This window comes from Tsuneonella sp. HG249, assembly GCF_053819205.1.
On sequence record NZ_JBSOQY010000001.1, the window covers coordinates 1,441,497 to 1,884,533 of the forward strand.

The window sequence follows — 443,037 nt, forward strand, 5'->3', positions numbered from 1 at the left end:
GTACGGCAGCATCTGGCGGACCGGCGCGGCGGCGATGGCCGACTTGCGCGCCTGGCAGCGCGGCTTGACCGGCTACCCGATCGTCGATGCCGGCATGCGACAACTTTGGCGGACCGGCTGGATGCACAACCGAGTGCGGATGATCGCGGCGAGCTTCCTCGTGAAGCACTTGCTGATCGACTGGCGCGAGGGCGAGCGGTGGTTCTGGGACTGCCTCGTGGACGCCGACTACGCGAACAACGGCGTCAATTGGCAGTGGGTCGCGGGTACCGGCGTCGACAGCAACATGTTCGTGAGGATCATGGCGCCGCTGGCGCAGAGCGAGAAGTTTGGCGCGGCGGGCTACATCCGTGAACACGTGCCCGAGCTGGCCCACTTCGACGATGCGGAAATCCACGATCCGCCCGACGAGCGGCGAGGATCCTATCCGGCCAAGATCATCGGACACAAGGAAGCGCGTGAACGTGCTCTGGCTGCGTACCGCGACGCGCGCAGGTAGTTGAAGATACAGGGGCAGGGGTTCATAACGACGGGATGCGAGCGGAGGGGCTTGAGAGGGGCGGCTCCCTATTGACCGCGGGCGCGCGATTCGAGCGCAGCCCGGGCCTGCTCGCGCGTCTCATCGCGCCGGGCTTTCACAAGATGCTCGACCGCATCGACGAAGGCCTCGAAGTCGGTTCGATCCTTGGTCGCTTGCCCGATGGCAGCACGCGGCTGCTGGGCGGGCGTTCGCCCGGCTTCGCGGCGGAGGTCGACATCCGCGACTGGCGTGCTCTGCTCCGCCTCGCGACCAACGGCTCGATCGGTTGGTACCAGGCTTGGGAGGCGGGAGAGTGGGACAGCCCCGACCCGGTGCCGGTCTTCGCGCTGTTCATGGCCAATGGCGAGGCCCTGGGCGACACCGGGCGGGCTCGCGGCCCTTTCCGCTGGGCCGCCCGCTTCGCCCACTGGCTCAACCGTAACACGCCCGCGGGAGCGGCGCGAAACATCCACGCCCATTACGATCTCGGCAACGACTTCTACGCGGCATGGCTTGGGCAAAGCATGTGTTACTCGAGCGCGATCTTCGACGCCTCGGATCGCCCGTCGAAAGCCGCCCAGTTCCTGAGTTCGCTCGACTACGCGCAACTCGGCAAAGTCACCGCGATGCTCAACAGAGTTCGCGCCCACGAGGCCGCGAGCTTGCTCGAGATCGGCTGCGGCTGGGGCATGCTGGCGCATGCGGCGGCTGGATCGGGCCGCACCCAGGTCGATGCGATCAGCTTGTCGGACCAACAGCTCGCGTGGTGCCGCGAGAAGGCGAACGATCCGGCCAACCCTCGCTTTCTCAAGCAGGACTACCGCGACACGCAGGGACAGTACCACGCGGTCGTCAGTGTCGAGATGGTCGAAGCATTGGGCCGGGAATACTGGCCTCATTTCTTGGACTGCGTGGCGCGCAACCTGAAGCCGGGCGGGCGTGCGGCAATCCAGTTCATCTCGATGAAGGAGGAGCTGTTCGAGGCCTATGCCAAGAGCGCGGACTTCATCCAGGCTTACATCTTCCCGGGCGGCTTGCTGATCAAGACCAGCGAGTTCCGCCGACTGGCGGAAGAGCGCAGGCTGGCATGGACCGAACAGGCGGACTTCGGACAGGACTATGCCGAGACGCTGCGGCTGTGGCGGATCAACTTCGATGCCGCGGTAGCGGACGGCCGCCTGCCCGACGGCTTCGACGAACGCTTCGTGCGCCTTTGGCGCTACTACCTGATGTACTGCGAAGGCGGGTTCCGGGGATGCGGGATCGACGTTCACCAAGTGACCCTGATCAAGGAGCAATGATGCGCCATCTGTCCATAGCACTGGCCGCGTTGGCGTTGACCGCGTGCGCCACGGTACCGGGGGAGCAGCCGGTACGAGTCACGCAGCCGCGCAACGTCGTGCCACTGGCGGACCAGCAAGTGCTGTTCTGGGACGATGCGACCCGGGCCGACCGTTTCCGTCGCATGGAGGACTACTTTGCCGGCATCGAGGTGGCTCCGGCGGCAAAGGTGCGAGCCCTTCCCGCTGGCACGCCCTTCGACGCAGCCACGTTGGCTGCGCTCGATGGGTATCTGGCGTCGCAGAGTGCCGCCGGCATGATGGTTCTGCAGGACGGGCGTGTGCGCTACGAAAAGTACGGGCTCGGCTTCCGACCCGACCAGCGCTGGACGAGCTTCTCCGTTGCCAAGAGCTTCACGTCGACCCTGCTGGGCGCGGCGGTGAAAGACGGCTTCATCGCCAACATGGACGATCCGGTCACGAAGTACCTGCCGCGGTTGGCGGGGACCGCTTACGACGGCGTGAGCGTCGAGCAGCTGGCGACGATGACCTCGGGGGTGAAATGGAACGAGGACTACACGGATCCGGCCAGCGACGTGGCGAAGATGCTTCAGATCGCCCCGGTCGCCGGTGAATCGCAGGCCATCACGTATGCCAAGGCTCTGGACCGTGAGGCGCCTGCCGGCCGCAAATGGGTGTACAAGACGCTGGAGACGAATCTGATCGGGGACTTGGTTGCCGCCGCCACCGGGCAGTCGCTGGCAGCCTACAGCAAAAGCAAGATCGTGGACCCGGCAGGCTTTGCCGGCGGCCTGTTCTGGATGAGCGACCTGACTGGCGGGAACATCGGCGGTTGCTGCCTCTCGCTCAGCCTCGCCGACTACGCCCGGATGGGACAGTTTGCGCTCGAGGGCGGGCAACCGTCGGTTCCGTCCGGCTGGTTCGCCAGCGCGGGTGCGCCGCAGGTCGATTTCGGAGATACCAACCCGTCGGGCCCGGGATTTGGCTACGGCTACCAGTGGTGGTCCTACCCGGGTGGAAACTACGGCGCGCAGGGGATCTTCGGCCAGTCGATCACGATCGTACCCGAACGCCGTATGGTAATCGCCATTGTCTCGAGCTGGCCCAAAGCGACCGGCCGCGAGTTCTCGACCGCGCGGCTGGCGCTCGTGAATCAGTTGATCGCGGCGAGCGGCCGCTAGCTAGATAACCGGCCGGAACACGCCGCCGCTGGTATAGCGAGTAAGAATGTTGTCGTGCACGATAGGGCTCAGCAACTCGGAAAACGCGCAACCCGCGATGCAATTGTCCCACCAAACCACCTCGGCCTGCAGCGATTCAAGCCCGGGCAGCGTCAGCCAGCAGAATTGGCCCACGTGCATACGGTTGATGGCCGCAGCGGAGAACCCGGAGATCGACAGATCGTGGACTACGGTGCGAAAGGGGCGGCCGCCCGAAGCGCGCAACTGCGCGGGGATGCTGATCTTCGTGCGCGGTGAGCACCGGTCTTCCTGCGAAGCCAGAGCATAGCGTTCGTGCGTGTTGATCATGGCGTCATCGAGCCCTTGCTGGCGTTCCACTCAAGGTCTTTCCCGCGCGCATCGCGGTTAGACTAGGCGGACGGTGCCGCAAGCTGCTTTCCGGATGGTTTCGGAGGTAGGTTAAGCGATTACTAAGGACGTTCGCGGTGGCGCGTCGGAAAGTCCTGCGCGAGCAAGGAAAGAATGCGCTCGGCGACGTCTTCCGGCGGCTTGACGCTCGCTGGATCCTCGCCGGGATAGGCCTTGGCGCGCATCGCGGTCCGGGTCGCACCCGGGTCGACTATCGCCACTCGCGTATCGCCGAGCTTCTCGACCTCCATCGCATAGCAGTCGAGCATAACCTCGAACGCTGCCTTGCTGGCGGCATACGCCGACCAGAACGCCCTAGGCTGCGTCGCGACCGACGTGGTGACGCCAATCACCCGCGCATGACCCGCCCGCTTGAGGAGCGGGTCGAATGCGGCAATTAGCGCCTGGGTAGCGAGCACGTTCACCGTCAGCGCCTGACCTAGCTGCTTGGGATCGATTTGCGTTACCGGAGTCAGCGTCGGAAGATATGCCGCGTTGATCACCAAGATGTCGAGACGGTCCCAGCGCTGCGCAGTGGCAGCGGCAAGCCGGGGAATACCGTCCGCCTCGGACAGATCGAGCGGAGCAATGGTCGATGTCCCGCCTGCCGCGTGTATCGAGTCTTCCACCGTCTCGAGCGCTTTGACGTCGCGACCGGTTAGGACGACATGCGCGCCGCTAGCGGCAAGCGCTTGCGCTGTCGCCGCACCGATCCCTCGGCTAGCGCCGGTCACGAGCGCAACCCGCCCCTCGAGCACTTTGCCGTCAGTCACTTACGCAACCTTGTTGACAGGGAACGACAGCTGTGGCTCGCGCTCTTCGCGCATCGCCAGGTCGGTGAGCGCGGTCGGATAGTCGCCGCTGAAACATGCGTCGCAGAACTGCGGGCGCAATGGATTGCGCGATTGCTCCCCGACCGCCCGATACAGCCCGTCGATCGAAACGAAGGCGAGGCTATCTGCCTTGATGAACTCACGCATGGGCTCGACGTCCATTCGCGCCGCCAGAAGTTTCGAGCGCTCCGGCGTGTCGACGCCGTAGAAGCACGAATGCGCGGTGGGTGGGCTAGCGACCCGGAAGTGAACCTCGGTCGCGCCGGCATCGCGCATCATCTCGACGATTTTCATGCTCGTCGTGCCACGCACGATCGAATCGTCGATCAGGACGATGCGCTTGCCCTCGACCAGTCCGCGGTTGGCGTTGTGCTTGCGCTTCACGCTCGAGTGGCGCGCGCTGTCGCCAGGCTGGATGAACGTCCGGCCCACGTAGTGCGATCGTATGATGCCGAGTTCGAACGGCACCCCCGACTGTTGGGCGTATCCGATCGCCGCCGGCACGCCGCTGTCGGGAACCGCGACGACCAGATCCGCCTCGACCGGCGCTTCTATTGCCAGTTCGCGCCCTATGGCCTTGCGCGCTTCGTAAACCGAGCGTCCGTCGAAGATCGAATCGGGGCGGCTGAAATAGACGTGCTCGAAGATGCAGGGCCTGGGGTGGTGATTGCCGAACGGCCGCAGCGTGGTGACCTTGCCATCGAAGTCGACTCGCACGATCTCCCCCGCCTCGACCTGTCGAACCAAGTCGGCGCCGATGACATCGAAGGCGACCGTCTCGCTCGCGAAAACGGTTGCGTCGCCGAGCTTGCCCATCACCAGCGGCCGGATGCCGAGGGGATCGCGGCAAGCGATCATGCCTTCTGGGGTCATCACGATCAGGGAGTAGGCACCTTCGACCAGGCGCAAGGCGTCGATCAGACGATCGATCGTCGTCGGGTAGCGGCTCGTGGCCACGAGATGGATGATCACTTCGGTATCGGAGGTCGACTGGAAGATCGCACCCTTGGAAACCAACTGATCGCGCAGGGTCTGCGCGTTCGAGATGTTCCCGTTGTGTGCGACGGCAAAGCCGCCCGAGGCCAGATCGGCGTAGAGCGGCTGCACATTGCGCAGTCCGGCGCCGCCGGTTGTGGAATAACGGACATGGCCGGCGGCCATTGTCCCCGGCAATTCGGCAAGCGCGCCATGCGAGGAAAAGTTCTCGGCAACATGCCCCTGGCCGCGTCTCGAGTAGAACTCTTGGCCGTCGAAGCTGGTAATTCCCGCGGCCTCCTGACCGCGATGCTGGAGCGCATGCAAGCCGAGCGCCGTCACGGCTGCCGCATCCATCGCTCCGATAGCGCCGAATACGCCGCACTCTTCGCGGAGCTTGTCGCCATCCGCGGTTTCGAACGGGTGATTTATGGTCATCGGCTGGGCGGGCCTCGCTGCTCGGCGGCTCAATGGCGATTGCGGCGCACTATGACAAGGCCAAGCTGTCGGCCATCACCCGTTGCACGCGGCGTGCTGCATCCCTACACCGCCGGCCGAAACTTCCGCTGAACGAAACGGCTTCCTTGATCCTCTCCCCATTCGAATGGACAATCGCCAAGCGCTACATGCTGCCCGGGAAGGGCGAGGGTTTCATTGCGCTCGTCGCCGGGATCAGCGTCGGCGTGGTGATGCTGTCGGTGGCGCTGCTCGTCGTCGTGATGAGCGTGATGAACGGATTTCGCGCGGAGCTGCTCGACAAGATTGTCGGGTTAAACGGGCACGCGATCATCCAAGCCTACGGCGGCCGGCTCGATAACTGGCAGGGCATTCTCCAGCAGGTCCGTCAGACCCCGGGCGTGGTCGACGCCAGTCCGCTCATTGAGCAGCCGCTCCTCGTCACCTTCAACGGCCGGGTGGAGGCCGTTCTCGTGCGTGGCAATACGGCGGAGGACATCGGCAAGCTGGAAGAAAAACTCGTCGCCGGCAGTCTCGCCCTGCTGAAACCGGATGCCGCACAAGTTGCGTTGGGAGCTCGGCTGGCGGAGAACATCGGCGCTCAGGTGGGCGATACCATCACCATCATCAATCCGGCCGGCCGCTCGACACCCTTCGGCACGGTGCCGCGACAGGTCGGCTACCGCGTCGCGGGCATCTTCGACATCGGCGTGTACGACTACGACAAGGCCTTCGTCGTGATGCCCATTGCCGACGCGCAAACGCTGATGCTGACCGGCGATACGATCGGGATGATCGAGGTGACCACCGACGATGCCGATAAGGCAGCGGAGTACCTCGCCCCGCTTGGCAGGCAACTTGCCGGCAAAGCAGTGGTGTCGGACTGGAAGCAGATCAACGAGTCGCTGTTCGAGGCTCTCGAGGTCGAACGAGTGGCGATGTTCTTCGCCTTATCGATGATTGTGTTAGTGGCAGCATTCAACATCCTCTCGAGCCTCGTGATGTTGGTACGGGCGAAAACGCGTGATATCGCCATCATGCGGACGATGGGCGCGACGCGGCGGTCGCTGCTCAAGATATTCGTAACAGCCGGTTTCACGATCGGCGCCGTAGGGGCAGGGACGGGCCTCGTACTCGGCTTCGTCATTCTTCTATTCCGCCAGGGGATCGTGAATGTGATCTCCGCGGTGACAGGTCAGAACTTGTGGGATCCCTCCGTACGTTTTCTTACCACCCTACCAGCGCGCGCCGACCCCGCCGAAATCGTCGGAATCGCCTTGCTGGCGCTTTTGCTCAGCTTCCTGGCTACGCTCTACCCGGCGTATAAGGCAGCCAATACCGACCCCGTGCAGGTTCTGCGCTATGAGTAACGAGCCTGTTGTCCGCTTGACCGGTCTGGCACGTTCGTTCGAGCAGGGGGGTGTTCGGATCGACGTATTGCGCGGGATCGACCTGTCGATTGAGCCTGGCGAGATCGTCGCGCTGCTCGGGCCGTCGGGGTCGGGCAAATCCACCATGCTGCAGGCGGTCGGACTCCTCGAAGGCGGGTTCAGCGGTAAGATCGAAATCGTTGGGATCGACGCGAGTGGACTGCCGCCCGAGGGTCGGACGAAGCTCCGCCGCGAACATCTTGGCTTCGTCTATCAGTTCCACCACCTGTTGCCCGACTTCAATGCGATCGAGAATGTGGTCATCCCGCAGCTGGTCGCGAGGCGGGGCCAAATCGAGGCAGACGAGCGGGCGCGGGTAATTCTTAGTTCGCTGGGGCTCGGGCATCGGCTCGATCACCGCCCGAGCCAGCTTTCCGGAGGTGAGCAACAGCGCGTTGCCGTTGGCCGTGCACTCGCTAATCGGCCCCAGCTTGTGTTGGCGGACGAACCCACCGGCAATCTCGATGAGCACACGGCCGACGTAGTTCTGGAGCAGTTCCTCGGCCTCGTCAGGGGTGAGGGGAGTGCGGCGCTGGTTGCCACGCACAACGAGCGGCTGGCGCGCCGCATGGACCGCGTGGTACGCTTGCACGACGGGCGCTTGGAGTAGTCTCGCGCGCTTAGGTGGGGTGGGGAGGCAACAATGGTATCGGCAGGACTTGTAATCGCGCTCCTCGCCCAGACGGCCGGATCGTCACCTCCCGCCCCGACACCACCGAAATGCGAAGGTATTGAGTACGCGGCGTTCGACTTCTGGGTTGGCGAATGGGATGTCACCCCTGCCGGAGCCGATATGCCCATCGCGCACAGCACGATCGAGAAGCTCTACGCTGGATGCGCGATCCGCGAGAACTGGAGGCCGCTTAGCGGTAATGTCGGCGGAAGCCTGAACGGCTACGACCCGGTCTCGCGCCAGTGGTATCAGACCTGGATCGGATCCGCGCCCGGGCCGGTCCAGTTCGTCGGCGGTCCGGTTCCCGGCAAGATGGTCCTGACCGGCTCCTGGCGAGGTTCCGGTCCGAATGGCGAAGACGGCCTCACCCGCATGACCTACTCGCGCGTAGAGACCAATGCGGTCCGGCAGCACGGCGAGTTTTCGGGCGACCATGGCCTCACTTGGGTGACCACGTTCGACCTCATCTACCGCCCCCGCAAGAAGGAGGAGGGATAATGACGACAATTGCCGATTTCACCGTCGAAAAGCCGGACGGCTCGCCGCTCGACCTATCGGAAAAGCTCGGCAAGGTTCTGCTGGTGGTCAACGTTGCCAGCAAATGCGGTTTCACGCCGCAGTACGAGGGGCTGGAGGCGCTGCAACGCAAATACGCCGACAAGGACTTCGAGGTGCTCGGCTTTCCTTGCAACCAATTCGGGGCGCAAGAGCCTGGCAATGCGGATGAGATCGCCAGCTTCTGCAAGCTGACCTATGACGTGACTTTTCCGGTGCTCAGGAAAGTCGATGTCAACGGTGCGAGCGCGAGCCCGCTTTACGACTGGATGAAGAAGGAAGCGCCCGGGCTGATGGGGTCGAAGTCGGTCAAATGGAACTTCACCAAATTCCTGATCGACCGCGAAGGTAATGTCGTACGCCGCTACGCGCCGACCGATGCGCCTGCAAGCATCGAGAAGGACATCGCGAAGCTGCTCTAGCGGCTGTGGACAAAAGGGCCCTCGCGGCCATTTGCGAATCGCGCGAACGCCCCTCATCTAGCGCTTATGGCTCACGCCCCGTTCGTCCCTTTGCGCGTCATGTCGAGCTACTCGATGCTCGAGGGTGCGATCGATCCGAAGGCGATCGCTCAACTGGCCAAGGAGCGTGGATTTCCGGCTATTGCGATCTGCGACCGGAACGGGCTTTACGGTGCCGTCGCCTTCGCCAAGGCCTGCTTCGAGAAGGGCGTGCAGCCGATCATCGGGGCGCTGCTCGGCGTAGCGCGGGACACTGCTGGCGAGACGATCGATTACCTGCCGCTCTTTGCGCAAGACGATGTAGGCTACGGCAACCTTTGCCATCTGGTCAGCCACGCCCACCTCGCCCGGCCTGTCGAGCTACCCGCCCACGTTCACTTTGGTGACCTCGAGGGGCGAAGCGAAGGTCTGATTGCGCTGACCGGAGCAGGCGAGGGCGCTTTGACGCGGCTTCTGGCTGACCGGCGCCTGGACGACGCCGACGCTCTTTGTCACAAGTTGACCGCCCTCTTCCCAGGGCGCCTTTACGTCGAGCTCGCGCGCCGCAGCAGCGCGGTTTGCGATGAGGCCGAGGATCGGCTGATTGAACTGGCATATTCCCGCGACTTGCCGCTCGTTGCGACCAATCCGGCCAATTTCGGTGATCCGCATTTCCATCCGGCGCACGATGCGATGTTGTGCATCGCGCATTCGACACACATCGATGCCGCCGAGCGGCCCCGCTCCAACCCTGAGGCGTTCGTCAAATCGGCGCCAATGATGGAGGAGCTTTTCGCGGACCTCCCGGAAGCCGTCGCCAATACCTTGGTGATCGCCCAGCGATGTGCCTTCGCGCCGCCGAAGCGGGACCCCATCCTGCCCAGCCTTGCCGGCGACCTGGAGGGTGAGGCGCGAATGCTGGCCGAGGATTCGCGCAGGGGCCTTGCCGCCCGTCTCGAGAAATATGGCGAACTCTCGGACGACGAATTGCGAGTATACCTCGACCGGCTCGAGTTCGAGATCGACGTCATCAATCAGATGGGCTTTCCGGGCTACTTTTTGATCGTTGCCGACTTCATCAAATGGGCCAAGGACAGCGGCATTCCAGTGGGTCCCGGCCGTGGATCGGGGGCCGGAAGCTTGGTCGCGTGGTCGCTGACCATTACCGATCTCGACCCGATCCAGCTGGGCCTGCTGTTCGAGCGGTTCCTCAATCCCGAGCGTGTTTCGATGCCGGACTTCGACATCGATTTCTGCGAAACGCGTCGCGGCGAAGTGATCCGTTACGTCCAGGCCAAGTACGGTCAAGACCACGTGGCGCAGATCATCACGTTCGGTAAGCTTAAGGCCCGCGCGGTCCTGCGAGACGCTGGTCGCATCCTGCAGATGAGCTATGGCCACGTGGACCGACTGTGCAAGATGGTACCCAACCATCCGACAGATCCTTGGACGCTTCCTCGTACTCTGAACGGCATCGCCGAGTTCAAACGCGAGTACGATAGCCACGACGAAGTGCGCCGGTTGATCGACCTCGCGATGCAGCTCGAGGGCTATCCGCGCAACAGTTCGACCCATGCCGCGGGCGTGGTGATCGGCGACAGGCCGCTGGCTCAGCTCGTTCCGCTATATCGCGATCCGCGCTCCGACATGCCGGTAACGCAGTTCGACATGAAGCATGTCGAAAGCGCCGGGCTGGTGAAATTCGACTTTCTCGGGCTGAAGACGCTTTCGGTGTTGCAGAAAGCAGTCGAACTGCTGCAAAAGCGCGGGGTTACAATCGATCTGAGCGCATTGTCGCTCGACGATCCCGCGGTTTACGAGTTGATGAAGAGCGGCAACACTGTCGGCGTTTTCCAGCTCGAATCAGAAGGTATGCGCCGCACGCTCACCGCGGTGAAGCCAACCAACTTTGGCGACATCATCGCGCTCGTGTCGCTCTATCGACCGGGCCCGATGGACAACATTCCACTCTTCGGCAAGCGCAAGGGCGGCGAAGTCACGATTGAATACCCTCACCCAAAGCTAGAGGGCATCCTGGGCGAAACCTACGGGATCTTCGTCTACCAGGAGCAGGTCATGCAGGCTGCGCAAATCCTCGCCGGCTACTCGCTCGGCGATGCCGACCTGTTGCGGCGTGCGATGGGTAAAAAGGTGCAAGCTGAGATGGATGCGCAGCGCCAGCGCTTTGTCGATGGCTGCGCCGAAGTGTCGCAAATTCCGACGAAGCGAGCGAACGAACTATTCGACCTGATCGACAAGTTTGCGGGCTACGGCTTCAACAAGAGTCATGCGGCCGCCTACGCACTGCTCGCTTATCAGACCGGATGGCTCAAGGCGCATTATCCGGAGGAGTTTTACGCCGCGTCGATGTGCTTTGACATGCACCAATCGGAGAAGCTGGCGGTGTTCGTAGACGATGCCCGGCGGGCAGGGATCAGGATCGAGCCGCCGGACGTCAATCGTTCCGAAGCGGAGTTCACCGTCGAGCGAACCGACGACGGCTATGCCGTCAGGTACGCGCTGGCGGGGATCAAGAACGTCGGCGAGAAGGCGATGGAAGCACTCGTTGCCGAACGTGAAGCGAATGGCTGGTATGAGACGCTGGACGATCTGTTCGCACGGCTTCCCAAAGGGTCGATGAATTCTCGCCAGCTCGAGGGATTGATCGCCGCTGGCGCGCTCGACCAACTCGAGCCCAATCGCGGCAAACTGTTCGCAAATGTCGACTTGCTCCTGGCCGTGAGCGAGGCAGCCAACCGCGAGCGGGAAAGCGGACAGGCCGCGCTGTTCGGGGGTGAGGTGCAACCGGACACGGGGTTGCGCCTCAAGGACGCCGAAGAATGGTCGAGAGTGGATCGCATGGCCAAGGAGCGCGACAACTTCGGGTTCTACTTCTCGGCCCACCCCGTCGAAGGATATCGTGCCATCGCCTCCGCCAATGGAGCCCGCAGCTACGCTTCGTTGATGGATAGCGCGGCCCCTTCCGGCGGTCGGGCTTCCGCCGTGATGGCCGCGATGATCGAGAAAGTGAACAAGGGTCGTACTCGCAAGGGCAAGGACTTCGTGCGCGCCGACTTCTCCGACACCTCCGGCCAGTTCTCGGCTGCCTGTTTCGAAGAATCGCTGGTGTCCAGCTTCGTGAAGTGGGCAGAGGAGAGCACCTGCGTGCTACTCAATGTCGAACTCGACAGCCCGACCCCCGATGAGCCGCCCCGCATTACAGTACGGGGGGCTCGTCCACTGCGCGACGTAAGGGCCGCCGCCCGAATGCTTCTGACGGTCGATGTCGACCGCCCTGAAGCTTTGTCTGCGTTGAAGGCCGAGCTTCAGCGTGGGTCCGATGGCCGAGGTGAGGTGCGCGTTCGATTGCGTACGGGGGTGGAGGGCGACCCACTCGTCCGCATTGGCCTGGATTTCCAGCTCGACGGCGAACTCGCCGAGCGCTTGGCAAGCGTCGATGGACTTGCCAATGTGCAGTTAACGACCCAGCGCGGGCCTAACCTGCGACTGGTTGCCTGAGCCGCCCTCGTCACCGGCGCTCGGGTCGGTAGCACCAGGGAGAGAAAATATGCTCGGAGCGATGCAGGACTGGGATCTCGTGGTGACCCACCTGATCGATCACGCCGCGCGCGAATACGGCCAGCGCGAGCACGTGACCCGCTGGGCCGACGGCACCGAAACACGCACGACTTGGGCGGAAGTCCGGCGAGATGCGCTCAAGATGACCCAAGCGCTCACCGCGGCGGGGGTGGGCAAGGGTGATCGCGTAGCAACGCTGGCGATGAACCACAGTCGCCATCTGGTGACGTGGTACGGCGCGGTCGGCGTCGGCGGAGTGCTGCACACCATAAATCCCAGGCTGTTCGACGAGCAACTCGAGTACATCGTCAATCATGCCGATGATCGCGTGCTTCTTTACGACGCGGTCTTTCAGCCGATCATCGACCGGATGCGCGGTCGCTGGCCCACTTTGACCACCATGGTTTGCTTCGACCCGCCGGCGGGCGCGGATGTGCTAGGCTTCGAAGAGTGGATCGGCGGGTTCGACGGCAATACGCAATGGGCCTGTGTCGAGGAGCGCGACCCTTGCATGCTCTGCTATACCAGCGGCACGACAGGAAATCCTAAGGGGGTGCTCTACGAGCATCGCTCGACGGTGCTCCATGCAATGGCCGGCGTGCAGCCGAACATCTTCGACTTCGATTCTCGGGCGGTTATGCTTCCCATTGTGCCGATGTTCCACGCGGCCAGCTGGGGCCTGCCCTGGTCGGGCACGATCCCCGGCATCAAGTTCGTGTATTCGGCGGTCAACGATCCCGCTGTGCTGTGTGAGCTGTTCGACAGGGAGCAGGTGACGCACTCAGCCGGCGTGCCCACCGTATGGCTCGGCATGTTCCAACACCTCGATTCGATCGGCAAGGACGTGCGCGACCTAGGGAAGCTCACCACCGCCATAATCGGCGGATCGGCTTGCCCGCGCTTCATGATCGAACGTCTGATGAAGAACGGAGTGCGCGTCGCGCACGCCTGGGGAATGACGGAGACCTCCCCGATCGGGACGACCGGTGCTTATCCGTTCGACTGGGACAGCCTGTCGTTCGACGAGCAGGTCAACGTGGTGTCAAAGCAGGGCCGATCGGCGTTCGGTGTCGAACTCCGCTGTGTTGATCTTGACGATCCGAACAAAGTCCTGCCTCGCGACGGGGTCACCTCGGGCGCCCTTCAGATCCGCGGTCCGTGGGTAATCAAGCGGTATTTCAAGGCCGATGAAGACGCGACGGTCGACGGGCAGTGGTTCGACACCGGGGACGTGGCGGTCATCTACCCCGACGGTACCCTCCAGCTAACCGACCGAACCAAGGACGTGATCAAGTCCGGCGGCGAATGGATAAGCTCCGTCGAACTTGAGAATGCGGCAGTCGGTCACCCCGGGATTGCAGAGGCCGCGGCTATCGGCATTCCTCACCCCAAGTGGGACGAACGCCCAATCCTGGTGTGCGTCGCAAAGAAGGGATCGGCAGTGTCCGCAGGCGACGTGATGGCGCATCTGAGCGACAAAGTTGCCAAATGGTGGCTGCCCGACGCCATCGAATTCGTCGATGAGATTCCGCACACCGGGACGGGCAAGATCAGCAAGAGGGACCTGCGCGAGCGATTCCGCGACTACAGGTTGGAGGAAGCAAGTTGAGGCAGATCCTGCGCGTAATAATTGGTGTGGTGGTCGGCACGGCGACCCTTTTTGCCGGCCAACTTGTGCTCGAAGTGCTCGCGTGGTGGTGGACGGGAAGCACTGGAGCGCTGGATTCGCCCCTGTCCAATGCTGTGAAATTCGGAGTAGCCGGTGCATCGGGCTTGGGAGTGGGCGCTATGATCGCCCTTCGTCCAGCGCGACGTCAAAGTATTGTATAGTCTCCTCGCCCGCATCCCTAACTGCGTTGGTTGGGGCGCCATCGGACCTTGATCTCATCAGATGGCAACCGCCGTCCGATGGCTGCGCCAGCCTAAGCTTGGGTGACCCTACTCGGGCAGAAAGTCTGGCACCGACAGATAACGCTCGCCAGTGTCGTAATTGAAACCGAGCACGCGTGAAGCAGGTGGCAGTTCTTTCAGCTTTTCTGCAATGGCGGCTAGGGTAGCGCCGCTTGAAATGCCGACCAACAATCCCTCCTCGCTCGCGCACCGACGGGCCATTGCTTTGGCCGCCTCCGGGTCGACCTGAATGGCACCATCGATCGATTGCGTGTGGAGGTTGCCGGGAATGAAACCTGCGCCAATGCCCTGGATCGGATGCGGACCGGGCTGGCCCCCGCTGATCACCGGCGAGAGCGTAGGTTCCACTGCATAAGCCTTCATGCCGGACCAAGTTCGCTTAAGAACCTCCGCGCAGCCCGTCAGGTGGCCACCGGTGCCAACGCCGGTGATAAGGACGTCGACCGGTGTGTCGGCAAAGTCGGCGAGTATTTCTTGCGCTGTCGTCCCCGCGTGAACGGCGATGTTTGCCGGGTTCTCGAATTGCTGGGGGATCCACGCCCCCGGGGTCTGCGCTGCGAGTTCGGTCGCGCGCTCCAAGGCGCCCTTCATGCCTTTCTCGCGCGGGGTGAGGTCGAAAGTCGCCCCGTAGGCGAGCATGAGGCGGCGGCGTTCGAGGCTCATGCTCTCCGGCATGACGAGCACCAGCTTGTAGCCCTTGACCGCCGCTACCATGGCAAGGCCGATGCCGGTGTTGCCGCTGGTAGGCTCGATAATGGTGCCGCCGGGCTTGAGCGCGCCCGACTTCTCGGCGTCCTCTACCATCGCAAGCGCAATACGGTCCTTGATCGAGCCGCCAGGGTTGGCCCGTTCGCTTTTGACCCAGACCTCATGATCCGGAAACAAGCGCGAAAGGCGAATGTGGGGGGTGCCGCCAATAGTGGCGAGAACACTGTCGGCCTTCATTTGAGAATCTCCCGTGCGGTTTGCTCGTCGAGGTACTGCGAGGAAAACGTCCGTGCCCGGCGTAACTCCGGATAGAGCCAGGCCCAGATGCCGGTGATCACGATAGCACCCAGGCCGCCGAATACTACCGCTCCGACGGCGCCCAGAAGCGCTGCAGCGATGCCCGATTGCATTTCGCCGAGTTCGTTGGAAGCGGAAATGGCCAGTCCGGATATCGAAGACACCCGCCCGCGCATGACATCCGGGGTGTTGAGCTGCACCAGACTGTTACGCACGAAGACGGAGACCATGTCGCCCGCACCTAACACCGCCAGCGCGCCCAGACTCAGGCCGAAATCGCGCGACAAGCCGAAGACGATGGTGGCGATGCCGAAGACGACGACTGCCCAGAGCATTTTCACTCCGACATTGTTCTCTAGAGGCCTCCACGACAACCACAGGCCCACCAAGACTGCGCCCACCGCGGGGGCTCCGCGCATGAGTCCGAGACCGACGGGTCCGACCTCGAGGATGTCTCGGGCGAACACGGGAAGCATCGCGGTCGCGCCTCCGAGGAGCACGGCGAAAAGATCCAGGGTGATACAGCCCATCAGGAACCGTTCACGCTTCACGAAGCGGAACCCGTCGATCATTTGACCGACAGGATGCAGAGTCGGGCCGTCATGCACCGCACGGACGGGGCGAATGAGCGCCACTAAAGTGGCGGACATCACCAACAAGGCTGCGGACAGGAAGTACGGCAGCGAGGGAGACCACGCGAACAACGCGCCCCCCAGCGCAGGCCCTGCGACGCTGCCGACCTGCCATGAGATTGCCGACATCGCGATCGCCTTGGGCAATAGCGGGGGAGGGACGACGTTGGGCGCAATGGCGCTGAACGCGGGGCCGTTGAACACACGGGCAGTGCCGTGCAGCGCCGCCAGGATAAACAGCAAGGGCAGCGTGAGCGCGTCGTTCCAGGTGGTCCAGGCCAAGGCGAGGGCGATGCCCGCGTCGATTCCGTTGGCGAACATGACCACCCGCCGACGGTCGAACCGGTCAGCGGCAATACCGGCCACAGGTGTCAGGAAAAACAGGGGCACAAACTGGGCAAGACCCAGCAAACCAAGCTGGAATGCTGCGGCAGACGGCGTCATGCCATAATCCGACCGGGCGATGTCGTAGGTTTGGTAGCCGATCAAAACGACCATCGAAATGGTCGCCAGCACGGCAATGAAGCGGGCTGCCCAGTACTTGCGGAAATCGGCAATCTGCAGCGGGGATGTTGGCTCGCTCACCCGCCTGCAGATGACAGCGTGTTCAGCCGCTGCCAAGCAAGCGCTGCGCGCTCGCCGTGGAGGAAATCTTCGCTTCTAGCGCGCGCGTCGCAGGCGGGGATTGGGCTGCAGCGATTCGATTATGCGTACGAAATCGTCGAGGCGAATGATGCGTTCGAACTGAAAACCCGCCCGCTCATCGCGAGTCCAGATGACATAGGCCTCAATCCGGCCAACCTCGGGCAGGCGGATGATGACCCGGTCGCCACGTTCGAGGCCCTTGGCATCGTCGACCATGAAGCCGTGGGCCGAGATGTTGGCCACGTGGAGTCTGAGGTCGCCGCGCAACTGGTGCTCGGCGATCACCGGGTAATCGACCGGATGCCGCGCCGCGCGGCGCAGATCGGTGACCGAAAGCTGAGCTCCAACAGACACTGTGCCACGACCCTCCCTTGTGTGTGGTCGGGCCACTTATCGCCAAGAAAGGCTGAGATTGAGTTAAAGCGGCTCGGCGGCGGGCCGCCAGTTCGGTCAGGTCAGGACGCCATGCCGCTTCTTTCCCAGGCTCAAGCGGCCCGGTCGAGCGGGTGCAGCAGCGTCGTGCACGGTCTCCCCATCCAGGCGTACCGCGCCCTCGGCAATCTTGCGCTTGGCCTCTCCGTTAGAGGACGTGAAGCCCAATGCGGTTAGCGCCGAAGCGAAGGTCATCCCGGTTGAGAGTTGCAGCGCTGGCAGATTCTCCCCGGCACCCCCAGCGGCGAACGTCGCTGCTGCCGTCTCTTCGGCGGAGCGCGATGCTTCTGCGCCGCGGACCAGCTTGGTGACCTCGTTCGCCAGCACGACTTTCGCGGCGTTTATTTCGGCACCCTGCAGCAACTCGAGGCGCGCGATTTCGTCGAGCGGCAAGTCGGTGAACAAACGGAGGAATCGGCCCACGTCGCGATCGTCCGAGTTGCGCCAGAATTGCCAGAAATCCCATGCCGGGAGCTGAGCTTCGTTCAACCAGACCGCTCCAGCCGCCGTCTTTCCCATCTTGGCGCCATCGGCAGTCGTCAGGAGCGGGGTGGTCAGGCCGAAGAGCTCGGCGCCGTCCATCCTACGGCCGAGCTCGACACCGTTGACAATATTGCCCCACTGGTCGCTGCCACCCATCTGCAACCGGACGCCCATTTTGCGCGACAGATGCCGGAAGTCGTAGGCCTGTAGGATCATGTAGTTGAATTCGAGAAAAGTCATCGGCTGTTCGCGATCGAGCCGTAGCCTGACCGAATCGAACGTCAGCATTCGGTTGATGGTGAAGTGAGTCCCTACCTCCTGCAGCAGCTCGATATACCCGAGCTGGCCGAGCCAATCGTGATTGTTGACCATCACCGCATCTGTGTGGCCATCACCGAAGGTGAGTAGCTTTTCGAAGACCGTCCTGATGCCAACAATGTTCGCTTCGATATCCTCGCCGGTGAGCATTTTGCGGCTTTCGTCCCGCCCGGTCGGGTCGCCGATCCTCGTCGTGCCTCCACCCATGACGACAATCGGCTTGTGTCCGGCCTGTTGCAGTCGGCGGAGCATCATTATCTGCACCAGGCTACCCACGTGAAGCGAAGGCGCGGTGGCGTCGAACCCGATATATCCCGGAACGATCTGACGCGCGGCAAGGGCATCTAGCCCCTTCCCATCGGTTAGCTGATGGACATAGCCACGCTCTTGAAGCACGCGGAGAAGATCGGATTTGAACTCGCTCATAGCGGGCGGGCGGTTAGCACGGGGGCGAGCGCATGCAAACGTATCAGCTGAGCGCGCACCCGGCAGATCCTCCAGCCGGAGTGAGCGGTGTCGAGGCAAAAATAATCGGATGGGACGATGCTTGGCTGCGCGTGCGATGGCGGGTGGATGGTGCCCAGGGGCTGGTGGTTCCGTCATTCTCGGGGCGCGGCCGAGAGAATGGCCTGTGGCGAACCACGTGCTTCGAGCTGTTTCTCCGTCCGGAAGGCTGGGATAGCTACGTCGAGTTGAACTTGTCGCCTTCGGAGCGCTGGGCAGCTTACGACTTCGAAGCCTATCGCCACGGCATGGAGGATCGGCCCGCTTCGCGAGAGCCGGATTGCACGATTCGTATCGGTAGCAGCTTCGCGATTTTCGACGCCGCGATTCCTCGCGACTTGTTGCCGGATCTGCCGGCGGCGGCAAATTTCGCAGCGGTGATCGAGGAGCAAGGCGGGGGGATCAGTTACTGGGCTATCGCCCATCCTCCAGCGAAGCCGGACTTCCACGACCCGGCTTGCTTCGCCGCCAGGCTTGCGCCACCTCAGCGCGTATGAAATTCGGTATCGACCGGCTGCTGAGTGAGCCGGAACTTCTGCGCGAACTGTCCGGGAGACGAGTGGCGCTGGTAGCGCATCCAGCTTCGGTGACCGCCGATCTCGCGCACAGTCTCGACACTCTCATTGCCGCTGGGGTCAATATCACCAGCGCGTTCGGCCCGCAGCATGGGCTCAAGGGCGACAAGCAAGACAACATGGTGGAGACGGGCGACGAGGTCGACCCGGACTACGGCATTCCGGTGTTCAGCTTGTACGGCGAGGTCCGCCGGCCCAGCGGGCAGATGATGAGCACGGCCGACGTATTTCTGTTCGATCTGCAGGATCTCGGCTGCCGCATATACACCTTCGTGACGACGCTCCTTTACCTGCTCGAGGCCGCGGCACAGCACGGCAAGGAGGTCTGGGTGCTCGATCGCCCGAACCCGGCGGGACGTCCGGTCGAGGGCACGCTTCTGGTACCCGGGCAGGAAAGTTTCGTCGGCGCGGCGGAGATGCCGATGCGCCACGGGCTTACCATGGGCGAAATGGGCGACTGGTTCATCCGGCGGTTCGGTCTCGATGTCGAGTATCGTGTCGTGGAGATGCACCATTGGTTGCCTGAAGCCGGCCCGGGTTTCGGCTGGCCCACAGACCGCGTGTGGATCAATCCGAGTCCCAACGCAGCTTCGCTCAACATGGCACGAGCTTACGCCGGTACGGTCATGCTCGAGGGGACGACACTATCGGAAGGCCGGGGCACCACGCGCCCACTCGAGATGCTATTCGGCGCGCCCGGCGTAGATTCGAGTGCTGTTCTCACGGAGATGCAGCGGCTCGCACCCCATTGGCTCTGCGGATGCGCGATCCGGCCCTGCTACTTCGAACCGACGTTTCACAAGCATGCAAAATCGCTGTGCAGCGGATTGATGATTCACGCGGAGCAACGGTTCTACGACCACGACGCATTCCGCCCGTGGCGCCTTCAGGCGCTGGCGTTCAAGGCGATCCGGCGGCTTCACCCGGATTACCCCCTGTGGCGTGACTTTGCCTACGAATACGAGTTCGACCGATTGGCGATCGACGTAATCAACGGCGGGCCCGTGCTGCGCGAATGGGTCGACAATCCCCTTGCGGAACCAGGTGATCTGGACCGAACAGCAGCTATGGACGAGGCTGAGTGGCGCGATGCAATCGCGCCGTTGTTGCGATACTGAATTTTCGAATCCGGCACTTGACCCGCGCTGCGCGGTCGCCGACTTTGATCAGCAAAGACGGGCATAACTCGTCGCGGAGAGGATGATCATGGCCGCAGGCATCGCAGCGCCGCGCGCGGAGAATTCGACCAGACTGGTCCTTTGGCTCCTTCTGATTGTCTATATCTTCAACTTTATCGATCGCCAGATCGTGAACATTCTGGCGGAGCCGATAGCCCGCGATCTCGATCTCAACGACACGCAAATCGGCTTGATGACCGGCATCGCCTTTGCCGCTCTTTATACCATCCTCGGCCTTCCGCTGGCGCGTTACTCGGACCGGCCCAGCACCAACCGGATCGGGCTGATATCTGCGAGCCTGGCAGTCTGGTCGGCAATGACTGCGCTCTGCGGGCAGGCTCAAAACTTCGTCCAGTTACTCCTGGCGCGGGTCGGGGTAGGGGTCGGAGAAGCCGGGTGCACCCCGGCCGCGCACTCCCTGATTGCCGATATCGTGCCGAAGGAACGCCGCTCGTCCGCGCTGGCATTCTACGCGATGGGGATCCCGATCGGGTCGCTTCTCGGCATGTTTATCGGAGGGCAGCTCGCGGATCGGCTCGGATGGCGCGAAGCCTTCATGATCGTAGGCTTGCCTGGCATCCTGCTCGCTGGAATTCTGATGCTCGTCCTACGCGACCCTCGTCGCGGGGCAACGATGATGGCCGCACGCGCGACGCAAGACGCGCCGAAAGTCCTGACGACCGGAGAGGCGCTGCGGGCCATCCTGGGTTCTCGGGCGTTCGTCCTCTTGCTTGTTGCAGGGACCGCCGCCTCCTTCCTGAGCTATGGCAAGAGTACTTGGACGACGATCTTCTTTCAACGGACGCACGGAATGTCTCCCGGAGAGGTCGGTTTCTGGTTCGGGGTGTGGGGAGGGGTGGCCGGCATCGCGGGCACCTGGCTCGGGGGCTGGATCGCCGACCGGTATGGTTCCGAGAATCGCCGCCACGTGATGACCGCCCCCGCGATAGGCATGGCGATAGCAGCGCCCCTGGCCTTCGCAGCTTACTTCGCGTCCGACTGGCGGGTGGCCTTGGCCCTGTTGATGATCCCCACCTTATTGAATTCGTTGTATTACGGCCCGACATATTCGAGTGTGCAAGGCCTGGTGCGGCCTGAAGCGCGCGCGATGGCTACTGCCATCCTGCTGTTCTGCCAGAATCTTATCGGGCTCGGCCTGGGGCCGTTGTTCTTCGGAATGCTGTCCGATGGCATCAAGCCGGTAACGGGCGAAGATTCGGTGCGCTGGGTACTTTATTTTGCCGCATTCTTGGGCTTCATTCCTGCGTTCTTTTTCTGGCGGTGTAGCTTGCGACTTAACACCGAACTCGATCGTCAGACGTAGACTGCGATCCCCGCAATCAGCATGGCGGCGGGCAGGAAAACCGCCTGTGCCAAGGCGGTGCCGGCCAGGCGGCTGAATGAAATCCAGACTATCGTGCGGCGGAATAGCGATTCCTCGATGCGCCCTTCGACAACGTCGTCGGTCATCACTGAAAGCTGCGGATCGATCAGCGCGAACAGGAGGATGGTAGCAAACCCGTTTATTACCGCCGAGAGCTGGCTCGCCGTCACCCGGAACTCGGGCGCTAGATAGCCGGCGTAGAGCGAGGCGACGACCCCGACGGTTAGAAGAGCCTGCGCCCCAGCATTGGCGAACAGGACGGTCCAGGAAACTCCCAAGGGTTTGCGCAAGGCGCTCAAATTCCCTCGCGACGGCAGCGAGACTTCTTCGCGCACAGTCCGAAGTCCGGCTGGGGTGGCGGAACGCAATATTAGCTTGCCCGTGGACCGATGCCGCTGGAAATGGCCGATCGCTCGGGCGAAGAGGCGTTGCGCCGTCGGAACGAGCACGATCCCAACGATGACCGCTGCCGTCGCGCTCCCGAGCACGATGCGGAAGTCTGCCGCCAGCGACTCTCCGCCACCTTCGAGCAGCCTGCGTTCAATGCGCTTTGCGAGAAACGGCCCCAAGAAGCCATTCGCGGTGCGGCTGACGAGGACCAGCACGTTAAACAAGGCGAAGCTCATCGCGATACGCCGTGTCCGGACCCCGGCGATCCGGGCCGCATAGGCTAGGGCGCCGATCAGGTTGATGCCGAACGTGAGCGCGCATATAACGAATAGCTGAGTGTCCATTGGCGGCGGGCCTACGCTCGAACCCGCATCCCGGCCAAGAGCAGGCTACCGCTTGTGCAGTGGAATAAGGCGCGCCGGCCCGCTAGTGGCCTCCGGCAGGGGGCGCAGATCGTCAATCCGGCGATGCATCTGCATTACAGCACATCCGCCGACGCTCTTATGGACTGCGGCGATCAGGTAGCCCTCACCGGGAACTGCGGGCGAACGGTCAAGTTGCGGCTGACCCGCGGCCTCCCGAACTTCCGTAATTCGATCGCGGCATTGCTGCGACGCTTCCGGAGATGAACTCGATACATGAGGCCGGGGCACCGGCGCCGCAGACAGTGATACGGCTGCGAACAGTGGCAATAGTACGATCCGCATGGCGACACCTCTACGCCGCTATATAGTTCACCCTTGCTTGCGGCTCAACTCGCGCATCGCATCGTCCAGCCCGTCGAGGGTCAGCGGGTACATCCGGTCGTTAACCAGTTGTTTGATGAGCTTGGTCGACTGCGAGTAGCCCCATTGCTGCTCTGGTACGGGGTTCAACCAGACCGTCGCGGGGTAAGTGTTGGTCACCCGGTGCAGCCAGGTGGCGCCGGCTTCCTCGTTCATATGCTCGACACTACCGCCCGGGTGGGTGATCTCGTATGGGCTCATCGCCGCGTCCCCGACGAACACGATCTTATAGTCGTGGCCATACTTGTGAAGCACGTCCCAGGTCTTGGTGCGTTCGGCCCAACGGCGGCGGTTGTCCTTCCATACGCCTTCGTAGAGGCAGTTATGGAAGTAAAAGAACTCTAGGTTTTTGAATTCCGCCGTAGCAGCGCTAAACAATTCTTCGACGAGTTTGATGAACGGGTCCATCGACCCGCCCACGTCCAGAAATAGCAGCAACTTGACCGCGTTATGCCGCTCCGGCCGCATGTGAATGTCGAGCCATCCCTGCTTGGCGGTGCCTTCGATCGTGGCATCGAGATCGAGTTCGTCGGCGGCGCCTTCTCGGGCGAACCGACGTAGGCGACGCAGCGCCATCTTGATGTTTCGAGTGCCAAGCTCCCGCGTGTTGTCGAGGTTCTTGTACTCACGCTTTTCCCAGACTTTGAGCGCACGCTTGTGCTGGCTCTCACCACCGATTCGCACGCCCTCGGGGTTGTACCCGGAATTGCCGAACGGGCTCGTGCCGCCGGTGCCAATCCACTTGTTGCCCCCTTGATGGCGCTTTTCCTGCTCCTCCAGTCGCTTCTTGAGGGTGTCCATTATCTCGTCCCACGAGCCCAGGGACTTGATCGCTTCCATCTCTTCCGGAGTGAGGAATTTCTCGGCGATAGCTTTCAGCCAATCGGCCGGAATCTCGACCTGCTGCTGGCCGTAATCGGTCAGGACGCCTTTGAAGACCTTCTGAAACACCTGGTCGAAACGATCGATCAGGCCTTCGTCCTTCACGAACGTCGCGCGCGAAAGATAGTAGAATGCCTCTGGCGTCTGCTCGATAACGTCCTTGTCGAGCGCCTCGAGGAGCGTGAGGTGTTCCTTGAAGCTTGCAGGAATGCCTGCCGCGCGCAGCTCGTCGACGAAGTTGAAGAACATGTAAGGTTCATAGCCTGCGCCCCCCTTCCGCGCCAGCGCGATTGCCCTCTCGGCAGGCGGCCTCGCTTAAAGCTTCGCTAACCATGCGGGGCCTATGCCCAGCAATAAGGGGCTCTCGGGCGCAGGGGACACATGGAACACGAGAAAATCGACATCGCTGCCGGTCATGGCATCGAGCGGATATCGGCAAGCTGCGGCGAAGTTACCGTTGGATGCACGGACGTCGCAGGTATCGTACATGCGGTGATGTTGTCCTCCCAGCGGCTTCGATCGGAACACGCGGCGCTGCAGGACACGGTCGCCGCCTTGGAAACCGACCAGATGCGCGTTGCTCAGGCCAGCGACGAGGCCAGGCTGCTGTCGGAGCGGGCAATCGAGCGCCTTGGCGAAGGTTCGGCGCTTATCCAGTCCTCGCTCGGACAGATCACCGAGCTACTAGAGTTGGTCGAGACTTTGACCCAGCACGTGACTGGATTCGCCGCCGCGATGGCGCAAGTGCGCTCGAGCGCCCAAGAAATCGATCAGATCGCCGAAACGACCAACATACTCGCCCTCAATGCGACGATCGAGGCGATGCGCGCAGGAGATGCCGGACGAACATTTGCGGTAGTGGCAAACGAGGTGAAGAGCCTTGCTGGCGACACGCGCCGGGCTACCGAGGAGATCGGTCGGACCATTGATACGCTCGGCAAGGAAGCCGACGAGGTGATCGCCAAAATCGAACGTGGCGGCAGGGCCAGCGGGGAAGCGAAGGTCTCGGTCGGCCAGATCCAGCATACCATGCGTTCGGTCAATGAACTGATCGTCGAAGTCGACGGGCAAAACGACCAAATCACGCGAGCGACTGCGACGATCAGCGACCACGTCCACGCAGTGCAAACCGTTCTCGAATCTTTCGATCAGGCGGCGATGGACAATGAGCAAAAGCTCGCCGGCGCCCATTCCCGGATCGAGGACTTGGAGCTGACGGCGAGCGGTATGTTCGACGAACTGGTGAAGGCGGGCCTGTCTCCGGCCGACAGTGCGATGGTAGACAAGGCCCAGACTTATGCGCGCGAGATCGTTGCGCAGGCCGAAGAGGCCATTGCCGCAGGCAAGCTCAGCCCGACAGCGCTATTCGACAACGATTACCGTGAGGTGCCCGGGAGCAATCCGAAACGGTTCCGCACCGGCCTGAGCGACTGGGCGGACACCAACTGGCGGCCGGTGAACGACCGCGTCGTTGCGGAAGGCGGGCCGATCAAGATGTGCAGCCAAGCGGACATGCAAGGGTTTTTGCCGACCCACGTTTCCGACCGCTCGCGCCAGCCGACGGGCGACATTGCGCACGATACCAAATATTGCCGCAATGGCCGCATCCTGTTCGATCCGATCGACCGCAAGGCCAAGGCGAGCAACGAGCCATACATGATGGCCGTCTATCGCCAGGAAGGGGACGGAACCACTTACGAGATCGTGCGCAACGTCTACGTTCCGTTGGTCATCAACGGCCGCCGCTGGGGCGATTTCGAACTCGCCTATGTGCTCTAGGAACTAGCGCGAAAGGCGCAAGCGGATGTGATCGAACATCGGGCCATAGAGCCGGTGTTCAAACTCGATCCCGACGTAGCCGGCGTCTTGCCACCGGACGGTCGCGCTATATGGACCCAAGGTCTCGATCCGCAATGAAATCTCAGCGCCCGGCATGAGGCTCGAGAACTTGTCGTAGAAGCGGCAGCCAGTTTCCGACAGGTCCTTGATGGGCACGTCGCGCCTCACGCCTGAAGACATACGATACTGCCCCCAGACTTCTATTTCGTGGCGACCCTCTTTGCGGGCTTCCCCCATGGGCGCGCCTTATCGGGCAATTGCGCCCAGCCTTCGACTACATAGGTTATTGGGATGAATGGGCTGCCGTTGGCCGACACGTGCGCCATGCCGCCCAGAGCAGCATAGTTACCCAGGCGACGGCAATCGTACCAACTGCTGACTCGCCCCAGCGCATCGGCGCGGCGAGACCAAACCAGATCACAATCGCGGGCGGAAGACATAGCAACACCGGCAGCCAAGCACGCTGTCGCGCGAGAGCGAGAGCGGCACACCCGCAGGCGACCGCCAGTGCAATGAACTTCGACCAAACCGGTAATGGGAGGATTGTCAACTCGGGAGCAGGAGTCGCCATGTCGTAGTTGATGGACAAGAGCAGCACATTTTCGATGGCGTCTGAGACCGCAGCGAACGGTCCCAGCCACCCCGCCAACCACCAGCGATCGTTGCCAGTCGCCCACGCGGTAGCACCGAAGAACGCAAGGACGAACGAACCGTATACGACCATGAAAACGTAATCGAGCACGTTGCCTTGCATCATGCCGGCTATGCGGGAATCGCGTAGCGGATCGCCGGGCACGCCGAAAACGGCGTCGAGGTGAGCCGAGTTTCGCGCGAACTCAAAAGCGAGAACCGGATTTTCGACAGATGCGCCACGGATCGGGTGCGCCAGCGCCGAGGGCATGAACAGGCCGAAGCTCTGCGATACCGCCAGCGTGGCTAGGCCCCACAGCAGACAGGCGCGCCAACTGCCCCAACCAGCATGACGTAGGTTGGGGCGGAGTGCCACGTCTCAGGCCCGGGAAATGTCTGCCGGCCGCAGACGCTGCGCCGGCATCCGTCAGGCGCCCTGCCGGCGGGCCATGAAGGCGAGGCGCTCGAACAGCATCACGTCTTGTTCGTTCTTAAGCAAGGCGCCGTGGAGCGGAGGGATCGCCTTGGTGGGATCGCGGTCCTGCAGCACCTCGAGCGGCATGTCCTCGTTGAGGAGTAGTTTCAGCCAATCGAGCAGTTCACTGGTCGAGGGCTTCTTCTTGAGGCCCGGCACCTCGCGGATCTCGTAGAACACATCCATCGCCTTCGTAACGAGCACCTTCTGTATTCCCGGATAGTGGACCTCAATGATCTCGCGCATCGTGTCGCGGTCAGGGAACTTGATGTAGTGGAAGAAGCAGCGGCGCAGGAATGCGTCGGGTAGCTCCTTTTCGTTGTTCGACGTGATGACCACGATTGGCCGCTCCTGTGCGGCGATCGTCTCCTGTGTCTCGTAGACGTCGAACCGCATTCGATCGAGTTCTTGGAGCAGATCGTTGGGAAACTCGATATCGGCCTTGTCGATCTCGTCGATCAGCAGAACCGGAAGCCTCGGCGACGTGAAAGCGTCCCAAAGCTTTCCACGCCTGATGTAATTGCGGATGTCGTGGACCCGCTCGTCGCCGAGTTGGCCGTCGCGTAGGCGGGCGACTGCATCATACTCGTACAGTCCCTGGTGCGCCTTCGTGGTGGACTTGACGTTCCACTCGATCAACGGCGCATCTATTGCTTTGGCAATCTCGTAGGCCAGAACGGTCTTTCCGGTACCCGGCTCACCCTTCACCAGCAGGGGCCGCCGCAACGTGACAGCTGCGTTCACCGCGACCTTGAGGTCCTCCGTGGCAATGTAATTGCTCGTGCCCTCAAACCGCTCGATCATACCCGATCTTCCTTTTTCCACTTACGTAAGCGGTAAGCGGGGCGGGCCGGAAGCGCAATATGCTTAGGCGTCGATCAGATCGCGGTCGACGTCAGCGGCATGGTTCTGAATGAAGTTGAAGCGGTGCTCGGGATTGCGGCCCATAAGCTGGTCCACCAACTCGGAAATCGCATGGCGCTGTTCGTGTTCGGGGGGCAGGGTGATCCGGATGAGGCTTCGGGTGGCCGGATTCATCGTCGTCTCCCGCAACTGTTGCGGGTTCATTTCGCCAAGGCCTTTGAACCGCGCGACCTCGACCTTGCGGCCCTTGAACTGGGTGGCTTCGAGCTCTGCACGGTGGGCATCGTCCCGCGCGTAGGCGCTCTCCTTGCCCGCAGTAAGCCGGTACAGCGGAGGCTGGGCGAGGAACAGGTGCCCCCTCTTCACAACCTCGGCCATCTCCTGGAAGAAGAACGTCATCAGCAGCGTCGCGATATGCGCCCCGTCGACGTCAGCGTCGGTCATGATCACGATGCGGTCGTAGCGGAGGGCGTCCGGGCTACAGTCCTTGCGACTACCGCAGCCCAGCGCGAGCAGCAGGTCGGCTATCTCGCTGTTGGCGCGAATCTTGTCGGCGCTGGCGCTGGCGACATTCAGGATTTTGCCACGGATAGGCAGGATTGCCTGGGTCTTGCGATCTCGCGCCTGCTTGGCGCTGCCGCCGGCGCTGTCGCCCTCGACGATGAATAATTCAGTCTCGCCATCCCCTTCGCCGGAACAGTCGGTCAGCTTCCCGGGGAGGCGGAGCTTGCGGGCGTTGGTCGCGGTCTTGCGCTTCACCTCGCGCTCTGCCTTGCGCTTCAGGCGCTCGTCCATGCGCTCCATGATCGCTGCCAGCAGCGCGCGCCCGCGTTCCATGTTGTCCGAAAGGAAATGATCGAAATGGTCGCGAACGGCGTTTTCAACCAGCCGCGCCGCCTCGGGCGAGGTCAGGCGGTCCTTGGTCTGGCTCTGGAACTGCGGATCGCGGATGAAGACGCTAAGCATGATCTCCGCGCCGGTCATCACGTCGTCGGCCGAAATGTCTCTGGCCTTCTTCTGCCCCACCAGTTCACCGAAAGCGCGAACGCCCTTGGTGAGCGCCGCACGCAGGCCTTGTTCGTGGGTGCCTCCATCCGGCGTCGGGACCGTATTGCAGTACCAACTGAACGCGCCGTCGGACCATAGTGGCCAGGCAATGGCCCATTCGACCCGGCCTTGATCTTCAGGAAAGTCTTGTCGTCCTGCAAACGGCTGGCTGGTCACGCACTCGCGGCCCCCGACTTGCTCCGCGAGATGATCGGCCAAGCCCCCGGGAAACTGGAACACGGCCTCGGCCGGGACATCTTCGGATACCAAAGACGGAGCGCACTTCCAGCGGATTTCAACTCCCGCGTAAAGATACGCCTTTGAGCGGGCCAGCTTAAATAGGCGAATGGGACTGAACTCCCGATCGCCGAATATCTCAGGGTCTGGCCTGAAGGCTACCATCGTCCCACGACGGTTAGCGGTCCCGCCGAGACGCTGGATCGAGCCGGTAGGCGTGCCTTTGGAAAATTCTTGCGCGTACAGTTCTTTGTTGCGGGCGACTTCGACCCTCGTCTCGTCACTCAGTGCGTTGACCACCGAAACGCCCACGCCGTGAAGACCGCCACTGGTCGCATAGGCCTTCCCCGAAAACTTGCCGCCTGAGTGAAGGGTGGTGAGGATAACTTCGAGCGTCGACTTCCCCGGGAACTTGGGATGCTCTTCGACCGGAATGCCTCGGCCGTTATCGGATATTTTCAGTCGGTTCCCTTCGCCGAGTTCAACCTCGATCCGGTTGGCGTGCCCGGCGACCGCCTCGTCCATGGCATTGTCGAGAACCTCGGCAGCCAGGTGGTGCAGGGCGCGATCGTCCGTGCCGCCGATATACATGCCGGGCCGGCGACGAACCGGCTCGAGCCCCTCGAGGACCTCGATCGACGATGCATCGTATTCATCGCTGGTAGCGGTAGCGTTGGTGAACAGGTCGTCGGACATCGGCCTGCGCTATAGGCCGCGCCTTCGCGCGCCTTCAAGCTGAGGTGCGAGTTATCATCAGTCCGGGAACGCCGCCGGGGCGGGCTCGACGATAGCCACGGAACCGTCACGAACCTCGCGCACCTCCATAGTCCGCTCGACGACCCCCGATGGCCCGAAGCGGAAAGCTCCGTCGAGGCCGAGGAAACCGCCGGAGTCGCGCAGGCGAGCAACGGGGAAGTCTCGGCCAGGTCGCCAATCGCGGGCAATGCGGAGGGCGAGCAAGACTGAATCGTAGCCCAGCGTCGAAATCCGATATGGTTGCGCCCCGAAGCGCGCTTTATAGCTGTCGGAGAAGCGCTTGAACCGACTGTCCGAAACTGCAGAGAACCAGGCGCCGCGCAGCGCTGGGGTGCGAGTGACATCGCCTTCGCCGCTCCACAATTCGGTGCCAAGAACGCGGACGGAGCCGGCGCCCCGCGGTCGGACCACCGCCGCGGCCTGTCCGGCCAGGCGAGCGCTGTCGGCAATCAAAACCGCATCAAAACCGCCCTGTTGAGCAAGTCGCGTGGCAGAACTGACGATCGACGTATTGCCCCGGGCGTAGGTCTCTACGCCGGCCAGCGTTCCTCCATTTCGAGACACAGCCGTGCGAAACGCTGCTGCCGCCCGTTCGCCATACTCCCCTTCCGGAACGATCGCAGCGAAGCGGGCCGAGCCGCGCGCCCGGGCGTAACCGACCGTGCGGGCAACCGACTGCTCCGGCGCTTGGCCGATCACAAAGACGTCGGGCCCCGCAACTGAGCTGTCATTCGACATCGTGATAAGCGGAACATTGGCGGGTTTCGCTTCGCCGAGGACCTGAGCCACATCTTGCGACATCAATGGACCGAGAATCAGCTTGCTACCGTCGGCAATCGCGCGCCGCGCCGCGGCCTGGGCTCCGCCTGCGGTATCGTATGTGGTTATGCGCAAGTTGTCGGCATTGGTGTCGAGCAAAGCCATTGTTGTTGCGTTAGCGATGGATTGGCCGACAGCGCCGTTCGTACCCGACATTGGCGCCAGCAAGGCGACGCGGTGGCGGCTTTCGTCAGTTGGCAAACCGTTCGCCGAAGAGGAGGGAGACGGCGTCGGAACCGGTGCGGGACTGGGTGCCGATCCGCCGCCCGGAATGATCTTGCATCCCGCAAGCAGCAGCGCGGCCCCGACCACCATCACTCTGCGACGATCGATGCTGAACACGTTCATGCTTGCCGCTCCACGTGTCGCTGTCCATGAGGCATGTCGTGCCTCATCGAACATCCGCGACCTTGCCCCCGGGGCTCTACATTGTCGCAACGCCGATTGGCAATCTCGGCGACATCACCTTTCGTGCGGCAGAGGTCCTGCGCTCATGCGACGCCGTCGCGTGCGAAGACACGCGCGTGACAGGCAAGCTCATGAAACATCTAGGAAGTTCGAAGCCGCTGTGGAGGTACGACGACCACGCGAGCGAGAAGGACAGGTTGCGCCTAATCGAAGTGATGCGGACCCAGGCCATTGCGCTGGTCAGCGACGCCGGAACGCCCCTCGTCTCCGACCCGGGTTATCGGCTGGTGCGAGATACCCGGGCGGCGGGAGTTGCAGTGACGACCTTGCCTGGGGCTTGCGCTGCCGTTGCCGGCCTTACCCTTTCAGGAATGCCCAACGACCGCTTTCTGTTCGCGGGGTTCCTGCCAGCGAAGGACAAGGCCCGCCGCGATGCGTTGCTTGAATTGGCTTCCGTCCCGGCGACGCTCGTCTTTTACGAGACCGCTCCTCGTCTGACGAAGTCCCTGGCTTCGGTAGCAGAGATGCTGCCCGGTCGCGAGGTTGCCGTTGCGCGAGAATTGACCAAGCTTCACGAGGAGTGCCGGACCGGTTCGGCGGCCAGTTTGATCGCTCACTTCACAGGCCGTCCACCCAAGGGGGAGATCGTATTGTTGGTGGCGCCTCCGGTCGCCGAGCATGCTAGCGGGGACGAAGCTGAAGCACTGCTCGGGCAGGCTCTAGAGACGATGAAGCCCTCCCAAGCGGCTGGCGCAGTAGCGAAGGCGACGGGCCTTGATCGCAAAGCGTTGTACGCCCGCGCGCTCGAGCTGCGCAGCGAATGAAACGCCAGAAGGCTGAGCGAGAGGGGCGTCGCGGCGAGCTCGCCGCGGAACTCTACTTGCGCGCCAAGGGATGGTCGATCCTCGCCCGCCGTCGAAAAACGCCGTTGGGCGAGATCGACCTCGTGGCACGCCGCGCAAGGACGGTCGCCTTCGTGGAAGTGAAATGGCGCAAGCGCGCGGACGATCTTGGGCTAGCGATCGACGAATACCGGCTCAGGCGTGTGGCCGCAGCAGCGGAGGCAGTCGCACATGAGTACGCCACCGAAGGCGAAGATTTGCGCGTCGACGTGATCCTGCTTGCGCCGGGGCGTCTGCCGCAGCACATCGTCAACGCGTATATGCCTTGAGGAACTAGAATGACCCTTCGCGTCGCGGTCCAGATGGACCCGCTCGAAAGCATCAATGTCGCCGGCGACTCCAGCTTTGCCCTCATGATGAGCGGCCAGAGTAGAGGGCATGAACTGTTTCATTACGATGTCGGCGATCTGACGCTCGACGCGGACGACCGCCTGATCGCTCGAGCGCGGCAGGTGCGGGTGAGCCGAGACGCGGGCAGCCACTTTTCCGTCGGCGAGAGTCGACTGCTGGACCTCAGGCGCGACGTGGACGTGGTGCTGATGCGGCAGGATCCGCCGTTCCACATGGGCTACATCACGGCGACCCACTTGTTGGAGCGGATCGAGAACGAAACCCTGGTAGTCAACAATCCGCGTTCCGTCCGCAACGCGCCCGAAAAGGTGCTGGTGCTCGACTATCGGGAGTTCATGCCGCCGACACTCGTTACACGGTCGGTTGAAGCGGTGCGAGAGTTCCAGCGGCAGCATGGGGCAGTGGTGGTCAAGCCGATCCACGGCAACGGCGGGAAGGCGATCTTCCGCGTGCCCGCAGAGGGGGACAACCTATCGGCGCTGTTCGAGGTGTTTAACCAGACATGGCCGGAGCCCCACATGGTCCAGCCGTTTCTCCCCGAGGTTGCAGAGGGAGATAAGCGGATCGTCCTGATAGACGGCGAGGTGGCCGGGGCCATCAACCGCAAGCCGGGCGAGGGGGAGTTCCGCTCCAATCTCGCCGTAGGAGGCACCGCCGAGGCCACGGATCTCAGTGCAAGGGAGCAGGAAATCTGCGCCGCAATGGGGCCTCGCCTAAAGCAACTGGGGCTGATCTTCGTCGGCATCGACGTGATTGGTGGCAAATGGCTTACCGAAATCAACGTCACCAGCCCTACCGGGATAGTCGCGATCGACCGGTTTAACGGCACCGATACTGCGGGGCTTATCTGGGACGCCATCGAAGTGAGGCTCGCTCGATGAGTCGGCTGGCGGCGAGAGTGTTGGCCGGCGCTTCGCTCTCGATGACCGCGCCACTAGTCGCGCAAGAGGCGCCATCGGTGTCGACCATCGAAGCGATGGCCGCTGACATTCGCGCCAATTACGACCGCGCCCGGATCGATGCGAATGTGCCGGGCACCGTCTATGGAGTGGTGCAAGGGGGTAAACTGGTCCTCATCGAGGGCCTCGGAGTCCGCGATGCGGATTCACTTCGCCCCGTCGATGCCGATACGCGTTTTCGCATCGCTTCCATGTCGAAGGCCTTCACCGCTCTCGCGGTCCTCCACTTGCGCGATCAAGGGAAGATCGCGCTGGATGCGCCGGCCTCTCGGTATGTCCCCGAATTAGCGACCTGGAAGAGTGCCACCACGGATGCGCGCGCGATTACGGTAGGCGACCTGCTGCATCACACCGCTGGCCTCGTCACCGACGATCCGTGGGGCGATCGTCAGCAGGTCCTGAGCGAACCCGAATTCACGGCGCTCATAAATTCGGGCGCCGATTTCGCGAACTCGCCGGGAATTCGCCACGAATACTCCAACTACGGATACGCGCTGCTCGGTCGGATCATCGGCAATGTCAGCGGCAGAAGCTTCCAGGATTACATCCGCGAAACGATCATGTTGCCACTCGGAATGGCCTCGACGTCGTACGATGTCATGGCCAGTCCCCCCGGTTCCCGCGCGCTTGGTTACCGCTGGCAGGACGGGGCGTGGGTGCGCGAGCCCGATATGCGCGATGGCGCATTCGGCGCAATGGGCGGGGTGGAGACCACGGCCAACGATTACGCGAAATGGATGGCATTCCTGCTTTCGGCGTGGCCGGCTCGGGATGCTCCCGAGGATGGTCCAGTGAAGCGTTCGACCGTACGCGATCTGGTTTCGTCGATCGCCTATATGCCCCCGATCGAGCGCTCGAAAGACCTTGGCGACCCGTGCCGCCAGTCGATCGGTTACGGTGCCGGGCTGCGCGTTGTCGGTGATTGCGACCTTGGCCGCGTGCTTACCCACGGGGGTGGCTACCCCGGCTACGGGTCGAACATGGTGCTTTTGCCTGATGCCGGCATGGGCGCGTTCGTGTTCAACAACCGCACCTACACCGGACTTGGCACCGCTAATCTGCGCACCTTGCTCATGCTGCGCCGGGTCGGCGCCATACCCGACCGGCCTGTCGCCGTGTCGCCCGAGCTGTCCGAAGCCTATTTGCTGGTCAGGGGTGCTTGGACTTCAGGAAGCTTGGCGGGTTTGCCGCTCGCCGGCAACGTCGCGCTCGACAAGGATTTGCCGAGGCGCGCGCGGGAACTCGCCGAGATCAAAGGCAAGGTTGGCCAGTGCGCCGTGACCGAAGGATTGACTGCGTCCTCTGACATGGCGGCAAGCTTCGTTTGGATCTGCGCGAACGGCAAAGTGGCCGGGCGAATCCTGCGAGCGCCGACTGCAAAGCTCGAGCTTCAAGTGATCGACTTTACCGCGATTCCGAACGAATGATCGAAAAGGAAGGGGCGCCGGTCACCCGGCGCCCCTCGATGTTCCTCGGAAAGAAGTGCTCAGTCTTGATCCGAAGCCTGAGCCCGTTCCTCGAGCAGGTCGGCCGGGATCTCGCCCGGCTCGAGCGAACGATCGACCTCTTCGGTGAACCCTTCGCTCTCGGCACGCTCTTCCTCGGCCATGACGCCAATGACGTCGACGCCCTGGCGCTGCAACTCGGCCTCGTCGTCCGAACGGGCGACATTGGCCTTTACGGTCACGTGCACCTCAGGATGCAGCGCGATCGTGATATCGTGAATGCCGAGCGTCTTGATCGGATGGCCGAGCACGACCTGGCGTTTGTCCACCTTGTGGCCAGCGGCCTCCAGGCCCTGCACCACGTCGCGGACGCTAACCGAACCGTAAAGCTGGCCAGCGTTCGACGACGAGCGAATCAGCACGATCTCGGCACCCTCGATCGTGCCACCAGACTTCTCCGCCTCGCTGCGGCGCTCAGCGTTTTCTTTCTCCAAGCGATCGCGGTTGGTTTCGTAAACCTTGCGGTTCGCATCGTTGGCGCGAAGCGCCTTCTTCTGCGGGAGGAGGAAATTGCGGGCGTAGCCGTCCTTTACTTTGACGACGTCACCCATCGCGCCAAGTTTGGCGATGCGTTCGAGCAGGATGATTTCCATCGGTCCGCCTCCTTACTTCACAATGTAGGGAAGCAGGCCGATCTGGCGCGAACGCTTGATCGCTTGCGCGAGCTCGCGCTGCTTCTTTGCCGATACGGCGGTGATGCGGCTGGGAACGATCTTGCCCCGTTCGGACATGAAGCCCTGCAGCAAACGAACGTCCTTGTAATCGATCTTCGGCGCGGTCTTGCCTGAGAAGGGGCAAGACTTGCGGCGGCGGAAAAACGGGCGGGCCATCAGTCGCGCTCCTCACGGTCGCGGCGCGGCTTGCGGTCGCGGTCGCCCTTGCGCATCATCGCGCTCGGGCCGGTTTCGTGCTCATCGACACGCACGGTCAGGTAACGGATCACGTCTTCGTTGATCCGCGTCTGGCGCTCGAGCTCGGCAACGACGACGCCCGGACCTTCGATGTTGAGCAACACGAAATGTGCCTTGCGATTGCGGTCGATCTTGTAGGCGAGATTCTTGAGACCCCAGGTCTCGGTCTTGGTCACCTTGCCGTCGAGCTTCTCGACGATCTCGGTGGCCGTCGCGGCCAGTGCATCGACCTGAGCTTGGCTCAGGTCCTGGCGCGCGAGAAAGATGTGCTCGTAGAGAGCCATATTCTCGGTTCCTTGTGTCTGCCGATCGCTGACTGATCCGCGCGGATCGCGGGGCCCCTCCGGCTTTCTTGATCCTTGCCCGGGGGCGAGGAAGGCGCGCACATAACCAGATCCGGCACAAAAGCAAGCCTTGTGCGCTGCTCGCGGGACGGGCAGGGCGCCCGAAACCAGGGAGAAGCGAATGCCCGGCGGCCTCGTAGCGTTGCTCGACGATATCTCTGTCATCGCCAGAGTTGCGGCTGCGTCAATCGACGACGTGGGCGTCGCCGTTGGCAAGGCAGGCTCGAAGGCCGCCGGTGTCGTCATCGACGACGCGGCGGTGACCCCTTCTTACGTGACTGGGCTCGATCCGGCCCGCGAACTGCCTATCATTGCCAAGATCGCGAAGGGCAGCTTGAAGAACAAGCTTGTTTTTCTACTCCCCGGCGCTCTGCTGTTAAGTTGGTTTCTGCCGCAGGGCATCACCTACCTGCTCATCCTCGGCGGCACGTACCTTGCATTCGAAGGGGCCGAGAAAGTCCTCGAAAAGCTGGGCGGCGAAAAGCACGGCAAGACGCTCGAGGATGTGATCGAGGACCCTGCCAAGTTCGAGGAACAGCGTGTAGCCGGGGCTATCCGAACCGATTTGATTTTGTCAGCCGAGATAATGGCAATCTCCCTGAACGAGGTCGCTTCACTGACGGATAGCTTCTGGATGCGCGCGATAGCGCTGGCTGCTGTCGGGATTGCAATCACAGTCGTGGTGTACGGAGCGGTCGCGCTGATCGTGAAAATGGACGATGTAGGTTTACATCTTTCCGAACGACGATCGCAGGCTGCTCAAGCAACGGGTCGATTTCTCTTGCGAGCCATGCCGGTCTTGCTGACCGCGCTGTCGCTTGTGGGTACGATTGCGATGCTATGGGTCGGCGGGGGCATAGTCCTCCATGGGCTTCACGAACTAGGACTGCATGCGCCAGCCGATTGGGCGCACGGAATTCAACATGTTGTGGAGCACGGCGCTGGCAGGCTCGCGGGCGTCGCCGGTTGGACGACTTACGCCGCGATCTCCGCGATTGTGGGATTGGCCATCGGGCTCCTCGTCGTATTCGTTCTGCATAAGGTGCTGCGCATGGGTCACGGGCCCGGTGAGCACGCAGAGGCGCATTGATCGGCGCTACGGCAGCCTAAGTAACAGGTTCCGCGAAAACTCGGTCAGCGTGTCGTCGCGTGCGCCCATTACGGCGATACGGTCGCCGGGGCGGGCAAGGGCCTCTATGCGATCTGCAACCTCTTCCCGATCGGCGAAGTGCTCAGCGCAACCGCCCATGTCCCGTATTTTCTCGGCAATCTGGAACGCGCAGTCGTTCCGTTCGACCGTCCCGCCAAAATACAGAGGGTCACAGATGAGCGTGAGATCGTCAGGGCCTAGTTCGCGGGAGAATGTGTGAGCGAGTTCGCGGCCCATTTGCCGCAAGGGTCCGAAGCCGTGCGGCTGGAAGAACGCGAGCACCCGCCCCGGATGCCGCTTCAGCGCGCGCAGCGTTGCGGCGCACTTTTCGGGGTTATGGCCGAAGTCATCGATTACCGAGACTCCGGACGGACTGGTGCCGAGGATGTCGAAGCGCCGCGCCAATCCTGCGAAGTTAGCAAGGGCTCGCGTCGCATCGGCGACGGATACACCTGTTAGGCTGGCGCCGGCGATCGCAGCCAAAGCGTTCGACAGGTTGTGCATCCCGGGCATCGCTACTGCAAGCGGGTGATGCGAGCCGTCGCGGCGGTCCACGACGGTGGCGGCGATCGATGTCGGCGCGTCGACTATCGAATCCCGAAGCACCGACAACTGCGCATCGAGAGCGTCGAACCCGAAGCTAAGGCCAGCCAAACCCGCTGACAGCTCGGCGACCTCGGGATCATCTAGATTGACCGCCGCACTGTTAGTCGCGCGCAGGAAGTCGGCGAAGAGAAGGCGCAGCTCGTTCATGCTCTTGTGATCGAGACTGACATTGAGCAACACGCCCACTTTGGGCCGGTAAAGGGCTATGGACCCGTCACTCTCGTCGACTTCGCTAACGTAAAGGTCGCGCTGCCCTACTTTCGCACTCGCAAAAGGGTTCTCAGGCGAGGCAAAGTTCTTCATCACTGCGCCGTTCATGATCGTAGGTGCGCGACCGGTGTCGTGCAGGATCCAGCCGAGCATGGCAGTAACGGTGGACTTGCCGCTGGTTCCCGCGATCGCGACGCTTGTGTCGGCGGCATTGAACAGCGCGGAATTGAGCTGGGCGCGCGTCATCCGCGGACAGCCTAGCTGCCCGGCGCGAATGATTTCAGGGACCGTAGATTCGATGGCGGCACTGGCGACGACGATCTGGTTCGGGCTCGTCACGCCGCTGCCGTCTTGAGGAAACAGCTCGAACCCATTCCGTTCGAGCCAAGCGAACTTTTCGGCCGTGCGCCCCTGGTCACGGCTGCGGTCCGACCCTGCGACCTGGCCCCCCAAGCCATGGACGATCTGCGCCAGCGGCAGCATGCCCGATCCGCCAATTCCGCAGAAAAACCAGGGTTGGGTGGCGAGATCGAGGGGGCTGACCATAACTCCGCCCGTGCCTAGGCGGGGCTGACCGCGTTGTGAAGCGCTGCTAGGGCCCTTACATGACCCGCATCGCAATCTGCGCACCGGCGACCCCGATTTCCCGTGATGTGGCGGAACGTGTGACCGCGTTGGCGAGAAATGAGTTCCCCGGGCTCGAGCTTCGCTTTCACGATCAGTGCTTCGTGGCGCAAGGCCATTTCGCTGGTTCCGACGAAACCCGGCTGGCCGCTTTGCTCGATTGCGCCAACGATCCCGCAATCGAAACGGTCTGGTTCGCGAAAGGGGGCTACGGCACGAATCGCATTGCCGCTGCGGCGATCGAAGGAATGGGCGTGGATGCGCGCGAAAAGACCTTTTTCGGCTACTCCGACTGCGGATTTCTGCTCGGCGGGTTGTATGCGGCAAGACTAGGCAGGCCAGTCCACGGGCCCATGCCGGTCGACATTCGCCGAGACCAAGGCGACGAGGCAGTGCGCCGTGCTTTGGGTTGGTTCGCGGCAGACCGGGCGGGCCTCGAGCCGTCGGTGGGTCAAACCCGCACGGTGGCCTTCAATCTGATGACGCTGTCTTCAATCCTCGGGACATCGCTCATGCCCGACCTGACTGGCCATGTCGTCATGATCGAGGAGATTGCCGAGCATCTCTACGCCGTCGATCGCTTGCTGTTCCACGTAACGGCCAATCTTGCCCCCTGCGGCATCGCGGGCCTGCGCCTGGGCAGCGTCAGCAACGTGCCCGACAACGATCGGCCGTTCGGCTCCGAACCGGAGGCCATGACCCGCTACTGGTGCGACAAACACGGCATTCCTTATCTCGGGAAGGCCGATATCGGCCACTGCGCGGAGAACCGGATCGTTCCGTTCGGCCTTGTCGCGGAAGCCCGCCCGGAATAGGCGCACCGGCAAAGGAGAGGTGCATGCGCGCGTTCGTTTTCCCCGGCCAGGGGAGCCAGAAAGTCGGGATGGGTGTCGAGCTGGCGGCAGCCAGCCCTGCGGCCCGCGAGGTTCTCCAGGAAGTGGACGACGCGCTGGGGCAGAAACTATCTGCAATCATGGCCGAAGGCCCCGAGGAGCAGTTGACGCTTACCGAGAACGCCCAGCCGGCTATCATGGCGCATGCCATTTCCGTCCTGCGCGTGCTCGAGAAAGAGGGTGGCATTGTCCTGACCGACGTGGGTCAATGCGTTGCAGGTCACTCTCTGGGTGAATACACGGCGCTGTGCGCGGCCGGCGCATTCACGCTTGCCGATACCGCCCGCCTTCTCAAGCTTCGCGGCAAAGCGATGCAGGCCGCCGTACCGGTTGGGGTCGGCGCCATGTGCGCATTGCTCGGCGCGGATCTCGAGAAGGCCCAAGTGCTCGCCGATGCGTCCGCCGAAGGGCAAGTCTGCCAGGTCGCCAACGACAACGACCCGACCCAGGTCGTTCTTTCCGGCCATCGCGAGGCGATTGAACGCGCCGTGGCCCAGGTGAAGGACTTCGACATCAAGCGCGGCGTGCTATTGCCCGTTTCCGCCCCGTTCCATTGTGCTCTGATGCAGGGGGCCGCCGACGCCATGGCCGAAGCGCTCGGCCATACCCCGCCGCAGCCCTTCCGCCTGCCGCTGTATGCCAACGTAACGGCCGAGGCGGTGGAGGATCCCGCCGAGGAACAACGGCTGCTCGTCGAGCAGGTCTGCGGGCGAGTTCGCTGGCGCGAGAGCGTGCTGGCGATGCGTGCTGCGGGAGTTGAGCACTTTGTCGAGTTAGGCGGAAAGGTGCTCGGCCCCATGATCGGGCGAATCGATCCAGAAGCACGGGTGACCAGCGTAGTCTCGATGGCCGATATCGAGGAGCTGGCGAAGGAGATCGCATGATGTTCAATCTCGAAGGGATGACGGCGCTGGTCACCGGCGCGAGCGGCGGGATCGGCTCGGCGATCGCCACTTCACTCGCGCGTCAGGGTGCCCGGCTCGCGCTTTCGGGATCGAACGGCGAAAAGCTGCGGGTTTTCCGCGAGCAGCTTAATCGCGAGATCGGCGGCGACCATGTCGAGATCACCTGCGACCTGTCGAACACGACGCAGGTCGAGGAGTTGGTTCCCGCGGCGATCGACACCTTCGGCAAGCTCGACATCCTCGTGAACAATGCCGGCATCACCCGCGACAACCTCGCGATGCGGATGAAGGACGAAGAGTGGGATGCGGTCATCCGCATCAATCTCGAGGCCGCATTCCGCCTGATGCGCGCGGCCGCCAAGCCAATGATGAAGGCGCGCTTCGGGCGCATCGTCACCATCACCAGCGTGGTCGGCGCGACCGGCAACCCCGGTCAGGTCAACTACGCGGCGGCGAAGGGCGGGCTCACAGCCATGTCCAAAGCGCTGGCGCAGGAACTGGCAAGCCGAGGGGTCACGGTGAACTGCGTCGCCCCCGGTTTCATCCGCACGGCGATGACCGACCAGTTGCCCGACGCGCAGAAGGACGCGCTCAATGCGCGCATTCCGATGGGGAGGATGGGCGAGGGCAGCGACATCGGGGCAGCCGTTTCCTACCTTGCGAGCAAGGAGGCTGGTTATGTGACCGGGCAGACCCTGCACGTCAACGGCGGGATGGCGATGATCTCGTAAGCTGCGTTATCCCCAAGGAATCCGAGGCAGGACGCCTTCCAGCTTGCCCGTGGCCGCCTCCCCGCTAAGGATATTCGGGCAATTTCCGGCGCTCGCGGGCGATTCCGGCCCCGGTTTCGCAAGACGGGCGCGTGAGGGGTAAAGAGTAGACCGATGAAGGCCACCATCGAACGCGCGACGCTGCTGCGCTGTCTTTCCCACGTGCAGTCGGTCGTCGAACGCCGCAATACGATCCCAATCCTGTCCAACGTGCTCCTCGACGCGTCCGATGGCGGCACGCTGAAGGTCATGGCGACCGACCTCGATCTCCAGGTCGTCGAGCAGATCGCCACCGCATCGGTCGAGCAGGCGGGCGCGATCACCGTTTCGGCGCACCTGTTGTTCGATATTGCGCGCAAGCTGCCGGAAGGCAGCCAGGTCAGCCTGGAAACCGCAGACAACCGCATGGCCGTCAAGGCAGGCCGCAGCCGGTTCTCGCTGCCCACGCTTCCGCGCGACGACTTCCCGGTCATCGTCGATGGTGACCTGCCCACCAGCTTCGAGATTCCGGCGAAGACGCTGGCCGAGTTGATCGACCGCACGCGCTTCGCGATCTCAACCGAAGAGACGCGATATTACCTCAACGGCATCTTCCTCCACGTGTCGGACGAGGACCAGCCAGTGCTGAAGGCGGCCGCCACCGACGGGCACCGTCTGGCCCGCTTTACGATCCCCCGCCCGGAAGGGGCGGAGGGGATGCCCGACGTGATCGTCCCGCGCAAAGCCGTGGCCGAGCTTCGGAAATTGCTCGAGGAAGCGCTCGACGGGAACGTGCTGGTGGATCTTTCCGCGAGCAAGATCCGCTTCACCCTCGGAGGTGAAGGTGGGGTCGTGCTTACCAGCAAGCTGATCGATGGCACCTTCCCGGATTATTCGCGGGTCATTCCAACCGGTAACGACAAGCTGTTGAAGCTCGATCCCAAATCGTTCTACGAAGGCGTGGACCGTGTCGCGACGATCGCGACCGAGAAGACCCGCGCGGTGAAGATGGGCCTGGAGAACGATAAGGTGACGCTGTCGGTCACCTCGCCCGACAACGGCACGGCGGCGGAAGAAGTCCCGGCCGACTATCGTTCGGAAGGAATGGAGATCGGCTTCAACGCCAATTACCTGAAGGACATCCTGCACCAGATCGACGGTGACACAGTGGAACTTCACCTCGCCGATCCCGGCGCGCCCACACTGATCCGCCAGGACGAGAAGAGCCCTGCGCTCTACGTGCTGATGCCGATGCGGGTGTGACGTTTAAGGAAACACAGACCGGCCGATATCAAGAAATGCTCTGGTTCCGGTTTAGCGAAGTTCGACAGTAGGTTATCGGCACGTTTGCGCGCGCGGGTGTGATCTTCGCAGCACGCGAATTTGCGCGCGTTATGCGATCCCGATTGCGCCAGACGATGAGAAACAGCCGTGGCCACGCTGCCACGCCAAATCCAACATTACCAGCTGCAGCGTTCCGGTCGGTTCTAGTCGCAGCTGCGACTAGATCGCCACCGCGATCTTGCCGAAATGCCTGTTCGCGGCTTGGTGCCGGAACGCGTTCGCCAGATCGGCAAGCTCGAACGTATCGCTGATAACGGGGCGAATGCCATTTGCCTCGACCGCGGCGATCATGTCTAATTGCATCGCGCGGCTGCCCACCGTCAGCCCTTGAACGCGCAGGTTGCGCGAGAACAACAGGGCGGTGTTCACCGGAGCGGACATGCCAGTGAGAACGCCGATGACGGCGACATGGCCGCCAAGCCGCGTGGCAAGCATCGACTGGTCGAGCGAGCCGGCGCCACCGATCTCGACCACGGTATCGACGCCGCGCCCACCGGTCAGTTCTAGGACTTTGGGTCCCCAAGCTGGGACTTCCTTGTAGTTCACCGTCGCGTCCGCGCCGAGGCCGCGCAGGCGATCCAGCTTCTCGTCGCTTGAGCTGGTGGCGATCACACGCGCACCCGCAGCCTTGGCAAACTGGAGGGCGAAGACGGACACGCCGCCGCTGCCGAGTACCAGCACGGTGTCTCCAGGCTTGATCTGCGTGTCCACGAAGAGCGCGCGCCAGGCCGTGAGTCCGGCGCAGGTGAGGGTGGCGGCCTCGGCAGGGCTCCACCCTGTCGGAGCCCGGGTGAACCAAGAGGCGGGCGCGGTGACGGTCTGGCAGGCGTAGCCGTCGACCGCGTCGCCGGGCACTTTTCCCATCCGGGAGGGCTCGGGTGGGCCCGCCTCCCACTCGGGGAAGAACAGCGAGACCACAGCGTCGCCGTGCGACAGGCCAGTGACGCCCTCGCCAACCGCCAGGACTTCGCCGGCTCCGTCCGACATCGGAATGCGGCCTTGGGCGGATGGGATCATTCCCGTGACCACGGCGAAGTCGTGGAAGTTGAGCGAGCTGGCCTTGATGGCGACGGTGATCTCGCCCGGTCCCGGCGCGTCTGGGTCAGGCAGGTCGGTCAGGGTCAATGCATCGAGCGTCGAAGGCGTGGCGCCCGTGCGGATCGCCTTCATTCGGCGGCTTCCAGCATTTCCACCCGCTGCGGTCCGCGGATCAGCCCGCCGGGTGCCTCGCCGGTCCATTCGCCTTCGCGGAAGGTGACGACGCCGTTCTTGATCGTGCAGACGTAGCCCTCGGCCTTCTGCAACAGGCGCTTGCCCCCCGCCGGGAGGTCGAACGCGAGCCACGGCTTGCCGAGCTTCAACCGCTCCATGTCGATCACGTTGAGGTCCGCTAAGTAGCCCGGCGCGATCACGCCGCGGTCCTCGAGGCCGTAGAGACGCGCGGTGTCCTGGCACTGGCGCTTGACCGCGTGCTCGAGGCTGAGGCGCCCGCCACGCTTGCGGTCGCGCACCCAGTGCTGGAGCATGAAGGTCGGGCTCGCCGCATCACAGATCGTGCCGCAGTGCGCGCCGCCGTCGCTGAGCGAGTTCACCGTGTCGTTCGCCGCCTGCAGTTCCTCGAGGAAATCGAGGTTTCCGTCGGCATAGTTGAGCAGGGGGAGATAGATGAAGCCTTTGCCCTCGTCGCGGCAGAGGAGGTCATAGGCGTACTCCTCCGCCGAGACGCCTGCCGCCGCGGCGCGGGTCTGGATGCTCGCCTCGGCCTGGGGCTCATAGTCGAAATCGGGGTCCATTTCGTACTGCATGGTCCAGCCGCCGCAGACGACCATGATCAAGCCGATGATGTCCTGGTTGACCTGGCTGAAGTCGTGCTGCTCGGCGAGCATCTGTGCCTTGAGCGCCGGATCGAACAGCTTGGCCTTCTGCTCTTCCCAAGGGAGTTCGGCGATCGCCTGCCAGCTCGGCTTGAGGCGGAACGGGTGAACGGTGCCCTGCCAGGCCATGACGATGCCGTTCCCGCGCAACGCAATCTGCGCGACGATGTTGGCACCGTTGTCGTTCTCGGCGCGCATCGTGGCGATCTGCTCTTCGAGGGGCAGCTCCTTGGCGATCGACTGAAGCGCCGCGAAGGTGACGGGGAGGCCGGTCTCACGGCTGAGCTGGCCCATCCAGCCGAACTCGTTCCACTCGCGCATCATGTCGCTGGCCATCTCGAACACGCCGTGTCCAGCGCGGCCCATCGCGCGGCCGATGCCGACGAGTTCCTCGGCGGTTGCGGTCGTGCCGGGCACCACCTCGCCGTCGATCGAGCGGTGGAGCACGGTGCGCGAGGTGGAGAAGCCGAGCGCGCCGGCGCGAACCCCTTCCTCGACGATCTTGCCCATCGCCTCAATATCCTCGGGCGTCGGCACCGCACCGGGCATTTCGCGGTCGCCGAGCACGTAGGCGCGCACCGCACCGTGCGGCACATGGGTGCCTACATCCACGGTGCGCGGCAGTTCTTCCAGCGCATCGAGATATTCCGGAAAAGTCTCCCAGTTCCACTTCATGCCCTCGGCGAGTGCGGTGCCGGGGATGTCCTCGACGCCTTCCATCAGGCCGATCAGCCAGTTGTGGCGCTCCGGATGCGCGGGCGCGAAGCCGACGCCGCAGTTGCCCATCACCACGGTGGTGACGCCGTGCCAGCTCGACGGGGCCATTTCCTGGTCCCACGTGGCCTGGCCATCGTAATGCGTGTGGATGTCGACGAAACCCGGAGTGACGATCTTGCCGGTGGCGTCGATCTCTTCCGAGGCGTCGCCGCGAACTTCGCCGACCTGGGCGATCAGGCCATCCTTCACCGCGATATCGCCGGTGAAGCGCGCCTCGCCGGTGCCGTCGACCACGGTGCCGTTGCGGATGATCAGGTCGTATTGGGACATTATCGCACTCCTCTCTCCGGAGCGGACGGTCTCATATTGCAACCGGTGAGTCGAGCCTCAACCGCGAGCGCGGATCATGCTTTCGATGTCGACGAACTTTTCGCGCGGCGCGCCTTCGCGGGCGGCTTTGGCCTCGGCATCCTCGATCTTCTTCCAGTCGCGGAAAGTGACCACGTTGAGGTTGCGATCCGCGGCGAGACGGTCGAAGCCGGCGCGGCCTTCCTTAGGGGCGCTCCCAAGAGCCCCCGAATTCAAATCCTCGGCGATGCGCTCGACCACGCCGAACCCATCGGGCCGATTGGTGCCGATGGTGCCGGTCGGCCCACGCCGCGCCCAGCCGACGGCGTAGAGCCCGGGCAGGATGCGTCCTTCATCGTTGGCGAAGCGGCCGGCGCGCTCGTCGAACGGCACGCCGGGAATGGGCGAACTGCGATAGCCGATGCAAGCAACCACCAAGTCAGCGGGAATGACATAAGTCTCGCCGGTCCCTACCGCGCGGCCCGCCTCGACCGCGGTGCGCTCGACCTCGACGCCCTCGACCTTGCCGTCGCCGACCAGCCGCATGGGCGAGGCGAACATGTCGAAGTCGATCTCGATTGCCTTGTCCGCCCGTTCGCTCTCGGGGATGGCGGCGAAACTGCGCAAGTGGGTGACCGACTTGCGCAGGCCCGGCTCGAGGATCGCGTCCTCGCCAATCTCGGGCAAGTCGGCGGGATCGACGCGCGGCGTGGCGCGCTCGAGGTGCATCAGCTCGCCGAGCTCCTTGGGCGTCATCATGATTTGATGCGGCCCGCGCCGGCCGATGATGGTGACAGTGCGGATGTTCGATCCGCGCAGGGCATCGAGCGCATGCCCTACTATGTCGCTGCCGGCCAACTCGGCCTCGGTCTTGGCCAGGATGCGCGCCACGTCGAGCGCGACGTTCCCCATGCCGATGACCACCGCGTGCTTGCCTGTGAGGTCGGGGGCAAGGTTCGCGAACTGCGGGTGCCCGTTGTACCAACCGACAAACGCCGCGCTGCCGAACACGTTGGCAAGGTTGGCGCCAGGTATCTCGAGCGGCTTGTCGTGCGGCGCGCCGGTGGCGAACACGATCGCGTCGTAGAGGGTTTGCAGCTCCTCGACCGTCAAATCCTGGCCGATCGTGACGTTGCCGACGAAGCGGACGTTGTCGCTTAACGCGGTAGTTTCGTAACGGCGGCTGACACCCTTGATCGACTGGTGATCGGGCGCGACGCCAGTGCGGATCAGGCCGTAGGGAACGGGGAGGGTGTCGAACACGTCGATCCGCACCTCGTCGCCCCACTGCTTCTGCGCGGCCTCGGCGGTGTAGTATCCTGCGGGGCCCGAGCCGACGATCGCGATGTGGCGGGTCATGCGGCCTTTCGCTGCTCCTCACGATTGAGGAACGCGCGGATGCAGCTCACCGACTGCTCGCGGTGGCTCAGCAGGAACAGGTGCCCGCCGCCTTCGAAGATTTCGAGCTCGCTGTTCGGGATCAGTGCATGAAGGAAGCGCCCGTTGATCGGCGGCACGATCGCGTCCTCGTCGCCCATCATGATCAGCGTTGGCTTCTTGAGGAAGGGCAGGGCCGGTGCGCTCGTCCAGCCGAGCATCGCGAACAGCTGGTAGAAGTAGCCACGCCGCGTCGGCGGCTTGAGGCGGCCGATATGCGAGTTCTTGCCCGCCGTCTCGCCCAGCGCATCGCCGTAGAGAGTGGCGAAATGCTTCTCCATGAATGCGGCGTCGACGTAGCGACGCGGGTCCGCCATCTTGCTCAGGGCTTTCGGGCTGCCCGGCACCATCAGCATCCCGGCGCTCGTCGCGCAGAGGATCAGTCGCCGCACCCGCCCTGGATGCTGGAGGGCGAAGTGCTGCGCCAGTGCGCCGCCCCAGCTAACGCCCATCAGGTCGACCTCGGCCAGCCCGAGTTCGTCGAGCAACTGAGCCGTCGTCCAGCTCATGGTGAAGGTGTTGTACGGCACCACCGGCTCGGGGGAGCCGCCTACTCCGGGCATGTCGAAGATGATGAACCCACGGTCGGGCAGGGCGTCGGCGAGCGGCGCAACCGCCTCGATGTTGGCGCCGATCCCGTTGAAGAACAGGAGCGGCAGATGGTCGCTGGGCATGTCGAGCCGCCACGTCGCAACGCGCAGCTCGCGGCCGCCGGCCTTCATCATGCGAACGTCGGCGGTCTTCATCGGGTCGGTCAACGGTAGTCCTTCAAGCTTGTTCGAGCACGTATAGGCCCGGGGCTGGATCAGTCGGGGCGAAGCCCTTGCCGCCAAGCTTTTTCGGCGCCGGCTTGTTGGCCCCGGAGCGGGCCTGGACCCATTCGATCCAGTACGGCCACCAGCTACCGGCGACCTCTTCGGTTCCCGAAAGCCACTCTTCCGCGGTCGCGGGGAGCGGGTCGCCGCCCTTCTGGACGTAATATTTGGCCTTGGGATTGCCAGGCGGGTTGAGGATCGCCTGCATGTGCCCGGACTGGCTCAGAACGTAAGTGACGTCTTCCGAGCCGAACAGTTGCGTCGAGCGATAAGTCGCGCGCCAAGGCGTGATGTGATCGGTTACCCCGCCGAGGATGAAGAGGTCGGCGTCCACTTCCGATAAGTCGATCTTGTGGCCGGCCATCTCCACTTCGCCCTTGCGGGTGAAGGCTAGCGTCTCCGACAACGTGAGGAAATCGCCCATCAGCGTCGCCGACAGATTTGTGGCGTCCGAGTTCCAGAACAACACGTCGAACGCCGGCGGATCGTCGCCCATTAGGTAGTTGTTGATGACGTAGTTCCAGATAAGGTCATTCGGTCGCAGCCAGGCGAACCCGCGGCTCAAGTCGTCGCCTTTGATGATCCCGCCCTTCGCGGCGCGCTTCTTGGCGAGCTCGAGCCCGTTGCCGGTCATCAGCGCGCCAGCTTCGATGTCGCCCTGCTGCGGGTGCAGCACGCAGACCATCAGCGTCAGCGCCCCGAGCTCGTCGGTACCATCCGCGGCAAGCTGGCTCGCCAGCACCGACGCAGTCTGGCCACCCGAGCAGCCGGCAGAGACGTTGACCTTGTTGCTGCCGGTGATCTTCGCCACCGCCTCCAACGCCTCGCGGCACGAGGCGACATAATCCGCCATGCCCCACGAGCCCTGGTCCTTGGTCGGGTTCTTCCAGCTGATGACGAAAGTCTGGATGCCGTTGTCGAGCTGGTACTTCACCACCGACTTCTCGGGCGAGAGGTCGTTGATATACATCTTGTTGATCTGCGGCGGGATCGTGAGCTGCGGTATCGCGTACACTTCGTCAGTCGTGGGCGTGTACTGGATGAGCTCCATCATCTCGGTGCGCAGGACGACGGAACCTTGGGACGTTGCGATGTTCTCGCCCAGCTTGAACGGCCGCTTGTCGACCTGACTAACCATGCCCTTGTTATGGACCATGTCGTTGTAGGCGTTCTTCAGCCCCTTGATCAGCGACAGCCCACCGCTGTCGACCAGCCGCTTTTGCGCCGTCGGGTTGCCTAGCAGCGTATTGGTCGGTGCCAGCGCATCGATGATGATCTGGCTGATGAAATTGGCCCGGTCCCGCTCGATCGCGTCCAGTTCAAGTTCCCCGAGCCACCCCTTCATCCCCTTCTGGACTGCCAAGTAGTACTGTGCGCCGGCCTTCATGAAAGGGTTATACTGCCACGCGGGATCCCTGAAGCGCTTGTCCTTGGGGTCTGGGGTGAGGTCGCTTTTGCCGGTCAGGATTTTGACCATGTCTTCGCTGATGGCGCGAGCATGGCGCATCGTGCGCTGGGGGTTGCTGGCCGTTTCGCGCAAGAGCAAGGCGATGGCCCCGGCGAAATCTTCTCGCACCAGCCCTACCATCGGGCCGAGCGCCGTCGTGGATTGCGCGGCTTCGTTCTCGAGCTGGGTGCCCATCGGTGTCCTCTCCCGCTGCCCCTCGGAGTTCATGCACGGCGCAAAGGTGGTTGGCAAGCGACTGACCGGGAGCTTCCGCAGCGTTACGTTAACCATGTGCGCCAATGAAAAATATGCCAACGAAATCACGTGATTGGCACACGCGTTAACTGCTTAGCAAATCACTTACGGCAAACCCCCCTTACGGTGATGGGCGCAGGTTTCCCGTCTTCGACATGGTCGGCCGACGTTTGCGGCCTTCTGTGCCATTTCAACCGGCAACCAAGGGCGAGGCGTCAAAGTAAATGGCTATCGGCGGTCTGTTTGCACGCAAGGGCGATCGGGGCGATCGAGCCCGCTTCGCCAGCTCACCCGATGCGACCAGTCGATTGGCTCTTCTTGACCAGTTTGAGGAGGCCGGCCTCGGTTGGTTCTGGGCTACAGACGCATCCGGCACCTTGAGCTATATGTCGGCCAGTGCCGCGCGACAGCTCGGCCTCTCCGCCGAAAGGGTGATTGGGACACCTCTTTCCGCGCTCTTCCTCCCCGACCGCGAGGAAGACGAGGATCGAGCGGAGCGCCCGCTAGCGTTCCAGTTGCGCGCCAAGAACTCGATTTTCGAGCTTCCCGTGCGTGTCGCGGTGGACGACCGGGAGATATGGTGGTCGATCAACGCCCGCCCACAGAATGACGAGAACGGCGAGTTCCTCGGCTATCGCGGCAGTGCGAAAGACATCACCGCAGTCCGCGAAAGCCAGCGCGATGCATCCCGCATGGCGCAGTATGATTCGCTGACCGGGCTGGCCAATCGCCACCGAATGACGAAGCGTCTGACCGCGACGCTTACCGCGTACAAGGCAGCCAAGCGCAGCTGCGCTTTGATGATGCTGGACCTCGACAGGTTCAAACAGGTCAACGACACGCTGGGTCACCCTGCTGGCGACGAGCTGCTCAAGCAGGTCGCGCAACGCCTCGAACGCATCATCGCCGGGCGTGGAGAGATCGGTCGCCTGGGCGGCGACGAGTTCCAAGTCATGCTGCCGGACATGGACGACCGGGGGCGACTGGGTGAAATCGCCAACAGCGTGATCCAGATGATATCGCAGCCCTACTCGCTAGGTGGCAGCCGGGCGATCATCGGGACTTCCGTCGGCATCGCAATCGCGCCCTACGACGGAATCGAAACCGACGAATTGGTTAGCAGCGCGGACCTTGCCCTATACGCGGCCAAGGGGGGCGGGCGAGGGCAGTACCGGTTCTTCTCAAGCGAGCTCAAGGACGGCGCCCGGCTTCGGCGGCAGATCGAGGAAGACCTGCGTGATGCGATCCAGAGCGACCAGCTGGCAATGCATTACCAGCCCATTGTTCGCACGCAGGATCACATCGTATCGGGGTTCGAGGCCCTCGTGAGATGGAAACATCCCGAGCGCGGCTTCATTAGCCCGGCCGAATTCATCCCGGTGGCCGAAGAGACGAACCTAATCAACGCGCTCGGCGAGTGGGTTCTGCGCAAGGCCTGCGAGGAAGCGGTCCAATGGCCCGGCTCGTTGAGGGTGGCAGTCAATGTATCCGCTATTCAGTTCTCAAGCACCGACTTGCCCAAGATTGTGCGGGCTGTGCTCGATCGCACGGGTCTCGAACCGGAGCGCTTGGAGCTTGAGATCACCGAGAGCGTGTTCCTAGGTGATCCGCAGGGCACGCGGAAAATGCTCCTGGCCCTCAAGAAGATCGGCGTACGCCTCGCCCTCGACGACTTCGGGACCGGCTATTCTTCGCTCGGCTATCTAAGCAGCGCGCCGCTGGACAAGATCAAGATCGACCGCAGCTTCGTCGCCGGAGCTACGGAAGACGATACAAACAACGCTGCGATCATCACCGCTATCGTCAGCCTCGCTCACGCGTTGAAGATGGAGACGGTCGCCGAAGGAGTAGAGGCAATGGACGAGCTTGCCCTTCTGGCCGACCTCGGGGCGAGCCACATACAGGGCTACATCTTCTCCAAGGCAATGCCGCAGGATGATCTGCTCAAGCGGCTCGAGGACGGGGGGCTCAAGTTCGACCCCAAAGGACCTTCGACCAGTCGCTCGGATCGGCGGACGATGTACCGCAGGGTCGGCGTGATCCACGAGGACCACCGCTACGAAGTCGTGATGCGAAATTTGTCTAAGACCGGAGCTGGGATCGAAGGTCTATTGGACGTCCCGGTCGGCACCGATCTCGTGCTCGATCTCGGCGGCGGCCAGTTGGCGGTGGCGAAGGTGAAGCGGTCCGAGGGCTACTCGCAGGGGCTGGGCTTCGAGGTGCCACTCATCAGCGATGGCGCGGACGGGCTGTGCACCCGCCATCGCATCAGCCCTTATGCGCTGGCCGCCGCCGGCATGCCGCTCGCGGCCTTGCCGCCCGGCAACTACGCACCCCCGCAGGGGGAAGGCTCGCGCAGCCGGCCGGCGTTTATGCAGGTCGATCTGGCAACGACCCACAAGGCGGCGTGACGCTCGGTTGCTGGCGCTAGCCCGCCCGGCTAAGGGCGCGGCGATGACCGACCTCTCCCTGATACGCAACTTTTCGATAATCGCCCACATCGACCATGGGAAGTCGACGCTCGCGGATCGGTTGATCCAGCAGACGGGGGGGTTGACGGCGCGCGAGATGAGCGAGCAAGTGCTTGATAACATGGACATCGAGCGCGAGCGGGGGATCACGATCAAGGCCCAGACCGTCCGCCTCAACTACACCGCCAAGGACGGGCTGACCTACGAGCTCAACCTGATGGATACCCCCGGCCACGTGGACTTCGCCTATGAGGTCTCCCGCAGCCTCGCCGCGTGCGAGGGCGCGCTGCTGGTGGTCGACGCGGCGCAAGGGGTCGAGGCGCAGACGCTCGCCAACGTCTACCAGTCGATCGAGCACGACCACGAAATCGTCCCCGTCATCAACAAGATCGACCTCCCCGCCGCCGAGCCCGAGAAAGTCCGCCACGAGATCGAGGACATCATTGGCATCGACGCCTCCGAAGCCGTGCTCACCAGCGCCAAGTCCGGCATCGGCATCGAGGACACGCTGGAAGCGATCGTCAAGAAGATCCCGCCCCCCAAGGGCGACCGCACCGCGCCGCTCAAAGCCATGCTCGTCGACAGCTGGTACGATCCCTACCTCGGCGTGGTCATCCTCGTGCGGGTGATCGACGGGGTCATCAAGAAGGGCCTCCACGTCAAGTTCATGGCCGGCGAGACCGAGCACCTGATAGACCGCGTCGGCGCCTTCACCCCCAAGCGCATCGACTTGCCCGAGATCGCCGCGGGCGAGATCGGCTTCATCACCGCGCAGATCAAGGAAGTCGAGCAGGCCCGCGTCGGCGACACGATCACCACGGTGAAGGGCGGGGCCACCCAGGCGCTGGCCGGCTACAAGGAAGTCCAGCCGGTGGTGTTCTGCGGCCTGTTCCCGGTCGACGCGGCGGACTTCGAGAAGCTGCGCGAGAGCATCAGCCGCCTGCGCCTCAACGACGCGAGCTTCAGCTTCGAGATGGAGAGCAGCGCCGCGCTGGGCTTCGGCTTCCGCTGCGGCTTCCTCGGCCTGCTGCACCTGGAGATCATCCAGGAACGCCTGACCCGCGAGTACGACCTCGACCTCATCACCACCGCGCCATCGGTGATCTACCGCATCCAGCTGCGCGCCAGCCGCACCGACGACGCGCGCGAGATCATGCTCCACAACCCGGCCGACTATCCCGATCCCAGCCGGATCGAGAGCATCGAGGAACCGTGGATCAAGGCGACGATCTACACGCCCGACGAATACTTGGGCTCCATCCTCAAGCTGTGCCAGGATCGGCGCGGCATCCAGACCGGGCTGACTTACGTGGGCGGCCGCGCGCAGGTGAGCTACGAGCTGCCGCTGAACGAGGTGGTGTTCGACTTCTACGACCGGCTGAAGAGCATCAGCCGCGGCTACGCCAGCTTCGATTACGAGCAGATCGGCCTGCGCGAAGGCGACCTCGTGAAGATGAGCATCCTGGTCAACAACGAGCCGGTCGACGCGCTGAGCCTGATCGTCCACCGCGGCGTGGCCGAGGCGCGCGGGCGCGGCATGTGCGAGCGGCTGAAGGACCTCATCCCCCGCCACCTGTTCAAGATCCCGATCCAGGCCGCGATCGGCGGCAAGGTGATCGCCCGCGAGACGATCGCCGCTCTGCGCAAGGACGTCACCGCCAAGTGCTACGGCGGCGACATCAGCCGGAAGAAAAAGCTGTTGGAAAAGCAGAAGAAGGGCAAGGCGCGGATGCGGGAGTATGGCAATGTGAGCATTCCGCAGGAGGCGTTCATCGCGGCGCTGCGGATGGGGGAGGAGTGATGAAGCCCCGCGCTAAGCCGAGGATCGCGCCAGCGACCGAAGGCTTAGAAAGCGAGAGGCTGTAATCACGGCCGGGGGCCGGCGAGCCCCTGCCGAGCCGTGCCCTTCGACGGCGCGGCTTTGCCGCGACGGGACTCCCTATTCGGGAACCTCTCGGAAGCTTGTAGGTGTGAAAGCTGGCTCCTCTCCCAGCGACGCTTTCAAATATCATAACCCGCCAAAGAAGCGCCGCACGGCGGGGGCCACGTTCGACTGCTTCATCGAAAACCCAAAATCTAGCCAGTGTACGGTATTGTAATAGTATGTCTCCTCCGGCTTGAGTTGTCGATCTAGCAATTCGCCCAGACGCTTCTTAGTGAGAACGGCGGCACACCTGAGCGCCGTAAATTTGCGAACGAACTCTGACTCATCGTTAAGAAGAGAATTCAACCTATCGGTATCAAGTTGGGAGATAGATTTCGCCGGGAGCGCAGCTATGGTATGTGCGAGAATTGCACCTTTGACTTCAAGAGGTAATTGCGAAATATCACCCCTAATCAAACGCGCAATTGCCGAACCCGCAAGTCGGTTCCGTCGATTATCCGTCATCGCCCCAAGAATAGTGGTTTCGCTATAATCCAGATTATTTAATAGTTTTGTAAGACGGGCGACGTCTTCGACCCCACCGAACTTGGACAAATACTCAACGATCTCTGTATTCCATTTGATATCAAATTTATCCAATCCGAAGCGGATGGTGGAAATTTCTCCCTCACGTCCGGCTCGAATGAGAACCAAAAGGGCGTGTCTGACTAGCTCAACGCACACGTCCTGCCTGAGTCCCTTCCACCTTTCTCTGATTTTGGACGCCTCTGGGCTCTCTCCAAACGTGCTGAGATACGATTCAAAGACCTGCTCAAATCCGTCAGAGATATGAGAAACAATCTCGTTTCTGGATCTCTGAAATTCTCGTTCGGCGAGAGCAAAAACGGCGTCATAATTTAGAGCATTGGAATTCGCTGCTCGTTCACGCAGTTCTGCCAAATCCAAGTTACGCAGACTGTTCCGTACAAACTCCTCATACTGCTTTTGTCCCTGGCTATCATGGCTTCCCAGATTAAGGAGTCCAACCACGAGGCCCGGGGTCTGCTGCCTCGGCTTAACGATTACGGACTTTGCCTCGGTGAGATCCGTGATCGAACGGAGGTTCACTAGGGCTCTGGCGGCAATGTGCCGAACGATGGCGTTGCTATCCTGCGCTAGCTGTCGCGCCATCGGCTCGTCGATCAGCTTCCGCCTATTGGCTTCTTCCGCAAAAACAGCCCGCAAAACGTCACTCTTGACGTCGAGTCCCCTGCGGATGTCCGCAACTGACAATTCCAGCAAGCTGCCGCGGACAAGATCGATCATCCTCTCCGACGGCGTTGCTGGATCGAGCTCGAACATGCGCTCAATCGCCTTAGAGCGGTTGGTGCGCGACATTAAAATGACCGCCGCATCGATTGCGGCTGCCAGGGTTTGGTGATCGGCACGGGCGATTTCCGACTCGATAAAGTCTGCATCAGACGGCTCTCCGACTTCCGCCAGGTACCGCAAAGCAACGTTGCGCAACTCTGGAGATGTGTCCGCAAACCAACCATCGATAGTTGCCTCGCGGCCGAGCAGAAAACCAGCTTCAATCGGTTCCCCAATGAACGTCATCGCTCTCAGCGCATTAATTCGTACCTGTGGGGGGTCCTTCACAGCAGAATATAGGGGTAGGATGCCTAGGTTGTTCGCATCCAACTCCCTCTTCCACTGCCAGAGTGGAATATTCTCAGCAGAAAAACCATACAAAGCCGACCGTAGCAGAGTGTATTTCTCTCGAATAGCTAAGTCGCTTGCTGATGTATGTCTATAAATCAGATTGGCATCGTGCGCTTGTAGAAATGCCTCATCGTTGCTCGTCGATGAAAAGCTAAGAGCGAAAAGCCTTAGGCGCGCAATTTCGTCAGACAATAGAGGGGAGTTCGGATCGCGATCCTTCGTAGCGCTCATTAAATAACGAAAATGCGCCGAAATTTCAGCGGCTACGCCGTGGGTGGCAGGTTCGGCAGTAGCCTGATCCGATGGTTCTGTCTCGGGTGCTTGTGTTTTAGTATTAGTCTCGACGTGATCCGCTTGGATTTGGTCACGAACCGACTTGTATAGAGCCCGTCGAAACTTGTCTTCAAAATCTCGAGGATCAGCAAACGTTTCGTAATACACTCTCTGATCGGCATTAAGTTCGTCACGGAACGCAACCACCTTTTTGAGCTGATCACCAGGGTCCTTCAAGCTGTCTTGGTCGATTTCTTTAAGAAACAGGCCGATTTGCACGTTCTGGCCGCCTTCTCGACGCGCGACTGTACGCCGAAATTCTTCTTCAAACCCAGATTCATACGGAGAGTCAGGGCCGGGCTTTGTACCCCAACGTTTCCAGAGGACACCAAAAAACCTGTCGCATTGGTCTAGGTCTTTGTTGATCAACTCTTGGGGACGTCCAAAGCCAGTGACGGTTTCCTCCCAACCTACCAAATCAACGTGGTACCCGAAGGGGTTAGCGAGGTTCAGATTGGCCTCGTCGCATACCCGCTTCGCTGCCTTGCGCTCATCGGTCAGATCCGATGGTGATGCCAAGAACACCCGTATGACACTACGCAAGTCAGCCATGACTAACGCTTATGTGCTCCCGAACTCGAAGCAATACGTTTGCTCGGCTTTTGAACGATTTTTCGAAGGGGGAGCATTCCTAAGTTAGGGGGGCGGAAGCACCCGCAGGCACGACCGTCCAACCTCGAGCGAGAAGCCGTCATGGGAGTAAATCCCATGACGTCGAACGGGTTCGGCTGACCCCGACCCGCCGGCCGCCTCTCTCGATGCGCTGTCGCTCACCGGCTCGTAACGCGTCGCTTGGCAGGCCAAGCTTTGGCGTTACTCGCCTCCGAGAGATTTCCAATCATCCTCCTCCGGGTCGAACTCCTCCAGCTCGTCCTCGGCCGGGAAGATGTCCTCGAGCTCGCCCACGGCCTTGAAGTTCTTGTCCGCCCCGAGCTGGAAGAACTCGGTCTCCAGGTTGGCTTCGGGCGGGCCGTCCTCCTCGGCACGGTGGCGGGCGGCGAGTTCGGCGAGGGTGGCCTGCATCGCCTCGATCTCGGGCAGCGTCATCGCCACCGGATCGAAGTGTTCGATCATCGCGGCGTTCATGTCGTCCTTCTCGGCGCGCGAGAGCGCGGGCATTGTTATGCTCTGCCCTACCGCTACGCTACTTGAGGGCAGGAAACTCCCCGGATTGCCGGAGAGGCGATCCGCGGCCGGGTCGAAGTAGCTGGCGGAGAGGCGGCGGCCGTCGGCGCCGCGGGCGTTCATCCGCAGGCAGAACATCAGCAGCCGGTCGTTCTTCACGCGGCGGAAGCCCTTGAGCTTGCCGCCGACGAACACCGGGCTGAGCTGGCCGTTGAGGGCGCGGTCGAACGCCTCGTCCTGCAGCCGCTGGACGCCGAAATCGAGCGCGCACTCCCACGCGCGGCGGAAGCTTTCCGCCCCTGGCCGGCGGCGCAGGTAGTAGGCGCCTTCGGGGCTCATGTTGATCTGGCGGCAGGCGCGCTTGACGCTGCCGGTATCGGCGAGCGCGGCGATGAACGCGCGCTGCCGCTCGGGCGTCCACCCGTCGTGCCGGAACTTGCGCGGCACCGGCTCGAACGCGGGCAGGTGGTGGCCGGCCGCCTCCATCTCGGCGAGGGGCTTGCGGATAACGGCGGGGTCCTTGCGGCGGGTCATGCGGGAATGCTCCTGGCTGGGGGTCAACCGGCCAGGGTGAAGCAGAATTTTGGCGTGTAGGAAAATGCGCGCGGGGGAGGGTGGGCCGGCGGGGCCAACTTCACTTTGCGTTCACGGTGAGGGCGGTTATAGGCCCAGCCCTATGCAGACCCGTCTTCTCGCCGCCGCTCTGCTGGTCGGCGCATCGCTCACCGTCACCGCCTGCGCCGGCAAGGGCGGGCCGCGCGATACCGCCTATGTCGCGCGCGACGTGGAGACGCTCTACGCCGCGGCCAAGGATCGGCTCGACCGGCAGCAGCCCAAGATCGCCGCCGCGCTGTTCGACGAGGTCGAGCGGCAGCACCCCTATTCGCCGTGGGCCCGGCGTGCGCAGCTGATGAGCGCGTTCAGCTACTACGTGGCGCGCGACTACGACAAGGCGGTCGCGAGTGCGCAGCGCTTCCTCTCGATCCACCCGGGCAACCGCGATGCGCCCTATGCCTATTACCTGATCGCGCTGTCGTATTACGAGCAGATCAGCGACGTCACCCGCGACCAGAAGGTCACCGAGCAGACCCGCACCGCGCTGCAGGAGCTGATCCGCCGCTATCCCGCGACCGAGTACGCCAGCGATGCCAAGCTCAAGCTCGACCTGGTGGAGGATCACCTGGCGGGCAAGGACATGGAGATCGGCCGCTTCTATCAGCGCAGCGGCAGCCTGCTGGCGGCGCAGACGCGGTTCCAGAATGTCGTCGACAACTTCCAGACCACCAGCCACGCGCCCGAGGCGCTCTACCGCCTGGTCGAAACCAACCTCGCGCTCGGCATTCCGGTCGAAGCGGTGAAGAACGCCGCCGTGCTCGGCGCGAACTACCCCGGCAACGAGTGGTACCAGAAGGCTTACGCGCTGGTGCAGGAGCGGGCCCCCGGCGTCACCGCGAGCTGAGGCGGAGCAAAACGCCGCCCGCGCCGTTGTTTCGGCGCGATGTACGCTGACCGCCATGGCGCCGGTTCGCGGCGTTTCGGAGCCGGGCTCGCCACCCTGGCGATCCACGGCGTGCTCGCGGCCGGCCTGTTGTGGGGGCTGTCGATCGACGTCACTCCGCCGGGCGACTCCGAGCCGCCGCTCACCACCGTCGACCTGACGCCACCGCCACCGCCGCCCCCTCCGCCCGAGCCACAGCAGGCCCAGGCCGCTCCCAAGCCCGCCGGCGACGAGGGCAAGAAGGGCGAAGCGCTGCCGAGGGAAGCGCCCATCGCCGCGATCCCGCTGAGCGAAACGCCCGCCGCCACCCGCGCCGAGGTCGGCCGCGACGCCAGTGCCGGCGCTGGCAATCAAGGCACCGGGGCCGGCGCGGGCGGGCAGGGGGCAGGCAGCGGGGGCGGGGGAGACGGCGGCATCGCCTCGCGCGCGCAACGCATCTCCGGCGCCCTGCGCGACAGCGACTATCCCCGCGGCGCGGAAGAGCAGGGGCTTGCCGGAACCGTTGCGATCAGCTTCCGCGTGCGCACCGACGGCAGGGTGGATCGCTGCAGCGTGGTACGCTCGAGCGGATCGCCCATACTCGACGACCTCACTTGCCGCCTCTACACTGAACGCTTTCGCTTCCGCCCGGCGACCACGGCCAGCGGCACGCCGGTGGAATCGACGCTGCAGACGAGCTTCACCTGGGGCACGCGCCGACGGCGCTGACTACTCGGCGGCGTAGGCCAGCCGGGTTGCAGAATCCCGCGAATAGACGTCGTTCCGGAACGCGATCCCGGTCTTCGAGGGGAACGCGGTCAGGTAAGTTATGTAGACGGGGACGAGCGTGGGCAGATCGACTCGCTGCTCGGGGCTTTTGCTCACCGGCAGCGTCTTGCCCAGCAGCCAGCGGCCGAGCCGGTCGGCGTCTTCCAGGCGCACACAGCCGTTGCTGAGCTGGCGATCGGCCAGCTTGAGCAGCGCGCGTTCGGGCGTATCGTGCAGGTAAATGCCCTGGGCGTTGGGGAACTCATACTTCACCTTGCCCATGAAGTTCGGTCCGCCGGGCTTCTGCCGCACATAGGGAGGGGGCGCCCCGGCAGCGATACCTTTCCAGTCGATCGTCTTGGGATCGAGCGGTGTCTCGTCGTCGCCGAGGCCCGAGAACACTTCGTATCGCTCGCGCGTCCAGTACTTCATCCCGCCCTTTAGGAACTTGGGGGCGATGCTCTTCTGGACGAGGTCCGGCGGCACGTTCCAGTAGGGATTGACGATGGCATAGCGGATGAACCCGGCCATCGCCGGAGTCGCGGACTCGGGCTTGCCGACTACAACCTTCATGGAATCGACCGGCTTGCCGTTTTCGTACATCCACAGCCGCGCACTGGCCGCGTCGACCAGCACGTAGCGCTCGGGGGGCGTGGCGGGCAGGGCGCGAACCCGATCCAGATTTTCCCAGATCCGGGCGCGCTGGGCCTCGTCGTAGAGGTGCGTGTCCATCGCGTCGCGAAGCGGGGCGTAAAGCGGATGCATCCAGCCCATTTCGCGGACGTAGTTGTCGAGGGACGGAGCTCTGCCTGCAGCATTGAGCACCGCGACCGCCGTCGGCACGACCGGCGCGAGCGCCCTGCTTTCGTAGATCATGTCAGCGCGATGCGCGCTGCGCATGGCGGTCACGTAGTACGTGAAGAGCTTCGACAGCCCGATCTCCGCCCGCGCAACATCCTCGGGCCGCCCGCGAGCGGCGCGGTCAAAGTCGCGGCGAAGCGATCGAGTGCGAAGGCGCTTGACCGTCCGAGGATCGAGACCGTCGAACTGCGCGGTATCGAGCCGTGTCAGCAAAATCTCGGCAGCAGCCGTGGCCCTGCCGTCGGGGTAAATCCATAAAGGCTGGTGACCCCGCTGCGCATAGAACTGGCGCAATTCGTCGGCTTCACCCGCGATCTCCGCGCGAAGCTCACGCGAAGGGCCGGGACCCAGTGTATTGGGATAAGCAGCGTGCGCGGGCGCGCCGATTGCAACGAGCGCGCCCGCACTGCAGACGAGCATCGCGCTTTTGGATAAGGCCTCGAGGGCCGTCGCGATGCTCGTCATTCGCAGTTAGCCTCGCTCGCCGGTATAGGCAGTAGTGGTCGATTGCACCGTAGGCGCGCCTTCGTAGTAAACGCCTTCACGGACATAGCCGTCGACGCATCCGTCGCGGTTGTTGTCGGCCCAAACAGCGCCACCGATGCCGCCAACCGCCGCACCGATCGCTGCGCCTTCGAGTACGCCGAGTCCGCCGATCAAGGCACCGGCACCGGCACCCACGGCGGCACCGGCCAGACCAGTCTTGACCGCGGTTCCGCCGACGCTCGGGCAAGCGCGGGCCGTCGAAGCGGTCTGGTAGCTGCCGGGCTCACCTGCATAGTACTGGTTCTGGTAAACGTACCCATCGGCACGGCCGTCGCCATTCTGGTCGGCCCACACGGCGCCGGCGAGACCGCCGGCGGCGGCACCGATCACGGCACCGGTAAGCAGGTTGCCGCCAGTCACGGCCGCTACGCCGGCACCACCGGCAGCACCGATGGCGGCACCGGTTCCCGCACTCGCGAGAGTGTCGTCGCCATCATACGAAGCACAGGCGCTCAGCGGCAGAGCCGCGGCAGCCAATATGACGAGAGATTTCTTCATGATCAGTCCTCTTTTCTTTTCAGATCCGGTCGTCCTGAGACAACGCCCTCTCGCCCGGCCCTGTAACGCAGCCCATTGGGAAGCGTTCCAAAAGAGTGGCGAGGCTAAAGCGTATCTGAAGAAAGGCCTTTCACCTTAATCATATGGGAGAACTGAAGATTCGCCGTGGAGGGACCTCTCTGGCGCGGCAATCCTCGCTCGAACCTGAACGCGGTGCCTCTCGAGGCAAGGGGGGCGCCAATCGTTCGAACTACGTGGCCGGGGCGCGCCGTGAAGTTTTTGGCCGCTAGAAACTCGAAATTAACCATGGGCCCGCGCGGATCGGGCGGATTCCCGGCCGGACCGCGTGTTCACCCTTAATCAGGGTTACGATTTCTTTTCGTTTCGCTCCGATAGTGATCTTTCGCGAATGGGTCGTTGGCGAAAGGATGCGGCGTGCCGCCTGAGGTGAATGGCTGAAGTCGAGCTCTCGACGCCGAAGAACCGCTGGTTCCGAAGGCTCGCCAATCCCTTGCGCCGGCTCGGGGCTGCGAAGCGTCGCGACCGGCAACGCGATCGAGCACCTACCGCCCGCCGGCGGATTGTCCTGTGGGCCCTCGCCATTGGTCTGCTGAGTGGCTTCTTCGACTTGCCCCTGCCGGTGGAGGACAGCTTGCGGGCGGCACGCTCGGGTCTTCGACTGCACGCCGCCGATCAGAGCGTCCTGGTGGTGACCGTCGACGATCGTACTCTCAATGCGGTCGGCGCACGCGATACCCGGCGTGATGACGATGCCAGGTTCCTCGACACGCTGTTCGAATTGGGAGCCCGCCGGGTGTTCTTCGACCGTGCCTATGCCGACGAGTCGGTGCCTCGGCAGGACTTTGCGTTCGTGGAGGCGCTGAAGCGGCATAAGCCTTACGTTTATCTGGGCGCTTTGGCCGAATTCCAGCAGCCGGACGGTACCACCGAGCCGATCCTGCCCAATCCGATCTTCAGGCCGCATGCCAACATGGTCTCCATCAAGGGGTGGAAGGGCCCGTTTGGATTGTCGACCCGGTTCCCGGCCCGAACCGAAGTGCTGGGCAAGAGCATACCCTCGCTGTCTGCCGAGCTCGCGGGCGTCGATTCAGACCTTGAGCGTTACCGGGTCGATTTCTCGATCGATTACAAGACGATCCCGACGGCCAGCTACATCGACGTGCTGCGGCGTAATGTGTCAGTGGACGCGATTTCCGGGCGCGATATCGTTGTGGCGCCATCGAGCCGGATCAACAACGATTATCATCCTGTGCCCTATCGCCAGAACACATTGGGCGCGTTCCTGCACGTCCTGGGTGCCGAGACGTTGAAGAACGGGCGGCCGGTCGACCTGAGGTGGTATCCAGCCTTTGCCCTCGCCGCGCTGATCGCGGGCCTTCAATTGCGGCGGCGGCAGCCATCGCGCGTGGTCATGGGATTGACGTTCGCGGCGTTGCTTACTGTCCCACTCGGGCTCGACATGCTGAGCGTGAACATGGACGTCATGCCGGCGCTGATCGCCCTTTCCATCACGTGGTTCCGGCTCCAACGCTTCGCCAAGGACACTTATCGTGGCGCGACCGGTCTGCAGCGGATCGAGACGATGCAGGCTGCCGGCACGGCGCCGGAAATGGATGTTGTCGCCCTCAAGATCCGCAACTTTGCCACGATCAGCGCCAATCTCTCGCCCGAGGAGGTCGAGGAGCTCCTGATCAAGGCACAAGCCATGCTGCGTGCAGCGGACCCGGTCGCCGAGGTCGCGTTCGAGAAGGACACTTTCGTGTGGATGCGACCCAAGGTCTCCTCAGCGGAACTGGAGAACCACGCGCGCGGATTGCATGCTCTGTTCCGGACCAGCATCACCATCGGCAGCCATGCGCCAGACGTCGCGTCGTCGATTGGCATCGACGCCATTCACGAACTCGCGCTGCGCGAGCGCATCGAGAATGCGATTCAGTGTGCGGAGGACGCCGCCCACTCGAGCCGCATCTTTATGGTGAGCGAGCCGGCGCTCGCTGAAGAGCGCGCCTGGCGCCTTCAGATACTTTCCGAGCTCGAAAACGCTATCCGCAACGACGAAGCCGACGTTGCTTTCCAGCCGAAAGTCGCGCTCGCGACGGAAGCGATCGTCGGCGCCGAGGCCCTGCTGCGCTGGACTCACCCAGTGCGCGGCCCGATCGATCCCGCCGCGGTCATCGCCAGTGCGGAGGAGCACAACCGCGTCGACATGATCACGCAGTTCGTCCTCAACCGCGCGCTTAGGGAAGCGCGGCGCGCGGTCGCCGTCGACCCGTCATTCAAGGTCGCGGTGAATATCTCCGCTCTCGACTTGCGCGACCCCTCGTTCGCCAATCAGGTCGAAACGCTGCTGACCCGCCACCGTTTCTCGGCAGGCAACCTGGTGCTCGAGATCACCGAGACCGCGCCGATCGAGAACGATGCCATCGCGGCAGTTACGCTCGCAGCCCTCAAGCGGCTCGGGGTGAGATTGTCCGTGGACGATTTCGGTATCGGGCACGCATCGCTGCACTACCTTCGGCAAATCCCCGCAGACGAAGTGAAGATCGACCGCAGCTTCGTGGTAGGGATGGAAAGTTCGCCCGAAGACCGGGCGCTGGTCCGCACTGCGATCGACATGATTCATTCGCTTGGGCGTTCTGCCGTCGCCGAAGGTGTCGAAAACAAGGCGACAGTCGAATTACTGCGGGAGATGGGCTGCGATACCGCCCAAGGTTACTTCTATTACCGTCCCATTACGATGGAGACACTTGTTCCGCGACTTCGGAAAGGCTCGATTGCCGCATAACCCTTGCCAAATCTTAAAACGATGTTAACCATCCCTGTTAGCACATGGCGTGCGCAACAGGAGGCCTTATGTCGTTCTGGGAATGGTTCGAAGACTGCTTCGGCGGCCGTTGATCGGCCTCCGTGATTGAAAAGCCCCGGTTTTTCCGGGGCTTTTTGATTCTAGGACATATGTCCGCCGTTGGGACGGCGAGGCGTCGATCCCCTGCGAATCATCCTTAAGATTCAGCGAATCAATTGTGGCTACTGGGCTCAGGCCGCCTCTTTCTGCTGGCCCGCCCGGTCAGCAACCCCGGCAAGTCCTTTGGTCAGTTGGAACAGTCCGTTCAGGCGGCTCTCGGCGCTGCTCCATGCGCGGGCTAGCACCAGCTTCATGTCCGGGCGAAGCTTCGCATCAGGCCCGACCCTCTCGACCCACGCGAGCAATCCCGCCGGATCGGGAAAGTCGTTGTTGTGGAACGTCACCAGCGTACCGCGTGCGCCGACATCGATTTTGGCGATGTTGGCGCGGATCGCCAACTCCTTGATACCGATCAACTTGACCAGATTCCCTGTTGCGGCGGGGAGGGGGCCGAAGCGATCGATCATTTCCGCCGCCAGCGCCTCGATCTCGCTCTGGTCCTTGGCATCGTTCAGGCGCCGATAGAGACCCATTCGCACCGCTAGGTCGGGGACGTAGTCCTCGGGGATCATGATCGGAGCGTCGACGGTGATCTGCGGGCTCGGGCCGGCCTCACGGTCGAGACCCGTCTCGCCCGCCTTGGCGAGCAAGATGGCGTCTTCCAGCATCGATTGGTAAAGCTCGAAGCCGACCTCGCGGATATGGCCGGACTGTTCGTCGCCGAGCAGGTTACCCGCACCGCGAATGTCGAGGTCGTGACTGGCGAGCTGGAACCCCGCGCCGAGCGAGTCGAGGTCCCCAAGGACTTTCAGCCGCTTCTCGGCCACAGGATTGAGGACGGTGTCCGCCGGGGTGGTGAGGTAAGCGTAGGCGCGCAGCTTCGACCGACCCACGCGGCCGCGCAGCTGGTAAAGCTGGGCGAGGCCGAAGCGGTCCGCACGGTGGATCACGATGGTATTGGCGCTCGGGATATCGAGGCCGCTCTCGACGATCGTGGTCGAGAGCAGGACTTCGTACTTCCCTTCGTAGAACGCGCTCATCCGCTCCTCGACCTCGGTCGGGGACATTTGCCCGTGGGCGCTGATCGCGCGGATTTCGGGCACGTGCTTGTGCAGCCATTCTTCGACTTCGGGCATGTCCGCGATCCGGGGGACGACGACGAAGCTCTGCCCGCCGCGATGATGCTCGCGCAGCAGCGCTTCGCGCATCACCATGTCGTCCCACTCCATCACGTACGTGCGAACAGCCAGGCGGTCGACCGGCGGGGTCTGGATGGTCGAAAGCTCGCGCAGACCGCTCATCGCCATCTGCAGGGTGCGCGGGATTGGCGTCGCGGTGAGGGTGAGGACGTGAACGTCGGCGCGAAGCTGCTTCAGCTTTTCCTTGTGGGTGACGCCGAAGCGCTGCTCCTCGTCGACCACCACGAGGCCTAGATTCTTGAACTGCGTGCTCTTGGACAAGATTGCGTGCGTGCCGATCACAACGTCGATATCGCCGCTGGCAAGCCCGTCGCGCGTCTCGCTCGCTTCCTTGGGAGCGACGAGCCGGCTGAGGCGCCCGACCTTTAGCGGGAAGCCCGAGAAGCGCGCCGCGAAGTTCTCGTAGTGCTGGCGGGCGAGCAACGTAGTCGGAGCTACCACCGCGACCTGCCGCCCGCTCATCGCGGCGGCGAATGCCGCGCGCAGCGCCACCTCCGTCTTGCCGAAGCCGACATCGCCGCAGACCAGCCGGTCCATCGGCGCGCCGCTCGATAGATCGCTCAGTACCTCGAAGATCGCGCGATCCTGGTCGTCGGTCTCCTCCCACGGGAAACGATCGACGAAGGGCATGAAGCTCGATTCCTCGACCTCGATGACCGGCGCCTTGCGCAGGGCGCGGGCGGCAGCGGTGCGCAACAGTTCGTGCGCAATCTCGCGGATACGTTCCTTGAGGCGCGACCGTCGTTTCTGCCACGCCTCGCCGCCCAGCCGGTCGAGCGCGACAGCCTGTTCGCTCGAACCGTAGCGGCTGAGCACCTCGAGGTTCTCGACCGGCACGTATAGCTTGTCGCCCCCGGCGTACTCCAGCATCACGCAGTCGTGCTTGGACTTGCCCACGGGGATCGGCTCGAGGCCGAGGTATCTGCCAATGCCGTGATCGATGTGGACGACGAGGTCCCCCGCGTTCAGCGCCTGCAGTTCGGCGAGGAAGGCGTCGGCGCTTTTGCGACGCTTCTTGCGGCGCACGAGCCGATCGCCGAGCACGTCCGCCTCGGTGACGAGATCGATCTGATCGTTTGCGAATCCGGTTTCGAGCGGCAGTACGAGGGCGACGGGCTTGCCCTTCGCGGACAGGCCGAGTGCTTCCTGCCAGGTATCCGCCAGCTCCATCGGCGCGCCGGCTTCCCCAATGATCGAAGCGATGCGTGCCCGGCTGCCCTTCGAATAGGTCGCGAGGATTGGCCGCTTGGCCGCCTTGCCCGCGGCCTTGAGATGGTCCGCGGCGGCGGCATAGACATTGTCGCCCCGCGCGCGTTCGGGCGCGAAGTCGCGGCCTGACTGGAAGCCGAAATCGATCACCGACGCGCTTTCCGGTTCGGCGAAGATGGACGCGCGGTGGACTGGCCGGTCCTTGAGAGCCGCGGCGAATTCGTCCTTGGCGAGGTACAGCGCCGTCTCCGCGAGCGGACGATAGGATCCTTCCTCGCGCTGGCGATGATAGTCGGTCACGTCGGAAAGGCGCTCGTCGGCCGCTTGGAGCGCGGCATTGTCGATCACCAGCAGGTCGCCGGCCGACAGATGGTCGAACAGGGTCGCCAGCCGCTCCTCGAACAGCGGAAGCCAGTGCTCCATGCCGGCCAGCCGGCGGCCTTCGCTTACCGCCTGGTATACCGGGTCCTGCGTCGCATTGGCACCAAACAGCTCGCGATAGCGGGTTCGAAAGCGCTTGATGGTGTCCTCGTCGAGCAGCGCCTCGCTCGCGGGGAGGAGCAGATGCCGGTCGAGAGTTCCGGTAGTCATTTGAGTGTTGGGATCGAACAGCCTCAGGGATTCGAGGTCGTCGCCGAAGAAATCGAGCCGTAGCCCGGCTTCCAAGCCCGACGGGAAGACGTCGAAGATCGAACCGCGGACCGCGAACTCGCCGTGGTCGATCACGGTATCGGTGCGGCCGTACCCCTGCCGCTGGAGGACTGCGATCAGCGCTTCATGCGCGATCGACATGCCCGGCTTCAGCTCGCGCACCGCCTCGCGCACGCGAAACGGCGTCAGCACCCGCTGCAGCAGCGCGTTGACTGTGGTCACCAGGAGCTGCGAGCCGGTTTTGCCCGCCTGAAGGCGGTGCAGCGCCGACAACCGGCGGGCACTTACGGACAGCGCGGGACTGGCTCGGTCATAGGGCAGGCAGTCCCACGCCGGGAACTCGATTACCTCCAGTTCGGGCGCGAAGAATCGCGCGGCTTCGGCCAAACCCGTCATCGCGCCTTCGTCCGGAGCGATGAAAACGGCCCGTCCGCTCGCGGCCCGTGCGAGGTCCGCCATCACCAGCGGTTGCGCACCGCGAGGAACTGACGACAGCGTGAGGGGCGAGCCGGCTTTCAGAATTCTCGGAAGGTCGGGCATGCAAAGTCCTGTCTTGCGGGCACGCGAGAGCACCCGTTCGACAAAAGTTCGAGCGGGGAGTTCTGAGCTGCAGATAGGGCCAACGCCCGGTTGGGCAACCGGTTTCCGGTGTTTCAGTGGGCTTTTACGTAATCGAGCCGTTGCATGGCTGCCATGTGCTCACCGGCGAGCCCGGGCGGAACCGGCAGGGTGCCCAGCGCCCAAGCCATCACATCGACATCGTCTTCTTCGAGGAGGTCCTCGAACCACGCAAGCGCCCGCTCGTCCCACGTCGCGTGATAGCGATCGAAGAACCCCCCGATCATGAAGTCAGCCTCGCGCGTACCGCGATGCCACGCGCGAAATTTCGCGCGGGCGAAGCGGGATGCGAGGTCTGCGGACACCGCACGGCCTTAGCCACGCGGCGACCGAATGGCAAAACTCAAGCCTCGACCGCGCTCAACTCGGCCGGCGGAAGGCCCGCAGTCTCCGCCTGCGCCTTGAGCTCTTGCTTGCGAGCAAGCATTGGCTCGAGCAGGGCCTTCATGTCCACGTCCGTTTCTCGCGCCTTGGCGAACATACCGGTCCGGGCCTCTTCTTCTTCCTCGACATGGTGCTCGATCTGCTCTTGCAGCACCTTGACCTTGGCGTCGTAGAACTCTTCGTCCGCGCCGCCGTCCATGATATCGTTGATGAGCACCTTGGCCCCGTCGTGCTCGACGATCGCCTCGTCGATCATGTCCTCTTCGATGGCTCCCCGAAGCGCCGGGTAGAAAATTTCTTCCTCGATCATCGAGTGGATCTTGAGCTCGTTGCAGATCTGCTCGGCAATTGCTTGCTTGTCGCTCCCTTCCGATTCCTCGAACTGCTTGAACAGCGCCTTCACCTCGTCGTGGTCAGAACGCAGCAGCATGATCGCGTCGGTGAATTGCTGTTCGGCCATGAGAGGCTCCTGTATTATAAGTGATCGCCATAACAAGTCGCAAGCAATGGACTCGTTCCGCGCCTAACGATTGTTGGTTCCACGGTGAGCGGCAAAGGGGCTAGGGCAGCGCGATGCGTCCCGACGTTCTAAACCCGCTTTTCGCTGAGGCCGAAACGCTCGAAGGCGTCGGACCGAAGATCAGGAAGCCGCTGGAGAAGCTTGGGCTCACGCGTGTGCGCGACCTGGCCTATCATCTTCCCGATCGTTTCGTGACCCGGCGGCCGGTCGAGAACCTCGATCAGGCCAGCGTCGGTGAGCAGATCGTCGTTGCCTTGACCGTGACCGAGCACCGGCCGCCGCGGAGCGGGCGTGGACCCTACAACGTCCTCGCGACCGACAACCTAGGCAAGTTCGTCTCCCTGACGTACTTCGGCAAGGCCAGCTACACGGCCAGGAAGCAGTTGCCTGTGGGGTCCAGACGGTGGGTCGCGGGCCGGCTCGACCAGTACGGACAGATGCTGCAGATCGTCCACCCCGAGCACGTCGCGGAGGACAGCAGCGGGCTGCTCGGGACGCTGAACGAGCCAGTTTACGCGTTGTCGGAGGGGCTCACCCAACCAAAGGTGGCGGGGCTCGCGGCGCAAGCGCTCGCCCGTCTACCCGCATTGCCCGAGTGGATCGAACCGGGCCAGTTCAAACGCGCAAAGTGGCCCGCATGGGCCGATGCACTGCGCTTGTCCCATAAGGGCGAACATCCCGCAGCGCGGGACCGGCTCGCCTACGACGAACTCCTGGCCAACAGCCTCGCCCTCGCGTTGGTCAAGGCCGACAACCGCAAGCGGCGGGGGCAGGCGTTGCGCGGTGAGGGGGGGGTGCGCAACAAATTGGCGCTGCCGTTTCCGCTCACCGGGGCGCAGCAGCGCTCGATCGGAGAGATTGCAGGCGACCTTGCGCAGGAAACACCGATGCTGCGCCTACTGCAAGGGGATGTCGGCAGCGGCAAGACGGTCGTCGCGCTGGAAGCGATGCTGGTGGCGGTCGAGGCGGGCGCCCAGGCGGTGCTACTGGCCCCGACGGAGATATTGGCGCGCCAGCACTACGAGACTTTGCGACAGATGCTCGCTCCCACGGGGGTGGAAATCGCCCTGCTGACGGGTCGCGACAAGGGCCGCGCACGCGAGTCGATCCTGATGGGCGTGCAGGGCGGCTCGATCCTTATACTCGTCGGCACGCACGCGATCTTTCAGGACACCGTCGCCTATCGCAACCTGGGGCTGGTGGTGATCGACGAGCAGCACCGTTTCGGCGTTTCGCAACGGCTCTCACTCGCGAGCAAGGGGCGGGTCACGCCGCACACATTGGCGATGACCGCGACGCCCATTCCGCGCACGCTGACGCTGGCGCAGTACGGTGAGATGGACGTAAGCCGTCTCGACGAGATGCCGCCGGGGCGTCAGGCGATCGATACCGTTGTCATCAGCGCCGAGCGGATCGGAGAGGTGGTCGACCGGCTTGCGCGACAACTTGAGGCAGGCGCGCAGGCTTATTGGGTCTGCCCAATGGTCCGCGAACTGGAAAACGAGGACATCGCGGCGGCCGAGGCGCGCTACGCGGCACTTCGAGAGCGCTTTGGTGAGGATGTCGTGCTGGTCCACGGCCAATTGCGGCCCGAGATGAAGGATGCGGCGATGGAACGGTTCGCCACCGGTAACGCCAAGCTGCTAATCGCCACTACGGTAATCGAGGTCGGTGTCGATGTTCCCAACGCAACGCTGATGGTGATCGAGCAGGCCGAGCGCTTCGGGCTTGCGCAGCTTCATCAGCTCCGCGGCCGAGTGGGGCGGGGCAGCAAGAAGTCGGTCTGCGTGCTGCTGCGCGGCGAGGCGCTTAGCGAGACCGGCAAGGAACGCCTCGCGCTGATGCGCGAAACGCAGGACGGCTTTCGCCTTGCCGAAGAGGACTTGCGCCTGCGCGGTGGCGGTGAGCTTCTCGGCACGCGGCAGTCGGGTGACACGCCGTTCAAAGTCGCCAATCTCGAACAGATCCAACGCCTGCTGCCGATCGCCCACGAGGACGCGCGGCTGCTGATGGACCGCGACGGCGGCCTCGCCGGCGAGCGCGGGTTGGCGGCGCGTATCCTGCTCTACCTTTTCGAGCGCGATTGGGGTGTGCAACTTCTGCGGGGCGGATAGCGTTCAGTAAGAATCAATTCCGCCGAAAGTAGCCTGCGCCGATGTACGCCCCGCAGCCTCCCCGCGCCGTGTCGGCCGCACTTTCGACCGGCCTCACCGCCGCGATCGTCGCGTTGCTGGTGTTCGGCTTCGGGGTCACGCGGACAGTGGAGCAGGCTCCGGGGCTATTGGCGATAGAGCTGGAAGAACCGCCGCCGCCGCCCAAACCCAACGAACGGCCCGAGAAGCGCACCTCGACCAAGGCCGCGCCGAAGGAGGAGGCAGGCAGGCGTAACCTCGAGAACAAAGCCACTGCGATCGTCGCCCCGCCCGTCGTGCCGCTGATCAAGCCCCCGCCAGTGGTGACCGCGCCAGCCGCCGATGTCGGTAGCGCGGCCCAGACCGGCGCTTCGCCGATTTTGGGTCCTGGGCGCGGGGCGGGCAGTTACGGCGACGGATTGGGCGGCGGGGGGACGGGGGGCGAAGGCGACGGCTCGGGCGATGGCGAGGCCGTGGTCGGTCCGCGTCGCACGAGCGGCCGGATGGCGTTTGGCGACCTCCCCGAAGGCTTGTTGGCCGAAAATGAAGAAGCCGCGGTGCGGGTGGTCTTTACCGTGCTCGCCACCGGCAGTGTCACCGGCTGCCGGGTGGATCGCTCGAGCGGCTATCCGTCGATCGACGGCCTTACCTGCCGGCTGATCGAGCAGCGCTTTCGCTATCGCCCCGCGCGCGACCGGAAGGGGCGACCTGTACGCTCGATGGTGCGCGAGACCCACAGTTGGTACGCCTCGCCCGAGTGAGCTTGCTACACAGTCGTTGTTCGGCGATGGTCGTCTCCATGATCATCCGTCGTTTCACCTCGATCCTTGGCGCCGCGATCCTGGCGGCCTGCACCGGTGCTGCGCAAGCTGCGCCCTACGTGATGTTCCGTGACCCCGGGTGCGGTTGCTGCAAGGAATGGGCCGAGCACGCCCGCCACGGCCTCGGCCACGAGGTGCAAGTGCGCGAGGACGAGCCGATGGACAGCGTCAAGGCGCGGCTCGGGGTGCCGGCCGATCTCGCTTCCTGCCACACCGTGGTGGTCGAGGGGTACGTGATCGAAGGCCATGTCCCCTCGCGGGAGATCAAGCGGCTGCTGGCCGAGAAGCCCGTGGGCGTAAAAGGGCTGGCGGTCGCCGGTATGCCCATGGGCTCGCCGGGAATGGAGATGGGCGGGCATGTGCAGCCCTATCAGGTCATCGCGTTCGGGGACGGCGGGCGGAAGGTGTTCGCAAGTTACCCTGCGAGGTAACGGCTCCCCCGCTATCGCTTGAAGTTTTTTTCCGCCGAGAAGGCCGCCTGGACCATCCCGAGTCACGAAAAATTGGTCGGGGAAAGAGGATTCGAACCTCCGGCCCCTGCCTCCCGAAGACAGTGCTCTACCAGGCTGAGCTATTCCCCGACCGATCTCATCCCAACCGAAGCTGGGCGAGGCAGGCGGCGGCCTATAGGGATGGGGCGACGGGGTGGCAAGCGGGCTTTTGGCCCGCTAGGGAGGGCTCCATGCTCACCGGCCCGCTCCACCCAGAAGCACAGTACCTCGACCTCATGCGGCGCATCTGGCGTGAAGGTTCCGTGCGGATCGATCGTACCGGAGTGGGCACCCGCTCAGTCTTCGGCGCGACGCTCCGGTACGATCTTGCGTTCGGCGAAATGCCACTCGTCACCACCAAGCGGGTCTACTGGAAGACCGCCACGCGCGAGCTACTGTGGTTCCTCACTGGCGAGACCAACATCCGCCCGCTGGTGCAGCAGGGCGTGCATATCTGGGATGACTGGCCGCACGCTCGGTACGTCTGCGAGACCGGCGATAACATGCCGATGAAGCGCTTCATCGAGCGCATAATCGACGATGTTGCATTCGCTGAACAGTGGGGTGATCTTGGCCCGGTATATGGCAAGCAGTGGGTCGACTGGCCGACTTACCGCTACCGCCCCGACGGGCTCTTCGAACCGGGCGAGGGCATCAACCAGGTCGCGCAAGTGGTCGAATCGCTGCGCACCAACCCGGGCAGCCGCCGCCATATCATCGAAGGCTGGAACGTCGCGGAGCTCGACCGGATGGCGCTGCCGCCGTGCCACAAGACCTACCAGTTCCACGTCGCCGACGGAAAATTGAACGGGCTGCTTTACCAGCGCAGCTGCGATGTCGCGCTAGGTCTGCCGTTCAACTTGTGGTCCGCCGCGCTGCTCCAGCGGATGCTCGCGCAGCAGGCCGATCTCGAACCCGGCGAGTTCGTGTGGATGGGGGGCGACGTGCACCTCTACCGCAATCACGCCGAGCTGATCGAGGAGCAGCTCACGCGGGAACCGCAAGGGCGCCCACGGCTTGAGATCGTGCGGCGGCCGGAGAGTATTTTCGACTATCGGATCGACGATTTCGAGGTGACTAATTACACCCCGCTCGGCGCGCTCAAGGCGCCGGTGGCGGTCTGACGGGTCGCTTGTTGACTCGTAAGCCCGCTTTGAAATAAAATAACGCCGTTGTAAAAGATTGATACGACGCGGGAGAGCGCAGATGGCCGCAACGGCTAACGGACGGGGAGCGGCAGGCCACAACCGGCCGGCGCTCAAATTCCACGTCCCCGAACCCAGGTACCGCCCCGGTGATGCGGTCGATTTTTCGCATATCAAGGTCAGCGAACCGGGCGCCCAGTCGCGTCCCGACGAGATGTGCGCGCCGATCGAAACGCAGGGACTCGCGAACGACCTGATCCGCGTGCTCGGTGACGACAACGCCGCCTATGGGCCATGGGATCCGAAGCTCGACGCCGACACGCTGCGCCAGATGCTCAAGACGATGGCGCTTACCCGCGCGTTCGACGAGCGGATGTATCGCGGGCAGCGGCAGGGCAAGACCAGCTTCTACATGAAGTGCACCGGCGAGGAGGCGACCAGTGTCGCCGCCGGAATGGCGCTCGCGGCTGACGACATGGTTTTCCCGAGCTACCGACAGCAGGGCATCCTGATCTCGCGAGGCTATCCGCTGGTCGAGATGATCAACCAGATCTATTCGAACCGCGGCGACAAGCTGAAAGGCCGCCAGCTTCCGATCATGTATTCGAGTCGGGCGCACAGCTTCTTCACGATCAGCGGCAACCTCGCCACGCAGACACCGCAGGCGGTGGGCTGGGCGATGGCAAGCGCCATGCGTGGCGACAGCCGGATCGCAGCGACCTGGGTCGGCGAGGGCAGCACCGCGGAAGGCGACTTCCACGCCGCCTGCCTTTTCGCGACGGTCTACAACGCGCCGGTGATCCTCAACGTCGTCAACAATCAGTGGGCGATCTCCAGCTTCAGCGGGTTCGCCGGCGGTGAGCGCGCGACCTTCGCCGCCCGCGGCGTGGGTTACGGCATCGCCTCGCTGCGCGTCGACGGAAACGACGCTCTCGCCGTGTTTGCCGCCGAGCAGTGGGCTGCCAACCGCGCCCGCGCCAACGGCGGTCCGACGCTGATCGAGCACTTCAGCTACCGCGCCGAAGGGCATTCGACCTCCGACGACCCCAGCCAGTACCGCAGCGCGCAGGAACGCAGCGAATGGCCGCTCGGCGATCCGATCATGCGCCTCAAGAACCATCTAATCCATCTCGGCGAGTGGGACGAGGAGCGGCAGGAAAAGCTCGACCTCGACTGCGCCGAGCAGGTCAAGGCCGCGACCAAGGACGCCGAGAAGAACGGCATTCTCGGCCACGGACTTCACCATCCGTTCCACACGATGTTCGAGGATGTGTTCGAGGAACTGCCCTGGCACCTCGAGGAGCAGGCCGCGCAGGCGATCCGGGAAAGGGAAATCAAGTGGCCAGCAGCCTGACCCTCGACGATTCGCCGGTCGGTCTCGCCGACGCGCCTTCGCGCAACATCAACATGATCGAGGCGATCAACGACGCGCTCGACATCATGCTCAGTCACGATCCCGCCGTGGTGATCATGGGTGAGGACGTGGGATACTTCGGGGGAGTCTTCCGCGCGACCGCCGGGCTGCAGGAAAAGTACGGCAAGACCCGGGTATTCGACACGCCGATCAGCGAATGCGGGATTATCGCTGCTGCGATCGGCATGGGTGCCTACGGCCTGCGCCCGGTGCCCGAGATACAGTTCGCCGACTACATCTATCCCGGCATCGACCAGCTCATCAGCGAAGCCGCGCGCCTGCGCTATCGCTCGGCGGGCGAATATATCGCGCCGATGACCGTGCGCAGCCCCTTCGGTGGGGGCATCTTCGGCGGCCAGACTCACAGCCAGAGCCCGGAATCACTTTTCACCCATGTGTCGGGCATCAAGACTGTGATCCCCAGCACCCCTTACGACGCCAAGGGCCTGCTGATTGCGGCGATCGAGGACAACGACCCCGTCGTGTTCTTCGAGCCCAAGCGGATCTACAACGGGCCGTTCAGCGGCTACTACGACAAGCCGGTCGAGCCGTGGAAGAACCACCCCGACAGCAAGGTGCCCGAAGGGTATTACAGCATTCCGCTGGGCAAGGCGCGGACCGTGCGCGAAGGTGAGGCGCTGACGATCCTCTGCTACGGCACTATGGTGCATGTCACGGCCGCCGTCGCGCAGGAGAAGGGCGTCGATGCGGAGATCATCGACCTGCGCACGCTGGTGCCGCTCGATATCGAGGCGATCGAGGCCTCGGTCGAAAAAACCGGGCGCTGCCTGATCGTTCACGAAGCGACCCGCACCAGTGGCTTCGGGGCCGAGCTTTCCGCCCTGGTGCAGGAACGGTGCTTCTATCATCTCGAAGCCCCGGTCGAGCGCGTCACCGGGTTCGACACCCCCTATCCGCACAGCCTCGAATGGGCATACTTCCCCGGGCCGATCCGCATCGGCGAGGCGATCGACAAGATTCTGGAGGCCTAGGTGGGCAGGTATACGTTCAAGCTTCCCGACATCGGCGAAGGCATCGCCGAGGCCGAGATCGTGGCGATGCACGTTAGGCCCGGCGACCGGGTCGAGGAAGACCAGCAGATCGCCGACATGATGACCGACAAGGCGACCGTGGAGATGGAAAGCCCCGTCGCGGGCACCGTGGTCGAGGTCGCAGGCGAGGCGGGCGATGTCATCGCCATCGGCTCGATGCTGGTGGTGATCGAGACCGAGGGTGCGGCTTCGGTGGACGAGCGCGCCGCGCCTGTAACCACTGCCGACACCGCACCAGCACCGAAGGCCGATGTGGTCGAGCAACGCATCGAAGCGGAGAATTCCGACGCTTCCGATGCTGACGATGTTGTGGAAACGCCGAAGTCCGCGCCGCCACCCGAGCCAGCTCCGGCTACGAAGCCTGCCGCCATGTCGGCCCCTGTGCCCATGGCCAAAACCTCGCACGCGAAAGTTCTCGCCACTCCGGCGGTCCGTCAGCGTGCGCAGGCACTCGGCATCGATCTGGGCGAGGTCCGCCCGGGCGAGGAAGGGCGTATTCGCCACGCCGACCTCGACGCCTTCATCGCCTATGGCGCGCCCACCGGTCACGCCCCGGCGGGCCCAACCCGCGCCGACGAGACGGTCAAGGTCATTGGGCTGCGCCGCCGCATCGCCGAGAACATGGCAGCGGCGAAGCGCCACATTCCTCACTTCACCTATGTCGAAGAGTGCGACGTCACCGAGCTGGAACGCCTGCGCGAACAGCTCAACGCCGCGCGGGGCGACAAACCCAAGCTGACCATGCTGCCACTGCTGATCGCCGCGATCTGCAAGACCGTCCCCGCGTTTCCGATGATCAACGCGCGCTACGACGACGAGGCGAACGTCGTCACCCGCCACGGCGCGGTCCACCTCGGCATGGCGACGCAGACCGACGGCGGCCTGATGGTCCCGGTGATCCGCGATGCACAGGCGAAGAACCTCTGGCAACTGGCGACCGAGATCCGCCGCCTGGCTGACGCCTCGCGCGACGGCTCGGCGAAGTCGAACGAGCTCAGCGGATCGACGCTCACCGTTACCTCGCTCGGGCCCTTGGGCGGAGTGGCAACCACCCCAGTGATCAATCGGCCTGAAGTGGCGATTATTGGCCCCAACCGCATTGTCGAGCGGCCGATGTTCGTGCCCGACGGGATGAGCGGCGAGCGGGTGGAAAAGCGAAAGCTGATGAACATTTCGATCAGCTGCGACCACCGAGTGGTCGACGGTTGGGATGCAGCGAGCTTTATCCAGGCCGTCCGCAAGCTGATCGAGACACCGGCTCTTCTGCTGGTCAACTGAGGCGGTTACGTGTTGCCTGAGAGGGAGGGCAGCATGAACACCGACCCGCGCATCGACGCTTACATTGCTAAGGCCGCGCCGTTCGCGCAGCCGATCCTTACCTACCTGCGCGCGCTGGTGCACGAAGCGCTTCCCGATGCCGAAGAAGGCATCAAGTGGGGCATGCCGCACTTCATGTTGCGCGGTAAGAACATCGCGGGCCTGGCCGCGTTCAAAGCGCACTGCGCTTTCGTGATCCACGGCGAGGGGCGCCAAGGCGGTGCCGACGCCGAAGGAATGGGCGGCTACGGCAAAATCGGGTCGCTTGCGGACCTCGCGCCGAAGGACGAGCTGGTCGCCACTGTTCGAGCGGCCGCCGAACGGGCGACGAGTTCGGTCAGGTCGACGGCGCCGGCCCAGAAGAAACCGCCGAAAGCCGAGATTCCCATGCCTGAAGACTTTCGGGCCGCCTTGGCCGCCACTCCGGGAGCGCGGGAGAAGTTCGATGCCTTCCCACCGGGCGCTCGCCGCGAATATCTCGAGTGGATCGTGAGTGCCAAGCGCCCCGAGACGCGGGCGAAGCGGATCGAAACGGCGTGCGGCCAGTCGGCCGAGGGCAAGAAGATGAACTGGAAGTACGAGAACTGCTGATCAGCGGACGATCGCGCTATAGGTCAGCCGGCCTGCCGGCGCACCCGTCACCTTGAGCCGCAAATGGGTCACGTCTTCGGCGGAAGCGAGGCGGCCGCCGACTCTGAGTAGGCCGATCTCTCCCCAGCTCCGCCCGCCGTCGATCGACACTTCCACCTCGTCGTTGCCCGCACGCTGGAACGACAAGGCCCGGGGCACCGCGCTCTGGACGGTGAACCGGCCGGCCGCGTCCGCGCGCCACTCTACGACGAGGATCACCTTGTCGCCCTTCTTCAGCGTCGATGCGGGCTCGAGCGCACGCATGCCCTCGGTTGCGCGCTCCACGTAGACGGAGCGTTCGATATCGACGGCGCCGTTCGCGAAAGCAGTGCCCGCCGCCAGGCACATAACGCTGCCCAATCCGAGCCCGAAACGCATGAAAAAGTCCCCCTCGCTCCATGTTCGGAGCGGAGCGACACTGGCCCGATATGGTTAATTTTCGCTTTCCGAAATGCGGGGCCGAATGCCCTCGGCCTCGCTGTTGACAGCCCTATTTCGACCGCCTAGGGGCGCTGCTCCCAAGCGGTGCGAACCCCAAATGCGCGGGTGTAGCTCAGTTGGTTAGAGTGCCGGCCTGTCACGCCGGAGGTCGCGGGTTCGAGCCCCGTCACTCGCGCCACTTGGGGCCTCAAAACATAGAGTTTTCTGCCGGTTAGGGCCGAGAACAAAGGGTGTCGGCTTTGCCGTGTAAGCACCTTGTAAGCAGGCAAAGAAAAGGGCCACCGACTTACGCCAGCGGCCCCGGATCGTCTGCCTCGCGGCGATGAAACTTGTTAGAGCACCAGCCAATTGTCGCCGGCGGGCGAAAGCGGTCCCTTGGACTGATCCTCGCCGTAGTGGCCACAGTATCCTCCGCTATCCGGCTCCTGGCCGTCGTGCTCGAAATCATCGTCGCTGATGATGCAGCCGGCCCCGGTCGACCATTGAGCCGTCAGATCGGTGTTTATGCCGTCCTCGTCGCACTGACCGCTAGGATCGTCCTCTTCCAGGTCTGGGTCCCCATCCCATACGTCTAGCAATTCGACGAGCACCTCGATCGCGTTGCTGAGCTCGTTGCGATTGAACCGGTCCAGCATTCGCGATGCGACACGGGCGGCCGCGGCGGGTGGAAACCTCTTGGAGGTAATGACGCGGGCGGATTCCGCCCCTAGTGCGGCTGTAGCCATGATGATCTCCATGCGATCGTTGTGGTCAGAGCCGGGGGGGAGGTACGAACTTCCCTTCGGCTCGCCTATTTGGTATCAGAAGCTGATGAGCCCAGCAAGTTCTGATATCAGATCGCCAAAGCGCCCGGGTCAGTCAGGCACGCCCGTGATGCTGCGTCTGCAGCCCCATGATCTCGAGGCGCTCGATCTTTGGATCGCTGCCAATGCACCAGGCGAGAGCCGTCCTGAGGGCCTGCGTCGCATCCTTCGACTTGTGGCGATGAGGATCCCGCGGACCTGAGGTCATAGCTGCTTGAGGATAACCTCACGCGCTTTCTTGCGAATCAGCGTCGCCCGTGGATTCCTATCGAGTTGATAGTCCCAAAACGACAAAAGCCCGGCGTTTGCGGCGCCGAGCTTCCTGTCAGGGGCAAGTCGTGCGGCCTTCCTTAGACCAACCGCGCGACCGGGTTATTCCCCGTTCTGGTGGCGTAGAAACCACAAGAGAGGGGTGCCCGTCAAGACTGGTCGTAACGCAGAAAGGTTAAACTGCACATGACGATCCGACCAGCGAAGCGCTACCGCGCGAAGCTCAACGATGAGACCATCTGTGAGATCCGACGTAGGCTCGCCCTAGGCGAACTGCAGCACGATATCGCGGCCGATCTCGGCATCAATCAAGGGCGCGTTTCCGAGGTAAAAACCGGCAAGCGCAAGCCTGCGAACGATAATCAGTTGGGCCTAGTGTAAGGCAATTCGGGCCGCCGGCTCTCGAAAGGGGGCCGGCGGCTTCGTGCATAGATACAGTTAGCGGAGCCACCCTCGCGAATGCCGCTCATTCGCTGGAACCCTTTTGAGCAGCTGCGGTTGATGAAATGGGCGCCCTTGACACCCCCCTCCAGTCGGGCGCCCGATCCGTTCAATGCCCGACCTACTCTCTCCCGCTTCGGCGGGAGTTTTTTTAGCGCCGTCTCAGCCAGAACTCGACCAGTAGGAATACGACCGCGCCGCACGCGAAGATCGCTAGAGCTACGGTCATGGTCCCAGACACAGCGGCCTCCCGACCGCAGTATTATGCGCCGATGTTAATTTTGGCGAGTCAAGTCTCTTCCCAAGGATCGTTCTCAAACTGCCAGTGGTGAGGGCCCTGGGGCGGCGGGCCACCTGTCCAGTCGCCTAGTTCGCCAAGCCAGCTTTGCAGCTCGCGGACTTTGGTAGGCGCCAACTCGAGTATCATCGCTTCGGTGGCCTCGAGCGCGCCTGCCAGATAGGCCGCCCGCATCGCGGGATCTTCGTAACGCATGCCAACACGGCTAGATAAGCGGCACTTGCGTTGTCACTTACGTAAGTTCGTCACGAGCGGCCTAACTTAGGATGACTTGCAGTCGGCCGAGAGTCTCGGATTCTAATCAAGATTAGTGAATTAAAACAGGCGATCGGGCGTTTTTTTACAAGCGTCGAATCAGCGCCTTTCATATCTCATAACAGCGACCCGAAGGGCTCATCGCTCCCATGATGAGACCTCCACTTGCGGCCTCGGAGCGATCCGGGGCCGCTTTTTGTTGCCTACCCGCTCCACACTGATGGCCCGTTGCAATGCTCGGCAGTGAAGTCCCTGCCGCCACACCGGCCGCACTTCATCGATCGCGGCAAGTCCTTCAGCTTCGTGCTCTTCCCACGCTGACTGAGCATCAATGCAAGCGGCAATGGGTTCTCGCGCGCCTCGTATCCGCAACGGCATTTGAACAGCACCCAGAAGCCTTTTCGGGCTAGCAACGTGAGGGTGTCGAGTCGGCGGAAGCCCATGACCGTTCATTGGAACGGAGCAGGAACATCGGTCAACTACCGCAGCCGGCAATCATCAAACTCCGGAACGATCAGCCGCGCTGCAGCTTAGGTTCGCCATGGATGACCGTACACTCACCGCTTACTTGTTGATTGCCGGCATGATCGCGGCGGTTGTGATCTGGGCGGCCCTCAATGCCTACAACACGAGAGATCGCAAGATCGCGCGCCGACGCGCCCGCGAGTCCGCAGCACGTTTCAAGCGCGATTAGAGGCGCCTACCTGCCCAGAATTAGCAGGTTGCCCCCGGTGAGATTGCCGGCCCCACCTGGGGTCAGTCGTATCCCGTCAATCGCGTTTGCGCTGCCGACAAATACCGTCTGAATGAAGCTCGAGTTGTTGTTGAGGCAGACCTTAGCGCTGCCCTTGGTGTTGAGGATATGCGCAACCAGGGTGCGGGCCAGCGCGCTCGAGGTGGCATGGAAGGCGAGTGCGTTCGTCGCGGTCTCCACGCCCGCGTTCGTTATGAACTGATAATCACCGCTCGCGGTGTACCAAGTCGAGTTGGCCGAGACCTGCAGCGCCCGTTGCCCAGTGGCAGAAGCCGTCAGATTGCGCCCCACAATGATCAGCTCGCTGTATCCGCCGAGCCCGGTGACATCGACGTTTGCAACCGTGCCGACCGCAGAATCATGCACCACTGTCCAGGGGGCCGTCGGCGTCTCCCAGTCGACGTCCTGGTCGACGCCCGATTGCTTGGCAAGAACCTGCCCCGTGGTCCCGCCGTTGGGCACCGTGCCGCCTGCGCTGCCGCCCGAGCCGGGAGCGGGTGCCGGGACCCATTCGCCCGCGCCGTCATCCCATGTCAGCACTTCGCCATCTGCCGGGGACGCTGCGTTCACATCGGTGATGTCGTCCAGGTCGACCGCCGGGACGAAGGGCGCCCAAGCGCTCGGCTGATAGACGTAGAGCTTGTTCTCATCCTGCACCCAGGCGAGCATGCCCTCGACTGGCACGATGAATTCCCACGCCGTCGACATGCGCCATGCGATCTCGCCCGTGTGGCCTGTCCAAGCGCCAGTCGGTGAGCCTGCGACGATGTAGGCGTCACCATCGGCCGGCGAACCCGGAGGCGTCGCCAGGTCCTTGTCTTTCACTGAGAACGCGTGCGCTCCTTGCTCGAGGTAGCGGGCAATCTCGTTGGCGGTCGTTTCCGGTATCGCCTGCGACTGGGCAAGCTCGGGCATGCCGAGGATTGGCGTGGTCATGGCGCGGTGTCCCCCTCAGGCAAGTAATAGTGCAGCACAAATCCCGCTGTGCCGCCCTGGCTCGTCGCCGGGTGGAGGATGTAGCCCACGCCGTTCCGGTATCCGACGAACACGCCGGGAAACGAGCTATGAGGCTGCATTGCGCAAATCACCTCCATCGTGGGTTGTGTGTCCAGGTTCATCGGCTTGTCTCGTAGGTTTGGAGCCCGGCGATCGGTCGCAGTCGACTGCCGAGCTCCCGGACGCGGGGGCGTGCGCCCTTTCTCGAAAGTATGGGGAGCCGCCCGCCCGCGATGAATTGCGGCTCCCCCGGCGCGCAAAAGGTGCGCGCCTGTCTCATTGTCCCTTCGGGAACATGACCTTGCCCCCGTGAAGGTATGCGCCTGCGTCGATCATCGCCGCAGTGCCGTTGGCTATCGCGCGAGCTTCTTCGAGCGGTGTGAGTTCGTTGTTGTCGTCTTTTGCTAGGGCGAGCATCACCCAGGCTGCGCAGGCTTGCCAAAGTTCGGACATCACGCGGCCCCTTTCGCGCTGAGTTGCCAAGAGGCGGGATTCTCACCGGGCATCGTGCCTTCCGGCACATCGCCAAGGGCGATCCACAGCGACCCCTTGTGCGTTGCCTGGTCGCCGCGTCGGTACGCGCTCGCGCGCTGATAGATGCCGCGGAATCGAGCGCCGCCCTTTTCGAGTTCGTCGATCCTTTCGCGTAGCGCCTTGATTTCCGCGCTCAGCGAAACGGCAAGATCCTCGATCGTATCGACGGTGAAGCGGTAGAACTCCTTACGGGTTGGCGGCTTGGCGAGCCGGTCGGCGTCGAATGCTGACAGGACGCTTTCTAGCAGTTCGCTCACAGCTTCAGCACCCCGCGCTGGCGCCACGGCGGGGTCAGACCGGCCGCACGGTAATCCGAGTCTGTGAGTTGAATGACGCGACGGGGTTGTGTCGCCTTGCGCAGTTGCGCCCGGTCGAATGCCTTCACTTGGTCAATCGTGGCCGATGCGAGCGCCGGCACGGAAACCATGCTTAGCTCGTACCAATCCCATTTGCGGAAGCGCATCCCGCCGCTTGGCAGAGGCTCCATGTCGAGCGGTCGGAAGCCGATCGAGACGGCGCGTCGAAGTCCCGCCTTCGCGGCCGACCATGCGCTATCGCATAGGTCCTTGATTGCCCCCGGCTCAGTAACCCGCGCGATCTTGGCCTTGAACCGAATGCCCCTGTCGCTGACGGTGGCGTCGAAAACGTCGCCAACCGCCGCTGTGTGGTCGTGATCCATGAGCAGCGGGAGCGGCAGGCGGAATGATGCGCCTTTGCTTTCCACGATGTCGCCAACCCGGTCGGGCTCGGGCTTTGTTGCCCAGCCCTCGATGATGCGCTGGTCAGCGTCGAGCGCCTTGATCTCGAGGAAGCTGTAAGCCCGGTTCATGACTGGTCGAGCCCTTCGATGATCGCCACCGACGGCCGCGCGGTTTCCCAGTTGATCCGTTGCTCGAGCAAGATCGCGCTCGAGTTGGTTTGCCAAAGTGAGACAGTGCTTGCCGCGGTGCCAGGCACTACCCCGATGGAGTCACCAGCGAGGCTACCGTCGAGCATCTCGATCGACGCCTGGTTGCTGGTGCGTATCTCCATGCCGTCTTCGCCCACGGCGATGCCTTCGGGGTCGATCAGCGCCAGCGTGTCGCCTGCCGCGTTCGAGGGAATGGCGGGAATGCCCATTGCAGTGCCTCCGCGTACCCCTAGCGTCGGCAGGAAGTGCGGATCGTGAAGCGCCGCGAAGGTCGACGGGGAGCCCACCAGGACAGCACGCTCTAGATCGCCCGGGAAAGCATCAATCAGCAATCGCAAGTCGCCTATGCCGTCGCCCGTGCTGGTGACGGCTGTAACGCCATTCGTGACGCTGGCAGGCTCGATATCGGTCGTGCCGGCGTTGGCAGGATCAATGAAGCTCTGGTCGATGACTGCCACCAATGCCGCGGCCAGGTCATTGCGGATCAGCGTCTCGGCAGCCGGATCCACGCTCTCGAGCAACTCACGGGTGACGACGGCAATCGTGCTAACCTTGCGGCTCGGCAGCGTGCCAGCGGCATAGGTCGCCTTGCTGACCGGCTTGGCCTTTCCTTCGCCTACCCAGGCAGCGGAGAAGCCGGTTGCGGCGCTTATCAAGCGGGTGCGCAAGGGAACGCGGCGAAGGCCTGCCAAGCGTCCGATAATCGACCGATCGCGAACGTAAGCGAAGAACTCCGTGACTGCCGCTTCGGTATCCTCGAGCAGTAGCGCCCAGTTCCCGGACGCGGTCGATCCGGCCGCGACTTCTGCCTTTACGACGCTGACCTGGTCGAAGCCGCCTACACTCGCGATGCGGTAGGCTAACGAGTCCTCGCCGAAGCGAGCCTTTGCAACTCTCGCAGCGGTGCCAAGGTCATCGGGCGCGATGCCTAGTGCGATCGCCAGTTGGACAAGGGAGCGCCCCTTGATCTGGGGGCGGAGCGAAACAACTCGGTTCATCGGCAATCCTTTCGCCGACAATTTTACGAGCGCCCGCGAGCGATCAGCGTCACGCGTGACTTAAATATCTCGGCGGCCCATCCGGTGAGCGCCTTGCTCAGTGCTGCGGCCACCGCTTCGCGGTCGACCATCTCCTGGTCGCCAATCAGGCCAGCCCGCTCCAACCCGTCGAGAACGTCTGCGCCCACCTCCACGGGATATACGGCAAGGCCTTGAGCCTCGCGTATCCTCCGACGTGCTTGGCGAGCCGCGGCGGTCACTAGCCAGCGTCAAACTCACGCTGTGCCCACGGTTCGGATGCGTCGCCGTGGTACTCGCGGGCAATGTAGAGATCGTGCGCTGACCTCGCGTTCCAGGCTTGCAAGACAGTCTCACGATGCCTCAGCCAATCGCCGCGCATCTCGGACAGAATGGCGGCGCGAACGTCAGTCGGTTTATCGCGCCAACGCCCATCACCGTGAGGCCCAAGATACCCGCTCCCGTTGAATAGGCAGGTGCCGGGACCATAAAACAGGTCCTCAAGATCCGTCGTCTCGAGATGCTTCCTGCCTTTTGCGATACGCCGCTTAGCAGGCATCGGCCGCCTCCAGTTCGAGGCGAAGCTCCACGCCCAGCGGCCACCACTCCGCGCCACCACATCCGGCCGGATAGGGGCATTCGCCGACACACTCGGCCGGCGACGGCCACTGCCATGGCTTCAGGTTCCAGAGCTCGCGCAGGGTCCGGTCATCACCAGATCGATACGCTGCCAGAACTTCCGGCGTGATCGGGTACTCAGCCCGCTTCGATGTGCGGCGTTTGGCCGGCATGACTATCTCCTGTTGCTGGCAAGGGCGGGCGGGCGAGGCGTTGCCGAAGCGGCGCCCGGTGCTCCGGTGTCGAGGTCAAGCTCGCGCACCAGGCGGGCGAATGCGGTTCTCGCGTCCCGCTCCATGGCGACGGCAGGGTGAGCGCGGATTGTGCCCCGGGCATCCGTGAAGGTGAGCGCTCCATGCGCTGCCAATTCAGCTTGTGCTTGCGCCTTGCGATCCCACGCTTCGCACGCTGACTGCAGCAAGCGGATGTGATGCGGCTCGAGGCTGTAGTCTCGCAGCACTTCGCACCACCATGCCGCGGCAGACGTGCTAAGGTGAGCAGGCGGTTCAAGGGCGTCAGTCATCGGTCAATCCTCACGGGAGTGTTGGGGGCAGCGGATGCAAAAGAGAGTGTTCTGAGGCGGTCCTATATGCGTTTATCGATAAACAATAACACGCCCGCCCGGGGTTCAGGTTGGTCGGTACTTTCCTGAACATCAGAAGGATGATGGGAGCTACCCAGGCGGGGCCGAGCACCACCGACACGACAGTGATGGCGAGCGGGCTAAGCATTCAAAGCCTCGCCGGCTTCTCGCGTAGATGTAGTGGTTTCTCTGGTTTCTCTGGTATCGTAATGCGGAGTGAAGGGAGAAACCGGAGAAACCAGCACATAACGGCCGGTGCTCACCTTCTCGACCTGTCCTTCGTCATACATCTTGGCGAGCATTTTGGAGATGTTCTGGCGCGTCTTGCCGAGACGTTCGCCAATCTCAGTCGGCGACATCGGATCGACTGCGCGCCCAAGTACCTGCTGGATCTCGCGCCGCTCGATCGTGTCTGCGACTAACCAGGCAGCACCGATGATCGACCAAAGGCCTGTCTCCTTGTCGAATTGGATTGCGGTCTCGACTTCCTCGAGGTCTCTGCCGCGGCCGTAGAGCACTGGCTGTTGCGTTCCGGCCTCTCGCTTCAACACTAGGACAGTATCTGCAGCACCAGTCAGGCCACGCGTGCCGCTCACCTCATCAAAAGGATCGTCGGCCGCCATCTTGCGCGTGTGATGGATCACCACGATCGCCAGGTTGTGACGGCTTGCTATCGACTGGAGTAGGGCCGCTTGGCGATAGTCACTGTCGTAGTCCGTCTCTTTGCCCGCACGGGCGCCTTTCACCCGCGCGAACACGTCGATCACGATCAACCGAGGATTGGCGGATGCTGCAATCCACGCCTCGATTTCCTCAACACAGCCGTGGTCCAGCGTCGGCCATTCAGTGAGGATAGTGAGGCGATCAGGTAGGCTGCCCCGCTGTTGCTGTCGAAAGCGCCGCTGCACTCGCCGCTGATTGTCCTCGAGCAGCAATCCGAGCGCATCGCCTTGCTCGCAGGGTATCGAGCCCAACGCTGAGCTTCCGCTCGCGACGGCAACCAGCCAATCGAGCGCAAGCCAAGTCTTGCCGAGTTTCGGCCCGCCAGCAAGCACGGCCATGCCTTCCGGCAGATAACCGGGAATGATCCAGCGTATCGGATCAAACGTCTTGGCCATGAGCGCGGCGGCGCTGATGCCGCGAAGGTACGCCGGCCGCTTTCCAGTCGTGAGGTCGCCAACAAGAGCGTCCTGCCATGCAGGGGCGCCGAGCTCCCGCGGCGGATAGTCCAGGGCGTCGCTCATTGGAGCCTGTCCCCGCTGTCCAGATGCTCCGCCAGGAAACTGGCGTGAACCGCGTTGCGGACGTAGGCGAGTGCGATCTTGAGCCGATCGGTCGACGCATCGGCGAAGACGAAGAGCCCGGCCATCTCATGCGCGCTGCACGCTTGGTCATAGGCAAGGCCACTGGTCGCCTTCGACTTGAGATCCGCGGCGTAGTCCCTCGCGATAAGCAAGGATTGCCTTAACTCGAGCTCCACGCCTTCGCAGTCGGGAACGAATTGCCGGACATGAAACGACAGGTCGCTCACGTTGCACCTGTGAGTGCGGGTGTGTTAGGATCAGCCCGTTCATCGCCTGCCAGCATAGAACAGCGCCGATCCCCTCGGGGGTCGGCGTTCTGCATTATGCTGCCTCGGAGGTGCTGAACCGCGGGGCCGACATGCGGCCGGCAGCCCAATCATCTAGGTCGCCTTCGGTGTAGAGCGCTCGATTCCCGAAGATCCGATAGCAAGGCCCGCCGCCGACGGTGGCCAGCTTCTGAAGCGTGCGCCAGGAGGTCTTCATTCCGCGCTCGGTCAGGTAGTCCGCTGCCTCGCGCCGATCCCGGTAGACTGAATGTTGCATGTTCTTTCCTTCGCGCTTTGAAGTTCGCGAAAGGAAGAATCGCAGCCGTCTCTTACCTATCCAAGAGTCAGCGTAGAGTAAGTTCAGTCGAGCAGTAGATCCTCAATGACCGACACGTTGAGTGATAGCGTTTGAGCCATTTCATCTAGCAGTCGCGCACGATCTAAGCCGGCCTCTATTTCGGCCTGGAGCTTTGCCTTTACTACGCTGCGCCCCTGAGACGCCATTCGAGAGACCGTAGAGCGCTTCAAACCATGCCGGCGCCCAACTGACTCTTGAGCGTCTCCTTTCTCTCCTTTGAGCCCGCCTCTTAGGCAATGCTCTCGCTCAACAGCCGCGAAGATTGCAACCGGCTGTGAGCCCCTCGGCTTTTTCGCCTTTGGCAATATCGCTTCAGGGTCATCCTCTGCGACCGCGCGCAGTACGTTCGCCACGTGCGCACGGCCGGAGGCAGGCAGCTCATTTTTGTCGAGCAAGTTCGCCAGCAACGTCAGGGTGGCAGAACTCACCTTCCGCGAATTTGCGCGCCGATCGTCGGCAAGCATGCTCGCCACAACGCTCTCCCATCCCTCGCTCATTCGCCGGCCCTCCGAATTGAGACGACGTTGCTAGCGCCCGAATGCGCGGCGGTTGCCAAGCCCGCGAGGGCAACAGACGCCGCCTTCTCGGCGACCGCCTGCCGGGCCTCTTGTGCCCAATGAATGTACTTTTGACTGGTGGAGAGATTGCGGTGCCCCAGGGCCGTCATGATCTCCGATGCCTGCGCGCCGTGCATAGCCATGTGCGAAGCGAGGCTGTGTCGAAGGCCATGAAGGCCGATGCCCTCCGGTAACTGCGCCTCGAGCCGGATCGCATGCCAAGGCTTATTTAATTGGAGGGGGCCCGAGCCCTTGGCGGGCTGAAAGACGAAGCTGTCCGGCATTCCCTCGCACTGTCGGGCAATGATCGCCTGCGCGACAGCAGGTAAGCCAATCACTCGGTCGTCACCCGTTTTGCTGCCTGTCTTGTGGGCCGCTGGGGGAAGGGTCAGCAGGCCGCGCTTCAGGTCCACATGCTGCCACTTGAGTCCCGCAATTTCGCCACGCCGGGCGCCTGTCAGGGCGATCAATCGAACGGCGTCGGCAACAGGCCGGCGAATGCGCTTTTCGGCCTCCATGATATCTAGAGCGGCGAACAGTCGGCCATAAGCGTCAGCGTCGTCGAGGATCGTCTTACGATGCCCGTCGCTACCAACTTTGACCATCGCGGCCGGGTTTTCTGTCGAGAGCCCTTCGCCAATCCCCCAAGCAAAGATCGCGCTAAGCAGGCGCACGCATTTGCGGGCGGCACCTTCGCCGCCAGTGACCCGCGATAGCTTGCGAAAGCCAGTCTTTTGCACTTTGGCTGTCTTACCGTCGCGAATTGCTGCGAAGACCTTCGCAACGTCACCAGGCCGGACGGTCGCCACGGTCAGATGTCCGGCAAGTGGCTTGATGTGACAATCAATCCGGCTCTGGTCTGTAGCCTTCGTCTTTGGGCCCTTGGCCTTGAAGGTTTCCGAATCCAGATAGGCGTCGATCAGGTCACGTATCTTTGCAGCGTGCCGCCTATCGCGCTTCTCTCCTACCGGATCGCGGCCACCGAATACGGCAGCCCGGTGGCCTTCGGCTTTCTCGCGAGCTAGGTCCGCGGTGACCGCGCCGTGCTTGCCGATCGTCACCCGGCGGGATGCGCCGCCCGCGGTCCGGTACTGGTAAACATAGCTCTTCACGCCGCTGGGCAGAACCAGGAGTCCGAAGCCTTTGAGCTCCGCGTCCCAAATGAAGCTAGGCTTAGGGCCGGGCTGGGCAGCCTCGACAACGCGCTTGCTGATCTTTGCCATGTAACCACCATGTAAGCAGGGGCCGGGAAGTCGGAGTAAGCGCGATACGCTCGTTCCAAACTGAAAGTAAGCCCTAAACGGCGTTTTACTGCGTCATGGGTGAGGAAAAGTAAGATTGGGTAAGCAGGCTAATGGACAGCGGACCTGCCCTGTCACGCCGGAGGTCGCGGGTTCGAGCCCCGTCACTCGCGCCACTTGGGACTTTCGGCTACTTCCAGCGCCCCGTTTCCATCCAGATGAGGAAGCGTTTGAGCGGCAACAGCCAGACCAGGCCGAGCACGAGATAGGCGAGCCCCTGCGCCAATGCAGGCCAGCCTCCGATGATGTCCGGTAGGTATCGCGCGATGACGAGGGCGTAAGCTCCCAGCCCCAGCAGCAATGCCAGGATGCCAAGCGGTATGCGCAAGGTGGGTTCGGTTCTCACGCGAACGGCCCGAGCACGCGGGTGGTGGTGACGACGGCGTGAAGCCGCATGTCGTGGGGTTCGTGTGGAATCTCGCGCACCTCCTGCAGATCCCACGCAAGGCCGATACGGGTCACGTCGGGATGCTCCGCCATCCAGCGGTCGTAATGCCCGCCGCCTTGGCCCAGACGGTGCCCGTCGGCGGTGAAGGCGACCAACGGGACGAACAGGACTTCCGGGACGATGGGTTCGCCGGTTACTTCGGGCTGCGCACCATACGGGCCGGGCCCGAGATCCGTTTCGCCAAACGGGTCGCGGTGAGCGCGGAAGGACATGGGCGAGGTCCGGTCGGCAAACCACGGGAGCCCGATGGCGTGGCCTCGCTCGCTGAAGAACCGGGCGTAACCGCCTGCGGGGGCTTCCCCCGGCGATGCGAGATAGAGCCCGATGCGCTTGCCCACCGGCACCAGACCGAGGACCGGGACCGGTGGCCGATGGAACACCAGTGCGCGTACCTGCGGAGGCAAACCGTCGACGAACGCCCGCCGCTCGGCACGCAGGCGTCTGCGCAGATCGTCTTTCTTGGGCAGGCTGTCGCTCATCGCGGCGGCGCTAGCGCGAAATGGTGAGTGGCGGAACCACCATGGGTCGGTTGCCTCAGAATCCTCCGACGCCTCGACGTCAGGTGGGAACCATATATCCCGATTTCCGGGTTTCTCCGGTTAAGGAAGAAGGGGCCCGGGCCTCAGGACAGGGACAGCCCCCAGGATTTGCTTATAGCCCCGGGGATTTTGATGCGGCTCGTGCCGGGCAGTCCCGCCGTGCCCTACTTAGGAGGCCGAGCCGCGCCGCTCAAGCTTGTCGGCACATTCTTCGAGTATATCGGCAAAATGCTCGAGCGCCGGAGCGAGTTCGGCCAGCGAACCCGCGCCACTGATGGGGAGTGTGGGGGCAGCTACAGCAGCGGCGCGAAGATCGGCGACCTGCCTTTCCAACGCGGCCACCTCGGCTTCGCGAGCGGCAATGGCATCAACGGCATCGCGCTGAGCGCTCTCGAGCCCGGCCTGCTCACTTTCCAGCGCAGAAACACGCTCGATGAGCCTGTCCCGCTCGGCTTGGAGACCGGCATCGAGTGGCGTGGCTTCCGCCCGATCGAGCTTTCCCCCGTTCTCCCGCGCCTCATGGACTTCGTCTGCCAGGAGCAGCGCGGCGAACAGCAGGTTCTGTGAGTCGGGACCGGTCGGGTTCCCCAGCGCCGCGAGCTTGTCCGCGATCGTCGCGCCGAGGCGCTTGACTTGGGCTTCCTCGCCGGGGGCGCAAGCGACCCGGTAGGTACGCCCCCCGATCTGAAGCGAAACTTCGCTCATTGCTCAAGTTCGCCGATCACGGCGTCGAGCTCAGCAAGCGCCTGCGCGACGGTTTCGCGCAAGGATTCATGGGTTTCGACCAGCGAGAGAACGTTCGGCGCGGTTGGTGGGGTAGCGGGAGCATCGGCGGCGCGGGCGATCCGCGCGAGAGCGGCTTCGATCCGTTGCACGGCCGCTTCGCTTCGATCCCCCGTCATGGCGCGACGATTTACTCCTTTTGTCACGGCCACGCAAAGGGTTGTCGGGCCCTGTTGATAACTGTCCTGCGCTGGCCGGCGGGGGACGGGCAGGGCGCTCGCCTTGACCTCGAATGGCCGGCACGCAAAGGGAGCCGCGCGCGCCCGAATCGTCCCGTTGCAGGAGCCTGCCCGAATGAGCCTCGACACTGCCCGCCTGGGGCCGATGGCCAACGCCATTCGCGCCTTGTCCATGGACGCGGTGCAGGCGGCGAACTCGGGCCATCCCGGCATGCCGATGGGCATGGCCGACGTGGGGACGGTGCTCTGGTCGAGATACCTCAAGTTCGATCCGACCGCGCCGAATTGGCCCGACCGCGATCGCTTCGTGCTCAGCGCGGGCCATGGCTCGATGCTGATCTACAGCCTGCTGTACCTGTGCGGCTATGCTTTGCCGACGATTGAGGACATCGCCAATTTCCGGAAGCTCGGAAGCCCGTGTGCGGGTCACCCCGAGAACTTCCTAATCGACGGTATCGAATGCACCACCGGCCCGCTTGGGCAGGGCGTCGCGATGGGCGTGGGCATGGCCATCGCCGAGCGGCACCTGAACGCGGTTTACGGCGACGAGGTGGTCGATCACGACACCTGGGTCATCGCTGGCGACGGCTGCTTGATGGAGGGCGTCAATCACGAAGCCATCGGGCTCGCAGGGCACTTGAAACTCGGGCGGCTCAAGGTCCTCTGGGACTCTAACGCCATCACCATCGATGGCTCGACCGACCTCTCAACCTGCGAGGATATTCCGGCGCGCTATCGCGCTTCGGGCTGGCACGTTCTGACTTGCGACGGGCACGATTTCACCGACATAGATCGCGCGTTGGGCGAGGCTGCCCGGCTCACCGACAAACCCGTGCTGGTCGAGTGCAAGACGGTAATCGGCAAGGGCTCGCCAAACAAGGCAGGCACTCATGCAGTGCACGGCGCGGCCCTTGGGACTGACGAGGTTGCGGCGACACGCGAGGCGTTGGTATGGACCGACGAGCCCTTTGTCGTGCCGGAAGCGATCCTGTCCGACTGGCGCGCCACAGGCGACCGAGGGACGGGTGCACACGCGGAGTGGCAGTCGCGGCTGTCGGCTTCCGGCAGGGCTGACGAGTTCACCGCGCGAATGGCGGGCGAACTGCCATCCGGAGGCTTGCTCGACGATTACATCGACGGTCTCCTGGCCGAGCCGAAGAAGGTCGCAACCCGCAAGGCAAGCGAGATGGCGCTCGAAGTGCTCACCGCCGCGATCCCCGCGATGATCGGCGGTTCGGCGGACCTCACCGGCTCGAACAACACCAAGACCAAGGCGACCGGCCCGCTGACCCGCGACGACTACGCCGGGCGCTATCTCTACTACGGCATCCGCGAATTTGGCATGGCCACGGCGATGAACGGGATGGCACTCCACGGCGGGGTGATCCCATACGGCGGCACGTTCCTGATCTTCAGCGACTACTGCCGCAACGCCGTGCGGCTTAGCGCGCTACAGCAGACCCGCGCGATCTACGTGTTCACGCACGACAGCATCGGCCTCGGCGAGGATGGCCCAACACACCAGCCGATCGAGCAATTGATGAGCCTACGGCTGATCCCCAACCTCAATGTCTATCGGCCGTGTGATACGATCGAGACCGCCGAGTGCTGGGCGCTGGCGCTCTCGACTCCTGACACGCCATCCGTCCTCGCGCTCAGCCGGCAGAACCTGCCGCAGTTGCGCACAGATGGTGGTAATCTGTCGGCCAAGGGGGCGTATCGTCTGCGCAGTGCCAAGGGAGCGCGGAAGGTCGTTCTGATCGCGACCGGATCGGAAGTCGAAGTGGCGGTCGCCACAGCCGAGGCGCTTGAGGTCGATGGCATCGGCGCCGACGTGATCTCAATGCCTTGCATGGAACTGTTCGAAGCGCAGAGCGACGGCTACAAGGCCGATCTACTCCCGGCCGACGCGCTCAAAGTGTCGTTTGAAGCCGGCGCCACGATGGGCTGGGAACGCTACACGCAGGGCGGGCTTCAGATCGGGCTGGACCGCTTCGGCGCCTCCGCTCCGGCGGAAGACCTATACGCCAAATTTGGCTTCACCCCCGAAGCCATCGTCCCCAAAATCAAAGCCAGATTGGGCATTTAGCAGGAGCTTCTTACATGGCGACCAAGGTTGCGATCAACGGTTTCGGACGCATCGGGCGGCTAGTGGCGCGCGCGATTCTCGAGCGGAGCGATCACGATCTCGAGCTGGTGTCGATCAACGATCTGGCCGACACCAAGTCGAATGCTCTGCTGTTCGGCTTCGACAGCACCCACGGCCGCTTCCCGGGAACCGTCGAGACCGACGGCAACGACCTCGTGGTGAACGGCAAGCACATCCATGTCACGGCCGAGAAGGACCCGGGCAACCTGCCGCACAGGGCGAACGGGATCGACCTCGTCCTAGAGTGCACGGGCTTCTTCCAGTCGGACGCGGCGAGCCGGCCGCACCTTTCGGCGGGGGCGAAGCGCGTGCTCATCTCAGCCCCAGCTGACGGCGTATCCAAGACGATCGTGTTCGGGGTCAACCAGGACACGCTGACCGCCGAAGACGTGATCGTCTCGAACGCCAGCTGCACCACCAACTGCCTCGCGCCGGTAGCCAAGGTTCTGCACGAAGCCGTTGGAATCGAACGCGGTTTTATGACCACGATCCACAGTTACACCAACGACCAGCGCATGCTCGACCAGATCCACAAGGATCTGCGGCGGGCGCGGGGCGGGGCGCAGAACATGATCCCGACCACCACCGGTGCGGCCCGGGCCGTCGGGCTCGTTCTCCCTGAATTGAAAGGGAAATTGGACGGCAGTTCGGTGCGGGTGCCGACGCCGAACGTGTCGCTGATCGACCTCGTGTTCACGCCTGGCCGCGATACGACGAAGGACGAGCTGAACGCCGCGCTTAAGGCGGCCGCCGAGGGCGCGATGAAGGGTGTGCTCGCCTACACCGACCAGCCGCTGGTTTCGAGCGATTTCAATCACTACCCGGCGTCTTCTACCGTCGATTCGCTGGAGACCGCGGTGCTCGAAGGCAAGCTCGCCCGGGTCGTTTCGTGGTACGACAACGAGTGGGGTTTCTCGAACCGCATGATCGACACCGCCGGGGTGATGGCCAAGTTCCTGTGACCGAAACCGTGTCAATGAAGCGCTTGATCAGGGTGAGTTGAACTATGAATCGACCCTTCAAGACGCTCGATGACCTCCCCGCCGACCTGAGCGGCAAGGTGGCGCTCGTCCGGGTCGATCTCAACCTGCCGATGCTCGAGGGCCGGGCGAGCGACGTGACACGGGTCCGGGCCAGCGCACCGACGATTCTCGAACTGGCGGATGCCGGCGCCAAGGTGCTGCTACTGGCGCACTTCGGGCGGCCCAAGGGCCAGCGCCACTCGACGATGAGCACCAGCGTGGTGCAGGGCGACGTCGAGCGGGTGCTCGGCCGCGAGGTGATGTTCATCTCCGAGCTCAGCGGGCCGGTAGTCGAGCAGTCGCTCGGCATTTTCCGCGACGGCGACATCGGCGTGCTCGACAACGTCCGCTTCTGGCCCGGCGAAGAGGCCAACGACCCCGAGTTCGCCAGGGCGATCGCGGCAAACGCCGATTTCTACGTCAACGATGCCTTCTCCGCCGCGCACCGCGCCCACGCTTCGACCGAAGGCCTGGCGCACCTGCTGCCCGCCTATGCCGGCCGCGCGATGGAGAAGGAGCTGAAGGCGCTCGACGCCGCGCTCGGCAGCCCCGAGCAGCCGGTCTCCGCGGTGGTCGGCGGGGCCAAGGTCTCGAGCAAGCTGGCGGTGCTCGAGCACCTCGTCACCAAGGTCCAGCACCTGATCATCGGCGGGGGCATGGCCAACACCTTCCTCGCCGCCCGCGGGGTCGATGTCGGCAAGTCGCTGTGCGAGCACGACCTCGCCGCCACCGCCAACGCGATCCTCGATCATGCCGACCACGCCGGCTGCACGGTACACCTGCCGTATGACGTCGTGGTCGCGAAGGAGTTCGCCGCCAATCCGCCCTCCTTGCGCACCTGCAACGTCCACGAGGTCGCCGCCGACGAGATGATCCTCGACGTCGGCCCCGCCGCGGTCGAGGCGCTGGCGGACGTGCTCAAGACCTGCCGCACGCTGGTGTGGAACGGCCCGCTGGGCGCCTTCGAGACGCCGCCCTTCGATGCCGCCACGGTGGCGCTGGCAAAGACCGCCGCGGCGCTGACCCAGGATGGCAGCCTGGTGTCGGTGGCCGGTGGCGGCGACACGGTGGCGGCGCTGAACCACGCCGGCGTGGCGTCGGATTTCACCTACGTCTCGACCGCCGGGGGCGCGTTCCTCGAATGGATGGAGGGGCGCGAGCTGCCCGGCGTGAAGGCCCTGATGCAATGAGCGAGGAAAAGGCCCAGACCTCGCACGGTCCTATCCTGATCACGGAGGGCGAGTACGCCGGGTGGTCGAACTGGCCGCACGACGCGTTCGAAACGCGCGCGGGCCCGTTCTACTTCCGCACCGACGAAACCGGCCAGTCGGTCAGCGCCTTCCGCGCCGAGCAGAAGCACATGAACGGCGGCGGATTCATGCACGGCGGCTGCCTGATGACCTTCGCCGACTTCGCGCTGTTCTCGATCGCTCACAACGAATTGAAGGAAAACTTCGCGGTTACGCTGCAGATGGGCTGCGACTTCCTCGACGCCAGCCGCGTCGGGCAATGGATGGAAGCGCGCGGCGAGGTCACCCGCGCCGGCGGCAAGACCGTGTTCGTGCGCGGCACGATCACCGCCGATGGCAAGCCCGTCTTCACCTTCACGGGCATCATCCGCAAGGTCGGCAAACGCGCCTGAGCGGACGGCTTGCGAGGCTGCCGAGCGCTGGCTAAGGCGCCGCGCATACCTATGCACCACGACAGGGACGCACGATGAACACGCAGGAAATGACCGACCGCATCGCCACCGGCCAGGGCTTTATCGCCGCGCTCGACCAGTCGGGTGGGTCGACCCCCAAGGCGCTAAAGGGCTACGGAATCGAGGACGGTGCGTGGACCAATGACGACGAGATGTTCGGCCTGATCCACCAGATGCGCGAGCGGATCATCGAGGCGAATTGCTTCGGCAACGGCAAGGTGATCGGCGCGATCCTGTTCGAAAAGACGATGGACGGCGAGAGCGGCGGCAAGCCGGTGCCCGAGCGGCTCGCCGAACGCGGCGTGGTGCCGTTCCTCAAGGTCGACAAGGGGCTGGAGGACGAGGAGAGCGGCGCGCAGCTGATGAAGCCGATGCCCGACCTCGAGGCGCTGTGCACCCGCGCCAAGGCGAAGGGCGTGTTCGGCACCAAGATGCGCTCGGTGATCAAGAGCGCCAACCAGGCCGGCATCGAGGCCGCGGTGCGCCAACAGTTCGCCGAAGGCGCGCGGATTCTCTCGACCGGCCTCGTGCCGATGCTGGAGCCCGAGTTCGACATCCAGGCCCCCGACCGCGCCGAGGGCGAGAGGGTGCTGCTCGCGGCGATACTCGAAGGGCTGGACGCGCTGCCTGAGGGCCAGCAGGTCATGCTCAAGCTGTCGATCCCGGTGGAGGCGAACCTCTACAAGCCGCTGATCGACCACCCCAGCGTTCTGCGCGTGGTCGCTCTGTCCGGAGGCTATTCGACCGAGGAAGCGTGCGAGAAGCTCGCCCAGAACGAAGGCATGATTGCCAGCTTCAGCCGTGGCCTGCTGCAAGACCTGCGCCACCAGCAAAGCGAAGAAGAGTTCGACGCTACACTCGGCGGCGCGATCGACCAGATCCACGCGGCGAGTGTGGCGTAGCTATCAAGGCCCGAGGCTCGCCGACGTCCGGAGTGTCTCATTCCGACCTCAAAACGGCCCGTCCGCAAACGACCTAAAAGCGGACGTTGAAACGAGCCCGTTTCAAAGACGGTTTCGCGCCCAAATGTCGGACATTCAAGCAGTATGGGACTGTGCTTGCCATCGGAAATAATGGTAATGCATGGGCCTGAGGGACCGCCGCATCGGAAGCTATCCAGACGGAAGCTAACTTGAACTCCAACGATACGAAGCGCAGTTGAAGCGGGTGCTTTCACAGATCGTTATGCCATTCGCGCGATGCAGCACCTTGCCGATTACCACGGCCGGGGTCCGGTGCAGCTGCCGGAGATTGGAGCCAACAGAACCTCGGCTGGCTCAGCGCGCTCCAAGTCTAACTTCAGTGTTTGCCGATAGCTAAACTTGGGGCTCGTCCGCGAAGCGCGGCGGTGCGATTTCGCCCCCACCTAGATGTCCCGGGCGCTCCGCGATTTGGCTCAGTAGTCCCAGCACCCGCTACAGGATTCGTTATCCAGGGCCACAATGCCCCACACGACGGAACCGTCCGATGCTTGCAGATGGAACACGAGCGCCATCGCCTGCTGTCCCACCAGCATTCCACTCATGGTCCCGGCGTAACCGCCCAAGCCTGACACCGTTGAGGCGCTAAGCTGGTCACCGTTTACCGCCAAAGCGGCTTCGACGATGGCAATCTGCGAAATGGTTTGGGTTGTGGGACTTTCGAATATTGACGGATACCCACCGAGATGAAGCTTGACGATTCCCACGCCGAGCGCGGTATCAAACGTGGCTTCCGCATAGCTTTGAAAAAGTCGCGAAGTTCTAGAGGGAGTTTGAGAAAGGCCATCCACCGTTCCGATATACTCTCGCTGTAGCGCACTTGTAGTTGTACTAGGCAAGCCTCCCACGAAAAAGCATGGTCTCGTGTAGTCAGTGAAGCCGTAGGTCACTTCCGGATTGGTGTTTCCGACCTTGTGCACAAACTGGAGACTGAAATCGCTTAGAGAATAGAGCGTCTCAAAGAAATGTCGATCGACCCCTCGATAGAAGGTGTCGCCGAATGTGATGATGCGGTCGGGATTGGTTAGATATTGAGCCGTCGATGCAGGTTGAAACGACACGGGGCCTATCGACTGCAAGCCTTCTAGTTCCCCGTTGTTGTACCGCACGGCTGCCTGCGAGCATACACTCCGTATTTGAAGAACCGAGCCATTTTGAGCTCTCGCTAGATTCGTAAATGCCCCTGTCGATTGAGTGCCTGAAGAGCTGGGGGAGGGGCTCGGCGACGGAGTGGGTGAGGGGCTGGGAGAGGGACCAGGGGTTGGAGCGGCAGCAACTGGAGGAGGCTGATTATTGCCTTGGCCTCCGCAGCCAGCCAGCATTGATGAGACCAGGCCGATTGCCGTGAGCGTCAGATACCGCATGGCGTTCTCCCTTAGAGACGACCGGGTGACGCGATCCCACGTGAGAACTAGATGGTCGGCCTATCGAGGGTAGTTGTCCATCCTTATACGCGCCTTCATGCGGACTGTCCGCGATCCACCCACTCCCGGCCATCAGCGCTGCGGATGACCGACGCCGAAAGCCGTCGTTCCGCTATCCCAGTCAGCAAATCTGCCTGAGAGGATCAGCGCATCTCATAGGAGAAGCGATACTCGCTCGGTTGGGTCTCGCGGCCGGTGGTCTTGTCCGGCCGCACGCTGACGAGGGCGAGCATCTTGCCGTGGGTGCCGTATGGCTCGCCGAGGGTGAGGTCCGCGGTTTCCGAAAAGCCTGGGCCGACGATGCGCGTCGTCACGATCGCGCGGCCGGCCCATACGCAGCGGGCGTTCATCGGGCAGCGGCTGTCCTCGACCAGCTTCTTGGGCGTGACGACGAGATCGCCCACCCGCACCGGCACGCCGAGCGGAACCGCGTAGCCTTGCGGCTGCGGCGGGGTGCTGTCGGGCGGTGGCACCATGGAGCAGCCGGCAAGGGTGAGGGGGGCGAACGCGAGAGCGAGATACCGGGTCATGCGCCCGAGATAGCGGGCTCGCGGCTTTCGCGAGTCTGAACCGGCAACGCCTGGCGGATCATCGCCTTCATGGTTTGCGCATCGTCGATCGCATGGCCGTGGATGTCGTTGTTGAAATAGGCCCAGGCTGCCCGGCCGCCCCGCGCCTCAGCGGCGATCCAGTCGGTCCAGTCCAGCATGGCCGCGTCCGAGTACCGCCCGACGTATTTGCCAGTAGTCCCGTGGAAACGCACATACGCGACCGGCCCGACTGCGACGCGCGGGCTGGGCAGGCCGGGCATGTCGTGGATGCAGAGGCTGGCGCCGTAGCGTTCGAGCAGCGCATAGACCGCGTTGCAGTACCAGCTGGGCTCGCGGAACTCGAACACGTTGGCCACGTCCTTCGGGACCAGGCGCAGGAATTCCTCCAGCCGTTCGAGATTGACCTTGAAGCGCGGGGGTAGCTGGAACAGCAGCGGACCCAGTGCCGGCCGCAGCGCATCGACCGAGGCCATCATCCGCGCCATCGGCTCCCCGCAGTCTTTCAGCTTCTTGGCCTGGGTAAGGAAGCGGTTGGCCTTGACCGCGTAACAAAACCCCGACGGCGCTTGCTCTCGCCAGGCTGTGAAGGTTTCCGGCTTGGGCAGGCGGTAGAAGCTGTTGTTGATCTCGACCGTGTCGAACGTCTCGGCATACCACGCGAACCAGCGCTTGACGGCGAGCTTCTCGGGATAGAACAGCCCGCGCCAGTGCTTGTACATCCAGCCGGAGCAACCGATGCGGACCGGCGCGGGCGAGGGCGCAAGAGGGGAAGAAGCGTGAGCGACCATCGTAGTGAGAATGCGAATGGCGCGCCGTTGTGCCAGCTTTACCTGATTTCGCCGCTCGCTGTCGGCGGGACGTTCCCGAATCGACTCGAGGCGGCCCTCTCGGATGGTGGCGTCGCCGCGTTCCAGTTTCGCGTGAAAGGCATCGACCAGCACGAAGCGGCAGCGCTCGCCGCGCCCCTACAGGCAATCTGCGCGGCGCACGACTGCGCGTTCATCGTCAACGACAGCGTCGCGCTTGCCAAACGGCTCGGGGCGGACGGCGTCCACCTCGGCCAGGGCGACGGCGACGTGCGCGAAGCGCGCGCGGCGCTGGGCCGTGAAGCGCAGATCGGCGTGACCTGCCACGCCAGCCGCGACCTCGCGCTCGAGGCGGGAGAGGCCGGGGCCGACTACGTCGCCTTCGGTGCATTCTTCCCCAGCACGACCAAGGAAACGACCCACACCCCCGATCTTGATCTGCTGACGTGGTGGCAGACCATGGTCGAGCTGCCGTGCGTGGCGATCGGCGGGATCACCCCCGCCAATTGCGGCACACTGGTGACGGCCGGGGCGGACTTTCTGGCGGTCTCGGCCGCGGTCTGGGAAGGCGATCCGGCGGCCAACGTGCGCGCCTTTCACGAGGCGATCGCCGCCGCGGAACCACGGCCGGACTAACCTCTAGGATATTTTCGCGGGTTCGCCCGTTTGCCAGCCGAGGGACGGGTCGCGTCCCGTCTCTCGGGGAAATACCTTGCGCAAGATTATCGCCACCGCTTCGCTTTTCGCTCTCGCCGCCTGCGGCCTCAACGGCACCGACCGCAATGCCGAAGAGGGCGCGGCCGACAAGAGCGCCAACGCCACGACCGAGAACCTCGCCGACGCGATGGCCTCGCGCGACGGGGCGGATGGCGCCGCGGACGTGCCGAACATTCCCGACACCGAGCCGCGCCCGGTCATGCAGGCGCAGGTGGTGCTCGACCGACAGGGATTCGGGCCGGGCGTGATCGACGGCAAAATGGGCCTCTCGACCGAGAACGCGCTCGAAGGTTTCCAGGAAGCCAACGAGCTCGAGGTAACGGGCGAGTTGGACGAAGCCACCAAGGCCAAGCTCGCTCAGTGGGAGCGCATCCCGGCGACCCGGGTAGTGCGGATTCCGGCGGACTGGGGCACGCTCGACTACGCCAAGACCCCCGAGGAGCCCGAGGACCAGGCCAAGCTTGAACGGCTCGGCTACCAGAACCTCGACGAAAAGCTCGCCGAGCGGGTCCATACCACGGTCGACGTGCTCAAGACGCTCAATCCAGGCGGTCGGCCCGCAGGCATGAAGCAGGGTGCCGCTGATGCCGGAGCCACGCCATCGCCCACCTCTAGCGCATCGCCAACACCCAGCCCCTCGGCGAGCGACGGCGAGAATACCGATTCCGCACAGCTGCCCTCGACGTTCGCCGCCGGCCAGCTTATTCGCGTCCCCAATATCGGCGGCGATCGGATAGCGCCGAACGCGGTCGACGATCCTACTTGGCAGGAAACGCTGCAGAGCCTCGGCGTGGGCACCGAGCAACCCAAGGCCGCCCGCATCGTGGTCAGCAAGAAGGGCGGTACCCTTAAGGCATTCGACAGCGCAAACCAGCTCGTCGCGCTGTTCACTGTCACCTCTGGCTCAAGCAAGGACCCGCTGCCGCTCGGCAACTGGAAGATCAACGGCGTCAGCCGCAACCCGCCCTTCAACTACAATCCCGATCTGTTCTGGGATGCCGATCCTTCGGACGAAAAGCAGAAGCTCCCGCCAGGGCCGAACGGGCCTGTCGGCGTTGTATGGATCGACCTCAGCAAGGAACACTACGGCATTCACGGCACGCCTGAGCCACAGACCATCGGCCGCGCCGAGTCGCATGGCTGCGTGCGTCTGACCAATTGGGATGCCGCCCGCCTGGCGCAGATGGTGGGCACCGGCACCAAGGTGGAGTTCGTCGCCTAACATGGCCCTGACCGCGGTCGACCGGCTGTTGACGATCGCGGTCACCGCCACCCTGACGAGCGCGGCATGGATCGTCGGGGGCGACGTGCTGATGAGCGGCGCCGGCGGGTTGACCGGCGTGGGGACCCAGGGCGGCGCAGGGACAACCCGCGACGCTGCCACCCGCAAGGAAGCTTCGCCGGTGCTGGAGACCAGGGCGCACAATGCGCCGACCGCGCGGGAAGGCCGCGATCTCATCATCCCGGTCGTGGGGGTCGGGGCGAGCGACTTGGTGGATACGTTTACCCAGGCCCGGGCCGGCGGAGCCCGCGTGCACGATGCGATCGACATCATGGCCGACGAAGGCGCCTCAATCGTTGCGGCGGCGCCCGGAAAGATCGAGAAGCTCTTCTTCTCCAAGGCCGGCGGCAAGACCATCTACCTGCGCTCGCCCGACAGGCAAACGATCTACTACTACGCGCACCTACGTGATTACGAGCCGGGCCTGGCGGAAGGACAGTCGGTCCAGCGCGGCCAGCGCATCGGGAGCGTGGGCCATACCGGCAACGCCGATCCCGCCGGCCCACATCTGCACTTCGCGATCATGAGCACCACGCCCGACGCGGCCTGGTGGGAGCCGACGACGGCGGTCAACCCTTACCCGCTGCTCAAGTCGCGCTAGTCCGCCGGGCCGCGACCGGAACGCACGCACCGCAGTTTGGCGAGATCGCCGGTAAGGTCGGTGCGCTGCATCGCTTTCATGCCGTTCCATTCGAAACGGGCCCCGCGCATGGGGCCGCGTGTGAAGACGACCGTCTGGCCGGTCAGCAGGTACGTTCCTTCGCCACCCACGGTCACATAGCGCGAGGCGTTTACCACGTCGAACCACTGGCCTGCCACCGGGCGTGAAGCGAGGCCGACGGCGTCCCCCGGAAGCTCGCACAGGTAACGCCCTTTGGGCAGCGTGCCGAGGTCGCCCTGGGCCAGCGCCGGGCCCGCGACAAACAGCGCGACGAGGATCGGAAAGCAGCGGATCACGCCGCCGCCGTTACCATGCTAGCGACCTCGGGGCCACCCGCCTTGCCCGCGCAGGCCCAAACCGCTAAAGGCCCGCCCGCAGCGCGCACCGCCCGCGGCAATTCCGAACCGAAGGCTCTTTCTCCCATGAAGATTTCCGGCGTGGACATCCGTCCCGGCAACATTCTCGAATACGAAAAAGGCATCTGGAAGGTCGCCAAGATCCAACACACTCAGCCCGGCAAGGGCGGCGCCTACATGCAGGTGGAGATGAAGAACCTGCAGGACGGCCGCAAGACGAACGTGCGCTTTCGCAGTGCCGACACGATAGAGCGCGTGCGGCTTGACCAGAAGGACTTCCAGTATCTCTACAACGACGGCGACAGCCTCGTTTTCATGGACAAGGACACATACGAGCAGATCAACCTGCCCGCGGACCTTATCGGCGATGCCGCCGCCTTCCTGACCGACGGCATGGATGTCACGCTCGAACTATGGGACGAAAAGCCGATTTCGGTCGATCTACCGGAGCAGGTCGAGGCGACCATCGTCCAGGCTGACGCCGTGGTGAAAGGCCAGACCGCCAGTTCGAGCTTCAAGCCCGCGATCCTCGACAACGGGGTGCGCGTGATGGTGCCGCCGCACATCGAGAGCGGCACCCGCATCGTTGTGGACGTCTACGAACGGACTTACGTCGGCAAGGCGGGCTGAATTCAGTGGCCGCCGTATCGGGTCTTGTCCGGGTAATCGAGAAAGCCGCGCGCAAGGCGGGCGGCAAGCTGCGGCGCGACTTCGGCGAGGTCGAGCACCTCCAGGTAAGCCGCAAGGGCCCGTCGGACTTCGTTTCGAAGGCCGATCGCATCGCAGAGCGCACCTTGTGGGACGAACTTAAGGTCGCACGACCGGGTTGGGGCTTCCTGATGGAGGAAGGCGGCGAGCTTCCGGGCGAAGACGGCAAGCCGCGCTTCATCATCGATCCGCTCGACGGGACCAGCAATTTTCTCCACGGCATACCCCACTTCGCGATCTCGATTGCAGTGCAGGAGCCTAAGCTCGACGGTTCGGGCTGGGGCGAGGTGACCGCCGCGGTGGTGTATCAGCCGATCACCGACGAGACATTCTGGGCCGAGAAAAGCCGGGGAGCTTGGTTGCACGACGGCCGCCTGCGAGTTTCAAGCCGCAAGCACCTGTCCGACGCGCTGATCGCCACCGGTATCCCCTATGGCAACCACGGCGATTTCGGAGAGTGGATCAAGGTCCTCGCCGAGGTCGGCCCGCAAGTGGCCGGTGTCCGGCGTTTCGGCGCCGCCTCGCTTGACCTGGCGTGGGTAGCGGCCGGCCGCTTCGATGCCTTCTGGGAAAGCGACCTCGCGCCGTGGGATACCGCCGCCGGATGTCTGCTAGTGCGCGAGGCCGGCGGCTTCGTGACCGACTACCGAGGCCGCTCGCAGCCCATCTGCGACCGCCAGGTGCTGGCCGCCAACGATGGGCTACATTCCAAGTTGCATAAATCCCTGGCGACCGCGCTCAAATAGCTGAGCGGAAAGCCGCTCGACAAAGCGATCGGGGTCTAGCGGACCGGCAATGCCATCGCTAAGGCACGGCGCGCTTCGGGTTGCCCCTGTGGCGGAATGGTAGACGCGAACGACTCAAAATCGTTTGTCGCAAGACGTGCCCGTTCGAGTCGGGCCAGGGGCACCAGACTATTCTCGGCGCTGTCTGCGCTGTATTCCCGAGGAATAAAAATGACGGCCGCCGGGCGAGGGGGTCACCCGACGACCGTCTCTCCTCCCCAGGAGCTCAGGTGTAGGTGCCGAGCCGGTGATGCAGCGCGTTGATCTTGGCCAATTCCTCACGATCGTCGACCGATCGGGCATAGGCGGTCAGCGCGGTACGCAGCAGCTTGAAATCTGCGGTCGAGAGCAGGGCGCGAGCGCGCGTAGGTTCCGGCGGGCGTTCCTCGGTCATCGTGGTCATCCTCTTTCTCCTCGGGGGTAAAGCTCGCGGCTCAGGCGGCCGCAAACTGGTTCATTGTGTTGTTCTCGCCCCCCGCCTTCAGCGCGGCTTCGCCGGCGAAGTATTCCTTGTGGTCGTCGCCGATATCGCTGCCGGACATGTTCTGGTGCTTCACGCATGCGATGCCCTGGCGGATTTCCTCTCGCTGCACGTTCTTTACGTAGCCAAGCATGCCCTGGTCGCCGAAGTATTCGCGGGCGAGGTTGTCGGTGCTCAGCGCCGCGGTGTGGTAAGTCGGCAGCGTGATGAGGTGATGGAAGATGCCCGCCTCGCGCGCGGCATCCGCCTGGAAGGTACGGATACGCTCGTCCGCCTCGGCAGCCAGATCGGTGCCGTCGTAATCGACGCTCATCAACTTCGCGCGATCGTAAATCGACAGGTCTCTGCCCTCTTCTGCCCAGTTGTCATATACTTGCTGGCGAAAGTTAAGCGTCCAGTTGAAGCTGGGGCTGTTGTTATAGACCAGCTTGGCATTGGGGATCACCTCGCGAATGCGGCTGACCATTCCGCCGATCTGGCCGATGTGCGGCTTTTCGGTTTCGATCCAAAGCAAGTCCGCGCCGTTCTGAAGCGAGGTGATGCAGTCGAGGACGCAGCGGTCCTCTCCGGTCCCGGAGCGGAACTGGAACAGGTTGCTGGGGAGACGCTTTGGACGCAGCAGCTTCCCGTCACGGCTGATCAGCACGTCGCCGTTGCCCACGCCGGAGGCGTCGACTTCCTCGCAATCGAGGAAGGCGTTGTACTGGTCGCCTAAGTCGCCCGGTTCCTTGCTGAAGGCGATCTGCTTGGTGAGGCCGGCGCCGAGGCTGTCGGTGCGCGCGACGATGATACCGTCGTCGACCCCTAGCTCGAGGAAGGCGTAGCGGATCGCGCGGATCTTCTGCAGGAAGTCCTCATGCGGCACGGTCACCTTGCCGTCCTGGTGGCCGCATTGCTTCTCGTCGGACACCTGGTTCTCGATCTGGATCGCGCAGGCCCCCGCTTCGATCATCTTCTTGGCGAGGAGGTAGGTGGCCTCGGGGTTGCCGAAGCCGGCATCGACGTCCGCAATGATCGGCACGACGTGGGTTTCGTGGTTGTCGATAGCCTGCTGGATGCGGGCGGCCTCGACTTCGTTGCCGCTGTCGCGCGCCTTATCGAGCTCGCGGAACAAGCCGCCGAGCTCGCGAGCGTCAGCTTGGCGGAGGAAAGTGTAAAGCTCCTCGATTAGCGCGGGAACCGACGTTTTCTCGTGCATCGACTGGTCGGGCAGCGGGCCGAACTCGCTGCGCAGCGCGGCGATCATCCAGCCCGAGAGGTAGAGGTACCGCTTCTTGGTGGTGCCGAAATGCTTCTTGATCGCAATCAGCTTCTGCTGGCCGATGAAACCGTGCCAGCAACCGAGGCTCTGCGTGTAGGCCGACGGGTCCGCATCGTAAGCCGCCATGTCCTCGCGCATGATCTTCGCGGTGTAACGCGCGATGTCGAGCCCGGTCGGGAAGCGATTCTGAAGGCGCATGCGCGCGGCGCTCTCGGCGTCGATTGCGGCCCAAGGAGTGCCGGCACCTTCGATGGTGCGGCGGAGTTCAGCGGTGCGGCTCTGGTAGGTCATGGTGTATCCCGTATCGGCAAGTTGCCCTTTGATGACACGCGAAGCGGCAAAAAGATTGCGAAACACACAGCATATCTTGTTCTCATGCGCGCATTCCGACATTGATCCGTGTGATGTTGTAAGGAAATTTACATGACCGAAGCCGCCTTGTTCGCCGGACCGACGCTGCGCCGCTTGCGCAAGCGGGCGGGCCTGACCCAAGCGGCGATGGCCGCGCGGCTTGCGATCTCACCCACTTATCTAAATCTCATCGAGCGCAACCAGCGGCCTCTTTCCGCGCGGGTGGTTTTGCAAGTCGCGGAACAGTTCGACTTCGACCCCCGCGCATTGCGCCAGAGCGAGACGATCGGCGGGATCGACGGGCTGGCGCGGCGCATGGCCGATGAACGGTTCGCCGATCTCGGGATCGATCGCGACGAACTGGCTGAATTTCTCGCCGCCGCGCCGCATGCCGCTGCCGCTTTCGCCAGGCTATACGACAACGCCGCGCCGGCCGAACGACGGGAAGATCCCACCAGCGGCGCTCGCCGCGAGATCGAGCGATGGCGCAACCACTTCGCCGACCTCGATGCCGCTGCGGAGGCCCTCGCGGACGAGTTGCGTCTCTCGCGCGGGGAAACCTACGCCGCTCTGGCCGAGCGATTGCGCGAACGGCACCAGTTCGCGATCCGCATCCTTCCCCGTGAGGTGTTGCCGGATTCGGTTCGTCGGCTGGACCTTCACGCGCGCCAGTTGCAGCTCAATGAAATGCTCGACCCGGCCTCGCGCACGTTCCAAGTCGCGACGCAAATCGCCTGGCTTGAGTTTCGCGAGCCGATAATGGCGCTGGCGGCTGGCGGCCAGTTCGCCGACGAAGCCGCCCGACGACTATTCGAGCGGCATCTCGCCTCATACGTGGCAGCCGCGCTTGTGATGCCATACGGCCGCTTTTTGCGCGCGTGCGAGGCGACCGGCTATGATTTCGACGTGCTGATGCGGCGTTTCGGCGTCGGCTTCGAAAGCCTCGCGCACCGACTGACTACGATGCAACGGGTAGGCCAGCGCGGCTTGCCGTTTTTCATGGGGCGCATCGACCGGGCGGGGCAGTTCTCCAAGCGCCACGCCGGCGCGAGCGGGGCCACCTTGCTCGACAGCGATGCGAGCTGCCCCTTGTGGCAGGCGCACCATGCCTTCGAACGGACAGGCCAGTTTTGCGTGCACACGGTCGTCGTGGATGGAGCAGGCGCGGCGCCCGATCACTGGCTTACCGTCGCGCGCACCGTAGAAGGGCGCGGCTATGCCCGGTTCGTCGTGGTTCTCGGCTTGGAAGCGCAGCTCGCGGAGGAACTGGCGGTCGCGCGCGGCCGATCTTTGCGCCCGGCCGACGCCACGCCGATCGGGCACGGCTGCGCCCGCTGCCATATTCCCGGCTGTACCCAGCGGTCGTTGCCTCCTGGCGGCACGCCGCTCCAGTTCTCGACGCTCGAACAGGGCACTACCCCCTTCCAGTTCGTCGGTTAACCATCGTTCGGGGAACCACCGCGCCTGGGTCCCCGTTTCTCTTCCAGCATCAGGGAGAATTTCGATGGTCGAAGAACGCATAACCGAGGTGGAGACTCCCACCGGCAACACGCACACGACGCACACCGTGGTGCACGACGGCGAGCGGCGCGGTGGCGGCTCAGGCTGGCTGATCCTGCTGGTCCTGATCGTTGCGTTGGTGGCTGGCTTCCTCATCTTCTCGAATATGAGCGGTTCGGAAGTCGCCAAGGACAACGCGATCGCCGATGCAGCTACAAACGTCGGGGAAGCAGCACAAAACGTCGGCGATGCCGCGCAGGACGCGGTGAGCACCAATAACTGAGCTTTAACCATCCCGGTCGCGAAAGCGCGCCGAGGGTGTAAAGTTTACCGACATTTCATCTCTCGGTCCTAGGCCGCTTCGACGAAGGAGCGCGCCGGGCCGAGAGGATGATACGTCTTTTCAAGCACTATATCCCGCACGCGGTGATGCTGCTGGGTCTGTTCGATCTGGTGCTGCTGGTCGCTGCCGGCGAGATTTCCTGGCAAGTGCGCGCCTCGCAGATCGGCATCGATCCGGGCGCGGTCACCGACCGTATCGGCATGCTGGCGGGCTTCGCCGGGGTCGTATGGCTGGCGATGATCGCGGTCGGCACTTACGGCGCCGATGCCCTTCGATCCATGCGCTACGCAGGGGCGCGCTTGCTAGTGGCGGTCAGCCTCGGGATCATTTCCCTGTCCGTCATCGAGTTCGCACTGCCCGGAAACACGTTCTGGCGCTCAACCTTGTTCTACGCGATGGCGCTGAGCATCGCGCTGCTGGTGGCAAACCGCATCCTCGTCGGCAGCGTGATCGGCACCGCCGCTTTCCGCCGCCGCGTGCTCGTGCTCGGAGATGGACTGCGCGCCAAGCGTATTCGCGATCTCGCCGAAAGGCCGGAAAGCGGTTTTGCCGTCGTCAGCTTCGTCGGCATGAACGAAGGTTCGCCGATCATCGACGAGGCCATCCCGCGCGCGGCGATCCACGATCTCGGCCGTTTCGTGGACAACCTCGGCGCAAGCGAGGTGGTCCTTGCGCTCGAAGAGCGACGCAACTCCCTGCCGCTCAAGGACTTGTTGCGGATCAAGACGCAGGGCGTTCATGTCAACGACTTCTCGAGCTTTCTCGAACGCGAGACAGGCCGCGTGGACCTCGACACGCTCAACCCGAGCTGGTTGATCTTCTCCGATGGCTTCTCGTCGGGGCGGATGCTGTCGAGCGTCGCGAAGAGGGTGTTCGATGTCGCGGCGAGCGCAACAATGCTGACGCTCACGTTTCCGATCATCGCGCTGTTCGCAATGCTGGTGAAGCTCGACAGTTCAGGTCCCGCCTTTTTCCGTCAGACCCGCATCGGGCTCTATGGCCAGCCGTTCACCGTGCATAAGCTGCGTTCGATGCGCATCGATGCCGAAGATGCCGGCGCCAAATGGGCCGAACGCAACGACCCGCGGATCACCCGCATCGGCCGCTTCATCCGCAAGGTCCGCATAGATGAGCTGCCCCAGGTGTGGACCGTTCTCGCCGGCCGGATGAGCTTCGTGGGCCCGCGTCCCGAAGTGCCGACATTCGTCGCCGATCTCGACGACAAGTTACCGTACTACGCCGAGCGTCACATGGTGAAACCCGGTATTACCGGCTGGGCGCAGATCAATTATCCCTATGGCGCGAGCGTCGAAGATGCGCGCGCCAAGCTCGAATACGACCTCTACTACGCCAAAAACTACACCCCCTTCCTCGATCTGCTGATCCTGCTGCAGACGGTCCGCGTGGTACTTTGGCCGGAAGGGGCTCGCTGATGGGCGCGAGCGAAGCCTGGACGCTGGTTGGGTTTGTGCTGAACCTTCTAGGAGCGGTAGCCTGCGCGCTCGTTGCGCTGTGGCTCTTCAGTATGCGCGGGAGCCCGCGCCGCGAGCGGCTCGCGGCGGTCGGCGCGCTTGCCGTCACGTCTGCATGGTGTGTCACCAATGCCGCGTGGGGGCCGGGCACATTACTCGCGGACTTGATCGAGACTGCGCGCAACTTGGCCTGGATCCTGGTGCTGTACCGGCTCTTCGCCAACGATGGCCGCGACCAGAGCCTCTCGCCGATCCGGCCGCTGGTCGTCGCCTTGGCCTTCGTGGAGTGTCTCCAGCCCGCGGTCGCGGTCCTCGACGCGAGGTTCGGTGGAGCGGCGCAGGTCCACACAGCGGCGTTCGCGGTCGCGTCGTTGCTCCGCGCAATGGTGGCGGTGGGCGCGCTGGTCCTCCTTCACAATCTCTACGCCGGCGCTTCGGCGAGCGCGCGGCTAGTGCTTCGTTGGCCCGCGGCGGCCCTCGCAGGCATGTGGGCCTGGCACCTCAATTTGTACACCCTGGCGTGGTTCACAGGTGAGCTGCCCGAAGGCCTGGTGGCGCTGCGTGGTCTGATCGCGGCGGGAATGGCGCTGTTGTTCGCGGTGGGCGCCAATGCGCGTGCGGCAGACTTGCGCCTGGTCCCCAGCCGCGCCGTCGCCTTCCAATCGCTCTCGCTTCTGGTGATCGGCGGCTACCTTTTGGCCATGTTCCTCTTCGCCCAATCGATCAGCATGATCGGGGGGGAGCTGGGTCGGTTGACCCAGGTCGCTTTCGTGTTCGCCGCGGCGACGGTCGCCATTCTGTGGCTCCCGTCCAAGAAGGTGCGCGGATGGCTTCGGGTGAACGTGTTCAAGCACCTGTTCCAGCACCGCTACGATTACCGCGCGGAGTGGCTGCGCTTTACTGGCACCATCGGACGGGCCGGGCCTGAGGCGCCGGCTTTGCCGGAGCGTGCGGCCCAGGCGCTGGCGGACATCACCGACAGTCCCGGCGCGGTGCTGCTGCTCCCCACGGAGGGGGAGATGGCGCTTGCGGGCCGGTGGCAGTGGCCGTCGCTCATGGTTCCCTCTGACACGTGCCCGGGGAACTTCGCCGCGTGGCTGGAGCGGACCGGGGCCGTCGTTGAACTCGACCAGCTTCGCGACGGTGACAGCGATTTCGCTTCCGATGCTGTCGTGCCCGACTGGCTCCTGGTCGATCGTACGGCTTGGGCGGTTGTACCTCTCATTCACTATGGGCGGCTTACCGGCGTTGCCGTTCTTTCGCGTCCGCCGCTGGCGCGCCGGCTCGACTGGGAGGATTTCGATCTCCTCAAGGTCGTCGGCTGCCAGCTCGCGAGCTATCTCGCGGAGCAATCGGGACACGAGGCATTGCTCGAGGCGGCGCGCTTCGACGAGTTCAACCGCCGCATCGCCTTCGTGATGCACGACATTAAGAACCTCGCCAGCCAGTTGTCGCTGCTCGCACGCAACGCCGAGCGACACGCCGACAACCCCGCTTTCCGCAAGGACATGCTCGTCACCCTCACCAAGAGCGCCGAGAAGCTCAACGCACTCCTGGCCCGGCTTGGGCGGTACGGGGCCGGCGTCAGCGCGGCGCGACGGGACGTCGATCTGGCGGAGGTCGCAAGGCGCATCGCCGCCCGCTACGACGGCGTTCATGCGGTGACGCTCACGCGCTCCGAATCCTGCCGTGTCCTCGCCGAGGTCGATGGATTGGAACAGGCGCTGGTGCATCTCGTCCAGAATGCAATCGATGCGAGCGCGCCGACCGCTCCGGTCCTGCTCGACGTTTCGAGCGATGGGCTCCACGGCCGGGTCGAGGTGGTCGATTCCGGGACCGGGATGAGTCAGCAGTTCGTCCGCGAGGGACTGTTCAAGCCATTTGTGTCCTCCAAAGAAGGGGGTTTCGGCATCGGCGCGTTCGAGGCGCGCGAACTGATCCGCGCAATGGGCGGGAGACTGGACGTCGATTCCCGCGAAGGGCTGGGCACGCGCTTCACGGTGATCCTGTCGGTATCGGCGGCTGCCGGGTTCCTTGGCAATTCCACACAGAACGAGGTGGCATGATGGCACAGCACAAACCCAAGCTGCTGGTAGTCGAAGACGACGAGGGACTTCAGGCCCAGCTCAAGTGGTCCTACGACGATTTCGAGGTCGTCATCGCCGGCGACCGGGAAAGCGCCTTGGCGGCCCTACGCAGCGAGGAACCGGCTGTCGTCACGCTCGATCTGGGCCTGCCGCCCGATCCCGACGGGACGCGAGAGGGCTTCGCCGTGCTCGATGCGATCATGGCGCTGAAGCCCGATACCAAGGTGATCGTGGCCAGTGGTCACGGCGCCCGGGAAAGCGCATTGCAGGCGATCGACCGCGGCGCTTACGACTTCTATCAGAAGCCGGTCGACATCGACGCGCTGGGGCTGATCGTCCGCCGCGCGTTTGCCCTGCACGAGATCGAAACCGAGAACCGTCGCCTTGCGAGCAAGGTGGGCGAGGACAAGACCGTGTTGGGACGCATGATCACAGCGGCCCCCGAAATGGCAAAGGTCGCCCGCACGATTGAGAGGGTGGCCAACACCAAGGTTTCCGTAATGCTTCTCGGCGCGAGCGGTACCGGCAAGGAACTGCTTGCCCGCGGCCTGCACGACGCGAGCGACCGGCGAGACGGCGCCTTTGTCGCGCTTAACTGCGCCGCTATCCCCGAGACGCTGCTTGAATCCGAGCTATTTGGGCACGAAAAGGGTGCGTTCACCGGCGCGGTGGCGCGGAACGAGGGCAAGATAGAGCAGGCCCATGGGGGCACCCTGTTCCTTGACGAGGTGGGCGACATTCCGCTGCCGCTGCAAGTCAAGCTGCTGCGCTTCCTGCAGGAACGGACGATCGAGCGCATCGGCGGACGTACGGCGATCCCGGTCGACACGCGAATCGTCTGCGCGACGCATCAAGACCTCGAAGCTATGATTGCGTCAGGCACCTTCCGCGAAGACCTTTTCTATCGCCTTGCGGAGATCGTCGTGAAGATCCCGCCGCTGGCTGAGCGTCCGGGCGACGCAGTGCTTCTTGCCAAGGCGTTTCTCGCGCGCTTCGCGAAGGAGATGAACCCCTCGGTCAAGGGCTTTGCCCCCGATGCGCTCGCCGCCATCGACGCCTGGGGCTGGCCGGGCAACGTCCGCGAACTGGAGAACCGCGTGAAGCGGGCGGTGATCATGGCGGACAGCAAGCTGGTCAGCGCCGAGGATCTCGATCTGACGCGTGATTCGGACGATGAAGCGGTCGAGGCGCTAAACCTCAAGACTGCGCGGGAGCGCTCGGACCGGACCATGATCCGCCACGCGCTCTCGCGAAGCGAGGGCAACATCTCGAGCACTGCCAAGCTGCTCGGAATTAGCCGGCCGACGCTCTACGACCTGCTTCGCCAATACGACCTGCAAGCCTGACCGTCGGCAGCCACCGCTCGACAATCGCAGTCGGCCTCGTCACACGGCCGCTGGATGAAATGGTTCGGCAAGATCGACCTGATGGTTCGCCTGCTGGTGCTGGCGATCCTGCTCGCGAGCGTGCTGCCTGCTACCGGCGAGGGTCGCGAGATCGCGCAGTGGATTTCAAACGCGGCGATTTTCGTGCTGTTTTTCCTGAACGGTTTGCGACTGCCGCGCGCCGAGGTGCGCAGGGGGATGCGGCACTGGCGGCTGCTGATCCCGGTCCTGGTATGGTCTTTTGGCGTGATGGCGCTCGCGGGGAAGGGTCTCGAACTCGCGCTTTTGGACACGCTGCCCCCTCTCGTCGCGCTCGGCTTCCTCTACCTCGGAGTGATGCCGTCGACGGTGCAATCCGCGACTGCATATTCCTCGTTGGCCGGAGGTAATGTCGCAAGCTCGGTGGTTATCGCTGCATTGGCGAACGTGCTGGCGGTATTCATCTGCGCCCCGATGTTCGCGGTGTTGGGTGGGGGAGCAGCAGCCGAAATGGGCGCGGACGGGCTTTTGAAGGTGCTGCTGATCCTCCTACTCCCCTTCGGACTAGGGCAGCTCCTGCAAACACCGTTGACGGGTTGGGTGGGGAGCCACCGTGCGCTGATCACCTGGCTCGATCGCCTATCGATTGCCATCGCGGTCTATGTCGCCTTCTCCGGGGCGGTGGAGCAAGGCTTGTGGAGTCGGGTAAGCGTCAACGAATGGGCCTCGCTTCTGGCTGGCGTGACCGTCCTGCTACTCGTTGGATTTGCCGGGCCTTGGGCTCTGTCGGGGGCGATCGGCCTCGATCGGCCCGACCGCATCGCGTTTCTCTTTGCCGGGGCGCACAAGAGTATTGCCATGGGCGCCCCCCTCGCTGCCGTGCTGTTTCCCCCTCAGGTCGCCGGCATGGTGCTGTTGCCGCTGCTGGTCTACCACCTGCTTCAACTGGTGGTCAGCGCGCCGCTGGCTAGTCGCCTCGCACGGCCTCTTCGACCGCTTCCGGATGCCGACGGTTGAACCGTACCGACCACCACAGCGACAAGCCTATCAATACCGCTCCGAGCAATCCGGTGATTGTTTCGGGAATGTGCCAGCGCGCCGAGAGCAGCATGATCGCGCCCAGCACGATGATGGCCCAGAACGCACCGTGCTCGAGATAGCGGTACTGCGCCAAGGTGCCTTTCTCGACGAGATGGATGGTCATCGAGCGCACGAACAGGGCGCCGATAGAGAGGCCCAGGGCGATCACGATCATGTTGTTCGATAGCGCAAACGCACCGATCACCCCGTCGAAGCTGAAGCTGGCGTCGAGAATGTTGAGGTAGAGGAAGCCGCCGAGGCCGCTGCGGACGGCAGCGCCGGCGAGCCGCTGCTTCTCCTCATGTAGCTCGAGCATCGTGCTCACGCCCTCGACGGCGATGAAGGTAACGAGGCCGAGAATGCCCGCCACTAGGAAGGTTAGCGCATCGGCGTCCGAGAGCGTGAGGGAGATCAGCCACATGCCAATCAGCAGCAAGGCGATCTCAGCGGCGGGCAGGGCGGAAAAGCGGCCAAGAAAGCGTTCGACGGAACCGATCCAGTGGACATCCTTTTCGCCGTCAAAAAAGAACTTGAGGCCCACCATGGCCAGGAACGCGCCGCCGAATCCGGCAATGCCGACATGCGCGCTCGAAACAATGCGTTCGTATTCCAGCGGATCGTTGAGCGAAAGCGTCACCGCATCGATAGGTCCGAGGCCAGCAGCGATGGCGACGATCGCAAGCGGGAACACGATGCGCATCCCGAACACCGCGAAAAGGATGCCCCAGGTAAGGAAGCGCTTCTGCCAGACCCGGTCCATGTCCTTCAGCACCGAGGCGTTGACCACGGCGTTGTCGAAGCTGAGCGAAATCTCGAGGATCGAGAGGACGAAGATGATCCACAGCATCTGGGCGGTGCCAGACAGGGTGCCCGTGCTCGCCATGCCATACCAGGCACCAAGCCCCAAGCAGATGAACGTGAATATCAGCGAGAAGCCGTAAAAGCGCTTGAGCGTGTCCATGCGGGGAAGGGCTGCCTTACTTGGGCTGGTAGGTCTGGTCGGGGGTCGGGAAGGTGCGAGAACGCACTTCGCCGGCGTATGTTTCCGCGGCTCTGGAAATGAGGCCGGCCAGGTCCTCGTACCGCTTCACGAAGCGTGGCACGCGCTCGAACATGCCGAGCATGTCCTCGGTCACTAGCACCTGCCCATCGCACTGCACCGACCCGCCGATGCCGATCGTCGGACAAGTAACAGCCTTGGTGACATCGACCGCGATCGGTTCGACTACGCCTTCGACCACGATCGCAAATGCGCCGGCCTCGTCGAGCGCCCTGGCATCGCTGACGATCTTGTCTGCCTCGGCGTCGCTGCGCCCTCGGGCGTTGTAGCCGCCTAGGATGTTGACCGCCTGCGGGGTCAGGCCCACGTGGCCCATCACAGGGATGCCGCGCGCGGTGAGGAAGGCGACCGTCGCTGCCATTGCCGCACCGCCTTCGAGCTTGACCCCCGCCGCACCGGTTTCCTTCATGACTCGCGATGCAGTGGCAAAAGCCGCCTCGGGCGAGGCCTCGTAGGTACCGAACGGGAGATCGACGAGCACAGCGGCGTGATAGCTGCCGCGCACGACGGCTGCTCCATGAGCGATCATCATCTCAAGGGTCACCGGCACGCTGGACTCGAGCCCGTAAATCACCTGGCCCAGCGAATCCCCGACCAGCAAAAGGTCGCAATGCGCGTCGAGCAACTGCGCCTGGCGCGCGGTGTAAGCCGTCAGCATCACGATCGGTTCGGCCGTTATGCCGTCGACCTTACGCCGGCGGATCGCGGGGATCGTGAGCCGGCGCATCGGTTGCGGCGTCGGGTGCGCGCGGCTGGTCGAGGTATCGAGCTGGAAGGTGGTCGACATCGCCATCGCTCTAGCGAGCGCATGGGGCGGGGGAAAGCCTGCACATTGCGGCTTGCCTTGACCGTGCGCGGCGCTAGCTTCCCGGGCCATTGAGGGAAGGGTGCCGTAACGGCACCTTCAAAAGGGATACGGGTCCATGGCGCTAGACCGATTCAACGCATCGCGGGGAGACATTTGATGGCCACGCGCCCCGCACCATCCATCCTGCAGCGCATGTTCGCGCGCAAATCGATCGCGCAGGTTCAGCGCGAGACCGAAACCAGCGAATTGAAGCGCAGCCTCGGCAAGTGGAACCTGCTGCTGCTGGGCATCGGCTGCATCATCGGCGCGGGCATCTTCGTGCGCACCGGCAGCGCGGCGGCGCTTCATGCGGGCCCCGCGGTGCTTCTGGCGTTCGTGGTTGCGGGCGTAGTCTGCGCTTTTGCTGGCTTGTGCTATGCCGAGTTGTCTTCGACCCTCCCGGTGTCGGGCTCGGCCTATACGTATGGTTATGCGACCCTGGGCGAGTTCGCCGCCTGGATCATGGGCGCATTGCTGTTGCTTGAATACGGGCTGGCGGCTTCCGTGGTCGCGGTCGGCTGGTCGGGCTACGTAGTCAGCTTGCTGGCGGACTTCGGCCTAGTGATCCCGCCTCAGTTCACCGGCCCTGCCGGCTACGAGTTGGTTCGCGACGGAGCCCCGGTGCTGGTCAACGGCCAGCCGGTAACGACCATGTTCAACCTTCCCGCGTTCCTGATCTGCGCGGCGCTCGCCGGGCTTCTGGTGATCGGCGTTTCGGAATCGGCCAAGGTCAACAACGTCATCGTCGCCATCAAGGTCAGCGTGCTGACCGCTTTCATCGTCGTCGGCGGACTGATCGTGCTTTCGAATTTCAGCGAGCTCAGCGCGGCGAATTGGACTCCGTTCATCCCGGAGAACCAGGGCGAGGGTAAGTTTGGGGTGGACGGCATCATGCGCGCCGCCTCGATCGTGTTCTTCGCCTATATCGGCTTCGAAGCGGTCTCGACCGCCGGACAGGAAGCCAAGAACCCGGCAAAGGATATGCCGTTCGGGATCATCGGCAGCCTCGTGGTCTGCACCGTGATCTACATGCTTGTGGCCGCGATCATGACGTTGCTGGTGCCGTACAGCACGCTCAACGTTCCCGATCCTGTCGCTGTCGTCGTTGACAGCTTCGGCGAGCAATGGAGCTGGCTCGCGAAAACCATCAAGGTCGGCGCGATCATCGGCCTGACCTCGGTGGTGCTGGTGCTGATGTATGCGCAAACGCGCATCTTCTACACGATGGCGCGCGACGGGTTGCTCCCCAAGGTGTTCAGCCGAGTGCATCCGCGCTTCCATACGCCGGCGCTGAACACCGTTGTGGTGGGCGGGCTGACGGCGGTCGCCGCCGGATTTTTCGACATCAACGTGCTCGGCGACATGACCTCGGTCGGCACGCTGGCGGCGTTCGCGATCGTCTGCCTGTCGGTGATCTACCTGCGTCGGGCCGCCCCGGAGCTGCCGCGTGGTTTCAAGGTACCGTTCTACCCGGTTCTGCCGGTGCTCGGCATCCTGTCGTGCGTGTACCTGATCACGACTGTGCCTTGGGAAGTGTTACAGTTCTTCCTTTGGTACATGCTCGGCGGCGTGGTGCTCTACTTCATCTACGGCATGCGCAACTCGAACCTGCAGCACGGCGAACAGCAGGACGATGCGCCCGACGAGAGCGTCTATCCTGGGCCGGTGATCGAGGACGATCGACCAGGCTGAGCGTCACGTAACGACAAACAAAAAGGGCCGCCTCCCGGATGGGAAGCGGCCCTTTTCTCGTTTTCTGGCTGACGGCTAGAGCGCGGTTTCCTTGACGTGGCGTTCTTCGGCTTCGTCCTCGACGTACTGGCCCAGCGCCATCTTGGCGGTGTTGATCAGACCGATGTCGCCGTCCCAGATCTCGGCGGTGCCAAGGTCCATGCGTAGGAACAGCAAGTCGGGATCGTCTTTGCCCTGGTCGTACCAAGCCTCGACGAAGTTGTTCCAGAATTGGTCGAACCGTTCCTGGCTGGTCTCGACTGAGAGCGTGCCGTCGAAGCGGGCGAACATGTCGTGCCCTTTGCCCTGGAAGGTCGCGGTGACCGGGCCGAGCGCGGCGAAATCGCTGTTCTTGTGGGTGAAGAACCAGATCGCGCTGTTGGCGTCCTTGTCGAGCTGGGGGCTCATTGGCACCGCGCTCTCGCTTTGTCCGTCGCGCTGAAGGAACAGATAGGGTGAGTCCGCTAAGTCGACCCAGAATTTCTTTTTCAGCGCTTCAGGGTCGGCGGCGGGCTTGCTGTGATGCATGTTAACTCTCCTTCGGTGGAGGCAACGGAATGGAACCCTGCTGGTTCCGTGGTTGCGAATCCGAAATCATCGGAACATAAAGAGAACAGATGAGTCGATTCTCTGCCATGACCAACTTCTCGAACGCGCTCCTGCCGGCCTCCGGGCTTGCCTGCCTGTCCACCCACACTCCGCGCTGGCGGCCGGGGTTGGCAGGAGCGCACCACAGCGAGGTATTCGCTTGTGGGCGTGAGGCGAGCGGCGTGGCGGTAGCGCTGGCATTCGCTGCCGATGCGCTGCCAGAGTCCGATGACCGCGCCTTGCTCTGGGTGCAGGACAAGGCCGCTCTAAAACTCGGAGGGAGACCATATCGTCCCGGACTACCCAGGGCATTCCGTAACCGGCTGATCCACGTTGTCGCAGACCAAGCAGAAGATGCGCTGTTCGCGATCGAGGAAGGGCTGCGTTGCCATGATCTCTGCGCAGTGATCGGCGAAGTCACTGGCAATTCCAAGGTGCTCGATTTCACCGCTTCGCGCCGCTTGACGCTCACCGCCGAAAAGCATGGTTTGCCCTTGTGGCTGGTACGGCTGGGTGCGGCACCAGACCTGTCCTCGGCCCGGATGCGGTGGAAGGTGGTCGCCGCTCCTAGCCCCCGTCCCCGCTGGAACGCCGATGCGCCCGGCACCCCTTCATGGCGCGCCGAGCTATTCCGCGCGCGCATGCATTCCCCCGGCACATGGATCCTGCGCGATGACGGACACAGTCTCGCCGCCGACCGCGAACCCACTGAGCACCCGGCCACGCCGTATCCTCTCGGTATGGCTTTCGCGGCTGGCGATCGACCGCTGGCGGCTTGGTGAGCGCCTGGCGCCGGGAGAGGGCGCCGACGCCGATCCGCTCGCACTGATCGCCGAAACCGCGCATGGCCCGCGGATCGAGGCGCTGAACGACGCAGGCCTCGCCGCGGGCCCGCGGCCGGGCATGATGCTCGCCGACGCCCGCGCGGTGTGTCCGCGGCTAAAGGTGGCTCCAAGCGATCCGACCGGCGACATGGCCTTCCTTGGAAAGTTAGGCGCGTGGGTGCACCGCTGGGGTCCATGGTCTGCACTCGACGCGCCGGACGGGTTATTGGTCGATGTGACCGCCGTCGCCCACCTCTTCGGAGGCGAGGCCCGCCTGCTCGCTGACGCCCGCTACCGCTTCGCCGCACGCGGCCTCACAGTTCGCCTCGCCATTGCATCCACGGCTGGGGCGGCGTGGGCGCTGGCCCATTTCGGTCCTGACGGTTGCATGCTCCCACCCGGGGATGCGAAGGGGATCGCTGCCGGGCTGAACGATCTGCCGGTCGCTGCGCTAAGGCTCGAGGATGACGTGCTGACCGTGCTGCGCCGGCTGGGCCTCAAACGGATCGGCGATCTCACCGCGCGGTTCCAGGAGGCCAACGGCCGCGACGCGCTTCATCGGCGATTCCGTCGCAAGACCCCATCCTCCAATCCACTGATCCGCCTCGACCAACTGCTCGGCAAATTACCGGAGCCTTTGCTGCCTGTCGTCCCGGTTACGATGCCACTCGTCCAGCGTCGGCTGATGGAACCGATCCGCCACCGCGAGCTGCTGGATATCGTAATTGCCGATCTCGCTTCCGAGCTGGCCGGCGAACTCGAGAAGCTGGGGCAGGGCGCTCGCCGGCTCGAGCTTGGTCTCTGGCGCGTCGACGGCGATGTAGCGATCCGCGAACTGGAGCTTGCCGCCGCCACCCGCGAAGCGGCCCACATCGCCCGGCTGTTTGCTGCCAAGCTGGATGACGTCGATGCGGGATTCGGTATCGAATGCGTACGCCTGCGCGCGAGCTGGTCCGAGGCGCTGGCGTTGCCGCAAAGGGACATCGAAACGAAGGTCGAAGTACAGGGGACGAGCCTGGCTACCTGCATAGACCGGCTGACTGTCCGTCTCGGCCCCGATGCGGTGCGCAAGCCTGTTTGTCATGCCAGTCATATCCCCGAGCGTGCCCAGCGCTGGCAGCCGCCGCTTGAACCGGAGCCCGCCAGCCAAGGGCAGCTCGCCTTCCACTCACGACCCTTGAAGATGCTCGACCGGGCGGAGAAGATCGCCGTGCTCTACGACACGCCCGCTGGCTACCCGCAGCGCTTTCGTTGGCGGGGTGAGGTGCATGAGGTCGTACGCATCGAAGGTCCCGAGCGCATCGCTCCCGAATGGTGGCGCGAAAAGGGCAACGCTCGCCTACGGGATTATTACCGGATCGAAGATCACGCCGGGCGTCGCTACTGGATCTACCGTCTCGGCTTTTTCGGAGACGGACGGGGCGGACCGCCCGACTGGTTCTTGCAAGGGCTTTGCGCCTGACGCGTCAGGGTTCCTCGCCGTCGGGAACCTCGAACAGGCGCGCACGAAATGCCGAACGCTTCTGGCCTTGCGCGATATTTCCAACTTGGGCGATAGGCAGGTCCAGCACCCGGTTGAGCGCCGCGGTTTCACCAACGATTTCCGAAGTGATTGCACTACGAAAGGAAACGCCGCAGAACCTGTCCTCTACCCAGATTACGCTGCACACCGCCTCGTGACCGGCCCAGCGCAATACTGCCGTGCTGCCGACGGGCGGCATATCAGCAAGTTCCAGGCGCGCGCCGGCTTCCGAAATGTCCACAAGCTGCCCTTCGGCCCGCTTGGTCATCGTCTCGAGCACCGCTTCGCACTTGACCTGGACCCGGCGCGAAGCACGGCGTTCGACGAAGGCGGCCGGTTCTGGGGAAAGGAGCGGCTCGATCACTCCAACATAGTTGCCAGCGACGGTGAAAATGAAGTGACGGCAAATGGTAAATGCCCATCACCAATCGCGCGCTCTACAAGCTAACACGCGATCGAGCGCGAGCGCATCCAGCGTTGCGGCGGAAGAGGCGGTATTGTCGAACACGCACCATGTATCCCGCCCTGTTTTGGTCTCCTCCCGCAGCGCTGCAGCGAGGGTCTCGACACGATCTGCATAACTGGAACGGTAAATCACGGGCGACCCGTGAAGTCGCCAATAGCTCAGTCCCCTCCAGCCTGCCGGCTGGCCCGCACCATCGTGGCGGATCGGATCGGCCGCGACCCTGGCCACGCGCATTTCCTGCAACAAGCTGCCGGCCTCGTCAGTGAACCAGGTCGCATGTCGCGGTTCACAGGCGAGCGCCGTCTCCGTCCGGTTCGCTATGTCGGAAAAGAAAGTCTTGGCCACCGCTGGGTCGAATGCGAGCTTCGGCGGAAGCTGAACCAGCAGGACCCCCAGCTTCTCGCCCAGCGTTCCAACCTCTTCCATGAAAACGGAGAGAGTCTCCGCAACACCGACCAGCCTCAGCTCGTGCGTGATCTGCCTCGGCAACTTTACTGAAAACCGGAAATCGTCCGGCACGCTCTCCCGCCACCGTTCCCACGTCGAAATCCGATGCGGGCGGTGGAATGAGCTATTGATCTCTACCGCGCCGAAGCGCGCGGCGTAGCGTTCGAGACCGCTGCCGTCCGTTGGAAAGTCATCCGCCGCAGCTCGAGCGATACTCCATCCTGCGGTGGCAATGCGAGTTCGGTGCATGGGTACTCAACGCCTTGGCAGGTCGCCGGTTGCGGGAACGGCTTGGCGAATCCAAGGTTGGAACATATAAGGAACATATGGACCCGCGCCCACTTATCGAAAAGCTCGAGATTCTCTCCGATGCGGCGAAGTATGACGCTTCATGTGCATCTTCAGGGACGACAAAACGCAATTCCGCCGGAGGCAAGGGAATAGGATCGACGGAAGGCATGGGCATTTGCCACGCCTATGCGCCCGACGGCCGCTGCATCTCCTTGCTTAAGATCCTGCTGACCAACCACTGCGTGTTCGATTGCCATTATTGCATCAATCGCAAGAGCTCGAACGTGCGTCGCGCTCGATTCACTCCCCAGGAAGTGGTCGACCTGACGCTCAGCTTCTATCGCCGCAACTATATCGAAGGGCTATTCCTTTCCTCGGGCATCGTGAAGAACTCGAATTACACGATGGAGCAGCTGGTCGAAGTCGCGCGGATGCTGCGCGAGGAGCACGACTTTCGGGGATATATCCATCTCAAGACCATCCCCGAAGCTGACCCGGAGCTTGTGCATCAGGCCGGTCTTTACGCCGATCGCGTGTCTATAAATGTCGAGCTGCCAACCGATGCCGGGCTGACCCGTCTTGCTCCCGACAAGAGCGCGCGCCAGATCGAAGGCGCGATGGCGGGCGTGAAGCGTGACATCGTCGAGGCTAAGGACGCCAGGAAGCGCTTCAGTCACGCGCCGCGCTTTGCGCCCGCGGGCCAATCGACCCAGATGATCGTCGGCGCGGATGCGGCGACCGACGCCGACATCGTCGGGAAGGCGAGCCGGCTCTACGACAACTTTCGCCTGCGGCGTGTCTATTACAGCGCGTTCTCGCCCATACCCGATGCCAGCGCCGTGCTGCCGCTGAAGCGCCCGCCGCTGATCCGCGAGCACCGGCTTTACCAGTCCGACTGGCTGATGCGGTTCTACGGCTACCAGCCGGGCGAAGTGATGCAGGCGACCGACGCGGACGGCAACTTGCCGCTGGACATCGATCCGAAGCTGGCCTGGGCGCTGAAGTTCCGCGAGCAATTTCCGGTCGACATCAATCAAGCATCCAAGGAGGCTCTGCTACGTGTTCCGGGCTTGGGAGTGCGCGCTGTGCAACGCATCCTGGCGAGTCGGCGCCACCGGACGATGCGGTTGGAGGACGTCGCCAGGCTTACCGTCTCGATCGCCAAGGTGCGCCCTTTCATCGTGACCTCGGACTGGCGCCCGGTTATGCTCACCGATCGCGCCGATTTGCGCGCGTTGCTCGCGCCCAAGAGCGAACAGCTCGAGTTATTCGCGGCATGAGCGCGCCGTTCCGCGACATGCGCTTACCAGGCGCGTACTGCGTGATCCTTCCGGAACCCGACGACTTCGAGTTCTGGCGTGACCAGGCTCGCGCGCTGGTCCAGTGCGATGTGCCGCCCGACCGGGTAGCTTGGGCGGACCAGCATAGCGGAGGAGACCTGTTTTCAGGTGGCCGGCGGCGCATGCCAGCCCTGCCGAAAGACGCCCAGCCGGTGCGCGCCAGCCGTGCGTTCGTGCAGCTTGCCAAGAGCGCGATCTGTCATTCGGATCCGGAGCGTTTCGCACTGCTTTACCACTTGCTTTGGCAGTTGCAGGCCAGTCCTCGGTTGCTTGAGGATGGCGCAGATCCCGAAGTCCAGCGGCTCGAGGACATGGCGAAGGCGGTGCGGCGCGACATCCACAAAATGCGGGCTTTCGTGCGTTTCCGGTTGGTCGAGGGCGAGTCCGGAGGCGAGGAGCATTACGTCGCTTGGTTCGAACCCGAGCATCATATCCTGCGCGCCAATGCTGGGTTCTTTGTCCGCCGTTTCGCCAATATGAAGTGGTCCATTCTCTCGCCCAAGGGCTCGCTGCATTGGGACGGCGAGAAGTTGGAGGAAGGCCCTCCGGCCCAGCGCTCCGACGCTCCGGCCGGTGACCCGACCGAAGACCTATGGCGCAAATACTATGCATCGATCTTCAATCCGGCGCGTTTGAAGATCGGGGCAATGCTCAAGGAGATGCCCCGCAAGTATTGGAAGAACATGCCCGAGGCAGCGCTCATTCCCGAGTTGGTCGCCGGGGCGCAGGCGCGGGAGTCGCAGATGGTCGCCGCCGGCACGCTGGATATGGGCGAGAGGCCCAAGACACTCTCCGCGATCGACAAGGCAATCCACGCCTGTCGGATGTGTCCGATCGGCTATCTCGACAACCATGCGGTAATGGGGGAAGGCCCGAGGGACGCTGCCCTGATGATCGTCGGCGAGCAGCCGGGCGATCAGGAGGACCTGGCCGGGAGGCCCTTCGTCGGACCGGCCGGACAACTGCTTGACCGCCATCTCGAGCGTGTGGGGATCGATCGGCGCGCGGCCTACGTCACCAACGCGGTGAAGCATTTCAAGTTCGTTCAGCGGGGCAAGCGGCGGCTGCACCAGTCGCCGACCTCGAAGGAAATCGACATCTGCCGCTTCTGGGTCGAGAGCGAGCGCGCGATCGTCCAGCCCAAGCTAATTCTGGCGATGGGCGCCAGCGCGGCCCGCGGGATGCTGGGTAAGACCGTCAGCATCTCCAAGGCACGCGGCATGGCTCACACGCTGGACGATGGCAGCGAACTCTGGGTTACGGCCCACCCTTCGTATCTGCTGCGCCTCGATGGACCCGCGCGTGACGAGCAGTCGCGGCTGTTCGACGCCGATCTCGCCGCGGTGAAGGAACGGTTGGCGGAACTGGCGGAATGATGTGCCCGAAAACGACCTCCAAGTCCCGCGCCGCCGGATCGAGCTCGATCCCGATGCCATAACCCCGCCGCCCTGGTCGCCGTTCGTCGAACTGGGGCTAGTCAGCTGCTTTTCGTTCCTGCGCGGGGCGTCGGATGCGGTCGACCTGGTGCTCACCGCCCATGCTCTCGGCTATGACACAGTCGCGATCGCCGACGCCAATACCATGGCCGGGGTGGTGCGTATCCATAGCGAAGCCAAGAAGCTAAGGCTGAGGCCGCTGATCGGTTGCCGCATCGAGACGGTCGAAGGACTGGTTTTCCTCGCCTATCCCGTCGACCGCGCCGCCTACGGGCGGCTGTGCCGACTCATTTCCGCCGGGCGCATGAGCACGCTGGACGGCAAGTGGCAGGACAAGGGCGCGTGTGACATCTCGCTGGCAATGCTGGCGGAGCATGGGAAGGGAGTGCAGCTGATCCTGCTGCCGCCACGCGATCTCGATGCAGAACTGACGATCAGGGTGCCGAGCAACGTCATTCCGTTTCCGGGCCAGGCGCGGGGCGATGACGAGAGCATGGAGCTTGTCGGGACTTTCGCCGACGCTCTTCCGCATCTCGCGGGCCAACTACCCATGCTGCGCCACCTTGCTGCAAGCTACCTCTACGGTGAGGACGACATCGCTCGGATCGACCGGCTCGATGCGCTGGCGAAAGCCAATGGCCTCAAGCTGTTGGCCACCAACGATGTCCATTACCACCTGCCCGAGCGGCGTCCGCTGCAGGATGTGATGACCGCGATCAGGCACAAGACCACGGTGGCCGATGCGGGGCTTCTCCTGAGCCCCAACGCTGAACGGCATCTCAAATCGCCGAAGGAAATGATCGCGCTGTTCGCCCGTTGGCCGCACGCCATCGAGGCGACGCGCGAGGTGGCTAATGCGTGCCGGTTCAGTCTCGACCAATTGAAATACGAGTATCCGGAGAGGGAATACCCGGATGGTCTCACGCCTCAAGCATACCTGCGCCGGCTGACCTGGCAGGAGGCGAAACAGCGGTATCCCATACGTTTACCGCCCAGTGTGAAGAAGACCTTGAAGCGAGAGCTGAGGCTGATTGGGCAACTACAGCTGGCGCCCTATTTCCTCACCATCAAGGAAATCGTCGATTTCGCCAGGAGCCAGGGCATCCTTTGCCAGGGGCGGGGTTCGGCGGCCAACTCGGCGGTCTGCTATTGTCTTGGGATCACCGCAGTCGACCCGGCCCAGCACCAGCTTCTGTTCGAGCGCTTCATTACCAAGGAGCGCCGCGAGCCGCCCGATATCGACGTCGATTTCGAGCACGAGCGCCGCGAAGAGGTGATCCAGTGGATCTATCAAACTTATGGCCGCGAGCATGCCGGGCTCTGCGCAACGGTGATCCATTATCGCCCGCGAATGGCGATCCGCGAAGTCGGCAAGGCGATGGGCCTGTCGGAAGATGTCACCTCGGCGCTGGCGCGCACGGTGTGGGGCGGACACGGCCGCGCGATCGATCCCGGCCACGTTCAGCGTGAGACCGGCCTCGACCTGTCCAACCCGCAACTCTCGCGCGTGCTCAAGCTGACCAAGCAGATGATCGACATGCCCCGGCACCTCAGCCAGCATGTCGGCGGCTTCATCCTCACCGACAAGCTGCTCACCGAGACGGTGCCGATCGGCAACGGGGCGATGCCCGATCGCACATTCATCGAATGGGACAAGGACGACATCGACGATCTCGGCATCTTCAAGATCGACGTGCTCGCGCTGGGCATGCTGACTTGCATTCGCAAAACGCTGAAGATGCTCAAGGAGGAGCACCGCGAAGATTACGACCTGGCAACCGTCCCGAGGGAGGAGCCCGCGGTTTACGACATGCTCTGCCAAGGGGATTCGCTTGGCGTGTTCCAGGTCGAAAGCCGGGCCCAGATGAACATGCTGCCGCGCCTGCAGCCGCGCGAGTTCTATGACCTGGTGGTGCAGGTGGCGATCGTCCGCCCCGGGCCGATCCAGGGCGACATGGTCCACCCCTACCTCAAGGCCCGGCGGGAGTATCGGGCGGGTCGTAGGGATTTCAACCTTCCGTCACCCGCTCCGGAGCATGGCCCTGCAGATGAATTGTCATCGATTTTGAAGCGCACTTTTGGTGTGCCGATTTTCCAGGAGCAGGCGATGAAAATCGCCCTCGACGCGGCAAAGTTCTCGCCGGCGCAGGCCGATCGCTTGCGCAAGGCGATGGCGACCTTCCGCAGCCGCGGGATGGTTCATCAGCATCAGGATCTGATGGTCGGTAACATGATCGCGCGCGGCTACGATCCCGAGTTCGCCAACCGCTGCTTCAACCAGATCAAGGGGTTTGGCGAGTACGGTTTTCCCGAGAGCCACGCTGCCAGCTTCGCGCATCTGGTATACGTCTCCAGCTGGCTCAAGTGCCACTATCCCGCCGCGTTCGCCGCGGCCTTGCTCAACTCGCAGCCGATGGGATTCTACGCTCCTGCGCAGATCGTGCGCGATGCGGAGGAGCACGGTGTCGTCGTGCTGCCGATCGACGTCAACCATTCGAATTGGGATTGCACGCTCGAGCCGATAGAAGAAACGGCCGAGCCTCGCCCCCGTTTTCGCAAAGGGCATGACCGATGGCGCTCGGACTCCGGTTGGGCTCTACGACTGGGGTTACGGCAGATTGACGGGTTGCCCGAGCATATTGCGGCCAAGCTGGTTTCGGCGCGGCAGGATGGCGGCGCTTTCAAGGATGTGCGCGAACTGCGCGACAGAGCGGGTATCCCGCCCGCGCACGTCGAGCGGCTTGCTGCGGCGGATTGCTTCGGCTCGTTGAACCTGCCCCGGCGCCAGGCGTTATGGGAAAGCCGAACGCTGGTGGGGGGAGAGGATTTGCCGCTATTCGCCGCGACCCGCGCGCGGGAGGAGGGTGCCGAGCGCGAGGCCATCCGGCTGCCGGCGATGGCCTTGTCGGAGGAAGTCGTCGCCGATTACCAGACCCACCGCCTGAGTCTCAAAGCGCATCCGCTGACGTTTCTTCGCCCGTCGCTCGCCGCACGTGGTTTCGTACGGGCGAGCGAGCTGCGCGAACGCAAGTTCCGCAGCAGGGTGCAGGTCGCCGGCGTGGTGCTGATCCGTCAGCGGCCGGGCAGCGCCAAGGGGGTTTGCTTCATCACGCTCGAGGACGAGACCGGTATCGTCAATCTCGTCGTCTGGCCTGACAAGATGGAACAATACCGCAAGGTGATCATGGGCTCGCGGCTGATGGAGGTGCGCGGGCGTGTCGAATACGACGAGGAGGTGGTCCACGTCATCGCTACCCACCTGGTCGACGCGACGCACTGCCTGCACGGGCTGTCAGACGACCTTATGCCCATCACCATCGCCCGTGCCGACCATTGCAACAACCCCCTGCCGAGCCGGTGGGGACCGGGTGGGGTACTGGTCGAGGAAGGTCCCGCGGCCGAGACCGCAGTTAAACCGCAACCTTGGCAACCGCCAGGCGCAGGCAACCGCGATTGCGGTTTTCACGGGCCCAGTGCGGGCGGTCACCCGCGCGACGTCCGTATCGTCCCCAGGCTCCTTCCCTTGCCACCAAGCCGCGACTTCCATTGATTGTCCCGATCCGGGGCGGTGGATAATCTCGCCTGCCGCAAAACCTACTCCTGCGTTAAACATGTCGCATGCGGACCCTACCGGCCATTCTGGCGTTGGCTGCCATCGGCACGCCTGCGCTTGCCTACGACCCGATCGTGCTGGCGCGAGGATGGGAGCGGGTCGACAGGTTCGAAAGCGAAGCCTGCACCGGCGAAGTGGGCACCAACGGTCGTTTCTACGTCATTTCGGCCAATGGCCTTGCACCCGGCGAGCCGGCATTTCTCACCATCACCAACGGTGATATGAAACCCATCGAGCGCGAGGTGCGCGCGAACGACGCCGGCGAGTGGATCGAGTACTACATTCCCTTCCGGTACAATCGGGGCGAGGGCGACTTCGTCACCGTGACGCTGGCGACCGAAAGCTGCATCGTTCCGCTGGGTTTCGCATGGCGCCGGGCAAAAGGCTGGGACGAGCCCGCACCCATCCTGCCACGCTAGCGTTTCCAAACGCGGCATCATCCATTAGCGGGCCGGGGTGCTCGACCCCGAACGCCTGGCCGCATTTGCCTTGATGACGGCTGCCACCAGCGTCGTCCCGGGCGTTTCGATGCTCTTCGTCGTCGGACAGACCATCCGCAGCGGCTGGCGCAGTGGAGCGATCGGCCTCATCGGAATGCAGCTCGGCTACATCGTCTGGTGGCTCCTGGCAGGCTTCGGCCTCGGAACTCTGGCCGCCGAGTTCCCGCTCGGCTTTTTGATCCTCACTGTGCTCGGGGCCCTGTATATTGCTTGGCTGGGAATCCAGTCCATTCGCCAAGCCGGCGAGATAGTCGAGATGCCGCAGCCGGTCCGAGCAGTTCAAGCCCGCACACCATTCTTCGAAGGGGTATTGGTCGCTCTCTCGAATCCAAAGTCCCTGGTCTACGTCGTAGCTCTCCTCCCCCCGTTCGTTGACACACATCTGCCGGTGGGTCCCCAACTGGTGGTCCTCGCAACCATCGGCCTGGTCATCGATATGGCGGTGGGAGGCGTCTACATCGCGGCTGGGACCAGGCTTTCAGACGCGATGTCACGACCCCAAACACGCAAGCGCTTCGATATCGCGGTCGGGTTATTGTTCGTCACCATAGCGGCAGCCATCCTCTTCGATCTCGCTGCGTGAGCCCAATCGGGCGAAGGATCGTTTAGCCACCATGCGGCTGTCGCGCTTCGATGACTTTGCGTTCCTGTCACTTGTGCTCGGAGCCCTGGCTCTAGCAGGCAAAGGGTGGCTCGATGTTCATCCCGAACATAACCCGTGGGCGCCGCTGGATCTCCGCGACCCGCCCGGTTTTGCCACCCAGCGGAAGTTGGCCTCCCTGCGTGATGACGCGCCGGCTTGTCGCGCGGTGCTCGAACGAAGCGCGGTGCCCTTTGCCTCACTCGCGTCCGCCGGCGAGGGTGCGTGCGCGAGGCCCGATCGCACGATCCTGAGCGCCTATCCGATCTCGCCGACAAAGCCGCCGACCACATGTGCCGTGGCCGCGGGGCTGCAATTATGGCTGTCACGCGGCGTGGAACCTGCAGTGCGCGAGCACTTCGGTTCGCCCCTTGCGCGAATTGAGCACCTGGGCGCCTATTCTTGCCGCCGCCTCTACGGACGGGCCGACGGACGGTGGAGCGAACACGCCACCGGAAATGCGATCGACATCGCCGGCTTCGTCCTGTCAGACGGAACTCGCATCAGCGTGCTCCGGGACTGGCACGCCGATCCGGCGAAGGCGGCTTTCCTTCGCCGCGTGCGGGACGAAGGATGCGAAATCTTCGGTACAGTGCTGAGTCCGGACTACAACGCCGCGCACCGGGATCATCTCCATCTCGACCAACAGCCTCGGGGGATCGGCAGCGTCTGCCGGTAATGGACGTGGAAGACGGAATGGTGACGCTTGCGTGACGACGCGGCATCGGGCAACGGCGCGCGGTCGGTAGACGAGAACGGAAGGATCGCGCGTGTTCGACTGGTTCAGGCGCCTGGTGCCGAGGTCCGCCGACTTCTTCGTGCTTTTCGAACGTCATTCCGCCGCGACTGTAGCTGCCGGGGAAGCACTCGCTCAGTTGGTGCGCGGTGAAGGCGACCGGATGTCGTTGGTGCATGCAATTCGTGATCGCGAGCACGATGCCGACGATATCATTCGCGAAGTGCTGCACGAGGTTCGGCAGACTTTCCTCACACCATTCGACCGCGGTGCGATCACCGGCCTCATCGCCGCGATGGATGACGTGACCGACGAGATACAGTCCGCTGCATCGGCGATTGAGACATACGATTTTAGCCAGTTCGCGCCCGATATGCGGGAGATGGCGGTCCATATCTGCCGCGCACTGCACATGATCGACGATGCAATACCGATGCTCCGCGATGTGCCGCGCAACGGCACGAAATTGCACGAGCTGACCCGGGAAATTGTTACGGCCGAAGGGGATGTGGACATCATCCACACCCGCGGGCTCAAAGCAAACTACGCGGCTGCCAAGGCCAGTGGCGATACCGTCCGCTTCATCGTCGAGCGGGAGATATTCAAGCACCTGGAAAAGATCGCCGATGCTTTCGAGGATGTCGCCAACCAGATCGACGGCATCGTGATCGATTACGCTTGAGCCGATCGGCATGCACGAACTCGCCTTTCCGCTGCTGGTTGCGCTGATCGCGATCGCGCTGGCGTTCGATTTTCTCAACGGTCTGCACGATGCGGCCAATTCGATCGCCACTGTGGTGTCGACACAGTTGCTCTCACCCCTTCAAGCGGTCGTCTTCGCCGCAGTCGGCAACTTTGCGGCCTACTGGATCGTCGGTCTTCATGTTGCCGAGACGGTCGGCAAGGGCATCATCGACAAGGACATCGTCAGCCCCGCCGTGGTGTTCGGGGCACTGATCGGTGCAATGTTCTGGAATGTCGCGACCTGGATAAAGGGCATCCCTTCGTCCTCCAGCCACGCGCTGATCGGCGGTTTGCTAGGGGCCGGGATTGCCGCCGCCGGCTTCGACGCCGTCGAGAGTGCGGGCACGACCAAGACAATCCTGGCGATCTTTCTTTCGCCGATGCTCGGCTTCCTCATCGCGATGGTCCTGATGCTGGCGACGAGCGTGATATTTCGACGCTCGACCCCGCGAAAGGCGAACACGACCTTCAAGCTGCTCCATCTATGTTCGTCGGCCGCTTATTCGGTCAGTCACGGGGGGAACGACGCCCAGAAGACGATGGGGATCATCGCCGTGCTGCTCTACTCGACTGGTTATCTTGGCGGCGAGTTCCGCGTGCCAGAGTGGGTGGTTCTCAGTTGCTATCTAGCGATTTCGCTCGGCACTCTCTCTGGTGGCTGGCGGATCATCCGCACAATGGGCACCGGGCTGACCAAGCTGAATCACCATTCCGGCTTTTGCGCGTCCACCGCCGGGTCCATCGTCGTCTTCAGTGCGAGCGCGCTGGGTATTCCTGTTTCGACCACCCATGCGATCACCGGCAGCGTGGTGGGAACGGGCGCCGCTCGCCGCACCAGTGCCGTTCGCTGGACCGTTGCGACCAAGGTAGTGACGGCATGGTTCATCACCATTCCGGCGAGTGCCGCCGTGGGAGCGACTTTCTATCTGCTGACGAGGCTGTTCTAGCCTTCGAGCGAATAGCCGGCGCTGCGGACGGTTCGAACGGGATCCTTGCCACCGTCGACTGTTATCGCTTGCCGCAAGCGGCGGATATGGACGTCGACCGTGCGCAGCTCGATCTCGCTCTCGGTCCCCCAGACGCCATCGAGCAGCTGGCTGCGACTGAACACGCGGCCGGGGCTTTCCATCAGGAATTTGAGCAGGCGGTATTCAGTGGGTCCGAGGTGGAGCGCCGCGCCCCGGCGGGTGACCCGGTGGGCGACCGGATCGAGGGACAGATCGCCGACCGCAATGCTCTCACCGGCGAGGGCAGGGCGAATTCTGCGCAAGACGGCGGCCACCCTGGCGAGCAGCTCGCGTGGAGAGAACGGCTTGGTCAAATAGTCGTCGGCACCGGTTTCGAGGCCGCGGATCTTATCGTCCTCGGTTTCGCGAGCGGTCAGCATGATGATCGGGACGTGCGCCGTTGCCTTGTCGCGTCGCAGCCGGCGGCAGACCTCGATGCCGCTGGTTCCCTCGATCATCCAATCGAGAATGACGAGGTCTGGGACGTCCTCGGCTGCCATCAGAAGCGCTTCGTCGCCGTCCGGCGTCGCGCGAACCGCGTAGCCTTCGTTGGCGAAGCGGTACTCGAGCAGCTCCGCAAGCGCTGGATCGTCTTCGACCAGAAGAAGCTTGGCGGCGGACATCGCGTTACATGCACACCAGAAATGTTACATCTTCGCGACGACGATGCGTCAATTGTCCGCGTCTGCGAGATAGTGCCCGGTGGCGGCGTAGTATACCATTTCGGCCACGTTTGTTGCGTGATCGCCGATACGCTCAATATTGCGCGCCACGAAAAGTAGCTGGGCCGCGGAGCTGATGGTCGAAGGATTCTCGACCATGTGGCTGACCAGATTGCGGAAAATGGATTCGTAAAAGTTATCGACTTTCTCATCCATAGCGATGACCTCGCGAGCTAGCACGGAGTCCCGCGCGGCGTAGGCGGTCAACGCGTCGTGGACCATTTCGGCTGCAATCTCGCCCATGGCCGGAACCAGCGTCAGCGGGCCGAACTTCTTGCGATCCTCGATCTGGCGGCTCGCCTTGGCGATGGCCTTCGAATAATCGCCGATCCGTTCGACAACGCCGGCGATCTTCAGGGCGGCGATGATTTCGCGCAGATCGTCCGCCATCGGTGCGCGCAGTGCGATGATGCGCACGGCCAATTTGTCGACTTCCGCCTCGATCGCGTCGATCTTCTTGTCGTCGGCGATGATCCGCTCGGCGAGCACCTCGTCGCCTCTGACGAGCGCGTCCATCGCTTTCTGCAAAGCAACCTCGGCCATGCCACCCATTTCCGCGATCAGTCCGCGCAGCCGGGTGATGTCCTCGTCGAACGCCTTGACGGTGTGGTGCTCCATGCCCGTTCCCCTAGCCGTACCGGCCCGTGATGTAGTCTTTTGTGCGCTCTTCGAGCGGATTGGTGAAGATGTCCGATGTGCGGCCGTATTCTACCATCTTCCCGAGGTGAAAGAACGCCGTCCGCTGACTGACGCGCGCAGCCTGCTGCATCGAGTGCGTGACGATCACAATTGCGTAGCGGCCTTTGAGATCGCTTATGAGCTCCTCGATCCGCGCCGTGGCGATCGGGTCCAGGGCCGAGCAGGGCTCGTCCATCAGGATCACTTCAGGGTCCACGGCGATCGCGCGAGCTATGCAAAGCCGTTGTTGCTGCCCGCCGGAAAGCGCGGTGCCGCTATCGGCGAGACGATCCTTCACCTCGTTCCATAGGCCGGCGCGCTGCAGCGAACGCTCGACGATGGCCTCGAGCTCCGCCTTCCCTTCGGCTAGACCATGAATGCGGGGCCCGTAAGCTACGTTTTCGAATATCGACTTCGGAAAGGGATTGGGCTTCTGGAACACCATGCCAACGCGCGCGCGCAGCTGAACCACGTCCATGCCAGACTGATAGATATCCTCGCCGTCGAGCTCGATGCTCCCCTCGACGCGAGCGCCGGGGATTGTGTCGTTCATGCGATTCAGCGCGCGCAGGAAGGTCGACTTGCCGCAACCCGACGGGCCAATGAAGGCGGTGACGTACTCGGCAGGAACGTCGATGGACACTTCATCGATCGCTTTCTTGTTGCCGTAGAACACGGAAACGTCGCGTGCGCGCATCTTCGGTTCGGTCGAGGCGAGATTGGGATGGATTAAGGTCACCAGGTTTTCTCGAATTTGTTGCGAAGGTAGATCGCGAGCCCGTTCATCACGAGCAAGAAGAGCAGCAATACGATAATCGCGGCGCTGGTCCGTTCGACGAAGCCGCGATCGATCTCGTCCGACCACAGGAATATCTGGACCGGGAGGACCGTGGCCGGCGACGTGAAACCGTCGGGCGGGGTGGCGACGAATGCGCGCATGCCGATCATGAGTAGCGGTGCGGTCTCTCCCAGCGCGCGAGCCATGCCGATGATGGTGCCTGTGAGGATACCGGGCAGGGCCAGCGGGAGGACGTGGTGGAATACGACCTGAACCGGTGAAGCGCCGATCGCCAGAGCGCCATCGCGGATGCTGGGCGGGACCGCCTTGATGGCGTTCCGTCCGGAGATGACGATGACCGGCATGGTCATCAGCGCCAGGGTCATGCCACCGATCAACGGAGCTGATCTCAGATCGGGAAAGACCCACAAGAAGACAGCCAGACCAAGCAAGCCGAAGATGATAGAAGGAACGGCGGCCAGGTTATTGATCGAGACTTCGATCAGGTCGGTCCAGTTGTTCTTTGGGGCGTATTCCTCGAGGTAGAGCGCGGCTAGTACACCGATGGGAAACGCGAGGAGCAGCGTTACCAACATGGTCAGCATCGATCCCTTCAGTGCGCCCCAAATGCCCACGGCTTGGGGATCGGTCGCGTCCGACCGGGCAAGGAAGCCGGGATCGAACACCTCGCGAAGCTTGCCCTCGCTTGAAAGACGTTCAGCCAACGCGCGATCTGCTGCATTGCCTTCACCGGCGAGGGCAGCCGATAGACTGGGGCCGGCTGGCAAGGCGAAGAGCTCCTTGCGCTGGAGCATCGAGGGATCGTCGAGCACGGCATTGCCCACCTCGCGCCAAGCTTCGCCGGAGATTTCGTCCGCGGCTGCATCCCCCAATGCCTGAGAGGCGAAGAACCGCACGGTTTCCGGCAGGCCCTGACTCTCCAATCGGCGCATCGCCTCGCTTCGGTCGCTAACCGAGGTGTCTACTGATAACCCCGCCTGGGGGAAATCGATGGGGACGGATAACTCCGCACGCTGGAAGCCCCCGATGCCGTTGCCAATCATCGTCGTCAGCAAGAATAACAGGACGGCGACCGAAACGAGGATCGCTCCGAGGCCGAGCGCCTTGAACCGCTTCTCCGCGGCGTAACGCTGGCGCAAGCGTCGCTCGAATGCCGGCGTGCGTGTGGGGGCTTGGGACTCAGTCATAGGCCTCGCGGAACCTGCGGACGACACGCAGCGCCACAAAATTGAGCGCCAACGTGACGAGGAACAGGACGAACCCGAGCGCGAAAGCGCTCAAGGTGGCGGGATGATCGAAACTGCCTTCACCCGTGAGCATCGCTACGATCTGCACCGTCACCGTCGTCATCGCCTCCAGTGGGTTCGCGCTGAGGTTGGCGGCGGTCGAAGCGGCCATGACCACGATCATGGTCTCGCCGATCGCGCGGCTGACAGCGAGCATGATCCCGGCGACGATGCCGGGTAGGGCGGCCGGTATCAGCACCCGGCGGATTGTTTCGGACTTCGTCGCGCCCATCGCCAAGCTGCCATCGCGCATGGCTTGCGGCACGGCGGCGATGCTGTCGTCGGCCATCGACGAAACGAAGGGAATGATCATCACGCCCATTACCAGGCCGGCGGCCAATGCGCTTTCGGAGCTGGCGCTCGATATCCCGGCACTCTGCGCAAGATCGCGAATGGCAGGTGCGACCGTGAGGGCGGCAAAGTAACCGTAGACGACCGTGGGCACGCCGGCGAGAATTTCGAGCGCGGGCTTGAGCCATTTGCGCCATTTCGCCCCGGCGTATTGGGTCAGATAGATCGCGCTCATCAGGCCCAACGGTATGGCCACGATCATTGCGATGATCGCACCGATGAAGATGGTCCCCCAGAACAGCGGGATAGCGCCGTAGCGTGTCCCGTCGGCTGAGGTAGGGCTTACCATCGGGTCGGGCGCCCAGTGCGTTCCGAACAGGAAATCGAGCGGCGAGACCATCCCGAAGTAGCGCACGGTCTCGAACACCAGGCTTACGAGGATGCCGAGAGTCGTGAGGATCGCCACCAGCGAGGCGACAAGCAGGATCGCGAGCACGATGCGTTCGACCCGCGTGCGCGCGGTGAACTGCGGTTTGAGGCGCAGGAACGCCCACCCGCCGCCAGCAATCGCGAGACCGATCGTGGCGAGAATGCCTATCAGCCGAAAGCGACCGATGGCGTCGCGGAAAGGCTGAACGAGTGCGTCAGCGTCAGGATGCGCGGTGGTCGCTGCTGCGCCCGTCGCGACCGCGTAAGCCTGCCCGAGGATCGCGCTTCGCTGGAAGTCGAATGGAGGGAGGGCCGCGGCGGCCGGGTCGGCCAAGACGGCCTGTTGCACCAGTATCGGTGAAACGGCGCTCCATAGTGCTACGAACGCCAGCAGGGGCACGGCCACCCATAGTGCGACGTACCAACCATGATAACTTGGCAAGGCGGCCAACCGGACCCCCGCGCCGGCGCGCCTGAAGCTCCACGCGCGAGCGCGGCCAGCCAACCAACCGGCCAGCGCGAGGCCCACCGTCAGGAGGAGGAGCAACGAGTGCGACATCAAGAATTGGGGATTAGCGGCACGATCGACCGGTCCATGCTACGGTTCGGTGACACTTTCATGACATCGAGCCCGCGTCTTGGCGGATCAAGGGAAGCCGCACCGTCACCGCGGTCCCCTCGCCGTGCTTGCTGGCGATGTCCAGCTTGCCGCGATGCCGCTCGACAATATGCTTGACGATAGCCAGTCCCAATCCGGTCCCGCCCGATGCGAGGCTGCGGCCGGGGTCCGTGCGGTAGAACCGGCGAGTGAGATGGGGCAGGTGCTCGGCGGGGATGCCTTCCCCTTGATCCGCCACGGTCAATCGCGCGTTGAATCCATGTCCCTTGGCAAGCGATACAGCCACTTGGCCGCCGTCAGCGCCATACTTGAGCGCGTTGTCGACGAGATTGCGCACCAATTGCTCGAGTTGCTGTTCGTCACCGCGGACCACGAGGCCTTCAGTCAAATCGAACTGCAGACGGGCCACGCGGTCGACTCCAGCGGCGTCACGCGCGGATCGATCCACCAGCGGAGCGAGATCGACGCGCGCCGCCGGCTGCTCGTGCTTTTCCGCTTCAATCCGTGACAGCGACATCAGGTCGTCCACTAGCCCCTTCAGCCGCCTCGATTCGCGAAGGATGGTCTGGAGGAACCGCGCGCGGGTGGCCGGATCGCCGCCGTCCTGCTCTTCCACAAGTGTTTCAGCATAGCCGATGATCGACGCCAGCGGGGTACGCAGCTCGTGACTGGCATTGGCGACAAAATCCGTATGCGAGCGACTGATGTCCGCCTCCGCCGTGCGGTTGATCATTTCGATTACGGCGAGGCCGTCGCCCAGCGGCTGGCGGCTCACACGCCAGTTGTCATGCCGCCGGGCAAGACCCTTGATGGTTGCCACCTCTGCGTGTTCGCTATCGGTTAGCGCCACGGCGTCTGGATGGCGCAGGGCGACGCGTACATCCTGCCCCACTATATGCCCGCCGAGAACCTCTCGCGCGGCTTGATTGGCGATCGAAATCCGCCCGGCTTCAGTAAGCAGCAGGGGGATTCCGGAGTGCTCGATGAGGTCGGCCATCGAATCGCGGGTGAGCCTCCCGGTCGATGGAGCGACCGCGACAGGTGGCGGCTCAGCGATGGCCAGATAAAGTGAGCCCAGCCACAGGAGGAGAACGGAGAGCGCGAGCCACACTTGCGCTCCCAAGAGAAGCATGCCGACTCCGCCGAGCACCGCGAGGGCGATACCGGGCCAGGGAAGGGAACGGCGCGGCTCCATCGCACCGGGCCATTAGCGGCCCGCTCGGGGGAGCGCCAGCCTTCGCCGCGCGCTGTCACAATATGTCTGAAAGTTTGGTGACCCCTACGGGAATCGAACCCGTGTTTCAGCCGTGAGAGGGCCGCGTCCTAACCGCTAGACGAAGGGGCCATCCGGTAGATGGCTTTGCTTCCGATGGTGACCCCTACGGGAATCGAACCCGTGTTTCAGCCGTGAAAGGGCCGCGTCCTAACCGCTAGACGAAGGGGCCACGCCCGGAAGCGTGGCGGGCGCCTTAGGGGCGGGCCGATGCGCGGTCAACCCTGCGGAAACGGCTATCCGGTCGAGGAATGGCAGACCGCCTGCAGCTTGTTGCCGTCGGGGTCGCGAACGTAGGCGCCATAGTAGTTGGGGTGGTAATGCGGTCGCAGGCCGGGCGCTCCTTCGTCGGTGCCGCCGTTGGCCAGCGCGGCCGCGTGAAACGCGTCGACAGTCGCCCGATCGTTCGCGAGATAGGCGATGTGGACGCCGTTGCCGGCACGAGCTGCGTGGCCGTCGTACGTGGGCCCTACGAACGTTTTGGGGCCGGTCGGTAGCCCGAACGCCATTCCCCCTTCGCGTTCGAACAAGACGGGGTGGCCCAGCACTTCCATAAGTGCGATCCAGAAAGGCCGTGCGCGCTGCCAGTCGTTGGTACCCAACGTGACGTGGCTGAACATCGGCGTTCTCCTCAGTCGGCCCAGGCCGCATCCTCGAGATGGAGTTCGGCCTGTGGGCGGTCGCCCCAGTCGTCTATCTTCGGCCGCCCGGCGAGCCACAGCGTGCGGCCGCGGGCACCCTGCAGCAGGGCCTGCCCGAGAGGTGTCTCGGCGGCACGGAACGCAATCATCTTAAAGCTTCGTCCATCGAGCCCGCTGGCGACGCCGCGAACGTGACCGGTGCCCACTTCTTCCGCCTTGATAAGGCGAACGGGGCCTATGGCCACGCGCGGCCCCGGCCACCCCATTCCGAAAGGCCCCGCGGCATCGAGCGCCTCGACCAGATCGGGCGTGAGCCCCCCCGGGGCGAGCGCGAGGTCGAGCGACAGCGACTCTCCCTCTCGCGAGCGCGCCACGATCGTGCCAAGTCGCGCGTCGAGCCAATCTGCAAGCGCACCGAGTTTGTCGGACGACACCGTCAGCCCGGCGGCCATCGCATGGCCTCCGCCAGCGACGAGCAGACCTTCGTCGCGAGCGGAAATGATGGCTGCCCCGAGATCGACCCCGGCAATCGAGCGGCCCGAACCCTTGCCGGTGTCTCCGTCGAGCGCGATCACCAGGGCGGGCTTGCCGGTCTTCTCCTTGATCCGGCCGGCGACGATGCCGATCACCCCCGGATGCCAACCTTTGCCCGCGAGAACGTGTACCGCGCGGTTGTGCTGTCCCTCGAGCATCGCTTCCGCGGCCGCCTGCACCTCGGCTTCAATGGCACGGCGCTCGTCGTTTAGCGCCGATAGCTGGGCGGCGATTGCGGCAGCTTCGTCAGGGCATTCGGTGATCAGCAAACGGACGCCGAGGCTGGCCTCGCCCACCCTCCCGCCCGCGTTGATACGCGGTCCGAGAGCGAATCCCAGATCGCTGCAGGCAGGGGCCCGCTTCAGCCGGCTGGCATCGATCAGCGCGGCCATGCCGTTGTTCGCGCGCCGCGCCATGACCTTGAGGCCTTGAGCAACGAAGGCCCGGTTGAGACCGCGAATCTGCGCGACATCGGCTACGGTTCCCAATGCCACCAGATCGAGCAGGCTCATGAGGTCGGGCTCTCGCTGCTCGGAGAAGTATCCGTGCGTGCGCAGCGTGCGAACCACCGCGACAGCTAGCAGGAACGCCACTCCCACTGCCGCCAGGTGGCCATGCTCGGCCCCTTCGGCGCTTTCGTCGAGGCGGTTAGGGTTGACCAGCGCAGCGGCGACCGGGTTCTCGGCAGCACATTTGTGGTGATCGACCACGATCACGTCCACGCCCGCAGCATGCGCCTGCGCCAAGGCCTCGTGCGCCATCGCGCCGCAATCGACCGTGACGATCAGGCTCGACCCCTCCTCGGCCAGCCGGACCAGTGCTGCCCCACTGGGCCCGTAGCCTTCGAGCAGGCGGTCGGGGATGTAATAGCGGGCGTCATGGCCCAGCATCCGCAGGAGCCGTACGAGCAAGGCGGCGCTGGTCGCGCCATCTACGTCGTAGTCCCCGAAGATGGTGACAGCTTCAGCGGCCATCACAGCCTGGGCAAGGCGCTCCGCTGCGGCATCCATGTCCTGGAAGATCGACGGATCGGGCAGGAACGCCCGCAACGTTGGCGAGCGATGTCTATCCAGGTCATCACGCGGCACCCCGCGGGACAGCAGGAGCTGTGTGACCACATCGTCAAGCGCGCCAGCGGCATGGCCCAAGTCCATGTTGCCGCCGCGCCAGCGCCATGCCTTGCCCGACAGCGAGCAATCGACGCCAAAGACGGAGGAGAGCGACGCCGATGCCATGGCGGCTACCTAGCCCAAGCGATGCATTGGGCATACCCGGCCAGGGTTGACTATCGACAACGGGGCGCGATGGTTCTGCCGGTGAACGCGCCGTTGCTCATCGCCTGGCACAGCCGCACCGGAGCCGCCGAGGCGATGGCTCGCGCGGCGCACGCAGGTGCGGAGGGAAGGGCGAGCCTGCTGACGGCCGGGGAGGTGGAGCCGGCGGACCTGCTGGCCGCAGGAGGCTACCTGTTCGTCTGTCCGGAAAACCTCGCGAGCATGAGCGGGCTCATGAAGGAGATGTTCGACCGGTGCTATTACCCTGTCCTCGGCCAGGTCGAGGGACGGCCGTATGCGACCCTTATCGCCGCCGGGTCGGATGGACAGGGCGCCCAGCGACAGATCGACCGGATCGCAACCGGCTGGCGGCTGCGGCGCGTTGCCGATCCGATCATCGTAAATCTTCAAGCGCAGTCGCCCCAAGCCATCCTCGCCTCGAAGACCGTGCCACCCGAAGCGCTTGCCGCTTGCCGGGATCTCGGCACAGCGCTGGCCGAGGGTCTTTCGGCCGGGGTGTTCTAGGGTCACAGCACCTTGGTGGCCAATTCCTCCTTCGCCGCCCGATACTCGGCCGCCAGACGATCTACCCGCTCCGCGACACTCTCGACCGCGGCGACCATGCCGACCCCCTGGCCGGAGCCCCAGATGTCTTTCCACGCCTTGGCTTCGGTATTGCCGCCGGAGCCGAAGTTCATCGCGCTGGGATCGCTTTGCGGCAGGTTCTCGGGATCCATCCCGGCCGCCTCGATCGAGCTGCGCAAGTAGTTCCCGTGCACGCCGGTGAACAAGTTCGAATAGACGATGCCGTCGGCCCGCGCTTCCACGATCGCATCCTTGTAGCGCTGGTCGGCGTTGGCCTCGTGCGTGGCGATCCACGGGCTGCCAATATAGGCAAAGTCGGCGCCCATTGCCTGCGCCGCCAGCACCGAGCGGCCGTGCGCGATCGCACCCGATAGCGCGACAGGTCCTTCGAACCAGGTGCGGATCTCCTGCATCATTGCGAAAGGCGAGAGGGTGCCGGCGTGCCCGCCGGCGCCCGCGGCCACCGGGATCAGCCCTGTCGCGCCTTTCTCGATCGCTTTCCTCGCGAAGCGGTCGTTGATCACGTCATGGAGCGTGATCCCGCCCCAGCCCGAGACGGCCGCGAAGACATCCTCCCGCGCCCCGAGGGAGGTGATCACCATCGGCACCGCCCACTTGGCGCAGACCGCCATGTCCTCGTCGAGGCGATTGTTGGACTTGTGAACGATCTGGTTGACCGCATAAGGCGCGGCGGGGCGGTCCGGATTATCTCGGTTGTGCTGCGCCAGTTCCTCCGTAATCCGGTGAAGCCACTCGTCGAGCACCCCAGATGGACGGGCGTTCAACGCCGGGAAGGCGCCGACGATGCCCGCCTTGCACTGGGCGATGACCAACTCAGGGCCCGAGATGATAAACAGCGGGGAGCCGATGACGGGCAGGCGCAGGCGATCGAACGGGGCGGGCAAGGCCATGCAGATTATCTCCGGAAGATCAGCCGCCGAGGGAGTCGAGCGTCAGCTCGTCGTAGGCGGCATTATAGTCGAGCGGGATGCCGGCGCCCTGGAGCCGGTCGAGCGAGACGAACTCGGCTGCCGAACTGGAACTGCGGAGCTCGGCGAAGCGGACGGTGTCCATCTGGGCTTCGAACAAATCGAGCACCTGCCCGATATGCACCGAGACGACCCCGTCGACGACCTGGAACTGCACCTCGCCGAGAAGCTGGTCGCCCGCGCGCACCGCCATGCGCTGGCCAGGCTGCGCGGCGTCGACCTGGGCGATGTAGGCGGCGCGCACGCTGTCGGAAATTTGCGGCACGTACGCTACCTCGGACAGCCCGAGCATCGGGGAATCGACCTCGAAAAGTCCGACTGCGGCCTGCGGGGATGCTTCCACATTGACCGCAGCGATCGCCTGCTCGGGCTCGGCATTCCCGCTTGGTTCGATGACCGCCAGCTCCGATTTCGATTCGAGGCCGGCACCCGCGAGTGGTGGAAAGTCCAGCATCGGAGCGAGCTCGGGCACCGGAGCAGTTGCAATCATACCAGGCGGAGCGGCCGTCCGGTCGGGCGGGGCGACCTTGGCTACGTTGTGCGGGGCGGCAGGCGCCGGCGCGGCAACAGGAGGCGCTGCTGGCTGCACCTGCGCAGCGAGGAATACTGACGACCGGTCGACTTCGCTTTCGCAGCCGGTGGCGGCGAAACCGGCGATCACGAGGGTCGACGCGGTCTGCATCGTCCGGCGCCAAGGCGCCGCGCGCTTGCTATGTCGTCGAGCCATGTCTTGCCCCTCTTGCCGCCACCTTAGCGTGTCTCCGCTCTCCGGCAAGCCACGGCCGGGCGGGCGTATCACGCTTGGACGAGCAGACCCTCCATACCGTACACCCGCGCGGCGGTGCCCGCGAAAAGGTCGCGCTTCTCGCCCTCCGAAGCGCCGGTCACGAGCCGCTTGAACGCATTCCACAGCACCGGATAACTCGCGCCCCAGCGATCGACGGGGTAGTTGCTTTCGAACATCGCGCGCGACGGCCCGAACGCCTCGATGCAGGTCTCGATATAGGGCCGCCACATCGCCGCCAGGATCTCCGAGCCGAGCCCGGCGGCGGGTCCGCGGTCGGGCAGCTGGCAGAACGCCATCGCCAGTCCGCCGAGCTTGACCGTCACGTTTTCGCATTGGGCGATCGCGCGGATGCTCGCGCGCCAGCGATCGAAGTGCTCGGGCAGCTTGCCTTTGTAGCTGGCGATGCCGAGCGGGGTGCCGCAATGGTCGAGCACGATCGGCTGGTCGGGAAAGGCGCGCGCGAGGTCGAGAACGTCGCCGAGCTGCGGCTCGAGCAGCCAGGCATCGAAGGTCAGCCCACGCTTGCCCAACTCCCCAAAGCCTTCGCGGAACTTGGGGTCGAGGTAGAGGCCTCGCGGATGATGGAACGGTGGCCCGAGGACCTCGGGATCGGCGTCCCACGCTGCGGCGTGGCGGATGCCTACGAAGCGCGGCGAGGCAGCCTGCAGCGCGTCGAGCACCTCGCCCGCCTTGCTGCCGAGCGTGAGGTCGGCATGGCCGACAATCGCCGAGCAGGGGCGGTACTCGCCATAAAGCCCGCTCGCCCCCTGCGCCGCAACGCCGTTGACGAACTCGACCTCGCCGACGGTCTTGAGCGCCTCCCCCCGGCTGGCATCGTAGAACGCGCCGCATTCCATGAACACGGTGCCGAGCACCCGGTGGCCGCTCTGCGTGTCCGACTGGAGCGCGTCGAAGGTGTAGTACGGCGCGCCGACCAGCGCTTCGAGGAAGTCGTGCCGCGGTTCCGGGAAGGCGGACAGCAGCGGCCGCAAGTCCCATAAATGGTGGTGCGGATCGATGATCGCCAGCTCGGGTTCGAGAATCGCTTCGGTCATGCTGGTCCTCCGCTAACGATCATTTTGTAGGACTTGGCACAGTTGGCACACTGTTCAGGAGCAAATTTTTCGGGTCCGGATGCGGGCCGGAAATGCCGACGGTGAGAATGATGTGCAGCGGTCATCCGAGCATCTTGTCGGAAAGACGCGATGTAGGAAAGTAGGCCGTCAGCTTTCGAGCGAAATGCGAGCAACCTCACGTTGGCGCTGCACCTGGTACCCGTGGTCGTTCGGTTCTGGCGTCTCACCGAACGGTTTCACCCGGATCGCATTCGGCTTCATGCCCTGACGGCCCTTCAAGGGTCCGAGGTAAACCGCTTCACCTTCACCGGCAGCTTCTTCCCCTTCGTGCGGCGCGAGGGGATCTGCACCGGATTCTTCTTCTTCCACTCGGCCCAGGTCATGGGCCCGTCAGGCGTCTGTACGATGGTATCGTCGGTGGACATGGGAGATTCCGTTACAGCCTCGACGGACCTTAGCCGCGCGTCAGGCGAATGTCTGCTTTCGAGCCATTGCGGATGTAAAGCCAGAAATCGGCGCTTTCCGAAAGCGGACCCAACTTCAGTTCGTGCGTGCGAATGCGGGCTCCGTGTTCTCTCTGCAATTGATCCAAACGGCAATCAGACTATCCCAAATAGTGCTCATACCTCGGTTCCGTTTGCTCAGACTATCTGACATGATCACGGTGTTAATAATCGACGTGTTGTAAGCGAGTGGGCGGCATGTTCCAACATTGTGCAGCACAGGATTGGAAAGCCTTCGGTGAGGAAAATCCTTACTTTGGCGTTCTTTCTCGTCCGGAATATTCAGGGCGGACGTTGGCCGAGCCCTTAAGGGATGAATTCTTTGCCTCGGGCGACGTTCACGTCCGCCAACTGATAGAAGTCCTCAAAAATCTCTTCGGCGACATTGCCATCGGCAATGCACTCGATTTTGGCTGCGGCGTTGGCCGGATCACTCAGGCCATGGGCAGGGAATTCGATTCAGTCGTCGGCCTCGACATCGCACCCGGAATGCTGGCTGAGGCTCGCCGCAACGCGTTGGCGAATTGCCAAGAAAACCTGACTTACGCCAATTCGCTCGATCAGAATTTCCTGCAGCCCGAAAGCTATGATCTGGTGCATAGCTACATCGTGCTCCAGCACATTCCCGTTGCCTGCGGTGAACCGATTATAGAGCAGTTGATCAAGTCGGTCAGGGCCGGTGGCATAGGCGCATTGCATATGACCATTTTGCCCGCGACCGGCAGGTTCAAATCCTCCCTTCGCAACTTCGTCAAACGTAATCGCGTGCTTCGGACCTTCGGCAATCTGGCAATGGGCCGGTCCTGGAACAGTCTCGCCATGGAAATGAATCACTATCGCGTCGAGCGGATAATTGAGATGCTCGCACGGCACGGGATCGAGCGGTTCCATAGCATCCGCGTCGATGACTGGGGCTCGATCGGGATATTCTTCCTGTTTCGCAAGGAACCCGACGAGGCTGGATCCTCGCCTTGGTCGAACCCGGTCAGGAAGTAAGACACCTGACCGCTCCGACCGGTCGACCATTGGTGGACTTCCGCTTCCCACCCATTTCCGGACGTTGACGCGAGGGACTGACAGCGACCCATTGCGGACATCGGATGCTTCCCTACAGGGTCGTGCGATGGTCGACCGCTCCGAACTTGCCGAAGACGCCCACTGGCTGCCCCACGCGATCGACCTCGCAACGAATTCGGTGACCTTTGTAAGAACAAGCCCCGGCATCTAGCGAGACGCAGGCTTCCTCGCGTCGATTACCGGGCTGACTTCAGCTAAGGTGTCACTCGATGAAGTCAGGCTGATGAGGCCAGAGGGCGGACCGATTGGTTTCATCTTTCATTCCGGGTTCTGCTTGTCCACCTTGATGGCAAAAGCACTCGATGTTCCCGGTTCGACGGTCGTGCTGAACGAGCCGGGAATTTTGAACAGTCTGGCGCAGATGGGGAGTCCTGATGATGCGCTGGTCACCTCGATTGCGAGATTGCTCGCGCGCCGCCATGGGAGCGGCACGGCTGTCATCGTCAAGCCGAGCAATTTTGCCAATGGTCTGGCCCCCCAACTGCTCAGGCTATGCCCAGAGGCCAGCGCCATCTTGATGACGAATACGGCCACGCATTTTCTCGAGGCCATAATCCGCAAGGGGCTGAAAGGGCGCCAATGGGGGCGTCAGGTCTATCTCAAAGCAACTGAATACTCCGGGCCCGTATTCCCGACCGATATGCAGACATGCGCTGGACTTACCGACTTGCAACTGGCCGGGATGGGGTGGTTGCTCACGCAGTACTGGTTCCACAAGTTGCTATCGAGCGACCTTTCGCAACGCTGCTCTGTTCTTCATGCGGAACAGTTCGACGCGCATCGCGGCGTCGCGCTGTCGGCGGCCGCCGCTCATCTTGGTATCAGCCTAACGCCGAGAATAATCGCGGAAATTTTGGCCGGCGACGTGTTCCGAAAGGATGCAAAGACGGGGGTAGAGTTTGCACGAAAGCAATCAGAGGATCTGGTGCGGTCGACAAGCATAGTGGCCACGGAGGAGATTGCAGAAGTGAATGAAATGCTTGAATTGAATGCTCGCCTGCTGCGGATCGTAGCTCCGTTGCCGCAGGCGCTTTTCGACCCGAGGCCTTTGGCGGATTGACGCGAGGATCGTCCGCTTTCTATCCAATTGGAGACATTCGACGCCCTCGCTTGAAGCTTCAGATTTTGTAGCCGGTTGCTTCAAAGAGTGAACTTGAGAAAGCCTGGCGGCAGGAACATCGTGGCGGGGATCGGAGGCGACAAGAAATGGCCCAGCCAATTGAAACGCGCAGGTTCGACGCGCCGGACGACGCGCTCGACATGAAAGATGCCGGTGGCATTAGAATAGTCACCATGGGGAGCACCGGGTCCACTGGAATGCATGCGGTTTTTGAGCCGGGGTGGACGTGGGAAAAAGACGAAAAGCCGCTTCTCGGAAATCCCGATATTTGCCCGATGCACCACACGGGGTATTCACTGTCCGGGACCTTGGTCGTGCGGATGGTTGAATCGGGGCTGGAAACGACGATTGTCCCGGGCGACTTCTTTGAAATCCCGCCCGGGCATGATGCCTACGTCGAAGGCGAGGAACGCGTCGAACTCATCCTCTTTGCTCCTCCGGAGCACGCCCACTGATGAGGGCAATAGCTCTCAGCATCGAGCCGCCGCCGAATTCGCCGCGCTGACCACCGCGCGCACGCTGGCGGTGGCAACGTCTTCGTCGATGCCGCAGCCCCACACCAGGCGGCCGTCGGGCAAGGCGCACTGGACGTAGGCGGCGGCGCAGGCGTCCGAGCCGGTGGACAGCGCGTGCTCGGAGTAGTCGCATACTTCCATCTGCACGCCGAATGCGTCCTCCAGTGTAGACACGACCGATGAGATCAGGCCGTTGCCGCGGCCGCTGACCGACTGCGCCTTGCCCTGGACCTCGATGGTGCCGGCGAAGATGCGGGTACCGTCCGCCGCGCGGGTTTCCTCGTATCCAACCAACTGGAAGCGGTCGTCGGGGGTCTGGACGTGATAGGTCTCGCGAAAGGCGCGCCAGATGTCGGCGGCGTTTAGCTCACGGCCCAACTCGTCGGCCATGTGCTGGACGTGCTTCGAGAAATCGGCCTGCATTGCCTTGGGCAACTTGAGGCCCTGGTCCTGCTCGAGCACCCAGGCGAAACCGCCTTTGCCGGATTGCGAGTTGACCCGGATCACCGCCTCGTAGCTGCGCCCCAGGTCCGCCGGGTCGATCGGCAGGTAGGGCACGCGCCAGAGCTCATCGTTCTGCTGGCCCGCCGCTTCGAAACCCTTCTTGATCGCGTCCTGGTGGCTGCCCGAGAACGCGGTGAACACCAGTTCGCCGCCATAGGGGTGGCGCTGGTGAACGGGGATCTGGTTGCAGTACTCGACAGTCTCGATGATCCGGTCGATGTCCGAGAAATCGAGTCTCGGATCAATGCCTTGGGTGTACATATTGAGGGCGACTGTCACCAGGCAACAATTGCCGGTGCGCTCGCCGTTGCCGAACAGGCATCCCTCGACCCGGTCGGCCCCGGCCATCAGACCCAACTCCGCCGCCGCGACGCCCGTGCCGCGGTCGTTATGGGTGTGCAGGGAGATCACCGCGCTGTCGCGATTGGGCAGGTTGCGGCAGAAGTATTCGATCTGGTCGGCGTAGATGTTGGGCGTCGCCGCCTCGACCGTGGCGGGCAGGTTGAGGATGATCGGGCGCTCGGGGGATGGGGCGAGCACCTCCATAACCGCCTCGCAGACCTCGATGCTGAAATCGAGCTCCGCGGTAGAGAACGTCTCGGGGCTATACTGGAAGTGCCACTCGGTGCCGGGACACGCGGCGGCCTCGTCGCGCATCACCTTGGCGCCGGCGACGGCGATCTGCCGAACCTCGTCGCGGCTCATTCGAAAGACGATGTCGCGCCATGCTGGACTGACGGCATTGTAGAGGTGGACGATCGCCGCCCTGGCGCCCTCGAGGCTGGCGAACGAGGTGCGGATGAGGTCCTCGCGACTCTGCGTCAACACCTGCACCGTGACGTCATCGGGGATGCGTCCCGACGCCACGAGGCCCTGGATGAAGTCGAACTCGGTGGCCCCGGCGCTGGGAAAGCCGACTTCGATTTCCTTGACCCCGATCTCGACCAGCAGGTCGAAGAAGCGGTTCTTCTTCACCGCGTCCATCGGGTCGACGATGGCCTGGTTGCCGTCGCGCAGGTCGGTCGACAGCCAGCGGGGTGGGGCGGTGATCGTGCGGCTGGGCCACTGCCGGTCGAGCAGGGGCACTTGCGGGAAAGCGCTGTACTTGGCGCTGGGGTTGCGAAGCATGGACATGGAAAACTCGCGACGTCGGATTTGCTACGATGGATGGCAGTCCCTTGGGCGCCGGGCGCGCCCCGACGGGCCGCGCGTCAGCTCACGCCCAAGGGCGGATAAGTCGTAGCAGAATATGCGCGCCGCGGTTCATGCCATGCTGCATGCGCGAAAGGTTCGCGCGGGGCAAATGTTACATTTGCAACCGGGCTAGCCGCAGCGTGCCGAGCGGATCACGTCCGTCGCGGTGAGCGACACGTTGAGCCGGTCCGGGTGGTAGTCGGCGGTCACGGCCATGTCGGGCCGGATCCAGCGGATCGCTTTCGCCCCGGTCGCCTTGGCGACCGCGGCGCGAACCGAGGCGGTCGCCTTCTTGCCGACCCACGGCTTTGCTTTGTCGGCATTGCAGGCGTTCGCACCCGGATCGGGGCGCTCCTGCGGCTCGTCTGCGAGTTTCTTTTCGAACGCGGCGCTGATTTCGAGCTCCACTTCGTCGCTGACCAGCGGAATGCCGGTGTTGATCCCGAAGTCCGAGCGGCGGATTGTAGCGCGGCCTTCGAAGCCGACCGTTTCCGTTCCCATCATCGTGCCCGCGCCGGTGAACCGCGCATTGATCTCGACGGGTTTGGTCAACCCATTTAGCGTCAGCGTGCCGATCATATGTGCCCGGAGCCCGTCTTCGAGCGGATGGACCTCGTTCGAGATGAAGCGAGCGGCTTGCTGATCGGGGCCGAAGAAATCGGGCGCCTTGCCATCCTTGCCAGGGCGCAGCAGGTGCTCGCCGAGCGCGGCGCTGGCGACGACCGGCTTGATCGGGATCGAGACATCGACCTTCGCCGCGCCCGGATTTGCCGGATCGAGCTGCAACGTGCCCGTCACCTCGCCGAACAGCCCGAAGTAGTCGCTGAAGCCGAGGTGATCGACCCGCCACCCGACCAACGTGTGGTTCGGGTCCGCGGTGTAGATGCCACCGCTCACCCGAGAGGGGTCGGCCGCGCCCGGCTTTTCCGTGGGCATCTGCGCGAAGGCGACCCCTCCGATGGCGGCGGCAACGAGGGCGAGGGGTAATAGGGTTTTGCGATCCATACGACCTTCGTAACTCAGTTGACGGCCTTGTCGACCAGCTTGTTCTTGCCGATCCACGGCATCATCGCGCGCAGCTTGGCGCCGACCTGTTCGATCGGGTGCGCGGCGGCGGCCTTGCGGCTGGCCTTCAATTCGGGCTGCCCGGCGCGGTTGTCGAGCACGAACTTCTGCACGAAGCGGCCCGATTGGATGTCGGCGAGCACGCGGCGCATCTCCGCCTTCGTCTCGTCGGTGATGATCCGCGGGCCGATGGTGATGTCGCCGTACTCGGCGGTGTTGCTGATCGAATAGCGCATGTTGGCGATGCCGCCTTCGTAGAGCAAGTCGACGATCAGCTTGGTTTCGTGGAGGCACTCGAAATAGGCCATCTCGGGCGCGTATCCGGCCTCGACCAGCGTCTCGAAGCCTGCCTGGATCAGGTGGGTGATCCCACCGCAGAGGACGGCCTGTTCACCGAACAGGTCGGTCTCGCATTCTTCCTTGAAGTTGGTTTCGATGATCCCCGAGCGCCCGCCGCCGACGCCGCTGGCGTAGGCGAGGGCGACATCGTGCGCGTTGCCGGTTGCGTCCTGGTGGATGGCGATGAGGCAGGGCACGCCACCGCCGCGCTGATATTCGCTGCGTACTGTGTGACCGGGGCCCTTGGGCGCGATCATGATCACGTCGATGTCGGCGGGCGGCTCGATGAGGCCGAAGTGAACGTTGAGGCCGTGCGCGAAGGCGAGAGTGCTGCCCGGCTTCATGCGGCCCTTGAGGTCGGCGTCCCAGATCGCCGCCTGATGCTCGTCGGGCGCGAGGACCATGACGATGTCGGCCCACTCGGCGGCCTGCTGGTTGGAGAGGACCTTGAAGCCAGCGCCTTCGGCCTTCTGCGCGGTGGCCGAACCCTCGCGCAGCGTGATCGCGACTTCCTTGACGCCGCTGTCGCGCAGGTTCTGCGCATGCGCGTGGCCCTGGCTGCCGTAGCCGACGATGGCGATCTTCTTGTCGGTAACCAGGTTTAGGTCGGCATCGGCGTCGTAATAGACTTTCACGTGTGATCCCCATCCATTGATGCGGGCGGCTTAGCGCCCCTGTCGCGCGCGCAAAGGCGCAAAGCTTTGAGCCGGGTGAAGCTGGCCTTAGGCCCCTTCCGCCCCGCGCATCATTCCGACGATGCCGGTGCGGCCGACCTCGACCAGCCCGAGCTCGCGCATCAGGCCGACGAAGCTGTCGATCTTTTCCGGCGCGCCGGTGATCTCGAAGATGAAGCTCTCGGTCGTCGTGTCGACCGGCTTGGCGCGGAAGATATCGGCGAGACGCAACGCTTCGACCCGCTTCTCCCCGGTGCCGGCCACCTTGACCAGCGCGAGCTCGCGCTCGACGTGCGGGCCTTCCTCGGTGAGGTCGACGACCTTGTGCACCGGCACCAGCCGTTCGAGTTGGGCGCGAATCTGGTCGATCACTTCCGGTGGGCCGCTGGTAACGATGGTGATGCGACTGATGGCATGGTTCACCGAGATGTCCGCCACCGTCAGGCTGTCGATGTTATAGCCACGCGCAGTGAACATACCCGCGATCTTGGCGAGGATGCCCGCCTCGTTATCGACGGTGACGGTAAGCACGTGGCGCTCGGCATGGGCGGTCTTTATCTTCATCACACCAGCGCCCCTAAACCAAAGCCTTGGCTTCGTCGTCCATCGTGCCTTCGACGCGATCGCCGTAGAGCAGCATGTCGGTGTGCGCCGCGCCGCTGGGGATCATCGGGAAGCAGTTTGCCTCTTTCGAAACGCGGCAGTCCACGATGACCGGCCCGTCATAGTCGAGCATGGCCTGGATGCCGGCGTCGAGCCCGGCTTCCTCCGAAATGCGGATGCCCTTCCACCCGTAAGCCTCGGCGAGCTTCACAAAGTCCGGCAAGGAGTCGCTGTAACTGTTTGAATAGCGGCTCTCATAGGTCAGCTCCTGCCACTGGCGGACCATGCCCATGTATTCGTTGTTGAGGATGAACACCTTGACCGGCAAGCGGTACTGGCTGGCGGTCCCGAGCTCCTGGATGTTCATCTGGATCGAGGCCTCGCCCGCGACGTCGATCACCAGCGTACGGGGATTGCCGAGCTGCGCGCCGATCGCTGCGGGGAGGCCGTAGCCCATCGTGCCGAGGCCGCCGCTGGTCAGCCACTTGTTGGGCCCGAAGAACCCGAAGTATTGAGCCGCCCACATCTGGTGCTGGCCGACCTCGGTGGTGATGATCGGGTCGCGGTCGCGGGTGAGGGCGAACAACCTTTCCACAGCGAGCTGCGGCATGATCTCCGTGCGGCTCGGTGGATAGGCGAGGCTTTCGCGCGCGCGCCAGCCAGCGATGCGCGCCTTCCATTCGCCGAGGTCCTGCCCCTTGCGGTTGCCCCAAGTCGAAACGAGCTGGTCGAGCACCGCGGCGCAGTCGCCGACGATGGGCAGATCGACCCGCACGATCTTGTTCACGCTCGCCCGGTCGATATCGATGTGGATCTTCTTCGAGCCAGGGCTGAACGCGTCGAGCCGCCCGGTCACCCGGTCGTCGAAGCGGGCGCCAATGCAGACCATCAGGTCGCAGCGATTCATCGCCATGTTCGCTTCGAAGGTGCCGTGCATGCCGAGCATGCCGAGCCAGTCTGGGTGGTCGGCGGGGAATGCGCCGAGGCCCATCAGCGTGCTGGTGACTGGGGCGCCGGTAAGGTCCTGTAGCTTGCGCAGCAGTTCAGTCGCGCGCGGGCCCGAATTGATCACCCCGCCTCCAGTGTAGAGCACCGGGCGTTCCGCCGCCGCGATCATGTCTATCGCGTCGAGGATCGCATCGGCCAAGCCGGTGGATGGCGGGTCGTAACGCGCCGAGGGCAGCGGTGTGGTGTCCTGCGCGTCGAGCGTCGCCATCGCCACCTGAACGTCTTTCGGGATATCGATCAGCACCGGTCCCGGGCGCCCAGCGGTGGCGATGCGGAACGCCTCGTCGATCGTCGCCTGCAGCCGCGCGGGGTCCTTCACCAGGTAGTTATGCTTGGTGCAGTGGCGGGTGATACCGATGGTGTCGGCTTCCTGGAACGCGTCCGTGCCGATGAGGCTGGTGGCGACCTGGCCGGTGATCACCACAAGCGGGATCGAATCCATGAACGCATCGGCGATGCCGGTCACGGCATTGGTTGCGCCAGGGCCGCTGGTGACGAGTACAACCCCAGGCTTGCCGGTGGAGCGAGCGTATCCCTCGGCGGCGTGGGCCGCGCCGGCTTCATGACGAACGAGGATGTGGCGGATGCGGGTATCAGCAAACAGCTCGTCGTAGATCGGCAGCACCGCGCCGCCGGGATAGCCGAAGACGAATTCGACCCCCTGCCGCGCGAGGCATTCGATCAGGATCTGCGCGCCGCTGCGCTCTTGCACCGTCATGCTCCTTTAGTTTGGCGCATATCGCCTGCCCGACATGAAATCGACCCGGCGCGGGGACTACGCGCCGGGTCGAGGTCTCTTTCGAGATCGAAACCTGACTATGCGACAGGAAATGTCATGTCAAGCCCATTATGCGTAATAAAATTGCGGTAGGCCCTGCTATAGCATCGCTTTGTGCATCCAGGCGAAGCCACTCATCCGGCGCCTGATGGCGGAACCAAGTGGCTTGGCGCTTGGCATATTGCCGGGTGGCAAGCTGTCCCGAGCCAATTGCCTCTTCGCGAGTTGTCTCACTGTGCAGCCAGCTGGCGATCTCGCGCACGCCGATCGCGCGCATTGCGGGCAGGGCAGGGTCTAGTCGCCGGGCCAGGAGAGCCTCCACCTCCTCCACTGCACCGGCATCGAACATCTGGGCGAAACGCCGGTCGCACCGCTCCGCGAGCCAGTCGCGATCCGCGGTCAGAACAAGTGGGGCCAAAGCGACGCTAGGACCGATCCCGCCGACACGCTGACCCTGCCAATACGACAGGGGCTGGCCGGTCGATCGCACCACCTCGAGCGCGCGCGCCACGCGGGTGGTGTCTGCGGGGGCGAGCAGCGCCGCTCGTTCGGGGTCCTCCACGGAGAGGGCGCCGTACGCATCGGCAACCGGCAGCGCGCGCACCGCCTCGCGGACTGCCGGGTCGATCGCTGGCACGGGCGCAATGCCCTGGAGCAGGGTGCGCATGTAGAGGCCGGTGCCACCCACCAGGATCGGCAACGAACCGGCGGCATGGGCTGAAGCTATTTCTGCTTTAGCGGCCTCGGCCCAATCGGCGGCCGAGCACGCAAGCGCCGCATCCCACGTGCCGAACAGTTTGTGCGGGACCCCTAGCATCTCCTCATCTGACGGCCGCGCGCTCAGCACACGCAAGTCGGCGTAGACCTGCGCGCTGTCGGCGTTGATCACCACCGCACGTCCGCCTTGGGCCTCGTGCTCGAGAGCAAGGAGGACGGCGAGATCGCTCTTGCCGCTCGCGGTGGGCCCTGCAATGAGCGCCAGCGGCGGCTTGCCGACCCCTTTTTCCGGAGATGTCGCAGTGCTCATCGCGCGGCTGATAGCAGACAGCGCGTCGCTTGCGAGCAACCTCGACCGGGCGCGACAGGCGCTTGCCGACCGGGGTTGGCCGGTGGCGATGGCGGAAACGGTCCGCTCGGGCAGCGATGCGATCGAACTGCTTCTTCCCTATGGCGATCCGGCCGCAGTCCGCGCGATCCTCGATGCCTCGTTCCCGAACTGCGACCTGATCGTGTCATCGCAGCTTGTCGAAGCCCCGCAAGTCTTCGTCTCCGACATGGATTCGACCATGATCGGTCAGGAATGCATCGACGAGCTCGCCGATTTCGCCGGGCTCAAGGATCGGGTCGCGGCAATCACCGAGCGGGCGATGCAGGGCGAACTGGACTTCGCCAGCGCACTGACCGAGCGCGTCGGTTTGCTCGCGGATCTGGACGAGAAGGCGATTTCGACCTGTCTCGCCGAGCGTGTTCGCCCAATGGAAGGTGCGCGCACGCTCGTCGCAACGCTCAAGGCCAAAGGCTGTCGCACCGTGCTGGTGACCGGTGGCTTCCACCACTTCGCCGATTCGGTGGCTGAGCAATTGGGCTTTGAGCATGTCGTTGCCAATCGGCTGGCGGTGGCGGACGGCAAGCTCACCGGCGCGCTCGTGGGCGGCATCACCGACAGCGCGGTGAAGCGCCAGGTGTTGCTCGACGAGAGCGCGCGGCTCGGGGAGGGCGTAACCAGTCTCGCCATGGGCGACGGCGCGAATGACATCCCCATGCTCGATGCGGCGACTTGGGGGATTGCCTACCACGCCAAGCCCAAGGCGCGTGCCGCCGCTGACGGGTGGATCGATCGCGGCGATCTTACGGCAGTGCTGGAGCTGTTCGGCATCCCGCGCAGCGAGTGGGTGATGGGATAGATTCCGCTTTTCAGTTGCGGATCGCAACGCTATATTGACATTTGTGTCAGTAAAGGCCCGAAGATGACCGCTCTCCAGCCCGTTCCCACCGCCGATCCCAACCTCGCCTGCGCGATGGATGGGACGATCTTTCGCAACCCGGCGCGGCCCGAAGCCAGGCGCGACGTACGGCTGGCGCTCACCAAGTTTGGCGAACTGATCAAGGACAAGGAAAACACCAAGCTGGTGTTCGAGATCTACGAAGCGCTGCCCTCGAAAGATTTCCTGCCTCGTGCCCGTGCGCTGACGCTCAGCGAGGCGGGCCAGCAGCTGCGCGCCGATGAGCCGTTCCTGCCGCCGATCCTTGACGACCACGCGGCGCTGCGCAAGCTGCCCAAGGGCACTGTGGCGCACGCTTACTGCGACTTCATGGAGCGCGAAGGGCTATCAGCCGCCGGCCTCGTCGCTGAATCAGAAAAGATGGGCCGACCGAAGTACGACGACCTCGTGCAGTGGTACGGCTTCCGCCAGCGCGATACCCACGACCTGATGCACGTGCTCACCGGCTACGGCCGCGACGCACTCGGCGAGCAGTGCGTGCTGCTGTTCACCCACGGCCAGCAGCCTGCGGCGGGGCACCTGCTGCTCGGCTATGCGGGCGCGTACAACATCACCAAGCAGGTCAAGAGCAAGGCCCCGATCTGGCGCGCGGTGCGCGAGGCGCATCGCATCGGCAAGGCGTGCCCGCCGCTGATCGCGATGTCGATCCGCGAGCTGCTGGCGATGGACCTCGCCGACGCGCGTCAGAAGCTGGGGATCACTCCGGCGGTGTGGTACAAGCAGTGTCACGACGTGTGGAAGAGCGAAGGGATCGATCCCTACGACCTGCTGGGTAAGGAAATCGAGCTGAAAAAAGCCGCCTGATCAGGCGGCCGCGAGGCTGCTCGGTCGGCGCATCTTGAGCCACGCCGCGAACCGCAGCCCTGCGGCCGCGAAGGCGATCGAGCCGAATATCACGCCCACCCACATCCGCTCCGGATCGAACACGCGCCCGAGATAGCTCTGCGCGAAGATCAGCCAGAGGTAGTGGATGCCGAACCGGTGAAGCCGCTTCCACCACTTGCCTAGTCTGCGCTGCGCCGCGGCGTTCGAGGTAAATGCCATCGCGTAGAGCAGCACGTAGGCGAACCCGCCGCCGATAACGGTGACCGGCTCCGGCGGTTGGCCGGCCAGCCACAGCGCGGTGATCAGCGCGCCGAGGTGGATGGTATGCGCAATCGCGAAACCGAGGCCGATCCACCGGCGCCGTGCCAGGGCGGCCTTGCTGAAGCGGCTGGGACTGAGCTGATGCAGCGGCCGCGCGATGTAAGCGAGGATGAGCAGCGGGAAGCCGACCCTCGCGGTGTAGCGGGCGGCGTGCTGCCATTGGTCCTGCAGGCCATCGCCCAGCGCGAAGCCGGTCGCTAGTGCTGCCAGGCCTGCGAATAGTCCGAACCACATCGGCCAGCGTTGCTGCATGGTCCTACCCTCCGGACGGGAGGGTAACGCGCTGAGCGCCATTTCGCTAGTCGGTCAGTCTGTCATCCAGTTGCGGAAGAAGCTGTCGCTGGCGTCCCGTAAATCCGCCAGAGTCACCGCTCTCGGGCCAACCCCCACTGCCGCGCCGCCGGTCGTGCCGATCCGTTCGAAGGGGACCTCAGACCGGTCGAGTTCGACGCCTGCGGCCACGGTCACCAGATAGCGACTTTGGCTCTCGTTGAAGGCGAACTCGCTAGTCATCGCGTCGATCTTTGCGCCTATCCCGCCTGCGAGCGCCATTTCGGCGACCGCCACTAGCAGGCCACCGTCGCTGATGTCGTGCACCGCGGTGACTTTGCCCTCGGCGATCAGCTTGCGGACGATTTCGCCATTCAGCCGCTCATCGGCCAAATCGACCCGCGGGGCATCGCCATCCTCGCGGCCGTGGATTTCGCGCAGCCACAGCGATTGGCCGAGCTCCGGATAGTGCGGACCGATGGCGAGGATCATCTCGCCCTCGGCTTTGAAAGCGATCGTCGCCATCTTGGCGTAATCGTCGATCATCCCCACGCCGCCGATCGCCGGCGTCGGTAAAATCGCGCTGCCGCCGCCGGTGGCCTTGCTCTCATTGTACAGCGACACGTTGCCGCTCACGATCGGGAAGTCGAGCGCGCGGCAGGCGTCACCCATGCCTTCGAGGCAGCCGGTGAGCTGGGCCATGATCTCCGGCCGCTGGGGGTTGGCGAAGTTGAGGCAGTTGGTCACCGCGAGCGGCTGCGCGCCGACCGCGCAGAGGTTGCGGTAGGCCTCGGCGATCGCCTGCTTGCCGCCTTCGTAGGGGTCGGCGTAGCAATAGCGCGGAGTGCAGTCGGTGGTCATCGCCAGCGCCTTGCGCGTGCCGTGGACCCGCACCACCGCCGCGTCGCCGCCCGATAGCTGAAGCGTGTCCGCGCCCACCTGGCTGTCGTACTGCTCCCAGATCCACCGGCGCGAGGCGAGGTCAGGCGAAGCCATTAGCCTGAGCAAGTCGGCGCCGATGTCGGTGCTCTCGGGCACTTCGCCCAGCGGCTTGACCTTAGCCCAGGCCTTGTACTCCTCGCGGCTCATCGCCGGCCGGTCGTACAGCGGCGCGTCGGCGGCGAGCGGCCCGAGCGGGATGTCGCACACGACCTCGCCCTGCCAGTCGAGCACCATATGGCCGGTGTCGGTCACTTCGCCGATCACCGCGAAATCGAGTTCCCACTTCCTGAAGATCGCCTCGGCCTCGGCCTCGCGGCCGGGCTTGAGGACCATGAGCATCCGCTCTTGGGATTCGGACAACATCATCTCGTAGGGGGTCATGCCCTCCTCACGGCAGGGGACATTGTCCATCACCAGGCGGATGCCCGCCTTGCCGTTGGTCGCCATCTCGACGCTCGAGGAGGTGAGGCCGGCCGCGCCCATGTCCTGGATCGCGACGATCGCGTCGGTCGCCATCAGCTCGAGGCACGCCTCGATCAGCAGCTTCTCGGTGAAGGGGTCGCCCACCTGCACCGTCGGGCGCTTGGCGTCGGCATCGTCGCCGAAGTCGGCGCTCGCCATGGTGGCGCCGTGGATGCCGTCGCGCCCGGTCTTGGAGCCGACGTAGACGATCGGATTGCCCACCCCGGTCGCGGCCGAATAGAAGATCTTGTCGGCGTCGGCGACGCCCACGGTCATCGCATTGACGAGGATGTTGCCGTCGTATGCGGGGTGGAAGTTGGTTTCGCCGCCCACGGTGGGCACGCCGACGCAGTTTCCGTAGCCGCCGATCCCCGCGACCACGCCCTTAACCAGGTGCTTCATCTTGGGATGGTCGGGCCGACCGAAGCGCAGCGCGTTCATGTTGGCGATCGGCCGCGCGCCCATCGTGAACACGTCGCGGAGGATACCGCCGACGCCGGTCGCAGCGCCCTGGTAGGGCTCGATATAGCTGGGGTGGTTGTGGCTCTCCATCTTGAAGATCGCCGCCTGACCATCGCCGATGTCGATCACGCCCGCGTTCTCGCCCGGCCCGCAAATCACCCACGGCGCCTCGGTCGGCAGCTTCTTGAGGTGGAGGCGGCTCGACTTGTAGCTGCAGTGTTCGGACCACATCACCGAGAAAATGCCGAGCTCGACGAGGTTCGGCTCGCGCCCCATTGCGTGCAGCACGCGCTCGTATTCCTCGGGGCTGAGGCCGTGGGCCTCGACGACTTCCGGAGTGACTTCAGCCATGCGCGCGCCCTTAGCGGCGGGGCGGGGCAGCGGCTAGCCCCGGCCGAACACTCGGCGACGAGTCTTCCCCAGCCACCAAGCGGCAACCGTCGCCAGGCTATAGGCGAAGAAGGCGAGCAGGCTAGTGCCCGCAGTCACCGCCGTCGGCTCCGGGCCGAACCAGTTGATCGCTTGCAGCAACAGCAGCGTGAGCGCGAGCAGGATCGGCGGCAAGGCCGGTCCACTTGTGCGGCTGAGGAAGAACGCCAACGCTCCGAACGTCAGCCCCAGCTCGAGCGGCATCGCGATCTCAGGATGGTTCCACAGGCCGAGGCCCAGAAAAGGCGGCGAGCCGGCCAGGGTCAAGTCCGGCCGATGTACCACCAAGTCAAGCAGCCAGTGGCTCACTACGACCGCCCCGGCTGCAAGCGCGAATCCCAATTCACGGCGCCGTCGGACCCAGATGATCAACGCAAGGCCCACTCCCCATGCCAGTGCACCGACGAGGCTGTGCGTCCATGGCATGTGATACAGATCCATCGGGTTCATCACGGTGATCCCGGGGATCACTCGCATATGTTCGGTGCCCGTCAGCAGGAAGGCGAAGAATGCCCAGTCGAGCAGTTGGGCGGCCATGAACAGCGTCGCCAGGCGGGGCTTGCGCCTGCTGACGGCGGCAGCGACGAGTGCCGGAGCCCAGTGCCCGATGAACATCTAGCCGAACTTCATGGCGGCCCAGCACCCGACCGCCGCCGCGAACGCGCTGGCGAATGCGCCCCAGGCAATGTCGATGAGGGTTACGTGCACCGGCCAAACCCGCATAGTCGCTTGATTGGTGAGGTCGTAGGTAGCGTAGCAGATTGCCCCGAGTAGCGCTCCGTTGAGCGCCGCCGGGCCGATTCCCCCGACAGAGAGACCAGGGCGCACCGCAAACCACACAAGGGCAGCGATATAGATCAGGTAGAATACCAGAGCCGGGGCGGGGCGGAAGCTTTGCGCGAGCAGGTCACCCAGAGCTGGCCGGTAAAGGTTCGGGCCCGCCCACCTCAGCCACAGCGCGTCGAGCACGCCGAAGCTAATGCCAGCGCCCAGATAGGCGACAATCCACTTCATATACCATCCCCCATTCCTCGCAGCTTGACCGTCCGTCGCCGTGCGGTCAATGCAGGTGAGGATGGAAGAGGGCGCCGATCAAATCGCATCGATGAGCTTCGAGGATGCCCTGCGCGCTCTCGAGGACGTTGTCCGGAGGCTGGAAAGCGGTGAGGTTCCGCTCGACCAGTCGATCAACCTCTACGAACGCGGCGAGGCGCTGCGCCGGCATTGCCAAGCGCGGCTCGATGCGGCGCAGGCGCGGATAGAGAAAATCGTGGCCGGGCCCGATGGCGCGCCAAGCCATACGGTGCCGTTCGACGCCGATGGCTGACGTCTCGCTGGTGGAGGGCGACCTGCTCGGCGAGGCGCTTGCGCGGATTCAGTGGGAAGTGGACGCCGCATTCGACCAGTTCCTGCCGGTCCCCGAAGACACGCGGGCACCACTGGTAGAAGCGATGCGCTACGCAGCGATCGGCGGAGGAAAGCGGGTCAGGCCGCTTCTGACCGTCGCAACCGCGGAATTGTTCGGTGTCGCTCGCGACCCCGCCCTACGCGCCGGCTGCGCTGCTGAAGCCATCCATGTCTATTCGCTCATCCACGACGACTTGCCGTGCATGGACGACGACGACCTGCGTCACGGCAAGCCCACGCTGCACAAGATATCCGGCGAGGCAACCGCGGTTCTAGCCGGGGATTCCCTTCATGCGCTGGCATTCGAGATTCTCTCGATGCCGGAAACGGCGGGAGACCCTTTTGTCCGTGCCGAACTGGTGGCCGCCCTGGCTACCGCCAGCGGATGGGGGGGCATGGCCGGGGGGCAGATGATGGACATCGCCGCCGAGAGCGGCGCCGCTCAGGATGTCCACACGATCACCCGGCTGCAGCAACTGAAGACCGGCGCGCTGCTCGGCGCCGCGGTCGAGATGGGCGCGATCCTCGGTCGGGTGCCCGAAGAAGGCCGCGGCCCTTATCGCGCGTATGCGCGCGACGTGGGGCTCGCCTTCCAGATCGCCGATGACTTGCTCGATGCGGAAGGCGACGAGGAACTCGCCGGCAAGGCCCTGCGCAAGGACGGGGTGGCGGGCAAAGCGACCTTCGTGAGCCTGATGGGCGTCGAAGCCGCCCGCACGCAGGCCCGGGCGCTGGTCGAGCAAGCGGTCGGGCACTTGTCAGGGCATGGAGCGGAGGCGGACCTACTTCGCGCGCTGGCCCGCTTCATCGTCGAAAGGGACCGGTAAATGGGGGAACGGATAGGGGTCTACCCCGGGACATTCGACCCGATCACGCTTGGCCACATGGACATCATTGAGCGGGGGGCTAAGCTGGTCGACCGCTTGATCATTGGCGTCACCACCAACATGGCGAAGTCGCCGATGTTCTCCGACGAGGAGCGGATCGCCATCACCCGGCGCGAGGTAACGCCGGTGGGCGCCAACATCGAGGTCATCGGCTTCAATTCATTGTTGATGGATTTTGCCGAGACTCAGGGGGCGGCGACCATCATTCGCGGGATCCGCGGCGTCACCGACTTCGAATACGAGTATCAGTTGACAGGCATGAACCGGCAACTCAACGACCGGATCGAGACCATCTTCCTGATGGCAGACGTGGCCCTCCAACCCATCGCCAGTCGTCTGGTCAAGGAGATCGCGGTCTATGGCGGTGACATCTCGAAATTCGTGACGCCGGCGGTGCGCGCCGACGTCGTCGCGCGGGTCGCCGAGCGAGGCGGACGCTAACCATTCATTGAAACGACAGCGCGCCAACGCTAGAGGCGCCGCTCGAAACTTCCGGGATTTTTGGGACGCCTATCGTCATGCTCAACCGTTTGATTGCCGCGGGGGCGCTCGCCGCGCTGGCGTTGGCGCCTGCCGTCGCTCAGGATACCCCGGCGGAGGCGGCGCCCGCCTCCGAACCGGCGCCCGTTACCGAAGCGGCACCCGCCGCCCCGGTTGCCCCGCGCGTCTACGAACCGGTGAACTTCGACCAGACGCAGGACCTTGAGAATATCCTGTACCTCGACCTGTCGAACGGCCGTCGGGTCGCCATCCGGCTTATGCCGAACTGGGCACCTGATCATATCGAGAGAATCAAGACATTGACCCGTGCCGGCTTCTACGATGGGGTGAAGTTCCACCGAGTGATCGAAGGCTTCATGGCACAGACCGGCGATCCGACCGGCACCGGGCAGGGCGGCTCTGAGTTGCCCGACCTCAACGCCGAGTTCAACCCAATGCCACACCTGCGCGGCACCGTGTCGATGGCGCGGGCCACCGCGGAAGACTCGGCGAACAGCCAGTTTTTCATCACCTTCTATCCGCGGTTCAGCCTCGACAAGAAGTACACCAACTTCGGGCGGGTCATTGCCGGGATGGATGCCGTCGATGCAATTAACCGTGGGGAGCCGCCGGCCGACCCGACCTTCGTCGTGCAAGCCTCGATAGCTGCCGACGGAAAACCGCAGCGTTTCGCCCCGCCCCCCGCCGCGCCGGCGAGCGAGATCACGGCCGACATGCTCAGCGCGCCGCTGACCAATTGATTCTGATAGCAGGCGCGCCATGCGCGTCGATCTTTTCGATTTCGATCTACCGAGCGAGCTGATCGCGCTGCGGCCGGCGTCCCCGCGGGACGCGGCGCGCATGCTCGTCCTGCAAGGCGACGGATCTCCTGAGGACCGGACGGTCCGCGATCTGCCCGCGATCCTGCGAGCCGGCGACGTTCTCGTTTTTAACGACACGCGCGTGATACCCGCTCAACTCGAGGGTCGGCGTGGCGAGGCGAAGATCGGCGCTACCCTGCACTGGCGGATCGACTTGCGACGTTGGCAGGCGTTCGTGCGCAATGCGAAGCGGCTGCGGGCCGGGGACTGCATCGATTTCGGTAACAGCGTGAGCGCACTGGCCGAATCGCGACATGCCGACGGTTCGTGGACCCTGGCGTTCGCCGGTGACGAGCCTGTCGAGGTGCTGCTGGATCGTGCGGGCCGGATGCCGTTGCCGCCATATATCGCCGGAAAGCGGGCCACCGACGAGCGCGATCGGTCCGATTACCAGACCATGTTCGCGCTAAAGGACGGGGCCGTCGCGGCGCCCACAGCGGCGCTGCACTTCACGCCTGAATTGATGGCGGCGCTCGATACCGCTGGGATCGCGCGTGAGACGCTGACGCTTCACGTCGGGGCAGGCACGTTTCTGCCGGTGAAGGTCGACGATACCGAGGACCACGCCATGCACGCGGAGTGGGGCCGCATCGATGCCGCGACCGCTGACCGCCTGAACGCGGCACGCGCCGCGGGGGGTAGGATCATCGCCGTGGGCACCACTTCGCTGCGACTGCTCGAGAGCGCAGCGCGCCCTGACAGGACGATCGCGCCTTTCGAGGGTGACACCGCGATTTTCATCACACCCGGATACCGCTTCAAGGCAATCGACGGGCTGATGACAAACTTCCACTTGCCGAAGTCGACATTGTTCATGCTGGTCAGCGCGCTGATGGGACGCGAACGGATGCAGGCGGCATATGCCCACGCAATCCGCGAAAACTATCGCTTCTACAGCTACGGGGATTCCTCGCTGCTATTCCCCTGACCGCTATTCGGTCGTCTTGCCGTCGAAATGTTCGTGAGCCGATCGCGCCTCTTCGGGCGTGCGGTGCACAGTGCCGTCGACGTGCTCGGGGGGCGCGTAGATGGTGTAGAGCTTGAGCGGCTCGTTCCCGGTGCAGCGAACGTTGTGCCGGGCGCCCTGCGGTACGATGACAGCATCGTCAGCCTTCACCTGATACGTGTTGTCGTCGACCATGACTTCACCTTCTCCGGCTTCGAAGCGGAAGAACTGGTCGCGGTCCTCATGGACTTCGGCGCCGATGTCGCAGCCGGGTGGGATGCTCATGGCAACGAGCTGCAGGTTATGGCCGGTGTAGAGAACCCGCCTGAACTCCTCATTGGCCTCGGTCACCGCCTCGATGTCGTCGTGGTAGCCCGTCATGGTGTCTCCGTTCGAAATGAGTTGCCTTGGGAACGCGGACGGGCCGTTAGAGGTCCGCCGGATTCAGGAAGCAGCCGGATCCTCGGCGGGAAACAGCGAATCGTTATCGATGAGCCGGTCGATCAGAGCATCCTCGGCTGGCAGGCGCTTGTCGAGCATGAGCATGGCGATACCGTGGGCCAGCGACCAGGCCCTGAGCGCCAGGCGTTCGGCGGCGGGGCCAGTAGATCCAGTGAGCTCGGCGGTAGAGTTGTGCAGCAACTGGGACGCGGGATCTCTCTTGCCCGACGCCATATGGCTCGGATCGCCATGCGCGAATACGAGGCGGAAGAGGGCGGGGTGGGTAAGGGCGAAGCGAACGTAGGCACGCCCGGTTTCGACGAACCCGGACAACCCGCCGCCGACCTTCTCATAGGCCGTCCGCTGCGCCTCACCGAGCGTTGCGAGTCCGGTCTGCGCTAGCGCGGCCAGCAGCGCGTCCTTGTTGGGAAAATGGCGATACACGGCAGCCGGCGAAACCCCAACCATACGCGCCAGCTCGCGAAGCGAGATGTCGAGCCCGTCCGGTCCCTCGAGGACCTTCGTCCCCGCGTCGATCAATGCCGTGCGGAGCGACCCGTGGTGATAACTCGATTCCAATGTTGACACCGTTCACTTGGCGGCTATGTTGACGCCGTTCACTTTGAGGTAGCGACAGGATTCGGCCATGGCAAGCGTACTCGAGAAAACCATTCGCAGCGCCGTGACGGCAGGCGTCACCGGGCTTGCCGAATTCAACCGCAAGCGGCTGGCGTCGGAAAACCCGTTCATCCGCGGCATTCACACGCCCATGACGGAGGAGAAGACGCTCGAGAACCTCTCGGTCACCGGCACCATCCCCACCGAATTCGACGGCCGCTACGTCCGCATCGGCCCGAACCCGCAATTCGCTAGCGGCAAGGGGCATCATTGGTTCGTGGGCGACGGAATGGTCCACGGAGTCAGGCTAAAGGGCGGTCAAGCCGAATGGTATCGCAACCGCTACATCCGCTCGAATGCCATGCACGCGAAGGCAGGACTCCCCGCCGCTGGCGGCCCGCGCCGGGGGATGAGCGATACGGTCAATACCAACGTCATTCAGTTCGCCGGGCAAACGCTGGCGCTGGTGGAGGCGGGCTCGTACCCCGCCATCCTCTCCGATCAGCTCGAGACCGTCGCATACAGCAACTTCGGAGGCGGGCTTGCCGGCTCCTTCACCGCGCATCCGCACCATGACCCCGCGACCGGCGAATGGCACGCAGTCTGCTACGATGCGGGCGCGCCCAGTCAGATCACCCACGTCGCGCTGGACCACGCCGGCCACGTGTTGCGAGAACTGCCGATTGCGGTGGAGAACGGGCCTTCGATCCACGACTGCGCGCTCACCGCGCGATATGTCGTCATCCTCGACCTGCCGGTGACCTTTTCGATGAAGGCGCTGATCGGCGGGCACCAGTTCCCCTATCGCTGGAACCGCGAGCACCGCGCTCGCGTCGGCCTTCTCCGCCGCGATGGCGATGCGAACGACATTACCTGGCACGAGGTCGACCCGTGTTACGTCTTCCATGTCGCCAATAGCTTCGAGGACGAGGCCGGCCGAGTGATCGTCGATTGCTGTGTCTATGAGACTATGTTCGACGGCGAGATGGCTGGGCCGGCCGGTAGACCGCTGGGCTTGGAGCGCTGGACGATCGATCCGGCCGGCAACCGGGTGATCCGGGAGACCCTCGACGCCACTCCGCAAGAGTTTCCCCGCCCGGACGAGCGCTTTTTCGGCAAGCCCTATCGCTATGCCTGGTCGATCGGCATTCCGAAAACCGCCAATCTGGAGTTCTTCGCCAACGAGCCGCTGATCCGGCACGACCTGGTGACCGGCGAGCGCGCGACGCGCAGCCTCGGCGACCAAGCGATGCCGGGGGAATTCGTCTTCGTCCCCCGCAGCGGCGACGCGCCGGAGGGGGACGGTTGGCTGATCGGTTACGTCATCGACCGCGCAAGCCAGACCACGGACCTGGCCATACTCGACGCCGAAACCCTCGCCGACGTCGCGCGGGTGCACATCCCGCACGTCATCCCGCCGGGATTCCACGGCAACTGGATGCCCGCCGCCGTTTGACTGGCGCCGCGGGCCGCCCCAAGGTCCGTGGCGAATGGAAACGATTCTCGATATCGCCGGCCTGACCAAGGTCTATCCCGGCGGACTAAAGGCTTTGGACGGGGTAGACCTGCAGATCCGTCGGGGCGAGATATTCGCCCTGCTCGGACCTAACGGTGCGGGCAAGACGACCCTGATCGGAGCCGTATGCGGCATCGTGCGCGTTTCCGGCGGCACGATCCGCGCGTTCGGGCATGACCTGTCGCGAAACTGGCGCGACGCGCGGCGTCGGATCGGCCTCGTCCCCCAGGAACTCGGCTTCGATATGTTCGACACGGTCGAGCGCCAGGTAGCGTATTCGCGCGGCCTGTTCGGATGTGCGCCTGACCCGGGGCGGATCGAGGAAGTGCTTCGCAGCCTGAGCCTGTGGGACAAGCGCAAGGATCAAATCCGCGCGCTCAGCGGCGGCATGAAGCGAAGGGTATTGATCGCCAAGGCGCTGGCGCACGATCCGGAACTGCTGTTCCTCGACGAGCCCACCGCCGGCGTAGACGTGGAGTTGCGGCGGGACATGTGGCGCCAGATCGACCGGCTCCGCGAGCAGGGTGTCACGGTGATCCTCACTACCCATTACATCGAAGAAGCGCAGGAAATGGCGGACCGCGTCGGCGTAATCGACAAGGGCCGTCTTCTTCTCGTCGACGATAAGGCGACCATCATGGCACAGCTCGGCCGGACCGAAGCGCGCTTCCGACTGGCAAAGCCGCTTGCGGACGTCCCCGACAGCTTGTGCGCTTACCCTCTCCACCTCGAAGACGACGGGCACACATTGGCGTATCGGGGAGGCGATGGCGCGGGGAGGGGCAGAGCGGAGATAGCCGCTGTCGCACAGGCGCTGGCCAAGCAAGACATCGCCTACACCGCGCTCGACCAGAAGGAGAGCTCCCTGGAGGACATCTTCGGCCTGGTCGAGGAGCGGGCCGTATGATCTCATGGCGTTCAACCTATGCGATCTACCGCAATGAGCTGATGCGCTTCATGCGGACCGTATTCGGTTCGCTCGTCTCGCCGGTGCTCACTACGAGCCTGTACTTCATCGTGTTCGGCGCGGCGATCGGCGGGCGGATGAACGACGTGGGCGGAGTGGATTACGGCGCCTTTATCGTGCCCGGACTCCTGATGCTCACCCTGTTGAGCGAAAGCACCAGCAATGCCAGTTTTGGCATCTACATGCCGCGGTTCACTGGCGCGATCTACGAACTGCTGTCAGCCCCAGTGGGCGTGGCCGAAACGCTACTGGGCTTCGTGGGTGCGGCCGCAACAAAGAGCCTTATTCTCGCCAGCGTAATCCTGCTGACCGCGACACTTTTCGTCGACTATCGCATCGAGCACCCGTTCTACGCGTTCCTGTTCATCATGCTCGTTTCCGCCAGCTTCTCGCTGCTCGGGTTCATCCTCGGCATCTGGGCCGAGGGGTTTGAGAAGCTCCAGATGGTGCCCATGCTGATCCTCACTCCGTTGACGTTCCTGGGCGGAACGTTCTACTCGATCGACATGCTCGCGGAGCCATGGCGCACCGTGGCCCTGTTCAACCCGATCGTTTACCTCGTGAACGGCCTGCGCTGGACGTTCTATGGCGAAGCCGACGTTAGCATCGGCGTGTCACTCGGGCTGACGCTGATGTTTCTGACGGCGTGCATAACCATGATCGCGTGGATCTTTCGCAGCGGCTGGCGACTGCGTAGCTGAGGACTACCGCAAGAGATCTAATCGGCGAACTCGGCATGTTCCAGCCTTGTATCCTTGTACGCGACGAAGCGCCGTGTGAGACGCTCGAAGAAGCCGGCACCGATCCGGTCGGCGAAGCGCTGGGCCTGCTCGATGCTGGGATACCATTTGCCAATTCGGTGAGGAGTTACAAAGCGATACTTGGTCATTGCATCCGGCAAAATGCGGGCCGCTGGATGCGGTTCCGGTTGCAACAATGATCAATACCACAGGTGTGGAAAGGGAAGTGCGGCGACCTGCTGGCAGGCTGCGCCGAGACGCGCTAGGCGGCCGCCATGAACCCCCGTTTCCAGTTCACCATTCACGCCACTGATGGCAGCGCGCGCATGGGCAAGATCGCCATGCGTCGTGGAGAAATCCACACGCCCGCATTCATGCCGGTTGGCACCGCCGCGACGGTAAAGGCGATGAAGCCCGAAACGGTACGGGCGACGGGCGCGGATATCATCCTGGGTAATACCTACCATCTGATGCTTCGCCCCGGCGCGGAGCGGGTCGCGCGGCTCGGAGGCTTGCACAAGTTCATGAACTGGCAGCGTCCCGTACTGACCGACAGCGGTGGCTATCAGGTGATGAGCCTGGCCGACCTGCGGAAACTCACCGAAGATGGCGTCTCCTTTCGCAGCCATATCGACGGGACGCAGCATATGCTCACACCCGAGCGATCGATGGAGATACAGCGGCTTCTCGGCAGCGACATCGTGATGGCATTCGACGAATGCCCACGGGCCGATCGTCCGTCGGCGGAGATCGAATCGAGCATGGAAATGTCGATGCGCTGGGCTGCGCGCAGCCGCGCTGCGTTCGATAGGGGCGAAGAGCATGCAGCGGCCAGCGCGCTGTTCGGGATCCAGCAGGGGGCACTCGACGAGCGCTTACGCGCCCGCTCTGCCGAGGCGCTGCAGGAAATTGGCTTCGACGGCTATGCGATCGGCGGCCTTGCGGTGGGCGAAGGCCAGGATGCCATGTTTGCCACGCTCGATTTCGCCGCGGATCAGCTTCCCGAGAACGCTCCTCGCTACCTGATGGGCGTCGGGAAGCCCGACGATCTGGTCGGCGCGGTGCTGCGAGGTGTCGATATGTTCGACTGCGTGCTGCCTACCCGCTCGGGGCGCAACGGGCAGGCTTTCACTTGGTCCGGGCCGCTGAACTTGCGCAACGCCCGGCATTCCGAGGACGCGGGTCCACTGCATCCCGATTGCTCTTGCAGTGTCTGCAAATCATACACGCGCGCATATCTTCACCACCTGACAAAGGCGGGTGAAATGCTCGGCGCGATGTTGCTGACGGAGCATAACCTGTCGTTCTATCAACAACTCATGGCGGCCATGCGCTCGAGCATCGCGTCGGGCACAGTGAACCGGTTCGCCACCGCGTTTTTGACGCAGTATCGGGCCGGTGAATGACTTGGCGACGTGCCGTCGTTATCGGCGCCTCGGGCGGGATCGGAGCGGCTTTGTGCGATGCTCTGGAACGTCGCGGTACGCACGTGATCCGGCTGTCGCGGAGCGCTGGCGAGTCCGAACTGATCGACATTGAGGATGAGGTCAGCGTCGCTGCGGCAGCCGAGCGAGTTCGTGCAGCCGGGCCTCCTGACCTGATACTTGTGGCGACCGGCATTCTTGCTTGCCCCGAGCGCGGGCCGGAGAAGTCCTGGCGTGCGATTGAAGCAGCCGTGATGGCGCGAGTTTTGGCAGTCAACGCGATCGGTCCGGCGCTGGTGGCGAAGCATTTCCTCCCGCTGCTCGCCAAGGACACGTCCGGCACGTTCGTCGTGCTCGGGGCCAGGGTTGGCAGCATCGGCGACAATCGCCTGGGCGGCTGGTATTCCTATCGTGCATCCAAGGCGGCGCTCGTCCAGATCGTCCGCACCCTGGCCATTGAGCTCCGGCGCACCCATCCGAACGCCATCTGTGTCGCTCTCCACCCCGGCACCGTCTCAACCGATCTGAGCAAGGCGTTCGCACGCGAGGCTGTGGCTCCCGATCAGGCAGCCGAGCACTTGCTGGCCGTGCTAGGCGACCTTCGGCCGGAGGATAGCGGCGGCCATTTTGCATGGAACGGTGAACTGATCGCCCCGTAGGGCCAACAAGGCGAGTGCCGGAAAAGAAAGGGCGGCCGTTGCGGGCCGCCCTTTGGTATTCCCAGCAGTCGCGGACAATCAGCGCGAGTAGAACTCGACCACGAGGTTGGGTTCCATGGTCACCGGGTAGGGTACCTCGTCGAGCTTCGGCACGCGGGTGAACGTGATCTTGTCGGTGCCGTCTGGGCTGACGTAGTCGGGTATATCGCGCTCCGGCAGGCCCTGCGCCTCGATGATGAGGGCCATTTCCTTGGCTTTGTCGCCCAAGCTGATGACATCGCCGGCGGCCACACGGCGGCTCGCAATGTTGCACTTCACGCCGTTCACGCGAATGTGGCCGTGGCTGACGATCTGGCGGGCCGCGAAGATCGTCGGCGCAAACTTCGCGCGATAGACGATCATGTCGAGGCGGCGCTCGAGCAGGCCGATGAGGTTCTGGCCGGTGTCGCCCTTCATCCGCGAGGCTTCGGCGTAAGTCGCCTTGAACTGCTTCTCGGTGACGTCGCCGTAATAGCCCTTCAGCTTCTGCTTGGCGCGCAGCTGCAGGCCGAAGTCGCTGGTCTTCCCCTTGCGACGCTGGCCGTGCTGACCCGGTCCGTAGGAGCGACGGTTGACCGGGGAGCTGGGACGGCCCCAGATGTTCTCGCCCATCCGGCGGTCGAGCTTATGCTTGGCGCTTTTGCGCTTCGACATGATGTCGTATCCTTCAATCTGCGGGGCCGCCCCACTGGCGGCCGTTCAACCCGGCATCGCCCGGCTGGCCAGTCTGCCAACCGCGATCTCCGCTTCACCGGGATACGGGATCAAATGCGAGGCGGGCCATTGGCCGCAGGAGGCGCATTTGTCAACGTCCGGAACCGACCTTCGCAGGATTCCGCCGACCGTTTGACCCTCGAGGATGGCACGACGCTCTCGACAGAATCGGGGCGGGCCGCCAACAGGCGCGCATGCTCGAAGCTCATAAGAATCCCGCCCAGTGCGAGACGATGACCGAAGTCCGTGCTGGCGTGGATGCCACCGACCGGGAGCTCATAACGTTACTCGAGCGGCGCTTCGGCTACATGCGGGCTGCAGCGCGAATCAAGCCGGACCGCTCGTCGGTGCGCGACGAGGCGCGCAAAGCCCAGGTAATCGCGGCGGCCGTCGCCGAGGCTCAAACGCGCGGATTGCCGCCGGCTGCCATCGAACAGCTGTGGGACCGGCTGGTCGAAGCCTCGATCGCGTATGAGTTCGATGAATGGGACCGGATGCATCAACCGGCCCGGAGCCCGCTCAGCGCAGGTTGAGTTTTCGCCACTCGCTGGGGGTCAGGCAAACTCGTTCCTTGCGACGGCTGTCCATGCCCAGGGCAACGCGCTTGCAGATCTTTTCGGCCTCCTTGGCCTCCGTAGACTCCTTGGCTTCTCCCTGCTGAACCGGAGTTTCTTCTTGAGCGACGGCCGGGATTGCCAAGCAGGCAGCAGCCACGGGAACTAGGGATAGCGCGAACTTCATGGAGTGCGACCTCGACAATAAATCAACAGTTTTAAAGAGTTGGCCGCCTAGCGGTCCGGCTTGATTCTGTCGAGGCTCAATTGTGCCTTCCGCCAGGATCTCGCGCCAGCGCCGAGAGAACTCCTCGCAGAGTACGTACCTCGAGATGATTCCAGCCCGGCTTGGTGAGCATGGTACGCAAGGTGCGCCGCGTGGCGGCCTCGCGTGTGGCCGGGCGAAAGTAGCCCCGTGGCTCGAGCAATGCTTCGAAGTGCGCCACCAATCCCTCGAGCTCTTCCTGCGGGGCGGGTGGCAAAAGGTCCTCTAGCGTCGGTGTGTCCATGACGGATGATCGCTTCGACCACTCGTAAGCTACCAGGATCACGGCCTGGGCGAGATTCAGCGAGCCGAACTCGGGATTAATCGGGACGGTCACAATGGCGCGAGCCAGCGCGACGTCCTCGGTTTCCAGACCAGAACGTTCGGGCCCGAAGAGAATCGCGCTTCGGCCGGGCTGCCGGTGGGTTTCCTCGGCCGCCTGCTCCGGAGTGACCACCGGCTTGGTGACGCCACGCTTGCGGACAGTGGTCGCATATACGTTCGCACAGTCGGCGACCGCCTCCGCCGTCGTGGCAAATGTCTCTGCCCCCGCCAGCACGACATCTGCGCCGGAGGCTGCGGGGCCGGCGGAGGGGTTTGGCCACCCGTCGCGCGGCTCGACCAGGCGCATCTCCGTCAGCCCGAAATTGAGCATGGCCCGCGCCGCCTTGCCGATGTTCTCGCCGAGCTGCGGGCGGACGAGGACTATGACGGGTGGCTCAACCCGATCCGACATCGCGCACACTGCCGGCGAATTCCTCGAAGTCCTTCGCCTCGCCGAAATCGCGATAGACGCTGGCGAAGCGTATGTAGGCGACACTATCGAGGCGGCGCAGGCCCTCCATCACCAGCTCGCCGATCCGCGAGGAGGGGATTTCGCTTTCGCCGGCGGTCTCGAGTTGGCGCTGGATGCCGCTGACGAGTTGGTCGACCCGCTCCTGCTCGATTCCGCGCTTGCGGCAGGCGAGGATGATCGACTGTTCGAGCTTGCGACGGTCGAACGGTTCGCGACGGTCACCGGATTTGACCACAGCGACCTCGCGCAATTGCACCCGCTCGAACGTGGTGAAGCGCGCGCCACAGCCGTCGCATTGCCGGCGTCGGCGGATCGCGGCGCCATCTTCGGCGGGTCGGCTGTCCTTGACCTGCGAATCCTCGTGGGCGCAAAAAGGACAGCGCATTCGCTAGTGCAGCCTACTTCTTGATGCGATTGTAAAGCGCGATGCCCGTCCCCGCGGCGATACCGAGCGGGATCGAAACGAATGGCAGCAGCAGCGCTGCCACGCCGCCGATTGCCGCTCCCGCGAGTACCGGCTTCGTGGACGGGTGATGCATTCCTTCCTTGGCCATGCCGCTGACTTCGGTCTTAAGATCCCCGACCCAGTCTTGCTTGCCGCCGCCGTTATTGCTGTCGTTTGGGTTCGCCATGGTCACTTCCTTCCGGGATAGACGGGAAACTTCTCACACAGTTCGCTTACGCGCCGCCGGACGCTCTGTTCCACCTGGGCGTCCCCCTCTGGTCCATTGCGCGAAAGGCCATCGACGACTTCGGCGATCAATCTGCCGATCGCTCGGAACTCGTCAGGCCCGAAGCCGCGTGTGGTGCCGGCGGGGGTGCCGAGGCGGATGCCGCTGGTCACGAACGGACTGCGGGTGTCGTAGGGGATGCCGTTCTTGTTGCAGGTGAGATAAGCGCGATCGAGGCCGTGCTCTGCCGCCTTACCGGTGACGTCCTTCGGCGTCAGGTCGACCAGCATCGAATGGTTGTCGGTCCCGCCCGACACCACCCGAAGCCCGCCCGCTTCGACCCCGGCAGCGAGCGCCCGAGCGTTCTCGACGATCCGCTGCGCGTAGTTGGCGAAATCAGGCCGTAACGCCTCACCAAATGCGACCGCCTTGGCGGCGACGACATGCATCAGCGGGCCGCCCTGAAGGCCCGGGAAAACCGCCATATTGAGAGGCTTGGTGAGCGCTTCGTCATTCCAAAGAATTACGCCCGAACGGGGCCCGCGAAGGCTCTTGTGAGTTGTCGTGGTGGTCACGTGCGCGTGTGGGACGGGCGAGGGGTGTGCGCCGCCGGCGATGAGGCCGGCGATGTGGCTCATGTCGACCATCAGGTAGGCGCCGACTTCATCTGCGATGGCGCGGAAGGTTTCCCAGTCCCATACCCGAGAATAGGCGGTGCCGCCGGCGATTATGAGCTTCGGCCGGTGCGCCCGTGCAGTGGCGGCGACCGCGTCCATGTCGATTAGCTCGTCGTCCCGGCGGACCCCGTAGCTGACCGGATTAAACCACTTACCGCTCATGTTGACCGGCGATCCATGGGTGAGGTGCCCGCCCGAGTTGAGGTCGAGCCCCATGAAGGTTTCGCCGGGGTTGAGCAGCGCGAGAAACACCGCCTGGTTCATCTGGCTGCCGCTGTTGGGCTGGACGTTGGCGAACTCGCACCCGAACAGCTGCTTGGCGCGCTCGATCGCGAGGTTTTCGACCACGTCGGCATATTCGCAGCCGCCGTAGTAGCGCTTGCCCGGGTAGCCCTCGGCATACTTGTTCGTGAACACGCTGCCGGTAGCCTCGAGCACCGCGCGGCTGGTGATGTTCTCGCTCGCGATCAGCTCGATGCGGTTCCGCTGGCGGTCGAGCTCGTCGCGGATCGCCTCGGCGACCGCGGGATCGGCGGCGGCCAGATCGTCCCCCCAGAACCGGGCCAACGGATCGGCGGCGGTATCGTCACGCGAAATAGTAGCGGCCTGAGTCATGCCATCTCCTTGAAGGGGGGCGGGGCAGAAAGCTTGTCGACGCGGCGCTGGTGGCGCCCGCCGCCGAAATCGGTGCCGAGAAACGCGGCGATGCAGGCCTTGGCCATGTCGATGCCGACCAGCCGGGCGCCGAGCGCGATCACATTGGCGTCGTTGTGCTCGCGGGCGAGGGCGGCCGAAAGCGGCTCGTCAACGCGCGCGCAACGCACGGCCGGGTTGCGATTGACCGAGATCGAGATGCCGATCCCCGATCCGCATAGCGCGATCCCACGCTCAGCCGTGCCGTCGGCGACAACGCCGGCCAAGCTATAACCGAAGTCAGGGTAATCCACGCTGTCGTGGCTATCTGGCCCGAGGTCCGCGACCTCGTGCCCCTCGCTAATCAGCCACTCGCGCAACGCCGACTTGAGGTCGACGGCGGCATGATCAGAAGCGATGGCGATGCGCATGGCTGGCGCCATAGGCGCTGCCGGCGATTCTCTCCACCCCGCTTAGCAACGCATTCCACTGGCGGTATGCTTCCGGTTTGAAGGTCGGTTAAGGAGTTTCGATTACCCCGACAAGCATGGTCGCTCTCAACCCTCAAGCCTTTGCGCCGCTGGTCGCGGCCGCGCAGCCCCAGCAGCCTGTCCAGAACGGCTCGATCGACCGGATCTTGCGCGCTGTGCGCGAGCATCTCGGAACCGAGATCGCCTTCGTATCGCGTTACCTCGAGGGGGGCATGAAGGAACTGACCCACGTTGATTCCGATCTCGAGCTGCCGATGGGGCCGGGGTTCATCGACCCGCGCGAGAACAGCTATTGCTGGCACATAGCTGAAGGGCGGCTGCCCGAGCTGATCCAGGACCCCTCGGATCACCCGTTCACCCAAACGATGGCGATCACCGACTTCCTGCCGGTGGGCTGCCACCTCAACACTCCGCTGCGGCTGTCCGACGGCACGGTTTATGGCAGCTTCTGCTGTCTCAGCCGCAAACCCGACCGCACGATGACCGAGCGCGACGTGGGTGTTCTACGCGCGTTCGCGGCGCTCGCGGTCGAGCAGATCGAAAGAACCCTTGAGAGCGACCAGCGCCATGACGCGCTACGCGCCGCGGTCGAGAGCGTGATCGCAAGCAATGCGCTGACCATCTTGCACCAACCGATCCATTCGCTGGCCAGTGGCCTCCCGGTGGGCGCCGAGTGCTTGGCGCGGTTCCCCGACGCCAAGGAGCGCGGTCCAGATTGCTGGTTCAACGAGGCCGCGCAAGTTGGCCTCGGCGTACAGCTGGAGATGCTCGCGTTTCGCAACGCGCTGGCGACCGCCGGCCACGTGCCGCCCGAATGCTATCTCTCGATCAATGCTTCGCCTGAAGCGGTGCTGTCGGGCCAGGTCCTCGACGCGCTAGAGGGCTACCGTGGCCGCAATCTCGTCGTCGAGCTGACCGAACATCAGGAGGTCTCCGACTTCGCGCGAATGCAGGCGGCGTTGGGTGAGGTGCGCAAGCACGCCCGGATCGCGATTGATGACGTCGGAGCCGGTTATGCCGGGATGCGCCACCTGGTCGAACTGGCACCCGATCTGCTTAAGCTCGACATGAGCCTGACGCGCGACATCCACCGCGACGTCGCCCGTCGGGCGCTGGCATCGGCGATGGTCGGCTTCGCCGAAACAATCGGCGCCAGGCTGGTGGCCGAGGGCGTCGAGTGCGCCGAAGAAGCCGCAGTGCTTGCCGATCTCGGCCTCACTTACGGCCAAGGCTATTACTTCGCGCGACCGATGCCGGTGGTTGCGGCGACGCAGCATCTGATGGGCGCTGCGAAAACCGCCGAAACACCACCTACGGCTGTCGCAACTCAAGCGACCCGCCGCCGGGCCTGAGCCCGGCGCTTACTGGTCGAGAAAGCTGCGCATTTTGCGGCTGCGGCTCGGGTGCTTGAGTTTCCTGAGGGCCTTGGCCTCGATCTGCCGGATGCGTTCGCGGGTCACCGAGAACTGCTGACCGACTTCCTCTAACGTGTGGTCGGTGTTCATGCCGATGCCGAAGCGCATGCGGAGCACACGTTCCTCGCGCGGCGTGAGGGAGGCGAGCACCCGGGTGACGGTTTCCTTGAGGTTGGACTGAATCGCGGCGTCGACCGGGATCACGGCGTTCTTATCTTCAATGAAGTCGCCCAGGTGGCTATCTTCCTCGTCGCCAATCGGGGTCTCGAGGCTGATCGGCTCCTTGGCGATCTTCATAACCTTGCGGACCTTCTCGAGCGGCATGCTCAAGCGCTCCGCCATCTCCTCGGGCGTAGGCTCGCGGCCTTGTTCGTGGAGGAACTGGCGGCTGGTGCGCACCAGCTTGTTGATCGTCTCGATCATGTGCACCGGGATGCGGATCGTACGTGCCTGATCGGCGATAGAACGGGTGATCGCCTGGCGAATCCACCAGGTGGCATACGTGCTGAACTTGTAGCCGCGCCGGTACTCGAACTTGTCGACCGCCTTCATCAGCCCAATATTACCTTCCTGAATGAGATCAAGGAATTGCAGGCCCCTGTTGGTATACTTTTTAGCGATCGAGATCACCAAGCGCAGGTTCGCCTCGACCATTTCCTTCTTGGCGATGCGCGCCTCTCGCTCGCCCTTCTGGACCATGTTGACGATGCGGCGGAACTCGGGGAGCGACATGCCGGTGGCGGTCGCGATATCGGCGATCTCGGCGCGGATGCGCTCTACCGCGTCGGCTTCCTTCTCGGCGAAGGCGGCCCACTTCTTGTCCTTTTCCGCATTTTCCTGAAGCCAGGCGTCGTCGAGTTCGTTGCCGATGTAGACGTTCAAGAAGTCCGCCCGCTTGACCTTGTGGCGTTCGGCAAGGCGCAGCATCTGGCCGCCAAGCGTGGTCAATCTCCGGTTGAACGAGTAGAGATTGTCGACCAGGAACTCGATCTTGGTCGCGTGGAACTGCACGCTCTCGACCTCGGCAGTCAGTTCTTCGCGCAGCGCCTCGTACTTCTTTTCCTTCGCCGCAGGGTAATCCTGGCCAGCGCCGAGGATTTCCACTCGCTCCGCCTGAAGTTTCTCGAACTTCTTGAACAGCGATGTGATGCGCGCGAATGTCTCGAGCGCAGCTGGCTTCAGCTGCGCTTCCATTTGCGCGAGAGAGAGGGTGTTGTCCTCCTCCTCTTCCTCCTCGCGGCGGCGGGGGCGGGCCTCGCCGTCCTCGTCGTCCTCGTCGACTTCCTCTTCGGCTTCCTCGACCTCTTCCTCTTCCTTGTAGGTCGGTCCTGCGGTCGCCTCGGAGATCTCGGCTTCTTCGTCGTCGTCCTCGGCGCCTTCCTCCATCTTCTCGACCGGAGGCTCCTTGGACAGCATCGCGTCGAGATCGAGGATCTCGCGCAATTGCATTTCCTCGCTGTTGAGCGCCTCGGACCACAGGATGATCGCGTGGAAGGTGATCGGGCTTTCGCACAAGCCCATGATCATCATGTCGCGGCCAGCCTCGATCCTCTTGGCGATGGCGATCTCGCCTTCACGGCTGAGCAACTCGACTGCGCCCATCTCGCGAAGATACATCCGCACCGGATCGTCCGTGCGCTCAACGGTTTCCTTCTTCTTGGCGGCCGCAGCGGGCTTCGACGGCTTGTTCGACGCGCCGTCGTCGTCGTCTTCGTCGTCGTTACCGATCTCGTCGGCATCTTCTTCGTTGTCGGCCTCGGCCTCGGCGTCCTCGTCCGTTTCGACGATGTTGACGCCCATCTCGCTGATCGCGGACATGACATCCTCGATCTGCTCGCTCGACAATTCATCTTGCGGCAACGCTTCGTTGAGTTCGTCGACCGTCACATAGCCACGCCGCTTCGCCTTCGCGATCAGCTTCTTGATGGAGGCCTCGTTGAGGTCGATGATGGCGGCATCATCTTTGCCCTCGGTATCTTCCTGGGTGGCCATTTCGTCTTGTGTCACTCGCTGCCCTCGTCCGCGGCGCCGGTGGGCACCGGCGGAGAGTCTGAATCGGACAGGGCCGCGGTCGCGGCCCTGCGGCTCGCCATTAGCCCGAGTCGTTTCTCGAACGCCAGCTTTCGTTTGAGCAGCCGCTGCTGCTCGGCGAATGCGGCCTCCGGATCGGTCGCAAAGCGCGCCGTGGCGGCCGCCAGGGCGGCTTCCAGGGCGGGCCGTTCGACCAGCAGCGACACGGCTTCGGCCAGTTCTTCGCGCGCTACTTGCGGATCGGCGCCTTCATCAAGAAAGGCATAGCGAGAGCTGTCCGGTGGCGGGGCGAAGTCCTGCAGCGCGGATATGGGCGTATTTTCAGCCGGATCAAGCATCTCTGCAGCCTCGACGAGCGATTCAAGCTCCTGGCCGGCGCTTCCGCCACTTTGAGCGAACCGACCGAGCGGCTCGGCGTGGACGAGGATCTGGTCGGGGAACTTCAGCAGGCCGGCAATCACGGCACTCGCCAGCGCGTCGCGCGCGCCACCATCCGCTGCTCTCCGGAGCCGGTTCGCGGCCACAGGATCGAGGACAGGGTTGCCTGGCTTCGCGAAACCGCTTTTCCATTCGCGTTTCTCTCGTGGTGGACGGGGCGGGAAGGCGAACGCGGAGAACCTTTCCAGCAGCTCACGACGATAGAGCGACCGGATGTCCGGCTGCTGGATCGCGTCGCAGTGCGAGACAAGCCGCTCCTTGAGACCGGCCTTGTCCTCTGGTGTACGCAGCGGTGTAGCCCCTCGTTCGTATGCCCAAAGGGTATCAATGAGGCTCGTCGGATCGCCCAGCAAGGCCTCCATCGCTGCCGCACCCTGCTGCTTGATCAAGTCGTCGGGATCGAGTCCGGTGGGCAGGCTCACGATGCTCAAGGTTTTGGCGGGAGCAAGCATCGGCAACGATCTCTCGATTGCCCGCATCGCTGCCCGTTGCCCCGCGCTGTCGCCATCGAAGCAGAGGATCGGCGCATCGGTCAGCCGCCACAGCATCTCGAGCTGGCGCTCGGTGAGCGCGGTGCCCATCGGCGCGACTACTTCCTCGAAACCTGCGGCCGCCATCGCCACAGCGTCCATCTGTCCTTCAACCACCACGACGCGATCTCGTTTGCGCGAGGCGGGACCGGCGCGATGCAAGTTGAAGAGTGTACGGCCCTTGTCGAACAGCGGCGTGTCCGGTGAATTGAGATACTTCGGGGCATCTTTCTTGTCCGCGTCCAGAATTCGGGCGGCAAAGCCGATTACGCGACCGCGTGCGTCGTGGATCGGGATCGTCAGTCGGTCGCGGAACCGGTCGTAGGGCTCCTTGTCGTCGACCGCGATCAGCAAGCCTGCCTCGACCAGCATCGCCCGATCGTAACGCTCCAGCGCTCCGGCGACTGCATTGCGGGCATTAGGCGCATAGCCGAATCCGAAGCGCTGCTCGGTGTGCGCGTCGAACCCGCGGGACTTGAGGTAGTCCCGCGCTTTACTCCCGGCGGGTGTTTCGAGGCTGGTGCGGAAAAACTCCTGCGCCGCCTGCATTACCTCGTGCAGACCAGCCTGCTGCTCGGCTTTCTGCGCCGCGCGCGGATCGGCCGCGGGCACCTCGAGCCCCGCCTCGGCGGCCAGTTCCTTGACCGCGTCCATGAACGCAAGGCCGCGCTGGTCGGTCATCCAGCGGATCACGTCGCCGTGCGCGCCGCAGCCGAAGCAGTGGTAGAAGCCCTTCGAATCGCTCACCGTGAAGCTCGGCGACTTCTCGTTATGAAAAGGGCAGCACGCCTTCCACTCGCTTCCCGCCCGCTGAAGCTTGGTAGTCCGCATCACCACTGAGCTCAGCGTCACCCGCGCGCGCAGTTCGTCAAGCCATTGCGGGGATAGCGCCATACACCCTCAATGCGGGCGAATCGGCTCCGGATGCAACCTCACGCGCAGGCGTTCGCCACGGCTTCCTTGGCTGCCGGATAAGGCCCGCTACCGGCAGCCGAAGTGCTATCGGCGTCGAAAACATAGGCCCTGGCCTGGCCGGCCGGGGGCAGGGTGCTTTGCCAGTAGAAAGTGAGCGGTTCCTTCTGCTCCCACTGATTGCCCCCGTCGCCGGCACTGACGGTCCAGACAATCTTGCCGGCGTCGCAACTCACTACGACGTCGGCCTTTGGGCCGATCGCGGCGAGCGCCTCGGGCTTGGCGTAGCCCGCCTTGCCGGTGAACCCGTGTGCCGGCATCGTCATGCGGAAGGCGGTGCCTCGTTCGATATCGCTCGCGGTGTTTCCCCGGCCGACCCCTGTATCATCGTCGTTGTCGCCGCCTGGATAGACAACCAAGGCATAGGTGTAGACCGTGCCCGCGGGCGCAGTCTTGGGGTCGCACGGATCGACCCCTTGGGGGCAAGCCACGAAGCCGCGCAGGTCGGCGAAGTTGCCCGCCGAATTGCTCATCGCGCTGGTCCTCTCGCCGATCCGGCCGCCCAAGGTGAACTCGGTCATGTCGCCCGCGGGGAACGACTTCGCCTTGGCAACCGCCTCGCTGTGCGAATTGCTGCGGTTGAGGTCGGTCACCTCCCGATCCTGCACTTCGCGCGGGCTTGGATCGTCCGAACAGCCCGCGAGCGCGAGCGTGAGCGCTGATGCGGTCAGCAATTTCCTCATGGGTGGTTCCCTTACGACAATGCCTCTTTGACCAGCCGACTGGCGGTCTGCATGTCGAGGACAGTCCCGTGGCGCGCCTTTAGTTCCGCCATCACGCGGCCCATATCCTTAATGGATTCAGCACTTAAGGTTGATTTGATCTCGACGATCGCGGTTTGCGTCTCCTCCTCCGAAAGCTGCTGCGGCAGGAACTCTTCGATAACCTTGAGTTCCTTGCGCTCCTGCTCGGCGAGTTCTTCGCGATTGCCGTCAACAAACATGGTTATCGACTCTCGGCGCTGCTTCGCCATTTTCTGCAAGGTTTCCACGACCATCGCGTCGTCGTCAGGCTTCTGCGTGGCAGTACGCAACTCAATATCGCGGTCCTTCAGTTTGGCGAGGATCAGGCGCACCGCGGCCAGGCGTTCCTTGTCGCCGCCTTTCATCGCGTCGATCTGGGCCTGCTTGATGGTATCGCGGATCATCCTATCTTGCCTTTCGAACTAGATGTGCACGCGCCGCTTAGCGCGGGTTGACGCTACAAGGAACCGGCCCTAGCGGCTGGGACTTAGCGACATCGCCGGAAACACTGACTCGGAGAGCCCCATGGCCGCCGCCAATACGCCTGCGCAACCTGAGGGAGCGACCGGCGTGCTGGTATTGGCTGACGGAACGGTCATTTGGGGCAAGGGCTTCGGTGCGGTCGGCGAGGCGGTGGGCGAAGTGTGCTTCAACACCGCTATGACAGGCTACCAGGAAGTGATGACCGATCCTTCCTACGCCGCGCAGATCGTCACTTTCACTTTCCCGCACATTGGCAACGTCGGCGCCAATGGCGAAGACATCGAGTCGAATGTCGAGGGCGCGGTTGGCTGTGTGGTGCGGCAGGAAGTGACCCCGCACTCGAACTTCCGCGCCGAGCAGGAGTTCGGCGACTGGCTCGCCGCCAAGGGCCGCATAGGGCTGTCTGGAGTGGACACCAGAGCGCTTACCCGGCGCATAAGGCTGCAAGGAGCGCCTAATGCGGTGATCTCGTACCAGCCCAAGGGCAAGTTCGACCTCGCCAAGCTGCTGAAGCGCGCGCGCGAATGGCCGGGGCTCGAGGGCATGGATCTCGCCCCGCGAGTTACTCGCGAGAAGCAGGAGCAGTGGGGCGGGGGCTATTGGGAACTCGGCAAGGGCTACGGGCGGGCAGAGTGGAACAGCAAGCCGCATGTCGTCGCGATAGACTACGGTAGCAAGGACAACATCTTCCGCAACCTGGCGAAGGCCGGTGCGCGGGTGACGGTGGTGCCGGCGAAGACCTCGCTCGCGGAGATCGAGGCGCTGAAGCCCGACGGCGTGTTCCTCTCCAACGGCCCCGGCGACCCGGCGGCCACCGGCGAATACGCGGTGCCGGTGATCCAGGCGTTGATCGAGCGAGACCTGCCGGTGTTCGGCATCTGCCTCGGCCATCAGCTTTTGGGCCTCGCTGCCGGAGCGCAGACCACCAAGATGCACCAGGGCCACCGCGGCGCGAACCACCCGGTCAAACGCCTCGCCGACGGCGTGGTCGAGATCACCTCGATGAACCACGGCTTCGCGGTCGACAACACCGCGCTGCCTGAAGGAGTCGAGCAAACTCACGTCAGCCTGTTCGACGGCTCGAACTGCGGAATTTCGCTGACGGGCAAAAAGGCTTTCGGCGTCCAGTACCACCCCGAGGCGAGCCCCGGCCCTCAGGACAGCTTCTACTTGTTCGAGAAGTTCGTGGGGATGTTGGGATGAGGCTGCTCAACTCTTCCTTGGCAATCGCGGTGTCCATCGCTGTGTTCGCTTGCACGAGCGACGCCGCAGAGGCCGAGGTGAACGAGGTCGTCCTTCTAGAAAGCACTGAAGAGGCCGCCGAGTGTAACGCAAAGCGGTCTTCCGAGGCTGGACTTAGTTGCTATCGCGCGGTCCTTGCTCTTTACCGCTGGGAAATCGTCACCGATCACGACCTCGATGTCACCGGGGCCGATGCCGTCATCGTTCCGGACGCGAACAAGGTGCTGAACCAGGTGGTCGGTAACTGTCACCTCGGACGCGCACTTCTCAATCATCACACGGATGGCGTAGCAGCGCTCCATATCGGCAAGGGAGGGCTCAGCAAGGAACAGATCAGCTGCGTTCGCTCTTTCGAACGGCCGGGGTTAGCGCTTCGGGAATCACAAGGCTTCTAATGCCCAAACGCACTGACATCTCCTCGATCCTTGTCATTGGCGCCGGGCCGATCGTCATCGGGCAGGCGTGCGAGTTCGATTATTCGGGCACGCAGGCGATCAAGGCGTTGAAGGAGGAGGGGTACCGGGTAGTCCTGGTCAACTCCAACCCGGCGACGATCATGACCGATCCCGAGTTCGCCGACGCGACATACGTCGAGCCGATCACACCGGAGATCGTCGCCAAAATCATTGAAAAAGAACGGCCTGACGCGTTGCTACCGACGATGGGCGGGCAGACCGCGCTCAACTGTGCGCTGGCGCTGTTCAACGATGGGACGCTGGAGAAGTACGGCGTGCAGATGATCGGGGCCGATGCCGACGCGATCGACAAGGCGGAAAACCGCCAGCGTTTCCGCGAGGCGATGGACAAGATCGGCCTCGAAAGCGCCCGCAGCGGCGTCGCCAACAGTGTCAATGAAGCGCTTGATGTGCTGCAGAATACAGGATTACCGGCGATAATCCGGCCAAGTTTCACACTTGGCGGCACTGGCGGCGGCATCGCGTACAACAAGACGGAGTTCGAGCGCATCGTGCGTGAGGGCCTCGACGCCAGCCCCACCACAGAAGTCCTGATCGAAGAATCGCTACTCGGCTGGAAAGAGTTCGAGATGGAGGTCGTGCGCGATCGCGCCGACAACGCCATCATCGTCTGCGCAATCGAGAACGTCGACCCGATGGGCGTTCACACCGGCGATTCTATCACCGTCGCTCCCGCGCTGACCCTGACCGACAAGGAATACCAGATCATGCGCTCGGCGAGCATCGCCGTGCTGCGGGAAATCGGCGTGGAAACAGGCGGTTCGAATGTGCAGTTCGCAGTCGATCCCAAGTCCGGCCGGCTGATCGTAATCGAGATGAACCCGCGCGTCTCGCGTTCCTCGGCGCTCGCATCGAAGGCGACCGGCTTCCCCATCGCCCGCGTCGCGGCGAAGCTCGCGGTCGGCTACACGCTCGACGAGATCGCCAACGAGATCACCGGCGCCACCCCGGCCGCGTTCGAGCCGACGATCGACTACGTCGTCACCAAGATCCCGCGCTTCGCGTTCGAGAAATTCAAGGGCGCCAAGGTCGAGCTCGCCACGGCGATGAAATCCGTCGGGGAGGTGATGGCGATCGGCCGCAACTTCCAAGAAAGCCTGCAGAAGGCGCTGCGCGGGCTCGAAACGGGTCTCGACGGGTTCAACCGCGTGCCCGAACTCGAAGGCAAGCCGCACGAGGAAATCCGCGCCGCGCTGTCGAGGCGAACGCCTGACCGCCTGCTCTATGTCGGCCAAGCGTTCCGCGAAGGATTCGACGTCGCCACGATCAACGCCATCACCGGCTACGATCCGTGGTTCTTGCGCCAGATCGAAGAGATCATCGCCTGCGAGGCGGTCGTACAGCAGCGGGGGCTGCCGGCCGACGCGGCACAGCTACGGCGGCTGAAGGCGATGGGCTTTTCCGACCAGCGCCTCGCCACGCTGGCAGTTCGCTCGGTGGGGGTAGCCGGGGGCCTCGGCGAGACAATGGCGCCGCGCAAGCACGGGCTGCTCCACGATGCGGTCAAGGCCATGGCCGGCGCGACCACCGAGGCGGAAGTCCGTGCGCTTCGCCACCGGCTCGGCGTCGTACCCGTTTTCAAGCGCATCGACAGCTGCGCAGCCGAATTCGAGGCGATAACGCCCTACATGTACTCGACTTACGAGAGCCCGAGCTTCGGCCAGGCCGAAGACGAGGCTAATCCGAGCGATAAGCGCAAGATCGTCATCCTCGGCGGCGGACCCAATCGCATCGGGCAGGGCATCGAGTTCGACTACTGCTGCGTCCACGCCTGCTTCGCGCTCAGCGAGGCCGGGTTCGAGACGATCATGGTCAACTGCAATCCGGAGACGGTCAGCACCGACTACGACACCAGCGACCGGCTCTACTTCGAGCCGCTGACCGCGGAGGACGTGCTCGAAATCCTCCGCGTCGAGCAGCAGCGCGGCGAGCTTGTGGGCGTTATCGTCCAGTTCGGCGGCCAAACGCCGCTCAAGCTCGCGCAGGCCCTAGAGGACGAGGGCATTCCCATCCTCGGCACCAGCCCAGACGCGATCGACCTCGCCGAGGACCGCGAACGGTTTGCCAAGCTCGTAAACAAGCTCAAGCTGAAGCAGCCCGCCAACGGCATCGCCAAGAGCCGTGACGAAGCGGCGGCCGTCGCCGCGCGCATCGGCTATCCGGTGCTGCTTCGCCCCAGCTACGTGCTCGGGGGGAGGGCGATGGAGATCGTCGACAGCGAGGCGCAGCTCGACAACTACATCGCCACCGCGGTCAACGTGAGCGGCGACAGCCCGGTGCTGGTCGACCAGTACCTGCGCGACGCGATCGAGTGCGATGTGGACGCGCTTTCGGACGGCACCGAGGTGCGCATCGCAGGGGTCATGCAGCATATCGAGGAGGCAGGGGTCCATTCCGGCGACAGCGCCTGTACACTGCCGCCCTATTCGCTCGCGCCAGAGATCGTCGCCGAGATGGAACGGCAGGCCGAGCTCCTTGCCAGGGCGCTCAAGGTCAAGGGCCTGATGAATATCCAGTTCGCGGTGAAGGAGGGCGAGGTCTACCTCATCGAGGTCAATCCGCGGGCCAGCCGGACAGTGCCGTTCGTCGCCAAGGCCATCGGTCAGCCCGTGGCCAAGATCGCGGCGCGGGTGATGGCGGGCGAGCCGCTGTCGAACTTTCCCCCATTCCGCCGCGACCTCGATTACATGGCGGTCAAGGAAGCGGTCTTCCCATTCGCCAAGTTCCCTGGCTCCGACCCGGTGCTCACGCCCGAGATGAAGTCGACCGGAGAGGTGATGGGCATCGACCGCGACTTCCCGACCGCCTTCCTCAAATCCCAGATGGGCGCAGGCGACAAGCTACCCGAGAAGGGCGTGCTGTTCGTCAGCGTCAAAGACAGCGACAAGGCGGCGATCCTGCCGGCCGTGCGCACGCTGATCGAACACGGCTTCACGGCGATTGCCACCGGCGGCACTCAGCGCTTCCTCGCGGAGCAGGGCCTGCCGGTGGAGCGGATCAACAAGGTTGCCGAGGGGCAACCGCATATCGTCGACAAGATCATCGACCGCGAAGTGGCGCTGATTTTCAACACCACCGAAGGTTGGCAATCGCATCTCGACAGCAAATCCATCCGTGCGAGCGCGCTCGAAACCAAGGTGCCTTACTACACCACCGCGGCCGCAAGCCTCGCCGTGGCCAGGGCCATAACCGAGGTTAGCCCCAGTCAGCTTGCGGTTCGCCCACTGCAAGACTATTATAACTGACACACACGACGCGTTCTCCCCCGACATCGCGACTGCCCGGCGCCGTTTGAAAGCACGGCGGGGCCGCGAATTGTCCGAGAATTTGCGAGACAAAGAGAGAAAAAACGGAAAGATGGCTACGATGGAAAAGGTGCCGATGCTGGCCGAGGGCTATGAGCGGATCCACGCCGACCTTAAGGCCTTGCGCGCCGAACGCCCGCAGATCGTCGATGCAATCGAGGAAGCGCGCGCCCACGGCGACCTCTCGGAGAATGCCGAGTATCACGCCGCGAAGGAGCGACAGGGCCAGGTCGAGGCGATGATTGCCGATCTGGAAGACCGCATCGGCCGCGCACAGATAATCGACCCGGCGTCATTGTCGGGCGACCGCATCATGTTCGGCGCGACCGTGACGCTGAAGGACGATGAGGACAAGCCGGTGCGCTACCAGATCGTCGGTCAGACCGAGGCCGACGCCAAGGTCGGGCGGATCAGCTACAATTCGCCGCTCGGCCGCGCGCTCATCACCCGCAAGGTGGGCGACGACATCGAGGTCACCGTGCCCTCGGGCGACAAGTTCTACACGGTCGAGAAGATCGAGTTCATCTAACGCGCTGCCAGCCGAGGGGGCCAGGTCTGATCTCGGGGTTCCGCCCTTAGGCCCCGGCGTCCGGGCTAAGCAACTTGTGCAGGTGGACGATGACGTACTTCATCGCGGCATCGTCGACCGTACGCTGCGCTGCCCCGCGCCACGCGTCGAGTGCGCTTCCGTAGTCGGGAAACACGCCGACCACGTCGAGCGCGTTCAAATCTTCGAACTGCATCGTCTGCGGGTCGGTCACGCGACCGCCCATCACCAGATGCAGAAGCTGCTTCTTCTCGGTCATTATCGGGGTCCTTGGGGAGAATTCGGCGCGCCCATAGGCAAAGCGGCGCGGCAGGGGAAGCCCGCCGCGCCGCTTTCGCTTATTACGACTGGATCAGTGCGCCATGCGCGAGCGCAGATCCTTCAACGTGCGCATGGCCGCCTTGCCGATCTCGCTCGCAGAGTCGCCGGCCTTGCCCGCGGCGCTGCTTGCATCGCGCCCGGCGCTGCGCGCGCCGTCGCCGATCGAACTGCCGAGGTCGCCGAGCCGGTCACGCCCAGTGCTGGCGGCTTTCTCCGCTCCTTCGAGAAGTTGGCTGCCATAAGTGATGGCAAGGTCGGCCAACGCCCCGGCGAGGACGGCGCTGCGTGCGCTGGCCTTCTTGCGGAGCCGGCGGCCGGGGCCAGGGACAACTGAAGCAATCAGGACGCCGAGCGCGAGGCCGCCGACCACGGTGGTGATCGGATGCTCTTTCACGAACGAGGTGGCGCTGCTGCCGGCATCGCGGGCGTAGTCGCCAAGCGAGCGATCCTCGCTCCGCGCCTGGTTGCGCTTTTGCGCGGCATCTACCTTGTCTTTGAGTTCTGTGCGCTTCGCGCTGTTTGCCTTGGGCTTGGTCGTGCGCTTTTGCGTAGTGGCCATGATGCCAAACTCCCATGTTTACGGATATCTAACGTTCAACGGCCTTCGTGCACGTTGCGTTCCGCTCACTCGTCTTCGTCATTCGCGTTTTCGCCGAGCACTAAGTTTATGAGGGGATGGCGCACAAACCACAGGATCAGTGCGCCGATCGCCGCGGCCAGGACGCCGCGGTGCTGCTCAGCCAGCTCGGCGGCTTCATCCATCGCGTCCTGCGCGCCTTCGCCGATGCGGTCAGCGATCCGGTTTGGAATGCTGCGTCCAGCTAGGTTGGCCCGCAAGTAGGCGACATCGGCTTCGACCATTGCGCGCGCGGCATCACGCAGCATGCGGTCCTCGCGAAGCTGCCGTTCGAGGAAATCGCTCATTCGCCCGTCCCGTTGAGGGCGCCCGATATGCTCGCAAACTTGCCCTTCGCCTTCACGGCGAAGATGCCCGCGACCACCGTCAGCACGCCTACGACCGCGGCGGTCGCGCCCCAGGCGGTGATCAGCGGCGTGAGAGCGATGACAAGGCCCACGACCAGCGCCACAAGCGCAAGGTGGACCAGCGCCAGCGCGATGGCCCCGTAGATGGCCCCCGACCTTCCGCGGTCCGCGACGAGCGCCGCGCGCGACTTCTGATACTGCAGTTCGGCTTCGAGGTAAGTCTTCCCGTCGTCGACGAGATTGCGGACGTCGTCGATCAGCGAATCGTCAGCAGGCGCGGCGATGCCGGCCGACGGTTCATCGTCGACCGGCATGTCAGTACCCGCATTGTCTTCGTTCAAATGCCCCTCCTGGACAGGAGGGTTCAGTCGTTAGAACCGCGGAACAGCCGTGCCAACAGGAACCCGCCAACGGCGGCCATGCCGACCGCGAGGCCAGGGCTCTTGCGGACGAACTCGCGCGCGTCCTCGCCCAGTTCGTCGACGCTGCGCTGGTCGAGCCGGGTCGAATAATCCTGCAACGAGCGCGAGGCCGTGCGGGCGTAGTCGCCGTACTTGGCGCCCAGGCGATCGTCGACCGTGGGGGCAGTGTCCGAGATGGCCCGGCCGAGCGTGGCGATCGCTTCGGCGAGCTTGCCCTTGCCGTCGGTCGCAAGTTCGCCGGCGCGGCCCTTGGCCTGCTCGCCATAGGTCTTCGCGTCGGCGACCCAGCCTTCGCTCTGGGTGCGGGCCTGGTTGCGGTACGCGGCGGCGCGTTCGGCGGCTTCGGAGCGAAGCGCCGCGGCGCCGGCCTTGGCTTCCTGCAGGGCTGCGTTGAAGCGCCCCTTGGCTTCGGCCGTGTTGCTGGCGGTCAGCGACGGGGCAGCAGCGGCTGCACCTGCCGACGAAGCCTTGCGCGCACTGCCGGCCGATCCGCCGGCCAGCTTGGCAGGCGCCTTACGAGTGGTTTTCTTGGGGGTCTGGGTGGCTTCGGCCATCGTCTTATCCTTCTTGCCCTCGAGTGCACAATTCATCGCATCCGGCGGGTCCGGACGGGTCGATGCTGCAACGCAACTTGCGCCGCATAGTTCCGCCGCATAGAGGGCGGCTGCCCCGATATGGGCAGTGTCTTGCCCATATACAACACCCTTCGACGGAGTCCCCCATGACCGCGATCATCGACATCCACGGCCGCGAGATTCTCGACAGCCGCGGCAATCCGACGGTCGAGGTCGACGTGCAGCTGGAAGACGGCAGCCTCGGCCGCGCGGCGGTGCCGTCCGGCGCCTCCACCGGAGCGCACGAAGCGGTCGAGCTGCGCGACGGCGATGCCGGACGCTACCTCGGCAAGGGCGTCACCAAGGCAGTCGCGGCGGTAAACGGCGAGCTGCGCGACCTGTTGGTAGGCCTCGAGGCCGAGGACCAACGCGATATCGACCTCGCGATGCTGGATCTCGACGGCACCGAGAACAAAAGCCGCCTCGGCGCCAACGCCATCCTCGGGGCGAGCCTCGCCATCGCCAAGGCGGCGGCGGACGCGCGCGGGTTGCCGCTTTACAGCTACGTCGGCGGGGTCGCGGCGCACGTGTTGCCGGTGCCGATGATGAACATCATCAACGGCGGCGAGCACGCCGACAACCCGATCGACTTCCAGGAGTTCATGATCATGCCGGTCGGCGCCGACAGCCTGACCGAGGCGGTGCGCTGGGGCGCCGAGGTGTTCCACACCCTCAAGAAGGGGCTCCACGACAAAGGGCTGGCTACCGCTGTCGGCGACGAGGGCGGCTTCGCGCCGAACCTTGCCAGCACCCGCGCCGCGCTCGACTTCATCATGGCCTCGATCGAGCGGGCTGGCTTCAAGCCCGGCGAGGAGATCGCGCTCGCGCTCGACTGCGCGGCGACCGAGTTCTTCAAGGATGGCAACTACGAGATCAGCGGGGAAGGGCTGTCGCTCACTCCGGTGCAAATGGCCGACTACCTCGCCGCGCTGTGCGCCGACTATCCCATCCGTTCGATCGAGGACGGGATGAGCGAGGACGACTTCGAAGGGTGGAAGGCAGTCACCGACAAGCTGGGCGACCGGGTGCAACTGGTCGGCGACGACCTGTTCGTGACCAATCCGCGCCGCCTGGAGATGGGCATCGGCAAGGGCCTCGCGAATTCGCTGCTGGTCAAGGTCAACCAGATCGGCACGCTGACCGAAACGCTCGAGGCGGTGAGCATGGCGCAGCGCGCGGGATACACCGCCGTGATGAGCCACCGCTCGGGCGAGACCGAGGACGCCACCATTGCAGACCTCGCGGTCGCGACCAACTGCGGCCAGATCAAGACCGGCAGCCTCGCGCGTTCAGACCGGCTGGCGAAGTACAACCAGCTGATCCGCATCGAGGAAGAGCTGGGCCCAAGCGCGCACTACGCGGGTCGCGGCTGCTTCGGCCGTCTCGCCGGCTGATCGCACGACCGCTTGCTAACGTTGGCGGCTTAGCGTCTATTCCTCCGGGGCGCCGGGGGAATTGCATGGCAACGGTGTCTTTGCCGGGCGGCGCGCCGCGTCGCTGGGACGTCCGCTTTCTCGATGCCGTCGAGCAGCTCGGCAATAAGCTGCCCGATCCCGTTGCGATCTTCGTGCTGATGATCGGCCTGCTGGTGGCAGTCTCGGTGTCAGGTGCGGCCGTCGGGTGGTCGTCCATTCACCCGGTTACCGGGGAGACGCTCGCGGTTAAAAGCCTGCTGTCGCAAGACCTGGTCCGGCAATTCCTTTCCGAGATGCCGCGCACATACACGGGCTTTGCCCCGTTGGGGCTGGTGCTCGTGCTGATCCTGGGCGCCGGGGTCGCGGAGCAATCCGGACTCTTCTCCGCGCTGCTGCGGAGCGCCATGGGGGGCATGCCCGATCGACTCCTAAGTCCCGCCGTGATCCTGATGGGGATGCTTGCTACGCACGCGTCCGACGCGAGCTTCCTGATCTTCATTCCGCTGGCTGGGCTGCTGTTCGCCAACGCCGGACGCAACCCGCTGCTCGGCATCGTACTCGGCTTCGCCGGCTGCTGCACCGGACTGGCCGGCAATCTCATCCCCGGGCAGTACGACGTCCTGATCTTCGGTATCACCGAAGCTGGCGCACAAGTCCTTTTGCCGAACTGGACGATGAATCCGCTGGGCAACTGGTGGTTCCAGCTAGCGATTGCCGCGGCCAACGTTGGGTTCGGCTGGATCGTTGCGGTCAAAGTCGTTGGGCCCCGCCTGCCAGCCTGGGAATTTCAGACGGGATTGCAGCCGACCGGCGGAGGACTCACGCGGGAGGAGAAGCGCGGGTTGGCCGCTGCGGGGTTGACGGCGACCGGGATCGGAGCCGTGGTCATGGCACTCATGGTCTTCCCGGCATATGCCCCGCTGTACGACCATACGGCCCAGGCGGGCCAGCCAATGCGCCCGTTCTTCGGCTCTATCGCCGGAATTCTGTTCCTGCTGTTCCTCTCCACCGGGTGGGCCTACGGAAAGGCGGCCGGCACTATTCGATCCCACCGAGACGTCGTCGGAATGATGGCCTCCGGTCTTGGACCGATGCTACCCTACCTGGTGCTGGTGTTCTTTGCCGCACATTTCGTGGCGATGTTCGGCTGGTCGAACCTCGGCCCGATCACCGCAATTGCCGGGGCGGCCCAGTTGCGCGAATTGGGCGCACCGCCATGGCTGATGCTGCCGATCCTGACGACGGCATCAGCATGGCTCGACTTCCTGATCGCATCGGGCTCGGCAAAGTGGACCGCGATGGCGCCGGTAGTGGTACCGATGCTCATGCTCCTCGACATCTCGCCCGAAATGACTACGGCCGCCTATCGAGTTGGCGACACCGTCACCAATCTCATCTCACCGCTCAATCCTTACTTTGCGCTGACGCTGATCTACTGCCGCCGTTGGGCACCGACGATCAACCTCGGCACGCTGCTGTCGCTGACCCTCCCGTTCGCGATCGCGTTCTACGGCGCGGGCATGCTGCTGACGGCAGGCTGGGTAGCGTTCGACCTGCCCTTGGGCCCCGGCGCCCAGGTGCAGTACTCGCTTCCGTCGCAGCCGCTCCCTTGAACGTTTTTCGACGAAAGGCCGTTGGCCGCTGACGAAGCCGGTATCGCAAACTTGTGCGCTTCCCTAGATGGTTGCCAATGTAACCGACCCAGGGAGTGCCGCTGCCATGAATACCCGTCTGTCTGCCGCGCTGATGCTGTCCGTAGCAACTGCGACCCTAGGCCCCGTCGCGTGCAACATCCCCGGCACTGAAGAAGCCGCAGCCACCGGCTCCGAGCTCGGCATCCGCAAGGACTGGATGGATAGTGCCGCCAAGCCTGGCGACGACTGGTTCGCCTATGCGAACGGCAGCTGGCTAAAGAACACCGAGATCCCGGCCGACCGCTCGAACGTCGGCGGATTCTGGGTCGCCGACCAGCAGACCGAGAAGAATCTGGAAGCGCTGATCAAGGATATCCTCGGCTCCGAGCCGGAGGAAGGCAGCGACGCCGCCAAGGTCAAGACGTTCTACGAGGCTTACACCGACACCGCCGCTATCGACGCCGCGGGGATGAGGCCGGTTCAGGCCGACCTCGCCCGCTTCGCGGCCATCGGCGACAAGAAGCAGTTGTCCGCCGCGATCGGCAGCACACTGCGCGCCGACGTCGATCCGCTCAATTCGACCGATATGGAGACTCCTGGCCTCTTCGGCGTCTTCGTCACCCAAGCATTGGTCGGCGGCAAGGTTGTGCCGTATCTGCTGCAAGGCGGGCTCGGCATGCCCGAACGTGAATACTACCTCTCGTCAGATCCCAAGATGGCCGAGCTGCGGACCGCTTACCGCGCCTACATCGCCGACGTGTTGGAGGCCGCCGGAATCGCCGATGCGGAGGCGAAAGCGCAACGCATCTTCGAGCTCGAGACCAAGATCGCTCGCGCGCACACCACCCGCGCAGAGGGGGACGACTGGACCAAGGCCGGCCAGCTGTGGACCCCGGCGGACCTGGCCGCCAAGGCACCGGGTATCGACTGGCCCGCGTTCCTCGAGAGTGCGCAACTGGTCGGCAGCGAGAAGTTCAACGCCTTCCACCCCAAAGCAATCACCGGGCTCTCGGCGCTGGTCGGCTCCGAGCCGATCGATGCGTGGAAGGACTGGCTCGCGTTTCATCAGATCAACCGCCACGCGCACGTCCTGCCGAGCAAGATCGACCAATTGAACTTCGCCTTCTACGGCAAGAAGCTGTTGGGCCAGGAGGCGCCGCGTCCGCGCGACAAGCGGGCGATCGATGCGCTCAACGACAACATGGGCGACGCGCTCGGCAAGCTCTACGTCGAGAAGTATTTCCCGGCCCAGAACAAGGCCGCGATCCAGGGCATGGTCGACAACATCAAAGGCGCCTTCGCCAGGCGCATCGACGCGCTCGACTGGATGGCGCCCGAGACCAAGGCCGAGGCCAAGGAGAAGGTCAAGACGATGGCCGTGGGCGTCGGCTACCCCGACACCTGGACCGACTATTCCGGCCTGACGGTGCCGACAGGCGACCCCTATGCCGCCGTGGTCGCAGCCGAGAAGGCACGCTATGCCAGCCAGCTCGCGAAGGTCGGCAAGCCGCTTGACAAGAACGAGTGGTGGATGAACGCGCAGCTCGTCAACGCGGTCAACCTGCCGGTGCAGAACTCGCTCAACTTCCCGGCGGCGATCCTCCAGCCCCCCTTCTACGATGCCAAGGCCGATCCCGCGTTCAATTACGGCGCGATCGGGGCGGTCATCGGCCACGAGATCAGCCACAGCTTCGACGACCAGGGCGCCGAGTTCGATTCCACTGGCGCCATGCGCAACTGGTGGACCCCGGCAGACACCGCGAAGTTCGAGGAGGCGGGGAACGCCCTCGCCAAGCAGTACGATTCTTACGAACCCTACCCCGGGCTCAACTTGAACGGTCGTCTGACGCTGGGCGAGAACATCTCCGACCTGGCCGGCCTGCAGGCGGCCTACGACGCCTACCGCGCCTCGCTTGGCGGAAAGGAAGCGCCGGTGATCGACGGGTTCACCGGCGACCAGCGGTTCTTCATCGCGTATGCGCAGGCATGGGCGAGCAAGATGCGCGAAGAAGCGATGCGCCAGCGGATTGCCACCGGTAGCCACGCCCCCGGCCAGTACCGCGCGCTGACGGTTCGCAACATGCAGGCGTGGTACGACGCCTTCGGGGTGAAAGAGGACGACAAGCTCTACCTGGCGCCCGAAGAACGCGTGTCGGTCTGGTAGCTCACGCCTGTTCTTCCGCCTCGACCTCGCGTTCAATTTTTTCGGCCACTGGGGCGAGGCGGTCCATCACCTTCTTGTTCTTCGGGCTAAGGAGGTATTGCCACACGCCGTAGGCGTTGATCAGCAGCAGCACGCCGTTCATCGCGGCGATCGGGACTGCGCCGCTTGTCAGGCCCGAAACTATCCAGGTCACCGCGACCGCGCAGAAAAGCACGAAGCCCCAGCCGGTGACCTTTCGGCCGAGGTCGGCCGCTATCAAACCGGCAGCGACCATCGTGCCGATCGCCGCGATCCATTCCAGCGGTCCGTTCATCGAAACCCCCTTGCTAAGCTCGATTGTCATAAGCCGCTGGCGCGGTTAGCGTTCCGGCCACGACTGGGGAGAAGGCGTGAACGCATTTCCGACGCATCCCGACGATGTGACGCCCGACTGGCTAACTAATTGCCTTCGATCACGCTCCGCGCTGGATAATGGCACCGTCGTCTCGATCGAATGGGATCCGATCGGAACCGGGCAAGTGGGCGACAGCGTCCGCTTCACGCTGACGTATCGGGGAGGGGACGGGCCGCGCACACTCGCTGGAAAATTTCCTGCCGCGGACCCCACCAGCCGCGGAACCGCCGCAGCCTTCGGCCTCTACGCCAAGGAAGTCGGATTCTATCGGGATATCGCTCCGAGGCTCGATGTCCGGGTTCCGCGCAATTACTTCGCGGAGGTCGATGAAAGTGGCGCGGCGTTCATGCTGCTGTTCGAGGATCTCGGGCCCTGCCGACAAGGCAATCAACTGGCCAGTTGCTCTTTGGAGGACGCGAGGCAGGCGATTGCGCAGGCCGCGGCGATACACGCGCCAAGCTGGAACGACGCATCGATCGTCGATCTCCCGTGGCTTCACATGCGCCCGGAATCGCTCGCACAGGTGAAGGCGCTTTACCCCCAGGCCCATGCCCTGTTCGCCGAACGCTACGCCGACACGCTCGAGCCCGACTTGATGCGCGTGTGCGCAGATCTCAACGAGGCCAGCGCGCACTGGTTCGGTCGCGCCAGTAGTGACCGCTGCCTGATCCACGGCGACTTCCGGCTCGATAACATGCTTTTCGACATCGGTGGCGGGGCGGAGCCGATCGCCGTGCTCGACTGGCAGACGGTCGCGGTCGGAAACGGCCTCGTCGATATCGGCTATTTCCTGGGTTGCGGGATCGGCGACGCGCTCCGCCGTGAGGCCGAGACCGAGTTGCTCGACCTGTACATGGCCGAGATGAGCTGGCGGGGCGTGGCGCTCGAACGCGAAGCCGTCTGGGACGACTATCGCCTCGGCGCCTTGCACGGGGTTTCGACCGCAGTGTTCAGCGCGGCATTCGTCGAGCGAACGGTACGAGGCGACGCCAATTTCCTCTCGATGGCCCGTGGCGCCTGCGCGCTGGCGCTCGAGCACGATTCCATCGGCTTGTTGACCGGAAGGGCCTGACATGGCGCTGAGCAAAGGCGACGATTATCCGCTGCACCAAACCGCCGAGCCGGTCGCGTACGCCGGCACAGATCGCAACTTCTACGATCGATACTTCTTCAACGGCTATGCGCCGGACGGTAGCGGCTTCTTTGCTGTCGCATTCGGCGTCTATCCGCACCTCGACGTTGCCGACGCGCATTTCTGCGTGACCCGCGATGGGACTCAGCACTGTCTGCACGCGAGTCGCAGGCTGGGCATGGAGCGGATGGACCTGACCTGCGGTCCCATTCGCATCGAGATCCTCGAGCCGCTGCAAAAGCTGAGAGTGATCGTTGAGGGGGAAGGGGTCTCGGCCGACCTGACATTCACCGGGCGGGCGTTCCCCATCGAAGAACCCCGCTTTACCTGGCGTGTCGGCCCGCGGACCCTGATGGACTACACCCGCCTCACACAGAACGGGCACTATGAAGGATGGATTGAAGTCGACGGCAAGCGTGAGGCGCTCGCCAGCGGGACCGCCGGCACGCGCGATCGCAGTTGGGGCGTGCGTCCGGTCGGGGCTTCGGATTCGCAGGCAGCGGGCGGCGGCATTCGCCAGTTCTTCTGGCAATGGACTCCGGTCAACCTCCCAAGCCGTAGCCTGTTCTTCCACCTCAACGCACACCAGGATGGCACGCCTTGGAACAGCCGCGCGGTGGTCGCGCCGGACGGCAACGGGCCGGAAGCGTTCGCCGAATTCGAGCATGCGTCGATGAACGCCGCGCCGACATCGGGCACGCGCTGGCCCTCGGGCGGCAAGCTCACCGTGGGAGAGGAAACCTTCGCCTTCGAGCCGCTTGGCCGGTTCCAGATGCGCGGCCTTGGCTACACCTCGCCGAAATGGAACCATGGCCTCGACCATGGAACGCTGGAAGTCGAACGCGAAGATATCGACTTGGCAGCCGTCGATCCGACACGGCCGGACAACCTGCACGTGCAGATGATCTGCCGGGTCACCGGGCCGTCAGGCGAGAGCGGGGTCGGCGCGTTCGAGCAGTTGGCAATCGGGCCCTACGATCCACTCGGCCTCAGGGGCCTGGCCGATCCGGCTTAGATGGCGGCGGTCAGCCGGGCGAGGTGATCATCGCTGAGGTCGACCCGGGTGAACTCAAGAAGCTCGTGTAGCTGTTCGACGGTTCGAGCGCTGGCGATGGGGGCCGGTATCCCCGGCTGGCGAACGAGCCAGGCAAGGGCAATGGCGGCAAGGCCTGCGCCGGTCTCGCTGGCAACCGCGTCCAGCACCGCTAGCACTTGCGGGCCGTTCTCGCCTGCCAAGTGCTTGGCTCGGCTGCCCCGGCTCGAATTGGCGAAATCCTCCTCGCTCCGGTACTTCCCTGTAAGGTAACCCGAGGCGAGCCCGAAAAACGGCAGCATGACAAGGCCCGCCTTGGTGACGAGCTGCTGCAGGTCTTCGCCGTAAGCCGCGCGGGAAACGAGGTTGTAACCGTTCTGCAAGGCCGCGAACCGCGCCTTGCCGCTTGCCGAGGCTTCATTGAGCGCCTGGCCAAGCCGCGTAGCGTCGAAGTTCGAAGCGCCGATAGCGCGCGCCTTGTCAGCACGTACCGGGCCGTCGAACGCATCGACGATCTGCGCGATGTCGAGTTCGGGGTAGTCCTTGTGCGCGTAATACAAGTCGACCCGGTCGGTGCGCAGCCGCTCCAGCGATCCATCGAGCGATCGCAGCACCCGCGCCGGCTCATAGAGTTCTGGCCCCCCGAGCATGCCGGTTTTGGTATGGATGCGCATGTCGTCGCGCACCACACGGCTCTCCATCCAGCGCCCGATCACAGCCTCCGATTCCCCGCCCTTGTGACCGGGGACCCACACCGAGTAGACGTCGGCAGTATCGATCATCCGCCCGCCGGCCTCATAGAACGCGTCGAGCACCGCAAGCGCCTCGTCGTCCTTGGACGTCCAACCAAACACGTTCCCGCCGAGCACCAGCGGGAGACCGGCGATGAAGTCGTGGCTCATGCGAACTGCTGCCGCACGTTGAGGAGCGCCATCGCCGCCATGGCCGCTTCGCCGCCCTTGTTGCTCTGCGCCGGGTCCGCGCGGGCGATCGCCTGCGCTTCGTTCTCCACCGTCAAGATGCCGTTGCCGACGGGGACGCCGTCCATCGTCAGGGCCATCACGCCGCGCGCACTCTCCCCGGCGACGATCTCGAAGTGGTAGGTTTCACCGCGGATGACGACGCCGATGGCGACGAACCCGTCATAGCGATCACTTTCCGAAGCCATCGCTATCGCGCCCGGTATCTCGAGCGCCCCGGGCACCGTCATGAGCTCATAGCTATGGCCGCTTCGCTCAAGCTCCGCGCGGGCGCCGGCGACAAGCATATCGTTCAGATGATCGTAAAAGCGCGCCTCGACGATGAGGAAACGGGCCACTGGGCTCTCCTTCGATGAGTGGCGGACAGGGTGGGATTCGAACCCACGGTGAGCTTGCACCCACGGCGGTTTTCAAGACCGCTGCCTTAAACCACTCGGCCACCTGTCCGATCAACCGAGCGGCTAGCGAGACAGATTGCGCTTGTCACGAACCCTTTGCGGTTTGCGCCGTTGTCAGGGCTATGCGACAAAGCCCCATGCGCCTGACACTGCTTGCAATTCTCTCTTCGTTTGCCGTCGCCTGCACTGCCGTACCGTCAACGGCGCAGGAAATGTCGTTCGACAGTTACCTCCAGGTTCTCATCGCCAGGGCCCGCGCAGAAGGAGTCAGCGAGGCGACGATCCAGCGGATGACATACGACCTCACGCCCAACCAACGGGTGATCCAGCTCGACCGCAGCCAACCGGGCACGCCTTCGAGCAGCGGCAGTTTCTCGCCCCTGCAGCGCTACCTCGACCAGCACGTCGATCCGGCGCGAATAAGCGGCGGGCGGCGCAACTACCAGGCGCTCGGCCCACTCGCGACCCAACTGGAGGCGCGCTATGGCGTCCCTGCCAAAATGCTCGTGGCGATCTGGGGACACGAGACCAATTACGGCAGCTATACCGGCGATTTCGATCTTGCCCGCAGCCTGGCTACTCTCGCCTGGGAAGGCCGGCGGCGCGAGCTTTTCGCGACTGAGTTCGTCGACCTGCTGAAGATCGCAGACCTGGGGGTCGAGCGCTCGACCCTCAAGGGAAGCTGGGCGGGCGCATTCGGGTACCCCCAGTTCCTGCCGAGTATCTACCTCCGCCTGGCACAGGACGGTGATGGCGACGGCCGCCGCAACATCTGGACCAACCGTACCGACACGCTCGCCTCGATCGCCAACTACTTTCGCGACGCGGGCTGGCGGAGGGGGCAACCGTGGGGTGTGCAGGCCTATGTTCCCGCCGGCCTCGACTGGGCTGCGCTTCGCTCGACGATGAACGCGCCGGTATGCAATCAGGTTCACGGCCGCCACAGTCGCTGGATGAGCGTGGGAGAATGGCGGGCGCTAGGGGTACAGCCGCAGGTCTACCTTGACGATACCGTCACCGCCTCGTTGTTCCAACCGGACGGGCCGGGCACCCGCGCGTGGCTCCTGACGGCGAACTACAGGGTCATCCTCGAATACAATTGCTCGAACTACTACGCGATGAGCGTGGGACTACTGGCCGACGAGATCGCCCGCTGAGCCGGACGAATTCTGCGGCAGCTGCCCGCGGTCGCGGTTGGGTGCCGTACCGCGCTCGCCAAGGTGAAGCGTGCCGGTTATAGCGGCCGGCGAGTCTGTATCGCAGGATAAATCGCCAGTTTCCGCCTGGCGTCTGGAGCGCAGTTGAGTACTTTTGCCAAGATGGTGTCGGCCAGCGCGGTCGTTTGCCTGACCAGTGCGGCCGGTGGTGCGGAGCAGGTGCCGATCGAGGCAGCCGCGCCTCCTCCCGAGGTCCCCATCGCGCTACTCGTCGATCTTTCGTCGGGCCAAACTCTCTACTCCCGCGAGCCCGACCGGCGCTTCATGCCTGCCTCCATCACCAAGGTCATGACGGTATTCACCGCATTCGAGATGATCGACGCAGGCAAGGTGTCGCCAGACCAGTTGCTGATGGTGAGCGAAAAGGCCTGGACCGACTGGCATAGCGTGGGCTCGACCATGTTTCTCGCGCTCGGGCAGCGGGTCAGCATCGATGCTCTTCTCCACGGGGTGACCACCGTTTCGGCAAATGATGGGGCGGCCGTCCTCGGTGAAGGGCTGGCCGGTTCGCTGCCGAAGTGGGTCGACCAGATGAATCAGGCAGCGCGCCGCATCGGGATGCGCGACAGCCACTTCGGGACGCCGAACGGTTGGATGGACGACGGGCGGACCTTCACCACTGCGCGCGATCTCGCCACGCTGGCCGATGCCATGCTCACCCGCCACCCGGACCTTTACGCGCGATACTTCGGCCACAAGCGGCTCAAGTTCAACGGCTTCGAGCAGCGCAATCACGACCCCGTGACGGGGATTGTCGAGGGTGCTGACGGCATCAAGACCGGTTTCACCAACCAGGCCGGCTACGGATTCCTTGGTAGTGCCGAACGCGACGGGCGGCGGCTGGTCATGATCATCGCCGGCGCGCCCACATCGCGGGTGCAAAAGCAGTCCTCGCGCGAGTTCCTCGAATGGGGCTTCCAAGCGTTTCAGGGCCACCAGTTGTTCTCCAAGGATGCCGTAGTGGGAGAGGCGCGGGTCCAAGGAGGCGCTTCGCGGAGCGTGGGTCTCGTGGCTGCGCGGCCGGTGGGCTACGATCTCCCACTAGGACAGACTGGGGCCGTGAAGCTGACGGTTCATTACGACGGGCCTCTTCGCGCTCCGGTCAAGTTCGGCGAGCAAGTGGCGGAGCTCGAAATCGCGGTCGACGGCCTCAAGCCATCACGCGTACCTCTCCACGCGGCCGAGGCCGTTCCGGAGGCGAACGTACTTCAGCGGCTGGTCAACGGCATCGTGGGTATATTTTGATGGATCGAGGGCGGTTTGTCGCATTCGAAGGGGGGGAGGGCTGCGGGAAGTCCACCCAGTCTCGATTGCTCGCCGACGCGTTGCGAGCGCGAGGCATATCGGCCGTATTGACGAGAGAGCCAGGTGGCACCGCTGGGGCCGAGGCCATCCGCCGGCTGCTGCTCGACCCACCGGGCGAGGGGTGGGGTCCGCAAGCCGAAGCCCTTCTCTTCGCCGCCGCTCGAGCGGACCATGTGGCCCGGCTCATTCGGCCTGCGCTCGATTCCGGAACATGGGTCGTGAGCGATCGCTTCGTCGACTCGAGCAGGGCCTATCAAGGTGGCGCTGGCGGGGTGGGAGACGACACGGTGCTTGCACTCCACGATATCGGCAGTGGCGGATTGCGGCCCGACCTGACGATACTGCTGACTGTGAACGCCGCAACCGCCGCCGCGCGGACCCGGGCACGCGACGGCGATGCTGCCGACGCGATAGGGGGGCGCGACGGTGCCTATCACCGAGCGGTCGAAGACAGCTTCGCGACTATCGCTGCGCGCGATGCCATCGGCTTCGCGACGATTTCGAGCGCGGGAACACCGGACCAAGTCCACCAAGCGGTGTGGCGTGCGATCACGCCACTGCTGGACGCCGTCGAATGACCCTGGTGGGACACGAGGACGCTTGGCGCGAATGGCGCGAAGGCCTGAGCGGCGCGCGCATGCACCACGCCTGGCTGCTGGCGGGCAAGAAGGGGCTCGGAAAGATGAGCTTCGCCATGGCGGCCGCGCGCGAACTCGTCACAGAAGCGGGAGTACCGCAGCCTGCCGGCCAACATCCCGACATCATCGTGCTGACCCACCTGCCGAAGGACGATAAGGAGGAAAAGAAGCGGGAAGAGGGGAAAGACTTCGAACTTGCGCGCAATATCAAGATCTCGCAGATTCGCGAGATGCAGCGGCGGCTGACGACACGGCCGACCTTGGGGTCGCGCCGCGCCGTGATCATCGATCCCGCCGACGACATGGAAACCGGCTCGTCGAACGCGCTGCTCAAGAGCCTCGAAGAACCGCCGGTCGGCACATTCTTCCTGCTTGTCGCGCATCGGCCAGCTCGTCTGCTGCCGACGATACGCTCGCGTTGCCGCACGCTGCGCTTTCCGACGCTGGACGACGCCGCGATCGGGCGCATCCTCGCCGCAGAAGCGCCGGATACCGACGCCGGCGCGCGGGCTGCGGCAATCGCCGCGGCGGCCGGTTCGCCCGGCGCGGCGTTCGAGTTCATCGCGCAGGACTTGGGGCCGGTCGATCAGCTGATGCAGCAGATCGTATCGAACGGTGATCCGGATTTTACTTTGCGCGGGGAACTGGCCGCCGAGATCGGCGCCCGGCCGGACCGGGCGCGGGTCGCCGCAGTGCTCGATCTGTCGCGGGCGACGCTGGCGCGCATGGCGGACCGGGCACCGGGGCACGCGCTCCCTGCATTGGTCGATGCGCACGCCGATCTGGTGCGGCTAGCAGCGCAGTCGCCGACGCATAACTTCGATCCCGGGTTGCTGGTGATGCAGATCGGCGGGTTGCTCGCCTCGGCTGCCGCCGCTAGCAGCCTCGCCGATGTCTGAACCCTATTACCTCACGACCGCGATCAGTTATCCCAACGGCCGGCCCCATATCGGTCATGCCTACGAAGCGATCGCGGCCGACGTGATCGCGCGCCACAAACGCGCGCTGGGTTTCGACGTGCGGCTGGTCACCGGGACAGATGAGCACGGCCTTAAGATGGATAAGACGGCGCGTGAGGCAGGCCGCGACACGCACGAGTTTGCCACGGAAATGTCCAACTATTTCCGTGATATGTGTGAGGCTCTTCATATCGATTATAGCGCATTTCGCAGAACGACAGAAGAGCAGCACCACGCGGCGAGCCGGGCCATCTGGGAAAGCATGGCCGCCAGTGGCGACCTTTATCTCGATCGCTACGAAGGCTGGTATTCGATCCGTGATGAGGCGTTCTACGACGAAAGCGAGCTGATCAAGGGCGAGGGCGGTCAAAAAATTTCCCCCCAGGGAACGCCTGTCGAATGGAACGTCGAGGAAAGCTGGTTCTTCCGGCTTTCCAAGTACCGCGATTATCTGATCGAATTGAACGAGAGTCCGGGTTTCCTCGAGCCCGAGAGCCGGCGCAATGAAGTACTGTCGTTCCTCAAGGGACAGGATCTACGCGACCTGTCCGTATCGCGGACCAGCTTCGACTGGGGGGTGCCGGTGCCCGGCAGCCCCGGCCATGTGATGTACGTATGGGTCGATGCGCTGACGACCTATCTCACCGGCATTGGCTTTCCCGACCGCGACGGAGAATTCGCACGCTTCTGGCCGGCCGACCTGCATCTGATCGGCAAGGACATCGTTCGTTTTCACGCCGTCTACTGGCCGGCCTTTCTCAAGAGCGCCGGGCTGCCGCCGCCGAAGGCGGTGTTCGGGCACGGGTTCCTGCTTCACCGCGGCGAGAAGATGTCGAAGTCCCTAGGCAACGTCGTCGATCCGATAGAACTTGCCGAGCAGTTTGGCGTGGACCAGTTGCGCTACTTCCTCCTCGCGGAGGTACCGTTCGGCAAGGACGGCGGCTTTTCCGCCGAGGCGATCGTTACCCGGTGCAACGCCGAGCTGGCGAACAGCTTCGGCAACCTGGCGCAGCGCGTGCTGTCGATGATCTTCAAGAATCTCGATGGAAAGCTGACACCATTCGCGCCGAACGATGTCGATGAAGCGCTTCATTCGGCCGTATCGAGCGCTGCAAAAGGCGATCTGCCCGCGGCATTCGATGCATTGGACTTCTCGGCTGGTATCGAAGCGTGGATGCGCGCGGTGTTCGCTTGCAACCAGTATGTCGATGAGCAAGCGCCGTGGGCACTGCGCAAGAGCGATCCCGAGCGTATGCGGGCGGTGCTTCTCACGCTATTCACGGCGGTGCGAGACCTGGCGATCTCCATTCGCCCGGTGGTGCCGACGTCGGCTGACCGCTTGCTCGACCAGATGGGCATCGCTACGGGGGAGCGCGACTACGCTGCGTTGAACGACGCCGGCTGGTTCGAGCGGCTGGCAACATCGGACTTCCGGCTGGCGCAGCCCGTCGGCGTGTTCCCGCGCCTGGAGCTGCCCGCCGAGGATGCGGCGTGAGGTTGATCGATAGCCACTGCCACCTCGAGTACGAGGGCGTCGCCCAAGACCGTGCCGGCGTCCTAGCGCGGGCGAGGGCGGCCGGAGTGACGGGAATGCTCAACATCTCCACCCGCTTGAGCGAGTGGAATAAGGTGATTGGCACCGCCGAGCGCGAACCCGATGTGTGGGCCAGCGTCGGCATTCACCCCCATGAAGCGGACGGCCATGCCGACCTTGGCCGCGAAGCCTTGCTCGACGCCACCACGCATCCCAAGGTCATCGCCATCGGCGAAAGCGGCCTCGACTACTATTACGACAAATCCGACCGGGCGGTGCAGCGCGACCTGTTCCGCATGCACATCGGCGTCGCGCGTGAGACCGGGCTGCCCATCATCATCCACACGCGGGACGCGGAGGACGATACGGCGTCCATTCTGGCGGAGGAAATGGAGCAGGGGACGTTTCCGGCCCTGATCCATTGCTTCACCGCCTCCGCAGACTTCGCGCGCAGGGTGCTCGACCTGGGCCTGACGATTTCGTTGTCGGGCATCGTCACATTCAAGAACGCCAAGGAGCTGCAGGCTGTCGCGGTAGAGTTGCCCGCCGATCGGCTGTTGGTCGAGACCGACAGCCCGTTCCTTGCCCCCGTTCCGCACCGCGGGCGCCCGTGCGAGCCGGCCTTCGTGCGTGACACGGCCGCGTTCGTGGCCGATCTGCGCGGCGAAACTCTTGAGGAACTCGCGGAAACAACCTCGCGCAACTTCTTCGGATTGTTCAGGAAAGCCGCGTGAAGCTGATTATGCTGGGCGCGGGCACCTCGACCGGGGTGCCGAGGATCGGCGAAGACTGGGGCGATTGCGATCCGGCCGAGCCGAAAAACCGCCGCACCCGGGTGTCGATCATCGTCGAAAGCAGCGCCGGCAAGCGGCTGCTGGTCGATACCTCGCCGGACTTGCGCCACCAATTGCTCGCCAACCGCATCGACAAAGTGGATGGCGTGTTCTGGACGCACGACCATGCGGACCACTGCCACGGCATCGATGACCTGCGGGTCATGCGTTACGATCGCTCGGGGCCGCTGCCTGGCTTCGCGGCCGATGAGACCGCACGCCGGTTGCGCGCTCGCTTCAGCTACGTCTTCGCGGGCGAGCACGGCTATCCAACGATTTGCGAGCTCAATACGCTGGAAAAGCTGCGCATTTTCGCCGGGTTCGGCATCGACAAGTGCCAGATGCCGCACGGTCCTGCCCAATCGACCGCCTACAAGTTCGATGCTGATGGCAAATCAATTGGTTACGCGACGGACTTCAGTGAAATTGTGCCCGCGATGGTCTCGCTGTTCTGCGGCGTCGACCTGCTTGTCGTCGACTGTCTTCGCCGCCGACCGCACCCGACGCACGCGCACTTGGAGATGTCGCTCGATCTGGTGAGGCGCTCCGGCGCCAAGCGCGCGGTCCTCACGCATCTCGACAAGAGCATGGACTATGTGACGCTTTCGGGTGAAGTTCCGGCCAGAGTCCTGGTCGGTTACGACGGTCTGCAGGTGCACTTATGAGCGACGGTAGCGCCGTCCAACTGATCGCGCTGTTCGCCTGGCTGATCCTGGCCGGAAGCGCCGTGGCGTCGTTTCGTCTCGGCTGGAAGGAGAGCATTCGCATGGCGCTGGTGTGGGGCGGAATATTCGCCGCAGTGTTTCTCGTGTTCTCCATGGTGATGGGATGATCTCCCCCTCTCGCCTTACACTTCATTTAACATAATATATATTATCGTCCCAAGATGTCGGATCAGCTTACCCGCCTCCTCCAGATAATGGCCACCCTCCGCGATCCGCAAATCGGATGCGAATGGGATTGTGCGCAACGGTTCGAGACGATCGTCCCGCATACTATCGAGGAAGCGTACGAAGTGGCCGACGCCGTCGCGCGCGGCGACATTGCCGACATTCGTGACGAACTCGGCGACCTCCTGTTCCAAGTCGTGTTCCAGGCGCGCATCGCGGAAGAAGCCGGCCAGTTCGAGTTCAACGACGTAGCGCGCTCAATCGCCGACAAGCTCGAGGCACGCCATCCGCACGTCTTTGGCTCAGAGGAGTTGCGGGCCAAGCTACCCGGAGAAAGCCGCGACGCGCGCTGGGAAGCGCTCAAGGCCGCCGAACGTGCCGAGAAGGGCGCCCGGAGCGCGCTTGATGGCGTGGCGGTCGCGCTGCCTGCACTAATGCGGGCCGACAAGCTGCAGAAGCGGGCGGCCCGGGTCGGCTTCGACTGGCCCGATCCCGTGGGGCCCGCCGGCAAGCTGGCGGAGGAAGCCCGGGAACTGGCGGAAAGCGATGACGAAGGGCGGTTTGAGGAAGCCGGGGACCTGTTGTTCGCCGCCGCAAACCTCGTCCGCGCTTACGGGATCGCGCCAGAAGATGCCTTACGCGCGGCAAACGCCAAGTTCGAACGCCGTTTCCGGGCGATGGAGGAACTGGCCAGTGGGGACTTCGCAGAGCGATCGCTCGACGAGCAGGAGTCGCTCTGGCAGGCCGTCAAGGCCAGCGAGCGCTCATAGGCTTTCGAACCGACCCAGTTCCTTTGAGGCGAGCCGCACCGTAAGGCGCCGCACGGGCCCATCGGCCCCCGCCCCCGCATCGCTGTCGTCGAGGACTTCGCCATGCGCGTGGAGCCAGGCGATCTGTCGCCCGGCGCTCGCGGGCAAAACGAATTGGTGGACGCGCGCGCCCTTGGTGAGCTGCGAGCCGAGCCGGGCGACCATTTCCTCGACGCCTTCGCCGGTGACGGCCGAGATCGCGATCGTCATGTCATCCGCTTCGGCCGCGTGGCGGATGCTGTCAGCTTCTTCCTGAGGTAGGAGGTCGAGCTTGTTCCACACCTCGATGATCGGGATCCCCTCGCCCGCTTCGCCCTGGGTCACTCCCAGATCACCGAGCACCTCAAGCACTTGTGTCTTCTGCGCCTGACTCGACGGGCTGGCGATATCGCGGACATGCAGGATCAGGTCGGCACCGGTCACCTCCTCCAGCGTCGCGCGGAACGCCGCGACGAGCTGCGTGGGAAGGTCGGAAATGAAGCCCACCGTGTCCGACAGTATGGCCTTTTCGACGCCAGGCAGCGCGATTGCCCGCATCGTGGGGTCAAGCGTTGCAAACAGCAGGTCCTCGGCCATCACTTCGGAGCCGGTCAACCGATTGAAAAGCGTCGATTTTCCCGCGTTTGTGTAGCCGACCAGCGCGATGACGGGCCAGGGCGCCCTTCCCCGCCGCTCGCGGTGTAGCGTGCGGGTCTTGCGGACGCCTTCCAGCTCCTTGCGCAAGCGGCCCATCCGCTGGCGAATCATGCGGCGGTCGGCCTCGATCTGGGTCTCACCGGGCCCGCCGAGGAAGCCGAAGCCGCCGCGCTGGCGCTCAAGGTGGGTCCACGATCGGACCAGACGGCTCTGCTGGTAGTCGAGATGCGCCAGTTCGACCTGAAGTCGGCCCTCGGCGGTGGCGGCGCGCTCGCCGAAGATCTCGAGGATCAGCCCCGTCCGATCGATGACCTTGCGCTTGAGCTTGTCTTCGAGATTACGCTGCTGGATGGCGCTCAGAGCACCGTCGACGATGACCAGTTCGGCTTCGCTCTGTTCGCAGGCGGTGGCGATGTTCTCGACCTGGCCCGCACCGAACAGGGTCCCCGGCTTGACCTGACGGACCGACAGAACAAACGCTTCAACCACCTCGATCCCGATCGCGAGGGCGAGCCCCTTCGCCTCCTCCAGCCGCGCTTCGGGTTCGAGGTCGTGGTGGCGGCCCCGCACATCCGGGCACACGACGAGAGCCCGCGCGCCGCGCGAGACTTCGCCCATCAGGTCGTCATCGAAGCTCAGTCGCTATCGCCTTCGAATTCGTCGCTCAAATCGACCGCGGTCGCGGGCTGGATCGTCGACACGGCGTGCTTGTAGGCCAGCTGGACATAGCCTTCCCGCTCGAGCAGCATGCAGAATAGGTCATACGCGGCGATCTTGCCCTGCAGCATCACCCCGTTGACGAGGAACATCGTCACCTGCACCTCCGCCTCGCGGACCCGACTGAGGAACACATCCTGCAGGAGACGCTGCTTAGCGTTCGAGCCCTGGCTGCCGAACTGGGCCGCGTCGATCGGGCTGGTCGGCATGATAGTCGAAACCGCGTGCTTGTAGACGAGCTGGGACTGGCCGTCGCGACGCAGGAGGATCGAGAAGTTGTCGAACCAGGTGACGATCCCCTGAAGCTTAACCCCTTTAACGAGGAACATCGTCACCGGTGTCTTGCTCTTGCGGAGAAGGTTCAGGAAAGCGTCCTGCAGGCTCTGCTGCTTGCCCCCGGAGGTGGGGGCCGACTCGGTGCGCGGTTCTTCTTCCGTGGCGGGTTTCGGGCGCGCGGAAAGCGTGCGTGATGTGGACACTTGAGCGGTCTCCATTGTTGGCGGCCACTCCCCATAAGGTTCGCGGTCCGCAGTCTGGCGCACGATTCGAAAACCGCCCACCGGATGTCACGACCATTTTATGGGGCGTCCGCCTTATTTCGCAAATGCTTTTGCTGCACCCGCGTTCCGGCGGCCCCCGCATCTATTCCTCGCCGTTGCGATCTCCCATGCCGAGCAGCTTCAGTTTGCGGTGCAGCGCCGAGCGCTCCATCCCGATGAAACTCGCCGTTTTCGAGATGTTGCCGGAGAAGCGCCGTATCTGGATCGTCAGGTATTCGCGCTCGAAGCTTTCCCGTGCTTCGCGAAGCGGCACACCCATCAGGGCGGAGACGCCCCCTCCCCCGCCCAGACGCCCGCCGGCTACCTCGCTGGGAAGCATGTCCGCCTCGACCTCGGCGATGCGGTCGCGGGGGGTCATGATGATCGTCCGCTCGACGACGTTGCGCAGCTGGCGCACGTTTCCGGGCCAGTCGTACGCCTGGAGCGCGGCGATGGCTTCGGGCGAGATGGTCGGTGGCGGGACCCCCTGCTCGGTGGCGTAGCGGATGAAGAAATGCTCGGCGAGCGCCGGGATGTCGTCGCGGCGTTCGGCGAGCGACGGAATCGTTATCGGCACCACGTTGAGCCGGTAGAACAAGTCCTCCCGGAACCGCTTTTCTTCCATTTCGCGGGCAAGGTCGCGCGAAGTCGACGAAACCACCCGCACGTCCACCCGCACCTGGCGGGTGCCGCCGACGCGAACGAAGCTCTGCTCGGTCAGCACGCGGAGGATGCGGGCCTGCGTCGACAGCGGCATGTCGGCCACCTCGTCGAGGTAGAGCGTCCCGCCGTCCGCCATTTCGAGCAATCCCGGACGGAGCAGTTTGCCGTCGGCTTCCTCGCCGAACAGCTCCTGTTCGAACCGCTCGGGCGTGATGCGGGCGGAATTGACGATCACGAACGCACCGTCGGTACGGGGGCTCCAGGCATGGAGCAGGCGGGCCGCCACTTCCTTGCCGGCCCCGGCCGGGCCGCTGATCAGGATCCGGCTGCCCGTGTTTGCAACACGCTTCAGCGTGGCGCGCACCGCGTTGATCGCGGCCGAATTGCCGGTGAACTCTTCGCCCCGCGCGAACCCTTCGCGCAGGCGCGTGTTCTCGCGCCGCAAGCGCTCGGTCTCGGTCGCGCGTTGGACGAGCAGCAACAGTTTCTCGGCTTCGAAGGGTTTTTCGATGAAGTCCATCGCCCCCCGGCTCACTGCGCTGACGGCGGTGTCGATGTTGCCGTGGCCCGAGAAGATGATCACCGGCAACTCCGGCTCGCGCTTCTTGATCTCGTCGAGCACTTCGAGCCCGTCCATCGGGCTGCCGTGAAGCCAGACGTCGAGCAGGACGAGGCTCGGCCGCCGCGCATCGACGGCGGCCAGCGCCGCGGTGCTGTCCCCCGCGGTCCGGCATTCGTAACCTTCGTCGCTGAGAACGCCGGCCACGAGTTCGCGGATGTCGCGTTCGTCGTCGACGATCAGAATATCGAGCGCCATCAATCCTCCAGTTATTCCGCTGCCACCGTGCCGCGCTCGGCCAGCGGATCGCGCGCAAAGCGCAAGGTCACTCGCGTGCCGCCGCCCGGCGTGCCAGCGAAACTCATATCGCCCCCGTGCTCCTCGACGATCTTGTTTACGATCGCTAGGCCGAGGCCGGTGCCCTTCTCTCGGGTCGTCACGTACGGTTCAACGATGCGTTCGCGATCCTGAGGCAGGCCGACGCCGTTGTCGTCGACTGCGATGGCGATCATGTCCGGAGTGGCGCTCATAGCTACGCCGATGCGGCCACGATAGTCGGGCTCGGCCGACCGGGTGCGGGCCTCGATGGCCTCGACCGCGTTCTTGAGCACGTTCGTCATCGCCTGCCCCAACTGGTGCCGGTCGCAGGCGATGGACATCTCTCCTTCCGCGTCGGCGGCCAATTTGAAGTTGATCTCGGGGTGGGCGACTTCCTGCAGGAACAAGGCCTGCTTCACGAGATCATGGGCGTCTTCGGTCCGGAATACGGGCTTCGGCAGGCGGGCGAAGCTGGAGAACTCGTCGACCATCTTCCGCAGGTCGCCGACCTGCCGCACGATCGTGTTGGTGAGCTCGTCGAACAGCTCGCCGTCGGTCGCGATCTGCTTGCGGTAACGGCGCTTCAACCGCTCGGTCGCGAGCTGGATTGGCGTAAGCGGGTTCTTGATCTCGTGCGCGATCCGCCTCGCGACGTCCGACCAAGCGGCCTGGCGCTGGTCGAGGATCTGGCGGGTAATGTCCTCGAAAGTGATCACCCGCCCCTCGGGCGCGTCGGCCACCTTGACCGCGAGCGTGAGCAGCTCGCCGCCCTTGGTCCAGTTCACGATGCCACTCGACAACCGCGCATCGACGAGCGTGGCAAGCTGGGGAGCGATCTCGGCCAGCGGCACGGCGGCCGGCACGGGGCCCTTTTCGCCCAGTACAAGTTCCTGCGCCGAGCTGTTCATCAGCAACACGCGACCTTCGCGGTCGATCGTGACGATGCCGGCCGAAATGGACTCGATTACCGCCTCGATAAATGCGCGGCGCTCTTCCAACTGATGGTTGGCGCCGAGCAACGCCGCAGTCTGCTGTTCGATCTGCCCTGCCATTCGGTTGAAGGCACGGTTGAGCATGCCGATCTCGTCCGATCCGGTGCGCCCCTCGACTCGCGCGAAGTCGCCGGTGCCGATCCTGCGGGCGGCACCGACCAGTTCGGTCAGCGGTTCCACCTGCCGGTCCGCAAACCGCAACGCAAACCACACGGCAAGCCCTACGAGGGCGAGGCTGACAAAGAACAGAGCCAGATTGAAGCGGAGCTGCAATTCGCGTGTCCGCTTGGTCAGCAAGTCATAGCCGCTGGCGACGGCTTGAGCGCTGCGCCATTGGCTAAAACCAAGTGATTCGGTGTTGCGCGCGGTGTAAAGGAATATGCCCGCCCCTAGGTCGATCGGTGCGAGTGCCTCGATCCGGGTGGAATTGCCGCGAATGACCGCCGGCTCACCCTGCTCAAGATCCGCAAGCGCCTCGGCAGCGAAGGACACCGGCTTGTTGTCAGACTGAAGATTGGCGATCGCCGCCGTGCGGAATGAGCCGTTTGGAAGGCGCTGGAGAATACCCGACTCGTTAAGCTCGCGAGCCTGGATTTGCTGCCGGTAGACGTCCGCGAACTCTGGATCGGTCAGTTTGAAAGTACCGAGGTAATACCCGATGTCGGATGCCATCGCGACGGTATGCTGGCCCACCTGGAGTTGGTTCTGCTCGTAATACCCGCGGGCGAGGTTGTTCGCGTTTTGCATCAAGCCGCGCGAGTTGTCGGAGAACCAGAAATCGACGCCCGACTGGAACAGAAACGCAGCGAAGGCGGCCACAAGCAGCGTCGGGATTGCCGCAACCAGCGAAAAGAAGAACACAAGCCGAACGTGGAGCCGAGCGGTTGTGCCCGCTGCTCGGCGAAGAGCGAGCCGCCGTCCGAGCAAAACGAGCAACGCCATCGCCGGCAACAGCGTCGCAATGAGCAAGCCCGCGACCTGGCGAGATGGCAGCAATTGGCCATCCGGCGGCGTGCTCGTGAAGGCATACCATGTCGTCCACACCATTCCAGCGAACGTAAGCGCTGCCACGATCTCGAGAATCAGATAGAAATTGGCCTTGCGACTGGCGACCACGAAGCGGCGCCACCAGCGAGGGCTGCGGCGCGGAGCGGCAGCCGCCGCAGCAAGAATGTCCCGAGCCGCCATCGTTGCGCGGTTACAACTGCACTGTTGCAATTATGCAAGGACTTTTCGGCGAGGCGCTTCAGCGAAGCCGTGCGCAGTCGTCGGGGTCGAGCTGCAACTCCGTTAGTCGCTTGCGCAGCGTGTTCCGGTTAATACCGAGTAGACGGGCAGCGCGAAGTTGATTGCCGCCGGTTTCCGCGAGGGCATGGGCGAGCAACGGTCGCTCGAACTGGGCGACCGCGTCATCGTAAAGCTGCCCTTCGCGCACCGGATTGACCCGCAACCAGGCATCCAGAGCTTCGGCAAACCCGGACTTAGCCCCGCTTGTCCCGGCCCGGACGGGCGCCCCCAGGACTTGGCAGACAGTATCCACGTCGATCGATTCTTCGCGCGCCATCAAGGCCAGCCTGTAAAGCGCGTTGCGAAGCTCGCGGACATTGCCCCGCCAAGGATACTGTCCCAGTTGAGCAACGGCGTCATCGTCGATGCGGCGTCTGGGCAGTCCTTCGGCCACCGCCAGCGAGAGGAAATGACGCGCCAAGGCCGCGATATCGTCGCGGCGCTCGCGCAAGGGCGGCAGCTCGATAGGCACGACGTTAAGCCGATAGAACAGGTCCTCGCGGAAAGACCCTGCTGCGATCATCGGCGCGAGGTCGCGGTTGGTCGCGGCGACTATGCGCACATCGACCGAAATCTCCTGCCGACCGCCGACACGTCGGATCCGGCCGGACTGCAGCGCGCGCAACAGCCGCGTCTGGGCCTCCAAGGGCATGTCACCGATTTCGTCAAGGAACAGCGTGCCGCCATTGGCCTGCTCGAACTTGCCGATGGCCTGGGCGATCGCGCCGGTAAACGCGCCCTTCTCGTGTCCGAACAGTTCGCTTTCGATGAGTTCGTGCGGGATGGCCGCGGCGTTGACGGCAACGAACGGACCGGATTTGCGATGGCCCAGCTGGTGGATCGCTTCCGCCACCAGTTCCTTGCCGGTTCCGGATTCGCCCAGGATGAGAACCGTGAGGTCGTTGCGCAGCACCCGGGTGATCATGCGATAGACCCCCTGCATCGCGCGACTGCGTCCGACCAGCGGAAGCCCCTCCCCGCTTTCGTCGGGTGCGGCCTGCCCTCCCCCTCCCCGCGGCCCGGCGGCCTGCACGACGGCTCGGACCAGGTCGTCAAGGTCGAAAGGCTTGGGGAAGTACTCGAAGGCAGAAAGCTCGGTCGCACGCACTGCCGTGTCAAGGGTGTTTTGCGCCGACAGAACGATAACCGGCAGTTCCGGATGGCGCTCGGTTACCGTGCCGAGGGTAGCCAACCCGTCTCCGTCGGTAAGCACGACGTCCGTCAGCATCACCGCGTAAGCGCCGCCCGCTAGCTTGGTGTCGCGCTGGGCTATGCCCTCGACGCGGTCGACCTCGAAACCTTCGTCCTCCAGCGCCGTGACGATCACCGTGGCGATGCCGACATCGTCCTCTACCAGCAGAATCCGGCCCGCCATGTGCGTTACCCTTGTTTCGCGATCGGCAAGTGAATGCGGAAATGCGTCAGACCCACCTTATCGTCGCGGTCGTACGCAATGCGCCCGTCCATGTCCTCGACGAGCCTTCGGACCAGTGCGAGACCCAAGCCCTGCCCGCTCTTCTTGCTGCTCACGAACGGCTCGAACACATTTCCGCGGAGAGCCGGGTCTATGCCCGGGCCATTATCGGTGATCGTAAGTTCGATCGGCAGCCGTATCGAGCGACCCGGCCGGATAGCATTGAAGATCAGCCCGCTGACATAGCGCGTCCTGACCCTGATTCGCGCCCGTTCCCGCCCGGCGCAGGCGTCGCGCGCATTGGCCAAAAGGTTGATCACTATCTGCTCCAGACCACCCTCGTTGCCGAGCACCGCGGGCAACGACGGGTCGAATTCTTCGACCAACTCAGTCCCCCGTAAGCCCCCGCCGCGAACGGTCGCGATCGCCTGGCGCACCGCTTCATGCAGGTTAAGCGGGACGTTGGGTTCAGCTCCTCGCGCGCCAATCCGCTGCATGCGGTCTATCAGGGAGGCTATGCGGGCAACCTCGGTGGCGATCAGGTCCGCCAGAGGCCTGTCCTTGGCGTCCATCCGGCGTGCGATGAGTTGCGCTGCCCCGCGGATGGCTGCGAGCGGGTTCTTGATCTCATGCGCCAGCACCGCAGGTGCGCCGAGCCCGCTGCCTGGATTGCCCTCTGCGGCCATTTCGTCGGCGCCCGCATCCGAAAGGGTGACCACGCGCCAACCCGGGTGCGTCGGCAATGGCGACATCGTGAGGTTGACCCGTCGCTCCATTTCCCCGGCGCGCACTTTGACCCCGCGGGCTACGAGCGGCGTGCTGTCCTCGCGGGAATGCGCCGACACCCTGGGATCGTCGATCGAGACGACATCGAACAGCCTGGCACCAACCATCCTGTGCGCGCTGCGGCCGAGCATTTCTTCCGCGGCCGGATTGGCCTCGACTATGGTCATCTGCGGATCGAGCAGGAGGACGGCAAAGACGAGTCCGGCGACCTGAGCGCGGGGTCCGGGCGCTCCGCTTGCCGCCTCGATCACGCCGCCTGCCGGCGCAACAGCGGCTCGTAGAACCGATCGATCTCGCCCAGCACCTGTGCGGCGTCGTCGATGAAGTTTGCCTTGTTGCGGAACTCGGCCGAGCCGTGGAGCCCCTTCGTGTACCAGCCGATGTGCTTGCGGCCCATTTTGACGCCGGTGTCCTCGCCGTAGTGATCGAGCATTGCGCGATAGTGCTCGCGGAGCGTGGCATGCTGGGCGTCGATATCGGGATCGGCGCGCGCTTCGCCGGTTTTCCACCAGTGCATGACCTGGCCGAGCAGCCACGGTCGTCCATAAGCGCCGCGGCCGATCATCAGCCCGTCGGCGCCGGATTGCTCGAGCGCTTTTGCGGCATCCTCGATGGAGCAGATGTCGCCGTTGACGATCACCGGCACGCCCACCGCTTCCTTTACCTTGCGGATGAAGACCCAATCGGCCTCGCCCTTGTACATCTGGTTGCGAGTGCGGCCATGAACCGTGATCATTTGCACGCCCAGATCCTCGGCGATGCGAGCGAGTTCGGGCGCGTTGAGGCTGTCGTGGTCCCAGCCCATGCGCATCTTGACCGTCACCGGTATTTCAACCGCTTTGACGCAAGCTTTCATCAGCTCGATGGCCAGCGGGACTTCGCGCATGAGCGCACTGCCGGCGTACTGGCCGACCACCTTGCGAACCGGGCAACCGAAGTTGATGTCGACGATTGCCGCGCCGCGGTCGGCGGCCAGCTTGGCCGCCTCGCCCATCGACACCGGATCACAGCCAACCAACTGCATGGAAACCGGGTCCTCGATCGGCGCCCAGGCCGCTTTCTGGATCGACTGACGCGTCTCGCGGATTGCCGCCTGGCTGGCGATCATCTCCGTGACGTTGAGCCCCGAGCCGTGCTGGCGCACCAGCCTGCGGAATGGCAGGTCGCTGACGCCCGTCATCGGCGCCAGTACCACGGGCGTGTCGATCGCCACAGGACCAATCCTGATCGGCCGCAGGGGCGGAGGTGAAGGGTGCGCGTTCAATGTCGGATGCCTAAAAATTGGGCAGGCGCATAGTGGATTGATGAGGCGGGCGCAAGGCGGTAGCGCCGTTGGCAGATGGCCGCCCTCCCCCCTTTCGCCGCCGTGGTGGTCGCAGCCGGTCAGGGTTTGCGGGCCGGTCAGCCCGTGCCCAAGCAGTTTGCGTTGTGGCGCGGCAAACCGCTCGTGCGGCACTCAGTCGAAGCGCTACTGGCCGCCGGCGCCGACCCGGTCGTGGTGACAATCCCCAAGGGGGCGCGGGATACCGCCAGCCGCGCCCTGGCGGGCCTTCCGGCACGACAGGTAGTTGGCGGCGCGACAAGGCAGGAGTCGGTTTCACGCGGTCTGGCGGCCGTCGCGAGCAGCGAGCGGGTGCTTATTCACGACGCCGCGCGCCCGACACTACCTTTGGCAGTCATCGAGCGGCTTCTCGCCGCGCTCGAACAGCACCCCGGGGCCATACCGGTGCTGCCGATCGTCGATAGCCTGGTGGTGGACGGGGCGGGGATTATGACGGGCTCGGCCGACCGCAGCACCCTGCGGCGGGTCCAGACTCCGCAGGCGTTTCGCACCGCGGCCATCATCGCAGCCCACCAGGCGTGGCAGGGCGAGTTCACCGCCGGAGACGATGCCCAGGTGCTGCGGGAGCACGGGGGCACGGTCGCGCTCGTCGACGGCGACGAGGCAATGAGCAAGCTCACGTTCGCGGCGGACTTTATGGCCGAGGCGCCTCTGATCCGCACCGGAACAGGCTACGACGTGCACCGCCTCGTTGCGGGCGAGGAACTCTGGCTCTGCGGCGTGAAGATCGACCATCATCGGGGCCTTGCCGGTCATTCGGATGCTGACGTCGGCATTCACGCGATAGTCGACGCGCTGCTCGGCGCCATCGGCCGCGGCGATATCGGACAGCACTTTCCGCCGAGCGATGCCCAATGGAAAGGCGCACCCTCGTCGCGCTTCCTCGAACATGCCATCTTGCTCGTGGCCGAGGCGGGTTACCGGCTCGGCAATATGGACGTGACATTGATATGCGAGGCGCCGAAGATCGGGAGGCATCGTGAGGCGATGAAGCACCGGCTGGCGGAGCTTGCGGGAGTCGATGCAGGCGCGGTAAATGTGAAGGCCACTACCACGGAACGTCTTGGCTTCACCGGGCGCGGCGAGGGTATCGCCGCACAGGCCGTGGCTACCGTCATCCGCAATTCGTAAGGGTTCTGCTGTGCAACGTCTCCCCATATCCGCGGCTCTCGCCGTCCTCGCTGCGTTGATCCCCGCTCAAGCGCAGGCTCAGGTGCAAGCCGCCAAGGCCTGCCTGACCGAACGGGAAGTGGCGCAGATGGCGGTCTATGCCGTCCCTGCCGTGGTCGAAGGGGTGCGTGGCAAATGCGCCTCGAAGCTCTCAGCGAACGGTTTCCTCGCCACCAAGGGCAACGCCTTTGTGGCCAAGTACGCCGCCTTGCAAAGCGAGGCCTGGCCCGTTGCCAAGTCGGCGCTCCTCAAGTTTATCGGCGCGCCGAAGCCGGGAACGTCGAAGGCGAACGACCCAATCGCTTTCTTCGCTACCCTGCCCGACAACTCGGTTCGGCCGCTGGTCGACGCGATGATCGCGCAGAAGATCGGCGAAACGGTAAAGCCGGAGCATTGCGGCAACGTGGAACGCGGCATGCAATTGGCTTCGGTCATGAACCCGCGCGACAGCGGCGCGCTGATCGCGTTCGTGATGGCGATGACCAAGCCCAAGGGTCCTCAGATTTGCCAGGCCTGACGTGAGCAACCTGCTCCCCGCCGAGATTGTCGACCTCGCCCGCAGGGTGGTAGAGGAGAACGTCAAGTGCGGGCGACGCATTTCGCTGGCGGAAAGCTGCACCGGCGGCCTTGTCGCGGCCGCGCTGACAGAGATTCCGGGTTCCTCGGCCGTACTCGATCGCGGCTTCGTGACATATTCAAACGAGGCCAAGCACCAGGAACTCGACGTCTCGAACGACATCATCGAAACCTTTGGCGCGGTCTCTATCGCGTGCGTGTGGGCCATGGCGCAGGGCGCGCTGCGGCATAGCGAGGCCGATGTCGCGGTAGCCATCAGCGGAGTGGCAGGTCCCGACGGGGGCACGGCGCTAAAGCCCGTCGGTACGGTCGTGTTCGCCCGCGCCCGCCGCGACGACGAAGGTGAGCCTGAAGGGGAAATGCGGCACTTCGACGGCGGTAGCCGCTCCGAAGTGCGCCGTCAGGCCACGCTGGCGGCGCTGGAACTGCTATTGCCGTAGAGCTGGTGCGCCCGCGCTTCGAACGCTGCAACCATGCGGCGGAACGCACGGTCGAAGTACTGACCCGCGAGCGCCTCGAACACCGAGTTGCGGAACGTGAAATCGACGCAGAAATCCACTTCGCAGCCCCCGTCCGTCCGGGGCCGGAAAAGCCAGCGGTTGTCGAGATCCTTCATCGGCCCATCGAGGTAAAAGACCTCGAGCCGTTGCGGCCGATCCTTCTCGACGCGGGATGTGAACTTCTCCCTCAAGTGCTTGAATCCGACCAGCATGTCGGCAACCAGTTCCGTCTCGCTGTCCGATCTGACGCGGGTGGCAATCACCCAGGGTAGGAATTCCTGGTATCGCCCTACATCGGCCACGAGGTCGAACATCTGTTCGACTGAGTAAGGCAGGGCCTGGACTTCGTGGATACCCGGCATCAGCTGGCCAGCCCGACTTTGCCTCCTGCGCCGGCCCGCAAGAGACGTTCCTCGCGTGCGGCTTTCATGGCTGCGAAGTCGTCGCCGGCATGATAGCTCGAACGCGTCAGCGGGCTCGCAGCCACCTGCAGGAAGCCCTTCGCTCGGGCGATCGAGCCATAAGCGGCAAATGCCTTGGGCGTGACGAACTCTTCGACTTTGGCGTGGCGCGGGGTGGGTTGGAGATACTGGCCCATCGTGATGAAGTCGACGTCGGCACTGCGCATGTCGTCCATCACTTGGTGGACCTCGAGCCTCGCTTCGCCCAAACCCATCATTATCCCGCTCTTGGTGAAGATCAGGGGGTCATGCGCCTTGACCTCTTCGAGCAATCGAAGGGAGGCGTAATAGCGCGCACCGGGCCGTATCGTGGGGTATAGCCGCGGGACGGTTTCGAGATTGTGGTTGTAAACGTCTGGGCCCGCTTCGCAGATCGCCTCGACCGCAGGCCGCATCTTGTTGCGGAAATCGGGTGTGAGGATCTCGATCGTCGTATTGGGTGTCTCCCGCCGGAGCGCCTCGACAACCTTGACGAACTGTCCGGCCCCGCCGTCCGCCAGATCGTCGCGGTCGACGCTCGTGACCACAATATGCTCGAGACCCAGTTTCGCCGCGGCGGCGGCCACGTGCGCCGGCTCGAGCGGGTCGACTGTGCGCGGCATGCCCGTCTTCACGTTGCAGAAAGCGCAGGCACGAGTGCACACGTCACCAAGGATCATCACCGTGGCGTGCTTCTTCGTCCAGCATTCGCCGATATTGGGGCAGGCAGCCTCTTCGCACACGGTGTTCAGCGAAAGATCGCGCATGAGTTGCCGCGTCTCGTGATAGCCCTTGCTGATCGGCGCCTTGACGCGAATCCAATCCGGCTTGCGCTGGCGTTCGGGGCGCGGGGCGGACGCGAGATCGTTCATGCGGCCGCACTTAGTGCCGGGGCTTGCCAGAGGCAATGCCGTCCGGCATCGGCGCCGCCATGACCGTGACGCCATCCCTCGAGCTCGCTGGCCTGATCGAAGGCTATCGCCGCTTCCGCGACCAGGCCTGGAACCCGCGCCGCGAGCGCTGGGCGGCTCTGCGCGAAGGCCAGGAACCGCGCATAATGGTGATCGCCTGCTCCGATAGCCGGGTGGACCCGGCCCAAATCTTTGACGTCGACCCGGGCGAGATCTTTGTGGTCCGCAATGTGGCCGCGATGGTTCCCCCGTTCGAAACCACGCCCGGCCATCACGGGGTGTCTGCCGCGCTCGAATTCGCCGTGCAGTTCCTCAAGGTTCGCGAAATCGTCGTCATGGGTCACGGCAGGTGCGGCGGCTGCAAGGCAGCCCTGACCCAGTCGATGCAAGGCGAGGAGCCGGGGCGCGGAGGGTTCATTGCCGACTGGATTGAGTTGCTGGACGACGCCCGGGAAGAAGTGGTCGCGATACACGGTAGCGAGGGTCACGAGGCGGAGCGTGCCATGGAACAGGCAGGCGTAAAAGTCAGTCTCGCAAACCTGCGCACATTTCCATGCGTCGCGGAACTCGAGCAGCGTGGTAAGCTGCGCCTGCGCGGCGCATTCTTCGCCATTTCCGACGGAGTGCTTCATCTGCTCGATGAAGACAGCGGCGAGTTTACGCCGGTTGCCTAACTCTGCCGGCCGGCCCATCTACGCGCCATGGAAAACAACAACGACAATCTGAAAAACATCGCGCTTCTGATCGACGCGGACAATATCCAGCCGGCCGCGATCGATCCTGTTCTGACGGTTATGGCGGAACTGGGCCAGGTCAATATCCGCCGCGCCTACGGAAATTTCGCCAAACAGGGTCTCGCCAAGTGGGACACCATCACCAACAAATTCGGCATTCGTCCGCAGCAGCAGTTCGACATTTCCAAGGGCAAGAACGCCACTGACATGGCGATGACGATCGACGCCATCGACCTGCTCTACCAAGGCAAGGTTGACGGGTTCGGGATCATGAGCAGCGACGGCGATTTCACCCCGCTCGTCACGCGGCTTCGTCAGGACGGCATCGTCGTCTACGGCTTCGGTAGCACCAAGACGCCGCAGGCGTTCAAGTCGGTCTGCACTCGTTTTATCGACGTCGACCAGCTGATCAAGACCTCGGCAAGCGAAGGTCAATCCACCCCGGATTCGGCCAAGTCTGTCGCTGACGATGACGAACTGCAGGACCTCATCGGGGCCGCTTACAAAGAAGCTAAGCGCGACGATGCCGGATACGCTCGCCTTCAGCAGGTAGGGCAAATCGCCGGCAACCGTTCAAGCTTCGATGTGCGCAATTACGGGTTCAAGAGCCTTACCGAGCTATTCAAATCGCTCGGTAACTTCAAGATCGAACGTCGCGAAGACGGGCAGCTCTGGGTCAAGCGCCTGCGCTGAGCGAAGGGCGCGAGCTCGCGCCCCTGCAACGCTTCTGCCAGCAAGCTACTAAGGAGTCTTGGCCGCCTGGGCGGCATAGATCGACCAGAGCTGCGCAATCGCCTGGCGCGCGCCTTCGACCTTTGCGAATGTCGCCTGGGCCTCGGCTGATTTGCCCTGATCCAATTGTGCAATACCGAGGCGGGTCATCACCCGCGGCGCATCCACTCCGGGGCGCGACAAAGCCAGTTTGTAGAACTCCTCGGCCTTGGCTGCCTGGTTGTAGCTGAGGAACGCATCGCCCGCCGCCATCGCGGTCGCTGCGGTGGAAACACCCGCGCGCGCGTCACGCTCGAGACCCGGCAGGTCCGCCGTGTCCGCAGCGATCCGACCCGTGGCAATTCCGCGCGCTTCCTTGACGAACACGTCGCTGGCCTGAAGCTTGCCGGCAGCGATACCCGCGTCGATGATCCGCTGGGTCTCACCCGGTAGACGGCGAGCGTCAGATGCCGTGATGTAGTCGACGTAGTCACGTTCGTTGCGGAGCGCGTTGGCGCGGGCCCCGAGACGCATCAGGTCGAGCAGTTCCTGGCCTTCGAAGCCCAGCAGATTGCGCTGGATCGCAATGGCATCGCCCCAGCTCGTCTGCGACGGATGGTACTGCGCGTACATGCCCGCATATTTCAGCGACTGGGCATCGAGCTTAGCTTTATACGATTGCGAGATGGCGCGCTTGAGCCAGTCTTCGGGAACGGGCTGGCCAGCCGCGACTTTGCGGGCGATCGCCTTGTCGATCGCTTCGGTCCCTTGGTTCATCTGCCCCTCGGCGAAGAACGATTCCGCGATAAGCAGCTCGGCATCGCCGGCGTACCCGGCGGCGATCGCCTGCTCGGCGCGAGTGCGAGCGACATTCCAGTCCTTGGCGTTATAGGCCAATTGGGCGGCGGCATAGGCGTTGGGTCCCATGTCGGCCGGCGGCGTCTTGCCGCTGTCGAGCATGAGATCGAGGCCTTGGCGCTGCAAAGCGACGTCCTTGGTCTTAGCGCCAATGTTGAAGACTACCCTGCCCGTCGCGAACTTCTCGTCCCCGCTCTGCGACGCGGCGATCAGCGCAGGCAGCTGGGTTTTGGCGGCAACGAGGTCGCCATTGCTATTGAGCAGCTTTGCAAGCGGATCGTAGACGCCGACGAATGCCTTAGAGTAATCAGGCTTAGGAGCGGGCTGCTCCTTCTTCTTTTGGGCGTAGGCGGGGGCCGGGACGGCGGTCACAGCAGCGGCGCCCGCGGCGAGCGCAATGGCGAATCCGACCCGCGAGGCGGCAGCGTGGAACTTGGGCATCGAATGTTCTCCCGTGAGTGGAACCGGCCGATTGCGGAGGGCCGCTGCCAAACAACGCCCGCCTACTGGCGCTTCATGCTGGACAATGCAAATCGGAGTAGCGCCGGCACCGTGAACCCGCTTTGAACGCGTGCCTCGTGAGCCCGTCGGCGCTTGCTGAAGCAAGGCGGCATTCTTATGTGGAAAAGGGCCAGCTTGGCCGCGCCCAGCCCTTCTATGAACTGGCGGTGCGCCCGCCCTTCCCCTAGGCCATTTGCAGCCCGCCGCGCCTTCGCGCGCCCAACGTGAACGGCAGTAACTTGAGCGACGACATCGATACCCTGACCCCGCCCGCTTCGCCGGAAGAATATGCCCGCGTCGACATCGTCGACGAGATGAAAACGAGCTACCTCGATTATGCGATGAGCGTGATCGTCGCTCGCGCGTTGCCCGACGTGCGCGATGGACTGAAGCCGGTACACCGGCGCATCCTGTTCGCCAGCAACGAAGGCGGCTTCGTGGCGGGCCGGCCCTATCGCAAGAGCGCCAAGATCGTGGGCGACGTGATGGGCAACTACCACCCGCACGGTGACAGCGCGATCTACGACGCGCTCGCGCGCATGGTGCAGCCGTGGTCGCTCAGGGTGCCGCTAATCGATGGTCAGGGCAATTTTGGCTCGATGGACCCCGATCCTCCGGCGAGCATGCGTTACACCGAGGCCCGACTGGCGCGGGTAGCGAACTCGCTACTCGACGATCTCGACAAGGACACGGTCGATTTCGCGGACAATTACGACGGTTCCCGCAAGGAGCCTACGGTCCTTCCGGCGCGCTTCCCCAACCTGCTGGTCAACGGCGCTGGCGGTATCGCGGTCGGCATGGCGACCAACATCCCGCCGCATAACCTGGGCGAGGTCATCGACGGATGCCTGGCGCTGATCGACGATCCGTTCCTGTCGCCCGAAGCGCTGATGGAGATCATTCCGGGACCGGACTTCCCCACCGCACCGCTGATCCTCGGGCAAGCCGGCGCTCGCGCCGCGTACATGACCGGTCGCGGCTCGATCCTCATGCGGGCGCGGCACGAGATTGAACGCGGTCGAGGGGATCGCGAGTCGATCGTGTTCACGTCCATCCCGTACCAGGTGGGTAAGGCGGGGCTGGTCGAGAAGATTGCCGATGCCGCGAAGGAAAAGCGGATTGAGGGCATTTCCGACATCCGCGACGAGTCTAACCGTCAGGGCGTGCGCGTAGTCATCGATCTCAAGCGCGATGCGACGGCAGAAGTCGTGCTCAACCAGATCTGGCGGCACACCCCGGCGCAGGCGAGTTTCCCCGCCAACATGCTGGCAATCCGCGGCGGCCGCCCGGAGACGCTGGGTCTTAAAGACATCCTCCAGGCGTTCATCTCTTTCCGCGAGGAAGTGATCACCCGGCGGACCAAGTACGAACTGCTCAAAGCACGCGAGCGCGCGCACATTTTGCTAGGTCTGGTGGTCGCGGTCTCCAATCTCGACGAGGTCGTGGCAATGATCCGCGGCTCGCGGAACCCGGCGGAGGCGCGCGGCAAATTGCTCGCGAAGGAATGGCCGATCGGCGACATCGCGCAGTACATCGCGCTCGTCGAAGCCATCGAGCCGGACGTCGCTCAATCGGGCGGATCCTATCGCTTGAGCGAGCGCCAGGTGCGCGCGATCCTCGAATTGCGCCTGCACCGCCTCACAGCACTCGGCCGCGACGAAATCGGCGGTGAACTGGAAGAGCTTTCGCGCGACATCGCCGAATATCTCTCGATCCTCGGCGATCGCGCCAAGCTGTATGACGTCATGCGCGGCGAACTGACCGAGATCCGCGACCTGTATGCCACGCCCCGCGTCAGCGAGATCGCGCCGGCGTGGGACGGGCTGGAAGACGAAGACCTGATCGAGCGCGACGAGATGGTCGTGACCGTCACGCTCGACGGCTACATCAAGCGCACGCCGCTCTCGACCTTCCGCGCCCAGAACCGGGGCGGCAAGGGCCGGGCGGGGATGGCAACGAAGGAAGAAGATGCGGTGTCGAACATGTTCGTCACCAGCACCCACAATCCGGTGCTGTTCTTCTCCACCGCCGGCAAGGTCTACCGCTTGAAGGTTTGGCGCTTGCCCGAAGGCGGAGCAAACACGCGCGGCCGGCCGGTCATCAATCTGCTGCCGGCTCTCGACGACGGCGAGACCATCGCGGCTGTCCTTCCCCTGCCAGAAGATGAAGACACGTGGGGCGCGCTCAATGTCGTATTCGCCACGGCCAAGGGGCGTGCGCGACGCAATTCGATGGATGCGTTCGCCAACATTCCCCGGCAGGGCAAGTTCGCCATGCGCTTCGACGAGGGCAGCGACGACAGGTTGATCGGCGTTGCGCTGCTGGCGGAAGGTGACGACGTCCTGCTCGCAAGTCGTCAGGGTAAGGCTATCCGCTTCGCTGCCGACGATATCCGCGAATTCCAAAGCCGCACCTCCACCGGCGTCAGAGCAATGACACTGAAACCGGACGATGAAGTGGTTTCGCTCTCAATCCTACACCGCGTCGGGGTACGGGATCAGGAGGAGCGCGACGAGTACCTGCGTTACGCTCCTTGGAAGCCCGAGAAGGACGGTGAGATGGCCGACCAGACGCGGTTTGCCGAGCTTGCGGAGAAGGAGCAGTTCATCCTGACCGTTTGCGCCAACGGCTACGGCAAGATGAGCTCGGCTTACGAATATCGCCGTACCGGCCGCGGCGGCCAGGGCATCACCAATATCGACAACATCGGCCGCAACGGGCCGGTGGTCGCGAGCTTCACCGCGACGCAGTCTCACCAGCTGATGCTTGTGACTGACCAGGCAAAGCTGATCCGCATCGGGCTCCAATCACTGCGGGTGATCGGACGCTCCAGCGCCGGTGTGCGGCTGTTCAACGTCGCCGAGAACGAGCACGTGGTTTCCGCCGTCCGTCTCGATGAGGACGAGGAGCCCGAGAACGCCGCGGAAGAAGCGATCGCTGAGGAACTGGTGGCGCGTACAGCTGACGGTACGGCGCCCTACACTACACCCCAAAGCGACGCCGACATCGGCGAAGAGCAGGACGAATAGTCTTGCGGGTCGATCCCTCTGGGGAGGCGTGCGGCGCCACCGTCTCGGGGATCGACCTGTCCGGTCATCTGGAACCACGACTGGTGGCGCAAATCCGCGCGGCCTGGCTCGAACACCGTGTGCTCGCGTTTCGCGATCAGTCGATGGACGACGACGCACTCGAGCGCTTCACGATCGCGATGGGCGGCTTCGGGGAGGACCCGTTCTTCGCCCCGATCCACGGGCGTGCGCACATCGCAGCAATTCGCCGGGAAGCCGCGGAGACCACCCCGCTTTTCGCTGAGAACTGGCACAGCGACTGGTCGTTCCTGTCGCGTCCGCCTGCCGCGACTTGCCTGCTTGCGATCGACATTCCGCCGAATGGCGGAGACACGCTGTTCGCGGATCAGCATATTGCGTGGGAGGCTCTGCCGGAGCCCCGCAAACGGGATCTGGACGGGCTGACAGCGGTCCACAGCGCGCGATACGCATACGCACCCCAGGGCACCTACGGCGAGAAGGATCAAGGGCGCTCGATGGACATCCGCCCCAGCGACGCAGCGATGGCCACGCAATGCCATCCGCTTATTGCCACCCACCCCGAAACCGGTCGCCGCGGATTCTTCAGCACCTTCGGCTACATCATCGGGATCGAGGGCATGCCCGAAACCGAGGCGCTATCGCTCCTCCGCGAGCTCTATGAATGGCAGACGCGCGACGAATTCGTCCACCGCCTCCGCTGGGAGCCCGGAATGCTCGTAATATGGGACAACCGCGCGGTGCTTCACCGGGCGACCGGGGGCTACGAGGGCCATAGACGCGAACTGCACCGCACGACGATCGCCGCTCCCGCCTAGGCCGCGTGATCGCGCCGCAGCGTCCGCATTACGCCCGTGACGATCAGGAACTGGCCAGCATAATATAGCGGCCACACGAACCACTCCGTGTCGTCCTCAGTCAGCACCGACCCTATACGTGCGAAGATGAGCAGGTCGCTGGCGACGAACAACAGCGCGCCTATCCCCACATTGTACCGGCTGAACCGGCTGAGCCAAGCGGTCGCTGCCATTGCTGCCAATGCCAGCGAATAAGCTACAATGAGCAGGTCTTCTGTCAGCACCCAGGCGATGACTGGCACTCCCAGCAGCAGCGCGATCGCTGCCGCTTTCTGCGTCGAGGTGGGCTTGGACCAGCGGTTGCGGAGGTAGAGCGCAATCGCGACGAGATGCGACAGGAGGAAGAACACGCCGCCAGCGACGGTGCTCAGCTCGATCGCCACGTCGCCCATTGCCCCAACGGTCATCACCGCGGCGATCATGCGGGCGTCTCGAAGCTTGCTGCGCGCGAACGCATACGCTGCAAGCGCCGCTACCGAGCCGCCCTTTAAGATAATAAGAAACAGTTCGCCGAGCGCACCGCCGGACAGCGTCCAGAAGGCTAGCGCCATCGCTATACCGACAACCAGCCACGGACGATGAGCGATCAGAGCGCGCCTAGGCATGTTCCCCTCCCCAAAGGGCGCAGTGCCCTTGAACAAGCACCCTTGCAAGTTCTAGGCGGCCGCGATGACGCATGATGTACACGTAATCGGAGGCGGACTCGCGGGCAGCGAAGCGGCCTGGCAGCTTGCTCGCCGAGGCGTCCGAGTGCGACTGAGTGAGATGCGCGGCGGCGGCGATACGACGCTCGCGCATCAAGGCAACGGGCTCGCGGAGCTGGTTTGCTCCAATAGCTTCCGATCGGACGACGACGAGAAAAACGCGGTCGGATTGCTGCATCATGAGATGCGGCAGTTGGACAGTCTGGTCATGCGCGCGGGGGAAAAGGCACGCGTTCCGGCGGGTTCCGCGATGGCGGTCGACCGGGACGTCTTTTCCGCAACGGTCGAGAGCGAATTGTCGGCACTTTCCAACCTGGAAATCATTCGCGAGCGGGTCGACGAACTGCCTGCTTCGGGCCTGACCATAGTCGCCACCGGACCGCTAACCGCCGCGTCGCTAGCCAACAGCGTTGCCCGAGCCACCGGGCAGGACAGCCTGGCCTTTTTCGATGCCATTGCGCCGATCATCCATCGCGAAACGGTCGACATGAGCGTGTGCTGGATGGCGGCGCGATGGGACAAGGGGGGCAAGGACTACATCAACTGCCCGCTTGACCGCGACCAATACGAAGCGTTCGTCCAAGGCCTGCTGGACGGCGAGAAGACCGAATTCCGCGAGTGGGAGGCAAGCACTCCTTACTTCGAAGGCTGCATGCCGATCGAGGTCATGGCGGCCCGCGGCCCCGAGACGCTTCGTTTCGGCCCGATGAAACCGGTCGGCCTCGATAACCCCCACTGGGCAACCCCGGAGCATCCGAAGGGGCGCTGGCCCTACGCGGTCGTCCAGCTTCGGCAGGATAACAAGCTCGGCACCCTTTGGAACATGGTCGGCTTTCAGACCAAGCTGAAGCACGCCGAACAAGTCAGGCTGTTCCGCACGATCCCGGGCCTTGAGAACGCGGAGTTCGCCCGCTTAGGTGGCCTGCACCGCAACACCTTTCTCAACTCGCCCATGGTGCTCGACCGGGAGTTGCGGCTCAAAGGAGCTGAGCAGATTCGCTTCGCCGGCCAAATCACCGGGTGCGAGGGGTATGTCGAGAGCGCGGCGGTCGGGCTGATGGCAGGGATGATGGCAGCAAGAGAGCTGTCCGGGGAAAGGTGGCAAGCGCCGCCGCGCACGAGCGCGCTCGGAGCCCTGCTGGCGCACATCACCGGTGACGCTGAGGCGGAGACGTATCAGCCGATGAACATCAACTTCGGGCTTTTCCCGCCATTGCCCAAGGTAAGGAAGAAGGCGCGCAAGGAAGCCTACACCGAACGGGCAAAGGCCGATCTCGCCGAGTGGATCGGAGCTTCCGCAGCTGTGCCCGTCTAGCAGCGACAGGCCGGCTTGCGCTTGGCCGGCCTGGGGGCGGTCTTGATGAATTCAGCCAGGTCGAGCTCGCGGTCGCGATTGGAATCAGCGCCGTCGAAGCGCTGCGCGGTCGCCACCGCCCATTCCTCGAAGTCGAGCAGGTTGTTTCCGTCCTTGTCGAGCTTGCGGAATCCGTCGCTGCGGGTCGACAGCATTTCGTTGCGGGTGATCCGACGGTCGCGGTTGCGGTCGTAACGGAAGAAGCGCTGTTCCTCCCGCGTCAGTTCGGTTGCCTCTGGCGGGGCCGGGCCGCGCAAGTCGGTCACATCTGCGCTAGGCAGAACATCGGGCTCCGGCCGACCTGGCTGAGCAAGCGGCGGCGGCGCGCCCTGCTCGACCTCGGCCCTGCCCTGCCACCAGAACATGCCGATGGCCGCCAGCATCAACGCCAGCACCGCGCCCAAAACCAATTTGTTCATCTCTAGCCTCGGATTCCCTGGAGGTTATCGACCTAGCATGCCGAGACGCATGGCCAAGAGCGCCGCGGCCCGACCGGTCAGTATTGGCTCATTGCGGACAAGCGCTCGGTGAGCCAAGCCATCGAGCACAGCAATCCCTCGCAGCGTCCGCGGAAGCGTCACAGGCGAAGGCAGCGCTCGGCCCAGGACAACTGCCGCTTGCCGTTCCTCGACGTCGAGCGATCTAAAGGAAAGATCGGCTAGCGCCCAGCGGCGGCCCGCGACTTGCGCTGCACCGGCTGTGCCCTGGGCCGCCCCCTTGGCAAAAGCCTCGAGGGCGTTTCCGCGACCCGCCGCAAAGCGCTGTATCGCGCTTTCGAGCAATGGCGCGTCACCGAGTAGTTCCTCCCAGCCATCTACCAACTGTAGGAGCCCCGTGCTGCTCTCGCCCCAGTGCCGACCGAGCATCGCCAGCACCGGCTCGCCATTCGGCCATGACTTTGGGTCCTCGGCCAGCCTCTCGCGCCACCAAGCCAGCCGCATTTGCGCAAGCAGCGGCTCGCGGGCCCGGCGGATCGTCCGGGCCAACATGGCATCGAATTCTAACAGGGAACGCAAGGCATCACGCGATCCCGTCGGTTGCCATGCCAGCGCCAAGCCCACGGCAGGATCCAGATCGGAAGTTTTATTCACAATTCGCGATCCTCGCGCCGGGAAATCTTGTCAATCGCGCCCATTCGTGCGGCAACTTCCTATTAACCACGTCGTTTGGCGAACCGCTTACCCAGAGCGCGCTATGCGCCAAGCAAGACCGGCAGAAACGTCAGACGAGGACCGCCCAAATGACGGCATTCAAGCGACTAATGCAGCGCATGCGCAGCTGCCGGAGCGGTAACGCGATGTTGATCGTGGCGGCTGGCATGCCCGCGCTCATCGGCGGAGCTGGCTTCGCTGTCGATGTGACCCAGTGGTATATGTGGAAGGGAGAACTTCAGTTCGCGGTCGATCAGGCGGCGCTGGCAGGCGCTTACGCCCGAACGAGCGACGAAACCGAAGCGACGTATGAGACGCGGGCCCAGCAAGAATTCAGTATAAACCTCGACAGGACGCGTAACCTCAGCGAAGCAACCGATCCGGTCGCCATCGTTGCCCTGGAAGACTGGGGTACGGGCGAGGACAACAGCGTTGTCGTGACGGCAAGTGTCACTCACAGCCTGCCATTCTCCAGTTTCCTGACAGGCGAAGCAGCGACCATACAAGTCAGCGCCCAAGCGGCCTTCGAGGAAGGCGAGAACTTCACCAGCTGCCTCTATGCCGTCGACGAAGATGCCGAAGGGGCCGTCACCATCGGGGGCAGCGCTGAATTCATCGCGGGTTGCGGCATCGCCGCGCTGTCGGATGATCCGGAGGCCATCAAGGTGAATGGTAGCCCCACGATCGAGGCCGGCTGGTTGTTGGCCCGCGGCGGCATCGACGACTGGTTCGACGCGAACACCGACGATGTTGTGCGCGAGAATATGGATGGCCTCTATGACCCGTTCGGGTGCGACGAGGACGGTCTTGGCGCCTGTCTGACCCCGCCTACTAACGACACCCCGCGCGAGTACTCGTGTCCGAAGTCAAAGGACGCGACGAGCGCATATATGGCAGACTCCGTAACAACGCGAACAGAGATCAGCTACAAGTATTACAAGAAGAGCGGAAATAACTATACCTTGCAAGTCGGATATAGCGGCACAGGCTATAAGCAAAATAGCGACCAGACGACGACGGCAACAAATGTTACGCTCACCGCACTTCCCGCTTCAACCGTTGTCGTGACTGGACCTAGTGCTGGAAATTATGACGTTGTCGCCGGTTCTGGCAACAACCGCATTTATGAGCAGGCGACCACAAAGGTAACCACTACTTACGTTAACGCGCGCCTCGTGGAAGATGCGGCGGTATCGGGGACCGCCGTCCTTCAACCCGGGACTTATGCCGACCTGACGCTGAAGTGCGACACGGTCTTCACGGGTGGCATCTACGTTATCGACGGCGGCATGCTGGAAATTCATGCCCAGCACGACGTGACAGGTGCAGGCGTGATGTTCGTCCTGAAGAACGGCGCGGGCATTGTGATCAACGGTGGGGCCAACGTAAACCTGACGGCCATGACCGTTCCGCAACTCGAAGCGGCCGGCATGTCGAACGTACAGGCGCAGAAGCTTGCCGGTATGCTGATCTTCGAGGATCCGGATTCCGAAGGTAACTCAGGGAACAAGCTGAACGGCAACTCCTCGACCATCCTCAATGGGACCGTATACCTTCCAGTGAGCAATCTCGATATCCGCGGCTCTGCAGGCGTGACCGCGCAATGCCTCATGCTGGTGGCGTCGACCATCACGTTGAGCGGCAACGTCGAAATGACCAGCTTCTGCCCGGCGGATGTCGAGGAAGACACGCTGGTGTCCTCGACGAAAGATCGCGTGAGGCTGGTCTCGTGAAATTGTCTGCCAGACCCTGGCGCCGCCTTGGCAAAGAAGAGCACGGCTCGGTGCTGATCGAAACCGCATTCGTCGCCCCTGTCCTGGTCATCATGTGCTTGGGCGGTTTTGAGGTCGGATCGATCGTCGCCAAGCAGAACCGCCTGCAGGCGGCCGCCGAGCTCGCGACCGAGATTGTCTTAGTGTCAGAGCCCGACACCCCCGACGAGGGTTCCGACATCGAAGAGGAGCTTCAGGCTTCCCTGCCGGCCTCGGCTGCCGTCGATGTTACATTCAAATATCGTTGCGGCACCGCCGCCATGGCGGATGCCGCCGGCACCTGCGACGAAGACTTGCTCTCTACCTATATCCACATCGCGGTGACCGATACCTACACTCCGACCTGGACAGAGTTCGGCTTCGGCCAGACCATCGAATACGATGTCCAGCGCACGGTACAGGTCTCGTGATGACGATCACCCGACGCCTACTTGCCGACCAGCGTGCTGCGACCGCGGTCGAGTTCGGAATTGTCGCCCCGGTGTTGCTGGTGATGTTGCTTGGCGTGTTCCAGATCGGAATCTGGATGCAGTCTTATAACGCGATGCGTAGCGCGATCGCCGAGACGGCGCGGAATGTATCGGTCGAATATCAGACCGATAATCTGCTGACCGACGATCAGATCGAGGATTTCGGACTCGGTGTCGCGACGACGCTGCCGTATATGCTGGAAGCCGACAAGACCTTGGTGGAGGTGAACCCCGGGGGCGCTCCTGCGCAGACGATTGCCGGCACACGCAAGCTGAACCTGACCATCACGCACCAGATGCCTTCGTTTTTGGAGTTCGCCGGTATTACTGGTCCTCAGCTAACTTACTCCCGCGCCGTATTCGTCGAGGCGATCTAACCCAGCAATCGCCCGGATCGTTAGACGCGATAGCAAACCTTCTTCGCGGCCTCGACGATCCGCGTCGCATCGATCAGCGCCAACTTCTCTAGATTCGCCGCATAAGGCAACGGAACGTCCTCATCGCACACGCGGAGTACCGGCGCGTCCAGATGATCGAAACCATCCTCCATGCAGATCGCCATAACTTCGGAGGCGATCGAGCAGGTTGGCCAGCCCTCTTCGGCAATGATCAGCCGGTTGGTCTTGGCAAGGCTTGCCAGCACCGTCCGCTTGTCGAGGGGGCGTAGGGTGCGCAGGTCGACGACTTCCGCTTCAATGCCCTCGCCCGCTAGCGTCTCGGCCGCCTCCAGGGCGAGGCCCACGCCGATCGAATAGCTGACGATCGTCACGTCTTTGCCCTCGCGTACGATACGCGCCTTGCCGATCGGCAGAACATGGTCGTCGAGGTCGGGGATGTCGAAGCTGCGTCCGTAAACGAGCTCATTCTCGAGGAAGACTACCGGATCCTCGCTGCGGATGGCGGCCTTGAGAAGGCCTTTCGCGTCCGCTGCATCATAGGGGGCGATCACGATCAGCCCCGGGACGCTGGCATACCACGGGCCATAGTTCTGGCTGTGCTGAGCGCCCACCCGGCTCGCCGCCGCGTTAGGGCCACGGAACACGACCGGGCAGCGCATCTGGCCGCCTGACATGTAGTTGGTCTTCGCGGCGGAGTTGATGATGTGGTCGATTGCTTGCATCGCGAAATTGAACGTCATGAACTCGACGATCGGGCGCAGGCCGCCCATTGCCGCACCCGTGCCGATGCCGGCGAAGCCGTATTCGGTTATCGGCGTATCGATCACTCGCTTGGGTCCGAATTCGTCGAGCAGCCCTTGGGTGATCTTATACGCGCCCTGATACTGCGCGACCTCCTCGCCCATCACGAACACGCGATCGTCGCGCCGCATTTCCTCCGCCATCGCGTCGCGCAATGCTTCCCGAACCGTCACGGTCTTCATCGCAATGCCTGCCGGCACTTGCGGATCGCGCGCGGGCGCGACATCGCTGGCAAGTTGCGCGGCGCCCCCTTCGGCTTTCGCAGGCGCCGGAGCTTCGGACTCGGTAGCCTTCTGTAAGACCGCAGGAGCTTCCGACGGCGAAGGCGACGCCTCCCCGCCCTCGCCCGCCATCGTGGCTATGACCTCGCCGACTTTCACGTTCTCGGTGCCTTCCGGGACCAGGATCTTGCCGATCGTTCCTTCGTCGACCGCCTCGAATTCCATGGTCGCCTTATCGGTCTCGATTTCCGCCAGCACATCGCCGGCGCGCACTTCGTCGCCTTCCTTGACCAGCCATTTGGCGAGGGTTCCCTCTTCCATCGTCGGTGAAAGGGCGGGCATCTTCAGTTCGAGTCCCATCAATAGGCCTCCACCAGCACATCGGTGTAGAGATCGGCAGCGGCCGGCTCAGGTGAACTTTCCGCAAAGTCGGCGCTCTCCGAGACTGCGGCACGGATGCGCTTGTCGATATCCTTCAACTGGTCCTCGCTGCGGCCACGCTCGAGCAATTCCTTCCTCGCCCGCTCGATAGGGTCGTTATGCTCCCGTTGGTCCTGTACTTCTTCGCGCGTGCGATACTTGGCCGGATCCGACATTGAGTGTCCGCGGTAGCGATAGGTGTTGAGCTCCATCAGAACCGGCCCGTTGCCATCGCGCACGTGCTTGAAAGCGACTTCAGCGGCCTGGCGAACGGCGAGCACGTCCATGCCATTGACGTCCATGCCCGGGATGCGGAATGCGGTCCCGCGGCGGTAGAACTCCGTCTCCGCGCTCGATCGCACCGTGCTGGTGCCCATTGCATACCCATTGTTTTCGATCGCGAACACGATCGGCAGCTTCCACAGCGCCGCCATGTTGAACGTCTCGTATACCTGACCCTGGTTCGCCGCGCCGTCGCCGAAATAGGCAAGGCACAGCCCACCGTCGCCGCGATACTGATGAGCCAGAGCGAGGCCCCCGCCCAGAGCTACCTGCGCGCCGACGATGCCATGGCCTCCGTAAAACCGGTGTTCGGTCGAGAACATGTGCATCGAGCCGCCCTTGCCCTTGCTGATCCCCGCCTCGCGCCCGGTCAACTCAGCCATTATGACCTTCGGGTCGATGCCATAGGCGAGCATGTGACCGTGATCGCGATAGCCGGTGATGACGCTATCGAGACCCTCGGTCAGCGCCGATTGCAACCCGACCGCGACGGCTTCCTGTCCAATATACAGATGACAGAAACCGCCGATGAGCCCCAGCCCGTAGAGCTGGCCCGCGCGTTCCTCGAACCGCCGGATGAGCAGCATCTGCTCATAGAAGCTGATAAGTTCCTCGTCCGTCGCGTTGTATCGAGGCGACTTTGCGTGCTCCTCCTGGAGCGAGTGAAGCACGAAGTCGGTCGCGCTCTGCGCTGTCGACTTGGCGGGCCCTTTGCCCTTGCTGGCTTGTCTGGCCAAATTCATGTCCTCGATTGCTGTCTGCCGGGGAGGTGGCGAGGCACCGAAGCCTATGGCGCAACCCCTTGCCCCACGCAATGCGGGGCTGAAGCGAAATTCCGCTAGGGAATCTTGTGTTGGCTAGTCAGCCTGCGGCTTGAGCAAGATGACGACTTCGTCCGGATGCACGACATTGAGGTCGCGCCGAATGAGCTCACCCACCAGGTCGGGATCGGCATGATTGGGGTTGAGCGCATCGACCTGCATCTTGAGTTCATTGCGCTCGTGAGTCAGCTTCGCGATCTGCGCCTGACGCTGATCCAGCAGACGAAGATTGTCACCCCAGGCCAGCAGTCCACTGGGGCCGACGGTAGCCAAGGCGCCGAGTGCCAGCAGCACTAACAGGGCGGTGCCCTGTGTCATCCGCTCTTTCGGCGAAACGATGGTGTGCCCCTCGCGCGTCATAAATGAGACAGAATCACAGTTAACAGGGCGATTCAAGCGGTTTGTCGCTCCGGTTGCGATCCAACGTGAAGATTATCCACCACTTGCAGCACAGATGCCGCAAACGTGCCTGCGTTAATAGCTGCGCGGAAGACCCAGGACGTGCTCCGCGAGGTAACTGAGAATCAAATTGGTGCTGATCGGCGCCACCGTATAGAGACGCGCCTCGCGGAATTTGCGCTCGACGTCGTATTCCTCGGCAAACCCGAATCCACCGAACGTTTGCACACACATGTCCGCCGCCGCCCAGCTAGCCTCGCTCGCGAGCAGCTTGGCCATGTTGGCTTCCGCTCCGGGGTTGCCACCGGCATCGAACGCGTGCGCCGCGTGATGGACCATCAACTCGGCCGCGCGCATCTGGGCGTAACAGCGCGCGATAGGAAATTGTATTCCCTGGTTTTTCCCGATCGGGCGATCAAAGACCTGGCGATCCTTGGCGTAGTCAACCGCTTTGCCGATGAACCACTTTGCGTCGCCAACGCACTCGGCCGCAATGAGTATGCGCTCCGCATTCATTCCCGATAGGATGTAGCGGAAGCCGAGGCCCTCTTCGCCGATCAACGCGGTAGCGGGAATGCGCAGATCGTCGAAGAAGACCTCTGTGGTCGAGTGGTTCATCAACGTGCGTATGGGCTTGATCGTCAGCCCATTGCCGAGGGCCTCCCGCATGTCGACGAGGAAGATGGAAAGGCCCTCCGTCCGCTTGGCCGCTTCCTCGGGCGGCCTCGTGCGGGCAAGCAGGAGCATGAGATCGGAATGTTCGGCTCGGCTCGTCCAAATCTTCTGCCCGTTGACCACATAGGAGTCTCCGTCTCGAACCGCCCGGGTCTTGAGCGACAGGGTATCGGTACCGCTGGTTGGTTCGGACACTCCAAAGGCCTGAAGGCGCAACTCACCGCTGGCGATACCGGGCAGAAAGCGCGCCTTCTGCTCCTCGCTACCGTACCGTAGCAGCGTATTCATGATGTACATTTGCGCGTGCGCGCTTGCGCCGTTACAGCCGGCGGCCTGGATTTCCTCCATGATCGCCGCCGCCGCATCGAGCTTAAGGCCGCTACCGCCGAATTCTTCGGGGATAAGGGCGGCCAGGAACCCGGCACGCGTTAGGGCGTCCACGAACTCCCCCGGATATGCGCGATCGCGGTCCTTTGCGCGCCAATACTCCCCGGGAAACTCCTCACACAACGCCCGCACCGCACGCCGGATTTCTGCCAAATCTTCCCGCTCGACCATGACACATGCCTAGCGGGTGCGGTAACTCACGCAAGACCGCTGCCGATTGTCAGGCGACGGGGCTGCGGATAAGGCGCTGGCGGCGGCGCCCGTAGCTCAGCAGGATAGAGCACCAGATTCCTAATCTGGGGGCCACAGGTTCAAATCCTGTCGGGCGCACCACTTTATTGCTGCGCTGGTTCGACAACCGAGCGCCGGGTCGATGCCGGGCTAGTTGAGTTCGTCTGGCGGGGCGACGGGGAACGGCAGCGGCGCCACGGCTACACCCTCCTCTATCAACGCAATCGCTTCGTCGCGCGTGGCCTGCCCATGGATCGTCGCGTGATCCCGCTCACCATAATGCATGGCACGGCTCTCCTCTGCGAACTTGTCCCCGACCCAACTGCTGTGCCTGAGTGCGCGGGCCTGAGCCTCCGCGAGCGACTGCATCGCTTTCGCGACCTCGGGCGGCAGCTTGCCCGCGACTGGCAGCTTTCGCTCGGAGCTTGCAGGCCGCGAATTCCCCTTGGCGCAAACTGCGGGCGCCATGGGCGCCTTCTCAACGTCGCAGGACCCACAATGCGGGCAATCGACCAAGCCGCGCGCTTGTTGGTCGGCGAACGAGTCCGTAGACGCGAACCAGCCTTCAAAGCGGTGGCCGCCGGCGCACGCGAGGTCGAACACGATCATTCTGGTCTAGTTGGGTATATCTTGCTTGTTGGCAAGGCTGGGTAGCTGGCGGCGCACGTCAGTCGTGCGCGCCGGATCGATTTTGGCGAAGCCGAGTCCGGCCGCATCTCCGCCCATGTCGAGGACCACGTCGCCCCAAGGGTCGACCACCAGACTGTGGCCGTAGGTCTTCCGCCCGTCTTCGTGCTGACCGACCTGCGCCGCGGCGATCACCCACGCGCTCGCTTCCACCGCGCGGGCACGCTGAAGGAGGTGCCAATGTGCCCGTCCGGTAGGGACCGTGAACGCAGCTGGGATCGCGATCGCGTCGCACCTTCGCCGGCCAAGCTCATCGAAAAGAGCGGGAAAGCGAACATCGTAGCAAACGGTCAGAGCCATCCGCCCGAGCGGCGTATTGTCGATCGTGACGACTTCCCTGCCCGGCTCGAAGGCATGCGATTCGCGCCAGCTCTCACCGCTGGCCAGGTCAACATCGAACATGTGGATCTTGTCGTAGCGCGCTACGATTTCGCCCTTCGAGTCGATGAGGACGGAGCGGTTCGCCCAACGCCCTGTCTCGCCTAATACGGCGATGGAGCCGAGCGCGACCCAGATACCATGATGTCCGGCTGCCCGGCGCGTGGTGGCCAGCACCAGGTTATCGCATTCGGGAACGATGTGGCGCGTGGCGCGGAGCCGGTCGCGATCAAGCAATCCGCTCATCTCCGGGGTGAACAGTATCTCGGCGCCGCCTGCGGCGGCGTTGGCCACAGCCTGGTCCAAAGTGTCGGCATTGACCGCGGGATCTATTCCCGCCGTCATCTGCAACACCGCGATGCGCGTCATGCTTGGCCGAGAAGCGCGTCGAGCCGACCGCTTTCGTCGAGCGCGTATAGATCGTCCGAGCCGCCGACGTGGGTTTCGCCTATGAAGATCTGCGGCACGGTTCGCGCCATCGGGGCGCGGCCAATCATTTCCTCGCGCCGCGGTCCGCCCATCGTAATGTCATGCTCGGTGTAAGCGACCCCTTTGGCGTCGAGCAGGCGCTTGGCGCGGAAGCAGTAACCGCAGCCGAACTTGGTATAGATCACGACTTCCGGGGCAGCCATTTCTCGTCCTTCGAATTCGTCCACAAGGACCTCTTGAAGGGCCCTAAGGGCAAAACTATCTCGGGTCCGCCGGACCGTGCCGCATCGCGGGCGGGAAGGCAAACCTGGCGGGCGCCGGCTATTCGGGTCCGCCGACAAGTCAAATTGCTCATAGGAGGATTTGTTTCATGTCACGGCTTGATTTCACTCCCTATCGCCGCACCACCGTGGGATTCGACCGGCTGTTCGACATTCTCGAAAGCCAGGTTCGCAACAACAACGTCGGCGGCGACAATTATCCCCCCTTCAATATCGAACGGAAGGGTGAGGATGAATACCGCATCACGCTCGCGGTAGCGGGCTTCCGTGCGGGCGACCTCGACATCACCGCGCAGCAGAACCTGCTCGTCGTCCAGGGCAAGAAGCGCCCCGAGAACGCGCAGGGGGAGATGCTGCATCTTGGCATCGCCAACCGCGGGTTCGAGCGTCGGTTCGAGCTGGCCGACTACGTCCGCGTCGAGAACGCCGACCTGGCGGACGGCTTGCTGACGATCGATCTCGTGCGCGAGGTGCCCGATGCGATGAAGCCTAAGAAAATCCACGTCGGCGGGCAGCCGGCGCTGGAAGTGGTGCAGGACAACGAAGACAAGTCGAACGCGGCTTGAGCCGCACCTGACCTCGAACGAATGGGGGCGGACCTTGCGGCCCGCCCCCGCGACGTGAACGTCGCCTCAGGCGAATCTGACCGTCCGGGTCGCAGAAGACGATCAAACCCGCGCCAAGCCCCACCTCTTGCCGCGGGATTCGACTGCAAACGGCGGACTGCCGGCAACGCGCCCCAAACTTAGCAAAAGATAATCTTGCTCGCGCCGCTCACTGCGACGCGTTTTTACAATTGGCAAGATATATTCCTTCTTGCAGGCTAACGCTTGTAAGAAATTGCCCTACTGCCTCGCTTTGAGCCACGGACCACCTGATCAGACCAGTCGGGCCTGCTGCAGGGCCGCCTTCACGAAGCCGGCGAAAAGCGGGTGCGGCTCGAAGGGCTTGCTCTTGAGTTCCGGGTGGAATTGGACGCCGATAAACCATGGATGGTCGGGCCGTTCGACGATCTCGGGCAAAAGACCATCGGGTGACATACCGCTGAACACCAGCCCGTCCTTCTCCAGCGCGCCCTTGTAGGCCGAATTGACTTCGTAACGGTGACGGTGCCGTTCCGAGATCGAAGTCGCGCCGCCGTAGATCGTGCTGACGTGGCTGTTACCTGACAGGCTCGCCTCATACGCACCCAGTCGCATGGTTCCGCCGAGATCGCCTTCCGCGCTTCGCTGCTGCAGGCCCTCGGCGCTCATCCATTCGGTGATGATGCCCACCACTGGCTCGTCGGTGGGGCCGAACTCGGTTGAGCTCGCCGCTTCGATGCCCGCCCCGCGGACGCCTTCGATACAGGCCATCTGCATGCCCAGGCAGATGCCGAAGAACGGCACCTTGCGCTCCTTGGCGAACCGGACGCTGGCGATCTTGCCTTCGCTCCCGCGCTCGCCGAAGCCACCGGGTACGAGGATCCCATGCATCGGCTCGAGCCGGGCAGCGATCTCTTCGTCATCTTTTTCGAACAGCTCGGCATCGATCCAGCGGATGTTGACCTTGACCCGATTGGCCATGCCCCCGTGAACAAGCGCTTCGTTGAGCGACTTGTAAGCGTCCGGCAGCCCGACGTACTTGCCGACCACCCCGATCGTCACCTCGCCTTCGGGATGCTCGTAGCGATCGAGAATGTCGTCCCACCGGGCCAGGTCGGGTGAAGGAGCGGTCATCCCGAAGTGGCGCAGGACCTCGTCGTCCAGGCCTTCGCGGTGATATTGCAGGGGCACGGCATAGATGCTGCTGGCATCGAGCGCGGGAATGACAGCTTCCTTGCGCACGTTGCAGAACAGCGCAATCTTGGCCCGCTCACCGTCTGGCAGCGGCTTCTCGCAGCGGCACAGCAGGATGTCGGGCTGAATGCCGAGCCCGGTCATCTCGCGCACCGAATGCTGGGTCGGCTTGGTTTTCAGTTCGCCCGCCGCGGCGATGTAAGGCACCAGCGTCACGTGGACCGAACATGTATTCTCGCGTCCGAGCTCGTTCCTCAGCTGGCGCAGTGCTTCGATGAACGGCAGGCCCTCGATATCCCCTACCGTACCCCCGATTTCGCATAGCACGAAGTCGAGATCCTCGGTGTCAGCCTGCGCGAATTGCTTGATTGCATCGGTGACGTGCGGGATCACCTGGACGGTCGCGCCGAGGTAATCGCCGCGGCGCTCCTTGGCGATGATATCGCGATAGATCCTACCGCTGGTGATGTTGTCGCCTTGGTGCGCCGAGACGCCGGTGAACCGCTCGTAATGGCCCAGGTCGAGGTCCGTTTCCGCGCCATCGTCGGTCACGTAGACCTCGCCGTGCTGATACGGGCTCATGGTTCCCGGATCGACATTCAGGTACGGGTCGAACTTGCGGATGCGCACACGGAAACCGCGCGCCTGCAGGAGAGCGGCGAGGCTCGCCGCCATGAGACCTTTGCCGAGCGAGGAGACCACGCCGCCGGTGATAAATATATACCGCGCCATGGGAGTCGGGCCTTAAGCGCTCGACTGGGGGGGGCGCAAGCGGGGATAGACCGCGAAACGCCGCAATCCACAACCGGCTGGTCGCTTGAAGCTACTTTGTGAGGTCGGCGAGTGGATCGTCGGCGGGCGGCGGAGCCCGGGCTGGCTGCGGTGCGGTCTGAACCGGCGCCCCGCGGTCGAGCGTCGATTCAACAGAGACGCCGCTATTCGACGTGCCGGCTGCGAGCGCAGCGAGGACGATCGAAAGCATCACGAAGATGATCGCGAGCCAGCGTGTCGCGCGCGTCAGGAAATCAGCCGCGCCCCGTGCGCTCATCAGCCCCGTTGGACTGCCGCCGATGCCCAGACCGCCGCCCTCAGAACGCTGCATCAGGATCACCCCGACGAGCGCGGCAGCCACGACGGCCTGAAGGACGAGCAGGAAAATGAAAAGCGACATCGGCAGGCGTTCTCGTGATCGGTTCTGGCAGCGCACTTAGGCGCGCGAGGGCCTTGCGGCAAGGGCGTGCCGGTTCAGGCGTCTTGCAGGTCGACCGCGGCCATGACGATGCCAAGGAAGGATTCCGCCGTGAGGCTTGCGCCGCCCACCAACGCGCCGCCGACTTCGTCCGCACCTAGCAGGTCGCGCGCATTCTCGGGCTTCACGGACCCGCCATAAAGTATCCGCACCGCCCCGCCCTCCTCCGCTCCGAAGCGAGCGATGAGCAGCGCGCGGATGGCGCGGTGCATGGCGGCGACGTCGGCGACGGTAGGGGTGCGGCCCGTGCCGATCGCCCAGATCGGCTCGTAGGCTACCGACAGCCGCTCGCTCGCGCCCTCGAGCGCTTCCGGAAGCGAACCGGCAAGTTGCCCGGTCACGTATTCCGCCGCACCGCCTTCGTCGCGAGTGGCCTCGGTCTCGCCGCAGCAGATGATCAGCTTGAGGCCGGCTGCCAGCGCCGCGTCGGCCTTGGCCCGGACAAGGGCATCGGTCTCGCCATGCCCTTCGCGGCGCTCGCTGTGCCCCAGGATCACGAACTTGGCACCTGCGTCGGCGACCATCGCCGCCGATACGTCCCCCGTGAAGGCACCATCGAGGTCCGGGCTGCAATCCTGCGCCCCAATGCCAATCTGTTCGGCTTCCCGATGGACGGCGTGGATCAGCGTGTAGGGCGGCGCGATCGCCACCTCGACCTTCATCAGGCGCTGCGCGGAACGATCGATAGCGCGCGCTTCGGCAAGCATGGCGCGAGTGCCGTTCATTTTCCAGTTGCCGACGATGTAGGGCCGCAGGGCCATGCAGGAATTCCCGGAGTTCGCGTGGAGATTGGCGGCGGCCCATAACCACACCGGGACCCGCTCGCAAAGACCCATGTTAACCCTGGCGCCAAAACGGCGCACCACCTGTTGCGGCAAGGTCGCATGGCATCTAAAGCCCCCGCCAAAGGGCGCGCTTGTCGCGTCAGTCTAACCCCTCGTCTCGACGGATCGATATGCTCCAAGGTTTCCGCAACGTATTCAAGTCCAGGATCGGCCTCGGCATCACGATTGCCTTCATCGGCCTGATCGGCCTCGCCTTCGCGGTCAGCGACGTGGCCAACACCGGAACCTTCGGCGGGATCGCTGGCGGAGACAACGTGGCGGTGGTCGGCGACGAGAAAATCAGCGCCAAGGACTTCGCGGATGCCGCGAACGTGGCCATCGACCAGATTCGCCAGCAGAACCCCACCCTGTCGATGCAGGCCTTCGTCCAGCAGGGCGGGCTCGACAACGTGCTCGACCAGCTCCTTGATCGCCGCGCGATTAGCTGGTGGGCTGAAGAGTATGGGTTACTTGCCGGGACCAACCTCGTGAATAGCGAAATCCGCCGTATCCCCGCGTTCGCGGGACCCGACGGGCAGTTCAGCGAGGCGGCTTATCAGCAGGTGCTCGCCCAGCGGCAGTTGACCGACGCCGCCGTGCGCCGTGACCTCGGCGACGGCTTGCGCGCCCAACAGGTGCTCGTGCCGGCGGCGTTCGGGGCGAAGATGCCGGCGAAGATCGCCGCCCGCTATGCCGCGCTCACGCGCGAACTGCGCGAAGGCGCTGTGGCGTTGATCCCCAGCGACGCCTTCGCGCCCACCGCCGCGCCGACCGCTGCTCAGTTGACCGCGTTCTACGACGCCAATCGGAGCGAATACATTCGCCCGGAGCGCCGCATATTGCGGTATGCCGTGTTCGGTCCGGAGGCCGTCGGCGACGTCGAGCCGACAGCCGCGGAGATCGCAGCGCGCTACAGTCGCGACCGGGCGGCCAAGTATGCGGGCAAGGAACTGCGTTCGTTTACACAGTTGATAGTCCCTACGCGTCAGGCCGCGCAGGCGATCGCCGGTCGCGGCGCTGCTTCTCTCGAAGCCGCGGCGCGCGAAGCGGGCCTGGAGACCAGCAAGGTCACCAACGTCGATCGAACCGCGTACACGGGGCAGTCTTCCAAGGCCGTGGCCGACGCGGCATTCTCCGCAGCGCGCGGGACGATCGCCACCCCGGCCCGGGGCGGGCTCGGCTGGTTCGTCGTGCGCGTGGATTCGGCGGCCACTACGCAGACGCGCTCGCTGGAGCAGGCGCGGGCCGAGATTGTCCCGGTACTTCGCGATGAGAAGCGCGCGCGCGCCATTGCCGACCTCGCGGCCGATGTCGAACAGCGCATCGACGAGGGAAACACGCTGGCCGACATTGCCCGCGAGCTGAAGTTGCAGGTACAGGTCACCAAGCCGCTCGCCGCGGACGGCCGCGTTTACGGATCGCCCGGCGAGACGGCACCTGCGATACTTGCCCCCGCGCTCCAGGCGGCATTCGAAATGGAAGAAGGCGAGCCTCAGGTGGCGCCGGTCCCCGGCGGCTCGACTTACATGATGTTCGAGACTTCGCGCATCACCCCCTCTGCGGCTGCCCCGCTCACCGAAATCCGCGACGACGTAATCGCCGGCTGGCGTCGCGAAGTCGGCTCGAAGGCGGCCAAGGCTGCCGCAGGCCGAATTCTTGCGCGGATTGCCAAGGGCCAGACGCTGACGGCCGCCACCGCCGCCGAGAACCGGGCCCTGCCGGCGATCGATCAGGTGAACATGACCCGCGGTGAACTGGCGCAGCAGGGTCAGCGTGTGCCGCCTCCGCTGGCGCTGCTGTTCTCGATGGCGAAGAACAGCGCCAAGCGACTGGAAGCAGCCAATGATGCTGGCTGGTACGTCGTGACAGTCGATCGCATCGAGCCTGGGAAGATCGCGCCGAACGACCCACTTTTGGGTCAGGCGGTGACCAGTCTGGGACAATTGCTCGGGCGTGAATATGGCGATGCATTGCGCGCTGCCATTCGCAAGGAAGCCGAGGTCGAGCGCAACGCCGACGCGATCGCCGCCGTGCGAAAGCAGCTCACCGGCACGAGCGAAAACTGAGGGTTAGCGCGCTGGGCGGCGCCGCTCCCGAAAACGCCGATGCGGCGCGCGCGGCGCTGGCAGCCGGACGGTCAGCGCTTGTCTGGCGGCGCGTGGTCGCCGATGCCGAGACCCCCGTTGGAGCGGCCGTCAAACTGATTGAGCCGGGGCGCGGCGACTTTCTGCTGGAGTCAGTCGAAGGCGGCGAGGTCCGCGGCAGATATAGTCTGCTTGGGCTCGATCCCGATCTCCTGTTCCGCGCGGAAGGCGATCGGGCGGAAATCAATCGCCGGTGGAAGATCGACCGTCAGGCGTTCGAGCGGTGCGGCAAGGGAGCGCTCGCCGAGCTTCGCGCGCTAGTGGAAAGCTGCCGGATCGACCTGCCTGATGGTCTCCCGTCAGCCCTCGCCTGCCTGGTGGGTTACTTCGGCTACGAGACGATCGGACTGGTCGAAAAGCTACCGCGCGCTGCGGGGGCCGGCCTTGGCCTGCCCGACATGCTGTTCGCCCGCCCAACCTTGGTGCTGGTGTTCGACCGCTTGGGGGACGAACTGTTCTGCATAGCACCGCTGTGGGTGGGCGAGGATCGCCCCGCTGTGCAGGTGGACCGGGCAGCCGATCGGATCGACGAAGTGCTGCGGCGCCTCATACAGGCTCCTCCTGCCGCGCCTACTCCCCCTGTCGTGCCGGAGATGGCGCTGACGCCCGCGATCGAGGCTCCGGAGTTCGCCGCGATGGTCGGGCGCGCCAAGGCGTACATCGAGGCGGGAGATGTGTTTCAAGTCGTCCTCTCGCAGCGCTTTTCCTGCCCTTTCCCGCTGCCTCCGTTCGCCCTCTATCGCGCGCTGCGGCGGGTCAACCCAAGCCCCTTTCTATACTTCCTCGATCTGCCAGGGTTCGCGGTGGTGGGCTCGAGCCCCGAGATCTTGGTCCGCGTGCGGGAGGGCGAAGTGACTGTCCGGCCGATCGCCGGCACCCGGCCGCGCGGCGCGACCGCAGAGGCCGACCGCGAGGCGGAAACCAGCCTGCTCGCCGACGCCAAGGAGCGTGCCGAACACCTCATGCTCCTCGATCTCGGCCGCAACGATGTCGGGCGAGTGTCCGCGCGGGGCACCGTCGAAGTCACCGACAGTTTCACTGTCGAGCGGTACAGCCATGTCATGCACATCGTCAGCAACGTCGTGGGCAGGCTGGACCCAGCGCACGACGCGCTCGATGCGCTGTTCGCCGGCTTCCCCGCCGGGACCGTCAGCGGAGCGCCCAAGATCCGGGCCTGCGAGATCGTCGCCGAGCTCGAGAGCGACGCGCGCGGGCCGTACGCGGGCGGGGTGGGTTACTTCGCGCCCGACGGCAGCCTCGATTCATGCATCGTCCTGCGCACCGCGGTGGTGAAAGACGGGGTCATGCACGTACAGGCGGGAGCGGGCATCGTCGCCGACAGCGATGCGGCTTACGAGCAGCGCGAGTGCGAGGCCAAGGCGGGCGCGCTCATCGCCGCCGCGCGCGAGGCGGCGCGGCAAGCGCAAGAGCCCGGATTCGGTCAATGAAGCGCTTAATCTTGCCCGTTCTAGTGCTTCTTGCAGCATGCAACGAGCAGGCCGGCGGCGACCCGGTCACACGGATCGATCTCGACGACCCCGGAAAGGCCTCCGTCGCCCCCTCTCCGGGCCCGACCGCGGGTGTGGCCTCGGCCTGCAAGACGGTAACGTTCGAGGACGCGAGCTTCACAGATTGCGTCGCCGATCCGGCCCGGCACCGCATCACCACGATGCTCGGCAGCCCGCCCTACCGCGGGCTCGAGGCGCTCGCCGCTGCCCGCCCCGCGGGCGCGCCCAAAGTGGCGTTCGCGGTCAATGCCGGCATGTTCGACGACGAAGGCAAGCCGATCGGATACTATGTCCGCGATGGCGAGCGCGGCAAGGAACTCAACCGCAACGACGGCGCCGGCAACTTCCACATGAAGCCCAACGGCGTGTTCTTCGGCACCGGCGGCAAGTGGCGGGTGATGGCGGCCGACGAGTTCTACAGCGAGGTCGGCGACCGGCCTGAGTTCGGCACTCAGAGCGGGCCGATGCTGGTCGTCGGTGGCAAGCTCCACCCCGAGATCACCGACGACGGCCCGAGCCGCACCGTCCGCAATGGCGTCGGGGTCGACGGCGCGGGCCGCGCGCACTTCGTAATCAGCGAAGGACCGGTGAGCTTCGGCAAGCTGGCGCGCTATTTCCGCGATTCGCTCAAGGTGGAGAACGCGCTTTACCTCGACGGCGCGGTCTCGAGCCTGTGGGATCCGGCGAGTGGGCGGATGGACGCCCGCGCACCGATCGGACCGATGCTGGTCGTCGAGGAAGGGGACCGGCCATGACGGGCGAGTTCGAATACTCCCTTTCCCAGGACGACCTCGTCCGCGCCTTCCGGCTAATGGGCCGCCGGAAGGGCTCGCGGCGCGTAGTTCCGCTTCTGTGGATCGGCATGGTAGTCTGTGTGATTGCCCTCGCGCTGCTCATCGGCACGCCCGCGCGCCTGTTCGCCAACCCGCTGCTCACCGCTCTCGCCGGCGTGGCAACGTTTCTGTTCGCCCTTCTCGTCGTGGTGCTGCTCGCGGCTCCGGCCATTCAGCGACGTGCCGCGCACGCTACACTAAGCCTCAATCCCAATTTCGAGGGCCCGATCACCGTCTCGTTCGACGACCAGGAGTTCCGGCACCACACCGCTTACTCGACTGCCGCATATCCGTGGGCCAAGCTTTACGGCTGGCGCGCGGACGATCGCGTCACCATAGTGCAACCGGCACCCCGGCTGTTCTTCGTAGTACCCCACCAGATCCTGGGCGACCCCGCGCTGGCCGCCCTTCACGACCGGCTCGCCGACAGCCGCGAAGGAAGACTCGATGTCTGAACGCCGTACCCTCTATCCCGAGATCGAGCCCTACGATCACGGCATGCTCGAGGTCGGCGACGGCCACTCCATCTATTGGGAACGGGTCGGCACTCGGGGCGCCAAGCCCGCGGTGATGCTCCATGGCGGGCCCGGCGCGGGTTGCAGCCCCAAGCATCGCCGCCAGTGGGATCCGAAGCGCTACGACGTGCTGCTGTTCGACCAGCGCGGCTGCGGCCGCTCCACGCCGTTCGCCAGCCTCGAGGCGAATACCACCTGGGACATCGTCGCCGACATCGAGAAGCTGCGCGAGATGTGCGGCCACGAAACGTGGCAGGTGTTCGGCGGCAGCTGGGGTTCCACCCTCGCCCTGTCGTACGCGGAGCGACATCCCGAGCGCGTGACCGAACTGATCCTGCGCGGTATCTTCCTGTGCGAGCAAAACGAGCTCGACTGGCTCTACAAGTACGGCGCGAGCGAACTCTATCCCGAGGAATGGGAGCGCTTCGTCGACCATGCCGGAAAGCACGGCGGCGGCGACCTGCTGGAAACGTACATCCGGCTGCTCGACGACGCGGACCCCGAGGTGCGCAAGGCGGCGGCCAGCGCGTGGAACCGCTGGGAGGGCGTCACGGTGACGCTGCTTCCCGAGGAAGAGACCATCGAGAACATGGCGGACGGGCAAAACGCCGTCGCCACCGCCCGCATCGAAACGCACTACTTCCGCCACAAGTGCTGGCTGGAGCCCGGCCAGTTGCTGCGCGACGCAGCGAAACTGCGCGGTATCCCGGGGGTCATCGTCCAGGGCCGCCACGACTGCTGCACGCCGCCGGCGGCCGCATGGGCGCTCAAGAAGGCGTGGCCGGAAGTAGACTTGCAGATCGTGCCCGATGCCAGCCACCTGTTCACGGAGCCCGGCATTACCGACGGCCTGGTGCGCGCCACCGACCGGTTTGCCGAGGGCATTGGATGATCCTGGTCGTCGACAACTACGACAGTTTCACCTTCAACCTGGTCCATTACCTGATGGAACTGGGTGCCGAGGTGCGAGTGGAGCGCAACGACGCGCTGACCGCGGCCGAGGCGCTGCGCACCAACGCCAAAGGGTTCCTCATCAGCCCCGGGCCGTGCACGCCCAACGAGGCCGGAATCAGCCTCGATCTCGTGGCGGCCTGCGCCGACGCAGGCAAGCCGCTGCTCGGCGTCTGCCTCGGCCACCAGGCCATCGGCCAGCACTTCGGCGGGCGGGTCGTTCGCGGCGGCCTGATGCACGGCAAGACTTCTCCGGTCAGTCATGACGCCAGCGGCGTGTTCGCCGGCCTCCCCTCGCCCTTCACGGCAACCCGCTATCACTCGCTGGTGGTGGAGGACATTCCGGCCGACCTAAAGATCAACGCCACTTCGGACGATACCCATGTGATGGGTTTTCGCCACGCCGAATTGCCGATCCACGGGGTCCAGTTCCACCCGGAAAGCATCGCTACCGAGCACGGCCACGACTTGCTCGCCAACTTCCTCGCCATGTGCGGCATCGCGGCGAAGGCGCGCGCGTGACCGCGCTGCCGCCGGTCGAGCCGCATCTCGGCGAAAGCGAGGCCGAGAGGGTGTTCGGGGCCCTGCTCGACGGCGAAACGAGCGACGAGGAGATCGCGCGGTTCCTGGTCGCCCTGTCCGACCGAGGAGAGACCGCGGACGAAATCGCCGGCGCCGCTCGCGCGCTGCGTGCGCGTCTCATCCCGATTTCGGCGCCCGAGGATGCCGTGGACTGCTGCGGCACCGGGGGAGACGGGCACCACACCCTTAACGTCTCGACCGCGGTCAGCCTGGTGGCCGCCGCTGCCGGGGTGCCGGTGGCCAAGCACGGCAACCGGGCCGCGAGCAGCAAGGCCGGCGCTGCCGATACGCTCGAAGCGCTTGGGCTCGACATGGAAGCCGCGGGAAGAACCGCCGAGAAGTCGCTGGCAGAAATCGGAATCTGCTTCCTGTTCGCCAGGAACCATCATCCGGCGATGGCGCGTATACAGCCCATTCGCCAGCGGCTTGCCCAGCGGACGATCTTCAACCTGATGGGCCCGCTATCGAACCCCGCTGGCGTGAAGCGCCAGCTCATCGGGATTGCCCGCCCGGCCTACGTGCCGATCTACGCCGAAGCCAAGGCCCGCCTCGGCACCGAGCGGACACTGATCGTGTCGGGGGACGAGGGACTCGACGAGCTCAGCCTCGCCGGCGGCAACGAAGTTGCCGATGTGCAGGGGAACGAGTGGGAAATGCGCCGCGCACGCGCGTCGCAAGCCGGTCTGCCCACCGCGCCGATCGAGGCCATTCGCGGCGGCGATGCGGCGCATAACGCGAAGGCGCTGCAGGCGCTGCTCATGGGTGCGCCGGGCCCGTACCGCGACGCCGTGCTGTTCAACGCCGGCGCGGTGCTGATGATCGCCGGAAAGGCCGAATCCTACGCCGATGGCGCCGCGATGGCTGCCGAAGCGCTCGACTCGGGCCGCGCCGAGGCGCTGCTTGCCCGGTGGATCGACCTCGCCCGATGAACAAGCTCGAGGAAATCTGCGCGACCAAACGCGATGAGATCGCAGCGCGCATGGGCATGGCCACGGTCGGCGACCTCGACCGGCTTGCGAAGGAGCAGACCGCCCCCCGGGGTTTCCGAAACGCGCTGGAGACGAAGGCTCGCGATGGCTTCGCGTTGATTGCCGAGATCAAGAAGGCATCCCCGTCCAAGGGACTGATCCGGGCAGATTTCCGGCCCGCCGAGCACGCGGTGGCTTACGAACGAGGCGGCGCGGCGTGCCTTTCCGTGCTCACCGACGCCCCCTATTTCCAGGGTCACGAGGATTACCTCGCGGACGCCCGCCGTGCGTGCGTCCTGCCGGTCTTGCGCAAGGACTTCATGATCGACCCTTGGCAGGTAGCCGAAGCGCGTGCGATCGGGGCGGACGCGATCCTGATCATCGTGGCCGCGATCGACGACGGTTTGATGGCCGAGATCGAAGCGGCGGCCATCGAGCGCGGGATGGACGTACTGGTCGAAGTGCACGACGCACGCGAGTTGGATCGCGCGGCGCACCTGCGCTCGCGGCTGATCGGGGTCAACAACCGCGATCTCAAGACCTTCCGCACCGACCTCGCGACCACCGAGCGCCTCGCGTCCCGCGTCCCCGCCGGAACGCTCCTCGTGGGCGAGAGCGGGATCGAGAGCCATGCGGACTGCGAGCGTCTGGCGAGATCGGGGGTGCGGGCATTCCTGGTGGGCGAGAGCCTCATGCGCGCGCGGGACGTGGAAGCGGCGACCCGCTCGCTACTGCAGGGCTGAACTCGCGCTTTCCTACATGGCTTCGAATCGTCATGGTCGACCGATGACCGCGATTCCATCCTTCCCCTTCCGTCTCGATATGGCCGTTCCGGCCCCCTCCATTGGAGTCGTCGAACTGTGTCGGAACCGTACCGAATCCAACAGGGGGCCGGCATGAACGGCTTGACCCACGTCGACGAGACGGGTTCCGCGCGAATGGTGGATGTCGGCGGCAAGCGCGATACCGCCAGGTCCGCAACGGCGGCCGGGCAGATCCGAATGAAAGCCGCGGCGCTTTCCGCGATCCGCGAGGGCGACGGGCCCAAGGGCGACGTGCTCGCCGTCGCCCGCGTCGCGGGGATCATGGCCGCAAAGAAGACTGCCGAGCTTATCCCGCTATGCCACCCGCTTGCGCTCGAATCGGTAACGCTCGATTTCACATTCCACGACGATGCGATCGAAGCCCGGGCCCAGGCTTCTCTTACCGGCCGAACAGGCGTCGAGATGGAAGCGATGACAGCATGTTGCGTGGCGCTTCTGACAATCTACGATATGGCCAAGGCGCTCGACAAGAGCATGGTCGTGGAAGGCGTTCGTTTGCTTGAGAAGACCGGCGGCAAGTCCGGTCAATGGCGCGCTACGGGTTGAGAGGGATCGTTACTCGCCCGCTCGGGGAATGGCTTGACGCGGATTGACAAGTTGCCTAATTGTTCCACGTTCGTTCCCGAATTGGAACGGTAGTTGGGGATAGAGTGGCATGCTGACCGCCAAGCAGCGCGAGCTTCTTCAGTTCATCACCGTTCGGCTCGAGGAAAGCGGGATTTCCCCTTCGTTCGAGGAAATGAAGGAGGCGCTCGACCTCAAGAGCAAGTCCGGCGTCCACCGGCTTATCTCGGCGCTCGAGGAACGCGGCTTCATCCGCCGCCTGCCCAATCGCGCCCGGGCCCTTGAAGTCATCCGGCAACCGGAGGATTCCGTCGCGGCACCGCGCCCTCGGGCCAACGACAACGTCGTTCCGCTTCGCCCGGTAACCGCCGTGCGCCAGCCCGCCAACGATATCATCGAGCTGCCGCTGCACGGCCGGATCGCTGCCGGCGTTCCGATCGAGGCGCTCGAAGGCCAGAGCACGCTGCCGGTGCCTGCCGCCCTGCTTGGACCGGGCGAGCACTACGCGCTTGAGGTTTCCGGCGATTCGATGATCGAGGCCGGCATATTCGACGGCGACTTCGCCCTCGTGAAGCGGACCGACATCGCCCGCGATGGGGAGATCGTGGTCGCGCTCGTGCGCGACGAGGAAGCCACCCTCAAGTACCTCCGCCGCGAGAATGGGATGATCCGGCTCGACCCCGCCAACGGGGCGTACGAGCCGCAGGTGTACCGCCCGAACGAGGTGAAGGTACAGGGCAAGCTGGCAGGCCTGCTGCGCCGGTATCACTGATCTCGTCGGAACCTAGCGTCCGCGCAAGGTCCACCATGGATGCGCGCCCTCGACTTCACCAACCGAGGCGATCCATTCGCCTTCCAGATAAAGGGCAAGTCCTCCGCTCTCCTGCAGATAGCGGCGGTCGGCCTTGAGCCAGTGCGGGACACAGCTGCGCGGCAGGAAACGGTCCGCAATCACGATGTCGACCCGTTCGCAAGCCGCAGCCAGCGCGCGCTCCTCGATCCGCGAACGGTTGCGGGCCATGACAAGTGTCCAATCCCGCTCCGGCCGCGGCAACGACACGATGCAGAACTCGCGGTTGCAGCGCGCCCCGCCCCATCGCTCCAGGGGGATCGGCTCGCCTTCAACGCCGGCAAGCTCGAGCAGGTTATCCGTGGCAAAATCGCTGCGTCCCTCGCGCAGCACCAGGAGCCGATCTCCTGCCCCGGCAATGCCGACGTTTCGGCCATCTCCGGAGACGAGCACATCCGGTTTGGGGGTCGCCACGAGGAACGCGGTTCCAACCATCACGGGCACCAACCCGAGCGCGCGCCTCCTGCCATGCCACAGCGCCAACCACAGCCCGCCCATGACGAAGAGGGCAAACGTCATCATCCCCATCTGCGGCATCAGCCGCACCGAGCCCGGCTGGGCCGCTGTGAACCGCGCAATCTCCAGCAGGAAATCGAGCGACCTGCCCGCCAGCCACCAGACCGGCGCCCCGCCGCCGACGACATCGAGCGCAAGAGCCAGTGCAATCAGCGGCATCGATACGAACGTAACCAGGGGGATCGCGACGACATTGGCCAGCGCACCGTAAAACCCCGCCCGGTGGAAGTGAAACAGCACGATGGGCATCAGCGCGATCTCGATGACGATGCCGGCAAGCAGGAGCATCGCCACTCGCCGGCCCCCGCGTGCGAACCAGCCCTCCTCGCGCGGGGCGAGAAATGCCCTTACCGGCGCCGCTTCGTGTAGCGCGACGATGGCGATTACCGCGGCGAAACTCATCTGGAAGCTCGGCCCCACCAACGCTTCAGGCACCATCAACAGGACGATCATCGCAGCGGCAGCGACCATGCGCATCGACAAAGGCTCGCGCCCGAGCGCCAAGGCGACTAGGATCAGCAAGGCACCGATACAACTGCGCACGGTCGGCACCTCCGCGCCCGTCAGAAGCGTGTATGCTAGGCCGGCCCCCGCCCCGGCGACCGCCGCCACTAACGGCAGGCGGACTCGCAGCACCAGCCACGGCCACAGAGCGAGCAGGCGAATGGCCAGGAAATAGGTCGCCGCGATGACCGCGCTGACGTGGACCCCACTGATCGAAAGAAGGTGCGTAAGCCCGGAATCGCGCATCGCGGCTTCGTCGGCCTCAGGGATGCCTCCGCGATCCCCGCTCGCGAAAGCAGCGGCGATGCTGCCCGGCGAGCCTTCAACCCGTGAGCGCACGTGTGCGGACAACCGGCGCTGCAGATGTGCCATGCCCCCGCCTGGCGGCGCGGGCTCGATCACGGCGACCGGACCGATCGCGCTGCCGGTCGCGGCAAGACCGGCGAACCACGCCGTGCGGGCGAAGTTGTAGGCGCCCGGCACCATTGGCGACCCCGGCGGCATCAGGCGAGCGCGCACCTTCACCCGCGCGCCCTCGGCCACACCGGATGCCATATGCTCAGGGGCAACATTGACCCGCACCTTGCGCGCCTCGCCAGCCTCGGCGTCGCGATAGGCTAGCGTCAGGCGGACGCGGTCCTCCGCCGGCTGATCCTCGCGCTCGAGCACGCGTCCATCGATCCATAACACCTGGGGCCGGTCGAGCGGCGGGGCCCCGACCGCTTCCGATCGCGTCCACACAAGTGCTAGCCCGCCAGCTGCAAGCAAACCAATGGCAATCCCTGCACGGCGCAGCTCGCCTCGTTCGTCGCTATCGCGCCAAAGGGTCGCCGCCGCGAGCGCTCCGAGCAAGCTTAGCCCGAGCCACAAGAGCCAAGCGGTCGGGCCGGGCAAAGCAAACCAAGCTGCAATGCCGCCGGCCAGTGCGATCGCCAGCCAAGGTGCCCGATCGAATGCCGCCGTCGCCAGGAAGCGCTCGGCGAAGTCCCCGACACTGGACAACCGCATCGCCTTGCGCCAAGGCCGCTGCACTGCAGCATCGGCCGGCGGTTCACCCTCCCCCATGGGTACCAGCGGCACTATGCGAGTTGCCATGGAAGCCATTGGATAAGGACGATAATTCGGATGGCAAGCGCTAACGGAGAAGTGGTTACGCGCTTCGCTCCGTCGCCCACCGGATTTCTCCACATCGGCGGCGCGCGAACGGCGTTATTCAACTGGCTTTACGCCCGCCACCATGGCGGCAAGTACCTGCTACGGATCGAGGACACGGACCGCGCCCGCTCGACCGAGCCGGCGATCGCCGCGATCTTCGACGGCCTGGGATGGCTCGGCCTGCAAGGGGACGAACCCCCAATGTTCCAGTTCGAACGGTCGGCCCGTCACGCGGAAGTCGCGCACGAGCTGATCAAGCGGGGGGCCGCTTATCGCTGCTATCTCACCTCGGAAGAGCTGGCTGAGCGCCGTGCCAAGGCGCAGGCGGAACGCCGCACCTTCCGCATCGACAGCGATTGGCGCGACGCCGAGGCTGCTAGCTGGCCCGCCGATGCCGCCTATGTCGTGCGCGTCAAAGCGCCGCGAGATGGCGAGACCACGATCGAAGACGAGGTTCAGGGCACCGTTACGGTGGCCAACAGCGAACTAGACGATTTCGTCCTGCTGCGGTCCGATGGCACGCCAACATACATGCTCGCGGTGGTGGTCGACGATCACGATATGGGCGTGACCCACGTCATCCGGGGTGACGACCACCTCAATAATGCGTTCCGCCAACTCGTGATCCTTCGAGCCATGGGATGGCCTGAACCGGTCTATGCCCATGTCCCGATGATTCTCGGGGCGGACGGCGCGAAGTTGTCGAAGCGTCATGGCGCGGTCGGGGTGGATGCATATCGCGACGAGATGGGCCTGCTCCCGGAAGCGGTGTTCAATTACTTGCTGCGGCTCGGCTGGGGTCATGGGGACCGCGAGGAGATATCCCGCGAAGAGGCGATCGAGTTGTTCGACCTCGCCGGCGTGGGCAAGAGCCCGAGCCGGTTCGACACCAAGAAACTGCTGAACCTCAACGGCCATTACATCCGCGAGGCCGACGACGCCCGGCTTGCTGCACTGATCGCGGACAGGATCGGCCCCCAGGCCGACGTGGGTTTGTTGACCGAGGCCATGCCGCAGCTTAAGTTGCGCGCGAAGAACCTGATCGAACTCGCTGAGGGCGCAGAGTTTTTGTTCAAGACCCGGCCCCTGCAGCTGGACAAGAAGGCGGCCCCCCTGATCACGCCCGACGCGCGCAAACTGCTCGCAAATATTTCTGCACGGCTGCATACGGAAAGCGACTGGACGGTGACGGGGCTCGAGGCCAACCTCAAGGCTTACGCAGAGGAGCTTGGGCTCGGTTTGGGCAAGCTGGCGCAACCGATGCGCGCGGCTTTGACCGGGACGACGACGTCGCCGGGAATTTTCGACGTTCTGGCCTTGCTTGGCCGGGAGGAATCGCTCGCGCGGCTCGACGCACTAGTGGCCCCCGCCGGCGCGGGTCACACTGCTTAAGGAGACAGACCATGGCGGACAAAGCGGCAACGCTGATCTTCGACAACAAGAGCATCGACCTGCCGGTCCTCGAAGGCAGTGTCGGCCCCGATGTCATCGACATCCGAAAGCTCTATGGCCAGACCGGAGCATTCACTTACGATCCCGGCTACAAGTCGACCGGCAGCTGCGAGAGCGCGCTTACCTATATCGACGGCGACGAAGGCGTCCTGCTGCACCGCGGTTACCCCATAGGGCAACTCGCCGAGCAATCGAGCTTCATGGAAGTCAGCTACCTTCTGCTCAACGGTGAGCTCCCGTCGAAGCAAGAACTGGACGATTTCACCTATACGATCAGCCGCCACACCATGTTGCACGAGCAGTTGGCGACTTTCTACCGCGGGTTCCGCCGCGACGCCCACCCGATGGCGATCATGTGCGGCGTCGCCGGTGCACTCTCCGCCTTCTACCACGACAGCAGCGACATTTCGGATCCCGAGCAGCGCAAGATCGCCAGCCATCGCCTCATCGCCAAGATGCCGACGATCGCGGCGATGGCTTACAAGTACTCTGTCGGCCAGCCTTTCCAGTATCCGGACAACTCGCTGAGCTACACCGGCAACTTCCTCCGCATGACCTTCGGCGTGCCGGCCGAGCCCTATGAAGTCGTGCCGGCGGTCGAGAAGGCGATGGACCGGATTTTCATCCTTCATGCCGATCACGAGCAGAACGCCTCTACCTCGACGGTTCGCCTTGCCGGCTCCTCGGGCGCGAACCCGTTCGCGTGCATCGCGGCGGGCATCGCCTGCCTCTGGGGACCCGCCCACGGCGGCGCGAATGAGGCGGCGCTCAACATGCTGCGCGAAATCGGCACTCCGGACAAGATTCCGCATTACATCGACCGGGCGAAGGACAAGAACGATCCGTTCCGCCTGATGGGCTTTGGCCACCGGGTGTACAAGAACTACGATCCCCGGGCGACCGTGATGCAGAAGACGGTGCGCGAGGTATTCGATGCTCTCAAGGTCAACGATCCGCTGTTCGAAACCGCGCTGCGCCTCGAAGAAATGGCGTTGAAGGACGATTACTTCATCGAGAAGAAGCTGTTCCCGAACGTCGATTTCTACTCGGGTGTCATCCTCTCGGCGATCGGCTTCCCCACCACGATGTTCACTGCGCTGTTCGCGCTGGCCCGCACGGTCGGATGGGTTGCGCAGTGGAATGAGATGATCAGTGATCCGGCGCAGGTCATCGGTCGTCCCCGCCAGCTTTACACCGGCCCGACGCAGCGGGACTACGTGCCGGTGGAGAAGCGCTGATGCGCGCGCTCCGCGTCCTGGCGCAGATTTTTGGCGTCGCCCTGGTCCTGGCTGGCGGCCTGTGGGCGCTTCAGGGCCTCGGCCTGGTGATGTGGCCGGCCGAAAGCTTCATGCTCGCGGAGCGGCAATGGGCGGTTTACGGCGCGATTACTGTCGCAATCGGTGTCGCGCTGTTCTGGTGGGGTAGCCGGCGACGCTAAACGCTCGGCAGTTCCAGTTTGAACTTCGCGCCTTCGCCAGGGATGCTTTCGACCGTCAGATCGCCGCCCATCGCTCGCGCCAGCCTGCGCGAAATATAGAGACCAAGTCCGGAGCCGCCGTCACCGCTTCGGCCAAGGCGTTCGAACTTTTCGAACACCATTTCCCGCTGATCCCGACCGAGGCCCGGGCCCTGGTCGATCACGGAGATCGAAGATCGATCGCCTTGACGTTCGGTCACCAGGCGCACCGTCGAGCCGTCCGGCCCGTAGGCGATGGCATTCCCCACGAGGTTAAGCAGGATTTGCAGCACGCGCCGGAATTCGCCGACCGCGGGGACCGGCGCGTCCTCGGCCGGGGCAGTGACGACCGTCCCACGCTCCCGAGCGCGCACGCTCAGAATGCCCACCGCCCTCCGTGCGACATCGGCCAGGTCGATTTGATCCGGCACGGTGACGAAGTCGTCCGCTTCGACAATCTCGAGATCTGAAAGATCCTCGATGAGAGACAGCAAATGCTGACCGGCCGAAGCGATGTCGGCAGCGTAGTTGCTGTACTCTTCGGCGATCGGCCCGGCGAGGCGCGAGCGTATGGTTTCCGCGTTCGCAATGATCCGCGAGACCGGCTGGCGCAGAACAGGAGTAAGCTCGCGCCCAAACGAAGCAGCGGCCCGCTGCATTTCGGGGGCGGCGGCTGCTCGCATGGGTAGAGGGGTGTCCGCTACCAGCAGCAATTCGAAGCCCGCACTGCCTGGCTCCGGCAAACCTAGCGGCACCAGCGTCGCCGTCCACATTCGCCTGGAGCCTTCCAGGCGGCAACGGGCGCCATCGAGCAGACGCCAATGCAGCGGTTGGCGATGAGCCAGATCCGGAAGCTCGACAAAATCCGTCCAAATGCAGCCCAGCGAATCGCGCATCCTTCGTGCGATCCCGGCGGCGTCGGGGGCGGACGCATCTACCGCGAGCACCCGCTGGGCGGGATCGAGACGCGCGGTAAGCTCCGCAAGCGCCCGGTCGATGGTAACTCGGCGGAACTCGACGTCCTCGTCGGAAATGACCGGGCGTGGCCGGGTCGACCACGTGCCCACTTCTATCGAACAGCCGGAGCCGCTCGCCTCGTCCCGAGGCGCAATTTCGACCCAGGCCCGAACAACTTCCTCGCCGTCAAGCGCCTCGATGGCACGGGCAAGCCTTAGCTCGGTCTTGCGCGCCTTGCGCACCGCTTCGAGTAGCTCCGGGATCGCAACCGTGCCGGGGATCTCTCCTCCACAACGCCGCTGCAGCCCGGCTAGCGGCTCGTCGGCCTCGATCAAGCGATCGAGCGCATCGGTCTGGGCGCGCGCGAGCACGTTTCCTCCGGTGGTCATGTCAGGCAACGGACCGGCGCCCCGAAGCGGCGAGCAGAGCTGCCGCGTGATCCGCGCGGAGCATGTTGAATCCGCTGGGTAGCGCCAGATCGGGGTGAATGTGCAGGACCTGCTCCTCGACCTCCCTCGGCCTGAGACCGGCCGCGCGCAATGCCAGCGCCAGGCGCGCAAGCTGGCGCTCATTCGTTGCGACCGCTGCGAGATCGCGATCCTGATGCGTAGCGGCCGCCAATGCGCTCAAGAAGATCGCCAGCCCCGCGTGGCGCACAGACAAGGCAGCGACTGCGCCGCTGCCCATCCCGCTAATGAGCTTGGCCATGAGGGCCAGCCTGCCCTCGCTTTCACGATAGTCGCTGCGGAGCTTCGCGATGGGCTGCGGCGCCATACCGCCAGCCTCGCGTGCGTTCGCCAGAACTCGGTCGAACAAGCCGGCGGGAAGCTCTTCGATGGGAAGCTCCATCCGCCGCTGTTGCTGCACAAATCGCGCCTGCGCGGCCAAGGCCGCCATCGCGCCGCTTGCCACGGGCGCATCGTCCGACGCGATCAGGGCCTGCAGCAATGGCGAAAGTACCGGGTCGATCGCCGACCGTTTCTCGAGCTTCATGGTCAACTGCCACTCGAGCGCGAGGGAATGGCAATGCGCCACCAGGCTCGGATCGGACAGCAGCGTCGTCGTCATGCCGTTCAATTGCTGGTCGTTTTTTAGCTCGCGAGGATCGATGCCCTCCGGGTTTTCGGATCCTGAGATGACCAGTTGGCGTGCGATATGGGCGACCATGCCTCGCACCCGGCTGACAATCTCATCGGTGAATAGCGACTGGTCATTGCTCGCCAACAGGTGACCGAGCACTGGTGCGATGGAAGCGAGAACGGCGTCGCCCTGCGCGAGCTGATCACGCAGAACCTCTTGGACGGCCGCGTCGTTCGACTGCATCGTCACCGCATCATTCATCGGACGGGTATAGCCGACCGTGGTTAAATCCCTGTTAGCTTCGTGGCTTCGGCCAGAACAGCCGAAGGCTCAGGGCAATCAACGCCAGACCCGCCGCAAACGGCACCATCAAACCGGCGACGGCGGCGCTGGTCAGCACGCCATATACCGAGAAACGATCGCCGAAGGGCCGAACGGCCCGCGGCGCCTCGTCTTCGCGCGATAGGCGGAGCGTGAGGATGAGGACCGCTGCCACGAAAGGGCCCGTCCAGCCGGCCAACTCGAATGGACTCGCGGCAATCGCGATCAACGACAGGTCAAGCATTGCATCGCGCACTTCGATTGCGCGCTTGGGCGCCTTGGTGCCCGATCCGGCACGCGCGAAGAGGCCCAGCCGCTCACCGACCGAAGATATGAGTGTGCCGGCAGTCAAGGCCAGAAGCCCCGCCACCGAATATCCGGCGTAGCCGGCCGCCCCCCCCAAGACCGCCAGCAAGCTGCCGCCAACGGCCAGAACGCCCACAAGCGCCGAGGTGTCGGCCAAACGCGGCAATAACCATCGCGCAAGGCGATGAGCGATAGCCTCGCCTGGCCGATCGAACGCGGGTGCCGGCACATGGCGCTCGTGCCAACTTTCCTCGACTCGTTTTGCAGCGGCGCTGTCGCCGAGCATCGCCCAACGCCCCTCGTCGAGCCATCCCCTGGGGACCTCGACCCGCCGTCCGCGGCGCTGGAGCGCGACGCGCAGCAGGCCCGATATGGGGTCTGCGTCAGGAGGCAGGTCGGCCAGCGCCTCGACGGCGTCTCCCCTCACCGCCAACACCCCGGCCCATGCGTGTTCGAGATCGATCCGCTCGAAGCCGCGCTGGACGGCACCTTCCGCATCGAGCACCGCAACCCCGGCGCGGGCGCCGAGCGCCTGAGTCAGCCAGCCCCGATCGGCTAACGTCCCGGGTGCCAATACGAACAGAGTGTCGGCCGCGCCCACCAATCCCGGCAGAGCGCTCGACTGGGCCGAGGCGTGAAACTTGACTTCGCGGGCCTCCGCCTCCCGCTGCAGTGCCGCGAGCACCGGGCTCGGTCCTCGCGCGAGGCAAACGACTTTTTCGCACTCGAGGGCCAGCACAGCCTGCAGCTGGTGCCACGCGACAGGCCGGCCGCCGATGCGCACCGGCGTCTCGCCTTCTTCCGTCAACGCGATCAGCGCGACCCGCACGCAATACCCTCCTGGCCCGTCAGCAGGCAAGCGTAGGTGCGGCCGATATGGTTGGCTAGAGGGTGGGTATCAGCTCGCGACGAAGCGGTTGCGAAAGCCTTCGATCCGTCGGACGACGCCAGGTTCGCCTGGCGCTCCCTCGGCAGCCTCGTCGGCCAGGGCGATCAATTCGGACGCATGGAAGCTGGCCGCCAAACCTTTCAGGCGTTGGGCTGCAACTGTCCAGTTCCCGTCGCAACGGGCGCGCTTGAGATGATCGAGATGGCGTTCGAGGCTGTCGCGGAAGGCAGCGCGAAGCTCTGCGAGCAGCGCCGGGTCCTCGCCGGCTGCGGCCGCAAGCGTCGCGTCGAATGAGCCCTGTTCGTAAGCCATCGCGGATTATCCTAACCGGCGATGATTAAGACTCTGTTGAACATGTAATCAGTCGTGTAGATTCCGCAGAATGAGCGGGGGAAACCACATCCGGGCCGTCGGCCCAGAGAGCGGCGCCGAGGCGCCTCACGAAGCGCAAGTCACGGTCGACGAGCCGCTGACGCTGGACGCCAGCTGGGCCGAGGAGGACGTGGCTCATGAGGAAACGTGGGAGAATAGCCAGAATAGATCCGCCAAACGTTGGCTGGCGCCTTCCCTGGCGCTTGGGGCACTCATAGGCTGGACCGCTTTTTTCGGCTGGGCCAATCAAGGGGCCTTGAGCGGCGTGACGCCGCAACAGGGATCCCAGCTGGCCGTCCAGTGGGCGGTCCCCGTGCTCCTCATCGTGTCCGTGTGGCTGCTCGCCATGCGGCTGAGCACGCGCGAGGCCGGCCGCTTCGCCGATGCCGCCCGAGCTTTGCGCGACGAATCCGTGATGCTCGAAGCGAGGCTCTCGGTCGTGAACCGCGAGCTCAGCCTCGCGCGCGAATTTCTCGCGGCGCAAAGCCGCGAGCTCGAATCGCTGGGGCGCGTGGCGACGCAGCGTATCTCAGAGCACGCCGACAATCTTCAGTCCCTGGTGCAAGACAATGGCGCGCAAGTCGATGCGATCGCCGGGGTTAGCCGCGCGGCGCTCGAGAACATGGGCAAGCTGCGCGACGACCTGCCTGTCATCGCCAATGCCGCGCGCGACGTTTCGAACCAGATCGGGGCGGCCGGCAACATGGCTCACAGCCATCTTGACGAGCTCGTGGCCGGCTTCAACCGCCTGAACGAGTTCGGTCAGGCCAGCGAACGACAAGTGGCCGCCTTGCGTGCCAAAGTCGATGCAGCGATTGCCGGCTTCGAAAGCCAGGCGGATCAACTCGACCAGGTGGCAGGTGTGCGCTTCACGGTACTGCGGGAAAAGAGCGATGCGTTCCGCGCCGAGCTGGACGGCCGCGAGGTAGAGACCCTCGCGGCGATGCGTCATCGCGCCGATCGCTTGCGCGAGGAAATTACCGCGTCTGCCAACGTCCTCGAGGTTCAGGAAGAAGAGCTGCTCCGATCGCTGCAGGCGCGGGTCAGCGCCATTCGCGAGGGCGCCGAAACGGTGTCGGCAAGCCTCGGAACTGCGGAACAGCACGCCGTCGAAGCCTGGAACGAGCGGGTTGAAACGCTCAAGCGCGATCTTGAAGCGGCCATTCAACAGGTGGAGGCGGTGGACATTGCCGCCAAGAACGGTGCTCAGGGCCGCCTCGACTTGATCCGACGCGAAGCACTTCTCGTCGATGGCAAGCTCAATGAATCCCACGCGTTGTTCGTCCACGAGGTCGAGAAGCGCCGCACCGAGGCAGCCGAGATCGCCGCTGAGCAGGCAAGTCATATCGCCGCGCAGCTTACCGAAATCGACGCAGCCATTGAGGAACGGCGTCAGGCTCAAGAAGTTCGCTCGCGCGAATTAGCCGAGCATGGAGAATTAGTGGCCGCCCGGCTTGCTGAACTGGGCCGGGAGATGGCCGCGGCGGCCGAACACGGACAGGCCGCCGAAGTATCGCTTGCTGCCGCGATCGATGCACTGGGCGATCGCCTCTCCGAAAGCCGATCTTGGCTGGACGGCACCGACCGCGCGGTGGCCGATCTTACTGAAGCCAGCGTGCGGTTGCTCGAACTCATCCGCGCAAGCGCCGAACACAGCCAGACACAGCTTCCCGCCGCCTTGTCGGAGACGGAAGGGAGGCTCACGGCGTTGAGCCAGCAAGGAGAGTCCCTGTCGCTTATGCTTGGGGCAGCAGGCGACAAGAGCCGCGAAGTGTCGGACTACGTACTATCCGCGCAACGCGACAGCACGGCGGCGATGGAAGAGCTCCAGACTTTCCAGACCGGGCTCGCCGCAGGCGACAATGCCGCGCTTCAGCGGATTGCCGCGATGCGGGGACAGATTGCCGCATTGGCGCAAGAAAGCGAAACCGCCGCGGCTGTGGCGCAAAGCGCGCTGCGCGAGTCCATCACGGTCCTCGATGGGGCGGCCCGATCAGCCATTGCGACCTTGGAGAACGACACTGCTGGCCGCGTAACCGCTCTCGCGGAACGCATCGCCGGCGATGCCAACGAGGCCCTTGATCGCGCCCTGCGTGAGCGCGTTGGCGCGGCCCTGAACGATTTAGAGGATACTTCCGCGCACGCGGCTGGCGTGGCGCGCGAAGCGGCGATCCAGTTGCGTGACCAACTCGCCAAGGTCAGCGAGCTGGCCGCAAACTTGGAGAACAGGGTCGAACGTGCGCGAGAGCGCGCCGAAGAGCAGGTCGATGGCGATTTCTCACGGCGGGTCGCGCTGATCACCGAGAGTCTAAATTCGAACGCGATCGACATCGCCCGCGCGCTGTCGACCGACGTGACCGATACGGCCTGGACTAGCTACCTGCGGGGAGACCGCGGCATCTTCACTCGCCGGGCCGTGCGGCTGCTCGAGCCGGCGGAAGCCCGAGAGGTGGCCGAACTGTACGACGCGAATGTGGACTTTCGCGAACACGTCAATCGCTACATCCACGATTTCGAGGGTATGTTGCGTACGATGCTGTCCACGCGAGACGGTCACGCCATCGGCGTCACGCTGCTCAGCAGCGACATGGGCAAGCTGTACGTCGCCCTAGCCCAAGCGATCGAGCGGTTGCGCGACTAGTACGGCCATAGCGTCGCCGGGGTGACCCATCCGTTGACGTAGTTGGCAACGTACAGGGCAGTCAGCGCGGTGGCCAGAATGGTCGCTCGCAAGGCAACCCGTCCGGGCCGAAAATTGGCCGGCGCACTGTCGGCCTGGCCGGGGACACGCTCGACGCCGAGTTCCTCGTGCGTCTTCACGCCGAACGGTAACAGAACGAAGGCGCTCATCGCCCAAAACAGGACGTAGATCGCCAGGATCGACGTCCACTTCATGCCTCGGCACCCGGAACGATAACCCGCACTTGCGGCCTCTTCCCCGACCAGCGCGTGGCGGCGCGGCGAGCAGCAAGGCGGGCGGCTTCGACCTTGTCCTCCCGACTGCGCGCTGCCGGACCTTTGAGATTGTTAAGCGCCTGCGCCACGTCCGCCTCCGTTTCCGAAACGAAGGCCGCGTAATCCTCGTCGAGCGGCAGGCCGACCCCTTCCACGTGCACCCCACCCTTTGGACCGATGGCGACGACCACCAGCCCTTCACGCGCGATCCGGCGGCGCATCACCATCGCATCCCCATCGGCCGGGGCGATAATGTCACCGTCGAGAATCAAGCGGCCGGCGCGCACTTCGGCCAGTTTACCGGGCTTGCCCGGCGCGAGCCGCACGATGTCGCCGTTCTTCTGCACGACGGCGTGCGGAATTCCGCTGGCGAGCCCGAGCCGCGCCTGTTCGGTCATGTGGCGCATCTCGCCGTGAACGGGGACAAGCAGTTGCGGGCGCAACCAGCTGTAGAGCGCTTCGAGTTCGGGGCGACCGGGGTGCCCGGAAACATGGATCGGACTTTGTCGGTCGGTCACGACCACGATGCCGCGTTCGGCGAGCAGGTTCTGGATGCGGGCGACCGAGATTTCGTTGCCCGGGATCTGGCGGCTCGAGAACAGCACGACATCGCCTTCGCTGAGCTCAATCGGATGCTGCTTCTCGGCGATACGCGCCAGAGCCGCCCGAGGCTCGCCCTGACCGCCTGTCGCGACGATCAGCACTTCGCCGCGAGGCAAGCCCATCGCAGTGTCGAAATCGACCGTCTCGGGAAACTCGGCGAGGTAGCCGTTATCCTGGCTCACCTCGATCATGCGATCCAGGGAACGACCGGCGATGCACAGCCGCCGCCCGGTTGCATCGGCCACCGCGCCGAGGGTGTGCAGACGGGCCACGTTGCTCGCGAAGGTCGTCACCAACACCCGCCGGCCGCTCCACTTCGCGACTTCGTCCTGTAGCGCGTTGTAAACCGCGCCCTCCGAGCCGCTGGCTTCCGGATTGAACACGTTTGTCGAATCGCAGACCAGGGCCAGCACGCCCTCGTCGCCAAGTTCGCACAGTTCTTCCTCAGTGGTCGGCTCGCCGATGATGGGTTCTTCGTCGAGCTTCCAATCGCCAGTATGGAACACACGCCCGAACGGGGTGTCGATCAGCAACGCATGGCCTTCGGCGATCGAATGGGCGAGCGGCAGGTAGGATATCTCGAACGGTCCGAGCTTGAAGGGCTCTAGGTCGTCGACCACGATCAGTTCCACGTCGTCCACAAGCCCCGCCTCGGCGAGCTTGCGGCGCACCAGGTCCGCGGTGAAGGGAGTCGCGTAAAGCGGCACACCGAGTTCGGCGGCGAAGTAAGGTACCGCGCCGATGTGGTCCTCGTGCGCATGAGTGAGAACGATGCCATCGAGCGCGTCGGCGCGCTCCTCGATGAACTCGAGATCGGCGAATACCAGGTCGACACCGGGGTACTCGTTGCCGCTGAAGGTCATCCCGAGATCGACCATGATCCAGCGCCCGCGGCAGCCGTACAGGTTCACGTTCATGCCGATCTCGCCGGAACCGCCGAGGGCAAGGAACAGCAGTTCGTCTTCCGGGGAGTTATCTTTCTTCACGCGGCGGCGCGCTCTGCGAGGATGGCGAGACCGTCGAGCGTCAGATCGGCATCGACGGCATCGAAGATCGAAGTGTGCTGGTCGAACAGGATAGCAAGCCCGCCGGTCGCGACCACCCGGGCGGGCCGGCCGATTTCGGCCCGCATGCGCGCGATGAGTCCTTCCATCATCGCACAATAGCCCCAGAAAACCCCGATCAGCATTTGGTCCTCGGTATTTGTGCCGATCACGCTGCTCGTGCGCGGGGCCTCTATGGCGATGCGCGGCAGTTTTGCCGTGTTCCCGACCAATGCATCGAGGGACAGATTTATCCCGGGCGCAATGATCCCGCCCTTGTAGGCGCCGGTGAAGTCGACCGCATCGAAGGTGGTGGCCGTGCCGAAGTCGACGATGATCAGGTCGCCTTCGTACTTCGCGTGGGCCGCGATAGCATTAAGCGCCCGGTCTGCGCCGAGGGATCGCGGCTGATCCACGTCGACCGAGATACCCCAGTCCGCAAGCCCCTCCCCGGCGATGAGCGGCGAGATGTTGAAGTACTTCTCGGCCAAGACGGTGATGTTGTGGATGGCACGAGGGACTACCGATCCGACGATAATCTGCTCGACTTCCTCACGCTTGTAGCCCTCGATCTCGAGCAGTTGGAGCAGCCACACGGCGTACTCGTCCCCAGTGCGCCGCGGGTCGGTGGCAATCCGCCATCGCGCTTTGATCTCGCGCCCGTCGAACAGCGCGAAGACGACATTCGTATTGCCGACATCGGCGGCGAGCAGCATTTGCGATACCTTCCTCAAGCGAGCGACACGTCGCCGGCGTGGATAGGCCGGACACTGCCGTCTTCCAAGCGCAACAGGAGCGACCCTTCAGGGGAGAGGCCATGAAAAGCCCCGACCGCCGTGGTCCCGTCAGGTTCGTGGACGGTGAGGTGGGTGCCTGTCGGATGCGCGGCAACTTGCCAGCGCCGCAACATCGGCTCGAGCCGGACCGTGCGCCAACGCTCGACCTCGCGGTCGAATGCGGCGGCCAAGGCATTAGCGAATAGGTCGCGGTCCGGGGCAGGCCCCAGCGCTTTAAGCGAGATCGTCTCACGGCCTTCGACGGTGGGCGCTGCGGCCAGGTTAACACCAATTCCGACCACTACGGCATCGCCCTCTCGCTCGAGCAGTATCCCCGCGAGCTTCGCCCGACCGTGCAGCAGGTCGTTCGGCCATTTCAACGATAGCGGCGAAGGATCGCCCAGGAACTGGGATACGGTCTCGTAGAGCGCGAGCCCTGCCAGAAGCGCGAGAGTAGGAGCTGCCGGGTCACCCGGGCCCGGACGAACAACAGTGGAGCCCATGAAATTGCCGGCGCCGTCGAACCACTTGCGCCCCTGGCGGCCGCGACCCGCGTTCTGGCGATCGGCCACCAGCCAGTCGCCTTCCGCGATCCGCTCCCCGGCTCGCAGCGCGGCGGCAAGATCGGCGTTCGTGGACCCGGTTTCGGCTAGGGTGCGGATCAAGCGGTGAGGAACAGCGCGGCCGAAGCGATATTCGACAGTTCGCCGAGCCAGCCGGTCAACAAATACCCCAGCGGCGAGATGAACAGGCTAGCGAGGAGCAGCAGCGACCAGTGCGCCCAGTCGTTCTTGCCCTGAACCCGATCGCTAGGCTCGTCGAAGAACATGACCTTCCCGACTTTGATGTAGTAATAGGCACCGATCACGCTGGCCGCGATGGCGAGGGCCGCCAACGGGACCATGTCGGCGGCTACAGCGGCCTGGAACACCACCAGCTTGGCCCAGAAGCCGAACAGGGGCGGGATTCCGGCAAGGCTCAACATGAGCAAAAGCAGGGCCCAGGCGATGCCCGGCCGGGTGCGGCTGAGACCGGAGATGTCGGACAAGGTCTCCAGTTGATTGTCGTCCGCGTCGCGCAGCATCAGGAGCGCAACGAAGCTGCCTACGGTCATCGCGACATAGATCGCCATGTAGGTGAGCATAGCGCTAGCACCCTGCTGCGTTCCGGTGGCGAGGCCGACGAGGATGAAGCCGACGTTATTGATCGCCGAGTAAGCGAGCAGGCGCTTGAGGTTCTCTTGACCTATGGCCCCGAGCGCGCCGATCACGATCGAGGCCAGCGCGGCGAACACCACCACCTGACGCCAGGCTTCGTACTGCCCGGCGAACGCCTCGAGCGCGACACGCATCAGGAGTGCCACGGCGGCAACCTTTACCGCGGTGGCGAAGAACATGGTAACCGGTGTCGGTGCGCCTTCGTAGACGTCGGGTGTCCACATGTGGAACGGCACCGCAGCGATCTTGAACGCAAGTCCGGCGAGCATGAAGATCACGCCGAACAGAGCGCCTGTCGAGAGCTCTCCGGAGAGCGCGGCGCGGATTCCCGTGAAGCTGGTTGTGCCCGTGAATCCGTAGGTGAGGCTCATGCCGTAAAGCAGGATGCCGCTCGCCAGTGCCCCAAGGACGAAGTACTTGAGCCCGGCTTCCGCCGAACGTCCGTCGGTCCGCAAGAACGACGCCAGCACGTAAGCAGCCAGACTGTTCATCTCGAGGCCGATGTAGAGCGTCATCAGGTCGCCGGCGGAAACCATGATGCCGGTGCCCAATACGGCGAACAGGATCAGCACCGGGTACTCGGCGCGCATCGCGTGCCAGCGCTCGAAGAAACGCGGTGCGATCATCAGGCAGGCAATGGCGGCCGCATATATGAGCAGCTTGGCGAAGGCGGCGAAGGCGTCCGCGTGGACCTGTCCGAAGAAGGCCATGGTATCGGCGCCCATCGCGCCGCTGCAGAGCACAGGCGCGGTGAAAGCAGCGGCAGCGGCGATCACGGCGACGGCGGCGATCGAGATCGCGCGGCTGGCCCTGTCGCCGAGCCAAGCGGCAGCGAGCAAGAGGACGAGGCCGCCGACTGAAAGGATCTCCTCAGGCAGGAGCAGGCGCAGCGAGTGGGCGAAGTCCATCAGTGGGCCTCCCCGTTCCCAGTCGGCGGGGCGCTGTGATACTCCATCGCGTTCGCGGCCTTGGTGCGCACCTGAGCAGGCCTCGCCTCGGCTAGCCTGCCGTCGCCAGCCGGCTTGGCGCGGGCGAGGCGCGCGTCGAGAGCAGCGATATCCTTGCGCATCGGGGCGAGGAAGCTCTCAGGATACACGCCCATCCACAGCACCGCGACAGCGATCGGACCGAGCATCAGCCACTCCCGCGCGTTGAGGTCCTTCATCGCCGCCGCATCGGCGTTGCGTTGAACGCCGAACGCGACGCGCCAGTACAGGTAGAGCATGTAGGCCGCGCCGAGGATGATGCCGGTGGTGCAGACCAGCGTTACCCAGGTGGAAACCTGATAGATGCCCGCCAGCGCGAGGAACTCGCCGACGAAATTGCTCGTGCCCGGCAGGCCGACGCTCGCCATCGTGAACAGCATGAACAGCAAGGCATACTTCGGCATGTTGATGCTGAGCCCGCCATAACGGTCGATTTCGCGCGTGTGTAACCTGTCGTAGATAACGCCGACGCACAGGAACAATGCGCCCGAGACGAGCCCGTGGCCGAGCATCACCATCATACCGCCTTCGAGTCCCTGCACGTTGAAGGCGAACAGCCCGACAGTGACGATCGCCATGTGCGCGACCGAGGAATAGGCGATCAGCTTCTTCATGTCGTGCTGGACCAGCGCAATCAGGCTGGTGACGACTACCGCGATCATCGACAGCCAGAACACCAGCCAGGCGAACTGCGCGCTCGCTTCGGGGAACATCGGCAGGCTGAAACGGAGGAACCCGTAACCGCCCATCTTGAGTAGTACGCCGGCGAGGATCACCGAGCCAGCGGTGGGAGCCTGTACGTGGGCATCGGGCAGCCAGGTGTGCACCGGCCACATCGGCATCTTCACCGCGAAGCTGGCGAAGAAGGCCAGCCACAGCCATGTCTGCGCCGCCGGCGGGAAATCGTACTGCATCAACGTAGGGATGTCGGTGGTGCCGGCTTCGCCGATCATCCACAACATCGCCACCAGCATGAGCACCGAGCCGAGCAGCGTATAAAGGAAGAACTTGTAGCTCGCGTAAATGCGCTCAGCCCCGCCCCAGATGCCGATAATCAGGTACATCGGGATCAGGCCGGCCTCGAAGAATATGTAGAACAGCAGCATGTCCTGCGCAGCGAACACGCCGATCATCAGCAGTTCCATGAACAGGAATGCCGCCATGTATTCCCCGACGCGCTTTTCAATCGAGTCCCAGCTGGCGAGGATGCAAATCGGCATCAGGAACACGCTGAGCACGATCAGCAGCAGTGCGATCCCGTCGATCCCGAGTGCGTAGCTGAAGCCCGCGAACAGCGGCGCTTTCTCAACGAACTGCCACTGGGCACCGCCAATATCGTAATTCACCCAGAGCACGAAACCGAGCGCCAGGTCGATCAGCGTGGCAGCCAAGGCGACGCTACGCGCGGCCTTCGCCTTCAAGAAGAAGCACGCCAGACCGCCGACCAGCGGGACCAGCAGCATTAGCGAAAGGATTGGAACGCCCCCCATCACACCAGAATCCAGGTGATCGCAGCGACAAGGCCGATCAGCATCCACAGCGCGTACGTGTTGAGGAAGCCGGACTGCATCCGCTTGGCGCCGACTGTGCCGAGCGCCACTATCCGCGCCGCGCCGTCAGGGCCGAAGCGATCGATGGTGCCCTTATCGATCCACCTCCAGAATTTGTCGCCGAGCCAGAACGCCGGCCGCACGAACAGGAAGTGATACAGTTCGTCGAAGTACCACTTGTTGAAAAGGAACCGGTACACTGGGCCAAGCTGGTTGGCCGCCCGCTCCGGCATGCCGGGGTCGCGCATGTAGCCGAGCCACGCGATCGCGAATCCCACAATCATGACCACGGTCGCGGTCAGCTTCACCCACAGCGGCACGCCGTGCATCGCGTGGATCAGGTCCTCGTTGTAGAAGATCGAGCCTTGCCAGAATCCGGCGTCGTCCAGGAAGGCATGGCTGAACAAGAAGCCCGCGAACACCGCGCCGAGGCTGAGTACGCTAAGAGGCACCAGCATCGACAGCGGGCTCTCATGCGGATGATAGCCCGCCGTGCCGTCGCCGTGATCGGGATGCGAAACGTGGTGCGCATCGTCATGACCGGCATGTTCCTGCGCCGGAGGGTTTTCACCCGCCGAGTGGGCGTGGGGATCTTCCTTGCCGTGCTCGTGCCCGTGGGCGTCATGCACCGCGTGCTGGATGTGCTCGCTCTCGGCCCAACGTGGCTTGCCGAAGAACGTCAGGAAGATCAGTCGCCACGAATAGAAGCTCGTCAGCAGCGCCGCGAACGCCCCGAGCCAAAAGGCGAAATGCGCCATCTCGGTACCCCGGCCCCACGCAGCCTCGAGAATGGCATCCTTCGAGTGGAAGCCGGCGAAGCCCGCGTGCAGCCAGTAGATGCCAACGCCAGTGATCGCGAGCGTGCCAGCCATCATTGCCCAGAAGGTCAGTGGGATACTTTTGCGCAAGCCCCCGTAATATCGCATGTCCTGCTCGTGGTGCATCGCGTGGATGACCGATCCCGCGCCGAGGAACAGCAGCGCCTTGAAGAAGGCGTGCGTGAACAGGTGGAACATGGCCGCGCCGTATGCCCCCACGCCGGCGGCGAAAAACATGTAGCCGAGCTGTGAGCAGGTCGAATAGGCAATCACCCGTTTGATGTCCCACTGGGTGGTGCCGACGGTCGCTGCGAACAGGCAAGTCGCCGCGCCGATGAAGGTGACGAACATCAGCGCGATCGGCGCGGTCTCGAACATCGGAGACAGGCGGCAAACCATGAAAACGCCGGCGGTGACCATCGTCGCCGCGTGGATCAGTGCCGAGACCGGAGTCGGGCCTTCCATCGCGTCGGGCAACCAGGTGTGCAGGCCGAGCTGCGCCGATTTGCCCATCGCGCCGATGAACAGCAGGATACACAGAACGTCCATCGTGTCGACGCGATGGCCGAGGAAGCCGATCGTGCTGCCCGCCATGCCCGGCGCGGCAGCAAGGATTTCCGGGATCGAGACGGTGCCGAACACCAGATAGGTGCCGAAGATGCCGAGCATGAAGCCCAGGTCGCCAACGCGGTTGACCACGAATGCCTTAATCGCTGCCGCGTTTGCGCTCGGCTTGCGGAACCAGAACCCGATCAGGAGATAGCTGGCGAGGCCCACCCCTTCCCAGCCGAAGAACATCTGGACGAGGTTGTCCGCCGTCACCAGCATCAGCATCGCGAAGGTGAACAGACTGAGATAGGCGAAGAACCGCGGCTGGTCCGGGTCCTCGTCCATGTAGCCCCAGCTGTAGAGGTGCACGAGCGCCGAAACGGTCGTGATCACGACTAGCATCACGGCGGTCAGCGCGTCGACCCGCAGCGCCCAATCGAACGTCAGGTCACCGGATTGCACCCACTGCAGCACCGGCACCACAGTCGGCTCGTAAGAGCCGCCGACGAAGGCAAGGAAGATCGGCCAGCTTAGCGCGCAGGCGAGGAACAGCGCGCCCGTCGTGATGGACTTGACCACCACATTGCCGAGCGCACGGTTACCCAGCCCGCCGACGATCGCCGCCAGCAGAGGGGCGAACACGATGATGAGGATCGGATGCACGGGCCCGGCTATCCCTTCATCCGGTTGACGTCGTCCACCGCAATGGTGCCCCGTCCGCGGAAGTAGATCACGAGAATGGCCAGCCCGATTGCCGCCTCACCCGCAGCTACCGTCAAAACAAACATCGCGAAAATCTGGCCGGTCAGGTCGCCGAGGTAGCTGCTGAACGCCACCAGATTGATGTTCACGCTGAGCAGAATCAGTTCGATCGCCATCAGGATGACAATCACGTTCTTCCGGTTCAGAAAAATGCCGAGCACCCCAAGCACGAACAGGATCGTGCCGACGACTATGTAATGCTCGAGGCCGATCACAGCTGGATCCCCTGCCCGACGTCGGGCTTCACATTGCGGGTTGCGTCTTGAGGCCTGCGGCGGATCTGTTTGGAGATGTCCTGCGGCCTGCTGTCCTTGCGGTCGCGGTGGGTAAGCACGATCGCGCCGACCATCGCGACGAGGAGGATGATCCCGGCGCTTTCGAACAGGAACAGGTAGCGCCCATAAAGCACCTCGCCGATCGCGGCGACGTTGCTCGCCGCCAGCGGCGCGGCCAATTCTCGGCCGGCCGGGGCCAGTTCGATCGATCCGGCCTGCCATGCGCCGATGCCCAGCACCAGTTCGGCGAGCAACACGAGCGCGATCAACATTCCGAGGGGGAAATTCTTGACGAAACCGGCCCGTAGCGAGGCGAAGTCGATGTCGAGCATCATGACCACGAACAGGAACAAGACCGCGACCGCGCCGACGTAGACGATCACAAGCAGCATCGCGATGAATTCGGCGCCGGCGAGCACCATCAGCCCCGCAGCGTTGAAGAACGCGACGATCAGCCACAGCACCGAATGCACGGGGTTTCGCGCAAGGATCACGAACACCGCTGAAGCGATGGTGAGCGCGGCAAAAAGGTAAAAGGCGAAGACCTGGATCATGCGTCGGCGCGGCCCCTATCGGTAGGGCGCATCGGCTTCAAGGTTAGCGGCCAGCGCGCGCTCCCACTTGTCCCCGTTGGCCAGCAGTTTCGCCTTGTCGTAGAGCAGTTCCTCGCGCGTCTCGGTCGCGTATTCGAGGTTCGGCCCCTCGACGATGGCATCGACCGGACAAGCTTCCTGGCAGAAGCCACAGAAGATGCACTTCGTCATGTCGAGGTCGTAGCGGGTCGTACGCCGGCTACCGTCCTCGCGCGGCTCGCTCTCGATGGTGATCGCTTGCGCCGGGCACACTGCCTCGCACAGCTTGCAGGCGATGCAGCGCTCTTCGCCGTTTGGATAGCGCCGCAGCGCGTGCTCGCCGCGGAAACGCGGGCTGAGGGGGTTCTTCTCGAACGGGTAGTTGATCGTCGCCTTCGGCTTGAAGAAGTACTTCAGCGTGAGGGCATGCGCCTTCACGAACTCCCACAGGGTGAACGACTTGATGAAGTGAGCGACGGTCATCCGTACCTCGTGAGCATCAACCAGCCCGAAACGAGCACGACGAAAAGGAGCGAGACGGGGAGAAACACCTTCCACCCGAGCCGCATGAGCTGATCGTAGCGGTAGCGCGGCACGGTCGCCTTCACCCAGCTGAAGATGAAGAAGAAAAACAGGATCTTGGCGAACAGCCATATCCAGCCGGGAATGTCGAACCAGGGGATAAAGTCGACATTGAGCGGCGGAAGCCAGCCGCCGAAGAACAGCACCGCGTTGAGCGTGCACATCAGCAGGACGTTGGCGTATTCGCCGAGCCAGTAGAGCGCAAAGCTCATCGAGCTGTACTCGGTCTGGTAGCCGGCGACGAGCTCGCTCTCCGCCTCGGTCAGGTCGAACGGCGCGCGGCCGGTTTCGGCCATGCCGCTGATCAGGAACATGACCCACATGGGGAACAGCAGCAGGTTGAACCAATAACCGTTGACGATTCCGAAGCCATGCCCGCGCTGCGCGACGACTATGTCGTTCAGGTTGAAGGTCCCAGCGTAGAGCACCACGCAGATCAGGATGAAGCCGATCGACACTTCGTAAGAAACCATCTGAGCCGCGGCACGCATCGCGCTGAAAAACGGGTATTTCGAATTCGATGCCCAGCCGGCGATGATCACCCCGTAGACCCCGAGCGAGCTGATCGCGAGCACATAGAGCAGGCCGACGTTGATATCCGCCAGCACCGCGCCTGAATTGAACGGAATCACCGCCCATGCCATCAGCGCGACGGTGAAGGTGATGATCGGCGCGATCAGGAACAGGCCCTTGTTCGCCGCCGAAGGGACGATGGTTTCCTGCAGGAACACCTTGAGCCCGTCGGCGAAGCTCTGCAGCAGCCCGAACGGCCCGACTACGTTAGGCCCCCGCCGCAGCGCCATCGCCGCCCAGACCTTGCGGTCGGCATAAATGATCATCGCCACCGCCAGCATCAGCGGCAGCGCGATCAGCAGGATGCCCGCGATGGTAGCGGCGAACCACGCCCAGTCGTAGGTCATGCCCCAGGATTGGAAGGTCTCGGTCATTCCGCGGCCTCCGCCAAGTCTTCACCGTGGAGAAGCTCGGCCGAGCAGCGCTGCATCACCACGCTGGCGCGGGCGACCGGATTGGTGAGGTAGAAGTCCTTGATCGGATAGGCAATCCGTCCGCCGGCCTTGCCCTTGCCGGCTTTCGGCAGCTTGCCGTAGCTCGCCAGGCCTTCGACGCCCAGCGCGGGCACTTCAGCGATCATGGCCGCGCGCAGATCCGTGAAGCTATCGAACCCGACGCTGACGCCCAAGGCATCGGCCAGCGCGCGCAGGATCGTCCAGTCCTCGCGCGCGTCGCCCGGCGGAAACACGGCACGCTCGGCGAATTGCACCCGGCCCTCGGTGTTGACGTAGGTCCCGTCCTTCTCGCTGTAGGCCGCGGCGGGAAGGATCAGATCGGCGGCATGGGCGCCTTTGTCGCCGTGGTGGCCGATATAGACCTTCAGCGACCCCGCGAACTGCGACCAGTCCACTTCGTCCGCGCCAAGCGCGAGCACCACCTTCGGCGCGGCCTTGGCTATGTCGGCGATACCGCCCTTCTGTGCATAGCCCAGCATCAGGCCGCCCATTCGGCTGGCGGCCATGTGCAACACATTGAGCCCGTTCCAGCCGTCGCGCTGCCAGTCCATTCCGAGGATCGCGTCGAGCGCCCCCGCCGCGAGCCCGGCGCCCCCCATGATCACGGCGGGCCGCTGTGCTGCTGCCACCGCTTCACTCACATGGCCTGGCAGGTTGTGCAGCACCGCCGCATCGTCGCCGAGGAATTCGGCCGGGTAAGTGGTGTCCCATGCCGGCCCGACGATGAAAACCTTCGCGCCGCGCTTCGCCGCCTTGCGAAGGCGCACGTTGACCAGCGGCGCTTCCCAGCGGACATGGCTGCCGACGATCAAGATTGCATCGGCGGTTTCGATCCCCGCGAAGGTCGAGTTGAACGCCACCGCGGCGAGGTTGGCGGCGGGGTAGCTCATCCCGGTCTGGCGGCCCTCGAGCAACTTCGAGCCGAGCGCGTTCACCAGCTTCTTTGCCGCGAACATGGTCTCGCAATCGACCAGGTCACCCGCGATCGCCGCAATGCTCGCGCCGGGCTTTGCCTTGGCGATGACCTTGAAGGCCTCGTCCCAGCTCCCGTCTTGCAGCTTGCCCGAATTCCTGATCCACACCTTGTCGAGACGCCGGCGGGTCAGGCCGTCGACCATGTAGCGGCCCTTGTCGCTCAGCCACTCTTCGTTGACATCATCGTTGATGCGCGGCAGCGCGCGGAGCACTTCGCGGCCCCGGCTGTCGAGGCGAATGTTGGCCCCGACCGCGTCCGACACATCGATCGACAGCGTTTTCTTCAATTCCCACGGCCGCGCCTCGAAGGCGTAGGGCCGCGAGGTCAGCGCGCCGACCGGGCAAAGGTCGATGACGTTCGCCGATAGCTCGTGCTGCACCGCCTGCTCGAGGTAGGTGGTTATCTGCATCGACTCGCCGCGATAGAGCGCGCCGATCTCGTCCACGCCCGCGACTTCCTCGGAGAAACGCACGCAGCGCGTACAGTGGATGCAGCGGGTCATCACCGTCTTTATCAGCGGCCCCATGTACTTCTCGGTGACCGCGCGCTTGTTCTCGTAATAGCGCGTGCCGCCGCGGCCGTAGGCGACCGACTGGTCTTGCAGGTCGCATTCCCCGCCCTGGTCGCAGATCGGGCAATCGAGCGGGTGGTTGATGAGGAGGAACTCCATCACCCCTTCCCGCGCCAGCTTGACCATCTGGCTGTCGGTGCGAATTTCCTGCCCTTCGGTGGCCGGCAGCGCGCAGCTCGCCTGCGGCTTGGGCGGGCCCGGCTTCACCTCGACCAGGCACATCCGGCAATTGCCCGCGATGCTCAGCCGCTCGTGATAGCAGAACCGCGGGATCTCCTTGCCGGCAAGCTCGCACGCCTGCAGCACGGTCGCGCCATCGGGGACCTCGATCTGTTCGCCGTCGACGGTGACTTTGGGCATCAGATATCCTTCACCGAGCGGAACGCAGCGGTGGCGAGCATCGCGCGCAAACCCGCCGGGTTGATCGACAGCGGCTTCCTCGCCTCGGCCGCCTGGGCGCACAGGCCCATCGGTGTGGCGAGCGCGCTCAATGCGGCAGTTTCCTCGGCCGAGTTACGCTCGGTCGCGAACAGCTTCGCGATGTCACCCGGCACCGAACGAACTACGCAGATCGCCACGCGATCGGTGAACGAGAACGCGGTCGTAGCCGGAGTCGACGCCGCCTTGGCGAGAGCGGTCGCCACGGATTCGCCGCGTTGCTCGACAAGCGCTTCGGCAAGCTCTCCTGCGAACAGCAGAGTGCCGGACCTCAAGGCGCCGCGGAATTCGACGCACGACCTGTCTTCCTCGCTCAGCATGCGCAACGCGCGACTGTACGTCGGTGTGGTGAAATCCATCGCCAAGACGCGCGCGGCTTCGCTGGAGTTTTTACGAACGAGGCAGCCCGCCAATTCTTCGAGGGAGCGGCGGGAAACGTCGTCGTTCGCACGGTTCGCCGCGCGATCGCGCTCGGCATCCGCGAGCATTTTCTCGACTGACGCATCGTCGCGCGCCGGCAGATTGTCAATCGGCGTCTCGTTGGCCGTCTGCGCGACTGCCCCTGAGGCGCATGCGACAAGGCTCGCGGCAAAGAGGGTTGTCAGCTTCATTCCGCCGCCTCTGCCATATTCCCAGCCTCAGAAATCCGCCGCTCAATCTCCGGCCGAAAGTGCTTAATCAAACCCTGGATCGGCCATGCCGCAGCGTCGCCCAGCGCGCAGATGGTGTGGCCTTCGACCTGTTTGGTGACCTGCTGGAGCATGTCGATCTCCTCGACGTGCGCGTCGCCGGTGCGCAGGCGCTCCATGACCCGCCACATCCACCCGGTGCCCTCGCGGCACGGAGTGCACTGGCCGCAACTCTCGTGCTTGTAGAAGTAGCTGATGCGACTGATTGCGCGGACGATGTCGGTCGACTTGTCCATCACGATCGCCGCCGCGGTACCGAGCCCACTGCCGACGTCCTTCAGCCCATCGAAATCCATCGGGCAGTCCCAGATCTGGTCCGCCGGGACCAGCGGGACCGACGAGCCGCCGGGGATTACCGCCAGCAGATTGGCCCGCCCGCCGATAATGCCGCCGCAATGCTTCTGGATCAGCTCGCCGAAGGGGATGCTCATTGCCTCCTCGACGACGCAGGGCCGCTCGACGTGGCCGGAAATCTGGAACAGCTTGGTGCCGGCGTTGTTGGGGCGGCCGAAGCTTGCGAACCACGAAGCGCCGCGCCGCAGGATCGTCGGCACGACCGCGATGCTCTCGACATTGTTGACCGTCGTCGGGCAGCCATAGAGCCCCGCGCCGGCCGGGAACGGCGGCTTGAGACGCGGCTGACCCTTCTTGCCTTCGAGGCTCTCGATCATCGCGGTCTCTTCGCCGCAAATGTAGGCGCCCGCACCGCGGTGGACGAAGACATCGAAGTCGTATCCCGAACCGGCGGCGTTCTTACCGAGGAAGCCGGCCGCGTAAGCCTCCGCGACCGCCTTGAAGAGCGTCTCGGCCTCGCGGATGAACTCGCCGCGGATGTAGATGTAGGCCGCCCGCGCGCGCATCGCGAAGCCGGCGATCAGCGCGCCTTCGATCAGCTTGTGCGGATCGTGGCGGATGATCTCGCGGTCCTTGCAACTACCGGGCTCGGACTCGTCGGCGTTGATGACGAGGAAGCTCGGCCGGCCGTCCTTGCTCTCCTTGGGCATGAACGACCACTTCATACCCGTGGGGAAGCCCGCCCCGCCTCGGCCGCGCAGGCCCGAATCCTTGATCTCCTGGATCAGCGCGTCCTGCCCACGCAGCATCAGGGTCTTGGTGTCGTCCCAATCGCCGCGCGCCTGCGCTGCCTTGAGGCCCCAGTCCTGGTAGCCGTAGAGGTTGGTGAAGATGCGGTCCTTGTCGAGCAGCATCAGCCAATCCCTCCCTGCATCAGGAAGTAGATCGCGGCGATGGCGATAAGCGCGATCAGCCCGAACTTGATCACGCCCTTCACCACCTTCCAGGCGATGAAGATGAGGACGAGCGCGATGACGATCGTGAGGATGTCCATCACCATTCGCTCCGGTAGTCGTGGTTCTCGCCGACCATTGCGGTCAGCGAGCTAAGCGCGCCGACCGGCTCGACGGTGTGGCGCGCAGGGTCCTGGGTGCCTTCCTTCGGCGTCTCGCCGCGGGCGAGCGCATCTAGTACGGCGTTGAGGCGCTCGGGCGTCAGGTCCTCGTAGTTGGCGTCGTTGATCTGAACCATCGGCGCGCTGGCGCAGTTGCCCATGCATTCGACCTCGGTAAGGGTCCACAATCCGTCCTCGGTCGTGTGGCCCTTCTTCATGCCGCGCTTGTAGCAAGCATCGAGAATGTCGTCCGAGCCGCGCAACATGCACGGCGTGGTTCCGCAGACCTGAACGTGAAAACGCCCTACCGGCGCGATGTTGTACATAGTGTAGAAGGTCGCGACCTCGAGCACGCGGATCACCGGCATGGTCAGCTCACGCGCGACGAACTCGATCACCGGCAGCGGCAGCCAGCCTTGCGTGCTGGTCTCCGCGCCGACCTGGTACTGCGCGAGGAACAGCAGCGGCATCACCGCCGAACGCTGCCGCCCCTCAGGATAGCGGGCGACGATCTCCTTCGCCTTGGCGGCATTGTCGCCGGTCCAGGCAAAGGAGCCCCAGCGTTCGCGCAGCTCGGGCGTGTCGGGTGCAGGGGCGCGATCAGCCATTGCGCGCGCGCCTCATGGCGCCTTCGCGGGCGACGAAGGCTCCCCAGAGAAGAGAGCAGCTTGCAGCGACGATGGCCCCAGCGCCCTCTTTCAGCTGAGCCGCACCGAGCGCTGCCACGGCGATCGCGCCGGCCACTGCCAAGAAAAACCAGATGGGGTAGACTGTCTTGCTCATCGATCGCACTCCCCGAACACCACATCGATCGCGCCGAGGATGGCAGTCGCGTCGGGCAACATGTGGCCCTTGGCCATGAAGTCCATCGCCTGAAGGTGGCTGAAGGCCGTCGGGCGGATCTTGCAGCGATAGGGCTTATTCGACCCGTCCGAGACGAGGTACACGCCGAACTCGCCTTTGGGGCTTTCGGTGGCGACGTAGACTTCGCCGGCGGGCACGTGGAAGCCTTCGGTGTAGAGCTTGAAGTGGTGGATCAGCGCTTCCATCGAGCTCTTCATCTCGCCGCGCTTGGGTGGCGCGACTTTACGGTCGAGGCTGGCGATCGGCCCTTCCGGCATCTCGGCGAGGCACTGCTTGATGATACGCGCCGACTGGCGGACTTCCTCGACGCGGACCATGAAGCGGTCGTAGCAGTCCGAATTGGTGCCGACCGGAATCTCGAAGTCCATTCGGTCATAGACGTCGTAAGGCTGGCTCTTGCGCAGGTCCCACGGAATGCCGGCCGCGCGGATCATCGGGCCGGAAAAACCCCAGGCGATCGCGTCCGCCTTGCTCACTACCGCGATGTCGACGTTGCGCTGCTTGAATATGCGGTTGTCGGCGACGAGGCTGATCGCGTCCTCGAACAGCCGCGGCAGGCGGCCGTCGACCCAGTCGCCGATGTCGTTCAGCACCTTGAGCGGGATTTCCTCGCGTACACCGCCAGGGCGGAACCACGCGGCGTGCATCCGCGCGCCGGAGACCGCCTCGTAGAAGTTCATGCAGTCTTCGCGCAGCTCGAACATCCACAGGTTCGGCGTCATCGCGCCGACGTCCATCACGTGGCTGCCGAGGTTGAGCATGTGGTTCTTGATGCGGGTCAGTTCGGCCATCATCACCCGCAGGTACTGCGCGCGGATCGGCACCTCGATGTTGAGCAGCTTTTCGATCGCCAGGACGTAGCTGTGCTCCATGCACAGCGGGCTGCAGTAATCGAGCCGGTCGAAGTAGGGCAGCGCCTGCAGATAGGTCTTGTGCTCGATCAGCTTCTCGGTGCCGCGGTGGAGCAGGCCGACGTGCGGATCGATCCGTTCGATGATCTCGCCGTCCAGTTCCATCACCATCCGCAGCACGCCGTGCGCCGCCGGGTGTTGGGGCCCGAAGTTGATCGTGTAGTTGGTGATCACCTCGTCGCCGGTGGTCGGCGACTGTTCCAGCTGCATGCTCACGACGTGCAACTCCACGTGCCGGGCGAGAAGGTGGTATCGCCTTGCGGGCCGGCGATCTTGAGGTCGGCGGTGTACTCGCGGCGGCCGCCGATGGTCTGTGGGCTGCCTTCAGCGCGCATGACGGTTACGGTGTATCCCGCGCCGGTCAGCGTGGGGCCGGACTCGATCGGCTGCTGGGTGCCGGGCAGGAGGACTTGCTGCCCGTCGACCACCAACACCCCTTCGGCGCTTCCGCCGGGTGTGGCAGGGCCGCGGACGACCAGCAGCGAACGCCCCTGATAGGCGAACGAGCAGCCGCCCTGGAACGGTCCCAATGCCCTCTGCGCATCTGCCGAAAGGGGTGTCAGCTGAGCTGCGCCGGTGGGGGCGACGACAGGCTGCGCATTGATCTCGGCGACTTGCGGCGCCGCCGCCTGCGACGGCGCGCCGACGCCAGCGCGCTCGGCGAAATCCTCGGCGCTCTCGCCGGTCCCTTCGCCGCCCTGGCCGCAGGCGGCAAGCATCAGCGCGCTCAAGACGACGGCGCCTCTCATGCTTCGCCCTTCGGCTTGCGAGGGCGGCGGGCCTTGGCGTCGACGGCGGCGGTCGTAGCCGCCTTCTTGGCGCGCGGCTTGCGCGAAGGCCGGCTTTCGGTCGGTTCGGGCGCACCGGGAGCCGGAGAGCCGGTCTCGACCGGCGCCGGGTCGCCCTGGCCCTGGCCGGCGACGGTCCCGCCGGTGGTGCCGGGTGCGACTTTATCGTTGGCCTTGCTGTCGGTCGGTTCGCCGGCGCCGCTGACACCCTTCCTCGGGGTCACCTTGGGCTCGGCGACCGGCGGGGTGGCGGGCGTCTCGGCGGCCTTTTCGTCGCCCGGCAGCACGTAGTCGGCGCCTTCCCAGGGACTCATGAAATCGAACTGGCGCAGGTCCTGCGGCAGGTCGACCGGCTCGTACACCACGCGCTTTTCGTCTTCGGAGTAGCGCAGCTCGGTGTACCCGGTGAGCGGGAAGTCCTTGCGGAAGGGATGCCCTTCGAACCCGTAGTCGGTGAGGATGCGGCGCAAGTCGGTGTTGCCGGCGAACAGCACGCCATACATGTCGAACACTTCGCGCTCGAGCCATCCGGCTACCGGCCACAGCGTCGTCACCGTCGGCACCGGCGTGTTCTCCGCCGCCGTGCACTTCACCATGATCCGGTGGTTCTTGGTCAAGCTCAGCAGCATGTAGACTACTTCGAACCGCTCGACGCGGTCGGGGAAGTCGACCCCGGCGATTTCCATCAACTGCTGGTAATCGTGCTCGTCGCGCAGCAGGCGCAGCGCGTCCTCGACGCCGTCGCGCCCTACTGTCAGCACGACCTCGCCATGTTCTTCACGCGCCGCGTGGAGCATGTCGCCGAGCGCGCCGGCGAGCGTCTCGATCACGCCCTCGTTCGACGCGAAGCGCGGAGCCGGATGGAGAACCGTCGCCATGCCTACCGCTCGATCGTCCCCGAACGGCGGATCTTCCGCTGGAGCTGCATCACGCCATACAGGAGCGCCTCGGCGGTGGGCGGGCAGCCCGGCACGTAGATGTCCACCGGCACAATCCGGTCGCACCCACGCACAACGCTGTAGCTGTAGTGGTAGTAACCGCCGCCGTTGGCGCAGCTTCCCATGCTGATGACGTACTTGGGGTCCGACATCTGGTCGTAGACCTTGCGCAGTGCCGGAGCCATCTTGTTGCACAGAGTGCCGGCCACGATCATCACGTCCGACTGGCGCGGGGAGGCGCGCGGGGCGACGCCAAACCGCTCCATATCATAGCGCGGCATGTTGACGTGGATCATCTCCACCGCGCAGCAGGCGAGCCCGAAGGTCATCCACCACAGAGACCCCGTGCGCGCCCAATGGAACAGGTCCTCGGTCGAAGTGACCAGGAAGCCCTTGTTGTCGAGTTCCGCCGACAGCGCGTTGACATAGCCTTCGTCCGGCAGGCGCGCATCGGGATGCAACGCCCAGTTGTGGGCGTCGCCGCGCACGGTGCTGGCGCCGGGATTCGCCAGCTCGTGGCTGAGCGCGGGCTGGCGATCTACTCCCATTCGAGAGCTCCCTTCTTCCAGGCGTAGGCGAGGCCGATGCCAAGTTCGCCGAGGAACACCATCATGGTGATCCAGCCGGGCCAGCCGGTGAGGTCGAGGCTGACCGCCCAGGGGAACAGGAACGCGGCTTCGAGGTCGAAGATGATGAACAGGATCGCCACGAGGTAGAACCGCACGTCGAACGGCTCGCGCGGATCCTCGAACGCGGGGAACCCGCACTCGTATTCGCTCAGCTTCTCCGCGTTCGGGTTGTGCGCGCCCGTCAGGCGGGCGACGCCCATGGGCAGGAACACGAACAGCGTCGATATCGCCAGCGCGATGCCGAGGAATATGAGAATTGGCAGGTATTGCGAAAGGTCGACCAAGCGACTGACTCGATTGCTGGCAGTTCGAGCGCGCCTCTAGGCCCCAGCCTTGTCGCGCGCAAGGCCGCTAGCGGCGCTTTTTCGGCGGCGGAGCGGGCTTTTCCGCGAGCGGGAGCACGCGTAATTCGGTCGGCAGGGGAGGCTTGCCTTCCACGGTCGCGCCGCCTTTGCCGAAGCGGTCCCACTGGCCGGTGGCGACATAAAGCAAGCTGTCCCCGTCGATGCTGCCCGAGCCGAGCTCAATCCAGGCGGGATGTGCGCTTTCCAGCACGCGCGTGTCGACGATCGAACGGCCATCGGGCGCCAAGCGGTGTGCCACAATCCGTGCCGGGCGCGTGCCGTTCTGTATCGCGATCAGTTCGCCATTATGCAGCCAGAGTCCGTCGGTGCCCTCCACGAAGGGCGAGTTGGGCGCGGGCAGACGATCGATGGCTCCGGTGCGCAGGTCGATCAAAGCCAAGCCATAGCCATAGTCGCTGACGTACAAGAACCGCCCGTCGGCACTGGCCGCCATGCCCTGGGCGGAGCGAAATGTTCCTGGTGCGATGAACTCACGCAGGCTCCCGTCGCCTTTCTGGCCGCGATAGATCGCCCCGTTCAGCGGGTCGGCGGCGAACAACGTGTCGCCCATGCCGAGAGCGATGTCGGACGGCGTCGCGTCGGCCGGCGCCGGGATGCGCCATGAAGCGCCGCCGACCGGGTCATAACCCACCAGTCCGCGAAAGGCGGCCTCGGGTTCGGCGGTCGGCTCGTAGGCTGCCGAGGTGAACCAGAGGGCTCCCTCGGGGTCCTGTACGATGCCGGCGTGGCTACCGCTCACCGACAGCGGGATGCGTTCCCAGCCTCCCTTACCGTCCTCGCGGAACGGTCCCCGAGAGGCGATGGCCGTTACGAATATGCGGCCTGACTTCTGCTCCCGCAGTGCCGCTTCGACGATATGGACGTTTTCGGGAACCGTGGCGGCAAGTGTGCTCGCCTCGCGGACGTCTTCCGGACGCAACGCCAGAGAAATCGGCTTGGGATAGCCGTTGGCCGCGAAAAACTGGTTGATCTGCGCTTCTGCGCTCTCGGAAAAGCGATAGCCACGGGCCTGGATGCGGTCGAGCAGTGCGTAAGCCGTTGGCGCATCTCCACCGCGAAGAAGCGCGTTGAAGTAGCGAACCTGCACCGCACCGCTATCCGGAAATTGCCCTGCGAGCTCTTCCAGCGCGGCCAGATCGATCAAGCGACTAGTCGCGGCGTCCACCTTCCGCCAGGTCCCCATCGTCACCCCGGCCGGCTCGACCAGCGCAGCGGTTGGCAGCGGAGGCTCGGACGGGGCACAGCCGACCAGCAGAGCGGCCAGCAGCACACCGGAAATGCGCGTCATTTCATCATGCCGCGGATCGCCTTGGCGGTCGCCGCGCCATACGGCGGCTTGAACCCGCCAAGCTTCGCGACGTCGATTTTGGGCTGGCTGTAGACGCTGCGCGCGTGGCTGAACTCGCGGAAGCCCTCGACTCCGTGATAGCTGCCCATGCCGGATGGCCCGACCCCGCCGAACGGCAGGTCTTCCATCGACACGTGGAACACCACGTCGTTGACCGTGACGCCGCCGGAAATAGTGCGGCTGAGCACCTTCTCGCGCTCGCCGCTGTCGTCGCCGAAGTAGTAGAGCCCAAGCGGGCGGTCGTGCGCATTCACATAATCGATCGCCTCGTCGATCGCCTTGTAGGTCTTCACCGGCAGGACCGGGCCGAATATCTCCTCCTGCATCGCCGCCATGTCATCGGTGACATTGCGCAAGATCGTAAGCGGCATCTTGCGCGCGTTCGACGAAGCGAAGTCCTCGTCCCCAGGATTCACCTCGACCACTTCGGCGCCCTTTTGGCGCGCGTCCTCGACAAGGCCCTTCAGGCGATCGAAGTGACGGTCGGAGACCACGCTGGCATAGTCGTCGTTGTCGAGCAGTTTCGGATACATTTCGTGCACCGCCAGTTCGACGGCGGCGACAGCTCCGTCCTCGACCTCCTCGGAGACGTAAAGATAGTCGGGCGCGAGGCATATCTGTCCAGCGTTCATCATCTTGCCGAGCGCGATGCGCTCCCCCGCCTTCTTGAGATCGGCGTCCTTACCGAGGAACACCGGCGACTTGCCGCCGAGCTCGAGGGTAACGGGCACGAGGTTCTTCGCCGCGGCCTCCATCACCTTGCGCCCCGTGGCGGTCGAGCCGGTGAAGACGAGGTGATCGAACGGCAGCTCGCTGAACGCGTGCGCCACCTCGGGGCCCCCGGTGATCACCGCGCACTCATCGTCCGAGAAGCGCTTGGCCACCAGTTCCGCCATCAGGTCGCTCGTGCGCTCGGTGAATTCGCTCGGCTTGATCATCGCCCGGTTACCCGCCGCGAACACCTGCATCAGCGGGCCGAAGCTCAGGTTCACGGGGAAATTCCATGGGCTGAGGATGCCGATCACGCCCTTCGGCTCGAAGCGTAGCTCGGCCTTCGCGCCGAGGAGACCGAGCGGAAACTGCGGCTTGCGCTTCTCGGCCTTCGACCACTTGCCCATGCGCTTGAGGCAGTACTTCCCGAAGCCGATCGTCCCCGCGATGTCTGTAATCATCGACTGCTGGATCGAGCGGCTCCCGAAGTCCGCGCTCATCGCCCGGCACAGCTCGTCGGCATTCTCCTTGAGCAGTCCCATTGCCCGCTCGACCCGGTCACGGCGTACCGAAAGCGGCTCAGGGCGCGCAGCGGTGAAGGCGTCGCGCTGCTTTTTTAACACGGCGCCCAGTTCGGGCTTTCGGTCCTCGGCCATTCTTCTTTCTCCGTCTCGATTTGCCACCGATGGTCGGCGAAATGCGGGGGCTTGGCAAGCGCGGAGAAAACGCTTTCCTACAAGGCCGAGGTCGTGCGACGCGGCAGCGATGAAGTCTGCCGATGCCCTGTCCGTGACCCTCAGTTGCCGGTGGATCGACTGCGGTCTGTTTTCTTCCCCTGAACAGTGTGCCAAGTGTGCCAAGTCCTACATTGGCCGCGCGCAAGACGAACTTGCCAGCGCCTCGATTGCCAATGCCGCAGTGCAGCATTAGACTTCACTGCAAGCCAGAACTGAAAGGTCCGCCATGCCCGCCTTCTCCGCCGCCGATCCTGTCGTCATTCTGTCCTACGCGCGCACCCCGATGGGCGGCATGCAGGGGGTCCTTGCGGACGTTTCGGCCACTGACCTGGGTGCCACCGCGGTCAAGGCCGCCGTCGAACGGGCGGGCGTCGAGGGTGCCGATATCGAGCGTATCTACATGGGCTGCGTGCTTCCGGCGGGACTAGGGCAAGCCCCTGCCCGCCAGGCCGCGCTCAAGGCGGGCCTGCCCAAATCTGTGCAGGCCACGACCGTCAACAAGGTCTGCGGCAGCGGCATGCAGACGATCATCATGGCCAGCGAGGCACTGGCGAGCGGCACTATGGACGTGGCCGTCGCCGGCGGCATGGAGAGCATGACCAATGCTCCTTACCTGCTGAAGAAGCACCGCAGCGGCGCGCGGATCGGCCATGACACCGCTTACGATCACATGTTCCTGGACGGACTCGAGGACGCGTACGAAGCGGGCCGCGCGATGGGCACGTTCGCGCAGGACACCGCGAACGAATACCAGCTTACCCGTGATAACATGGACGACTACTCGGTCGAATCGCTTCGCCGGGCGAACGAAGCGATCCAGTCGGGTGCGTTCGCCGACGAGATCGTCCCGGTAACCGTGATCAGCCGAAAGGGCGAAGTCTCGGTCGAAACCGACGAGCAGCCGCCCAAGGGAAATCCCGAAAAGCTGCGTCAGTTACGTGCCGCGTTCGCCAAGGATGGGACCATTACGGCCGCATCCTCCAGCTCGATCAGCGACGGCGCCGCAGCCGTGGTGCTGGCGCGCGAAAGCGTGGCCTCGGCGAAGGGCCTGGCCCCGGTCGCCCGGATCGTCGCGATGGCCGCGCATGCGCAGGAACCCAAGGACTTCACCATCGCCCCGGTTGGCGCGATCACCAAGGTCCTCGACAAGGCCGGCTGGACGGTCGGCGATGTCGACCTGTTCGAGGTCAACGAGGCATTCGCCTGCGTCGCGATGTTCGCAATGAAGGACCTCGGCATCCCGCACGAGAAGGTGAACGTCAATGGCGGCGCTACGGCGCTCGGCCACCCGATCGGCGCCAGCGGCACTCGCATCGTGGTGACGCTGCTCAACGCTCTCAAGCGGAAGGGCCTAAAGCGTGGGGTCGCGAGCCTGTGCATCGGCGGCGGCGAAGCAACGGCGGTGGCGGTCGAGCTCGCCTGATTTTGCGAATTGATAGGCAGCCCAAGCAGGCGTATCTCCCGCTGCCTCAATAGGGGAGAGAACTACCATGAAGAAGCTGATTGCACTGGCCGCTATCGCCACTCTTGCCGCTTGCGGCGAGCGCGCCGAGGAAGCCGCGCCTGCCGAAACCGCCGCTCCCGAGGCGACCACCGCGGCGGCGAGCGACGATCCCACCGGTACGTACACCGTCAAGATGGCCGACGGCACCACAGGCACGACGGTGATCAACGCCGACGGCACGTATGTCGACACCGACAAGGACGGCAAGCAGATCAAGGGCACGTTCGCGCGCAAGGACGGGAAGGACTGCTTTGACCCTGAAGGCGACGATCCCGAGGAATGCTGGACGGTAGCGCCGCCGGCCGCCGATGGCAGCGTAGTCGCCACTGCGCCCGACGGAAAAACTACGGTGACGGTGACCCGCAATGCGGACGCCGCAACGACGACGACAGCTCCGGTCCCGGCCGCGACCTGAAGCCAGGAAGGGGGCGGCCTTCAGCGGGCCGCCTCTACCCTCAGGGTTTACCGGCGCCCCATAAGCGGTCGGCGCGCATGAAGCCCGAACGCCCGTCGACATCGACCTCGCACCAGCCCTTCTCGCAATCGCCAAGCGCGGCGACGACACCAGGCTCGGCGTTCCACCTGAGCTTCGCAGTTGGGGCGGGCTCCCCGCGTATCGCCGCCAGCCCCTTGCCGATGACCAGCGCGCCTCGCTCCTTGCTTAGCAGGTTGGCGGTCACCCACCCTTCGGCGCCGTCGGGATCGCGGACCAGTCGCCAGCCTTCGTGTACCCGGATCACCTTGAGCGGCAGACCCGCTCGCCGATAGACCCAGCGAACCGGAAAGTCGCGACCCGGGCCGGCTCGCATATTGAGAACGTCTGCCTTGACCGAGGCCCAGTAAGGTACCTCCCGTTCCTGCGCGCTTGCGGCGGTCGCCAAGAATAGCGCGGCGGCGATGAAGGCATTTTGCATATCGGTCCGTGCGTTAGCGCGTTAACCTTTTCGCGCGCAAGGCTGCAGCGCTTGACCGCCCCGCCCCGTTCCCACTAGCCCACGAGCAGATGACCGATCTCCCCATCCCGCGCCGCACGGCAAAACCCAGGGTTGTGGTAACCCGCCATCTTTTGCCATCGGTTGAGGCGCGGTTGAGCGAACTGTTCGAGACGACGCTGAACGTGGCAGATGTGCCGCTCACGCGCGATCAGCTCGCCGCCGCGATGCGCGAGGCGGATGTACTCGTTCCCACTGTCACCGACCGCATCGACGCCGATCTCATCGCGCAGGCCGGTCCCGATCTTGGTTTAATCGCCAGCTTCGGCGCCGGCGTCGACCACATCGATCTCGCCGCAGCGCGGGGCCGCAGGATCATTGTCACCAACACGCCGGGGGTGTTTACCGACGATACCGCGGATCTGACAATGGCGCTAATCATCGGCGTTCCTCGCCGCCTGCGCGAGGGGACGGCGCTGATACGACGCCATGAATGGACCGGCTGGGCTCCTTCCGCCCTGCTCGGTCGAAAGCTGGGCGGCAAGATCCTCGGCATCGTCGGGATGGGCCGGATCGGACAGGCCGTTGCCTGGCGCGCGCGCGCGTTCGGGCTAACTATCCGCTACCACAATCGCCACCGCCTTCCCCAGGCCATAGAGAGCATGTTCGGAGCCGAATACGAGTCGGACCTGGACGCTCTTCTCCGCGAGGCGGACATCTTGTCGCTCCACTGCCCCGCGACCATCGAGACGCGCGGCATGCTCTCTGCCCAGCGCATCGCAGCGATGAAGCGGGGCGCGACGATCGTGAATACTGCGCGGGCCGATATGATCGACTACGAGGCGATGATCGCGGCGCTGGAAAGCGGCCATCTCGGCGGGGCTGGCCTCGACGTATTCCCTGAAGAACCAAAGGTTGACGACCGACTAGTCGCTCTTCCCAACGTCATTGCACAGCCGCACATCGGCAGCGCGACGATCGAGGGCCGCGAGGCGTCAGGCGAGAAGGTGATCGCCAACATACGCTTCTGGGCCGACGGCCACCGACCGCCGGACCAGGTACTCGACGGCCTCGTCTAGAGCCTTGCGCGCTTTGCCTGGTTCTGTACCTCGCAATTATGGATGATTTCGCCTCACGAATTGAAGCACTTGAGCACCGCTGGATGCGTGCTTGGATGGCGCGTGACAACGCAGACATGAAGCGGCTGGCGGCACGGGACCTTATCGTGCTGTTCGGGGCGGATAGAAGCGTAATCCTGGATCGGCCGAGCTGGCTCGACGCGGCCACCACCCGCCTCCGTTGTACCGGATACCGCTTCGGCACGGTGTACGTGCGGCGCCATGGCGGCGTCGCCATGTTCGCTGCGCGGGTGGAGATCGACGTCTCGCTCGACGGCATGCCGCTTATGAGCGCCGCGTTCTTCGCGGATGTCTGGCGGCGATCCAGAGTTAGCCGCCGATGGCATTTGATCGAGCGGGTGATCACGTCACCCCGCGGCGAGAGCGAGCTTCCCGCCGCAATCCAGTCTTTGCAGCACTGGCGCTGATCGACCGCGTCAGTCGCCCGTCAGGATCCGATCGACCAGTTCTTTCACCGTCGGTGTGAAATTGTTGGAATAGAATGGGTCCTGCTTGAAGCGGTAGGCAGCGTGGCCGGCAAACATCAGGTTTTCGTTGATCGGTCCGCCATGAGCGATGTCCTGCAGTGTCTTCTGGATGCAGAAACTGCGCGGATCGGCGAGACGACCGGTGGTATAATCGTCGTGATCCTTCCAGCTCGAGAACTGGCAGTGGCTCAGGCAGCCCATGCAGTCCTTCTGATCCTTTCGGATGACGTCCCGGCTTTCCGGGGTGACGTATACTATTGTATCGTCCGGCGTCTTCAGAGCTTCAGTAAAGCCCGCAGCGAACCAGCCAAGCGCCCGCTGATAATCAGCCGCGGCGACCCAGAAGTTCTTTCCTCGCACGCCGATATCGAGTTGGCGTGTGTGCTCGCCGGCCTCGACCTTGCTGAACGGGATTTGCCGTTCGGAGCGGTGAATGAGATCCCACAGAAAGTCGTTCTTCACCGCTGAGCTGTAGAACCCGGTAGGCGAGAATTTGTGAAGCAGGACGTCTCCGTCATCGAGGTGGCGAAGAGCCTCCTTCCACTCGAAAGGAATGGGACTTTCCTGGGTAAGCAACGGCCGGGTGCCGAACTGAAAGACGATCTTGCCGAGCTCCCGATTGTCGATCCAGTCGTTCCACTCGCGCAGAAACCAGACGCCACCCGCCATGACGATCGCAGTATCTTCGCTGACGCCCTCGGAGCGCATGGTTTCGCGTAGCGCCTTGACGCGCGGATAAGGGTCCTCCGGCTTCAGCGGATCCTCTGCGTTGCTCAGGCCATTGTGTCCGCCGGCGAGCCAGGGGTCTTCGTAGACCACGGCCGCCATCAGGTCGGCGACCTTGCTGTAGCTACGCTTCCACAGGGCGCGAAAAGCGCGCGCGGAGGAAATGATCGGCAAATATTGGACGTTGAATCGCTGCGCTATCTCGGCCAGCTTATATGGCATGCCGGCACCGCAGGTGACGCCGGTGACGAGGCCGCGGGTCTTCTCCAGCACCCCTTCGAGGACCTGCTGCGCGCCGCCCATCTCCCACAACACGTTAATGTTGATGGCGCCGTTGCCACCTGAGACGTCGTAGGCCCTGCGAACCTGCTCGACCGCCCCGTTGATCGCATAGCGGATCAGCTGTTCGTGACGTTCCACACGCGTAAGCTGATCATAAACTTGGGGAATGATTTTCCCCTCGGCGTCATAACTGTCGGCATTCACCGCGCTGACTGTGCCGATCCCTCCCGCGGCTGCCCATGCGCCCGAGCTCAAATGATTGGTCGCCGACACACCCTTACCGCCCTCGACAAGCGGCCAGACTTCGCGTCCTCCGTAGAGTATCGGCTGCAGCCCCTTAAACGTCATGTATGTGTCGTCGCTTTCTTGCGGATCAATGCGTGGCACCGCTGGAAGTGCCCGTATCGCGCCGGCAGGGCTTGATCGCCCCCGGTTCGGGCCTCGTAGCGGCTCGCTTGAATTGTGCATAGTACCCCGCCAGCTCCGGGGCATCCTCGAAGGCATCGAGCTTATAGCCGACCCGCTCGAGCTCACAGCTCAGCAGCAAGGGGTCGATGCCGTGCTGATCGGTCGGCCTATCCACATCCACTACGATCACTCGTCCGCCCGCCTTCAGGGAAGGCCATAATCGCCAGAGAAAGGCATATGGCTCCTGTACCTCGTGGTACATGTGAACCAGGAACACGCGATCGAAACTGCCTTCAGGCAACTTGGGGTCGTCGGGCGTGCCAAGCCGGATCGAGACATTCTCGAGCCGTTCGCGTTCGACTCTCTGGCCCAGGCGATTGAGCGCCTCGCGGTCGATGTCCTGGGCCAGAACGCGGCCGTTCGGGCCCACACGCTCGGCCAGCCGAACCGTGTAGTAGCCTTCGCCCGCACCGATATCGGCGACTGTCATGCCTGGGCGGATGTCGGCCAGGGCCATCACTCGGGCCGCTTCGCCTACGCTGTCACGCTGGGTTTCGGTCGAGAACTGGTTTCCAGATAGCTCCGAAACGTCGCGTTCGGCCCGCGGGAAGTCGCGCGCGGTCTCCGGCCGATCCCCGTCGCTCGTGGCGGTCATGTCGCAACCCGCCAGCGTCAGCAAGATAGCAAATTGGGCCGCCATCCGCATCAGTCGGCGTCCTCGACCTCGACGGTCTCGCCCGTCACGCGCTGGGCGAGCGCGGCCGAGATAAACGGATCCAGTGCGCCGTCTAGTATCTCGTCTGGAGTCGGTGACGTATGGCCGGTACGGAGATCTTTCACCATCTGGTACGGCTGCAGCACATAACTTCTGATCTGATGGCCCCAGCCAATCTCGGTCTTGCTAGCGTGCTCGGCGCTGGCGACCTCCTCGCGGCGGCGCATCTCGGCTTCGAACAGCCTTGCCTTGAGCATGTTCAGGGCAATTTCCCGGTTCTTGTGCTGGCTTCGGTCGATCTGACTGGCAACGATAATGCCGCTCGGAACATGGGTAATCCGGACCGCAGAGTCAGTAGTATTCACGTGTTGGCCGCCTGCGCCCGACGCGCGATAGGTGTCGATCTTCAAGTCGGCCGGATTGACCTCGATGTCGATGTTATCGTCGATGACCGGGTACACCCATACCGAGCTGAAGCTGGTATGCCGGCGCGCGCTGCTGTCATAAGGACTGATGCGGACGAGCCGGTGCACCCCGCTCTCGGTCTTGGCGTAACCGTATGCGTTCTCGCCTCGGATCAACAGCGTGGCGCTCTTGATTCCTGCCGCTTCCCCGGCGTGGTAATCGACCAGATCGACCTTGTATCCCTTGCGCTCGGCCCAGCGGGTGTACATCCGCTGCAACATCTCCGCCCAGTCCTGGCTTTCGGTGCCACCTGCACCGGCATGGATCTCCAGGTACGTATCGTTCGAGTCCGCCTCACCGGAAAGCAAGGCCTGGACCTTGTCTGCGTCGGCTCGATCGGCAAGCCGGGCGAGCGATTCCAGCCCTTCCCGCTCTATCTCGGCATCTCCTTCAGCTTCGCCCATGTCGACGAATTCGACGGCATCCGACATTTCGGCGCTGATCTCGTTGACTGTACCAATGGCGGCCTCGAGCCGGCGCCTTTCGCGCATAATGGCCTCGGCGCCCTTGGGATCGTTCCACAAGGTTGGGTCCTCGACCCGGGCGTTGAGCTCGTCTAGGCGACGTACGGCGCTTTCCCAGTCCAACGACTGGCGTACGAGCGCTAATGCGGCCTGGATACGGTCGATATAGGCCTGCCCTTCGGCACGCATGGAACAGGTCTCCGGCAGAATGGGTCCGCCGCTTAGCGGAGGCAGCCTTCTCGCGAAAGATGCGGCGTCAGCGCTTGTCGGCTTGAAGCTTCTTTACCGCAGCGAGGGTCAAGCGGACATGATCCTTGTAGTCGAGGTCGGAGTGCACGAACGCAACTCGCCCCTTTTTGTCGATCACGTAGCTCGTCCGTTCGGTCATGCCGGTGCTTTTGCCGTCGCGGACGAGTTCGACGTCGTAAGCTTTGACGATCTTGGGTGTGGCGGCCGCGACCGCGAATTTATCCCGGCATTCCTCTTTCGAGAAACGCCTGAGCGTTTCGACGTCGTCGTTGGACATGCCAATCACTGTCGCGCCGCTCTTCGCGAACTCGGCTGTGGCCTCTGCAAAAGCATTGGCCTCAAGCGTGCATCCCTTCGTAAACGCTTTAGGGTAGAAGTACAAAACAACGGGGCCCTTAGCGAGCGCACTTCGCAAGCTGAAAGCCTTCGCACTTCCTGCCATCGCTCCCTGAGCGCTGAACATCGGAGCCTTAGCTCCGATGGGCAACTCCGCCGCGCCGGGAACGGCCAGGACAGCCAACGCCGCCCCGACTATCATCGACTTCTTCATGGCGTTCCTGTCCCGTGCATCAATAGATTCCGCCTTGTTCGGCGACAAAGTCTTCCTTCGGTGCCTGCTCCACACGACGCGATGTCGTTGCCTGCGCGCGAGCCTGCCGGCCGCGCCGGATCAATTCAAGGATCTCGTTACGCTTCGCCGCGACCTCGTCCTGACGCGTAGCGCGCGGCGGTTCGGTATCTGGCTTGAATGCCTCCCAGATGACCGAAGCCATCGGGTCATCTGTCGGCCAGGCGTCGAAAACCCGCTTTCCACTACGCCGATCGATGCGAACCATCCGCACCCCCGCGGGCGCTACGATCGGATCGTCGGACCAGCGCTTGCGTGTCGCCTTCACGAAATCGATCATCATGGGCCCGGCGGTATTACCGCCTTGGACCCACCCGCCAAGGTTACGGGGCTTGTCGAAGCCGATGTACATGCCCGCCATCAGGTCCGGGCTGCCGCCCACGAACCATGCGTTTGTCGGCCCGCTGGTGGTGCCCGTCTTCCCGAAGAGCGGAAGTTCCAGCGCGCGCATCCGCACCGCGGTGCCGCGTTGAACAACGCCTTCGAGCATATGGACGACCTGATAGGCAGTGCGGGCGTCCATTACCTGCCGGCCAGTCGGCTTGAGGCGGGGCATCGCTTTCCCGTCCCATTCGGCCAGGTTGCAGCGGTTGCAGTCGCGCCTGTCGGCACGCCAGATGACCTTCCCCCGGCGGTCTTGCACGTAATCGATCAGCGAAGGGGTGTGCAGCCGCCCGTGGTTGGCCAGCGCCGAATAGGCGTTGACCATCTTCATGACGGTCGTGTCGCCAGCGCCGAGCGCGAATGACGGGTAATTCTCGTACTTGCCGATTCCCATCCGCTCGAAGGTGCGGGTGACGTTCGGCATCCCGGCTTCCATCGCAATGTGGACAGTCATGAGGTTTCGGCTCTGCTCAAGACCCCAGCGCATCGTGTGCACCCCGCCTCCCCCACCACCGAAGTTGCGGAAGCACTTCTCGCCCAGCGCAGCGCCCTGGTAGAAGCAATAAGCCTGGTCAGGCACCTCGCTCGCCGGGGTCATGCCCTGGTCGAGACCGGTTGCATAGACGAACGGCTTGATCGTTGAGCCGGGCTGGCGGAGCGCTTGGGTTGCTCGGTTGAAGTCAGACAACCGGCTGTCGAACCCGCCCTGGATGGCGAGCACACGGCCCGTCGCGGGCTCTTGCACGAGGAAGCCGCCCGACACTTCTGGCACGGTGCGCACAGCATACGAGTTGCCGGAAGGCGCTGCGGCCACCACATGACCGGCGCGCAGGCCATCCGGCAGGCCAGTCAGAGGCGCGGTTTCGCCGTCCGAGAACCCAATCGTCGCAGAAGAGCCGCTGCGCTGAGTGACCACTCCGATGCGCCAATCCTTGTAGTTTAGGCCCAAAGGCGATGCAGCCAGTTGCGACTGCCAGGTGTCGTCCGAGACATCGATCGTGGCGATTGGGCCCGACCAGCCCTTTCCTGCCGCGTAGCGCAGGATGCCGCCACGTAGCGCGTCACGCGCGGCGTTCTGCAGTTCGGGATCGAGTGAGGCGCGCACCCAAAGTCCGCCCGCGTAAACGCTGTTCTTGCCGTCCTCCGCCGTCTCGCCGAACTGTGCCATCAGTTGCCGGCGTGTATCTTCGAGGAAATATCCCGCATCGACCGACGGCACCGAGGATCGCGATGGCTTAAGCCCGAGCGGCTGCGCTTTTGCGGCCGCACCCTCGGCAACGGTAATGAAATCGTTCTCGATCATCTGATCGATCACAAAATTGCGGCGCGCTATCGCAAGTTCTTCGTTCTTCTTCCGGCCATAGCGCTCGGGCGCTTTGGGGAGGATGGCCAGAAAGGCCATTTCGTGTAGCTCGAGATCCTTCACATCCTTGTCGAAATAGGCGCGGCTGGCCGCCTGGACCCCATAGCTGCGCCGGCCGAGCGGTATTTCGTTGAGGTAAAGCTCGAGGATCTGCGGCTTAGTCAGAACGCCCTCGATGCGCCTCGCAAGGATCATTTCCTTAAGCTTGCGGGTAACCGAGTACTCGTCGCCCAGCAGGATGTTCTTGGCGACCTGCTGGGTGATGGTGGAACCGCCGACCGCTCGTTCACCGGACCCCACCTTGGTGGCGTAGTCCGCGACTGCCCCAAGCGTACCGAACAGGTCCACGCCTCCGTGGGTGAAGAAAGTCTTGTCCTCGGCCGCGAGATAAGCCTCGATCAGCTCGTTGGGAAAATCGGCATACTGTAGCTGGACCCGCCGCTCGCGAGCGTAGGAGTGGACTATTTCACCGTCCGATCCGCGCACGATCGTCGGCAAAGGCGGCTCGTAGTCGAGAAGGGTTTCGGCATCAGGGAGGTCGCTCGACAGGATCAGCCAGCCCAAGATGAAGACCAGCATCCCGGCGCCGAAAAGACTGGAAATCCAACGAAACCAACGCTTTTCGCGCCAGTTTCCTTTGAACCATGAAATCGCGCCATGCGTGTCGCGGCGGATTCGGTAGCGAAAATGTTCCAGGGTCGTGGTGTCGGCCATAATCGCGCGGGCCTTAGCACGGCGATTTCGCGTGGCGCCAGTAGGGACGGGCTATCCGCCGCTGGACTGGCGCGCAAAATAGATGCGGACCGACCGCGCGAGGACCGTCGCGAAGTTTCGTTGGCCGCCAGGCGAAACGAGCCTGGCTGCCTCCTCGCTGTCAGTTATGAAACCAGCCTCGTACAGCACGCTCGGGACGTCGGGCGCCCGAAGGACGGCGAGCGCCGCCGACCGGCGCGGTTCAGGATGAAACTTCAGTGTGCCGGCTCCCTCCCGCAGAATCAGACGCGCTAGTTCGGCGCTGCTCGACTGCGACCCGCGTCGGGAGAGATCCACCAGGATCGCGTTCACCGCGTCGCTCTGGTCGGACAGCGAGACTCCGTTCACCTGATCGACGTCGTTCTCGCGAGCGGCAAACCGCGCGGCGGACCGGCTCGATGCTTCTTCCGATAGCGTGTAGATGCTCGCGCCCGTCACCCCGCCTACCTCGCCGGACGAGTCCGCGTGGATCGAGAGGAAAAGATCGGCGTCCAGAGCTCGGGCGATCGCGAACCGTTCTTCAAGGACCAGGAATCGGTCCTCATCGCGCGTGAGTGCCACGCGGATACCACCGCCCCTCACAAGCTCATCGCGCAGCGCCGTGGAGAGTCCGAGAACCAGGTCCTTTTCCCGCAAGCCAGGTACGCTGGCGCCAGGATCATGGCCGCCATGGCCCGGATCGATAACAATCAGGGGGCGTGAATTGTCCTGCGGACCGTACACCCGCGGTAGGTCCAGCCGTTCGCCGCTGGCCGGAAGTTCGAAACGCATCACATATCCCCTGCCCAAGGTTGGCACGGGAAGGGTCAGACCAAGAGCATAGAGCGCAGCCAGCAGTGCCACCGGGGCGGTGAAGATCAGCCATAACTGGACACGCAGCGACATTGGCGCACAGGGTTACGGCGTGCGGGGGTGATCGCGCAATATAGTTGCCCCTCTTAACCCACGATGCTAGCAACTCGGCAACCGGGGCGAGCAGCCTTCGTGCCAGCCGAGCGCGCCACTCAATCGCCTCGACAAGCTTCGACCCGGCCTCCGAAGCGGTATTCGCTTCGGTCCAAGACGACCAGGTTGACGCAAGCAATGAGCCTTCCTTCCCCGCAGCCCACGCAATCGCCCAAGGGCGGCCGCGTGGAGCCTTCGGGCCGGGCACCGCAGACAGCGGATTGGCACGTCCTTGCAGACACATCACCCCGGCCTGCCGCTTATTCCAGCGCGGTCCGGTTCGCATTCGCCTTCCGCACCTATCGGCGCGGCGGCGGCTCACCAACAGCGCACGCGCCCTGCATTCCGCTCGATGGACATCGAGCGAGGCCGGTGCGTGCACGGAGATTTATCAATGGCTACGCGCATGCTTATCGATGCGCGCCACCCGGAAGAAACCCGGGTGGCGGTGATCCAAGGTAACCGGATTGAAGAGTTCGATTTTGAATCTGCCGAACACAAGCAGATCAAGGGCAATATCTATCTCGCGAAAGTAACTCGGGTCGAACCGTCGCTGCAGGCGGCGTTTGTCGATTTCGGCGGAAACCGGCACGGGTTTCTCGCTTTCGGCGAAATCCATCCCGACTATTACCAGATCCCCAAGGAAGACCGCGAGCGCTTGCTGGCCGAAGAGGCCGCCGCGATGGAGGAGGAGGCCGCGCTTCGCGCCGAGGAAGAAGAAGAAGGCCACTCCCCCGGCGAAGAATACGACGCCGACGACGAAACCGGGGAATCGTTCGTTGAAGAGATCGCCGAAGACGGTGTCGAAGAGATCGATACCTCTGAGAAGGACGATGTGGCGACGATCGAAGGCGGACACGTCGAGGATGCTGACGACGAGGATCGAGACGAAAGCCAGAACGGCGACGAAGATCGTGGCCGGGGCCGCGGTCGCGGCCGCAGGCAGGGCAAGGGCAGAAGCCGCGCCAAGGAAGTCGACGAGGTCCGCGCCAAGCGCATGGCCCTTCGCCGCCGTTACAAGATCCAGGATGTAATCCAGCGGCGGCAGGTTCTGTTGGTTCAGGTTGTCAAGGAAGAGCGCGGCAACAAGGGCGCAGCGCTGACCACATACCTCAGCCTCGCGGGTCGTTACTGCGTGCTCATGCCGAATTCGAGCCACGGCGGCGGCATCAGCCGCAAGATCAGTTCGGCAGCCGACCGCAAGAGGTTAAAGTCGATAGTCAGTGACCTCTCGCTGCCCAAGGCCATGGGACTGATCGTTCGCACGGCGGGCCTTCAACGCACGAAGCCGGAGATCAAGCGCGACTTCGATTATCTCGCCCGCCTGTGGGACGAAATCCGCGAGAACACACTGAAGTCGGTCGCCCCTGCCCTGATCCACTCGGACAGCGACCTCATCAAGCGCGCGATACGCGACATCTACAACAAGGAGATCGAGGAAGTCGTCGTTGAGGGCGAAGGCGGCTACAAGGCGGCGCGGGAGTTCATGAAGCTCCTAATGCCGAGCCACGCCCGCCGGGTGAAGGCCTACAGCGACCCTGTGCCGCTATTCCAGCGCTACGGAGCGGAAGACCAATTGCGGGCGATGTACGACCCGATGGTCCAGTTAAAATCGGGCGGCTATCTCGTCATCAATCCGACCGAGGCGCTGGTGTCGATCGACATCAACTCGGGCCGCTCCACCAAGGAGCACGGCATCGAGGCCACGGCGCTCAACACCAACCTCGAGGCAGCCCGCGAAATCGCCCGCCAGCTGCGTCTGCGTGACATGGCCGGTCTGGTGGTCATCGACTTCATCGACATGGAATACGGCTCGAACGTCCGTAAGGTCGAGAAGGCGATGAAAGATGCGCTTAGGAACGACCGCGCGCGCATCCAGGTCGGCCGCATATCAAGCTTCGGCCTGATGGAAATGAGCCGTCAGCGCCTGCGCACCGGCGTGCTCGAGGCGACCACGCGCGAGTGTCCGCACTGCGATGGCACCGGCCTTGTCCGCACGGCATCGTCGGCGGGGCTATCGGCCCTTCGCCTGATCGAAGACGAGGCAGCTCGGGGCAAGGGCACCGTAATCTCGCTGTTCGCCTCGACCGAGGCCGCAGTCTACCTGCTCAATGCCAAGCGCGCCGATCTCGCGGAGATCGAGGACCGTTATGGTGTGACCGTCGAAGTCTTGCCCGAAGGCGAGCAGGAGGGCGCCAAGATGCGCGTGGCCAGCAGCGGTCCGCGCCCGACCCAGACGCCGAAGTTCGCGCCGATTGTCGAGGAATTCGACGATGAGCCGATCGAGGATGACTTTGAGGAGCTTGAGGAGGAAGAAGCCGAAGTGCAGCCTCGTGAAGGGCGGCGCGAACGCGACGACGAAGGAGGTGGACGCAAACGCCGCCGTCGTGGTGGCGGACGTAATCGACGTGACGACGAAGAGCTCGATGCGCCGTCGGCCGCCGAGGAGACCGACAACGAGGCGGGTGACACCGGCCAGGAGCGGGAAGCCCCACGAGCGGAGCACGACGAAGAAGACCGGCCCAAGAAGCGCCGCCGCCGCGGTGGCCGCAGGCGCAGGGGTCGTGGACGCGGCGAAGGGGAAGGTGAAGGCGAAGAGTCGACTAACCGCGAAGATGCAGAGGCTTTTGAGGAAGCCGTCGAAGAGAGCATCGGCGAAAGCAGCGCGGTCGTTTCCGAGCCAGAGGCACCGGTCGACGAGCCCAAGAAGCGTAGTCGCCGTAAGAAGGTCGACCCGATCGTGGCTGAGGCTGCCGCGGTCGTTGAAGCCGCACCGGGCCCGGTTGCCGACCAGAAGCCCAAGCGCCCGCGTCGCAAGACGCCGGACGAGTCGACGCCTGTTGTCGAGGATGCGCCTGCGGTTGCGGAAGCACCGGCGGCCGAGGAAGTGCTGCCGAAGCCCAAGCGTTCGCGAGCTAAGAAGGCGGCGTCGGAAACGGCTGAAACCCAACCCGTCGCTGTGGCGCTTGAAGAACCGATCGCCGCAAACGACGCCAATGGTGACGCCGATGCCAAGAGCGGTAAGCGCGGATGGTGGCAGCGGACCTTCGGCGAGTGACAGACAGGTGAGCGGTGCAGCGCGCAGGGCAATGGCAATGCGCGCTGCACCACCACTGCTGTGACCGCGCCCATTTCAACTCTCGTACTTGCTGGCTCTCGGCCCGGCCCAGACCCGCTTCTCGCGGGAACCGGCCTGTCTAGCAAAGCGCTGTTGCCGATCGCCGGCAAACCGATGCTGGCGCACGTTCTCGGCGCGCTGTCGGAAGCGCCTGAGGCAGGACCTGTTACCGTAGTCGCACAGTGCACGGCTCCGTTGGCTGCCGATAAGCACATTTCGAGTGCCCATGATCGGGTGGAATGGCGCGACTCGCCGGGTTCGATCGCCGACGCGGTACGGCAGGCCATCGAAGAAGCGAACGGTCCTGTGCTCGTGACCACCGCAGACAACGTGCTGTTGACACCGGCGATGTTGAGTCAATTTCTCACCGAGGGCGCGCGATCCGACGTTTCGGTCGGCATGGTCGAGAGATCACGCGTGGAGGCGGCCGGTTACCTGAGCAAGCGTACCTGGCTCAAGTTTCGCGGCGCACACTGGTCGGGCGCCAATCTTTTTCGGTTGGGCGGCCCTCAAGCTCTGCCGCTGGTCGAGTTCTGGCGCTGGCTCGAACAGGATCGAAAGAAGGGCCTGAAGCTCATCGGCGCGTTCGGACCCGGGCTGCTCCTTGGCGCTGCTTTCCGCTTGGTTGGCATCCACGGGTTCGCCGCGCGAGCGGCATCCCGTTTCGGGCTTAGTGCAACGGTAGTCCCCATGACGGCGGCAGAGGCTTGCATCGATGCCGACAAACCCGCCGACATTCGGATAATCGAGCAAATTCTCGCAGCGCGTCAGACAGACGCCAGCGCCTGATCGATCAGCTTCTGCGCCAAGGCGCGCTCCTGGGCATAGTCCATCGTAGCGTCGATATCGGCAATGGGCGCGCCGCCGAACGACAGCCGCGGCGTCACCGCGATCTTCTGTTCGACGAGAGTGCGCCCGTGCTCCGGCTTGCGCGCCAGAGCCGTGTCCGCATCGATGTTCAGCCGCAACACGAGCGTAGGCACGTAGGTTGCCATCTCGGAGTATAGCCGTGCCTCCCGCGCGGCCAACCAACGAACCGCTCCGCTTTCCGCCCTCGCCGCGGAAAGTCCCGGGCCATCATAGAAGCCGGGCACTTCGATCTGGGGATAGCGATCGGTGATCACCACGATCCCGCGCCGCCGCAGTGCGATCATCTTATCAAAACGGGCCTTTCGCCTTGTCGAGAGCCAATAGACGACGAGCGCCGTTGCAATCCCGGGAATGCTGCCGGACGTATCGCGGGTCCGCGCCGCCTTCTTCTCGATGCGCGGCGCCAGAATGGGGCCGACAACCGGAAGCGCTGCGATTCTGTGGCCCATCGGCCCAGAGCCCAGACCGAGATAAACATACGCGGTCGCGCGCTTGCGATTCAACTCGCGAGCAAGGTCAGCCGCCAACGTCGACTTACCCGAACCGTCCGCGCCGATGATCGCGATCAGCGGCGCGAGATCGCTCATCGCATGTCCTTGTAGTATCCCACCCACGAAGCGATCTCGGTCAAGACGAAGAGTCCGGCCAACACGATCCAAGCTTGCAGCACCCAGATCAAGTCTGTCGGCACCGAACCGGAGTCGAAACCGAAGTAGGCGAAAAGTGTGCCTGCAATCGAGGTGCCGAGAAGGAAGACTTTCTGACGCTCACGCCAGATCATGCGCTTCCACCAAAATTTGTATTTCGGCTTCACCCAACCATGAAAGCGCGGGAATAGCGCCGGCACATCCTTCGCCCAGTCCGCGTGGGCGTCACCGAACTTGCCGCGCAGGAACTCTTCTTCGTAGATTGATACGCGCTCGTAAACCAGGATCGAGAGCAGCAGGACGATGGCGGCAAACGCCCAGCTTCCGCTCAGCATTGCCATTCCGGTATAGTTGACGATCCTACCGACATAGAGCGGGTTGCGTACCAGCGAGTACGGGCCAGTAGTGTTGAGCTCGGCCGCCTCGGCCGCCGCTTTCACCCGTCCGGAAGTCCCCAGCGCTGCCCAGCCGCTCGTGAAGATTCGGACGACCGCGCCTAGAACCGCCACCCCGATTCCAGCCGCGAACCAGCTCCTATCTGCTAGGCCTGTGGCGAACGGACCGAAATCTCGATTGCACCACATGATCGCGATCGCGCCCGCGATCGTGGCGTAAATATAGGTGCCGCGGATGACGAAAAGGAATTTGCCGCTGCGCGCCAGTTCGTGCTGATACATGAGTGTCTCGATTGGCCGGCGAGGGTTCCCGCCCTGGTTGCGGACGCCCTCTAGCCGTTTTTGCCGTTTATGAAAGGCTGGCCGATGCCTGCCTTACGCCAGCCTCAGGACACGCCCGGTTTTGCCTAACGCCAGGCGATCCTCGAGAGGAAGCGCAAAGCGGCATGCTGTCCATGTCGCGCCCAGCGTCAGAATGACAATCGAGGGAATGGCCAACTCATCTGGTAGAAGATTGGCAAACCACGACAACGTAGCTGCGATGACGGCAACGCAGAGGGTAATCGCAAAGGTCTTGCTGAAGTGATCGGAAAACGGGGTCAGTCTTTCATCAAACCACATCTGGAATACCGGCAGGATGGCGCCGACGCACAAGCCGGACGTTACCGCGATGGCCATGCCGGTAAGGCCCCATTCCGGCAGCAGCAGCCACCCCACGATTACAGCGACAACCATTCCCGAGTTGGCGGCGAGGAGCTGCGCCCGGTAGCTCGATATGACTTGCTGTATCGGCTGGGCGGCGCCTGCCAGCGCTTCGACGATGCGTGAACCCACGAGGATCATAACCGCCGGAATGGCTGGATCCGCCTGCTTGCCGAACAGCGAGAGAATGGCCGGCGCACCCGCCGCGAGCACAAGGCCCGCGGGCAAAGCGATGGTTGCCAAGACGCCGGTGGCGAAGCCGTAGATCGATTGCACCTCCTCGCGCGCGCCTCGCGATGCGGCAGAGGCGAGAGGCGACAACACATAAGCGAACGCCAGGCGGATTGCCTGAATCAGGCTCGAAATTTTCCTGGCGATTGTGAACAGGCCGGCCGCCACGGCCCCCGCGGCGCCCGGCAGGATCCAGTTCAAAGCGATCACGCCGCCATCGCTGTAGAACCGCTGCGATAAGTTGGCCGGCATGATCGCCAGGCCGGCGCGAGCGGTCTCCCAAAAGATCGGCCCGTCCGCCTTGCCGCGCAGGAGATCCTCAAGGCTGAAATACCGGACCGACAGACGGGCGGCGAGGATGGCGGTCAGCGTCAGCGACAGGAGATGCGCGACAAGAAGACCGATGAAGCCCCACCCCAGCAGCCAGAACAGGACTGCGAATACCAGCCGTATTATTTGCTCCCAGAATACCCGTAAGCGTATCTCCGGCCCGAAAAGCCGCTGCGCGCGCAGTGCGGAGGTGGCGATCTCTACGAAAGCCCACAGGGGAAGCGCCCATGCGAAGATGCGGATAGCGACGGACAGCCGTTCCTCATCCTCCGGAGCGGCGTTGAATAGATGCGCGGCCTCGTGAGCGTAGATGGCCGCGCCAATTGCGATCGCGAGACACGGCAATACGCCGAGGATGAGCGCGGCGCGAAAGGCGTGCGCCTGCTCGCGCCGGCTCGTCGCCTGGGGCACCGTTCGCTGCATCGCGCTGGTCATGCCGAGGTCCGCGAAGTTCTCGACCAGATTCACGATGCTCCACAGGACCGCGTAGAGGCCGAACGATGCGAGCCCATACATCAGCACATAGAGAGGTTGGGCTACCACCTCGATGAGCCCCGCCAACCGTGCAAGCGTCGACGAGCCCAAGTCGCGTGCGACACGGCGGTTGTCGATGTTCTCAGAAGGTTCGGGGGTGGCGCTCATTGGCGGGCGCGCCGTAGTGGGAATTGCGCGGGAAAGGAAGCGCAGTGCACAAAAGTCACGATTCGGGAGCCTCCCCGCCCTTGCCCTCCATTTGCGACGCGTTAGATAGGCCGGACCTTACCCGAGGACACGCGCGCCGATGGCCACCTTCACGCTTCCGAAGAACTCGCAGATCACGGGCAAGAGCCGTGTCCATACCGCGGCGAACGCCAACCGGCTGAAGAAATTCAAGATCTACCGCTTCGACCCCGATAGCGGCGAAAACCCGCGCTACGATACGTTCGAAATCGATCTCGACGATTGCGGGCCGATGGTGCTGGACGCTCTGATCAAGATCAAGAACGAGATCGATCCCACGCTCACCTTCCGGCGCTCGTGCCGCGAGGGCATCTGCGGCTCCTGCTCGATGAACATGGACGGCCGCAACGGTCTCGCCTGCACCACGGCGATCGAGGACCTGAAGGGCGAGGTGCGCATCACCCCCCTCCCCGCGATGTCGGTGATCAAGGACCTGGTGCCCGATTTCTCGCGCTTCTACGCGCAGTATGCATCGATCCGCCCGTGGCTCCAGACTGTCAGCCCTACGCCGAGCGGGAAGGAACGGCTCCAGAGCCCCGAGCAGCGCGAAAAGCTCGACGGGCTTTACGAGTGCATTCTATGCGCGTGCTGCTCGACCGCTTGCCCCAGCTATTGGTGGAACAGCGACAAGTTTCTGGGGCCGGCGATCCTGCTGCAGGCCTATCGCTGGCTCGCCGACAGCCGCGACGAGATGACTGGGGAGCGGCTCGAGCAGCTCGAGGATCCCTTCCGCCTGTACCGCTGCCATACGATCATGAACTGCGCGAACGTGTGCCCCAAGGGTCTCAACCCGGCCAAGGCGATTGCCGAGATCAAGAAGCTGCAGGTCGAGAAGCACGGCTGAGCCCGTGAGTGAGGACAATCGTTTCTTCCGATACCGGCCCTCGGACGACCATCCCGGCTGGTATACCTGGAACATTATCGACGAAACTCGCTTCAACCACGCGGTCATGGGGCCGATGCTGCTTCGCGTCGAAGACGGCAAATGCCGGGTGCGGATGCAGCCCGAGCGGAAGCACTCGAACCTGCAGGACATGATCCATGGCGCGGTTACGCTGGCGCTCATCGACATCGCGATGTTCGCCGGAATGCGCACGTTGACGGACAACGAGGGCGCGCGAGCGGTGACCCTTGAGCTTTCTACCCAGTTTATCGGCGCGGGCAGGATGAGCGAGCCGCTGGATGCGCTCGTCGAAGTCTTGCACGAGACCCGCCGCACGGTCTTCATGCGCGGTCATGTCGAGCAGGGCGAGCATCTTGTGGCCGCCTATTCCGGGCTGGTTCGCAAGGCAGTAGGCTGATGGCGAGCCTGCTGGCGCGCTACGAGGCACTGATCGAGGGCGGCGAATTGCGCCCGGACCCCGATCAACGACGTGCGAATGAAGCGCTTGATCGGCTGCAGATCAAACTTGAATCGAGCGCCAGCCCCGGCCTGTTCGATCGATTGTTCGCCCGAAGCCGTGCGCAACCGCGCGGAATCTACCTCTGGGGCGGAGTCGGGCGCGGCAAGTCGATGCTGATGGACTTGTTCGTCGACACCCTGGCGATCCCGGAAAAGCGCCGCGTCCACTTCCACGCCTTCATGCTCGAGGTCGACCAGCTAATCCGCGAGGAGCGGGCGAAGGAGGCCGGCGATCCGATCGCGCCGGTCGCGGCGCGGCTGGCCGAAGACGTGCGCTGCCTCGCGTTCGACGAGATGGTGGTGAACAACACCGCCGACGCGGCGATCATGGCCCGGTTGTTCACGGCCCTGATCGTTGACGAGGGGGTGACCGTGGTCACGACAAGCAACCGCCCGCCCCGCGATCTCTACAAGGACGGGCTGAACCGCTCGCTGTTCGTGCCCTTCATCGAACTCGTCGAGACGAAGATGGACGTGATCGCGCTCGACGGGCCGGTCGACTACCGGCTCGACCGCCTTGCAGGGATCGCCACTTGGCACTCACCGCTGGGCGAGGCCGCCACCGCGCAAGTGCGCGAGGCGTTCTTCCGCCTGACCGACTACAAGCCGGAGGACGCCGCCCACGTCCCCAGCGCCGAGCTCGACCTCGGCGGCGGGCGCACGCTGCACGTACCCAAGAGCCTCAAGGGCGTCGCGGTGTTCAGCTTCAAGCGGCTGTGTGGGGAGAACCGCGGTGCGGCCGACTACCTCGCCATCGCCCGCGCCTACCACACGGTGATCGTCGTCGGCATTCCGGTGATGGGCCCGGAGAACCGCAACGAGGCGATCCGCTTCACCAAGCTCGTCGACGCGCTCTACGAGCACAAGGTCAAGCTGTTCGTCGCGGCGGCCGCCGAGCCCGAGGCACTCTACAGCGCCGGCGAGGGCAGCTTCGAGTTCGCGCGCACGGTCAGCCGGCTGGAGGAAATGCGCAGCGCCGATTACATGGCGCAGGGGCACGGTGTGGAGGGTTGAACGGGCCCGCAACGACCCCACATTCCAGGTATTCCGGCGGCAACACCCCGCCGAGGTGGACTACCCGACATGATCGACATCCGCTCGCGCGACAGCCTCGCGCATCGCAACCACGGCTGGCTCGACACCCGCTTTCACTTCAGCTTCGCCGACTACCACGACCCAGCCCGGATGGGTTGGGGCGCGCTCCGCGTGTGGAACGACGACACGATCGCCGCGAAGAGTGGCTTCCCGCCGCATCCGCATCGCGACATGGAGATCGTCACTTTCGTGCTTTCGGGCGCGATCAGCCATCAGGACTCGCTCGGCAATCGCGGGCGGACGGTCGCGGGCGACGTGCAGGTGATGAGCGCCGGCACCGGCATCACCCATGCGGAATACAACCTCGAAGACGAGCAGACCACGCTGTTCCAGCTGTGGATCATTCCCGACAGCGCCGGCGAGAGCCCGAGTTGGGGTACGCGCGAGTTTCCGCGCGACAGCCGGACAGGCGACTGGGTGGTTCTAGCGAGCGGCGACTCCGAGCGCGACGATGCCCTGCCGATCCGGGCCGACGCGCAAGTGCTCGCGGCGAACCTATCGGTGGGACAAAGCCTGCAACGCTCGCTCGACCCGACCCGCCACCAGTATCTCGTGCCGGTCAACGGACGACTGCGGGTGAACGGACAGGAGGTCTCGGCGCGCGACGGGGTAGCGATCACCGGCGAGAATGCGCTCGAAGTCGAAGCGCTCGAGGACGCCGAAGTCGTTCTCGTCGATAGCCGCTAGGCTACCTTCAGGGCCGCCAGGGAGCGGTCGAGCATCAGCAGCTGCCAGAGCAGCCGGGAGTGGTCGGAGCGCCCTGAGATATGCGCTCCGGCCATTCTCGCGATGCGGTCGCCATCGAACCACCCGGTTCGCGCCAGCGCGGCGCCGCGGCTAATGGCCCGCGCCTCCCCCGCGAGCGGCCCTCGCAGCCACTGGGCGATCGGCGTCACGAACCCCTGCTTGGGCCGGTAGAGCACCTCGCGAGGGAGGTACCGCTCCATCGTGTGCTTGAGCAGCCACTTGCCCTGCCCGCCGCGAATACGGAGCCGTTCGGGCAGCCCTGCGGCGAACTCGATCAGGCGATGGTCCAGCAACGGCTCGCGCGCTTCGAGGCTGACGGCCATGCTCGTCCGGTCGACCTTGGTGAGGATATCGCCCGGAAGCCAGAACTTGAGGTCGGCGTATTGGGCGCGGTCGAGCCCCGAGCGAGCCGGCGCGCTACGCATCGTCTCCACCAGCGGCTGCTCGGCGCGGTAGTCGCCCAGCTCGCGGCGGAAGGCCGAAGAATAGAGCGAAGCGCGGATCTCCGGTGCGGTCACGGCGAGCGCCCGCGCGTACCCCTCCTCGCCCGAGGCGGCGAGCGACTGGAAGGTGGTCTTGGCGCGCAGTGCTCGCGGCGCCCAGTCGGCCTTGGGCCAGATGCGTCCAAGCAGGCCGAACACGGGCTCCCGAAGCCCGGCGGGCAGGACCGCTCTCGCGCGTTCCTCAGCGGCCTGGAACCGCTGGCGGCGATAGCCTGCGAAAGCCTCGTCCGCCCCGTCGCCCGACAGCGCCACGGTCACGCTCTCGCGCGCCAGCTGGCACACTCGCAAGGTCGGCAAGGCGCTGGCATCGGCGAAAGGTTCGTCGAACATCGCGGCCAACGGGCCGATCTCCGCGAAATCGTCGCTCGAGACCACGCGCTCGCGGTGGTCGGTCCCGAACCGGTCCGCGACTTCGCGGGCGTAGGACGTTTCGTCGATCGCGCTATCGTCGAACCCGATCGAACACGTGCGGACGGGGTCGCGGCTCGCCTCGGCCATCAGGGCGACGACGCTCGAGCTGTCGACGCCACCCGAGAGGAATGCCCCCAGGGGGACGTCGGCGGTCATCCTGCTTGTGACGGCTTCGCGCAGGCGGAAGAGCAGCTCGCTCTCGAGGTCGGCCGCACTCTCGCGCCGCCGTTCGGCGAAGCTGACGTCCCACCACCGCACCGGCGCGGCGGGCGGCGCATCGTGCCTGAGCAGGCGGTAATGCCCGGCGGGCAGCTTTTCCACGCCTTTCAGGATCGAGCGGTGATCCGGAACGTAGCCCCAGGCGAGATAATCCTCGACCGCCAGTGGATCGATTTCCCGCCGCAACAGCGGGTGCGCGAGCAGGCCCTTGAGCTCGGAGGCGAAGGCAAGGCTGCCGTCGCTGAGCCGGGCCGTGAACAGCGGCTTCACGCCCAACCGGTCTCGGGCGAGGAACAGCGTGCGGCGATCGAGGTCGTAGATGGCGAACGCAAACATCCCGTGCAGGCGGGTGAGGCAATCAGGGCCCCACTGCTGCCAGGCGGCGAGTATCGTTTCGCTGTCGCCTGCGGTACGGAACTGCGCACCCAAGCTCTCAAGTTCGCGGCGCAATTCCTTGAAATTGTAGATTTCGCCGTTGAACACTAGCATCGCCCGGCCATCTGCGGACGGCATCGGTTGGGGCGAGCCGGCGAGATCGATGATCGACAGGCGGCGATGACCCAGGCCGACGCCGGGGGCGGTCCACACCCCCTCGCCGTCGGGCCCGCGGTGCGCGAGCGCGTCCGCCATCGCCCTGACCCGCGCCGGATCGACCGGCTTGGGGGTGCCGCAATGGAATATCCCCGCAATCCCGCACATCGGCGGCGTGCCTAGACCAGCGCGGCAAGCGCGGCAAAGAGGATCGCGACTCCCGCGACGATTGCCAGCGCGACGTCCGGCCCGATGCCGTGGGCTTCGAACCGGACGAGCGGATGCACCGCCGCTTCTTCGGCGGTCAGGCCGGCCTCACCGGATTCGCGTTCGAAGTGCCGCCACGAGACGGCGAGCACCGCTGCCATCACAATCGCGAAGAAGACCCAGCCATAAACGATGTGGTCGAGCCCCCCGGCCCGCTCCTCGCCCACGTACTGCGCCGCGAATATCGTGCCCCACGCCCGCACCCCATTGGCGAGGATCGAGACGAGCCCGGCTCCGGCCACGAGGGCGACGCGCTTCTTCCAGCTAGTGAACCCGGTCCACGCCACGAGGATGCTCAGCGCCGTCATCGCGACGAGGAACTTCACCCCCGAGCACTCCTCGGCCACCACGAACTTGCCGCCCGGCGTGTCGATGTAGAGACCATCGACTACCGCCGGTATGCCGCTTGCATGGGTCATCGCCACGGCAATCCGCGCGGTGACCTGCTGGAGCAGCGGGATCAGCTCGTCGCCGAAAGGGACCAGCAGCAGCGCGTAGCCGAGCGGAAAGGCCGCAACGAGCGCGACCCGTACTCCAAGCAGCGCGGCGATCGCACCCTGGAAGGCGACAATCACGCCCCCTTGCGCAACGAGGTTGATGTCCGCCGCGCGCCCGCCCAGCCACAGCAACATGCCCGCGCCGAGCCAGAGCAGCCCCGGCCACCAGCCTCGGGGAGCGGTCTGCGCCAGCTGGTCGCGCCGCAGCCACAAGAGCCAGGCGAGGATCGCGGGCAACAGGAGGATGTGGTTGTATGTATCGATATCCCACCACTGGTGAGCCATTTTCCGCCATTCGGCGAAAGTGACCGCGAGCAGCGCAGCCGAGGCCAGCGCCAGCCGCCCGAGCGCAACCTGCCATGCCGACGCGAAGGCCATGAGCGCGAGTTCACGCGGCATCGCGGCGTCTTTCGGTCGGCGACAACAGGCATGCGATGGGAGCGAGCGCCGCGGTCCAACTTTTGTTCGCCACCACGAAGCGGCGCGCTGCCGATCCCATCGCCAGTGCGCGGGGACGGTCTGCCAGCAGGCCGATGGCGGCGCCGGCCAGGCCCTCGTCGCTGGCGGCCACGGCGTAGTGAATTCCGGACTCGCCCCCGATGCCCGTCGCCGCCTCGGGCGACAGGATCACGGGGCGAGCCATGGCCATCGCCTCCAGCACCTTGTTCTGCACCCCGCGCGCGATCTCCAGCGGCGCGAGGATGGCGTCGGCGGCGGCGAGAAAGGGGCGAACGTCGGCCACTTCGCCCCACACGCGGGTGCCGTGGAGGCCGCCCAAGGCGCGTACGTCGGCGGTCGGGGCTCGCCCGACGATGTGGAACTGGGCGGCCGGGAAGATCGAACGGACGGCGGGCATGATAGCGCTGGCGGCGCGGCGCACGGCGGCGACGTTGGGCAGGTAATCCATCTGCCCGGTGAAGACGAGATGCGGCCCGGCTTCGCAGGTGAGCGCTTCAGGCGGCGTGACCGTGGCTGGGTCGAAGTGCGCTGCGTCGATACCGTTGCCCACCGCCATGACATTGGATTGCAGGCCGATCCGCGTGCGGAGAAGGTCGGCTTCCGCCTCGCTGACCAGCAGCGTGGCATCGGCGCGGCGTGCGAGGCAGGCCTCCTCGGCGGCCAGCAGGCGGCCCTCGCGGGCATCGATCCACGCCCGCGGCGCGCTTCGCTGCCGGGCGTAGGCGTCGAACTTCGCGGAATCGACGTCGCACAAGTCGACCACGACACGGCCGTGAAAGCCTGGCGGAATATACTGGCCCATCTGCCCGGAGAACACGAACACGGTCTCGATCGGCCGTTCGGCTAGCGTTCGGGCAATCCACGCTTTGAGCGGCGGGCTGTCGAACGCCTGCAGGGAAACGGGTCGACCGCCGGCCATGGCCCGCAGGGCCGAGGGTAGCAGCGCGGGGCGAGGCAAGAGGCAGTGGCTCGCGGCCACTTCGGCCAGCATCGGCTCGGCGGCGAAGTCCGCCGGCGTCTCGCCCAGCGTGGCGACGTGCACGGGCGCCAACGACGCGATCGCCTTCAACAGGTGGTGCGAGCGGATCTTGTCCCCGCGGTCGGGCGGAAACGGCATGCGATGCGCGATGAAGAGGACCTCGCCGGTCATGCAAGGCCGCGGGCGATGGCGGGCCCGAGCCGGTTGACGAGCGGCAACGGCAGGCGCTTCCACGCGGCGATCTTGCCCGAATAGGCCTCGCTGGTCGGATCGACGTCGCGCACTTCCGCCCCCGGTGCCGACCACGTCGCATAGGCCAGCGGCTGGGGTTCGAAGCCCCAGTTCTTCTTGTAGGCGAACGCGCCGCTGCCGACTTTCGAGCGGCCGAAGTCGAACGTGTGGCAACCCCGTGCAAGGGCGTGGCGCATGAGCTCGAAATACATCCGCTCGTTGGCGCGCGAGGTGCGCGCGGCGAATGTGCCGCCGCCCCAGTACGGCATGACCGTGCCGTGGTGGTAAAGGCTGAGCACGCTGGCGACCGGCGCTCCGGCCAGACTCACCGTCAGGATATCGGCGCCGAGATTGTCGAGCACCGCATCGAACAGCGCGCGCGGAAAGACCGGCGTGCCGAGATTGCGCACGCTCGCGGCGTAGACCGCATAGTGAGCTTCGCGATGTCGCTCGCCCGTCCCGGTTTCCACCGCGAAATCATGGTCGAGCGCCTTGCGCACCTCGGCCCGTTGCTTGCGCGGGATGGCCAGCAACTGGGCTTCGTCGTTGGGGGCAAGCGGGGCGGTAAAGCTGGCGTGGCTGGTCGTGCAGACCCGCCATCCTGTCGGGGCGCTGCCGCCGCGGAGTTCGACCGAAGCGCAGGCCCGCCGGGCGGCCAGCTCCGCCGCGGCTTCGCAGAGGGCGTGCGCGGTCGCCTCGCGTTCGGCCAGTGGCCCGCCGCCGACGGCAAACCCGCTCGAGACCAGCGCGCGCGGGAACAGCGGCGAGTGCACCTCGGTCAGAGGCAACCAACCGGTCAACTCGCCGCGTTTCTCCGCAATCAGCCCGAGCGCCCGTTGCCCGGTGCCCCGCTCGACCGCGCACAGCCATGCCGGCCGATGGAAGGGCGTGCCGCCCATGGTGGCCACGAACCGCTCGATTCTTTCGGCCTCTCCCGGGTGGTCGAGGTTCGCCAGCGCGATCGTCTCGGCAGCGAGGGCGAACGGGGCGTTCATGCCGCCAGGCTTGCGGCGTGGGCCGCCTCCCGGTGGGCGAGCATGTCCATCCGGCCCCACGCGAACTCGTGGACGAGCTCGCGCAGCTTGCCGGCCATCCGCTCGAGGTTGGTGTAATGCCTCAGCCGCGAGCGGATCGGCGCGTCCGGAACGCGCGGCTGGGCGGGATCGACTTCCCACGGATGGAAATAGAATACGGCCGGCCGGCGGTCGTGCCGGTTGACCTGGCGGATCGCCCAGCGGCTGAAGGCATAGGGGAGGACGCGGAAGAACCCGCCGCCACCCGCCGCCACGCGCCGGCCACCGAGGATGGCGGTCGTCACCGGCAATTCGATCAGCGGGTGCCAGGGCAGCGGCTGAAAAGCGAATCGCGGCGCGTCGGGCCAGCCGTAGTGATCGTGCGCCACCGGCGCGACCGAGGAGCTGTAGGCATAGCCCTGCTCAGCTAGTTCCCTATAGGCCCACGGAGTCCGGTGATCGATCGAGAAGCTGGGCGCCCGGTAGCCCGAGACAGGTGTTCCGGTGATGTCTTCCAGCACCTTGCGGGCCCGCGCAATGTCCGCGCCGAAGCTCTTGCGGTCGAGCGTGTGCACCCGCGCGTGATCCCAGCCGTGGCTGGCGATCTCGTGACCCGCATCGGCGATGCGGCGCATCAGCGCGGGGCTGCGCCGCGCGACCCACCCCAGCGTGAAGAACGTGGCCTTCACCTCCGCCTCGGCGAACAGGTCGAGGATCCGCAACACGTTATCGCTCACCCGCAAGGGCAGCGCGTCCCAGGTGTCACGAGCAATCACGTTCTCGAAGGCCCCGACCTGGAACCAGTCCTCGACGTCGACGGACAGACCGTTGACGATCCGGCCGGGGGGGATGGTGGGTAACGCCATGTAGACTGCCTGCCGCCTAGGCAGCGACGCGCGGCGCTTCGGCCTCGAACCATTCGATGAGCATGGTGAGCACGTGGCGTACCGCCGCTTCCTGGTCCGAGACCCGGCTCTCGAGGGTAGCCAACCGCCGCTCCAACTCTTCCCGCGAACGGTCGTCGACACCGCGGAAACCGCCTACGTGGACCTCGCTGGGGACAGGCGCAGGCGATGTGTCTTTCACAACCCGAGCCGGAGCTTCCGAGCGGGCATGCGACTGTTCGCGCGGCACGGCGACGGGCGTCACGCTATCGCTCGCCATCTCGCGGCGAACCGCTGCCAGCATTGCCGTGTCGATCTCGCTCCGCTGCTCGACGGCGCCGAGCAACAACAGACGGTTCATCAACTGGTTGATCCGCCTCGGGATTCCCCCCGTCGCCTCGTAAAGCGCGGTGAACACGCCGGCACTGACGGACGGGTTGCCAGCCCATCCCACGCATTCGAGGCGGTGCCTGACGTAGCGCTCCACCTCGGCGGGCTCCATCGCCCCGAGATGATGCGCTGCGATCACGCGCTGGCGCAGTTGCTCGAGCCGATCGTGCTCCGCCAGCGTCCGCTGAAACTCCGGCTGGCCGAGCAGCAAGGTCTGCAGCAGCGGGTGGCTGCCGAGCTGGAAGTTGGACAGCATCCGAAGTTCTTCGAGAGCCTCGATCGTGAGGTTCTGCGACTCGTCGACCACCAGCAGGCAGCGGCGACCCGCCCGCGCTTCCTCGTGCAGGAACGCCTCGATCGCGCCAAGCGCGCTGGCCTTGTCGTGGCCTTCAACCGCGAGCCCCAGCGACTGCGCGACGACGTGAATCAGCTCCTCGCCATCGAGGTTGCTGGTGACGACCTGGCCCACGGTCAGCTGGGCCGGATCGATTTTGCGCATGAGGTGGGCGACCAGCGTAGACTTGCCCGCACCGACTTCGCCGGTGATGACGATGAAGCCCTCGCCCTGCGAAAGACCGTAGCCGAGGTAGCTAAGCGCCTTCTTGTGCGTGCTGCTCTCGAAATAGAACCTTGGGTCCGGGGTAAGCTGGAAGGGGCGTCCGGTCAGACCATAGAATTCGTCGAACATCGTCTGTCTTCCTTCGGCCGTCAGAAATCGTAGCGCAGGCCAAGCAGCGCCGCGGCGGTAGTGAGGTCTTGCCCGGCGGCTTCGCTGTCGAGCTGGTCGAGGCTGACCGCGGCGTTCGCCGACAGCCCTTCGATGAGGTACCGGCGATAGGCGGCCGATGCGCCGAGCGCGGTCGCGTCGCCGGCGTTCGAGACGTCGCTCATCAGCCACTGGATGCGCGAATTGACAGTGAACGAATCGTAGGGCGAGAGCTGCCCCGTGACGTAGCTCGCCAGCCAGTAGCTCTCGTCCGTCACGCCGTTCGCGGCGGCGAGCACGGTGCCGGGCGCACCGATGAACTTGCGCCGGTCGTAGCCGAGGCCAAGTCCCGCGCTCATGCGTCCGACCTGCTGCGCGTAGCTCAACTGAACGCCCCGGCCGCGGAAGACCGCCGAGCGCACCGAGCCGAGCGCGCCGACGAGGCAATTGCCGCCCTGGAGCGAGGCGACGCAGCCGTCGAGATCGCCGGTCACGGGATTGCGGATGGCGACGAAGTCCGTCGGCAGCGCGACCAGCGCGCGATTGAGTTGCCCGCCGAATCCGGTGAGCCCGTCATAGACCGAGACGTTGACCGAGCTGCGGGGGTTCGGCGCCCAGGCGAAGCTGCCGTAATAGGTGGTCGAATCGTAGCGCTGCCCGACATGCGCTTCAGCCGCCGTGCGCCGCGAAGGACGCCAGACCACTCCGACATCCCAGATCAGACCCGAAGTGTCGTAGGCAATTTGTCGCGGCGCGGATTTATCGGTGACGAGCCGGCCATCGGCCCCGACGACCGGATTTTCGGCGGCGTCGCGCACTGCATCGCGGTTCGATACCTCGACGTCCTCATAACCGATCCCGCCGACCGCCGCGAGACTCGGACCGAGCGGCACGGTCACGTCGGCGCGAACATGGCGGTCGCGAACGCGCTGGTCGAAGGTCGAGACGTCTTCCTGATAGAAGCCCCCGCCGATGCCGACGCCAATCGGCAGCGGTGCGTCGGGGCGCAGGCCTACGTGCGCGTTGGCCGACTGCGCGAGGCTCTCGTCCGACAAATCGATAGCCGGAGTTCCCGGCGCGGCGATCGCGTCACGGGTTTCGAACTTCGAATAGCCGATACGGTAATTCGCATTGAGTTCGGCGTCGCCCGCGCTGGTGTGCAGGTTAGGCCCCGCGTAGACCGAATATACCCGATTGTCGGCGGTATCGCGGCCACCAATCGGATTGGTGGCAATTCCATTCGCGTCCGCCAGCGTGCGAGTGGCCAGCGCGCCGCCTTCGATCGTCAACGCGCGCGGGACGATGGTAGCATAGCCGCGCGCGACGCCGCTCAGCGTGGACGCATCCGACACGGAATCGTCGTAGCCGAACGTCCGTTCGTAACGGATGGATGCCGCTCCGCCGTTGTTGCGGCCCTGGACGCTGAGGTCCACGCCCGCGGCGACCTGAGTGTAGGTCACCACGTCGTCGCCGGGCGAGAGCTGGGCGGCGAACACCTGGTTGACCTCGATGTAAGGGGCCAGGCGAGCCGTTCTCGACGGTTCGGCGCGCTTGGCCTCCTGCGCCAGGGCGGGCGCGGTGCAGGCCGCGGCATAGACCAGTATCCAGGCGAGGCGCCTCATGCGATCAGGCCCCGTAGCCATAGTATGAACCGAACTGGCGTCCGCTCGGCGAGAAGTGCGCACCGTTGAGCAGCAGCTTGATATTGGGACACGCGCCGAGAAGGTCGATAGCGTCCTCGAGAGCGCTGCGTCCGGTCTGGTCGACGCGCGCGATGAGGATGGCCTGGCCAACGTGCTTGGCGAGCTCGGCGGCGGGCGATGCGGCGAGTGCCGGCGGGCTGTCGAACACCACCGTCCGATTGGGCGCGCCGCGTGTGAGGCGGTCCAGCACTTCGGCGGTTCGGGCGCTTGCCAGCCACTCGCTGTCCGCGACCGTCTGGCCGCCGGCGGGAAGGACGAAAAGGCCCTCGATATCGGTCGACATGACAAGGCTTTCCACAGCGATCGCCGGGTCCGCCAACGCATCCATCAGGCCCGGGCCTTTCGGCAGCCCGAGGGTCGAGAGCACCGATGGCTTGGCGAAGTCGGCATCGACCAGCAGCACTTCGGCCCCGCGCTCGCCGGCCATCGCGATGGCCAGGTTTACCGCGCAGAATGTCTTGCCTTCCCCCGGATGCGGCGAGCAGACAAGCACCCGGCGCGCCGCCGCATCGCCCGACGCGCGAGCCGCGGACAGGACCTGGCGCTTGACGATACGAAACTCCTCGAGGAGCGCGGTCGCGCCTGCCTCGGGCACGATGATGCCGCGGTTCGCCAGCCGCTCCCGGTCGATCTCGTGCCGCACGCCGCCGAACCGGACCGGCCGCTCCCGCGCATCACTCGTTGGCGCGCTGGTGGTAACGGGCAAAGGTTCGTCGGGAAGCGGCGCCAACTCCGGCGCCTTCGCGGCGGGCGCCTTTGCCGTGCGAGCGACCCGCGGGCGATCGAAGGCGTGTGCGTCCGCTGCCGGGACCGGCGCGGGCCGGAAGGGATCGAGCCCGAAAGCGCCGCTTGCCCGCTCGAACAGGGAGTTTCCGATGTCAGCGGCGCCGGGGAGCGGGATCCTGCTGTGTTCGGTCATTATCCTCGCCCCCTCACGCGACCATGCCGCGCTGGACGAACTCGATACCGAGCAGCAGGACGAAAAGTCCGCCGAGGGCGCCGCTCGCCGCGTAGAACTGTTTCGTCCGCTTGGTGCGCAAGGCGCGCGCGCTTTCGCTCACCGTCTCGGAGATCGTCCCCAGGACGGGGAGGTCGAGCGCCCGCTCGAGCGAGTGTGCCGTGGCGAAAGTCGACCTCAGCTGGCTCAGGCCAAATACGGTCGCGACGCCGACGGCAAGACCGGCCAGCAATACGCCGAACAGCAGCAACGGGCGGTTGGGTGAGGCCGGCTGGCGCGGGGTGCTCGGCGGATCGACGACATCGAACTTGAAGCTGGAGCGCTGGTCCTCGACCTGCCCGCGCAGCCGCATCTCTTCGCGGTTCTGCAGCAGCTCGTCATACTTCTTCTTGAGCACTTCGTAGTCGCGACTGATCCGGTTGGCCTCGGCCGAGACAGCCGGCTCGCTCGCCTGGTCGGCCATGCCTCCGCTGATGTCGGCCTGTAACGCGGCCTTGCGGGCCATCAGCGCCGAGACATTGGCCTCGCGCTCGGCGCGGATCGAGACGAGTGAGCTATATGCTGGATTGGGCATGCCCGCGATCGCCCCGCCCCCGCTTCGCTGGAGAAGCGCAATCTGCCGCTTCAGGGCCACGATATCGGGGTGGCTGTCGGTCAGGCCGCGGGACTGCAGCCCGGCGAGCTGCGCCTGTGCCTGGCCCAGCGCGCTGCCGTCGCTACCGCCTGTTGACAGAGTGCGAGGCGTGCCGGCAAGCTGGCCGCTCACCGCCGCCAGCGCGCTTTGCGCCGCCGCCAGGTCGGCCTCTACCCCGCGCAGTTCGGCGCGCGTCGCATTGAGACGGCCGGAGATGGCGGTGCTGCCGCCGACGAGCTCGGGGTTTTGCGCTTCGAATGCGGAGAGCTTGGCTTCGGCCGCTTCCAGCTCCGCCTTTCGCTGGTCGAGCTGCTGGTCCAGGAATACCACCGTATCCGCCACTTCGCCGCGGTTGCCGGTGACGTTCTCCTCGCGGAAGATGTCGATCAGCTTCTGGACCACGGTGTGCGCCAGCTTTGCATTCTCGGCGTCCGACAGACCTCGTTCGCCTATCGTCGCGGTGATTGTGAACAGGCTGTCCTCGATGCTTTCGATCTTGACGTTCTCACCCAGGTTCTCGACCTCGCGGTCCATCTCGCGCTGGCTGGCGATGTCGCGGCCAAGGTCGGTCGCGCGGACGACTTTCTCGAGGTTCACGCCGCCGGCGAGGGTCTTCTTGACCCGCTCGATCTCGTCCTCGCCGCCGTTCGCGATCTTGAGTTGCTCGGACAACACGTCGTCTAGCTGGACGTAGATCCGGGCTTTGGATTCGTAGGTGTTGGGGATCAGCGCTACCGCAGTCCATCCCACCAGGCAGACGCCCCAGGCGACGCCCAGCACCAGCCAGCGCCGGGCCCATGCCGTGTGCGCGGCCGCGCGCAGTTCCTCGAAGACGTCGTTCATCGCCCGGCCTTCAGAACATGCTCTCGGGGATGATGATCACGTCGCCGGGCTGGAGCATGACGTTGGCCTCGCTCTCACCCCTCTTGAGGAGGTCGCCGAGGCGCAGGGCGAACTCGCTCTGGCGGCCGGCCGTCCGGTCGAAGCGGATCAGCTTGGCCTTGTTGCCCGCGGCGAACTCGCTGAGCCCGCCGACCGCGATCATCGCGTCGAGCACCGTCATGTTCGCGCGGAAGGGAATGCTGGCGGGCTTCTCGGTCGCGCCGATCACGCGGACCTGCTGGCTGAAAGTCCCTGCGAAGTTGGTCACGATGACGCTGACCAGCGGCTCTTCGATATACTGCGACAGCCGCGAGCGGATGTCTTCCGAAAGCATCGCCGGCGTCTTGCCAACCGCCGGCAGATCGTTGACCAGCGGCGTGGTGATGCGCCCGTCGGGACGGACCTGGATCTTCTCCGCACTCAGCTCGGGATTGCGCCAGACACTGATGGTGAGCTCGTCGAGCGGGCCGATAACGTAGTCCTCGCCCGGACCCTCCTGCATCGCCACGAACGAGGCGGGCGGCAACTGGCCCGAACCTCCGGTAGTGGTGCAGGCGCCGAGAGCGAGCACCGCGAGCGCAGTGCCCAGGAAATGGAAAACGGGCCGGTAGCCAAGCATCGAAGCGTCCTTGCTGGCGTCCGCACGGGGCATGAGCCGGTGACGACCGGCCCACCGCGGAACGCGTAAACTAGGCCGCTATCTCGCGGAAATTGGTGAACATACTGTTAGGCTTGAAGGGCCTTGCGAGGCCCGGTCCCACAACGGGACAACGCCCGGCGAAAGGTTAAACGAGCATCTCGCGCGCCGGCCCCTGGCCGAGGAAATTGGCAGGCGACGCGCTCGCTCCGTAGGCGCCGGCGCAGAATACCGCGACAAGATCCCCCACCTCGGCCCCGGGCAGGATCGCCTTGTCGGCCAGCCTGTCCAGCGGCGTGCAGAGGCAACCGACGACGTTCGCTTCCTCGTTAGCCGGCGCGTCGAAGCGAGTAGCGATCGCTACCGGATAGTTCCGCCGGACGACGGTGCCGAAATTGCCCGAGGCCGCTAGTTGATGATGGAGGCCCCCGTCGGTGACCAAGTATGTCTCCCCGTGACTGACCTTCTTGTCGACGATTTCGCACAAGTACACTCCGGCCTCACCGACGAGATAGCGGCCCAGCTCGAGGCAAAAGTGCGTGTCGGCGAGGCTGCCGGGCAGCGCCGAGCAACGCTCGGCTAGCCGCGCGCCGACCAGAGACAGATCGACCGGCGTGTCGCCCGCGAAATATGGGGTTCCGAGCCCGCCGCCCATGTTGAGCTTGGGCAACGGACCCCGGTCGATCGCGCGCGCGAGGTGGTCGGCAAGATCGAGAACATTGCCTTGCGCTTCGGCGATGGCTTCAGCGTCGAGCGCCTGGCTGCCGGCGAAAATGTGCAGCCCGCACCAATCAACCCCTGCGTCGATCAATTCGCGGGCGAGCGTGGGCACGCGTTCCGCGTCGATTCCGAACGGCTTGGCGCCGCCGCCCATCTTCATGCCGCTGCCACGCAGCTCGAAAGTCGGGTTGACGCGAATCGCGAGGCGCGGCGTCCGCCCCAGCCGGTTGGCGATCGCCAGCGCGCGGCGGGCCTCGTTCTCGCTTTCGCAATTGAGCGTGGCGCCAGCGCCGATCGCTGCCTCCAGCTCCCAATCCCGCTTGCCGGGGCCGGCAAAGCTTACGAGCGCCGGATCGATGCCCGCGTCGCGCACCAGCTCGAGCTCGCCGCCGGAGGCGATATCGAACCCGTCGGCCAAGCCCGCCATATGCTCGAGCACCGGCCGCCACGAGTTGGCCTTCACAGCATAGTGGATGGCGATTCGCACCGGCATCGCCGCGCGAAGCTCGGCCATCCGTGCGTCGAGATGAGCGCGGGAGTAAACGAACAGCGGCGTGCCGCCCGCTTCCGCGACCAATTGCCGCGCGGTCTTTCCGCCGATCGCCAGTTGACCATGGAGAGCCCCGTAGCCGAGCGGGATCGGCCCCAGCGGCTTCATGACGCCAGCTCCAGCGCCAGCACGTTACGATCGAGCTTGCCGTTAGGGTTGCGCGGCATCTCCGCGTAGGGACGGACAATCCGCGGCTGCATGAAATTGGGCAGCACCGCGGCCAGCGCCTTGCGCATCGTCGCTTCGTCGAACGCGCCCACGGGCCGAACGGCGAGGCACACCGCCTGCCCAAGCCGCTCGTCCGGCACACCCACAGCCACCGCCTCGGCCACCAGCCCGGTCGCGACCGCGGCGTCCTCGACTTCTTGCGGGCTGATGCGATTGCCGGCGCTCTTGATCATCGCGTCGCGCCGGCCGACGAAATAGAGCAAGCTGTCGGTCCCGCGTCGCACTCGGTCGCCGGACCAGACCGCCATCCCGCCGTAGACCGAGCCGCGCGGCGCCAGTCTGAAGCGCTCCGCGGTACGCTGGGGATCTTGCCAATAGCCTTGCGCCACGAGCGGTCCGCAGTGGACCAGCTCTCCCTCGGCGTCATCGGCGGCGACCTCTCCGTCGTCGCCGACGACGAGAATTTCCGCGAAGGGGATCGCCTGTCCCATCGATGTGGGATGTGTGTCGACCAGGTCCGGGTCGAGATAGGTTGACCGGAAGGCCTCGGTAAGGCCGTACATCGGAAACAGCCGGGCATCGGGAAAAATCCGCCGCAATGCCCGCACCAGGGGCTCGGTGAGCGCGCCGCCGCTGTTGGTCAGGCGGCGCATCGCCGCGGTCGCTTCCGCCGGCCATTCGATCTCTGTGAGCTGAACCCAAAGCGGAGGAACCGCCGCCAGCGTGGTAACGCCGTGCCGCACGCAGGCTTTTGCCACGTCTCGGGGGAAGAGGTAGTCGAGCGGGACCACGCAACCGCCGGTGTACCAGGTGCTGAAAAGCTGGTTCTGGCCATAGTCGAAGCTCAGTGGCAGCACCGCCAGCGTCACGTCGTCTGCGGCCATATCGAGGTAATGCGCTACGCTCACTGCGCCCAGCCACATATTGGCGTGGCTCAGCATCACGCCCTTGGGCTTGCCCGTCGAGCCGCTGGTGTAGAGGACAGCCGCCAACTTGTCGGGCTGCCAATTGGACGGATCCAGCGGCGCACACGCCGAAACCGGTTCCCACAAGTCCTCTTCCGCTATCGTGCCGCAACCGGAAGGCACATCGCCGGGTTCCAAGCTCCCCAGACGAGACTTGCTCCCGACCAGCAGAACCGCCCCACTGTCGCTCAGGATATGGGCTACCTGCATCCGCTTGAGCAGCGGGTTGATCGGCACATGGACGACACCGGCGCGGGCACAGGCCACGGGAAGAAGACAGGTCGCCTCTCCTTTGGCCGCCCAGCTTGCCACCCGGTCGCCTTCCGCCACTTGCTCCTTCAGCCAAGCGGCAAGGCGGCCGACACGGCTTCTTAAGTCCTCGTGGTTAAGGGTGCGCCCGCGCAGGACCAGCGCCGGCGAAGCGCCGTCACCCCGCTCGACGAGGTGATCGAGCGGCCGGGGCCGGGGATCAGGCGCGAGGTTCATGGTTACTCCGAGGGGCGGAAGCGAGCATTGGTCGCGGTCAGCTATCACCACACCGTTAACGTCTTGCAAGCCATCGATGCGGCACTGCCCGGGCCGTTCGACCGGCCCGAATGGTTCGCCGGGCTCGGCGATCCGCTGGTGGCGCTCGCCTCGGACGGGACAGCGAGCACGGCATTGGTCCTGTCTGAAGCGAGCGGCCACCTCGAATCCTTGTGCAACTGGTACAGCTTCGTCTGGCGGCCATTGGGCGATTCGCGCTTGCTGCCGGCTCTGGCGGCAGGCTTGCGCGAACGCACCCATCGGGTGACGCTCCGGCTCGTTCCTGGTGAAGACGGTTCCGCCGATGCCCTGTCAACGGCCTTCCGCGCGGCGGGTTGGCTGGTGGCCATCGACTTGTGCGACCACAACCATGTTCTCCCCGTCTCGGGCCGATCCTTCGTCGAATACTGGCAAAGCCGACCGGGCCCCATGCGGACGACCCACAAGCGCAAGGCCAAGAGAGTCGCGGTAACCGTTCTGGACCACTTCGATCCCGCCGCCTGGGCAGAGTACGAGGCGGTCTACCGGGAAAGCTGGAAGCCGCGTGAAGGCGATTCCGCCTTTCTGCGCGCGTTCGCCGAGGCCGAGGGGGCGGCCGGCCGCCTTCGGCTCGGTATCGCCAGGGCAGATGGCGAGGCCGTCGCTGCCCAGTTCTGGACCGTGGAGAGCGGAACCGCTTACATCCACAAGCTGGCTCACCGCGAGATCGCCAAGCCCCTCTCGGCCGGGACGACACTGAGCGCCGCCCTGTTCGAGCGCGTGATCGACGTCGACCGAGTCGAACTCGTCGATTTCGGGACCGGTAACGATCCCTACAAGCGCGACTGGATGGAGCTCGACCGTCCGCGTTACCGCATCGACTGCCTCGACCCACGACAGCCCAAAGCGTGGCCCTCGCTCGTGAAGCGCGCGGCGCGTGCGCTTGCGCCGCGTCGAAGCGGTCGCTAGGGGCCCTCGCGCTCGCGTTAGGGGACTCATCCCGAATGACTGACGACCACCATCTCGCGCCCAGTCGCGCCGCGATCGACGCCAAGCTGCGCGCGATCCTGTCGGACGTGCTCGGCCTCGACGCCGACAGGGTGGCCGCGTTCGATAACGACACCGGTCTGTTCGGGCACCTACCGGAGCTCGATTCCATGGCGGTCGCCGGCCTGCTGACCGAGATGGAGGACCGCCTCGATATTGTGATCGACGACGACGACGTCGATGGCGAGATGCTCGAAACCTACGGCGGCCTGCTGGCCTTCGCCGAGGGCAAAGCCGCTACCGCGTGAACCCGTTCGAATTCACCGATTGGCCGTGCCCCGCCCCCGGCGGCGGCACGCGCGAGGAGATGGCGCTCGCATTCGATCGGAACCGCGACCGGCGACTACTGGTGCTGCCCGCCTGGTTCGACGAAGCGAACAAGCTGCGCCGGCAGACGGTCGAAATCATGCGACGGCTCGATCTTTCCGGCATCGACAGCGTGCTGCCGGATCTGCCAGGGACCAACGAGAGCGAAGCGCCTCTCGCTGAACAGACCCTCGACGGTTGGCGGCGTGCAGGGGCGGCAGCCGCATCTCATTTTCGGATCACCCACGTGCTCACATGGCGTGCTGGCGCGCTGCTCGCTCCAGAGGGGGTGCCGGGATGGCAGTACGCAGCCATCGGGGGGAAGCAGGTCCTGCGGGCCATGCTGCGGGCGCGGAGCCTGTCTTCGCGGGAAGCCGGCCGCACAGAGCGTAGCGATGAGCTGCAGAGCCTGGGGCGCGAGCACGGCATAGAACTCGCAGGCTGGCAGCTCGGCCCGGCGTTGTTCGCGGCACTCGAGCGCGCCGAGCCCTCAGCGGGCCTCACCGAAATCGGCCAGTCCGATGTGGGCGGCCCGGCTTTGTGGCTGCGCGCGGAGCCCGACGAAGATCCCCATCAGGCCGACGCGATCGCGGCAATGCTCGCCTTCGGGATGGCGGGCGAATGAGCCGCCTGCACCTGACGTTCGCTTGCGAAGGGACCACCCTTGCCGGCACGCTCGATACGGCCCCCGGCGCCAGCGGCCTGTTGCTGGTGAGCGGCGGCAATGAGCTTCGCAGCGGCGCGTTCTCGGGCCAGGCTGCGCTGGCGAGCCGGATCGCGGCCGCCGGACACCCCGTGTTCCGCTTTGACCGGCGCGGGGTCGGTGATAGCGGGGGTGAAAACAAAGGGTTTCGCAAGAGCGGGGCCGACATCGAGGCGGCGCTATCGGCCTTCAGGGCGATCGCGCCGAACGTGGACCGGGTGGTAGGTTTAGGAAACTGCGACGCAGCAAGCGCGCTGATGCTCGGCCAAGGCGCGGGCTGCGACGCGCTGGTGCTCTCCAATCCGTGGACTATCGAAGACGACGACAGAGCGCCGCCGCCCGCTGCGGTTCGAGCGCGCTATGCGGAAAAGCTCAAAGACCCGCGCGAGCTTCTCCGCCTTGCGACCGGCGGGGTGAACATTCGCAAGCTCGTCAGGGGTCTCGCTCGCGCAGCGCGGCCGGCCGTCGCCCCAACCGCGCTCGCGGCGCAGATGCGGGCAGGAATAGCATCGTTCGAGGGACCGGTCCGCATATTGCTAGCCGGGGAAGACCGTACGGCGCAGGTTTTTGCGGAACGCTGGGATGCCGACGACGACCGGGTGCGCCGCTGCGAGCGGGCCAGCCATGCCTGGGTAGAAGCCCATGCCCGAGAATTCCTCGATCTTCAGCTGCTCGACATGCTCGGCGCCCGCTAGCGCAGGAACAGACTGCCGAGCTCGACGTGGGTGGACCAGCGGAACTGGCCGACCGGCCGCAGCTCCACCAGGCGAAATCCGGCGTCGGCGAGCACGCGTCCGTCCTTCGCCCAACTGGCCGGATTGCAGCTGATATAAACCACCCGCTGAACGCTGCTACGGGCGATCTGCTGGACCTGCTCGCGCGCGCCCGCCCGGGGGGGATCGAGCAGTATTGCGTCGAAGCCCGCGAGTTCGTCGGCCTGCAGCGGGTTGCGGAACAAGTCTCGATGGTGCGCCTTTACCCTGGCCCCTACCCGGCCCGCCGCTGCACTGCTTGCCAGATGAGCGTCCCGCGCAGCCTCGAATGCGGCGGCGCGCGCTTCTAGAGCGAAGGCGAACGTGCCCAATCCTGCGAATAGGTCCGCGACGGTCGCGGCGTCGGCAAGCCACTCGCGAGCCGCGAATATGAGCGCGGCCTCCCCGTCCGTGGTCGCTTGGAGAAAGGCGCCAGGCGGAAGCGCCACGGGCACCGCGCCAAGCGTTACGGTGACTGGCTCAGGCTCCCAGATCGTTTCCGCACCATATCCGTAATCGACCGTCAGCCTCGCCAGCTGGTTGGCTTGCGCGAAGGCGAGCACTGCCTCGGTCGCAGCCAGTCCGTCCATGGCAAGATTGCCGATCCCGCATGCGACACCCTGGTCCGACAGGGTGAGTTCCACCTCGCTCGCCCAGCGGCCCCGCTGCATCCCCAGCAACTTGCGCAACGGCTCGACCAGCGCGAACAGCTCTGGCCGCAGCACGTGGCATTCGCGCATGTCGACGATCCGGTGCGAACCCGCTTCCCGGAAGCCGATCGTCGCCCGCTTGCCCTCGCCGCTCGCATGTAAGGTCGCGCGGCGGCGGCTGCGCGGGGGCGACAGGTGAGCGGCGACGAGCCGCTCGGGCTCGAGGCCCTGCCCGGCCGCGGCGAGGACCACGCGGTCGGTCACGAAGGTGGCCAGCGCGGCCTCGTCGAGGTGCTGGAGCTGGCAACCGCCGCAGCGCGGAAAGTGCCGGCAAGGCGGAGTCGCGTGGTGAGGTCCCGGGATCAGGGTCCCGTCCGCCTCAATGATGTCGCCGGGGGCGGACAATGCCACGTGCCGGCCGCTCGCCGTGACCCCGTCACCCTTTGCGGCGACGCGAACGATTCCCTCAGATGGCGTCACAGGAAACGCGCGTATGCTGCTGGGATATTTGACACAAGGTCGTCGGCAGCAAAAGCGGGGCCGGCGGCCCTAGCGGCCTCGGCGTGCAGCCAAACCGCCTCGCTGGCCGCCTCGAAAGGAGTCAGGCCGGTCCCCAGCCGACTGGCGGCGAGCCCCGCCAGAACGTCGCCCGTACCGGCCGTTGCGAGCCAACTGGGTCCCGACGGAAAAAAGGCCGTTTGCCCATCAGGGGCCGCCAGAACAGTGTCGGGACCCTTCGCAAGGACCGTCACCCCCGTGATTTCGGCGAGCCCGCGGGCGCTGGTGAGCTTGTCGCGCGCATCTACGCCGAAGGCGGCGCACATGGTCGCAAGCTCTCCATCGTGCGGTGTGGCCAGAAGGTGCTGGGCGTCCACCCCTTCGAGCAAGTCCCAATCGAGCAGATGCAGCGCGTCGGCATCGAGCACCGTCGGCAGCCGCGCCTCGAGCACGGCGTCGAGTCGATCGCGCGCGCAATCGTCGCGTCCGAGGCCAGGCCCAACGAGGAGCGATGACCAGCGCCGATCCGCAAGGGCTTTTTCCAACGGCTCCAAATCGACGACGAGCGCAGCCGGCGCACACGCCGGTGGTGCGCTCGCCAGGAGCTTCACGTAACCCGCCCCGGCCCGCATTGCTGTGGTGGCAGATAGCACCGATGCGCCTGGCATCGCCCCGCCCACCACGCCCACCAGCCCTCTGCTGTACTTGTGCGCGTCTCGCACCGGCGCCGTCAGCGCCGGGGCGTGAGCCACCCGCGCGCCCACCTCGGCAGGCGAGATGCCGATGTCGACCAGCCGCGTCGCTCCCAGGCGCTCGAGTGCGGGCAAAAGGAAATGCGCCGGCTTCCACGCCCCCAGCGCCAGCGTCAGATCGAAGCGAGGGACGCCTCCCAGCAGCGCGCCATCGTCGGTCGCCACCCCGCTCGGCAGGTCGACCGCCACGCTGAAGGCATGGCGCGCCGCGAGGTCAGCCAGCATCGCATCGTGCTCCGCCGCCAGGGGGCGGGTGAGGCCGGAGCCGAACAGGCAATCGACGAACACTCCGCCATGGCCGGTCGGGGGGGAGGTGGTCGTATTCCCTATCCACGCCGACCGCGCCTTGCGCGCGGCCTCGGTCTTCGGCTCAACCGGAGCAACCACGCTGACGAACAGCCCGCGTTTAGCCAGTGCCTGTGCAATCACGTAGCCGTCGCCGCCGTTGTTCCCCGGACCGCACAGCACCGTTACCGGCCGTCCGGCCGCCATGCGCCACACCCAATCCGCCGCGCCACGTCCGGCGCGCTGCATCAGTTCGTCGACCGAGACGCCATCGGCAATCAGCCGTGCTTCCGCCTCGCGCATCTGCGCGCCGGTGAGCACCTGGTCATTGCCCTGCATCGAGATCCGCCGGAAACCGATAGCGGTCCGCGCCGACGGTGACCTGCAGCACTGGCGGCTCGCCGACCAACTGGTTGAGCGCCACGTCCGCACCGTCGATGGCGACCATGCCGCTGCGATCGTCGGCAATGCGGAAACGGCGGAAACCGCCGTCAGGGTGGCGGACGACAAACTCGGTGCCCTGCTCGCCGTCCGCCCGCTCCACGAGGCAGTCCGGCCCGAACGCCGAGCCATCGCCGAGCGCGCAATCGATTCTCGCGGCCTCTGGACCGGCCTGTGCCTGGGTAGCCCCCTCGCTGCAGGCCCCGAGCGCGAGCAGCGACAGCGCAACCAGCCTCATCGGCGCAGCCGGCTTATGTCGCGCACTGCGCCGCGTGCTGCGCTCGTCGTCATGGCCGCATAAGCCTGCAGCGCAGGCGAGACAGCGCGCTGGCGCGGCTTGGCGGGAAACCAGCCCTTTGCCTCCTGCTCAGCGCGGCGGCGGGAGAGTTCGTCGTCGGGAACGACAAGCTGGATCGCCCGATTGGGAATATCGATCTCGATCCAGTCACCGTCGCGCACGAGGCCGATCGTGCCCCCCTCGGCCGCTTCGGGGCTGCAATGCCCGATCGAGAGACCGCTGGTGCCGCCCGAGAAGCGCCCGTCGGTCACCAGCGCACAAGCCGCGCCGAGGCCCTTCGATTTGAGGTAGCTCGTGGGGTAGAGCATTTCCTGCATACCGGGGCCGCCGCGCGGCCCCTCGTAGCGGATGACCACCACGTCGCCGGAGACGACCTGGTCGGTCAGGATCGCGGCAACGGCGGCGTCCTGGCTCTCGTAAACCTTGGCCGGACCGCCGAAAGTCAGGATGCTTTCGTCCACCCCGGCGGTCTTTACGATGCAGCCGTCCTTGGCGAGATTCCCGAACAGCACGGCGAGCCCGCCATCCTGGCTGAAGGCATGCTCGCGGCTGCGGATGACCCCGCCCTGCCGGTCGGTGTCCAGCGCCTCCCAGCGCTCGGCTTGGCTGAATGCAGTCTGCGTCGGCACCCCGCCCGGGGCGGCGCGGTAGAAGTCCTGCACCTTCGGATTGTTGGTCAGCCGCACGTCCCAGTCCGCGAGCGCGTCGCCCATCGTTGGCGAGTGCACGGTCGGCAGCGCGGTATGGAGCAGCCCGCCACGATCGAGCTCGCCGAGGATCGCCATGATCCCGCCGGCGCGGTGGACATCCTCCATGTGCACGTCGCTCTTAGCCGGCGCGACCTTGCACAGACACGGCACCTCGCGGCTCAGCCGGTCGATGTCCTGCATGGTGAAGTCGACCCCGGCCTCGTGCGCGGCGGCGAGCAGATGGAGCACGGTGTTGGTCGATCCGCCCATGGCGATGTCGAGGCTCATCGCGTTCTCGAACGCCTCGAAGCTGGCGACATTGCGCGGCAGCACGCTGTCGTCGCCCTCGCCGTAGTAGCGGTGGCAGAGCGCCACCACGAGCCGGCCAGCACGCTCGAACAGCCCCTGCCGGTCGGCATGGGTGGCGAGCACCGAGCCATTGCCCGGCAGCGACAGCCCGAGGGCTTCGGTCAAGCAGTTCATCGAATTGGCCGTGAACATGCCGCTACAGGAGCCACAGGTCGGGCAAGCGGCCTTCTCGATCTCGGCCACTTCCTCGTCGGTGTACTTCTCGTCCGCCGCCGCGACCATCGCATCGACGAGGTCGAGCGCCACGGTCTTGCCCTTCACCACCACCTTGCCCGCCTCCATCGGCCCGCCGCTTACGAACACCGCGGGCACGTTGATTCGCAGCGCCGCCATCAGCATGCCGGGGGTGATCTTGTCGCAGTTGGAGATGCACACCATCGCATCGGCGCAATGGGCGTTGACCATGTATTCCACGCTGTCGGCGATCAGCTCGCGGCTGGGGAGCGAGTAGAGCATTCCGTCGTGCCCCATCGCGATGCCGTCATCGACCGCAATGGTGTTGAATTCCTTGGCCACGCCACCTGCGGCCTCGATCTGCCGCGCGACCAGCTGGCCCAAGTCCTTCAAGTGCACGTGCCCCGGCACGAATTGGGTGAAGCTATTGACCACCGCCACGATCGGCTTGCCGAAATCGCCGTCCTTCATCCCCGTCGCGCGCCAAAGGCCGCGCGCGCCGGCCATGTTGCGGCCGTGGGTCGATGTGCGGGATCGGAGTTCTGGCATCGGGAGGTCCTTGGTTGTCGCGGCGGGCCTAGGCCAAGCGCCGCGCCGACCCCAACGGCTTTTCCTTACGCCGCCTCAAGCCTGATTGCCACTTGCCCGGCGACCTCGGCGATCAGCGCGGCCCAGCGCGCCTGGCCGGCTTCGCTTTCGATCTGGTCCTGCCGCACCTCGATCGCCAGGTATGGCCGGCCGTGCGCCTCGGCGTGCCGGTTCATCGTCGCGTTGAGCTGCCTGCCAGAATAAGGCTCGTTATCACCGACAGTTAGGCCGCGTTCCTCGAACAACCTGATAGCGTGGCGAGCGGCGCGATCGTCCTGATTGTAAAGCAGCGCGACCTCCCACGGACGCGGCGCGGGCGCGCTGCGGAGCGCGGGCGTGAAGCTGTGCATCGAAATGATGAGCGCAGGCTCGGCGGCGGCCAGCCAAGCTTCCAGCGCCGCATGATACGGGCGGTGAAAGCGGGCGAGCCGCGCTTCGACATCCGCGCCGAGGTTGCCTGGGATGATATGCCCGTCGCTCGCTTCGGGCACGACGGCGGGATTGTCCTCTTCGCGGTGCAAATCACAAACGAGGCGGCTGACGGTGGCGAGATGCGCGGGAAACCCGGCGCGCTCGGCAACGCCATCGACGCCGATATCGATCGCGATATGCTCATGGAGCAGTGCGAGGTCGACGCCGAGTTCGATATCGCAGGGCACGAAGTTCGAGGCATGATCGGCGACCAGCACGATTCCGCCTTTGCGCGGTCCAGGGCCGACGTGGCGCCAGGGCTGCCACCCGCTCATGGACGCAGCTTCCCAGACATCTGCCACCACTCCGGATTGAGCTCGCCGAAGATCGCCGCCGCCCGGTCGCGCTGGGCTTCGGTCTTGTAGAGCCCGAAGCATGTCGCGCCCGAGCCGGACATCGCGCTCATCCACGGATCGGTATCGTTGAGCCCTTCGAGCACGTCGGCAATCACCGGGCAGAGTTCGATTGCCGGTTTCTCCAGGTCGTTGCGCCCCTTGCTCGCGATCTTGCTGGCGGGGCCACTTGGAAGCGCCCCACGGTCCACCCCGTCCCATCCCGCGAACACCGGCCCGGTTTCGAGCGGCACCCGCGGATTGACCAAGAGCACCGCCATCCCGGTAAGGTCGTTCTCGACCGGCTCCAGCTCGGTCCCCGTCCCCCGCCCGATGGCCATCTTGCTCTCGACGCAAGCCGGCACGTCCGCGCCGAGCGAAGCCGCCCGCTGGGGCCAATCCTCGGGCAAGCCATGTATCGCCTCGACGATGCGGAACACTGCACCAGCATCGGCAGAACCTCCGCCAAGACCTGCGGCCACGGGGAGGTTCTTCTCCAGCGCTATCGCCAACCCGCCGCCACGGGGCAGTTTGCCGAGCATCTTGGCAACGATATTACCAAACGGATCAGCCAGTTGTGGGGCAAACTCACCAACGACCGTCAACTGGTCGCGAGCCGCCGGGCGCGCACTCAGCACATCCCCTGCATCGACAAACGCAAACAGCGTCTCGATCTCGTGATACCCATCCTCGCGCCGGCGCCGCACATGCAGCGCTAGGTTGATCTTGGCATAGGCGGTCTCGGTCGAAGCCATCGGTCGCCCTCAAACCCCTGCGCGGATAGCGGGCATCGGCGGAACATGCACGGCCGCTAACATTTGTGGTATTGTGATCGAAGAAGCGGAAAAGACCGTCGCCCTGAGCAAGCAGCTCGCGGCTGCCGGTGGGCTGATGGTCGTGATGACCCTCATCCACGCGCTCGGACTCACGGCAATTTCGCGCATGTTGCACCTGCGCGAGAAGCACCTCGAGGAGCTCGACTTCGGCATCCGCAGCATCTTCACCATGTCGGCAATGGGGGTCCTGCTCTTGTTGCTGCACACGATCGAGATCGGCGGCTTCGCATGGTTTTACCTCTGGGTGGGCGGCGTCGAAACTGTTGAGGAGGCTCTGTTCTACTCAGCATCGGCCTACGCGACGCTCGGGCGAACCGCCGAATACTTCCCGCCCGATTGGCGGCTCATCGGCGCGTTCGAGGCGCTAATCGGCTTCCTCCTGATCGGTTGGTCGACCGCCTTCATAGTCAGCAAAGTCAACAAGCTGATGCCCGGCTAACCGTCACATGTTCGGATAGTTAGGCCCGCCGCCGCCTTCGGGCGTGACCCAGGTGATGTTCTGGTTGGGATCTTTGATGTCGCAGGTCTTGCAGTGGACGCAGTTCTGGGAGTTGATCTGGTATCGTGGTTGCCCGGTCGCCTCGTCGACCAGCCATTCGTAAACGCCAGCCGGGCAGTAGAACTGCGAGGGGCCTCCGAAGACGCCAAGCTCGCTGCGCTTTTGCAGCTCCATGTCCTTGACCACCAGGTGGACCGGCTGGTTTTCGGCGTGGTTGGTGTAGCTGTAGGCGACGTTGGTCAACCGGTCGAAGCTGATCACCCCGTCAGGCTTGGGGTAGACAATCTTTGGGTACAGGTCGGCGCGGCCGGTCATCTCGCTGTCGCGATGGTGCTTGAAGGCCGGGATGATCGGCATTTTCAAATAGCGCAGCCACATGTCGATCCCGGCCACGATGGTGCCCATGTCGCCGCCGAACTTGGCGACCGCGGGCTGCGCGTTTTGCACCAGCTTCAGCTCGGTGGCGATCCAGCTGTCGCGCACGGCCGCGTCATAGTCCATCAGCGCGGCTTTTTCCTCTCCGCGCCCGATGGCGGCGGCCACCGCCTCGGCGGCGAGCATGCCGCTCTTGATCGCGGTGTGGCTGCCCTTGATGCGCGGCACATTGACGAAGCCGGCCGAGCAACCGATCAGCGCCCCGCCCGGAAACGCAAGCTTGGGCACGCTCTGCCAGCCGCCCTCGTTGATCGCCCGCGCGCCGTAGGCCACGCGCTTGCCGCCTTCGAGGTACTCGGCGATCGCCGGGTGATGCTTCCACCGCTGGAACTCGTGATACGGGCTGACCCACGGATTGCGGTAATCGAGCGCGGTGACGAAGCCGATCGCGATCTGCCCGTTGGCCTGGTGGTAGAGGAAACCGCCGCCCCAGCTTTCACTTTCGGAAAGCGGCCAGCCCTGAGTGTGGATCACCCGGCCAGGCACGTGCTTGTCGGGCGCGATGTCCCAGATTTCCTTGATGCCGAGACCGTAGACCTGCGGCTGGCAATCGGCCTCGAGGTCGTACTTCGCTTTCATCCGTTTGGTCAGGTGGCCGCGCGCGCCCTCGGCGAACAGCGTGTACTTGGCGTGGATTTCCATCCCCGGCTGGAAGTCGCCCTTGTGTTCGCCGTCGGCGGCGACGCCCATGTCCTGGGTGATAACGCCCGCGACCGCGCCATCTTCGCCGATTATCACCTCGCTTGCGGGGAACCCGGGGAACACCATCACGCCGAGGCCTTCGGCCTGCTCGGCAAGCCAGCGGCACATATTGCCAAGGCTGCCGGTATAATTTCCCTCATTCGACATGAACGGTGGCATCATGATGTGCGGCAGGCTGGTCTTGCCCTTCTTCGACAGCACCCAGTGCCAGTTGTCGGTCACCGGCACTTCGGCCATGGGGCAGGTCTCGCGCCAGTCGGGGAGGAGCTCGTCGAGGCCCTTGGGATCGACCACCGCGCCTGACAGGATATGCGCGCCGATCTCGCTGCCTTTCTCGAGAACGACAACCTCGAGCTCGGCATTGATCTGCTTGAGGCGGATCGCCGCAGCGAGGCCAGCGGGACCGCCACCTACGATCACCACGTCGCACGGCATCGATTCACGATCAATCATGGGTGTTTGGCCCCTGTTACACAGTCAATGAAGCGCTTGATTGCACGCGCGGGCGAGGTCAAGACCTGATGCCGTGGCGTCCTCACCCCCATCCTCGCTGAAAGCCGACATCGCCGCGGCTCTCGACTGGTGGCGCGAGGCCGGTGTCGATGCGGTCTATCACGACGAGCCCAGGGCGTGGCTTGCCGACCCGCAAACCAGCGCGCATTCTCCGTCTCATACTCCGACGAAGGTAGAAAAAAGAGCACCTCCGCCTGACCCTCCCGTCCCGAAAATCGGCGGCCTGAGAGAGGGTTGGCCTTCGGACCTTGCAGCATTTCGTAACTGGTGGCTGACGGAACCCTCGCTGGACGAGGGCGGCCTGTTTCCGCGCATCGCTCCTTCGGGAGAGGCCGGTGCCGAATTGATGATACTGGTCCCGATGCCTGAGGAGGATGACCGCGATAGCCTGCTAGCGGGTCCGCAGGGACGCCTCCTCAACGGCTTCCTGAACGCCGCGGGCCTGGACACGCAGCAGGTGTATCGCGCCGCCGTGCTGTCCCGGCATACCCCCCTCGCCGATTGGGCGGAATTGGAACGCCACGGAATGGGTGCTCTTCTCGCTCACCATGTCGCGCTTGCCCGGCCAAAGCGGCTGTTGGTGCTCGGACGAAACATTCTGCCGCTTTGCGGGCACGATCCGACGCAAGGCGCTCAGATGTTACGGTCCTTCAATCATGAGGGCGGTACGGTGCCCGCGTTGTTCGCGGCTGGGCTCGAAAGACTGCTGGGCAACTGGCAGCTGCGCGCTCGGCTGTGGCAGCAATGGCTTGAATGGGCGGACGGCGACGCATGATGCGCAAGACCAAGTTGGGACTAGCACTGGCGGGTGCGCTCGCCTGCACCGTCTCGACCCCCGCTTTTGCCAACTCGAGCGCTGCTGAGTACTTTCGCGCTCGCGCCGGCAAGACCAACGTCCCTGAGCTGCTAAGCAAGGCGGAGCGGGATTGGTACAGGTCGCTCTTCGCCGCCCTCGACGCCAAAGACTGGGCGCGGATCGACGCGATGTTCGCGGAAAGGCCTGCAGGCCCGCTCCACCAGATCGCCCGCGCCGAATATTTCCTCGATTCCGCAAGCCCGAAAGTCGAGCTGCCGGCGATCGAGGCCTGGCTGGCGCAGGGTACGGAACTACCGCAAGCTTCCCAAATCGCCAACCTCGGGCTCAAGCGCGGGATGACGTCGCTGCCGGGCCTGCCTGGTCAGCAGCAACTCGTCGCGCAACCTGGCATCACCCGCCGCGTTTTGCCCCGCGCGGTGGAGGACGGCACGATGCCGGCGGAGGTCAAATCGGCGATCCTTGAGGCGATCAAGGCCGACAATCCGGACGCTGCGAGGATCCTCCTCGACGGTGTCGATGCCGGCCTCTCCAGCGACGCGCGCGCCGAATGGCGTCAGCGGGTCGCCTGGAGTTACTATATCGAAAACCAGGACGCGGCGGCGCTCGCCCTCGCGAACACAGTGCGGAATGGCGGTAGCGGGGCATGGATCGCCGAAGGCGACTGGACCGCGGGGCTGGCCGCCTGGCGGCTTAACGACTGCACTGGCGCCGCCGACGCATTCCAGCGGGTGGCCATCTCGGCGTACAACCCCGAATTGAACGCGGCGGGATATTATTGGGCGAGCCGCGCGAACGTGCGCTGCCGGCACCCGGAGAAGGCGGCCGAACAGCTTCGCGGCGCAGCTCGGCTCGACGAAACACTCTACGGCATGCTCGCCCGCGAGGCGCTCGGGCAGGAATTTCCGGGTCGCAGCCGCGCGCCGGACTTCGATCTCGCCGACTGGCAGCGGCTGCGCGACCAGCAGAATGTCCGCACCGCGGTCGCCCTTGCGGAGATCGGACGCGAGGCGCTCGCCGACGAGGTGCTGCGTCACGAGGCCAGGATCGGGCCGGCGGGGGAATACGATGCGTTGAGCCGGCTGGCGCGCGAACTGGGCCTGCCTTCGACACAGCTCTGGATGGCCGCCAACGCGCCGCGAGGGGCCAAGGCCGAGCCCGCGCTGCGGTTCCCCGCTCCGCGCTGGCAGCCCTCCGATGGGTGGAAGGTCGATCCCGCGCTCGCCTTCGCGCACGCGCTGCAAGAGTCGCGCTTCCAGACCCATGCCGTCAGCCCGGCCCAAGCGAAAGGGCTGATGCAGATCACCCCGATAACCGTGCGGGAACACGCGCCCCGCCTCAATATGAGCGCGAGCTACGTGAATCTGGAGGACCCTGCGACCAACCTCTCGTTCGGCCAGCGCAATCTCGAGATGCTGCGGGACAGCCAGGCGACGGGAGGGCTGCTGCCTAAGATAATGGCAGCTTATAACGCAGGGCTGACGCCGATCTCTCGTTGGAACGCAGAGATTCGCGACCACGGCGATCCGCTCCTCTACATGGAGAGCATCCCTTACTGGGAAACGCGCGGATACGTGGCGATCGTGATGCGCAACTACTGGATGTACGAGCGCCAGGCGGGCGGCGCGAGCGAAAGCCGCAGGGCCTTGGCGCAGGGCATGTGGCCGACGTTCCCCGAGCTGGCCGGCGGCGTGGCGGTAAGGCTGACCAAGGGGTTTTGAAGCCCCCCCTTAACTGGTCTGGGCTAGAGTAGATTTCCGAAGAAGCACCTTTCGAGTCGTTTCTGTTCTGTGTATGTTCCAATGCATGGAGCGCCGTCTCGAGCCCGAAATAGCCGGACGCGGAGCACAGGGCTCGCGGGTGCCGACTCGGTTCGGTCTCGCTACCCGGGAGGCTGACGGAGACTGGCGCGACTACATGGAAGTGCTTGACGGGCCGCCGGTAAAGCTGCGCACCACGGTCACCGAGGAACATCCCAAGACGATAATCAGCTTCAACAATTCGCCCGACATCGGCTTCGACCGCTCGATCAATGCCTATCGAGGTTGCGAGCATGGTTGTATCTACTGCTTCGCTCGACCGACCCACGCCTTCCACGACCTCTCTCCGGGTCTCGATTTCGAAACCCGCCTGTTCGCCAAGCCCGAGGCCGGGCGGCTGCTGCGCGAAACGCTGGCCAAGCCGAAGTACCGGGCAAAGCCGATCGCGATGGGAACGAACACCGACCCCTACCAGCCGATCGAGCGGACCTACCGCATCACCCGCCAAGTCCTCGAGATATGCCTCGAAGCTCGCCATCCGGTGACGATCACCACCAAATCCGACCGTGTGTGCGACGACCTCGACTTGCTGACCGAGATGGCCCGGTTGCGGCTCGTCGCGGTCTGCGTTTCGGTTACCAGTCTCGACCCGAAGTTGTCGGGAAAGCTCGAACCGCGCGCGGCCGCACCGGCGAAGCGTCTCGCGGCGCTCGGCAAGTTGGTGGATGCCGGGGTCCCGGCGCATTGCTCGATATCGCCGATCATTCCTGCGATAACCGATTGTTTCTTGGAGGAGATCGTCTCACGAGCGGCAGCACTTGGTGTACGATCAGCCGGGTGGATCCCGCTACGGCTGCCCCACGAAGTGGCCCCGTTGTTCCGCGAGTGGCTGTCGGTCCATTTCCCGGAACGCGGCGACAAAGTGATGAGCATCGTCGGCTCGATCCGCGGCGGGCGCGACAACGATCCCAACTTCTTCAGCCGCATGCAGCCGACCGGCGTGTGGGCCGACCTGCTTCGCTCTCGCTTCTCAATCGCGTGCAAACGGGCGGGAATAGTGAAGCAGAAGTTCGAACTGGACTGCACGAAATTCCGTGCGCCCGAGACCGGTGGCCAGATGCGCCTACTATGAGGCCCCCGAGCCGCGATCGCCGCTAGAAACCCGTCGTGTTGCCGGTAACGGCGAAGCGAACCAGCCGGCTGTCGGCCACGGCGGCTGTACGGTTGACCACAGCTTGCTGATAGTCGGGATCCGAGACCATCTCGAGGAATGCTGCGCTGTTCGGGTATTCCGCCACGAACGCGTCGTCCCAGCGCAGGTCTTCGGGCCCGATCACCATGGCTTCGAACCCGCCGCGCCAGACGATCCGTCCGCCGACGCGGCGAAAGATCGGCCCACTGGTCTTGCCGTATTCCTCGTACGCCCGCCGACCGCTCCAGCCTTTGCCGGCGTGCTCGTGACCAGCGGGATATTCGGCCTGCTCGCGGTACCGAAGCAGATTGAGCATGTGGACTGGCTCGTCTCGCGGAAGGGCCTTGAAAGCATCGAAGTTTCCGCGGCAGGGATCGATGTAGGTCTCGGTCATCGGAGAAGTTCCTTCTGCATGTAGAGCGTGTCGAGCACTTGCCCGAATTTGCGACCGACGTTGCGCATCCTTCCGGCTTGGACAAAACCGGCCTTGGAGTGCACGGCGACGCTGGCAGGTTCAGCCCCGCCAATGACCGCGATCATCTGTTCGAAACCGCAGCCCCTCGCCGCCTCGATGAGTCTCGCCATCAGGGCCGAGCCCACCCCTCGCCCGATCCGATCCGGCGCGACGTAGATGCTGTCTTCACATGTTCCCGCGTAGGCGGGCCGGTCGCGGAACTGGGTGGCGTAAGCGTAGCCGACGACTTCGCCGCCGATGTCGGCGATCAGGAACGGCCAGCCCTTACCAGTGATCGCCGCGATCTTTTCACGCCAGAAGTCTACGCCAGGTGGTTCGGTATCGAAGCTCGCTGTGCCGTGAAGCACGTGGTGGGCGTAGATTGCAGCAACCGCCTCCGCATCGCCGGGGTCGGCGGGGCGGATGGCGTCAGCGCGCATTTTACGCGGCGGTGAGGAAAGCATCCTCGTCGAGCGCCATCATTGCCTCGGCCCCCGCCTCGATCTTGCGCCGCAGCGCACCGCAATCGGGACCGTAGCGCTCAAGGAAGTAACGAGCGGTCGTCAACTTCGCCCGATAGAAGGCGGAATCTTCAGCACCTTCGGCCAACCGTGCAGCGGCGATCCGGGCCATCTTGAGCCACATCCACCCGAGCGAGACTACCCCCATGATCGTCATATAGTGATGGGCGCCGGCGCCGAGATTGTTGGGGTTGGCCATGGCGTTCTGCATGAACCACATCGTGGCGGCCTTCTGCTCGCCGACCGCCTTGGCGAGGGCTTCACCAAGCGGCTTGAGATCACCTTCGGCAGCAGAAGCCTCATCGTCCACCAGCTTGAAAAAGGCCTGGATCGCCGCGCCGCCCTTGTGAGCGAGCTTGCGGCCGCACAAGTCCATCGCCTGGATGCCGTTGGTGCCTTCGTAGATCTGGGCGATTCGCGCGTCGCGAACGAACTGCTCCATGCCCCATTCGGCAATGTAGCCGTGCCCGCCGAACACCTGCTGCATGTTTACGGCAGTCTCGAAGCCCTTGTCGGTGCCGTAGCCCTTGATCACCGGGGTGAGCAGCCCAAGGAGATCGTCCGCCAGGGTGCGCTCTTCCTCGGTTTCAGCCTTGTGAGTGAGGTCTACCTGCAACGACGCGAAAAGGTAGAGCGCGCGCATTCCCTCGGTGAACGCCTTGGCGTCCATCAGCATGCGGCGCACGTCGGGGTGAACGATGATGTTATCGGCCTTCTGCTCAGGGTCCGCGGGCCCGGAAAGCGCGCGGCCCTGCCGCCGGTCGCGTGCGTAGGCCACGGCGTTCTGGTAGGCGACCTCGGCTTGAGCGAGGCCCTGGATGCCCACACCCAAGCGCGCGGCATTCATCATGACGAACATCGCCGCCAGCCCGCGCATTTCCTCGCCGACCAACCAGCCCTTCGCGCCGTCGTAGTTCATGACACAGGTCGAGTTGCCGTGAATGCCCATCTTGTGCTCGATCGAGCCGCAATGGACAGCGTTGCGATCGCCGAGCGTGCCGTTGTCGTTCACCAGCACCTTCGGCACCACGAACAGGCTGATGCCCTTGCTGCTATCCGGCGCACCCGGCGTCTTGGCGAGGACGAGGTGGATGATGTTCTCGGTAAGGTCGTGCTCACCGGCGGAAATGAATATCTTCGTGCCAGTGATGGCGTAGCTGCCGTCGGCCTGGGGCTCGGCCTTGGTCCTTATCAGGCCGAGGTCGGTGCCGCATTGGGGCTCGGTGAGGTTCATCGTTCCGAGCCACTTGTTGGCGATCATGTTCGGCACGTAACGCTGTTTGAGCTCATCGCTCCCAAAGGCGAGGAGCGCACTCACCGCGCCATTGGTCAGCCCAGGATACATCCCGAACGAATGATTCGCAGTCGAGGCAAATTCTTCAAGCACGAAGCCCAACACATGGGGCATATCCTGGCCGCCAAAGTCGGCGGGCGCTGACAGGGTCGACCAACCCGCCTCGACGTACTGGTCGAAGGCCTGCTTGAAACCTGTCGGGGTGGTCACCGAGCCGTCAGGATGGCGCGTGCAGCCTTCTCGGTCGCCGACCTGGTTTAGCGGCGCCAGGACCTCCGCGCAGAACTTGCCACACTCGTCGATCACCGTGTCAATGAGGTCGGGCGTCGCGCTTTCGAAGCCGGGCCGGTTGCCGTAGCTCGGCAGGTCGAGAACTTCGTTGACGACGAACTTGGTGTCGCGGGTGGGCGCGGTATAGGTCGGCATTCTCGGTCCTTATCAGCCGGCGTCTGCGACACGCTCGACATGGGAGATGAACTCGGTGAGCTCCGTAATCGCCGAGTCGATGTCGGCGCGCTGGCGCTTCAATTTTGCGATGTGTTCGCGACACTTTTCTATGGTGAAACGGCGTTGTTCGACGCGGTTGTCGCCGAGATCGTACAGGTCGATCATCTCGCGAATGTCGCCGAGACTGAAGCCCACGTTCTTTGCGCGCATGATCCACGCCAGGCGGGCCCGGTCGCGCTTCGAGTAGATACGGGCGAGACCCACCCGCCGCGGGGCGATCAGGCCCTCATCCTCGTAGAAGCGCAACGCCCTCGCGGTGCAGCCGAATTCCTCCGTCAGGTCGGAGATCGAGAACTGTTCGCGCTCGAGATGGTCGGGGCGCTCGATATGGGCGCCCTGATGGGTCGGGTCGGACTTGCGAGCGGGTTCGGCCATGGCACGAAATAGCCGTAGCTTTACGTTTCCGTCAAGCATTGACGGGGCGGAGAGCCTCCCCGTCAAGAACGCGATAGAAGCAGGTGTCCATGCCCGTATGGCAAGTCGGCCCGGCCGGCATGCATTCGAGCACCAGTGCATCTTGGTCGCAATCGACCAGCACTCGCTCGATCTTGAGGAAGTGGCCCGAACTCTCGCCCTTCTTCCACAGCCGCCCGCGCGATCGCGAGTGGAAGTGCGCAAAGCCGGTCTCTCGCGTAGCAGTCAACGCTTCCTCGTCCATAAAAGCGACCATGAGAACTGCCTTATTGGCGGCGTCGACGACCACGGCCGTTAGCAAACCGTTTGCGTCGAACTTCGCAGCAAAAGCCGCGTCGGGCATCTCGGCCAAGGAGAACGAAGCTTGTTGCACTATAACAACAGCACTCCGTCAAAATCGGCACCCGCGCAAGATGTCGCTTTGATGAATGGCGGTTCAATGAGACATTTTGCCCCGCAGCCACACGGGCAGCGAACCGGAACGCCGGTGCCGATAGAGCGCCAGGTTCAGGGACCGCCGAAGGAGCACCGCGCCTAGCGCGACTCTGGAAGCAGACGATGAGGGATCGGATCCAGGTGGTCAGGGGGTGACTGCCGAAGCTCGGGATGAAAGTTCAGAGCGGGTCCAGCGTATTTCGTCACGGTACGCCCGGGGTTCGCGCCCCGGGCGTTTCGTTTGCGGGGATCACTCCTTCCACTTCGTCCAGTACCCGCGCGAAGCATGCGACGATCACTTTCGCCGCCCCCGCGCGCTTGAGCGCTCGCACGCAGGCTTCGCTTGTGGCGCCACTGGTCAGCACATCGTCGACGAGGATCACCTGAGCGCCCTTGAGCTTCGCTCCGTGTGACGGATTAACTTGCAAGGCTCCCCCGAGCACGCGCGCTCTTGCCTTGCGGCCCAGCCCGCCCAGCATGGGCGTCCGCTTCGAGCGAACCAGCCCGTCCACCACGAGTGCTGCTCCACTAAGCTTGGCGAGCTCGCGCGCGAAAAGCGCCGCCTGGTTGAAGCCCCGCGACCATAAGCGCCAGCGATGGAGCGGCACGGGCACCACCAGCCACGCCCCTTCCAGTGCGGGCAGCCTGGCGGCGATCAGCCGTGCGAGCATGGGGGCGAGCGCAATGCGTCGCCCATGCTTGAATGCAAGCACCAGCTTGCGCGAACCCTCGCCGTAAAGCGTCCCGGCGGCGATGCCGTCGTGCAGTGGCGGCGCCGCAAGGCAGGGGCCGCATCTCGCGCTGTCGCCCAAATCCGCCGTGCCGAAGGGGCGCTGGCACGTGGCGCAGGCCGGCTCGCCAGGGATGCGCAGCTCACTCCAGCAGTCGCCGCACAGGCCGGTCTGGGCGCCGATCGCAGTCCCACATAGTGGGCATCGGGGCGGGTAGATCAGGTCGACGATCGGCGCGACACCTTCGCGGACAGCGGCGGCCACGCTCACTCTTGCCTCTCCGCGGTCCTGGGGGCAGGGCATCGCCCATGGCGCGTGACTTGCCACCCGAGATATTCAGCGCGCGGCGCAAGACCGCCCGTGCCGCCCGAGCGAAAGCACTGCAATCGCGTCACGGAGCGGCCGATTGGCTTGCCGACTCGCTTATCGAGGACGCACTGGAGCGGATCGAGTTCATGCGTCTCTCGCCCGACCGAGCGCTGGTGCTCGGTACCGGCGCCGCCGAACTCGGCCGACTGCTCGAACGCAAGGACATGCGGGTAACCGTCGCTGAACCTGGCACACTCGACCTCGAGGCGCCCTACTCGTTCGGCGGCTTCGGCTTGATCGTCAGCCTGGCGGCGCTCGACACGGTCAACGACCTGCCCGGCGCGTTGATCCACCAGCGGCTGGCGCTCGGCGACGGCGGTGTCATGCTGGCAAGCATGGTCGGCGCAGGAAGCTTGCCCCGGCTTCGAAGCGCGTTGCTCGCCGCCGACGGCGAGCGGCCCGCGGCGCGGCTGCACCCCGCCGTGGACGCACGATCCGGTGCGGGCCTGCTCCAGCGCGCCGGCTTCGCGCGGCAAGTTGCCGACGGGTGGACCATCCGCCTGCTTTATGGTTCGCTCGACACGCTGATTGCGGACTTGCGCTCGCAAGGCCTGACAAGCGCGCTCAACGACGCCGCGCCGCCGCTCACCCGGGCCGGGCTGGATCGCGCGCGCGAGACCTTCCTTGCCGACGCCGACCGGCACGGAAGGGTGGCCGAGACCGTCGAAATCCTCACTCTCACCGGCTGGCGCTAGCTCGCCCAGCACGATCAGCGGAGTGCTGCTTGCGCTGCCGCGAGGCGGGCGATCGGCACGCGGTAGGGGCTCGCAGACACGTAATCGAGACCGACTTCCTCGCAGAACGCGATGCTCGCCGGGTCTCCGCCGTGCTCGCCACAGATGCCGAGCTTGAGGTCAGGCCGGGTCGCCCGGCCCCGTTCGGCCGCAATGCGGACGAGTTGCCCGACGCCCTCGATATCCACGCTGACAAAGGGATCGCGCGCGAAGATGCCCTTGCCGACATACTCCGACAGGAAGCGGCCCGCGTCGTCCCTCGAAACGCCGAGAGTAGTCTGCGTCAGGTCGTTGGTTCCAAACGAAAAGAATGAGGCTTCCTCGGCGATCTGGCCGGCCATCAGCGCGGCTCGCGGCAGCTCGATCATCGTGCCCACCAGATAGCCGACCGACCGGCCCTTCTCGGCGAAGACCTCCTGCGCGGTTCGATCCACGAGCGCCTTGAGCAGTTCCAGTTCGCGCTTCGACGCGACGAGCGGGATCATCACCTCCGGCACCGGTGCTTCCCCCTCACCCGCGACATCGCACACCGCTTCGAAGATCGCCCGCGCCTGCATCTCGTAGATTTCGGGGTAGGTGATGCCGAGCCGGCAACCGCGGTGGCCGAGCATAGGATTGAACTCGTGCAATTCCTCCGCGCGGCGCTTGAGGTGATCGACGCCATAGCCGGTGATCTCGGCCAGTTCGGCGAACTCCGCGTCGCCCGTGGGTAGAAACTCGTGGAGCGGGGGGTCGAGCAGGCGGATGGTGCACGGACGGCCGGCCATTACACGGAAGATCTCGGCGAAGTCGGCTCGCTGCTCGGGGAGCAGCAGGGCGAGCGCCTTGCGCCGGCCGCGCTCGTCCTCGGCGAGGATCATCTGGCGCACCGCGCTGATGCGGCTCGCGTCGAAGAACATGTGCTCGGTGCGGCACAGGCCGATGCCTTCCGCGCCGAAGCTCACCGCCATGCGGCAGTCGGCGGGCGTCTCCGCGTTGGTGCGCACCTTCATCCGCCGGTGACGGTCGGCCCATTCCATCAGGGTGCCGAAGTCGCCCGAGAGCTGCGGCTCGATGGTGGCGACCTCCCCCGCCATTACCTGCCCGGTCGAGCCGTCGAGCGTCAGCACATCGCCCTCCGCGAGCTCGCGCCCGGCGATGAGCAAGGTGCGCGCCTTGAGATCGATCGACACCGCGCTGGCGCCGGACACGCAGCAGCGCCCCATCCCGCGCGCCACCACCGCCGCGTGCGACGTCATCCCGCCACGCGCGGTGAGGATGCCTTGCGCTGCGTGCATGCCGTGGATGTCTTCGGGCGAGGTTTCGACCCGCACCAGGATCACCTTTTCGCCGCGCCCGGCCCAGCTTTCGGCCGTATCGGCGTCGAGGACGATCTTGCCGCTCGCCGCACCGGGCGAAGCGGGCAACCCAGTGGTCAGCACATCGCGCGGCGCCCGGGGATCGAGCGTCGGGTGGAGCAGCTGGTCCAAGGCCATCGGATCGACCCGCAGGATCGCCGTCTTCTCGTCGATCAGCCCCTCGCCCGCCATGTCGACCGCCATCTTGAGCGCGGCCTTGGCGGTCCGCTTGCCGCTTCGAGTCTGGAGCATCCACAGCTTGCCCTGCTGCACGGTGAATTCGATGTCCTGCATGTCGCGGTAGTGCCGTTCGAGCAGGTCGAACACCCGGGCGAGCTCGCCGTAGGCCTCGGGCATCGCCTCTTCCATGCTCGGCAGCTTGGCGCCCGCCGCCTCTCGCGCGGCGTGAGTCAGGTACTGCGGGGTGCGGATGCCGGCGACGACGTCCTCGCCCTGCGCGTTGACCAGCCATTCGCCGTAGTAAGCCCGCTCGCCGGTAGCGGGATCGCGGGTGAAGGCGACGCCGGTGGCGCTGGTATCGCCCATGTTGCCGAACACCATCGCCTGCACGGTCACGGCGGTGCCCCAGTTGCCGGGGATGTCGTTGAGGCGGCGATAGACCTTGGCCCGATCGCTGTCCCAGCTGTCGAACACCGCGGCTACCGCGCCGTAGAGCTGCTCCCACGGATCGTCGGGGAACTCACGGCCCGCTTCCTCGCGGACGATCTGCTTGTACTTGAGCGTGAGGCCCTCGAGCGCCTCGACCGACAGCTCGGTGTCGAGCGCGGCGTCGTTGTCCTCCTTGGCGATCTCGAGCGCTTCCTCGAACAGTCCGTGATCGACACCCATCACCACGTCGGCGTACATCTGGATGAAGCGGCGGTAGCTATCCCACGCGAAGCGCGCGTCGCCGCTGGTGTCGGCCAGGCTCTCGACGGCCTGCTCGTCCATTCCGAGGTTGAGCACGGTATCCATCATTCCGGGCATCGACACCCGCGCGCCCGAGCGGACGGAGACCAGCAGCGGCACTCCCGCGCCGGGCACGCCGAAGCGGCAGCCGGTCGCCGCCTCGATGTGCTGAATGCCTTTGCGGATTTCCGCCTGCAGCGCATCGGAGAGCGCGCCGGTCGCGCCGTAGGCGGCGCATTCCTCGGTGGTGACGGTAAAACCGGGGGGTACGGGCAGGCCAATCCCCGCCATCTCGGCGAGGTTGGCACCCTTGCCGCCGACGATCGTCTTGTCCTTCGACCGCGGGTCGTTCGACGTAGTACCGCCGCCGAAGAAATAGACTGTCTGCTGGGTCATCGCGCGCGCTGTTCTTCCGGTTCAGAGTGACAGTGTCACCCTAGGAAAATGTGCAAGACACTGTTTTTGTCTCGAAAATTTGTTGGGTTTGGGTGACACATCACCACCGCGCCTCTTTCTCACCCCTCGATGCGGCTGAAATCGGCCACCCGGTGCACCGCATCGCGGAACCGGGCGAGCAGGTTGAGGCGCGCCGCGCGCTTGGCGGGGTCGGCGTCGTTCACGGTCACATTGTCAAAGAACGAATCGATCGGCGCACGCAGCGACGCAAGCGCGGCCATCGCGGCGCCAAAGTCCTCGGCCTCGACCGCACGGCTGGCGGTGGGCTCGGCCGAATCGAGCGCCTCGATCAGCGCCATTTCGGCAGGCTCGGGCGTGTAGGAAAGCGAATTCGCGCGCTCGCGCTCGAGTGCCATCCGCGCCTGGACGACTACCGCGAGATCGGGATCGTCGACAACGGCCAGCGGGTCTTCCTCGCCGGTGCGGGGGATGCCCTGCGCCTTGTGAGATTGATCTGCCGCCTTGTCGCCCGACCACTCCTCCTTTTTGAGGATGTTCGCTGCGCGCTTGTAGCCGGCGAGAAGGTTAGCGCCATCTTCGCTGCCCATGAACGCCTGCAGCGCCTTCACGCGGGCGAGCAGGCGGATGAGATCGTCTTCCCCGCCAAGCGCGAACACCGCATCGATCAGGTCATGGCGGACGCCCGCCTCGCGTTGCTGGACTTTGAGTCGGTCGGCGAAGAACGCGATCACTTCGCCGGCGGCACGATCGAGCAGGTGGGCCGCGTCAGCGCTGCTGCCCTGCCCCGCCCTTAGCGCAAGCGCGCCGCGCACCGCGGGTATGAGCGGCAGGCGCAGCGAATTTTGGCCGATCAGTTCGATGATGCCCAGCGCTGCCCGGCGAAGGGCGAACGGGTCCTTCGAACCCGTCGGCTTTTGATCGATCCCAAAAAACGCCGAGATGGTATCCAGCTTATCCGCCAGGCTTACCGCCACCGTCAGCGGGGCGGTTGGAACCTCGTCGCCTTGGCCGGCCGGCTTGTAGTGGTCGCGCACTGCATCGGCGAGCGCATCAGGGAGGCCCTCCGCTCGCGCGTAGTAGCCACCCATCATGCCCTGCAACTCGGGGAACTCGCCAACCATCTCGGTGACGAGGTCGGCCTTGGCGAGGCGCGCGGCCTGTTCCGCCTGGTCCGGGTCCGCACCCTTGACCACGCCCTCTGCCACCAGCCACCGCGCCAGCTTGGCGACACGCTCGACCTTGTCGGCCACGGTTCCGAGCTTCTCGTGGAAGGTGATCCGCTCCAGCTTCTTCGCGTGGTCCGCCAGCGGGGTCTTGCGGTCTTGCTCCCAGAAGAACCGCGCGTCGGAGAGGCGCGCGGCGAGGACCTTGCGGTTGCCGTCGATCACCCCCGCGCCGCCGTCGACGGGATCGATGTTGGCGGTGCATACGAACGCGTTGGCGAGCTTGCCTGCCACATCGTTGCAGACGAAATACTTCTGGTTGGTCCGCGCGGTGAGCTGGATGACCTCGGGCGGCACGTCGAGGAACGCGGCCTCGAAGCGGCCGAGCAGGGGCACCGGCCATTCGGTGAGCCCCGCGTTCTCTACCACCAGGCCCTCGTCCTCGACCAGCGTCAGCCCTTCGGCCTCGGCGGCCGCCTTTGCGCCCTCCCGGATCAGGTCCTGCCGTTCCGCGTGATCGACGAGCACGTGGCAGGCGCGCAGCTTCTCCTGATAGTCGTCCGCCCCGCCGATGGTGATCGGGCCGTCGTGGTGAAAGCGGTGACCGAGGGTGGCGTAGCCGCTGACGACACCGCCCACCTCGCACTCGACCAGGTCTTCGCCGAGGATGGCGACAATGCCCGACATCGGCCGCACCCAGCGAATGCTCTCGGTCGAAAGCGATGCCCCTCCCCATCGCATCGATTTGGGCCACGAGAATGCGCGGACGATCGCCGGAATCGCCTCGGCGAGCACCTCGCGGGTCGCGCGGCCCGGCTTCTCGACCACCGCGTAGAACACGCCGTCGCGGTCCTCGAGCTGGTGCTTGGTGAGGCCCGTCTTGCGCAGAAACCCTTCGAGCGCCTGTTCGGGGGCCGAGCTACGCGGCCCCTTGGTCTCCTCGCGGATCGCCTCGGTCGCATCGGGAAGGTCGCGCGCGATCAGCGCGAGGCGGCGCGGGGTCGACCACACCGTCACCTCACCCGCCGCGACGCCGGCCGCGTCCAGCTCCTTGCGGAACAGCTTCTCCAGTTCGGCCCGAGCGCCTGCTTGCATCCGCGCGGGTATTTCCTCGCAGCGCAGTTCGAGGAGGAAGGCGCTCACGCGCTCCACCCCGCGTATTCGCCCGCCCAGCGGTCGGCTTCCTTGGCCATGTACGCCTCGCAGCTGCCGCGGGCGAGGTCACGCACTTGGGCCATGTAGCTTGCCCGTTCCTGCACGCTGATCACGCCGCGCGCCTGGAGCAGATTGAACACGTGGCTCGCCTCGATCGCCTGCTCGTAAGCCGGGATCGGCAGCCCCGCAGCGAGCGCATTCTTGCACTCGGCGACCGCCTTGCGAAACAGGTCGAACAGGCCGTCGGTATCGGCGACCTCGAAGTTCCACTTCGACATCTGCTTTTCGTTTTCTAGGAACACTTGCCCGTAGCTAACCCCGCGGCCGTCGAAATCGAGATCATAGACGTTGTCGACGCCCTGAAGGTACATCGCGAGGCGTTCGAGCCCATAAGTCAGTTCGCCGGCGACCGGCTTACAGTCGAACCCGCCCATCTGCTGGAAATAGGTGAACTGGGTCACCTCCATCCCGTCGCACCAGACCTCCCAGCCCAGCCCCCAGGCGCCGAGCGTGGGGCTTTCCCAGTCGTCCTCGACGAAGCGGATGTCGTGCTTCAGCGGATCGATGCCGATCGCGGCAAGGCTCTGCAGGTAGAGTCCCTGCAGGTCCGGCGGGCTCGGCTTAAGGATCACCTGGTACTGATAGTAATGCTGCAGCCGGTTGGGGTTCTCGCCATAGCGACCATCGGTTGGCCGGCGGCACGGCTGGACGAACGCGGCGTTCCACGGCTCCGGCCCCAGTGCGCGCAGTGTGGTCGCGGTGTGGAACGTGCCCGCCCCCATCCGCATGTCGTAAGGCTGCAGGATCAGACAGCCGTTCGCGCTCCAGAAATCGTGGAGCGTCAGGATCATGTCCTGGAAGCTCTTGGAAGGGTCGCGCGCCATAGTGCGGCGCGCCATGGCGGATGGCCGGAAAGCGGTCAACGGGCGGGCGATGTCAGGTATGTTTGACATGGTCAGCGAATCGCGACATATAGTCAGGTATACATGACATATAGACGTAACCTCCTGACGTGAAGAACCGCCTGAAAGTGCTTCGCGCGGAGCGGGACTGGAGCCAGGCCGAATTGGCCTTGCGGCTCGACGTGTCGCGTCAGGCGGTCAACGCTATCGAAACTGGCAAGCACGATCCGTCGCTGCCTCTCGCCTTTCGCATTTCCCGGCTGTTCGCCCTGCCGATCGAGGAGATTTTCGATGACCATGGATGACATGCCGACACCGAGGTGGCGGCATCCTGTCGTGATCGTCGCGCTTACGAGCCTCGGGCTGATGATGTCCCTCGGCATTATCACCGGCGTGGTGGCGGGCACGATCGAGCGCGGGACCATGAAGCCGCTGGCGGCGGTGGTCCTGGTCGCCGTGGTGGCCCTCGTTATCGGATGCGGCCTGGCTCTGCGGCGCGTGTTGCCGCGCATCTATGCGCAAAGTTCGCCGCGAGTGACCCAGTCGCGGCGCATGCTGACGATCTCGGCGCTGATCGGCGGCGGCCTAGGGCTTCTTCTCGCTCTCGGCAGCCTCGCGACCGGGCAGGAGTCCCCCAGTGCGTTCAGCAACGCACCGATGGCGGGCTGGATGGCGATCGCGGTGATCGCGGTCTGGCTCCTGCTGGTCCCGCCGATAACCTGGAAATGGCACCGCTCGATCGACGAGCACGAGGCCAGCGCCTACCGCGACGGCACGCTCGCCGGGATGTACGCCTATTGCGCCATCGCTCCGACCTGGTGGTTCGGCTGGCGCGGCGGGTTCCTGCCCGAACCCCAGGAAATGATCACCTTCCTCGTCGTAATCACCGTCTGGGGCATCGTCTGGCTGGTGCGCCGCTACGGCTGAGGTTCAGCTTTCCCCATCCATCCGTATCTCGTAATCAGGAGGCACATTCACGTGTTCAGAAGACTAGCCTGCACTCTCGTTCCCGCCACCGCCCTTTTCGCGCTGTCGGCTTGCGCAACCACCGCTGCCGAGCCGGTCGCGGTCGCCGCCGTTCCGGCCGGTCCCGCGCTGTGGAAAGTGGCCGACGAAGACACCACCATCTACCTGTTCGGCACCGTTCATGTGTTGCCAGAGACCACCAACTGGTTCGACGGCCGCATATCGAGCGCGCTTGCAGCCTCCGATTCCATCGTCACCGAGCTGCCGCCGAGCGCGCTGACCGATCCGTCCGCGCAGCAGACCATCATGTCGATGGCCACGCTGCCGCCCGAAAAGACCTTGCGCAGCCTGCTCACCGCCGAGCAGCGGACGACTTACGAAGCTGCGTTGGCCAAGATCAAGGTACCGCCCGAGGCATTCGACCGCTTCGAACCCTGGTTCGCGGCAATGACCATGTCGGTCCTCCCGCTGATGCAAAGCGGCTACAAGCTCGACAAGGGCGTCGAGAAAGTCCTCGAGACGAAGGCCGGCACGATCGAGCGGGGGGCGGTCGAGACGCTCGACAGTCAGATGAAGCTGTTCGACGAGCTGCCGCAGGAAGCGCAGATCCGCTTCCTCACCACGACGGCCGAGAATATCGACAAGGTCGTGCCGTCGCTCGACGACATGGTCGCCGCGTGGCAGGCGGGCGATGCGGACAAGCTCGCCGAGCTGATGAACGCGGCGATGGACGATCCCGCGCTGGCCGACCGGCTGCTCTATGCGCGCAACCGCAACTGGGCCCAGTGGATCGACGACCGCCTCGACCGCCCCGGCACGGTGTTCATGGCGGTCGGCGCAGGCCATCTGGCGGGCAATCAGAGCGTTCAGTACGCGCTGGCCGAGCGGGGCATCAAGAGCAAGCGGGTGCAATGATCCGCGCTGTCATCGGCCTGCTTGCGGCGCTTGCGCTGAGCGCGTGCGAGCGGGCCGCACCTCCCGATCTACCGGCGGCCGACCCCGCCTTGTGGGAGATTCAACTAGCGGACGGCCGGCCCGCCGGCTGGCTTTTCGGCACCATCCACGCCCTCCCCGACGGAGCGCAATGGCGGACCCCGGCGATCGACAAGGCGATCGTCGGGGCCGATCTTCTGGTGGTCGAGGTCGAGGATCTCTCGGACACGGGCAAACTCGCCGCTACGTTCACCCGCTTGTCGCACTCCGCAGAAGGTCTTCCCCCGCTGTCCGAGCGAGTGCCCGCCGACTTGCGACCGAAGCTCGGGGCGCTGCTCACCAAGGGCGGTTATCGCGAAGCGGATTTCAAGGCGGTCGAGACCTGGGCCGCGGCAATCACTCTTGCTCAACTGGCGGACGACACGAGAGCCGATAACGGCGTCGATCGCGCCCTTCTGCGCGACTTTCGCGCCCGGCCGGTCGAGGAGCTGGAAGGGGTCGAAGGCCAGTTCGCCATTTTCGACCGCCTGCCCGAGGAAGATCAGCGCGACCTGCTTCGCGCCGTGGTCGAGGAAGATACGATGACCAGCGCCGACTCCGCCAAGCTCGCCAAGCTGTGGCTGAAGGGCGACATGGATGCGATCGCCCGCGAGGGCGACGAGGGCATGCTCGCCGATCCGGAGCTCAAGGACGCGATGCTGGTCCAGCGCAACCGCGCGTGGGCGGCGCGTATCGACGCCATGCTGGAGGCGGGCCGCCGCCCGTTGGTCGCGGTCGGCGCCGCGCACCTTGCTCCGCCCGAAGGTCTCCCCGAACTGCTCGCGAGCGAAGGCTACACGGTCCGCCGCCTACGCTGAGCTTGCCTTTTCGGCATCCGCCCGCTAACGGCCCGCGCTTCCGGCGTCATGGTCATCCCTGGAGGCGTGGCGGACCGGTTGAAACCCGCATTTGAAAGGCACTACGATGAGCGAAGCTCTGACCCTGCCGGCCGAGGCGCGCGAACGGGCTGGCAAGGGAGCCTCCCGTGTATTGCGCCGCGAAGGCCGAGTCCCCGCCGTGATTTACGGCGGCAAGGAAGAACCCACCCCGATCCACGTCGAGGCGAAGGAGCTGATGCGTCAGCTCGGCACCGGACACTTCATGAACTCGATCGTGATGGTCGAAGTCGCCGGAAAGCAAGTCCGCGCGATTCCCAAGGACGTCGCGTTCGATCCGGTCAGCGACCGTCCCCTTCACGTCGATTTCCTGCGCCTGTCGAAGGACTCGAAGATTCAGGTCGCCGTGCCGGTGATCTTCGTCAACGAAGAGGACAGCCCCGGCCTCAAGAAGGGCGGCGTGCTCAACATCGTTCGCCACGAGCTCGAGCTGGTTTGCGAGTCGGACAAGATCCCCGACGACATCACGATCGATGTCACCGGCAAGGACATCGGCGATTCGATCCATATCAGCGAGGTTACCCTGCCCGCCGGCACGGAAAGCGCGATCACCGACCGCGACTTCACCATCGCGACCTTGGTCGCGCCGTCCGCGCTCAAGCGGTCGGAAGGCGAAGATGCCGAGGACGAGGCACCCGCCGCCGCCGCCGATGCATCGAGCGAAGAGACCACCGAGGAAGCAGCGGAGGAGTAATCCCCCCTTCCACGTACAGAACACGGCAAACGCCGGTCTTCGCGAGGGGGCCGGCGTTTTGCTTTTCATCCCTCGCGCGATAGGAGCCCGCCATGCAAATCTGGGCAGGTCTCGGTAACCCCGGTCAGCAGTACGCGCTGCATCGCCACAACGTCGGTTTCATGGCCGTCGACGTGATCGCCGACGTGCACGGCTTCGGTCCAGTCCAGAAGAAGTTCAGCGGTTGGGTCCAGGAAGGACGCATCGGCGCCCAAAAGATCCTCCTGCTCAAGCCGGCGACTTATATGAACGAGAGCGGCCGGTCGGTGTCCGAGGTGCTGCGGTTCTACAAGCTCGGCGTCAAGGCGCTGACGGTATTCCACGACGAGCTCGATTTGGCGCCGTTCAAGGTCAAAGTGCGCATCGGCGGCGGCCTCGCCGGCCATAACGGCCTGCGCTCGCTCGATCAGCATCTCGGCCCCGAGTTTCGCCGCGTGCGAATGGGCATCGGCCACCCCGGACATAAGGATCGAGTTACCGGGCATGTCCTGGGTAACTTCGCGAAGGCGGAGATGGACGATCTCGCCGCCATGCTCGGCGCCCTTGCGGCCGAAGCCGATTGGCTGGCTCAGGGAGACGACGCGCGCTTCATGAGCGAGGTCGCCCGCCGACTCCATGAGTGAGGCGCTCCCGCCCGCGCGCGTCGCCGTCGGGCTTGGTCTGCAGACCGCCCTCTTCGTGGCCGCCGGCGCCCTCATGTGGCACTACTCAGGCCGCGAGCATTCCGATTTCATCGACTTCGGCTGGCGACCGGTTGCAGGCGGCCTTTCTTTCGGTTTGCTGATGATTGCGCTGGCGGCCATCGCCTTTCGCCAGTGGCCGGCGTTCCTGGAACACACCGCCCACCTCCAGTCGCACCTGGCCGTGCTGTTTGCGGAGCGTGCCGATTCCCGGCTCTACGTCTGGATCGCGCTGTGCGCCGGCCTCGGCGAGGAAGCCCTCTTTCGAGGCGGGATCATGACGCTCGTGCAGGACAGCGCGGGGCCGGTATTCGCGATCGTCGCGAGCGCCCTGATCTTCGCCCTCTTTCATCTCGCGAAACCGCAGGTCGGTGCGTTGATCTTCATGATCGGGTTGATGTTCGGCGCGGTCTATTGGTGGACCGGGAGCTTGCTGACGGCGATCATCGGTCACGCCGTCTACGATGTGTGGGCACTCCATGTGCTGCGAAGCGAGTTGCTGCGGCTCGGCTACATCAATCCGCCCGAAACCTCCTAGATCTCGATCGAGGCGCCCGGCTTGGGGGTCCATCCGAGAGATCGCATGCAGCCGATGTAGAAATCCCGGCGACGGTCTTCGCGTTCGATGTCCGTCATCAGCGCGCTGCAACTGCGCTCGGCTTGATTGAAGGCCGTGCTCGCACCGCCTGTCCAGTCGTCCGAGTTGGTGGTCTCGCAGGCGGCGAGCAAAAGCGCGAGAACAACGACGCTCGTCGACCGGTGCATGTCACTCGCTCCTCGATTGGCGAAACGGAGCTTCGGCGTTAGCGTCGGGCCCCGAGAGGAGTCTTCAATGCCTGCCATCGACCGCCGTTCCCTGCTTGCCGGTGCCGCCGCCACCGGGGCGCTAGTCGCCTCCGCCAAGGCCGTAGAGCCGACCGCCCTCCCCAATCTCAAGGAAAAATCGATCCTCATCACCGGGAGCTCGTCGGGTTTCGGGCGCGCCAGTGCCGAGCATTTTGCCCGCGCGGGGGCGAAGGTCTTTGCCACGATGCGCAACGTGCCGCGGACGGAGGCCGAGGAATTGGGCAAGCTCGCGCGAGACGAGGATCTCGATCTCACGGTGCTCGAGCTCGACGTGACCGACGAGGACATGGTCAACCGCGCTGTGGCAGAAGCTGAGGGGCTAACCGGCCGCGGCCTCGACGTGCTGGTCAACAACGCCGGCGTCGGCATCACCGGCCCTGTCGAGGTGCAGGATATGGAAGCCACCCGGCTCGCCTTCGACACCAACGTGTTCGGCTATCACCGGCTTGCCCGTGCCGTGCTGCCCGGCATGCGCGCGCGCAAGAGCGGGCAGATCTTCGCCATCTCGAGCCAGCTCGGCCGGGTGATCGCGCCTTTCGCAGGTCACTATTCGGCGACCAAGTTCGCGGTCGAGGCAATGTTCGAACAACTCGCCTATGAAGTCGCGCCGCACGGGATCGAAGTTACGATCATCCAGCCCGGCGGCTATCCGACCAAGGTGTGGGTCAATCGCAATGCCTATTCCGGCGCGCTCAAGGCGCGCACCCCCGCCCGCCATGCCGACGGTTACCCGCAGGTCGTGGCGCGCATGGGCACCGAGGACGGTTCGGGGCGCAGCGCCGATATAATGGACGTGCCGCGGGCTATCGCTGCAATCATCGCGATGCCGGCTGGCACCCGCCCGCTCCGCAAGCCGGTCAGCCAGGGCGGAGTGCCGCAAACGGAGATCAACCGCGTGTCGGCCGAAGCGCAGCGCGCAATGCTTGGCCGCTCGCCGATGGCACCGTTCGTCGAAGGCGTGCTCGACTAGGCGCCGGGCAGCATGATTGTCGCCAGCGTGAGGAAAATTCCCATGCTGGCCACGTCGCTTGCCGTCGTCAGGAAGATGCTTGATGCCGTAGCCGGATCGGCACCGAGCTTTTTGAGCGTCATGGGGATCATCGCGCCGGCCACGCCAGCTACCGAGCAGGCTGTAATCATGGCCAGGAACACCACCGCCGCGAAGGTCAGGGGGCTCGCCTCCCCCTGCATCGTTGCGTAGATAAACATGCCAAGCCCGGCGGTTAGCCCGACGAGACCGCCGTTGAGAAAGCCGAGTGTCGCTTCCTTGCGCACCATACCGGGCTCCGCGCCGGGCTTTACGTCCCCCAATGTCATGCCGCGCAGAGTCACCGCCAATGCCTGGCATCCGGTGTTGCCCGTCTGCCCCGCCATTACCGGTAGGAATACCGCCAGGATGACAAGCCGGCTGAGCGTGTCCTCGAACACCCCGACCACGCCGGCGGCGATGAAGGCGGTGAGAAGGTTCACCTGCAACCAAGGGTGACGCAGCTTGAGAGAGCGGACGAGCGACGTGCCCAGCCGCTCCTCCTTGTCGACGCCGACCATCGAGCCTGATTGCGCGGAGATCGCGATGGCGCGGTTGGCGAACAGGTCGGCGCCTCGCACCAAGCCGACCAACTTGCGACGTCTATCAACCACCGGATAAACGGGGAAATGCTTGTGCAGCGCCAGTTTCAGCGCATCCGCCAGCGGCAACCCGCTATCTAGGGCGAAGGGATCGGCGATCATCAGCGATTCCAGCGTTGCGTCCGGCTCGGCCAGCAGCATCTCGCGCATCACGACCAGGCCCAACAACCGCTCCGTCTCGTCGACGATGTAGAGATAAGTGACGAAGGCACTCTTGACCTGTTCGCGGAGTACCTCGATCGCTTCGGAGACGGTCGTCGCCGGGCCGAAGACGCCGACGGGCTGATCCATCAGTTCGCCGATCGTCGTGGCGGCCGTATCCTCCCGCCCCTCTTCCGCCAACGGCAGCGGTGTTTGTGGCTCGAGCGCCAGGACAGCAGCAGTCATTCGCGGTCCTCCCTAATGACCATCCGACTCGCGCACACCCGTTTGTTATCGCGGCAAGTTAGTCACAACGCGCGAGGCGGCAACCGACTTTCATGCACCCGCGCGGGCGCCCGCGCTTTGCACGGCGGCCCGGCTCGGCTAAGGGCCGCCCCTTCACCCACCCCCACCCGGAGTGACCGATGGGTTTCCGTTGCGGAATCGTCGGCCTGCCGAATGTCGGCAAGTCGACGCTGTTCAATGCCCTTACCGAGACGCAGGCCGCGCAGGCCGCGAACTATCCGTTCTGCACGATCGAGCCCAATGTGGGCCAGGTCGCGGTGCCCGACGAGCGGCTGGAGAATATCGCCGCGATCGCCAAGTCGGCCAAGATCGTGCCGACCCAGCTTGCCTTCGTCGACATCGCCGGCCTCGTGAAGGGCGCAAGCAGGGGCGAAGGGCTCGGCAATCAGTTCCTCGGCAACATTCGCGAAGTCGATGCAATCGTCCACGTCTTGCGTTGCTTCGAGGACGACGACATCCAGCATGTGAACAACCGCGTCGATCCGATCGCCGACGCCGAGGTGGTCGAGACCGAGCTGATGCTCGCCGACCTCGAGAGCCTTGAAAAGCGTGTCCCCGCCGCCGCCAAGAAAGCGGCTGCCGGCGACAAGGAAGCCAAAGTGATGGCCAGCGTGCTCGGCCAGGCGCTCGAACTGCTGCGCGAAGGCAAGCCTGCCCGCCTGACCGAACCCAATGGCGAGGATGAGGTGCGGACGCTCGCTCAGGCCCAGCTGCTGACGGCCAAGCCGGTCCTTTACGTCTGCAATGTCGCCGAAGAAGATGCCGCCGAAGGCAACGAGCTGTCGGCCAAGGTGTTCGAGAAGGCAGGGGCCGAGGGAGCGCAAGCAGTAGTGGTGTCTGCGGCGATCGAGAGCGAGCTTGTCGCGATGCCGCAAGAAGAGCGTTCGGAGTATCTCGACGCGCTTGGCCTCACCGAGAGCGGCCTCGCCCGGGTCATCCGGGCCGGTTACACGCTTCTGGGCCTGAAGACCTTCTTCACGGCCGGTCCCAAGGAAGCGCGCGCGTGGACATTTCCCGCCGGTGCCAAGGCGCCCCAGGCGGCGGGCGAGATTCATACCGACTTCGAACGGGGCTTCATCCGGGCAGAGACGATCGCCTACGACGACTACATCGCCTTGAAGGGCGAAGGCGGTGCGCGCGAGGCGGGTAAGCTTCGCCAGGAAGGCAAGGAGTACCTGGTCCAGGACGGTGACGTGATGATGTTCAAGTTCAACGTGTGATCCGGCCGGGGCACTAACCCGCGCGCTATCCGTTAGGCGCGAAAGGGAGAGTGCCGCGATGGTCGATAAATCCGAAAAGTTCAGTTGGCTCGTGCGACTTGGATACGCCGCGCGAGGCGTCGTGTACCTTCTGCTTGGCTACCTCGCGCTATCTACGGCGGGCAAGGCAAAGGACGGCCAGAGCGCGGTTTTCGACCTGATCCAGGACGTTCCGCTCGGAAAGCCGCTTCTCTACCTCGTCGCGCTCGGCCTGCTGGCCTATGCGCTGTTCAAGCTGATCGACGCGGCGAGCGATGTGGAAAACCACGGCGACGACGCCTCCGGCCGCGCCAAGCGCATCGGCTCGGGCGCAAGCGGGATCGCTCACCTGTTTCTCGCCTACACCGCCTACCAGTTCGCGAATGGCGACAAGCAGCAATCGAGCGGTGACGGCGGCGGACAGGAGGCCGCCAGTAGCGTGTTGACCTGGGATCTTGGCCCGCTGGTGCTGGGCTTGGTGGGCATCGGGTTCATCATCGGCGCGGCGATGCAGGCGAAGTCGGCCTGGACCGCCAACTTCATGAAGCGCGTCGGGGGCGGTGCGCCCAACTATGTCCGCCCGATCGGTCGCGCGGGCCACGCGGCGCGAGCGGTGGTGTTCCTGCTGATCGGATGGTCGATGATCAAGGGCGCGGGGCTATCCCAGTCGAGCGAGGTCAAAGGTCTGGGCGACGCACTCGTCGCGCTGAGCGGCATGGGCCTCCTCTATTCGCTCGTCGCAATCGGCCTGATCCTGTTCGGGCTCTTCAGCCTGATCGTGGCCCGCTACCGCATCATACCGGACGTAGGTCGCGGCGACTTGAAGCCGCATATCTAGGGGCTAGCGGTCCGCCTCCCCCTGTTTCCCTGGCTTCGATCGGCTACATGAGGTCGAGCGTTTCATGTGGGAGATCGACCGCGGTGCAGTATTTCGAGGATATCGAGGTCGGCAAAACCTCTCGCTTCGGCCGTTACGAGGTCACGCGTGAAGAGGTTATGGAATTCGCCACGAAGTACGATCCGCAGCCGTTCCACCTCGACGACGACGCCGCCGCCGCCACGCACTTCCGTAGGCTCTCAGCAAGTGGCTGGCATACTTGTGCGATGACGATGTCGATGTTGGTGTCGAACCTGAAGGAGAACCGCCAGGCTGGGCTCGGTTCTCCAGGCGTGGACAATCTGCGGTGGCTGAAGCCGGTTTACCCGGGAGATACGCTGCGATGCGAAACGGCCATCCTGGAGAAGCGCCGCAGCAAGTCACGCCCCGAAATGGGCCTGTTCAAGTCGCACCTGAAGGTCTTCAATCAGAACGATGAGGCGGTGATGGAGATGACCTCGAACGGTCTGATTCAGGTGCGCAACCCCGAAGTGCCGATCGAGGACTAGTTCAGCTTCCGCACTGCGCGATGCCGTTCGCTTCGTAGACGATCTGGTCGCGATCGTTGCGGAGCACCAGTTTCGCAGGGAAGTTCACCGTCTCACTGCCGTCTTGCTCGCCTTCACCTTCGGCAAGATCGAGCACGAAGGACCACGCACCTGCTGTGTACTTGCCCTTGGCCCCGAGCGGCAGGTCTCCGCTGCCAACGTCGGGCGCGAAGGCTACGAGCTTCCCGTCGATCTTCATGTATCCGTGGGCCGGCTGTGCGAGCACAATGGCCGCCATGCTGCCTTCCGGTGCAAAGTTGCAGCCGGCGCCGTGCAATTTGTAGCGCTCGATGTCGGGATAGAGGATGCGCTCTGGGGCGACCGGCGCCGGCGGCGGGACCTGCGCCTCTTTCACGGCGGCGACATCGGCATCGTCCTGCCGCGCCTTCTCCGCCGGTGACGGCGCGTCCTCGCTGCAGGCGGCCCCAAGCAGCGCGAGGGTTAGAACCAGAGCAACCCGCATCAGTGTCTCCCGAACAGCTTTTCGACGTCTTCCATGCGGAGCTTAACCCACGTAGGCCGCCCATGGTTGCATTGACCGGATCGCGGCGTGCGCTCCATCTCGCGCAGCAAGGCGTTCATCTCGGCCACCGACAGGGTGCGCCCCGCCCTCACCGAGCCATGACAGGCCATTGTCGCGAGCACCAAATCGAGCTTCTCGCCGAGGAGCAGGCTTTCACCGTGCCGCGCGATGTCGTCGGCGATGTCGCGCAATAGCTTGGCCGGATCGGCACCGGAGAGCGCATGTGGCAGACTTCTCACAAGCACTGCGCCGGGTCCGAAGCGCTCGATGGCCAGGCCCATATTGACGAGCTTACCCGCGGCACTCTCGAGACGATCGCAATCGGGTTCGTCCAGCTCGACGACTTCGGGGATCAGGAGAGCCTGGGCCCTGGAGGTCGCCTCCGCCGCGCCGGCAGCCCGAAGGCGTTCCAGCACCAGCCGTTCGTGCGCGGCATGCTGGTCGACGATGACGAGGCCGTCCGCCGCCTCCGCCACAATGTAGGTTTGCGCCACCTGACCGCGTGCAACGCCCAGTGGGTAGTCTTCGATTTGCCCCGCTGTGGCTTCGGCTTCGGCCGCCCTTCCCCGCGGCAGCGTCATCATCTCGCCTTCGTGGCTACGCCAGGCGGCAGATGCTTCTCGCACCCCTGCCGAAGGCCCGCTCCAGTCGCGTCCGCCGAAGATCGAGCCCAGTTCGCGCGGGCTGTCGTCGCCCATCGGTTCGACGATCCATCGGCCCATGGCGCCGGCATCGGGTGCCTGTGCGCTGCGGCGGTCGCCGGTCGCCAGCGATTGACGCAGACCCGACACGATAAACCCGCGCACGCCTGCCGCATCCCTGAAGCGAACTTCGGTCTTGGCCGGGTGGACGTTAACGTCGACGTCCTCCGGCGGCAGGTCGAGAAACAAGGCAAGAACTGCGTGGCGGTCGCGCGCCAGCATGTCTGAATAAGCCCCGCGCACCGCACCTACCAGCAAGCGGTCCTTCACCGGCCGGCCGTTTACGAAGAGATACTGGTGGTCGGCGACGCCCCGGTTGTAGGTCGGCAGGCCCGCAATGCCGCTGAGCCGCAACCCTCCGCGTTCGAGGTCTATCGATACACCGTTGTCCTTCAGCTCGCGCGCAACCACCTGCGCGACCCGGTCGACGAGGTCCTGTTCCGGCTGCAGCGCGAACACCCGGCGGCCCCCATGATCGAGCGTGAAACCGATCTCCGGCCTCGCCATCGCAAGTCGCCGCACGACGTCGAGGCAAGCCGCGTATTCGCTGCGGGCGGAACGAAGGAACTTGCGCCGTGCGGGCACTTTGCCGAACAGTTGCTCGACCCGTACCCGCGTACCGGGCGGCAAGGCGGCCGGACCTTCCTCGACCAACTCGCCATGGTCGAGCACTCGCCGCCACCCTTGCTCGGCAATACGCGGGCGGCTTTCCAACGAGAAGCGGGCCACGCTGGCGATGCTCGGTAGGGCCTCCCCGCGGAATCCCAGCGTATCGACCAGTTCGATGCTTTCACCGGGCAGCTTGGAGGTAGCATGGCGCTCCAGGGCGAGTGCCATCTCGTCCCGATCCATCCCGCAGCCGTCGTCGGTAACCTCGATGCGATCGAGCCCGCCCTCTTCCAACAAGACGGCGATCCTCTTGGCCCCCGCGTCGATGGCGTTCTCGACCAACTCCTTGAGCGCCGCAGCCGGCCGTTCCACCACTTCGCCAGCGGCGATCCGATTGACTAGCGCCTCGGGTAGACGGCGGATTTCGGCCATGCGCCCGCACTAGCGACCAAGCGTCACAATTTCGAGCCGATCCGTGAAGATAGCCGGGGACGGCGTTGCATCTTTTTTTAGCCTTTTGAGGCACCATTCGGTAAGGGGCCTTAATCCCCGTCACCCCCGGGCTGCATTTTCGCGTTCCCCACGCGGCGAAGGCTCGAAACTCAACGGAATGCGCAACGAAATGGGCTTCTTCTCGAATCTTCTGAAATTCGGCTCGCAGAACATGGCGATCGACCTCGGCACAGCGAACACGCTGGTCTATGTCGAAGGTCAGGGCATTATCCTAAACGAGCCTTCGGTAGTCGCGATCGAGACCCTGAACGGCATCAAGCGGGTCAAGGCCGTGGGTGAAGACGCCAAGATGATGATGGGCAAGACGCCGGACAGCATCGAGGCGATCCGCCCGCTGCGCGACGGCGTTATTGCCGACATCGAGATCGCCGAGGAGATGATCAAGCACTTCATCCGCAAAGTGCACGGGAAGAAGAGCCTGCTGCGATACCCCGAGATCGTGATCTGCGTGCCGTCGGGCTCCACCTCGGTCGAGCGCCGTGCGATCCGCGACGCGGCATCGAACGCCGGTGCTAGCCAGGTCTATCTCATCCTGGAACCGATGGCGGCTGCCATCGGTGCCGACATGCCGGTAACTGAACCAGTCGGGAGCATGGTGGTCGACATCGGCGGCGGGACGACCGAAGTCGCGGTGCTGAGCCTGCGCGGCCTCGCTTACACGACATCGGTCCGCACCGGCGGCGACAAGATGGACGAGGCAATTGTCTCCTACGTCCGTCGGCACCACAACCTCCTCATCGGCGAAGCCACGGCAGAGCGGATCAAGAAGGATTACGGCATCGCGCGCCCGCCCGAAGACGGCATCGGCGAGGTCATCACCATAAAGGGCCGTGATCTTGTGAACGGGGTGCCGAAGGAAATCCAGATCAACCAGGGTCACATCGCGGAGGCGCTCAGCGAACCCATCGGCGCGATCGTCGAGGGAGTGCGCATCGCGCTCGAGAACACCGCGCCCGAGCTCGCCGCCGACATCGTCGATCAAGGCATCGTTCTCACCGGGGGCGGTGCGTTGATCAGCGGACTGGATGATCATTTGCGAGAAGAGACCGGACTTCCGGTGTCTATCGCCGAAGACCCGCTCAGCTGTGTCGCGCTAGGCACGGGCCGCGCCATGGAAGATCCGATCTACCGCGGCGTGCTGATGACCGCTTGAGGGACTGAACTGACATGGCGCCGACTTCCTCACGGCGCTCCGGGCATTCGCGCAGGGCGCAGTACGGTTTGTTCACCGGTTACGTGCTGGCCACCATCGGGACGGTGGTCGGCGCGCTTCTGCTCGGCATTTCGCTATGGCGGCCGACTTCCTTCAATGGGCTGCGCGGTGCAGCGAGCGATGCGGTGGCGCCCGTGGGCAAGGCTAGCTCAGCCACCCGTGCCCAGGGACAGGGCCTGTTCGATAACATCTCGGGATACCTCGCCGCCGGCAGCCAGAATGCCGAGCTCAAGAAAGAAGTCGAACTCGCCCGCATTCGTCTGAAGGAGGCAGAAGCGGTCAATAGCGAGAACGCGCGGCTCAAGACGCTCCTCGGCTTCCGCGAAGGCGAGACCAAGCCGGTTGCCGTCGCCCGGCTCATCGGGTCGACCGCGTCGAGCACGCGCCGTTTCGCATACCTCGGAGCTGGCCGCGATCAGGGCGTCGCCGTGGGCATGCCCGTGCGCTCGCCGAGGGGTATCGTCGGACGCATTTTGGAAGTCGGCACGGACAGCTCCCGCGTGCTGCTGCTGGCGGACAGCGAAAGCGTCATTCCGGTACGCCGATCCAAGGATGAAGTCGTCGCCTTTGCGGAAGGACGCGGAGACGGCCGGCTGCGCATTCGGCTGATCAATCTCGGTATCAACCCGTTGAAGCGCGGGGACGTGTTCGTGACCAGCGGCGCCGGCGGATACTACCGCCCGGGAATAGCGGTGGCGATCGTGCAGGAAGTCACTCCCGATGGCGCTGTCGCCGCGGTTGTCAGCGATCCGGCCGCGACCGATTTCGTGGCCGTTGAGCCGATCTGGCAACCGCGCGCGTTGCAGGCCGCGCAGACGCCCGCGAGCGAGGCGATCGAGGAATGATCGGCCAGCTCTCCTCACGCGCCCGGCGGGACCGCTACGGCAGCAAGATCAACCGCACCCACTCCCCAGTGCTGGCTTACGCCGTTCCATGGGCATCCATTATGATCGGCTCGCTTCTGCCGCAATTGGCTATCGCCAGTGCAGTGCCGCTGATCCCGCCGCTCGGCTTTCTCATGCTTCTTGCCTGGCGCCTGGTTCGTCCGGGACTACTTCCCGTTTGGGCGGGGTTCCCGTTGGGGTTATTCGACGACTTGTTCAGCGGTCAGCCATTCGGCAGCGCCGTTCTGTTGTGGTCCGCTACCATGTTGGGACTGGAGATCATCGAGACGCGCTTCCCGTGGCGGGGGTTCTTCCAGGACTGGATCGTCGCCGGAGTCATCGCAACTTCGTACCTAGTCGTCGCCGCGGTGTTCTCGGGAGGTCGCATTGGCGGCATTATGCTGTTGGTCCTGACCCCCCAGATCGTCGCCACGCTCGTCGCCTTCCCCGTGTTGGCCCGTTTCGTCGCGGGTCTCGACCGGTTCCGCCTCACCCGCGTGCGGATGATCGGCTGATGCTCAAGCGCCGCAGAGCGCGACGGGCGCGCGCGATCATCAGTCCTGCCACGCTCAACGCCACTTACGAGCGCCGGGCCGTGGTCATCGGCGCGGTCCAGGGCGGCATCGGACTGCTCCTCGCCACGCGCATGGCTTACCTCTCGATCTTCGAGAATGAGAAGTACAAGACGGAAGCGGAAAGCAACCGCGTTAACCTGTCGCTGATCCCGCCCAGGCGCGGCTGGATACTCGACCGCAACGGCGCTCCTCTGGCGTCGAACAAGGCGGACTTCCGGGTCGACATCGTCCCCGAAAGAATGCGCGACCCCAAGGCTGAGGTGGCGGAACTCATCCCCATCCTCGGGCTTGACGAAGAGAAGGTCCGCGACCTCTACGACAAGATCGACCAGGCTCGCGGATTTGCTCCGATCGAAGTTGCGAGCGGGCTCGACTACGAACAGTTCGCCGCCGTCAGCGTCCGCCTGCCCGATCTCCCCGGCGTCGTGCCGCAGCGCGGGTTTAGCCGGTTCTATCCGACCGGCCCTGCCGTCGGCCACCTTATCGGGTTCGTCGGGCCTGCCAGCGCCGAGGAATACGAAGAAGACCGCAATCCCATTTTGATTACGCCCGGCTATAAGATCGGCAAGGACGGGATCGAGAAGCAGTTTGAAAAGCGCCTCCGCGGCGTCCCAGGCGCACGCCGGGTGGAGGTAACCGCCTCGGGCCGGATGGTCCGGGACCTCGAAACGCGCGAGGACACCCAAGGCAAACCGATCAGGTTGACCATCGACGGCCCGCTGCAGGACTACGCAGCTCGGCGGCTGGGCACGGAGTCGGGTTCCGTGGTCGTGCTCGATTGCAAGACAGGCGACCTCGTCTGCATGGCATCGATGCCGAGTTTCGACCCTAACAGCTTTTCCGATGGCATCGGCCGCGTCGAATACGCCATGCTCAGCCAGGACGAGCGCGTTCCCCTGCGCAACAAGGTCCTGAAAGGCCTGTACCCGCCGGGTTCGACGGTGAAGCCGATGGTGGCGATGGCTTTCCTGGAGGCTGGGCTCGACCCCAACGCCAGCGTCGGTTGCGGCGGCGGTCTGCGAGTCGGCAATCGCGTGTTTCACTGCTGGAACCGCCGCGGTCACGGCACCGTCGACATGGCGAAAGCCATCTACCAGTCATGCGATGTCTACTTCTACCACTTCGCGCAGAAGCTTGGGATGGACGTCATCGCGCCCATGGCGAAGCGCTGTGGGATGGGTCAGGAGTTTCCCCTGCCCGTTCTCAGCCAGTTCTTCGGCACCGTGCCCGACCCGGGCTGGAAACTGAAGAAGTACGGCGAACCTTGGCAGGGCTACGACACGGTCAACGCCACGATCGGGCAGGGCTACATGCTGGCAAACCCGCTACAGCTCGCTGTGATGGCCGGCCGCCTCGCTACCGGGCGCAAACTGATGCCACGGCTGATCCTCGACCCGAGGCAACCGCAGCCCGCATCGATGAACTTCCATGGCGATCACGTGCAGATCATCCAGAAGGCGATGAGCGACGTCGTCAACGGTCCCGGCACCGCGGGACGCGCGAAGCTGCCGATCGAAAACGTATTGATGGCGGGCAAAACGGGTACCGCACAGGTCGTCGGCCTCAACGTGGGCAGCGGCAAGGGCGGCGTGTGGAAATATCGCGACCACGGCCTGTTCATCTTCTTCGCACCGTTCGACAAGCCGCGCTATGCCGGCGCGGTAGTGATCGAGCATGGCGGCGGGTCGGGCGCGGCTTATCCCATCGCACGCGACGTAATGACATTCGTGTTTGACCCCGCTAAGGGGCTGGAGGCGCTCTATGCACTTGAGAAGCAATGGGGCGGCACCGCCCAGCAGCGCCTCGAGGCCCGCTATAACGCCTTCGCGGCAGCCGCCGGCGAGAGCGTAGGCCGAGCGCCCCGGCGCGACGAGGATATCTTCGCGCGGGTCGATGCAGAATCCCGGGCGGCCCAGATCAGGCCGCAGCCGCTCGAGACCGGTGCCGTCGCGCCGCCACCCGAACCCGTGGGAACTGCCGCGCCCGCCACGACGCCTGCACCTGCCCCAGCCGCGCCAGAGCCGCGATGAGCTCGATCATCCCCGCACCGGTCGCGCGCCAGCCCTGGCAGATGCTTCTGCCGCTGATCCTGCTGGTCTGCTTCGGCGCCGCAGTCCTGGATTCGGCGGCCGCCGGAAGGTTCGAAGTTTTCTCGCTATCGCACCTCGTCCGCTTCGCCGTCTTTTTGGCGATGGCCAGCGTGATGACCTTGTTCAGCCGCGAGCTGGTGCGCTTTGTCGCTTATCCGGCTTATGTCGTCGTGCTGTTGCTTCTTGTGGCGGTGGAAGCGATCGGTTTCGCAGGCGGGGGTGCCCAGCGCTGGATCGACCTCGGGTTCATTGTGCTGCAACCGAGCGAACTGATGAAACCGGTGGTCGTGCTGGTTCTAGCGCGCTTTTTCGGTGATCTGCCCTCCGGGATGATCCCGACGTGGCGCTCGCTGGTGCCGGCCGGTGCGCTGGTCGGCGTTCCGATGGGGCTCGTCATGCTTCAACCCGACCTGGGCACGGCGCTTGCGATCGGCTTCGGCGGAACCTGCACCATGTTCCTCGCCGGATTGCCGTTGAAGTGGTTCGGGATCGGCGTGGGTGCCGCTGCTGTTGCGGCCCCCCTGTCGTTCTTTTTCCTGTTACACGATTATCAGCGCAACCGCGTCTTCACCTTCCTCGACCCGGAGAGCGATCCGCTAGGCACGGGCTATCACATCACCCAGTCGAAGATCGCGATCGGGTCCGGAGGGATAACGGGCAAGGGTTTCGGCGAGGGGTCGCAAAGTCACCTCAATTATCTCCCCGAGCCGCATACCGACTTTGTATTCGCGACGATGGCCGAGGAGTGGGGACTAGTCGGCGGACTTTTCGTGCTGACCGTGTTCTTCCTGATCCTGCGATGGGGCTGGAAGGTCGCCTTCGCTTCGCACGGTCGGTTCGAGCGCCTGCTTGCCGGCGGCATGGTGGCGACGGTATTCTTCTACGTCGCCATCAACTTGCTGATGGTCATGGGCCTCGCGCCAGTGGTCGGGATACCCCTGCCTTTCATGAGCCACGGCGGCAGCTCGATGATGACTAACATGATCTGCCTCGGCACGCTCATGATGATCCACCGGTGGAACCGCCAGAGCGGCCGTCGCGGGCTCGGCTGAGGCCGGGCTTTCCGCCCTTGGCAACGACGAAAGGGGCGCTATATGCGCCTCTCCCGACGATTCGGGACGCCCGAAACGGCGCATGGACGCTTAGCTCAGTTGGTAGAGCAGCTGACTCTTAATCAGCGGGTCGTAGGTTCGAACCCTACAGCGTCCACCACATTCCTTCCACCGATCAGACCGGATTCCGCCTCAGCATGGGAATGAGGGGAAGCAATTCACGCGCGAGATAACCGATCGCCCCAGCCTCGGACGCGAGTTTCGCACCGGCCTCGCCATGCAGCCAGACTGCCCAGGCGGCGGCGGTGAAAGCATCTTGACCGCATGACATCAAACCGCCGGCGATGCCTGCCAAGACATCCCCCGAGCCTCCGGTGGCAAGGCCGGGCCCGCCTCCCCCGTAGGTGAGCATAGTCCCCATTGGGTCTGCGATGTGGGTCGTCGCCGACTTCAGGACGATGATTTGCCCAGTCGCATCGACGGCCTGTCGGATGGCACCGCCAAGGTCGCTGTTGACCGCCTCCTTGGGACAATCGAGCAGGCGCGCCATTTCGCCCGCGTGAGGGGTGAGAATACACCGGCCGCGAGCGTGTTTGATCGTTTCGAGACAGTCGGCCGCTGCCCCGATTGCGGCGGCATCGATCACGAGGGTCTGGCCACCCTCCATCAACTCCAGGGCAGCCGACAGGAAGGGCGCAGCGCAGTCTGCATCGTCCATTCCCGGACCGATGATCACGCAGTCCGCCTCCGCGAGATCGCGCTGCACGCGCTCGGCAGCATTCGGCGCAAGCCTGCCGTCGGCGCTTTCCGGCAAGGCCACGACGCCTGCCTCGGGGACGGCCAGTCCGAGCGGAACCGCGAGGCTCTCCATCGTCGCCAATCGGACCTTTCCCGCGCCAGCCCGCAAGGCCGCCTCGCCGGCAAGCCGGAGACCTCCCGGCGAAAGGCGGCTGCCGCCGATCACCAGCACCCGCCCCCGCTCGTTCTTGTCGGTATCGACCGGGATCTCCGCGAGCGGGTGCTCCCCCAGCCATGCGCGGTCCAGCGACCTCTCCTCAGCCACGCGCAGCTACCATGCGATCCGGCGCGTCGGTTATAGGAGTGGCGTCTTCCTCAAGGGGAGCGGTCACGTTGTAGGCTGAGAGCACAAGCCCCCCATCCTTGCCGGCGGCAGGATCAAAACGATACTCGGTCACCGCGCAGTTGCTGACATCGCCCAGCTTGTCGATCGCGAGGATCTCATCCTCGGACTTGGCCTCGATCACATACCGCATGCACAGGACCACGACCTGATGCGCGACGATCATCACTCTGCGGCCGCCGTAGTGGAGCGAAACGGTGTCCATCAAGGCGCGCAACCTGAAGATCACGTCGACCCAGCTCTCTCCCCCGGGGGGGCGATGGTAGAACTTGCCCAGGAGGCGGCGAAACTCGGCTTGCTCCGGCTGAAAGCGGTGGATGCCGTCAGTGGTCAATCCGTCGAGAATACCGAATTCTTTCTCTCGCAGGCGCTCGTCGGCACATATGCATTCGTCGGGGTCGCAGCCTCCGTTCTCGCGAAAGATCTCCGCGGTCTGGAGTGCCCGGACGTAAGGCGATGCGAGCATCACCTCCGGTCGCTCGGGACGCAGGGCAAACCACTTGCCCAGGGCGGCAGCTTGCTCGCGCCCGAGGTTTGACAAGGGTACGTCGACATCACGGTGCGACAGGTCGATGCGCATGGCCCCGCTGGCATGAGCGCTGTCGCGCGCCACGTTGCCTGCGCTCTGGCCATGCCGCACGATCCAGAGATTCTCGGGCCAGCGCGGGGTCATTGCGATTGTCCTTGCTCAGCGGCCGCAGGGCGGCTTCCAAGGTCATAATGACTGCTTAGTCGAAAAGCTCCGCGCGCATCCAACCCAACGAATCGTCGCTGGACGCAAGCAAGCGCTCACCTAATCTCCGCCCCCAGAACTTTTCGGCACCCCCCGCGAGCCGCCATTCGTGCATGCGTCGAGTATAGATCTGAAGGTCATGCTCTGCGCTGATGCCGATCGCGCCGTGGACCGCATGCGCCGTGTTGGCGATGTCCGATGCGTACATCGCAGCAACGGTCTTGGCGGCAGCGGCCTTGGCTTGCGTGGGCCAACCGGGGCCGTCGGCCGCGAGGTGCACGACGAATCGCGCGGCCATTACTTTCTCCGCCATCAGAGCAAGCTGCTGCTGCACGGCCTGCTGGCGTCCGACCGGCTTGCCGAACTGGACTCGATGGTTGGCGTAATCGACCGACATCGCCAATACGCGATGCGCTGCGCCCGCGATCACAGCGGCAAGGAGCACCGCGCGGGCCCACTCGGCTTGCTCCAGGTCCACGCCTGCTCGATCGATCATGGCCTGGCCGATTTCGAGCGGCGCGGCGTGAAGACCGATCGACATCCATAAAGGGATCACTTCCTGGAATGCCAGGCCCGCGCCGCCGGCGCTTTCCGGCGTGAGGGCGTCGAGAAAACCCGATCGCTCAAGCTCCTGATGCTCAGTGCCCCAATCGCCTTCGCCGATGATCTCGCGCAGGCGCCGAGGCGGAAACAAGGCTTCCAGCATGGCTTCGAAAGGGCCGAGGAATTCGGTCATCGCAGTCCCAACCCGCGAGCGATGATCCCCCGGAGCACTTCTCGGGTTCCACCCCGGAGAGAGAAACTCGGCGCGATCAGCGTCAAATAGTGCAGCGCCGCCATAAGGTCCGGATCGACTTCTTCGTCGGCGTGCGCCGCAATGTCGTCTCCGATCGCAATCGGTAGTTCCTGCTCCAAGGCAGTTCCGAGATCCTTCACGAGCGACGCCTCGACCACGGGGCTTTCGCCCTCTGCCAGACGCGCGGTGCAGGCGACCGACATCGCCCGCAGTGCGGCAAGCCGGGCGACAAAGCTTCCTACCAGCGCTGCGGTCGCGCCATCGCGACGACCCGTTCGGCGCAGGTGTGCGATCCAGGCGTCGAGCAAGACCATGCTCGAATATATCCGCTCAGGGCCGCTGCGCTCGAACGCCAGCTCCGCCGTCACCTGGCCCCAGCCTTGTCCCTCGTCGCCAACCAGCGCGTCGGACGGCAAATCGACGTTATCGAAGAACACCTCGTTGAAATGCTCGTCGCCCGCCAGATCTCGGATCGGCCGAACCGAAACGCCGGCAGTCTTCAGGGGAACGATCAATTGCGAAAGACCTTGGTGGCGGTCCTCCGGCCCGCCCGAGGTGCGGACCAATGCGATCATGTAATCGACGTGGTGCGCACCCGTCGTCCAGAGTTTCTGGCCGCTGACCCGCCATCCGTCTTCCGTGCGCTCCGCGCGGCTTCGCACCGCCGCAAGGTCCGATCCCGCGCCCGGCTCGCTCATGCCGATACAGAACAGTGCTTCGCCTCGACAAATGCGCGGAAGGTATTCGCGGCGCTGCGTTTGCGTCCCGTAGCGGAGGATCAGCGGCGCGCTCTGGCGATCGGCAATCCAATGTGCACCGACCGGAGCGCCCGCTGCCAGTAGCTCCTCGACCACCACGAACCGCGCGAACGGCCCGCGCGCACCGCCGCCATATTCCTTCGGCAGGGTGAGCCCGAGCAACCCGGCCTCCCCCAACCGCCGGCTGAATGCCGCGTCGAAGCCCATCCACGAGCGGGCACGCTGTTCGAGGCTGAGGTTTGCGACCGCTTCGCGCGCCAAGGCGCGGACCTGCAGGCGAAGCGCCTCGTCCTCGGGCGGAATGGTGGCAAAGGTCAGGCTGTCGAACACGTGTGCGCCCTTGTGCGTCACGACGCCTGCCGCGGCAATGGGGCGGATTGCCCACATCCGGACAGCCCACTAAGGCAAGGCAATGAGCAGCTTCCTGAAGATCGAGCGCGATGGCGCGGTGCTGACTGTCACAATGGACCGCCCGGACGACCGGAACGCCATCACCGAGCCCGGTCAGAGCGCCGAGTTCGCCGCGCTGGCCGAAGACCTCGCCCGTGACCGCTCGGTTCGGGCGATGGTCCTCACCGGCGCGGGTAAGTCCTTCTGCTCGGGCGGCAACGTGAAGTCGATGCGCGATAAAGCGGGCATGTTCGCGGGCAGCCCGTTCGACCAGCGGACCCATTACCGCACGACGGTGCAGCGTATCGGACGGGCGATGTGGGATCTGGAAGTGCCAGTGGTCGCGGCGATCAACGGCCACGCGATCGGTCTCGGGCTCGACATCTCGTTGATGTGCGACGTGCGGGTGATGGCGGCGGACGCCGTGGTCGCCGAAAGCTACGTCAAGCTGGGTATCGTGCCGGGCGGCGGCGGCGCGTGGCTGTTGCCGAGGGTGGCGGGTATTTCGAACGCCAGCATGATGACGCTGACGGGCGAGACGATCGATGCCGCGACGGCGCTCCGCTACGGGCTCGTGTCCGAGGTGGTTCCCACCGCCGAAGTGCTGCCGCGGGCGCAAGAGATTGCCCACAAGATCGCGGCCAACCCGGGACACGCGACCCGCCTGGCCAAGCGGATGATGCGCGAAGGCATGGACCAGAAACTTCCGACCCACCTCGAGATCGCCGCTGCGTATCAGGCGTTGTCGCATCACACCGAGGACCATGCCGAAGCGATCGAGGCGTTCCTCGACCGTCGCGCGCCGGAGTTCCGCGACCGGTGAGCGGCGCGCTCGACGGGATAAGGGTCCTCGATCTCTCGCGCGTGCTCGCCGGACCCTGGAGCACGCAGGTGCTCGGCGATCTGGGGGCCGAGGTAATCAAGATCGAGCAACCGGGCGCGGGCGACGATACCCGGGCCTGGGGGCCGCCATTTCTGCCGGACTCGAGCGACTCGGCCTATTTCTCCTGCGCCAACCGCAACAAGCGCTCGGTGGCGCTTGATATCGCGTCCACGGAAGGACAGGGTGTCGTCCGCCAGCTCGCGGCGGTGTCCGATGTGGTGGTAGAGAACTTCCGTGTCGGTGGCCTGACGAAGTACGATCTGGACTACGACAGCCTTTGCGCCGTCAAGCCTGACCTCGTGTGGTGCTCGATCACCGGGTTCGGCCAGACCGGGCCGGAGAAGGACCGCGGCGGATACGACTTCCTCGTCCAGGGGATGAGCGGCCTGATGAGCGTGACCGGCGCAGCCGAAGGTCCGCCGACCAAGGTGGGCGTGCCGATCAGCGACCTCACCACAGGGCTCTATGCCGCCATTTCGATACTCGCCGCGCTGCGCCACCGCGACCGCACCGGCGAAGGACAGCGCATCGACCTCGCGCTGCTCGACGCGCAGGTCGCGCTGATGAGCAACCAGGCGGCGAACTGGCTCAACGGCGGCAGCGAGCCGCGGCGGCTCGGCAATCAACACCCTAACATCGTCCCCTATCAAGTGTTCGCTTGCGCCGACGGCGACATCCTCATCGCCACCGCCAACGACCGGCAGTACGGCAAGCTTTGCCGGGTGCTGGGGCTGGACAGGTTGGCCGACGATCCGCGCTTTGCCGCGATGAGCGCCCGGGGCGCCAACCGCGCCGAGCTGCTCGCCGAGATCGAGCCGGTGATTGCGGGCTGGACCGCCGACGCGCTGGTGGCCGCGCTCAACGAAGCAGGCGTGCCGAGCGGACGGGTCAACACGGTACCGCAAGCCTTGGCGCATCCGCAGGTGGAGGCGCGAGAGCTCGTCGGCGAACTCCACCGCCGCGACGGCACGCCGGTCCGCTTCGTCGGCTTCCCGGCCAAGCTTGAGGAAACCCCCGCCACCTACCGCACGGCGCCGCCGCGCACGGGCGAAGACACGGCTGCGGTGCTGCGCGAGGTGCTGGGAATGGACGGGGATGAAATCGCGCGGCTGACGGTCGCGGGAGCGATCGCCTAGGAGCCGTATTCCTGGTCGGGGATGAGCACCGCTTGGTCGCGCCAGTCGGCTGCCCTGGCCGGCGGCATATGCCGCTGGCGCTGCGCGAGCCGGGGATCGAACGGTAACGGCCGCGGCGTGAAATCGGGGGTCTGCGGCAGCTCGACGAGTTCGAATTCCAACGTGGTTCTCCTCTCGGCGACCCAACGCTGGCGGCGACCCTCTCGTTCCCTGCTTTGCGACCAGTTGCAAACACTTGCGCCAGGACGAGCAAGTGTCAGATATGCAACGCCCTTCCATATGCGGCGAGCACGCTTTCGTGCATCATCTCGCTCAGCGTCGGATGCGGGAAGATCGAGCCCATCAATTCCGCCTCGGTGGTTTCGAGCGTCTTGCCGACGACGTAGCCCTGGATCAGCTCGGTGACTTCCGCGCCGATCATGTGCGCGCCCAAAAGCTCCCCGGTCTTGGCGTCGAAGACGGTCTTGATGAAGCCCTCCGCTTCTCCGAGTGCGATCGCCTTGCCGTTGCCGATGAAGGGGAAGGTGCCGGTCTTGACCGCGTAGCCAGCCTCCTTCGCCTTCGCCTCGGTCAGGCCGACGCTGGCGATCTGCGGGTGGCAATAAGTGCACCCGGGGATGTTGTCGCGGTCGAGTGCATGGGGATGGACGTCCTTGTTACCCAGCTCCTGCGCGATCGCTTCGGCGGCGGTGACGCCCTCATGGCTCGCCTTGTGCGCCAGCCACGGCCCGGGCGTGCAATCGCCGATCGCCCACAGACCCTTCGACTTGGTGCGGCCGTAGGGATCGATCTGGATGAATCCGCGGTCCATATCGGCCAGCTTCTCCAGCCCGATATTCTCGGTGTTCGGCACGATCCCGACCGCCACGATCACGTGGCTGAATTCGCTTTCGGCGACCTTGCCGTCCTTGGCCTTGATCGTCGCAATCACTCCGTTCGCGCCGACCGTCAGCCCCTCGACCCCCGCGTCGGTCATGATCGTCATGCCCTGCTTGGTGAGGCTCTTCTCGAGGAAGGCGGAAACGTCGGCGTCCTCCACCGGTACCACACGGTCGAGCATCTCGACCACGGTAACTTCGCTTCCCATGTCGTTGTAGAAGCTGGCGAACTCGATCCCGATCGCGCCGCTGCCGATAACCAGCAGCTTGCTCGGCATTTCTGAGGGGGTCATTGCGTGGCGGTAGGTCCACACGCGCTGGCCGTCGGATTTGGCGAACGGCAGCTCGCGCGCCCGCGCGCCGGTGGCGACGATCACGTGCTTGGAGGTGAGCTGCTCCTCGCCCTTCTCGCCCTTCACAGTCAGCGATGTCGGCCCGGTCAAAGTGCCCTCGCCCATGTGCACCGCGATCTTGTTCTTCTTCATCAGATGAGTGACGCCGGCGTTGAGCTGCTTTGCCACCCCCCTGCTGCGCTTGACCACCGCTGCAAGGTCCGCCTCGATCCCCTGCGCCTTGAGCCCGTAATCGGCCGCATGCTGCATGTAGTGGAAGATCTCCGCCGAACGCAGAAGCGCCTTCGTTGGGATGCACCCCCAGTTGAGGCAGATCCCGCCGAGCAGTTCGCGCTCCACGATCGCGGTCTTGAGGCCGAGCTGCGCGCAGCGGATCGCCGCGACATAGCCGCCGGGGCCGCTGCCGAGCACGATGACGTCGTAGGATGTGTCAGCCATGATTTGCCTGTCTGGAACAAGTGGAAATGCGCGCGTCGCGGACCACTGAAGTGGGGCCGATTAAAAACTTCGCCAGGCTCGATCTACACTCGGTGAGACGGGCCAATCCCGCGTCACGGATGTCACCTTCCGCTGATCGCAAAAAGCACAACCGGGCGGAGGCGGGACTGGATTGAGTTTGGAGCGAGGCGCAGGCCATGGCGCGGATAGTGCCACGCGACTGTTCATGTAGGAAAATGCTTTCGCTCACGCCGCCGCCTCTCCCACCGCGCGCGGACGGTCGTCATCGCCCAGCAGCACGAACTTGAAGGTGCCGTTGCACGCCTTGGTGGTCGCCTCGCCGTTGCGTGTCCGCGCGATACCCTCGGCCGCGATGGTGAGCGAGGTGGTGCCGGTGGCGACTACTTCGCAATAGATGCTCAGCTCCTCCCCCACCGCCATCGCGCCGGGAAAGGCGAAGTCGGTCGCCGAGACGACCACCGCCTTGCCCTTCCCCACCCGGCTCGCCAGCGCGCCGGCGCCGAGCGCCATCTGGCTCATCAGCCACCCGCCGAACACGCCGCCATAGGGGTTGGTGTCCGCCGGCATCGCGGTGATGCGAATGAGGGGGTCGCGCGTCATGCACCCCCTCTACTCAACCCCTCTCCCGCAAGGGGAAAGGAGTTTGATCTTAGCCCCTCTCCCAATTCGGGAGAGGGGTTGGAGTGAGGGGGCACTGCCCTCAAGCCACCAGCCCCAGCGGCGCCTCGCATAGCTGCTTGAAGGCCTGCATCAGCTCCGCCCCGGTCGCGCCGTCGATGGCGCGGTGGTCGAAGCTGCCGGTGGCGGTCATCACGCTGGCGATGGCGAGCGCGTCGTCGACCACGTAGGGCCGCTTCTCGCCCGCGCCGACGGCCATGATCATGCCTTGTGGGGGGTTAATCACCGCTTCGAATTGCTTGATCCCGTACATGCCGAGATTGGATAGGCTGGCGGTCCCGCCCTGGTAGTCGTGCGGCTGCAGCTTCCCCTCGCGCGCCTTGTCGACCAGCACCTTGAATTCGCTGGCGATCGCGCTGACCGACTTCGAGCCGGCATCTACCACTACGGGAGTGATCAACCCGCTCGGCGCGGCCACCGCGACCGAGATGTCCGCCCGGCTGAACCGTCTCAGCGTATCGCCGCCGAAGCTGACGTTGCAGGCGGGCACCTGCAGCAGGGCCTTGGCGAGCGCCTTGATCAGGAGATCGTTGACGCTGAGCTTCACCCCTTGCGTCTCGAGCGCCGCATTAAGCTCGCCGCGCAGCTTGAGCAGCGGATCGAGCCGCACGTCGATCGCCAGGTAGTAGTGCGGGACGGTCTGCTTCGATTCCGTGAGGCGCCGGGCGATGACCTTGCGGACGTTGGTGAGCTTCTCGTCCTCGTGCGGGATGCCGAAGTCGGGCAATGCGGCTGGAGACGCGGCGGCCAGGGACGGAGCGGCGCTCGCCGGGGCCGCTGCGGCGGCCGGCGCGGGGGCGGCAGTTCCCGGCTGCGCGCCTTCGACGTCGGCCTTGACGATGCGCCCGTTGGGACCGCTGCCCTTCACGATCGCCAGATCGATGCCTTTCTGTTCGGCGATCCGCTTGGCGAGCGGGGAGGCAATGACCCGGTCGCCGGTCGGCTTCGGAGCCACTTTCTCCCTCTCCCCTTCAGGGGAGAGGATCGGGGAGTGGGGGACGGCAGATGGAGGCGGTGCCGGGCTTACAGCCGCCACTCCCTCCGCGGCTTCGCCGCTCCTCCCTCTCCCCTGAAGGGGAGAGGAGTTAGCATCCTCGCCTTCGCCCGCCAGCAGCGCGATCACGGTGCCGACCTTCACCCCCTCGGTGCCCTCGGCAATCTCGATCTTGGCGATCGTACCTTCGTCGACCGCCTCGAACTCCATCGTCGCCTTGTCGGTCTCGATTTCCGCCATGATGTCGCCGGCGCTGACCGTGTCGCCTTCCTTCACCAACCAGCGCGCGAGCGTGCCTTCCTCCATCGTCGGGCTCAAAGCGGGCATCTTGATCGGCGTGGGCATGCACGGTCCTTCACTGGGGAGTGACAGAGGTTCGCTTTGGCAAAGCCGTAGCGTCCGGGCAAGCAGCTTGCCCTGAATACGATTCCGACGGATATTCACTAATTGAAGGGTGGGGACTGATGCGCGTCTATCTGGTGATCATGGACGAGACCGAGGAAGCGGTGCGCGCCCTGCGCTTCGCCTCGCGCCGGGCGATGAAGACCGGCGGATCGGTACATATCCTGGCGCTGGTGCCGCGCGAGGGCTTCAACGCGTTCGGTGCAATCCAGGCGACGATCGAGCAGGAAGCCTACGACCGTGCGGAAATGGTCGCCAGCAGCGCGGCGGGCTCGATTTTCGCCGAGAGCGGCAAGATGCCGGTGATCGCGGTGCGCACGGGCGATGCCCAAGTCGTGATCAAGGACTACCTTGCCGACCATCCCGAGGTCGCCGCGCTCGTGCTCGGCGCTTCGGCGGAGGGCGGGCCGGGGCCCCTCGTGACGCACTTCTCGCACCACGCGGGGCACCTGCCCTGCCCGTTGTTCGTCGTGCCCGGCGGGATGACTGATGAGGATATCGACCGCCTGAGCTAGGCGAGCGACTCCCGCGCGGCCAGCTCCTTGACGCCGCGCCATTCGAGCAGCAGGAACGCCTCGACCGCGATCGCCTGCGCGATCACCGCCACGTGGCCGACGGCGGTGAGCTGGGCGAACTGGGTCAACCAGACAGCGAGGCTGGCGAACACCCAGGCCGCGTTCCCCGCAACCACCATCGTCAATAATCCACGCGAAGGCCGGAACGCCTGGTGCGCGAACAGCAGCGCCGAGGGCACGCAGATCCATCCCGCTACCGCGAGGATCGTCGGCGAAAGGCCGGTGAGCCTGGCGAGCGCGTCGGTCAGGCCGAGGCAGAGCACGATGAACGCGGCGGCGCTCGCGGCATCGAGCAGCAGCGCCTGTTTGAGGTTGGGCAATGGCATGGGTCATTCTCCTTCGCTTGACCCGGGCATCCTCGGCGCCGCGCCGCGGCAAGTCGATTACGCCGGAGGTAATGGAATTGCCGCACGCCGCCCGCTACGCCATCCCGAGAGGAGAGGCCGATGCACGTCGCACCGCTGGGGGAACAACTGCGCGAATGGCGCTCGCGGCGGCGGATGAGCCAGATGGACCTCGCGCTCGATAGTGAGATCTCCACCCGCCACCTCAGCTTCATCGAAACCGGCCGGGCGCAGCCGAGCGTGGCGATGATCGAGCGGATCGCCGATTGCCTCGAGGTGCCGCACCGCGCGCGCAACGCGCTACTGCTGGCCGCTGGTTATGCCCCCGAGTACCGCGAGCGCGCGCTCGACAGCGATGAGATGGCGGCGATGCGCGCGATCGTCGAGCACGTGTTGCAGGGCCATGAACCCTATCCGGCGCTGGCGGTCGACCGGCACTGGAACATGGTCGCCGCCAACGCGTCGGTGAGCATCCTCACCGAGCAGGTCGCCGCGCACCTGCTCGAGCCCCCGGTGAACGTGCTGCGGATCGCGCTCCACCCCGATGGCCTCGCGCCGCAGATCGCCAATTACGGCGAGTGGCGCGAGCACATTCTCCACCGGCTGAACCTGCAGGTGGAGGCGAGCGGTGATCCCGACCTCGCTGCGCTGCGCGACGAGATCGCGGCTTATGGCCCGCTCGCCAACGACAACGAGGCGGGACTCGCCAACGGGATCGCGGTGCCGCTGGTGCTCGACACGGTGGCCGGGCGGATTTCGTTCGTCTCGACGGTGACGATCTTCGGCACCCCGGTGGATATCACGCTCAGCGAGCTGGCGATCGAGGCGTTCTACCCCGCCGACAAGGCCTCAGCCGAGCTTCTGCGCCGGATCGCCGGCTAGCGTTTGCCGCGGCCCTGGTGGCGGATGTTACCGGGGCGGCCGCGCTTGCCCTGGGCATGCTTGCCGGGCTCGAACTTGCGCTTCTCGCGTGGCGCGGGCCGGGTGCCGCGCGGCTCGATCGCACCTTCGCTGTCGGGCAGTTCGAATTTGAGCGCGCCAGTCAGCGGGTTCGCCTCGGCGAGCCGGAGGTCGAGCTTATCGCCGGGAGCGTAAGTCGTGCCGCTGTCGCCGCCGGTCAGCCGCTGCGCGCCCTCGTCGAACGAGAAGTATTCCCGGCCCAGCGTCGAGACCGGGACCAGCCCGTCGCCGCCGAGGCCGACTATGGTGGCGAAGAAGCCGAAGCTGGTAACCCCGGTGATCCGGGTCGGGAACACCTCGCCCACGCGTCCCGAGAGCCAGGCGGCGACGTAGCGGTCGATCGTCTCGCGCTCGGCCTCCATCGCGCGGCGTTCGGCCTTGCTGATCGCTTCGGAAATCTTGCCGAGATCCTCGCCGTCGCGGTCGGACAGGCCCGATGTCTCCGGCAAGTCGGCTTTCGGCGCAGGCTGTTCGAGCTTGTAGGCGTCGACCAGCGCGCGGTGGACCAGCAGGTCGGCATAGCGGCGGATCGGCGAAGTGAAGTGTGCGTAGCTGCCGAGCGCGAGGCCGAAGTGGCCGGCGTTCTCTGGCCCGTAGTAGGCCTGCGTCTGGCTGCGCAGCACCGCCTCCATGATCTGCGCCTTTTCGGTTTCGTCGCCGACGTCCTTGAGCATGCGGTTGAACAGGCCGGGCGTCACCACCTGACCGAGCGCGAGGCTGTGGCCGAAGGTCGCCATGTATTCCTTCAATGAGACCAGCTTTTCGCGCCCGGGCGCTTCGTGGACACGGTAGACCACCGGCGCGGTTTTGGCTTCGAGCGCCTTGGCCGCGGCGACGTTGGCGGCGATCATGAAATCCTCGACCACACGGTGCGCGTCGAGCCGCTCGCGGACGCGGATTTCGGAGATCTTGCCCTCGTCGTCGAGCCGAACCTGACGTTCGGGCAGCTCGAGCTCGAGCGGATCGCGTTCCGCCCGGGCCGCAGCGAGCAGCTTCCATGCGGCCCACAAGTGTTGGAGGAATTCGCGCGGCGCCTCGCCATCGATCTCAGCTTGCGCATCCTCGTAGGCGATGTTGTGCGCGATGCGCACCAGCGCGCGGGTGAAGCGCCACTTGGTGACCTTGCCTTCGGGCGAGATGCGCAAGTGGCACGCCATCGCCGCGCGGTCCGCTTCCTCGACGAGGCTGCAGACGTCAGCGCTGAGCACCTCGGGCAGCATCGGTACGACACGGTCGGGGAAGTAGACCGAGTTGCCGCGCTTCCGCGCCTCGCGGTCGAGCGCGCCGCCGGGTCTGACGTAGAAGCTCACGTCCGCGATCGCGACGACCGCCTGATAGCCGCCGTTGCCGTCGGGCTCGGCCCAGATGGCGTCGTCGTGGTCGCGCGCGTCGGCGGGGTCGATGGCCACGATCGGCAGGTGGCGGAGGTCCTCTCGCCGCTCCTCCGACAGCGGCAGCTTGGCCGCCCGCGCAGCTTCCTCGATCGCCGCCTCGGGAAATACGTGCGGAATGCCGTGCTTGGCGATCGCGATCAGGCTGAACGCCTTGGGCGCGAGGGGGTCGCCGATCACCTCGGTGACCTTGACGCCCGAGCGCGGGCTCTTGCCAGCGGGCTCGGCAAGCACAAGCTGGCCTTCCTCCGCCCCGCCGAGGTCGGAAATCGGCTGCGAGGTGCGCACCCGCTTGTCGACCGGGGCGAGCCAACCCTTCCCCGACTTGTCGATCTCGACCACGCCCATCAGGCCATCGGTGCGCGCCGGCAGCTTCTTCATGACGTAGGCACGCCAGCCACGCCCGGCCTCTTCGGTACGCGCGAGGATGCGGTCGCCGACCTTCAGCGCCGGGAAGCGGTTGCCGCCCTTGCCCTTCTTGCCCTCGATCACCCGCAGCCGCGGCGGCGGTGCGCCGTCATCGGCTTCCCAAGCGTCGGGGATCGCGAATGGCTCGCCGTCCTCGATCTCGAGCACGCGCAGGACGGTGACCTTGGGCACGCCGCCCATCCGGTGATAGGCGGTCTTCTTGCCGTCGATCAGCCCTTCTTCAGCCATGTCCTTGAGCAGCGCCTTGAGCGCGATCTTCTCCTGCCCCTGCAGTCCGAAGGCCTTGGCGATCTCGCGCTTGCCGGCAAGGCTCTGGCTTGTCTGGAGGAACTCGATGATTTGCTCGCGCGAAGGCAAGCCGGGGGAGCGTCTGGCGGGCATGGCGCGCGATATGGGGCCGAGCCTACTTGTTGTCACCCTTCGCATCGCTCCGGGGCTTGGGCAGCGGGGCGAACGCGCCACCCGGCACCGCGCTAGCTACCGGACTGCATATCCCTTCGGCCGAGCAGGCGCTGACCCCGAACACCCAGTCGTCGCCGCGTACGCCCTCGAGCTTGGCGCTGGTGGCAACGACCTTCTCTATTACCGGTTTCTCGCCCCAATCGGAGGCATCGGTTCTGCGCTGCCAAATCGAATAGTTCGCAGCGCCCGGTACCTCGTTCCACTTGATGGTGGTGAAAGTCTGCACCGCGGCCTCGGCGGTAGGCGCCGGTGGCAGCGGCGCGCGCGCCAGCCTGTCGAGCGCGCGGACGTTGAGCGCGGTCACCTTGGCCAGATAGGCGAAATCCATCTCGTCAATCGTGTCGCCGAACTTCACCCCGTTCTCGACCCGCAGGTCCTGGTGCTGGTGGTCGTAATCCTCCACGCCGACCGAAAAGCGGATCGCGGGATAGCCCTTGTCGAGGAACGGCAGGTGGTCACCGCCGCGCCCCATCCGGTCGGCACGCCAGATCGGGCGGACCTGCAGCGCCTCGCCGTCGATCGTGTCGACCCAGCGCGAGAGGTTACGGCTGGGGCTGTCGTTCTCACCCGCGAAGCGACGTTGCGCCGCTCGGGTTGCGTCGTCGAGATCGGCGCGCGGGCCTTCGGAAAACACGCGCACTACGCCCGGCTCGCAGTAACCGTCTGAACCGCAGGAATTGCCGACGATATCGTTGTTGAGCACGGCTTTCACCGTCCAGCCCTGCTCGGCCGCGTAATCGGCAAGCAACTGGCCGCCATGCAGCCCCTGCTCCTCGCCCGAGAGCAGCGCGTAGACAATGGTGGTGGGATACTTGCGCTGCGACAGCACGCGCGCCGCCTCGATGGCGAGCGCCGTGCCGCTGCCGTCGTCGTTCGCGCCCGGCGCATCGGCGGTGAAATTCATCACGTCGGACACGCGGCTGTCGATATGGCCTTGTACGATTACCACTTCGTTCGGCCGCTCGGTGCCGCGCTGGATGGCGACGACGTTGACGAGCCGTGTTGGGGTGGGAATGCGCGCGCCGGTGACCATCCGCTCGGGCAGCACGATCTCGAGGCAGTTACCACACGCCTTGCTGGTCTTGCGGAACTCCGCCTCGCCCCATCGGCGCGCCGCTCCAATCCCGCGCTTGGGATTGTCCTGCTCGGACATCGTATGCCGGGTACCGAAGGACACCAGTCGCTCGACGTCGGCCTTCAGTCGGGCCTCCGAAACGGCGCTATCGGACGTATCGGCGGCGGCGAGCGGAGTGGCAGCGAGCAGAGCCGCGGCGGCTAAAAGTCGTGTGCGCATGCGGCCTTGTCGGCCGCCGCTCCGCGATTCGCAAGCCGTCAGAAGCGGACGGGCTCGGCCCCGTACTTGTTGGGTCCGGGATTGGATTTGAGTATGCCGAAGACGAGCAGCATGATCAGTGGCAGGTACCCGAAGAGGCCCTGCCAAGCCATCTGGCCCTGCATCTCCAGCGCGGTTGTTGGGTTACGCGCCGCGGCTACCTGCCGCATCATCTCGGCGGCTTCGCCGGCGCTCATCCAGCTCCAGACGAGCGAGGCGAGATAGAGGACACCGGTCACTGCGGCCCAGATCCCGGGCTTACCGCTGTCGTGAACCCGGCGAGTGAACGACGCCGCCATAAGCAGCAAGTTCGCGGCGCCAAGCGCCAGAGATACCGCCACGACACTTTCAACGCGGCCCGCCATCCGATCCATGATCATGGCCTCGGCAGCGGCCTCGTTGCCGCTGCGCGCCGCCTCGAGACCGACCGTCATTGCCTCGATCATCATCGGTACCGTAGCAATTATCGACACACCGATGTTGGCGATGAACAGGAACAGGAACCAGTACCAGAAGGTCTGCCGGGCATCGCGGCCGGAAAAGTCGGCCAGGTGCCGAAAGTGGTACTTGATGGCCCCGAGCATGTCGTCCTCCCCCCGTTGGACTTTTGGTCAGTAGGCTTTCGCCACCAGGACGCGTTCTACCGCCGTCTCGCCGGTGAAGATACACCGCCCGTCAGCCTGCGGACAACCCATCGGCACGTTGCGCAGCGTCAGCTTGAGCGCCTTCAGCCGTTCGGTCACCTGATCGAGCGCAGCGCCGGTCGGCTTCGACCATTGCACCTCGACCCAGCCGGGGTTCTTCACGTTGTCGGCGAAATACGCCTCGAGCGCCGCGAGATCGGCAATGTTGCGGGCAATCCGCCGGTCGCGCACGTCGCGCGCGCCTTCGAGCAGCGCGAGCTGCATTTGATCGAGAATTGCGGGGATGGAATTCGCCGCTTCGTCCAGCGACGGCGCTGCGAACGCAGGCTTTCCGTTCTCCGCCCACAAGGAGTCCCGCCGCAGAAGCGTGACCTTTCCTTCGGCCATGTCGCGGCTGCCGACCTCGACGATCAGCGGCGCCCCCTTGCGGACCCAGTCCCAACGCTTGGCGGCGGCCTTGCCGGGCTTGACATCGAGGAACACGCGCACCTGCTCGCCGAGCGCTTGGCTGGCTGCCAGCTTCGCGCGCAGGCCATCGCAGTACTCGATCAGCGCGGCGTCTCCATCGTCCTCGCGCAGCATCGGCACGATCACGACCTGCCACGGAGCGATCGCGGGCGGCACTTTAAGCCCGTCGTCGTCACCGTGGACCATGATCACCCCGCCGATCATGCGAGTGGAGACGCCCCAGCTCGTCGTATGCACGAGTTGCTGGCCGCCCTCGCGGTCCTGGAAGCGGATGCCGCTCGCCTGCGCGAAGTTGGTGCCAAGATAGTGGCTGGTGCCCGCCTGGAGCGCCTTGCCGTCCTGCATCATCGCCTCGATCGACCAGGTCTCGACCGCGCCGGGGAAGCGCTCGTTCTCGGGTTTCTCGCCCGCGATTACCGGGAGTGCGAGGTCTTCCTCGGCACAGGCGCGATAGACTTCGAGCATCCGCAGCGTGTGCTCCTTGGCCTCTGCGGCCGTCTCGTGCGCGGTATGGCCCTCCTGCCAGAGGAACTCGCTGGTGCGCAGGAACATGCGCGTGCGCATCTCCCAGCGCATCACGTTGGCCCACTGGTTGAGCTTGAGCGGCAAGTCGCGCCACGACTGCACCCAGCGCGCCATCGCGTCGCCGATGATCGTTTCCGACGTGGGACGGATGACGAGCGGCTCTTCCAACTTCGCCTCATGGTCCGGGATCAGCCCGCCCTTCCCGTCGGCAATCAGCCGGTGATGGGTAACCACCGCCATTTCCTTGGCGAAACCTTCCACATGCTCGGCCTCGCGCTCGAAATTCTTGAGCGGAATGAGCAGCGGGAAATAGGCGTTGTCGTGCCCGGTCGCCTTGATGCGGTTGTCGAGCAAGCGCTGGATACGCTCCCATATCCCGTAGCCCCACGGCTTGATGACCATGCACCCACGCACACCCGATTCTTCGGCCATGTCGGCGGCGGAGACGACCTCCTGATACCACTGAGCGAAATCGTCGGCGCGCTTGACGGTCAAGGCGTGGCGGATCTGGGACACTTTGGCTCTCGTTCTGCTTGGCTGCGGCGCCCTAGCCGCGGCGGCCGAGGGCGGTCTAGCGAATTAATGGCCGAGCTCGTCGAGCTTCTTTTGCATCGCGGCCATCTGGGCGCGGAGCTCCGCGAGCTCATCGGACTTGGAAGAGGGCGACGCCGTCGGCGACGGCTTGGCACCACCGCGCTTCGGCATCAGCGCGTCGGTCGCCGCGCGCATCATGGCCATGTTGGTTTCGGCGATCTTGCCCAGCGGGGTTCCACCCGCGCGAGCCATGAACGCTTCGTGGAGCTTGTTCTGGTTGGCGCGAAAGTTGTCCATCATCGCGTCGAGGTAGCTCGGTACCATCGACTGCATCGAGTTGCCGTACATCGAGATCAGCTGGCGCAGGAAGCCGATGGGAAGCATCTGCTCGCCCCCGCTCGATTCCTCTTCCATGATGATCTGCGTGAGGATCGTATGGGTGATGTCGTCGCCGGTCTTGGCGTCGAGCACTTTGAAATCGACCCCGTCACGGGTCATCTTCGACAGGTCGTCGAGCGTGATGTAGCTCGACGTGCCAGTGTTGTAGAGCCGGCGATTGGCGTACTTCTTGATGACGATCGCGCCATCGGCATCTTCGCGTCGTGCCATTGGTAACGCACCCTTGTAGCTGTCGCCAGCGCTTAGCACTCGCAGCATTCGCAGTGCAACAAAGGTTGCAGCAATTGTGCGCAGCAAACTAGCGCGCGAACCGCCGACCCAAGGTGGTGAGCAGCTCGTATTGCGACAACCGCGACGCAGCCGACTCGGCTGCGAGATCGAACGGCACGTCGAGCCAGTCGCCCTCGCGAACATGCGGGGCGGCTGCCAGATCGACGACGATCATGTCCATCGACACCTGACCGAGCAGCGGCAACTCCGCCTCGCCGGATCGCAAAGTTCCGCCCGGCCCGCGGCAACGCAGGAAGCCGTCGGCATAGCCGAGCGAGACCACACCAATCCGCATCGGCCCGGGCGCAACAAAGGTCGCATTGTAGCCCACGGCATCGCCTTGCTGCAGCTCGCGCACCTGGATGACCGCCGCGCGCGGATAGGCGACCTGGCGGATCGACCCAGCGAACTCCTCCCGTGGCACACCCCCGTAGAGGGCTAGTCCCGGACGCGTGAGGTCGAACGCGTAGTCGGCGCCGAGGGCAATCCCGGCGCTGTTGGCGAAACTGCGACGGCGAGCGGGAATCGTCGCGCAGGCTTCGGCAAAGCGGGCGAGTTGCGCCGGATTCATCGCGCTGTCCTCGTCGGCGCAGGCGAGGTGCGACATCAGCGTGTCAACATCCAACCCCGCCAGTACCGGATCGCCCAATGCCGTCATCGGCAGGCCGATGCGGTTGATCCCCGTATCGACCATGACGTCGCACGGGCCGCCACCACTGGCCTGCCAGCGTGCGACTTGCTCGAGGCTATTGAGCACCGGGCGAACACCGCTCGCGCGCGCGAACGCGCAATCCAGATCGGTGAGGGGGCCGTGCAGTACGGAGACTTGGGCCGATGGCACGTGCGCGACGACCGCGGGCACTTCGCACCAGTGCGCCACGAAGAAATCGCGCGCACCTGCCGAGGCCAGCGCAGGGATGACCCGCGATACACCCAGGCCATAGGCATCCGCCTTGACCGCGGCGCCTGCGGCCGCGCCGCCGGACATCCGGTCGAGCGTCCGCCAGTTCGCCGCCAGCGCCTCGGTGTCGATATCGAGTCGCAGCGACCGCGGCGGCGAGACCTCGGGCGTCACAATCAGGCCATTGCGGGCGATACGGGCGGCGCCTCGGCCGATTCCTCGATAAAATCGCGGGGCGGCCCGTCGGGAATGCCCCACCACGCCACGACCAAGCCGAACGCCATCACCAGCCAGCAATACCACAGGCCGGCGTAAGCATCGCCAGTGGTCGCGACTATGTAGCCGGCAATCAGCGGCAGGAACCCCCCGAGAAAACCCGCGCCGATGTGATAGGGGATCGACATCGAACTGTAGCGGATGCGCGCGGGGAACATCTCGGCAAGCAGCGCCGCCACCGAACCGTATGTCAACGCGGACAGCATCCCCAGCGCGCACAGGAGTGCAACAATGCCGGCGAGGTTGGCGAGGGGCGGACGTTGCTTGGCGAAATCGTAGCCTTTGCTTTCTAGGAGGCTCTGCAGCGCGGCCTTGCGGTCTGCTTCTGGCACGGCCGCCACATCGAGCGTCGCATCGGCCGACGATACCGTCAGCGGTGCATCAGAACCGGTGGCGTGCTGCAGATCGTAACTGATGCCGAGCGAGGTCAAATCGGCGAGTACCCGGCCGCACGGCGTCGCCTGCTTGCTGGCGAAGGGATCGTAGTCGCATCCAAGGCCGCTTACGGCGACCGGCGCGGCGCGCGAGCTTTCGGCGAGCGCCGGGTTGGCCAAGGCGCCGATGCCCCAGAAAATCGGGAATAGCAGGAAGAGCGTCGCGATCGCCCCGATGATCAGCGGCTTCTTGCGCCCTACCCGGTCGGACCAGCGTCCGACTACGATGTAAAAGCTCATCGAAATCAGGCCGGCGACGAGCATGAGGATTTCGGTGAGGCCTTCGTCCACCCGCATCGGCCCGCGAAGGAACGACAGGCCATAGAAGAACGCGGTGTACCAAATCACCGTCAGCACCCCCGCAACACCGAACAGCGCGACGAAGATCCGCTTCTTGTTGCCTGGATAGGTGAAGCTCTCGACGAACGGGTTGCCAGCGGTCTCGCCCGCTTCCTTCATCGCCTGGAATACCGGGCTTTCGCTCAGCTTCAACCGCATCCACAGGCTGATCGCGAGCAGAATGATGCTCAGCAGGAACGGTACGCGCCAGCCCCAAGCCTCGAACTCAGCCGGCGGGATCAGGGCGCGGCAGGCAATGACGACCACGATCGATAGCACGAACCCGCCGACCACGCTCGCCTGGATGAAGCTCGTATAATACCCGCGCTTCTCGGGCGGCGCGTGCTCGGCGACATAGATCGCCGCGCCGCCGTATTCCCCGCCGAGCGCGAGGCCCTGGAGAATGCGCAGCAGGATGATGATCGCAGGAGCCGCGAGCCCGATCGTCGCCGCGCCGGGCACCAGGCCGACGGCGGCGGTGGCGAAGCCCATCAGCGCGACGGTGACGAGAAAAGTGTACTTGCGTCCTAGCCGGTCGCCGAGGAAGCCGAACAGGATCGCCCCCAGCGGCCGAAAGCCGAACCCGACCGCGAAACCCGCCCACACCAGCAGCAGCTGGAGCGTCTCGTTATCGGCGGGGAAAAACGCCTTGCCGATCAGCGCGGCCAGCGTGCCGTAGATGAAGAAGTCGTACCACTCGAACACCGTCCCCGCGCTGGAGGCGGCGATCACCAGGCGGATATCCTTGGCGCTTGGTTCTTGGTGCGATGCGACGGTGGCACTCATACGGTGGTTAGCTCCCCTGCCCGACCGTGCCAGCCTCTAGCCAACCGCCTTCGCGTTGGAAAGCGCGGCCAGCGCGGCGTCCCACGCGAGCAGGATGGCGCCGTGGCGTGCCGCATAGGCGCGAGCGGGGTCGAGCGCGTCAACCCCGGGCCAATCGGGGGTCTCCGCGGTGCCAGCCAGCCATGCCTCGACCGCACTTCGCGACGCAGCCAGTTCTTCCAAGCCATAGCCTTCGGCATTCGCCGCGAAAATCGCAGCGGCCGCTTGCCCCACCGCGCAAGCCGTTACCTGCAAGCCGAACTCGGCGATGCGCCCCGCTTTATCGGTTCGGCAACTCAGACGCAGGGTACTTCCGCAGGTGCGTGATCGTGCTTCGCCGGAGAGTGCCATTGCGGGGTCGAATGGGCGGTCGGCAAGCGAGACTGCGAGCGCCAGCAGTTCGGGAGTGTAGAGCACGCGCCCGCGGGCCGCGCTCACGAGCCGTAGTCGCGGATCTTCACCTCGCCGGTTCGCCGCGTCTCGTCGCGCTCCTCAATCATCTGCACCAGCGCGTCGGCGCTGGCATTGACGAGCGGGTATGTGCGCGCCTGTTTGATCCAGTCAGGACGCCCGGCGATGCCCCACGCCGCGTCGTAGCCCAGCACCAGGAGCGCGAACCCGCAGGTCACCACGATCGCGCCCTTGATCGCGCCGAATCCGAACCCCAACACGCGGTCGATCGGGCCGAGCAGCGAGGCGCGCGATCTCTCCCCCATCCTGCCGGCGATCAGCTTCATGCCGGCATAAGGGATCAACAGCAGCACCGCGAACGCCAGCGTCGCAGCACCTGTCGGATTGCCGACCTTGGGCACCAACCAGTCGTAGAGCGGCGTATGAAGGTTATAGATCGCCAGGACCGCCACGCCCCAGGCAAGGAGCGACAGGACTTCCTGCACGAAGCCGCGCAAGAAGCCGCCTACGGCCGCCACTCCCACGGCCAGCAACACTATTAGATCGAAACCCGTCATACGATCCCGGCCTTAGCTATGCCGATGCCATCACCCGGTCAACGAGATTGGCCAGTCGCCGTACTTCACGGTAGTTAAGTCCGGATGAACCCGGATCGGCATCCGCCGGGCCATAGCCAGTACCGAAGCCGAGCTTGGCCGCCTCGCGCATGCGCAGGCCGGCATGGGCGACAGGGCGGATCTCGCCCGCCAGCGATATTTCGCCGAACCAGACGGCGTGCGTTTCCAATGGCTTGTCCGCGAGGGCCGATACGAGCGCCGCCGCCACGGCCACGTCGGCTGCCGGGTCGGACAACCGATAGCCGCCAGCGACGTTGAGATAGACTTCGGCGGATGAAAAATTCAGGCCGCAGCGGGATTCGAGCACTGCGAGCAACATCGACAGCCGCCCGCTATCCCACCCGACGACCGCCCGGCGCGGGGTCGCACCCGACTGCAGCCGAACGATCAATGCCTGGATCTCGACCAGCACAGGGCGGGTACCTTCCAACGCAGGGAAGACCGCGCTGCCCGCGAGCGGCTCCTCACGCCCGGACAGGAACAGCAACGACGGGTTGCCGACTTCCGCCAGACCCGCGCCTTCCATCGCGAAGACACCGATCTCGTCGACCGCGCCGAAGCGGTTCTTGAGCGCGCGCAGGATACGGTACTGATGGCTGCGCTCGCCTTCGAAACTCATCACCACGTCGACCATGTGCTCGAGCACCCGGGGGCCCGCGATATTGCCGTCTTTGGTGACATGGCCCACGAGGACCAGCGCAACGCCGTTTTCCTTGGCGTAGCGGATGAGTTCGAACGCGCACCCGCGCACCTGGCTGACTGTCCCCGGCGCCCCCTCGATGGTATCGGAATGCATGGTCTGGATCGAATCGATGATTAGCAGGGAAGGTGGCTGCATCGTTCCGAGCGTGGTGAGGAGGTCACGCACGCTGGTCGAACTGGCAAGTTTGATCGGCGCACCGGCCAGGCCCAGGCGGCTCGCCCGCATGCGGATCTGGCCCGCCGCTTCCTCTCCGCTAACATAGACCACCAGAAGACCGCGCTTCGCCACCGCACCGGCGCTCTGCAGGAGAAGGGTCGACTTGCCGATGCCTGGATCGCCTCCCATCAGCACGGCGGAACCCGGCACCATTCCCCCACCCAATGCGCGATCGAACTCGGCCATGCCGGTCGGCAGCCGTACCAGTGGTTCGGACGGAGCGTCGAGCGCCTCGAACGCGAGCGCCCGCCCGCCGCTCGACAGGTCGTGCTTCATCGAGAACACTGTCGCCGGTGCGTCCTCGACCAGTGTATTCCACTCGGCGCAGTCCGTGCACTGGCCCTGCCAACGGCTGCTCACGCCTCCGCAGGCCTGGCAAACGTAACGGCGTTTGGTCTTTACCATCGCTGGCCGGATAGCGGGAACATTAGAGGAACGCAATTGCGCCCGCGGCGATTGCCCGCCACACGTGCGCGATGCGCCAGAAAGAACTCCGCATCGCGCTCATCTGCTACGGGGGCATTAGCCTGGCGGTCTACATGCACGGGGTAACGAAGGAGCTTTGGCATCTCGCCCGCGCTAGCCGCGACCATTGGGCCGACGGGATACCTAACGAGGGCGTGCGGGCGGTTTACCGGGACCTACTCCAGCATCTCGAAGCGAAACACGACCTGCGGCTACGCGTGCTGCCAGACATCGTGACCGGGGCGAGCGCTGGCGGCATCAATGCGGTATTCCTCGCGCAGGCCATCCACTCAGGCCAAAGCCTCGAGCCCCTCACAGAACTCTGGCTCGGGGAGGCGGACGTCGACCGCCTGCTAGACCCCGAGGCACGAGCCTGGTCTCGCGTGGCGAAGATCTGGGCGATGCCGTTCGTCTGGTGGGTCCTGCGCCGCCCCGGCAACGTCGTAAGCGAGAGCGTCGCTCCCGAGACCCGCAGCGAAGTCCGCCGCAAGGTTTCCCATTTTATCCGCGGCCGCTGGTTTGAGCCCCCGTTCTCCGGCCTCGGCTTCTCAACGCTGTTGTTCGACGGTCTCGGGGCCATGGCCAGCGGTTCGGCGGAAGCGCCGCTCCTGCCGCCAGGGCATCCGCTCGACCTTTTCGTGACCGCAACCGACTTTCGCGGATATCTGTCGATCCTGCAGCTCAACAGCCCACCGATCGTGGAGGAGAGCGAGCACCGAATGCCGATCGGGTTCCGGAGCAAAGTCCCGGCCGCGGGAGGGGAGAGCCTGGCAGATCCGCTCGAGCTGACGCTGGCGGCGCGGGCTACGGCCAGCTTTCCCGGGGCCTTCCCTCCGCTGCGCGTGGACGAGATCGACGCACTCGCTGCCGCACGCGGACGCGAGTGGAGCGGGAGAGCCGCATTCCTCGATCGCATCATGCCGGTCCATGTAAGGCAGGGTAACGAGGAGAACGTCTCGCTGATCGACGGTTCGGTGCTGGTGAACGCCCCCTTTGCCGCCGCTCGGGCCGCGCTTCCCGCGCGTCCGGCGCAACGCGAGGTGGACCGGCGCTTCGTCTATATCGACCCACGCCCCGACCGGTTCGGCGCCATCGAGAGCCGGATCGACCGGCCGGTGGGCTTCTTCGCCGCTATCCTGGGTTCGCTGTCGACCATCCCGCGAGAGCAGCCGATCCGCGACAATCTTGAATCCCTGGAGCGCCAGTCGCGCGAGGCCCGGCGGCTGAGGCGCATCGTCGACGCGCTGAGGCCGGAGGTCGAGGGGGCGGTCGAGAAGCTGTTCGGGCTAACCCTATTCCTCGACAAGCCTACGCCCAAGCGCCTCGCGGCCTGGCGCAATAAGGCGCAGACCGCCGCGGCGGAACGGGCGGGCTATGCCTTTCAACCGTACGCCCAGGCGAAAGTCGCCGGCATCGTCGATACTCTGGCGCAAGCCGTGCTGGAGGCGGCCCCGGGGCTCAAACTAGCCGATCCCGAGCCGATCGCCGCTCGGTTGCGGCGCGAGATGGAAGAGCGTGGCCTCACGACGCTGGTCGACACGGGCGGCAGCGCAAGCGCCGATGCTCTGGCTTTCCTGCGGGCCCACGATCTCGGCTTCCGAATCCGGCGCCTGCGTTTGATAGCCCGGCGGCTGTCGCGCGAGTGGGAAGCGGACCCGGCGATTCCCGAAGACGCGCTCGATGCAGCACGGGAAGCGATATACGCCATCCTCGCGCTGTATTTCGCGCGGGAAGGCACCGCGGCGCTGGGTGACGATTTCGCCGTGCTGGCCGAAAAGGTAATGGAAGATCCTGGCGCGGTGCTCGATGCGCTCGCCGCTCGGCGCCTGCTCCCCGAAATAGACGCGCAAGCGGAAGTGATGCTGTCCGAAGCGCTGGAGGCCATGCCGAAGGAGCTGCGGCGGCGAGTGCTACTCGCCTACCTTGGATTCCCGTTTTACGATGCCGCGACCCTCCCGTTGCTGCAGAACGAAGGGCTGACCGAGTTCGACGCGGTAAAGGTCGACCGGATCAGTCCCGAGGATGCTAAGTCGATCCGCCCGGGGGGCACCCGGGCGACCCTCCGCGGAACCGAATTCTACAATTTCGGCGCCTTCTTCAGCCGCGCCTATCGCGAGAACGACTATCTGTGGGGCCGCCTGCACGGCGCCGAACGCATGATCGATCTCGTCGCCTCGACCGTCGATGGATTCAACGAAGGCGACCGCGCCGCGTTCAAGCGTCGGGCGTTTCTTGCCATCCTCGACGAAGAGGAAACGCGGCTGCAAACCGACCGGGGACTGGTGGCACGGATCAGGGCCGAGCTCCCCGGCGGTTAGTGCGCGTGACCGTGGTCGTGTGCGGTACTGTCGAGGCTCGTCCAGACAGCCTTCGCAAAGCCTTCGCTGTTCACGAACGCTCCCGGCCGGTCGAGCGGCTTGAGCGGATTGTCGGCCAGGAAAGCTTCGAGCGACGTGCCGCCTGCTTTAGCGGCGCGAACCGTCTCGACGGCCCCTGCGATCCGATCGCGCCAGGCCTGCAGCCCAGCGCGGTCGGTTACCGGCCCGTGTCCCGGGATGATCTTGGTTTGCGCATTCGTCATCGCCAGCATCTTGTCGAGCGAGGCGATCAGGGTCACTGCGTTGCCGCCGGAGGAGACATCCACGAACGGGAACGGTGCGTTGCTCATCATGAGATCGCCCGTGTGGAGCACGTTGGCCTTACGCCAGTGAAGCACGGTGTCGCCATCAGTGTGCCCGCCTCCGGTGAAGATCGCGTGGATTTCGTCACCATTGAGATGAAACGTCACGCCTTCGGCATAAGTCACCACCGGCAGCGCCGCGACCGGCGCCGGCGGGATGACGTTGCCCAAGATGTTGCCGCCCGCGGCCAGCCGCACGCGGACGTTGTCATGCGCGAAGATCGTCGCTCCGGCCTTGCCCAAGTTCTCGTTCCCGCCCGAGTGGTCGAAGTGCCAGTGGGTGTTGACGAGGTACTTGACCGGCGTGCCGCCGAGGTCCGCCACCGCCTTGGCGATCTTGTCGGTCAGCGGCGCGAACTGGTCGTCGATGAGCACCGTCCCGTCGGGACCGTGCGATACGCCGATATTGCCTCCCGCGCCGAATAGCACGGCCACGCCCGGGCCCAACGGCTCGGACTTGATCTCGACCTTGCTGAAGTCGGGCAGTTGGGCCGCGGCCATAGCGCCCGAGACAACGGCGAGCGCTGCGGCGCCAGCGAATAGAATCGACGATTTCACAGTTATTCCTCCCACTTTGCCCGGAAGGTATCGCACCCCGGCCATTAGCGGAAGGGTCAGGCCTTGAAGGCCTCCTTCAACCGGTTGAAGAACCCGCGGCTCTCCGGGCACTCGTCGCCGGTTTCTGTCTCTCGGAACTGCTGGAGCAAGTCCTTCTGCACCTTGGTGAGCTTGGTGGGAGTCTCCACCACTATCTCGACCACCAAGTCGCCTCGGCCGCGGCCCTGAAGCACTGGCATGCCCCCGCCCCTAACGCGTAGCTGCTTGCCCGATTGAATTCCTGCGGGGATGTGAACGGTATGGCTCTCGCCGCCGAGGTCGGGAATCTCGATCTCGTCGCCCAGCGCAGCCATCGTGAAGCTGATCGGGCATCGCGTCAGAAGCGTAGTGCCCTCGCGCTGGAACACCGAGTGATCGCGAACGTGGACGAAAATGTAGAGGTCGCCCGGCGGCGCACCGCGGGGACCCGCCTCGCCCTTCCCGGACAGCCGGATGCGGGTGCCGGTATCGACTCCCGGCGGAATCTCGACGTCGAGCTTCTGCGCCTTGTCGACGCGCCCCTCGCCGCGGCAGTCGCGGCATGGGCTCTCGATCACCTCGCCCCGCCCGTGACAATTGGGGCAGGCCCGCTCGACCACGAAAAACCCTTGCTTCGCGCGCACCTTTCCTTGGCCCGAACAGAGGTTGCAGCGGCGCGTGCCGGTGCCGGGCGTGGCTCCGGAGCCGTGACAGGTGTCGCAGGTCTGGCTCACTTCGATCTCGATCTCGCGGCTTTCGCCGTGGAACGCCTCGTCGAGAGTGATCTCCATGTCGTAGCGCAGGTCCGCCCCGCGCCGCGCCTGCTGGCGCCCGCCGCCGCCAAAGGCGCTGCCGAAGATCGTCTCGAAGATGTCGCCGATGTCGCCAAAATCCTGGCCGTGGCCACCGCCTCCACCCATGCCGCCCTGGAACGCGGCATGGCCGAATCGATCGTAGGCCGCCCGCTTCTGCGGGTCCTTGAGACACTCGTAGGCGGCCGACACGGCCTTGAACTTGTCTTCGTTTTCCTTGCAGCCGCCGTTCCGGTCAGGGTGAAACTGCATGGCGAGCTTGCGATAAGCGCTCTTGATCGTAGCGTCGTCCGCCGTGCGGGAGACGCCGAGCACCTCGTAGAAATCTATCTCGGCAGTGGACATCGTGATCCCGGCCCCAAACTCAGCCGCCACCGGTGCGGTCGGCACCGGTGGCGGACTGGGTTTCCATCACTTCGATCAGTTCTTGGCGTCTTCGTCGACTTCCGAGAACTCGGCGTCGACAACCTCTTCCTCGGCAGCGCCATCGCTGTCGGCGGCGGCGTCTTCGGCCGGTGAGGCGGAAGCCTGCTCCTGGCTGTAAATAGCCTGGCCCATCTTCATGGCGACTTCGGTGAGCGCCTGCGCCTTCGTGTTGATCGCGTCGACGTCGTCGCCTTCGAGCGCGGTCTTGGCTTCGGCAATCGCCGCCTCGACTTCACCCTTCAGTCCGGCGTCAATCTTGTCGCCGTGCTCCTGGAGTTGCTTCTCGGTCGCATGGACGAGGCTGTCGGCCTGGTTGCGCGCTTCCGCGCCCGCCCGCCGCTTCTTGTCCTCTTCGGCGAACTTCTCGGCGTCCTTGACCATCTGGTCGATGTCGGCGTCCGACAGACCGCCCGAGGCCTGGATGCGGATCTGCTGCTCCTTGCCGGTGCCCTTGTCCTTCGCGCTGACGTTGACGATGCCGTTCGCGTCGATGTCGAAGGTGACTTCGATCTGCGGCACGCCGCGCGGCGCCGGAGGGATGCCGACGAGGTCGAACTGGCCGAGCAGCTTGTTGTCCTGCGCCATCTCGCGCTCGCCCTGAAACACCCGGATGGTCACCGCCTGCTGGTTGTCCTCGGCGGTCGAGTAGGTCTGCGCCTTCTTGGTCGGGATCGTGGTATTGCGGTCGATCATGCGGGTCATGATGCCGCCGAGCGTCTCGATGCCAAGCGAGAGCGGCGTCACGTCGAGCAGCAGCACGTCCTTGACGTCACCCTGCAGCACGCCCGCCTGGATCGCCGCGCCCATGGCGACGACTTCGTCCGGATTCACGCCAGTGTGCGGCTCCTTGCCGAAGAACTCCTTCACGAACTCGCGCACCCGCGGCATGCGGGTCATGCCGCCGACGAGCACGACATCGTCGATGTCCGCGGCCTTGAGGCCGGCATCGGCGAGCGCCTTCTTCATCGGCTCCTTGGTCCGTTCGATCAGACTACCGACCATCTTTTCGAGGTCGGCGCGGGTGATCGTTTCGACGAGGTGCAGCGGGGTGGTGCTGCCGCCTTCCATGCGGGCGGTAATGAAGGGCAGGTTGATCTCGGTCGTCTGCGCACTCGACAGCTCGATCTTGGCCTTCTCGGCCGCTTCCTTGAGCCGCTGGAGGGCGAGCTTGTCCGTCCGGAGATCCATGTTCTCCTTCTTCTTGAACTGATCGGCCAGCCACTCGACGATGGCGGTGTCGAAGTCTTCACCGCCCAAGAAGGTGTCGCCGTTGGTGCTCTTCACTTCGAACACGCCGTCACCGATCTCGAGGATCGACACGTCGAACGTGCCGCCGCCGAGGTCGTACACCGCGATGGTCTTGCCGTCGTTCTTCTCGAGTCCGTAGGCGAGCGCCGCGGCCGTGGGTTCGTTGATGATGCGCAGCACTTCGAGACCGGCGATCTGGCCGGCATCCTTGGTTGCCTGGCGCTGGGCGTCGTTGAAGTAGGCCGGAACGGTGATCACCGCCTGGGTGACCTTCTCGCCGAGATATGCCTCGGCGGTTTCCTTCATCTTCTGAAGAGTGAACGCGCTGATCTCGCTCGGCGAATAGTCCTTACCGCCGGCCTGGACCCAGGCGTCGCCATTCTTGCCCTTGACGATGTGATAGGGAACCAGCTCGGTGTCCTTCTTGGTCACCGGATCGTCGAAGCGGCGACCGATCAGGCGCTTGACCGCGAAGATCGTGTTGTCACCGTTCGTCACCGCCTGGCGCTTGGCCGGCTGGCCGATCAGGCGCTCGCCATCCTTGGTGAAGGCGACGATGGAAGGCGTCGTGCGCGCGCCTTCGGAATTTTCGATGACCTTAGGCTTGCCGCCGTCCATCACGGCAACGCAGGAGTTGGTGGTGCCGAGGTCGATACCGATAACTTTGGCCATGGTTTCCCTATTCGATTCAGCCCCGTTCGGGGGATTGTTGGACACCGCCTCTTCGCCTCCCGCATTCGCGGCAAGGCCCCCTCGGCGGCTCGGATTGCGGGGGCGATATAGGTGCGCTTTTCCTTGGCACAAGAGAGCGGGCAAGCTACCGCTTGCCCCCTGTTTCGAAGGGGGAAAACTATGCTGCGACGGATGATTATGGGACTCGCGTTGGCGAGTGCGGGCGCGATGCTGTCGGCTTGCGGTGAAACGCCCGCGGAAGCGCCTGCCGATGCCGGGATTCCGGGCATGAAGATTTCCAACGGGCGGATGGTGCTGGCGCCGGTCTCCGGCAATCCCGCGGCGATCTACTTCGACCTTGCTTACGATGGGGATCGCAATCTCGCGCTTAATCGCGCCGAGGTCAAAGGCGCCAAGAGCGCCATGTTCCACGACTACGGCGAATACGACTTCAAGGTCCAGATGATGGACATGCTGCCGCTACCTCTGAAGAAGGGCGACAGGGTCGAGTTCAAGCCGGGCGGCAAGCACCTGATGGTGATGGAGCCCGATCCTTCCTTGAAGCCCGGGGGGAAGACCGAGGCTTCGGTGATCGTCTCGGGCGGAGGCAAGCAAACGTTCACCGTCGAGATCCGCGCCGCCGGGGATGAACGCTGAGCGAGAACGCCGACAATCTGGGATTAGAGAGTCACGACGCGCCGCTCGCGCCCGCCTGCCCTTCGGGCGGCGAGCGGCGTTTGACCGAAGGCGAGATCACCCTCGCCCGTGGCGTGTTCGGCAGTGCGATCGACTACGCCAGGGTTACCATCCGGCGGCGCAAGTTCTTCCCGTTCCAGCCCCGCCGGATAACCATGGCCCCGCGCGGTCACCTGCACTTCCATCCGAGAGCCGAGGCCTACTGCGACGACTTCGCCCATGCCGGCAGGATCACGCAGGGGCTCTTCATCCACGAAATGACGCACGTGTGGCAAACCCAGTCGCGAGGCGAGTGGTACCTGATGCTCCACCGCCACCCGTTCTGCCGCTACGATTATAGCCTCAAACCCGGCTGGAGCCTCGCGCGCTACGGTATCGAACAACAAGCGCAGATCGTGAAGCATGCGTTCTGGCTGAGGAACGGAGTCGCGGTGGCGGGAGTGGCGGATCCGGCCGCCTACGACCTGCTCGTCCGCTTTCCGGGGACGACCTGACGCCGCGGGGTTGAGCGGCCCGGTTTCACTTGATACTTGTTGGCCATCGATCCGGGCGGCCCAACCCGCGCCCGGCTTGGCGAACAATCATGGAGCTTTCAGACTACGGCATGTCGCGGGAACGCGGCTTCCTCTCGCATTACGAAATCGATCAGATCGCCCTCCCGTCGCAGTTCGAAGCGGTGAAGGAAGCGGCCGGTAACCTCTCCGGGCTCCTGTCTACCGGGCGGGTGCGCCACTGGCTCGACCAGCTTGCGGACCCCGGCCTCGAAGACTGGGCGCGCGAGGCGGCCGAGGAAGAAGTCCGCACCGCGATGGTGCACTACTCGTTCCTGGTCCAGGCCTACGTGTGGGGCGAGCCCTTGCCGCCTGAGCATCTGCCCGCCAATCTCGCGCGCCCGATGGTCGCGGTCGCCGACCGGCTCGGACAGGCCCCGCTGCTGCCCTATTCCGCCTACGTGCTCGACAACTGGGCGCGGCTCGACAAGTCCGGCCCCATCACGCTCGACAACATCTACATGTTCCAGAACTTTCTCGGCGGCGACGACGAGAACTGGTTCGTGATGATCCACGTCGCGATCGAGGCCGAGGCAGGCGTGCTGCTCGACAACGCCGCGCGGCTGGTGACGATCGCGAAGGAAGGCGACGCCGGCGAGGCCGAGCGCCTGCTGGTCGAAATGGACCAGGCGTGGGAGCGGATTTACGGCCACTTCGCCCGGATGGGCGATCGGTGCGACCCCTACATCTACTTCCACCGCGTGCGGCCCTATATCCACGGCTGGGCGAACAATCCGGCGCTGGCCGGCGGCGGGCTGATCTACGACGGCGTCGACCGCTTCGAGCGCAAACCGATGCCCTATCGCGGGCAGACCGGCAGCCAGTCCAGCATCGTTCCGGCGATGGACGCGCTGTTCCAGGTCGGTCATTCGGACGATCCGCTGCGCCAGTTCCTCGACGAGCTGCATCACTATCGCCCCGTCCCGCATCGCCGCTTCATCGAAGACCTGGCGGCGCAATCTACGCTTCGCACGTTCGTCGCCGGCTCGGGCTCGCAGAGCCTGAAGGATGCGTTCAACGCCTGCCTCAGCCAGTCGGCCCGCTTCCGCACCCGCCACCTCGAGTACGCCGCGAGCTACATCAACAAGCAGGCCGGCAGCATCGCCGGCAACGACCCCGACGTCGGCACCGGGGGCACACCGTTCATGAAGTACCTGAAGAAGCACCGCGACGAGAACGCGGCGCAACTGGTCTAGTGCACAAAGGGACATTTCTTCGCCCGAAGGGTTGCCCCCTGATTTTCGCGCGCTAGAGACGCCCCTGTGTCGCCTGTGCCCGATGCCGAGACGTTCCTGCGGGAACACTTCAGGTCGGTCTGGTCGCTCGAGCTGCTGTTGTATCTCGAGAAAGAGCCGGAGCGCGGCTTCACGCCTGCCGAATTGATCGAAGCGCTGCGCGCCAGCCAGGGCATCGTCGAGCAAAGCCTCGGCTCTCTCGTTGGCGCCGCGCTTATCGTCGTCGAGGAAGGGGGCCGGGTACGCTACGCCCCCGCCGATCCGCGCATGCGCCGGCTGGTATCCAAGATACGGGACGAATATGCCTTGAAGCCTGATTCGGTACGACGGGCGATCATCTCGAATGTGGCGGGCAGTGCCTCGGCATTCGCCGACGCGTTCCGGTTGCGGAAGGACTAGCGCCCTGTCCCTCACCCTCCCCACGGCGGTCTATGTCCTTTGCTTGGTCACCAGCGCGATTTGCGCGTGGCTGCTGGGGCGCGGATACATGCGCTCGAAGGCGCGGCTTCTCCTGTGGAGCGCGGTGTGCTTCGTGCTGCTCGCGGCCAACAACCTGCTCGTGGTGATCGACCTTGTGGTGTTGACCGACAAGACCTTCCGCCTGGAGCGCCTGGAGATCATGCTCGCCGCGGTGGCCGTTCTCCTGTTCGGCTTCGTGTGGAACCTGGAGGACTAGCGACGATGCTGATCGCCTTCCTCTCCGGTGCGATCGTGATGGGCTTTGCCGTCGCGACGCTGTTTTTCCTCAAACTTTGGCGGCGCACGCGCGACGGCCTGTTCGGCGCTTTCGCGCTCGCGTTCTCGCTGCTGGGCCTGTCGCAGCTGCTGTTGACCTTTACCGAATGGCCGGTGGAGGAACGCAGCTGGCTCTACCTGCTCCGCCTCGCCGCGTTCCTGGCGATCATCGTCGCCATCTGGCGCAAGAACGCCGGCGCGCGCAGCTAGCGCGGGAACAACTCAGCCGGGCTTCTTGGCGACACCCACCATCGCCGGGCGCAGCAGGCGATCCTTGATCATCCAACCGCTTTGCATCTCCTGCACCACGGTACCCGGCTCGTGCTCCTCACTGGGGATTTCGAGCATCGCCTGGTGCTGGTTGGGGTCGAGCGGCAGGCCGTGCGCGGCGATGCGGGTGATCCCGTGCTGCGCGAAGACTTTCTCGACCTCGCGCTGGGTCGCCTCGATGCCGGTGACCATCGCCTTCATGCGCGGATCGTCGTGCAAATCGGCGGGGATCACCTCGATCGCTCGCACGAGGTTGTCGTAGACCGACAAAATATCGCGGGCGAAGCCGGTCGCGGCGTAGGCGCGGGCGTCGGCGACGTCCTTCTCCATCCGGCGGCGGACGTTTTGAGTCTCCGCGCGGGCGTAGAGAACGTCCTGCATCGCCTTGTCGAGGTCGTTCTTGAGGGCCGAAAGCGCTTCGGACAGGTGATCCTCGCCCGCCTTTGGCTCGCCGTCGATCATATCCGCGGGGACACCGTCGAGTTCCTTCGCCACCGCCTCGTCGGCCGCCTGCTTCTCGTCTTCGATCATTGTTTTGTCGTCGCTATCCGATGAGTTTGCCCAGCGATCGGGCGGTGAAATCCACCATGGGGACCACGCGCGCGTAATTCAACCGAGTCGGGCCGATCACCCCCACCACGCCGACCACCCGCCCCTCGCGATCGCGATAGGGCGAGGCGATCACCGACGACCCCGAAAGCGCGAACAGCCGGTTCTCGCTGCCGATGAATATCCGCGTCGATTCCGCAGCCCGCGCCGAATCGAGCAGCTCGGTCACCGCCTGCTTGCTTTCGAGATCGTCGAGCAACTGGCGCACGCGCTCGATGTCGCCGAGCGCGCTCTCATCGAGCAGGTTGGCAGCGCCGCGGACGATCAGCACTGGGCGGCGCGCGGCGTCCTCGCTCCACACCGCCAGCCCGCGCTCGACGAGATCGCGGCTGGCGGCATCGAGCTGGCTCTTGCCCGCAGACAGTTCCGCCCGCATCGCAGCCGCCGCCTCGGCGAGCGTACGCCCGGCCAACCGCGCGGTGACGTAGTTGGACGCCTCTTCGAGCGCCGAGGCCGGCAACGGGCCTTCGAGTTCGATGACGCGGTTTTCGATCGCCCCGTCCTCCCCCACCAGCACCGCGAGTGCGCGGGTCGCGTTGAGCGGCACCAGCGTCAGCTGCGCGAGGCGCGGTTCGCGACGTGGCACCATGACCATGCCGGCGGCGCCGGATATATCGGACAGCAGCGCGCTGGTCGCCTCGAGCGCCGCCTCGATCGGTCCCGGTGCGGAGAGGCGCTTCTCGATCGCCTGCCGTTCCTCGGCGCTGGGTTCGGCCACCTGCATCATCCCGTCGACGAACAAGCGAAGCCCGCTCTCGGTGGGCATGCGCCCGGCGCTGGTGTGCGGCGCCGCCAACAGGCCGAGGCTCTCGAGGTCGGCGAGCACCGAGCGGATCGAGGCCGGCGACAGGTTGAGCATGGTTTCGCCCGCCAGCGTTTTCGACCCGACGGGTTGCCCGCTCGCCAGGTAGCCCTCCACCACCAGCCGGAAGATGTCGCGCGCGCGCGTGCTCAGTTCGGTGACCGGGGGCGTAAGCATCGACCGCAATCTAGAGCATGCCCTTGCAGCCTCAAGGGGCAAGCGCGTAGGCGCGAAGCAGACTCATTGAAGGATAGACCATGCGAGCTTCCGGCCGCGCGCCCGACGAGATGCGCGCTATTGCGATCGAAACTGCTTTCACCAAGCATGCCGAAGGCTCCTGCCTGGTGAGCTTCGGAGACACCCGGGTGCTGGTGACCGCCAGCGTCGAGGAACGCATCCCGCCATGGCTGCGGGGCAAGGGCGAAGGCTGGGTGACGGCCGAATACTCGATGCTGCCCCGGGCCACCCACACCCGCGGCCAGCGCGAGGCGGCCAAGGGCAAGCAAAGCGGGCGAACGCAGGAAATTCAGAGACTTATCGGGCGCTCCTTGCGCTCGGTGGTAGATCTGAAAAAGCTCGGCGAACGCCAGATTGTGCTCGATTGCGACGTTCTCCAGGCGGACGGCGGCACGCGGACCGCGGCGATCAGCGGCGCATGGGTCGCGCTGCGCCTCGCGGTCGACGGCCTGATGAAATCGGGCGCGATCGCCGTCGATCCGATCGAGGCCAAGGTGGCGGCGATCAGTTGCGGCATCTGCCAGGGCACGCCCGTGCTCGACCTCGACTACGTCGAGGATTCGAGCGCTGACGCCGACGCCAACTTCGTGCTGATCGAAGGCGGCAGGATTGCCGAGGTCCAGGCCACGGCCGAAGGCGCGACGTACGACGAGGAAGGCCTGCTACGGCTTCTCCGCCTCGCCCAGATCGGCTGCGCGCAAGTATTCAGCGCGCAGGAGGCGGCGACCCGCAAATGACCCGGCGCATCGGCTCCGGCACGCTGGTGATCGCGACGCACAATGCGGGCAAGCTGAAGGAGATCGGCGTGCTGCTTGAGCCCTATGGCGTCAAATGCATCAGCGCCGGCTCGCTGGGACTGCCCGAGCCCAAGGAAACCGGCACCACGTTCGTCCAGAATGCGCTCATCAAGGCGCGGGCGGCAGCCGAAGCTGCGGGCCTTGCCGCGCTGGCGGACGACAGCGGGCTGTCGGTCGCGGCGCTGGACGGGCGTCCGGGGGTCTACACCGCCGACTGGGCCGAGCGGCAATGGTTCGAGGGCGATCCCGGCCGTGACTGGTACATGGCGATGGGCAAGGTCGAAGGCATGCTCGCGGCCAAGGGGCCCGACACGCCGCGCGATGCGTGGTTCAGCTGTGTGCTGGCGCTGGCCTGGCCCGACGGCGAGACCGCGGTTTACGAAGGCCGCGCCGACGGCACGCTGACCTGGCCACCGCGCGGCACGATGGGATTCGGCTACGATCCGGTCTTCGTCCCCTCAGGGCGCGATGTCACTTTCGCCGAACTGGACCCGGAGGGAAAGCATCGCATCAGTCACCGGGCCGACGCTTTCGCCAGGTTGGTGGCCGACCAGTTCGGATAGCCGACGTCATCCCCCACCACATTGCCGGCCGGGTTGTAACGGCAGACGAGGAAATCGTGCGCCCCGCCCTTGGCGACCGCGCAGCCGACCTCGGTCGTCGCGGGCCAGATGATCTGGGTGTAGTGGCCGACGTCGGCCCAGTTTCCCGTGCGGCTGACCTGGGGGAATGTGCCCGGGCGGAACTTCGCCCGTTCGGCGATGAAGCCCCCGACCATGTCCTCCGCGCTGTAATGCCCGGCCGTGCCCATCCACAGGTTCTCGCCCATTCCGCGGCGCTGGTAGTCGTCGGCGTGCTGCAGCGTACCCTGGCGCGAGAGTTCTCCCGCCCAGCCCTGCGCATCGTGCGCAAGCTTGCTCGACCATGCGAGAGCGGGAAGCCCGGCGCGGTCGCGCTCGGCGTTATGGGCCTCCAGCAGGCGGCGCGCGAAATCGCCGCGCGGATCGGCGTGAGCGGGCATTGCGGCCAGCACGATGGCAAGTGCGCCCGCCACGGGCGCGATGAGACGACGCATCCCCATGCCGCCTGGGCTATACCAGCACCTCTTAATCGATTCTAAAGCTGCGAGATCATGGCCCGCGCGCTCTACATCCACTGGCCGTTCTGCCTGAAGAAGTGCCCGTATTGCGACTTCAACAGCCATGTGCGCGACAGCGTCGATTTCGCGGCCTGGCAAGCGCCGATGATCGCCGACATGCGCCACGAGGCCGCCCACGCAGGCGGAGAGCCGCTCGAATCGGTGTTCTTCGGCGGCGGCACGCCGAGCCTGATGCCGCCGGCACTGGTCGGCGCCCTGCTCTCCGAGGCCGAGCGCCTGTGGGGCTTCGCGCCGGACATCGAGATCACGCTCGAGGCCAATCCTTCGTCGGTCGAGGCCGCCGCATTCGCCGGGCTGGCATCGGCCGGGGTGAACCGTGTGTCGCTCGGCGTGCAATCGCTCGATGACCAAGCGCTGCGCTTCCTGGGGCGGCTGCACGATGCCGCGGAAGGGCTTGCGGCGCTAGACACCGCGCAGGCGGCTTTCGGGCGCGTCAACGCCGACTTCATTTACGCCCGCCCCGGGCAGTCCGAGGCCGAGTGGCAGGCCGAACTGCGCCGCGCGCTCGATCTCGGCACCGATCACCTCTCGCTCTACCAGCTCACTATCGAGCCGGGCACCCGCTTCGCTACCGACGTGCGGCGGGGTGCCTTTGCCCCGCTCGCGGATGATCCGGCGGCGGACCTCTACGCCCTGACGCGGGAGATGACGGCGGCGGCAGGGTTACCCGCCTACGAAGTGTCGAATCATGCCCGCTTGGGCAGCGAGAGCCGGCACAACCTCGCTTACTGGCGCTACCAGGATCATGCGGGCGTGGGTCCGGGCGCGCACGGCCGGCGGGGTTCAGTGGCCACGGTGCGGCACAAGAAGCCCGAAAACTGGCTCGCGTCCGTCGCCCAGCAGGGGCACGGCATTGCCGAGCAGCGCGGGCTGGGCGTCCGCGAGCAGGCGTCGGAGGCGCTCCTGATGGGCCTAAGGCTGACCGAGGGGGTCGACGTGGAGGCGCTGTCACGGCGCTTCGCCATCGCCCGGGATGCGCTGATCGACCGCGATCGGCTGGCCCTCCACCGCTCGCTTGGCCTCGTCCGGACCGACGGCAGTCGGCTGGTCGTCACCGATGCCGGGATGCCCCTGCTCGATGCCCTCCTTGGCGAGCTCGTGCCCGACGCCCTGGTCGAAGCATGAGCAAGGCCGAGCTGCTCGAGGCCTGGGGCATCTATCTGCGCGACGCGCGGCGCCGTTCGCCGCACACCGTGCGCGCCTACGTCGCGGCAGCGGGACGGCTGATCGACGCGGCGAAGCTCGAGGACTGGCAGGCGGTGGCGGCAACCGATGCGCCGGCATTGCGGCGCCAATTGGCGCTCCGCCGCGCCGAAGGACTGTCTAACAGTTCAACTGCACGCGAATTGTCCGCATTGAAGCGCTTCATTGCGTATGCCCGGACGCAAGTCGGCGAGGAATCGGTGGCTCCCCGAGTGCGCGGGCCTCGGCTCAAGAAAGGCCTCCCCCGCCCCGTCACCCCCGACGAAGCGGTGAACCTCGCCGACCTCGTCGCCGTCAATGCGGCCGAGGACTGGATCGGCGCCCGCGACCGCGCGGTATTGCTGCTGATGTACGGCGCCGGCCTGCGCATCGCCGAGGCACTGTCCCTCACCGGCGCCGACCTGCCGCTGAATGAAACGCTGCTCGTCACCGGGAAGGGCGGCAAGCAGAGGGTCGTGCCCCTGATCCCCCTCGTCCGGGCGGCGGTGGCCGCGTACGTGGCTCAGTGCCCTTGGCCGCTCGGCAAGGAGACACAGTTGTTTCGGGGTGCCAAGGGTGGCCCGCTAGGTCAGGGTATGGTTCAGAAGGCCATGGCCCGCGCGCGCATCGGGCTTAGTCTGCCCGACACCGCCACGCCGCACGCCTTGCGGCACAGCTTCGCCACTCACCTACTCGGAGCGGGGGCCGATCTGCGAAGCCTGCAAGAGCTGCTCGGCCACGCCAGCCTCGGCTCGACGCAGATTTACACCAGGGTCGATGCAGCGACGCTCCTCGACACTTATCGCCGGGCCCATCCCCGCGAGCGCTAGTCCCCCGCGGGCTTGCGCAAGTGCCGCGGCTTCCAGGTGGCCACCCGCCAGGCGTACCCAGCCACTGCCAGCGCGATCAGGCCCAGGATCACCCAGCCCATGACGGCCTCGTACTCGCTGAGCCACTGCGCGAGCACGCTGCCGCCAAGGATCAGCAGCGCGTTCCAGATCGCCGAGCCTGCGGTGGTGAATAGCAGGAACCGCCCCAGCGGCATGTGCGCCAGGCCGGCGGGGAGCGAAATCATCGTCCGCATGAACGGGCTGAAGCGGAGAAAGAAGACGACCCACTGGCCGTGGCTGCGAAAGAACCGGCTGGCCTTCTCGACATGCTCCCAGTCGATCGTCAGCCAGCGGCACCAGCGGTTGATGAACGGGCGCGTCCGCTCGTAACCCCAATGGTCGCCGAGCCAATACCAGGCATAGTTGCCGGCCACGGTTCCGACCGTGCCGGATATGAGCAGCGGCCAGAAGTCCATCTGGCCGCGTGAGACCAGCACCCCGCCGACGCCCATGATCACTTCGCTGGGCACGGGCGGAAAGATGTTCTCCAGCGCCATCAGGAGGAAGATGCCGACGTAGCCGCCCCAGGCGATCGCATCGATAATGAAGTCGTGCATGATCCTCACAACGGTTGATCGCCGCAAACGGGTTCGCGACCTTCTTTGCCTTGTAGCGAGCCTCGCGCTATCCGCCGTAGATGGAATCGGTCGATACAATTCTTCACCAGGTCGGCGAACTTTATGACCGCGCGGTCAAAAACCTGCGCCACGACATTCTGGCCTTCGCGCGGGAAGGGGCTCTGCCGCCGGCAGCGAAGCGGCTCGACGGCAGCTACGCCTATCCGGAACTGGTGGTCCGCTACGCCGGAGAACCGCCGGCAAGCAGCCGGGGAAGAGCCTACGGCCGGCTCAACTTCGCCGGCACCTACGTAACCACAGTGACGAAGCCGAAGCTATTCGGCCCCTATCTCAAGGAACAGCTCGAACTGATTGCACAGGATTATCCGGTGCGTTTCGAGGTTCGCGCCTCGCGGCAGGAGATACCCTTTCCTTACGTGCTCGACGGCGCCGCCGGGGTCGAGCTGGCGGGCACCGAGCCGCAAGTTCTCGCGCGCCACTTCCCCGCCACCGAGCTTGCCCTGATCGGCGATGAGCTCGCCGACGGGATCGAGCTCGGCGGCCCCGACGACACCATCCCATTGTCGCTGTTCGACGGGCTGCGCACCGACTTCAGCTTGGCCCGACTCGCCCACTATACGGGAACCGCGGTTGAGCATTTCCAACGCTATATCCTGTTCACCAACTATCACCGCTACGTCGACGAGTTCGTCGACTGGGCCGCCGAGCAACTCGGCGAAGGCGGCTATACCGCGCTCGCAGGCGCGGGGGGCCTCATGCTCACGCAGCCGCGCAGCGATGCGCGCCAGCAGCTCTCGGATACGGCGTGGCGTCGACACCAGATGCCGGCCTATCACCTCATCGGCGAGAACCGGAACGGCATCACGCTGGTCAACATCGGGGTCGGCCCTTCCAACGCCAAGACCATCACCGATCACCTCGCCGTGCTGCGGCCTGAAGCATGGCTGATGATCGGCCACTGCGGCGGCCTGCGCCCGACCCAGAAGATCGGCGACTACGTGCTTGCCCACGCCTACCTGCGCGACGACCACGTGCTCGACCCGGTCCTTCCGCCCGAGATTCCACTGCCTGCGATCGCCGAGGTTCAGCAAGCGCTCTACGGTGCTGCCGAAGAAGTCTCGGGCGCTCACGGCGCGGACTTGAAGCAGCGCATGCGCACGGGCACTGTCGTCACCACCGACGATCGTAATTGGGAGCTGCAGTACACCCAGTCCGCGCGCCGTATGTCGCTGAGTCGTGCGGTCGGAGTCGACATGGAAAGCGCCACCATCGCTGGGCAAGGGTACCGCTTCCGCGTGCCCTACGGCACGCTGCTGTGTGTCTCCGACAAGCCACTCCACGGCGAGATCAAACTGCCGGGCCAGGCGAACCAGTTCTACGAGGAGGCGATCGCGGCCCACCTGCAGATCGGGGTCACCGCCTGTCGACGGCTGCGCGACGAGGGCGAGCGGCTGCACAGCCGCAAGCTGCGGGCGTTCAACGAACCGCCCTTCCGGTAATTCCCGGGCACCTGCGCCGGGCCCCGGCATTTCCCCTCCGTGTGTAATAACGGAGAACGACATGTCGCGCCGCCTCAAGCCCCTTTCGCAGCAAACGATCGTCGTCACCGGCGCTTCCTCGGGAATCGGGCTTGCGACCGCACGCCTGGCCGCCGCGCGCGGTAGTTCGGTGGTCATGGTCGCACGCAACGTGGAAGCGCTCGACGAGGCAGCGGAAGTGATCAGTGCCGAGGGTGGCCGCGCGGCGGTATGCGTCGCCGACGTGGGCGACAGCGGCTGGCCCGAGGCAGTGGGCGAGGTTGCCGCACAGAAGTTCGGCGGCTTCGACAGCTGGATCAACAACGCAGCCGTCGCCCTCTATGCGCCGGTCGAGGAGGTCACCGAGGAAGAGAATCGGCGCGTGTTCGACGTCGGCTATTTCGGAACGGTCGCCGGTTCGCTCTACGCCGCCCGCAAGCTGCGTGAGCGGGGGGGCGGAGCGATCATCAACGTCGGCTCGGTACTCTCCGAGCGCGCGATCCCGTTGCAGGGTACCTATGCAGCGATGAAGCACGCAGTCCTGGGTTTTACCGAGGCGCTGCGGATGGAGCTCGCGCGCGCCGATGCGCCGATCTCGGTCACGTTGATCAAGCCCAACGGCATCGACACTCCTTACCCGGAACATGCGCGGAACAAGATGAGCCGGCCCGCCTCGATCCCTCCGATCCGGTACGATCCGGCGCTCGTCGCACGCGCGATCTGCTTTGCTTGTGAGACGCCGCGGCGTGAACTGCTGGTTGGCGGCCAAGGCGTAATGATTACCCAGCTGGGCAACCTATTCCCGGCCACCCTCGATAAGGTGATGGAAGCGATGATGGGCGACGAAGCCCAGACGACTGTCGTTCCGCCCGAGCCGGGCGCCGACGATAATCTGTTCGAACCCCGCAAGGACGGCCGCATGCGGTCCAACCAAGGCGGCTATGTGCGCAAGCGCAGTTACGCCCTCGAAGCGCAAATGCACCCCGTTGCGAGCATTCTCGCCGGATTGAGCGCCGCCGCGGTGGGCGCAGCGGCTATAATCGCCAGCAAGGCCGTTCGGCGCTAACGGACGCCGATCCCCCGTTAATGGGAGGCTGACGGCGCGCAACGCCTGGGCGCTGCGCGCCTCACCGCTTACCAGCCCTTGGGCTTGCCCTTGTTCTGCTGGCCGAGCCACTTCTTGAGCGGCGCGAAGTACTCGAGCATCGGTTTGGCGCTAATCTCGCGGGTGCCGGTGAACGCCTCGAGCGCATCTGGCCATGGCTTCGAAGCGCCCATCTCCAGCATCGCGTTGAGCTTGGCCCCGACTTCCTTGTTGCCGTAGAACGAGCATCGATGCAGCGGCCCCTTCCAGCCGGCCTGATCACATGCCGCCTTGTAAAACTGGAACTGAAGGATGCGGGCGAGGAAGTAGCGGGTGTAGGGCACGTTTGCCGGAATGTGATACTTGGCCCCGGCATCGAACGTGTCCGCCCCGCGCTCGACTGGCGGAACGATGCCCTGATACTTCAACTTCATGTCATGCCAATGCTTGCCGTAGTCGGCGGGCTGGACCTTGCCGCTGAACAGGTCCCAGCGATAGCGATCGATCAGCAGCCCGAACGGCAGGAACGCCACCTTGTCCATCGCCTGGCGCAGCAACAGGCCGAGATCCTTGTCGGCGCTGGGGACCATGCTGCGATCGAGCAGGCCGACCTGGACGAGGTATTCCGGCGTGATCGACAGCGCCACGGCATCGCCGATCGCCTCGTGGAAGCCGTCATTGGCGCCATCGAGGTAGAACACGTTCTGCTTGTTGTAGGCGCGCTGGTAGTAATTGTGCCCGAGCTCATGGTGGACCGTGATGAAGTCGTCGCCGTTGACCTTGGTGCACATTTTTATGCGGAGGTCTTCCACCTGGTCGACGTTCCAGGCTGAGGCGTGGCAAATCACCTCACGATCGGCGGGCTTCACGAACTGGCTGCGGGTCCAGAATGTCTCCGGTAGGGGTGCAAATCCCAGCGAGCTGAAGAAGCCTTCGCCCGTCTTGACCATCTTGATCGGGTCATAGCCCTTGGCGGTGAGCAGCTCGGTGACGTCATAACCGATGTCGCCAGCGCCGGCCGGGGCTACGATATCGTAGATGTTGCCCCATTCCTGGGCCCACATGTTGCCCAGCAGGTCGGCGCGGATCGGGCCGGCCTTGGCCTGCACCGAGTCGCCATACTTCTCGTTGAGCTTGCTCCGCGTGTAGGTGTGGAGCGCTTCGTAGAGCGGCTTGGTCTCATTCCATAGCCGCTCGGTCATCGCGGCGAAGGCATCGGGATCCATGTCGTAGTTTGACCGCCACAGCGCGCCAGTATCCGCATAGCCGAGCTCTTTCGCGCCCTCGTTCATTAGCGAGACCATCTGGACGTATTCGTCCTTCATCGGCTTTCCGACGTTGTCGTGCCAGCTGGTCCACATCTCCTTGAGTTCCGCGGGGTTGCGGTTGGTGCCCATCGCGGCCTCGATGTCGCTGCCGTTGATCGGCTGGCCGTTCAGCGTGCCCTTGCCCTTGCCATAGATGCCCTGGATCTCGCCCTTGAGCGAGGCGACCTCTTCAGCCGCACCGGCGCGGGTCGGGGCCGGCGTGGTAATGAGCGTGCGCATCCGGTTGAGGATGCGGTTGGTATCGTAATCCAGGCCTGGCGCGGTTGCCAGGCTGGCAGCCGTAGCGGCATTGCTCACCTGCATCTTGGTGAGAATCGCTTCCTGTTCCGCGTTCAAGGCGGCGGTGTCGTCGTTGATGTAGGTCGAATAGACCCATTCGGTCTTCGCCTGCCGGTTGATCTGGTCGAGATAGGCATCCGCCGCCTTGTCGACGAATGCTTTGGCGTCAGCGGCGGTGGGCTGGGCGTCTTGCGCCAGGACCGGCTCTGAAGCGAACACAAGCGCGGTGGCGAGCGCGACGAGCGCGACGGAAGCGGATTTCATGAGGGCGACTCTCCGGAACATGCGACGAATTGGTTGCGGTTGATACCGCCCTAACCTGTGCACCGCCTGAATCAAGCCGTCAGAAAGCGCACGATCTCCGCGCCGAGAGCCGGTTCGGTCACCGAACTCATGTGAGTGCCGGGAACCTCGACTTGGCGCGCATTCGGCAATGCGGCGGTGAGCTTGGCAGGATCTCCATTGTCCCGGTCCTGAGCGCCGCACAGTACCAGGGTAGGGGCCGCGATGGTGGCGAGTTCGGCTGGGTCGGTATCCCCCACCGATTCCAGCAGCAACCGCGCCGCAACCAGATCGACCTTCTGCGTTTTGATGAAGGCGACCGCCATGAACGCCGGGTCTCCGTGCCTCACGTCGTCGAAGCGGGCGATGGCGTCGAGGAAGAATGCCGAGCGCCGATTCCAGCCCGCCAGCCCTTCGAGACCCATGCCCGCGAGTACGAGCCGCCGCGGCTTGAGGCCGGCAATCACCGCACGCGCCGCGGTGCGGGCTCCGAGCGAGAAGCCGACGAGGTCGAACTCGCCAAGGTCCAGCGCCTCGATTAGCGCAAAGGTATCGCGCACGAGCACGTCTCGCGGATAGGCGGACTCGTCGTGCGGTTTGGCGCTGGCGCCGTGGGCGCGGAAATCGGGCATGATCGCCTCGAAACCGGCGTCCGCCAGCTTCTGCGCATGGCCGAAGCGGATCCAATTGGTCCGTGCTTCGGAAAACAACCCGTGCAGCAGGACCACCGGCTTGCCTTGTCCCAGCCGGTGCACCGCCAAGGGCTGGCCATCGAACCCGGCCACCATCACGGTCTTCGCGCTCACTCGGGCGGCTGCGCGCCGGCGTCCTTCCACTTCTGCACCAGAACGTCGTATTCGTCGGTACGGTAGCGAGGGAGCCCGCTCGTATCGACCCACGCTTCGTGCAGGCTTTCGGCGCCGAAATGGTGCTTGGGGACGAAATCGGACGGATCGTCGAAGGTGCCGATGGTCAGGTCCATCTTATTCGAGCCCTCCTTGAAGCGGAAGCCGAGCGGCGTGCCGCAGCTTGAGCAGAACGGCCGCTCGGCGATCGGCGAGCTCGAATACCAGTCCGGCTCGCCGTCCCACGCCACATCGGCGGCTTTCACGCCCACAAACGCCGCCGCCACTCCGCCCGTCGCGCGCTGACACATCCGGCAGTGACACAGATAGGCGTCCGCGGGATCGGCTTGCGCCGTGTAACGCACCCGGCGGCACTGGCAGCCGCCGCTCTTGCTGATCGTCGTCATTACAGCGGTCTAGCGCACGCGGGCCGCTCCGAAAAGCGATTGCCGTTCGGGAACCGCTTCCGTATCTACCGGGTGATGGGTTTTCTAACGAGACTGAATTGACCCTACGGAACGCAGCCCATGGCTGAGGCGGATCCGCGTCAGCCGGCCGAGCAGGCCGCCATCGCGCCCGAAGATGTGTCCGCGAAACCCCGCCGTCTCGGCCGCATCGCCCTCATGACAGCGCTTCCTCTCGCGCTCCTGATCGGCGGCGGCCTCTATTGGCTTAGCCTGCAAGGCCAGGTCTCGACCGACAACGCTTACGTCCAGCAAGACAAGGTTTCGCTCAGCGCCGAGGTAGGCGGGCGCATCGTCGAGGTTGCAGTCAAGGACGGGCAAACGGTCGAGGCGGGGCAACTGCTTTTCCGCATCGATCCTGATCCCTACCAACTTCAGATTCAGCAAGCCGACGCGGCGATCGCCATAGCGCAGGCGAACGTTACGGCGCTCGAGAACGCGTCCGACCTCTCCGGCGCCGACATCGCGGCGGCGCGCGAGGACATCGGCTTCAACCAAGCGGCGCTCGATCGTCAGCAGGCGTTGTGGAAACGCGGCTTCACGACAAAGGCCGATCTCGAAGCGGCCCAGCACGCCGTGTCCGAAGCCCGTGAGAAGCTGCGCGCGGCGGAGGCCAGGCAAGCGGAAGCGCGCGCGCGCCTCGCTAGCGGCAGTCAGGTTCCGGGTGAGAATCCACAAGTCGCCGCCGGGCGGGCGCAGCGCGCGCTGGCCGAACTCAGCCTGAAGCGCACCGAAGTGCGTGCGCCAATCGCGGGCCGTGTCGCGCAGGCCGACCGGCTGCAGAACGGCCAGCAGATCGTGCAGGGCCTTCCGGTGCTCACGCTGGTTGCCACGAACAGCACGTACGTCGAGGCGAACTTCAAGGAGACCGACCTTACGGAAATGGCGGTCGGACAGCCCGCCGAAGTGAGCTTCGACGCTTATCCCGATTTGTTTCTCAAGGGACGCGTGGCCTCGATCGGCGCAGGCACCGGCTCTGAGTTTTCCGTTCTTCCAGCCCAGAACGCGACCGGCAACTGGGTCAAGGTAACGCAGCGGGTGCCGGTGCGCATCGCCATCGAAAGGCGCCTGCCGAGGCAGATGATTACCGGCCTGTCGACCGAAGTGACGGTCTTTACCGACGGCCGAAAACGCTAGCGCCGTGGCGTCCGCCGCGCTTCCACGGGATGCAATCGCGACCGCGAACGTCGCCGACGAACCCCGCCTCCCCGTCCGCAACCAGGCCATCCTGCTCGTCGGCATCATGGCCGCGTCCCTGATGCAAATCCTCGACACGACGATCGCCAACGTCGCCATCCCGCACATGCAGAGTTCACTGGGAGCGACGGCGGACAGCGTCACCTGGGTGCTCACGAGCTACATCATCGCCAGCGCGGTCGCGATGCCGATCACGGGCTGGCTCGCGGACCGGGTGGGCGGCCGGCGGCTGTTCATCTGGTCGGTGGCGGGCTTCATCGCGACTTCGATGCTCTGCGGGGCGGCACAGAACCTCGAGCAGATGGTGATCTTCCGCGCACTCCAGGGCGTAGCGGGAGCCTTCATCCCGCCGCTCAGCCAAAGCTTCATGCTCGATACCAACCGGCCGAGCCGCCACCCGCAGGTAATGGCCATCTGGGGGATCGGCATCATGCTCGGCCCCATCCTCGGACCCATCCTCGGCGGCTGGCTGACGGAAAGCGCGAACTGGCGCTGGGTTTTCTACGTCAACCTGCCGGTCGGCGCGATCTCCTTGGCGATACTGCTGGCCGAGCTACCGAGGCGGGACGGCGCCCGCCGTCCGTTCGACCTGATGGGTTTCGCCTTGCTCGGACTGGCCCTGGCGGCCCTGCAATTGATGCTCGACCGCGGCAATCACGTCGACTGGTTCGATGCGACCGAAATCTGGATATACGCCTTCGTGGCGTTGAGCGCCGGGTGGATGGTTGTCATCCACTTCGCGACGGCGAGAAACCCGCTATTTGCGACCTCGCTGTTCGGCGACCGCAACTTCGCGATCGGGCTCCTGTTCATGATCGTCGTCGGCGTCGTCCTGTTCGCCAACATGGCCTTGATGCCACCTATGTTGCAGCACCTGTTCGGGTTCGACGTGATCGACACCGGCCTGGTACTGATGCCCCGCGGCATCGGAGTGCTGATATCGATGCAGATCTCCGGGCTACTCCTGCGGCGCGGGGCCGACCCCCGGTGGATCGTTGCGGCCGGGTTCTCGATTGCCGCTTACTCTCAGTGGCAGATGGCCCAGTGGTCGCTCGCGGCGGATACCTGGCAGTTCGTCACCGACGGCTTGGTTCAAGGCTTGGGCCTCGGGCTGATCTTCATCCCCGTCAATGTTACCTCGTTCTCCACCCTGCCGCCGCAGCTCCGTACCGACGGCTCGAGCCTGCTGAACCTGGCCCGCTCGCTCGGCGCATCGGTGGGGATCTCGATCACCACGATCCTGCTCGCGGCCAATATCCAGCGCGGGCACGAAGAGATCGGCGGCCGCCTCGACCCAGCCGGACTGGCTACCGTCGATCTGACGACGATCGACCGCTACCAATCCGCCGCCGACGTGGCGCTCAGGCTGTTCGACAACGAGGTCAACCGCCAGGCGGCAATTGTCGCTTACATCGATGATTTCTACCTGATGATGTGGCTGGCGATGTCAGCAGTGCCGCTGACTCTGCTCATGCGCCGTGCCGCGCCGCAGAGCGGGCCGTCTGGCGCACCAATGGATCACTGACGGGAGACCAGGCCCTTCTGCTCCATTCGCCACTTGGCCATAGCGATGCGGTCCTGCCCGAAGAATGGCTCGCCGTCGAACACCAGCGTCGGCACACCCCAGTGGCCCGCCTCCTCGAGGGCCTGCTGGTTCGCCGCGATCTCCGCGTCGAGGGCGTCGGCTTGCCCCGCCGCTTCGGCATCGAGTTCGGCAAGATCGAGACCCGCACGGGTCGCCGCGCCTTCGAGGTGGTCGCCTTCGTGCCAGCCTTCCGCCCCGCCCCAGATCAGCATGCCCGCCTCATGCGCGAACTCGATCCCCTTGCCGCGGCGCGCCGCGGCCTGGCCGAGACGGGTGATCCGGCGGATAAATGGCTGCTCGCACGCGATCTCGCGGGTAACCGAATTCTGCACGATGGGATCGGGCTGCGGTGGGCCGAACGGGATGCCTTCCATCTGCGCCACGCGAAACATGTCGAGGAATGTGTAGCGAAGCCAGTTGGGATGGCTGCGCTCGAAGAAATCGGGCTCGCGGATGGCTAGCGGATAGACCGGGCGTAGCGCGATATCGACCGCATAGTCGCGCGCCAGTTCGCGGTATCTCCCGACCGCCAGATAGCTGTAGGGGCTGCGGAAGCTGAAAAACAGGTCCGCTTTCAGCCCCATCCAGTCATCCCTTCTTCAGGCAGCGCCGGCCAAGCAACTCGGCGATCTGGACCGCGTTCAGCGCCGCGCCCTTGCGCAGGTTGTCACTGACGCACCAGATGTTGAGACCGTTCTCGACCGTCGGATCCTCACGAACGCGGCTGACGAAAGTCGCGTCGTCGCCCGCGCTTTCGACCGGGGTGACGTATCCGCCATCCTCGCGCTTGTCGATCAGCATGACGCCGGGGGCCTCGCGCAGGATGTCCATTGCCGCTTCGGCGGACAGTTCGCGCTCGAACTCGATGTTGATCGACTCCGAATGGCCGACGAACACCGGCACCCGCACGCAAGTGGCGGTGACCTTGATCTTGGGGTCGAGGATCTTCTTGGTCTCGACCACCATCTTCCATTCTTCCTTGGTCGATCCGTCGTCGAGGAAGCTGTCGATGTGCGGGATCACGTTGAACGCGATCTGCTTGGTGAATTTGCTCACCTCGACCGCGTCGCCGACGAAGATCGCCCGGCTCTGCTGGAACAACTCGTCCATGCCAGCCTTCCCCGCGCCCGAGGTCGACTGGTAGGTGCTGACCACGATCCGCTTGATGCCTGCCGCATCGTGCAACGGCTTCAACGCGACAACCATCTGCGCGGTCGAGCAGTTGGGATTGGCTATGATGTTACGCTTCACGTAGCCGTCGATCGCGTCCGGATTCACCTCAGGCACGATCAGCGGCACGTCGGGGTCCATGCGGTAAAGCGACGAGTTGTCGATCACCACGCAGCCCGCGGCCGCTGCCTTTGGCGCATACTCCTTGGCCGGGCCGCTGCCCGCGGCGAACAGGGCGATATCCCAGCCGGCGAAATCGAAGTGCTCAAGGTTCTTGCACTTGAGGATTTTGCCGGTGTCGCCGAACTCGACGTCGCTGCCGGTCGAGCGCCCGCTCGCCACGGCCGCGACTTCGTCGCACGGGAATTCGCGCTCGGCGAGCACGTTCAGCATTTCGCGGCCCACGTTGCCGGTCGCACCGACTACCGCCACTCGGTAACCCACTTCGCTCACTCCTTCGCACCCGACGCCGGGAGGCGCCCCTCTACGCGCTAATGCCCGAAGCGCAATGCAGGGTTCGTATGCACCGCCTAAGCATGGTTAAATTCGGGTTGACCGGCTTTATTGAGATTTGCCTAACAGGCCCTTCCCCACACTGCCCGCACCGGGTCGCTCGGCGCAATCGCGCCGCACGATTCCGATATGCAAAGGACACCCGCGTCACGCGGGAATGGGGGGCTCCCGGTGTGACGCCGAGACGTCTCCTGGAACAGTCTTACGCCCATCGACTGGCGGGGCGGCTCCACTGGCCCCCCGGCGCTGCCCCGCCATCTTTACCTGCCAACAAAAAGGCGCCCCGGTTTCCCGAGGCGCCCCTTGGTGATCGCTTATAACGTCGCGCGAAGGCTTAGCCTTCCTTGCTGACCGTCTGCTTGCGCTCGGCGATGCGAGCGCGCTTGCCGGTGCGGCCGCGCAGGTAATAAAGCTTCGCCCGGCGGACCACGCCGCGGCGAACCACGTCGATGCTCTCGATGTTGGGCGAGTAGAGCGGGAAGACGCGCTCGACGCCCTCGCCGAAGCTCATCTTGCGTACGGTGAAATTGCTGTTGATGCCCCGGTTCGAGCGCGCGATGCACACGCCTTCGAAGTTCTGGGTACGGGTACGCGTGCCTTCGACGACGCGCACGCCCACGCGCAGCGTGTCGCCGGCGCGGAAGGTGGGAATGGTCTTGCCCTCGGAAAGGGCGCCGATAGCTTCGGCTTCGAGTGTCTGGATCAGGTTCACTGGTCCGGTTCCTTCGTTTCGCGCTGCGCACCAGAGGCAGACTGGACCCGAGCGCCGGCGTGGCGCTCCCAAAGGTCCGGCCTGCGTAGCCGTGTGTCGGTCTCGGCCATGGACTTGCGCCATGCCGCGATCCTCGCATGATCCCCCGATCGCAGCACTTCGGGGATCGTGCGCCCTTCCCATTCATATGGTCGGGTATACTGCGGATATTCGAGCAGCCCTTCTTCGAAGGATTCCTCGGCTCCGCTGAGCGGGGCGCCCATTACGCCGGGGAGCAGGCGAATGCAAGCGTCGAGGAATGCCAACGCGGCGGGTTCGCCGCCCGAGAGGACGATGTCGCCCAAACTGACCTGTTCGATGTGCGGGCGGGCCTCGAACAGGCGCTCGTCGAAGCCCTCGAAGCGGCCGCACAGAATGGTCACGCCGGGGCCCGCGGCAAGTTCGCGAACACGTTGCTGGTCGAGCGGTGTGCCACGGGGAGTCATGGCCAGGACCGGCCGCGCTTTTCCTACGCTATCGACCGCCGCCGCCAGCACATCGGCCTTGAGCACCATCCCCGCCCCTCCCCCGGCGGGAGTGTCGTCGACAGTGCGGTGCTTGTCGGTCGCGAAGTCGCGGATCTGGACCGTCTCAAGGCTCCAGTCGCCTCGCTCGAGAGCGCGCCCGGCGAGCGAAATGCCGAGTGGCCCGGGAAACATCTCGGGGTAGAGCGTTAAGACGGTGGCGGCGAAGGTCATCGGCGCGCCCATGCGCCACGAGACGGGATCAAGGCAAGCAATGGACGAGGTAGCGCCCGACGACTGCATTATCATTGGCGCGGGCCCCGCGGGGCTCACTGCGGCAATCTATCTCGCGCGCTATCACCTCTCGATCCGGCTGTTCGATAGCGGCACGAGCCGCGCGGCGTGGATACCCTGCACCCACAATCACGCGGGCTACCCCGACGGGATCGAGGGCAAGGAACTGCTTGCCCGCATGCGCGAGCAGGCGCGCAAATACGGCGCGATCCGCGAGGAGAAGACCGTCGAGCACCTCGCCAAAGTGGGCGATCATTTCATCGTCGGTACCGATGAAGGCACCTACCAGGCACGGGCCGTCCTGCTCGCTACTGGAGTGGTCAATCGCCGGCCCGACGCCTTGGCGGACGAAGTGCACGACGAGGCGCTTGCGCGCGGCTTGCTGCGCTATTGCCCCGTCTGCGACGGATACGAGGTGACCGACAAGCGCATCGCGGTAATTGGAACCGGCAAGCACGGCACCGCTGAATCGCTGTTTCTGCGCGGTTTCACGAAGGACATTACGCTGGTTTGCCCCAAGGGCGATCACGAACTAGACGATTCGTGCTGCGCCGAATTGGCCGAGGCCGGCATCGTGGTCGAGCACGGTCCGTGCGGCGGCTATGCCATTGAAGGCGACCAGTTGGCGTTCGACACCGCCAACAAGCGCATGGCGTTCGACAGCGTCTATCCGGCACTCGGCAGCCATGTACGTTCGGAGCTGATCGGGCTCATCGCGGCGCGGACTGACGAGGACGGTTGCCTGCTGACCGACGACCACTACGAGACATCGGTGCCCGGCCTGTTCGCCGCCGGCGACGTCGTGAAGGGCCTCGACCAGATCAGCAACGCGATGGGCCAGGCGGGCGTCGCCGCCACGACTATCCGCAATCACCTGGCGAAGGAGCGTCCGCTCAGGCGATGAAGGCAGGGTCGACCACGAGGCGGTTCTCGTCCCACTCAGGCACCGCATCGGCGTTCATCGGGGTCATGGCGCGCTTGCCGTCCGGGAACTCGATCTCGAGCACGTCGCCTGCGCCGTAGTTCTCGACGCCGACAATCGTGCCCAGCGGCTCGCCTTCCGGAGAAACCACGGGGAGGCCAAGCAAGTCAGCGTGGTAATATTCGCCCTCTTCCAGCGCAGGCATTGCCGAACGCGGGACTGTCAGCGCGGTCCCGCGCAAGCCTTCCGCCGCTGTACGGTCGGCGATCTCGGCGAAGCGGGCGATCGCGCCGCCCTTGCCGTCGTCACGCGTCTTGGTGAGCGTCAGCGCGCCGTCGTTGAAGCTCTTGTATCGCGCCAGCGCCGCAGCGCCCTCGCCGAACAGCTTCAACCGGACTTCGCCCGTCACCCCGTGCGCGCCGGCGACGGCGGCGAGGGTGACGGGCTTGTCCATCGGGCTCAGCCTTCGGCCTTCTCGTCGCTGCCTTCGACGGGCTCGTCCGAGCTCGCCTTCAGGGTGCTGCCCTCGTTCGCCTCGGCGGCGCCTTCGGCCGGCGAGTCAGTGCTCGGAGCGGCTTCTTCGGCCGGAGCTTCGGCGACGGCTTCCTCGGCGGGCGCGGCTTCCTCAGCTGCAGCGGCTTCCTCGGCAGGCGCTTCGGCGGTCGCTTCTTCGGCCGCAGCTGGCTCCTCAGCGGGAGTCTCTTCGGCAGCGGCCTCGACGGGCGCTTCCTCGGCGGGAGCCGCAGCTTCCTCGACAACTTCGGGCTCAGGCTCGGGCGCCGGAGCGGCGGCAGCAGCAGCGGCGGCCTCTTCAGCCTCGGCGGCCTTGGCGGCGCGCTCTTCGGCGCGTTCCTTAGCGGCTTCGCCCGGCTCACCCTTCTTGGGGTTGTTCCGCGCGGCGCGCTCGCGGACGCCTGCGGCATCGAGGAAGCGGGCCACGCGGTCCGACGGCTGAGCGCCGACCGAGAGCCAGTGCTTCGCGCGGTCGCCGTCGAGCTTCACGCGATCGCCCGAGTCCTTGGGCAGCAGCGGATTATAGGTGCCGATCTGTTCGAGGTACTTGCCGTCGCGCGCCGAGCGGCTGTCGGCCACCACGATGCGATAGTAGGGCCGCTTCTTCGCGCCACCGCGCGACAGCCGGATTGCAATTGCCATGTTGTCTTACCTTTCGATTCTAAACCGTTGAAATCACTTTTTTCGTAGAAGATCGTTCATGTTGCCGGGCATGCTGCCGCCGCCCAGGCCCGGGAGCGAAGGGGCGCCGCCGCCTCCGCCCATTCCCATGCCGCCAAGCGCACCGCCCAGCCCGCCCTTGCCGAACGCGGCGGCGAGGCCCTTGAACCCGCCCATCTTGCGGATCTGCTTCATCGCGCGGGCCATTTCCTGATGCATCTTGAGCAGCTTGTTGACGTCCTGCACGTCGAGTCCCGCACCCGCCGCGACGCGCTTCTTGCGCTTGGCGTTCATCAGCTCGGGCCGTTCGCGTTCCTTGGGCGTCATCGAACCGATCACCGCATCCATGTGGACCAGCACTTTGTCCTCGACGCCGCTCTGCGCCATCGCCGCCTTGGCTTTCTTCATGCCCGGCAGCATGCCCGCGAGCATGCCGATGCCGCCCATGTTCTGCATCTGCTTGAGCTGCGTGCGCAGGTCGTTGAGGTCGAACTGACCCTTCGCCATGCGCTTGGCCATCGCCTCGGCGTCGGCTTCCTTGATATGCGCCGCTGCTTTTTCGACCAGGCTGACGACGTCGCCCATGCCGAGGATGCGATCGGCGACCCGGCCCGGGTGAAACGCCTCGAGCGCGTCGAGCTTCTCGCCGGTACCGGCAAACTTGATCGGCTTGCCGGTGACGTGGCGCATCGACAGCGCCGCGCCGCCGCGCGCGTCGCCGTCCATCCGGGTGAGGATCACGCCGGTGAGCGGCACCTCGCCCGAGAACGACTGCGCGACGTTGACCGCGTCCTGCCCCGTGAGTGCGTCAACCACGAGCAGCACTTCGGTCGGCGCCGAGACCCCGGCGACCGCCTTCATCTCGTCCATCAGCGCCTGATCGACGTGGAGCCGGCCGGCGGTGTCGAGCAGCAGCACGTCGATGTTCTGAAGCTTGGCGCTCTCCAGCGCGCGCCGGGCGATATCGACCGGCTGCTGGCCCTTGAGGATCGGCAGGGTGGCGACGTCGACCTGCGTGCCGAGCACTTCGAGCTGCTCCTGCGCCGCCGGGCGGGCGACGTCGAGCGAGGCCATCAGCGCCTTCTTGCCGTGCTTCTCGCGGATCCACTTGGCGAGCTTGGCAGTGGTGGTGGTCTTGCCCGAGCCCTGGAGGCCTACCATCATGACCACGACCGGCGGCTTGGCGGCGAGGTTCAGCCCTTCGGCAACCGCCCCGTCCCCGCCCCCGAGCATCTCGACGAGTTCGTCGTGGACGATCTTGACGACCTGCTGCCCCGGCATGACCGAGCGCAGCACGTCCTGCCCGATGGCTTTCTCGGTAACCGCGTCGATGAACCGGCGCGCGACGGGTAGCGCCACGTCCGCCTCGAGCAGAGCGACGCGCACCTCGCGCATCGCATCGCGCACATCCTGCTCGCTCAGCGCGCCGCGACCGCGCAAGCGGTCGAACACGGTACCGAGGCGATCGGACAGGTTGTCGAACATGCGCTACCTCAAAAACGGCGGTAAACCGCCAAATGCGAAAAACGCCGGCGGACGAAACCTCGTCGGCCAGCGTGCGGATCCCACAAAGAGAAACCCGACTTTATCTGTTTCAGTGGTGGAGCCTAGCGGGATCGAACCGCTGACCTCCTGCATGCCATGCAGGCGCTCTCCCAGCTGAGCTAAGGCCCCGTGCCACTGATTGCTTGCCCCGCCCCCTGGGAGGAGCCGGCAGGCCGCGCCCTTTATGAGCGAGGCCCGCGCTTGGCAAGCAGTTTAGCTATCGTCTTCGTCGTCGTCGCCGCCGGTCGTGACACCGAGGTCGTCATCCCCGCCGAGGTCGACATCGTTGTCCGGCGAATCCTCGTCTTCGTCGATTTCGATGTCTTCCAAATCGTCACCCGCCAGGTCGGCATCGGGCTCGACGTCCTTCTTCTTCTCTTCCTCGAACGGGATCGGTTGCTTGGACTTGAGGACCGGTTCCGGGAACCACTTCTCGCCGCATTCGATGCACTCGACCGGCTCGTCCTTCGTAAGGTCGTAGAAGCGCTCACCGCACTTGGGGCACTGGCGCTTGGCGCCCCATTCAGGCTTGACCATGGAAATTCCTCAATGCTGCCTGGTCCGGATGCGGACAGGGCCAAATTCGTGGAAGACTTGATGGGTGGCGATGCACCGGAATCAAGAGCGGGCGCGCCTTGCCAGAACCCACCCCCGCTGTCAAAAGCCGCGCGCTTTGACGGACCCCGGACTTCCCACTCCCCGACGCTTCCTGCCTTCCGGCCCCTTGCGCGGACGCATACGCGTGCCTGGCGACAAGTCGATCAGCCACCGGGCGGTCATGCTCGGCGCTCTGGCCGTCGGGGAGACGCGCGTCACCGGCCTGCTCGAAGGCGAGGACGTGATGGCCACCGCCGCCGCGATGCGGGCGATGGGGGCGAGCGTCGACAAGGTCGGCGACGAATGGCGCATTCATGGCGTTGGCGTCGGCGGGCTGCTTCAGCCCGGTGCGGCCCTCGAGATGGGTAACTCCGGCACCTCGACCCGGCTGCTCATGGGACTGCTGGCCAGCCACGCAATCACCGCGTGCTTCACCGGTGACGCCAGCCTGTCACGCCGACCGATGGGCCGAGTGATCGAGCCGCTAGGCCGCATCGGCGCCCGCTTCACGCCATCCCCCGACGGAACACTGCCCTTGATGATGACCGGCGCACGCGTTCCGGTGCCGATAGAATACAGGCTTCCGGTCGCCAGCGCCCAGGTGAAGAGCGCGGTGCTCCTCGCCGGGCTCAACACCGCCGGGATCACCACGGTGATTGAACCTGTTCCGACACGGGATCACTCCGAGCGAATGCTGCGCGGCTTCGGCGCGGAGTTGAAGGTCGAGGAAGCCGGCGGCGAACGCATCATCCGCATTCGCGGCGAAGCCGATCTCGCGCCGCAATCGATCGAAGTCCCCGGCGATCCAAGCTCGGCGGCGTTCTTCCTCGTTGCCGCCACCATCGTCGAGGGCAGCGACCTTGTGATCGAGAACGTGGGCCTCAACCCCACGCGCGCCGGCCTCGTCGAGGTTCTGCGCCAGATGGGCGCCCGCATTGAAGAGCTCGATCGCCGCGATGTGGGCGGCGAGCCCGTTGCCGATCTGCGCGTCCGTTACGCGCCCCTCACCGGCATCGAGGTCGATCCCGTACTGGCACCGAGCATGATCGACGAGTTTCCCATCCTCTTCGTCGCCGCGGCCGTCGCGGAAGGACGCACGGTCACCCGTGGGCTCGACGAATTGCGCGTGAAGGAATCGGACCGGTTGGCCGTGATGGCCGCCGCGCTCACCGGAGCCGGCGCGCAGATCGAGGAAACCCCCGGCGGGCTGGTGGTCCGTGGCACCGGCGGCGAACCCTTGCGCGGCAACGCCGATGCCCGTGTTCAGACCCACCTCGATCACCGCATCGCGATGAGCATGGCGATTGCCGGTCTCGCCAGCAGCGACGGGGTCGAGGTCGACGACATCCGCCCGATCGCTACCAGCTTCCCTGCCTTCGAGACGCTGCTGGAAAAGGCGTGCGCATGAGCCTGGCACTCGACCCCCAGATCGCCAACTGGATCGGTTTTGCCGGCACGTTCTGCATTATCGCCGCCTACGCCTATCTGACGTTCCACGACCGGCCGAACCCGTTCGTGCTGCACGGGACCAACCTGGCGGGCGCGGCGCTGCTCACCGTATCGCTGTTGGTGCACACCAACCTCGCCAGCCTCATCCTCGAAGGCTTCTGGGCAGCCATCGCGATCTTTGGTCTGGTGAAGGCGCTGCGGCAGCGCGCACCAGCGGCATGATCATCGCCGTCGACGGCCCGACGGCATCGGGCAAGGGAACCATCACCCGCGGGCTCGCCGGGCATTTCCGGCTGCCTTACCTCGACACCGGCTTGCTCTACCGGGCGGTCGGACGGCAGGTGTACCTCGACGGCGGCAATCCGGACGACGGCGGGGATGCGCTGGCCGCCACCAGCTTTCCCGACAGCCTGCTCAGCGATCCGCGTTTGCGCAGCGAGGAAACCGGCGGGCTCGCCAGCCGCGTCTCGATCCACCCTTCGGTCCGGCAGGCCCTCTTTGAACGCCAGCGTGCGTTCGCCACCCAGCCGGGCGGGGCGGTGCTCGACGGGCGCGACATCGGCACGGTCATCGCGCCCGACGCCGACGTGAAGCTGTTCGTCACTGCCAGCGTCGAAGCACGCGCCATGCGTCGGTTCACGGAAATGCGGGACCATGGGCTCGATGTGTCGCTCGAAGCGATCGCCGACGATATTCGCGCCCGCGATGCACGCGATACCGGCCGCCCCGACGCGCCGCTACGCGTCGCCGACGATGCCTTCGTCATCGACACTTCGGCAATGACCCGGGAGCAGGCGCTGGCTGCGGCCATCGAGGCAGTCGAGACAGCGCGGCGGCGCTGACAAATCCATTTTCCTACACACGATGCGCGCGGCATAGGCCGGCCATGCACCCTTTCGAACCGCTCGCCCCGATCCCGAACCTTAAGCTTTCGCGCGGCCGAGTTTTCATTATCTGTACTGTGTGCCATGTGTGCCAAGTCCTACAAGCCTGGCCGGTTTGCGCTTGCCCTTCGGCACTCTCCCGCGTAAGGGCGCGCCCGTCCCGACAGCCTCGCTCGACAGGACCTTCGCGGCGCATGCGGCTCCGCGGAGACCACGGCCCTCTTGGCCCGCTATGGCAATCCCGCCGACGCGGAGAAAGACCCCGGTAAAACCGGCGGCCGGTAGCAAAACGTGAACAGGAACCCTGATCCTATGGCATCGACTGCCAACCCCACCCGCGCCGATTTCGAGGCGCTTCTCAACGAACAGCTCGGCGGCGCCGGCGAAGACGGCTTCGAAGGCCGCGTCGTCAAGGGCACCGTGACCGCGATCGAGAACGGCATGGCCGTGATCGACGTCGGCCTGAAGAGCGAAGGGCGCGTAGCGCTCAAGGAATTCACCCGCGGCGAAGGCGGCGAAGACACCGAGCACGGCCTGTCGGTCGGTTCGGAAGTCGAGGTGTTCGTCGACCGCGTCGAAAACGCCGACGGCGAAGCGATGCTCAGCCGCGACCGCGCCCGCCGCGAAGCCGCCTGGGACAAGCTCGAAAGCGAATTCGGCGAAGGCAAGCGCGTCGATGGCCGCATCTTCGGCCGGGTCAAGGGCGGCTTCACCGTCGATCTCGACGGTGCCGTGGCCTTCCTGCCCGGCAGCCAGGTCGACATCCGTCCGGTCCGCGACGTCGGCCCGCTGATGGACATGCCGCAGCCGTTCCAGATTCTGAAGATGGACCGCCGCCGGGGGAACATCGTGGTCAGCCGCCGTGCGGTGCTCGAGGAAACTCGCGCCGAACAGCGCAGCGAGTTGATCGACAAGCTCGTCGAGGGCCAGATCATCGATGGCGTGGTCAAGAACATCACCGACTACGGTGCGTTCGTGGACCTTGGCGGCATCGACGGCCTGCTCCACGTCACCGACATGAGCTACAAGCGGGTCAACCACCCGAGCGAAGTCATCAATATCGGTGACACGGTGAAGGTGCAGATCGTCCGCATCAACCCCGAGACCCAGCGCATCAGCCTCGGCATGAAGCAGCTCGAGAGCGATCCGTGGGATGGCGTCGCCGCCAAGTACCCGATCGGCATGAAGATGAGCGGCACGGTGACCAACATCACCGAGTATGGCGCTTTCGTCGAGATCGAGCCCGGCATCGAAGGCCTCGTCCACGTCAGCGAGATGAGCTGGACCAAGAAGAACGTGCACCCCGGCAAGATCGTCTCGACTTCGCAGGAAGTCGAAGTGATCGTGCTCGAGGTCGACAGCGACAAGCGCCGCATCAGCCTGGGCCTCAAGCAGGCCCAGCGCAATCCGTGGGAAGAGTTCGCGGAAGCTCACCCGGTCGGCGCCAAGGTCACCGGCGAAGTCAAGAACGCGACGGAATTCGGCCTGTTCATCGGCCTGCCCGGCGACGTCGACGGCATGGTTCACATGTCCGACATCGCTTGGGGCATCTCGGGCGAGGACGCGCTGGCGCTGCACCGTAAGGGCGAAGAGGTCGAGGCCATCGTTCTCGACGTCGACGTCGAGAAGGAGCGCATCAGCCTCGGCATGAAGCAGCTCGAGAAGGGCGCGCCTTCGGCAGCGGGCGGCGCGACTTCCTCGGCCTCTGGCGTCAAGAAGAACGACATCGTCACCGTCAACGTCCTCGAAGTGCGCGATGGCGGGCTGGAAGTGCAGGTCGGCGACGACGGCGCGACCGGCTTCATCAAGCGCAGCGACCTCGGCCGCGACCGCGACGAGCAACGGCCCGACCGGTTCCAGGTCGGCCAGAAGCTGGACGCCATGGTTATCGGTTTCGACCGCTCGAAGAAGCCCAACTTCTCCGTCAAGGCGCGCCAGATCGCCGAAGAGAAGCAGGCCGTCGAGCAGTACGGTTCGTCGGATTCGGGTGCGTCGCTCGGCGACATCCTCGGCGAAGCGCTGAAGGCGAAGTCCGAGTAGGCAGCCTCCCCCTTATGGGACAGGAAGGCCCGCCCGCGAGTACCCGTTCAGGGGCTCGCAGGCGGGCCTTTCCTACATCGGGCGAAGAGCCTACTTTCCCCCCATGCTTGAAATCCACCAGTTCCCCTGCCTGAGCGATAACTACGGTTTCCTGCTCCACGATCCTGTCAGCAACGAGACTGCCGCAATCGATACGCCGGACGGCGACGCCTACCTCCGCGAAGCGGCGGCGAAAGGTTGGCAGATCACCCAGATCTGGAGTACGCACTGGCATCCCGATCATGCGGGCGGCAACGCCGCGATCAAGGCCGCGACCGGATGCGCGATCGTCGCCCCGGCCGAAGTCGAGCGGATATCGCCGATCGACCGGATCGTGCGGCACGGCGACACCGTGATGCTTGGTGAACACGAAGCTGCGGTCATCGACGTCGGAGGACATACCAACGGCCACATCGCCTATCACCTCGCCGATGACGGGCTCGCCTTCGTTGGCGACAGCGTTTTCGCCCTGGGATGCGGGCGGATGTTCGAAGGTGAGCCGAAGCAGTTCTGGAGCAGCCTCGAGCGCATCAAGGCGCTTCCCCCCGAAACGATGCTCTATTGCGCGCACGAGTACACCGAGTCGAACGCCAGGTTCGCTTTGCACGCCGATCCCGACAATCTCGACCTGCAGCTCTACGTGGCCGAGATCGAAGACCGCCGCGCCCGACGCGAGCCGACCGTTCCCACCAAACTCGAGCGCGAATTACTCACCAACCCCTTCCTGCGGGCTCACCGCGAGGACCTGCGCAACCGCTGGGGCGGCCACGAACCGCACGAGACGTTCGCCAGGCTGCGCGCGGCGAAGGACAACTTCTGAGCGTGGCGATCCGCGGCTTTCACGCGCATATCTACTTCGACCCGCACGAGCTCGCGCAGGCACAGGCTCTGGCGGATGCGGCGCACACCAAGTTCGGTTGCCCGGTTGGCCACTTCCACACCGCGCCGGTCGGGCCGCACCCGCGCGGCTCGGTGCAGCTCTCGCTCCGCCCGGAGGAGTTCGCCCGCTTCGCGCTGTGGGCGCCGGAAGCTCGCAAGGGACTGACGATCTTCGCCCACGGATTGAGCGGCGACGACCGGGCCGATCACAGCCGCTACGTTGTCTGGTTCGGCCCTTCGGAGCCGCTCGATCTCACGATCTTCGACTGAAATGAAGGCGCTCCGGGTCGAGCACCTTTCGGAGGACCTCTCGGGCGTTGCTCTCACGGACATCGCGCCTCCGCTACGCGCCGGGGGCGAAGTACTCGTGCAGGTCCGCGCGGCATCGCTCAATTATCCCGACCTGCTGATGACCCGGGGCGCCTACCAGTTCCGCCCAGACCCGCCCTTCACCAGCGGCATGGAACTCGCCGGCGAAGTGCTGGAAGCGGACGCGGGCTCGCGGTTCGCGACGGGCGATCGGGTGATGGGCGGCTCCAAGACGGGCGCCTTCGCCGAACTGGCGAGCATCTCCGCTCGTTCGCTGCGCCCCGTCCCCGCCGGACTGGACTACGATTCGGCCGCCGCGCTCGGTGCCACCTACGTCACTGCCTACACCGCGCTTGTCGAAATGGGGGGTCTCGAGAAGGGGCAATGGGTGCTGGTCCACGGCGCCAGCGGAGGCGTGGGTTTGGCGGCTTGCGACCTCGCGCGCGCGCTGGGGGCCCGGGTCGTCGCAGCGACGCATGATCCGGCGAAGGCCGAGGCCATTCGCCTCGCCGCACGGCCCGAGGCGGTGATCATCAATCGCGGGCGGTTCCGCGAGGAAGTGGCCGAGCTGACCGGCGGCGCGCTGTGTGATCTCGTGCTCGACCCCGTCGGCGGAGACGTGTTCGACGAAAGCACCCGCTGCGTCGCGTTCGGGGGAAAGCTGCTGGTGGTCGGTTTCGTCGCGGGGCGCATTCCTACAGTTGCCGTCAACATCCCGCTGATCAAGGGATTCGCGATAGTCGGCGTCCGCGCGGGCGAATACGCACGGCGGTTTCCAGACCGGGGCGCACGCATCGCTGACGAAGTCTCGCGACTTGCTGCGGAGGGTCAACTCCGCCCGCTGATCGATCGAGTGCTTCCCCTCGCCGCATGGCGAGAGGGACTCGAGGCGATGGCAACAGGTAAACTGGTCGGGAAAATCGTCCTGCGGCCCTGAAGGCCCAGGCGCTCAGATCCCCGCGATGATCTCGTCGGCCAATTTGCGATCTGCGGTCTCGCCATGCTTTTCGGCGATCAGCTGACGCGCGGCGGTGGCCGCGGCCGCTGCAGCCTGAGTCCGCAGGTCGGCGATGGCAGAGCGCTCCGCCGCGGCGATCTTTTCGCTTGCCGAAGCCTTGTGCCGGGCGATCAGCGCGGCGGCGTCCGCCTTGGCCTTTTCGACGATCTCGGACGCATTGCGCTCGGCCGAGGCGCGCATCGCAGCGATGTCGTTCTCGGCATCGGCGGCCTTGCGAGCATATTCGTCGCGCAGCTTTTCCGCCTCAGCGCGTAGCGCTTTGGCTTCATCGAGCTGCTTGCGGATCTCGCCGATTCGCGCGTCGAGCATCCCTGCGATCATCTTCGGCACGCCCGCCTTGAGCATGATCGCGAACACCACGAGCATGGCGAGCGCCACGAAGAAGCCGGGACCCAGCGCTTCGACGCCGAACGCGCCTGGCGCCGCGTGCTCTTCGCCCGCGTGAGCGGCAGTGGCGGTCAGGAAGTCAAGCACGGCTCAGGGCTCCCGCAACGGCCTTGCGAGCGGCAGCGTCGGTAACGCTGGCGCCGGTCAGCTTGGCGACGATGTCGCGCGCCGCCTCGGCGGCGACGCCTTCAATTTCCGATCGGGCGCTGCGCCGCGCGTCGTCGAGAGACGCCTCGGCTTCGGCCGTCTTCTTGGCGAGATCGGCATTCGCCTTGGCGATGCTCTTGTCCGCCGCGGCTTGCGCCTTGGCCTTTGCCTCGGCCGCCTGGGCAGCCGCCTCGGCATGGACGGCGTTGATCTTCGCCCGCCAAGCTTCCTCGGTCGCGTCGGCATCGGCCCGCAGTCGCTCAGCCTCCGCAAGGTCGGCGGCGATCTGCGCGTCTCGCGCATCGATCGTCGATTCGACCTTCGGCAGGATCCCTCGTCCGACGACGAAGAATATCACGCCCAACGTCAGCAGCAGCCAAAACCACTGCGACTGATAGACCAGCGCCAACTGAGAAATCTGGGGCATCTGTTTCGCTTTACGTTCTGTGACAGGACGCGGCGGACGCTGGCGCCCGCCGTAGCCAGATCAACGCGCGTAGAGGATGATCATCGCAACGGCGAACGCCATCAGGCCGAGCAGTTCGGCGGCGGCGAAGCCGATGTAGAGGACGGTCGTCTGGCCCGGCGCAGCGGCCGGATTGCGCAGCGCGCCCTGGAGGAAGTTGCCGAACACGGTGCCGACGCCGGCAGCCGCGGCGCCCGCACCGATGGCGGCGAGACCGGCACCGATGACCTGTGCAGAAGCGAGATCCATATTCTTAACTCCGTTCGAAAAGCGATTGAAAAATCAGTGAAGATTGACCGCGTCGTTAATGTAAAGCGCGGTCAGCAGCGCAAACACGTAAGCCTGGATACCGCCGACGAGCAGTTCCAACGCGTTTACGAAGATCAGGAAGACGAAACACAGCGCCGAGATGCCCCAGCCAAGCGCGCTTTCGGCGTTGAGGCCCTGCACGACGAAATTGCCGAACACCTCGAGTAGCACGTGGCCCGCGAACATCGCCACGAAGGGACGCAGGCCGAGGCTGAACGGGCGCACGAGGAAGCTAACGAACTCGATCGGCGCCACGAACATTTTGACCGGAAGCGGCGCGCCCTTGGGCACGAACAGGCTGAGAAAGTGGAGCCCGTGCTTCCAGAAGCCGACGCCGAGCACGATCGCGAAGCTCAGAATGCTGAGCACGCCCGTAACGGTGAACTGTCCGGTCACCGCGAATGGGTGAACGCCCGGAATGACCGCAACCGGCATCGCGCTCATCCAGTTCGAAACGAGGATGAACATGAATGCGGTGAAGATCCACGGCAGGTACTTGCGGCCTTCGGGGCCGATGCCCTGCTTCGCGATGTCGCCGACGAAGCCGGTCATGCCCTCGACCGCTGCCTGCCAGCGGCCGGGCACAAGCTGCCGTCGCGTGCCGCCCCACATGAATACGAGGATCGCCACGAGGACGATCATCATCCACAGCGCGGAATTGGTGAACTGGAAAGGCGAGGCCAGCAGTTCATCACCCCCGATGGGGGCGATGGCGAACTGGTGCATCGGGTCCATTTTGGCTTCGGCTGCCACGATCTATCCTGTGAAGTCTGGCCGTCAGGCGTTCTTGTTCAGGCGCACGACCTGGATGCAGGCGCCGAAGAAGGCGAGAAACATCAGGCCGAGCATGATCCACGGCCGGGTACCCGCCAATTCATCGAGGAACCATCCGATGACGATGCCGCCCAGCGGGTAGCCCACCATGGTCGAAGCGATGCTCATGGCCCGGCTGCGGCCGTCGACTACCGGCTTGTCGAGACCAAGGCGCTTGTCCTCGGCCTGGCGCACCGATGCGATCCGCTGCTCGAGCGAATCCAGCGCCGGGTCCTCACCGAGTGGTGCGTTTTCGGGATCGTTCGCCACGAAGAGCGTCAGCCTCGCACGGGGTTCATAGGGAAGTGCGGCCAGCAGGGCCGGCCGCGAACGCGCCGCCATTAGGGGGGCCTCCCATGCGAGTCAACCGTGCGGGCGCGCCGCGCCAGGCTTGTCGTGCGAGGCCGCCAGGGCCGCGCAAAACTAGCGCCGCGCTTCACCAGCTACCGGTATTCGGCATGCTCACCCAGGGCTCCTGCGGCGGCAGACTGCCCTCCTGCAGCAATTCTACCGAAATGCCGTCGGGCGACTTAACGAAAGCCATGTGGCCGTCGCGCGGCGGCCGGTGGATCGTATGCCCCGCGTCCATCAGGCGCTGGCAGGTCTCGTAGATGTTGTCGACCCGGTAGGCGAGGTGACCGAAGTTGCGGCCGCCGCCATATTGTTCGGGCGCGCTGCCGTCTTCCGGCGGCCAGTTGTAGGTCAGCTCGACTTCGGCGAGCCCCTCCTGCCCAGGAGCGGCAAGAAAGATCAGGGTGAACCGACCGGCCTCGCTTTCGAACCTGCGCACCTCCTCGAGGCCGACTAGCTTGAAGAAGCCGACGGTCGCCGCGGTGTCGGCTACGCGCACCATAGTGTGAAGGTATTTGACCAAGGGCCGTCTCCGTCCAAACTCGATTCATTGACGAAGATGAACGGTTCCTGGTTCCCACGCAAACCGAGGGTGTACGCACCGCCGCAGGGCAGTCGCCCTCGACAGCGGCACGAGCGTGGCTCGATCCGCGACGCCAGCCAGGCCTATTTCGAGATGCCGTGCCGGGGGCGGCCAGGCCGCCCCCGGCCGGAACTAGAAGCTGGCACCTACCGAGAACACGACCGCATCGTCGGTCAGGTTGTTCACCGATGGAGCTTCTACGCCCACATAGGACACGCCAAGTGTGAGGCTCCCAAGCACCGTCGCCGTGGCGCCAAGCGACCAATCGAACGACTCCCCGTCCGGATCGAACGAAAATGCCCCATCCGTGTACCCGAGGTGCGCGTTGAGCGAGACGGGCGTATTGGGAATCCCGGCGCTGAGATCGGTGCGCAGGTAGAGGCTGTCGTCGGCGATGCCCTTCTGGTCCCAGGCATAGTTGGCCCCCACTTTGGCAGTAACTGGGCCGAGCGTGCCGATGACTGTGGCGTATGGCTCGAAAAACTCCGCATCGACGCCTGAGGCGTTCGAAGGATAGGCGTAATAAAGCAGCCCAACATCAAGCCCGACGCCCTCGCTGACGTCGCCGGTCCATCCGCCGAAAATGTCGACTTCGACATCGCCGTAGAAGTCGGTGCCGCCATCGTCGATCGACGAGGCCCAGTTGCCGAGATAGAAGCCGCTGTCGTGCGTGACGGTTATCGCACCCTGTAACGCGGGGTCGCCGCCTGATAGCGAGACCCCGCGGAAACGGTAGTCGGATACGAGGGTTACGTTGCCGGTAACTGTAAGGCTGCTCGGAGCTTCCTCCTCTTGGCCGAATGCGGGTGCGGCCGTGAGCGACGCGGCGATAACGGAAGCGGCGAAGGCGCCGCGAATGGACGTAAGCATGGCAAACTCCTTGGTTTGTGCCTCGTCCCACCTGCGCATACGCCGGGGGCCCGTCATTAATGCGGACCGCCTTCCGGCAAATGCGAAACTTTCTTGCCGCGCGATGTTGCGCTGCACAAGAAAAAAATAGCGTTACGGCGACGACACGTAGCCAGTGTTGATTTCCTGCATCAACTTCCGTGCAGACGCGCTCACAGGTTGCCGCCGAATGCCCCCTACCCTATGCGCGCACCCACCACCCCCAAACATACCGCGACCCTCCTCGTGCTCGACGCTCTTCGCCAGCTATTTAGGAATGCTCCCCCTCCGTCGGCACACGCAGTGCCGAAGGGCGCGCGCTTTTATGTAGTTGGCGACGTTCACGGCCGCCTCGATCTGTTCGAAGCGCTCATCGATGCAATCGAGACTGACGATCGGTCCTCAGGTCCTGCAAACACCACCATCGTGTTGCTTGGAGACCTGGTCGACCGTGGGCCCGATAGTGCCGGTGTCATAACACGGGCGATCCGTTGGCATCGCGAGCGATCGGTGGTCCTCCTTGCCGGCAACCACGAGGAAATGTTCCTCGATTCCTTCGAGGACACCGGCGTGTTGCGGCACTTTCTTCGCCACGGCGGTCGTCAGACCATTCTGAGCTATGGCATACCCCGGCAGGACTACGACGGCGCTTCGCTCGAGGAACTGCAAGTGATGATGCGGACCGCCGTGCCTGCCGAGCACATCGCATTTCTGGCCGAAGCGAAGGATTACCTCGAGGCCGGAGACTATCTGTTCGTGCACGCCGGCATCGTACCCGACGTGGCGCTGGAGGAGCAGGCTCGGCACCACCTGCGATGGATTCGCGATCCTTTTCTCGATCACGCCGCGCCTCACTCTCACATGGTCATCCATGGCCATACGATCACCGATGGCGTCGAAATGCGCAGCAACCGGATCGGCATAGACACCGGCGCCTATCGTTCGGGGAAATTGACCGCGTTAGTCCTCGAAAGGACCGGACGACGCGTCATTCAGACTGCCGAGAGCAGCGATGGCATTGTCATCGAATCGAAGGACAAAGTAGAATGAAAATTGCCATGGTCGGATCAGGATATGTCGGCCTGGTTTCGGGGGCCTGCTTCGCCGATTTCGGGCACGACGTGATTTGCATCGACAAAGATCAAAGCAAGATCGATCGCTTGCAGGACGGAGTGATGCCGATTTACGAGCCCGGACTGGACGCGCTCGTGGAGGCGAACGTCAAATCCGGCAGGCTTTCCTTCACGACCAATCTGGCGGAGGGCATCGAAGGCGCGCGCGCGATCTTCATTGCGGTCGGCACGCCCAGCCGGCGCGGCGACGGACATGCCGACCTTTCGTTCGTTCATGCGGTGGCGAAAGAAGTCGGCGAAAGCCTGGCGCAAGATGCGGTCGTCGTTACCAAGTCCACCGTACCCGTCGGCACAGGCGACGAAGTCGAGCGAATCATCGCCGACACCGGCTGCAGCCATCGCGTATCGGTCGTTTCCAACCCAGAGTTTCTCCGCGAGGGAGCGGCCATCGGTGACTTCAAGCGGCCGGATCGCATTGTGATCGGCGCGGAGGACGAATTCGGCCGCGAGGTCATGCGCGAAGTCTACCGCCCGCTGTTCCTCAACGAATCGCCGATCCTGTTCGTCAATCGGCGCTCAAGCGAACTGATCAAGTACGCCGCCAACGCATTTCTCGCGACCAAGATCACGTTCATCAACGAGATGGCCGATCTCTGCGAAAAGGTCGGAGCCAACGTGCAGGACGTGAGCCGGGGTATCGGGATGGATGGCCGTATCGGCGCCAAATTTCTCCACGCAGGCCCAGGCTACGGCGGGAGTTGCTTCCCCAAGGATACCTTGGCGCTGCTCAAGACGGCCGAAGATTACGACAGCCCGGTCCGGATCGTCGAAGCGGTCGTGAAGGTCAACGAGACACGCAAGCGGGCCATGGGGCGCAAGGTGCTCGAAGCATTGGGGGGCAGCGAGGCGGCCCGGGGCAAGAAGGTTGCACTGCTCGGCCTGACGTTCAAACCAAACACCGACGATATGCGCGATAGCCCGGCTATCGCGGTCGCACAGGCGCTGACCGACGCGGGTGTTGAGGTATCGGCCTACGACCCGGAAGGCATGGACCTCGCCAAACCGATGATGCCGGACGTCCGGATGTGCGCGAGCCCCTATGAGGCGATCGAGGGCGCCGACGCGGTCGCGATCGTCACCGAATGGGACGAGTTCCGCGCCCTCGACCTTGGCCGAGTGAAGGAACTCGCCAACGCGCCCGTGCTGGTCGATTTGCGCAATATCTACCGGCCCGAGGTCGTCCGCGCGGCAGGCTTCACGTACGCAAGCATCGGGCGGGGCTAAGCGCCCCGCCCCGCGCTCGATCATTTGGTAGCCAGCTCTTTCACCAAAGCCGGTGCTGGATAGATCTTTTCGAGCGCCTCCTGCACCGCGTCGGCCGAGACCACCACAGTCCGGTTGAGAGTGCCATCGTACCCGTAGTTGCCACCCAGCGAGTGGATGTTGCCGTCGAACGCCGCGCCGATCACGGTGCCCGCTCGATCGATGACGGGAGACCCGGAATTGCCGCCGATAATGTCGTTCGTAGTGACGAAGTCGTACGTCGTAGCCGGGTTGATCTTCGCCTTGTTGGCGATGAACGCCGAGGGCGCATCATAGGGCTCGTTGCCGGTCGCACGCTCGAATGTTCCGCCAAGCGTGGTCTGATACGGCACCTTGTTGCCGCGCTCGGTCCAGCCCGCCACCTTACCGTAGCTGATGCGCAGCGTGAACGTCGCGTCGGGGTAGACAGAGTCGCCGAACGCCGCAAAGCGGGCGTCTGACAGCTTGCTGCCGGCGAGCGCCAAGGGGCCGGTGTAGGCGGCATCGACTTGCTGCTTGAGTTCGCGCTGCCGGTCCGCCAGCCGCAGGGCATAGACGATCATCGGGTCTTCGGACGCCCGGATCGCCTTGATCCCTCCGTCCCACAGCGCCTTGCGCACGGCAGGGTCGGCGAGCTTGGTGCCCGATACCAGCGACTGGGCGAGACCCTCCGGACTTGCCTTGCCGAGCAGCAGCTTGGTGTCGGGATCATCCGCACCGAGGTATTCGCGCGCCTTCGACAGGCTCCATTCCAGGGTCAGTTGGTCCAGCCATGGATAGATGGGCCGTTCGTCGAGCAGGGTCTTCTCGGTCAGCGGCAAGCTGCTGTCCGTATAGCCGGGCAGGCGCTCGCCGTTCGGCTTGCCGCGCTCCTGCGCCGCGAACACGAGCGTCTGGGCATATCCCAGCAAATCGCTCGAGGGTTGGGTGAAACGGTAGGGCAGGTACAGCGAGCGATAGGCGCTGACCGCGGAATCAACCGTAGTCCACGGATCGCCAATCGCCGGGTTGTTTGCGCTTCTTGCCCGCAAGTCAGCCTCGGCGGCCGCCAGCTTCCCCGTAAAGGCGGGATCGCCGAGCGCCTTCACCCGACCGATGTAGACCTTGAGGCTGTTCTCAATACCGTTGAGCGTATCGAGACCCTCTCGTTCGCGCGCCGGATTCTCCTGCATGGCGCGGATGAGCCGACCGCGTAGCTCCGAGTATGTTGCGAGGGTGATTGGCAGCGCGACTTCGCGTTGGAAGGCGAGCTGGCTGCTCGTGTTGAGCCGGGCCGTCGAACCCGGATTGCCGACCACGAATGTCGCCTCGCCTTCCTTGGGAGGTCGCGGATTCCATTTCAGGTGGTTTGGCGTCGAAACGGGCTGGCCATTCTCGTAAGCGCGCAGGAAACTTGCATCCATCGAGTAGCGCGGGAAGTTGAAGTTGTCGGGGTCTCCGCCGAATGTTGCCGCGCGATCTTCGGGGGCCCACGCGAGGCGCACGTCCGAGTACTTGCGATAGGTGTAGAGCTTGTATTGGCCGCCACCGAACAGGGTCACGACCTGACAGCGGGTCTTGGCGGTGTCGGTGCAACCTGCCTTTTCGAGCTCGGCGATCTTGGCATCGCGCGCCTTGGTCAGCGCCTCGCCGGTGAGCGTGCCGAACACGCCCTTCACCTGCGACGTTACGTCCGAGATGGCGGTCACCACCTCGGCCTGTTGGCCGGGGCACTTCAGCTCCATATCGCGGCGGGCCGCGACGAACCCCTTGTCGAGGTAGTCGGTCGCTTCGTTCGAATTGTCGAACAGACAGCTGGCCACGCAGTGGTGGTTCGTCAGGATCAGGCCGTTGGGCGAAACGAAGCTCGCCGAGCAACCGCCCGTAAGCCGCACCGCGCCATTCTGCACACGGTTGAGCCAGGCTTGGTCGGGCGCCCAACCGTAGTCTGCGCGCATCTTCTCGGCCGGGAAACCGTCGATGGTCCACATGCCTTCGTCGGCGGAGGCCGGCGAAGCGGCGACTGCGGTGGCGGCTGCAGTCAGCAGCAAGGTGCGTTTGATCATTTGCGGTTCGTCCCCTTGTTTCGCGCCTCTCGAAGAGCGCGTCATAAAGGGAAGTCGGTGGGAAGATCGGAGTTCCGGGTCAACCCAGATTCCGCGAAACTTTGCCAGGGGGCCTGTAAGCCGGGTTCTGTCCCGAGGGCGGTATCCCGAAGGACCAGCCGCTCGGGGGCAGCCATTCATCTAGGCCTTGCGTTGCCGCGAGGCTCCAGCAGCCAACCCGGACCTCTCGGGACGAAACGTCCCTGCCCTTGCGGGCGCGAGGCCCCTATTTGGCCTTGCTCCGGGTGGGGTTTGCCGTGCGAGCGCTGTTACCAGAGCCCCGGTGCGCTCTTACCGCACCCTTTCAGCCTTACCTGCCGTGGCAGGCGGTCTACTCTCTGTGGCACTTTCCCTATGGTTGCCCACGGCGGGCGTTACCCGCCACCCTTGTTTCGTGGAGCCCGGACTTTCCTCGAACGCCTTGCGGCGCACGCGGCTGCCCGGCCCCCTGGCGAGCGCTATCTAGCGCGTCCCTTGTCGCGATCCAAGAGCAGGCGGAACAGGATCGCCCGTATCTGGCCGTCGATCTGCCCGTCGATCTTCTCGGGACGCCAGCGGCGCTGGAACGCTTCGACGGCCTTATGGCCCTCGGTCACGTCGTAGCCGAACCGCTCGAGAGCGAGGTAGAACGAGGCGTCGTTGTCGAACGGATCGCCCGCTTCGAGGTTGTCGGGCCGCGGAAGGCACAAGCGGTAGCGCGCGAGCCGGTCCCACGGAAACAGCTCGCCGGGGTCGATCTTGCGCGCCGGCGCGACGTCGGAATGACCGACGACGTTGGCGCGCGGGATGCCATACTGCTGCACGATCCGCGCCAGCAGGGGGACCAGCGCTTCGAACTGGGCATCGGCGAAGTCGCGATATCCGAACGCATGACCGGGATGGTCGAGTTCGATGCCGATGCTCGCCGAATTCACGTCGGGATGGCCTCGCCAGTAGCTTTGCCCCGCGTGCCAGGCGCGCTTGTCCTCGTCGACCAGCCGGATCACCTCGCCCGCCTCGCTGATCAGGTAATGCGCGCTCACCTTGGCCTCGGGATCGGTCAGCCGCGCCAGCGCCTCGTCCGCGCTCTTCATCTCGGTGTAGTGCAGGACCACCATGGAGATCGGCAGCCCACGCTCGTCCCAATTGGGCGACGGAACGCAGCGGTGGACGAGTTCGTCCAAGCGCTAGGCCTCGGGCAGAACCGCGCCGAGCACCAGCGCATCGTCCGACAGCATGTACTGCAGCCCGCCGCCCGCCTGCCTGGCAACCAGCGCGAGCATATGCGCAGCGGCGGTGCGGCTGGATAGCTCGCCGGGATCGAGCCGGTTCTCGAGCGCGCGGCCGATCGTCTCGTCGAACGCAATGCGCGGCCCGGCGGCACGTACCACGATCTCGCTCGCCCCGTTCCGGCTTTCGGCGCCCACATCGAGCGTGCCCCCGCGAACCAGCGCGTCCAGGCCCATTTGGGCGAAGTTGAGCAGCACCTTCACCGCGCCCTTGGGTAGGCGGTCGGCGGTCAATGCCCAGTTGAGCTCCACCCGCTTGGCATCGCCCACCAGCGCCTCGGTCACCTTACGCGCTTCATCGACCGGCACGCTCTCGCCGAAGCCGCCGGCAGCGCCGAACGCGAGGCGGAAGAACTTGAGCTTGTCGGCGCTCGTCCGCGCACTCTGTTCGAGCAGCTCCAGGCAGCGCTGGCGCATATCGGGATCGCGCTCGTCGGCAAGTAACTCGAGCCCGTTGGTCAACGCGCCAACGGGCGACAGCAAGTCATGACACAGGCGCGAGCAGAGCATCGCGGCGAGTTCGAGGCTTTCGGTTTCGTTCATTTAGCTAAAGGTTTTCCTGAAGATGGCACAGTTGGCACACTGTTCTAGGGATCGAATATTTCCCGGCTCGCAGGCCGGTTTAACGTGCGCGCGAGAAAGGCCGGGCTTGTGCATCGCGGTGCACTAGCCGTGATGCACAATGTAGGAAAGTGGTTCGAAGCCGCCCGGGGCGTCGCGCCACCAACCCACCTTCCCTTCGCCGACAATCGCCCACACTCTGCCGTCCCCCGTGGCATGTGCGCGATCGGTCGCGCTTGGGCGGGGTGGCCCGAGCGGGTGCGAGTGCCAATAGCCGAGCACCTGCGGACCACCCTCTCGCGCGGCGCGGTAAGCTTCGACCAGGTCCCGCGGGTCGATCTCGAAATGGCGAGCGCGGTCCCGGTGGACGTTGCGGCAGAGTTGGATGGTGTCGATCCGGTCGCCCTCCCCCGTCAACAGCCCGCATGCTTCGAACGGGTGGGCTTCCTTCGCTGCGGCCAGCAACTGCTCGATCAGCATGCTTGAGAGTTCCACGTTCATCGCCCATCTCCATAGCATGGGGGGCGGGGAGATCATCAGCGGCACGTTGCCCGGCTCGGGCCGGCTCGATAAATTACTCGCCGAAGCCAGCGGGCTATCGCGCGAACGGGTCAAGGCGCTCATCGGCGGCGGTGCCGTCACCGTAGCCGGCCGCACGGTTACCAGCGGCTCTGCCAAAACGGCGGGCGGCGAAGCTTACTCGATCGCCCTGCCCCCGTCCGCGCCGATGGACGCCCAGGCGCAGGACATTCCGCTCGCGATAGTGTTTGAGGACGAGCACTTGATCGTCGTCGACAAGCCCGCCGGCTTGGTCGTCCACCCCGCCGCGGGCAATCTCGACGGGACGCTGGTCAATGCGCTGCTGCACCATTGTGCAGGGCGCCTGTCGGGCATCAATGGCACGCTGCGACCCGGGATCGTCCACCGCATCGACAAGGACACTTCCGGCCTTCTGGTGGTCGCCAAGAGCGACGCGGCGCACGAGGGCCTCGCGAGGCAGTTCGCGGATCATTCGATCGAGCGGAGCTATCTTGCCGTCTGTGCCGGACACCCCCGCCCTGCCGAAGGGACGATAGCGGCGCGTCTCGGCCGTTCGGACAGCAACCGCAAGAAGATGGCCGTGATCGCCGACACAGCGTCACGCGGCAAGCACGCGGTGACCCACTATCGCACGGTCCGCCCGCTTGATCACGCCGCGCTCATCGAGTGCCGCCTGGAGACGGGGCGCACCCACCAGGTGCGAGTTCACCTTGCGTCAATCGGTCATCCGCTATTGGGAGACCCTGCTTATGGACGCGATCCCGCTCCGCTGCGCGCCCTCCTCAAGGAACTCGACTTTGGCCGCCAGGCGCTCCATGCGGCCAGCCTCGGATTCGTTCATCCGGTCAGCGGCGAACGCCTCGGCTTTGCCGCGGAACTGCCCGCCGATATGGCGGAACTTATCGACCGGATAGCTAATTGAAATCGACGAAATGCACTGCAATCGGCAATGCTAATCCACTATATACAGTGAAGCGTGCCCCGAGCGACGGATGCCCATCAGGGGTCCTGATAAACGAGGGCGACGCAGGAAGGTCAGGGTAAAGTGAGTAATTCCAAGAAAGTAGCGGTCCCGGCCCTCAACGGTGAGCAGAGTCTCAACCGCTATCTGGCCGAGATCAAGAAATTCCCCATCCTGACGCCCGAGCAGGAATACATGCTCGCCAAGCGTTACGCCGAGCACGAAGATCCCGATGCCGCGGCGCAGCTCGTCACCAGCCACCTGCGGCTCGTGGCGAAGATCGCCATGGGCTATCGCGGCTACGGCCTGCCGGTCAGCGACCTCATCTCCGAAGGCAACGTCGGTCTGATGCAGGGCGTCAAGAAGTTCGAACCCGATCGCGGCTTCCGCCTCGCGACTTACGCGATGTGGTGGATCAAGGCGTCGATCCAGGAATTCATCCTCCGCTCGTGGTCGCTCGTGAAGATGGGCACCACCGCGGCGCAGAAGAAGCTGTTCTTCAACCTGCGGCGGATGAAGAAAGAACTCGAAGCCTACGAGGATGCGGACCTTCATCCCGATGACGTGACCAAGATCGCGACCGACCTCGGCGTGCCCGAGCAGGAAGTGATCAACATGAACCGCCGGATGATGATGGGCGGCGATGGCTCGCTCAACGTCACCATGCGCGGCGCCGAGGAAGGCTCGGGCGAATGGCAGGACTGGCTGAAGGACGACCGTCCCTTGCAGGACGAGACGACCGCCGAGGCACAGGAGGCGACTCTCCGCCACGAGATGCTGGTCGAGGCGATGGACAGCCTGAACGAGCGGGAGAAGCACATTCTCACCGAGCGGCGGCTGACCGACGATCCGCAAACCCTGGAAGAGCTCAGCCAGGTCTACGATGTCAGCCGCGAGCGCATCCGCCAGATCGAGGTGCGCGCCTTCGAGAAGCTGCAGAAAGCGATGCAGCGCATCGCTACCGAGCGGCTGCTGCCGGCACCCGCCGCGGGGTGAACAGCGCCGCCGACGCGGCTCTCGGGGAACTACTGGCCGCGCTTGCAAGGCGCGGCTACGCGTTCGTCACGCCGACACCGCTCACGCACGCCAGGGTAATCGCTCGGCCCGAACGCGGCCCGGCGCGCGACCTTGCGGGCGTGCTCGGCTGGAACCTTCCGTTCGACCCTGCGGAGATCGATTCGGAAATCGTCGAGCTGCTGGAGCGGGCCGACGCGCTCGCTCCTGCGGCCGGGGGCAAATGGCGGGCAACGGTGCGCGTGTCCTCGCTCGGCAGTCGCCTCTACCTGCACTCGGGGTTTCCTACCGTCGCGGAGGACGCTGTGTTCTTCGGCCCCGACAGCTACCGGTTCGCCCGCCTGATCAGGGATGAGTTGGGAGGGCGGTCGGCGGGGGTTCGAAGCGTTGTCGATATCGGAACCGGCGCCGGCGTCGGAGCCATCACCGCAGCCGACTGTTGCCCGGCCGCCCGGATCGTCGGCACCGATATCAACCCGCTGGCGCTGCGGTTCTCCCGGCTCAATGCGGCTCACGCCGGCGTTGCGCTCGAAGTCGCGCTTGGAGCCACCCTGGAACCGGTGGACGAGCGTTTCGACGTCATCCTCGCCAACCCACCCTACATGGCCGACGACGGCGCGCGAGCCTATCGCGACGGCGGGGGAATGATCGGCGGCGAGCTTTCGCTGCAGATGGCGCAGTCAGCGCTGCCACGGCTCAATCCCGGCGGGCGGCTGATCCTCTACACCGGATCGGCCATCGTCGATGGACACGACGCGCTGGGGATTGCGCTTTTCGAACTGGCACAGGAGCAAGCTTGCGAGCTCGCCTACCGCGAACTCGATCCCGACGTGTTCGGCGAAGAGCTGGCCAAGCCGGCTTATCGCGCGGCGGACCGCATCGCCGTAGTCGCCGCGGTCTTCACCGCGCCGCGCTAGACAGGCTCGGCCGGCTGAACGTCGCCCTTGGAGAAGACTTGCAACGTGAAGCGCGGCTCGGGGGCCGCAGGCTCGACCCGGGTCGTACTATGGGCAAGCGACGAGCCGTTGCTCACGCCTCGGTTGAAGCTCGGAACGACGGGGGCACCTACTGTCCCGTCCGGCATGCGGTACAGGAAATGGCCGCCCCATGCGGAGTCCCAACGATCGTTCAAATAGACCGTGACCGCGCCGCCCCCATGGTGACCGTCGTCATGCCAGGGGATATAGCTCCCGTGCTCCCAGGCGTAGAGCATGGCGTGCGCCGCTCCGGGGCGCAGGAAGCCGCGGTTGCGAAGCCGCTCGATCAACTTCAGTCCCGGATTATCCGGCAGGTCGTGAATCTGGACGGGCGTGCTATCTTCCACAACGCGCCGATCCCACCGCGCGCTGGATGCCCTGAATCCGAGACCGCTGAAGAAGAGCCGGCGCGCCTCCTTCAGGAGCCAACTGCATAACTCGGGCTCGAAGATGCCTTCGATCACCTCTATGCCGTGGGGATCCTGGCGCACTGATACGGTATCGAGCATTTGATCTCCGGCAGAACGGCGCGTTGGCGAAGGCGTCAGCCCCAAAATTAAGGTGTATGATCTTCGATGTCGAGGATGCGCTTGGCTTGCCGAGCCGCTCGCGAATGCCTAGCGCTCGGGCCGATGGTCCGTATTTCCAGGTTGCTCGCCAAGGTCGTCGTCGGCTTCATCGTACTAAGCCTGGCGCTGGTGCTCATCTTCAAGTTCGTGCCGGTGCCGTTCACCGCGACAATGTTGCTCGACAAGCACGGCATGACGCGAAACTGGGAGCCGCTGTCGAGCATCGATCGCAACCTCGTCTCGGCGGTCATCGCGGCCGAGGACGGCAAGTTTTGCACGCACGACGGCTTCGATCGCCAAGCGATCGAGACCGCCCTCAAGCGCAACATGCAGGGCGGGCGGATCCGCGGCGGCTCGACCATCAGCCAGCAGACGGCCAAGAACGTCTTTCTGTGGCAGGGCGGCGGCTATATCCGCAAGGGCTTCGAAGCGTGGTTCACCTTCCTGGTCGAGAATATCTGG

443 protein-coding genes, 9 tRNA genes, 2 other RNA genes and 1 pseudogene (2 of these 455 running past the window's edge) are annotated in these 443,037 nt (G+C 64.6%); 198 read left to right on the forward strand and 257 right to left on the reverse strand.

The annotated features are described in order from the left end of the window. The 3 genes in view from ACWPM1_RS07260 to ACWPM1_RS07270 are tightly spaced (at most 35 nt apart) and all read left to right on the forward strand, a layout consistent with a single transcriptional unit that may run on beyond the window. Positions 1 to 499 carry the end of a cryptochrome/photolyase family protein gene (locus ACWPM1_RS07260; RefSeq protein ID WP_455694171.1) on the forward strand. Its footprint begins 869 nt before the window's first position, so the window shows 499 of its 1,368 coding nt (coding positions 870-1,368); the start codon falls outside the window, past its left edge; it ends in the stop codon at positions 497 to 499. A 35-nt stretch (positions 500 to 534) separates the two neighbouring features. Next, positions 535 to 1,821 carry a class I SAM-dependent methyltransferase gene (locus ACWPM1_RS07265; protein WP_455694172.1) on the forward strand — a complete coding sequence of 429 codons (1,287 nt, stop codon included), beginning with the start codon at positions 535 to 537 and terminating at the stop codon, positions 1,819 to 1,821. Beyond that, complete coding sequence (locus ACWPM1_RS07270; RefSeq protein WP_455694173.1) at positions 1,821 to 3,002, forward strand: serine hydrolase domain-containing protein; 1,182 nt, start codon at positions 1,821 to 1,823, stop codon at positions 3,000 to 3,002. The genes ACWPM1_RS07265 and ACWPM1_RS07270 overlap by 1 nt, the downstream gene beginning before the upstream one ends. On the opposite strand, the gene ACWPM1_RS07275 is transcribed toward ACWPM1_RS07270, so the two are convergent. From ACWPM1_RS07275 to purF, 3 genes are all read right to left on the reverse strand, one after another. After that, entirely contained in the window at positions 3,003 to 3,350 is a 348-nt protein-coding gene (locus tag ACWPM1_RS07275) for a PilZ domain-containing protein (RefSeq protein WP_455695137.1), read from the reverse strand. 122 nt (positions 3,351 to 3,472) lie between these two features. Next, on the reverse strand, positions 3,473 to 4,183 hold the full coding sequence (locus tag ACWPM1_RS07280) for an SDR family NAD(P)-dependent oxidoreductase (RefSeq protein WP_455694174.1): 711 nt from the start codon (positions 4,181 to 4,183) through the stop codon (positions 3,473 to 3,475). Beyond that, entirely contained in the window at positions 4,184 to 5,656 is a 1,473-nt protein-coding gene (gene purF / locus ACWPM1_RS07285; RefSeq protein WP_455694175.1) for an amidophosphoribosyltransferase, read from the reverse strand. It lies immediately after the preceding gene. A gap of 146 nt (positions 5,657 to 5,802) precedes the next feature. Between purF and ACWPM1_RS07290 the strand changes: the two genes are divergently transcribed. The 6 genes from ACWPM1_RS07290 to ACWPM1_RS07315 all read left to right on the forward strand — a co-directional run bounded on the left by ACWPM1_RS07290 (position 5,803) and on the right by ACWPM1_RS07315 (position 13,960). Continuing rightward, positions 5,803 to 7,044 (forward strand): lipoprotein-releasing ABC transporter permease subunit, encoded by a 1,242-nt coding sequence (locus ACWPM1_RS07290; RefSeq protein ID WP_455695138.1) that lies wholly within the window; start codon positions 5,803 to 5,805, stop codon positions 7,042 to 7,044. Then, positions 7,037 to 7,714: an ABC transporter ATP-binding protein gene (locus ACWPM1_RS07295; RefSeq protein WP_455694176.1), complete on the forward strand. Its 678-nt coding sequence runs from the start codon at positions 7,037 to 7,039 to the stop codon at positions 7,712 to 7,714. The genes ACWPM1_RS07290 and ACWPM1_RS07295 overlap by 8 nt, the downstream gene beginning before the upstream one ends. 33 nt (positions 7,715 to 7,747) lie before the next feature. After that, entirely contained in the window at positions 7,748 to 8,275 is a 528-nt protein-coding gene (locus tag ACWPM1_RS07300) for a hypothetical protein (protein WP_455694177.1), read from the forward strand. Then, positions 8,275 to 8,754, forward strand: a complete 480-nt coding sequence (locus tag ACWPM1_RS07305; protein ID WP_455694178.1) for a glutathione peroxidase — start codon at positions 8,275 to 8,277, stop codon at positions 8,752 to 8,754. The genes ACWPM1_RS07300 and ACWPM1_RS07305 overlap by 1 nt, the downstream gene beginning before the upstream one ends. A 66-nt stretch (positions 8,755 to 8,820) precedes the next feature. Beyond that, positions 8,821 to 12,291: a DNA polymerase III subunit alpha gene (gene dnaE, locus ACWPM1_RS07310; protein WP_455694179.1), complete on the forward strand. Its 3,471-nt coding sequence runs from the start codon at positions 8,821 to 8,823 to the stop codon at positions 12,289 to 12,291. A gap of 49 nt (positions 12,292 to 12,340) precedes the next feature. Further along, complete coding sequence (locus ACWPM1_RS07315) at positions 12,341 to 13,960, forward strand: long-chain fatty acid--CoA ligase (RefSeq protein WP_455694180.1); 1,620 nt, start codon at positions 12,341 to 12,343, stop codon at positions 13,958 to 13,960. Between the two features lie 329 nt (positions 13,961 to 14,289). On the opposite strand, the gene cysK is transcribed toward ACWPM1_RS07315, so the two are convergent. From cysK to tyrS, 4 genes are all read right to left on the reverse strand, one after another. Continuing rightward, positions 14,290 to 15,207, reverse strand: a complete 918-nt coding sequence (gene cysK, locus ACWPM1_RS07320) for a cysteine synthase A (protein ID WP_455694181.1) — start codon at positions 15,205 to 15,207, stop codon at positions 14,290 to 14,292. After that, the gene (locus ACWPM1_RS07325; RefSeq protein ID WP_455694182.1) at positions 15,204 to 16,484 is read right to left on the reverse strand and encodes an MFS transporter; all 1,281 of its coding nucleotides are present in this window, start codon (positions 16,482 to 16,484) and stop codon (positions 15,204 to 15,206) included. The genes cysK and ACWPM1_RS07325 overlap by 4 nt, the downstream gene beginning before the upstream one ends. Positions 16,485 to 16,559: 75 nt before the next feature. Then, the gene (locus ACWPM1_RS07330; RefSeq protein ID WP_455694183.1) at positions 16,560 to 16,898 is read right to left on the reverse strand and encodes a PilZ domain-containing protein; all 339 of its coding nucleotides are present in this window, start codon (positions 16,896 to 16,898) and stop codon (positions 16,560 to 16,562) included. A 96-nt stretch (positions 16,899 to 16,994) separates the two neighbouring features. Further along, on the reverse strand, positions 16,995 to 18,203 hold the full coding sequence (gene tyrS, locus ACWPM1_RS07335; RefSeq protein WP_455694184.1) for a tyrosine--tRNA ligase: 1,209 nt from the start codon (positions 18,201 to 18,203) through the stop codon (positions 16,995 to 16,997). 32 nt (positions 18,204 to 18,235) lie between these two features. On the opposite strand from tyrS, the gene ACWPM1_RS07340 reads away from it, so the two are divergent. The 3 genes from ACWPM1_RS07340 (at position 18,236) to ACWPM1_RS07350 (ending at position 21,358) form a co-directional block, all read left to right on the forward strand. Continuing rightward, positions 18,236 to 18,778 (forward strand): DOMON-like domain-containing protein, encoded by a 543-nt coding sequence (locus ACWPM1_RS07340; RefSeq protein ID WP_455694185.1) that lies wholly within the window; start codon positions 18,236 to 18,238, stop codon positions 18,776 to 18,778. Further along, on the forward strand, positions 18,775 to 19,974 hold the full coding sequence (locus ACWPM1_RS07345; protein ID WP_455694186.1) for an exo-beta-N-acetylmuramidase NamZ family protein: 1,200 nt from the start codon (positions 18,775 to 18,777) through the stop codon (positions 19,972 to 19,974). Before ACWPM1_RS07340 ends, ACWPM1_RS07345 begins: the two co-directional genes overlap by 4 nt. Positions 19,975 to 20,056: 82 nt before the next feature. Then, the gene (locus tag ACWPM1_RS07350) at positions 20,057 to 21,358 is read left to right on the forward strand and encodes a spinster family MFS transporter (protein ID WP_455694187.1); all 1,302 of its coding nucleotides are present in this window, start codon (positions 20,057 to 20,059) and stop codon (positions 21,356 to 21,358) included. Here the strand turns inward: ACWPM1_RS07350 and ACWPM1_RS07355 are convergent. Together ACWPM1_RS07355 and ACWPM1_RS07360 are read right to left on the reverse strand one after the other, a co-directional pair. After that, positions 21,349 to 22,152 carry a lipid II flippase Amj family protein gene (locus tag ACWPM1_RS07355; RefSeq protein ID WP_455694188.1) on the reverse strand — a complete coding sequence of 268 codons (804 nt, stop codon included), beginning with the start codon at positions 22,150 to 22,152 and terminating at the stop codon, positions 21,349 to 21,351. The two genes, ACWPM1_RS07350 and ACWPM1_RS07355, sit on opposite strands and share 10 nt — an antisense overlap. A 390-nt stretch (positions 22,153 to 22,542) precedes the next feature. Continuing rightward, a complete protein-coding gene (locus ACWPM1_RS07360; protein WP_455694189.1) occupies positions 22,543 to 23,724 on the reverse strand; it encodes a vWA domain-containing protein in 1,182 nt (393 codons plus the stop codon). A gap of 132 nt (positions 23,725 to 23,856) precedes the next feature. Here ACWPM1_RS07360 and ACWPM1_RS07365 point away from each other — a divergent pair, with 132 nt between their 5' ends. Further along, positions 23,857 to 25,254 (forward strand): methyl-accepting chemotaxis protein, encoded by a 1,398-nt coding sequence (locus ACWPM1_RS07365; RefSeq protein WP_455694190.1) that lies wholly within the window; start codon positions 23,857 to 23,859, stop codon positions 25,252 to 25,254. A gap of 3 nt (positions 25,255 to 25,257) precedes the next feature. Here ACWPM1_RS07365 and ACWPM1_RS07370 read toward each other — a convergent pair whose 3' ends face one another. From ACWPM1_RS07370 to ACWPM1_RS07390, 5 genes are all read right to left on the reverse strand, one after another. Then, positions 25,258 to 25,551: a PilZ domain-containing protein gene (locus ACWPM1_RS07370; RefSeq protein WP_455694191.1), complete on the reverse strand. Its 294-nt coding sequence runs from the start codon at positions 25,549 to 25,551 to the stop codon at positions 25,258 to 25,260. A 46-nt stretch (positions 25,552 to 25,597) separates the two neighbouring features. Beyond that, a complete protein-coding gene (locus tag ACWPM1_RS07375; protein WP_455694192.1) occupies positions 25,598 to 26,320 on the reverse strand; it encodes a hypothetical protein in 723 nt (240 codons plus the stop codon). A 51-nt stretch (positions 26,321 to 26,371) separates the two neighbouring features. Beyond that, the gene (locus ACWPM1_RS07380; RefSeq protein WP_455694193.1) at positions 26,372 to 27,223 is read right to left on the reverse strand and encodes an AAA family ATPase; all 852 of its coding nucleotides are present in this window, start codon (positions 27,221 to 27,223) and stop codon (positions 26,372 to 26,374) included. Between the two features lie 63 nt (positions 27,224 to 27,286). After that, positions 27,287 to 29,263 (reverse strand): DNA topoisomerase IV subunit B, encoded by a 1,977-nt coding sequence (gene parE / locus ACWPM1_RS07385; protein ID WP_455694194.1) that lies wholly within the window; start codon positions 29,261 to 29,263, stop codon positions 27,287 to 27,289. A gap of 57 nt (positions 29,264 to 29,320) precedes the next feature. After that, complete coding sequence (locus ACWPM1_RS07390; RefSeq protein ID WP_455694195.1) at positions 29,321 to 30,490, reverse strand: penicillin-binding protein activator; 1,170 nt, start codon at positions 30,488 to 30,490, stop codon at positions 29,321 to 29,323. Positions 30,491 to 30,528: 38 nt separating this feature from the next. Between ACWPM1_RS07390 and rsmI the strand changes: the two genes are divergently transcribed. The 4 genes from rsmI to ACWPM1_RS07410 are packed head-to-tail and all read left to right on the forward strand — an operon-like array spanning position 30,529 to position 34,189. Further along, positions 30,529 to 31,374, forward strand: coding sequence for a 16S rRNA (cytidine(1402)-2'-O)-methyltransferase (gene rsmI, locus ACWPM1_RS07395; RefSeq protein ID WP_455694196.1), 846 nt, complete (start codon positions 30,529 to 30,531; stop codon positions 31,372 to 31,374). Further along, positions 31,371 to 31,721, forward strand: a complete 351-nt coding sequence (locus tag ACWPM1_RS07400) for a YraN family protein (protein WP_455694197.1) — start codon at positions 31,371 to 31,373, stop codon at positions 31,719 to 31,721. The genes rsmI and ACWPM1_RS07400 overlap by 4 nt, the downstream gene beginning before the upstream one ends. 9 nt (positions 31,722 to 31,730) lie before the next feature. Further along, on the forward strand, positions 31,731 to 32,684 hold the full coding sequence (gene gshB, locus ACWPM1_RS07405; protein ID WP_455694198.1) for a glutathione synthase: 954 nt from the start codon (positions 31,731 to 31,733) through the stop codon (positions 32,682 to 32,684). A gap of 41 nt (positions 32,685 to 32,725) precedes the next feature. Continuing rightward, positions 32,726 to 34,189 carry a serine hydrolase domain-containing protein gene (locus tag ACWPM1_RS07410; protein WP_455694199.1) on the forward strand — a complete coding sequence of 488 codons (1,464 nt, stop codon included), beginning with the start codon at positions 32,726 to 32,728 and terminating at the stop codon, positions 34,187 to 34,189. Positions 34,190 to 34,248: 59 nt separating this feature from the next. Here ACWPM1_RS07410 and rplI read toward each other — a convergent pair whose 3' ends face one another. From rplI to rpsF, 3 genes are read right to left on the reverse strand one after another with little or no spacing between them, the layout of a single operon-like run. Continuing rightward, on the reverse strand, positions 34,249 to 34,860 hold the full coding sequence (gene rplI / locus ACWPM1_RS07415) for a 50S ribosomal protein L9 (protein WP_455694200.1): 612 nt from the start codon (positions 34,858 to 34,860) through the stop codon (positions 34,249 to 34,251). 12 nt (positions 34,861 to 34,872) lie between these two features. Beyond that, the gene (rpsR, locus tag ACWPM1_RS07420; protein WP_455694201.1) at positions 34,873 to 35,097 is read right to left on the reverse strand and encodes a 30S ribosomal protein S18; all 225 of its coding nucleotides are present in this window, start codon (positions 35,095 to 35,097) and stop codon (positions 34,873 to 34,875) included. After that, the gene (gene rpsF / locus ACWPM1_RS07425; protein WP_455694202.1) at positions 35,097 to 35,462 is read right to left on the reverse strand and encodes a 30S ribosomal protein S6; all 366 of its coding nucleotides are present in this window, start codon (positions 35,460 to 35,462) and stop codon (positions 35,097 to 35,099) included. Before rpsF ends, rpsR begins: the two co-directional genes overlap by 1 nt. A gap of 181 nt (positions 35,463 to 35,643) precedes the next feature. Between rpsF and ACWPM1_RS07430 the strand changes: the two genes are divergently transcribed. Next, positions 35,644 to 36,612 (forward strand): DUF808 domain-containing protein, encoded by a 969-nt coding sequence (locus tag ACWPM1_RS07430; protein ID WP_455694203.1) that lies wholly within the window; start codon positions 35,644 to 35,646, stop codon positions 36,610 to 36,612. Positions 36,613 to 36,618: 6 nt separating this feature from the next. On the opposite strand, the gene ACWPM1_RS07435 is transcribed toward ACWPM1_RS07430, so the two are convergent. After that, positions 36,619 to 38,034 carry a glutamate ligase domain-containing protein gene (locus ACWPM1_RS07435; RefSeq protein ID WP_455694204.1) on the reverse strand — a complete coding sequence of 472 codons (1,416 nt, stop codon included), beginning with the start codon at positions 38,032 to 38,034 and terminating at the stop codon, positions 36,619 to 36,621. Positions 38,035 to 38,093: 59 nt separating this feature from the next. On the opposite strand from ACWPM1_RS07435, the gene ACWPM1_RS07440 reads away from it, so the two are divergent. The 4 genes from ACWPM1_RS07440 (at position 38,094) to dnaN (ending at position 41,922) form a co-directional block, all read left to right on the forward strand. Then, positions 38,094 to 38,927: an LD-carboxypeptidase gene (locus ACWPM1_RS07440; protein ID WP_455694205.1), complete on the forward strand. Its 834-nt coding sequence runs from the start codon at positions 38,094 to 38,096 to the stop codon at positions 38,925 to 38,927. Positions 38,928 to 38,950: 23 nt separating this feature from the next. Then, positions 38,951 to 39,889 carry an ACP S-malonyltransferase gene (gene fabD / locus ACWPM1_RS07445; RefSeq protein WP_455694206.1) on the forward strand — a complete coding sequence of 313 codons (939 nt, stop codon included), beginning with the start codon at positions 38,951 to 38,953 and terminating at the stop codon, positions 39,887 to 39,889. Continuing rightward, positions 39,889 to 40,641 (forward strand): 3-oxoacyl-[acyl-carrier-protein] reductase, encoded by a 753-nt coding sequence (gene fabG / locus ACWPM1_RS07450; RefSeq protein ID WP_455694207.1) that lies wholly within the window; start codon positions 39,889 to 39,891, stop codon positions 40,639 to 40,641. Before fabD ends, fabG begins: the two co-directional genes overlap by 1 nt. 153 nt (positions 40,642 to 40,794) lie before the next feature. Beyond that, positions 40,795 to 41,922, forward strand: a complete 1,128-nt coding sequence (gene dnaN, locus ACWPM1_RS07455; RefSeq protein WP_455694208.1) for a DNA polymerase III subunit beta — start codon at positions 40,795 to 40,797, stop codon at positions 41,920 to 41,922. A gap of 240 nt (positions 41,923 to 42,162) precedes the next feature. Here the strand turns inward: dnaN and ACWPM1_RS07460 are convergent, their stop codons facing one another. The 5 genes from ACWPM1_RS07460 to ACWPM1_RS07480 are packed head-to-tail and all read right to left on the reverse strand — an operon-like array spanning position 42,163 to position 48,836. Then, a complete protein-coding gene (locus ACWPM1_RS07460) occupies positions 42,163 to 43,173 on the reverse strand; it encodes a zinc-dependent alcohol dehydrogenase family protein (protein WP_455694209.1) in 1,011 nt (336 codons plus the stop codon). Further along, positions 43,170 to 44,924, reverse strand: a complete 1,755-nt coding sequence (locus ACWPM1_RS07465) for an N-acyl-D-amino-acid deacylase family protein (protein WP_455694210.1) — start codon at positions 44,922 to 44,924, stop codon at positions 43,170 to 43,172. The genes ACWPM1_RS07460 and ACWPM1_RS07465 overlap by 4 nt, the downstream gene beginning before the upstream one ends. A 57-nt stretch (positions 44,925 to 44,981) precedes the next feature. Beyond that, positions 44,982 to 46,301 (reverse strand): FAD-dependent oxidoreductase, encoded by a 1,320-nt coding sequence (locus tag ACWPM1_RS07470; protein ID WP_455694211.1) that lies wholly within the window; start codon positions 46,299 to 46,301, stop codon positions 44,982 to 44,984. Further along, the gene (locus ACWPM1_RS07475) at positions 46,298 to 47,137 is read right to left on the reverse strand and encodes an alpha/beta fold hydrolase (RefSeq protein ID WP_455694212.1); all 840 of its coding nucleotides are present in this window, start codon (positions 47,135 to 47,137) and stop codon (positions 46,298 to 46,300) included. Before ACWPM1_RS07475 ends, ACWPM1_RS07470 begins: the two co-directional genes overlap by 4 nt. A gap of 10 nt (positions 47,138 to 47,147) precedes the next feature. After that, complete coding sequence (locus tag ACWPM1_RS07480; protein WP_455694213.1) at positions 47,148 to 48,836, reverse strand: PHA/PHB synthase family protein; 1,689 nt, start codon at positions 48,834 to 48,836, stop codon at positions 47,148 to 47,150. 284 nt (positions 48,837 to 49,120) lie between these two features. Between ACWPM1_RS07480 and ACWPM1_RS07485 the strand changes: the two genes are divergently transcribed. Further along, positions 49,121 to 51,307 carry a putative bifunctional diguanylate cyclase/phosphodiesterase gene (locus ACWPM1_RS07485; RefSeq protein ID WP_455694214.1) on the forward strand — a complete coding sequence of 729 codons (2,187 nt, stop codon included), beginning with the start codon at positions 49,121 to 49,123 and terminating at the stop codon, positions 51,305 to 51,307. Positions 51,308 to 51,350: 43 nt separating this feature from the next. Next, complete coding sequence (gene lepA, locus ACWPM1_RS07490; RefSeq protein WP_455694215.1) at positions 51,351 to 53,168, forward strand: translation elongation factor 4; 1,818 nt, start codon at positions 51,351 to 51,353, stop codon at positions 53,166 to 53,168. Between the two features lie 207 nt (positions 53,169 to 53,375). On the opposite strand, the gene ACWPM1_RS07495 is transcribed toward lepA, so the two are convergent. Both ACWPM1_RS07495 and ACWPM1_RS07500 read right to left on the reverse strand, forming a co-directional pair. Then, the gene (locus ACWPM1_RS07495; protein WP_455694216.1) at positions 53,376 to 55,838 is read right to left on the reverse strand and encodes a DUF4062 domain-containing protein; all 2,463 of its coding nucleotides are present in this window, start codon (positions 55,836 to 55,838) and stop codon (positions 53,376 to 53,378) included. Between the two features lie 261 nt (positions 55,839 to 56,099). Continuing rightward, entirely contained in the window at positions 56,100 to 56,945 is an 846-nt protein-coding gene (locus ACWPM1_RS07500) for a hypothetical protein (protein ID WP_455694217.1), read from the reverse strand. Between the two features lie 142 nt (positions 56,946 to 57,087). On the opposite strand from ACWPM1_RS07500, the gene ACWPM1_RS07505 reads away from it, so the two are divergent. Both ACWPM1_RS07505 and ACWPM1_RS07510 read left to right on the forward strand, forming a co-directional pair. Then, on the forward strand, positions 57,088 to 57,870 hold the full coding sequence (locus ACWPM1_RS07505) for an outer membrane protein assembly factor BamD (protein ID WP_455694218.1): 783 nt from the start codon (positions 57,088 to 57,090) through the stop codon (positions 57,868 to 57,870). A 39-nt stretch (positions 57,871 to 57,909) separates the two neighbouring features. Further along, complete coding sequence (locus ACWPM1_RS07510) at positions 57,910 to 58,617, forward strand: energy transducer TonB (protein WP_455694219.1); 708 nt, start codon at positions 57,910 to 57,912, stop codon at positions 58,615 to 58,617. Here ACWPM1_RS07510 and ACWPM1_RS07515 read toward each other — a convergent pair whose 3' ends face one another. Further along, positions 58,618 to 59,982, reverse strand: coding sequence for a L,D-transpeptidase family protein (locus ACWPM1_RS07515; RefSeq protein ID WP_455694220.1), 1,365 nt, complete (start codon positions 59,980 to 59,982; stop codon positions 58,618 to 58,620). Positions 59,983 to 59,988: 6 nt separating this feature from the next. Continuing rightward, positions 59,989 to 60,561, reverse strand: coding sequence for a hypothetical protein (locus tag ACWPM1_RS07520; protein WP_455694221.1), 573 nt, complete (start codon positions 60,559 to 60,561; stop codon positions 59,989 to 59,991). A 451-nt stretch (positions 60,562 to 61,012) separates the two neighbouring features. Here ACWPM1_RS07520 and ACWPM1_RS07525 point away from each other — a divergent pair, with 451 nt between their 5' ends. Further along, complete coding sequence (locus tag ACWPM1_RS07525; protein WP_455694222.1) at positions 61,013 to 63,367, forward strand: EAL domain-containing protein; 2,355 nt, start codon at positions 61,013 to 61,015, stop codon at positions 63,365 to 63,367. Between the two features lie 251 nt (positions 63,368 to 63,618). Here ACWPM1_RS07525 and mfd read toward each other — a convergent pair whose 3' ends face one another. From mfd to ACWPM1_RS07540, 3 genes are all read right to left on the reverse strand, one after another. Further along, positions 63,619 to 67,086, reverse strand: coding sequence for a transcription-repair coupling factor (mfd, locus tag ACWPM1_RS07530; protein ID WP_455694223.1), 3,468 nt, complete (start codon positions 67,084 to 67,086; stop codon positions 63,619 to 63,621). Between the two features lie 113 nt (positions 67,087 to 67,199). Continuing rightward, on the reverse strand, positions 67,200 to 67,469 hold the full coding sequence (locus ACWPM1_RS07535) for a succinate dehydrogenase assembly factor 2 (protein WP_455694224.1): 270 nt from the start codon (positions 67,467 to 67,469) through the stop codon (positions 67,200 to 67,202). 38 nt (positions 67,470 to 67,507) lie between these two features. Beyond that, positions 67,508 to 68,008, reverse strand: a complete 501-nt coding sequence (locus ACWPM1_RS07540) for a hemerythrin domain-containing protein (protein ID WP_455694225.1) — start codon at positions 68,006 to 68,008, stop codon at positions 67,508 to 67,510. Positions 68,009 to 68,121: 113 nt separating this feature from the next. Here ACWPM1_RS07540 and recG point away from each other — a divergent pair, with 113 nt between their 5' ends. From recG to ACWPM1_RS07555, 3 genes are read left to right on the forward strand one after another with little or no spacing between them, the layout of a single operon-like run. Further along, positions 68,122 to 70,182: an ATP-dependent DNA helicase RecG gene (recG, locus tag ACWPM1_RS07545; protein WP_455694226.1), complete on the forward strand. Its 2,061-nt coding sequence runs from the start codon at positions 68,122 to 68,124 to the stop codon at positions 70,180 to 70,182. A gap of 41 nt (positions 70,183 to 70,223) precedes the next feature. Next, positions 70,224 to 70,961 (forward strand): energy transducer TonB, encoded by a 738-nt coding sequence (locus tag ACWPM1_RS07550; RefSeq protein WP_455694227.1) that lies wholly within the window; start codon positions 70,224 to 70,226, stop codon positions 70,959 to 70,961. A 38-nt stretch (positions 70,962 to 70,999) separates the two neighbouring features. Further along, positions 71,000 to 71,452, forward strand: a complete 453-nt coding sequence (locus ACWPM1_RS07555; RefSeq protein WP_455694228.1) for a DUF411 domain-containing protein — start codon at positions 71,000 to 71,002, stop codon at positions 71,450 to 71,452. 73 nt (positions 71,453 to 71,525) lie between these two features. Here ACWPM1_RS07555 and ACWPM1_RS07560 read toward each other — a convergent pair. Beyond that, positions 71,526 to 71,602: transfer RNA gene (locus ACWPM1_RS07560), tRNA-Pro, on the reverse strand. Positions 71,603 to 71,703: 101 nt separating this feature from the next. On the opposite strand from ACWPM1_RS07560, the gene ACWPM1_RS07565 reads away from it, so the two are divergent. The 5 genes from ACWPM1_RS07565 to ACWPM1_RS07585 all read left to right on the forward strand — a co-directional run bounded on the left by ACWPM1_RS07565 (position 71,704) and on the right by ACWPM1_RS07585 (position 77,031). After that, positions 71,704 to 72,636 carry a thymidylate synthase gene (locus tag ACWPM1_RS07565; RefSeq protein ID WP_455694229.1) on the forward strand — a complete coding sequence of 311 codons (933 nt, stop codon included), beginning with the start codon at positions 71,704 to 71,706 and terminating at the stop codon, positions 72,634 to 72,636. An 82-nt stretch (positions 72,637 to 72,718) separates the two neighbouring features. Beyond that, positions 72,719 to 74,011: a thiamine pyrophosphate-dependent enzyme gene (locus tag ACWPM1_RS07570; RefSeq protein WP_455694230.1), complete on the forward strand. Its 1,293-nt coding sequence runs from the start codon at positions 72,719 to 72,721 to the stop codon at positions 74,009 to 74,011. Between the two features lie 53 nt (positions 74,012 to 74,064). Then, positions 74,065 to 75,063, forward strand: a complete 999-nt coding sequence (locus ACWPM1_RS07575; RefSeq protein ID WP_455695139.1) for an alpha-ketoacid dehydrogenase subunit beta — start codon at positions 74,065 to 74,067, stop codon at positions 75,061 to 75,063. Then, the gene (locus ACWPM1_RS07580; RefSeq protein WP_455694231.1) at positions 75,064 to 76,401 is read left to right on the forward strand and encodes a dihydrolipoamide acetyltransferase family protein; all 1,338 of its coding nucleotides are present in this window, start codon (positions 75,064 to 75,066) and stop codon (positions 76,399 to 76,401) included. Positions 76,402 to 76,434: 33 nt separating this feature from the next. Further along, positions 76,435 to 77,031: a YdeI/OmpD-associated family protein gene (locus ACWPM1_RS07585; protein ID WP_455694232.1), complete on the forward strand. Its 597-nt coding sequence runs from the start codon at positions 76,435 to 76,437 to the stop codon at positions 77,029 to 77,031. On the opposite strand, the gene ACWPM1_RS07590 is transcribed toward ACWPM1_RS07585, so the two are convergent. Continuing rightward, positions 77,032 to 77,448 (reverse strand): hypothetical protein, encoded by a 417-nt coding sequence (locus ACWPM1_RS07590; protein WP_455694233.1) that lies wholly within the window; start codon positions 77,446 to 77,448, stop codon positions 77,032 to 77,034. A gap of 164 nt (positions 77,449 to 77,612) precedes the next feature. Between ACWPM1_RS07590 and ACWPM1_RS07595 the strand changes: the two genes are divergently transcribed. Further along, positions 77,613 to 77,689: transfer RNA gene (locus tag ACWPM1_RS07595), tRNA-Asp, on the forward strand. Positions 77,690 to 77,843: 154 nt separating this feature from the next. Here ACWPM1_RS07595 and ACWPM1_RS07600 read toward each other — a convergent pair. Together ACWPM1_RS07600 and ACWPM1_RS07605 are read right to left on the reverse strand one after the other, a co-directional pair. Continuing rightward, positions 77,844 to 78,146, reverse strand: a complete 303-nt coding sequence (locus ACWPM1_RS07600) for a hypothetical protein (RefSeq protein WP_455694234.1) — start codon at positions 78,144 to 78,146, stop codon at positions 77,844 to 77,846. A 223-nt stretch (positions 78,147 to 78,369) separates the two neighbouring features. Next, positions 78,370 to 78,522, reverse strand: a complete 153-nt coding sequence (locus ACWPM1_RS07605; protein WP_455694235.1) for a hypothetical protein — start codon at positions 78,520 to 78,522, stop codon at positions 78,370 to 78,372. Between the two features lie 248 nt (positions 78,523 to 78,770). On the opposite strand from ACWPM1_RS07605, the gene ACWPM1_RS07610 reads away from it, so the two are divergent. Next, complete coding sequence (locus tag ACWPM1_RS07610) at positions 78,771 to 78,965, forward strand: hypothetical protein (RefSeq protein WP_455694236.1); 195 nt, start codon at positions 78,771 to 78,773, stop codon at positions 78,963 to 78,965. Positions 78,966 to 79,314: 349 nt separating this feature from the next. On the opposite strand, the gene ACWPM1_RS07615 is transcribed toward ACWPM1_RS07610, so the two are convergent. After that, positions 79,315 to 79,518: a hypothetical protein gene (locus ACWPM1_RS07615; protein WP_455694237.1), complete on the reverse strand. Its 204-nt coding sequence runs from the start codon at positions 79,516 to 79,518 to the stop codon at positions 79,315 to 79,317. A gap of 601 nt (positions 79,519 to 80,119) precedes the next feature. Between ACWPM1_RS07615 and ACWPM1_RS07620 the strand changes: the two genes are divergently transcribed. Then, positions 80,120 to 80,272 carry a hypothetical protein gene (locus ACWPM1_RS07620; RefSeq protein ID WP_455694238.1) on the forward strand — a complete coding sequence of 51 codons (153 nt, stop codon included), beginning with the start codon at positions 80,120 to 80,122 and terminating at the stop codon, positions 80,270 to 80,272. A 6-nt stretch (positions 80,273 to 80,278) separates the two neighbouring features. Here ACWPM1_RS07620 and ACWPM1_RS07625 read toward each other — a convergent pair whose 3' ends face one another. The 19 genes from ACWPM1_RS07625 to ACWPM1_RS07715 all read right to left on the reverse strand — a co-directional run bounded on the left by ACWPM1_RS07625 (position 80,279) and on the right by ACWPM1_RS07715 (position 90,664). Next, the gene (locus tag ACWPM1_RS07625) at positions 80,279 to 81,268 is read right to left on the reverse strand and encodes a DUF2793 domain-containing protein (protein ID WP_455694239.1); all 990 of its coding nucleotides are present in this window, start codon (positions 81,266 to 81,268) and stop codon (positions 80,279 to 80,281) included. Beyond that, complete coding sequence (locus ACWPM1_RS07630) at positions 81,265 to 81,408, reverse strand: hypothetical protein (RefSeq protein WP_455694240.1); 144 nt, start codon at positions 81,406 to 81,408, stop codon at positions 81,265 to 81,267. Before ACWPM1_RS07630 ends, ACWPM1_RS07625 begins: the two co-directional genes overlap by 4 nt. A gap of 196 nt (positions 81,409 to 81,604) precedes the next feature. Continuing rightward, positions 81,605 to 81,781 (reverse strand): hypothetical protein, encoded by a 177-nt coding sequence (locus ACWPM1_RS07635; RefSeq protein WP_455694241.1) that lies wholly within the window; start codon positions 81,779 to 81,781, stop codon positions 81,605 to 81,607. Then, entirely contained in the window at positions 81,781 to 82,119 is a 339-nt protein-coding gene (locus tag ACWPM1_RS07640) for a hypothetical protein (RefSeq protein ID WP_455694242.1), read from the reverse strand. The genes ACWPM1_RS07635 and ACWPM1_RS07640 overlap by 1 nt, the downstream gene beginning before the upstream one ends. After that, positions 82,116 to 82,691 carry an HK97 family phage prohead protease gene (locus ACWPM1_RS07645; RefSeq protein WP_455694243.1) on the reverse strand — a complete coding sequence of 192 codons (576 nt, stop codon included), beginning with the start codon at positions 82,689 to 82,691 and terminating at the stop codon, positions 82,116 to 82,118. Before ACWPM1_RS07645 ends, ACWPM1_RS07640 begins: the two co-directional genes overlap by 4 nt. Continuing rightward, positions 82,688 to 83,770, reverse strand: a complete 1,083-nt coding sequence (locus tag ACWPM1_RS07650) for a phage major capsid protein (protein ID WP_455694244.1) — start codon at positions 83,768 to 83,770, stop codon at positions 82,688 to 82,690. Before ACWPM1_RS07650 ends, ACWPM1_RS07645 begins: the two co-directional genes overlap by 4 nt. A 23-nt stretch (positions 83,771 to 83,793) precedes the next feature. After that, complete coding sequence (locus ACWPM1_RS07655; protein ID WP_455694245.1) at positions 83,794 to 83,958, reverse strand: hypothetical protein; 165 nt, start codon at positions 83,956 to 83,958, stop codon at positions 83,794 to 83,796. Between the two features lie 378 nt (positions 83,959 to 84,336). After that, on the reverse strand, positions 84,337 to 84,579 hold the full coding sequence (locus ACWPM1_RS07660; protein WP_455694246.1) for a hypothetical protein: 243 nt from the start codon (positions 84,577 to 84,579) through the stop codon (positions 84,337 to 84,339). A gap of 2 nt (positions 84,580 to 84,581) precedes the next feature. After that, on the reverse strand, positions 84,582 to 84,929 hold the full coding sequence (locus tag ACWPM1_RS07665; protein ID WP_455694247.1) for a P27 family phage terminase small subunit: 348 nt from the start codon (positions 84,927 to 84,929) through the stop codon (positions 84,582 to 84,584). Positions 84,930 to 85,129: 200 nt separating this feature from the next. Beyond that, positions 85,130 to 86,233, reverse strand: a complete 1,104-nt coding sequence (locus ACWPM1_RS07670; protein WP_455694248.1) for an AAA family ATPase — start codon at positions 86,231 to 86,233, stop codon at positions 85,130 to 85,132. After that, the gene (locus ACWPM1_RS07675; RefSeq protein ID WP_455694249.1) at positions 86,230 to 86,520 is read right to left on the reverse strand and encodes a hypothetical protein; all 291 of its coding nucleotides are present in this window, start codon (positions 86,518 to 86,520) and stop codon (positions 86,230 to 86,232) included. The genes ACWPM1_RS07670 and ACWPM1_RS07675 overlap by 4 nt, the downstream gene beginning before the upstream one ends. Before the next feature lie 94 nt (positions 86,521 to 86,614). After that, the gene (locus ACWPM1_RS07680) at positions 86,615 to 86,836 is read right to left on the reverse strand and encodes a hypothetical protein (protein ID WP_455694250.1); all 222 of its coding nucleotides are present in this window, start codon (positions 86,834 to 86,836) and stop codon (positions 86,615 to 86,617) included. Between the two features lie 83 nt (positions 86,837 to 86,919). After that, positions 86,920 to 87,414, reverse strand: coding sequence for a hypothetical protein (locus ACWPM1_RS07685; RefSeq protein WP_455694251.1), 495 nt, complete (start codon positions 87,412 to 87,414; stop codon positions 86,920 to 86,922). Further along, positions 87,411 to 88,697 carry a tyrosine-type recombinase/integrase gene (locus tag ACWPM1_RS07690; protein ID WP_455694252.1) on the reverse strand — a complete coding sequence of 429 codons (1,287 nt, stop codon included), beginning with the start codon at positions 88,695 to 88,697 and terminating at the stop codon, positions 87,411 to 87,413. Before ACWPM1_RS07690 ends, ACWPM1_RS07685 begins: the two co-directional genes overlap by 4 nt. Before the next feature lie 208 nt (positions 88,698 to 88,905). Then, positions 88,906 to 89,121, reverse strand: coding sequence for a DUF2842 domain-containing protein (locus ACWPM1_RS07695; RefSeq protein WP_455694253.1), 216 nt, complete (start codon positions 89,119 to 89,121; stop codon positions 88,906 to 88,908). After that, the gene (locus ACWPM1_RS07700; protein ID WP_455694254.1) at positions 89,118 to 89,702 is read right to left on the reverse strand and encodes a 5-formyltetrahydrofolate cyclo-ligase; all 585 of its coding nucleotides are present in this window, start codon (positions 89,700 to 89,702) and stop codon (positions 89,118 to 89,120) included. The genes ACWPM1_RS07695 and ACWPM1_RS07700 overlap by 4 nt, the downstream gene beginning before the upstream one ends. A 29-nt stretch (positions 89,703 to 89,731) precedes the next feature. Next, a non-coding RNA gene (gene ssrS, locus ACWPM1_RS07705) (6S RNA) lies at positions 89,732 to 89,920 on the reverse strand. 10 nt (positions 89,921 to 89,930) lie between these two features. Continuing rightward, positions 89,931 to 90,467 carry a cell division protein ZapA gene (zapA, locus tag ACWPM1_RS07710; protein ID WP_455694255.1) on the reverse strand — a complete coding sequence of 179 codons (537 nt, stop codon included), beginning with the start codon at positions 90,465 to 90,467 and terminating at the stop codon, positions 89,931 to 89,933. Then, positions 90,464 to 90,664 (reverse strand): hypothetical protein, encoded by a 201-nt coding sequence (locus tag ACWPM1_RS07715; protein ID WP_455694256.1) that lies wholly within the window; start codon positions 90,662 to 90,664, stop codon positions 90,464 to 90,466. The genes zapA and ACWPM1_RS07715 overlap by 4 nt, the downstream gene beginning before the upstream one ends. A 175-nt stretch (positions 90,665 to 90,839) precedes the next feature. Between ACWPM1_RS07715 and tkt the strand changes: the two genes are divergently transcribed. The 5 genes from tkt to ACWPM1_RS07740 all read left to right on the forward strand — a co-directional run bounded on the left by tkt (position 90,840) and on the right by ACWPM1_RS07740 (position 96,499). After that, complete coding sequence (gene tkt / locus ACWPM1_RS07720) at positions 90,840 to 92,813, forward strand: transketolase (protein WP_455694257.1); 1,974 nt, start codon at positions 90,840 to 90,842, stop codon at positions 92,811 to 92,813. 14 nt (positions 92,814 to 92,827) lie between these two features. Continuing rightward, positions 92,828 to 93,835, forward strand: coding sequence for a type I glyceraldehyde-3-phosphate dehydrogenase (gap, locus tag ACWPM1_RS07725; protein WP_455694258.1), 1,008 nt, complete (start codon positions 92,828 to 92,830; stop codon positions 93,833 to 93,835). A 44-nt stretch (positions 93,836 to 93,879) separates the two neighbouring features. Further along, the gene (locus tag ACWPM1_RS07730) at positions 93,880 to 95,085 is read left to right on the forward strand and encodes a phosphoglycerate kinase (RefSeq protein WP_455694259.1); all 1,206 of its coding nucleotides are present in this window, start codon (positions 93,880 to 93,882) and stop codon (positions 95,083 to 95,085) included. Next, positions 95,082 to 95,537, forward strand: coding sequence for a PaaI family thioesterase (locus ACWPM1_RS07735; RefSeq protein ID WP_455694260.1), 456 nt, complete (start codon positions 95,082 to 95,084; stop codon positions 95,535 to 95,537). The genes ACWPM1_RS07730 and ACWPM1_RS07735 overlap by 4 nt, the downstream gene beginning before the upstream one ends. A gap of 74 nt (positions 95,538 to 95,611) precedes the next feature. Continuing rightward, entirely contained in the window at positions 95,612 to 96,499 is an 888-nt protein-coding gene (locus ACWPM1_RS07740) for a fructose bisphosphate aldolase (protein WP_455694261.1), read from the forward strand. Positions 96,500 to 96,993: 494 nt separating this feature from the next. Here ACWPM1_RS07740 and ACWPM1_RS07745 read toward each other — a convergent pair whose 3' ends face one another. From ACWPM1_RS07745 to ACWPM1_RS07755, 3 genes are all read right to left on the reverse strand, one after another. Continuing rightward, positions 96,994 to 97,656 (reverse strand): hypothetical protein, encoded by a 663-nt coding sequence (locus ACWPM1_RS07745; RefSeq protein ID WP_455694262.1) that lies wholly within the window; start codon positions 97,654 to 97,656, stop codon positions 96,994 to 96,996. Positions 97,657 to 98,144: 488 nt separating this feature from the next. Continuing rightward, the gene (locus tag ACWPM1_RS07750) at positions 98,145 to 98,531 is read right to left on the reverse strand and encodes a hypothetical protein (protein ID WP_455694263.1); all 387 of its coding nucleotides are present in this window, start codon (positions 98,529 to 98,531) and stop codon (positions 98,145 to 98,147) included. Next, positions 98,528 to 99,271: a DUF72 domain-containing protein gene (locus ACWPM1_RS07755; protein WP_455694264.1), complete on the reverse strand. Its 744-nt coding sequence runs from the start codon at positions 99,269 to 99,271 to the stop codon at positions 98,528 to 98,530. The genes ACWPM1_RS07750 and ACWPM1_RS07755 overlap by 4 nt, the downstream gene beginning before the upstream one ends. Positions 99,272 to 99,328: 57 nt before the next feature. Between ACWPM1_RS07755 and thiE the strand changes: the two genes are divergently transcribed. From thiE to ACWPM1_RS07770, 3 genes are all read left to right on the forward strand, one after another. Continuing rightward, positions 99,329 to 99,994 carry a thiamine phosphate synthase gene (gene thiE / locus ACWPM1_RS07760; RefSeq protein ID WP_455694265.1) on the forward strand — a complete coding sequence of 222 codons (666 nt, stop codon included), beginning with the start codon at positions 99,329 to 99,331 and terminating at the stop codon, positions 99,992 to 99,994. Between the two features lie 76 nt (positions 99,995 to 100,070). Beyond that, a complete protein-coding gene (locus ACWPM1_RS07765; protein ID WP_455694266.1) occupies positions 100,071 to 101,297 on the forward strand; it encodes a L,D-transpeptidase family protein in 1,227 nt (408 codons plus the stop codon). Position 101,298: 1 nt separating this feature from the next. Beyond that, complete coding sequence (locus tag ACWPM1_RS07770) at positions 101,299 to 101,958, forward strand: M23 family metallopeptidase (protein ID WP_455694267.1); 660 nt, start codon at positions 101,299 to 101,301, stop codon at positions 101,956 to 101,958. Here the strand turns inward: ACWPM1_RS07770 and ACWPM1_RS07775 are convergent. Then, positions 101,955 to 102,314 carry an elongation factor P gene (locus ACWPM1_RS07775; protein WP_455694268.1) on the reverse strand — a complete coding sequence of 120 codons (360 nt, stop codon included), beginning with the start codon at positions 102,312 to 102,314 and terminating at the stop codon, positions 101,955 to 101,957. The two genes, ACWPM1_RS07770 and ACWPM1_RS07775, sit on opposite strands and share 4 nt — an antisense overlap. 126 nt (positions 102,315 to 102,440) lie before the next feature. Between ACWPM1_RS07775 and efp the strand changes: the two genes are divergently transcribed. The 3 genes from efp (at position 102,441) to ACWPM1_RS07790 (ending at position 103,994) form a co-directional block, all read left to right on the forward strand. Beyond that, positions 102,441 to 103,004, forward strand: coding sequence for an elongation factor P (gene efp / locus ACWPM1_RS07780; RefSeq protein WP_455694269.1), 564 nt, complete (start codon positions 102,441 to 102,443; stop codon positions 103,002 to 103,004). Positions 103,005 to 103,009: 5 nt separating this feature from the next. After that, a complete protein-coding gene (locus tag ACWPM1_RS07785) occupies positions 103,010 to 103,828 on the forward strand; it encodes an inositol monophosphatase family protein (protein ID WP_455694270.1) in 819 nt (272 codons plus the stop codon). An 82-nt stretch (positions 103,829 to 103,910) separates the two neighbouring features. Then, positions 103,911 to 103,994 (forward strand) — tRNA-Leu (locus tag ACWPM1_RS07790). A gap of 99 nt (positions 103,995 to 104,093) precedes the next feature. On the opposite strand, the gene ACWPM1_RS07795 is transcribed toward ACWPM1_RS07790, so the two are convergent. After that, positions 104,094 to 104,270, reverse strand: a complete 177-nt coding sequence (locus tag ACWPM1_RS07795; protein WP_455694271.1) for a hypothetical protein — start codon at positions 104,268 to 104,270, stop codon at positions 104,094 to 104,096. Positions 104,271 to 104,301: 31 nt separating this feature from the next. After that, the gene (locus ACWPM1_RS07800; protein WP_455694272.1) at positions 104,302 to 105,900 is read right to left on the reverse strand and encodes an isocitrate lyase; all 1,599 of its coding nucleotides are present in this window, start codon (positions 105,898 to 105,900) and stop codon (positions 104,302 to 104,304) included. A gap of 132 nt (positions 105,901 to 106,032) precedes the next feature. Between ACWPM1_RS07800 and ACWPM1_RS07805 the strand changes: the two genes are divergently transcribed. From ACWPM1_RS07805 to ACWPM1_RS07830, 6 genes are all read left to right on the forward strand, one after another. Beyond that, the gene (locus ACWPM1_RS07805) at positions 106,033 to 107,400 is read left to right on the forward strand and encodes a helix-turn-helix domain-containing protein (RefSeq protein WP_455694273.1); all 1,368 of its coding nucleotides are present in this window, start codon (positions 106,033 to 106,035) and stop codon (positions 107,398 to 107,400) included. Positions 107,401 to 107,464: 64 nt separating this feature from the next. Continuing rightward, positions 107,465 to 107,743 (forward strand): hypothetical protein, encoded by a 279-nt coding sequence (locus ACWPM1_RS07810; protein ID WP_455694274.1) that lies wholly within the window; start codon positions 107,465 to 107,467, stop codon positions 107,741 to 107,743. Between the two features lie 107 nt (positions 107,744 to 107,850). After that, complete coding sequence (locus tag ACWPM1_RS07815; protein ID WP_455694275.1) at positions 107,851 to 109,236, forward strand: TIGR03013 family XrtA/PEP-CTERM system glycosyltransferase; 1,386 nt, start codon at positions 107,851 to 107,853, stop codon at positions 109,234 to 109,236. Further along, complete coding sequence (gene prsK, locus ACWPM1_RS07820) at positions 109,236 to 111,341, forward strand: XrtA/PEP-CTERM system histidine kinase PrsK (protein ID WP_455694276.1); 2,106 nt, start codon at positions 109,236 to 109,238, stop codon at positions 111,339 to 111,341. The genes ACWPM1_RS07815 and prsK overlap by 1 nt, the downstream gene beginning before the upstream one ends. Next, the gene (prsR, locus tag ACWPM1_RS07825; protein WP_455694277.1) at positions 111,341 to 112,708 is read left to right on the forward strand and encodes a PEP-CTERM-box response regulator transcription factor; all 1,368 of its coding nucleotides are present in this window, start codon (positions 111,341 to 111,343) and stop codon (positions 112,706 to 112,708) included. The genes prsK and prsR overlap by 1 nt, the downstream gene beginning before the upstream one ends. Positions 112,709 to 112,762: 54 nt before the next feature. Next, a complete protein-coding gene (locus ACWPM1_RS07830; RefSeq protein WP_455694278.1) occupies positions 112,763 to 113,743 on the forward strand; it encodes a bile acid:sodium symporter family protein in 981 nt (326 codons plus the stop codon). Here the strand turns inward: ACWPM1_RS07830 and ACWPM1_RS07835 are convergent. Both ACWPM1_RS07835 and panB read right to left on the reverse strand, forming a co-directional pair. Continuing rightward, positions 113,694 to 114,767: a DUF475 domain-containing protein gene (locus ACWPM1_RS07835; protein ID WP_455694279.1), complete on the reverse strand. Its 1,074-nt coding sequence runs from the start codon at positions 114,765 to 114,767 to the stop codon at positions 113,694 to 113,696. The genes ACWPM1_RS07830 and ACWPM1_RS07835 overlap by 50 nt on opposite strands. 16 nt (positions 114,768 to 114,783) lie before the next feature. Next, positions 114,784 to 115,653 carry a 3-methyl-2-oxobutanoate hydroxymethyltransferase gene (panB, locus tag ACWPM1_RS07840; RefSeq protein WP_455694280.1) on the reverse strand — a complete coding sequence of 290 codons (870 nt, stop codon included), beginning with the start codon at positions 115,651 to 115,653 and terminating at the stop codon, positions 114,784 to 114,786. A 177-nt stretch (positions 115,654 to 115,830) separates the two neighbouring features. On the opposite strand from panB, the gene ACWPM1_RS07845 reads away from it, so the two are divergent. Further along, positions 115,831 to 117,405, forward strand: coding sequence for an amino acid permease (locus ACWPM1_RS07845; protein WP_455694281.1), 1,575 nt, complete (start codon positions 115,831 to 115,833; stop codon positions 117,403 to 117,405). A gap of 75 nt (positions 117,406 to 117,480) precedes the next feature. Here the strand turns inward: ACWPM1_RS07845 and ACWPM1_RS07850 are convergent, their stop codons facing one another. After that, positions 117,481 to 117,972, reverse strand: a complete 492-nt coding sequence (locus ACWPM1_RS07850) for a pyridoxamine 5'-phosphate oxidase family protein (RefSeq protein WP_455694282.1) — start codon at positions 117,970 to 117,972, stop codon at positions 117,481 to 117,483. An 89-nt stretch (positions 117,973 to 118,061) separates the two neighbouring features. On the opposite strand from ACWPM1_RS07850, the gene ACWPM1_RS07855 reads away from it, so the two are divergent. Beyond that, a complete protein-coding gene (locus tag ACWPM1_RS07855) occupies positions 118,062 to 118,814 on the forward strand; it encodes a hypothetical protein (RefSeq protein WP_455694283.1) in 753 nt (250 codons plus the stop codon). Next, positions 118,705 to 120,318 (forward strand): DUF6504 family protein, encoded by a 1,614-nt coding sequence (locus ACWPM1_RS07860; RefSeq protein WP_455694284.1) that lies wholly within the window; start codon positions 118,705 to 118,707, stop codon positions 120,316 to 120,318. The genes ACWPM1_RS07855 and ACWPM1_RS07860 overlap by 110 nt, the downstream gene beginning before the upstream one ends. A 4-nt stretch (positions 120,319 to 120,322) precedes the next feature. Here ACWPM1_RS07860 and ACWPM1_RS07865 read toward each other — a convergent pair whose 3' ends face one another. Next, positions 120,323 to 120,742 carry a PilZ domain-containing protein gene (locus ACWPM1_RS07865; RefSeq protein ID WP_455694285.1) on the reverse strand — a complete coding sequence of 140 codons (420 nt, stop codon included), beginning with the start codon at positions 120,740 to 120,742 and terminating at the stop codon, positions 120,323 to 120,325. 57 nt (positions 120,743 to 120,799) lie between these two features. Further along, positions 120,800 to 121,540, reverse strand: coding sequence for a DUF72 domain-containing protein (locus ACWPM1_RS07870; protein WP_455694286.1), 741 nt, complete (start codon positions 121,538 to 121,540; stop codon positions 120,800 to 120,802). A 77-nt stretch (positions 121,541 to 121,617) separates the two neighbouring features. On the opposite strand from ACWPM1_RS07870, the gene ACWPM1_RS07875 reads away from it, so the two are divergent. The 8 genes from ACWPM1_RS07875 (at position 121,618) to ACWPM1_RS07910 (ending at position 131,538) form a co-directional block, all read left to right on the forward strand. After that, entirely contained in the window at positions 121,618 to 122,862 is a 1,245-nt protein-coding gene (locus ACWPM1_RS07875) for a putative DNA modification/repair radical SAM protein (protein ID WP_455694287.1), read from the forward strand. After that, positions 122,859 to 124,298, forward strand: a complete 1,440-nt coding sequence (locus ACWPM1_RS07880; RefSeq protein WP_455694288.1) for a UdgX family uracil-DNA binding protein — start codon at positions 122,859 to 122,861, stop codon at positions 124,296 to 124,298. Before ACWPM1_RS07875 ends, ACWPM1_RS07880 begins: the two co-directional genes overlap by 4 nt. 1 nt (position 124,299) lies before the next feature. After that, entirely contained in the window at positions 124,300 to 127,908 is a 3,609-nt protein-coding gene (locus tag ACWPM1_RS07885; protein ID WP_455694289.1) for an error-prone DNA polymerase, read from the forward strand. A 68-nt stretch (positions 127,909 to 127,976) separates the two neighbouring features. Next, a complete protein-coding gene (locus ACWPM1_RS07890) occupies positions 127,977 to 128,390 on the forward strand; it encodes a hypothetical protein (protein ID WP_455694290.1) in 414 nt (137 codons plus the stop codon). A 37-nt stretch (positions 128,391 to 128,427) separates the two neighbouring features. Beyond that, positions 128,428 to 129,054: a LysE family translocator gene (locus tag ACWPM1_RS07895; RefSeq protein WP_455694291.1), complete on the forward strand. Its 627-nt coding sequence runs from the start codon at positions 128,428 to 128,430 to the stop codon at positions 129,052 to 129,054. Between the two features lie 31 nt (positions 129,055 to 129,085). Continuing rightward, positions 129,086 to 129,790 carry an extensin-like domain-containing protein gene (locus tag ACWPM1_RS07900; RefSeq protein WP_455694292.1) on the forward strand — a complete coding sequence of 235 codons (705 nt, stop codon included), beginning with the start codon at positions 129,086 to 129,088 and terminating at the stop codon, positions 129,788 to 129,790. 91 nt (positions 129,791 to 129,881) lie between these two features. Beyond that, positions 129,882 to 130,529, forward strand: coding sequence for a DUF47 domain-containing protein (locus tag ACWPM1_RS07905; protein ID WP_455694293.1), 648 nt, complete (start codon positions 129,882 to 129,884; stop codon positions 130,527 to 130,529). A 10-nt stretch (positions 130,530 to 130,539) separates the two neighbouring features. Beyond that, a complete protein-coding gene (locus tag ACWPM1_RS07910) occupies positions 130,540 to 131,538 on the forward strand; it encodes an anion permease (RefSeq protein ID WP_455694294.1) in 999 nt (332 codons plus the stop codon). Here ACWPM1_RS07910 and phoB read toward each other — a convergent pair. The 10 genes from phoB to recJ all read right to left on the reverse strand — a co-directional run bounded on the left by phoB (position 131,535) and on the right by recJ (position 140,105). Continuing rightward, entirely contained in the window at positions 131,535 to 132,221 is a 687-nt protein-coding gene (gene phoB / locus ACWPM1_RS07915) for a phosphate regulon transcriptional regulator PhoB (protein ID WP_455694295.1), read from the reverse strand. The genes ACWPM1_RS07910 and phoB overlap by 4 nt on opposite strands. 48 nt (positions 132,222 to 132,269) lie before the next feature. Next, positions 132,270 to 132,938: a phosphate signaling complex protein PhoU gene (phoU, locus tag ACWPM1_RS07920; RefSeq protein ID WP_455694296.1), complete on the reverse strand. Its 669-nt coding sequence runs from the start codon at positions 132,936 to 132,938 to the stop codon at positions 132,270 to 132,272. Between the two features lie 10 nt (positions 132,939 to 132,948). Further along, positions 132,949 to 133,695 carry a phosphate ABC transporter ATP-binding protein PstB gene (gene pstB / locus ACWPM1_RS07925; RefSeq protein ID WP_455695140.1) on the reverse strand — a complete coding sequence of 249 codons (747 nt, stop codon included), beginning with the start codon at positions 133,693 to 133,695 and terminating at the stop codon, positions 132,949 to 132,951. Between the two features lie 38 nt (positions 133,696 to 133,733). Further along, positions 133,734 to 134,984 (reverse strand): phosphate ABC transporter permease PstA, encoded by a 1,251-nt coding sequence (gene pstA / locus ACWPM1_RS07930; RefSeq protein WP_455694297.1) that lies wholly within the window; start codon positions 134,982 to 134,984, stop codon positions 133,734 to 133,736. Next, positions 134,977 to 136,362: a phosphate ABC transporter permease subunit PstC gene (gene pstC, locus ACWPM1_RS07935; RefSeq protein WP_455694298.1), complete on the reverse strand. Its 1,386-nt coding sequence runs from the start codon at positions 136,360 to 136,362 to the stop codon at positions 134,977 to 134,979. Before pstC ends, pstA begins: the two co-directional genes overlap by 8 nt. A 58-nt stretch (positions 136,363 to 136,420) precedes the next feature. Then, positions 136,421 to 137,617 carry a sensor histidine kinase gene (locus ACWPM1_RS07940; RefSeq protein WP_455694299.1) on the reverse strand — a complete coding sequence of 399 codons (1,197 nt, stop codon included), beginning with the start codon at positions 137,615 to 137,617 and terminating at the stop codon, positions 136,421 to 136,423. 75 nt (positions 137,618 to 137,692) lie between these two features. Continuing rightward, a tRNA-Glu gene (locus tag ACWPM1_RS07945) sits at positions 137,693 to 137,767 on the reverse strand. Between the two features lie 25 nt (positions 137,768 to 137,792). Then, positions 137,793 to 137,867 (reverse strand) — tRNA-Glu (locus ACWPM1_RS07950). 64 nt (positions 137,868 to 137,931) lie between these two features. Next, positions 137,932 to 138,315: a VOC family protein gene (locus tag ACWPM1_RS07955; RefSeq protein ID WP_455694300.1), complete on the reverse strand. Its 384-nt coding sequence runs from the start codon at positions 138,313 to 138,315 to the stop codon at positions 137,932 to 137,934. An 11-nt stretch (positions 138,316 to 138,326) separates the two neighbouring features. Continuing rightward, positions 138,327 to 140,105 (reverse strand): single-stranded-DNA-specific exonuclease RecJ, encoded by a 1,779-nt coding sequence (gene recJ / locus ACWPM1_RS07960; RefSeq protein ID WP_455694301.1) that lies wholly within the window; start codon positions 140,103 to 140,105, stop codon positions 138,327 to 138,329. A gap of 135 nt (positions 140,106 to 140,240) precedes the next feature. On the opposite strand from recJ, the gene ACWPM1_RS07965 reads away from it, so the two are divergent. Further along, complete coding sequence (locus ACWPM1_RS07965) at positions 140,241 to 140,669, forward strand: flavodoxin family protein (RefSeq protein WP_455695141.1); 429 nt, start codon at positions 140,241 to 140,243, stop codon at positions 140,667 to 140,669. Positions 140,670 to 140,671: 2 nt separating this feature from the next. Here the strand turns inward: ACWPM1_RS07965 and ACWPM1_RS07970 are convergent, their stop codons facing one another. The 4 genes from ACWPM1_RS07970 to ACWPM1_RS07985 form a co-directional block, all read right to left on the reverse strand. After that, the gene (locus tag ACWPM1_RS07970; RefSeq protein ID WP_455694302.1) at positions 140,672 to 141,640 is read right to left on the reverse strand and encodes an NAD(P)H-dependent flavin oxidoreductase; all 969 of its coding nucleotides are present in this window, start codon (positions 141,638 to 141,640) and stop codon (positions 140,672 to 140,674) included. Positions 141,641 to 141,659: 19 nt separating this feature from the next. Next, entirely contained in the window at positions 141,660 to 142,445 is a 786-nt protein-coding gene (locus tag ACWPM1_RS07975) for a hypothetical protein (RefSeq protein ID WP_455694303.1), read from the reverse strand. A gap of 68 nt (positions 142,446 to 142,513) precedes the next feature. Continuing rightward, positions 142,514 to 143,560, reverse strand: a complete 1,047-nt coding sequence (locus ACWPM1_RS07980; protein WP_455694304.1) for an amidohydrolase family protein — start codon at positions 143,558 to 143,560, stop codon at positions 142,514 to 142,516. 296 nt (positions 143,561 to 143,856) lie between these two features. Then, on the reverse strand, positions 143,857 to 144,006 hold the full coding sequence (locus ACWPM1_RS07985) for a hypothetical protein (RefSeq protein ID WP_455694305.1): 150 nt from the start codon (positions 144,004 to 144,006) through the stop codon (positions 143,857 to 143,859). A 276-nt stretch (positions 144,007 to 144,282) separates the two neighbouring features. On the opposite strand from ACWPM1_RS07985, the gene ACWPM1_RS07990 reads away from it, so the two are divergent. The 3 genes from ACWPM1_RS07990 (at position 144,283) to ACWPM1_RS08000 (ending at position 146,736) form a co-directional block, all read left to right on the forward strand. After that, positions 144,283 to 145,080, forward strand: a complete 798-nt coding sequence (locus tag ACWPM1_RS07990; RefSeq protein ID WP_455695142.1) for a class I SAM-dependent methyltransferase — start codon at positions 144,283 to 144,285, stop codon at positions 145,078 to 145,080. Positions 145,081 to 145,447: 367 nt separating this feature from the next. After that, positions 145,448 to 146,221 carry a hypothetical protein gene (locus ACWPM1_RS07995; RefSeq protein WP_455694306.1) on the forward strand — a complete coding sequence of 258 codons (774 nt, stop codon included), beginning with the start codon at positions 145,448 to 145,450 and terminating at the stop codon, positions 146,219 to 146,221. A gap of 146 nt (positions 146,222 to 146,367) precedes the next feature. Continuing rightward, entirely contained in the window at positions 146,368 to 146,736 is a 369-nt protein-coding gene (locus ACWPM1_RS08000) for a hypothetical protein (protein ID WP_455694307.1), read from the forward strand. Between the two features lie 15 nt (positions 146,737 to 146,751). Here ACWPM1_RS08000 and leuA read toward each other — a convergent pair whose 3' ends face one another. From leuA to miaA, 6 genes are all read right to left on the reverse strand, one after another. Then, complete coding sequence (leuA, locus tag ACWPM1_RS08005) at positions 146,752 to 148,434, reverse strand: 2-isopropylmalate synthase (protein WP_455694308.1); 1,683 nt, start codon at positions 148,432 to 148,434, stop codon at positions 146,752 to 146,754. A gap of 189 nt (positions 148,435 to 148,623) precedes the next feature. Next, positions 148,624 to 149,499: an I78 family peptidase inhibitor gene (locus ACWPM1_RS08010; protein WP_455694309.1), complete on the reverse strand. Its 876-nt coding sequence runs from the start codon at positions 149,497 to 149,499 to the stop codon at positions 148,624 to 148,626. Positions 149,500 to 149,513: 14 nt separating this feature from the next. Then, positions 149,514 to 150,533 carry a ketol-acid reductoisomerase gene (ilvC, locus tag ACWPM1_RS08015; RefSeq protein WP_455694310.1) on the reverse strand — a complete coding sequence of 340 codons (1,020 nt, stop codon included), beginning with the start codon at positions 150,531 to 150,533 and terminating at the stop codon, positions 149,514 to 149,516. 87 nt (positions 150,534 to 150,620) lie between these two features. Continuing rightward, positions 150,621 to 151,136, reverse strand: coding sequence for an acetolactate synthase small subunit (ilvN, locus tag ACWPM1_RS08020; protein ID WP_455694311.1), 516 nt, complete (start codon positions 151,134 to 151,136; stop codon positions 150,621 to 150,623). A 13-nt stretch (positions 151,137 to 151,149) separates the two neighbouring features. After that, complete coding sequence (ilvB, locus tag ACWPM1_RS08025) at positions 151,150 to 152,895, reverse strand: biosynthetic-type acetolactate synthase large subunit (RefSeq protein ID WP_455694312.1); 1,746 nt, start codon at positions 152,893 to 152,895, stop codon at positions 151,150 to 151,152. 121 nt (positions 152,896 to 153,016) lie between these two features. Next, positions 153,017 to 153,988, reverse strand: coding sequence for a tRNA (adenosine(37)-N6)-dimethylallyltransferase MiaA (gene miaA / locus ACWPM1_RS08030; RefSeq protein WP_455694313.1), 972 nt, complete (start codon positions 153,986 to 153,988; stop codon positions 153,017 to 153,019). On the opposite strand from miaA, the gene serB reads away from it, so the two are divergent. Continuing rightward, positions 153,981 to 154,865: a phosphoserine phosphatase SerB gene (gene serB / locus ACWPM1_RS08035; RefSeq protein WP_455694314.1), complete on the forward strand. Its 885-nt coding sequence runs from the start codon at positions 153,981 to 153,983 to the stop codon at positions 154,863 to 154,865. The two genes, miaA and serB, sit on opposite strands and share 8 nt — an antisense overlap. Before the next feature lie 63 nt (positions 154,866 to 154,928). Beyond that, positions 154,929 to 155,768, forward strand: coding sequence for a Coq4 family protein (locus tag ACWPM1_RS08040; RefSeq protein ID WP_455694315.1), 840 nt, complete (start codon positions 154,929 to 154,931; stop codon positions 155,766 to 155,768). Here the strand turns inward: ACWPM1_RS08040 and ACWPM1_RS08045 are convergent, their stop codons facing one another. From ACWPM1_RS08045 to ACWPM1_RS08060, 4 genes are read right to left on the reverse strand one after another with little or no spacing between them, the layout of a single operon-like run. After that, the gene (locus tag ACWPM1_RS08045) at positions 155,769 to 156,362 is read right to left on the reverse strand and encodes a hypothetical protein (protein WP_455694316.1); all 594 of its coding nucleotides are present in this window, start codon (positions 156,360 to 156,362) and stop codon (positions 155,769 to 155,771) included. A gap of 54 nt (positions 156,363 to 156,416) precedes the next feature. Beyond that, positions 156,417 to 158,597 carry a phosphoribosylformylglycinamidine synthase subunit PurL gene (gene purL / locus ACWPM1_RS08050; RefSeq protein WP_455694317.1) on the reverse strand — a complete coding sequence of 727 codons (2,181 nt, stop codon included), beginning with the start codon at positions 158,595 to 158,597 and terminating at the stop codon, positions 156,417 to 156,419. Between the two features lie 33 nt (positions 158,598 to 158,630). Further along, positions 158,631 to 159,290, reverse strand: coding sequence for a hypothetical protein (locus ACWPM1_RS08055; protein ID WP_455694318.1), 660 nt, complete (start codon positions 159,288 to 159,290; stop codon positions 158,631 to 158,633). Then, a complete protein-coding gene (locus ACWPM1_RS08060) occupies positions 159,291 to 159,689 on the reverse strand; it encodes a DUF2177 family protein (protein ID WP_455694319.1) in 399 nt (132 codons plus the stop codon). Between the two features lie 61 nt (positions 159,690 to 159,750). Between ACWPM1_RS08060 and ACWPM1_RS08065 the strand changes: the two genes are divergently transcribed. From ACWPM1_RS08065 to queA, 5 genes are all read left to right on the forward strand, one after another. After that, positions 159,751 to 160,002, forward strand: a complete 252-nt coding sequence (locus ACWPM1_RS08065) for an exodeoxyribonuclease VII small subunit (RefSeq protein ID WP_455694320.1) — start codon at positions 159,751 to 159,753, stop codon at positions 160,000 to 160,002. Further along, positions 159,995 to 160,909: a polyprenyl synthetase family protein gene (locus ACWPM1_RS08070; protein ID WP_455694321.1), complete on the forward strand. Its 915-nt coding sequence runs from the start codon at positions 159,995 to 159,997 to the stop codon at positions 160,907 to 160,909. Before ACWPM1_RS08065 ends, ACWPM1_RS08070 begins: the two co-directional genes overlap by 8 nt. Further along, positions 160,910 to 161,410 (forward strand): pantetheine-phosphate adenylyltransferase, encoded by a 501-nt coding sequence (gene coaD, locus ACWPM1_RS08075; RefSeq protein ID WP_455694322.1) that lies wholly within the window; start codon positions 160,910 to 160,912, stop codon positions 161,408 to 161,410. It abuts the gene before it with no gap. Between the two features lie 77 nt (positions 161,411 to 161,487). Beyond that, complete coding sequence (locus ACWPM1_RS08080) at positions 161,488 to 162,210, forward strand: peptidylprolyl isomerase (protein ID WP_455694323.1); 723 nt, start codon at positions 161,488 to 161,490, stop codon at positions 162,208 to 162,210. Positions 162,211 to 162,229: 19 nt separating this feature from the next. Further along, positions 162,230 to 163,258: a tRNA preQ1(34) S-adenosylmethionine ribosyltransferase-isomerase QueA gene (queA, locus tag ACWPM1_RS08085; RefSeq protein ID WP_455694324.1), complete on the forward strand. Its 1,029-nt coding sequence runs from the start codon at positions 162,230 to 162,232 to the stop codon at positions 163,256 to 163,258. Positions 163,259 to 163,261: 3 nt separating this feature from the next. Here the strand turns inward: queA and ACWPM1_RS08090 are convergent, their stop codons facing one another. Together ACWPM1_RS08090 and ACWPM1_RS08095 are read right to left on the reverse strand one after the other, a co-directional pair. Then, positions 163,262 to 163,657 (reverse strand): cupin domain-containing protein, encoded by a 396-nt coding sequence (locus tag ACWPM1_RS08090; protein WP_455694325.1) that lies wholly within the window; start codon positions 163,655 to 163,657, stop codon positions 163,262 to 163,264. A gap of 63 nt (positions 163,658 to 163,720) precedes the next feature. Next, the gene (locus tag ACWPM1_RS08095; RefSeq protein ID WP_455694326.1) at positions 163,721 to 164,305 is read right to left on the reverse strand and encodes a TetR/AcrR family transcriptional regulator; all 585 of its coding nucleotides are present in this window, start codon (positions 164,303 to 164,305) and stop codon (positions 163,721 to 163,723) included. A 58-nt stretch (positions 164,306 to 164,363) separates the two neighbouring features. Here ACWPM1_RS08095 and ACWPM1_RS08100 point away from each other — a divergent pair, with 58 nt between their 5' ends. From ACWPM1_RS08100 to ACWPM1_RS08110, 3 genes are read left to right on the forward strand one after another with little or no spacing between them, the layout of a single operon-like run. Beyond that, on the forward strand, positions 164,364 to 165,791 hold the full coding sequence (locus ACWPM1_RS08100) for an 8'-apo-carotenoid 13,14-cleaving dioxygenase (protein ID WP_455694327.1): 1,428 nt from the start codon (positions 164,364 to 164,366) through the stop codon (positions 165,789 to 165,791). 34 nt (positions 165,792 to 165,825) lie between these two features. Beyond that, entirely contained in the window at positions 165,826 to 166,758 is a 933-nt protein-coding gene (locus tag ACWPM1_RS08105; protein ID WP_455694328.1) for an ABC transporter ATP-binding protein, read from the forward strand. Beyond that, positions 166,755 to 167,519 (forward strand): ABC transporter permease, encoded by a 765-nt coding sequence (locus ACWPM1_RS08110; RefSeq protein WP_455694329.1) that lies wholly within the window; start codon positions 166,755 to 166,757, stop codon positions 167,517 to 167,519. The genes ACWPM1_RS08105 and ACWPM1_RS08110 overlap by 4 nt, the downstream gene beginning before the upstream one ends. A gap of 17 nt (positions 167,520 to 167,536) precedes the next feature. On the opposite strand, the gene ACWPM1_RS08115 is transcribed toward ACWPM1_RS08110, so the two are convergent. Next, positions 167,537 to 167,707: a hypothetical protein gene (locus ACWPM1_RS08115; protein WP_455694330.1), complete on the reverse strand. Its 171-nt coding sequence runs from the start codon at positions 167,705 to 167,707 to the stop codon at positions 167,537 to 167,539. 126 nt (positions 167,708 to 167,833) lie between these two features. On the opposite strand from ACWPM1_RS08115, the gene tgt reads away from it, so the two are divergent. Together tgt and ACWPM1_RS08125 are read left to right on the forward strand one after the other, a co-directional pair. Continuing rightward, entirely contained in the window at positions 167,834 to 168,964 is a 1,131-nt protein-coding gene (tgt, locus tag ACWPM1_RS08120; RefSeq protein WP_455694331.1) for a tRNA guanosine(34) transglycosylase Tgt, read from the forward strand. After that, the gene (locus tag ACWPM1_RS08125; RefSeq protein WP_455694332.1) at positions 168,961 to 169,641 is read left to right on the forward strand and encodes an SDR family NAD(P)-dependent oxidoreductase; all 681 of its coding nucleotides are present in this window, start codon (positions 168,961 to 168,963) and stop codon (positions 169,639 to 169,641) included. The genes tgt and ACWPM1_RS08125 overlap by 4 nt, the downstream gene beginning before the upstream one ends. Before the next feature lie 78 nt (positions 169,642 to 169,719). Here ACWPM1_RS08125 and rpsD read toward each other — a convergent pair whose 3' ends face one another. Further along, positions 169,720 to 170,334, reverse strand: coding sequence for a 30S ribosomal protein S4 (gene rpsD, locus ACWPM1_RS08130; RefSeq protein ID WP_455694333.1), 615 nt, complete (start codon positions 170,332 to 170,334; stop codon positions 169,720 to 169,722). Between the two features lie 254 nt (positions 170,335 to 170,588). Between rpsD and ACWPM1_RS08135 the strand changes: the two genes are divergently transcribed. Continuing rightward, on the forward strand, positions 170,589 to 170,927 hold the full coding sequence (locus tag ACWPM1_RS08135; protein ID WP_455694334.1) for a chorismate mutase: 339 nt from the start codon (positions 170,589 to 170,591) through the stop codon (positions 170,925 to 170,927). On the opposite strand, the gene ACWPM1_RS08140 is transcribed toward ACWPM1_RS08135, so the two are convergent. The 6 genes from ACWPM1_RS08140 to rpiB all read right to left on the reverse strand — a co-directional run bounded on the left by ACWPM1_RS08140 (position 170,914) and on the right by rpiB (position 174,421). Continuing rightward, on the reverse strand, positions 170,914 to 171,135 hold the full coding sequence (locus ACWPM1_RS08140) for a hypothetical protein (protein WP_455694335.1): 222 nt from the start codon (positions 171,133 to 171,135) through the stop codon (positions 170,914 to 170,916). The genes ACWPM1_RS08135 and ACWPM1_RS08140 overlap by 14 nt on opposite strands. 76 nt (positions 171,136 to 171,211) lie before the next feature. Then, complete coding sequence (locus ACWPM1_RS08145) at positions 171,212 to 171,949, reverse strand: RNA methyltransferase (protein WP_455694336.1); 738 nt, start codon at positions 171,947 to 171,949, stop codon at positions 171,212 to 171,214. Continuing rightward, the gene (gene nrdR / locus ACWPM1_RS08150) at positions 171,933 to 172,394 is read right to left on the reverse strand and encodes a transcriptional regulator NrdR (RefSeq protein ID WP_455694337.1); all 462 of its coding nucleotides are present in this window, start codon (positions 172,392 to 172,394) and stop codon (positions 171,933 to 171,935) included. The genes ACWPM1_RS08145 and nrdR overlap by 17 nt, the downstream gene beginning before the upstream one ends. Before the next feature lie 13 nt (positions 172,395 to 172,407). Continuing rightward, complete coding sequence (locus tag ACWPM1_RS08155; RefSeq protein WP_455694338.1) at positions 172,408 to 172,641, reverse strand: hypothetical protein; 234 nt, start codon at positions 172,639 to 172,641, stop codon at positions 172,408 to 172,410. Positions 172,642 to 172,643: 2 nt separating this feature from the next. After that, on the reverse strand, positions 172,644 to 173,972 hold the full coding sequence (gene glyA / locus ACWPM1_RS08160; protein WP_455694339.1) for a serine hydroxymethyltransferase: 1,329 nt from the start codon (positions 173,970 to 173,972) through the stop codon (positions 172,644 to 172,646). After that, positions 173,969 to 174,421, reverse strand: a complete 453-nt coding sequence (rpiB, locus tag ACWPM1_RS08165) for a ribose 5-phosphate isomerase B (RefSeq protein WP_455694340.1) — start codon at positions 174,419 to 174,421, stop codon at positions 173,969 to 173,971. Before rpiB ends, glyA begins: the two co-directional genes overlap by 4 nt. 116 nt (positions 174,422 to 174,537) lie before the next feature. On the opposite strand from rpiB, the gene ACWPM1_RS08170 reads away from it, so the two are divergent. Next, a complete protein-coding gene (locus ACWPM1_RS08170; protein ID WP_455694341.1) occupies positions 174,538 to 175,833 on the forward strand; it encodes a sensor domain-containing phosphodiesterase in 1,296 nt (431 codons plus the stop codon). 9 nt (positions 175,834 to 175,842) lie between these two features. Here ACWPM1_RS08170 and rpoD read toward each other — a convergent pair whose 3' ends face one another. From rpoD to ACWPM1_RS08190, 4 genes are read right to left on the reverse strand one after another with little or no spacing between them, the layout of a single operon-like run. Beyond that, the gene (rpoD, locus tag ACWPM1_RS08175) at positions 175,843 to 177,888 is read right to left on the reverse strand and encodes an RNA polymerase sigma factor RpoD (RefSeq protein WP_455695143.1); all 2,046 of its coding nucleotides are present in this window, start codon (positions 177,886 to 177,888) and stop codon (positions 175,843 to 175,845) included. Between the two features lie 11 nt (positions 177,889 to 177,899). Next, entirely contained in the window at positions 177,900 to 179,789 is a 1,890-nt protein-coding gene (gene dnaG / locus ACWPM1_RS08180; RefSeq protein WP_455694342.1) for a DNA primase, read from the reverse strand. Between the two features lie 38 nt (positions 179,790 to 179,827). Beyond that, on the reverse strand, positions 179,828 to 180,550 hold the full coding sequence (locus tag ACWPM1_RS08185; protein ID WP_455694343.1) for a hypothetical protein: 723 nt from the start codon (positions 180,548 to 180,550) through the stop codon (positions 179,828 to 179,830). 11 nt (positions 180,551 to 180,561) lie between these two features. Next, the gene (locus tag ACWPM1_RS08190; RefSeq protein ID WP_455694344.1) at positions 180,562 to 181,014 is read right to left on the reverse strand and encodes a GatB/YqeY domain-containing protein; all 453 of its coding nucleotides are present in this window, start codon (positions 181,012 to 181,014) and stop codon (positions 180,562 to 180,564) included. Positions 181,015 to 181,135: 121 nt separating this feature from the next. Between ACWPM1_RS08190 and carA the strand changes: the two genes are divergently transcribed. The 4 genes from carA (at position 181,136) to greA (ending at position 186,645) form a co-directional block, all read left to right on the forward strand. Beyond that, positions 181,136 to 182,296, forward strand: coding sequence for a glutamine-hydrolyzing carbamoyl-phosphate synthase small subunit (carA, locus tag ACWPM1_RS08195; protein ID WP_455694345.1), 1,161 nt, complete (start codon positions 181,136 to 181,138; stop codon positions 182,294 to 182,296). Next, positions 182,293 to 182,730, forward strand: a complete 438-nt coding sequence (locus ACWPM1_RS08200; RefSeq protein WP_455694346.1) for a hypothetical protein — start codon at positions 182,293 to 182,295, stop codon at positions 182,728 to 182,730. Before carA ends, ACWPM1_RS08200 begins: the two co-directional genes overlap by 4 nt. Then, a complete protein-coding gene (gene carB / locus ACWPM1_RS08205; protein WP_455694347.1) occupies positions 182,730 to 186,056 on the forward strand; it encodes a carbamoyl-phosphate synthase large subunit in 3,327 nt (1,108 codons plus the stop codon). The genes ACWPM1_RS08200 and carB overlap by 1 nt, the downstream gene beginning before the upstream one ends. 112 nt (positions 186,057 to 186,168) lie before the next feature. Next, complete coding sequence (gene greA / locus ACWPM1_RS08210) at positions 186,169 to 186,645, forward strand: transcription elongation factor GreA (RefSeq protein ID WP_455694348.1); 477 nt, start codon at positions 186,169 to 186,171, stop codon at positions 186,643 to 186,645. A gap of 46 nt (positions 186,646 to 186,691) precedes the next feature. On the opposite strand, the gene ACWPM1_RS08215 is transcribed toward greA, so the two are convergent. The 5 genes from ACWPM1_RS08215 to ACWPM1_RS08235 all read right to left on the reverse strand — a co-directional run bounded on the left by ACWPM1_RS08215 (position 186,692) and on the right by ACWPM1_RS08235 (position 188,980). Then, positions 186,692 to 186,922 (reverse strand): DUF4170 domain-containing protein, encoded by a 231-nt coding sequence (locus ACWPM1_RS08215; RefSeq protein ID WP_455694349.1) that lies wholly within the window; start codon positions 186,920 to 186,922, stop codon positions 186,692 to 186,694. Positions 186,923 to 187,015: 93 nt separating this feature from the next. Next, entirely contained in the window at positions 187,016 to 187,543 is a 528-nt protein-coding gene (locus ACWPM1_RS08220; RefSeq protein WP_455694350.1) for a hypothetical protein, read from the reverse strand. Between the two features lie 65 nt (positions 187,544 to 187,608). Then, positions 187,609 to 187,908 carry a hypothetical protein gene (locus ACWPM1_RS08225; RefSeq protein ID WP_455694351.1) on the reverse strand — a complete coding sequence of 100 codons (300 nt, stop codon included), beginning with the start codon at positions 187,906 to 187,908 and terminating at the stop codon, positions 187,609 to 187,611. Beyond that, positions 187,905 to 188,309, reverse strand: a complete 405-nt coding sequence (locus ACWPM1_RS08230) for a phage holin family protein (RefSeq protein ID WP_455694352.1) — start codon at positions 188,307 to 188,309, stop codon at positions 187,905 to 187,907. The genes ACWPM1_RS08225 and ACWPM1_RS08230 overlap by 4 nt, the downstream gene beginning before the upstream one ends. Before the next feature lie 23 nt (positions 188,310 to 188,332). After that, positions 188,333 to 188,980, reverse strand: a complete 648-nt coding sequence (locus ACWPM1_RS08235) for a hypothetical protein (protein ID WP_455694353.1) — start codon at positions 188,978 to 188,980, stop codon at positions 188,333 to 188,335. A gap of 131 nt (positions 188,981 to 189,111) precedes the next feature. Between ACWPM1_RS08235 and eno the strand changes: the two genes are divergently transcribed. The 3 genes from eno (at position 189,112) to ACWPM1_RS08250 (ending at position 194,217) form a co-directional block, all read left to right on the forward strand. Beyond that, positions 189,112 to 190,398: a phosphopyruvate hydratase gene (gene eno, locus ACWPM1_RS08240; RefSeq protein WP_455694354.1), complete on the forward strand. Its 1,287-nt coding sequence runs from the start codon at positions 189,112 to 189,114 to the stop codon at positions 190,396 to 190,398. Positions 190,399 to 190,463: 65 nt separating this feature from the next. Further along, entirely contained in the window at positions 190,464 to 192,032 is a 1,569-nt protein-coding gene (locus tag ACWPM1_RS08245; RefSeq protein WP_455694355.1) for an AbgT family transporter, read from the forward strand. Positions 192,033 to 192,138: 106 nt separating this feature from the next. Beyond that, complete coding sequence (locus ACWPM1_RS08250) at positions 192,139 to 194,217, forward strand: M13 family metallopeptidase (RefSeq protein WP_455694356.1); 2,079 nt, start codon at positions 192,139 to 192,141, stop codon at positions 194,215 to 194,217. A gap of 1 nt (position 194,218) precedes the next feature. On the opposite strand, the gene ACWPM1_RS08255 is transcribed toward ACWPM1_RS08250, so the two are convergent. Continuing rightward, on the reverse strand, positions 194,219 to 194,530 hold the full coding sequence (locus ACWPM1_RS08255) for a hypothetical protein (RefSeq protein ID WP_455694357.1): 312 nt from the start codon (positions 194,528 to 194,530) through the stop codon (positions 194,219 to 194,221). A 76-nt stretch (positions 194,531 to 194,606) separates the two neighbouring features. On the opposite strand from ACWPM1_RS08255, the gene ACWPM1_RS08260 reads away from it, so the two are divergent. Together ACWPM1_RS08260 and ACWPM1_RS08265 are read left to right on the forward strand one after the other, a co-directional pair. Further along, positions 194,607 to 195,683, forward strand: a complete 1,077-nt coding sequence (locus ACWPM1_RS08260; protein ID WP_455694358.1) for a phosphotransferase — start codon at positions 194,607 to 194,609, stop codon at positions 195,681 to 195,683. A 1-nt stretch (position 195,684) separates the two neighbouring features. After that, the gene (locus tag ACWPM1_RS08265) at positions 195,685 to 196,758 is read left to right on the forward strand and encodes a hypothetical protein (RefSeq protein ID WP_455694359.1); all 1,074 of its coding nucleotides are present in this window, start codon (positions 195,685 to 195,687) and stop codon (positions 196,756 to 196,758) included. Here ACWPM1_RS08265 and ACWPM1_RS08270 read toward each other — a convergent pair. From ACWPM1_RS08270 to ACWPM1_RS08280, 3 genes are all read right to left on the reverse strand, one after another. Then, positions 196,755 to 197,678, reverse strand: a complete 924-nt coding sequence (locus tag ACWPM1_RS08270) for an aldo/keto reductase (protein ID WP_455694360.1) — start codon at positions 197,676 to 197,678, stop codon at positions 196,755 to 196,757. The two genes, ACWPM1_RS08265 and ACWPM1_RS08270, sit on opposite strands and share 4 nt — an antisense overlap. Next, positions 197,675 to 198,094, reverse strand: coding sequence for a 6,7-dimethyl-8-ribityllumazine synthase (ribH, locus tag ACWPM1_RS08275; RefSeq protein ID WP_455694361.1), 420 nt, complete (start codon positions 198,092 to 198,094; stop codon positions 197,675 to 197,677). The genes ACWPM1_RS08270 and ribH overlap by 4 nt, the downstream gene beginning before the upstream one ends. A gap of 19 nt (positions 198,095 to 198,113) precedes the next feature. After that, a tRNA-Ser gene (locus ACWPM1_RS08280) sits at positions 198,114 to 198,203 on the reverse strand. Positions 198,204 to 198,291: 88 nt separating this feature from the next. Here ACWPM1_RS08280 and ACWPM1_RS08285 point away from each other — a divergent pair. The 9 genes from ACWPM1_RS08285 (at position 198,292) to mazG (ending at position 206,300) form a co-directional block, all read left to right on the forward strand. Then, positions 198,292 to 199,311, forward strand: coding sequence for a lytic murein transglycosylase (locus ACWPM1_RS08285; RefSeq protein ID WP_455694362.1), 1,020 nt, complete (start codon positions 198,292 to 198,294; stop codon positions 199,309 to 199,311). Between the two features lie 144 nt (positions 199,312 to 199,455). Continuing rightward, positions 199,456 to 200,616: a D-alanyl-D-alanine carboxypeptidase family protein gene (locus tag ACWPM1_RS08290; RefSeq protein ID WP_455694363.1), complete on the forward strand. Its 1,161-nt coding sequence runs from the start codon at positions 199,456 to 199,458 to the stop codon at positions 200,614 to 200,616. Then, on the forward strand, positions 200,616 to 201,254 hold the full coding sequence (tmk, locus tag ACWPM1_RS08295; protein WP_455694364.1) for a dTMP kinase: 639 nt from the start codon (positions 200,616 to 200,618) through the stop codon (positions 201,252 to 201,254). Before ACWPM1_RS08290 ends, tmk begins: the two co-directional genes overlap by 1 nt. Beyond that, a complete protein-coding gene (locus ACWPM1_RS08300) occupies positions 201,251 to 202,213 on the forward strand; it encodes a DNA polymerase III subunit delta' (protein WP_455694365.1) in 963 nt (320 codons plus the stop codon). The genes tmk and ACWPM1_RS08300 overlap by 4 nt, the downstream gene beginning before the upstream one ends. Then, positions 202,206 to 203,768 (forward strand): methionine--tRNA ligase, encoded by a 1,563-nt coding sequence (gene metG, locus ACWPM1_RS08305; protein ID WP_455694366.1) that lies wholly within the window; start codon positions 202,206 to 202,208, stop codon positions 203,766 to 203,768. Before ACWPM1_RS08300 ends, metG begins: the two co-directional genes overlap by 8 nt. Next, positions 203,765 to 204,541 carry a TatD family hydrolase gene (locus tag ACWPM1_RS08310; protein WP_455694367.1) on the forward strand — a complete coding sequence of 259 codons (777 nt, stop codon included), beginning with the start codon at positions 203,765 to 203,767 and terminating at the stop codon, positions 204,539 to 204,541. Before metG ends, ACWPM1_RS08310 begins: the two co-directional genes overlap by 4 nt. Then, positions 204,538 to 205,305 carry an MBL fold metallo-hydrolase gene (locus ACWPM1_RS08315; protein ID WP_455694368.1) on the forward strand — a complete coding sequence of 256 codons (768 nt, stop codon included), beginning with the start codon at positions 204,538 to 204,540 and terminating at the stop codon, positions 205,303 to 205,305. Before ACWPM1_RS08310 ends, ACWPM1_RS08315 begins: the two co-directional genes overlap by 4 nt. Continuing rightward, entirely contained in the window at positions 205,302 to 205,472 is a 171-nt protein-coding gene (locus ACWPM1_RS08320) for a hypothetical protein (protein WP_455694369.1), read from the forward strand. The genes ACWPM1_RS08315 and ACWPM1_RS08320 overlap by 4 nt, the downstream gene beginning before the upstream one ends. Positions 205,473 to 205,526: 54 nt before the next feature. Continuing rightward, a complete protein-coding gene (mazG, locus tag ACWPM1_RS08325; RefSeq protein ID WP_455694370.1) occupies positions 205,527 to 206,300 on the forward strand; it encodes a nucleoside triphosphate pyrophosphohydrolase in 774 nt (257 codons plus the stop codon). Here mazG and hflX read toward each other — a convergent pair. The 7 genes from hflX to dusB all read right to left on the reverse strand — a co-directional run bounded on the left by hflX (position 206,295) and on the right by dusB (position 215,514). Then, positions 206,295 to 207,593: a GTPase HflX gene (gene hflX, locus ACWPM1_RS08330; protein WP_455694371.1), complete on the reverse strand. Its 1,299-nt coding sequence runs from the start codon at positions 207,591 to 207,593 to the stop codon at positions 206,295 to 206,297. The two genes, mazG and hflX, sit on opposite strands and share 6 nt — an antisense overlap. Positions 207,594 to 207,610: 17 nt before the next feature. Then, positions 207,611 to 208,171: an RNA chaperone Hfq gene (gene hfq / locus ACWPM1_RS08335; RefSeq protein WP_455694372.1), complete on the reverse strand. Its 561-nt coding sequence runs from the start codon at positions 208,169 to 208,171 to the stop codon at positions 207,611 to 207,613. 163 nt (positions 208,172 to 208,334) lie between these two features. Beyond that, positions 208,335 to 209,711, reverse strand: a complete 1,377-nt coding sequence (gene ntrX / locus ACWPM1_RS08340) for a nitrogen assimilation response regulator NtrX (RefSeq protein WP_455694373.1) — start codon at positions 209,709 to 209,711, stop codon at positions 208,335 to 208,337. A gap of 11 nt (positions 209,712 to 209,722) precedes the next feature. Beyond that, positions 209,723 to 211,951, reverse strand: coding sequence for a sensor histidine kinase (locus ACWPM1_RS08345; protein ID WP_455694374.1), 2,229 nt, complete (start codon positions 211,949 to 211,951; stop codon positions 209,723 to 209,725). A 58-nt stretch (positions 211,952 to 212,009) separates the two neighbouring features. After that, the gene (locus ACWPM1_RS08350; RefSeq protein ID WP_455694375.1) at positions 212,010 to 213,425 is read right to left on the reverse strand and encodes a sigma-54-dependent transcriptional regulator; all 1,416 of its coding nucleotides are present in this window, start codon (positions 213,423 to 213,425) and stop codon (positions 212,010 to 212,012) included. Positions 213,426 to 213,430: 5 nt separating this feature from the next. Next, a complete protein-coding gene (locus ACWPM1_RS08355) occupies positions 213,431 to 214,501 on the reverse strand; it encodes a two-component system sensor histidine kinase NtrB (RefSeq protein ID WP_455694376.1) in 1,071 nt (356 codons plus the stop codon). Beyond that, positions 214,498 to 215,514 (reverse strand): tRNA dihydrouridine synthase DusB, encoded by a 1,017-nt coding sequence (gene dusB / locus ACWPM1_RS08360; RefSeq protein WP_455694377.1) that lies wholly within the window; start codon positions 215,512 to 215,514, stop codon positions 214,498 to 214,500. Before dusB ends, ACWPM1_RS08355 begins: the two co-directional genes overlap by 4 nt. 75 nt (positions 215,515 to 215,589) lie before the next feature. Here dusB and ACWPM1_RS08365 point away from each other — a divergent pair, with 75 nt between their 5' ends. Genes ACWPM1_RS08365 through ACWPM1_RS08375 form a run of 3 tightly spaced genes read left to right on the forward strand, consistent with a single transcriptional unit; the run spans position 215,590 to position 217,778 of the window. Continuing rightward, positions 215,590 to 216,723 carry a bifunctional 2-C-methyl-D-erythritol 4-phosphate cytidylyltransferase/2-C-methyl-D-erythritol 2,4-cyclodiphosphate synthase gene (locus ACWPM1_RS08365; RefSeq protein ID WP_455694378.1) on the forward strand — a complete coding sequence of 378 codons (1,134 nt, stop codon included), beginning with the start codon at positions 215,590 to 215,592 and terminating at the stop codon, positions 216,721 to 216,723. Between the two features lie 10 nt (positions 216,724 to 216,733). Beyond that, positions 216,734 to 217,279 (forward strand): hypothetical protein, encoded by a 546-nt coding sequence (locus ACWPM1_RS08370; RefSeq protein ID WP_455694379.1) that lies wholly within the window; start codon positions 216,734 to 216,736, stop codon positions 217,277 to 217,279. A 1-nt stretch (position 217,280) separates the two neighbouring features. Beyond that, entirely contained in the window at positions 217,281 to 217,778 is a 498-nt protein-coding gene (locus tag ACWPM1_RS08375) for a CinA family protein (RefSeq protein ID WP_455694380.1), read from the forward strand. Here ACWPM1_RS08375 and ACWPM1_RS08380 read toward each other — a convergent pair. Together ACWPM1_RS08380 and lipA are read right to left on the reverse strand one after the other, a co-directional pair. After that, positions 217,739 to 218,200, reverse strand: a complete 462-nt coding sequence (locus ACWPM1_RS08380) for a type II toxin-antitoxin system RatA family toxin (protein WP_455694381.1) — start codon at positions 218,198 to 218,200, stop codon at positions 217,739 to 217,741. The genes ACWPM1_RS08375 and ACWPM1_RS08380 overlap by 40 nt on opposite strands. Further along, positions 218,200 to 219,150 carry a lipoyl synthase gene (lipA, locus tag ACWPM1_RS08385; protein ID WP_455694382.1) on the reverse strand — a complete coding sequence of 317 codons (951 nt, stop codon included), beginning with the start codon at positions 219,148 to 219,150 and terminating at the stop codon, positions 218,200 to 218,202. The genes ACWPM1_RS08380 and lipA overlap by 1 nt, the downstream gene beginning before the upstream one ends. 59 nt (positions 219,151 to 219,209) lie before the next feature. On the opposite strand from lipA, the gene ACWPM1_RS08390 reads away from it, so the two are divergent. Both ACWPM1_RS08390 and ACWPM1_RS08395 read left to right on the forward strand, forming a co-directional pair. Continuing rightward, complete coding sequence (locus ACWPM1_RS08390) at positions 219,210 to 219,863, forward strand: carbonic anhydrase (protein WP_455694383.1); 654 nt, start codon at positions 219,210 to 219,212, stop codon at positions 219,861 to 219,863. 27 nt (positions 219,864 to 219,890) lie between these two features. Continuing rightward, positions 219,891 to 220,616, forward strand: coding sequence for an NYN domain-containing protein (locus ACWPM1_RS08395; RefSeq protein ID WP_455694384.1), 726 nt, complete (start codon positions 219,891 to 219,893; stop codon positions 220,614 to 220,616). Between the two features lie 48 nt (positions 220,617 to 220,664). Here the strand turns inward: ACWPM1_RS08395 and ACWPM1_RS08400 are convergent, their stop codons facing one another. After that, positions 220,665 to 221,933 (reverse strand): hypothetical protein, encoded by a 1,269-nt coding sequence (locus ACWPM1_RS08400; RefSeq protein WP_455694385.1) that lies wholly within the window; start codon positions 221,931 to 221,933, stop codon positions 220,665 to 220,667. 374 nt (positions 221,934 to 222,307) lie between these two features. Between ACWPM1_RS08400 and gyrA the strand changes: the two genes are divergently transcribed. Together gyrA and ACWPM1_RS08410 are read left to right on the forward strand one after the other, a co-directional pair. Then, positions 222,308 to 225,022: a DNA gyrase subunit A gene (gene gyrA, locus ACWPM1_RS08405; RefSeq protein ID WP_455695144.1), complete on the forward strand. Its 2,715-nt coding sequence runs from the start codon at positions 222,308 to 222,310 to the stop codon at positions 225,020 to 225,022. Between the two features lie 2 nt (positions 225,023 to 225,024). Further along, the gene (locus tag ACWPM1_RS08410; protein WP_455694386.1) at positions 225,025 to 225,858 is read left to right on the forward strand and encodes a TauD/TfdA dioxygenase family protein; all 834 of its coding nucleotides are present in this window, start codon (positions 225,025 to 225,027) and stop codon (positions 225,856 to 225,858) included. On the opposite strand, the gene ACWPM1_RS08415 is transcribed toward ACWPM1_RS08410, so the two are convergent. Then, on the reverse strand, positions 225,855 to 226,502 hold the full coding sequence (locus ACWPM1_RS08415; RefSeq protein WP_455694387.1) for a lysoplasmalogenase family protein: 648 nt from the start codon (positions 226,500 to 226,502) through the stop codon (positions 225,855 to 225,857). The two genes, ACWPM1_RS08410 and ACWPM1_RS08415, sit on opposite strands and share 4 nt — an antisense overlap. 64 nt (positions 226,503 to 226,566) lie before the next feature. Between ACWPM1_RS08415 and trmFO the strand changes: the two genes are divergently transcribed. Beyond that, positions 226,567 to 227,916: a methylenetetrahydrofolate--tRNA-(uracil(54)-C(5))-methyltransferase (FADH(2)-oxidizing) TrmFO gene (gene trmFO / locus ACWPM1_RS08420; RefSeq protein WP_455694388.1), complete on the forward strand. Its 1,350-nt coding sequence runs from the start codon at positions 226,567 to 226,569 to the stop codon at positions 227,914 to 227,916. Here trmFO and ACWPM1_RS08425 read toward each other — a convergent pair. Continuing rightward, positions 227,913 to 228,374 (reverse strand): hypothetical protein, encoded by a 462-nt coding sequence (locus ACWPM1_RS08425; protein WP_455694389.1) that lies wholly within the window; start codon positions 228,372 to 228,374, stop codon positions 227,913 to 227,915. The two genes, trmFO and ACWPM1_RS08425, sit on opposite strands and share 4 nt — an antisense overlap. A 24-nt stretch (positions 228,375 to 228,398) precedes the next feature. Then, positions 228,399 to 228,944 carry a hypothetical protein gene (locus tag ACWPM1_RS08430; protein WP_455694390.1) on the reverse strand — a complete coding sequence of 182 codons (546 nt, stop codon included), beginning with the start codon at positions 228,942 to 228,944 and terminating at the stop codon, positions 228,399 to 228,401. Positions 228,945 to 229,195: 251 nt separating this feature from the next. Here ACWPM1_RS08430 and ACWPM1_RS08435 point away from each other — a divergent pair, with 251 nt between their 5' ends. From ACWPM1_RS08435 to ACWPM1_RS08445, 3 genes are read left to right on the forward strand one after another with little or no spacing between them, the layout of a single operon-like run. Then, positions 229,196 to 230,839, forward strand: a complete 1,644-nt coding sequence (locus tag ACWPM1_RS08435) for a TadE/TadG family type IV pilus assembly protein (protein WP_455694391.1) — start codon at positions 229,196 to 229,198, stop codon at positions 230,837 to 230,839. Beyond that, positions 230,836 to 231,288 carry a TadE/TadG family type IV pilus assembly protein gene (locus ACWPM1_RS08440; protein ID WP_455694392.1) on the forward strand — a complete coding sequence of 151 codons (453 nt, stop codon included), beginning with the start codon at positions 230,836 to 230,838 and terminating at the stop codon, positions 231,286 to 231,288. Before ACWPM1_RS08435 ends, ACWPM1_RS08440 begins: the two co-directional genes overlap by 4 nt. Next, positions 231,288 to 231,725 (forward strand): TadE/TadG family type IV pilus assembly protein, encoded by a 438-nt coding sequence (locus tag ACWPM1_RS08445; RefSeq protein ID WP_455694393.1) that lies wholly within the window; start codon positions 231,288 to 231,290, stop codon positions 231,723 to 231,725. The genes ACWPM1_RS08440 and ACWPM1_RS08445 overlap by 1 nt, the downstream gene beginning before the upstream one ends. Before the next feature lie 20 nt (positions 231,726 to 231,745). On the opposite strand, the gene ACWPM1_RS08450 is transcribed toward ACWPM1_RS08445, so the two are convergent. From ACWPM1_RS08450 to ACWPM1_RS08465, 4 genes are all read right to left on the reverse strand, one after another. Next, the gene (locus tag ACWPM1_RS08450; protein WP_455694394.1) at positions 231,746 to 233,128 is read right to left on the reverse strand and encodes a pyruvate dehydrogenase complex E1 component subunit beta; all 1,383 of its coding nucleotides are present in this window, start codon (positions 233,126 to 233,128) and stop codon (positions 231,746 to 231,748) included. Continuing rightward, positions 233,128 to 234,213, reverse strand: a complete 1,086-nt coding sequence (pdhA, locus tag ACWPM1_RS08455; RefSeq protein WP_455694395.1) for a pyruvate dehydrogenase (acetyl-transferring) E1 component subunit alpha — start codon at positions 234,211 to 234,213, stop codon at positions 233,128 to 233,130. Before pdhA ends, ACWPM1_RS08450 begins: the two co-directional genes overlap by 1 nt. 114 nt (positions 234,214 to 234,327) lie before the next feature. Beyond that, positions 234,328 to 234,651 carry an FtsB family cell division protein gene (locus tag ACWPM1_RS08460; protein ID WP_455694396.1) on the reverse strand — a complete coding sequence of 108 codons (324 nt, stop codon included), beginning with the start codon at positions 234,649 to 234,651 and terminating at the stop codon, positions 234,328 to 234,330. Positions 234,652 to 234,765: 114 nt separating this feature from the next. Continuing rightward, positions 234,766 to 235,923 carry an acyl-CoA dehydrogenase family protein gene (locus ACWPM1_RS08465; RefSeq protein ID WP_455694397.1) on the reverse strand — a complete coding sequence of 386 codons (1,158 nt, stop codon included), beginning with the start codon at positions 235,921 to 235,923 and terminating at the stop codon, positions 234,766 to 234,768. Between the two features lie 85 nt (positions 235,924 to 236,008). Between ACWPM1_RS08465 and ACWPM1_RS08470 the strand changes: the two genes are divergently transcribed. Continuing rightward, positions 236,009 to 236,085 (forward strand) — tRNA-Arg (locus ACWPM1_RS08470). 48 nt (positions 236,086 to 236,133) lie between these two features. Here ACWPM1_RS08470 and ACWPM1_RS08475 read toward each other — a convergent pair. Genes ACWPM1_RS08475 through grxC form a run of 3 tightly spaced genes read right to left on the reverse strand, consistent with a single transcriptional unit; the run spans position 236,134 to position 237,680 of the window. Continuing rightward, entirely contained in the window at positions 236,134 to 236,592 is a 459-nt protein-coding gene (locus tag ACWPM1_RS08475; RefSeq protein ID WP_455694398.1) for a DUF1178 family protein, read from the reverse strand. 6 nt (positions 236,593 to 236,598) lie between these two features. After that, entirely contained in the window at positions 236,599 to 237,417 is an 819-nt protein-coding gene (locus ACWPM1_RS08480; RefSeq protein ID WP_455694399.1) for a carbon-nitrogen hydrolase family protein, read from the reverse strand. Further along, complete coding sequence (gene grxC / locus ACWPM1_RS08485; protein WP_455694400.1) at positions 237,414 to 237,680, reverse strand: glutaredoxin 3; 267 nt, start codon at positions 237,678 to 237,680, stop codon at positions 237,414 to 237,416. The genes ACWPM1_RS08480 and grxC overlap by 4 nt, the downstream gene beginning before the upstream one ends. Before the next feature lie 167 nt (positions 237,681 to 237,847). Here grxC and ACWPM1_RS08490 point away from each other — a divergent pair, with 167 nt between their 5' ends. Beyond that, on the forward strand, positions 237,848 to 238,324 hold the full coding sequence (locus tag ACWPM1_RS08490; RefSeq protein ID WP_455694401.1) for an Hsp20 family protein: 477 nt from the start codon (positions 237,848 to 237,850) through the stop codon (positions 238,322 to 238,324). 312 nt (positions 238,325 to 238,636) lie between these two features. On the opposite strand, the gene ACWPM1_RS08495 is transcribed toward ACWPM1_RS08490, so the two are convergent. The 3 genes from ACWPM1_RS08495 to tpiA form a co-directional block, all read right to left on the reverse strand. Further along, a complete protein-coding gene (locus ACWPM1_RS08495; protein WP_455694402.1) occupies positions 238,637 to 240,268 on the reverse strand; it encodes a CTP synthase in 1,632 nt (543 codons plus the stop codon). A 91-nt stretch (positions 240,269 to 240,359) separates the two neighbouring features. Next, positions 240,360 to 240,707, reverse strand: coding sequence for a preprotein translocase subunit SecG (secG, locus tag ACWPM1_RS08500; protein WP_455694403.1), 348 nt, complete (start codon positions 240,705 to 240,707; stop codon positions 240,360 to 240,362). Positions 240,708 to 240,781: 74 nt separating this feature from the next. After that, entirely contained in the window at positions 240,782 to 241,546 is a 765-nt protein-coding gene (tpiA, locus tag ACWPM1_RS08505; RefSeq protein WP_455694404.1) for a triose-phosphate isomerase, read from the reverse strand. 194 nt (positions 241,547 to 241,740) lie between these two features. Between tpiA and ACWPM1_RS08510 the strand changes: the two genes are divergently transcribed. The 10 genes from ACWPM1_RS08510 (at position 241,741) to lexA (ending at position 251,270) form a co-directional block, all read left to right on the forward strand. After that, complete coding sequence (locus ACWPM1_RS08510; RefSeq protein WP_455694405.1) at positions 241,741 to 243,675, forward strand: SurA N-terminal domain-containing protein; 1,935 nt, start codon at positions 241,741 to 241,743, stop codon at positions 243,673 to 243,675. An 11-nt stretch (positions 243,676 to 243,686) separates the two neighbouring features. Then, positions 243,687 to 245,201 (forward strand): anthranilate synthase component I family protein, encoded by a 1,515-nt coding sequence (locus ACWPM1_RS08515; protein WP_455695145.1) that lies wholly within the window; start codon positions 243,687 to 243,689, stop codon positions 245,199 to 245,201. After that, positions 245,198 to 246,016 carry a phosphodiester glycosidase family protein gene (locus ACWPM1_RS08520; RefSeq protein WP_455694406.1) on the forward strand — a complete coding sequence of 273 codons (819 nt, stop codon included), beginning with the start codon at positions 245,198 to 245,200 and terminating at the stop codon, positions 246,014 to 246,016. Before ACWPM1_RS08515 ends, ACWPM1_RS08520 begins: the two co-directional genes overlap by 4 nt. After that, entirely contained in the window at positions 246,013 to 246,549 is a 537-nt protein-coding gene (locus ACWPM1_RS08525; protein ID WP_455694407.1) for a hypothetical protein, read from the forward strand. The genes ACWPM1_RS08520 and ACWPM1_RS08525 overlap by 4 nt, the downstream gene beginning before the upstream one ends. Next, complete coding sequence (pip, locus tag ACWPM1_RS08530; RefSeq protein ID WP_455694408.1) at positions 246,542 to 247,501, forward strand: prolyl aminopeptidase; 960 nt, start codon at positions 246,542 to 246,544, stop codon at positions 247,499 to 247,501. Before ACWPM1_RS08525 ends, pip begins: the two co-directional genes overlap by 8 nt. Continuing rightward, positions 247,498 to 248,082 carry an anthranilate synthase component II gene (locus ACWPM1_RS08535; RefSeq protein WP_455694409.1) on the forward strand — a complete coding sequence of 195 codons (585 nt, stop codon included), beginning with the start codon at positions 247,498 to 247,500 and terminating at the stop codon, positions 248,080 to 248,082. The genes pip and ACWPM1_RS08535 overlap by 4 nt, the downstream gene beginning before the upstream one ends. Then, a complete protein-coding gene (gene trpD, locus ACWPM1_RS08540) occupies positions 248,079 to 249,071 on the forward strand; it encodes an anthranilate phosphoribosyltransferase (protein ID WP_455694410.1) in 993 nt (330 codons plus the stop codon). The genes ACWPM1_RS08535 and trpD overlap by 4 nt, the downstream gene beginning before the upstream one ends. Beyond that, positions 249,068 to 249,853 (forward strand): indole-3-glycerol phosphate synthase TrpC, encoded by a 786-nt coding sequence (trpC, locus tag ACWPM1_RS08545; RefSeq protein ID WP_455694411.1) that lies wholly within the window; start codon positions 249,068 to 249,070, stop codon positions 249,851 to 249,853. Before trpD ends, trpC begins: the two co-directional genes overlap by 4 nt. Before the next feature lie 153 nt (positions 249,854 to 250,006). Beyond that, the gene (moaC, locus tag ACWPM1_RS08550; RefSeq protein ID WP_455694412.1) at positions 250,007 to 250,480 is read left to right on the forward strand and encodes a cyclic pyranopterin monophosphate synthase MoaC; all 474 of its coding nucleotides are present in this window, start codon (positions 250,007 to 250,009) and stop codon (positions 250,478 to 250,480) included. A gap of 109 nt (positions 250,481 to 250,589) precedes the next feature. Further along, entirely contained in the window at positions 250,590 to 251,270 is a 681-nt protein-coding gene (gene lexA / locus ACWPM1_RS08555; protein ID WP_455694413.1) for a transcriptional repressor LexA, read from the forward strand. A 12-nt stretch (positions 251,271 to 251,282) separates the two neighbouring features. Here lexA and ACWPM1_RS08560 read toward each other — a convergent pair whose 3' ends face one another. Further along, on the reverse strand, positions 251,283 to 253,463 hold the full coding sequence (locus tag ACWPM1_RS08560) for a ComEC/Rec2 family competence protein (RefSeq protein WP_455694414.1): 2,181 nt from the start codon (positions 253,461 to 253,463) through the stop codon (positions 251,283 to 251,285). Positions 253,464 to 253,493: 30 nt separating this feature from the next. On the opposite strand from ACWPM1_RS08560, the gene gltX reads away from it, so the two are divergent. From gltX to ACWPM1_RS08575, 3 genes are read left to right on the forward strand one after another with little or no spacing between them, the layout of a single operon-like run. After that, positions 253,494 to 254,915 (forward strand): glutamate--tRNA ligase, encoded by a 1,422-nt coding sequence (gltX, locus tag ACWPM1_RS08565; protein WP_455694415.1) that lies wholly within the window; start codon positions 253,494 to 253,496, stop codon positions 254,913 to 254,915. A gap of 11 nt (positions 254,916 to 254,926) precedes the next feature. Then, positions 254,927 to 256,213 (forward strand): citrate synthase, encoded by a 1,287-nt coding sequence (locus tag ACWPM1_RS08570; protein WP_455694416.1) that lies wholly within the window; start codon positions 254,927 to 254,929, stop codon positions 256,211 to 256,213. Beyond that, the gene (locus tag ACWPM1_RS08575; RefSeq protein ID WP_455694417.1) at positions 256,213 to 256,413 is read left to right on the forward strand and encodes a hypothetical protein; all 201 of its coding nucleotides are present in this window, start codon (positions 256,213 to 256,215) and stop codon (positions 256,411 to 256,413) included. Before ACWPM1_RS08570 ends, ACWPM1_RS08575 begins: the two co-directional genes overlap by 1 nt. Here the strand turns inward: ACWPM1_RS08575 and ACWPM1_RS08580 are convergent. The 4 genes from ACWPM1_RS08580 to ACWPM1_RS08595 all read right to left on the reverse strand — a co-directional run bounded on the left by ACWPM1_RS08580 (position 256,410) and on the right by ACWPM1_RS08595 (position 260,296). Further along, entirely contained in the window at positions 256,410 to 257,777 is a 1,368-nt protein-coding gene (locus ACWPM1_RS08580; RefSeq protein WP_455694418.1) for a sensor histidine kinase, read from the reverse strand. The two genes, ACWPM1_RS08575 and ACWPM1_RS08580, sit on opposite strands and share 4 nt — an antisense overlap. A 1-nt stretch (position 257,778) precedes the next feature. After that, a complete protein-coding gene (locus ACWPM1_RS08585) occupies positions 257,779 to 258,729 on the reverse strand; it encodes a hypothetical protein (protein WP_455694419.1) in 951 nt (316 codons plus the stop codon). Positions 258,730 to 258,763: 34 nt separating this feature from the next. Further along, positions 258,764 to 259,924: a hypothetical protein gene (locus ACWPM1_RS08590; RefSeq protein ID WP_455694420.1), complete on the reverse strand. Its 1,161-nt coding sequence runs from the start codon at positions 259,922 to 259,924 to the stop codon at positions 258,764 to 258,766. A gap of 69 nt (positions 259,925 to 259,993) precedes the next feature. Next, positions 259,994 to 260,296 (reverse strand): Hpt domain-containing protein, encoded by a 303-nt coding sequence (locus ACWPM1_RS08595; protein WP_455694421.1) that lies wholly within the window; start codon positions 260,294 to 260,296, stop codon positions 259,994 to 259,996. A gap of 70 nt (positions 260,297 to 260,366) precedes the next feature. Here ACWPM1_RS08595 and ACWPM1_RS08600 point away from each other — a divergent pair, with 70 nt between their 5' ends. After that, positions 260,367 to 262,997: an ATPase gene (locus ACWPM1_RS08600; protein ID WP_455694422.1), complete on the forward strand. Its 2,631-nt coding sequence runs from the start codon at positions 260,367 to 260,369 to the stop codon at positions 262,995 to 262,997. On the opposite strand, the gene ACWPM1_RS08605 is transcribed toward ACWPM1_RS08600, so the two are convergent. The 24 genes from ACWPM1_RS08605 to ACWPM1_RS08720 form a co-directional block, all read right to left on the reverse strand. Continuing rightward, positions 262,994 to 263,251: a DUF1467 family protein gene (locus ACWPM1_RS08605; RefSeq protein ID WP_455694423.1), complete on the reverse strand. Its 258-nt coding sequence runs from the start codon at positions 263,249 to 263,251 to the stop codon at positions 262,994 to 262,996. The two genes, ACWPM1_RS08600 and ACWPM1_RS08605, sit on opposite strands and share 4 nt — an antisense overlap. Further along, positions 263,248 to 264,900, reverse strand: a complete 1,653-nt coding sequence (locus ACWPM1_RS08610; RefSeq protein WP_455694424.1) for a ribonuclease J — start codon at positions 264,898 to 264,900, stop codon at positions 263,248 to 263,250. The genes ACWPM1_RS08605 and ACWPM1_RS08610 overlap by 4 nt, the downstream gene beginning before the upstream one ends. After that, a complete protein-coding gene (locus tag ACWPM1_RS08615; RefSeq protein WP_455694425.1) occupies positions 264,897 to 265,673 on the reverse strand; it encodes a type III pantothenate kinase in 777 nt (258 codons plus the stop codon). The genes ACWPM1_RS08610 and ACWPM1_RS08615 overlap by 4 nt, the downstream gene beginning before the upstream one ends. A 14-nt stretch (positions 265,674 to 265,687) precedes the next feature. Beyond that, the gene (locus ACWPM1_RS08620; protein WP_455694426.1) at positions 265,688 to 266,398 is read right to left on the reverse strand and encodes a biotin--[acetyl-CoA-carboxylase] ligase; all 711 of its coding nucleotides are present in this window, start codon (positions 266,396 to 266,398) and stop codon (positions 265,688 to 265,690) included. Continuing rightward, complete coding sequence (nuoN, locus tag ACWPM1_RS08625; protein WP_455694427.1) at positions 266,395 to 267,858, reverse strand: NADH-quinone oxidoreductase subunit NuoN; 1,464 nt, start codon at positions 267,856 to 267,858, stop codon at positions 266,395 to 266,397. The genes ACWPM1_RS08620 and nuoN overlap by 4 nt, the downstream gene beginning before the upstream one ends. Beyond that, a complete protein-coding gene (locus tag ACWPM1_RS08630) occupies positions 267,858 to 269,426 on the reverse strand; it encodes an NADH-quinone oxidoreductase subunit M (protein ID WP_455694428.1) in 1,569 nt (522 codons plus the stop codon). Before ACWPM1_RS08630 ends, nuoN begins: the two co-directional genes overlap by 1 nt. Next, positions 269,426 to 271,516 (reverse strand): NADH-quinone oxidoreductase subunit L, encoded by a 2,091-nt coding sequence (nuoL, locus tag ACWPM1_RS08635; protein ID WP_455694429.1) that lies wholly within the window; start codon positions 271,514 to 271,516, stop codon positions 269,426 to 269,428. The genes ACWPM1_RS08630 and nuoL overlap by 1 nt, the downstream gene beginning before the upstream one ends. Before the next feature lie 8 nt (positions 271,517 to 271,524). Then, positions 271,525 to 271,830 (reverse strand): NADH-quinone oxidoreductase subunit NuoK, encoded by a 306-nt coding sequence (gene nuoK / locus ACWPM1_RS08640; protein WP_455694430.1) that lies wholly within the window; start codon positions 271,828 to 271,830, stop codon positions 271,525 to 271,527. Further along, entirely contained in the window at positions 271,827 to 272,444 is a 618-nt protein-coding gene (locus ACWPM1_RS08645) for an NADH-quinone oxidoreductase subunit J (RefSeq protein WP_455694431.1), read from the reverse strand. Before ACWPM1_RS08645 ends, nuoK begins: the two co-directional genes overlap by 4 nt. A gap of 15 nt (positions 272,445 to 272,459) precedes the next feature. Continuing rightward, entirely contained in the window at positions 272,460 to 272,945 is a 486-nt protein-coding gene (gene nuoI / locus ACWPM1_RS08650) for an NADH-quinone oxidoreductase subunit NuoI (RefSeq protein WP_455694432.1), read from the reverse strand. Next, entirely contained in the window at positions 272,942 to 273,991 is a 1,050-nt protein-coding gene (gene nuoH / locus ACWPM1_RS08655) for an NADH-quinone oxidoreductase subunit NuoH (protein WP_455694433.1), read from the reverse strand. The genes nuoI and nuoH overlap by 4 nt, the downstream gene beginning before the upstream one ends. Then, positions 273,988 to 275,979: an NADH-quinone oxidoreductase subunit NuoG gene (gene nuoG / locus ACWPM1_RS08660; RefSeq protein ID WP_455694434.1), complete on the reverse strand. Its 1,992-nt coding sequence runs from the start codon at positions 275,977 to 275,979 to the stop codon at positions 273,988 to 273,990. Before nuoG ends, nuoH begins: the two co-directional genes overlap by 4 nt. Then, the gene (locus ACWPM1_RS08665) at positions 275,979 to 276,668 is read right to left on the reverse strand and encodes a hypothetical protein (RefSeq protein WP_455694435.1); all 690 of its coding nucleotides are present in this window, start codon (positions 276,666 to 276,668) and stop codon (positions 275,979 to 275,981) included. The genes nuoG and ACWPM1_RS08665 overlap by 1 nt, the downstream gene beginning before the upstream one ends. Continuing rightward, the gene (nuoF, locus tag ACWPM1_RS08670; protein WP_455694436.1) at positions 276,665 to 277,954 is read right to left on the reverse strand and encodes an NADH-quinone oxidoreductase subunit NuoF; all 1,290 of its coding nucleotides are present in this window, start codon (positions 277,952 to 277,954) and stop codon (positions 276,665 to 276,667) included. Before nuoF ends, ACWPM1_RS08665 begins: the two co-directional genes overlap by 4 nt. Continuing rightward, entirely contained in the window at positions 277,954 to 278,094 is a 141-nt protein-coding gene (locus ACWPM1_RS08675) for a hypothetical protein (protein WP_455694437.1), read from the reverse strand. Before ACWPM1_RS08675 ends, nuoF begins: the two co-directional genes overlap by 1 nt. After that, positions 278,094 to 278,762, reverse strand: coding sequence for a complex I 24 kDa subunit family protein (locus ACWPM1_RS08680; RefSeq protein WP_455694438.1), 669 nt, complete (start codon positions 278,760 to 278,762; stop codon positions 278,094 to 278,096). Before ACWPM1_RS08680 ends, ACWPM1_RS08675 begins: the two co-directional genes overlap by 1 nt. After that, a complete protein-coding gene (locus tag ACWPM1_RS08685) occupies positions 278,755 to 278,937 on the reverse strand; it encodes a hypothetical protein (protein ID WP_455694439.1) in 183 nt (60 codons plus the stop codon). The genes ACWPM1_RS08680 and ACWPM1_RS08685 overlap by 8 nt, the downstream gene beginning before the upstream one ends. Next, on the reverse strand, positions 278,934 to 280,139 hold the full coding sequence (locus tag ACWPM1_RS08690; protein WP_455695146.1) for an NADH-quinone oxidoreductase subunit D: 1,206 nt from the start codon (positions 280,137 to 280,139) through the stop codon (positions 278,934 to 278,936). Before ACWPM1_RS08690 ends, ACWPM1_RS08685 begins: the two co-directional genes overlap by 4 nt. 2 nt (positions 280,140 to 280,141) lie before the next feature. Continuing rightward, positions 280,142 to 280,678 carry a hypothetical protein gene (locus ACWPM1_RS08695; protein WP_455694440.1) on the reverse strand — a complete coding sequence of 179 codons (537 nt, stop codon included), beginning with the start codon at positions 280,676 to 280,678 and terminating at the stop codon, positions 280,142 to 280,144. Continuing rightward, positions 280,675 to 281,595: an NADH-quinone oxidoreductase subunit C gene (locus ACWPM1_RS08700; RefSeq protein ID WP_455694441.1), complete on the reverse strand. Its 921-nt coding sequence runs from the start codon at positions 281,593 to 281,595 to the stop codon at positions 280,675 to 280,677. Before ACWPM1_RS08700 ends, ACWPM1_RS08695 begins: the two co-directional genes overlap by 4 nt. 2 nt (positions 281,596 to 281,597) lie before the next feature. Then, positions 281,598 to 282,203, reverse strand: a complete 606-nt coding sequence (locus ACWPM1_RS08705) for a NuoB/complex I 20 kDa subunit family protein (protein WP_455694442.1) — start codon at positions 282,201 to 282,203, stop codon at positions 281,598 to 281,600. Continuing rightward, entirely contained in the window at positions 282,194 to 282,568 is a 375-nt protein-coding gene (gene ndhC, locus ACWPM1_RS08710) for an NADH-quinone oxidoreductase subunit A (protein ID WP_455694443.1), read from the reverse strand. Before ndhC ends, ACWPM1_RS08705 begins: the two co-directional genes overlap by 10 nt. 67 nt (positions 282,569 to 282,635) lie before the next feature. Next, a complete protein-coding gene (locus ACWPM1_RS08715) occupies positions 282,636 to 283,937 on the reverse strand; it encodes a hypothetical protein (protein ID WP_455694444.1) in 1,302 nt (433 codons plus the stop codon). Further along, positions 283,934 to 285,364, reverse strand: a complete 1,431-nt coding sequence (locus ACWPM1_RS08720; protein WP_455694445.1) for a coniferyl aldehyde dehydrogenase — start codon at positions 285,362 to 285,364, stop codon at positions 283,934 to 283,936. The genes ACWPM1_RS08715 and ACWPM1_RS08720 overlap by 4 nt, the downstream gene beginning before the upstream one ends. 307 nt (positions 285,365 to 285,671) lie before the next feature. Here ACWPM1_RS08720 and ACWPM1_RS08725 point away from each other — a divergent pair, with 307 nt between their 5' ends. Beyond that, positions 285,672 to 286,868, forward strand: coding sequence for a thiolase family protein (locus tag ACWPM1_RS08725; RefSeq protein WP_455694446.1), 1,197 nt, complete (start codon positions 285,672 to 285,674; stop codon positions 286,866 to 286,868). A gap of 67 nt (positions 286,869 to 286,935) precedes the next feature. Beyond that, positions 286,936 to 287,364, forward strand: a complete 429-nt coding sequence (locus ACWPM1_RS08730) for a hypothetical protein (protein ID WP_455694447.1) — start codon at positions 286,936 to 286,938, stop codon at positions 287,362 to 287,364. A gap of 40 nt (positions 287,365 to 287,404) precedes the next feature. Here the strand turns inward: ACWPM1_RS08730 and ACWPM1_RS08735 are convergent, their stop codons facing one another. Next, on the reverse strand, positions 287,405 to 287,863 hold the full coding sequence (locus ACWPM1_RS08735; RefSeq protein ID WP_455694448.1) for an SH3 domain-containing protein: 459 nt from the start codon (positions 287,861 to 287,863) through the stop codon (positions 287,405 to 287,407). A gap of 89 nt (positions 287,864 to 287,952) precedes the next feature. On the opposite strand from ACWPM1_RS08735, the gene ACWPM1_RS08740 reads away from it, so the two are divergent. Together ACWPM1_RS08740 and ACWPM1_RS08745 are read left to right on the forward strand one after the other, a co-directional pair. Further along, complete coding sequence (locus ACWPM1_RS08740; protein WP_455694449.1) at positions 287,953 to 288,960, forward strand: 2-hydroxyacid dehydrogenase; 1,008 nt, start codon at positions 287,953 to 287,955, stop codon at positions 288,958 to 288,960. Positions 288,961 to 288,998: 38 nt separating this feature from the next. Next, complete coding sequence (locus ACWPM1_RS08745) at positions 288,999 to 289,427, forward strand: DUF4440 domain-containing protein (RefSeq protein WP_455694450.1); 429 nt, start codon at positions 288,999 to 289,001, stop codon at positions 289,425 to 289,427. Positions 289,428 to 289,436: 9 nt separating this feature from the next. On the opposite strand, the gene ACWPM1_RS08750 is transcribed toward ACWPM1_RS08745, so the two are convergent. The 6 genes from ACWPM1_RS08750 to ACWPM1_RS08775 form a co-directional block, all read right to left on the reverse strand. Next, a complete protein-coding gene (locus ACWPM1_RS08750; protein WP_455694451.1) occupies positions 289,437 to 290,843 on the reverse strand; it encodes an NAD(P)H-dependent flavin oxidoreductase in 1,407 nt (468 codons plus the stop codon). 25 nt (positions 290,844 to 290,868) lie between these two features. After that, positions 290,869 to 291,609 carry a class I SAM-dependent methyltransferase gene (locus ACWPM1_RS08755; RefSeq protein WP_455694452.1) on the reverse strand — a complete coding sequence of 247 codons (741 nt, stop codon included), beginning with the start codon at positions 291,607 to 291,609 and terminating at the stop codon, positions 290,869 to 290,871. After that, positions 291,609 to 292,736: a peptide chain release factor 2 gene (gene prfB / locus ACWPM1_RS08760; protein WP_455694453.1), complete on the reverse strand. Its 1,128-nt coding sequence runs from the start codon at positions 292,734 to 292,736 to the stop codon at positions 291,609 to 291,611. The genes ACWPM1_RS08755 and prfB overlap by 1 nt, the downstream gene beginning before the upstream one ends. A gap of 67 nt (positions 292,737 to 292,803) precedes the next feature. Further along, complete coding sequence (locus ACWPM1_RS08765; protein ID WP_455694454.1) at positions 292,804 to 293,346, reverse strand: peroxiredoxin; 543 nt, start codon at positions 293,344 to 293,346, stop codon at positions 292,804 to 292,806. 19 nt (positions 293,347 to 293,365) lie between these two features. Continuing rightward, positions 293,366 to 295,885, reverse strand: a complete 2,520-nt coding sequence (locus tag ACWPM1_RS08770) for a penicillin-binding protein 1A (RefSeq protein ID WP_455694455.1) — start codon at positions 295,883 to 295,885, stop codon at positions 293,366 to 293,368. Positions 295,886 to 295,936: 51 nt separating this feature from the next. Further along, positions 295,937 to 296,809 (reverse strand): N-acetylmuramoyl-L-alanine amidase family protein, encoded by an 873-nt coding sequence (locus tag ACWPM1_RS08775; RefSeq protein ID WP_455694456.1) that lies wholly within the window; start codon positions 296,807 to 296,809, stop codon positions 295,937 to 295,939. A gap of 454 nt (positions 296,810 to 297,263) precedes the next feature. Between ACWPM1_RS08775 and ACWPM1_RS08780 the strand changes: the two genes are divergently transcribed. Together ACWPM1_RS08780 and ACWPM1_RS08785 are read left to right on the forward strand one after the other, a co-directional pair. Beyond that, positions 297,264 to 299,927 (forward strand): Rne/Rng family ribonuclease, encoded by a 2,664-nt coding sequence (locus ACWPM1_RS08780; protein WP_455694457.1) that lies wholly within the window; start codon positions 297,264 to 297,266, stop codon positions 299,925 to 299,927. Positions 299,928 to 300,101: 174 nt separating this feature from the next. Next, positions 300,102 to 300,776 (forward strand): nucleotidyltransferase family protein, encoded by a 675-nt coding sequence (locus tag ACWPM1_RS08785; RefSeq protein ID WP_455694458.1) that lies wholly within the window; start codon positions 300,102 to 300,104, stop codon positions 300,774 to 300,776. Here the strand turns inward: ACWPM1_RS08785 and ACWPM1_RS08790 are convergent. The 3 genes from ACWPM1_RS08790 to ACWPM1_RS08800 form a co-directional block, all read right to left on the reverse strand. Continuing rightward, entirely contained in the window at positions 300,755 to 301,444 is a 690-nt protein-coding gene (locus ACWPM1_RS08790) for a nucleoside triphosphate hydrolase (protein ID WP_455694459.1), read from the reverse strand. The two genes, ACWPM1_RS08785 and ACWPM1_RS08790, sit on opposite strands and share 22 nt — an antisense overlap. Beyond that, positions 301,441 to 302,181 carry a methyltransferase family protein gene (locus tag ACWPM1_RS08795; protein WP_455694460.1) on the reverse strand — a complete coding sequence of 247 codons (741 nt, stop codon included), beginning with the start codon at positions 302,179 to 302,181 and terminating at the stop codon, positions 301,441 to 301,443. The genes ACWPM1_RS08790 and ACWPM1_RS08795 overlap by 4 nt, the downstream gene beginning before the upstream one ends. Before the next feature lie 93 nt (positions 302,182 to 302,274). Next, positions 302,275 to 303,804 carry a lipopolysaccharide biosynthesis protein gene (locus ACWPM1_RS08800; protein WP_455694461.1) on the reverse strand — a complete coding sequence of 510 codons (1,530 nt, stop codon included), beginning with the start codon at positions 303,802 to 303,804 and terminating at the stop codon, positions 302,275 to 302,277. A 139-nt stretch (positions 303,805 to 303,943) separates the two neighbouring features. Here ACWPM1_RS08800 and ACWPM1_RS08805 point away from each other — a divergent pair, with 139 nt between their 5' ends. The 4 genes from ACWPM1_RS08805 to ACWPM1_RS08820 all read left to right on the forward strand — a co-directional run bounded on the left by ACWPM1_RS08805 (position 303,944) and on the right by ACWPM1_RS08820 (position 307,066). Beyond that, complete coding sequence (locus ACWPM1_RS08805) at positions 303,944 to 304,726, forward strand: succinate dehydrogenase iron-sulfur subunit (protein ID WP_455694462.1); 783 nt, start codon at positions 303,944 to 303,946, stop codon at positions 304,724 to 304,726. A gap of 4 nt (positions 304,727 to 304,730) precedes the next feature. Next, on the forward strand, positions 304,731 to 305,183 hold the full coding sequence (locus ACWPM1_RS08810; protein ID WP_455694463.1) for a PaaI family thioesterase: 453 nt from the start codon (positions 304,731 to 304,733) through the stop codon (positions 305,181 to 305,183). Next, on the forward strand, positions 305,183 to 306,298 hold the full coding sequence (gene zapE / locus ACWPM1_RS08815) for a cell division protein ZapE (protein ID WP_455694464.1): 1,116 nt from the start codon (positions 305,183 to 305,185) through the stop codon (positions 306,296 to 306,298). The genes ACWPM1_RS08810 and zapE overlap by 1 nt, the downstream gene beginning before the upstream one ends. Positions 306,299 to 306,367: 69 nt before the next feature. Then, complete coding sequence (locus tag ACWPM1_RS08820; RefSeq protein WP_455694465.1) at positions 306,368 to 307,066, forward strand: pirin family protein; 699 nt, start codon at positions 306,368 to 306,370, stop codon at positions 307,064 to 307,066. Here ACWPM1_RS08820 and ACWPM1_RS08825 read toward each other — a convergent pair. From ACWPM1_RS08825 to ACWPM1_RS08880, 12 genes are all read right to left on the reverse strand, one after another. Next, positions 307,063 to 308,958, reverse strand: a complete 1,896-nt coding sequence (locus ACWPM1_RS08825) for an XrtA/PEP-CTERM system amidotransferase (protein WP_455694466.1) — start codon at positions 308,956 to 308,958, stop codon at positions 307,063 to 307,065. The genes ACWPM1_RS08820 and ACWPM1_RS08825 overlap by 4 nt on opposite strands. An 11-nt stretch (positions 308,959 to 308,969) precedes the next feature. Then, positions 308,970 to 309,953: an exosortase A gene (gene xrtA / locus ACWPM1_RS08830; protein WP_455694467.1), complete on the reverse strand. Its 984-nt coding sequence runs from the start codon at positions 309,951 to 309,953 to the stop codon at positions 308,970 to 308,972. Continuing rightward, positions 309,943 to 311,163 (reverse strand): TIGR03087 family PEP-CTERM/XrtA system glycosyltransferase, encoded by a 1,221-nt coding sequence (locus ACWPM1_RS08835; RefSeq protein WP_455694468.1) that lies wholly within the window; start codon positions 311,161 to 311,163, stop codon positions 309,943 to 309,945. The genes xrtA and ACWPM1_RS08835 overlap by 11 nt, the downstream gene beginning before the upstream one ends. Further along, positions 311,160 to 312,218 (reverse strand): FemAB family XrtA/PEP-CTERM system-associated protein, encoded by a 1,059-nt coding sequence (locus ACWPM1_RS08840; protein ID WP_455694469.1) that lies wholly within the window; start codon positions 312,216 to 312,218, stop codon positions 311,160 to 311,162. The genes ACWPM1_RS08835 and ACWPM1_RS08840 overlap by 4 nt, the downstream gene beginning before the upstream one ends. Continuing rightward, positions 312,215 to 313,102, reverse strand: coding sequence for an XrtA system polysaccharide deacetylase (locus tag ACWPM1_RS08845; RefSeq protein WP_455694470.1), 888 nt, complete (start codon positions 313,100 to 313,102; stop codon positions 312,215 to 312,217). The genes ACWPM1_RS08840 and ACWPM1_RS08845 overlap by 4 nt, the downstream gene beginning before the upstream one ends. Before the next feature lie 16 nt (positions 313,103 to 313,118). Further along, complete coding sequence (locus ACWPM1_RS08850; RefSeq protein ID WP_455694471.1) at positions 313,119 to 314,198, reverse strand: XrtA/PEP-CTERM system-associated ATPase; 1,080 nt, start codon at positions 314,196 to 314,198, stop codon at positions 313,119 to 313,121. 20 nt (positions 314,199 to 314,218) lie between these two features. Further along, positions 314,219 to 315,838 carry a preprotein translocase subunit YajC gene (locus tag ACWPM1_RS08855; protein ID WP_455694472.1) on the reverse strand — a complete coding sequence of 540 codons (1,620 nt, stop codon included), beginning with the start codon at positions 315,836 to 315,838 and terminating at the stop codon, positions 314,219 to 314,221. Between the two features lie 4 nt (positions 315,839 to 315,842). After that, entirely contained in the window at positions 315,843 to 316,838 is a 996-nt protein-coding gene (locus ACWPM1_RS08860; RefSeq protein ID WP_455694473.1) for a capsular biosynthesis protein, read from the reverse strand. Positions 316,839 to 316,851: 13 nt separating this feature from the next. Further along, on the reverse strand, positions 316,852 to 318,354 hold the full coding sequence (locus ACWPM1_RS08865) for an XrtA system polysaccharide chain length determinant (protein ID WP_455694474.1): 1,503 nt from the start codon (positions 318,352 to 318,354) through the stop codon (positions 316,852 to 316,854). 10 nt (positions 318,355 to 318,364) lie between these two features. Next, positions 318,365 to 319,012: an XrtA/PEP-CTERM system exopolysaccharide export protein gene (locus ACWPM1_RS08870; RefSeq protein WP_455695147.1), complete on the reverse strand. Its 648-nt coding sequence runs from the start codon at positions 319,010 to 319,012 to the stop codon at positions 318,365 to 318,367. 166 nt (positions 319,013 to 319,178) lie between these two features. Beyond that, positions 319,179 to 320,408, reverse strand: coding sequence for a pyridoxal-dependent decarboxylase, exosortase A system-associated (locus ACWPM1_RS08875; RefSeq protein ID WP_455694475.1), 1,230 nt, complete (start codon positions 320,406 to 320,408; stop codon positions 319,179 to 319,181). After that, the gene (locus ACWPM1_RS08880; RefSeq protein WP_455694476.1) at positions 320,405 to 321,919 is read right to left on the reverse strand and encodes an acyl-CoA ligase (AMP-forming), exosortase A system-associated; all 1,515 of its coding nucleotides are present in this window, start codon (positions 321,917 to 321,919) and stop codon (positions 320,405 to 320,407) included. Before ACWPM1_RS08880 ends, ACWPM1_RS08875 begins: the two co-directional genes overlap by 4 nt. A 27-nt stretch (positions 321,920 to 321,946) precedes the next feature. Between ACWPM1_RS08880 and ACWPM1_RS08885 the strand changes: the two genes are divergently transcribed. Genes ACWPM1_RS08885 through ACWPM1_RS08900 form a run of 4 tightly spaced genes read left to right on the forward strand, consistent with a single transcriptional unit; the run spans position 321,947 to position 324,688 of the window. After that, positions 321,947 to 322,906: a GNAT family N-acetyltransferase gene (locus ACWPM1_RS08885; protein ID WP_455694477.1), complete on the forward strand. Its 960-nt coding sequence runs from the start codon at positions 321,947 to 321,949 to the stop codon at positions 322,904 to 322,906. 35 nt (positions 322,907 to 322,941) lie between these two features. After that, the gene (locus ACWPM1_RS08890; protein ID WP_455694478.1) at positions 322,942 to 323,232 is read left to right on the forward strand and encodes an acyl carrier protein; all 291 of its coding nucleotides are present in this window, start codon (positions 322,942 to 322,944) and stop codon (positions 323,230 to 323,232) included. Then, positions 323,229 to 323,915, forward strand: a complete 687-nt coding sequence (locus ACWPM1_RS08895) for a hypothetical protein (RefSeq protein WP_455694479.1) — start codon at positions 323,229 to 323,231, stop codon at positions 323,913 to 323,915. The genes ACWPM1_RS08890 and ACWPM1_RS08895 overlap by 4 nt, the downstream gene beginning before the upstream one ends. Beyond that, positions 323,912 to 324,688 (forward strand): hydrolase 1, exosortase A system-associated, encoded by a 777-nt coding sequence (locus ACWPM1_RS08900; protein WP_455694480.1) that lies wholly within the window; start codon positions 323,912 to 323,914, stop codon positions 324,686 to 324,688. Before ACWPM1_RS08895 ends, ACWPM1_RS08900 begins: the two co-directional genes overlap by 4 nt. Here the strand turns inward: ACWPM1_RS08900 and ACWPM1_RS08905 are convergent. The 6 genes from ACWPM1_RS08905 to ACWPM1_RS08930 form a co-directional block, all read right to left on the reverse strand. Next, positions 324,685 to 325,875: a class I SAM-dependent RNA methyltransferase gene (locus tag ACWPM1_RS08905; protein ID WP_455694481.1), complete on the reverse strand. Its 1,191-nt coding sequence runs from the start codon at positions 325,873 to 325,875 to the stop codon at positions 324,685 to 324,687. The genes ACWPM1_RS08900 and ACWPM1_RS08905 overlap by 4 nt on opposite strands. Next, positions 325,872 to 327,269 (reverse strand): NAD(P)H-hydrate dehydratase, encoded by a 1,398-nt coding sequence (locus ACWPM1_RS08910; protein ID WP_455694482.1) that lies wholly within the window; start codon positions 327,267 to 327,269, stop codon positions 325,872 to 325,874. Before ACWPM1_RS08910 ends, ACWPM1_RS08905 begins: the two co-directional genes overlap by 4 nt. After that, the gene (locus ACWPM1_RS08915; protein ID WP_455694483.1) at positions 327,256 to 327,609 is read right to left on the reverse strand and encodes a hypothetical protein; all 354 of its coding nucleotides are present in this window, start codon (positions 327,607 to 327,609) and stop codon (positions 327,256 to 327,258) included. Before ACWPM1_RS08915 ends, ACWPM1_RS08910 begins: the two co-directional genes overlap by 14 nt. Then, positions 327,606 to 329,450, reverse strand: coding sequence for a dihydroxy-acid dehydratase (ilvD, locus tag ACWPM1_RS08920; RefSeq protein WP_455694484.1), 1,845 nt, complete (start codon positions 329,448 to 329,450; stop codon positions 327,606 to 327,608). Before ilvD ends, ACWPM1_RS08915 begins: the two co-directional genes overlap by 4 nt. Positions 329,451 to 329,515: 65 nt before the next feature. Further along, complete coding sequence (locus ACWPM1_RS08925) at positions 329,516 to 330,235, reverse strand: N-formylglutamate amidohydrolase (RefSeq protein WP_455694485.1); 720 nt, start codon at positions 330,233 to 330,235, stop codon at positions 329,516 to 329,518. After that, positions 330,232 to 331,047 (reverse strand): 4-(cytidine 5'-diphospho)-2-C-methyl-D-erythritol kinase, encoded by an 816-nt coding sequence (locus ACWPM1_RS08930; RefSeq protein WP_455694486.1) that lies wholly within the window; start codon positions 331,045 to 331,047, stop codon positions 330,232 to 330,234. Before ACWPM1_RS08930 ends, ACWPM1_RS08925 begins: the two co-directional genes overlap by 4 nt. A gap of 73 nt (positions 331,048 to 331,120) precedes the next feature. On the opposite strand from ACWPM1_RS08930, the gene ACWPM1_RS08935 reads away from it, so the two are divergent. Further along, complete coding sequence (locus tag ACWPM1_RS08935; RefSeq protein WP_455694487.1) at positions 331,121 to 331,567, forward strand: hypothetical protein; 447 nt, start codon at positions 331,121 to 331,123, stop codon at positions 331,565 to 331,567. Between the two features lie 3 nt (positions 331,568 to 331,570). Here ACWPM1_RS08935 and ACWPM1_RS08940 read toward each other — a convergent pair whose 3' ends face one another. Then, the gene (locus ACWPM1_RS08940) at positions 331,571 to 333,217 is read right to left on the reverse strand and encodes an electron transfer flavoprotein-ubiquinone oxidoreductase (RefSeq protein WP_455694488.1); all 1,647 of its coding nucleotides are present in this window, start codon (positions 333,215 to 333,217) and stop codon (positions 331,571 to 331,573) included. A gap of 40 nt (positions 333,218 to 333,257) precedes the next feature. Here ACWPM1_RS08940 and ACWPM1_RS08945 point away from each other — a divergent pair, with 40 nt between their 5' ends. From ACWPM1_RS08945 to ACWPM1_RS08955, 3 genes are all read left to right on the forward strand, one after another. Then, positions 333,258 to 334,052, forward strand: a complete 795-nt coding sequence (locus tag ACWPM1_RS08945; RefSeq protein WP_455694489.1) for a hypothetical protein — start codon at positions 333,258 to 333,260, stop codon at positions 334,050 to 334,052. Beyond that, positions 334,049 to 335,812, forward strand: a complete 1,764-nt coding sequence (locus ACWPM1_RS08950) for a transglycosylase SLT domain-containing protein (protein ID WP_455694490.1) — start codon at positions 334,049 to 334,051, stop codon at positions 335,810 to 335,812. Before ACWPM1_RS08945 ends, ACWPM1_RS08950 begins: the two co-directional genes overlap by 4 nt. 85 nt (positions 335,813 to 335,897) lie before the next feature. After that, positions 335,898 to 336,983, forward strand: coding sequence for a PA0069 family radical SAM protein (locus ACWPM1_RS08955; RefSeq protein WP_455694491.1), 1,086 nt, complete (start codon positions 335,898 to 335,900; stop codon positions 336,981 to 336,983). 22 nt (positions 336,984 to 337,005) lie between these two features. On the opposite strand, the gene ACWPM1_RS08960 is transcribed toward ACWPM1_RS08955, so the two are convergent. The 6 genes from ACWPM1_RS08960 to ACWPM1_RS08985 form a co-directional block, all read right to left on the reverse strand. Continuing rightward, positions 337,006 to 337,437 carry a DUF1330 domain-containing protein gene (locus ACWPM1_RS08960; RefSeq protein WP_455694492.1) on the reverse strand — a complete coding sequence of 144 codons (432 nt, stop codon included), beginning with the start codon at positions 337,435 to 337,437 and terminating at the stop codon, positions 337,006 to 337,008. Continuing rightward, positions 337,434 to 337,937: an N-acetyltransferase family protein gene (locus tag ACWPM1_RS08965; RefSeq protein ID WP_455694493.1), complete on the reverse strand. Its 504-nt coding sequence runs from the start codon at positions 337,935 to 337,937 to the stop codon at positions 337,434 to 337,436. Before ACWPM1_RS08965 ends, ACWPM1_RS08960 begins: the two co-directional genes overlap by 4 nt. A gap of 1 nt (position 337,938) precedes the next feature. Further along, a complete protein-coding gene (locus ACWPM1_RS08970) occupies positions 337,939 to 339,738 on the reverse strand; it encodes an acyl-CoA dehydrogenase C-terminal domain-containing protein (protein ID WP_455694494.1) in 1,800 nt (599 codons plus the stop codon). Positions 339,739 to 339,750: 12 nt separating this feature from the next. Continuing rightward, a complete protein-coding gene (locus ACWPM1_RS08975) occupies positions 339,751 to 340,194 on the reverse strand; it encodes a MerR family transcriptional regulator (RefSeq protein ID WP_455694495.1) in 444 nt (147 codons plus the stop codon). A 31-nt stretch (positions 340,195 to 340,225) separates the two neighbouring features. Continuing rightward, positions 340,226 to 340,576 (reverse strand): phosphoribosyl-AMP cyclohydrolase, encoded by a 351-nt coding sequence (hisI, locus tag ACWPM1_RS08980; protein ID WP_455695148.1) that lies wholly within the window; start codon positions 340,574 to 340,576, stop codon positions 340,226 to 340,228. Between the two features lie 295 nt (positions 340,577 to 340,871). Continuing rightward, positions 340,872 to 341,669: a double zinc ribbon domain-containing protein gene (locus tag ACWPM1_RS08985; RefSeq protein ID WP_455694496.1), complete on the reverse strand. Its 798-nt coding sequence runs from the start codon at positions 341,667 to 341,669 to the stop codon at positions 340,872 to 340,874. Positions 341,670 to 341,707: 38 nt separating this feature from the next. Here ACWPM1_RS08985 and ACWPM1_RS08990 point away from each other — a divergent pair, with 38 nt between their 5' ends. Continuing rightward, positions 341,708 to 342,463 (forward strand): methyltransferase domain-containing protein, encoded by a 756-nt coding sequence (locus ACWPM1_RS08990; RefSeq protein WP_455694497.1) that lies wholly within the window; start codon positions 341,708 to 341,710, stop codon positions 342,461 to 342,463. A 14-nt stretch (positions 342,464 to 342,477) separates the two neighbouring features. Here ACWPM1_RS08990 and ppdK read toward each other — a convergent pair whose 3' ends face one another. The 3 genes from ppdK to ACWPM1_RS09005 all read right to left on the reverse strand — a co-directional run bounded on the left by ppdK (position 342,478) and on the right by ACWPM1_RS09005 (position 348,367). Further along, positions 342,478 to 345,144: a pyruvate, phosphate dikinase gene (gene ppdK, locus ACWPM1_RS08995; protein ID WP_455694498.1), complete on the reverse strand. Its 2,667-nt coding sequence runs from the start codon at positions 345,142 to 345,144 to the stop codon at positions 342,478 to 342,480. A 119-nt stretch (positions 345,145 to 345,263) separates the two neighbouring features. Then, positions 345,264 to 347,471, reverse strand: coding sequence for a glycine--tRNA ligase subunit beta (glyS, locus tag ACWPM1_RS09000; protein WP_455694499.1), 2,208 nt, complete (start codon positions 347,469 to 347,471; stop codon positions 345,264 to 345,266). Beyond that, the gene (locus ACWPM1_RS09005; RefSeq protein WP_455695149.1) at positions 347,468 to 348,367 is read right to left on the reverse strand and encodes a glycine--tRNA ligase subunit alpha; all 900 of its coding nucleotides are present in this window, start codon (positions 348,365 to 348,367) and stop codon (positions 347,468 to 347,470) included. Before ACWPM1_RS09005 ends, glyS begins: the two co-directional genes overlap by 4 nt. 128 nt (positions 348,368 to 348,495) lie before the next feature. Here ACWPM1_RS09005 and ACWPM1_RS09010 point away from each other — a divergent pair, with 128 nt between their 5' ends. From ACWPM1_RS09010 to ACWPM1_RS09040, 7 genes are all read left to right on the forward strand, one after another. Then, positions 348,496 to 348,690 carry a helix-turn-helix transcriptional regulator gene (locus tag ACWPM1_RS09010; RefSeq protein ID WP_455694500.1) on the forward strand — a complete coding sequence of 65 codons (195 nt, stop codon included), beginning with the start codon at positions 348,496 to 348,498 and terminating at the stop codon, positions 348,688 to 348,690. Then, positions 348,677 to 349,312 carry a hypothetical protein gene (locus ACWPM1_RS09015; protein ID WP_455694501.1) on the forward strand — a complete coding sequence of 212 codons (636 nt, stop codon included), beginning with the start codon at positions 348,677 to 348,679 and terminating at the stop codon, positions 349,310 to 349,312. Before ACWPM1_RS09010 ends, ACWPM1_RS09015 begins: the two co-directional genes overlap by 14 nt. A gap of 51 nt (positions 349,313 to 349,363) precedes the next feature. Further along, a complete protein-coding gene (locus ACWPM1_RS09020) occupies positions 349,364 to 350,266 on the forward strand; it encodes a TraB/GumN family protein (protein ID WP_455694502.1) in 903 nt (300 codons plus the stop codon). Further along, on the forward strand, positions 350,263 to 351,141 hold the full coding sequence (locus ACWPM1_RS09025) for a TraB/GumN family protein (protein ID WP_455694503.1): 879 nt from the start codon (positions 350,263 to 350,265) through the stop codon (positions 351,139 to 351,141). The genes ACWPM1_RS09020 and ACWPM1_RS09025 overlap by 4 nt, the downstream gene beginning before the upstream one ends. Positions 351,142 to 351,247: 106 nt before the next feature. Further along, the gene (locus ACWPM1_RS09030; RefSeq protein WP_455694504.1) at positions 351,248 to 351,913 is read left to right on the forward strand and encodes a 50S ribosomal protein L25/general stress protein Ctc; all 666 of its coding nucleotides are present in this window, start codon (positions 351,248 to 351,250) and stop codon (positions 351,911 to 351,913) included. A 92-nt stretch (positions 351,914 to 352,005) separates the two neighbouring features. Continuing rightward, on the forward strand, positions 352,006 to 352,575 hold the full coding sequence (gene pth / locus ACWPM1_RS09035; protein WP_455694505.1) for an aminoacyl-tRNA hydrolase: 570 nt from the start codon (positions 352,006 to 352,008) through the stop codon (positions 352,573 to 352,575). Next, positions 352,568 to 353,170, forward strand: a complete 603-nt coding sequence (locus ACWPM1_RS09040) for a CPBP family intramembrane glutamic endopeptidase (RefSeq protein WP_455694506.1) — start codon at positions 352,568 to 352,570, stop codon at positions 353,168 to 353,170. Before pth ends, ACWPM1_RS09040 begins: the two co-directional genes overlap by 8 nt. Here ACWPM1_RS09040 and ACWPM1_RS09045 read toward each other — a convergent pair. After that, positions 353,167 to 353,397 (reverse strand): hypothetical protein, encoded by a 231-nt coding sequence (locus ACWPM1_RS09045; protein ID WP_455694507.1) that lies wholly within the window; start codon positions 353,395 to 353,397, stop codon positions 353,167 to 353,169. The genes ACWPM1_RS09040 and ACWPM1_RS09045 overlap by 4 nt on opposite strands. 67 nt (positions 353,398 to 353,464) lie before the next feature. Here ACWPM1_RS09045 and ACWPM1_RS09050 point away from each other — a divergent pair, with 67 nt between their 5' ends. Then, on the forward strand, positions 353,465 to 354,448 hold the full coding sequence (locus ACWPM1_RS09050; RefSeq protein ID WP_455694508.1) for an SDR family oxidoreductase: 984 nt from the start codon (positions 353,465 to 353,467) through the stop codon (positions 354,446 to 354,448). On the opposite strand, the gene ACWPM1_RS09055 is transcribed toward ACWPM1_RS09050, so the two are convergent. Next, complete coding sequence (locus ACWPM1_RS09055; protein ID WP_455694509.1) at positions 354,445 to 355,494, reverse strand: magnesium transporter; 1,050 nt, start codon at positions 355,492 to 355,494, stop codon at positions 354,445 to 354,447. The genes ACWPM1_RS09050 and ACWPM1_RS09055 overlap by 4 nt on opposite strands. Positions 355,495 to 355,673: 179 nt before the next feature. Between ACWPM1_RS09055 and ychF the strand changes: the two genes are divergently transcribed. The 3 genes from ychF to ACWPM1_RS09070 all read left to right on the forward strand — a co-directional run bounded on the left by ychF (position 355,674) and on the right by ACWPM1_RS09070 (position 358,178). Beyond that, positions 355,674 to 356,774 (forward strand): redox-regulated ATPase YchF, encoded by a 1,101-nt coding sequence (gene ychF, locus ACWPM1_RS09060; RefSeq protein WP_455694510.1) that lies wholly within the window; start codon positions 355,674 to 355,676, stop codon positions 356,772 to 356,774. 58 nt (positions 356,775 to 356,832) lie between these two features. Further along, positions 356,833 to 357,630, forward strand: coding sequence for a DUF1206 domain-containing protein (locus ACWPM1_RS09065; RefSeq protein WP_455694511.1), 798 nt, complete (start codon positions 356,833 to 356,835; stop codon positions 357,628 to 357,630). 83 nt (positions 357,631 to 357,713) lie between these two features. Next, positions 357,714 to 358,178, forward strand: coding sequence for a MaoC family dehydratase (locus ACWPM1_RS09070; RefSeq protein ID WP_455694512.1), 465 nt, complete (start codon positions 357,714 to 357,716; stop codon positions 358,176 to 358,178). A 1-nt stretch (position 358,179) separates the two neighbouring features. Here the strand turns inward: ACWPM1_RS09070 and ACWPM1_RS09075 are convergent, their stop codons facing one another. Together ACWPM1_RS09075 and mutL are read right to left on the reverse strand one after the other, a co-directional pair. Further along, positions 358,180 to 358,680 (reverse strand): hypothetical protein, encoded by a 501-nt coding sequence (locus tag ACWPM1_RS09075; RefSeq protein ID WP_455694513.1) that lies wholly within the window; start codon positions 358,678 to 358,680, stop codon positions 358,180 to 358,182. Then, a complete protein-coding gene (gene mutL / locus ACWPM1_RS09080; protein WP_455694514.1) occupies positions 358,680 to 360,482 on the reverse strand; it encodes a DNA mismatch repair endonuclease MutL in 1,803 nt (600 codons plus the stop codon). The genes ACWPM1_RS09075 and mutL overlap by 1 nt, the downstream gene beginning before the upstream one ends. Positions 360,483 to 360,672: 190 nt before the next feature. Between mutL and ACWPM1_RS09085 the strand changes: the two genes are divergently transcribed. The 6 genes from ACWPM1_RS09085 (at position 360,673) to ACWPM1_RS09110 (ending at position 366,537) form a co-directional block, all read left to right on the forward strand. Then, the gene (locus tag ACWPM1_RS09085; protein ID WP_455695150.1) at positions 360,673 to 361,716 is read left to right on the forward strand and encodes a rod shape-determining protein; all 1,044 of its coding nucleotides are present in this window, start codon (positions 360,673 to 360,675) and stop codon (positions 361,714 to 361,716) included. Positions 361,717 to 361,730: 14 nt separating this feature from the next. Beyond that, a complete protein-coding gene (gene mreC / locus ACWPM1_RS09090) occupies positions 361,731 to 362,621 on the forward strand; it encodes a rod shape-determining protein MreC (protein ID WP_455694515.1) in 891 nt (296 codons plus the stop codon). After that, entirely contained in the window at positions 362,618 to 363,175 is a 558-nt protein-coding gene (locus ACWPM1_RS09095) for a rod shape-determining protein MreD (RefSeq protein ID WP_455694516.1), read from the forward strand. Before mreC ends, ACWPM1_RS09095 begins: the two co-directional genes overlap by 4 nt. Then, complete coding sequence (mrdA, locus tag ACWPM1_RS09100) at positions 363,175 to 365,265, forward strand: penicillin-binding protein 2 (RefSeq protein WP_455694517.1); 2,091 nt, start codon at positions 363,175 to 363,177, stop codon at positions 365,263 to 365,265. Before ACWPM1_RS09095 ends, mrdA begins: the two co-directional genes overlap by 1 nt. Continuing rightward, on the forward strand, positions 365,262 to 366,377 hold the full coding sequence (gene rodA, locus ACWPM1_RS09105; protein ID WP_455694518.1) for a rod shape-determining protein RodA: 1,116 nt from the start codon (positions 365,262 to 365,264) through the stop codon (positions 366,375 to 366,377). The genes mrdA and rodA overlap by 4 nt, the downstream gene beginning before the upstream one ends. 84 nt (positions 366,378 to 366,461) lie before the next feature. Beyond that, positions 366,462 to 366,537: transfer RNA gene (locus ACWPM1_RS09110), tRNA-Lys, on the forward strand. Positions 366,538 to 366,552: 15 nt separating this feature from the next. Here the strand turns inward: ACWPM1_RS09110 and ACWPM1_RS09115 are convergent. From ACWPM1_RS09115 to ACWPM1_RS09130, 4 genes are read right to left on the reverse strand one after another with little or no spacing between them, the layout of a single operon-like run. Continuing rightward, positions 366,553 to 367,440, reverse strand: coding sequence for an NAD(P)H-hydrate dehydratase (locus ACWPM1_RS09115; protein WP_455694519.1), 888 nt, complete (start codon positions 367,438 to 367,440; stop codon positions 366,553 to 366,555). Further along, positions 367,433 to 368,191, reverse strand: a complete 759-nt coding sequence (locus tag ACWPM1_RS09120; RefSeq protein ID WP_455694520.1) for a histidine phosphatase family protein — start codon at positions 368,189 to 368,191, stop codon at positions 367,433 to 367,435. The genes ACWPM1_RS09115 and ACWPM1_RS09120 overlap by 8 nt, the downstream gene beginning before the upstream one ends. Before the next feature lie 55 nt (positions 368,192 to 368,246). Then, entirely contained in the window at positions 368,247 to 368,987 is a 741-nt protein-coding gene (locus tag ACWPM1_RS09125; protein WP_455694521.1) for an acyl-CoA dehydrogenase family protein, read from the reverse strand. Next, positions 368,984 to 370,192, reverse strand: coding sequence for an acyl-CoA dehydrogenase family protein (locus ACWPM1_RS09130; RefSeq protein WP_455694522.1), 1,209 nt, complete (start codon positions 370,190 to 370,192; stop codon positions 368,984 to 368,986). Before ACWPM1_RS09130 ends, ACWPM1_RS09125 begins: the two co-directional genes overlap by 4 nt. Before the next feature lie 25 nt (positions 370,193 to 370,217). On the opposite strand from ACWPM1_RS09130, the gene ACWPM1_RS09135 reads away from it, so the two are divergent. Both ACWPM1_RS09135 and ACWPM1_RS09140 read left to right on the forward strand, forming a co-directional pair. Continuing rightward, positions 370,218 to 371,018 (forward strand): crotonase/enoyl-CoA hydratase family protein, encoded by an 801-nt coding sequence (locus ACWPM1_RS09135; RefSeq protein WP_455694523.1) that lies wholly within the window; start codon positions 370,218 to 370,220, stop codon positions 371,016 to 371,018. Then, the gene (locus ACWPM1_RS09140) at positions 371,015 to 372,214 is read left to right on the forward strand and encodes a CaiB/BaiF CoA transferase family protein (RefSeq protein ID WP_455694524.1); all 1,200 of its coding nucleotides are present in this window, start codon (positions 371,015 to 371,017) and stop codon (positions 372,212 to 372,214) included. The genes ACWPM1_RS09135 and ACWPM1_RS09140 overlap by 4 nt, the downstream gene beginning before the upstream one ends. Here the strand turns inward: ACWPM1_RS09140 and ACWPM1_RS09145 are convergent. The 4 genes from ACWPM1_RS09145 to ACWPM1_RS09160 all read right to left on the reverse strand — a co-directional run bounded on the left by ACWPM1_RS09145 (position 372,211) and on the right by ACWPM1_RS09160 (position 375,921). After that, the gene (locus tag ACWPM1_RS09145) at positions 372,211 to 372,375 is read right to left on the reverse strand and encodes a hypothetical protein (protein WP_455694525.1); all 165 of its coding nucleotides are present in this window, start codon (positions 372,373 to 372,375) and stop codon (positions 372,211 to 372,213) included. The two genes, ACWPM1_RS09140 and ACWPM1_RS09145, sit on opposite strands and share 4 nt — an antisense overlap. 95 nt (positions 372,376 to 372,470) lie before the next feature. Continuing rightward, a complete protein-coding gene (gene lpdA, locus ACWPM1_RS09150; RefSeq protein WP_455694526.1) occupies positions 372,471 to 373,883 on the reverse strand; it encodes a dihydrolipoyl dehydrogenase in 1,413 nt (470 codons plus the stop codon). A gap of 246 nt (positions 373,884 to 374,129) precedes the next feature. Continuing rightward, on the reverse strand, positions 374,130 to 374,504 hold the full coding sequence (locus ACWPM1_RS09155) for an acyl-CoA thioesterase (protein WP_455694527.1): 375 nt from the start codon (positions 374,502 to 374,504) through the stop codon (positions 374,130 to 374,132). A 100-nt stretch (positions 374,505 to 374,604) separates the two neighbouring features. Continuing rightward, complete coding sequence (locus tag ACWPM1_RS09160; protein WP_455694528.1) at positions 374,605 to 375,921, reverse strand: pyruvate dehydrogenase complex dihydrolipoamide acetyltransferase; 1,317 nt, start codon at positions 375,919 to 375,921, stop codon at positions 374,605 to 374,607. A gap of 119 nt (positions 375,922 to 376,040) precedes the next feature. Here ACWPM1_RS09160 and ACWPM1_RS09165 point away from each other — a divergent pair, with 119 nt between their 5' ends. Then, complete coding sequence (locus tag ACWPM1_RS09165; protein WP_455694529.1) at positions 376,041 to 376,493, forward strand: universal stress protein; 453 nt, start codon at positions 376,041 to 376,043, stop codon at positions 376,491 to 376,493. Here the strand turns inward: ACWPM1_RS09165 and ACWPM1_RS09170 are convergent. Beyond that, positions 376,490 to 376,879 (reverse strand): hypothetical protein, encoded by a 390-nt coding sequence (locus ACWPM1_RS09170; RefSeq protein WP_455694530.1) that lies wholly within the window; start codon positions 376,877 to 376,879, stop codon positions 376,490 to 376,492. The two genes, ACWPM1_RS09165 and ACWPM1_RS09170, sit on opposite strands and share 4 nt — an antisense overlap. Positions 376,880 to 376,999: 120 nt before the next feature. On the opposite strand from ACWPM1_RS09170, the gene ACWPM1_RS09175 reads away from it, so the two are divergent. Next, positions 377,000 to 377,779: a helix-turn-helix domain-containing protein gene (locus ACWPM1_RS09175; protein ID WP_455694531.1), complete on the forward strand. Its 780-nt coding sequence runs from the start codon at positions 377,000 to 377,002 to the stop codon at positions 377,777 to 377,779. Here the strand turns inward: ACWPM1_RS09175 and rnr are convergent. The 10 genes from rnr to radA all read right to left on the reverse strand — a co-directional run bounded on the left by rnr (position 377,776) and on the right by radA (position 389,439). Further along, the gene (gene rnr, locus ACWPM1_RS09180; protein WP_455694532.1) at positions 377,776 to 380,058 is read right to left on the reverse strand and encodes a ribonuclease R; all 2,283 of its coding nucleotides are present in this window, start codon (positions 380,056 to 380,058) and stop codon (positions 377,776 to 377,778) included. The genes ACWPM1_RS09175 and rnr overlap by 4 nt on opposite strands. 22 nt (positions 380,059 to 380,080) lie before the next feature. Then, entirely contained in the window at positions 380,081 to 381,433 is a 1,353-nt protein-coding gene (locus ACWPM1_RS09185) for a M20/M25/M40 family metallo-hydrolase (protein WP_455694533.1), read from the reverse strand. Positions 381,434 to 381,471: 38 nt separating this feature from the next. Then, a complete protein-coding gene (locus ACWPM1_RS09190) occupies positions 381,472 to 382,056 on the reverse strand; it encodes a DUF805 domain-containing protein (RefSeq protein WP_455694534.1) in 585 nt (194 codons plus the stop codon). 27 nt (positions 382,057 to 382,083) lie between these two features. Next, complete coding sequence (gene proS, locus ACWPM1_RS09195) at positions 382,084 to 383,625, reverse strand: proline--tRNA ligase (RefSeq protein WP_455694535.1); 1,542 nt, start codon at positions 383,623 to 383,625, stop codon at positions 382,084 to 382,086. A gap of 63 nt (positions 383,626 to 383,688) precedes the next feature. Further along, on the reverse strand, positions 383,689 to 384,252 hold the full coding sequence (gene phaR, locus ACWPM1_RS09200; RefSeq protein ID WP_455695151.1) for a polyhydroxyalkanoate synthesis repressor PhaR: 564 nt from the start codon (positions 384,250 to 384,252) through the stop codon (positions 383,689 to 383,691). Between the two features lie 88 nt (positions 384,253 to 384,340). Continuing rightward, positions 384,341 to 385,387, reverse strand: a complete 1,047-nt coding sequence (locus ACWPM1_RS09205) for an alanine racemase (protein ID WP_455694536.1) — start codon at positions 385,385 to 385,387, stop codon at positions 384,341 to 384,343. A gap of 2 nt (positions 385,388 to 385,389) precedes the next feature. Continuing rightward, a complete protein-coding gene (locus tag ACWPM1_RS09210; protein WP_455694537.1) occupies positions 385,390 to 387,048 on the reverse strand; it encodes an MFS transporter in 1,659 nt (552 codons plus the stop codon). Between the two features lie 36 nt (positions 387,049 to 387,084). After that, positions 387,085 to 387,525, reverse strand: coding sequence for an iron-sulfur cluster assembly scaffold protein (locus ACWPM1_RS09215; RefSeq protein WP_455694538.1), 441 nt, complete (start codon positions 387,523 to 387,525; stop codon positions 387,085 to 387,087). Continuing rightward, entirely contained in the window at positions 387,522 to 388,055 is a 534-nt protein-coding gene (locus ACWPM1_RS09220) for a CvpA family protein (protein WP_455694539.1), read from the reverse strand. The genes ACWPM1_RS09215 and ACWPM1_RS09220 overlap by 4 nt, the downstream gene beginning before the upstream one ends. A gap of 16 nt (positions 388,056 to 388,071) precedes the next feature. Then, positions 388,072 to 389,439 (reverse strand): DNA repair protein RadA, encoded by a 1,368-nt coding sequence (gene radA / locus ACWPM1_RS09225; protein ID WP_455694540.1) that lies wholly within the window; start codon positions 389,437 to 389,439, stop codon positions 388,072 to 388,074. Between the two features lie 71 nt (positions 389,440 to 389,510). Here radA and ACWPM1_RS09230 point away from each other — a divergent pair, with 71 nt between their 5' ends. Beyond that, the gene (locus ACWPM1_RS09230; RefSeq protein WP_455694541.1) at positions 389,511 to 391,817 is read left to right on the forward strand and encodes a patatin-like protein; all 2,307 of its coding nucleotides are present in this window, start codon (positions 389,511 to 389,513) and stop codon (positions 391,815 to 391,817) included. On the opposite strand, the gene ACWPM1_RS09235 is transcribed toward ACWPM1_RS09230, so the two are convergent. The 3 genes from ACWPM1_RS09235 to dnaK all read right to left on the reverse strand — a co-directional run bounded on the left by ACWPM1_RS09235 (position 391,814) and on the right by dnaK (position 395,913). Beyond that, the gene (locus ACWPM1_RS09235) at positions 391,814 to 392,737 is read right to left on the reverse strand and encodes an MBL fold metallo-hydrolase (RefSeq protein ID WP_455694542.1); all 924 of its coding nucleotides are present in this window, start codon (positions 392,735 to 392,737) and stop codon (positions 391,814 to 391,816) included. The genes ACWPM1_RS09230 and ACWPM1_RS09235 overlap by 4 nt on opposite strands. A gap of 56 nt (positions 392,738 to 392,793) precedes the next feature. Further along, positions 392,794 to 393,912, reverse strand: coding sequence for a molecular chaperone DnaJ (dnaJ, locus tag ACWPM1_RS09240; RefSeq protein ID WP_455694543.1), 1,119 nt, complete (start codon positions 393,910 to 393,912; stop codon positions 392,794 to 392,796). A 75-nt stretch (positions 393,913 to 393,987) separates the two neighbouring features. Further along, positions 393,988 to 395,913, reverse strand: coding sequence for a molecular chaperone DnaK (gene dnaK, locus ACWPM1_RS09245; protein ID WP_455694544.1), 1,926 nt, complete (start codon positions 395,911 to 395,913; stop codon positions 393,988 to 393,990). Between the two features lie 192 nt (positions 395,914 to 396,105). Between dnaK and ACWPM1_RS09250 the strand changes: the two genes are divergently transcribed. The 6 genes from ACWPM1_RS09250 (at position 396,106) to ACWPM1_RS09275 (ending at position 399,340) form a co-directional block, all read left to right on the forward strand. Beyond that, entirely contained in the window at positions 396,106 to 396,570 is a 465-nt protein-coding gene (locus tag ACWPM1_RS09250) for a copper chaperone PCu(A)C (protein WP_455694545.1), read from the forward strand. A gap of 80 nt (positions 396,571 to 396,650) precedes the next feature. After that, the gene (locus tag ACWPM1_RS09255) at positions 396,651 to 397,103 is read left to right on the forward strand and encodes a vgr related protein (RefSeq protein WP_455694546.1); all 453 of its coding nucleotides are present in this window, start codon (positions 396,651 to 396,653) and stop codon (positions 397,101 to 397,103) included. A gap of 89 nt (positions 397,104 to 397,192) precedes the next feature. Continuing rightward, positions 397,193 to 398,356: an indoleamine 2,3-dioxygenase gene (locus ACWPM1_RS09260; RefSeq protein ID WP_455694547.1), complete on the forward strand. Its 1,164-nt coding sequence runs from the start codon at positions 397,193 to 397,195 to the stop codon at positions 398,354 to 398,356. Positions 398,357 to 398,422: 66 nt separating this feature from the next. Further along, the gene (locus tag ACWPM1_RS09265; protein ID WP_455694548.1) at positions 398,423 to 398,794 is read left to right on the forward strand and encodes a hypothetical protein; all 372 of its coding nucleotides are present in this window, start codon (positions 398,423 to 398,425) and stop codon (positions 398,792 to 398,794) included. Beyond that, on the forward strand, positions 398,739 to 399,071 hold the full coding sequence (locus ACWPM1_RS09270) for a DUF5985 family protein (RefSeq protein ID WP_455694549.1): 333 nt from the start codon (positions 398,739 to 398,741) through the stop codon (positions 399,069 to 399,071). The genes ACWPM1_RS09265 and ACWPM1_RS09270 overlap by 56 nt, the downstream gene beginning before the upstream one ends. A 5-nt stretch (positions 399,072 to 399,076) precedes the next feature. Next, complete coding sequence (locus tag ACWPM1_RS09275; protein ID WP_455694550.1) at positions 399,077 to 399,340, forward strand: DUF5985 family protein; 264 nt, start codon at positions 399,077 to 399,079, stop codon at positions 399,338 to 399,340. Between the two features lie 12 nt (positions 399,341 to 399,352). Here the strand turns inward: ACWPM1_RS09275 and ACWPM1_RS09280 are convergent, their stop codons facing one another. After that, a complete protein-coding gene (locus ACWPM1_RS09280; protein WP_455694551.1) occupies positions 399,353 to 399,931 on the reverse strand; it encodes a nucleotide exchange factor GrpE in 579 nt (192 codons plus the stop codon). Positions 399,932 to 399,944: 13 nt separating this feature from the next. After that, the gene (hrcA, locus tag ACWPM1_RS09285; protein WP_455694552.1) at positions 399,945 to 400,988 is read right to left on the reverse strand and encodes a heat-inducible transcriptional repressor HrcA; all 1,044 of its coding nucleotides are present in this window, start codon (positions 400,986 to 400,988) and stop codon (positions 399,945 to 399,947) included. A gap of 80 nt (positions 400,989 to 401,068) precedes the next feature. On the opposite strand from hrcA, the gene rph reads away from it, so the two are divergent. Continuing rightward, positions 401,069 to 401,785 carry a ribonuclease PH gene (gene rph / locus ACWPM1_RS09290; protein WP_455694553.1) on the forward strand — a complete coding sequence of 239 codons (717 nt, stop codon included), beginning with the start codon at positions 401,069 to 401,071 and terminating at the stop codon, positions 401,783 to 401,785. After that, on the forward strand, positions 401,782 to 402,408 hold the full coding sequence (rdgB, locus tag ACWPM1_RS09295) for an RdgB/HAM1 family non-canonical purine NTP pyrophosphatase (RefSeq protein WP_455694554.1): 627 nt from the start codon (positions 401,782 to 401,784) through the stop codon (positions 402,406 to 402,408). The genes rph and rdgB overlap by 4 nt, the downstream gene beginning before the upstream one ends. Here the strand turns inward: rdgB and ACWPM1_RS09300 are convergent. Further along, positions 402,360 to 402,920: a CAP domain-containing protein gene (locus tag ACWPM1_RS09300; RefSeq protein WP_455694555.1), complete on the reverse strand. Its 561-nt coding sequence runs from the start codon at positions 402,918 to 402,920 to the stop codon at positions 402,360 to 402,362. The two genes, rdgB and ACWPM1_RS09300, sit on opposite strands and share 49 nt — an antisense overlap. A gap of 57 nt (positions 402,921 to 402,977) precedes the next feature. Here ACWPM1_RS09300 and hemW point away from each other — a divergent pair, with 57 nt between their 5' ends. Both hemW and ACWPM1_RS09310 read left to right on the forward strand, forming a co-directional pair. Further along, the gene (gene hemW / locus ACWPM1_RS09305) at positions 402,978 to 404,129 is read left to right on the forward strand and encodes a radical SAM family heme chaperone HemW (RefSeq protein ID WP_455694556.1); all 1,152 of its coding nucleotides are present in this window, start codon (positions 402,978 to 402,980) and stop codon (positions 404,127 to 404,129) included. Beyond that, positions 404,126 to 405,016 carry a tyrosine recombinase XerC gene (locus ACWPM1_RS09310; RefSeq protein WP_455694557.1) on the forward strand — a complete coding sequence of 297 codons (891 nt, stop codon included), beginning with the start codon at positions 404,126 to 404,128 and terminating at the stop codon, positions 405,014 to 405,016. The genes hemW and ACWPM1_RS09310 overlap by 4 nt, the downstream gene beginning before the upstream one ends. Here ACWPM1_RS09310 and ACWPM1_RS09315 read toward each other — a convergent pair. Next, positions 405,013 to 405,633: a DedA family protein gene (locus tag ACWPM1_RS09315; RefSeq protein ID WP_455694558.1), complete on the reverse strand. Its 621-nt coding sequence runs from the start codon at positions 405,631 to 405,633 to the stop codon at positions 405,013 to 405,015. The genes ACWPM1_RS09310 and ACWPM1_RS09315 overlap by 4 nt on opposite strands. Positions 405,634 to 405,713: 80 nt before the next feature. Here ACWPM1_RS09315 and ACWPM1_RS09320 point away from each other — a divergent pair, with 80 nt between their 5' ends. Both ACWPM1_RS09320 and ACWPM1_RS09325 read left to right on the forward strand, forming a co-directional pair. Further along, positions 405,714 to 407,153 carry an AMP nucleosidase gene (locus ACWPM1_RS09320; RefSeq protein WP_455694559.1) on the forward strand — a complete coding sequence of 480 codons (1,440 nt, stop codon included), beginning with the start codon at positions 405,714 to 405,716 and terminating at the stop codon, positions 407,151 to 407,153. A 61-nt stretch (positions 407,154 to 407,214) separates the two neighbouring features. Then, positions 407,215 to 408,237, forward strand: a complete 1,023-nt coding sequence (locus ACWPM1_RS09325; RefSeq protein WP_455694560.1) for an SDR family oxidoreductase — start codon at positions 407,215 to 407,217, stop codon at positions 408,235 to 408,237. Between the two features lie 68 nt (positions 408,238 to 408,305). Here ACWPM1_RS09325 and ACWPM1_RS09330 read toward each other — a convergent pair whose 3' ends face one another. The 3 genes from ACWPM1_RS09330 to ACWPM1_RS09340 all read right to left on the reverse strand — a co-directional run bounded on the left by ACWPM1_RS09330 (position 408,306) and on the right by ACWPM1_RS09340 (position 411,396). Further along, complete coding sequence (locus ACWPM1_RS09330; RefSeq protein WP_455694561.1) at positions 408,306 to 410,126, reverse strand: M2 family metallopeptidase; 1,821 nt, start codon at positions 410,124 to 410,126, stop codon at positions 408,306 to 408,308. Between the two features lie 71 nt (positions 410,127 to 410,197). Beyond that, positions 410,198 to 410,932 carry an alpha/beta fold hydrolase gene (locus ACWPM1_RS09335; RefSeq protein WP_455695152.1) on the reverse strand — a complete coding sequence of 245 codons (735 nt, stop codon included), beginning with the start codon at positions 410,930 to 410,932 and terminating at the stop codon, positions 410,198 to 410,200. A 14-nt stretch (positions 410,933 to 410,946) separates the two neighbouring features. Further along, a complete protein-coding gene (locus ACWPM1_RS09340; protein WP_455694562.1) occupies positions 410,947 to 411,396 on the reverse strand; it encodes a GFA family protein in 450 nt (149 codons plus the stop codon). 120 nt (positions 411,397 to 411,516) lie between these two features. On the opposite strand from ACWPM1_RS09340, the gene ACWPM1_RS09345 reads away from it, so the two are divergent. Both ACWPM1_RS09345 and ACWPM1_RS09350 read left to right on the forward strand, forming a co-directional pair. Then, positions 411,517 to 412,590 carry an HlyD family secretion protein gene (locus ACWPM1_RS09345; protein ID WP_455694563.1) on the forward strand — a complete coding sequence of 358 codons (1,074 nt, stop codon included), beginning with the start codon at positions 411,517 to 411,519 and terminating at the stop codon, positions 412,588 to 412,590. Positions 412,591 to 412,594: 4 nt separating this feature from the next. Next, complete coding sequence (locus ACWPM1_RS09350; RefSeq protein WP_455694564.1) at positions 412,595 to 414,175, forward strand: DHA2 family efflux MFS transporter permease subunit; 1,581 nt, start codon at positions 412,595 to 412,597, stop codon at positions 414,173 to 414,175. On the opposite strand, the gene ACWPM1_RS09355 is transcribed toward ACWPM1_RS09350, so the two are convergent. The 4 genes from ACWPM1_RS09355 to trmD form a co-directional block, all read right to left on the reverse strand. Then, positions 414,169 to 414,819, reverse strand: coding sequence for a DsbA family protein (locus ACWPM1_RS09355; protein ID WP_455694565.1), 651 nt, complete (start codon positions 414,817 to 414,819; stop codon positions 414,169 to 414,171). The two genes, ACWPM1_RS09350 and ACWPM1_RS09355, sit on opposite strands and share 7 nt — an antisense overlap. Positions 414,820 to 414,823: 4 nt before the next feature. Continuing rightward, positions 414,824 to 415,849, reverse strand: a complete 1,026-nt coding sequence (locus ACWPM1_RS09360) for an aspartate-semialdehyde dehydrogenase (protein ID WP_455694566.1) — start codon at positions 415,847 to 415,849, stop codon at positions 414,824 to 414,826. Between the two features lie 403 nt (positions 415,850 to 416,252). Then, positions 416,253 to 416,630 carry a 50S ribosomal protein L19 gene (rplS, locus tag ACWPM1_RS09365; protein WP_455694567.1) on the reverse strand — a complete coding sequence of 126 codons (378 nt, stop codon included), beginning with the start codon at positions 416,628 to 416,630 and terminating at the stop codon, positions 416,253 to 416,255. Then, complete coding sequence (gene trmD / locus ACWPM1_RS09370; protein ID WP_455694568.1) at positions 416,627 to 417,367, reverse strand: tRNA (guanosine(37)-N1)-methyltransferase TrmD; 741 nt, start codon at positions 417,365 to 417,367, stop codon at positions 416,627 to 416,629. The genes rplS and trmD overlap by 4 nt, the downstream gene beginning before the upstream one ends. Before the next feature lie 40 nt (positions 417,368 to 417,407). On the opposite strand from trmD, the gene ACWPM1_RS09375 reads away from it, so the two are divergent. Beyond that, positions 417,408 to 418,331 (forward strand): NAD(P)/FAD-dependent oxidoreductase, encoded by a 924-nt coding sequence (locus ACWPM1_RS09375; RefSeq protein WP_455694569.1) that lies wholly within the window; start codon positions 417,408 to 417,410, stop codon positions 418,329 to 418,331. Here the strand turns inward: ACWPM1_RS09375 and rimM are convergent. The 5 genes and pseudogenes from rimM to ACWPM1_RS09400 form a co-directional block, all read right to left on the reverse strand. Continuing rightward, positions 418,321 to 418,803: a ribosome maturation factor RimM gene (rimM, locus tag ACWPM1_RS09380; protein ID WP_455694570.1), complete on the reverse strand. Its 483-nt coding sequence runs from the start codon at positions 418,801 to 418,803 to the stop codon at positions 418,321 to 418,323. The genes ACWPM1_RS09375 and rimM overlap by 11 nt on opposite strands. Before the next feature lie 248 nt (positions 418,804 to 419,051). Then, a pseudogene (gene rpsP / locus ACWPM1_RS09385) lies at positions 419,052 to 419,504 on the reverse strand (30S ribosomal protein S16); the annotation flags it as partial. Positions 419,505 to 419,537: 33 nt separating this feature from the next. Continuing rightward, positions 419,538 to 421,007 (reverse strand): signal recognition particle protein, encoded by a 1,470-nt coding sequence (gene ffh / locus ACWPM1_RS09390; RefSeq protein ID WP_455694571.1) that lies wholly within the window; start codon positions 421,005 to 421,007, stop codon positions 419,538 to 419,540. A 113-nt stretch (positions 421,008 to 421,120) separates the two neighbouring features. After that, a tRNA-Ala gene (locus ACWPM1_RS09395) sits at positions 421,121 to 421,196 on the reverse strand. 84 nt (positions 421,197 to 421,280) lie between these two features. Beyond that, positions 421,281 to 421,604, reverse strand: coding sequence for a TIGR02300 family protein (locus ACWPM1_RS09400; RefSeq protein WP_455694572.1), 324 nt, complete (start codon positions 421,602 to 421,604; stop codon positions 421,281 to 421,283). 136 nt (positions 421,605 to 421,740) lie between these two features. On the opposite strand from ACWPM1_RS09400, the gene aroA reads away from it, so the two are divergent. The 7 genes from aroA to ACWPM1_RS09435 all read left to right on the forward strand — a co-directional run bounded on the left by aroA (position 421,741) and on the right by ACWPM1_RS09435 (position 428,201). After that, on the forward strand, positions 421,741 to 423,072 hold the full coding sequence (gene aroA / locus ACWPM1_RS09405) for a 3-phosphoshikimate 1-carboxyvinyltransferase (RefSeq protein ID WP_455694573.1): 1,332 nt from the start codon (positions 421,741 to 421,743) through the stop codon (positions 423,070 to 423,072). Next, complete coding sequence (locus ACWPM1_RS09410) at positions 423,069 to 423,335, forward strand: CBU_0592 family membrane protein (protein WP_455694574.1); 267 nt, start codon at positions 423,069 to 423,071, stop codon at positions 423,333 to 423,335. The genes aroA and ACWPM1_RS09410 overlap by 4 nt, the downstream gene beginning before the upstream one ends. Next, the gene (locus tag ACWPM1_RS09415; protein ID WP_455694575.1) at positions 423,332 to 423,955 is read left to right on the forward strand and encodes a (d)CMP kinase; all 624 of its coding nucleotides are present in this window, start codon (positions 423,332 to 423,334) and stop codon (positions 423,953 to 423,955) included. Before ACWPM1_RS09410 ends, ACWPM1_RS09415 begins: the two co-directional genes overlap by 4 nt. A 354-nt stretch (positions 423,956 to 424,309) precedes the next feature. Then, entirely contained in the window at positions 424,310 to 426,037 is a 1,728-nt protein-coding gene (gene rpsA, locus ACWPM1_RS09420; RefSeq protein ID WP_455694576.1) for a 30S ribosomal protein S1, read from the forward strand. A 103-nt stretch (positions 426,038 to 426,140) separates the two neighbouring features. Next, positions 426,141 to 426,896, forward strand: coding sequence for a hydroxyacylglutathione hydrolase (gene gloB / locus ACWPM1_RS09425; protein WP_455694577.1), 756 nt, complete (start codon positions 426,141 to 426,143; stop codon positions 426,894 to 426,896). Positions 426,897 to 426,898: 2 nt separating this feature from the next. Beyond that, complete coding sequence (locus ACWPM1_RS09430) at positions 426,899 to 427,225, forward strand: DOPA 4,5-dioxygenase family protein (protein WP_455694578.1); 327 nt, start codon at positions 426,899 to 426,901, stop codon at positions 427,223 to 427,225. Between the two features lies 1 nt (position 427,226). Continuing rightward, the gene (locus tag ACWPM1_RS09435; protein ID WP_455694579.1) at positions 427,227 to 428,201 is read left to right on the forward strand and encodes an NADPH:quinone oxidoreductase family protein; all 975 of its coding nucleotides are present in this window, start codon (positions 427,227 to 427,229) and stop codon (positions 428,199 to 428,201) included. 12 nt (positions 428,202 to 428,213) lie between these two features. Here the strand turns inward: ACWPM1_RS09435 and ACWPM1_RS09440 are convergent, their stop codons facing one another. From ACWPM1_RS09440 to ACWPM1_RS09470, 7 genes are all read right to left on the reverse strand, one after another. Then, positions 428,214 to 428,756: a F0F1 ATP synthase subunit B family protein gene (locus tag ACWPM1_RS09440; protein ID WP_455694580.1), complete on the reverse strand. Its 543-nt coding sequence runs from the start codon at positions 428,754 to 428,756 to the stop codon at positions 428,214 to 428,216. Then, positions 428,749 to 429,243, reverse strand: coding sequence for a F0F1 ATP synthase subunit B family protein (locus tag ACWPM1_RS09445; protein ID WP_455694581.1), 495 nt, complete (start codon positions 429,241 to 429,243; stop codon positions 428,749 to 428,751). The genes ACWPM1_RS09440 and ACWPM1_RS09445 overlap by 8 nt, the downstream gene beginning before the upstream one ends. A 60-nt stretch (positions 429,244 to 429,303) precedes the next feature. Then, positions 429,304 to 429,531 (reverse strand): F0F1 ATP synthase subunit C, encoded by a 228-nt coding sequence (locus tag ACWPM1_RS09450; RefSeq protein WP_455694582.1) that lies wholly within the window; start codon positions 429,529 to 429,531, stop codon positions 429,304 to 429,306. A 33-nt stretch (positions 429,532 to 429,564) separates the two neighbouring features. Continuing rightward, a complete protein-coding gene (locus tag ACWPM1_RS09455) occupies positions 429,565 to 430,347 on the reverse strand; it encodes a F0F1 ATP synthase subunit A (RefSeq protein ID WP_455695153.1) in 783 nt (260 codons plus the stop codon). Positions 430,348 to 430,368: 21 nt separating this feature from the next. Continuing rightward, positions 430,369 to 430,746 (reverse strand): AtpZ/AtpI family protein, encoded by a 378-nt coding sequence (locus ACWPM1_RS09460; RefSeq protein WP_455694583.1) that lies wholly within the window; start codon positions 430,744 to 430,746, stop codon positions 430,369 to 430,371. 94 nt (positions 430,747 to 430,840) lie between these two features. After that, positions 430,841 to 431,278, reverse strand: coding sequence for a VOC family protein (locus tag ACWPM1_RS09465; RefSeq protein ID WP_455694584.1), 438 nt, complete (start codon positions 431,276 to 431,278; stop codon positions 430,841 to 430,843). Positions 431,279 to 431,470: 192 nt separating this feature from the next. Further along, the gene (locus ACWPM1_RS09470; RefSeq protein WP_455694585.1) at positions 431,471 to 432,208 is read right to left on the reverse strand and encodes a TorF family putative porin; all 738 of its coding nucleotides are present in this window, start codon (positions 432,206 to 432,208) and stop codon (positions 431,471 to 431,473) included. 222 nt (positions 432,209 to 432,430) lie between these two features. Here ACWPM1_RS09470 and ACWPM1_RS09475 point away from each other — a divergent pair, with 222 nt between their 5' ends. After that, positions 432,431 to 433,276 (forward strand): metallophosphoesterase family protein, encoded by an 846-nt coding sequence (locus ACWPM1_RS09475; RefSeq protein ID WP_455694586.1) that lies wholly within the window; start codon positions 432,431 to 432,433, stop codon positions 433,274 to 433,276. Beyond that, entirely contained in the window at positions 433,273 to 434,583 is a 1,311-nt protein-coding gene (locus tag ACWPM1_RS09480; RefSeq protein ID WP_455694587.1) for a UDP-glucose dehydrogenase family protein, read from the forward strand. The genes ACWPM1_RS09475 and ACWPM1_RS09480 overlap by 4 nt, the downstream gene beginning before the upstream one ends. A gap of 20 nt (positions 434,584 to 434,603) precedes the next feature. On the opposite strand, the gene ACWPM1_RS09485 is transcribed toward ACWPM1_RS09480, so the two are convergent. The 5 genes from ACWPM1_RS09485 to ACWPM1_RS09505 all read right to left on the reverse strand — a co-directional run bounded on the left by ACWPM1_RS09485 (position 434,604) and on the right by ACWPM1_RS09505 (position 439,015). Continuing rightward, a complete protein-coding gene (locus ACWPM1_RS09485; protein WP_455694588.1) occupies positions 434,604 to 436,646 on the reverse strand; it encodes a S46 family peptidase in 2,043 nt (680 codons plus the stop codon). A gap of 100 nt (positions 436,647 to 436,746) precedes the next feature. Further along, positions 436,747 to 437,137: RNase P RNA component class A (gene rnpB, locus ACWPM1_RS09490), an RNA gene on the reverse strand. Positions 437,138 to 437,143: 6 nt separating this feature from the next. Next, on the reverse strand, positions 437,144 to 437,848 hold the full coding sequence (locus ACWPM1_RS09495) for an N-acetylmuramoyl-L-alanine amidase (RefSeq protein WP_455694589.1): 705 nt from the start codon (positions 437,846 to 437,848) through the stop codon (positions 437,144 to 437,146). A 3-nt stretch (positions 437,849 to 437,851) separates the two neighbouring features. Further along, positions 437,852 to 438,496, reverse strand: coding sequence for a histidine phosphotransferase family protein (locus ACWPM1_RS09500; RefSeq protein WP_455694590.1), 645 nt, complete (start codon positions 438,494 to 438,496; stop codon positions 437,852 to 437,854). A gap of 123 nt (positions 438,497 to 438,619) precedes the next feature. Then, on the reverse strand, positions 438,620 to 439,015 hold the full coding sequence (locus ACWPM1_RS09505) for a M67 family metallopeptidase (protein WP_455694591.1): 396 nt from the start codon (positions 439,013 to 439,015) through the stop codon (positions 438,620 to 438,622). Between the two features lie 16 nt (positions 439,016 to 439,031). On the opposite strand from ACWPM1_RS09505, the gene ACWPM1_RS09510 reads away from it, so the two are divergent. The 3 genes from ACWPM1_RS09510 to ACWPM1_RS09520 all read left to right on the forward strand — a co-directional run bounded on the left by ACWPM1_RS09510 (position 439,032) and on the right by ACWPM1_RS09520 (position 441,946). Beyond that, the gene (locus tag ACWPM1_RS09510) at positions 439,032 to 439,976 is read left to right on the forward strand and encodes an RluA family pseudouridine synthase (protein ID WP_455694592.1); all 945 of its coding nucleotides are present in this window, start codon (positions 439,032 to 439,034) and stop codon (positions 439,974 to 439,976) included. A gap of 186 nt (positions 439,977 to 440,162) precedes the next feature. Then, positions 440,163 to 441,011 carry an RNA polymerase sigma factor RpoH gene (gene rpoH / locus ACWPM1_RS09515; RefSeq protein WP_455695154.1) on the forward strand — a complete coding sequence of 283 codons (849 nt, stop codon included), beginning with the start codon at positions 440,163 to 440,165 and terminating at the stop codon, positions 441,009 to 441,011. Further along, a complete protein-coding gene (locus ACWPM1_RS09520; protein ID WP_455694593.1) occupies positions 441,008 to 441,946 on the forward strand; it encodes a methyltransferase in 939 nt (312 codons plus the stop codon). The genes rpoH and ACWPM1_RS09520 overlap by 4 nt, the downstream gene beginning before the upstream one ends. Here ACWPM1_RS09520 and ACWPM1_RS09525 read toward each other — a convergent pair. Continuing rightward, positions 441,943 to 442,515, reverse strand: coding sequence for a 2OG-Fe(II) oxygenase (locus ACWPM1_RS09525; RefSeq protein WP_455694594.1), 573 nt, complete (start codon positions 442,513 to 442,515; stop codon positions 441,943 to 441,945). The genes ACWPM1_RS09520 and ACWPM1_RS09525 overlap by 4 nt on opposite strands. A 123-nt stretch (positions 442,516 to 442,638) precedes the next feature. Between ACWPM1_RS09525 and mtgA the strand changes: the two genes are divergently transcribed. Then, positions 442,639 to 443,037: the 5' portion of a monofunctional biosynthetic peptidoglycan transglycosylase gene (gene mtgA, locus ACWPM1_RS09530; RefSeq protein WP_455694595.1), read on the forward strand. 270 nt of this gene lie beyond the right edge of the window; the window shows 399 of its 669 coding nt (coding positions 1-399); its start codon is at positions 442,639 to 442,641; the stop codon falls past the right edge of the window.

Excerpts from the sequence above, each read along its gene's own strand:
- ACWPM1_RS07265 (WP_455694172.1), top strand. The coding sequence starts at position 535 with ATGCGAGCGGAGGGGCTTGAGAGGGGCGGCTCCCTATTGACCGCGGGC.
- ACWPM1_RS07270 (WP_455694173.1), top strand. The coding sequence starts at position 1,821 with ATGCGCCATCTGTCCATAGCACTGGCCGCGTTGGCGTTGACCGCGTGC.
- ACWPM1_RS07275 (WP_455695137.1), bottom strand. The coding sequence starts at position 3,350 with ATGATCAACACGCACGAACGCTATGCTCTGGCTTCGCAGGAAGACCGG.
- purF (WP_455694175.1), bottom strand. The coding sequence starts at position 5,656 with ATGACCATAAATCACCCGTTCGAAACCGCGGATGGCGACAAGCTCCGC.
- ACWPM1_RS07295 (WP_455694176.1), top strand. The coding sequence starts at position 7,037 with ATGAGTAACGAGCCTGTTGTCCGCTTGACCGGTCTGGCACGTTCGTTC.
- ACWPM1_RS07300 (WP_455694177.1), top strand. The coding sequence starts at position 7,748 with ATGGTATCGGCAGGACTTGTAATCGCGCTCCTCGCCCAGACGGCCGGA.
- ACWPM1_RS07305 (WP_455694178.1), top strand. The coding sequence starts at position 8,275 with ATGACGACAATTGCCGATTTCACCGTCGAAAAGCCGGACGGCTCGCCG.
- dnaE (WP_455694179.1), top strand. The coding sequence starts at position 8,821 with ATGGCTCACGCCCCGTTCGTCCCTTTGCGCGTCATGTCGAGCTACTCG.
- ACWPM1_RS07315 (WP_455694180.1), top strand. The coding sequence starts at position 12,341 with ATGCTCGGAGCGATGCAGGACTGGGATCTCGTGGTGACCCACCTGATC.
- cysK (WP_455694181.1), bottom strand. The coding sequence starts at position 15,207 with ATGAAGGCCGACAGTGTTCTCGCCACTATTGGCGGCACCCCCCACATT.
- tyrS (WP_455694184.1), bottom strand. The coding sequence starts at position 18,203 with ATGAGCGAGTTCAAATCCGATCTTCTCCGCGTGCTTCAAGAGCGTGGC.
- ACWPM1_RS07340 (WP_455694185.1), top strand. The coding sequence starts at position 18,236 with ATGCAAACGTATCAGCTGAGCGCGCACCCGGCAGATCCTCCAGCCGGA.
- ACWPM1_RS07345 (WP_455694186.1), top strand. The coding sequence starts at position 18,775 with ATGAAATTCGGTATCGACCGGCTGCTGAGTGAGCCGGAACTTCTGCGC.
- ACWPM1_RS07350 (WP_455694187.1), top strand. The coding sequence starts at position 20,057 with ATGATCATGGCCGCAGGCATCGCAGCGCCGCGCGCGGAGAATTCGACC.
- ACWPM1_RS07355 (WP_455694188.1), bottom strand. The coding sequence starts at position 22,152 with ATGGACACTCAGCTATTCGTTATATGCGCGCTCACGTTCGGCATCAAC.
- ACWPM1_RS07360 (WP_455694189.1), bottom strand. The coding sequence starts at position 23,724 with ATGTTCTTCAACTTCGTCGACGAGCTGCGCGCGGCAGGCATTCCTGCA.
- ACWPM1_RS07365 (WP_455694190.1), top strand. The coding sequence starts at position 23,857 with ATGGAACACGAGAAAATCGACATCGCTGCCGGTCATGGCATCGAGCGG.
- ACWPM1_RS07370 (WP_455694191.1), bottom strand. The coding sequence starts at position 25,551 with ATGGGGGAAGCCCGCAAAGAGGGTCGCCACGAAATAGAAGTCTGGGGG.
- ACWPM1_RS07380 (WP_455694193.1), bottom strand. The coding sequence starts at position 27,223 with ATGATCGAGCGGTTTGAGGGCACGAGCAATTACATTGCCACGGAGGAC.
- parE (WP_455694194.1), bottom strand. The coding sequence starts at position 29,263 with ATGTCCGACGACCTGTTCACCAACGCTACCGCTACCAGCGATGAATAC.
- ACWPM1_RS07390 (WP_455694195.1), bottom strand. The coding sequence starts at position 30,490 with ATGAACGTGTTCAGCATCGATCGTCGCAGAGTGATGGTGGTCGGGGCC.
- ACWPM1_RS07400 (WP_455694197.1), top strand. The coding sequence starts at position 31,371 with ATGAAACGCCAGAAGGCTGAGCGAGAGGGGCGTCGCGGCGAGCTCGCC.
- gshB (WP_455694198.1), top strand. The coding sequence starts at position 31,731 with ATGACCCTTCGCGTCGCGGTCCAGATGGACCCGCTCGAAAGCATCAAT.
- ACWPM1_RS07410 (WP_455694199.1), top strand. The coding sequence starts at position 32,726 with ATGACCGCGCCACTAGTCGCGCAAGAGGCGCCATCGGTGTCGACCATC.
- rplI (WP_455694200.1), bottom strand. The coding sequence starts at position 34,860 with ATGGAAATCATCCTGCTCGAACGCATCGCCAAACTTGGCGCGATGGGT.
- rpsR (WP_455694201.1), bottom strand. The coding sequence starts at position 35,097 with ATGGCCCGCCCGTTTTTCCGCCGCCGCAAGTCTTGCCCCTTCTCAGGC.
- rpsF (WP_455694202.1), bottom strand. The coding sequence starts at position 35,462 with ATGGCTCTCTACGAGCACATCTTTCTCGCGCGCCAGGACCTGAGCCAA.
- ACWPM1_RS07430 (WP_455694203.1), top strand. The coding sequence starts at position 35,644 with ATGCCCGGCGGCCTCGTAGCGTTGCTCGACGATATCTCTGTCATCGCC.
- ACWPM1_RS07435 (WP_455694204.1), bottom strand. The coding sequence starts at position 38,034 with ATGGTCAGCCCCCTCGATCTCGCCACCCAACCCTGGTTTTTCTGCGGA.
- ACWPM1_RS07440 (WP_455694205.1), top strand. The coding sequence starts at position 38,094 with ATGACCCGCATCGCAATCTGCGCACCGGCGACCCCGATTTCCCGTGAT.
- fabD (WP_455694206.1), top strand. The coding sequence starts at position 38,951 with ATGCGCGCGTTCGTTTTCCCCGGCCAGGGGAGCCAGAAAGTCGGGATG.
- fabG (WP_455694207.1), top strand. The coding sequence starts at position 39,889 with ATGTTCAATCTCGAAGGGATGACGGCGCTGGTCACCGGCGCGAGCGGC.
- dnaN (WP_455694208.1), top strand. The coding sequence starts at position 40,795 with ATGAAGGCCACCATCGAACGCGCGACGCTGCTGCGCTGTCTTTCCCAC.
- ACWPM1_RS07460 (WP_455694209.1), bottom strand. The coding sequence starts at position 43,173 with ATGAAGGCGATCCGCACGGGCGCCACGCCTTCGACGCTCGATGCATTG.
- ACWPM1_RS07465 (WP_455694210.1), bottom strand. The coding sequence starts at position 44,924 with ATGTCCCAATACGACCTGATCATCCGCAACGGCACCGTGGTCGACGGC.
- ACWPM1_RS07470 (WP_455694211.1), bottom strand. The coding sequence starts at position 46,301 with ATGACCCGCCACATCGCGATCGTCGGCTCGGGCCCCGCAGGATACTAC.
- ACWPM1_RS07480 (WP_455694213.1), bottom strand. The coding sequence starts at position 48,836 with ATGGGCACCCAGCTCGAGAACGAAGCCGCGCAATCCACGACGGCGCTC.
- ACWPM1_RS07485 (WP_455694214.1), top strand. The coding sequence starts at position 49,121 with ATGGCTATCGGCGGTCTGTTTGCACGCAAGGGCGATCGGGGCGATCGA.
- lepA (WP_455694215.1), top strand. The coding sequence starts at position 51,351 with ATGACCGACCTCTCCCTGATACGCAACTTTTCGATAATCGCCCACATC.
- ACWPM1_RS07495 (WP_455694216.1), bottom strand. The coding sequence starts at position 55,838 with ATGGCTGACTTGCGTAGTGTCATACGGGTGTTCTTGGCATCACCATCG.
- ACWPM1_RS07500 (WP_455694217.1), bottom strand. The coding sequence starts at position 56,945 with ATGACCCGCCGCAAGGACCCCGCCGTTATCCGCAAGCCCCTCGCCGAG.
- ACWPM1_RS07505 (WP_455694218.1), top strand. The coding sequence starts at position 57,088 with ATGCAGACCCGTCTTCTCGCCGCCGCTCTGCTGGTCGGCGCATCGCTC.
- ACWPM1_RS07510 (WP_455694219.1), top strand. The coding sequence starts at position 57,910 with ATGTACGCTGACCGCCATGGCGCCGGTTCGCGGCGTTTCGGAGCCGGG.
- ACWPM1_RS07515 (WP_455694220.1), bottom strand. The coding sequence starts at position 59,982 with ATGACGAGCATCGCGACGGCCCTCGAGGCCTTATCCAAAAGCGCGATG.
- ACWPM1_RS07520 (WP_455694221.1), bottom strand. The coding sequence starts at position 60,561 with ATGAAGAAATCTCTCGTCATATTGGCTGCCGCGGCTCTGCCGCTGAGC.
- ACWPM1_RS07525 (WP_455694222.1), top strand. The coding sequence starts at position 61,013 with ATGGCTGAAGTCGAGCTCTCGACGCCGAAGAACCGCTGGTTCCGAAGG.
- mfd (WP_455694223.1), bottom strand. The coding sequence starts at position 67,086 with ATGCCCGACCTTCCGAGAATTCTGAAAGCCGGCTCGCCCCTCACGCTG.
- ACWPM1_RS07540 (WP_455694225.1), bottom strand. The coding sequence starts at position 68,008 with ATGGCCGAACAGCAATTCACCGACGCGATCATGCTGCTGCGTTCTGAC.
- recG (WP_455694226.1), top strand. The coding sequence starts at position 68,122 with ATGCGTCCCGACGTTCTAAACCCGCTTTTCGCTGAGGCCGAAACGCTC.
- ACWPM1_RS07550 (WP_455694227.1), top strand. The coding sequence starts at position 70,224 with ATGTACGCCCCGCAGCCTCCCCGCGCCGTGTCGGCCGCACTTTCGACC.
- ACWPM1_RS07555 (WP_455694228.1), top strand. The coding sequence starts at position 71,000 with ATGATCATCCGTCGTTTCACCTCGATCCTTGGCGCCGCGATCCTGGCG.
- ACWPM1_RS07565 (WP_455694229.1), top strand. The coding sequence starts at position 71,704 with ATGCTCACCGGCCCGCTCCACCCAGAAGCACAGTACCTCGACCTCATG.
- ACWPM1_RS07570 (WP_455694230.1), top strand. The coding sequence starts at position 72,719 with ATGGCCGCAACGGCTAACGGACGGGGAGCGGCAGGCCACAACCGGCCG.
- ACWPM1_RS07575 (WP_455695139.1), top strand. The coding sequence starts at position 74,065 with ATGATCGAGGCGATCAACGACGCGCTCGACATCATGCTCAGTCACGAT.
- ACWPM1_RS07585 (WP_455694232.1), top strand. The coding sequence starts at position 76,435 with ATGAACACCGACCCGCGCATCGACGCTTACATTGCTAAGGCCGCGCCG.
- ACWPM1_RS07590 (WP_455694233.1), bottom strand. The coding sequence starts at position 77,448 with ATGCGTTTCGGGCTCGGATTGGGCAGCGTTATGTGCCTGGCGGCGGGC.
- ACWPM1_RS07600 (WP_455694234.1), bottom strand. The coding sequence starts at position 78,146 with ATGCTGGACCGGTTCAATCGCAACGAGCTCAGCAACGCGATCGAGGTG.
- ACWPM1_RS07605 (WP_455694235.1), bottom strand. The coding sequence starts at position 78,522 with ATGACCTCAGGTCCGCGGGATCCTCATCGCCACAAGTCGAAGGATGCG.
- ACWPM1_RS07610 (WP_455694236.1), top strand. The coding sequence starts at position 78,771 with ATGACGATCCGACCAGCGAAGCGCTACCGCGCGAAGCTCAACGATGAG.
- ACWPM1_RS07615 (WP_455694237.1), bottom strand. The coding sequence starts at position 79,518 with ATGCGTTACGAAGATCCCGCGATGCGGGCGGCCTATCTGGCAGGCGCG.
- ACWPM1_RS07620 (WP_455694238.1), top strand. The coding sequence starts at position 80,120 with ATGGATGACCGTACACTCACCGCTTACTTGTTGATTGCCGGCATGATC.
- ACWPM1_RS07625 (WP_455694239.1), bottom strand. The coding sequence starts at position 81,268 with ATGACCACGCCAATCCTCGGCATGCCCGAGCTTGCCCAGTCGCAGGCG.
- ACWPM1_RS07630 (WP_455694240.1), bottom strand. The coding sequence starts at position 81,408 with ATGCAGCCTCATAGCTCGTTTCCCGGCGTGTTCGTCGGATACCGGAAC.
- ACWPM1_RS07635 (WP_455694241.1), bottom strand. The coding sequence starts at position 81,781 with ATGTCCGAACTTTGGCAAGCCTGCGCAGCCTGGGTGATGCTCGCCCTA.
- ACWPM1_RS07645 (WP_455694243.1), bottom strand. The coding sequence starts at position 82,691 with ATGAACCGGGCTTACAGCTTCCTCGAGATCAAGGCGCTCGACGCTGAC.
- ACWPM1_RS07650 (WP_455694244.1), bottom strand. The coding sequence starts at position 83,770 with ATGAACCGAGTTGTTTCGCTCCGCCCCCAGATCAAGGGGCGCTCCCTT.
- ACWPM1_RS07660 (WP_455694246.1), bottom strand. The coding sequence starts at position 84,579 with ATGCCGGCCAAACGCCGCACATCGAAGCGGGCTGAGTACCCGATCACG.
- ACWPM1_RS07665 (WP_455694247.1), bottom strand. The coding sequence starts at position 84,929 with ATGACTGACGCCCTTGAACCGCCTGCTCACCTTAGCACGTCTGCCGCG.
- ACWPM1_RS07670 (WP_455694248.1), bottom strand. The coding sequence starts at position 86,233 with ATGAGCGACGCCCTGGACTATCCGCCGCGGGAGCTCGGCGCCCCTGCA.
- ACWPM1_RS07680 (WP_455694250.1), bottom strand. The coding sequence starts at position 86,836 with ATGCAACATTCAGTCTACCGGGATCGGCGCGAGGCAGCGGACTACCTG.
- ACWPM1_RS07685 (WP_455694251.1), bottom strand. The coding sequence starts at position 87,414 with ATGAGCGAGGGATGGGAGAGCGTTGTGGCGAGCATGCTTGCCGACGAT.
- ACWPM1_RS07690 (WP_455694252.1), bottom strand. The coding sequence starts at position 88,697 with ATGGCAAAGATCAGCAAGCGCGTTGTCGAGGCTGCCCAGCCCGGCCCT.
- ACWPM1_RS07700 (WP_455694254.1), bottom strand. The coding sequence starts at position 89,702 with ATGAGCGACAGCCTGCCCAAGAAAGACGATCTGCGCAGACGCCTGCGT.
- zapA (WP_455694255.1), bottom strand. The coding sequence starts at position 90,467 with ATGAGCGAAGTTTCGCTTCAGATCGGGGGGCGTACCTACCGGGTCGCT.
- ACWPM1_RS07715 (WP_455694256.1), bottom strand. The coding sequence starts at position 90,664 with ATGACGGGGGATCGAAGCGAAGCGGCCGTGCAACGGATCGAAGCCGCT.
- tkt (WP_455694257.1), top strand. The coding sequence starts at position 90,840 with ATGAGCCTCGACACTGCCCGCCTGGGGCCGATGGCCAACGCCATTCGC.
- gap (WP_455694258.1), top strand. The coding sequence starts at position 92,828 with ATGGCGACCAAGGTTGCGATCAACGGTTTCGGACGCATCGGGCGGCTA.
- ACWPM1_RS07730 (WP_455694259.1), top strand. The coding sequence starts at position 93,880 with ATGAATCGACCCTTCAAGACGCTCGATGACCTCCCCGCCGACCTGAGC.
- ACWPM1_RS07735 (WP_455694260.1), top strand. The coding sequence starts at position 95,082 with ATGAGCGAGGAAAAGGCCCAGACCTCGCACGGTCCTATCCTGATCACG.
- ACWPM1_RS07740 (WP_455694261.1), top strand. The coding sequence starts at position 95,612 with ATGAACACGCAGGAAATGACCGACCGCATCGCCACCGGCCAGGGCTTT.
- ACWPM1_RS07750 (WP_455694263.1), bottom strand. The coding sequence starts at position 98,531 with ATGACCCGGTATCTCGCTCTCGCGTTCGCCCCCCTCACCCTTGCCGGC.
- ACWPM1_RS07755 (WP_455694264.1), bottom strand. The coding sequence starts at position 99,271 with ATGTACAAGCACTGGCGCGGGCTGTTCTATCCCGAGAAGCTCGCCGTC.
- ACWPM1_RS07770 (WP_455694267.1), top strand. The coding sequence starts at position 101,299 with ATGGCCCTGACCGCGGTCGACCGGCTGTTGACGATCGCGGTCACCGCC.
- efp (WP_455694269.1), top strand. The coding sequence starts at position 102,441 with ATGAAGATTTCCGGCGTGGACATCCGTCCCGGCAACATTCTCGAATAC.
- ACWPM1_RS07795 (WP_455694271.1), bottom strand. The coding sequence starts at position 104,270 with ATGACCACGATGACCGAGGAACGCCCGCCGGAACCTACGCGCGCTCGC.
- ACWPM1_RS07800 (WP_455694272.1), bottom strand. The coding sequence starts at position 105,900 with ATGACCTACCAGAGCCGCACCGCTGAACTCCGCCGCACCATCGAAGGT.
- ACWPM1_RS07805 (WP_455694273.1), top strand. The coding sequence starts at position 106,033 with ATGACCGAAGCCGCCTTGTTCGCCGGACCGACGCTGCGCCGCTTGCGC.
- ACWPM1_RS07810 (WP_455694274.1), top strand. The coding sequence starts at position 107,465 with ATGGTCGAAGAACGCATAACCGAGGTGGAGACTCCCACCGGCAACACG.
- ACWPM1_RS07815 (WP_455694275.1), top strand. The coding sequence starts at position 107,851 with ATGATACGTCTTTTCAAGCACTATATCCCGCACGCGGTGATGCTGCTG.
- prsK (WP_455694276.1), top strand. The coding sequence starts at position 109,236 with ATGGGCGCGAGCGAAGCCTGGACGCTGGTTGGGTTTGTGCTGAACCTT.
- prsR (WP_455694277.1), top strand. The coding sequence starts at position 111,341 with ATGGCACAGCACAAACCCAAGCTGCTGGTAGTCGAAGACGACGAGGGA.
- ACWPM1_RS07830 (WP_455694278.1), top strand. The coding sequence starts at position 112,763 with ATGAAATGGTTCGGCAAGATCGACCTGATGGTTCGCCTGCTGGTGCTG.
- ACWPM1_RS07835 (WP_455694279.1), bottom strand. The coding sequence starts at position 114,767 with ATGGACACGCTCAAGCGCTTTTACGGCTTCTCGCTGATATTCACGTTC.
- panB (WP_455694280.1), bottom strand. The coding sequence starts at position 115,653 with ATGTCGACCACCTTCCAGCTCGATACCTCGACCAGCCGCGCGCACCCG.
- ACWPM1_RS07845 (WP_455694281.1), top strand. The coding sequence starts at position 115,831 with ATGGCCACGCGCCCCGCACCATCCATCCTGCAGCGCATGTTCGCGCGC.
- ACWPM1_RS07850 (WP_455694282.1), bottom strand. The coding sequence starts at position 117,972 with ATGCATCACAGCAAGCCCGCCGCCGACCCTGAAGCGCTGAAAAAGAAA.
- ACWPM1_RS07855 (WP_455694283.1), top strand. The coding sequence starts at position 118,062 with ATGAGTCGATTCTCTGCCATGACCAACTTCTCGAACGCGCTCCTGCCG.
- ACWPM1_RS07860 (WP_455694284.1), top strand. The coding sequence starts at position 118,705 with ATGACGGACACAGTCTCGCCGCCGACCGCGAACCCACTGAGCACCCGG.
- ACWPM1_RS07870 (WP_455694286.1), bottom strand. The coding sequence starts at position 121,540 with ATGCACCGAACTCGCATTGCCACCGCAGGATGGAGTATCGCTCGAGCT.
- ACWPM1_RS07875 (WP_455694287.1), top strand. The coding sequence starts at position 121,618 with ATGGACCCGCGCCCACTTATCGAAAAGCTCGAGATTCTCTCCGATGCG.
- ACWPM1_RS07880 (WP_455694288.1), top strand. The coding sequence starts at position 122,859 with ATGAGCGCGCCGTTCCGCGACATGCGCTTACCAGGCGCGTACTGCGTG.
- ACWPM1_RS07890 (WP_455694290.1), top strand. The coding sequence starts at position 127,977 with ATGCGGACCCTACCGGCCATTCTGGCGTTGGCTGCCATCGGCACGCCT.
- ACWPM1_RS07900 (WP_455694292.1), top strand. The coding sequence starts at position 129,086 with ATGCGGCTGTCGCGCTTCGATGACTTTGCGTTCCTGTCACTTGTGCTC.
- ACWPM1_RS07910 (WP_455694294.1), top strand. The coding sequence starts at position 130,540 with ATGCACGAACTCGCCTTTCCGCTGCTGGTTGCGCTGATCGCGATCGCG.
- phoB (WP_455694295.1), bottom strand. The coding sequence starts at position 132,221 with ATGTCCGCCGCCAAGCTTCTTCTGGTCGAAGACGATCCAGCGCTTGCG.
- phoU (WP_455694296.1), bottom strand. The coding sequence starts at position 132,938 with ATGGAGCACCACACCGTCAAGGCGTTCGACGAGGACATCACCCGGCTG.
- pstB (WP_455695140.1), bottom strand. The coding sequence starts at position 133,695 with ATGCGCGCACGCGACGTTTCCGTGTTCTACGGCAACAAGAAAGCGATC.
- pstA (WP_455694297.1), bottom strand. The coding sequence starts at position 134,984 with ATGACTGAGTCCCAAGCCCCCACACGCACGCCGGCATTCGAGCGACGC.
- pstC (WP_455694298.1), bottom strand. The coding sequence starts at position 136,362 with ATGTCGCACTCGTTGCTCCTCCTCCTGACGGTGGGCCTCGCGCTGGCC.
- ACWPM1_RS07940 (WP_455694299.1), bottom strand. The coding sequence starts at position 137,617 with ATGGAGCCGCGCCGTTCCCTTCCCTGGCCCGGTATCGCCCTCGCGGTG.
- ACWPM1_RS07955 (WP_455694300.1), bottom strand. The coding sequence starts at position 138,315 with ATGTTCAGCCACGTCACGTTGGGTACCAACGACTGGCAGCGCGCACGG.
- recJ (WP_455694301.1), bottom strand. The coding sequence starts at position 140,105 with ATGGCATCGGCGTCGCTCTCCTCCGTCTTTGGCGTCGATTGCTCGCTG.
- ACWPM1_RS07965 (WP_455695141.1), top strand. The coding sequence starts at position 140,241 with ATGGCTCGCGCGGCGCACGCAGGTGCGGAGGGAAGGGCGAGCCTGCTG.
- ACWPM1_RS07970 (WP_455694302.1), bottom strand. The coding sequence starts at position 141,640 with ATGGCCTTGCCCGCCCCGTTCGATCGCCTGCGCCTGCCCGTCATCGGC.
- ACWPM1_RS07975 (WP_455694303.1), bottom strand. The coding sequence starts at position 142,445 with ATGGCTCGACGACATAGCAAGCGCGCGGCGCCTTGGCGCCGGACGATG.
- ACWPM1_RS07980 (WP_455694304.1), bottom strand. The coding sequence starts at position 143,560 with ATGACCGAAGCGATTCTCGAACCCGAGCTGGCGATCATCGATCCGCAC.
- ACWPM1_RS07985 (WP_455694305.1), bottom strand. The coding sequence starts at position 144,006 with ATGTCCACCGACGATACCATCGTACAGACGCCTGACGGGCCCATGACC.
- ACWPM1_RS07990 (WP_455695142.1), top strand. The coding sequence starts at position 144,283 with ATGTTCCAACATTGTGCAGCACAGGATTGGAAAGCCTTCGGTGAGGAA.
- ACWPM1_RS07995 (WP_455694306.1), top strand. The coding sequence starts at position 145,448 with ATGGCAAAAGCACTCGATGTTCCCGGTTCGACGGTCGTGCTGAACGAG.
- ACWPM1_RS08000 (WP_455694307.1), top strand. The coding sequence starts at position 146,368 with ATGGCCCAGCCAATTGAAACGCGCAGGTTCGACGCGCCGGACGACGCG.
- leuA (WP_455694308.1), bottom strand. The coding sequence starts at position 148,434 with ATGTCCATGCTTCGCAACCCCAGCGCCAAGTACAGCGCTTTCCCGCAA.
- ACWPM1_RS08010 (WP_455694309.1), bottom strand. The coding sequence starts at position 149,499 with ATGGATCGCAAAACCCTATTACCCCTCGCCCTCGTTGCCGCCGCCATC.
- ilvN (WP_455694311.1), bottom strand. The coding sequence starts at position 151,136 with ATGAAGATAAAGACCGCCCATGCCGAGCGCCACGTGCTTACCGTCACC.
- miaA (WP_455694313.1), bottom strand. The coding sequence starts at position 153,988 with ATGAGCACTGCGACATCTCCGGAAAAAGGGGTCGGCAAGCCGCCGCTG.
- ACWPM1_RS08040 (WP_455694315.1), top strand. The coding sequence starts at position 154,929 with ATGACCGCTCTCCAGCCCGTTCCCACCGCCGATCCCAACCTCGCCTGC.
- ACWPM1_RS08045 (WP_455694316.1), bottom strand. The coding sequence starts at position 156,362 with ATGCAGCAACGCTGGCCGATGTGGTTCGGACTATTCGCAGGCCTGGCA.
- purL (WP_455694317.1), bottom strand. The coding sequence starts at position 158,597 with ATGGCTGAAGTCACTCCGGAAGTCGTCGAGGCCCACGGCCTCAGCCCC.
- ACWPM1_RS08055 (WP_455694318.1), bottom strand. The coding sequence starts at position 159,290 with ATGTTCATCGGGCACTGGGCTCCGGCACTCGTCGCTGCCGCCGTCAGC.
- ACWPM1_RS08060 (WP_455694319.1), bottom strand. The coding sequence starts at position 159,689 with ATGAAGTGGATTGTCGCCTATCTGGGCGCTGGCATTAGCTTCGGCGTG.
- ACWPM1_RS08065 (WP_455694320.1), top strand. The coding sequence starts at position 159,751 with ATGGAAGAGGGCGCCGATCAAATCGCATCGATGAGCTTCGAGGATGCC.
- ACWPM1_RS08070 (WP_455694321.1), top strand. The coding sequence starts at position 159,995 with ATGGCTGACGTCTCGCTGGTGGAGGGCGACCTGCTCGGCGAGGCGCTT.
- coaD (WP_455694322.1), top strand. The coding sequence starts at position 160,910 with ATGGGGGAACGGATAGGGGTCTACCCCGGGACATTCGACCCGATCACG.
- ACWPM1_RS08080 (WP_455694323.1), top strand. The coding sequence starts at position 161,488 with ATGCTCAACCGTTTGATTGCCGCGGGGGCGCTCGCCGCGCTGGCGTTG.
- queA (WP_455694324.1), top strand. The coding sequence starts at position 162,230 with ATGCGCGTCGATCTTTTCGATTTCGATCTACCGAGCGAGCTGATCGCG.
- ACWPM1_RS08090 (WP_455694325.1), bottom strand. The coding sequence starts at position 163,657 with ATGACGGGCTACCACGACGACATCGAGGCGGTGACCGAGGCCAATGAG.
- ACWPM1_RS08100 (WP_455694327.1), top strand. The coding sequence starts at position 164,364 with ATGGCAAGCGTACTCGAGAAAACCATTCGCAGCGCCGTGACGGCAGGC.
- ACWPM1_RS08105 (WP_455694328.1), top strand. The coding sequence starts at position 165,826 with ATGGAAACGATTCTCGATATCGCCGGCCTGACCAAGGTCTATCCCGGC.
- ACWPM1_RS08110 (WP_455694329.1), top strand. The coding sequence starts at position 166,755 with ATGATCTCATGGCGTTCAACCTATGCGATCTACCGCAATGAGCTGATG.
- ACWPM1_RS08115 (WP_455694330.1), bottom strand. The coding sequence starts at position 167,707 with ATGACCAAGTATCGCTTTGTAACTCCTCACCGAATTGGCAAATGGTAT.
- tgt (WP_455694331.1), top strand. The coding sequence starts at position 167,834 with ATGAACCCCCGTTTCCAGTTCACCATTCACGCCACTGATGGCAGCGCG.
- ACWPM1_RS08125 (WP_455694332.1), top strand. The coding sequence starts at position 168,961 with ATGACTTGGCGACGTGCCGTCGTTATCGGCGCCTCGGGCGGGATCGGA.
- rpsD (WP_455694333.1), bottom strand. The coding sequence starts at position 170,334 with ATGTCGAAGCGCAAAAGCGCCAAGCATAAGCTCGACCGCCGGATGGGC.
- ACWPM1_RS08135 (WP_455694334.1), top strand. The coding sequence starts at position 170,589 with ATGCTCGAAGCTCATAAGAATCCCGCCCAGTGCGAGACGATGACCGAA.
- ACWPM1_RS08140 (WP_455694335.1), bottom strand. The coding sequence starts at position 171,135 with ATGAAGTTCGCGCTATCCCTAGTTCCCGTGGCTGCTGCCTGCTTGGCA.
- ACWPM1_RS08145 (WP_455694336.1), bottom strand. The coding sequence starts at position 171,949 with ATGTCGGATCGGGTTGAGCCACCCGTCATAGTCCTCGTCCGCCCGCAG.
- nrdR (WP_455694337.1), bottom strand. The coding sequence starts at position 172,394 with ATGCGCTGTCCTTTTTGCGCCCACGAGGATTCGCAGGTCAAGGACAGC.
- ACWPM1_RS08155 (WP_455694338.1), bottom strand. The coding sequence starts at position 172,641 with ATGGCGAACCCAAACGACAGCAATAACGGCGGCGGCAAGCAAGACTGG.
- glyA (WP_455694339.1), bottom strand. The coding sequence starts at position 173,972 with ATGACTCAGGCCGCTACTATTTCGCGTGACGATACCGCCGCCGATCCG.
- rpiB (WP_455694340.1), bottom strand. The coding sequence starts at position 174,421 with ATGCGCATCGCCATCGCTTCTGATCATGCCGCCGTCGACCTCAAGTCG.
- ACWPM1_RS08170 (WP_455694341.1), top strand. The coding sequence starts at position 174,538 with ATGGTCGCTCTCAACCCTCAAGCCTTTGCGCCGCTGGTCGCGGCCGCG.
- rpoD (WP_455695143.1), bottom strand. The coding sequence starts at position 177,888 with ATGGCCACCCAGGAAGATACCGAGGGCAAAGATGATGCCGCCATCATC.
- dnaG (WP_455694342.1), bottom strand. The coding sequence starts at position 179,789 with ATGGCGCTATCCCCGCAATGGCTTGACGAACTGCGCGCGCGGGTGACG.
- ACWPM1_RS08185 (WP_455694343.1), bottom strand. The coding sequence starts at position 180,550 with ATGAGGAAATTGCTGACCGCATCAGCGCTCACGCTCGCGCTCGCGGGC.
- ACWPM1_RS08190 (WP_455694344.1), bottom strand. The coding sequence starts at position 181,014 with ATGATCCGCGATACCATCAAGCAGGCCCAGATCGACGCGATGAAAGGC.
- carA (WP_455694345.1), top strand. The coding sequence starts at position 181,136 with ATGGCCGCCGCCAATACGCCTGCGCAACCTGAGGGAGCGACCGGCGTG.
- ACWPM1_RS08200 (WP_455694346.1), top strand. The coding sequence starts at position 182,293 with ATGAGGCTGCTCAACTCTTCCTTGGCAATCGCGGTGTCCATCGCTGTG.
- carB (WP_455694347.1), top strand. The coding sequence starts at position 182,730 with ATGCCCAAACGCACTGACATCTCCTCGATCCTTGTCATTGGCGCCGGG.
- greA (WP_455694348.1), top strand. The coding sequence starts at position 186,169 with ATGGCTACGATGGAAAAGGTGCCGATGCTGGCCGAGGGCTATGAGCGG.
- ACWPM1_RS08215 (WP_455694349.1), bottom strand. The coding sequence starts at position 186,922 with ATGACCGAGAAGAAGCAGCTTCTGCATCTGGTGATGGGCGGTCGCGTG.
- ACWPM1_RS08220 (WP_455694350.1), bottom strand. The coding sequence starts at position 187,543 with ATGGCCACTACGCAAAAGCGCACGACCAAGCCCAAGGCAAACAGCGCG.
- ACWPM1_RS08225 (WP_455694351.1), bottom strand. The coding sequence starts at position 187,908 with ATGAGCGATTTCCTCGAACGGCAGCTTCGCGAGGACCGCATGCTGCGT.
- ACWPM1_RS08235 (WP_455694353.1), bottom strand. The coding sequence starts at position 188,980 with ATGAATTGTGCACTCGAGGGCAAGAAGGATAAGACGATGGCCGAAGCC.
- eno (WP_455694354.1), top strand. The coding sequence starts at position 189,112 with ATGACCGCGATCATCGACATCCACGGCCGCGAGATTCTCGACAGCCGC.
- ACWPM1_RS08245 (WP_455694355.1), top strand. The coding sequence starts at position 190,464 with ATGGCAACGGTGTCTTTGCCGGGCGGCGCGCCGCGTCGCTGGGACGTC.
- ACWPM1_RS08250 (WP_455694356.1), top strand. The coding sequence starts at position 192,139 with ATGAATACCCGTCTGTCTGCCGCGCTGATGCTGTCCGTAGCAACTGCG.
- ACWPM1_RS08255 (WP_455694357.1), bottom strand. The coding sequence starts at position 194,530 with ATGAACGGACCGCTGGAATGGATCGCGGCGATCGGCACGATGGTCGCT.
- ACWPM1_RS08265 (WP_455694359.1), top strand. The coding sequence starts at position 195,685 with ATGGCGCTGAGCAAAGGCGACGATTATCCGCTGCACCAAACCGCCGAG.
- ACWPM1_RS08270 (WP_455694360.1), bottom strand. The coding sequence starts at position 197,678 with ATGAGCCACGACTTCATCGCCGGTCTCCCGCTGGTGCTCGGCGGGAAC.
- ACWPM1_RS08285 (WP_455694362.1), top strand. The coding sequence starts at position 198,292 with ATGCGCCTGACACTGCTTGCAATTCTCTCTTCGTTTGCCGTCGCCTGC.
- tmk (WP_455694364.1), top strand. The coding sequence starts at position 200,616 with ATGGATCGAGGGCGGTTTGTCGCATTCGAAGGGGGGGAGGGCTGCGGG.
- ACWPM1_RS08300 (WP_455694365.1), top strand. The coding sequence starts at position 201,251 with ATGACCCTGGTGGGACACGAGGACGCTTGGCGCGAATGGCGCGAAGGC.
- metG (WP_455694366.1), top strand. The coding sequence starts at position 202,206 with ATGTCTGAACCCTATTACCTCACGACCGCGATCAGTTATCCCAACGGC.
- ACWPM1_RS08320 (WP_455694369.1), top strand. The coding sequence starts at position 205,302 with ATGAGCGACGGTAGCGCCGTCCAACTGATCGCGCTGTTCGCCTGGCTG.
- mazG (WP_455694370.1), top strand. The coding sequence starts at position 205,527 with ATGTCGGATCAGCTTACCCGCCTCCTCCAGATAATGGCCACCCTCCGC.
- hflX (WP_455694371.1), bottom strand. The coding sequence starts at position 207,593 with ATGGGCGAAGTCTCGCGCGGCGCGCGGGCTCTCGTCGTGTGCCCGGAT.
- ntrX (WP_455694373.1), bottom strand. The coding sequence starts at position 209,711 with ATGGCGCTCGATATTCTGATCGTCGACGACGAACGCGACATCCGCGAA.
- ACWPM1_RS08345 (WP_455694374.1), bottom strand. The coding sequence starts at position 211,951 with ATGGCGGCTCGGGACATTCTTGCTGCGGCGGCTGCCGCTCCGCGCCGC.
- ACWPM1_RS08350 (WP_455694375.1), bottom strand. The coding sequence starts at position 213,425 with ATGGCGGGCCGGATTCTGCTGGTAGAGGACGATGTCGGCATCGCCACG.
- ACWPM1_RS08365 (WP_455694378.1), top strand. The coding sequence starts at position 215,590 with ATGGCCGCCCTCCCCCCTTTCGCCGCCGTGGTGGTCGCAGCCGGTCAG.
- ACWPM1_RS08380 (WP_455694381.1), bottom strand. The coding sequence starts at position 218,200 with ATGCCGGGTATCCACGAAGTCCAGGCCCTGCCTTACTCAGTCGAACAG.
- lipA (WP_455694382.1), bottom strand. The coding sequence starts at position 219,150 with ATGAACGATCTCGCGTCCGCCCCGCGCCCCGAACGCCAGCGCAAGCCG.
- ACWPM1_RS08390 (WP_455694383.1), top strand. The coding sequence starts at position 219,210 with ATGACCGTGACGCCATCCCTCGAGCTCGCTGGCCTGATCGAAGGCTAT.
- ACWPM1_RS08395 (WP_455694384.1), top strand. The coding sequence starts at position 219,891 with ATGGAAAACAACAACGACAATCTGAAAAACATCGCGCTTCTGATCGAC.
- ACWPM1_RS08400 (WP_455694385.1), bottom strand. The coding sequence starts at position 221,933 with ATGCCCAAGTTCCACGCTGCCGCCTCGCGGGTCGGATTCGCCATTGCG.
- gyrA (WP_455695144.1), top strand. The coding sequence starts at position 222,308 with ATGAAAACGAGCTACCTCGATTATGCGATGAGCGTGATCGTCGCTCGC.
- ACWPM1_RS08415 (WP_455694387.1), bottom strand. The coding sequence starts at position 226,502 with ATGCCTAGGCGCGCTCTGATCGCTCATCGTCCGTGGCTGGTTGTCGGT.
- trmFO (WP_455694388.1), top strand. The coding sequence starts at position 226,567 with ATGACGCATGATGTACACGTAATCGGAGGCGGACTCGCGGGCAGCGAA.
- ACWPM1_RS08425 (WP_455694389.1), bottom strand. The coding sequence starts at position 228,374 with ATGAACAAATTGGTTTTGGGCGCGGTGCTGGCGTTGATGCTGGCGGCC.
- ACWPM1_RS08430 (WP_455694390.1), bottom strand. The coding sequence starts at position 228,944 with ATGTTGGCCCGGACGATCCGCCGGGCCCGCGAGCCGCTGCTTGCGCAA.
- ACWPM1_RS08435 (WP_455694391.1), top strand. The coding sequence starts at position 229,196 with ATGACGGCATTCAAGCGACTAATGCAGCGCATGCGCAGCTGCCGGAGC.
- ACWPM1_RS08445 (WP_455694393.1), top strand. The coding sequence starts at position 231,288 with ATGACGATCACCCGACGCCTACTTGCCGACCAGCGTGCTGCGACCGCG.
- ACWPM1_RS08450 (WP_455694394.1), bottom strand. The coding sequence starts at position 233,128 with ATGGGACTCGAACTGAAGATGCCCGCCCTTTCACCGACGATGGAAGAG.
- pdhA (WP_455694395.1), bottom strand. The coding sequence starts at position 234,213 with ATGAATTTGGCCAGACAAGCCAGCAAGGGCAAAGGGCCCGCCAAGTCG.
- ACWPM1_RS08460 (WP_455694396.1), bottom strand. The coding sequence starts at position 234,651 with ATGACGCGCGAGGGGCACACCATCGTTTCGCCGAAAGAGCGGATGACA.
- ACWPM1_RS08465 (WP_455694397.1), bottom strand. The coding sequence starts at position 235,923 with ATGGTCGAGCGGGAAGATTTGGCAGAAATCCGGCGTGCGGTGCGGGCG.
- ACWPM1_RS08475 (WP_455694398.1), bottom strand. The coding sequence starts at position 236,592 with ATGATCGTGTTCGACCTCGCGTGCGCCGGCGGCCACCGCTTTGAAGGC.
- ACWPM1_RS08480 (WP_455694399.1), bottom strand. The coding sequence starts at position 237,417 with ATGACGCGCATCGCGGTGTTGCAGATGACGGCGGGAATAGATCCCGCG.
- grxC (WP_455694400.1), bottom strand. The coding sequence starts at position 237,680 with ATGGCTGCCCCGGAAGTCGTGATCTATACCAAGTTCGGCTGCGGTTAC.
- ACWPM1_RS08490 (WP_455694401.1), top strand. The coding sequence starts at position 237,848 with ATGTCACGGCTTGATTTCACTCCCTATCGCCGCACCACCGTGGGATTC.
- ACWPM1_RS08495 (WP_455694402.1), bottom strand. The coding sequence starts at position 240,268 with ATGGCGCGGTATATATTTATCACCGGCGGCGTGGTCTCCTCGCTCGGC.
- secG (WP_455694403.1), bottom strand. The coding sequence starts at position 240,707 with ATGTCGCTTTTCATTTTCCTGCTCGTCCTTCAGGCCGTCGTGGCTGCC.
- tpiA (WP_455694404.1), bottom strand. The coding sequence starts at position 241,546 with ATGGCCCTGCGGCCCTACATCGTCGGCAACTGGAAAATGAACGGCACT.
- ACWPM1_RS08510 (WP_455694405.1), top strand. The coding sequence starts at position 241,741 with ATGCTCCAAGGTTTCCGCAACGTATTCAAGTCCAGGATCGGCCTCGGC.
- ACWPM1_RS08520 (WP_455694406.1), top strand. The coding sequence starts at position 245,198 with ATGAAGCGCTTAATCTTGCCCGTTCTAGTGCTTCTTGCAGCATGCAAC.
- ACWPM1_RS08525 (WP_455694407.1), top strand. The coding sequence starts at position 246,013 with ATGACGGGCGAGTTCGAATACTCCCTTTCCCAGGACGACCTCGTCCGC.
- pip (WP_455694408.1), top strand. The coding sequence starts at position 246,542 with ATGTCTGAACGCCGTACCCTCTATCCCGAGATCGAGCCCTACGATCAC.
- ACWPM1_RS08535 (WP_455694409.1), top strand. The coding sequence starts at position 247,498 with ATGATCCTGGTCGTCGACAACTACGACAGTTTCACCTTCAACCTGGTC.
- trpC (WP_455694411.1), top strand. The coding sequence starts at position 249,068 with ATGAACAAGCTCGAGGAAATCTGCGCGACCAAACGCGATGAGATCGCA.
- moaC (WP_455694412.1), top strand. The coding sequence starts at position 250,007 with ATGAACGGCTTGACCCACGTCGACGAGACGGGTTCCGCGCGAATGGTG.
- lexA (WP_455694413.1), top strand. The coding sequence starts at position 250,590 with ATGCTGACCGCCAAGCAGCGCGAGCTTCTTCAGTTCATCACCGTTCGG.
- ACWPM1_RS08560 (WP_455694414.1), bottom strand. The coding sequence starts at position 253,463 with ATGGCAACTCGCATAGTGCCGCTGGTACCCATGGGGGAGGGTGAACCG.
- gltX (WP_455694415.1), top strand. The coding sequence starts at position 253,494 with ATGGCAAGCGCTAACGGAGAAGTGGTTACGCGCTTCGCTCCGTCGCCC.
- ACWPM1_RS08570 (WP_455694416.1), top strand. The coding sequence starts at position 254,927 with ATGGCGGACAAAGCGGCAACGCTGATCTTCGACAACAAGAGCATCGAC.
- ACWPM1_RS08575 (WP_455694417.1), top strand. The coding sequence starts at position 256,213 with ATGCGCGCGCTCCGCGTCCTGGCGCAGATTTTTGGCGTCGCCCTGGTC.
- ACWPM1_RS08580 (WP_455694418.1), bottom strand. The coding sequence starts at position 257,777 with ATGACCACCGGAGGAAACGTGCTCGCGCGCGCCCAGACCGATGCGCTC.
- ACWPM1_RS08585 (WP_455694419.1), bottom strand. The coding sequence starts at position 258,729 with ATGAATGATGCGGTGACGATGCAGTCGAACGACGCGGCCGTCCAAGAG.
- ACWPM1_RS08595 (WP_455694421.1), bottom strand. The coding sequence starts at position 260,296 with ATGGCTTACGAACAGGGCTCATTCGACGCGACGCTTGCGGCCGCAGCC.
- ACWPM1_RS08600 (WP_455694422.1), top strand. The coding sequence starts at position 260,367 with ATGAGCGGGGGAAACCACATCCGGGCCGTCGGCCCAGAGAGCGGCGCC.
- ACWPM1_RS08605 (WP_455694423.1), bottom strand. The coding sequence starts at position 263,251 with ATGAAGTGGACGTCGATCCTGGCGATCTACGTCCTGTTTTGGGCGATG.
- ACWPM1_RS08615 (WP_455694425.1), bottom strand. The coding sequence starts at position 265,673 with ATGCTGCTCGCCGCCGATGTCGGCAATACGAATGTCGTCTTCGCGCTG.
- nuoN (WP_455694427.1), bottom strand. The coding sequence starts at position 267,858 with ATGGACTTCGCCCACTCGCTGCGCCTGCTCCTGCCTGAGGAGATCCTT.
- ACWPM1_RS08630 (WP_455694428.1), bottom strand. The coding sequence starts at position 269,426 with ATGGGGGGCGTTCCAATCCTTTCGCTAATGCTGCTGGTCCCGCTGGTC.
- ACWPM1_RS08645 (WP_455694431.1), bottom strand. The coding sequence starts at position 272,444 with ATGATCCAGGTCTTCGCCTTTTACCTTTTTGCCGCGCTCACCATCGCT.
- nuoI (WP_455694432.1), bottom strand. The coding sequence starts at position 272,945 with ATGACCGTCGCTCACTTCATCAAGTCGTTCACCCTGTGGGAGTTCGTG.
- nuoH (WP_455694433.1), bottom strand. The coding sequence starts at position 273,991 with ATGACCGAGACCTTCCAATCCTGGGGCATGACCTACGACTGGGCGTGG.
- nuoG (WP_455694434.1), bottom strand. The coding sequence starts at position 275,979 with ATGCCCAAAGTCACCGTCGACGGCGAACAGATCGAGGTCCCCGATGGC.
- ACWPM1_RS08665 (WP_455694435.1), bottom strand. The coding sequence starts at position 276,668 with ATGAAGCTGACAACCCTCTTTGCCGCGAGCCTTGTCGCATGCGCCTCA.
- nuoF (WP_455694436.1), bottom strand. The coding sequence starts at position 277,954 with ATGCTGCTCGACAAGGACCGCATCTTCACCAACCTCTACGGCTACCAG.
- ACWPM1_RS08675 (WP_455694437.1), bottom strand. The coding sequence starts at position 278,094 with ATGGACATCCTCACGATCGTCATCGCGCTCGTCCTCATCTTCATCGCC.
- ACWPM1_RS08680 (WP_455694438.1), bottom strand. The coding sequence starts at position 278,762 with ATGGCTGATCGCGCCCCTGCACCCGACACGCCCGAGCTGCGCGAACGC.
- ACWPM1_RS08685 (WP_455694439.1), bottom strand. The coding sequence starts at position 278,937 with ATGAGCAAGACAGTCTACCCCATCTGGTTTTTCTTGGCAGTGGCCGGC.
- ACWPM1_RS08690 (WP_455695146.1), bottom strand. The coding sequence starts at position 280,139 with ATGCAGCTGGAACAGTCGCCGACCACCGGCGACGAGGTGATCACCAAC.
- ACWPM1_RS08695 (WP_455694440.1), bottom strand. The coding sequence starts at position 280,678 with ATGAGAGGCGCCGTCGTCTTGAGCGCGCTGATGCTTGCCGCCTGCGGC.
- ACWPM1_RS08700 (WP_455694441.1), bottom strand. The coding sequence starts at position 281,595 with ATGGCGACGGTTCTCCATCCGGCTCCGCGCTTCGCGTCGAACGAGGGC.
- ACWPM1_RS08705 (WP_455694442.1), bottom strand. The coding sequence starts at position 282,203 with ATGGGAGTAGATCGCCAGCCCGCGCTCAGCCACGAGCTGGCGAATCCC.
- ACWPM1_RS08715 (WP_455694444.1), bottom strand. The coding sequence starts at position 283,937 with ATGACGCGCATTTCCGGTGTGCTGCTGGCCGCTCTGCTGGTCGGCTGT.
- ACWPM1_RS08720 (WP_455694445.1), bottom strand. The coding sequence starts at position 285,364 with ATGGCCGAGGACCGAAAGCCCGAACTGGGCGCCGTGTTAAAAAAGCAG.
- ACWPM1_RS08725 (WP_455694446.1), top strand. The coding sequence starts at position 285,672 with ATGCCCGCCTTCTCCGCCGCCGATCCTGTCGTCATTCTGTCCTACGCG.
- ACWPM1_RS08730 (WP_455694447.1), top strand. The coding sequence starts at position 286,936 with ATGAAGAAGCTGATTGCACTGGCCGCTATCGCCACTCTTGCCGCTTGC.
- ACWPM1_RS08735 (WP_455694448.1), bottom strand. The coding sequence starts at position 287,863 with ATGCAAAATGCCTTCATCGCCGCCGCGCTATTCTTGGCGACCGCCGCA.
- ACWPM1_RS08740 (WP_455694449.1), top strand. The coding sequence starts at position 287,953 with ATGACCGATCTCCCCATCCCGCGCCGCACGGCAAAACCCAGGGTTGTG.
- ACWPM1_RS08745 (WP_455694450.1), top strand. The coding sequence starts at position 288,999 with ATGGATGATTTCGCCTCACGAATTGAAGCACTTGAGCACCGCTGGATG.
- ACWPM1_RS08750 (WP_455694451.1), bottom strand. The coding sequence starts at position 290,843 with ATGACGTTTAAGGGGCTGCAGCCGATACTCTACGGAGGACGCGAAGTC.
- ACWPM1_RS08755 (WP_455694452.1), bottom strand. The coding sequence starts at position 291,609 with ATGCGGATGGCGGCCCAATTTGCTATCTTGCTGACGCTGGCGGGTTGC.
- prfB (WP_455694453.1), bottom strand. The coding sequence starts at position 292,736 with ATGCGTGCCGAAGGGCAGGCCTATATCGACCGTATCCAGGCCGCATTA.
- ACWPM1_RS08765 (WP_455694454.1), bottom strand. The coding sequence starts at position 293,346 with ATGAAGAAGTCGATGATAGTCGGGGCGGCGTTGGCTGTCCTGGCCGTT.
- ACWPM1_RS08770 (WP_455694455.1), bottom strand. The coding sequence starts at position 295,885 with ATGGCCGACACCACGACCCTGGAACATTTTCGCTACCGAATCCGCCGC.
- ACWPM1_RS08775 (WP_455694456.1), bottom strand. The coding sequence starts at position 296,809 with ATGTCGCTGCGTGTCCAGTTATGGCTGATCTTCACCGCCCCGGTGGCA.
- ACWPM1_RS08780 (WP_455694457.1), top strand. The coding sequence starts at position 297,264 with ATGGCTACGCGCATGCTTATCGATGCGCGCCACCCGGAAGAAACCCGG.
- ACWPM1_RS08785 (WP_455694458.1), top strand. The coding sequence starts at position 300,102 with ATGCTGGCGCACGTTCTCGGCGCGCTGTCGGAAGCGCCTGAGGCAGGA.
- ACWPM1_RS08790 (WP_455694459.1), bottom strand. The coding sequence starts at position 301,444 with ATGAGCGATCTCGCGCCGCTGATCGCGATCATCGGCGCGGACGGTTCG.
- ACWPM1_RS08795 (WP_455694460.1), bottom strand. The coding sequence starts at position 302,181 with ATGTATCAGCACGAACTGGCGCGCAGCGGCAAATTCCTTTTCGTCATC.
- ACWPM1_RS08800 (WP_455694461.1), bottom strand. The coding sequence starts at position 303,804 with ATGAGCGCCACCCCCGAACCTTCTGAGAACATCGACAACCGCCGTGTC.
- ACWPM1_RS08805 (WP_455694462.1), top strand. The coding sequence starts at position 303,944 with ATGGCCACCTTCACGCTTCCGAAGAACTCGCAGATCACGGGCAAGAGC.
- zapE (WP_455694464.1), top strand. The coding sequence starts at position 305,183 with ATGGCGAGCCTGCTGGCGCGCTACGAGGCACTGATCGAGGGCGGCGAA.
- ACWPM1_RS08820 (WP_455694465.1), top strand. The coding sequence starts at position 306,368 with ATGATCGACATCCGCTCGCGCGACAGCCTCGCGCATCGCAACCACGGC.
- ACWPM1_RS08825 (WP_455694466.1), bottom strand. The coding sequence starts at position 308,958 with ATGTGCGGGATTGCGGGGATATTCCATTGCGGCACCCCCAAGCCGGTC.
- xrtA (WP_455694467.1), bottom strand. The coding sequence starts at position 309,953 with ATGCCGCGTGAACTCGCGCTCATGGCCTTCGCGTCGGCATGGCAGGTT.
- ACWPM1_RS08835 (WP_455694468.1), bottom strand. The coding sequence starts at position 311,163 with ATGACCGGCGAGGTCCTCTTCATCGCGCATCGCATGCCGTTTCCGCCC.
- ACWPM1_RS08840 (WP_455694469.1), bottom strand. The coding sequence starts at position 312,218 with ATGAACGCCCCGTTCGCCCTCGCTGCCGAGACGATCGCGCTGGCGAAC.
- ACWPM1_RS08845 (WP_455694470.1), bottom strand. The coding sequence starts at position 313,102 with ATGGCGTTACCCACCATCCCCCCCGGCCGGATCGTCAACGGTCTGTCC.
- ACWPM1_RS08850 (WP_455694471.1), bottom strand. The coding sequence starts at position 314,198 with ATGTTCGACGAATTCTATGGTCTGACCGGACGCCCCTTCCAGCTTACC.
- ACWPM1_RS08855 (WP_455694472.1), bottom strand. The coding sequence starts at position 315,838 with ATGAGGCGCCTCGCCTGGATACTGGTCTATGCCGCGGCCTGCACCGCG.
- ACWPM1_RS08860 (WP_455694473.1), bottom strand. The coding sequence starts at position 316,838 with ATGACCGAACACAGCAGGATCCCGCTCCCCGGCGCCGCTGACATCGGA.
- ACWPM1_RS08865 (WP_455694474.1), bottom strand. The coding sequence starts at position 318,354 with ATGAACGACGTCTTCGAGGAACTGCGCGCGGCCGCGCACACGGCATGG.
- ACWPM1_RS08870 (WP_455695147.1), bottom strand. The coding sequence starts at position 319,012 with ATGCTTGGCTACCGGCCCGTTTTCCATTTCCTGGGCACTGCGCTCGCG.
- ACWPM1_RS08875 (WP_455694475.1), bottom strand. The coding sequence starts at position 320,408 with ATGAAGCCGCTGGGGCCGATCCCGCTCGGCTACGGGGCTCTCCATGGT.
- ACWPM1_RS08880 (WP_455694476.1), bottom strand. The coding sequence starts at position 321,919 with ATGAACCTCGCGCCTGATCCCCGGCCCCGGCCGCTCGATCACCTCGTC.
- ACWPM1_RS08890 (WP_455694478.1), top strand. The coding sequence starts at position 322,942 with ATGACTGACGACCACCATCTCGCGCCCAGTCGCGCCGCGATCGACGCC.
- ACWPM1_RS08900 (WP_455694480.1), top strand. The coding sequence starts at position 323,912 with ATGAGCCGCCTGCACCTGACGTTCGCTTGCGAAGGGACCACCCTTGCC.
- ACWPM1_RS08910 (WP_455694482.1), bottom strand. The coding sequence starts at position 327,269 with ATGCAGGGCAATGACCAGGTGCTCACCGGCGCGCAGATGCGCGAGGCG.
- ACWPM1_RS08915 (WP_455694483.1), bottom strand. The coding sequence starts at position 327,609 with ATGAGGCTGGTTGCGCTGTCGCTGCTCGCGCTCGGGGCCTGCAGCGAG.
- ilvD (WP_455694484.1), bottom strand. The coding sequence starts at position 329,450 with ATGCCAGAACTCCGATCCCGCACATCGACCCACGGCCGCAACATGGCC.
- ACWPM1_RS08925 (WP_455694485.1), bottom strand. The coding sequence starts at position 330,235 with ATGAGCGGGTGGCAGCCCTGGCGCCACGTCGGCCCTGGACCGCGCAAA.
- ACWPM1_RS08930 (WP_455694486.1), bottom strand. The coding sequence starts at position 331,047 with ATGGCTTCGACCGAGACCGCCTATGCCAAGATCAACCTAGCGCTGCAT.
- ACWPM1_RS08940 (WP_455694488.1), bottom strand. The coding sequence starts at position 333,217 with ATGATTGATCGTGAATCGATGCCGTGCGACGTGGTGATCGTAGGTGGC.
- ACWPM1_RS08950 (WP_455694490.1), top strand. The coding sequence starts at position 334,049 with ATGATGCGCAAGACCAAGTTGGGACTAGCACTGGCGGGTGCGCTCGCC.
- ACWPM1_RS08955 (WP_455694491.1), top strand. The coding sequence starts at position 335,898 with ATGGAGCGCCGTCTCGAGCCCGAAATAGCCGGACGCGGAGCACAGGGC.
- ACWPM1_RS08960 (WP_455694492.1), bottom strand. The coding sequence starts at position 337,437 with ATGACCGAGACCTACATCGATCCCTGCCGCGGAAACTTCGATGCTTTC.
- ACWPM1_RS08965 (WP_455694493.1), bottom strand. The coding sequence starts at position 337,937 with ATGCGCGCTGACGCCATCCGCCCCGCCGACCCCGGCGATGCGGAGGCG.
- ACWPM1_RS08970 (WP_455694494.1), bottom strand. The coding sequence starts at position 339,738 with ATGCCGACCTATACCGCGCCCACCCGCGACACCAAGTTCGTCGTCAAC.
- ACWPM1_RS08975 (WP_455694495.1), bottom strand. The coding sequence starts at position 340,194 with ATGGCCGAACCCGCTCGCAAGTCCGACCCGACCCATCAGGGCGCCCAT.
- hisI (WP_455695148.1), bottom strand. The coding sequence starts at position 340,576 with ATGCCCGACGCGGCTTTTGCTGCGAAGTTCGACGCAAACGGTTTGCTA.
- ACWPM1_RS08990 (WP_455694497.1), top strand. The coding sequence starts at position 341,708 with ATGGCGCGTGACTTGCCACCCGAGATATTCAGCGCGCGGCGCAAGACC.
- ppdK (WP_455694498.1), bottom strand. The coding sequence starts at position 345,144 with ATGACCCAGCAGACAGTCTATTTCTTCGGCGGCGGTACTACGTCGAAC.
- ACWPM1_RS09005 (WP_455695149.1), bottom strand. The coding sequence starts at position 348,367 with ATGGCGCGCGACCCTTCCAAGAGCTTCCAGGACATGATCCTGACGCTC.
- ACWPM1_RS09015 (WP_455694501.1), top strand. The coding sequence starts at position 348,677 with ATGACCATGGATGACATGCCGACACCGAGGTGGCGGCATCCTGTCGTG.
- ACWPM1_RS09025 (WP_455694503.1), top strand. The coding sequence starts at position 350,263 with ATGATCCGCGCTGTCATCGGCCTGCTTGCGGCGCTTGCGCTGAGCGCG.
- ACWPM1_RS09030 (WP_455694504.1), top strand. The coding sequence starts at position 351,248 with ATGAGCGAAGCTCTGACCCTGCCGGCCGAGGCGCGCGAACGGGCTGGC.
- pth (WP_455694505.1), top strand. The coding sequence starts at position 352,006 with ATGCAAATCTGGGCAGGTCTCGGTAACCCCGGTCAGCAGTACGCGCTG.
- ACWPM1_RS09040 (WP_455694506.1), top strand. The coding sequence starts at position 352,568 with ATGAGTGAGGCGCTCCCGCCCGCGCGCGTCGCCGTCGGGCTTGGTCTG.
- ACWPM1_RS09045 (WP_455694507.1), bottom strand. The coding sequence starts at position 353,397 with ATGCACCGGTCGACGAGCGTCGTTGTTCTCGCGCTTTTGCTCGCCGCC.
- ACWPM1_RS09050 (WP_455694508.1), top strand. The coding sequence starts at position 353,465 with ATGCCTGCCATCGACCGCCGTTCCCTGCTTGCCGGTGCCGCCGCCACC.
- ACWPM1_RS09055 (WP_455694509.1), bottom strand. The coding sequence starts at position 355,494 with ATGACTGCTGCTGTCCTGGCGCTCGAGCCACAAACACCGCTGCCGTTG.
- ychF (WP_455694510.1), top strand. The coding sequence starts at position 355,674 with ATGGGTTTCCGTTGCGGAATCGTCGGCCTGCCGAATGTCGGCAAGTCG.
- ACWPM1_RS09065 (WP_455694511.1), top strand. The coding sequence starts at position 356,833 with ATGGTCGATAAATCCGAAAAGTTCAGTTGGCTCGTGCGACTTGGATAC.
- ACWPM1_RS09075 (WP_455694513.1), bottom strand. The coding sequence starts at position 358,680 with ATGCGGGTTGCTCTGGTTCTAACCCTCGCGCTGCTTGGGGCCGCCTGC.
- mutL (WP_455694514.1), bottom strand. The coding sequence starts at position 360,482 with ATGGCCGAAATCCGCCGTCTACCCGAGGCGCTAGTCAATCGGATCGCC.
- ACWPM1_RS09085 (WP_455695150.1), top strand. The coding sequence starts at position 360,673 with ATGGGCTTCTTCTCGAATCTTCTGAAATTCGGCTCGCAGAACATGGCG.
- mreC (WP_455694515.1), top strand. The coding sequence starts at position 361,731 with ATGGCGCCGACTTCCTCACGGCGCTCCGGGCATTCGCGCAGGGCGCAG.
- ACWPM1_RS09095 (WP_455694516.1), top strand. The coding sequence starts at position 362,618 with ATGATCGGCCAGCTCTCCTCACGCGCCCGGCGGGACCGCTACGGCAGC.
- mrdA (WP_455694517.1), top strand. The coding sequence starts at position 363,175 with ATGCTCAAGCGCCGCAGAGCGCGACGGGCGCGCGCGATCATCAGTCCT.
- rodA (WP_455694518.1), top strand. The coding sequence starts at position 365,262 with ATGAGCTCGATCATCCCCGCACCGGTCGCGCGCCAGCCCTGGCAGATG.
- ACWPM1_RS09120 (WP_455694520.1), bottom strand. The coding sequence starts at position 368,191 with ATGACCCCGCGCTGGCCCGAGAATCTCTGGATCGTGCGGCATGGCCAG.
- ACWPM1_RS09125 (WP_455694521.1), bottom strand. The coding sequence starts at position 368,987 with ATGACCGAATTCCTCGGCCCTTTCGAAGCCATGCTGGAAGCCTTGTTT.
- ACWPM1_RS09130 (WP_455694522.1), bottom strand. The coding sequence starts at position 370,192 with ATGTGGGCAATCCGCCCCATTGCCGCGGCAGGCGTCGTGACGCACAAG.
- ACWPM1_RS09135 (WP_455694523.1), top strand. The coding sequence starts at position 370,218 with ATGAGCAGCTTCCTGAAGATCGAGCGCGATGGCGCGGTGCTGACTGTC.
- lpdA (WP_455694526.1), bottom strand. The coding sequence starts at position 373,883 with ATGGCTGACACATCCTACGACGTCATCGTGCTCGGCAGCGGCCCCGGC.
- ACWPM1_RS09155 (WP_455694527.1), bottom strand. The coding sequence starts at position 374,504 with ATGACGCGCGACCCCCTCATTCGCATCACCGCGATGCCGGCGGACACC.
- ACWPM1_RS09160 (WP_455694528.1), bottom strand. The coding sequence starts at position 375,921 with ATGCCCACGCCGATCAAGATGCCCGCTTTGAGCCCGACGATGGAGGAA.
- ACWPM1_RS09165 (WP_455694529.1), top strand. The coding sequence starts at position 376,041 with ATGCGCGTCTATCTGGTGATCATGGACGAGACCGAGGAAGCGGTGCGC.
- ACWPM1_RS09170 (WP_455694530.1), bottom strand. The coding sequence starts at position 376,879 with ATGCCATTGCCCAACCTCAAACAGGCGCTGCTGCTCGATGCCGCGAGC.
- ACWPM1_RS09175 (WP_455694531.1), top strand. The coding sequence starts at position 377,000 with ATGCACGTCGCACCGCTGGGGGAACAACTGCGCGAATGGCGCTCGCGG.
- rnr (WP_455694532.1), bottom strand. The coding sequence starts at position 380,058 with ATGCCCGCCAGACGCTCCCCCGGCTTGCCTTCGCGCGAGCAAATCATC.
- ACWPM1_RS09185 (WP_455694533.1), bottom strand. The coding sequence starts at position 381,433 with ATGCGCACACGACTTTTAGCCGCCGCGGCTCTGCTCGCTGCCACTCCG.
- ACWPM1_RS09190 (WP_455694534.1), bottom strand. The coding sequence starts at position 382,056 with ATGCTCGGGGCCATCAAGTACCACTTTCGGCACCTGGCCGACTTTTCC.
- phaR (WP_455695151.1), bottom strand. The coding sequence starts at position 384,252 with ATGGCACGACGCGAAGATGCCGATGGCGCGATCGTCATCAAGAAGTAC.
- ACWPM1_RS09210 (WP_455694537.1), bottom strand. The coding sequence starts at position 387,048 with ATGAGTGCCACCGTCGCATCGCACCAAGAACCAAGCGCCAAGGATATC.
- ACWPM1_RS09220 (WP_455694539.1), bottom strand. The coding sequence starts at position 388,055 with ATGACGGGTTTCGATCTAATAGTGTTGCTGGCCGTGGGAGTGGCGGCC.
- radA (WP_455694540.1), bottom strand. The coding sequence starts at position 389,439 with ATGGTAAAGACCAAACGCCGTTACGTTTGCCAGGCCTGCGGAGGCGTG.
- ACWPM1_RS09230 (WP_455694541.1), top strand. The coding sequence starts at position 389,511 with ATGCGCCAGAAAGAACTCCGCATCGCGCTCATCTGCTACGGGGGCATT.
- dnaJ (WP_455694543.1), bottom strand. The coding sequence starts at position 393,912 with ATGTCCACTGCCGAGATAGATTTCTACGAGGTGCTCGGCGTCTCCCGC.
- dnaK (WP_455694544.1), bottom strand. The coding sequence starts at position 395,913 with ATGGCCAAAGTTATCGGTATCGACCTCGGCACCACCAACTCCTGCGTT.
- ACWPM1_RS09250 (WP_455694545.1), top strand. The coding sequence starts at position 396,106 with ATGATTATGGGACTCGCGTTGGCGAGTGCGGGCGCGATGCTGTCGGCT.
- ACWPM1_RS09260 (WP_455694547.1), top strand. The coding sequence starts at position 397,193 with ATGGAGCTTTCAGACTACGGCATGTCGCGGGAACGCGGCTTCCTCTCG.
- ACWPM1_RS09270 (WP_455694549.1), top strand. The coding sequence starts at position 398,739 with ATGTGGCGGGCAGTGCCTCGGCATTCGCCGACGCGTTCCGGTTGCGGA.
- ACWPM1_RS09275 (WP_455694550.1), top strand. The coding sequence starts at position 399,077 with ATGCTGATCGCCTTCCTCTCCGGTGCGATCGTGATGGGCTTTGCCGTC.
- ACWPM1_RS09280 (WP_455694551.1), bottom strand. The coding sequence starts at position 399,931 with ATGATCGAAGACGAGAAGCAGGCGGCCGACGAGGCGGTGGCGAAGGAA.
- hrcA (WP_455694552.1), bottom strand. The coding sequence starts at position 400,988 with ATGCTTACGCCCCCGGTCACCGAACTGAGCACGCGCGCGCGCGACATC.
- rph (WP_455694553.1), top strand. The coding sequence starts at position 401,069 with ATGCGAGCTTCCGGCCGCGCGCCCGACGAGATGCGCGCTATTGCGATC.
- rdgB (WP_455694554.1), top strand. The coding sequence starts at position 401,782 with ATGACCCGGCGCATCGGCTCCGGCACGCTGGTGATCGCGACGCACAAT.
- ACWPM1_RS09300 (WP_455694555.1), bottom strand. The coding sequence starts at position 402,920 with ATGCGTCGTCTCATCGCGCCCGTGGCGGGCGCACTTGCCATCGTGCTG.
- hemW (WP_455694556.1), top strand. The coding sequence starts at position 402,978 with ATGGCCCGCGCGCTCTACATCCACTGGCCGTTCTGCCTGAAGAAGTGC.
- ACWPM1_RS09310 (WP_455694557.1), top strand. The coding sequence starts at position 404,126 with ATGAGCAAGGCCGAGCTGCTCGAGGCCTGGGGCATCTATCTGCGCGAC.
- ACWPM1_RS09315 (WP_455694558.1), bottom strand. The coding sequence starts at position 405,633 with ATGCACGACTTCATTATCGATGCGATCGCCTGGGGCGGCTACGTCGGC.
- ACWPM1_RS09320 (WP_455694559.1), top strand. The coding sequence starts at position 405,714 with ATGGAATCGGTCGATACAATTCTTCACCAGGTCGGCGAACTTTATGAC.
- ACWPM1_RS09325 (WP_455694560.1), top strand. The coding sequence starts at position 407,215 with ATGTCGCGCCGCCTCAAGCCCCTTTCGCAGCAAACGATCGTCGTCACC.
- ACWPM1_RS09330 (WP_455694561.1), bottom strand. The coding sequence starts at position 410,126 with ATGAAATCCGCTTCCGTCGCGCTCGTCGCGCTCGCCACCGCGCTTGTG.
- ACWPM1_RS09335 (WP_455695152.1), bottom strand. The coding sequence starts at position 410,932 with ATGGTGGCCGGGTTCGATGGCCAGCCCTTGGCGGTGCACCGGCTGGGA.
- ACWPM1_RS09340 (WP_455694562.1), bottom strand. The coding sequence starts at position 411,396 with ATGACGACGATCAGCAAGAGCGGCGGCTGCCAGTGCCGCCGGGTGCGT.
- ACWPM1_RS09345 (WP_455694563.1), top strand. The coding sequence starts at position 411,517 with ATGGCTGAGGCGGATCCGCGTCAGCCGGCCGAGCAGGCCGCCATCGCG.
- ACWPM1_RS09355 (WP_455694565.1), bottom strand. The coding sequence starts at position 414,819 with ATGGGGCTGAAAGCGGACCTGTTTTTCAGCTTCCGCAGCCCCTACAGC.
- trmD (WP_455694568.1), bottom strand. The coding sequence starts at position 417,367 with ATGACCTTCGCCGCCACCGTCTTAACGCTCTACCCCGAGATGTTTCCC.
- ACWPM1_RS09375 (WP_455694569.1), top strand. The coding sequence starts at position 417,408 with ATGGACGAGGTAGCGCCCGACGACTGCATTATCATTGGCGCGGGCCCC.
- rimM (WP_455694570.1), bottom strand. The coding sequence starts at position 418,803 with ATGGACAAGCCCGTCACCCTCGCCGCCGTCGCCGGCGCGCACGGGGTG.
- ffh (WP_455694571.1), bottom strand. The coding sequence starts at position 421,007 with ATGTTCGACAACCTGTCCGATCGCCTCGGTACCGTGTTCGACCGCTTG.
- ACWPM1_RS09400 (WP_455694572.1), bottom strand. The coding sequence starts at position 421,604 with ATGGTCAAGCCTGAATGGGGCGCCAAGCGCCAGTGCCCCAAGTGCGGT.
- ACWPM1_RS09410 (WP_455694574.1), top strand. The coding sequence starts at position 423,069 with ATGAGCCTGGCACTCGACCCCCAGATCGCCAACTGGATCGGTTTTGCC.
- ACWPM1_RS09415 (WP_455694575.1), top strand. The coding sequence starts at position 423,332 with ATGATCATCGCCGTCGACGGCCCGACGGCATCGGGCAAGGGAACCATC.
- rpsA (WP_455694576.1), top strand. The coding sequence starts at position 424,310 with ATGGCATCGACTGCCAACCCCACCCGCGCCGATTTCGAGGCGCTTCTC.
- gloB (WP_455694577.1), top strand. The coding sequence starts at position 426,141 with ATGCTTGAAATCCACCAGTTCCCCTGCCTGAGCGATAACTACGGTTTC.
- ACWPM1_RS09435 (WP_455694579.1), top strand. The coding sequence starts at position 427,227 with ATGAAGGCGCTCCGGGTCGAGCACCTTTCGGAGGACCTCTCGGGCGTT.
- ACWPM1_RS09445 (WP_455694581.1), bottom strand. The coding sequence starts at position 429,243 with ATGCCCCAGATTTCTCAGTTGGCGCTGGTCTATCAGTCGCAGTGGTTT.
- ACWPM1_RS09450 (WP_455694582.1), bottom strand. The coding sequence starts at position 429,531 with ATGGATCTCGCTTCTGCACAGGTCATCGGTGCCGGTCTCGCCGCCATC.
- ACWPM1_RS09460 (WP_455694583.1), bottom strand. The coding sequence starts at position 430,746 with ATGGCGGCGCGTTCGCGGCCGGCCCTGCTGGCCGCACTTCCCTATGAA.
- ACWPM1_RS09470 (WP_455694585.1), bottom strand. The coding sequence starts at position 432,208 with ATGCTTACGTCCATTCGCGGCGCCTTCGCCGCTTCCGTTATCGCCGCG.
- ACWPM1_RS09475 (WP_455694586.1), top strand. The coding sequence starts at position 432,431 with ATGCGCGCACCCACCACCCCCAAACATACCGCGACCCTCCTCGTGCTC.
- ACWPM1_RS09480 (WP_455694587.1), top strand. The coding sequence starts at position 433,273 with ATGAAAATTGCCATGGTCGGATCAGGATATGTCGGCCTGGTTTCGGGG.
- ACWPM1_RS09485 (WP_455694588.1), bottom strand. The coding sequence starts at position 436,646 with ATGATCAAACGCACCTTGCTGCTGACTGCAGCCGCCACCGCAGTCGCC.
- ACWPM1_RS09500 (WP_455694590.1), bottom strand. The coding sequence starts at position 438,496 with ATGAACGAAACCGAAAGCCTCGAACTCGCCGCGATGCTCTGCTCGCGC.
- ACWPM1_RS09505 (WP_455694591.1), bottom strand. The coding sequence starts at position 439,015 with ATGAACGTGGAACTCTCAAGCATGCTGATCGAGCAGTTGCTGGCCGCA.
- ACWPM1_RS09510 (WP_455694592.1), top strand. The coding sequence starts at position 439,032 with ATGGGGGGCGGGGAGATCATCAGCGGCACGTTGCCCGGCTCGGGCCGG.
- ACWPM1_RS09525 (WP_455694594.1), bottom strand. The coding sequence starts at position 442,515 with ATGCTCGATACCGTATCAGTGCGCCAGGATCCCCACGGCATAGAGGTG.